This window comes from Streptomyces uncialis (assembly GCF_001905345.1).
Lineage (GTDB): Bacteria > Actinomycetota > Actinomycetes > Streptomycetales > Streptomycetaceae > Streptomyces > Streptomyces uncialis.
In genome coordinates, this window is the sequence record NZ_LFBV01000001.1 from 872,678 (window position 1) to 1,334,050 (window position 461,373).

The window sequence follows — 461,373 nt, forward strand, 5'->3', positions numbered from 1 at the left end:
AGATCACACCCCGGCCTGGGAAGCGGCTGCCGTCACTTGGTCTCTCCAGGCGCGTTGCACGGGCATGGCACCAACGTGCTTCCAAGTCGAAGTGACGTGCGGTGTGCCGCAGGTCACGGGTCGGCGGCACACCGCTTCTGCGGGCGGCCCGCTACCGCGCTTCGGTGGTGTCCGGGTCACAGAGTGGCCGAAGTCCGCTGGGCATCTCTGGCAGCAGGAAGGAGTACCGGCCGAGCATGTTGACGTGGTGGCGGACGAACGGGGAGAGGCGGGCGACGTCCTGGTCGCGGACGGCGAAGCCGTCGGCGCGGAGCCGGGTGACGGCGGCGTCCATGTACTTCGTGTTGAAGAGGACCAGGGCGTTCAGGACGAGTCCGAGGGCGCCGATCTGGTACCTCTCCAGCTCCGACCGCGAGGGCGCCTCGTGGAACGACCCGTACCGGGCCGTCTGCTCATCCGTCAGGAACTCGACCGCCACAACAGCTCTCCGAAGATCGACAACAACGACCTACGAAGGCTCTGATGCTGGATCACCCCAGGTCAAAGCGCTAGAGAGCCTCGCGAACCCTTAGCGCACGATCTGACGCTGATGTTCCTCAACCCCCGAAGCGGCAGCAGGCACATGCGCGACTGCTCGCCTCCACCTACTACATGTCGCACGGTCTGGCCTACCGGCTGGGCTACTCCGATCTGATCGGCCAGCTCGAAGACCGCATGCGGTGGGCGGCCGGGCTGTCGCGGGACCCGTTGATGCGGGCGTTGGCGGAGTGGACGCGTTCCTACTCCTTCGACATGTTCGGCGACTACGAGGGCGGTCTGCGGGTACTGGGCGCGGCCCGGGCGGAGTTGGAGAACGAGACCCCGGAGGGCGGCTCCGAGCGGATCACGATGCTGGGGAGTCTGCACCTGCGGGAATCCACCTTCGCGTCGCTGGCCAGGGACCACGAGGGCACGGAGCACCACATCGACGAGGCGAGGAAGCTGAGTGAACGAGTGCCCGGTGGCCGCGACCGGTTGCACTATCACATGACCTTCGGCCCGGCGAATGTCGCCGTGCACGACGTCGCCGCGTCGGTGGAGCTCAAGCGCCCCGAGGAGGCGGTGCGGAAGGCCAAGGGGCTGCGCTTCCCCGTGGACATGGCGCGTACGCGGCAGGGCCACCACCACGTCGCCGTCGCGCGTGCGTACGTGGACCTGGACCGGCGGGAAGGCGCCCTGAAGCATCTGCGAAGGGCACGGAGCGTCGCGCCCGAGCTGACCAAGTTCCACCCCACGGCCCGTGAGACGGCCCGCCTGCTCACGCACAAGTACCGACGCTCCACGGAGGAGCTGAGGAGCATGACCACCTGGTTCGGAGTCCAGCCCTAGCGCTCCGGATCAAGCGGTTCACCGGCCGGGGGCCGGAGTACCGGGCTCGGCAGACGAAGGGACGGGCGGCTATGGCCGAGGGCAGGCGTAGCGGTGTCGGGCGGCGCATCCAGGAGTTGCGGCTTCTGCGAGGGCACACGCTGAGGGAGCTGGGACGCAGGGCGGCCGTGTCCGCGTCGATGCTGTCGCGGATCGAGACAGGTGCACGTACCCCCAGCGAGCAGGTGCTGGCCGCTCTGGCCCGGGCCCTGGGCGTGACCGTCTCGGTCCTGCACGGCCAGCCGTACATCGAGCAGCTGCGCAAGGACCAGCTCGACCGGCTGATCTCTCCCCTGGGTACCGCACTCGACAACTGGGGCATCCCTCCGGAGGACGACGACCCGGCTCCGCGCGGACTGGAACAGCTCGGTTCCGACATCTCCAGGGTGCGGCAGCTGCGGACGGACTCCGAGTACGGGACCCTCGCGGAGATGCTTCCCGGTCTGCTCGGGGAGATGTCCCACGCGACGATGGTGCACTCGGCTCCGGGGCATGACCGTGAACGGGCCCACTGGCTCCAGGCGGAGGCCGCCCTGGGCGTGTTCAGCGTGGCGTACAAGTTCGGGTACATGGACCTCGCCCGCCTGGCTCTGAGTCGTATGGCCATGGCCGCAGCCTTGTCCGGGGACCCCCGCCAGGTCGCGGCGGAGCGGGTGAAACGCGCACAGCTCAGCGCGGACGGTCCGGCGATGGAACAGGGCCTTCGGCTCGTACGCCAAGGTCTGCGTGATCTGGAGGACGACGGGACTCCCGGGACCCGGGCGGTCCGTGGCGGGCTGATCCTGAAAGGCGTTCAGATGCACGGCCTGCTCGGCCGGGGGGACGAGGCCGGGGCCTGGCTGGCCGAGGCCCGGGGAATCGCGGCGGAGTTGGGGGAGACCAACCACTACTTGTTCGTCTTCGGTCCGACGAACACGGAGCAGCACGCGATGGCGGCGGCGGGCGACCGCGACGATCACGCCGAGGCGGTGGCGGTCAGCGACCGCGTTCGGCTGCCGGCGGGGTACCCCGCCGCCCGGGCCGGGGTGTACTGGATCGACCGGGCCCGCTCGTTGGCCCTCACCGCCCGTTGCGACGGCGCGCTGGACGCACTGTACGAGGCGCGCAAGGTCTCGCCTCAGCAGACGCGCTATCACCCCACGACCCACTCGACGGTGGGCGTGCTGTTGAGGGCGCGTCCCTCCGTTCCGGACCGGCTGCGGTCGTTCGCCGGTTGGAGCGGCACGTGACCAGGCAGGGGGGCAGGTGTCGTCGACGGCTTTCCCGTGCTCGTCGCGCCACTTACAGCTCCTCCGGAGGCAGTTGAGCCGCTGGAGTACGGTGGATGGGACCACTCGTGCAGTGCAGAGGGCAGGCTCATCATGGGCGATGGACTCGGGGACAACGTATGTGACTACCGGCGGGCCGCCGGGTGGACGCAGGAGGAGCTCGCCCACGCGGCGGGTCTCTCCGCTTCCGTGGTGCGAAAAGCGGAGCAGGGCGGGAACGTCCGCATGGAGACCCTGCACATACTCGCCCGTGCGCTGGGCGAGGAGACCTCCGCGCTGATGGCGTCCGCGCCGCTGGAGCCGCGTGAGCCGGACGACGGGCATACGTTGCGCATCATGGAGCTGCGGAAGGCGCTGCTGCCACCGATCGGGTTCGCCGTGGAGGAGCCCACGCCGGACGAGGTTCCCCGTCTGGCGGCGCTGCGTGAGGTGGCGCGGCAGGTCAACCGGAGCTACTACGGCGACGCCTACGGAAGGCTGGCGGCGGACCTGCCCGCGCTCATCCGGGAGGCGGACGCCGCCGTGCGCTTCTACGACAGCGGCCCGGAGCGGGCCGAGGCGCTGGCGGTGCGCGTCGGGGTGTTCAGGACCGTCGCGCGGTATCTGACACAGGTACGGGAACACGATCTGGCGTACGAGTCGCTGCGTCGGCTCCTGGCGGACGGCCAAGCGCTGGGCAGTGAGCTGGACGTGGCCAGTGCCGCGTCCGGCATGTGCTGGGTGCTGATGGGGCAGGGGCGCTTCGCGGAGAGCGCACGGCTGGCCCGGGACACGGCGGACCGGATCGAACCGGAACGGATCTCCAAGGCGGGTGACGATCATCTGGCCATGTGGGGCTGGGCCCATCTTCGGGCGGTTGCGGGCGCGGTACGCAACAACCAGTACGACGAGGCCGAGTCGTCCCTGCGGCTCGCCAGGTGCGCCGCCGGAGCCCTGGGCCGGGAGGTGTCCGGTACCTACCAGAGCGGGGTGACCTTCGGCCCGGTGACGGTGGCGATGGCCGAGGTGGAGGTGGCCGCCATCAAGGGGGACGACCGGACCGTGCTGGACCGGGCGGACCGGGAGACGCTGGGCGAGAAGGCCCGCAGGACGTTGGGCGCACCGCGGCCGAACTCCTGGTTCCGCCACCGTATGGACGTCGCACTCGCCCATCAGCGGCTCGGCCGGCACCAGGAGGCCACGCTGGAACTCCTCGACGTCAGGCGGAAGGCCCCGGCCTGGCTGTCCCACCAGCGCGCCGCGCGGGACGTCATGGCCGGTGTCCACAAGGGCCGCAAGCGGAGCCTGACCCCTGAAATGCGCGAGATGGGTGCCTTCTTGGGCGTTCGTTAGGCGGTCGCCGCCGAGGGGTGGGCCGAGGGGTGGCGCGGTTACGCGCGTCTCGCGGGCCGCTGACGCGGAGCGTGGCAGTTACCTCAAGCCTGCCCGGAAGTGCCACGCGACGTGCGTGTGCCCGGGGGCAGTTCACCTCTAGGTTCGTCACCGGCCGGGACGAACCAGTCGCGGCGAGTGACATCGAGTCGGGGCGGCTCGGGTGAGTACGTCCACCCGAAGCCCGCGCTTCCGCCCGTTGTCGCTCCACCGGAGACCCCCGCGACCGTGCGACCGGTCCGGGGGCGTGGTCATCGCGTGAAACGGAGACGACGACATGGACCAAAGTACCGGGGAACCCTGTGGGTTGCCGATGGGGCCGGACGGTGGGGTCCGGGCGGTGCGGCTGCTGCCGTGGATTACGGACGCGGGCAAGCCCTGTTACCTCGTAAGTGACGCGTCGGGGCCCGGGGGCGGACGGCACAGTGTGATGGCCAAGGTGGCGGACAACCTGGAGCGGATGCAGCTGGGGCACGCCGCCGCGTTGGTGGAGCGGGCCGACGACATGATCGCGGACCACAAGGCGGACAAGCGGGAGCTGCGCTTCCTGGCGAACCAGTTGCGGACCTCGCTGCGGGAGGTGACCCGGATCGCGGACAGCCGGGGCGCCCGGCTCGCCACCGAGGAAGGACCCGGCGACGAGGAGCCGGGCGAGGGCGAGGTGTGTGACCAGGGGCCCGACTGCGGGGTGTGCGCGGACGAGGGCGGGTGAGCCGGGGCGGGGGCCGGGCGGTGGCTCAGTCCCGGGGGAACGCGCCGGTGCCGAGGACGAGGGCCACCGGTGTGGTGGTCAGGTCGAGGTCCTCACCGAAGGGGACGGTGGTCACCGTCCGGTACTCGCCGTCCTTCGGGTCGAGGTGGACGCGGCACCGGCCCTGGTAGGGGTCCGCGATCACGTACACGGGCACCTCCGCCTCGGCGTACACCGCCAGTTTGGGGCCGTAGTCGTTGGCGGCGGTGCCCCGGGAGATGACCTCGGCGATGAACTCCACGTCCTCGTGGCGCCAGCGACCCCGCTGGTCCGGTTCGGCGTCGTCCCGGAGCTTGGCCACGTCCGGCGCGAAGCCGTTCTGCTTGCCCGGGAAATCGATCCGCACGTCCGACAGCACCTTGACCCGCATACCGAAGCGGTCCTCCAGCGCGCGGACGATCCAGCGGATGATCTCCCAGTGCGCGGAGCGCTGCGGCGTCGTGAACGTCTCTCCGCCGACGACCTCGACCCGGTATCCCTCGGGTGCGCAGACCTGCCCGAACAGGGTGTCGAGCCCTGCCGTGTCCGGTTCGTTCATCCCGGTCCTGTCGCTCCGCGCGCAGTCGCCTCCCGATTGGCGCCGCCCGCGCATACCAACGATACGTACGACGAAAGCGTTACGCCCGGTACTCCGTACCCATCCCCCACGCCTGGCTCATCGCCCCCGCGAACGCCGCCGCCAGCTTGTGTTCGCCGGAGGGGAGCGGGTGGGTGCCGTCGTAGGTGTCGGTGGCGAGGTCGTAGCCGGGTGGGGGTGAGGTGAGGAGGAGGGGGGAGCGGGGTTCGTCGAGGTCGGCGGCCGTCTTCGCGAGGAGTTCGTTGAAGCGTGCCACCTCGGCGGCGAACGCGGGGTCCGAGTCCGCCCGGATGTTGGGGACGACCGGGAGGATCACGAAGCGGACCCGGGGACCGGCCGCGCGGGCCTCCGTGACGAAGCGGCGGACGTTGTGCGCCGTGTCGTCCGCGCCGGTGTAGAAACCGAGGTCGATCAGGCCCAGGGAGATCAGCAGGACATCGGGGCGGTGGTCGCTGACCGCCGACCGGATCAGCGGGGCCATGTGCTGCCAGCCCTCGCCCCAGCCCGCGAGATGGGCGCGGGGGAACGCGGGGTCGGTGCCGGGGGCGTACTCCCGCGAGACGGGCGCGTCCCGCGCCTGGTCGTAGAGCGTCTCGCGGGGGCCGACGATCCGGAACGGGCCGCCGAGGGTGTCCCGCAGGTGCTCCCACATGCGGTACCGCCAGGTGTGCTCGCCCGCGCTTCCTATCGTCGTCGAGTCCCCGACGAACATGAATCTGAGCATCCGCTCATCCTCGCCGATCGCCCCGGGGGCCGGGATGTGAGGCCGGACACGCGGTGCCCGGCGGCCCGCGCACCGGGGCCGACGGCCGCTCGGCGCGGTGAACGGCCGCGCGGGATGGCAGTCTTGGACGTATGCGCCCGTTCTCGTCGGCCTCTGCCGTCTGCCTCGCCGCCCTGACCCTCGCGCTGGCCGCCGGGCCCGCGTCCGCCGAGGACATCGGGGCCGGGGGGTTCACCATCGAGGACCCCCGGATCACGGAGTCCAGCGGGCTGGCCGCGTCCCGGCAGCACCCCGGCGTGTACTGGACGCACAACGACAGCGACGACGGCGCGTTCCTGTACGCGGTGGACGCCCGTACCGGGAAGACGGTCGCGACGCTCACCCTCACCGGCGTCGGCAGCCCCCGGGACGTGGAGGCCGTGTCGGTGGGCGCGGACGGCAATCTGTACGTCGGTGACATCGGGGACAACCTCGGCGGCACCTGGAAGCACGTATGGATCTACAAGCTGCCCGAGCCGAAGCGGCTGGCCGACCGTACGGTCAAGGCCACCCAGTACACCGTCACGTACGAGGACGGGCCCCGGGACGCCGAGGCGATGATGGTGCACCCGAAGACGGGGCGGCTGTACATCGTGGACAAGCAGAAGGACGACGACAAGGACGCGGCCCTGTACATCGGACCGGCCGAGTTGTCCCCGACGGGCATGAACGTCTTCAAGCGCGGCGCGACGATCGACCTGTGGGTCACCGACGGCGCCTTCTCGCCGGACGGCGAGCGGCTGGCGCTGCGCGGCTACTTCGGCGGCATCCTCTACGACTGGGGGAACGGGGTGCCCAAGCGCACGGACACCCTCAGCGTCCCGCTCCAGCGCCAGGGCGAGTCGCTGACCTGGACCCCGGACGGGACGGGGCTGCTCTACGGCTCCGAGGGGCGGGGGAGCGAGGTGGAGCCGGGGAAGGTACCGGGCGGCTCCTCCGGCCGGTCGGGCGGTTCCGGCGGCGACAAGGGGACGGGGCCGGGTTCCTCCGCGTCCGGCGAGGACACGAACTACTCGATGGGCGTGCTGACGCTCGCCATCGCCCTCGGGGTCGTCTTCGGGGGGAAGCGGCTGCTGCGCGGCAGGCGGTAGAGGCGGGCCGGGCGGTCAGGGGGCGGGCGGGCCGCCGTGGTCCGTCGCGGTCCCGTCGGCCGGGGCCGGACCCAGGGGCGCGCAGGGTCCCGGGGGCGGCGTCGGGGGTACCGGGGCCGGGTCGGCGCCGCGGGCGGCCACCAGGGTGTCCAGGCCCGCCAGGATGCGCTGGAGCCCGAACTCGAAGTGGTCGAAGCCGGGCCCGAACGTGTCCGGGGACAGTGACGCCATCATCGGGTAGCGCCCGCTGCGCATGACCTGGTCCAGATAGGGGCCCTGTTCCGTCCAGAACTCGGTGTCGGTGCGCCCGGTCTGCTCGGTCGCCTCGATCTCATGGGCGTGGCTGCGGGCGACGCCGGACACATAGCCGTCGACCATGATCAGTACCGACAGCAGCTCGGGGTCGGTCAGGCCCATGGGGCGGATCAGGGCGAGCATCTTCTCCATGCCGTCCAGGGTGGCGGGGCCCAGCACCGGCCGGGCCTGGTTGATCTGGAGCAGCCAGGGGTGGCGCCGGTAGAGCGCGAAGGTCTCCCGGGCCAGGATCTCGACGGCCTCGCGCCAGGTCGTACCGAGGGCGGCCGGCTCCTCGGACGGCTTCTGCACCCGGTCCAGCATCAGGTCCAGCAGCTCGGCCTTGCCGGGGAGATAGCGGTACAGCGACATGGTGCCGGTGCCCAGCTCGGTGGAGAGCCGCCGCATGGACACCGCGTCGATGCCCTCCGCGTCGGCGACCTCGATCGCGGCCAGCACGATCCGCTCGACGGACAGCGTCGGTTTCGGACCCCGGGTGGGCCGGCGTTCCGGCTCCCAGAGCAGTTCGAGGGTGCGCTGGATGTCGCCGCTGCCGCTGGTCCCGATGCTCTCCATACCGGGCAGTTTAAACCGCTGGGGAAATAATTGGGTACGGCGTACTCTTCATCGGGTACGGTGTACCCAGTTAGAGGGGTGCGGCGGCGGGAACGCCGCACGAGGGAAGCGCACGGGGTGGAGGTCGGATGAGCACGTACGCGGTGCACGCTGAGGGCTTGCAGAAGAGGTACGGCGAGAAGAACGCACTGGACGGCTTCGACCTGACGGTGCGGCGGGGGACGGTGCACGGACTGCTCGGGCCCAACGGCGCGGGCAAGACCACGGCCGTCCGCATACTGTCCACGCTGGTCACGCTGGACGGCGGCCGGGCCACGGTGGCCGGCGTCGATGTGGCGAAGGACCCGCGCGCGGTCCGCGCCCGGATCGGCCTCACCGGCCAGTACGCCGCGGTGGACGAGGTGCTGACCGGCCGGCAGAACCTGGAGATGTTCGGGCGGCTCTTCCATCTCGGCGGGGCCGGGGCGCGCCGCCGGGCCACCGAGCTGCTGGAGCAGTTCGACCTGGTGGAGGCGGGCGACCGGGGGGTCGGCAAGTACAGCGGCGGGATGCGCAGGCGGCTGGACCTGGCCGCGTCGATGATCCTCGCGCCGGACGTCCTGTTCCTGGACGAGCCGACGACCGGGCTCGACCCGCGCAGCCGGGGCGAGGTCTGGGAGTCGGTCCGTGAGCTGGTCGCGAGCGGTACGACGGTCCTGCTGACCACGCAGTACCTGGAGGAGGCCGACAAGCTCGCCTCCCGGATCACCGTCATCGACCGGGGACGGTCCATCGCGGACGACACCCCCGACGGGCTGAAGAACACCGTCGGCGGCGACCGTATCGAGGTCGTCGTCGCCGAGCGCGCCGACATCCCGCGCGCGGTGCGGGTCGTCGCCAAGGTCAGCGCGGGCGAACCGGAGACGGAGGAGTCCGAGCGCCGGGTGCACGCTCCCGTCACCGACCGGGTGGCCGCGCTCACCGAGGTCGCCCGGACCCTTCAGGACGAGGGCGTCCAGGTCGAGGACATCGGGCTGCGCAGGCCCAGCCTGGACGATGTGTTCCTGCGGCTCACGGGACACCGCGCCAAGGCGGACGAGGAAGCGGCGGCGGGCACCACCGGCGGGAACAGCGACACGAAGGGGGATGTCCGGCGATGACCGCGACCACCACCGAGAAGGACCTCACGGACCCCGTGGCCGGCACCCCGTCCGGCGGGCCCGTCGTGGAGGAGCACGGACGGCTCTACTGGGCGTTCGCCGACTCCTGGAACATCGTCCGCCGGGGGCTGACCCACTACCAGCGCCAGCCCGTCAACATCGCCTGGCAGCTCGGCTTCCCGATCCTGTCCGTGCTGCTGTACGGCTATGTGTTCGGCAGCGCGATGACCGTGCCGGGCGGCGGCGACTACCGGGACTTCCTGATGCCCGGCATGTTCGCGATGACGATGGCCTTCGGGTTCATCAACACCGCGACCGTCGTGGTGTACGACGCCACCAAGGGCGTCATCGACCGGTTCCGCTCGATGCCGATGTCCTCGTCCGCCGTCGTCGCGGGCCGCGGTGTCACCGATCTGATCGTGGCCTGTGCCGAACTGACGATCCTGATGCTGACGGCCCTGCTCATGGGCTGGCGTCCGCAGGGCGGTGTCGCCGCCGCGTTCGGTGCCTTCGGGCTGCTCCTGCTGCTGCGCTTCTGCCTGATCTGGGTGGGTGTGTGGCTGGGGCTGATGGTGCCGAACCCGGAGGCCGCGGGCGGGCTCTTCGCGGTCGCGTTCCCGCTGACGATGATCTCCAGCATCTATGTCGCGCCCCAGCTGATGCCGGACTGGCTCGGGCATGTCGCCGCCTGGAACCCGATCTCCTCCACGGTCGCGGCCTCCCGGGAGCTGTTCGGCACCCCTGTCGGCAGCGGCGGCTCCTGGGTCGAGCAGAACGCCGTGCTCATGGCGGTCATCTGGCCGCTGGTGATCACCGCGATCTTCCTGCCGGTGGCGGTCCGCCGCTTCCAGCGGCTCAGCCGCTGACCGGGGGCGTCGGCGCCGACCGGTGAGGGGCCGACGCCGTGACCGGTGAGGGGCCGTGGGCGTGGCTTTGGCCGGGGTCGCGGGAAGGCCGTCGCCGTGACCGCTGGACTGCGGGAGAGCGTCGGCGCCGACCGGTGAGCGGGGCGTCCGCGTGAACGCCGAAGGGGCGGTACCCGGCCGGGTACCGCCCCCTCAGCGTGTCCCCCGCGTGGGGGACGGTGGATCAGAGCTGCTCGATGACGTAGTCGACGCACTTGGTCAGGGCCTCGACGTCCGCCGGGTCGATCGCCGGGAACATCGCCACCCGGAGCTGGTTGCGCCCCAGCTTGCGGTACGGCTCGGTGTCCACGATGCCGTTGGCGCGCAGCGTCTTCGCGACGGCGGCGGCGTCCACCTCGTCCACGAAGTCGATCGTGCCGATCACGGACGACCGCTGTGCCGGGTCCGCGACGAACGGGTTCGCGAACTTGCTCTGCTCGGCCCAGCCGTACAGCGCGTTCGCGGAGGCCGTGGTGCGGCCCACCGTCCAGTCGAGACCGCCCTGGCCGTTGAACCATTCGAGCTGGTCGGCCAGCAGGAACAGCGTCGTCAGCGACGGGGTGTTGTACGTCTGGTTCTTGCGGGAGTTGTCGATCGCCGTCGGCAGCGAGAAGAACTCCGGGATGTGCCGTCCCGAGGCGTGGACACGCGTGGCGCGCTCGATCGCGGCGGGGGAGAAGATCCCGAGCCACAGACCGCCGTCCGAGCCGAACGACTTCTGCGGTGCGAAGTAGTACACGTCCGTCTCGGCGATGTCGACGGGCAGACCGCCCGCGCCGGACGTCGCGTCGACCAGCACCAGCGAGCCCTCGTCGGCGCCCGCGACCCGGTTCAGCGGCATCGCGACACCGGTCGAGGTCTCGTTGTGGGTGTACGCGTAGACGTCGACACCCGCCTCGGCGACGGCCAGCGGATGCGTGCCCGGGTCGGAGGAGACCACCGACGGGTCCTGGAGCCACGGCGCGAGCTTGGCGGCCTTGGCGAACTTCGAGGAGAACTCACCGAACGTCAGGTGCTGCGACTTGTTCTCGATGAGCCCATGGGTCGCGATGTCCCAGAACGCGGTGGAGCCGCCGTTGCCGAGGATCACCTCGTACCCGTCGGGGAGCTGGAACAGCTCGCGCACACCCTCACGCACCCGGCCCACCAGGTTCTTCACCGGGGCCTGACGATGGGAGGTGCCGAGCAGTGACGTACCGGTGGCGGCGAGGGCGTCCAGCGCCGCCGTCCGCACCTTGGAGGGGCCCGCGCCGAAACGGCCGTCCGCGGGCTTGATGTCAGCGGGAATCTGGATCTCAGCCACGCGCCGAGCCTAGCCCGTCGCCCGACACCCCCGGTCGGGGTGTCCGGCGGCTGAGACAACCCCTCCGCCACGTGGACAGACGTGGACGGGCGGGGTTCGGGGGCGAGGTCCGGGACGGGTTCGGGGGCGGTGCGGGCCGGGCGTCGGTCGGTGCTCCGGTGCGGGCCGGGCGTCGGTCGGTGCTCCGGTGCGGATCGGTACTCCCGTCCGCGCCGGTGCTCCCGTACGTGTCAGTGCTCCGGGCCGACCACCGTCGTCGGGGTAAACCGGACGGGCAGGGCCGACAAACCGCGCAGCCACGGGGACGGATGCCGGGTCAGCGACTGCGGCGGCACCGCCAGGTCCAGGTCCGGCAGCCGGTCCAGGATCACCTCGATCGCTGTCCGCGCGATGACCTCCGCGATCTCCCGGGCCGGGAACGGACAGCGGTGCGCGCCGTGCCCGAAGGAGAAGAACGCGGCGTTCCCGCCGGTCGGGACGGTCCGGTCGGCACGTATCCCCGGGTCGGAGTTGGCCGCCGCGAGGGAGAGGACCAGCAGATCGCCCGCGCGGACACGGCGCCCGCCGAGCAGGGTGTCCCGGGACGCCCAGCGGCCGACGACGTTCTGGGTGGGGGTGTCCTCCCACAGCACCTCGTTCATCGCCTCGACCACGCTGCGCCGTCCCCCGAACAGCGACGCCGCGAACCGGTCCTCGGTCAGCATCAGCCGCAGCGAGTTGCCGATCCAGTCGGCCGTCGGCTGATGGCCGGCCGTCAGCAGCGACGTCAGGTCCCGGGCGATCTCGTCGCCCGGCAGGCCCTCGGGGGAGGCGAGCAGCCGGGACGCGATGTCCTGCCCCGGGGTGCGGCGGCGGCGCTCCAGCAGCCTGGCCACGGCCCGCGCGAGCCCCTGCCCGCCATCCGTGCCCCCGTCCCCGTTCACCGCCGCGGCGAGCCCCGGCCCCTCCTCCGGCGGGAAGCCGAACACCGCCGCCAGCACCCGGACCGGCAGCAGCGTCGCGTACTCCCTGATCACGTCCGCCGCGCCCCGCGCGCAGAATCCGTCGACCAGGGCGTCCGCGAACCGTTCCGCGTACCCCTGGAGCCGGGCCGGGTCCACGGCCGTGAGCGCGTCCGCGATCATCGCCGCCCGCCGGGTGCGCCCCTCCCCGGCCGGGTGCGGCACCGGTGGCCGGGCCCGTCCGACCACCGGCAGCAGCGGCCAGTCGTCGGGTATCCGGGGCCACTGGTTCCACAGCTCCGCGTCCCGGCTGAACAGCGCCGGATCGGCCGTCACCTGGTGCAGCTCCCGGTACCCGAGGACCAGCCAGGCCGATATGTCCCCGTCGAGCAGGACGGGGGCGACGGGGCCGTGCGCCGCGCGCAGCTCCTGGTAGAGCGCGGACGGGTCGCTGGGCAGCCGCAGCCGGTCGAGCGGGACCGGCCGCGGGTCGGGGGCCTCGCTGCCCGGGGCGGACGGTACGGGTGGGGTGTGCGGGGTGTGCGGGGTGTACGAGGTGTCCCAGGCGGACGGTGTGCGGGGGGATGTCGGTGCGTACGGGGGCGGTGGGTTGTTCGGGGGGATCGGTGTGTCCGGGGACGATGGGGTGTCCGGGGACGGCGGTGGGTGCGGGGTGTGGGGGTTGGGCGAGGGCCCGGAACCCGTCATGCGGTGCTGTCCCGCGGGCCGGCCGCGCCGGTCGCCCCGGCCGGACCCACCAGCGCGCCCGGGTCCGTGACCGGGTCCGTGACCAGGTCCGCGCCGGGGCCCGGCGGCGGGACTCCGGCGTCATGTCGCCGGGTCAGATGCTCGACCAGGGTGATCAGCACCGCCGCGCTGGACTCCCGCGACCGCGCGTCGCAGTCGATCACCGGGATGTCCGGGGCCAGGTCCAGGGCGGCCCGCAGCTCCGTGGGCGAGTACGGATGACCGCCGAAGTCGTTGCGGGCCACGATGAACGGCGTACCGAGCCGCTCCAGCCGGTCGATGGCGTACCAGCAGTCGTCTATCCGCCGGGTGTCGACCAGCACCACCGCACCCAGCGCGCCCGCGAACAGCTGGTCCCACAGGAACCAGAACCGGTCCTGACCGGGCGCCCCGAACAGATACAGCACATGCCGCGGGCCCAGCGTGATCCGGCCGAAGTCGAACGCGACGGTCGTCCCCGACTTGTCCGCCACCCCGGTGAGGTCGTCGATCCCCTCGCCCGTCCGGGTCAGCGTCTCCTCCGTGTTCAGCGGACGGATCTCGCTCACCGACCGGACCAGGGTGGTCTTGCCGACCCCGAAGCCGCCCACGACGACGATCTTCAGCCCGGTCTCGGCGGTCGCCCGCAGCGACAGCCGCCCGCCGGGCGGCTCGTCCCCGTCCGGGAACGGGGCCGGGACGCCGTCCGGGTACGGGGCCGTGCCCGGGGGACCTGGGTGGCCCGGGTGCGGTCCGCTCCCCCCGCTCCGGGGGAAGCCGTCAAATTCTGCGGAGTCCAACGAGCACCTGCTCCAGGAGATCGGAATCGGGAACGCTCTCACGCGGCGTCGGCGGCCGCGGATGGCGGGCGCTGATCCGGTGTGCCGCCAGCAGATCGGACAGCAGCACCCGCGTGATGCTCACCGGGAGACGCAGATCGGCCGCGATCTCCACCACGGCGGTCGGCAGGCGGCACATCCGCAGGATGGCCGCGTGCTCCGACTGCATACCGGGCCGGGGCTCGCACTCCGCGACGATCAGGGTCACCAGGTCCAGCACGGTGTCCCCGGTCGGCCTGCTGCGTCCGCCGGTGAGCGTGTAGAGCCGGTCCGGTACGTCGTCCCGGCCGGGACGGGTCACTGGCCGGGTGCGCTGCGCGGTCCGTCCGGGGCCCGGGAATCGTCCACCGCGGCGTCCACCGTGGGGGCGTCGGCGGAGAGATGCGCGCCCAGTTGCCCGACCAGCTCGCTCATGTGCCGCCCGACGATCCCGGCCTCGGCGTCCTCGTCGGCGATCACCGCGACATGCGCGCCCTGTCCCGCCTCCACGATGAACAGCACCCCGCCGTGGAACTCCGCCATCGCGGACCGCACGCCGCCCCCGCCGTTCCCGAACTCGACGGACGCGCCGTGCGAAAGCGAGTGGATGCCCGCCGCGATCGCCGCGAGCTGGTCCGCCTGGTCGACCGACAGCTCCGGGGTGCGGCACAGCTTCAGCCCGTCCCGGGACAGCACCAGGGCGTGCCGGGCCCCGGGGGTGCGGGCGAGCAGGTCCTCCAGGAGCCAGGTGAAGGTGTCGTCCACGGTGGTCGTCGCGTCCGGGGAGGGAGCGCGGTGGACCATGTCGGCGCTGTAGGTCGCGAGCGGGTACGCCGCGTCGTAGGCCGTGGCGGTGACGGCGGCCTTGGCGGTGGCGGCGGCCGTAGCGGTGGCCGGGTCGCCGTCGGCCGTGCTCGTGGGGCGGGCCTGGCCGGTCGTGCGGGAACTGGTGGTGCCGGTCATCGAGGGAGGTCGCCTTCCTGGTGGTGCGGGTCGACCCGGTGCGCCGAAGGCTGCGGCGCGGGGTCTGGGGCCGGGGGAGTGGCGCGTACGGCCTCTCGGAAACTGCTGAAGCGGGCCGCGCGGGCCTTGATGTCCACGGGTTCGCCGATGGGCCGCGGTGCGGTGAACCGTACGTCGCTGAACCGCCGCGCCTCGGCGGTGGCGAGGGTACGGCCCCGGGGCCGCACGGGCAGCGACCCGGGCCGGGCGGCGAGGGGGGCCGCGGCGGTCGGGGCGGCGGGGGACGACGGGGCTCGGGTGTCCGACGGGTCGGCGGGGGACGCCGTATCGGCCGGGGAGGGGCCGGTCACGTCGCTCCGCTCGGCGGTGCGTTCCCGCTCCGGGCGGAGCGGTGCGGTGGTGCGGGCGGTGCTGCGCGCGGTGGGCTGCGGGGAGTTGTACTGGGCGGAGCCGTGCTGCGGGGAGCCGTGTCGCGGTGTGCCGTGGGGAGTGCTGTGGGTGCCGCCGGGCGCGGGGTCGGTCCGGTGCTCGCGGTGTTCCCGCTGGTCGCGGGGGGCGGCGCGGTGGTCGTCCTGGCGGTCGGCGGGATGGTCGCCCCGGTGGTCGGGACGGGCGGCGTCCCGGGTGGCGTCCTGGGTGGTGGCGTACGGGGCACCGACGGCGGTTTCCGTCGCGGTACCGGCGGGGGTGGCGCGGGCCGTGGTGGTGGGCCGGGTGCGCAGCGGGGGGTGCGCGGGGGAACGGTCGGCGGCGGGTCCCGACGCGCGGGGCCCGCCGTGGGACGGCGGCGACTCGATGTCGACGCCGTCGTCCGACGAGGTGCGCGCTGCGGCGTACGAGAAGGACAGCGGGTGCGGCGCGGGTTGCGCGAGCGGCCGGTCCGGGGCGGGACGCGCGGCCCCGGCGGGAGCGGTGAGCTCCGGGCGGGGGTGGGAGGCGGTCAGGGCGGTGGTCCTGGCGGGTGTGGCGGGCAGGGCTTCCGCCGGGACGGCGGGTGACCTTTGCGCGGCTGACGTCGCCTGTCCGGCGGTGGGCCCGGCGGGTGCGGCGTGCGTGGCCGATGTGGTGGGCGCCGGTGATGTGGCCGGTGTCGCCTGTCCGGCGGTGGGTGCGGTGGGTACGGCGGGCGCGGCTACCGGTGCGTCGGCAGGCACGACAGGTGCGGACGGTGCGGCAGGTGCGGACGGCCAGGGGCCCGGGGAGGCGGGGTCCTGGCCGTGGACGCGGTCGTGGACGTGGGTGCGGTCCTGGGCCGGGCCGTGCGCGTGGACCGGTGCCGATGCCGATGCCGGGTGCGCGTCGGACGCGTGGCCGGGGTCGGGGTGGCCGTCGTCCGGGAAGGTGTCCGGCAGGGCCTCGTGCCGCGCGGGCACGGCGTCCAGGCCGGTCAGCAGGTTCCGGGGAACCATCACGACCACGCCCGTACCGCCCCGCGCCGACGGACGGAACGACACCGTCAGTCCGTGCTTACGGGCCAGCCGCCCGACCACGGCGAGCCCCAGCCGCGTACCGGACAGTCCGCCGAGCCCCGACGTGTCGCCGGAGACGGCCCGCTCGGCGCGGCGGAGCTGGAACTCGCTCATCACCAGACCGCTGTCCTCGACGGAGACGATGACCCCCGCCGGCACCTCCTCCACGTACACATGGACCTCGGCGGTCGGCGGCGAGAAGTTCGCCGCGTTGTCGAGGATCTCGGCGAGGGCGTGCATCACCCCTTCCGCCGCGTGGCCGACGATGGCGATCTCGCTGGTGGAGTGCACCCGTACGCGCTGATAGGCGTTGATCCGGCCCATCGCCCCGCGCAGGATCGACTCCATCACGATCGGGCGGGCCCAGCGGCGGCCGGAACGTGCCCCGGTGAGCACCGCGACCGAGTCCGCGACCCGGCCGGTCTGCGCGGTGCGGTGGTCGATGTGCAGCAGGTCCGCGAGCACGTCCTCGTCGGCGTGCTCGTCCTCCATCCGGCGCAGCTCGGCGAGGGTGTCGGTGGTCAGGGCCTGGAGCCGTCCGGCGGCGTTGGCGCAGGCGGCCAGGGACGCGGCCCGGTCGGCGGTCACCCGGTCGGTCTCCGCCGCGAGGCGCGCGGCCTCCTCGGTCAGCCGGACGGTCTCCGTGGTGAACCGTTCGCGCTCGCGGTCCATCTCGGCGTCGAGCCGGTCCCGCTCGCGGGCGAGTACGTCGGTGCCCCGGTCGCGCTCACGGCGCAGTTCCTCGGTGTGGAGCTCCCGTTCCCGGGCCAGCTCCTCGCCGAGGCGGGCCCGCTCGCCCAGCAGTCGACCCGTGTCACCAGTCATGGCGTCGAGCTGGTCGCGCAGCAGCCGCGTGGCGCGCAGCGCGCGGTGGGCGACGGCGACCGCGAACGCCAGCAGCAGCGCGCCGGCGGCGGCGCCGCCCAGGACGACCACGCGCCGGGTGTCCACCGGCGCCCACAGCGCGGCGGCGAGGACGGCCACGGCGGCGAGCGAGAGCGTCAGCATCCCGCACAGGACGGAGGGCAGCGCGCGGGGCGCGGCCCCGGTGACCTGCGCCTTGGCGCGGGGGAGGGTGAGGAGCGGGCTGCTGACCGGGGTGGGCGCGGTGCTGGGCGAGGCGGCGTACGAGGAGGTGGGCGAGGCGCTGGGGACGGCGGACGGGTCCGTGGATCCGGAGGCGGACCGGACCTTGGTGGCGACGGCGGTCGACGGCGGGGTGGGGGCGCCGGTGGACGAGCCCGGGGCCGAGCCCGAGAACGAGCCGGTGGGCTGGGCCCAGGACGGGCCGGCCGGCGGGGAGGTGTCGTACGGCCGCTCGGCGATGCCGGGCACGCGCTGTGCGGACGGGGCCGGGGACGGGGTGCTCAGCCGGGGGCCGGCCGCTCCGGTCCAGGGGCGGGTGCCCCGCTCGGCCCGCGCGGGAGGGGCCGTGCGCCGGGGCGGGGCTATGTGGGGGGAGGTGCCCGAGGGCAGCGGGATGTGCGCGGTGGCTCCTTGGCCGGAGGGGCACGGGACGGTGTTCGTCGTGGACGCCGGGACGGGGTCCGCCACGGTGAGGGTGCGCTGACGCGCCACGGCCGGACCGTGCGGTTCGGGCGCGGGGTGCGGCTGTCCGGACGCGGGGCGCACGGGCGGCGTGGACGCGGTCATCATCGGGTCCTCGGATCGTGTCCTCGGTGGGCGAGTCCTCGGGCGGCTGTCGTGGTCCGGTGCCGGGCGGGTGCCCGGCGGTCCGGCTCGGGGTGGGTCCTGAGGGCGGTCGGACCCCGGGACATCAGGCGGTGCTGCGGGAGTTACGGGAGCGGTGAAAGCGACCCTCCGTTCAGGAAGCGCCACTCTCCGCTCAACTTGCCGTCACTATAGGAGAGTTCCTGAACGTGTTGGGAACATTCAGCCGCCGGATTACGGGACTCCCGCCCACTGAGCTACCGGAGTCGCCGTCGCACAGCTTCCCTTGTGGGGCTCCTGTGCGGTTCATGAGGCCAGAGTGTGCTGCGGGTGACGTCCTGGTGGCGATACCTGTACGGGAATTGCTTGAATTGCTCACGAGCCGCGATCACAACGCCCGATTCCTCGTCAATTCCCGACGGGAGGCAACGGCGCCGTCCAGGGTCCTTCCGGTCCCCCTTCCCGCCCGCTTCCCCGGGTGCTTCTCGTGGCGCTTCCCCCGGCCTTCCCCCGGCCTTCACCGGCCCTTCCGGGTCCCCTTTCCGGCGGGTGATCCGTGTTCTCCGGCGGCTGCGCGGGGGCTGTGCGGTCCTTGTGCGCGGTCCTTGCGTGTGGTCCATGTGTCGGCCCACGTGTGTGAGGCGTGGGTCGTGAGGTGTGGGTCGGGTGGGATGGGAGTGCGCGGACGCCTGGTCGTGTGGGCGCCTGGATATAAGGGCGCACGGGCGTATGGGGGCGCGGGCGCGGGCGCGGGCGCGTGGGTGGGCGCCGGTGTCGCCGGTGGTCCGGGTGGCAGGTGGTCCGGGTGGGTGGGATGCGCGGTGGTGGGGGTCGTGCGCGCGGGCGCTCGGGTGCGCGTGGCCGCTGTATGGCCGCTGTATGGCCGCTTCGTTGTCCGCTTGGTGGCCGCTTGGTGGCCCCTGTCGTCGGCCACGACGTGTCCTCTTGGTGTCCGCCCGGATGTCTCTGCCCGTGAGGTCACCGCGTCATGCCCGATGCCCCGACCACCTCGTCTACGGCGATCGACGCCCCCGTCCGGACTTCTGCGGGGACCGGACTACGCACATGATCGTTGGCACGTCGTGCCACGCGGGGGAACGGGGTTCGCCGTCCGGCCCGTTGCCCGGTACCGGAACGGGCCCGGGGGATGCTGGAGGCATGACGGATCAACGTGCCGAGCCCGACGGTCTGCGGACAGCGCTGCGCGCCGCGGTGGCCGGAGAGGTCGACTTCGGGGCCACCGCCCGCGCCCTCACCACCATGGACGCCTCCAACTACCGCCGGGTGCCGCTCGGCGTGGTGGCGCCGAGGGACGCGGACGATGTCCTCGCCGCGGTCGCCGTCTGCCGGGAGTACGGCGTCCCGGTGGTCGCCCGGGGCGGCGGCACGTCGATCGCGGGACAGGCCACGGGCGTCGGCGTGGTCCTCGACTTCACCCGGCACATGAACCGGCTCGTCTCGCTCGACCCGGCAGCCCGGACCGCCACCGTCCAGCCGGGGCTCGTCCTGGACCGGCTCCAGGAGGCCGCCGCGCCGCACGGGCTGCGCTTCGGCCCCGACCCGTCGACCCACGGCCGGTGCACGATCGGCGGGATGGTGGGCAACAACTCCTGCGGGGCGCACTCGGTCGCCTGGGGGACGACCGCCGACAACGTCCGCCACCTCTCGGCCGTGGTCCTCCAGCCCCCCGCCGCCGCGGCCCCGACCACCGGGTCCTGGCCCGTCACGGGCCCCGGCGCCGAGGGTTCCGGCGGTTCCGGCGTCGTGGGTCCCGTCGGCCCGCCCGGCCCCGGGCCCGCCGCTGGCTCCTCCCCGGCGTCCCGAACACCCCCCGCGTCCCCCGTCCTCGTCCGACTGGGCCCCGGCTGGACGGGGGCACCCGCCGCGCTCCGTCCGCTGATCGAGTCCCGGTTGGCGCTGCTCCGCACCGGATACCCCGACCTCCCGCGCCGGATCTCCGGCTACGCGCTGGACGCCCTGCTGCCGGAGAACGGCGCGGACGTCGCCCGCGCGTTCTGCGGCTCCGAGGGCACGCTCGGACTGCTCACCGAGGCCACCGTCGCACTGGTCGCCCCGCCCCACGCGCGTGCGCTCGCCGTGCTCGGCTACGCGGACGAGAGCGCGGCGGCCGACGCGGCCCCCGCCCTGCTGCCGCACGACCCGCTCACGGTGGAGGGGATGGCCGCCGACCTCGTGCCCCCACGCGCGCGGGGTGGGCTGCCCAAGGGCGCCGCCTGGCTGTTCGTGGAGACCGGCGGTGACACCCCCGCCGAGGCCAGGGCGCGTGCCGAGGCCGTCGTCCGGACGGCGGACCCGGTCGGCGCGCTGGTCGTCACCGACCCGGCGGGCCAGCGCGCGTTGTGGCGGATCAGGGAGGACGCGGCGGGCACGGCGACCCGGATGCCCGACGGCTCCGAGGCGTGGCCCGGCTGGGAGGACTGCGCGGTGCCGCCCGCCCGGCTGGGCGCGTATCTGCGGGACTTCCGGGCGCTGCTGGCCGCCCACGGGCTGCGCGGCACCCCGTACGGCCACTTCGGCGAGGGATGCGTCCATGTCCGCGTCGACTTCGACCTGATCACCGCCCCCGGGGTGGCACGCTTCCGGACCTTCTCCGAGGAACTCGCCGACCTGGTGGTGACCCACGGCGGCTCGCTGTCCGGCGAGCACGGGGACGGCATGGCGCGCGCGGAGCTGCTGCCCAGGATGTACGGGACGGAACTGGTCGGGCTGTTCGAGCGGGTCAAGGCGGTATGGGACCCGGACGGTGTCCTCAATCCCGGGGTACTGGTGCGGCCGGCACCGCTCGACGCACAGCTGCGGTTCGCGGTGCTGCCCCGCGAACCCGTGCCCGTGGAGTTCGGGTACCCGCAGGACGGCGGCGACTTCTCGGCGGCCGTACGCAGATGTGTCGGCGTCGCGAAGTGCCGCACGGCGGGTCCGGGACCGGACGTGATGTGCCCCTCGTTCCGCGCGACCGGCGAGGAGGAGCACTCCACGCGCGGGCGCGCGCGCCTGCTGCACGAGATGCTGGCCGGCCAGGCGGGCGCACCCGACGCCGTCGTGACGGACGGCTGGCGGTCCACGGAGGTCCGGGACGCGCTCGACCTGTGCCTGTCGTGCAAGGGATGCCGTTCCGACTGTCCCGTCGGCGTCGACATGGCCACCTACAAGGCGGAGTTCCTGCACCACCACTACGCGGGCCGGGTCCGCCCCGCCGCCCACTACGCGATGGGACGGCTCCCGCGCTGGCTCGGCCTGGTGGCGGCCACCCGTACCGCCCCGCTGGTGAACGCCCTCGCGCGCGTGCGCCCGCTCGCGGCCCTCGCGAAGCGGCTCGGCGGCATCGCCCCGGAACGCGAACTGCCCCGGCTGGCCGCGGAGCCGTTCACCCGCTGGATGGCACGGCGCACCCGGGAACGGGGCTCGGGGACACGCATCCTGTCGACCAGCCAGGCCACCGTGCTGTGGCCGGACACGTTCACCGACCATCTGGCCCCGCAGGTCGGCCGCGCGGCGGTGCGTGTCCTGGAGGACGCGGGGCAGACGGTGCTGCTCCCGCCGTCAGGGGTGTGCTGCGGCCTGACCTATGTTTCGACGGGACAACTCGGGCTCGCCCGGGCCGTGATGACCCGCACCCTCGACCTGCTCGCCCCCACGATGCTCGGCATCCCGGTCGCCGTCCTGGAACCCAGCTGCGCCGCGACCCTGCGCACCGATCTCCCGGAGCTGCTCCCGGACGACCCGCGCGCCGCCGAACTCGCCGCCTCGGTCCGTACGTTCGCCGAGACACTGGAGGCCCAGGTGCCCGGCTGGCGCCCCCCGGTGCTGGACCGGCCCGTCGTGGGGCAGACCCACTGCCACCAGCACGCGGTGCTCGGCGACACCGCCGACCGCCGGATCCGCGAGGCGGCCGGACTGACCGGGGAACTCAGCTCCGGCTGCTGCGGCCTCGCGGGCAACTTCGGCTTCGAACGCGGTCACTACGACGTGTCGGTGCGCTGCGCCGAGGACCAGCTCCTGCCCGCGGTACGGGACGCCGATCCAGACGCCGTCGTCCTCGCCGACGGCTTCTCGTGCCGCACCCAACTCGCCCAGCTCGCCGGGGTACGGGGCCGCCACCTCGCGGAGATCCTGGCCGACGCGCTGCCCGAACAGGACACGGACCGGGACTGAGGAGGGCGACCGCACCACATGGATCTCCGCCCCGGCTCCCGCAGCAATTCGAACAGCGGTCAAACAGCGGTCAATGACCTGGGCCCCGGCCTCGGCCGCGCATACGCACAGGCATTTCCCGAACGGGTTTCCCGCGCGCGTTACTTGCGCGCGGCACCAAGGGCGGTTCGGTACGTCGAGAGCCCCGCGAGTAACGGGGTGCGGTGGGGGCCCTCCGGGAGCACGGCGGGAGTAAGCGGGGGAGCGCCGAGTGCCGTCGGACACCGCGCGAGTTCCGAACAATTCCCCGGGCCGCCCAGGACGGCTCGACCCGCGCCACGCGATCGACCCGAAGCGCGGAGTGCGCACCGCCAAGCCCTGTGAATGCAAACGTTTTTGTGTCCCTGCGCCGTCCCGTCCACCGAAGGTATTGAGGACACCGCGAGGGCCAAGATGTCCTCTGCAACTAGGCATTTCTTTGCGTGAGGAAATGATCACGGGAATGAGGGCACCGTCGCGTGAATGAATGAGGACACCACTCGGCGGCCATGGAAACCGGTCCCGTGCCGCACCGGCCGCACCCGTTGCCCCTGCCGCACCGTGTCGGTCTGCGTCGGGCCGGACCGGGCCGGACCGGGGTGGGTCGCGGCGCCGATGTGTGCGGACGGGTGGGTGTCGGGTCAGGGCCTGTTCAGGAACCGGTCAGGGCCCCGGTCAGGGCTCCGCGACAACCTCGTGGGCCAGATCCAGCAGATCGCGGACACGCGGGTCCGTGACCCCGGCGGGCCAGGCGAGGGTGACCGGGAGGCGTGGCGCGTCGGTCAGCGGCACATAGGCGACGCCCGCGTGCGGATGGATATCGGCGGTGGCCGTCGCGGAGACGCCCACCGCGCGGTCCGCCGCGATCGCCGCCAGCCAGTCGTCCGTGTTGGCGACCGTGACGGTCGAGGTGGGGCGGATCGCGGACGGCCAGAGGTCCAGGGTCGTCACCCCGGAGACCGTGTTCAGGGCGATCGTCCGGTCGGCGAGGTCCGCCAGGGCCAGACCGGACCGGCCCGCCAGCGCGCTGTCCGAGGCGACCGCCGCCACCTGCCCCTCCTCGTACAGCACCGCGGTCTCCAGCCCGGGTGCCGTCACCGGCCCCCGCAGGAACGCCGCGTCGACCAGTCCCCGGGTGAGCCCCGCCGTCCGGTCGTCGATCCGCAGCAGTTCCAGCGGCACGGACGGGTGCGCCGCGCGCCAGCGCCGCAGCAGCGGGGTCGTGTACGGCCCGGCCGCCGACCACGGGTGTCCCACCCGCAGCGGACGCGGACTGCCGCGCCCCGCGTCGAGCGCGGCCTCGAACGCCGTCACCGCCGCCGACGCCCGGTCCCGGAACACCCGCCCGTGCGCGGTCAGCGCCAGATGATGCGTCGACCGGTCCACCAGCCGGACGCCCAGCGCGTCCTCCAGCGCCGCGAGCGTCCGTGACACGGCGGGCTGGGTGAGCCGCAGCCGCTCCGCCGCGCGCGTGACGCTGCCTTCCTCCGCGATGGCCAGGAAGCAGCGCAGATGCCTGATCTCCAGGGTGCGCAGACTTGGAAGGCCGGGATGTCCGGTCCGGCCTGCCGCGCGTTCCGTGCCGCCGGGCCGGTCGTGACGGTCACCGGTACCCCGGCCGCTGTCAGCGCTCATGTCTGTGAAGCATAAGCCGGGCGGGATCGGCATTTCACGGACACGGACACGGGCCCTACCGTGGGCTGACGGGCCTCCGACGCACCGGGTCGCACCGGGTCGCACCGGGTCGCACCGGGTCGCACCGGGTCGACCGGTGGCCCTGGGGTGCGCGTCCGTACGAGCGTGCGCGTCCGTGCACCGCCGCGGTGGGCGGATCGAAGGGCAGGGGCAGTTGCCCGTCGCGGGCCCCGGGAGTGCAGTAAAGTGCACTTTTAAGGTCAGCACAATGAACTGCGGTGTGGTGAACTTCGAGGGCGCGGCAGTCGCGGGGTGGACGGCCGTGAGGTCGATGCGGCCAATTAGGTCAATGCGGTCAATGAGGTCGCATCGAGGACATGCGGTGCGGCCGTATGAGGACACCGCGTCGATGTCCTCAAGGTGACCGCGACGCACAGGCGCTCGGCTCCACGGGGTCGTTCCACGGCCCCGCACCCGCACCCGCACCCCGCACCGGTACCTCGCTCCGTTCCGCACCACGACCACCCACAACCGCAGACCCAGTCCGGGCCACTGGTCCCGGACGGCCGCCTCGAAAGGACTCCTGTGGACGTTCCGCCCGCTGTCACCGGAACCGCACCCGTCGCCGGGGCCTCCGTCACCCAGCCCGAGGCCGTGGCCGCCCTGCCGGACGGTGGGGCCCGTGGGGACAACGGTGGGGGCAAGGGCCGATTCGGGGCCATGGGACCTGTCGGGCTGGTGCTCGCGGGCGGGATATCCGTCCAGTTCGGCGGGGCGCTCGCCGTCACCCTGATGCCTCGCGCCGGCGCCTTCGGCGTGGTCACCCTGCGGCTGGTCGTCGCCGCGTTGATCCTCGTGCTGGTGTGCCGTCCCCGGCTGCGCGGCCACAGCCGCGCCGACTGGGGCACCGTCGTCGCGTTCGGTGTCGCCCTCGCGGCCATGAACGGCCTCTTCTACCAGTCGGTGGCCCGTATCCCCATGGGCCCCGCCGTCACCTTGGAGGTACTGGGGCCGCTGGCTCTGTCGGTCATCACCTCACGCCGGCTGGTCAACCTGCTGTGGGCCGGACTCGCGCTCGCCGGTGTCTTCCTGCTCAGCGGCGGCGGCTTCGACACCCTTGACCCGGCGGGAGTGGCCTACGCCCTCGGGGCGGGCGTCATGTGGGCCGCGTACATCGTCTTCAGCGCCCGCACCGGCCGCCGCTTCCCGCAGGCCGACGGGCTCGCGCTCGCCATGATCGTCGCGTCCGTGCTGATCCTTCCGTTCGGGATCGTGGAGTCGGGTGCGAAACTCCTCGACCCGTCCATCCTCGCGCTCGGCGCCGCGATCGCCGTCCTGTCCTCGGTCCTGCCGTACACCCTGGAACTCCTCGCCCTGCGACGGCTCCCCGCCCCCACGTTCGCCGTCCTCATGAGCCTCGAACCGGCCATCGCCGCGGCCGCCGGGTTCCTCGTGCTCAGCCAGGCGCTGACGCTGTCCCAGGCGGCGGCCATCTCCCTCGTCATAGTGGCCAGCATGGGCGCGGTACGCACCCAGATCGGCGGCGGCCGCGCGGCTCGCGCGCGGGAGCGGGCCCGGGACCGGTCCCGGGTGCGCGAGGGCGACGACGCCCATTAGGTCAATCAGGTCAATCAGGTCGGCCGCACCGGTCGCGCCTCCGATCGGCGCACGCGCCCGGGAAGTTGGCGCGACGGACGGTGTGACGGAGGCGCGCCAATAGGACGGAACCTGACCTGTATGGATCGTACGGTCAGCTCGTGACCCCGAGCCGGAACACAGGTCCCGGCGCAGCAGGATGCGAGCGCACATGTCCGACGTCACCGTCCCCACCGCCACCAGTGTCGACGCCGACCTCGTGCGGCCGTTCCGGATCGCGATACCGCAACGGGACGTGGACGATCTGCGCGAGCGTCTCGCACGCACCCGCTGGAACCGGCAACTCCCGGGCACCGCATGGGACCGGGGGGTTCCGGTCGCGCATCTGCGTGAGGTGGCCGACCACTGGCGGGACGCGTACGACTGGCGGGAGCAGGAAGCGCGCCTCAACGCGTTCCCGCAGTTCATGACACGGCTCGACGGCCAGGACATCCACTTCCTGCACGTCCGTTCCCCCGAACCGGACGCCCTGCCGCTGGTCCTCACCCATGGCTGGCCCAACTCGTTCCTGGAATTCGTCGACATGATCGGTCACCTCACCGATCCGAGGGCGCACGGCGGTGACCCGAGGCAGGCGTTCCATGTCGTGGTGCCGTCGCCGCCGGGCTTCGGGTTCTCGGAGCCGCCCCGGGAGGCGGGCTGGAGCATCGCACGGGTGGGCGGCATGTGGGCCGGGCTGATGCGCCGCCTCGGTTACGAGCGCTACGGCGTGCAGGGCGGCGACCTGGGCGCCTACATCGCGCCCGCCGTGGCCGAGGCGGACCCGGAGCGGGTGGTCGGCGTCTACCTCATCGGCGGTCTGGGCATCCCGTCCGAGGAGGACGTCCCCGGTCTGACCGAGGAGGAGCACGCGGCGTACATGAAGATCATGGGCTCCGACTGGGTGCAGGGCACCGACCATCACGCGCTGCTGCGCGCGGCCCCGCAGACCTTCGCCTACGGCTGGGAGGACTCCCCGGTGGCGGGCCTCGCGTGGATGCTCCAGAAGCTCAAGGAGTTCGGCCCGGCCGACTCGACCCCGGAGGACGTGCTCGGCCGCGACGCGATCCTGACGAACGCCTCGCTGTACTGGTTCACGGGCACGTTCGGCTCCTCGTCCTGGCCCATGTACGACACCACCGCCATCGGCTGGCCCCAGGGGCAACGGCACGCCCCGACCGGCGTCTACCACGGCATCGCCGGCCTGCGCCGGATCGCCGCCCGCGACTGCGACCTGATCCACTGGCCGCTGGACAACCCGGGCGTGCACCACTTCATCGCCATGGAACAGCCCGCACCCCTGGCCGCGGACATGGCCACATTCTTCGCCCCCCTCCGCTGACCTCATTCGGCGCTGCCCTCATTCAGCGGTGACCTCATTTGTCGGTGACCTGGTTCGACGCGACCCGTCGAGCATGATGAGGGCACCGTTACCCCGACGCTGACCTGATTCGACCGACCGGGCGGCCGTGCACGCGGACGCCCGGTTCGGTACGCGGGCCGGGCCGAGGGCGGACCGGTCGCCGAGGGCGGACGGGCGCGGTCGAGGGGGGATCGGGCCGTTCGCCCGAAGTGTGACCCAGGGCATGTCCGGAGTGTCGGTCACCGCAGTACGCTGTCCGCATGCCTCAGCTCATACGCCGCCGCCACGTGGACTACGTCCGCGTCACGAGCATGGGCTGTCAGCGCCCCGTCTGACCTCAGCCCCCAGTCAGCTCAGGCAGCCGGAGCCCGCCCCATCCTGGCGGATGCCCCGGGCCGTTCCCCCGCGGACGCACACCATGACGCATTCCCCCCGGTCCCCGTACCCGACCCACCCGTCGCACGAGCGGCCGTACCAGCTCCAGCTTCCCGTCATCGATCTCTCGGCCGCCGACCGCGGCCCGCAAGCACGTGCCCTGCTGCACGCGCAGCTGCATGACGCCGCGCACCGTGTCGGCTTCTTCCAGCTCGTGGGGCACGGTGTCAGCGATGCCGAGACCACCGCTCTGACCAGTGCCACCCGCCGGTTCTTCGCCCTCCCCGAAGCCGACCGGCTCGCCCTGGACAACGTCAACTCCCCGCACTTCAGGGGCTACACCCGCACCGGCGACGAACGCACCGGCGGCAGCCGCGACTGGCGCGACCAGCTCGACATCGGCCCCGAACGTCCCGCGCGGGCACCCGCCCCCGGCGAGCCCGCCTACTGGTGGCTCCAGGGGCCCAACCAGTGGCCTGCCGCCCTGCCCGAGCTGCGCACCGCCGCGCTCGGCTGGATGGAACACCTCACCGGCGTCGCCGACCGTCTGCTCCGGGAACTCCTCGCCTCCATCGGAGCGTCCCCGGACTTCTACGATCCCGTCTTCGGGGACCGCGCCCACCCGCATCTCAAGCTGGTCCGCTACCCCGGCAGTTCACGCGACGGAGCCGATCAGGGCGTCGGCGCGCACAAGGACTACGGCTTCCTGACGCTGCTCCTCCAGGACGAGGTCGGCGGGCTCCAGGTCGAGCGGGAGGACGGCGCGTTCCACGACGTACCGCCGCTGCCCGGCGCGTTCGTCGTCAACCTCGGCGAACTCCTCGAAGTGGCCACGGACGGCTATCTCGTGGCCACCAACCACCGGGTCGTCAGCCCGCCCGGCGCCACCGAGCGGTTCTCCGTGCCGTTCTTCTACAACCCGCGCCTTGACGCGCGCGTGGAACCGCTGGCGTTCCCGTACGCCCCGAGGGCCCCCGGGGTGACCAGCGACCCCGACAACCCCCTGTACGCCGAGTACGGCCGCAACGAGCTCAAGGGCAAGCTGCGCGCCCACCCGCAGGTGACGGCCCGCCACCACGCCGACCTGCTGGTCCCGGCGTAACGGCGGTTTCCTGGACCGTCCTTGGGCGTCCTTGGGCGCTCTTGAGGCCCCACGGCACCGCGCGAGCCTGCCGTGGGGCCCGGGGACCCGAATCAGGTCGACGAGGTCGGCGCCGTCAATGAGGCCACTGAGGTCAACTAGGCCACTGAGGTCAACTAGGTCAGCCTGGCCAACTAGGTCAGCCTGGCCAACTAGGCCAGCGTGGCCAACTAGGCCACTGAGGTCAGCGCGGCCAACTAGGTCAATCAGGTCAGCGTCCGGACGAGTCCTGTCCGCTGACGAGGCACCGGTTCACGACGTCCCGCTTCAGGACGTACCCGGCGCGGCGATGTCCGTGTACCCCTCGATCGACTTCGGGTCGCGCGTGCCGGGGCCCACGTATCGTGCCGAAGGCCGTACCAGCCGTCCCGTGCGCTTCTGTTCCAGGATGTGCGCCGACCACCCGGCGGTCCGCGCGCACGTGAACATCGACGTGAACATATGCGCCGGGACCTCCGCGAAGTCCAGCACGATCGCGGCCCAGAACTCGACGTTCGTGGCCAGTACCCGGTCCGGGCGACGGGCGTGCAGTTCCGCCAGGGCCGCGTTCTCCAGGGCCTCCGCGACCTCGAACCGGGGCGCGCCCAGCTCCCGCGCGGTGCGTCGCAGCACCCGCGCGCGGGGGTCCTCCGCGCGGTAGACCCGGTGGCCGAAGCCCATCAGCCGCTCGCCCTTGTCGAGGGTCCGCCGGACGTACGCCTGCGCGTCCCCGGTCCGCTCGATCTCCTCGATCATGCCGAGGACCCGTGACGGCGCCCCGCCGTGCAGCGGGCCGGACATGGCGCCCACCGCGCCCGACAGCGCGGCGGCGACATCGGCGCCGGTGGAAGCGATCACCCGCGCGGTGAACGTCGACGCGTTCATCCCGTGCTCGGCGGCCGAGGTCCAGTACGCGTCGACCGCGGCGACGTGCTTGGGGTCCGGCTCGCCCCGCCAGCGGACCATGAACCGTTCGACCACGGAGTGGGCCTTGTCGATCTCACTCTGCGGCACCATGGGGTGGCCTTGTCCGCGCGCGGACTGCGCGACGTACGACAGCGCCATGACGGCGGCGCGCGCGAGGTCCTCGCGGGCCTGCTCCTCGTCGATGTCCAGCAGCGGCTTCAGCCCCCACACCGGTGCGAGCATGGCCAGCGCCGACTGGACGTCGACACGGATGTCACCGGAGTGGACGGGAATGGGGAACGGCTCGGCCGCCGGGAGTCCGGGGTTGAACGCGCCGTCGACGAGCAGTCCCCAGACGTTGCCGAAGGACACGTGTCCCACGAGATCCTCGATGTCGACGCCCCGGTAGCGGAGGGCGCCGCCCTCCTTGTCCGGTTCGGCGATCTCCGTCTCGAACGCGACGACTCCTTCGAGTCCGGGTACGAAATCGGACATCAGGCGGCTCCTCATGTGATGGACGACGGACAGTCGCGGACACCCCGTGGTGGGTGACCGCGCGTGACGGTCGTGAGGGGGGAACAGGAAGTGGGGACGGATGGTGACGGGTCCCCGCGCGCTATGGAGGTACTGGTGGAGGTGCCGACGACGGACCACCGTCGGGGGGCCGCCGTTCCGTGGGCGCCGCCCCTGACGCGGGCACCACGGACCGGACCGTCACCTCGGTGATGCCCCGCTGGGGCGGTCGTTCAACCGGTCCGGAAGCAGGACACTACCCCTCAGTGCCACCAAATGGGAGAGTTCGCGGCACTGAGTGCCATGCGCTACTCCGTGTGACGATCACCCGCGCGGCACCCGGTACGGGTCCTCGGTGCCCGCGTCCGGGGCGCCGCCTCGGCATCGTTCCCGGGACGGCCGTACGGCAGGATGACGGCGTGAACCGCGACTCCTTCGATCATCCGAACCCGGCCGCGATGCGCGAGCACTACCGTGCCGAGGGTCTTGCCGAGGGCGAGCTGGCCGCCCGTCCCATGGAGCAGTTCGCGCGCTGGTTCAGGGACGCGGTCCGCACCGCCGACGAGGGCTCGCTCTACGAGCCCAACGCCATGGTCGTCTCGACGGCGGACGCCGGGGGCCGCCCCAGCTCCCGTACGGTCCTGCTCAAGCGGTACGACGACGAGGGCTTCGTCTTCTACACCAACTACGGCTCCCGCAAGGCCCGTGACCTCGCCGAGAACCCCCAGGTGGCGCTGCTGTTCCCCTGGCACCCCATGGCCCGCCAGGTCCTGGTCACGGGCACGGCCGCACGGACCGGCCGCGACGAGACGGCGGCCTATTTCCGCACCCGTCCGCACGGCTCGCAGCTGGGCGCCTGGGCGAGCGCGCAGTCCACGGTCGTCACGTCCCGCACCGAGCTGGACACGGCGTACGAGGAGCTGGCCGCCCGCTATCCGGAGGGCGAGCAGGTGCCCGTGCCCCCGCACTGGGGCGGTTTCCGGGTCGTTCCGCGGACCGTCGAGTTCTGGCAGGGCCGCGAGAACCGCCTCCATGACCGTCTGCGCTACGTTCGCGAGCCCGACGGCCCCGGGTGGCGTGTGGAGCGGCTGAGCCCCTGAGAGGGCCGCCGAGGACTCCTGACGGCCCTGTCGACCGGTTCCGTGACCTGCTGGGAAGGTCCAGAACTCCCCGGCGCTTGCGAACAGAACGGAACCGGACCGTGCGGGCACCGCGCGGCTCGTGGGGAGTTCGGACCCGGCAGGACGTGCTGGACAGCTCGGGGCACCCCACCGGACGTGCGGGTCGCGGTGCCGCCGTCGGCACGGTCCAGGACGCCTTCGGGCACCCGGAGGCGTCCTGGACCGTACGACCTCACCCCGCCGGATCACTGGCCGTCCTCCCCACGCGCGCGGGTTCGCGGACGCTCCGGCACCCGGCGGGGTGTCACCCCGTCAGGGCTCCCTCCAGGAAAGGCTCGATCGCCGTACGCCATGCCTCCGGCTGGTCGTAGTGCACGAGATGGCCCGCGTCGGCCACCTCGGCGTACTGCCCGCGGGGAAGCACCCGCACCATCTCCTGCGCCTCCGCGCGGCCCAGCTCGCCGTCCAGCCCGCGCAGGACCAGGGTCGGGCACCGGACCTGCGCCAGCTCGTCCCAGTGCGCGTTGTGCACCCATGCCTCGCGGGAGCGCAGCATCTGTTCGGGGTCGAACACCGGACGCCAGCCGTCGGGGGACTCGGCCATCACCTCCGCGTAGAACGCGCCCCGCGCGGGGTTGGGGCGTTCCGCCCAGGGGTCGTCCTCGCCGAACCACTTGTGCACGTCGGCCAGGGTGGCGAACGGCAGCGGCCACGCGCGGAACCAGTCCTCCCACTCGCGCTGGGAGGCCGCCCCGTAAGCCGAGGCGCGCATGTCGCACAGGATCAGCGCCCGCACCAGGTCGGGGCGGCGCGCGGCGACCTGCCAGGCGGTGAGCGCGCCCATGGAGTGGCCGATCAGCACGGCGGGTGCCAGATCGAGCTGTTCGAGGGTGGCCACGGCGTCCGCCACGTACGCCTCGCGGTCGTACGGGCCGTCGGCAGGCTTGTCGCTGCGGCCGTGGCCCCGCTGGTCGACGGCGACCGCGCGGTGCCGCTCGCCCAGCCAGCGGGCCGTGCCCGCCCAGTGGGACGCGCGGCCCATCAGACCGTGCAGCAACAGCACGCCCGGCTCGCGCGACCGCCCTGGTTTGGGCGGGTCGGCGAAGTCCCAGGCGGTCAGGTGTACGCCGTCCGCCCCGGTCACTTCGATGCGCGTGGCCATTGCTACGGCACCCCCCTCACTCGTCGGCTCATTGGCTGGTCGCGGGCTCTTCCGGGTCTCGATGTGCTGCTCCGGTCCGCTGGGGAACGTGTCGCCGGGGTGTGTGGCCACGGCGCCTCACCGCGCGCGTGGGCCGCCCCGGTGCGGCGCTCTCGCATGGTTCAGGTTATCGAACCTTCATTCGAAAACGGGGTTCTGGCCATCAACACCGCTCGTTCGGGTGACGGTGTCCGAGGGTTGGCCGATCCCACCCTGGGGAGATCTTTCCCGAGGGGCGGGCCGCTCGGGGAAGACGGTCCGAAGGGGCTGACCCTGGGAGCTCGGGGCTCCGGGTCGGCGAAGGGGAGGACCGGGCCCCGGCGCCGTGAGGCGCCGGGGCCCCATACGTGTCGTCGGCGGCCGGGATGGTCGGTCCCGGCCCGTCGGCGGGCCTTGTCCGTGCCGGTGTCGGCGCTCGTGCGAGGTGCGCCGTTCCCGTCGTGCCGGTGATGCCTCGCCTGGTGTTCGCAGCGCATCGCCCGCCCCTCCCCGGCCGAGCGGCCGGACCGCTCCACGCGGCCCAGAGCCTTCGAGTCATATGCCTCTCGCACAGCCTGGCACGGGATCGGGGCGGCCGCTGCGATTCCACGCACAGAATCCCGAATCCGGTCCGCACGGGAAAGCCAACTGTCCCCCTCCCGTGTGGAGTTGCCTCAGTGGTCCCACCGCGCGGCCGGGTGCGGGGCCTCTGCATCCGGTGGCCGGGGCGGGCGGCGCCCGGCCGCGACCTGTCGGAGCGGGCGGACCTCGTGCTCGGTACGTCCGCCGGAGCGGTGACGGGCGCCCGTCACATGTGCGGTGAACCGATACCCGCGCCGTACGGCGGGACTGTGGCCGCTCATCGATGCCGCCGGGCGGCGCTGGATCGACGGGGGCGTGGGGCCGAGCGTGAACGTCGCTTCGGTGGCCTCTCGGCCGCCGCCCGGCAGAGGCTGTTCAGACACCCGGCGGGGCCCATTCACGGGACCCGCGCACCGCTGGTGCGGGGCGGGGTGCCGCGGGTGCGAGGGGACGGACAGGCCCCGGGGCGGTTCGGGGCAGCACAAGGGCTCCTGTCCGCCCACCTCGACCGAGCGCGCCGAGGTGCGGAGGGGGCCAGCTGCCGGACGGGACCCCTCCGGTCGTCCGGGGGGAACCGTCCGGCGATTCCCGACGGCTACCGCTTGGCGACGAAGACGTGGCTCGCCTACCGCTTGGCGACGAAGACGTGGCTCGCCACCTCGGTCTCCAGCTCCGCGGCCTCGCCCCCGCTGCCGACGAGCACCCCGCCCGCCGACTCCGTGACACTGACGACGGACCCGGGCTGCACCCCGGCCCGGCGCAATGTGTACATCAGCTGCGCGTCGGTCTGGATCGGCTCCCCGATCCGGCGCACGACGACCGTCTTGCCGTCGCTGCCCGGGTCCAGATCGGCGAGGGAGACCATGCCCTCGTCGAGGAACGGGTCGGCGCTCTCCTTCTCGCCCAGCTCCTCCAGCCCGGGGATCGGGTTGCCGTACGGGGACTCCGTGGGGTGCCGCAGCAGCTCCAGCACCCGCCGCTCCACCGCCTCGCTCATCACGTGCTCCCAGCGGCACGCCTCCGCGTGGACCTGCTCCCACTCCAGGCCGATCACATCGACCAGCAGGCATTCCGCGAGCCGGTGCTTGCGCATCACCCGCGTGGCGAGCCTGCGGCCCTCCTCGGTCAGCTCAAGATGCCGGTCGCTGGCGACCGACACCAGACCGTCACGCTCCATGCGCGCGACCGTCTGGCTCACCGTCGGGCCGCTCTGATCCAGGCGCTCCGCGATACGGGCGCGCATAGGGACCACACCTTCCTCTTCGAGTTCGAGGATGGTGCGGAGATACATCTCCGTGGTGTCGATCAGTCCGGACATTCGTACGTGCCCCTCGTTCGGCTTTGCTAGTGCCGCACTAGCGAGTGCGCTGGCCCCTGGCCCCAATTCTGACGCATGGCGCTGACAACCGGGCCTACCCGCAGAACAGCTGATGCGGCCCGCCGGATTCCGCGTCCGGTGCGCCCGGTCCCGCGCGCCGGCGCCAGGAACCTCGGACCGGTACGTGAACGAACTGCGGGACGGTTCACCGAGCGTACTGCGCGGCGGTCGGTGAGCGTATTGACAGCGCAGTGGTCCAGACCGCACCGTGATCCGCGACACGCGCGCGGGAACGCCCCCGCGCGGGCCCGTCCACCTCACCCACGCGGCACATCGCGCGAGGTGGACGCACTCCCGCGCGCGGTGGTCGCACGGTTCCCGCGCGGTGACGACGACCGCGGACGAAGGGGAATCGGCGATGAGCGACAGCAGGTCCGGAGCGGCAGACCAGGCCGGGGGCGGGCCGGCGGACGGCGCGGGGGGCCACGCGGCGGGGGCCGGGAGCAAGCTGTCCGACCGGTTCTTCGACGCGGCCATCGGACTGCTCCAGCAGGTCCGTGACCAGGACGCGCCCGAGATCGCCGCCGCCGGGGCCCTCCTCGCGGACACCGTCGCCGACGGCGGGCGGCTCTTCGCGTTCGGCGCGGGACACTCCTCGCTCGCCGCCCAGGACGTCGTCTACCGCGCGGGCGGCCTCGCCCTGATGAACCTGCTGACGGTCCCGGGGGTCGTCGGCGTCGATGTCATGCCCGCCACCCTCGGCTCCGCCCTGGAACGCGTCGACGGCCTCGCCACGGTGGTCCTGGAGACCAGCCCGCTCAGGGCCGGTGACGTCCTCTTCGTCATCTCGCTGTCGGGACGCAACGCCCTGCCCGTCGAGATGGCCATGAGCGCCCGCGCGCGTGGCGTCAAGGTCATCGGGGTGACCTCCGTCGCCTACGCCACGGAGACCGGTTCACGGCACTCCTCGGGCACCTACCTCAAGGACCACTGCGACATCGTCCTGGACAGCCGTATCCCGGTCGGGGACGCGGAACTGACCCACGACGGCATCGAGGCCCCGTTCGCCCCGGCCTCCACGGTGGTCACCAGCGCGCTCCTCCAGTCCGTGCTGGCGACGGCGGCCGGCGCACTGGCGGAGCGCGGGATCGAGCCCCCCTTGCTGCGCTCCGGGAACGTCGACGGCGGTCATGAGTGGAACCGCCGGGTGATGGCCGAGTACCGGGACCGGATCTTCTACCAGCGGTGACGCCGGAGCTCCACCAGCGGTGACACCACCACGGTCGAACCGTCGCCCCGCGCGCGTGAAGCGCTCGCTCCGCGCGCGGGACGGTTTCGATGCGTACGCGCGCGGGGTGGCCCGTGCCGCACGCGCGCGTGGTGCTCGTGCGCGTCCGACCGGGCCGTCAGGGCCGTCAGGTCCGCGGCGGGTCCGTGCCGATCCCGGCCAGGTCCAGCGCCGCGGCGATCCGCGAGGCGATGCTCTCCGCGTACGTCGCGTCCATCCGCTCGAACTGGGGCCGGCTCCCCGCGCGCAGGAACGTCACCACCCCGAGCGTGCGGCCCCGGCTGCGCAGCACCGAGCACAGGGCGTGCACGGTGTCCTCGGGCCACTGCCGGGCCGCGGCCCACTCCGGGGCCCGTTCCGGAGCCCCGGCCGGCGCGCTCGCCCGTACCGAACTGGTGCGTTCCACGCTCTGGAGCGCGGGATGCGCCGCCGCGTACCGCGCGGGGAGCGCGGTGCGGTACCGGTCGAGGCTCGGGCCGGGCGTCCCGGACGGTGTCGCGAGGGCCCGCACCAGACGTACCGGGGTGCCGTCGGGAGAGTCCTCCCGTGGGGGAGCGCCGCTCGCGGGGTCCCGGACGACCAGGTCCAGCACCGCGTTGTCGGCGAATCCGGCGAGCGAGAAGTCCAGCTGTACGCTCACCGCCTCGGCGGGGTCCTCGCACTCGGCGGCGGCACGCGCCGCGCGATGCAGCTGATTCACCCGGAACCGCAGCTGTGCGGCGTCCTGCTCGGTCTGCTTGGACTCGGTGACGTCCTGGAACAGCCACGCGACCCCCAGCGGAACCGGTTCCTCCGCGAGGGGCGAGGACAACCGGACGAAGCCGCTGCGCCAGCACCGCCGGGTGTCACCGCCGGGCAGCCTGACACTCACCCACAGATCGGTCGGCGTGGGTGGCGGACCTTCCGCGAGGACGTGCGCGAGGGCGCCCTCCAGCTCCTCCACGCCCTGGGTGAGCAGATCACCGAGGGGACGGCCCAGCAGGCTCGTACGACCGCTTCCCAGGGCCTGCGCGGCATGCGCGTTCACCACGGCGGGCCGCAGATCGGCGTCGACGAGGACGACCCCCCACGCGGCGTCCTCGAACAGCGCCTCGCTCAGCGCGATGGACCGTTCCAGATCGATCTGCGCGTGCACCTCGCTGAACGCGCAGTACAGCCCGGCGGGCTTGCCGTCCGCGCCGCGCACGGCCGCCGACTGGACGCGCACGAGGACCCGGCCGCCGTCCTTGGTGACCAGCGCGAACTCATGCACCTGACGGCCCTGCGCGTGCATCGCCGTCAGCAGCCGTCCCTCCACCTCGGCGGCGTCACCGGGGCGCACCGCCCAGCCGGAGAGACCCCGGCGGCCGACGGCCTCGGCGGCCGTCCAGCCGAGGACGCGTTCCGCCTCGCGGTTCCAATGGGTGACGACACCGTCCGCGTCGAACGCGCAGAGTGCCGCGTCCATGCCGTCGAGCAGCGCGGCGAGCAGATCGGAGCCGTCCCGTTCGGGCTCGGGCGGTCCGATCTCGTCGGTGGTCCCACTACGCCGGGAAGCACTCACCTGGCACCCCCTGTCCGCCAGTACCGCCAGTAATGCGCCGTAGTACGTAGGTGTTGCGTTACCGCTCCAGGCCATTCAACTCCAGCGTGACCCAGCACACACAGTCTTCACCGAAACAGCCGCCGGAGGGAAATGGCCTGCTGCTCCCGGCCGTGCTTTCGCGCTGGTGGGCGCATGGGGGCGCACATCTCGTCCGGCTGCCGGGAGGGCCGCGCCGTATTCCGCGGAAAACCCGTTGAACGCGCGCGGGAGGGTGCCTATGGTCGGTCGTACACAGAAGGGAGGTGGTTCGGAGCATGAGTGATTACCGGACGAGTGAGGTGGCTGCGGGCTAGCGCTCGTCACCACACCTAGTGCGGTGCCGGACCCGCGCGTGAGAGCGCGCAGCCGGCCCAATCCCAGCAGTCACCCGACCCGCAGGCCGCCGGTAACCGTCCGGCCGGCTTCCCGCCGCCTCGCGCGGCCGGAACCACGGCCTGCGGGTCGTCTGCTGTCCGCGTTCACCGGCCGCCCGCGGTTCTGACGGCCCGGCCCCGCGATCGACGGCAGGTCCCCCGCACGACGAGGTGCCCCGTACGACGCGGTTCCGTACGACGCGGTGCCCCGCGCACGGCAGTACCGCGGCCCAGGCCGCGCCCTGCACCCGGCCCACGAAAGCCCACGGCCCCGGACACCTCCGCGCGCCGCTGGTCCGCGCGCGGGAGGCCGTCCGGGGCCGATCCGTACGGAGTCCTGTCCGGCCGTCCGGCGGAAGGACGGCCCGCTCCTCGTGCAACGGCGCACCGGCGCCCTATCGACGGGCCTCCCGGCCGCAGGCGTACGCCAACGGGCTCACGATCTCCTCCGCGTCGGGCAGCCAGCGATTGGCCGCGGTGGGACGGCACGCCCACTGGACGGCGCCCTTGGTGCCGAACCGGGTCGGCGGGGCGGCCACATAGGCCCCCTCGCCCAGGGTCACCAGGTCGAGCGAGGCGGGCGGCCAGCCGAGCTTGCGGACCAGGTCGGGGACCTTGGCGGCGGCACCCGGCAGCACGAAGAACTGCATCCGCCGGTCCGGGGTGCAGGTCACCGGGCCGAGGGTGAGTTCCATCCGCTCCATTCGCGCCAGGGCGAGGAACCCGGCCGTCTCGGGCACATCGATCGCGTCGAAGGTGCGGCCCGTGGGCATCAGGATCGACGCCGTCGCCTGCTTCGCCCAGAGCCGGCGTGCCACGGTCGCGCTGCCCGTGGCCTGGGTCGCCCAGTCCTCGCGCGCGGGATGGGCGCCGGGCTCGGCGCAACCGGTGTCGCCGCACGAGCATCGGGGGACCCCGTCCACGGTCTCCATGCACGTACCGGGGAACACGTCCCAGTGCCGCTCCTCGGCGTACCGCGCCGCGGTGTCCGGGAGGGCGTCCCCACGCTGCTTGGGGATCTGGGCGGCCGATGTGACTCCGATGGTCTCTTCCACGTGCTTCTCAACTCTCGCTTTCTGTCGGGGTTACGGCCCTCCACGCGCGCGGGCACGGTGCATCGAACCCGCACATGGGGCGCATGGATGCACTGACAGGGGCGCGCGGAGGGTCGAGCCGCGGCTGTGGGTAACCAGGGTAGGGGCGGACTACCGGCTGTTACCCCGGCATTTCTCGTATGTCCCGCATCTTCCGTTTGTCGCCGGGGCATTGATCTGCGAGAAGCCGCCGTGATCGGCGACCGAACAGTGCGAAGCAACTCAAATCGGACGCGATTCAGACATGACCCGGACACGACCCAGACACGACGAGGCGGCGGTCTGGCGAACGCCGCAGCCACAGGGGGTTTACGTCATGGCCGCACGGCCACTCGTCGCGCGGCAGCCGAACGAACGGCTGCAAGCGCTCATCCAGGAAGCCGCGTGCTCCAACGCGGGGCTGGCCCGCCGCGTCAACATGTGCGGCGCGGAACACGGCCTCGACCTGCGTTACGACAAGACGTCCGTCGCCCGCTGGCTGCGAGGCCAGCAGCCACGGGGCCGGGCACCCGCGATCATCGCCGAGGCCCTGGGCCGCAAACTGGGCCGTACGGTCACGATCGACGAGATCGGCATGGCCAACGGCAAGAACCTCGCCTCCGGCGTCGGCCTCCAGTTCTCGCCCACCGTGCTCGGCGCCATCGAGCAGGTCTGCGAACTGTGGCGCAGCGACGTGGGCCGCAGGGACTTCCTGTCGGGCTCGTCGGTGGCCGCGTCCGCGCTGGTCGAACCCAGCAGGGACTGGCTCATCTCCACCCCCGACGCCCAGGTGGCACGCCAGGCGGGCCCCCGCGTGGGCGCCTCCGACGTGGCCGCCGTCAAGGCGATGACCCAGGCCTTGGTCGACCTCGACCACCAGTACGGCAGCGGACACGTCAGGCCCGTCGTCGTCCACTACCTCAACAGCGTCGTCTCCGGGCTGCTCGCCGGCTCGTACCGGGAGGCGATCGGGCGTGAACTGTTCGCGGCGGTCGCCCGGTTGACGGAACTCGCGGGCTACATGGCCGTCGACACCGGCCAGCCCGGCCTCGCCCAGCGCTACTACATCCAGGCGCTGCGCCTCGCCCAGGGCGCTGGCGACCGGGGATACGGCGGTTATGTGCTGGCGGCCTCCATGAGCCATCTGGCCGCCCAGCTCGGCAACCCGCGCGAGATCGCCCAGCTCGCCCGCGCCGCACAGGAGGGCGCGCGCGGACGGGTCACCCCACGCGCGGAGGCCATGTTCCACGCCGCCGAGGCCCGGGGCCACGCCCTCCTCGGGGACACCCGGTCCGCCCAGGCGGCAACCGGCCGCGCGGTCTCCGCGATGGAACGCGCCGACTCCGCCACCGGCGACGACCCCGTGTGGATCGCCCACTTCGACGAGGCGTACCTCGCGGACGAACTCGCCCACTGCCACCGCGACCTCGGCCAGTCCGAGGCCGCCGCCCGCACCGCACAGGAGGCACTCGACAAACACCCGCAGACCCGCGCGCGAAGGCGGGCGATCGGCATGGTGCTGCTCGCCAGCGCCCAGGTGCAGCAGCGCGAGATCGAGCAGGCGTGCCACACGGGTCTGAGCGCCGTCGAACTGCTGGGCACCCTGCGGTCCAACCGCGGTGCCGAGTACCTCGACGACTTCCAGCAACGGCTCGAACCGTTCCGCGACGAGCCGGTGGTACGGGAGTTCGGCGCCCGCCTCGAACTCCAGGCCGCGGCCTGACGGAGGAGACGCCTGCCGGAAGGACATCCAACGGACGAGACGCCTGACGGAGACGGCGGAAGAGACGGAGACGGCGGAAGAGAACGACGGACGCACGTCCCGCTGATCCACCGCGCGGCGTGAGACGGGTCACGGAAGCGGCTCACGGGTGCTCCCCGGGGGCCGCTTCCGTGACCCGTCGGCGCGGTGCCCCCCGGCCGTGCGACGGCCCGTCCCGACGTCCTCGCGCGCGGCGCCGCCAGTCCCCGCGGACCAGGCGTTCCGTACCCGGACCCGGTGTCAACTCCGGCTGTGTCAGGGGGCTGACGGTGTTCCGCAAGGAGGTTGTGATACTTCGCGAAGTACGGGGAGGGGGCCACTTCGAGCCACGTGGCACGGTGGTCCGGGCACCCGGTAGCGTGAACCGTCTGTTCCGAAGTTCCCCCATTCGTAGGAGTTCCCGGTGACGCAGAGCGGACAGGGCGAGGACGCGCATCCCTCCCCGGCACGGCAGCCCCGTGAGGGCATCGTGCTCCCCGCCGACGGAAGCGCACCGCTCCTGCCGCCGGCCGTGGGCCACCACGCGCCGCAGCCCGACACCACCTCCTGGCAGGACCAGCACGGCCAGCACGGCCAGCAGGCGCCGCACGGTCACCAGGCGCCGCACGGTCACCAGGGCTCGCAGGGTCACCACAACCACCAGGCTCCGCAGGGGTACGGGGGGCATCTGCCGCACCAGTCGCACCAGGAACACCCGCCGTACCAGCAGAATCAGCATCAGCAGGGTCAGCAGCATTACCAGCAGGGCCAGCAGCACCACCAAGGTCAGCAGCACCACGGCCAGCAATACCAACAGGGCCAGCACGGCCAGCAGTATCAGCAGGCCCCGCAGTATCAGCAGACCCCGCAGTACCAGCAGGCTCCGCACCAGTCGGGGCATCAGGCGCAGCAGCCGCATCAAGGGCACGGGAATGACGCGGGCCTGCCCGCTCAGGAGGGTCACCACGGCGCCCAGCAGGGGCACTGGGGCGATCCCGGGGCGCAGCAGCTCCCGCCCGCCGTTCCCGCGCCGCCCGCCGGGCAGGGCTGGGGAGGCCCGCCCGGTCCGCCCGCGCCGCCGCAGCAGCCCGCCACGGGCTCCTACGGGGCGCAGAACGGTTACGGGTACCCTCCGCCGCCCCCGCAGGGCCGTGGTGCCCATCGCGCGCCCTCGGCGGGCCCTCTACCGCCTGTCGGGGGCCCGGACCCGGACGCCGAGGCCACCCGGATGATCCCGCCGGTGCCCGCCGGGCCCGCGCACGGCACACATGCCGCGTTCCCCCCGGCCGCGGGCGGCGACGCCCCGGCCACGCAGTACCTGCCGCCGATACCGCCCGGGCCGTCCGGCGCGCACGCCGGGCCGCCGTCCGTGGCCGAGTCGCCGACCGAGCTGATCCCGCCGATCGGCGCCGCCCCGCTCGACGGGCCCGACGCGCAGGCGACCCAGCTCATACCGCCGGTGCCGCCCGCGCCCGGCCGCGCGCCGGCCCCGCCCGCTCCGGGCCGTCCCGGGGCGCACGCCGCGCACGGCAGCGACGCCGAGGCCACGCGGATCATCCCGCCGGTACCCGCCACCCCGGGCCCGCTGCCCGACCACGACGGCGCGACCCAGGTGATCCCGCCCGTACTGCCGGGCGCCCTGCCCCCCGAGATACCCGGTCCCGCCCGGCCCGGCCCCGCCCCGCGCGGGCAGGCACCCGCCGCCCCCGGTCCGGCGTCCCCCGCCGTCGATCAGACGCACTACCTGGGCACCGTCCCGCGCGCGGGAGGCGGCGCGGCGCCGGACGTGCACAGCGCGCCCACCCAGCATCTGCCGCAGGTGCCGCCGACGCCGACGAGCGCGCCCTACGGGATACGCCCGGGCGCCCCGGGTGAGCGCCCGCCGCCGTCCGAGTTCGACGCCCTCTTCCGCAGCGACGAGCAGAACGCCGCCCAGGCACCGCCTCCCGCCCCCGGGCCGCGTCCCGCCCCCGCGCACCACGCCCCGGGCATGGCGCACATGGCGGGCCCCCCGCGCGCGGCGGGCCCGCACCAGGGCCGTGCCGCGAACCGCCGCGACGCGCGCTCCGGGCGCGGCGGTGACTCCGGCCGCAAGAACAAGAAGGTGCCGTTGTTCGCCGCCCTCGGTGTGGGGCTGGTCGTCGTCGGCGTCGGTGCGGGCACCCTGCTCGGCGGAGGGGACGAGAAGAAGGACAAGGGCAGCGCGCCCGTGTCCGCGACGGAACCCGTGCCGGAGGAGAGCGCGCCGGAGGAGACCGGGCCGTCGCCGTCCGACAGCCCGAAGGACACGGCGCGGCAGCAGGCCGAGGGACTCGACAAGCTGCTCGCGGACAGCGGCGGCAGCCGCGCGACCGTGATCAGCGCCGTCGCGGACATCGGACGGTGCAAGAACCTGGACGACGCGGGCGACGATCTGCGGGACGCCGCCGACCAGCGCCGCGGCCTCGTGACCCGGCTCGCCGAACTCCCGATCGGTGAACTGCCCCAGCACGCCCGGCTCGGCTCCGCGCTGAACACGGCCTGGGAGGCGTCGGCGAAGGCCGACGAGCACTACGCCGACTGGGCCGCGCGGGTCGACTCGGACCGGGGCTGCCGTAAGGGCAAGGCCCGTCAGACCAAGGAGGCCGGGGCGGGCAACCGGGCCAGCGGCGAGGCCACGAAGGCCAAGCGTGAGGCGTCCGCGCTCTGGAACACCATCGCGAAGAAGTACAGCCTGACACCCCGCCAGCCCACCCAGCTCTGACCCCGGCGGCCGGTCTCCCGGGGCGGCGAGACCCTGTCCAGGCCCCCGGGAAGGCGCCTGGACGGCCCGTACGGGCCCCGCGGGCCGCCCAACACCCAACCTGTCAGCAGCCGGGCGCGGAAGGCCCGCAGCGGCCCGCACAGCGTCTCGTTCCGTCCGGGTGGCGATCCGGCGGGCGCGGCGGAGGCCCACCGAGGGGTGTTCGCCAAGGGCCGCTCACCCCGGTCGGCCGGAGTGCTCCAGCGTGTCGGAGACGTTCACGAACCCCCGTCGCGCCGCCACGAGCCGGCCGTCGCGGACGGTCTGGAAGGTGACGTCCGCGTTCACGATCCTCGGATGGTCGTTCATCGCGAGCAGGTCCTCGAACCGCCAGCGCAGGGGCGGGGTCAGACCGCCCGTCCCCACCGTGAGACCTCCGTCGAGGGCACGGCGCACGGTCCGGGCGGACACCTCGCCGCCGTCCAGGGACTCCACGACCTGCTTCAGCACGGTGTAGGCGACCCAGGTGGTCTGCGCCCCCGCGTCCGTGGGGTCGACGCGGTTGTCCTCGAACGCGTGCTCCCTGATCACCTCGCGCATCGTCCCCCAGCGCCGGTCCGTGGCCACCGGGTACCACGCCGAGATCAGGGCCCCCTCGTACGGCCCCGAGGCGCCGCCCGCGCGGTCCACGACGGACTGGTCCACGCTGCCGATCACGGAACCGACGCGCACCGGCGTGTGCCCGGCGCGGATCCGGCGGAACGAGTCGAAGAACGTGTGGGTGCGTTCCCCGAGCGCGGCGGCCACACAGTTCCCGGTCCCGGGTTCCGTACGGGCCCGGGTCAGTGATCTCCGGGCCTCGGCGGTGTACTCGGACGCGTCCTCCGGGGCGCGCACATCGTCCACCGGGCCCCGTCGTCCGGCGGCGAGCCCGGCATCGATCTGCGGCGGGAGCGCGTCACCCGCGGTGGTGTCGGGCCGGACCAGCGTCACCTGGGCGCACCGGTCCGCGAGCTGGCGTCCCAGTCCGGCCATCAGCGCGGGCTGCCCGCCGTGCACCGGGTACGACGCCGGGCTGGTGAACTCGATCGGGGTGACGCCGTAGCCGCCGATGAACGGGATGCCCGCCGCTTCCAGCGTCGGGAGGGTGGCGCGGCCGAACTGGCTGTACGAGCCGACGACGGCGACGACGCCCTCGTCCACCGCCCGCTGCGCGCAGTCCCTCGCGCCGCTGGAGTCGTTGGTGTCGTTGCAGGTGACGACCTGGAGATCGCGGCCGTCGATACCGCCGCCCGCGTTCACCCAGCGCGCGTACGCGCGTGCCGTCGCCGGCATCCCCGGCATGTTGGTGGCCCTGGTGTTCTCCGGCGCCCAGGTCATGACCTTGATGGTGGAAGCGGACGGCGCCGATGTGCCGGGCATCACACCGCAGGCGGCGGCGAGCGCGCCGCAGACCGTGAGGGCGGCCGCGGACAGCGCGACCGGCCGGGTCCGGACGCCGCGCGCGCCCCGGGGCCCTGGGGACGCGGTGGCCGCCCCCGCGCGTTCGGGGGGCCGTTCCGCCCAGGTACGGCGGGTCGGAGCGGGGGAATCGATGCGCTTGCGTCGCCGACCGGTCATGGTTCCGCACCCTCGCGCCGCATTCCCAACCCCCGAGTGGCGAGGGGACAACGGCGGACGGCGGGGAGGTGAATTGAGGGGGAGCGTGCGGAGCGTCCGGCCGGTGAACGTACGATCGGTGACCGTGCAAGGTCCGGAGAACCCTTCCCGTCGTGGCCGCCGCTCCTCCACCATGGGCGGCATGCCACTCAACGACATGCCGTGGTGGCGCTGGCGCAGCAACGTGCGTTCCGCGCTGCACATGCTCTCCGACCCGGGTTTCCAGCACGACTGCTGGCTCGCCGGTCACACCGGCTACGGGGATGTGACCGACGCCGTGTACCGGCTCGTCGAGGACACCTGGCTCGACAACTGGTCCGCGGAGAAGTACGTGGGGACGATCTTCCGGGACTCCGACGAGGCCGCCCTTGTCGACGCCGCCGTCCTGCGGGTGCTGAAGATCATGCACCAGGTGGGGCCCGACGCGGCCGTCTCCGCGTATCTGGAGCACCCGGGGTGGCCGGAGGCCGTGCACGCCGCGCGCGAGGCCCATGTACGGCTCGCGACGAGTGACGGCGAGGACCCGGACCAGCCGCCGCGGACCCTTGAGGTGCTGCGGATCATGACCCGCACCGCCTGAGACCGCCCCGCACCCGCTTGAGACCGCCCGGCGCCCGCGTGAGCGCGCGCCCCCCGGAAGCCGGCGGTCCGGCGCCCGCGCGCGGGGGATGCGGTATGGGACCCTGTTCGGCATGAGTGAGCAGGCCACAGCCCCCGCCGATCAGTACGTCCTCACGTTGTCGTGCCCTGACAAGCAGGGCATCGTGCACGCCGTCTCCAGCTTTCTGTTCATGACCGGATGCAACATCGAGGACAGCCAGCAGTTCGGGGACCACGACACCGGCCTGTTCTTCATGCGGGTGCACTTCTCGGCGGAGGCCCCGGTGACCGTCGACAAGCTGCGGGCGAGCTTCGCGGCCGTCGGCGACTCCTTCCAGATGGACTGGCAGCTCGACCGCGCCGACGACCGGATGCGGGTCGTCCTCATGGTCAGCAGGTTCGGGCACTGCCTGAACGACCTGCTGTTCCGCGCGCGTACCGGCGCGCTGCCGGTGGAGATCGTCGCGGTGGTGTCCAACCACACCGACTTCGCGGAACTCGTCGCCTCCTACGACGTCCCGTTCCGCCACATCCCCGTCACCCGGGACAACAAGCCGCAGGCCGAGGCGGAACTGCTGGAGCTGGTCCGTGCGGAGGGGGTCGAGCTGGTCGTCCTCGCCCGTTACATGCAGGTGCTCTCCGACGATCTGTGCAAGCAGCTCAACGGCCGGATCATCAACATCCACCACTCGTTCCTGCCGAGCTTCAAGGGCGCCAAGCCGTACCACCAGGCCCACGCGCGCGGGGTGAAGCTGATCGGGGCGACCGCGCACTACGTGACCGCCGATCTCGACGAGGGTCCGATCATCGAGCAGGAGGTCGAGCGGGTGGGCCACGGGGTCACCCCGGACCAGCTCGTGGCGACCGGCCGCGACGTGGAGTGCCAGGCGCTCGCCCGCGCGGTGAAGTGGCACGCCGAGCGGCGCATCCTCCTGAACGGACGCCGCACGGTCGTCTTCCCCTGACCCCTGACCCCTGACCCCTGACCCCCTGAGCCCGGTGTTCCCCGGTCCCTCCCGGTGCTCCCGGCGAGCTCCGGGGCGCCCACGGCCTGTCCCCCGGCCCCCGGGGGCGCCCACGGCCTTCCTGGCGCCCTGGACGGGACGGGGCGGGCTCAGAGACGGCTGAGGGCCGCCGCGGCGGCCAGGACCTCCCTGATGGCCTCCTTGTCGCCCTTCTGGCCCGCGGCCGCCTCCTCCGGGGAGACATGTCCGGCGGCCAGCCGGCAGAACTCCGTGCCGTCCAGCGCTATGTGGGCGACCTCGTGGTCCGCGGAGCCGAGGGCCGCCGGTGAGTCCAGCGGGATGTACCAGTCGCCGCCGCCCGCGCCCTCGATCTCCAGTCGCAGACTGCGCCCCGGGGCACCCACCTCGCCCAGCCGCCGGGGCGGGGACGCGAGCCCCGCGCGACGCCGTGCGGCGAGCGCCGTGGGCAGCAACCGGGCGCCGAGCTCGATCAGCCGGGTCAGATGGCGCGGGGCCGGAGGCCCGTACGGGTAGTCGACGGCCTCGGCGATGTCCGTGGCGTGCACCCAGCACTCGAAGGCGCGGTCCACCATGGCGTCCCGCAACGGCAGCTCGAAGTCCCCGTACGACACGGGGAGCAGACCGGATCCGGCCGCGTGGGCGGCGTCCCCGGCGGCGAACGCCACCGTCCGCACCAGCGCGTGGCTCTGATCGCGCCACGGGGTGCGGACCTCGCGCGTGGGCGGGTCGAGCAGGGCGGCCCAGTACGCCTCGGTGCGCGCGGCGGGCCCGGCCGGGCCTTCGGCGCTCCCGGCGGCGCGCACGCGCGCGTGCAGCGGGTCGGCCAGCCCGAGCGCGCCCGCCACCAGACCGTCCACGGTCAGCAGATGCGCGATGACCCCCGCGACGGTGGTCCCGCGGCTGTGGGGCCGCGAGTCCTCGTACCAGCGCAGCCGGACGGGCGTCTGCCACTCGGCGTCCCCGAAGTCCTGGAGGAGCGCGTCGAGCCGGGCCGTCTCCGCGTCGTAGGGCGTGGCCCACCCGGGCACCGGGATACGCGGCGGACGTCGGCCCAGACAGCTGTCGAGGACCCGGGTACGCAGCCCCGGGTCGAGGTCCAGCGTCTCCGCGGGGTGCAGCAGCCGCACGGCGTCCCGCAGCCGCAGTGCCTCCGCGGCACACAGCCCGCACTCGCCCAGATGCCGCTCGACGGCGGCCGTCTCCCCGGGTGAGCACGCGCTGAGCGCCCACGCGCCCAGGAGCGACTTCAGGACGCCGTGCGTCGGCGGTCCGGACGACGCGGGTGCCTCGGGGGACGCGGGGTGTGCGGGGTGCCGCTCGGGGGTGTCCTGTTCCGTCGGCGGCGCGCCGGGCGGGGGCGGGGCGGCCGTTCCGGCGCGGGTGCGTGGGGACGGTGCGCGTGGGGCGGACGTCCGCCCGTCGGGGTCGGGGTCGGGGTCGGGGTCGGGGTCGGGGCCCGTGCCGAGTGGGCGTGGGGCGTCGGTGCCGGGTGCCGCGGAGCCGTCCCGGGGACCGCCGTCACCGCCGTCCACCGCTGTGCCGTCCTGGTCGTCGTGGGCGCGGTGGCGGTCGCCGGGGCCGGCGTGGGGGGCGGGCCGCTCCGGGTCGTTCACAAGGTGCTCCCCGGTTCGGGTGGGGTGCCCGAGGTGTCATGGGCGGTGGCCAGGAGTTGCAGGCCGAGCCGGAGTCTTCGGCGGGCCTCGTCGGCCGTGACCCCGAGCTCGGCGGCCGTCTGGTGGTAGTCCCGGCGCTGGAAATACGCCTGCTCAAGGGCGGTGCGCAGAGGCTGGGGCATGGACGCGACGATGTAGTCCGCGCGGGCCGTCGCCGACGCGTGGCGCACCTTGCGCTCCAGATCGTCGGTGCCGCCGCTGCTGCCGTCGGCGAGGGCGGCGGTCCCGGCCCGCCGCAGCCGCTCGACGGCGAACCGGTGGGTCAGGGCGGCGATCCAGGTGCGCAGCGGGCCCTGCTTGGGGTCGTAGGAGTCGGGGTGCTCCCACACGTGCGTGAAGACCTCACGGGTGATCCGGTCGGCGCCCTGCTGGTCCCCGAGGACGCGATGGGCGAGACCGTGCACCAGGGACGCGAACCGGTCGTACAGCTCGCCGAGCGCGGCCGCTTCGCCGCGCCCCAGCCGCTGCTGCATCTTCCGGTCCCAGCGCGGCGGAGTGTCCTTCGCCATACCGTCCCCTCACCACGGTCGTGCCCGGCGCCCTGCGTTGTCGTCGCGGGCGGGATATCTCCGCACCGCACCCCCGAATGTAGTCGGCCGGAGGGGTCGCGCATGCCCCTTTGCTCTATGAGATTTCCTGTAAATCCGCAGATGGTGGCCCGGTCCAGGGGGTTTTTCGGCCCTTGTCGCGGGGTCTTGCCGGACGTTGATTGCAAGTGTCCGAATGTGATCGTGACAGGTCGAATACTTCTCTTCACGATCTGAATACATGTGTTTCATGGAGGCGCTATCGGGCAGTCGCGCCATGAAATCGTAGGAACCGCTTCCGGTTAGGTGCGTGAAGGTGGACGCGGTCCGGGGCATGTGCCGGTGGTCTGTTCGGTCCGTCGGTCGTGTCACAGAGGGAACGAGGCCGCACGTCGGGGAGTTCCGGACATGGGGCGGGTTTCGGCGGACGAAGGGCTGGGCGTGGCGTTCAGGGTGACCGAGGAGGAGCAGGGCGACTGGGCCGTGCTGCGGGTGTCGGGCGAGTTGGACTTGTTGACGTCGCCGGTGCTGCGGCAGCGGGTGCGCGACGTGGTGGCGGAGGGGCGGCACGCTCTCGTGCTCGATCTCTCCGACGTGTTCTTCTGCGATTCCAGCGGAGTGGGTGTGCTGATCGCGACACGGCGCCTCATCCGGTCCTGTCAAGGACGGCTGCGGCTGACGCTCCCCGCGCGCGGGGCCGTCGACGGCTCGCACGTCAACCGTGTGCTCGCGGCGCTCGGCGTCCGTCGCCTCTTCGACGTGTACCCGGACGTCGAGTCGGCCGTCAGCGAGCGGACGCAGCCGCTGTCCGCGTAGCGCCCGCCCCGGTACGGGACGACGTGGTGTGCGCGTCGGTGCGTACCGGGACGACGTGGTGTGCGCGTCGCCTAAGAGGTGTGCCCGCGCGCGCGGTAGCCGTCTCCATGACCGTCCGCGGTGGCCGCCGTACGTGCCGTACCGCAAACCCCACGGTCTTGCCACAAGCGACGGGTTCCCGGCCCGGCGGCACCGCCGAGGACGTACGCTCCCGATCGGAAGCAACCGCAACCCGTAACGTGAGGCGGCCCGATAACCCATGGTCAGCACCGAGAACGAGCGCAGGATCGCCGCCCGGTTCGCCACTTTCGACCAGGACGGCAACGGCTACATCGACCGCGAGGACTTCAGCTCCGCGGCCAAGACCCTGCTCACCGAGTTCGGCACGCCCGCGCGGTGCGACAAGGGGCAGGCCCTGTACATCGGTGCCGAGGCGTTCTGGCAGGGCATGGCGGGGATCGCCGACCGGGACGGTGACCAGCGCATCACGCGCGGGGAGTTCGTGAACAGCGCGGTCAAGCGGCTGCGGGACAACCCGGAGGGCTTCGCGGAGATCGCCCGGCCCTTCCTGCACGCGGCCCTCGCCGTCGCGGACACCGACGCGGACGGCGCCACCACCGTGCACGAGGTCGTGCGGGCGCTGCGTTGCCTGGGCGTGGCAGAGGCGTCCGCCAAGGCCGTCGCGGAGGCGCTCGACCAGGACGCGGACGGCCGGATCACCGAGCGGGAGGTCGTCACGGCCTTCGCCCGCTACTTCACGGTCCCGGAGTAGCCGGGCCGCACCTGCCTTCCGAGCTTCCCGGGGGCAAACACGCCCTTCCGGCCCGGCTGAACGCGTCAGGAGGCGTCCGAGAGACGCCTCCGGGCAAACCGGCCCCGGGATCGATCACCCCACCGCAGCGCGGGCGTTGAGCCGACCTGGACAGTGACATCCCGGCGCGAGTGCCGAGTTGGACATGTGCCGGGCCAAGAGCCATGCCCTCGACCGGTGTCGTTCCGAACCCCGCGTCGCCGCGCCCCCGTAGGCGCATGGCCTGTCGCGGGGGCCATGGAGGCGAAGGGGAAGGGTTCACTCTGCGTGTTGGCGGGAGCGGAAGCGTGCTGCGTGGCGTACGCACAGGGGTCACGCAGTGTCGATACCGGGTTGTGTCCTGCGTATGACTCGTCGCGATGCCGGGACAGGTGTCGGCTCCGGTACCTTGTGTGAGATGCGAGCGGACCTGTGGCCGAGTCGTTCCGGTGTTGCCTCTGAGGCGGCGCCGGACCTGGTGTTGTGTCCCGTTCCTCGCACAAGGGGCGGTCTCACGCCCTCTTGTTCGACCCCCTCCGGCGAGCGTCGCACAGTATGCCGCACGCGTACTCCTTCGCGCTGGAATATGCCCGAAGCGCTTGTTGGGGTGACTGTACGTCAACCATGCTGTTTCGTAAGGGGATCACGTTCCGTGACCCTTGGGAGGCGCGAGGCGATGTGTCCGCCGGTTCGGATGGTGTGAGCGGTGCAGGTGCTTCAGGTGCAGTTGGAAGTCCGGCCTGACCCCTCGGAGGTGGGGCGGGCCCGGAGGTGGGCGCGGTCACGGCTCGCCGGTTCGGGCATAGCGGCGGACGAGCCGTTGGCCGAGACCCTCATCCTGCTGGTGTCGGAGCTGGTCACCAACGCCGTCGTGCACACCGGATGCCCCGCTGTGCTGCGCATCCTGCTGTCCGGACGCGGTCCGGACGCGGAGACCGAGCCCGAGACCGTCCGGGTGGAGGTGGCCGACTCCTGTGCGCGGCCACCGCGTCCCCGGCACGCCGAGGGCGACGAGACGGGCGGACGTGGCCTCGAACTCGTCGACGGGCTCGCCGACCGGTGGGGCTGGCAGCGCGAGGGGTCGGGCAAGCGGATCTGGTGCGAGGTGGACCGCTCCGGGGCGGGCAACTCGCTCCGGAACGGTTTCGGTTTCACCTACGAAGCGGTCCGGCCTGTCTGACCTGTTGAGCTGTCTGACCTGTTGACCTGTCTGTCGGGCCCGATCTGTCGGGCCCGTCCGGCTCGCTGATCCACCTGATCGCCGTCTGCCGTCTGCCGTCTGCCGTCTGCCGTCTGTCGGCGGTGGGCGGCGCCAGGTGTCAGAGGGCAGGCGGCAGTGGGTCGTTGGGAGTTATCCACAGGGTCGGGGACCGATGTCGGCGGGGCCCGTTAGCTTCGAGGCATGAGTTATCGCGAGGTCGTCTCGAAGGCCGTGGGCGCCTGGGCGGTGGTCGCCGTGGGCGCGCGGCTGCCCGTCGCCATGGCGCCTCTCGCCCTGGTCTTCTTCGTGCGCGAGCGGCCCGGCGGATACACCCTGGGCGCCGCGCTCGCCGCCGTGTACGTGGTCGGGGAGATCGTCGGCGCGCCCTTGCTCGGGATGCGGATGCGGTCCGAGCGGGCCAGACCGCATCTCGCCGCCGGGCTGTGCGTGGGCGCGGCGGCCTTCGTCGGGCTGGGGCTGCTGCCGGGCGGGCACCCACTCGTGCTCGGCGTGCTCGCCTTCGTCGCGGGCGCGGCACCCGCTGCCGCGCCGGGCGGGCTGCGCGCGCTGCTGACCACCCTCGTCCCCGACCGGGCGGTCACCCAGGTGCTGTCCGTCGAGTCCATGCTCACCAACGCGGTGTGGGCCGCGTCCCCGGCCCTTGTCGCCGGACTCGCCCTCGGGGTGGCACCCGCCACGCCGCTGCTGCTGGCCGGAGGCTTCATGGGCGCGTCGGTCGTGGGGCTGTGGCTGCTGCCCCCGGGCTGGACCTCGGATCCGGACGACCGGGGTGGCGAGCCGATGGCGCGGCTGATGGCGCGCGTCTGGCCCGTGTACGTGCTCGGGGCGGCCGGCCTTGCCCCGCTGGCCCTCGCCGAGCTGGTGCTGCCCGCCCTTCTGGAGCATCGCGGTGTGGGTGTGGGCTGGACGGGGCCGCTGCTCGCGGGGCTGTCCGTGGGCGCGGCGGCGGGGGCGTACGTGTACGGGCTGCGGAGCTGGCCGGGGCGGCTGCCCACGCAGGGTCTCGTGTTGCTCTGCGGCCTCCTGACCTGCGTGATCGTCGTGGCCCTGGTTCCGAACACCGCGGTTCTCGCCGTCGCCCTGGCCTGTGGCGGTGTCCTCCAGGCGGGTGCCCTGCTCGCGCGCAACCTGTCCCTGCGGGAGGTGCTGCCGCCCAGCGCGGTCGCCGCCGGCTACTCGCTGATGTACGCGGCGGTGGGCGCCGGATACGCGGCGGCGGGGTCCCTCGCGGGCGTCCTGCTCGGGGTCACCACTCCGTCCGGCGCGATGCTCGCCGGCGTCGGGCTCACCGCGGTGCTGATCGTTGTCGCCGCGGTGGGCGAACGACGGTTGACCGCACGGGTGCGGTGTGGCGGGGGGTCGTCCCCGCTCGCCGGGTCCGGCGGTGGAGCGTCGTCAGCGCGCGGGGAGGGCGGTGCCCGACCGGAAGGTGCGCCGGTACGCGGTGGGCGTGACACCGAGGGCGGCCTGTAGATGCTGGCGCATGGACTGCGCGGTCCCGAACCCGGCGTCCTGAGCCACCTGGTCCATGGACAGGGCGCTCGACTCCAGCAGATGCCGGGCCCGCTGCACACGCTGGTGGGTGAGCCACTGACCGGGACTCACCCCGACCTCCTCACGGAACCGACGCGTGAACGTGCGTACGGACATGGACTCGCGGGCCGCCAGATCCCGGAGCTGGAGCGGCTCGTGCAGCCGGGCCAGGGCCCAGGCCCGCGCGCTTGCGGTGGTCGCCAGCCGGGGCTCCGGCACGGGCCTCTCGATGTACTGGGCCTGGCCCCCGTCGCGGTGCGGGGGGACGACGGTGCGGCGGGCCACGTCGTTGGCGACCGCGGAGCCGTGGTCCCGGCGTACGACATGGAGACAGAGGTCGATGCCGGCGGCGACCCCCGCGGAGGTGAGCACATCGCCGTCGTCGACGAACAGGACGTCCGCGTCGACCTCGACCCGGGGGAAGAGGCGTTGGAAGTGGTCGGCGGAGGACCAGTGGGTGGTGGCGGGGCGGCCGTCCAGCCAGCCCGCCGCGGCGAGGACGTAGCCACCCGTGCAGATGGACATCAGCCGGGTGCCGGGGCGGACGTACCCGAGCGCGGTGGCCAGTTCGCCGGTGAGTTCGCCCTTCTCGAAGACGGGCCCCAGCTGGTAGGAGGCGGGCACCACGACCGTGTCGGCGGTGGCGAGGGCCTTGGGTCCGTTCTCCACGAGGATCGAGAAGTCGGCCTCCGCGCGGACCGGCCCCGGGGCCCGGACCGAACAGGTCACGACCTCGTACAGCCCCCGCCCGGCGGCATCCCGCGCGCGGCCGAAGATGCGCTGGGGGATGCCCAGTTCGAAGGGCAGGACACCGTCGAGCGCGAGGACGACCACGCGGTGCGGGGGCGCGGCCGGTATCGGGTCCTGTGGCGGGCGGGGGACTTGGTCCGGCATCGGGTCCCGTGCCGGGCCGGGGGCCTGGTCCGGTACCGGGTCATGGACCGGCGCCGCCGCTGGTTCGGGTACGAAGGTTCGGGACCAGGTGGTCCGGGGCGGGGAAGGCCGGGACTCGGGGCGCTGGGGAGCCATGGCCCGATCCTAGTGAACGCTGGCCTTCGGGCCACTCGTCCGAGGTGTCATGTGCACGGAGGCTGTCATGTGTGACTCAGGCAGCGACCACTCCACCGGGCGGCACCCCGGACCCGACGGCCCCCGCCGACCACTCGGACCCCCCGCGGCGGACCGTGCCGACCCCCGGCCCCGGCCCCAGCGCCATGTCGACTCCCGGTCCTGGCTCTGTGCCGAATTCCGATCCCGGTCCCGTGTCGACTTCCGGTCCCGGTCCCGGGCGGCGCGCGGGGCGACGAGTCCACCGCGCGTGGCTCGTCGTCGCCGTCGCGTTTGTGACGATCATCGGGGCGGCCGCCTTCCGGTCGCTGCCGGGGCTGCTGTTCGATCCGCTGGAGGAGGAGTTCGGCTGGTCACGGGGCACGATCGGGCTCGCGGTCTCGGTGAATCTCGCCCTGTACGGGCTGACGGCCCCGTTCGCCGCCGCGCTCATGGACCGCTTCGGCGTCCGGCGGGTGGTCGCCACCTCGCTGACCGTGATCGCCGTCGGGTCCGGCGCCACGGTGTGGATGACCGAGCCCTGGCAACTCGTCCTCGGCTGGGGTCTGCTGGTGGGACTGGGCGCGGGCTCGATGGCCCTGGCGTTCGCCGCGACGATCGCCAACCGGTGGTTCACCGCGCGCCGGGGCCTGGTGACGGGGCTGCTCACGGCCGCCGCCGCGTCCGGTCAGCTGATCTTCCTGCCGCTGCTCTCCTGGATCGTGGCGAACCACGCCTGGCGTGCCGCCGCCGTGACGGTGTCCCTGACCGCGCTGGCCGTCGTGCCGTTCGTCTGGCTGCTGCTGCGGGACCACCCGGCGGACGTGGGAGCCGCGCCCTACGGCGCGACGGAGTTCGTACCCAAGCCGCCACCGGTGCGGGGCGCGGCGCGGCGGGCGGTGTCCGCGCTGTTCGCGGCGGCGCGCACGGGGCCGTTCTGGCTGCTCGCGGGCTCCTTCGCGATCTGCGGGGCGTCCACCAACGGTCTGATCCAGACCCACTTCATCCCGGCGGCGCACGACCACGGCATGCCGATCACGGCTGCGGCCGGGCTGCTCGCCCTCATCGGGATCTTCGACGTGATCGGGACCGTCGCCTCCGGATGGTTCACCGACCGCTACGAGTCCCGGCGGCTGCTGGCGGTCTACTACGCGCTGCGCGGGATCTCGCTGCTGTTCCTGCCGATGCTGCTGGCTCCGTCGGTACAGCCGCCGATGCTGTTCTTCATCGTCTTCTACGGGCTGGACTGGGTCGCCACCGTGCCGCCGACCATCGCACTGTGCCGCGAGCACTACGGCGAGGACAGCGCGATCGTCTTCGGCTGGGTGCTCGCCTCCCACCAGGTGGGCGCCGCCCTGGTCGCCTTCCTCGGCGGGGCCGCGCGGGACGTCTTCGGGTCGTACGACGTGGTCTGGTACGCGTCGGGGGCGTTGTGCGCGGCTGCCGCGCTGATGGTGCTGATGATCCGCCGAAAGCCCGTGCCCTCGGCTCGACCTGCCTGACCTGCCTGACCTGCCTGATCCGGCGTCGGCGTGCCCGTGCCGCGTGCCCGTGCCGGCCGGGCCGTCCGGGCTGCCTGGGGACAGCCGGAGGAGCATCCGGGGGAACGAATCGGGGGAACAAACGGCGCGGCCCTAGACTTGCGAGAACAGGGTGGCCCCGGGTGTACCGGTGGCCCTCCGTACCGGCACGGCGACGGCCGACCGGCGGCACCATCGGTGAAGGCCACCCGAGGGACACCGTCCCGGAGGCGCCGACCCGGAGGTGTCTCCCGTACCCCCGCCGCGCAGGTCGCACCACGGCTCACGGACGACGAACGGAACAGCGGCATGGCTCTGTCGATCACCAAGACGCACGGCAGCCTCAATGACATCCTCGTCATCGACGGCGCCCCCACCGACCACTTCGCACCGGGTGACGTCGAGCGCGCGGTGCGGCTGCTGTGCGACCGGGAGAACGGCCTGGGCGCCGACGGCGTGTACTTCATCGACGACCACCGTGACGGCAGCGCGCAGGCCCACTTCTTCAACCCCGACGGTTCCGCGTCCCTGCTGTGCGGCAACGGCATGCGCGGTGCAGGCCGTCTGCTGCTGGACCGCTACCAGGCCGAATCGGTCGTCCTGCGCACAGGCCCGTACGCGTTCACCGTGCGCGCCGCCGAGACCAGCGGGCACGGTGTACGCCGGGTGTCCGTGGAGCTGCCGCCCGTCGACTTCACCCCGGCGGAGCCGATCGTCGCGGACGTGGCGTGGCCGTTCGTGGACGAGACGCTGTCCGCCTACCACCCGACCCGCCGGGTCTCGGCCGTCGCCGTGCCGAACTCGCATCTGATCACCGTGCTGGGCGGCGAGGACGGTACGGACGGGCGGGGCGGCGCGCACGACGCGTACGACGAGACCGAGCTGATCACCACCGGCACCCGTGTGGCGCGGGCGGCGGGCAGCTTCCCGATCGGCGCGAACGTGTCCTTCGTGCGCCCCCTGGCCGCGACGGAGGTGTTCGTGCGGACGTTCGAGCGCGGCGCGGGCCTCACCCCGTCCTGCGGTTCGGGTGTCGCCGCTTCCCGCGCGGTGCTGTCCCGCCTGGGACGGGTCGAGCCGGGCACGCCCGTCGTCGTCCGCAACCCGGGCGGGGTCGCCCGGAGCTGGATGCAGGTCGAGGGCGACCGGTGGCAGCCGGTCCTGGAGGGCAACGCGACGAACGTGTACGCGACCGAGCTCGACCCGTCGGCGCTGCTCGTCGAGGGGCCCGTCCGCTACGAGAGCACTGTGTTCACGGACGAGATCCACGCCTTCGCCGCGTTCAACGGCGAGAACCTCGTGGCGCTGAAGGAAGCGGGTGTCGAGACGACGCTGGAGCCCGCCGCGTCCGCGTTCTGAGACGCGAGCGCCCTCCCGCCTGGCCGGCGGGAGGGCGCTGTGTGCGTCTGGACTGTCCGGGTGCCCCTGGACGGGTCCGGGTGCCCTTGGGCGATCCGAGTGTTTCCGGACGGTCCGGGTGCTCTCAGGCGGTCCGCGTGGTCCGGGTCATCCGTGTGCCGGGGTCAGCGGCCGGAGAAGGGGAGGCGGGCCGGTACCGGGGCGAGGTTCGGCGAGGCGGACCGGGAGTCGGCCGCGGCTTGCGGGTCGGCCGCGCAGGTGACGTCCCGGGCGGGAAGCCGTCCGGTGATCAGATACGTCGTGGTGTGCTCGTCGGCGCAGGTGCTGATCCCGAGCGAGTACACGCCGTGGCCCTGCCCCTCGTCCACGGTGACGAGCCGCGAGCCCTTCAACGCCCGGCGCAGGCCCTGCGCCGCGACCAGAGGGGTCTGCGAGTCCCATTCGTTCTGGACGATGAGCGCGGGGACCTTGTTGTCGACCTTGGTGGCCGCTTCGAGCGGGCGGTCCCAGAAGGCGCACGGGAAGACGTTCGAGACGGAGTCGCCGTACAGCGGGTAGCGGACACTGTCGCGCCGGGAGTCGGCCTGGTAGACGGCCGGGTCGGTGGGCCAGCGGGCGTCACCGCACATGATCGCGAGATAGCTCGCCAGCTCGTTGTCGGTCGGCACGAAGGTCGGGAAGGTCGGGACGGGCTTGCCCGCCGCGGCGTCCCGGAGCAGCCCCAAGGTGTCGGCGGCGACCGACGGGTGGGTGATCTGCCAGCGTATGTACTCGCGGACCTCGGCACCGTCGAACACGGTCCCGCCGAGGTCGAGCGGCTCCCGGTCGGCGCGCGCGACGATGTCCCAGAACAGCCTCTCGACCTCGGCGGACGTGTCACCGAATCCGTACCGCGCCGAATTGCGTGCGGTCCACGCCGTCCAGCGGTCGAACGCGGTCTCCGCCTGCACCGCCCATGACTGCGACATGCTGCGCCAGACCCGCTTGGGGTCGACCGCGCTGTCCAGGACGAACCGGTCGGCCCGCTGCGGGAACAACTGGGTGTACACAGACCCGAGATAGGTCCCGTACGACAGCCCGAAGTACGAGATCTTCCGCTCACCGAGGGCCGCGCGGATGATGTCCATGTCGCGTGCCGTGTTGCGGGTGCTGATGTGCGGGAGCGTGTCCTTGTTGAGGTTCCGGCACCCTTGCGCGATGTCGCGCGCCCAGGCGACATCCTTGGCGAACGTCGCGTCCTTGTACGGCCGGTACGTCAGCCGCTCGTCGGCGGTGGTCGTCCCGCAGGCGAGAGGACTGCTGGCGCCGACTCCGCGCGGGTCGAAGCCGATCAGGTCGTACCGGTCCTTCACGGACTGCGGCAGAAGACCGCTCAGCGCGAGGGGGTAGAAGAGCCCGGAGCCGCTGGGGCCACCCGGGTTGAAGAGCAGGACACCGCGGCGCTTGGCCGGGTCGGCGGCCTTGATCCGTGACAGCGACAGTTCGAGCTTCTTGCCGCTCGGCTTGCGGTGGTCGAGAGGCACGTCGAGGGTCGTGCACTCGACGGTCGCGGGGACGTCGGCGTCGCAGCCCCGCCAGGTCAATGAGGACATGGCGGCCGACGCGGTGGCCGCTACGTTCACCGACGAGCCGGGGTCGGCCGTGGGGGTGGCCGCTGCCGTGGTGCTGAGAAGTGTGGGGGCGAGTACCGCGGCGACGCCCAAGGCGATCTTGGAGGTCGCTCTTCGTCTCAGGAGCATTGGAGTGCCTTCGTTCGCTGGGATGGTGAATGGCGCTCTTCAGTGGTCCGGAGGGACGGACCGCGGGGTCGTCGGACAGGCTAACGGGCGTACGGCGTACGTGAGTTCGGATGCGCGATTTGACCTGGTTGGATGCCCTGCCCGAAGGGTTCCCGGCGCCGAAGGGGGTGCGGGCGGAGCGGGCGCGATGGGGAGCGGGCGTGTCATTCGCGCGATGTCATGCGGTAGAGCGCCGCCCACTGTTGTTCGTCGAGGTCCTTCGGCAACGCGCCCGTCGCGACGCGGTGTCGTGCGGCCCATGCCCGTACCGCGCGCCGGGACAGCGAGGGGCTCGCGGCCGTGGCGATCTGTTCGAGGCCGCGGCCCTTGCCGGTGAACACCCGGCGTACGAAGTCCTGGTACCCCGCGCGGTCGGACGCAGCGACGAGGGGCCTGGCCCGGCGGGTGGCCGTCAGGAGTCCCCCGTCGACGTTCGGACGAGGACGGAACGCGGCGGCGGGAACCCTGCGGGCGAGCCGGAACGCGTACCAGGGCCACCACTGCGCGGTCATCATCGTCGCCCCGCCGACACCGGCCCGTCGCCGCGCGACCTCCCACTGCACCAATAGGACAGCGTTGGTCCAGCCGGACGAGGTCAGTACGCGGCGCAGCATCGGGGTCGTCTCGTGGAAAGGGAGGTTGCCGACGAGCACATGCGGGGTGGCCGGTGCGCGGAAGCGGAGGAAGTCGGCGTGCACCAGGGTGGTGGACGGGTTCGTGCGCCGCCGTAGCCGTTCCACCCGGCGGGGGTCGATCTCGACTCCGGTCAGAGGCCGGCCGAGGGACTGGAGCGGAAGCGTCAGCGCGCCGTCACCCGTACCGATCTCGATGATGGGCCCGTCGGTGCGGGCGACGAGGTCCACGAACGCGCGGATCGTGGCCCGGTCCACGAGGAAGTTCTGGCCCAACTCGTGCCGTCCGCCCGGTGAAGCAGGGGCGAGGGGTGAGCCGGGAGCGGTGGGTGGTTCGGGGGCGTTCGCCGTACGTGGATCGGTGGGGGCGCTGGAGGTGCCCGCACCGCGGCCGGCGGTGCGGCGAGGGTCGTCTTCGGCCCGGCGATCGGTCCGGGGCGCGGAACGCGACCTGGACGCGGATGCGGACAAGGACGAGGACCCGGACCCGGACGGCGTGGGCCTGGGCTGGGTGCGGGCCCGGTCATGGGACGGGGTGCGGCGGTCGGGGGAGGAGGGCTGATGGTGCCTGGGCACGGGAACTCCGCGGCTTCGAGGTGAGCCGGGCAGCACGAAGGGCCGTCCGGCGGGGTCGCTCGGAAACGGCGGTACGTCTCGTCTACGGGATCAGCGCGGACCGGCACAGGCCCATGGGGCCGGCCGTGGTCGGCGAGGACCGACGAGGAGTGGGGACGCCGCCGCTAGAAGCGACGGAATCGGGTTGCTGCCATGCTTGCGACACCTGAGATTCCACACATGGTCCAGGACGTTAGGCGCCATCGAGCACGGGCTCAAATGGATTTCCCGGTTCGGGGCCGCGACCCGGTTCCCCCTGTTGGGCGGGATGGGGCGGAGCGGGCGGTGCGGGGGCGGGCGGTGCGTGGGGCGGGCGGCGCGGTGGTGGGGGCTTGCGCGGGAGTGCGGGACGGCGGACTCAACCGCGGTGCCCGAATCAGCGCGAGGCTCGTGCGACCGCCTTGCCTATCCGGTCGGCGTCCTTCGCCAGTTCCCGCAGCATCCCGCTGATCGGATTGGTGAAGCCGGTGAAGTAGAGGCCGGGCGCGTCCTTCGCGCAACGGCGTCCGTGCGGGAGCGGTCGTCCGTCGGCCCGGAGCACTCCGAGGTGGCCGACGAGGCCGCCAAGAGCCCGTTCGTACCCGGTCGCGGTGATCACGGCGTCGGGGTCGACGCGGGTGCCGTCCGCGAGGACGACCTGGTCACCGTCCAGTGACTCGACAGCCGCCACCACTTCGACGCGTCCGGCGCGGACGGCTGCGACGAAGCCGACGTCCTGCACCGGAAGAGCCCCCTGCCGCACCCGCGAGTACAGGCCGGTCCGTGGCCGGGGCAGCCCCCGCGCGGTCAGGTCCGGCACGCTGACCTTGGCCATCACCCGGGCCAACTGGTCCACCAGGACCACGGGAAGCCTGCGGCACAGGATGGCCCCGGCCTGGGCGGGCCATCCCACGGTGGAGCGGCGCACGATGTGCGGGACGGTGCGTACGGCGAGCCGCACCCGTGCCGCGCCCCCTTGGACCAGGTCGACGGCGATCTCGGCACCTGTGTTGCCCGCGCCGACCACCAGGACATCCTTGTCCCGGTACGGTCCGGGCTCGCGGTACGCGGACGCGTGCAGCAGTGTCCGCTTGTAGGTGTCGTGCCCGGGCCAGTCCGGCCGGTGCGGTGTGTGGTTGTAGCCGGTGGCGACGACCACCGCCGAAGCGGACAGCTCGCGGCCACCGGAGGCCTTGAGCAGCCAGCCGTCCCCGTCGGGCGCCCGGTCGACGCGATTGACCTCCACACCGGTGATGATCTCCAGCTCATGGTGCTCGGCGTACTTCTCCAGGTACCGCACGACGTTGTCGCGGGCCACCCAGCGGCCGAACGACCGGGGGATCGACAGGCCCGGCAATGAGGACAGCCTGCGCGTGGTGTGCAGCCGCAGCCGGTCGTAGTGGCCGCGCCATGAGGAGCCGACCCCGTCCGACCTCTCCAGGACGACTGCGCGCACCCCGCGCGACCGCAGCGCGTGGGCCGTCGCGAGCCCGCCGGGACCGCCGCCGATGACGTAGACCGGGCGGTCCGACGTGCGGAGCAGGGCGGCTTTGTCGTGGTCTGCGGAGTGGGCCATGAGCGCGAGCGTAATCACGTCCTGAGTTGATTGGTCTCGGTCAAGACCGGAATGCGTTGCGAATTGATCACGGACTTCCGCGAAGGTGTCGGTCCGGGAGGAAGCGCCCCCCGAAGGCGACCGGTTCCGGTCGGTGTCCGGGCACGTCGGTATCCGGTCACGTCGCTATCCGGCACGCGTCTCGCTGACCGTACGGTGGCTGCGGCCCGCCGCCCGAAAATTCCTTCGCCGTGATCACCCGATAGATGTTCAATGAACGCATGAGTGACACGAGTGACAAGAGTGACGCGATCCCGGCAGGCTCGGAGACGGTCCCCCTCCCCGACCTACGAGGCCGGGGCCTGGTGCTGCGCCCTTGGCGTCCGGACGCCGAGGCGGACCTGGACGCCTATCTGCGCGGGCTCTCCGATCCGGAGTTCCTGCGGTGGAACACCCCGTCGATCCTCGTCAAGGATCTGGCCGACGCCCGCGTCTCGCTGCGTGCGCGCTCGGAGAACGTGTCGCGGGGCACGGAAGCGGCCTTCTGCGTCACGGACGAGGAGACCGGCGCGATCCTGGGGCACGTCGGCATCAACAACATCAACGACACGATGAGCGTCGCGCTCGTCGGCTACTGGACCCTGCCGGAAGCCCGTGGCCGGGGTGTCGCGCGACGGGCCCTCGCCCTGGCCACCGACTGGGCGTTCCGGTATCGCGGCCTGCACCGGCTCGAACTAGGACACGCGTTGGGACATGACGTGTCCTGCCGCATCGGCGAAGCGGTCGGCTTCCGGTACGAGGGGACCCTGCGGGACGCGATGTTCGCGGAGGGGCGGCACGACGCGTTCCGGGACGTCCACCTGCATGGCCGCCTCACCACGGACGAGGCCCCCGTTTAGCCCTCGGCGGACCGGACCGTCCTCTTGCCGGACCGCTGCCCTACGGTCCTGCCGTCCCGCCGCTCACGGCCACAGCAACTCCTGTGTCCACCCGTCACCTTCGCGGACATAGCGGAGCCTGACGTGCCGCCGCTCGGTATCGCCCTGGAAGAACTCGACCTCACGCGGGTCGAGCGCGTAGAGCGCCCAACTCGGCACCGCTGCGTCCGGCTCGGCCGCCGCACGTTCCCAGGCCGTGGCGGACGCGCGTGCCAACTCCTCGTACGTGGTCAGGGGCTCGCTCTGCCGGCCGACGAGCGCGGCGGCGAGTGCCCCGGTGGACCGTGCGCCGAGATCGGCCCGTGCTTCCTGTGCGTCCAGAGTGCGAACGGGACCTCGTACCCGTACCTGCCTGGCCCGCGAAGGCCAGTAGAACGCGAGTGCCGCGTACGGCAGCGCGGCGAGCTGGCGGCCCTTGCGGCTGGTCGAGTGGGACGCGAACAGCCAGCCCCGTTCGTCCACCCCGTGCAGCATGACGATGCGGACATCCGGCAGACCGTCCGTGTCCGCTGTGGCCAGGGACATGGTGTGCGGTTCCACCTGTCCCGCGGCGACCGCGTCCCCGAACCAGGACGTGAACAGCTCGCGCGGGTCGGCCGGTGCGTCACGCGGATCGAAACGGGGCAGCTCGGGGAGGTCCCACACCCGCAGGGACTTCAGCAGCTCATCGAGATCGGTTCCCATGGGCCCGAGTATGGGGCCGGACAGCCTCCCGGTGATCGCTCACCGGGAGGCCGTTCCGCGCCCTGTGCACCCTGGAAGGGTCGAGGACACCGGGGAATGAGAACACCGGGGAAAGAGGACACCGGGCAATGAGGTCACCGGGTAATGGGGTCACCGGTGGAGGAATGAGGACACCGATGGCCGAGTTGTGGCCGGGACGCGGCAGGTGTCACCGTCGCGGCCGGCGGCTGACGTGGAGCCGACCGCGACGGTGAGGTCCTCCGTCCTCCCCGGCTCAGCCCTTGCGGCCGGTGAGGTAGGTGTCGATCACCCGCATCGCCTTCTCCGTCCCGCCCTTGCGGTAGAGCCAGTGGCCCGCGACGTCCATCGTGAACAGGGTCGCCTTGGGGAAGGCACGCGCCATGCGCTGCGCGCCCGGCAGCGGCGTCGCCAGGTCAAGGGTGGCGTTGGCCACCAGGACGGGCGGGAGGCTGCCCTTCGCCTGGGCGGGCTGGGGCTTGGGCGCCATGTTCCAGCCCTGGCAGCCGAGGACGGTCTCCAGGGCCTGCGCGTTGTAGCGGATGTGCGGGGCGGCCTTCGCGACCCGTTCGCGGATGGCCCGGTACTGGGCGTAGTCGCGAATCCGGAAGTCGTAGTCACGGCACAGCACGAGCCGCGATGCGGGGTCGGTGGCTCCGCCGTACCAGGTGACCTCGCCCTTTCCGCTGTGCAGGGCGGCCAGTTCCTGTGTGGCCCTCGCCGGGGTCCACCTGCCGAGGGCGAAGGTGAGGTAGTCGGACAGCTGGTCGGCGTCGACCTTGGTCCGCGTCGCTCCGTCGGGGCCCGGCTCGCGGAGCGTGCCCGCGTCGGCACGGGCGAACAGGCCGTCGGTGACGGCCGTCAGGTCCTGGCCCTTCAACGCGCAGTCCGCTTCGGTCTCGCACCAGGCCGCGAGCCGTTTCAGGGTGGTGTTGGTGGTCACGCTGCCGTCGGTGAGGTAGCGCTCCGCGTTCGGGCGTGCCGGGTCCATCGCGCTGTCGAGGGCGAGCGCGCGGAGCCGGTCCGGGAACAGGCGCGCGTAGCGTTCACCGAGGAACGTGCCGTAGGAATGGCCGATGAAGCTGATCTTCCGTTCGCCCAGGGCGGCGCGGATCGCGTCCATGTCGCGGGCAACGCTCTCGCCGTCCATATGGGCGGCGAGCGGGCCCGTCCGGGCGAGGCAGCTGTCCGCCAGCCGGCCGTTCAGGGTGCGCATCCGCTCGAACTCGGCGGCGTTGCGGGGACGGGTCGGGATCGAGTCGAGGATCGTCTCGTCGCACTCGGCTTTCTGGCTGCGGCCGATGCCGCGCGGATCGAACCCGATCATGTCGAAGCGCTTGAGCATGTCGGGGGAGTAGCCGTTGTAGGGGTCGTCCGCGTACAGCGCGTCGTCCGAGCCGGGCGCCCCCGGGCCGCCCGGGTTCGACATCAGGACACCGATCCGCCGCGCGGGGTCGGTGGCCCGGTAGCGGGCGACGAAGATGCCGATCTTCCGGCCCTTCGGCTTCGACCAGTCCAGCGGCACCTGGACCGTCCCGCACTGCGCCTTCGGGCTGGGGTCGGGATAGGGCGGCTCGGCCTTGGGGCAGGGCCCCCAACTGATGGGCGTGACGGCGGGCGTGGCTTCGGACGACTCCCGGGCGGCGGCTGAACCGGGGACGGCCAGAGCGGCGGCGGAAGCGGACAGGGCCAGGAGTACGGAGACAGCCCGACGTCTCGCGTTCGGGACCCTGTTCACGCGCATGGTCGTGTTCATGCGCGTCACTGTCCCGGCCGTGCGTTATGGCGTTGCCATGAGCACATGATGAGGACGTAATAGGGGTCAACGTGCCGTTCATGCAGCGCGGGTTGTTGCTACCGGACCACCAAGTCGCGTGTCCTGGTTACCACCTGTGCTTACTCGCCCGGCCATTAGGTCAGGTCGCGGTGGTCGCGGTGGTCGCGGTGGTCGCGGAGGCCGAGAAGGCCGAGGAAGCCGAGGAAGCCGAGGAAGGGGACAACGTGCTGGCCTTAGGTGTCCGCATGGTGCGGAGGGTGTCGTCCACGCGGGCGTTCGCGCGCCTCGCGCCGCATGTCGTTCCCGCGCTCGACCGTTCGGTGCATCGGCTGAGCGGCGGAAAGTACCTGGTCAGCGGGTTGATGCTGCCGGGAGTGATGCTCACTGCGACCGGTGCCCGTTCGGGCCTGCCCCGCCGTGTGCCGCTCGCGTGCATGCCGGAGTCCGGTGGTACGTGGGTGTTGATCGGGTCCAACTTCGGCCGTGACGGGCATCCGGCCTGGACCGCGAACCTGCTGGCCCACCCCGACGCGCGTATCGACTGGAAGGGGGAGCGTGTTGAGGTGACGGCTCGTCTGCTGACGGGGGACGAGCGTGAGGCCGCGTGGACCGCCGCGCTGCGGTTCTGGCCGCCGTACGCCACCTATCAGTCCCGGGTGACTCGGGAGATCCGTCTGTTCAGGCTGGCCGGACGTAGGCCGTGAGGAGTGCCTGGTGATGCGCCGGACCGTGTGGTCGTCGGGGCCGGAAGGCTGAGGGCGGAGCCGGACGATGTCCGCTGGTGTCCGCTATCGGGTGGGCTTGCGGCCCGTGACGCCCAGGTGGACCAGCAGGGCGAGGTTCGGCTTCAGTTCCGCCTGTTTGACGCCCCAGGTCTGGAACCCCTTCTGGTGGCCGGCCACGGCGGACAGCATCGTGACGAGGGAACCGGCCACGGCGGCCGGGTTCACGTCCTTGTCGACACGGCCCTTGGCCTGAAGGTCCTTCACCGTGGCCGCGAGGGAGTTGGCGACGGAGTTCAGCACCTTCATACGGATCTTGTAGAACCGCTTGTCACCTTCGGCGGCGCCCAGGTCGACCACCCGGAGGATGGCGTCGTTCCGGCGCCAGAAGTCCAGGAATCCGTCCACGAGTTCCTGGGACGTCTGCCAGCCCGCTTTGCCCGCCCAGGAGCGGCCTTCGAGGAGCTGGGCCAACGATGTGCCCTCCGCGGCCATTTCCTCCGCGATCTCCAGAACGGCGCCTTCCACGTCGGGAAAGTACTGGTAGAAGGTCGCCGGTGACGTGCCCGCCCTGCGGGCCACATCGATGACCTTCACATCGCGGTACGGGGACGAGCTGAGCATGTCGCCGAGGCATTCCAGCAGCTTCTGGCGGGTCGCCTGGCCGCGTCGTCCGGCTACGCGGCCGTCGACGGTTCTTACCTGTCCTGTCATGTCGTCAGCTTACCGAGGGGGTCTCGGAGCGCGATTCGACCGACTGCAAATGGGGTGCACCCGGTTCGCGGCGGGGGTCGGGGGCCGGTTCGTGTACCTGGCGGTTTCTGGGTTCCGCCCTGGTCGGACGGGGTGCGCGCGGTCCAGGCACGAATGCGGCACGAGTGCCCTCCACGGGGTGACCGGCCGGTTGTGTGCGGGTGCTCTTCGCCGGGTGTTCTGCATGGCGGTGGCGGTGGCGGTGGCGGTGCGGGTGCGCATGGCTGCGGGTGCCGGTGCCGCTTCGTCTGCCGCTGTCCGGTGCGGGGGCAGCGCTGGGCTCAGCGGTCTTGCGGCGCCGTTCGCGGCTGGTGCGGTCCGGGTTGCCGGGTCCGGGGGCTCTCCGGTCCGGTCCGGGGCCCTGGCCGGTGGGCGGGAGGGTGCTGTGGGGGTTTCTGGGCGGTTGGCGTAGATTGCTGCGATGAGGGGTTCGTTGGAAGGTTGAGGTGGTGATGGGCGGTTTTGCCGAGGGGGCGCCCTGCTGGGCCGACGTGATGCTGCCTGACGTGGCCGCGGGGAAACGTTTCTACGGTGAGCTGTTCGGGTGGATGTTCGGCGACGGGTCGTACAGCCGTGCGTACCGCGAGGGGCGGCTCGTCGCCGCCCTGGCAGGCAAGAGGGACGGGCGTATGCCCACCGTCTGGACGGTGTACTTCGCCGCTCCGGACATCGCCGCCCTGACCGGGCGGGTCCGGTCCGCGGGCGGCCAGGTGGTGAGCGGTCCGCTACCCGTCAGGGACGGGACGATGGCCTTGGCGGCCGATCCCGAGGGTGCCGTGTTCGGTTTGTGGCAGGGCCCGCAGGGCACCGGGTTCGGCGTCCAGCAGGAGCCCATGTCCTTCTGCTGGACGGAGCTGTACTCCCGTGACAAGTCGGTGGTCGACCCCTTCTACTCGGCAGTGTTCCGTTTCGGGGTCACCGATCTGGGTCCGCACGGTGGCGACGAGCTGCGCGTCTGGTCGCCCGCCGGGACCCGGCCCGGCCCCGACTCCGCGGTCGGTGGCCGCATTCTGATCGAGGACAGCTTCCCGCCGGAGATGCCCTCCCACTTCCTCGTGTACTTCCGGGTTCCCGACTGCGACCTGGCCGCCGCGACTGTCACCCGTCTCGGGGGGCGTGTCCACATGGCGCCCACCGACACCCCGTACGGCCGTATCGCGGTGTTCTCCGACAACCAGGGAGCCGATTTCGCCGTCCTTCAGGACTATGAGGTCGAAGGTTCCGCAGAAGCGGCCGCCGAGTCGGACGCGGAGGCCACCCAGGAGTTCGACGTGCTCGCCGCCACGGATGCCGCCGACGCTTCGGAAGCGGCCAATGCGGCCAATGCGGCCAATGCGGCCAATGCGGCCAATGCGGCCAATGCGGTCCGTGGGTCCGGTGCGGGTGGCGCGGCCCGCAGGTTTGGTACGGCTGACGCGGCCCTTGAGGTCGGCAGGCCAGGCGCGGTCAATTAGGTCACTGCGGTCAACCAGACCGCTGCGGCCAAGTAGGCCAGGGCGGCCAATGAGGTCAGCGCGGCCAATCCGGTCAACCAGGTCAACCAGGTCAACCAGGTCAGTGCGGTCGGCCAGGGTGCTCGGGTCGTCGGCAAGGCCGATGCGGTCAGCGCGGGTGGTGGAGTGGCCTCGCGGCCGGATGCCGGCAGCCGTGGCCGACGGCTGGCCGCGTGGCCGCTTGCCGGAGGGCGTCGGCCCCGCGGCCACTAGTTGCGAATTGAGTCGTACGCCACATCGCGCGCGTATCCGGGGTGCGGGGAACGGGCTGCGGGAAGGCCAGAGTGCCCCATATCACGTTCCCGCCGCCCGGGGTGGCCCGTCGTCACCGCCCGGGGTGCGCGGAATGGGTCGACTCGCCGGAGACACCCTGATTCGTCCTCGGGTTCGCAACGGACCCCCTGGACAGGAAGAATCGGGGTGCGTGCCGCCGCGGCGGTTCGGTGGTGAGACGCTGCACGGGGCCGTGTTCACGGAGACGGCGCGTACGGGGAGGTGGCAGACAAGTGGTGGATCAGCTCACACAGCATGATCCGAGACGGATCGGCCCGTTCGAGGTGCTGGGGCGGCTCGGGGCCGGAGGCATGGGGCTGGTCTATCTCGCGCGCTCGGCGTCCGGGCGACGGGTCGCGATCAAGACCGTCCGGACCGAACTGGCCGAGGACCAGCTCTTCCGGGTCCGCTTCACCCGCGAGGTCGAGGCCGCGCGTGCCGTATCCGGCTTCTACACCGCCGCCGTCGTGGACGCCGACCCCAGGGCCGCCGTGCCGTGGCTCGCCACCGCCTACGTTCCAGCGCCCTCGCTGGAGGAGATAGTGAACGAGTGCGGCCCCATGCCGGCCCAGGCCGTGCGCTGGCTCGCCGCCGGAGTCGCGGAGGCCCTTCAGTCCATCCACGGCGCCGGACTCGTGCACCGTGACCTCAAACCGTCCAACGTGCTGGTCGTCGAGGACGGCCCGCGTGTCATCGACTTCGGCATCGCCAGCGGGGTGTCCAACACCCGGCTGACCATGACCAACGTGGCCGTCGGCACACCCGCCTACATGTCCCCCGAACAGGCCAAGGACTCCCGCAGCGTGACCGGGGCCAGCGATGTCTTCTCGCTCGGCTCCACCCTGGTCTTCGCCGCCACCGGACACGCCCCCTTCCATGGGGCCAACCCGGTCGAGACGGTGTTCATGCTGCTGCGCGAGGGCCCCGACCTGGCGGGTCTGCCGGAGGAACTGCGGCCCCTCATCGAGTCCTGCATGCAGATGGACGCGACCGCCCGTCCCACTCCCGCGGACCTCCAGTCCCAGCTCGCCCCGCACCTGTTCGGCTCCGGCTCCGACGACAGCGGCACCGCCTCCGCGTGGCTCCCCGAGCCCGCGACCAGCCTGATCGAGTCCCGGCGCGGCGCACGCACCCAGGTGAGCCCCCAGCAGCCCGTCCGGCCCGCGCCCCACCCGGGCGCCGCACCCGGAACCCCGCAGGGCGCCCCGCCGATGGGCGGCCACCCCGGCGCGGCCCCGGGGCCCGGCGCCCCCGCGCACGGCGGCGGACGCGGTGGCCGTGGCCGGGGCGCGCCCGGCGTCCCCCCGCCCCCCGTCGCACCTCCGCACGCCCCGCCCGTGCCTCACCAGCCGCCCGCCGTCGACCACGGACGGCACGCGGGTGCCCCCGACCACGGCGGCGTACGCCTCGCGGGCGCGCGGGTGCCGATCGGACCGGGACCGCGGGTGTCCGACGCCCGGCAGGCCGCCGCCCGCGTCGGCGCCGCGCACGCCGGACCGCCCGAGGCACAGCTCTCCGGCCACTGGTCCCGCTCCAAGGCCCAGCCGGGCGCCCTCGACCCCGCCGTCCCGCCGCGTCCCGCCGTCGCGCCGCCCGCCGCGGGCGCGGGCTGGCGGCCGTGGCGGTTCCGGATGTCGAACGACGTCTGGGGCACGCCCGCGGTCGACGGCGACCTCGTGTACGTCACCTCCTTCGAGGTGCACGCCCTTGATGTGGCCACCGGCCGCCGCCGCTTCAAGACCCGCGACGTGGCCTGGTCCATGGCCGTGTCCGACGGCCGTGTCCTCGCCTCCGACGGCCCGACCCTCTACGCCCTGGACGCACGCGAGGGCACCGACCTGTGGCGGCTGCCCACCGACGGCTGGATCTACTCGCTGCGCGCCGAACGGGGCACCGTCGTCACCGGCACCCGCGGCGGCGGTGTCCAGGCGTGGGAGGCCTCCGGCGGCCAGAAGCTGTGGGAGGTCACCGGCGCCCAGACCGACTTCGAGACCCCCGAGGCCGGTCCCGCGCTGCACGACGGCACGGTCTACATCTGGCGGGACGCCCGGCTCCGCGCGCTGGAAGCCCGTACGGGTGAGGAACGCTGGTCCTACCCCATCGGCGACGCGGCCTCCTGCGGTGGCGTGCCTGTCCGGATCACACCCGCCCCGGACGGCAATGTCTACCTCTCCGCCGGGACCCGGGTCCTCGCCGTCGACATCGCCACCGGACACGTCCGCTGGCACTTCGAGGCACCCGCCGTCTTCCTCGCGCCGCCCGCCTTCGCCCCGGGTCCCGCCGTCACCGGCGGTGGCGTGTACCTCGCCGACTACCTCGGTACCGTCTACGCCCTGGACGCCGCCGACGGCCGGGACCGCTGGCGCATCGCCACGGAGCCCCGCTCGTCCGTCGATCCGGTACTCGTCGCGGACGGACACGTCCATGTGGGCAGCGGCAAGGGCCTCTACACCCTCGACGCCGTCACCGGTACGCCGAAGTGGCGCTTCCAGGCCGGTGGCGAGGTCGTCGGCGCCCCCGCTGTCGCCGAGGGCCGCATCCACTTCGGTTCCACCGACCACCTCCTGTACACCCTCAAGGCCGACGACGGCCGACTGCGCTGGAAGCTCGCCACCGGTGGTGAGATCACCGGTGCCCCCGTCGTCCGGGCGGGTGTCGTCTACGCCTGTAGCAAGGACCGCTGCGTGTACGCCCTCGACGCGGAGAAGGGCACCGGCACCGCCCGTACGTGACCCCGCCTCGTCGCCACGCCGCCGCCCAGAGTGGGTACGGGACACGGTCGGTGCGTGACCTGACGGTGCGTGACCTGATCGACCTGGTTGACCCATGGGGACAGTCGGGACTCTGCTGTGGCCTAAGGACAGCCGGGGCTCGGAGGTGACCTAAAGGACAGCTGTTGCGCCGAGCTGACCTATAGGACAGCCGAGATGCCGAGCTGACCTATAGGGCTGCTGCGATGCTGCGTTGTCCTATAGGACAGTTGAGCCACCGTGGCGTCCTATAGGACAGTTGCGGCGCCGTGCTGGCCTCTAGGACAGCCGAAGCGTTCAGCTGGCCTATAGGTGGAGGTCACAGGGCGCGATGAGTTGTCCCACATACCGTCGTCTTCGCGTCGCCTGCTGGTCGCCCACGGCAACGGCCGTGCTCAGCGGCCGGTGAACCACCCACGGACGCGGTCGACGGTCAGGTGGAAGCGCTGGATGTCCGTCGCGGGGGGAGAGGCGTCAGGTCCGGCGAGCTCGGCCGAGGCCACCAGGCGGAAGATCAACGCGCGTACCAGCATCTGAAGTCCGTTCGTGCCCGGTGCGGCGGAATCCACCAGAGCCCGGTCGGCGCCGTGATGGAGCAGACCGTCGGCCGCCACGATCGCGTCGGCGTACGCCACCGGACGCCAGTACGGGGAGAAGTCGATCACCGCAGGTGGTAGGCCTGGGGCGAACAGGACGTTGCCGGTGAGGTCGCCGTGGATCAACTGGGAGGGCGCACTGACCGGTTGCCGAAGGTCGAGCAAGGCGCGGAGCGGCTCGCGTAGATCGGGTGAGACGTTCACCGTTGTCTCATCCCATGCCACGCGGTCGGCGACGGCCCAGGGGTGCTGCTGCCGGTCGAGCCAGTCGGGGCGCGGAGTCTGCCGCAGGGAGCGGTGGAACGCGCGCCCCGCGGTGAGGATCTCGCCCCATCGCCCGTCGGGACCGGCTTCGCCCTCGACCAGGCGGTCGGATGTCCAGCCGTCGAAGACGAACCCTCCCGTCGCCGCTCGTACCGGACGCGGAACACGGAACGCTGTGTCCTCATTCTGCACGGCGAGGTCGGCGAGGTCGGCGAGTTCAGTGAAGAGTTCGGCGCCCCACTCGGAGACCTCCGTGCTGTCCGCCGGCTTGAGGACAGCGCCGTCAGCGAGGACGCTCTGCCCTTGGCCGCCGGGCAACGGTACGGGCGTTCCGGTCAGCCCGAATGCGGCCAGCACCTGGGCGGACGGCAGCGGAGCGCTCGGCACCTTGGCCGCATCGGTCATCTCGGTCATCTCGGTCGCATCGGTTGCATCGGTCACGTCGGGCATCCTCGCGGACGAGTGCCTTCCGCGCACCGCAATTCATGGGGCGTCCGGACGTACGTGACCGTCGGTGTCGAGGGTGTGCGAGCGCGCCAGGAGGTGGAGCATCGCGTGGTGGAACTCCGCGCGCTGCTGGGCGGGCCACTGGCCGGACAGCTGGTCGAACACCGCCTCCTGCCAGAGATGGGCGTCGTGGAGCAGATCGAGACCTTCGGAGGTGACCGTCACTTCTCGGCGGCGCGTGTCCGATTCCGAAGGCTTGATCTCCAGATACCCGGCTGCGACGGCGTCCTTCACCATGCGTGACGCGCCACTCTGGTCGATGCCGATCTCGTTTGCCACGGCGTTGATCGTCACGATGCCGCGGCTGTCGAGGGACCGCACCGCTTCGGTGACGAGCACATGGCGACCTTGCTGTCGGGCCGGTCCGTCGCCCGGGGAGTTCCACCGGCGGGCCCAGTGACGTACGAACTCGAAGAGGGTTTGTCCGGGTCCGGGTCCGGGTCCGGGTGCCGACGGGGGCGGGGGCTGATGGGCGGGGTACCCGTCGTACTCGCTCATTCGGTTGCGGCCGTCTCGCGGCAGATCGAGGCCAGTTCCAGAGCGGAACCGAGATCGGGCAGCCGCAGCGCGGCGGACACCCGGTCTCCGGTGCTCCTGAAGACGGTGGCGACCCGGACCGGTTCCTTGCTCCCGGGCCAGGTGGCGTCCTCCTCCACGACCATCAGGCGATCACTGACGGGGTGCCAGGACCGTGGAACCAGTTCGATCCCGGATCGTGCCGCCCAGTCGGCGAACTCGGCGGGGCTGAGGGGACCGGCGCCTCTGGGTCCCCTCACCACGACCGGATCGCTGACAGTGGCCTCGACCCGCGTGGGGGCGTGGGCGTTCACCGCGGCATGCCATCGGTCGACGGCCGTGGGCAGAGTGTGTTCCGGCTGCTCCATGGGGGCAGTGTGTGCGTTTCGCATACATCACGCGAGGGCTGGTGGCCGCCGCAGCACCTGCCCCGCGCCGCCCATGCCCTGTGCCGCCCGCCGCCCGCCGCCCGTGCCCCGTGCCGCTCGTGCCACCTGCGCCCCGCGTGCCACCTGCGCCCCGCGTGCCCCTACGCCCCGCGTGCCCCTACGCCCCGCGCGCCCCCGCGTCCCCGTCCCCGCGCTGCCCGCCCACTCGGAGTACGCCGCCTGCTGACCGTCCGCCCGTCCGCCCGTCGGAGCGGGCCCTATCCCGTGGGGGCGGGGACAATCGGTCCATGGGAACCTCATCGACCTCCGTGTCACCGGCAGCCGAATGAACCCCGGCGAACTCCATGAGGGGCTGTTGCGTGCTCTCCTCGCCGCGGGCAGCCCGTACCGTCTCGCGCTCGCCGGGGGGTATGCCGCCGTCGCGCACGGGCTGACCGAGCGCACCGGGAACGGTCTCGGCCTCGCGACGGACAGCTTCGTACCCATGCCGGACATCGCCACCGCCGTCACCGCGGAACTGGAGCGGCGAGGTTGGCTCGTCACGGAGAGGGAGGCGGGTCCGCTGGCGGCCAGGTTCGTCGTGGCTGGTCCTGGCGGCCCGGCGGCCTTCGCCGGAGTGGTGTCCGAGGTGGGGGGCATGGACGGAGGTGGGGGCCGGGGTGACGTCGCGACCGGACCCGTGGGCGGCGGGACGGCGGTTCCGATGCCGGCCGTCGAGGTCCACGCTGCCAAGGAAGCCCTGTGGCATCCGCCCGTCGCCACCCCGATCGGGCTCGCGCTCAGCCTTGAGGACCTGGTGGGTACCAAGGTCCGCGCTCTCGCGGACCGGGGGCTCGCCCGGGACCTCGTCCACGTCCACGCCGTCGCGGACCGATGGGGCCGTCCGGATCTTGAGGAACTCGGCCGTCGGCACGCCCCCGACACGTTCGACCTGAGCGACCTCCAGGCCCGGCTCGCCGGGGCGGAGTGGACGGACGACCGGGAGTTCCGGACGTACGGCGTCAGCGGGGGCGAGGTCGTCGCGATCCGGGTGTGGGCACAGGAGTGGGCCGACGACCTCGCGGAACGCCTTCTGGAGGGCGCGCCACCACCCGAGGAATCCCCGGACCTTTAGGACAGGACAGCGAGCGGCCTGTCCTCATGCCGCAGTGGCCGACGGGGTCGAGGCCCGGCTGCGCGGCTTCGGCCGAGGTGCGAGGTGTGGGCACGGGGCTTCAGTGCTGGTCCGGCGGTCGGGGCCCCGGGGTGTCGGGCGGGGTGTCCCACGTACGCGTCGGAGCCGAGTCGTCGTACCGGGTGTCCGGCGGGGGCGGGGGCGGGGGTGGGTACGGGGCCGGGGGAGCCGTGTCGGCCGGGTGAGGCGTCGGCGTCGGACGGGCGCGGCGGCCCGGCATCAGGGCGGCACCGAGCAGCATCACCAAGCCGCCGCCCAAGCCCGCGAGGGATCCCCAGCCGAGGCCCGTGCCGTCGCCGTTCACGGTCAGCTCACCGAGGGCGAGCCCGAGCCGGACCATCCACAGGACCGTGAAGCCGAGGACGATCAGTCCGGCGAGGGCCACCGTGGTCCGGGACCGCAGGGCCACGCCGACCAGGGTCAGTACCGCCGCCACCAGGAACGGCAGGAACAGGGAGAGGAAGAGAGCGGACCGCGCGTCCGTGACGCCGTGGCCCGTGAAGAGCTCCCCGACCTCGTAGTACCGCCCGAGACGGCCGTCGTACCAGGCACGGAAGGGGCTCCAGACGGCGGCCGTCGCACCGAGCAGGGCGAGGACCGACCCGAGGACGTTGCGTAGCATCGCGTCGCCTCCTTCGCGCCTGACGCCAACGACGCTACGCCCGCCGGGCGGCCCCCGCCACGCCAGCGCGGCTCCGTCGGCCGGACAGCGCGGCTCCGTCGGCCGGACGGCGAGGAGGGAGCCGCGCGGCCAGGGCCGGCCGGGACGGCCGTCAGTGTGCTCCGGTCGCGTGGTTGTCCAGCGGCCCGAGGTGCGTCGCGTGGTTGTCCAGCGGCTTCACCAGGCGGTTCTGGCCGCCGGTGGCGTGGTTGTCGGCGGCCGAGGCGGCGGCCGCCGTACCGAGCGCGGTGCCCGTGGTGAGGACGGCGACGACGAGCAGCTTCGTGGCGCGGGTCATGTGCGGGATCTCCCCTGGGGTGCGGTGACGGGAACGAGGACAGGTGCGGACGGAACGATCCTGCCCGCTTCCGGGGCACAGCGAACCGCGACGGCTCCCCCTCGGTGCCGTCGCGGTTCGGTTCCCCCGTGCGGTGCAGGCTTGTTAGGGCTTGCCGCCCGTCGCGTGGCTGTCCGCGGGCTTCGCGGTGCCGCCGGTCGCGTGGCTGTCCAGCGGCTTCACCGGCTTGCCCTTGCCGCCGGTCGCGTGGCTGTCCTTGACCGTCACCTGGGGCTCCTCGCCCGTGGCGTGACTGTCCTGCGGCTTGATGGTGCCGTCGATGTGCTCGGCATTGCTCATGGTGCTGAACTCCTATTCTGGGAGTCGTCGAGTCTGAGGCCCGTCCGGCAGCTCCCCCGTGGGCTGCCGGACGAGCGTTCGGGCCGTACACCTTAGAACGGTGTGGCCTGAACCGGCTCGCCTGCCCCCCGCTGCGGCGGGCCGATGCGGTACACAGTGGCGTGCGGCGATAAACGAACGATGAACGCGGGGAATCGTGGCGGTTTGCCCGGTGGTGCCCGATGGCTGGGCTGGCTGATCTTCGCCCCTTCCCCCCCCGTGCCGGACCGTATCGAACCGTGCCTGACGGTCAGAGGGCGGTGCCGGGTTGTCCACCCTGAGCGGTCATCGGCGCTCCCGATGGCCTGGGTGTCCCGGATGGCCTGGGTGAACCGGGTGAACCGGGGCGGCTTCCCGCCCGTATCGGTCCCGTATCTGTCCCATACCCTGTCCCATATCCGGGAGGTTCGGCCCGACCGAGGCGGTCAAGCAGCCCGCACGGGCGCGGAAGGGCCCACCCGCGACCAGCCGAGCGCCCGGGACCCAGCGCCTGGCCTGAGCACCCTGCACCCTGTCCAGCGCCCGCTCAGGACCCGCTAGGGACCCCCGCTCAGGACCCGCTCAGGACCCGCTCAGGACCCGCAAGGCACACGCACGGGTCACGCCGCGGCGATGGGCGCCAGCAACGCCCGTACCTCCGTGGCCTCGGAGGAGCCCAGCTCCTCGTAGATGGCGAGGGCCTCCGACCAGCAGGCACGTGCCCGGTCGCTCTGCCCGAGCCGCGCCAGGGCCCGTCCGAGCAGGGTGAGGACGTTCCCGCGCCGCCACTCGCCGCCGATCTGCCGCAGGGCGACCAGCGCCTGCTCGGCGAGTACCGCGGTCTGCGCCGGGCGGTCCCCCGCGAGATGCGCCTCCGCCAGCCGGAACAGGCTCATCCCCTCCCACAGCCGCTGCCGCGACGCGCGGAACACGGCCAGGGCGCCGGTGAGCTGGTCGAGGGCATCGGGCAGCCGTCCGGCCTGGGTCAGCGCCATCCCCAGCGCGTAGCGGCCGTTGGCCAGCCGCAGGGTGAGTCCTAGTTGGTCGTAGATCGCGACGCCCTGTCCGGCGAGACGCACGGCCGATTCCGTGCGGCCCCCGGCCAGATGGATACGGGACAGATTGCACAGCGCGCTGGCCTCACCGGGCCGGTTGCCGTCGGCGCGGAACGCGGCGATGGACTCGCCCAGATGCCGCTCGCCGTCCTCGTGGCGCCCCTCGTACAGGGCGATGATGCCGCGTTCGTTGGGCGCGTTGCTGCTGACCCAGGGGTCGTGCGCGGTCCGCGCCGGGGGCAACGCCCGCGCGGCCTCCTCGTCGGCGCGCGCGAAACGCCCGGCCGTGCTGTGCACCTGCGCGAGTGTCGTCCGCGCGCGGGACTCGACCCAGGTGTCACCGGCGGCCGCCGCCGCGTCCCGCACGGCGGTCGCGGCGGCCTCGTAGCGCCGGGCGCTGACGCCCGTCTCCGCGAGGTCCTTCGCCGCGAGCAGCAGGTCCACCGCCCTGCGCAGGGCACCGGACTGGCCGGCCTGCCGGACGGCGGCCAGCAGGCAGTCGGCCTCGGCGTACAGCCAGTCCAGGGCGGCCCGGCTGTCGGTGAACCGTAGCCCGGGGTACGAGGTCGGTGCCAGATGGTCGACCGTGCGGTCACCGGGCCGCTCCAGGCCGTACACCCCGGCGGCGGTGGCCAGATAGAAGTCGAGGAGCCTGGTCAGGGCGGCCGGCGGCTCGGCGTTCGGCTGCTCGTCGCGTTCGGCGCACGCCCGCGCGTAGAGGCGGACGAGGTCGTGGAAGCGGTAGCGGCCCGGCGCGGCGGACTCCAGCAGCGAGGTGTCGACGAGGGCTTCGAGGAGGTCCTCGGTGTCGTCCTGGGGGAGATCGAGGACAGCCGCCGCCGCGGCCAGCGAGAGGTCCGGACCGTCGGCGAGACCGAGCAGCCGGAAGGCGCGCGCCTGGTTCGGTTCGAGCTGGCCGTAGCCGAGTTCGAAGGTCGCCTTCACCGCGAGGTCACCGGCCTGGAGCTCGTCCAGCCTGCGCCGCTCGTCGGCGAGCTTCGCGGCGAGGACGGAGACGGTCCAGGTGCGGCGCGCGGCGAGCCGGGACGCGGCGATCCGGATGGCGAGCGGCAGGAATCCGCACGCGGCGACCACGTCCAGCGCGGACTCGCGTTCCGCCGCGACGCGTTCCGCCCCGACGATCCGCGTGAACAGCTGAAGCGCCTCCTCCGGCGACATCACGTCGAGGTCGACCAGATGGGCGCCCGCGAGATCCACCATCCGCACCCGGGAGGTGATCAGCGAGGCGCACCCCTCGGTGCCCGGCAGCAGCGGCCGTACCTGCGCGGCGTCCCGCGCGTTGTCGAGGAGAATCAGGATGCGGCGCCCGTCGAGCATGGACCTGAACAGCGCGGCGCGCTCCTCCAGGGTCTCGGGGATCGCCGTGTCCGGGGTGCCGAGGGCCCGCAGGAACGCCCCGAGGACTGCTTCGGGTTCGGCGGCCCGGGGGCCCGCGCCCTGGAGGTCGACGTACAGCTGACCGTCGGGGAAGCGGGTACGGGAGCGGTGGGCGACATGCACGGCGAGCGTGGTCTTGCCGACCCCGCCTATGCCCGCGACGGCGGACACGGCCATCACCCGGCCCTCGGCGGTGGACAGTACGTCGCTCAGTTCCGAGACGAACGACGCCCGTCCGGTGAAGTCCGGGACGGTCGCCGGGAGCTGGGCGGGACGTACGAGGGTGACGGCCGGTTCCGCGGCCGGGGCGGACGGCTCCGCGAGGCCGGGGTCGGCCTGGAGGATGCGCTGCTGGAGTTCGCTGAGGCCGGGACGCGGGTCGACACCGAGCTCGTCGGCGAGCAGCCGCCGGGTGTCGGCGTACACGGCGAGCGCCTCGGCCTGCCGTCCGCTGCGGTACAGCGCGAGCATGAGGAGTTCCCGCAGCCGCTCCCGCAGGGGGTGCGCGGCGGTGAGGGCGGTCAGCTCGGACACGGCTTCGGCGTGGCAGCCCTGTTCGAGGTCCATGTCGAGCCGGGTTTCGAGGAGTTGCAGCCGCATTTCCTCCAGCCGGGTCCGCTGGGTGGCGGCGTACGGTCCGGGGACACCGGCGAGGGGCTCGCCGTCCCAGCGGGCGAGCGCCTGGTTCAGCACGGTCCGGGCGCGGTGCAGATCGCCTTCGCTGCGGGCCTTCTCGGCGGTGGCGGCCAGGTCCTCCGCGTACGAGAGGTCCAGCGCGTCGGACGGCATCCGGACCGCGTACCCGCCCGCCTCGCTGACCAGGACCCCCGGTCCGAGGGCCTTGCGCAGCCGGGAGGCGTACGTGCGGATCGCGGCGAGTGCCTGGGACGGGGGTTCGTCGCCCCACAGGGCGTCGATGAGCTGGGCGGCGGTCGCCATCCGGCCCTCGCGGAGCAGCAGCGCGGTGAGCAGGGCGCGTTGCTGGGGGGACCCCATCGGCAGGGCCTCCCCGCCGCGCCACGCGCGCACGGGGCCGAGCACGCCGAAGCGTAGTTCCGCTTTGGCGGTTGCGGCGGTTGCGGTTGCGGTTGCGGTTGCGGCGGCGGTTGTGGCTGCGGTGGTGGTGCGGGTGGCGCCCGGGCCCGGGGTGGGCTGTGGGCTGGCGTCGGCGCCGGGGGTGCCGCTGACGGCCTGGTGCGCGCTGGGGGCTGCTGCCGGGGTGGGGTGAGGGCCGGACGTGACCCGGTGGACCGGGCCGCCTCCGGCGGTGGGTGTGTCCGGGGCCGCGTCCGCTGTGGCCGTGGTGCGGGGCGCCGGAGTTGTCGCGTCGCGGGCGGTGCCGGTCCGGACGTCTTCGCCGGTCCGGACGCCCTCGCCGCCCTCGCCGCTCACTCCGCGACCGCCGCCGTCCGTCCTGGCGCGGTACGTCCCGGCTGCGCCGCCGGAGACCGGGGACGCGCCGTGAGCGGGAGCCTCAACCGGATGACGCTGACCCGGAACTCGCGGTTCTCCGTCCATACAGTCCCCCTGCCGTTCCCGACGTGTCTGTGGGCTGCCGCCAGTTTGCCTTGTTCAGGCCTGATGCGTCAGCTTGGATATGTACCTGTCACAGAGTCCGGACGTCAGGGGCCCGCCCGTGCGCTCGCCCGCCCCGTATCTGCGGTCGTACCCAAGGAGGAGGCGCGTACGCGCGCGAACGGTTCCCGACGGGTCGCCTTCGCTTGCGCTTCCCAGGTCCGTCCGGCGGGGCGTACTTCGTTTCTGTGCCGTCGTCCGTGGGTTTTGCGCAGTTCCCCGCGCCCCTGGATGCTGCCTCTGTTCGTCGCTCTTCGGGTGCGGGGCGGTTCTCGTTCCTGCTGGACGCACTTGTCCCTGTGCCGTCGTTCGGTGGTTCTGCGCAGTTCCCCGCGCCCCTTTGGGGCGCATCCGGTCGGTTCTTCGGGTCGGGGCCGGTCGGGATTCTCCGTCCTCGCTCCAACGCGCTCGGTCGGACGTCCCTCTTGTCCTGCTGAAGAGCATCGGAGTCTGCGGGCAGAGATTCCCGCCCACCCCCTCCCGCAGCAGCGCGAGTCCGCGAGGAAGGGGGTTCCGCGGATGACGGGCAAGGCCAGGAGCAGGAACAGGTACGCCCAGCACAGGGAAGGGGGGTCAGTCCGGTACTGCAAGGGCCGGGGACTGTTTGGTGAGGATCTCGCCCCGGAAGAACGCGGGGCTCCGCCGCCGCATCACCAGCATGATCCCGAACCCCAGCACCAGCAGCCCCACCCCGATCACGAACACCGACCCGACCCCCAGAACGGCGGACCCGGAACCGTACGCAGGGTTCCACATGTCGATCAGCGTCTTCGTGAAGACGGCCGCGAGCAGCACTCCGCCGAGCAGCGGGAAGACGCCCTTGAACATCAGGTCACGGAACGAGTTCCGCAGCTCCGCCCGGAAGTACCACGCGCAGGCGAACGCGGTCAGCGCGTAGTAGAAGCAGATCATCAGACCGAGCGCGTAGATCGTGTCCACCAGTACGTGCTCGCTGACCAGCGTCATCACCGTGTAGAACACCCCGGTCGCGATCCCCGCCGTGATCGTCGCCCGTCCGGGTGTCCGGTACCGGGGGTGCACCCGTGCGTACGACGCGGGCAGCGCCTCGTACGCGGACATGGCGAGCACCGTCCGGGCGACGGGGATGAACGTCGTCTGGAGGCTCGCCGCGGCGGACGCCAGGACCGCGACGAACAGGAGCACCCCGAGCGCGCCGCCCATGACGGGACCGGCGAGCGCGGCGAAGACGTTGTCGGAGGTGTCGGGGTTCGCGAGTCCGAGGCCGGACGTTCCGGAGCCGACCGCCATCTGTGCGGCGACCCCGGTCGCGAGGTAGGAGCCGACGAGGACGACCATCGCGACGAGGGCGGCGCGGCCGGGCGTACGGTCGCTGCCGACGGTCTCCTCGTTGGCGGTGAGACAGGCGTCCCAGCCCCAGTACATGAAGATCGACAGGGACAGTCCGGCGGTGAACGCGGCGAAGGACTGCACGGCGAACGGGTTCAGCCAGGACCATGAGAAGTCGGCACCGGTGGTGAAGGCGCCGGACCGCGCCTTCTGCACGGCGAGCGCCACGAAGACGACGAGGACGACGAGCTGGAGGGCGACCAGGGTGTACTGCACGCCCTTGGTGGCCGTCATGCCCCGGTAGCTGATCGCGGTGGCCGCGGCGACGAGGACGAGCACCGTGACGATGTGCACGGCCTTGTCGCCGTCGAGCGCGGCGATCCGTTCGCTGCCGGTGAGTTCCCCGGCGAGCAGCCAGAAGTACGAGGTCGCCACCCCCGCGAGGTTCGACAGGACGATGATCGTCGCGATGACCAGACCCCAGCCGCACATCCAGCCGACCCGGGGACCGAACGCCTTCACCGTCCAGGTGAAGGAGGTGCCGCAGTCGGGGACGGCCCGGTTCAGCTCGCGGTACGCGAAGGCGACGAGCAGCATCGGCAGGAACCCGGCGAGGAACACGGCGGGCATCTGGAGCCCGACCTCGCCGGCGGTGGACCCGAGGGTGGAGGTCAGGCAGTAGACCGGGGCGACCGTGGAGATGCCGATGACGGCACTGCCGAAGAGTCCGACGGAGTTCCCGCCGAGCCCCTTGTCCGGTACGTCCGCGCCTCCGCCGCCGGGCCCTGTGGCGCCCCGGACCGGGTCCCCGGCCGGAGGCCGTGCTTCCACCTGAGTCATGAACAGGAGGTTAAGCGCTGCGGTTTCCGTCAACGGGAGGGCGAAGTTCCGTTTGGTGGTGGGGTGATGAGGGCGTGGCATCCTTGGGATGGTGCGGTGGCTGCGCGTGTGGGGTGGGGATTCCAAGGTCGCGTAGGGCGGGTGATCATCCTTAGCAAGGTCGGTTGCTGGTCCATGGGTGGTGCGGGAACCGTAGGTGTGTCCGGTTTGGGGGGCTTCCAGAATTCCTGGGCGGTGGCCGGACCGAGACCCCGCGAAGCGTCCGTTGCCATGATCGGGAACCACCCCGGTCCGTGCCCTGCCACACTGACGGACGTGAACGCTCAGAGGCAGGTCCGCTGCGTCCAGTGCGGCAACACCGGCGTGATCGTGGCGCAGGCCACCGACCCGGAGACCCGGCTTCCCCGGTGGCGCTACACCTGCCTCGACTGCCGTATCGCCTGGTGGGTCGACCAGCACGGCGGAACCGCCAAGGACTACGAGCGCCGGGAGCCCCCCTTCTGACCTCCGCCGGTTCCCGGTCCGCTGTCCCCGGTTCCCGGTCACCTGCGGCGGTGGCGTCGACCTCTCCTGCCCTGACGCCCGCTCCCGGTGCCCGCCCACTCCCCGGTGCCCGCCGGTGCCCGTCCGGCGCCCGCTCCTACCGGTCGTACGTGTACCCGTACCTGTACCCGTTCCGTGTGCCAGGCCCCTGTCACGTACCGCCACCCGTGACCGTACGGGCGTCAACCCGCCTTAGCCGCTGACGTATCCACAGCCGCGTGCCGGAATCCCGACGCGGTGCCCGACCCGCCGCCGACCGTACAACCATCGGTGTGCGGGAGCCGTCCTCCGGTTGTCGGAGAGGGGACGGCGCTTCGCGGCCCCCGGGTACCGGCACCGGCACAGGGAGGGCGCCGTGAAACGTGCCGTGCGTACCGGCACCACCATCCCCTGTGCCTCGGCCCGTCCCGGGCGGCCATCGCCGGGGCCCCGTTCACCGCCGTGCGCCGGGCAACCGCCCCCGCGTGTACGGCGATCCGCCCCCGTCGCCTCGCAGCCGCCCTCCCGCGGCAGGCAACCCCCGACCGGCGGGAACCGTCCTCCGGGCGGGGGGACGGGGGAGCCTCCGGGCGGTGCCCGGAGGCTCAGCACCACCGATCAGCAAGGAGGACCACCTTGATCCGAATGACGCGCAAGGGAGCCGCCGCCGTGGCGGTTCTCGCGCTGGCGGCGGGGGCGCCGGAACTGGCGTACGCCTCGCCAGGGCAGACGCCCGCACCGCCCGGTTCCGCACCGGCGGCCCAGCAAGCGGAGGGTACGCAACCGGCGGCCCAGCGACTAGGGGCTCGTCAACCGGGGGGCAAGCTCCCCGAAGGCTGGCGAATAACCGGCGCGGGCGCCGACCGGCACCTCGTATGGACCGCGCCGGAACGTGTCCCGATGGGGGACGCCCGGGTCGAGTTCCACGCCGGTGACCGGGTGCTCGGCGCGCCCGCGCCCGACAAGGACCAGCGCACCTTCCGGCTGCCGCTCGGCTCGGCCGAGGTGGGCCCGGACGACGCGCTGAAGGTGCTCGCCGGGGGGCGCCGACTGGACCAGGCCGGGAAGGCCGAGGCGGCCGAACGCGCCCCGCGCGACCGGCGCGGCACCGGACCCGCGCCGCAGGCGGCGAGCCCCGCACCGGCCAACCCGGTCGACCCCGGGACCAAGGGCCGCTACCGGACCGTCAGCGGTGACTACACCCTGCCGTCCGTGAAGCTGCCGGACTTCCCGCGCAAGGTCGAGATGACCGCCACGGTCGTCGGCCCGAAGGACGCGCCCGGCAAGCGTCCGGTCGCGCTGTTCCTGCACGGCCGGCACAGCACCTGCTACAACGCGCAGAACGAGACCGGCTCATGGCCCTGCGACACCGGCTTCAAGCCGATCCCCAGCCATAAGGGCTATCTGCACGACCAGCGACTCCTCGCCTCCCAGGGCTATGTCACGGTCTCGATCTCCGCGAACGGGATCAACGGCCAGGACCACAGCATCGAGGACGCGGGCGCACAGGCCCGCTCGTCCCTCGTACGGCAGCACCTCGCCCGGCTCGCGGGCTGGTCCGCGAACCCGGCGAGCGCTCCCGCCGCCCTCCGCAAGCTGCCGCGCGCCGACCTCGACAAGGTGCTGCTCGTCGGGCACTCCCGGGGCGGCGAGGGTGTCAACCGCGCCGCACTGGACAGCCGTTACCCGGCGCCCGCCGACCGCGACGGCTACAAGGGCCCGGTCCGCTGGAAGATCCGCGGCACTGTCCTCATCGGCCCCACCATCTTCGGCCAGAACCCCGCGCCCGACGTCCCGTCGGTGACGCTGCTGCCCGGCTGCGACGGGGACGTGTCCGACCTCCAGGGCCAGATCTACGCCGACGGCACCCGCGCGGTGAGCCGCGGCAAGGCCCTCCAGAGCTCGGTGTACATGGTCGGCGCCAACCACAACTTCTTCAACACCGAGTGGACTCCCGGCCAGGCCGTCGCCCCGGCGTGGGACGACTGGGACTCCGACGACACCCGCGACGCCGTCTGCGCGCCCGGCACCCGTACCCGGCTGACGGCGAAGCAGCAGCAGACCGCCGGTTCCACGTACATCGCCGCCGCGGCCCGGCTGTTCGTCGCCGGTGACGACAAGGTCCGTCCGCTGCTGGACGGTTCGAACCGGCGGGCCCCGTCCGCCGGACCCGCGCAGGTCCGTACGCACGCCGTCGGCGGCAACCGCGTCCCCGCGGTGCTGCCCTCCGCCTCCACCAAGGTGACGGGCGGACGTCTCTGCGCCCAGATCGACCCCGACCCGGCCAAGGCGTGCCTGCCGCTCGAGGGCAGCGCGCGTTCACCGCACTTCGCCTTCTGGGAGACCGCCCGGGAGCCCGGACGGCACGCGATCGCGATGAACTGGAACCGGGCGGGCACCCCGCTGAAGGCGACCCCCGCGAAGAAGTTCTCCGTCAAGGGATCCGAGTCGCTCGCCCTGCGGGTGATCGTCCCGCAGAACAGCACCGGCACGAAGCTGGATGTCCGGCTCACCGACGCGGCGGGCCGCAAGGCCCACCTCGGCCAGGTCCGGATCGACGGAATCCCGGGCACCGACCGGACCACGTCCGCGTGGGCCCGTGAGGTCCGCGTACCGCTGAAGGCGGCGGTCCGTGCCGGACTGGACCTGCGGAAGGCGGCGTCCCTCGAACTCACGCCGCGTACCGGTTCCGGGAAGGCCTGGCTGATGGACGCGTGGGGCTGGCGTCCCGGTACGCCCGCCGCGGGTACGGCGAAGATGCCGCGGGTCGACCTCGGCCGGCTCACGGTCAAGGAGGGCGACTCGGGCAGCCGGACGTTCCGGGTGCCGGTCAAGATCACCGGGCACGGCAGCGGCCAGGTGCGCGTCTTCGTCCAGGACGCCGAGACGGGTGCTACCACCGCCCGCACGGTGACCGTCAAGCCGGGCAGCCAGGCCGTCGACGTCCCGATCACCGTCGAGGGCAACACCCGCTTCGCCTACGACTCCGCGCGGAGCGCCTTCGTGAAGGCCGTACGGGGCGTGGCGGTCGGCGCCCACAGCGGCGGGGTGCTCGTCCGGAACGACGACCCGATGCCGAAGATCTCCGTGGCCCCGGTCGCGGACAAGGTCACCGAGGGGCAGGCCCTCAGCTGGCGGGTGAAGCTCTCGGAGGCCGCCGACGTGGAGCTGTACGGGATCGCCTTCAAGCTCCTTCCCGCGACCGGCGGTACCGAACTGTCCACCCGCGACGTGGACCCGACCTGGCTCGACGCCCAGTTCGGTACTCCTCCCACCCCGGAGGTGCCGCTGTCGCGTCTGTGGGAGGGCGACGCGTATCTGCCCGTGATGTTCGCCGCGGGCGCGCTGACCGCGGACGTCACCGTCCCGACGGTCACCGATTCGGTGGCCGAGACGGACGAGACCCTGCGGCTCCAGGAGATCGTGCACGACGCCGAGTGGAACCCCATCGAGGGTGACATCCACACCGGGACGGTACGGGACACCCCGTAACCGACAGCTCCACCGGTCCGTCGCCCCCGGGGTCATCTCGATCCGACCCCGGGGGCGACGGCGTTCCCGGGTGTCGGGGGTCGGGTTCGGTGACGTTCCCGGGTCGGGTGGCGTTCCCGGGTCGGGTGGTGGGTCGGGTGGCCGTGGCCACGGGGCCGGTGGTTGGTTGCTGGCTGTCCGTTGTCCGCTGTCGGGGCCGGTTGCCGGTTGCCGTCTGCGGTCCGCTCGTCTGCGGTCTGCGGTGGGCCCGTCTGCGGTTGGTGTCTGCCGGTGCCGGTGCCGGTGCCGGCACGGTGGTGGGGGTCCGCGGTCGGGTGCCGACGGTTCGCCGTCGGCCGGGGCCGTGGCGCAGCGGACTGCGCCGTCGGCCGGGAGATGGCGCAGCGGACAGGGCACCCGCCCCGGAGTTCCGGTGACGGGTGCCCTGCGCAAGGCGTCGCGCCGCACTACCGGTCGCGCCGCACTACCTGTGCGTTCGCGCACGATCCGTGCGCCGCGGTACTACCAGTTGATGCAGGCGGCGGGGACCCATCCGGTCACACGGTCGGTGCGGCCGTAGTACCACTTGTCGCTCGACTTGCCGCAGAGACGGTAGGACTGCCCTCGGGACGCCTTGCCGTCATTGCAGACCTCGCCCTTCTGGCCCTTGCCCCACACGCCCAGCGCGGTCGCGTTCAGCTTCGCGGACTTGCGGAACTTCACGCTCTCCTTGGCCTTGATCGGCCCCAGGGTCTTGCTGCAACTCGCCGCCGCGGCCACCGGTCCCGCCGGTGCGGACCCGGCCTCGGCCACCGTCACCGGCGCGGAACGGGCCGTGTCCACCCCGCCCGCCACTGCGGCACCACCGGTCAACGCGGTGCCCATCAGTGCGACGCCGACGACGGCGGTTCCCAACAGCTTCCTCATGTGTACTTCCCCATCACAGTGGATCGAAGGTCCCCCCGGGGTCTGGTCGGCCACCGGCTTCCCCCTTGCCATGCCGGTGGCGGCCCCGATGCGCTTGATCCAATCACCGCCCCCACGGCAGGACCATGGCTGCTGCGGTCGGGTGACGAGGCTGTGACGCGACACGGACGTACATCCCTGTGCTGTTGTGTCCTGCCGTGCTCGGTGGCGGGTGGCGGGTGGCGGGTGGCGTGGGGGGACGTCTGCGCTCGGTGCGGGGCGTCCGTCAGCTGCGGAGTGTCCGTCACGGCGGTGGGTCCAGGAACACCGGGTTCGTGAACGCGGCGAGCGGGCCGGACGGTCCCTGTCCACCCGGTGCCCCGGACGGGTGCCGGATCTCGGCACGGACGTACGCCGCGTACGACGAAGTGGTCGTCCACCGCACCGCCACCTCGCCGGACGGACCCACCACCGGCGAGGTGTACAGCGCGCCCCGGTCCGTCACGAACCGGACCGTGCAGCCCGGCACCCCCGAAGCCGTCAACTGTGCCGTCACCGCCGCGTCAGGCCCGACCGTCAGCCGTTCACCGATCCCCGCCCGACGGCCCCGCCCGTCCACCAGCGAGAAGTCGACCCGTACCGACGCGGACTCCGCGACATAGCTGCGCCCCGCCCGGATACCCTCCTGGACGGCCACCCGGGTCAGATCGTCCGCGAGGACCACCGTCTGAGGCCGCCCCACCGGCTCCGGATCCCGGTGCGCGTCGCTGCCGCCCATCGCCGGAAGCCATCCGCGCCGCCCACCCCGCACCCCTGTGACCAGCGCGTTGTCCCACTCGGCCAGTGCCGCCTCGTCCTCGGCCCCGTACGCGCCGTTCCACACCTCCACCGCGTCGGCCTCCGCGAACCCGTACTTCCACGCGCAGCCCACGCAGGTGGCGTGCGGATGCGCCGGTACGACGAGCCCGCCCGCGCGGCGGATCACCCCCGCGTACCGGCCGAAGCGGTTGTCCCGGGCCCGGTAGCGCCAGTCCACGAACGTGCCCGGGTCGGTGCCGATCGCCAGTACATGCCCGTTGCGGGTGGTGACCTCCTCGCCCAGCATCACCAGCAGGTCGTCACCCGCCGCCCCCGCCCAGTGCCGGTGGCCCGCGTGGGTGTTGTGCTCCGACGAGTTGATGAAGTCCAGACCCGCCGCGCGCGCCAGCGCCGCGACCTCCTCCGGGGTACGGCGGCCGTCGGAGTACCAGGTGTGCAGATGACAGTCGCCCCGGTACCAGTCCCGGCCCCGCCCACGTGCCCGCTGCGGCGGATACCGGGGGTCCGGAACGGGTGCGGCGGGCGGTCCCGGCACCAGCGTGACCCGCACCTCGTACGTCAGCCCGCCCGGCGCGACCGTGTACGGACTGAGCACGATGTGCCAACGGCCCGCGTCCACGGGGCCCGGTAGATACCCGGGTGTGGCGTCGTCACCCCGGACGAAGAACTCCGTACGGGCACCCCCCGACCAGCCCCGGAACCCCGCCCCACCCGCCGCGACGCCCCCCGTCCCGAACAGCCCGATGTCCAGCGCGTTGCCCGCCGTACCGGGCGCTACCACCGGCCGGTCGTACCGGTACGCCACCCGCAACTCCCGCACTCCGGAAGGAACATCGACCGGCAGATAGACGTAATCCGGCGCACCCGGCGGAAGCGTCCCCCGAATCGTCCACGTCACCCTGTCCCCCGTCCCCGGCGCCACTCCAGGCCTCGACCTCGCCTCTGCTCCCGCCCCGCCCTCCGCACCGGCGACACCCCCAGCCGCCCACCCGAGCGAGACAGCACCCCCCGTCACCACAAACGCCCGCCGACCGAACGCCGAAGCCCCACCCACCGAAGTCACGTCCATGCGAGCTCCTGTCCTAGGTCTGGTCCTGGTCTTGGTCCCGGTCCTGCTGATGCTGGTGCTGGTCCTGTTGGTGCTCGGGCTCGGGGGGTGGCCCGCTTGGCCGAGGCTGGGTCAGACGGTGCTGTTACGGCAGCGGAGGAACGTCGCGGCGAGAAGGGACGGTGAAGGGAGCGCAGGGTGAGCGTGAGAGGCGCAGTCGAGGAACCGACGCCAGGAGCAGTGTGGGCACCGCGACGCATTGTCTGCGGTCCCGCAAGGCGTGCTGTTCGCCGAGGAACTCGGTAGGGGTACTGAAGTACGCACGCGGTCCAGGCGGTACGAGGGCCCCTGCCCCCGCGGCTCCGGCAGCCGCCACCCGATCGACGGCGCCACCGACCACGAACACGCGGGAAAATCAGACCCCGATGAGGTATGCCCCTGGAACGCGAGACGTTGACCGCCGAACCTGGCACCGGCCTCCGACGGCTACCACGCCGCCGACCACCATCACCGCCCTCCCAGCAGAAGCAACCCCCGCACGCCGCACCACCCACCAACGCAAGGCAGGCAAGTCATCCCGTCAGCCCTCTTCTCCCTTCGTCGCACTCATACGGCTCTTGTTGAACACGCCTAACCCATAGGCGAGTTCGTGGGGTCCGGTGGTCTATCTGTGGATCGCGCCACCCCATACCCTCGGTCCCGGACACGCCGTCCTACGGCGGCGGGAGGGGGAGGAACACGATGGAGCCCGGTGCCACCTCGCTCATGGAACAACTGAGCCCCTATCTCTCGGCGGCGATGGCCTCCCATCGCGAGGGTTCCCCGCCACCGCGCTTCGCTCTGCTCTCCGTTTCCTCCTCCGACGCTCCGCCCCTCCGGACGACCCACCGTCCTGATGAAGCCCCGCACCCCCACACCGTCAGCGAGTCGAACGGAACGGCCGAGCCGATCCGGACCCTGGAGCCCGCCGCGGGGCCCCACAACGCCTCGCCCCACCATTTCGGTCTCCGGGTCCTGCACACCATCTGGTCCCACCGCCCGGCCGGCGCCCGCGGAGAACTGGAGACGGTCGTCACCGAAGCGGCCGCCACCCCTGACGACCCGGACTCCCTGGCGGCCCTGCGCCAGCACATCAAACGCGCGCTCCGTGAAGACCCGGACCTCCGCGCCGAACTCCTCACCCTCCTCCGCTCCGCCCCGACCCCCGAGCCCGCCCCCATGAACGTCACCGCCTCCGGCGAACGGTCGATCGCGGGACACCACATCGGCACCGCAGTCACCGGCGACCACAACACCGTCCGACGTTGACCCGGCCTGTGCCCGAGAACCCCGGGCCACCTGACCACTCCCCGGGCGACTCAGCCGACTCCGCACCCTCTGCCGCCGCTCCACAGGTCCACGCCTCGGGCACCCGGGCCATCGCCGCCAAGGCGATCGGCGTTGCCATCACCGGCGACCACGCCCGGGTCGTCGTCCTTCCTGCCGACGCGGCCCACTCGGCCCGGGAAACCCAGGCCCCGCCCGGTACCGGTAACCTCCCCGGTCCGCCCCCCGCCACCTTCACCGGCCGCGACGACACCCTCACCCTCCTCCGCTCCCTCTTCACCGCTCCGAATCGCCTCGCGCCACCCGCGCATCCCCCGGCAGAGCACGCCGTCGGCCCTGAGCCCGGCCACCCGGCCGCGTCGAGCTCCCCGACCGCCGCTGCGACCCACCCCATCACCGACCTCCGGGCCGCCGACCCCCATGCCACCAACTCCCATGCCACCCAGGCCCCCGCCCCCGACCTCCCCACCTCCCGCGCGACCCGCACCGTCGCGATCCATGGCCTCGGCGGAATCGGCAAGTCCACCGTCGCCCTCCACTACGCCTCCGGATACCGCGCGGCCTATCCCCTCGTCTGGTGGATCACCGCCACCGCTCCCGCGGCCATCGAAGCGGGACTCGCCTCCCTCGCCGTACGCCTGGCCCCGCTGTGGGCCCGCGAGGCCACCACGGAGGAACGGGTCGCCTGGTCCCTCACCTGGCTCCAGTGGCACCCCGGCTGGCTGCTCGTGCTCGACAACGTCGAGAACCCTGCCGACCTTCACCCCTACCTCGGCGCCCTCTCCGGCGGCCACGCGCTGGCGACCAGCCGTCGTGCCACGGGCTGGCACACCATTGGCGCCGCCCTTCCCCTCGGGCCGCTGACCCCCGCCGCCTCGACCGATCTGCTCTGCGCCCTTGCATACAGCGGGCGGACTCCCGCCCCGGCGGAACGCCACGCCGCCGCAGCTCTCGCGGACGAACTCGGCCATCTGCCCCTCGCCCTGGAACAGGCCGGCTCGTACATCCACCAGACCGGCAAGGACATGGACGCCTACCGTCGAGGTCTGCGCCGGATGCTGGCCAAACGCACCGATGCCATCGAACCCGAACGCACCGTCGCCCGGCTCTGGGAGCACACCCTGCGGGCCGTCACCGCCCGAGACCCTCTCGCCGTATCCGTCCTGAACACAGTTGCCTGGCTGGCGCCCGACGACATCCCCCGCGATCTCCTTTCGCCCCTGGCCCTCGGCCCTGCCCCCGGGCTCGATTCCCCCGAAGCCGGCCGCCTTGGACTCCCTGGCCACCCCGGCTGCCCCGACCGACCGGGAAGCCCCGGACATCCCGTCACCCCTGACGGCGACCTCGACGGTCCCGACCCGGACGCCCTTGACGAGTCGATCGGCGTTCTCCATGCCTACACGATGGTCACCCTCACGCGCGGCGGCGGTCTGCGGGTGCACCGCCTGGTGCAAGCCGCCCTGCGAGCCCGGCTCGTCGCGGAGGCCGACCGCGCACGGCCGACGGCATCAGGCCCTGTCCGTCCCGATGGACTCACCGCTGCCGAGAGGCTTCTCCACGATGCCGTCCCGGAGGGTGAGGGAGTCGCCCCGACGGCCACCGAGAGGCAGACCCGGCTCCTGCCCCACATCACCGCCCTTGCCACACACACCCCGCGGCACCACCTCACCGACAGGTCCGTCGATCTCTTCGTCACCGCGGCCGACCATCTGTACCGCGCCGGACTCTTCGCCCCCGCCCTGCCGCTGCGGGAGGTGATCCTTGCTTACCGTGAGCGCACCGAAGGCGCCGAACACCCCGCCACCTTCACCAGCCGGCACAATCTCGCCTTCGGCCTCGCGGGAACGGGGGACTTTCCACGCGCCCGCGCGCTCTACGAGGCCACGCTGGAACAGCGGGCTCGAATCCTCGGCGCCGACCATCCCGACACCCTGATGACCTGCAACGCGCTCGCCTCTGTCTATGAGGACAGCGATAGCCTCGACCGCGCCATCGAGCTGTACGAGGACACGCTCTCGAAGCGAGAGCGGGTGCTCGGTGACCTTGACCCGGCAACGATCGCGGTCCGCAACAACCTTGCCGGTGCCTACGTCGCCGCCGGAGACCAGGACCGCGGGACCCGTCTCTACGAAACCGTGCTCACCCAGTGCCGACAGGCCCTCGGGGACACACATCCGTACACTCTCGGCGCGCGCAGCAATCTCGCCTACGCCTACCGGCGGGGTGGCGAGCTGACGCGGGCCGCCGATCTGCTGGAGACCCTGCTGAGCGACAGCGACCAGGTGCTCGGCGCACTGCATCCGGACACCCTCGACACCCGTGCCGGTCTCGCCCGGGTCCATGAGCTCTCCGGGGATATCGGGCAAGCGGCCCGGATGCTCACGGATCTTCTCCCGCTGTACGAGCGGGTCCTCGGTGATGCCCACCCTTCAACGGCCAGGGCCCGTGCGGCGCTGGACCGGCTCCGCACCGCCCAGCCCTGACCGTGGTGCACGGCCCCATCCGCCGTGCTCGGCACGAGTACTTGTCGCAGAGCCAGCGACGCCATCAGGGCGACGAACCGCCGCAGCACTTCCATCGATGCCTCCCCGCCGGTGTCCGGGCGAAGTCCCCGGAGGTTCTTCCGGTGCGAAATCCGCACCGCTTCATCTCTGGTACACCGCCCGGCGCCGCCGGGTTCCCGATCCGGCCGGACCGATTTCGAAGACCTGGGCAAATGGCTACGAAACGGGGTGAAAAGTCTCAAAGTCCGAGCGGCTCACCCCGTCCCGGCTCACCCCGTCCCGTCCCGGCCCGCCCCTGCCCTGCCCCACCCCGCCCCTATTCCTCCATCAGCGGAAGCAGCTGCGGAAGGTGACCGTCCGATTCCGCCGCGGCCCGCTGCCGTTCCTCTGGCACCTCGCCGTAGAGGGTGGTGCGGGGTTTGGCCGGGCGGCCGGCGGCGTCCGCGATGGCGACCAGATCCTTGACGGAGCGGTACGAGCCGTAACTGGAGCCCGCCATCCGGGAGATGGTCTCCTCCATCAGCGTGCCGCCGAGGTCGTTCGCCCCGGAACGCAGCATCTCGGCTGCGCCCTCGGCACCGAGCTTCACCCAGCTCGTCTGGATGTTGCGGATGTGCGGGTGAAGCAGGAGCCGGGCCATCGCGGTGACCGCCCGGTTGTCGCGGGTGGTCGGGCCGGGACGGGCGATACCCGCGAGGTAGACCGGGGCGTTGGTGTGGATGAACGGGAGCGTCACGAACTCCGTGAAGCCCTCGACCCCCTTCTCCAGGGCCCGTTCCTGCATGCCCACGAGGGTCCGCAGATGCCCCAGCCAGTGCCGGGGCTGGTCCACATGCCCGTACATCATCGTGGACGACGAACGGATGCCCAGCTCGTGCGCGGTGCTGATGACCTCCGTCCAGGTCGCCGCCGGGAGTTTGCCCTTGGTGAGGATCCAGCGGACCTCGTCGTCCAGGATCTCCGCCGCCGTACCGGGCACCGAGTCGAGCCCGGCCTCGCGCGCGGCGGTCAGCCATTCACGGATCGACATGCCCGTACGGCTCGCGCCGTTGACGACCTCCATAGGGGAGAACGCGTGCACATGGATGCCGGGTACCCGCTCCTTCACGGCCCGCGCGATGTCGAAGTACGCCGTGCCGGGCAGGTCCGGATGGATCCCGCCCTGCATGCACACCTCGACCGCGCCCACCTCCCACGCCTGTGCCGCGCGGTCCGCGACCTGGTCGAGCGAGAGCGTGTACGCGTCGGCGTCGGTACGGCGCTGGGCGAAGGCGCAGAAACGGCAGCCTGTGTAGCAGACGTTGGTGAAGTTGATGTTCCGGGTGACGACATAGGTCACGTCGTCCCCGACCACCGACGCCCGCAGATCGTCGGCGACCACGCACAGCGCGTCCAGCGCGGGACCGTCCGCGTGCAGCAGCGCGAGCGCCTCGGAGTCGCTGAGCCGAGTCGGGTCGTCGGCCGCGGTCCGCAGCGCGCCGCGCACGTCGCCGTCGATCCGGGACGGGACCATGCCGGGTACGGCGGCCTCCCGCAACGCCTCCCAGTCGCCGTACACGGCGTCGAAGTCGTCACGGCGGTCCGACGAACGGCCCTCCGTGTCGATGGTGCGGTGGAGGTCCGTACGCCCCGACGCGGCCACGTACCCCTCGTCGGGCTCCTGCCAGGGAAGGCCGACCGGACGGGCGTCCGGGGCGGCGAGACCCGTCAGCGGGTCGGCGAGGGCGTTCACGTGCGGCATCAGCCGGGGATCGAGCCAGGGCTCACCACGCTGCACGAACTCGGGATACACACACAGGCGTTCCCGCAGCGCGAAACCGGCCGCCTCCGAGTGCCGCGCCAACTCGTCGATCTGCGGCCACGGACGCTCGGGATTGACATGGTCGGGTGTGAGCGGTGACACCCCTCCCCAGTCGTCGATCCCGGCGCCGATCAGACGCGCGTACTCCGCGTCCACCAGGTTCGGCGGTGCCTGGAGGCAGCCGGAAGGGCCCATGATGTGCCGGGCGACGGCGATCGTGGCCACCAGGTCGTCCAGCTCCGCGTCGGGCATCCCGCGCATCGCCGTGTCCGGCTTGGCGCGGAAGTTCTGGATGATCAGCTCCTGGACGCCGTGGTACGACCGCGCCACGCGCCGCAACGCGAACAGCGACTCCGCGCGCTCCTCGTAGGTCTCGCCGATCCCGATGAGCAGCCCGCTGGTGAACGGCACCGAGCTGCGCCCCGCGTCCTCCAGGACCCGCAGCCGGACCGCCGGTTCCTTGTCGGGGGAGCCGTAGTGGGGGCCGCCCGGCTCGCTCCACAACCGGGTCGCCGTCGTCTCCAGCATCATCCCCATGGACGGCGCCACGGGCTTCAGCCGCTGGAAGTCCGTCCAGGACATGACGCCCGGGTTGAGGTGGGGCAGCAGCCCGGTCTCCTCCAGGATGCGGATCGACATCGCGCGCACGTACGCGATGGTGTCGTCGTAGCCCTCCGCCTCAAGCCACTCGCGGGCCTCGGGCCACCGGTCCTCGGGCTTGTCCCCGAGGGTGATCAGCGCCTCCTTGCAGCCCAGCTCGGCGCCCTTGCGCGCGATGTCCAGGACCTCGTCCGGCGACATGAACATCCCGTGCCCCGCGCGGCGCAGTTTCCCGGGCACGGTCGCGAACGTGCAGTAGTGGCATTTGTCCCGGCACAGCCGCGTGAGCGGAATGAACACGCTCTTCGAGTACGTGATGACCCCGGGCCGCCCCGCCGCCGCGAGACCCGCGTCACGTACCCGGGCCGCCGACGCCGACAGATCCAGCAGATCGTCCCCGCGCGCTTGCAGCAGGACGGCGGCTTCCCCGGCGTCCAGCGCGACGCCGTCCCTGGCACGTCTCAGCGCCCGCCGCATGGAGTTGGCGGTCGGCGCCGCACCGCCCGGCCGGTCGGAACCTCCGGGGGCGGCGGAGCTGGGCACGGCCTGTGGATCAGTCATGCCGTCGAGCATACGAGCGGACACCGACACCGTCTGCGGTGCCTCACCCCGCCCCCGACCTCCTCGGACGGCCCGATCCGGCCATCGCACCGTCCATCGGCGGATCTCCGCCATGGTCACCCGGTGGTCGCCCGGATCGCCTCCGGCGAAGTTATCCACAGGCCCGCACGGGCCGATCGATACCGGCGTACCGTGATTTCCGCAGCGGTTCACGGCGGGGTGGCGAAGCCGTAACAAGCGGAACCACGGACCCACGTGGATCGTCGCAGGGGGCGGGATCGTTGAAATGCCTTTGCGTCGCAGGGCCCATGGGGACAGGGCCGGCGCTCTCAGGGGCGAGGGGCGGTTGGGGGACAGGTGGGGTACGTGAGGTCTGCTCGCGCGGCCATCAGGGCCGGAATCGTGATCGGCTTGTGCGGAGCGCTGCTCATGGGGTGCGGCTCCGGTGACGAACCGGAGGGGGACCGCGCTAGCGGCTCGAAGGGGACGACAGGTACGAAGGAGCCGACCGGCACCGAGGGAACGACGGGCGCTGAGGGGACGACGGGCCCGAGCGGTGGTCCCAGCGCCGCTACGAGCGGGGACGGGCCGACCGGATCGGCCGGATCAGCCGGGTCGGAGGGCGGCGACAAGGGCGGTACGGCGTCCGGCGAGCCCGGCGGTACGGCCGCGCCCGACGCCACCCCTGCCCCGGACACCACACCCACGCCCGACTTCGTGGCCGACCCCGCTCTCGTCCCGAGGAACCGCGCGGACGCCCTCACCCTCGCGCGGGCCGTGATCACCCGGCCCACCGAGTACGGGCGTGGTTACGGCAAGGGCACCCCCTACGAGAGCGACCCGGGCGACTGGAACGTCCTGGACACCTCCTGCAACTGGCAGCGCGAGGGACTGCCCCGCACGGTGCTCGCGAGTTTCACCCGGCGAGGTCAGCTACCCGCTTCGGGCGCCAAGGGGCTCGTCCGGATCTCCTCGACCGTGACCGTGCACCGCACCACGTCCCAAGCCGACTGGGAGATGGCGGAGACCCTGGAGGAGGCCCTGCGCTGCCCCGACCAGCGGCTCGGTGGCAGCGAACGCGTCCAGCAGCTGATGTCCTTGGGTTCCGCCTTCGGCCAGAGCGCCAATCTCACCGCTGACGACTCCCTCATGGAGCGGGGCGAGTTCATCGACGAGAGCGGCGGCGGGGCTCCCGCGCACTACGCGTGGAACCAGTCGCGGCTCGGCACGGTGACGGTCTCCGTCGTCGTCAAGGGCGGCAAGGGCCACACCCCGTTGGAGCTCACCACCGCGCAGATACAGGCCATGACCTCCATGGTGAACCGCCTCAAGAACGCTCTGGGAGGGACCGAATGACCGAGCCCCTGCTGCCCCAGGACCCTTCCTCGATCGGTGGACACCGGCTGCTCGCCCGGCTCGGCGCGGGCGGTATGGGCGTCGTGTACCTCGCCCGCGCGGAGTCCGGTGCGCTCGCCGCCGTCAAGGTCATCCAGGCCGAGCACGCCGACACGGAGGACTTCCGTACCCGCTTCCGCCGTGAGGCCGACGCGGCCCGCCGGGTCCGCAGCCCCTGGGCCGTGCCCGTGACGGGAGCCGACCTGGACGCCGATCAACCCTGGCTCGCCACCGCGTTCGTCCCGGGCCCCGCCCTCCAGGAAGCGGTCATGGCCTGTGGGCCGCTGCCGGTGCACAGTGTCCGTGTCCTCGCCAAGATGCTGGCGGGCGCGCTGGACGCGGTGCACGCGGCGGGACTCGTCCACCGCGACATCAAGCCCGGTAACGTCCTGCTCGCCGTGGACGGGCCCCGGCTGATCGACTTCGGTATCGCCCGTTCCCTCGACGACACCGCGCTGACCTCGGCGGACCTCGTCATCGGGACACCCGGCTTCCTCGCGCCCGAGCAGGCCCGCGCGGACGGCGTCGATCTCGGACCCGCGTCGGACATCTTCTCTCTCGGCTGTCTGCTCGCCTACGCGGTCACCGGTCGTCCCCCGTTCGGATTCGGGGCACCCGACGCGCTGCTGTACCGGACGGTGCACGGCGAACCCGATCTGGCGGGCATCGCGGACGAGGCCGCGACCGGCGGGGCACCTGCGCCGTCCCCGGGCGTTCCGTCCGCCGACGGGGGCCCCGGCGGGGCAGGCCGTGACGCCGGTCAAGGGCCTCGCGCCCTCGACCCACGCGTCGCCTTCCGGTCCGGCGCCGGGGAGCCGCACGCCGACCCCGGACCCACGCGGGACCGCGCTACGGGCGCCTACCCCGGACCCGCACGCGACCGCGCCACGCACGCCGACCCCGAGCCGACGCAGGACAGTGCCACAGGCGCCGACCGAGGGAACGCGGCCGACACCGCAGGCAGGGCACCCGACGGCACCACGGCCACCGGGGACGGCACGGCCACCTCCGCACAGCCCATGGACGCCCCTCAGGACATCCGCCCCACGCCCACGGACCCCGGCCCTACGCCCACACCGCATACCCCCGCCCAGGCGCAGCCCCAGCCACTGGCTCAGGTACAACCGCACGCGCAGCCACAGGCACCCACGACGGCCACCCCCGCCCCGGAACCGGAACCCGTCCCGGCCACCCCCGCACAGACATCCGCACCGACGACCCCCGCCGCCGCCCTGCTCGCCCTGCTGCGCCGCTGTCTGGCCAAGGACCCCGCCGAGCGGCCCACCGCCGCCGAGGTGGCCGCCGCGTTCAGCGAGGACCTGCCGGACGGCACAGCGGACTGGTTGCCGCCGCAGGTGGTCCGGATGATCGCGGACCGGTCGACGGCGATGCTCGCGCTGCCCGACATCGAACGCACCCTCGCCACACCGTCCGGCCCGGTGCCCGGCCGCCCCGCCGGCCGTCGCCGGTTCCTGACCCTCGCGTCCGGCGCGGCCGTGCTCGCCGCGGGCGGCGGGGTCGGTCTCTGGGCCGCGCTAGCGGGCGGCTCCGGTGGCACACCGGCCAAGCCCGCCCGCCGCTGGACCATCGGTGTCCAGGGAGATCTGTCCGGTCCCGGACGAGCCGTGGGGCGGGCACAGGAGAGCGGGGCGAGGCTCGCCGTGGAGCAGTACAACGCGCGCGGCAGCCGTTCGTTCGAACTGACGCTGCGGACGTCCGACGACGAGGGCCGACAGGACCGGGCGGCGGCAGCGGCCCAGCGGATCGCCGACGACCGGGACGTGCTCGCCGTCCTCGCGTCCAGCGGTGACCGTACGACGGATGCCGCGCTGCCCGTCTACGACGGCGCGCTGATCCCGATGGTGACGGTTTCCAACGGCCAGACCCTGCCCGAACAGAGCACCTCCAGCATGTTCCTCAGGGCCCGGCCGACGCATACGATCGCCGCCGCCGGGATCACGTACCAGGTCATGGGCCTCGACAAGCCGCCCCGCAGGACCGGGCTGATCGAGGACCGCGGCGACGAGACGCTCGCCTGGATGTACTCCACCATGGCCAACTACATGTTCCGCCAGATGGGCAGACCGGCGTACCCGAGGGTGGTGCCCGCGTCGATCGGGGACGGGTTCGGGCCCGTGGTGGACGACATGCTGGACGCGGGCTGCGACGCGTTCGTGTACTGCGGTCCGTCAGTGGGTGCCGCCCGACTTGCCCGCACGCTCGCCGAGCGACGCTTCAACGGCCCCCGTTTCGCGGCGGAGCCCGCTCTCGGCGGGACCTTCCTCCAGGACGCGGGGGAGGCCGCCGAGGGCTGGACGGTGACCGCCGGGGCGATCGGTCCGGGCGACCCGAGGGTGCGCCGGTTCGCCACCGCGTTCCGCGAGCGGTTCGATGCGGCGCCCGGTCTGTGGGCCGTCGAGGCGTACGACGCGGTGAACCTGCTGATCCGGGAGCTGGAGCGCGCAGCGGACGGCGGCAAGCGCCCCGAGCCGCGCGCGCTGATCGAGCCGCTGCGCGCGGCGAAGTTCTTGGGCGTCGCGAAGGCGATGTCGTTCAAGCCCGAGACCGGCGAGTACGCGGCGTCGGCCGGTGTGTATCTCCATCAGGTCAGGAACGGCGCGTTCCACTACGTGGGCCCGGCGCCGATGCGGCCGCCGACCGTGTCCTAGACGGCAGGGAAGTCCTGGGACGGCGGGAAAGCCTTGGAGGCGGCGGAGAAGCCCTGGGACGGCAGGGAAGTCCTGGTACGGCAGGGAAGCCCCAGGGCGGCGGAGAAGCCTTCGGGCGGCGGGGGAAGTCTCAGGACGGCGGAGAAGGGAAAGGGACTGAACGATGCGGGCGCTGAAGGGGGCGGACCCCGAGGCCATCGGTGGCTACCGGCTGCTGGCCCGGCTCGGCGCGGGCGGGATGGGCGTGGTGTACCTGGCCCGCTCGGAGGGCGGCGGGCTGGTCGCCCTGAAGGTGATCCGCGCCGAGTACGCCGCCGACCCCGGATTCCGGGCCAGGTTCCGCCGGGAGGCGGAGAGCGCGCGGCGACTGCGGGGCCGCTTCGTCGTGCCCGTGACCGCCGCCGACCCGGACGCGCGGGAGCCTTGGCTCGCCACGGCGTTCGTCCCCGGTCCGTCCCTGGCGGAGGCCGTCGCGGAACGGGGCACGTTCCCGTACGCCAGTGCGCGGGGACTCGGGGCGCGCCTGGCGAAGGCGCTCACCGAGGTCCACGCGGCGGGCCTGGTCCACCGTGACGTCAAACCGGGCAACGTCCTCCTCGCGTTGGACGGGCCCCGTCTGATCGACTTCGGCATCGCCCGCTCCCTGGGCGCGACCGCGCTCACCGCGACCGACGCGGTCATCGGCACCCCCGGCTATCTGGCGCCCGAACAGGCCAGGATGGGTGCGGGCGAGGTCGGCCCGGCCAGCGATGTGTTCTCGTTGGGCTGCGTCCTCGCGTACACGACCACGGGCCGCCGACCGTTCGGTACGGGTGCGCCGCTCGCGGTGATGGTCCGCACCGTGCAGGAACCGCCGGACCTCGCGGGGGTGGACGGCGAGTGGCGGGCCCTGCTGGAGCGCTGTCTGGCGAAGGACCCGGCACTGCGCCCGACCGCCGCGCAACTGGCCGCCGAATTGGGACATGTAGCGGACACACCCGGCGCGCCCGGGGACGACGCGTGGTTGCCGCCCGGCCTACCGGCCCTGATCGCGGAACGCTCCGCGCGGATACTCGACCTTCCGGAACCGGAGCGTACGGTCACCGCCCCAGCCCCCGCACCGGGGCCGGGGCCCGGTCCGGGCCGACGCCGGTTGCTGACACTGGGCGCGGCGGCGGGTGTGCTCGCGGCGGGCGGCGGCACGGCGGCGTACCAGTGGTTCAGCGGCGACGGCACGAAGACCACCTCCGGGACCCGCGGGAGCGCCGTACCGACGGTCCACATCGGCCTCCACGGCGACATGAGCGGCCCGGACAGGGCGTTCGGCCGGGCCCAGGAACGCGGCGCGCGGCTGGCCGTGGCCGCGCACAACGCGCGCGCGGACCGCACCGTCACCCTCAAGCTCCGCGTCCGTGACGACGGGGGCGGCGCCGCCCGCGCGGCTCGGGTCGCGCGACAGTTCGTCGACGACCCCGAGGTCTACGCGGTGCTGGGGCCCACCAGCGACACCACCGCGACGGCGGCGGTCAAGGTGTACAAGAAGTCGGTGCTCCCGATGGTGACGGTATGGGCGGCCGACACCGTCCTGAACGCCATCGTGGACGCACCGATCTTCCAACTACGCGCCCCGGCCGCGATGCTCGCGACACCGATCGTCCACTGGCTCACCCATGTGCGGCCGTCCGAACGGACGGCGCTGATCGACGACCGTGCAGACGAGACCACCAGTTGGAACCTGGTCAAGATCCTCAACGACGCTCCGCCGTCCCGGGGCAGTGTCTCCGTGCACACCGTCGAAGCGGACAGCGAGGACTTCGGGACGGCCGTCGCCGGCGCCCTCGCCGCCGGCGCCGAGGGCCTGGTCTACTGCGGCACGTCCCCCGACCGCGCGGCAAGGTGCGCCAAGGCGGTCCGCGCGGCGGGCTTCACCGGAGGCAGGGTGCTCACCCAACCGGCCTTCGGCGCCGAGTTCCTGACCGCTGCGGGTGCCGCGGGGGAGGGCTGGGTCGTCGCTTCCTCGTTCGTGGACCCGGAGCGTGTCCGCAAGGCGTCCTCATTCGTAGCGGCGTACCGCGCGGTCTACGGCCAGGGCCCCGTACCGATGGGCGCCACGGAGGCGTACGACGCGCTGGGCCTCGTGGCCCACGCCCTGTCCCGCATCGACACCCCCGACCGGGTCGCCGCGCACCGTGCCCTGCGCAAGGGCACCTACCAGGGCATCGCGCGGGCGTACACCTTCCGCAAGGGCGACGGTGCCTTCGACCACACCAAGGGCATGTACCTCTGGCGCGCGGAGAAGGGGCGCGCCCGCTACCTGGGGCCGTACCAGGAGGTGGACAAGGGGGTGCTGTGAGGAGCCTGTACACGCGCCCGGTGCCGCTTACCGTGTCCATTACAGTGCTGCGCAGCCAGCCGCTCGGGGAGGGCAGTGAAGGGGGAGGCCGGTGAGCGCAGGGGCCACCACCGTATGGGGTCGCGCCGAACAGCAGGACTTCCGCAGCCGGGTCCGGGGAACGCTCCTCGGACTCGCCGTCGGGGACTCGCTGGGCGCGCCCGTAGCGGTGCTCGACCTGGACGGTGTCAGGGACGCGTACGGGGACGACGGCGTCACCGAACCCGTCGCCGCGTACGGGCGGCGCGGCGCGGTGACCGCCGGTACACAGTTGACCCTCTTCACCGTCGACGGGCTCATACGCGCCCAGGTCCGCCGGGACACGGGCGCCTGGCATCCGCCGACCGACCTGCACCGCGCGTATCTCCGATGGGCGGCGACCCAGCGCGACTGGGGGCCGGACGAGCGGCGCAAGGACAACGGCTGGCTCGCCCAGGAGGAGTGGCTCTACGCCCGCCGCGACCCCGCGCGGGCGCTGCTGATGGGCCTCGGGGACGAGGTGATGGGCACTCTCGACGCACCGAAGAACCCCACCGCGCGCGGCTGCGAGGCGACCGTACGGTCCGCGCCGTTCGGGCTGCTCGTCGGCTGGGAACCACAACTCGTCGCGCAACTCGCGGTGGAGTGCGCGGCACAGACCCACGGCCACCCCAGCGGCTATCTCACGGCCGGGGCGTACGCGGTGATCGTGCACGGCCTCGCGCGCGGCGAGAGCCTGGACACGGCCGTGCGGCGGGCCCTGTCCCTCATCGAGTCCCGGCCGGGTCACGAACCCGTCGGGGAAGGCCTCCAGCGGGCACTCGCCGCGGTACGGCAGGGGCTGCCGTCCGCCGACCGCGTCGAGGACCTCGTCGGCGACGGGGACGCGGTCGGCGCGCTGACCGTCGCGGTGTACTGCGCGTCGGTCGGTGAGGACATCCGGCACGGGCTGCGTCTCGCGGTCAACCACGGCGCGGACTCCGCGGGTACCGGCGCGATGACCGGAGGTCTGCTCGGTGCGCTGCACGGGGAGACGGCGTTGCCTCCGGCGTGGGTCGCGGAGCTGGAGGGCCGTCCCACGATCCTGGCCCTCGCCGACGACTTCGCGATGGAGATGACACAGGGCCCGGCCCTGCACACCCCCACCACCTCGTCCCCCGCCTGGCTCACCCGCTACCCCCGACCCTGACCGACCGTCGCGCCGGCCCTGTACGGGGAGGGTTCTCCCGGACAGCGGCGAGCCCTCTCGGCCAGGACGGCGGGCCAGTCGAGAGGGCTCTTGATGAAGCTCGCGGTACGTGAGGGACGACCGCGTTCGCCGGGTCAGCCGAGTTCGGCGGAGCCCCGGTGCACATCGTTCAGGAAAGAGGTCCAGGACTGAGGGGTGAACGCGATCGTCGGGCCTTCCGTGACCTTGGAGTCGCGGATATCGACGGTGTGCGCGATCGGGGACCTGACCTCGACGCACGCGCCGTTGCCCGTCGAATAGGAGGACTTGACCCAAGAATTCGTAGCGCCCTGCTGGATTGCCATGTTCGCTCCGGTTTTGCCAGTTGCCAGTCGGTCATGTGACCACCGCGTCCGGCAGTCATGGCCGTGGCGGTCGTCGCCCTCCCGGAACCGTCACCGCTTGCGTGACGTGGTGCTCCGTGATGGCGCGATCGACGCTACTCGTCAAGCCTCCTGGGCGAACGGGCCATTCACTCGACAGGGTGGTGTGCCCCCATCAGGTCTTCCATTTCCTGTTGTTGAAGGTGTATTGTGCCGACCTTTTGGAAGAGCATCCAATTCGGTACGGCTCCGCGGTGACAGCCCGCCGATCCTGCGGAACCGAGCGTGAAGATCGAACGGTGGCGTGTGGGGGCAGGGTGCGCTTCCAGCCGTACGGTGACGGTGGTCGGCGGCTACCGTCCGGCAGTTCCCGACCCGGGCAGGCCCGACCTCAATCGGCCCGCTCCGACCGATTGACCCGACGCGACCCGGGCAGGCCCGACCTGAATGGACCCCGACCCGAATATGCCGTGGTCCGGCTCGGTCGTTGTACGGGACCGCCGTTCGGCATTGCCGCCTTTCGCTATCGGGACAACCCGCCCCGGCTCACCGCGCGTACTCCTTCGCGATCTGTGAGATGAACTGCCTCGACTGTTCGACATTCAGCGCCTGCGCGCGCAGATGCTCATACATCACGCTGTACCGCTGGACGTCGTTCGCCTTCTCCAGATAGAGATCACTGGTGACGCCCTCGATATAGACGACGCTGGAATCCGCGGCGTCGGGGAACTCCAGAATGGCGTACTGGCCGTTGAGTCCCGGATGCGCGCCCATGTCGAACGGGATCACCTGCACCGTCACATGCGGCAGCCGCGACTGCTCCACCAGATACTCCAGCTGTTCCCGCATCAGTTCCTTGCCGCCGACCACGCGCCGCAGTACAGCCTCGTCCAGGACGGTCCACAGCCGCAACGGGTTCTGCGGCGCCGTGATCCGCTCCTGGCGGCGCAGCCGCACCTGGACGCGCTTGTCGATGTCGGCCGGCGCGGTCTCCGGCAGCGCGCCCACGATCAGCGACTCGGCGTACGGACGGGTCTGGAGCAGGCCCGGCACCACCTGGGGGTCGTACACGCGCAGCGACGCGGCGTCCGTCTCCAGACCGATGTACACGCTGTACGGGATGTCGCCGAAGGAGTGCCACCAGCCCTGCTGACGTGAGTCCTTCGCCATCTGCATCAGCGACTCGACGATCCGGACGTCCTCGACCTCGTACACCCCGCACAGGTCACGTACGTCGCGCTGGCTGATGCTGCGGCGGCCGTTCTCCAGGCGACTGATCTTCGACTGCGAGACCAGCAGCCGCTCGGCGACCTCCTCCGCGGTCATGCCCTGCAGTTCACGGAGCCGACGCAACTCCTGGCCCAGGCGCCGCCGCCTGACGGTGGGATTGACATGGGACGCCACGGGACGTGTACCTCCGGGTCCGGGCCCGCCAACACCGGCTCGTGATCGCGGACGACTAGCCGTATCTGCTGTTCAGCAGACTGCCACCATGCGGCTCACCGCCGCTGGCAAACAGCGGATATCCGGGTGGACGGCTCCCGGGGCGCCGTAAGTCGCGTACTGTCATGGGCCGTTAGCGCGGCGTCACGCGCCGCTGGCGGGGGTCCTGGGGTACGCGCCGTGCGGTGGGCAGCGCGAGGGTCAGGCTGCCGTCGCCGCTGTCCAAGCAGGGTGGGTGCACGGCTGCCGTGAGGGGCGCGGGGGGCTCGGCGCGCGCCCCCGGGTATCGCGGACACGTCCCGGGCATAGCGGACAGGCCTCAGGGTTTGCGGACAGGCCTCGGGTGATGCGGACATGTCGCGGCCACGCGGACATCCGACCTGTCAATGCGGACATGCGCCATATGTGCGCGGACACGTGACAGATCGATGCGGACAGGTATCTGTTCCGCTCGGACGCCTACGACGAAGGGGCCGGCGCGCACATGGCAGGGACCGGTCACGGGCCCCGCGCACCCTGTCCGGGGGCGCGGAGAACCCCGCGTACCGACCCGTCCGGAACGGTGCGGGACCCTGGTCCGTCCCGCACCGCGCAAGCAACGAGCGCACGCCACAGGGCGTCCGCACGTGTTCCCGGCAGGGACACGTGGCACGCCACTGGTGGCACCCACCGGAACGTCAGTGGGCGGCGACCCGAGCCATCGGGCTGTGCCGGGCCTGTAGCGGCATTCCGCCGGGCTCCGGCCGTCCGACCTGCCGTGGGGCGGGCTGCGCGGGACCACGCCGTGGCCCGGCCGCTGCCCCGTTCTGGACGTCCATCACGGCGTGCGCCACGAGTCCGCCCATCGGGTCGTGCCGAATCAGGTCCCGTAGCCGGGACCGCGAGGAACGTCCTTCGTTCCCCGGGTACAGATGCTTGCCGAGTCCGACCGCGTGGGCCAGTGCGGCGAGCGCCGCGGTCCGGGGATCCGGCGGTACGCCGGTCCGGATCGCGCTGTCCAGCCGGGATCTGATCTCCCGGCTGATCGCCGTGTCCGTCGCCTGGTAGCGAGTCGTCGGCAGCACTCCGCACATCTGGCCCGCCACGGCATGCACCATGCCGCACCGCTCCAGATGCGAGAGATAGGTCTGGCGCAACCCCAGTCGGGGCCCGCCTATCCAGTGGACGGCCCGCACCGGTGCCCCGCGCCTGCGGAGCAGTTCCAGTGCGGAGTCCAATGTCGGATCTCCGGTCGGCCGTGGCACGACCACGGCGATACGATCCCCGTCCGGGGCTATTCGCCCGGCCAGCGCCAGCTCCACTAGCTGTGCACCGGCCAGACCGAGATCGAGCGACTGCGGCTGCGCTGTGGTACCCGTGGTCGGGTCCAGAGCGAGCAACAGAAGCTCCTCCGGAAGTGTTCTGCGGCTCCTGCCCATCCATGCCTCCCCGCGTGGATGAATGACAGGGTGACCCCTCTCACATTGGTCTGTCGAGAGTGCGTGGCCGCTTTGTAGTGGAACCGATAGGTATGTCGTTCTCGTCTACCGCAAGGGGCGGGTCCGAAACCAGCACACTGGGGGCGGCCGGGTTCCCCGAATTCGGGGCTGGGGCGAGCCGTGCGGTCCAATGACTGGGCAAGCGCGGCCGGTTTCGGCTGAGCGGTTGACAGCATGGCGTAGGAGGCATCGGTGGCGGGCGAGTCCCCCGACAGGTCGGAGCAGCGGAGTGTGTCGGGAGGCCCGGGGGCTTCATCGACACCTATGACGGCGTCGGCGTCCGAACCGGTTCCGGCGTCCGCCGGTGATCCGGCACCCGGCGGCGATCCACGTTTGACGATGGCCCGCGCGGGGGCCGCCCCGGCCGGCGACGCACGGCCCGACCACGCGACGGCGGTGTTCCGAACCTCGCACGAGGTCTCCGGGACGGAGTCGGGTACGGCGGCCCCGGATTCGGGTGCCGCGGCGGCCGGCGGGGGCGTACGGGACGGCGGTGGGTCGGACGGTTCCGTCGGCGGAACCGGGGCGCGAGCCGGGGAGGGCGCCGAGAGCGACCCCACGGGCGCCGTGGAGGCCGCTGGAGGTTCCGCTTCGAGTGGTGCCCGGCGTGGCGGCGTACAGGAGCCCACAGGCGGCACTGAGGGCCTTGGCGGTGCGCCCGACGAGGACGACCGCCCCGACGGGTCCACCGAGGACGCCTCCCCGGACACGGACAGCGGTTCCGGCACCCGTTCCGCTTCCGCTCCGGACGCCGACCGGACCGAAGCGGACATGGGGGCGTCGGAAGCGGATACGGGGGCTGCTGGCGCTGGTGGCGGCGGTGCTGTGGCTGCGGGGGCCGGGGGCGCTGCCCATGAGGACACGCGCGCGCCCCATGAGGACACCCGCTCCGGCGATGCGGTCACGGATCAGATCCCTGTGGCCACCGAAGCGGTCAACGCGGACACGAACGCGACCGACGAGGCCACCTCGGACGCGACCGCCGACGCTGATGCCGACGAAGCAGTAGACGCGGACGGCACGTCTGGCACGTCCGGTACGGACGCGCGCGCCGACGAAGCGGCCACGGAAGCGGACGCCGTGACCGGCCCCGAAGCGGACACGGGCTCCGTGACCGCGGAGGCCATCTCGGACGATGCGGCCGGCCGCACGGAAGACTCGCAGCGCGAGCCCGGTGACGAGCCCGGTGACGAACCCCTCGGCGGGCCCCGCGACGAACCTGCGGACGCGACAGCCGACGCGACGACGGACAAGGCGCCCCGCGAGGACCGCGATGAAGCCGAGGACCGCGACGAATCCGCGGACCCGGACGGCGAGCGCCCGGCCCCCGACCAGGCCACGGCGGTCTTCCGCGCACTGCCGCCCCACGTCGATCAGCCCACGACCACGCTCAAGCTCGGCGACCGCGACACACGGAACCCGGCCCCGGGCGCAGGCACCGACTCACCTGCGGGCGGGGGCGTGGGCTCCGGTCGCGCTTCCGGCGCCCCGACCGATGCGGCCACATCTAGGACACCGGCTTCCGCGCCCGTCGAACGGGAGCAGGAGCGGACCAGCAAGTTCGTCGCCCTCAAGCCGCTCGACGAGCCCTCCACACCCCGCCGCCCCGCCCCGAAGCCCTCGTGGGCGGCCGATGCGGCCGCCGCCCCCGTCCCGGGCGCGCGCACCGCCGGGCCCGCCGAGACCTCGGCGCTCCCCACGGCGTCCCCGGAGCGCACCACCCAGCAGCCGCTTCCCCCGAGGCCCCCGCTGGACCTCCTCGCCGAGCTGACCAACACGCCACCGCCCCGGGAGACCCCGCTGCGGACGGCCGCGCGGCGGGTCAAGATCTGGACCCCGCTGGTTCTCCTGCTCGTGATCGTGTTCGCGGTCGCACAGTTCCTGCGACCGCTTCCGGAGCCGTCGCTGGTACTCACCGCCAAGTCGACGTACGCCTTCCAGGGGGAGGACATCGCGCTGCCGTGGCCCGAGGAGGGCCAGGGGTGGATGGACGTCAACGGCGTCGGGACGATGGACGAGTTCGGTGAGCAGAAGCCCGTACCGATCGGCTCGGTCGCCAAGGCCATGACCGCGTACGTGATCCTCAAGGAGCACCCGCTCAAGCCCGGCGCGGACGGGGCGTCGATCCCTGTCGACGCCAAGGCCGAGCAGGAGGGCGGGCTCGACGCCGAGGGCGAGTCGACGCTGAACACCCTCAAGGAGGGCGACAAGATCTCGCAGAAGGACGCGATCGCCGCGATCATGATCCCGTCCGCGAACAACATCGCCCGGCTGCTGGCCCGCTGGGACTCCTCGGAGAAGGAGTTCGTCGAGAAGATGAACCAGGCCGCCAAGGACCTGGGCATGAAGAACACGACGTACACCGACCCGTCCGGGCTGAAGGAGACCACCGTCAGCTCCGCCGAGGACCAGGTGAAGCTCGGCAACGCGCTGGTCCGCATGAAGGCCCTCACGGACATCACCAGGCTGCCGGTGTGGACCGACCAGACCGGCAAGGAATGGCACAACTACAACCGGCTCGTCCCCTATGACAACGCCATCGGCATCAAGACCGGCAGCACCACCAAGGCCGGCGGCAATCTCCTCTTCGCCGCCACCAAGGAGGTCGGCGGGGAGACGGCCATCGTCGTCGGCGCGGTTCTCGGGCAGCACAAGCCGCCGATCATCGACACGGTCAACGCCGTGAGCAAGACGGCCGTGATCGCGGCTCAGGACGCGGTCAAGGCCAGCACGGTGCTCAAGAAGGGCGCCGTCGTCGGACATGTGGACGACGGGCTCGGCATCCGGACCCCGGTCGTGGTGACCAAGGACGTGTCCGCCGTCGGCTTCGCCGGACACACGGTCAAGCTGGAGCTGACCGGTGACGGCGGGGAACTCGCGCACCAGGCCGCCGCGGGGACCCGCGTCGGCACCCTCACCGTCGGCGACGGTAAGGGGGGCGCGATCGAGGTGCCCGTCGCGCTCCAGGACGCCAAGAGCGAACCGGGCCTCGGGACGAAGCTCACCCGAGTGGGCTGATCCGTTCCGGCGCCCCTTTTCTGCCCGTCACCGGCCCGGTGGCGGGCAGAAAGCCCTCGGTGGGCGCCTGTCCACGGGGGTCCCGCACTCCCTGGCCGTACCTCCGCTCGTGTTAGCGTCGCGTGATCGGGGCAGGACACCTGGGTTTCCTGGGGCGCGCGCCCCGAGGAGCCCCGGCCCATGACGAACACGGGGAGAGCCGTAAGTGGCCACGACGGAGCCGACGCGGGCCGACGACGCCGAGCCGAACAACTCCGCCACGGCGGACAGAAGCGGACACGACACCGTGTCGCACCCGCCTTCCGGTCCGGCTTCCCGCCCGGGCAGGCGACCCCGATCGACGGCCGCACCGAGCCGAATAGGTGCCGCTCCGTCCACCCGGGAGCACCACCGGGCCCCGGCCAGGGACGAGAAGCCCGCGTCGCCCTCGCCGGAGGTCAATGCGGCCATTGAGGACACCTCGGTCATCGCGGCCGATGAGGTCACCCCGGCCATTGAAGTCACCCCGGTCACCCCGGCCAATGCGGCCAACGCGGCGCCTCCGGCCGTGGATGCCGATGCGGCCGATGAGGTCAAGCGCTCCGGCACCGAGACCCCCGCAAGCCCAGGGCCGTCCCGTACGCGCCCGGTGAGCTCCTCCATGAGGACATCCCCACGCACTCCGGTGGCCGCGGGAGACCCCGATGTGCCGAGCGGCCCCAACCCGCCCCGCCGCTTGCGGGCGGCGGACTTCGTCCGGCACCCCGTAGTCCAGGTCACGGCCGTCGCCGCGGCCTTGCATGTCGTCTGGTTCTTCACACTCGCGAACGGTGGGGGGGACCTGGCGGCCCAGGACGCGTGGGCGGAGTTCGTCGGACAGAACCCGGGGTCCGCGTACAACCTCGCCTGGTACGGCGGCATGCACCCCGTCTCGTACAGCGTGGTGTCGCCGTACCTCATGTCCGTGCTCGGGGTGCGGACGACGATGATGATCGCGGGCACCCTGTCCGCGACGTTGATGACCCTGCTCCTGCTGCGCAGCAAGCCGGTGCGCAAGCCCCTCGGCCCGGCCTATATGGGTCTCTTCGGTCTGCTGTGCAACGCCCTGTCCGGACGGGTCACCTTCGGCCTGGGGATGATGTTCGGGCTGGCGGCCGTCGCGACGGTGTTCTGCTGGCCGTACCGCTGGCGCGAGAAGCGGTGGGCCAAGGCCGCGGTGGCCGCGTTGTGCGCGGCCCTCGCCACGGCCTCCTCGCCGGTCGCCGGGCTGTACATCGGGCTGGTCGCGGTTGCGCTGTTCCTCCAGAAGCGCAGGCCCGGCGCCTACGCACTGGGACTCGCGCCGACCGCCGTCGTCCTGCTCTCGGCGTGGCTGTTCCCGTTCTCCGGCACCCAGCCGATGTCCATCGGGTCGGCGAGCCTGCCCATGGTGTTCGGGGCACTTGTCTACTTCCTCATGCCGAAGGCGTGGAAGACGGTCCGCATCACCTCCGCCGTCTACACCCTCGCGGTGCTGCTGAGCTGGTTGATCAGCTCACAGGTCGGGTCCAACATCACCCGTCTCGCCATGCTGTTCGCCGGTGCCGTGCTGCTCGCCGCGCTGCCGTACACCGTGCCGCGCAGCCGCAAGTGGTACGTGATCGTGGTGGTGCTGGTCGGGTTCGTCACCTGGATCGGCGGCAAGACGGTCAACGACATCGTGAACACCACGCCGAAGGCGTCCTGGGCGCGGGAGCTGGCACCGCTGGTCAACCAGTTGCAGCAGGTGGACGCCGAGCGCGGTCGGGTCGAGGTCGTCCCGGCGCGCAGCCACCGGGAGGCGTCCGCGCTCGCCCGCTACGTGAACCTGGCGCGCGGCTGGAACCGCCAGGCCGACATGGAACGCAACCCGCTCTTCTACGACGACACCCTGAACTCCGCGAACTACCACGAGTGGCTGCGGCGGTGGGCCGTCCACTACGTGGTGCTGCCGGACGACGAGCCCGACGGCGACGGCGGACAACGGGAACGCGAACTCGTGCTGCGCGGCCAGCCCTATCTCAAGCAGGTGTGGGGCGACGCGAACTGGCAGCTCTTCGAGGTCACCGACCCCACCCCCATCGCCTCCCCGGACGCCACCGTCACGGACACCGAACAGGGCGGCATGACCATCGAGGTGCGGGAGCCCGGACGTGTCCTCATCCGGGTCCCGTACTCACCGTGGCTCGGTCTCCTCGACGCCCAGGGCGAGAGTGTGAAGCCGCCACAGGAGGCGGAGTCGTCCAAGGTGCGTGCCGAGGGTACGCCCAAGACCTTCCTCAACACGGAAGGCTGTCTGCTGGAGGCCCCGGAGGACGCCGACGGTGACCGCTGGACGGAGCTCCTCGCCCCGCGCGCGGGGACGTACCACCTCGTGGCCCGCTACCAGATCCCCCGGGGCACCACCTGCCCCGACGAGCTCCGCTGACCCACCAGACACGCTGTCATCCTGGACAGCGGACAGCGGACAGCGGACAGCGGACAGCGGACAGCGGACAGGGCGTGGCCTCTTTCGCCGCGCCCTGCACCACCCGTTTCCGCAGTGTCCTCTTTGTGGCCTCAGCTTCGTGGCCTCAGGCCGTGAGCGCCTTCTCGACGGCGTCGACGAGCTCCGCCGCCCCGGGCTCCACCGCAGGGGCGAACCGGGCGACGACCTGGCCGTCACGGCCGATCAGGAACTTCTCGAAGCTCCAGCGGATGTCACCGGAGTACCCCTCCGCGTCGGGGTGACCGACGAGCCGCTGGTACAGCTCGTGCCTGCTGTCCCCGTTGACCTCGATCTTCTCGGTCAGGGGGAACGTCACGCCGTACGTGGCGGAGCAGAACTCCGCGATCTCGTCCGCGCTTCCGGGCTCCTGCCCCATGAACTGGTTGCACGGAACGCCCAGGACGCTGAAGCCCTGGCCCGCGTACCGCTCGTGGAGCTGCTCAAGGCCGGTGTACTGCGGCGTCAGCCCGCAGCGGGAGGCGACATTGACGATGAGGACGACGGAACCCTGGAGCGCGTCGAGTCCGGCGGGTTCGCCGTTCAGCGCGCGGATGTCCGTGTCGAGGGCGCGGGCGTCCGCCGGGTCGATGGCGTGCGATGAGGTGTCGGGCATGTCTGGATGCTAGTCGGCCCGCCCCCGTGAACGAGAACCCAGCGGCCACTCGCGGCCACCTGCGGCCAACCGCGACCAGGCGTTGTCCTCATTCCTCAGGGCGCGAGCCGCAGCGCGAGGCCGTCGAGGACGCGGTCGAGGCCGTAGCGGAAGTTCGTGTCACGGACCTCGGCCAGACTGCGGGCCCCCGAGGGCTTGGGCTGTTGCCGCAACCGCGGATAGTCCGCCGAGGCCTCGTCGATCGCCGGCTGAAGACGGGCCGCCCAACGCTCCTCGTCCTCCCCGCTCCGGGCCACCATCGTGAGCCAGGCCGCCTCGCTCGTCCCGGTCCCGATGACGTAGGCGATGACCGTGGCGATCGCCTGGTCGGCCTCCTCCGCATCGAACCCGGCGGCTTCGAACAAGGCCAGCATGCGGTCATTGAGGCGCATGACATGAGGACCGAGATAGGACAGGCCGACCTGGCTGAAAACCGAGGCGACCCACGGGTGCCGAAGGATCATCGCCCGGACACTGTCCGCGCAGACGACCGCGGACTCCCGCCAATGCGCGGGATCGTCGGTGTCCGGCACCAGGATCTCCCCGTACACCTCGTCCACCACCAGCTCGATCAGCTCGTCGCGGTTGGTGACGTGCCGGTACAGGGAGGTCGCTCCGGCACCCAGCCTGGTCCCGAGGCGCCGCATGCTGAGCGCCTCGATGCCCTCGGCGTCGAGGAGTTGGACGGCCTCCGCGACGATGTGCTCCCGGCTCAGCGCGGGCTGCTCCCGGCGCGGTCGACGGCGGGTCCAGGCGGAGGCCACGGGCGGCTCATCATGCGCGCCCCCCGCGCTGCCGGAACTCTCGGACGGCTTCGCGGCCGCGGCGGACGGTTTCCTGCTGACGGCCATAACGCCTTGCTCCTTCGGTACGCGCTGTCGCTGATAGAGGTCCCGGGCATAGCAGCCGGAGGGCGTCCGGGGCATGCGCATCCCGCCGTTCCTGCCTGCTCCGAGGCTTCGCGGACGTGCGCCGTTCCGACTGCGATCGATCGCTCCTGAGCCCAGGGAAGCCCACCCCATCACCGTAGCGCACGCCGTACGCATCTGCGTACACCCAACCCAAGCAGGGTCATGCGAACGCTGTGCGCACTTGCGTACGGCGTTCGGCGTGCGTACGGTGTTCGCAGTGCTGCGAACGGTGTGCGCATCGACGGAATGGTGTTCGCAGCCTGCTGCGTCAAGTGCTCTGGAACATCCGCGTCGTCCTATCGAAAGGTCTGTCATGGAAGCCCGACGAGTCAGCGATCCCCGCCGCTGGTTGATCCTGATCGTGCTGTGCCTCAGCACTCTCGTGCTGGTCATCGACAACATGGTGCTGACAGTCGCGGTGCCCTCCCTGGCGGCCGACCTCGGGGCCACAGCCCAGGACACGCAGTGGATTCTGGACTCCTACATCCTGGTCTTCGCCGGCCTGCTGCTCACCTCAGGCAGCCTCTCCGACCGCTTCGGCCGACGGCGGATCATGGTCATAGGACTCGCCCTCTTCGGACTCTCGTCCCTGGTGGCCACCATTGCGGACAGCCCCGCTCAGCTCATCGCGGCCCGCGCGGTCATGGGTGTCGGCGGAGCGCTGGTGCTGCCCAGCACGCTGTCCATCCTGATCACCGTCTTCGACGAGAAGGAGCGGCGGACCGCGATGTCCGCATGGAGCGCCGTCGCCATGGTCGGTCTGATAGGCGGCCCGGTGCTCGGCGGCGTGCTGATCGGCTGGTTCTGGTGGGGTGCCGTCTTCCTGATCAACGTGCCCATCGCCGCCCTCGCCATCGTGGCCGCTTATGTCCTCATGCCCGAGTCCAAGGGGCCGTGGCAGAAGCCCGATCCGCTCGGCGCGGTCCTCTCCGCGGTGGGCATGGTCGCGGTGGTCTGGACGATCATCGAGCTCCCCAAGGGCGGACCCGGTCACACCAGCACCCTCACCACCCTCGTCGTCGGCGTCGCCTCGCTGGCCGGCTTTCTGGTCTGGGAGTCCCGAACCGACGCGCCGATGGTGCCCCTCGGCCTCTTTCGTGACCGCAACTTCAGCGGCGGCAGCCTCTCCTTGACGCTCGTCCAGGTCGGCAACGGCGGGCTGCTCCTCGTCCTGAGCCAGTACCTCCAGTTCGTCCTCGACCACACCCCCACGGAGGCCGGTCTCGCCTTCATCCCGTTGGCCGTGGCGTCACTCGTCTTCAATGGCATCGGCGCCGCCCTGGGCACCCGAACCGGCAACCGTCCCCTTGTCGCCCTCGGCCTCGTTCTCACCGCCGCAGGCTTCTTCGCACTCTCCGTCACCGCGTCCGGCGGGGACCTCGTCGCCGTGGCCGCGTCCCTGGCGCTGCTGGGCGCAGGCTCCGGTCTGGCCATGCCGGCCGCGATCGCCGCACTGATGGGCGCCGTTCCGCAGGAGCAGGCGGGCGTCGGGTCCGCCCTCAACGACACCATCCAGCAGATGGGTGCCGCCCTCGGTGTCGCCGTCCTCGGCAGCGTTGTCTCCAGCGGCTTCGCCGACCGGCTGCCCGGCACCGCTCCCGAGGCGGCCACCCGCTCGATCGCCGACGCCCTCACGCTCGCCGGGACCACCGGTGACGCCGACCTCGCCTCGGCCGCTCGCGAAGCCTTCACCGGCGCGATGTCCACCAGCTTCGTCATCGCCGCGGCCGGGGTCCTCGTGGCCGCCCTCGTCGCCTTCCTGCTGATGCGTGACGCCAAGACCGAGCACCCCATAGCGAAGCCCTCCACGCCCGTACCCGTCCCGAGCGCGCTGGACACCGCTGCGGTCTGACTTCCGCCCCCCCGAGTCGCGGTACGTGCAACGGGCCTTCGACTCGCTGACGGAATGCGGACACCCGCTACGCCCGAGTGACCGCATACATCACCCGCCCGACCCCACTTCCGCCGGAACAGCCTCCCTCCGGCAGCAAGGAGACACGGACATGGCCCCGCACACCACGCCCACCCGGACCGACGCTCACACCCGCACGGCACCCGAGGTCGTTCAGATCGAGGACTCGGTCTACGCCACAGCCGAATCCCTTCTCCGCCACAATCGCCGCCACCTCGTCCTCGGAGGCCGGATCAGGCCCAACTGGACAGGTGACGGCTCCCGCTTCTGGTACACGGTGGCCACCGACCAGGGACCGGGCGTTCCTCCGGGCCGAATGTTCATGACCGTCGACACCCGCACCGGCGCCCGTACCCCCGCGTTCGACCACGAGCGACTGGCCGTCGCTCTGGCGAAGGCGACGGGACAGCGCGTGGAGCCGGCGCATCTTCCCTTCGAGAGCCTTGAACCGACGGAACGGGCGGGGACCGGGGCCGATCGGGGCAACGAGACGAGGGCAAGCGGCGACGCCACGGGCGCCAGTGAAGCCATTGCGGTCGATGAGGTCCCGGCCGGCGGGTCCATAGCGGTCAATGCGGCCACAGAGGCCAGCGCGACCTCAGCGGACGCGCCCATAGCGGCCAATGAGGCCAGCGTCGCTCCCATCTCGTCCGCAAGGAACTGCGAGCCCCCTTACTCCGCCGTCGAGTTCGACACCCCCGAAGGCCACTGGCGCTGCGACCTCTCCACCTACGCGATCACCCGAATCGACGGTCACCGACCGGCCAGTTTCCTGGACATGGTGTCCCCCAACGGCAGATGGGCGGTCCGACTCAAGGACCACAACCTGTGGCTCCGTGACCAGGCGACCGGGATGGAGCGACCGCTCACGACGGACGGCGAGCAGGACCACGAGTACGGGCTCAGCCCCTTCAGCCCCCAAGTACTCCTGGGCAGGATCGGCCTGCCCCATCTGCCCCCCGCTCTGGTCTGGTCGCCGGACTCCACCCGTGTCCTGACCCATCTCACCGACCAGCGCGATGTACGCCGTACCCACACTGTCGACCACATGCCCGACAGCGGCGGTGCGCCCGAGCTGAGGACTCAGCGGTACGCGTACCCGGGCGACGAGCGGATGCCGACGGGCGAACTGGTCGTGCTGGACATCGCGACCGGGGACACGGTGCGGGCACGCACCGAGCCGCTGAGCATGCCGCTCATGTCCCCGATCACGACCCGGTGGGCCTGGTGGGACGAGGACGGTTCAGCGGTCCACTTCCTACGCCAGTCCCGTGACGTGCGGACACTGACCCTGGAACGGATGGACCCGGCGACCGGGGAGGTGCGCACACTCGTCACCGAGACGGGTCCGACCCGCGTGGAACCGGCACAGCAGCAGTCGCAGAAGCCGATGGTGCGAGTGCTGTCCGGCGGCGCTGAGGTGCTCTGGTACTCCCAGCGGGACAACTGGGGCCACCTCTACCTGTACGACACGGCGTCGGGGCGGCCGGCGACTCCGGTCACCACCGGTTCGTGGGCTGTTCAGGAGATCCTCCGTGTGGACGAACAAGCGCGGACCGTCGACTTCGTGGCGTCCGGACTCGTCGTCGGCGACCCATACCGGCGTACGGTCTGCCGGACAGGTCTGGACGGTACGGGCCTTGTTCAGCTCACGGACGACGGGCTCGACCATGAGGTCACCGTCACCCCCGCCGGTGACCGCTTCATCGACTCGGCCTCGACCCAGGACGTCCCGCCGGTGATCACCGTCCGTGACTGGGACGGGCGAGCCGTCGTGATGCTGGAGAAAGCGGACATCAGCCGTCTGCGGGCCACGGGCTGGACGCCACCGGAGCGGTTCACGGCGAAGGCCGCGGACGGCGTCACCGACATCCACGGTGTCCTCTACAGGCCGCACGGGTTCGACCCCGAGCGTTCCTACCCGGTCATCGACCACCCCTACCCGGGCCCGCATATGCGCCGGGTGAGCTCTGCCTTCGACCCCGGGGTGCTCGGCCATGACGCGGAGGCGGTCGCGGCACTCGGGTTCGTGGTGATCGCCGTCGACGGACGGGGCACTCCGGGCCGGGACAAGGCGTTCCACGATGCCTCGTACGCGCGGCACGAGGCGGCGGGCGGCCTGGAGGACCACGTCGCGGCCATACGGCAACTGGGCGCCGAACGACCCTGGATGGACCTGGATCGGGTCGGCGCCTTCGGCCTCTCCGGCGGCGGCTACGCCACCGTACGGGCGATGGCCTCGTTCCCGGAGTTCTTCAAGGTGGGCGTCGCGGAGGCGGGCAACCACGAGAACCGCTTCTATCACCTGTGGTGGGCCGAGACGTACGACGGCCCGGCGGCGGAGGAGGACTACATCCGTTCCTCCAACGTGGAGGTGGCAGACCGTATCGAGGGCAAGCTCCTACTGATCCATGGCGGTATGGACGACAACGTGCACCCGCACCACACCCTCCGCCTCGCGGACGCCCTGGTCCGAGCGGACAAGGACTTCGAACTCTTGATCGTCCCGCGCGCGGAGCACGCCTTCTTCGGGTACGAGCACTACGTGAGCCGCCGCCGATGGGACTACTTCCTGCGCCACCTCCTCGGTGCCGAGCCCCCGAAGACGTACCGGCTGACACCGCCGACGATCGACGCGGAGCTCCTGAAGGACATCTTCAGCTGAGCCGCCGACCATCAGTCCCCCGCGATGAGGCCCTCCCGCGTTGAGGCCCTCCGCCATGAGGGCACCAGCGATGAGGACAAGTCTGGCGATCCGTTGACCTAGATGCCAACCCGCCCGCAGCGGCCACTCCGCCCCAGCCCATGGCCCCTGCTCCCCAACTCGTGGCCACCGCATCCCAAGTGGTGGCCACTGTGGCGTTTCTCCATCCATGGGGCCCTACAGCCACTCTGACGGCAACTCACCTCTTCCACCCCACCTATCCCCATTGCTCCCAACTAATGCAACAATCCTGAATATCCGATTGTGCCCGGGAGGGGACGCACAGTGATGACCACCCACCGCCGCTACGCCCACGCACTCACCGCGATCAGCTCCCTGCTCGCTGCTGGGGCTCTGTACGCCGCGTACCAGGCGTACTGGCTCGTGGCCGTCGCCATGACCTACAGCACCGCCCTGCTGGCCTGGGGAGCCTCCCGTGAACGCGCCGTGGGTCGAAGACTTCAGGCCGAAGAGCGTCACGCGACACGTAGGGCGGACCTCGACCCCCTGGACGCACCGCCTCCGCTCGCCCCCTGCTGCCCACTCTGGTACCACTCGACCACGGTCCACGGCTCCACCTGCACCCGCGTCACCCCTGCGGCCTCAGCGGACAACAGGCAGGGCAACGCGGCCTGAGCCGCACCTGGGCACGTCGCCGCATGCGAGTGCGCGCCGGGCCGGTTCGACCGGGCGGCCGACGGCCGGGGCATTCCATCAGGCGCTGATCACTGCCGGGCGCAGGTCGTGTCGGGTGTCTGCGGCCCGTGCGCCCGGCATCCCGGTACGCCCGGTACCTGCGCCAGCCGGACCGCGGTGAGGCTTTCCGGTAGCCAAGAGCATCCCGCTGGTGGCCGACCGCCCGGTGGCCGCCCTCTTGGAGCTCGTGCCCACCACCTCACCACAGCCCGAAAGGGACCAAAGCCCACCGGACAGGATGATCTTCGCGGTCGCCATTGCAACGAAGATGCGCGGAAGCCCGAACTAATCTCGGTGACTAATTGTCATATGATTTGAGAGTGGGCATAGTTGAGGTCACTCGAGAGCATGTGCTGCGGACGCTGACGGAGTATGACGACCTTGGCGGGGAGGAGTTTCGTGCTATGTACGGGTTCGGCCCTGCGCGAAGTTACCTGATCGTTCATGAGGGTCGTCACTATGACTGCCGGGCCGTCATCGGTGTGGCCCACCGTCATTTGAACGGCCGCGCCTTGCGAACGGATGAGTTCTCCGAGGGGGCTGCGACGATAGCCTCGGTGCTGACTCGACTCGGCTTTCGAGTGGAGGGACCTCAAGCGGGGAGACCCGCCCGCTCAGGCCTCGCGGCACGTCTGTTGGTCTCCCCGGCGTTCGGCAGTGCCGAGTCGCGCCGACACTGGAAGGACACTCTGGACCAGCCGGTTCCGTTCACCGAGCCCAGGTACGCCCAGAGGCTGACGGATGGGCAACTTGGTCGTCTAAAGGAGCTCCACCCGGACGGACGGGCCCGCTTTTGGGGGGCCACGTCACGCCACGACGGCAAGATGGAGAAAGTCTCTACGGGTGACGTAGTGCTTTTCACTGGAAAGAACCATGTACGTGCCATTGGCGAGATCGGGGCCATCTTTCAGAACAGCTCCTTCGCTGACGTGATGTGGCCGCCGAATGTGGGCGGCGAGAGCTGGCGCACGGTCTTCAGCCTTCGCCAGTTCGGGCTGGCGGAGGTTCCGTACACCACGTTGAGCACTCTTCTTGGCTATAAGTCCAACTTTCAGTACCCAGGGCAGTTGGTGCTGTCTGGTGAGCGAGCCCGTGCAGCAATTGACGGTCTGCTCGTCACTACCAGGACTGCCTTGGAGGAAGCTGGCGCTGTGGAGTCCTCCTGTACGCTCCGCGAGTTGGCGGTGGAGCGACAGCACACCCGCTCTAAGGCGGTCGAGCGAGTTGCGCAACAGGTTCTCTTTAACCGGGACGAGTCGGCGTTGGTCATCGAGTTCTGCGGAACGCTCACCGACACGACAACGAAACGTTTCGCCAGTACAGCGGGCATCTGCGACATCCTTTTGGACGGTCCCGATGGACGCGAACTCATCGAAGCGAAATCGCGCGTTGAGCGTAGCTACGTACGCGAAGCATTGGCCCAACTACTCGACTACGCAAGATACGTTCCCGGCGAAGTTGGCCGTCTCACAGCGCTCTTTCCTCAACCCCTTGAGCCCAAGGAACGCAACCTTCTGCACCACTACGGTATCGACATCATTCATCGGTTGGCCCCGGGGGTATTTGAACGAGTCCCCGCTCCCGGTCAGGCCCGTGAGCAGATGCGAGGCGTGTGGGAGTCGTCCGAGCCGAGCCACTGACAGCGCCTTGAGCGGAACAACGCTCAAGGAAGTGGCAAGCACCCCGCCCCGGCACGGTCACCTTGCACACGGCCGCGGGGCGCTCTCCGTGCTGTGAGGGGATCATCGGGCAGAGCCAGATCAGTATCACCATGAATGCGCACACGCATGTGGCGCAGGACATACAGCGCCGGGCTATGAGTTGTATGGATCGGCTGCTCAGGGGCGGCGTCCCGGCCGTCGTCGATCATGGCTGGTGATGTCAAAGGCCCCGGACCATGATCGGTCCGGGACCTTTGGCTGGTGCCCCCGGCAGGATTCGAACCTGCGACACCCGCTTTAGGAGAGCGGTGCTCTATCCCCTGAGCTACGAAGGCGGGGTTTCGTTGAGGACACGGGTGAGCACTCTGGGTGAGCGTTCGTCCAGTCCCCACGAGGGTGGACCACCGGTAGGGCGGTCCCTGACAGGTTAGCGGATCGGGGCGGGGTGGTGGGTCGCGAGGCCGGTCGGGGGCTCGGGAGTGGCCGGCGTCTCCACGGTTGTCGGCCTCTGGTCTCCCGGCTCGAGTCCTGGCGCCCCAGCTTGTGGTCTGCGGCGGTGGACCGGCCTGTCCTCGTTCCATGGCCACCGCGGTGGCCTCGAACCCGTCGAGACATCTCGTCGTGCTCGCGGGCGAGGGAGCGCGGGAGCAACGTCACACCGCAGGTTGTCCTCTTGGTGGCCGGATGTGTTCGTTGCCGTGACGGGGCCGTGGACGGTACGTGTGAGCGTAGGTGCGCCGGTCTCTCCTGTTCGTGCCGAGGAGTCGAGTTGTTGCGTTGTGAAGCGGTGGGGAAGCGCTACGGAACGGGGGGCTGGATACTCCGTGAAGTCGATCTGAACATCGCCGCCGGTGATGTCCTTGCCGTCATCGGCGGCAATGGCTCCGGGAAGTCGACGCTGCTGAGAATCCTCGCCGGACTGACCCGGCCCACGACCGGTTCCGTGTCCGGCCGTCCGTCCTCCATCGGCTATGTGCCGGACCGCTTCACCGCCCCCGAGCGGCTCTCCGCGGCTTCCTACCTGACCCATATGGGACGTGTCCGAGGGCTGTCGACGGCCACGGCCCGTGCCCGGGCACACCGGTTGACCGATCGGCTCGACCTGGTCGGCGGGGTCGATGCCTCGCTGCGCACCCTGTCCAAGGGCAACGCGCAGAAGGTCGCGTTGGCTCAAGCCCTGCTGGTCGACCCCGACCTGCTGGTGCTCGACGAGCCGTGGTCGGGCCTGGACGCGTCGGCGCACGGGGTGCTCGGGGAACTCGTCGAGGAGGTGGCCGCGCGTGGCGGTGCGGTGGTGTTCACCGATCACCGCGAGGCCATCGCCGGAGCTCACACCACCGGTTCCTATGCCATCGCCGCAGGACGTGTCACCGCGTCCGGCTATCAGGACACGGCGCACAGCGCGACGCTGGGCGACCTGACCCTGGCCCTGACCGCACGCCCGAGCGGCCCGAGTCCCGACGACGTGCGATGGGACACGGTGCCGGGTGTGGTGGCCGTGTCCCGCAGGGACGACGCGCTGGCGCTGCGAGTGGCCAGGGAGCACTCGGACGCTGTCCTCATGCTGGCCTTGCGTCACCACTGGTCCGTGGACGCGGTCAGCCCCGCAGAAGGCGGCCCGCGTCGGCCGTCCGACCCCGCATCACCGGACCTCCGTCCAGGGCGCCCCCGGGCAACAGGCATTCAGCCGCCCCAGCTGTCGACAGACCGGACCGAGAGGACAACGACGTGACCGCGCTGGTCCGCTATCACTGCTCGGTGCTGCTGCTCTCGCAGCGCTACCTTGCCCCCGTGCTGCTGTTCGTCAGCCTGATTGTCGTACTGACGAGCAGCGACTCCGGGCCCCTCGCGGCCACGTACAGCTCGTGCGCGGGCGCGATGCTGCTGTGCTCCACCTGGTTGACCATGACGCTGGCCGGGCTTGAGGACCGGACGCACCGGTCCGTCGTGGTGGTCGGCGCGGGCGGATCTCTCAAGGTGCTTGTCGCCCTGGTCTGCACCGCGCTGCTCTCTTGCCTGCCGCTCACCGGGGTCGGCGTGGCACTGCCGTTGCTGATCGGGAAGCATGATCCGGTTGCCGCAGACCTGTTGCTGGGGGCGTTGGCGCAGCTCATCTGTGCTCTCACAGGCGTCGCCGTCGGCCTTGTCTGCTCCCGTCAGGTCTTCCGCCGCCAGGGATACGGGCTGGTGCTGGCGCTCGCGCTGCTGTTCACCGTGACGCTGGCGAAGGGGCTGCCGCCGGTCAATCTTCTGTTCACCGACCTGTTGGACGGGAAGGAGTCAGCGGATCTTCTGGGCGCCACGATCGTGCCGCTGACCGCCGCTCTGGTGGCCCTTGTGGTGGGGACGGCGGTCACCCAGGTGGTCACTGCCAGAAAGGACTGAGCCTGTCCGGCGTGATCGCCGGACAGGCTCTCGGACGCTCGCGGGGCCGCCGTGTCCGCGTGCTGTCCTCTTCAGCGACCCGCGCGGCAAGAGGTCACGGGTGTCCTCTTCGGCCGGCCGCTCGCTGTCCTACTTCAGATAGACGAGCCCGTCCGTGGTGATCGCCGGGCGGCCGCTGGTGCCCTTCACCACGATCTTGACCGTGTGCTTGGTACTGGACGACCACGACTGGGTCCAGATGGCGTCGCGGTACTTCGTGGTGGACGACTTCAGGTCGACCGTCTTGGCCAGGCGGCCGTCGACGAACACGTCCATCTGACCGGAGGTGGCCGCGCGGGAGACCACCAATGCGGCCGAGCGGCCGGTGAATGTCCAGGTCAGGGAGGCGTTCTTCGCGGACGAAGAGGACGACTTGCCGCCCAGGTAGCTCGACGACGACTTGGCGGACCAAGTGCCCGTCTTCTTCGCCGAGGTCTCCTGCAGGATGACGGGGGTCCCGGAGACCGACGCGGAAGCGGTGTTGCCCGCCTGGTCGTGAGCGGTCATCGCCCATGTGGTCGCCGAGCCGGACTTCGCGGTGTGCGAGGCGCTGGTCGTCGTCGGCCCATAGGTCTTCGCGGTGGGGGCCGTGAGGCGGACCTCCTTGAGCGCCGCTGTGTCCGCTGCCTTCCAGGACAGGGTCACCGGAACCGCGGCCGTGTTCACGGTCCCGCCGCGCAGGGCGAGCTTCGGCTTGGTGGAGAAGGTGGGAACCGTCTTCTCGACGGTGACCGACGCCGCCGATGTCACCGTTGTCCTGCCGGAGATATGGGTGGCCCGCACCTGTACCTTGCGGGTGCCGACCGGGAGGGTGGCCTTCGCGGAGCTCGCCGTTCCGGACGCCGTCGCCACGGCCCGGCCGTCGACGAGGAGCTCGTACCCCTTCACGAACGCCGACGGCGTCGTCGCCGTCCAGGCGACCGTCACCGCGTCCTTCGCGTAGTACGTCGAACCCGACTTGCCCGCCCCCGCGACCGACTTGATCGCGAGGCCGCCCACCGTGCCGCCCGCGTAACTGCGGATGGTGGGGAGCTGGCCGTACAACTGGCCGCCGGGGCAGATGGTGTTGAAGCCGTCGCGGTGTCCGGAGATCCGGTCGAAGGGGTACGACGAGCCCGAAGTGAACTTCACGCCCTTGAAGTTGCCGCCGTTCGCCCCGGCCTTCAGCTTGACCGTGCCGTTCGGGTCGGCCTGGTACTGGCCGAGCTTCCACGCGGCGACCCGGGCGACGGAGGTGAGCGCCGCGCTGGGAGCGGCGGCCGTGTCGTAGGAGCCGATGACGGCGATGCCCGCCGACTCACGGTTGAAGCCGTAGGTGTGCGCGCCGAGGACCGGCAGGTCCGTGCCGCCCTTGCGGCCTTCGAAGACGGTGCCGCACTTGTCGACCACGAAGTTGTAGCCGAGGTCCTTCCAGCCCTCGCTCTGCACGTGGTACGTGTGCAGCCCCCGCATGATCTTGGCGGAGTCGACGCAGGAGTAGTTGCTGGTCTGCGCGGTGTGGTGGACGAAGACCGCTTTCACGTCCGGGTTGTACTCAGGGCCCTCGCTGCTCAGCGACTCATCGGCCTGCCAGCCGACCCTGGAGGTGATCGGCGGCTTCGGTGCGGTGGAGGGCGGCGCCGGCGGGGTGGTCGGGCCGGAGCTCGTCGGCGTTCCCGGCGAACTGGGGACGGAGGGGGTGGGTGAGGCGGTCTGCGAAGGGGAGACGGGTGAGGTCGGGGTGGAGGCGGGCGCGGTACTCGGGTCCGAGGAGGGCGACGGGGAACTGGTCCCCGGTTCGCTGGTCCCCGGGGCGGGCGCCGACGGTGAGGACTGCGCGGGTGTCGGCTCCAGGGTGGACGGCGTGGCCTCCGAGGGGACCGCCGGAGTGGAAGGCTCGGCGACCGGGGTGCTGGGGCTCTCGGTGGAGACCTGCCCCTCCGCCTCGCCGGCGACGGAGAACGCGGCGGGTTCCATGGCCGTCAGAGCCGTGGTGGCCGTGTCCCCGTCTGCGCGGGACGTGTCCTCATTGTGGCCGTCCGATGCGGACACGCCCGCCGAGGCCCTGTCCACGGAGGAACCGGCACCGGCAGCCTGACTCCCGGCGGTCTTGTTCTTGGCCGGCCCGCCCGCGGTGTTGACGGACGCCCGGTCCCCGGCGCCTTCCCCGGGGTCGATCATGTCGAGCCGCAGCCCCTCGGGCAGCCCCGCGCGGGCGGAGTCCGCCGCGGCCACCCGTACCTCGACGCCGTCGGAGGCGCCGACCCAGCGCGGCTCGCTCGCGCCACGCAGCCCGGCGCGCTGACCGCTCTCGTTGCGGGACTCGGCCTCGGTGTCGACAGGGACCCAAGGAGTCCACGCGCCGCTCGCCGCGGCCCGGGTCCGGACCTCGATCGTTCCCTCGACCTTGGTGTCGGGGTCGGTCCATGTCACGCCGAGCATGCTGAACGGGTCGGTCTTGCGCTGACCGAGCGACGCGGAACGGCCGTCCCCCGACCGCTTCAGCGCCGCCCGGTGCACATCGGTCTCGACGGGCTCCGCTTTCGCGTCGACAGGGTCACCCCCCTGGCCGGAGGTGTCCTCCAGTCCTTGGACGGTCAGCACTCCGGCCACGGTCGCGGTGGCCACGGCGGCGGTGATCCACAGTTTGCGTTGCGATCTCAAGTTGTTCCCCCGGTGAGGACGGCGGATGGTCCCGGAAGGCGCGGGAGGTCACGGATCTCGGGCCGCGCCCGGAGACAGCTCACGGGCCCGGACCGGGCAGTCCCCCCCAGGGCGTGCTCCGGTGGCACGCGCGGATCGCGCACCTGAATATGCGACAGATGTTCTCAGACCGGGGGGCGCCAGCAGGCAACAGGGGCCTCGGAAAGGTCAGGAGCGTGTCACGCGAACCGTGTACTTCCCTGACAGATCCACCCTGTCCACGGTCACCTGGACGCCCGACTCCTGATCCTTGAACGTCTCACCGGCGGTGAACGGCGCGTCCGACAGTTCGGCGTGCACATTAGGACGCCGGGTGCAGCCGCCGCTGTCGTCCCCCGAGTCGTACACGGTCACCGGCCCTCGTCCCGTGTCCACCTCGGCGTCGATCCGGTAGACCAGCACGCCGGCCTTGCACACGGCCTCGTCGTTGCCCTCGCCGGTCCGTACCTCGACGGCGATGCCTGTCCTGCCGTCCAGCGGCACGAACACCAGCTTGGGGCCGCCCTCCCGGGCCAGCGGGGTCAGCGTGTACTCGACCGTGCCGCTGCCCGTCACACAGCTGACCTGGTTGTCGTCCAGCCAGCCGAGCTTCCACTTGTGCCAGCCGAGGAAGTCGTTGTTGGCGCCCCAGTCCTCGCTCATGATGTCCCAATGCCCGACGGCACCTCCGCCCTCGTGGGTATACAGGTCAGGCAGCCCGAAGACATGGCCGTTCTCGTGCGGCAGCACGCGGTAGCCGGTCTCCTCGTATGAGCCCGAGCCGTCGTCCTGACGGCTGTAGACGAACGAGGCGTTGGACACCGGCACCCCGTCCGCCACGGGTGCCTCGTGGTTGCCCGCGAAGGTCACCGACAGCACCGTGTCGAGCGCCGAGGGACCGGCGTTCGGCGTCGTCAGCACGTTCACCAGGTCGTACGCGCCGAAGTCCACCTCCGGATCCGCGGCTGTCACGATGTCCTCGACGAGCTGCCGGTACCCGGGGTCGAACGGGGCGCCGCGTTCTATCCCGTACTCCTTGAACGTTCTCGGCATCCGCAGCCAGTCCGCTATCGGGGCCTCGGGGCGGTAGTCCAGCCGCCCGTACGAGCTGGTGCTGAACCATTTCTCGGTCTGCGGGAAGAACTCCGCGAGCCGCTCGGCCGCCGTTCCCTCGCCCGGCGCGTCCGGGAAGTCGATCATCAGGTTCAGGGCCCGGACGGTGCCGGTCGATCGCGTGTACCCCGGCGGGGTCGGCATGCCCTCCGACATCTGCACGCCGAGTGTGCCGCTGATCATGCAGGGCCCGACCGTCGCGCCGCGCGTGGGCTGTGCCGCCGGTCCGGCGGTGTGTGGTGTGCCGTGCGACAGCCGCCCCGTGCCCGCGGACGTGGCGACCGCGAGGGTGAGCGCGGTCATCGACGCGAGCACCGCTGCCCGGCCCGGGCCGCGTATCCGACGGCTGGACGGCTGCATACATGGGCCTTCCCCTGCGCGGCAGCCGCCGTTCTGGCTGCGCCCTGCTGCCCAGCCTCTTCCGGGGCATCCGGACGCGCGCGCTGGGCGGGACCGATCGTGGGTTTCTTCATGGGGAGGGTGTGACGTGGGGCGCGGAGGGGCATGTCGGGCGACCGGCCGCGGGCCACGTGACGCAGGTCACGGTGGGGCGGGAAATAACCGGGGAAGACTTCCCCGTTTGCGCTAGTGTCCTCATGAAGCGGGGATGGAGTCCCCGCTTCATCGCAGGGCGAGTCAGGGCATCGGACCCCGGAGCGGTGCGACAGGTCGACAAGGACCGGTCGAACGGAGGCCGACGCCCGCCGGCCCACCGGTCGGCGGGGCCTGCTCCCCGGCATCCAGTGGGACGATCGCCGTACCAGTCACCGAGAGCATGAGGAGTACGCCGTGGACACCGCGACCACCGCGCGCAGCGCCATGCCCCGTCCCCGTGCCGACGCCCTGCGCAACCGGGAGCGCATCGTCGTCGCCGCCCGGGAGATGTTCGTCGCACACGGACCGGAGGTCCCGTTCGACGAGATCGCCCGCCGCGCGGGAGTCGGCAACGCCACTGTGTACCGGCACTTCCCCGACCGCAGGGCCTTGGTGCGGGGCGTCGTGTGCCATGTCTTCGAGAACGTGTCCCGGCTCGCCGAGACCGCGCTCGACGGCGACACGGACCCCTACGACGCGCTGTGCGACTTCGTGCACGCGGCGGCCGACGAACGCACCAGCGCGCTGTGCCCGATGCTCGCCGACGACTTCGACAGCGACCATCCGAGCCTGGTGGAGGTCCGTGTCCGCATTGAACGGCTCCTCGCCGAGGTCCTCGACCGGGCCGTGAACGCTGGTCAGCTCCGCACCGACGTCTCGGCCAACGACCTGCTGCTCGCCGTCTCCCAGCTCACCCGTCCGCTGCCCGGCAGGAGCGGCACGGGAACCGGCCGGTTCGCGCACCGGCACCTTCAGGTGTTCCTCGACGGCCTCCGAGCGCCGGCCCGCTCGGTGCTGCCCGGAGATCCGCCCAGCTTGGAGGATCTGCGCCAGCAGTCCTGCGCGCGTCACTCCCCGGCGACGGGGCGTCCGGCCAGGGGCGGTACCGGCGCCGCGGTGACCGCGTGCGTGGTGACCGGTGGGTCGCCGACCTCCACGACCGGCGAGGAGTGATCCGATCTGACTCCTGCCCGACCTGAGCGGGGAGCGGCCGCTGTCCTATAGCGGCCCACCGGACGGGGCCCGAACGGATCGGGCCGCCTCGGTGCCACTGACCGCTTCTGTCCTCTTGGCCGAGCGTCCGACCCCGTCGATCTGGCCGATCTGGTCGACCTCATGAGGTCATGCGCCGACCTCTTGTGACCGCATGGGCGCGCCCTGGACCGTCCCGGCCGAAGATGACCGGCGGGCCCGGCCGCCCCGATCGAACCGCCATGACCACCGGTCGGTGACGACCCGGCGGTACCGGCCCGTCCCGTGCGCGGAGCAGATGTCACCGCGCTGCGCTCCGCTGTCCTCCCCGCATTCATCACCCGAGTCCTTTTTCCAGCCGTTCGTTCTTGAGAAGTCCCGAGGTGGGTACCTCCATGCCTGAAACCGTTCCGACTCCATCCGCGGCCGCCGCGTCGGCCGCCGGCCGACCGGCCGCTGATCCACTGCGCTGGAAGGCCCTCGTCTTCATCGCCCTGGCGCAGCTCATGGTCGTCCTCGACGCGACCATCGTGAACATCGCCCTGCCGTCCGCCCAGGAGGACCTCGGCATATCCGACGGCAATCGCCAATGGGTCATCACGGCCTACGCGCTGGCCTTCGGTGGCCTACTGCTCTTCGGCGGCCGCATCTCCGACATCTGGGGACGCAAGCGCACCTTCGTCACCGGCCTCGTCGGATTCGCCATCGCTTCCGCGCTCGGTGGTGCCGCGCAGAGCGAGGCGCTGCTGCTCGGGGCCCGCGCCCTCCAGGGCGTGTTCGGCGCGCTGCTCGCACCCGCCGCTCTGTCGTTGCTCGCGGTCATGTTCACCGACGCCAAGGAGCGCGCCAAGGCGTTCGGCATCTACGGTGCGATCGCCGGTGGCGGTGGCGCCGTCGGACTGATCCTCGGCGGCTTCCTCACCGAGTACCTCGACTGGCGCTGGACGTTCTACGTCAACATCCCCTTCGCGGTGGCCGCCGCGATCGGCGCGTACTTCGTGATCCACGAGCCCGCGAACGCCCGCAACCGCTCCGCGCTCGACATCCCCGGCGTCGTGCTGTCGACCCTGGGCCTGGTGGCGCTGGTGTACGGCTTCACCCGCGCCGAGTCCGAGGGCTGGTCGGACACGCTGACCGTGGTCATGTTCGTCGCCTCGGCCGTCCTGCTGGCCGCGTTCGTGGCCGTCGAGGCGCGGGTCAAGGCACCGCTGCTGCCGCTGCGCGTGCTGACCGAACGCAACCGCGGCGGGGTGTACCTCTCGCTGGGACTCGCCGTGATCTCGATGTTCGGCCTGTTCCTCTTCCTGACCTATTACCTCCAGATCGTGAAGGGCTACTCGCCGGTCCGCACCGGCTTCGCCTTCCTGCCGATGGTCGTCGGCATGATCACCGGTTCCACCCAGATCGGCGCCCGGCTGATGAACCGGGTCCCGGCGCGACTGCTGATGGGCCCCGGGTTCCTGGTCGCGGCCGTCGGCATGCTGCTTCTGACCCAGATGGAGATCGGCTCGTCCTACACGGCACTGCTGCTGCCCGCGATGCTGCTCCTCGGCCTCGGTATGGGTACGGCGTTCATGCCCGCCATGTCCCTCGCGACCTACGGCGTCGAGCCGCGTGACGCGGGTGTCGCCTCCGCGATGGTGAACACCTCGCAGCAGGTCGGCGGGGCCGTCGGCACGGCGCTCCTGAACACCGTGGCCGCTTCCGCCACGACCGCGTACCTCACGGACCACGCGGGCTCCGCCACCTCGGAGTCGGCCATGCGCCTCGTCCAGCTGCGTTCCATGGTCGAGGGCTACACGAGTGCGATCTGGTTCGCCGTCGGCATCCTGGTCGCCGCCGCGCTCATCGCGCTGACGATGGTGAACGCGGGCAGCCCCGACGCGACCGGTGCGTCCGACAGCGACGACGGTTCCGGGACGGACGGCGCCGAGGACGCCGTGAAGGTGCCGGTGATCGCGCACTGACCGTACAGGTCACGTGCGGTGCCCCGGGCTGCGCGTGACCTGGGTCCCAGCGCGGGTAGCGGCCTTTAGGCCGGCCCCGCGCGGCCGTCGGGGTCCGTCTACGGGGGTGGCGGTGAGGGTGGCGGTCCGTCTCGGACCGCCACCCTCCGGCGTGAGGCAGCCGACGTGTTTCCTGCTGCCGCCCGGAATCCCTGCCGCTCCACGTACTTCGGTACGTGTCCTCTGCGTGTCCTAGTTACCCGAGTAAGAGGACAGAGGACAGAGGACAGAGGAGGACATCAAGAGGACCATCGCGGACACGCGACATCCCATGGGGACGCCGGGCTCGTCGTACGCGTCGACACCGGTTCGACGGACCTGGGGCGCCGACTTTCCTGGTGCCCGGCCCGTCGGAGGCGGCTGCCGTGCTCTGTCGACGTGTCGACACACGTGCTGTCCCGTTCGCGGGTACAACAACTATCGGCGAGTCCCGGGTGCCCCGGTTGGTCGATGGGGTCAGCGCAGCCAGGGCAGGTCCGCCCCCGCGTCCAAGGGCTGGAGTCCCTCGGCGACGATCTCCATGATCTCGCCGAGGGTCTTCTGCTGTGCGGGGGTGAGCCGGTCGAACAGGGCCTGCCGGACCGCCTCGACGTGGCCCGGCGCCGTACGCCTCAACACCTCGTACCCCTGATCGGTCAGCACCGCGAACTGTCCGCGCCGGTCCGACGGACAGTCCTCACGGGTGACCCATCCGTTCCTCTCCAGGCGGGCGATGGCGTGGGAGAGCCGCGATCTCGTGATCTTGGCTGCCCTTGCCATCTCGGTCATCCGCAGCCGCCGCCGAGGTGCCTCCGAGAGCTGCACGAGGAAGCCGTAGTAGACGTGAGGCATGCCCGCGTCGCGCTGGAGCTGCCGGTCGAGGTGGTCGTCCAGGAGCGTCGTCGCACTGAGGTAGGCCTGCCAGACCCGCTGTTCGTCCGCATCGAGCCACCGGGGTTGCACGGCCGGGGTGGCGTCGTCGCCCGTCTGGGGCGGCTCGGTGGCAATCGGTGCGTCGGGCGGCTGCTCGGCGAGGGGCGATGCGGGCGCGGGAGGAGCGGACGGTGTGGTTACTGATGAGGGTGCCGTCGTCATACCACCCACTCTACGAGCTTCTTCTTGAATCTTAAACAAAGTCGACGTAGTCTTCCCTGGAACGGAAAGATTGAGACTTCAAGTACATCGCAAGCCGTACCCCCTCACCCGCGCCGGAGTCGCCGCCATGAACACCCTCATCGGCCATCAGGAGAACCGTTCGGCTGCCCGCATGCCTGCCCTCTACCTCAGCCACGGGGCGCCCCCGCTCGCCGACGACGTTCTATGGCCGGGCCAGCTCGCCGCCTGGTCGGCTGGGCTGCCGCGCCCCAAAGCTGTCCTGATGGTGTCCGCCCACTGGGAGGAGGCGCCACTGGCGCTCGGCGCCGTGGAGCCCACCCCGCTCGTCTACGACTTCTGGGGCTTCCCGGACCGCTACTACCAGGTCCGGTACGACGCTCCAGGCGCCCCCGCGCTCGCGGAGTCGGTACGACGGCTGCTGCGCGCTCCCGGCATGCCTGTGCAGGACATCCCGGACCGTGGCCTCGACCATGGCGCTTACGTGCCCCTGGTCGAGATGTACCCGGACGCCGACGTCCCCGTCCTCCAGGTCTCCATGCCGACCCTCGATCCCCGCAAGCTGCTGGAGATCGGCCGGAAGCTGGCGCCTCTGCGGGACGAGGGCGTTCTGATCGTCGGCAGTGGTTTCTTCACGCACAACCTCGCCGCGCTGCGCCACCCGGGAGGGGTGCCCGGGTGGTCCGTCGAGTTCGACGACTGGGGACACCGTGCGCTGGACTCGGGCGATGTCGACGGCCTTCTGGACTTCACGGTCAAGTCCCCGGCGGGCGCACTGGCCCACCCCCGTACCGAACACTTCGCCCCGCTGTTCGTCGCGATGGGCGCTGCCGACGCGGCCGGTGACCTCGATACGCAGCGCAGCGTGATCGACGGCTTCTGGATGGGGCTGGCGAAGCGGTCGGTGCAGTTCGGCTGAACCGTCAGCAGTGCGCGGGGCGTAGGGGGTGGGTCTGCTCTCCGATGCTCTTCCGGCGGTCCGCGCGTCACATCGAAGCGGCCACCCGCTGTGCCCGGGTGGCCGCTTCGATCGCGGTTGAAGCGGCCATCGGTCAGAAGATCGGTTCATTGAGGTCGATCGCGCGGCGCGCGGCGGCCAGAGCCTGCGGATCGCCCACATCGAGGGCGGTGTCGTTGAACTTGATGGTGTGGTCGTCCCCATGCGCGGCGGCCCGCTCGAACATCTCCTGCGGGGTCGCCCCTCCCGCGGAGGGGTACGCGGCCGGGGTCGGGGCCGTGTAGGCGGCGGTCACCGCCGCACTGGCGGCCCACGCGGCGGCCAGCGAGGGCGGCCACAGGTCACGGGGAAGCGCCGGCAGTGCTCGCAGGACCGCGTTCGGGGCGGTCGCGGCGTGCACCAGCATCACCGGCTGGCCGTGTCCATGAGCGGCGTACCGGTGGACGGCGGCGGTGACCAATTGGGTCAGCGCGGCGCGTGCGGTGTCCGGATTGTTGGTCGCCGCCGCAGGCCAGCCCGGGAAGGCGGTGAGCCGACCCAGTCGCTCCTGGATGCCGCCCTCCTGCACATCGATCGCCGGGACGGCGTCAAGCGCGGCCGCGGCCGTCCGGGCGCCCGGGAGAGTCCCGAGTGGCGGCAGGGTCTGGTGTCGTGCTGCCCAGTAGCCGAGCCCGTGTGCCAGCTCCGCCACCCTGAGGCCGGACCGCGAGGCCCGGCCTTGGGCCGACTCGTCCTCCAGCAAGCTGCGTACGGCGTGCCCCACCCGGATCACCGGATGAGTCGCCCCACCCGCGATCCCGGGCAGCAGGCGCGGCCACCACTCGCTGAGCACGTCCCGCCAGGGCCGCTCCGCGGTCTCCCGTACGAAGTGATCGGTCCAGTCCGCGATGCGGCGTGGGTCGCCCAGCGCCGTGTGCCAGTTGTCGACCGTCACGCGCGCGTGACGGTCGGGCATGTCCTCAAGCTTGTGGCGGTAGCGATCCAGCCAGCGGTGGACACCCGTCGCCTGGCCGCCCCGTACCAGGGCCTCCACCGCCATTGGGGCGTGGTTGCTGAGCCAGCCGAGCCGTTCGGGCCCAAAGGCGTGCAGTCGCTCCAGCGCCTCGTCCAGGGTGCCGGACAGGTCGGGAACGGGGGCGGCGGATGCTGTGGGGTCATCGAGGGGATCCGGGAGATCGGGACTGCCTGGAAGGTGGGGGAGTGAAGTCATGCCCGGCACCGTAGGCGGCGACCGTCGCGCAACGTAACGGACCGAGGACGTAGTCCGTCGGCGGCATGACCTAGGTCGCACGACGCATCAACCCGCTGACGGGTGGACGGTCGAAGAGGCAACTAATTCGTGACCTGGTTCGTCTTGACAGGTGGGAGGCCGGACAAAGATGACAGCCTCCCGGGCGCAGGCGGCCCGACGGCTGTGAGAGCGGTCTCGCGGTGCGGTCGAGAAGGCCTTCCCGACGGGAGCGGGCCTTCGGTGACCGGTCCTGACCTGCGGATCCACAGGAGCGGCGACCTACCGTGCTCATGTGGTGGTGCAGGGTACTGCATGATCACAGAAATGGACGAGCCGGTTGGGAATTCTGTCCGGATTCCAGTCGTTGTTTCCTTCGGAAGCTGGGCACCCGGAAGGGTGAGCAGATGGCCACAAAGGATCAGCTGAACCACTCGCTAGCAAGGGAGCACGCATGGCAACCCGTGCCGTCGCCCGTCGTCGGTCCGCCACTGGCGGTGCCGACACGGCCAGCAGTGTTCGCGCCGTAGGCGGCGAGATCGCCGATCGCGACCTGGTCGGCATGTACCTCGACGAGATCGCGCGCACGCCGCTGCTGGACGCAGCCAAGGAAGTCGAGCTGTCGCAGACCATCGAGGCTGGCGTCTACGCCCAGCAGATCCTCGACGGCGATGTCGAGAGCGAGGCCGTGAAGAAGGACGGCGCCTCCCGCGAGGAGCTGGAGGCACTGATCGCCGCTGGTGAGGCCGCCAAGGATGTCTTCATCCGGTCCAACCTGCGCCTGGTCGTCGCCGTTGCCCGTCGCTATCCGCGCAGCGGCCTGCCCCTGCTGGACCTGATCCAGGAGGGCAACGCCGGACTCGTCCGCGCGGTCGAGAAGTTCGACTACCGCAAGGGCTTCAAGTTCTCCACGTACGCGACCTGGTGGATCCGCCAGGCGATCACCCGCTCGATAGCGGACCAGTCGCGCACGATCCGGCTGCCCGTCCATCTCGTCGAGGAACTGGGGCGCATCCGCCGTGTCCAGCGCGAGTTCAACCGCGAGAAGGGCCGCGAGCCGGAGCCGCAGGAGATCGCCGCGGAGCTGGGCTCCACCCCCGAACGCGTGGTCGATGTCCTCGACTGGGCCCGTGATCCGGTCTCGCTGAACATGTCCGTGGACGACCAGGGCGACACCCAGTTCGGTGACCTCCTAGAAGACACCTCCGCGGTGTCTCCGGAGCAGTCCGTCCTCACACTGCTGCGCAGCGAGGAGCTGGACGGTCTCATCGGCCGCCTCGACCAGCGCACGGCGTCGATCATCAAGATGCGTTACGGCATCGACGACGGGCGCGAGCGCACGCTCACCGAGGTCGGCAAGGAGCACGGCCTCACTCGCGAACGGATTCGGCAGATCGAGAAGCACGCCCTGCTGGAGCTGAAGCGGCTGGCCCGGGACACCGGCTTCGACGCGGCGGCCTGATCCATCCGGACCCTGGCCGCGCCGCCCCTCGCCACCACCGGACCGAGGTCGCTGAACCCTCGAACCGGAACCGGAGCAGTCCGTTCGGGGGACGGGACACGGAACATCGGGCGAAGGGCGCGCGAATCGCGCGCATCCCGCCCACGAAGGGCGCGGACATGGGGTACGTTCGCGACCAGTGGGTAAGCAAGACCTGGTACCCACCTCGGGCAGTCGAGCATCGCGAACAGCGGCTCGACACGCCCCCCAAGACGAGCCCCGGCGCCCACCCCCCCCCGGCGCCGGGGCTCCCTCGTACCCTCAGCAGGGCTCATCGGGCTGCCCGCGCCCCTTCGTCCCCCTCGTCGGGTGGGTCCGCGACCGGGCTCGCCGCCCGGGTGAACCGCGCGCCCATCTCCGCCACCGTCGCCACCAGCTCGGGCGGACCACCAACGGTGAAGTCGCAGTCCGCCCCGGCCAGCCGGAACGCCAACCACTCAGGGGCGTCACCGGTGGCGCCGCGCAGGACACAGTTCCCGTCGTCCAACGGCTCAGGTGTGCCGTACAAGCTTGGCAGCCGTGCCGCGACCGACTCCGCGGAGGCCGCGAACGTCACCGTGAACTCGTACGTCCGCTGCTGGCGGCGCATCCGCTTCCTCAGGAACTCCGCCGCGCTCCCTGACGGCAGTTCCCGCGGGGTGAAGCGCGCGCCTGTGGCCAACGGCGTGCCGATCACCCGGTCGACCCGGAACGTCCGCCAGTCGTCCCGCTCCATGTCGAAGGCCACGAGGTACCAGCGGCGTCCCGTCGACACCAACCGGTACGGCTCCGTCAGCCGCCGCGACTCGGAGCCGTCCCCGGAGCGGTACCCGAAACGCAGCCGCTCGCTGCCCGCGACCGCCGAGGCCATCACGGTCAGTGTCTCCGTCGCGATGGTGGGGCCGTCCCCGCTGGTCAAGGGCACGGTGGCTGCTTGGAGCACGTTCACCCGATGCCGAAGGCGCCCCGGGAGTACCTGCTCCAGCTTCGCCAGCGCGCGGACGGACGCCTCCTCGATACCCTCGACCGCGTGTCCGGCCCCGGCGCGCAGGCCCACCGCGATGGCCACCGCCTCCTCGTCGTCCAGGACCAGTGGCGGCAGTGCCTTGCCGGCGACCAGCCGATATCCGCCTTCCGCGCCCCGCGCCGCGCGCACCGGATAGCCGAGCTCGCGAAGTCGGTCGATGTCCCGGCGTACGGTCCGCCGTGAGACTCCCAAACGGTCGGAGAGCTCCCCGCCCGGCCATTCCCGGGGTGTCTGGAGCAGGGACAGCAGCTGAAGCAGTCGGCCTGGTGTGTCCGTCGTCATGCTTCCCAGCTTGCCCTGCATAGCGGACACTTTCTGGCCTAATTGAACCTTAGCGTGCTGCCCATGACCTCTTCCACATCCCCTTCCGAGCGGGTGCCCGTTCCGATTCCCGGTACCGGCGCGGCCCGCGTCGCCACCGGAACCAGCCCCGCGACGACCGGCCCCGGACCCGCGGGTGGCGCGTCCGGAACCGGAGACCCTGCCTCGGACCGCCGCCGCTGGTTCGCGCTGGCGATCGTGATGACCGCCGCGTTCATGGACCTTGTCGACGTGACGATCGTCAACATCGCCGTCCCGGCGATCCAGCGCGACGAGGGTGCCAGCTTCAGCCATATCCAGTGGATCACCGCCGGCTACGCCCTGGCGTTCGCCGCCGGACTGGTCACCGGGGGACGTCTGGGGGACATCCACGGCCGCAAGCGGATCTTCCTGATCGGAATGACCGGCTTCACGGTCGCGTCCGCGCTGTGCGGCTTCGCCGTCAACCCGGACATGCTCGTCGCCTCCCGCATACTCCAGGGCGCGATGGCCGCGCTGATGGTGCCCCAGGTGCTGTCCATCGTCCACGCGACGTTTCCCGCGCACGAGAGGGGCAAGGTCTTCGGTCTGTTCGGCGCGGTCGTGGGCCTCGGCGCCGTCTCCGGTCCGCTGCTGGGCGCACTGCTCACCCAGTGGAACCTCTTCGGCCTCGAATGGCGCCCGATCTTCCTGATCAACCTGCCGATCGGGATCGTGGGCCTTGTCCTCGGCAGCAAGTTCATCAGTGAGTCGAAGGCGCCGCGCGCGCTCAAGCTGGACCTGGTTGGCGTCGCCCTGGTGACCCTCGGCCTGCTGCTGCTGCTCTACCCGCTCACACAGGGGCGGGAGTTGGGCTGGCCGCTGTGGGGGTACGCGTCGATGGCGGGTGCGTTCGTCGTCTTCGCGGCACTGCTGGCGTACGAGCGGCACAAGGCGCGCAAGGACGGGTCGCCGTTGATCGAGCTGTCGCTGTTCAAGGTGAAGAGCTTCGCGGCGGGCATCGCCGTCCAGACCGTGTTCGGCATCGGGCTCGGTGTGTACTTCCTCGTCTCGACCCTCTACATGCAGCTCGGGCTCGGCTGGAGCATTCTGCGCGCCGGACTGACCGGGGTGCCCTTCTCGATCGCCGTGTCGGTGGCGGCCGGGATGTCCGTCCAACTGCTCGTCCCGCGCTTCGGACGCAAGGTGCTCCAGACCGGCGCGCTGACCATGGCCGCCGGCGTCCTGCTCTACCTCTGGGTGGCCGACCGGTACGGGATGGACATCACTTTCTGGCAGATGGTCCTGCCGCTCGTGGTCATGGGGATCGGCATGGGGCTGATCGTCGCCCCGCTCACCGACGCCATCCTGTCCGAGGTGCCGCGTGAGCACGCCGGGTCGGCCTCCGGTCTGCTCAACACCGTTCAGCAGATGGGCAACGCCCTCGGGCTGGGCCTCGTGTCCGTCGTCTTCTTCGGGGTCATCGACGAACATGTGGCGCCCAGCGCGCTGGGCGCGGAGTTCGTGAACGGCTTCCAGCACGCGCTCAAGTACGTCGTCGCGGTCATGGTGGCCATCTTCGGGCTGATGTTCCTGCTGCCGCGCAAGCCGGGGACGGGCCTGGAAGGCGGAGACGGAACGGAGGGACACCCGTCCCTCGCGGGTCCGTCCACGGCAGCGACATCCGACGGCACGGACGCCACGAACGCTGCCGACGACGACACGAGGGGCGGGAGGCTTCTCGTGCACTGACCCCGCGCCAGGGCCCCGCGGGCGACAGCTTCCGCTTCGGCTGCCCGGTGGACGCGCATTCCGCGTCCACCGGGCAGCCGCCTCCGTCAAACGGCGCGCCATCCCGCCCTGCGCCCCGCGATGCCTGGCCGTCCCTTCCGACCTGGGCGTCTCATGAGGCCTGGGCGTCTCATGAGGCTTTGACTCCGCAGTCCCGCCGCGCCTCCGCGACAGACCCACACATGCCCAGCCGAACATTCGGTTGGTAATGGAAGCGATGAACGTGCCCGTCATGCCGATCTCCCCCGTGCCGTGATCGTGGACTCCCGCAAAAACGGTAGCCGGGAGCACCGACATCCCGCTGGGCCTGTGGATAACCTCCGTCGGCCGAACGCCTGGCCCGGTACGACCGGACAGGAGCGCCCCGCCGCGCACCCGAGGGGAACGGCGTCGGCTGCTCTTTCGACGGACCCGGTACCGTCCACAGCTTCGGCTTGATTCCGCGCCTTCAAGCGCATCGGGCGTCACTCCCACGAGTGATGCTTCATCACAAGCTGACATATGCACAGGACATGACGCACCATGCGTTACTTAATCCTCTTCGCCCCCTGTTGGAGACGCCCGCCCCTGAGGTCTACTGGCGTCATGCCAGCGCACATGTCATCCATCCAGCAACTGGGCATCGCCGCCCTCGCGCTGGCCACCGTCCTGTGGACGGTGGTCCTGATACGCGCACTGCGCCGAGAGCCCGACCCAGGTACCGTCGCGCCCCGACCGGACACCACTGAGCCGCTCACCGCCCCCGAAGCATCCATACCCGACGCCACGACCCCGGACACGGTGACTCCGCCTGATCGCGAGACGTGGCCCCGCCCGGCCGGCCTTCCTCGGCCCCAGCAGCGTCGGCCTCGGGCTCCGCATGCCCGAAGCGCGAGGGTGACCCTGCGGGCCATGCCCCACCAGCACATCCCGGCAACCGAATCGGTCGCCCTCACCGCTGCGGAGCGAGCGGCGTTCGCGGCCCTGGTCCGTCAGTTCGACGACGACCACCCGCGTCATACCTGAGGCGGGTGGGTCGTGGCAGTTGAACGAATCCGGACGGTGCGAACCGTTCACCGAGCTACAGGGGAGGGTAGGAGAGGGGAGAAGCGCCCCCTGCCCTCCCTGCGGCTAAGCTCCAGGCGCCCTGGACGCCCGTCGTTCCATGGCCTCGCGTGCCGCGGCCTCGGACACGTAGACCTCGCACATATGGCGTCCGTCGGGTGTCGCCGTGTGCTCGACCTCCCACAGGCTGACCTCGCGCCCGTCACCCAGCAGGAACGCGTGCTCGTACAGCGAGAAGGCGAACGTCGCGGCCCCTTCGCCGCTGGGCAACGGTCTCCCGAACGCCTGCGTGATCTGGTGCGCGCACGCCTCCCGGAGCAGCTGCGCCATATCGGCGCCCGGCGCGTCCGTGTTCTCGGCGCGACGCAGTAAACGGCGCGCGTGATCAGCCGAGTCGTCCGGCATGTACGAGTGTCTGGGTCTGGGCATGGGTGGCAACTGGATCAGCACCGGCAGCTCGAAGTCGGGCGTCACGGTCGGCAGCGGCAGCCGGGCTGTGGCCGTCCGCAGGTCCTCCTCGCCCGTGTACACCTCGTGCAGCAGCCGCCCGCGTCCACCGGGGCTCGTGTTGTGCACCAGTTCCCACAGGGTGAGTGCGCTGCCGTCGGCGAGCAACCAGGTATGCCGGTACGTCTCTCGGTGCAGCCCCCTGCTGTGATGCGCGGAGTGCAGTGAACTGTCATGCGCGAGAGCGCGGTCGAGGCGCCGTATGGTCTCGTCCGGCAGCTCGAAGGAGTTGAGAGCGCGCCCGAGGAGCCGAACGAGGTGCTCCTCAGGAGACCCGGACGACTCGGGTGGCTCGTGCGCTGCGTCAGGCGGAACGCTCAAGGCACCTCCCCGTGTTAGCTGCTAGTCACTTCGTGGGTGCATACCGTAGCCCCTCGACGGGACATCGTGTCCAGGAACCGGGAAAACGTACGAGCCACACAGGAAGTTCCCGCGCGACGTGCAACATGATCCGCGATCACGCGACACTCTCGCACCCCGCAACCTCTGATTCCCACAAGCCACTGATGCCAACACCCGTACCTGTCAGGGTTTCTGGCGCAAGGACAGATACAGGACACGTTCCGTCGTCCGGCGGCGTTCGGCCGGGGAGTCGGAGGTCGGAGTGGGCGGCCTGCGGTTCGAAGGGTGTATCCCGAGAAGGACAGGTCTGCACGACAATCATTCAGAGAACGCTCCCGGACTGCCAAGCGCTCCAGGACATGTTCCACCCATCGAGGGCGTCGCCGGGGGCGTTCGTCCCGTCAGGGGGATTCTTTACCACTGCGACCGTCCGCCGCGAGGAACTCCACGAGACCGCCAACCGCGGGTAACACGCCGTTCATGACCCACGGGCCACGGAGCAGTCGCTGATGCGCGGCCCGCTCGCGCCCTCCGGAGCCGCCGGTTCCGGACGAGCATCGGTCATCGTCTTGGCCGAACGCCGCCAACTACGAAAGACGCAGTCGGTGCGGTGCACCCGGGGTTCCGCACGCACACCTCAGCCGGCCGGCCGACCCGCCGGGAACCCTCAGGCTGTCCGGCACGCACCCGCGCCCGGCGAGCGCGCCCACCCCGCGACCGGCCGCTTCCCGGCCGGACCACCGCTCATCGCCGGTGCTCGTTCATCCGTCGTACAGCTCTGTGTACGACGGATAGAGACCACCTTCGCCGTCCACCGATTCCGCGGATCGGACAGCCCTCACGATCGCCCGCGTCACCAGATCCGCCCCCGCGGCCAGGATCTCGTTCAGCGCCAGTGGATTGTCCGAAGGCAGCTCATGCTTCCCAGACGCCAGCGCGAACACGGTGTCGCCGTCGTTGAGCAGATGCACCGGTCGCACGGCGCGCGCGATCCCGTCGTGCGCCGTACCCGCCAGCTTGTGCGCCTGCGCGCGGGACAGGTCGGCGTCGGTCGCCACCACTGCCAGGGTCGTGTTCAGGGGCGTTCCGGTTAGTCCGGCGGCGGCTGTGTTGCCTGTGGCCCGGGAGTTCATCCGGTCGGCATCGTCCAGCAGTCGCTGGGCCCGCTCGTGCACGGCGAGAGCCGGATACGTCACCCGTCCCTCGAAGTACTCCCCGAACAGCGCGCCTGTCGTCGTGTCCACCACGGAACCGGCCGCGTTCGCCACCACCAGGGCTGCGACCGTCACGCCTGACGGCAACCGGACGCCGGCCGTGCCGACCCCGCCCTTCAACCGGCCGACGACACCGCCGGTCCCGGCGCCCACGCACCCCACCGCCACGGGCGCCCGCAACCCTGTCGCCGCCGCCGCCTCCACGGCGATCCGACCGGTGGAGGCGTCCGGCCTCGCCCGGAAGTCGCCACCGCGCCCCAGATCGAAGACGCAGGCCGCCGGGACGACAGGCACGACGTGTGCCGGGTCCACGCCGACCCGTACACCACGCCGTTGATCCTCCAGCCAGGCCATCACCCCGGTCGCCGCGTCCAGGCCGTACGCGCTGCCCCCGGTCAGTACGACGGCATCGATCCGTTGCACGATGTTGCGTGGATCGAGCGCGTCCGTCTCCTTCGTACCCGGCCCTCCGCCGCGTACGTCGACGGCGGCCGTCATCCCGCCTTCCGGCGCGAGTACGACTGTCGTACCGGTCAAGTAGCCGTCATCGACCAGCGTCGCGTGCCCGACACGCAACCCCAGCACGTCGGTGAGCGCGTCGATCAGCGCGGGCGAATCGGACGTATCCGGGGTGGTGCCAGGAGTCTGCTCCGTCATACCGTCCTGCGTATCACGCTCCCCAGCGGTGTTCGACGTCCCGCGCGGGGGCTCGGCGGCATCGGCCGCGTGCCCGGCGCACACATGACAGGACGGCAGCGCCCAGCAGAATCGCCAGTCCCCGCAGCAGCCGTCGCGACACAGCACGCCCGTCGAGCGGATCAGCAGTCGAAGCGGAGCGATGCGACTCGTCGGCCCCCTCCGCACCGTCCACCCGGCGACCGGACGGACCGATCGTGCCCTCGCTCGGGCCGGTGCCACGTCGCACCCGAGCACCCGCCGGCCCGGCGGGCCGACCACAACATTTCAGGCCGTCGCGGTGCGCACTTCGGCCTGCTCGGGGCCCGGTCGGCGCCCGACCCTCAGCAGCGCGGCGCTTGCCCACCTGCTCGCCTGGCCCGGTCTCCGGCGCACGCGCGGGGCCGTCGGCCTCCGATGAAGGGACCATCCGCGCCGAAGCAGTCAGCCCACCGCCTGGCCGCCCCGCCTTCGCGACGGAGGCCGGGCGGCCAGGGTCACTCCCACCGTGATCGTCGCGGTCAGGACCAGGCCCGCCGCGAGAACCGCCCACTCGCCCGCGAAGGTGCATGCCAGAACCAGCAGCGTCGTCACCGGCAGAACCAGCTGCTGAGCCGTCCCGGCCTTGTAGTAGCGGGCGAGCAGCCACCACACGATCACCAGGTACACCGCCGTCGGGACCGTCACCGACGCGTTGGCCGCGAGCTGGGAGATATGTGTCTTCCCCACCGTGTGCTCGACGCAGATCTCGATGCCCGAGCCGATCGCCGCCGCCGAGCCCAGGATCAGATAGTGGCCGTACCCCCACAGGAACGCCTGTCGATTGCTCCTCAGCCGTCCCTGGACCGGGACCACAAAGTAGATCCACCACCCGGCGAACACGATCAGCAGACCGCCGATCGAGATGGGGATCAATCGGCCCAATTCGTTGTGCTCGTCGACGGCCGACTTCACGGCGACGGTGGCCGCCGAGATCGACTCGCCCAGCACGATGATCGTGAACAGCCCGTACCTCTCGGAGATGTGGTGCGGGTGCCACGTTGTCGAATGCCTGTGCTCCGCGACCGCCGGTACGCACAGCTCGGCGATCACCATCACGAGGAACGCCCACGGGCGCCCCTCCTCGGGCAGGAGGAGCAGGGACAGCCATCCGACCTGGCACAGCGCGATGCCGGTCGCGTACCGCAGCGCCATGCCGCGCTCGTCCCCGGTGCACCCGGTCGCGGCCCGCAGCCACTGGGTCACCATCGCGAGCCGCATGATCAGGTAGCCCAGCCACAGGACGAAGAAGTGGTGGTCGAACGCCTCCGACACCCCGGCCGCGAGTACCAGGACACCCGCCATCTGCACCAGCGTGACCACGCGGAACAACGCGTCGTCGTTGTCGTAGGCCGAAGAGAACCAGCTGAAGTTCACCCACGCCCAATAGATCGCGAAGAACACCATCGCGTAGTTCAGCACGCCCTGCCCGGCATGGTTCTCCGCCACCGCGTGCACCAGCGACATCCCCGCCTGTGCCACGGCCACGACGAAGCACAGATCGAAGAACAGCTCCAACGGTGACGCCGCGCGATGGGACTCGTCCCGCCCGCGGGCGACCATGGGACGAAGCAGCGCTCTCGGCGCTGACGAAGGGGTGGAGGCCATGCGGACAGCACAGCAGAGGCGAGCCGTCACCCTGGGTCGTGCGGGCCGTGTGTCGGCCCCGATGCCGCTTTGTGTGGCTCCCGGCCGAGGCTTCTGCATCATCGGTCGCGGAGGCGGCCTCCCTCGCGGGTTCCCGCTGCGGGAGCCCTTCCAGGGACTCGCCGTCGGCTCGGACCCAGGGCGGCTCGTGTTCCGTGCCCTGCGCACCACCCGCCTGGACGGCGACCGACTCGCCGTCCGGCGGCCCCACCGCCCCGTCCACCGCGGGCCGGCTGCTGTCGATGCCGTCGGGGGGCGGGTCGACGGATGCGTACGCTGGAGGCATGAGCACCACACCCCCCGCCGAGCCGCGCGATCCCAAAGAAGCGCTGAACTTCGACGACCCGTTGTCGCAGCAGTCGTCCGACGACTCGGACGCGGGCTGGGGCGAGCGTTCGGCCGCTTCCGGTGACAGTGCCGCTGACCTGGCACGATTCCTTGACGAGAAGCCGCCCCACCACCTCTGAGTCAGCTGTTCAGACGGCTGCCTACCGCGCTCCCGCGCAGGGCGGGACGCTCCCGAGAGCGGCGCAGCGGCACGATGCGCACGCTCTTCCTGTGTGGCCGATGCCGGGACGGTGCTGGCGCGGAGGGCCTGCCGGTATAGGCCTCCGTACATGCGAGAGCCCCCTGCCCACATGCGAGAGCCCCACGTGGCGAGGCGGGCGACGAAGCCGCCCGAGCCGCGCGGGGCCCCTTCATGCTGAGTGGCTACTCCCGTTCGGTCCGCGGTCCCGTTCCCAGACCGCGCTGTGCCACCAGAGCGTCGCGGATCTCCTTGAGAACCTCCAGCTCGGACACCTCGATGACCTCCTGCGCGCCTTCCTTGGCCGCCTTGCGGTCGGCCTGCCGCGCCAGGTACTTCGACATCGGCATCACCATCAGGAAGTACACGACGGCCGCGGTGATCAGAAAGGTGAGGGTGGCGCTCAGCACCGTTCCCCACATGATCGGAATGCCGCTGGTGGCCGTGCCCGTCTTCGCGTCGAAGCTGCAGGGGCCCTTCAGACAGGAGCTGTAGGCGTCCAGGTTCTTCGTGCCGAACGCCCCGACGAGCGGGTTGATCACGCCCTTCACCACGGAGTTCACGACGTTCGTGAACGCGGCGCCGATGACCACCGCGACCGCCAGGTCGATGACGTTCCCCCGCAACAGGAACGCCTTGAAGCCCTCCCACACGTTCGGCTTCTTGTTCTCGCTCACCACGAGGCCCTTCTTCGCAAGTACAGCATGTGGAGTAATCAACTCCGCAACCTACGGCAGGGCTCTGTGGGCCTGTCCAATCCGGTGACGCGATCGAGCGACTTGACAGCGGACCCCGTGTGAGCTGCGCGCTGAAGGCCCATCGCGCGAACCGGATGGTGATCACCGGCACAGGACCACCGCCAGCGGTGAAACAGCGCCCGCCGCGGCCAGCCGCCCCGCTGTGCGGCGGGGTGCGGAAAGCACCACCAAGGCACCACCCTCCAGGGAAGCGGCTGCTGCCTTCGGCACCTCCGCGACCCGTACACCGGCCGCTACGACCCGGCCCGCCCCGTTCCGTGCCGGACCGCCCGCGGTCACGATGTCCACGCGATCGCCGGGCCTCAGAAGCCCCGCGGCTGCTACGTCGGCGATCCTGACCGGTGCGCGCGCCCAGGGGGCAACGGGCCTGTGCTGGTCCTCCGCCGAAACGCGGCCCGCCTGTTTGGCGGGCCGCTGGGGTTCCGTCGGCCGCTGCGTCAGATCGGCCACGAGCAGGCCGGTCACGACGGCGGCCAGACACGCGGCTCCCGCCCGCCGCCCCTGTCGGGCGACCCGGCGCACCGCTGTGAATCGGCCCCGCACCCTCAGGGGCGGGAACTGCGGCACCCCGCTCGTCGGCGGAACCTCGCCGTACATCGGCGGGGAAGGCGCCTCGGCGCCGATGGCACCGCCCGCGATGGCGCCGCCCGCACCGAGGCCGCTCGCGATGACCCGACCCGAGCCGACGTCGCCCGCACCGAGGCCGCCCGGCGGAGGGTCGGTGCCGCCGGGGTCGAGGAACGCGTCGTCGTCGGGCCATGGGCCGGCCGTCGAGCCGGGCCACGAGGCGGCGGAGGGGGCGCGGTACGGGGAGCGGGCCCGGGAGTCGGGCCGAGCGGGGGAGGGGACGGACTGCGGCACGGAGGTCACCACCTGCGACGAGAAGACGGATTGCCTCCTCACCTTGAGCCTTTTCCGCGAGTCGCGCTGAAGCGTGTGGGCTACCGGCCGGTTGTGGAAAACCCCGACACCCGAACGAGGGCTTCCGCTGCGCCCGCTCCTCCCGACCACTGGGCGCGGATGGCAGGCACGTCGAACGTAAGCCGCGCCAACCCGCGCCACCCGCGCCACCCGCGCTGCCCCGAGTGCCGCCTACGGAAGCTCGATGCCCGTCTTCGCGCCGCCCAGCGCGCCCGCGCACGGACAGTGCCGCTCCCCGTTCACCGGCAGTTCGGCCACCGTGTCGAAGAGAACCGTGCGCAACCGGTCGACATTGGAGGCGAAGACCCTCAGCACCTCCTCATGGGAGACCCCTTCGCCCGCCTCGGCTCCCGCGTCGAGATCGGTCACCAGGGTCAGCGAGGTGTAACAGAGTTCGAGCTCACGTGCGAGGACGGCTTCGGGGTGGCCCGTCATCCCGACCACGGACCAGCCCTGAGCCGCGTGCCACAGCGACTCGGCCCGCGTGGAGAAACGGGGTCCTTCGATCACGACGAGTGTGCCGCCGTCCACAGGTTCCCAGTCACGGCTCCGCGCCGCCTTCACCGCGACGCGGCGCCCGGCGGGGCAGTACGGATCGGCGAACGTCATATGGACGACATCGGGTACGGCACCGTCAGGGCGCGGCACTCCGTCGAAGAAGGTCTGGGTACGGGACTTCGTACGGTCCACGAGCTGGTCGGGCACCAGAAGGGTGCCGGGACCGTACTCGGCCCGCAGTCCGCCGACCGCGCAGGGTCCGAGGACCTGCCGTACGCCCACGGACCGCAAGGCCCAGAGATTGGCGCGGTAGTTGATGCGGTGCGGTGGCAAGTGGTGATCTCGGCCGTGCCGGGGGAGGAAGGCGACCTTGCGGCCCGCGATGTCACCGAGGAAGAGGGAGTCGCTGGGCGCCCCGTAGGGGGTGTCGACCTGGACCTCGGTCACGTTGTCGAGGAACGAGTAGAAGCCTGAGCCTCCGATCACCCCGATCTCCGCACGGTGCACCGCGTCGCCGTCCGCTCCAGCGCTCCACGGCCGGGTCTCGCCGGCCGACTGTGTCACGTTCGCCTTGTCTGCCATGGTCGGCACCCTAGCCGCGCGCGCCCACGCCGAGGACCCCGCGTCGGTGACGCGGGGTCCTGGAGGGTGCGATGTCCGACGTGACCGTGGTGGTCAGGCGGCGGAGGTGCTGCTCGTACCGGACGAGCTCGACGACGATGCCGACGAGGAGCCGGACGACGAACCCGACGAGGAGGACGTCGTCGAGGACGACGAGTCGCTCGACCCGGTGGAGGCCGCCGACTTCGTCGCCGGTGCGGGCGAGCTGCTCGACGAGGAGCCACGGCTGTCGTTGCGGTAGAAACCGGAGCCCTTGAAGACGATGCCGACCGCGGAGAACACCTTCTTGAGGCGGCTACCGCAGCTGGGGCACTCGGTCAGGGCGTCATCGGTGAACTTCTGCACCGCTTCAAGGCCCTCGCCGCACTCGGTGCACTGGTACTGATAGGTCGGCACTTGCTTCCTCCTGGCACTCTCACTCGATGAGTGCTAACGACGGTCCATAGTGACGTATTCCGTTGAATCAGTCCACCGACACCGGCGGGCGGTGACCGACGCCACGTGCGACCGTCCGTGAGGCGGCCGGTGGCGCGAGCCGTGAACGGAGGGTCACCAAGGTCAGCAGAGCCAGTGCGGTGCCTCCCAGGGGAACCAGGAATCCGGCGCCGTCCCAGGCCCGGTCCTCCAGCTGACCGGCGACCGTGACCGCGGCCGCCTGCCCGAGAGCGACCGCTCCGGTCAGCAGGGTGAACGCTTCCGTGCGACCGGTCGGCGGGACCAGACGCTCGACCAGTGTGTAGCCGGTGATCAGGCCGGGCGCGATGCTCATGCCGACGAGAAGACCGATACCGGCGAGCAGTGCGGGCGACTGCGCGGCCCACAGACCCGAGGCCGTGATGGTCAGCGCGATGTATCCGACGAGCAGACGCTTCTGCGGGGCGGCCTTCCACACGATGGCGCCGCAGGCCACACCGGCCAGCATGTTGCCGGCCGCGAAGACGCCGTAGAGGACACCGTTCAGTCCCGGCTGACCGATCGACTCGGTGAACGCCGCGAGGGACACCTGCATGCCGCCGAAGACGGAGCCGATACCGAGGAACGCCACGATCAGCACGCGTACGCCGGGTACCCGCAGCGGGGAGACGGGCTCCACGCGCGCGTGGGCCGCGTTCGCGCCGGAGTCCGAGGACTGCGAGGAGAGATCCACGCGCGTGGGTGCGTGCCGTCGGGACGGGACGGGCTGTGTCGCCTTCTGGGCGGCGAACAGGAGACCGCCGACCAGGGTGAGGCCCGCCTCGGTGAGAAGACCCGCGGCGGGGTCCACCGATGTGCACAGTGCGGTCGCGAACAGGGGGCCCAGTACGAAGGTCAGCTCGTCGGTGACCGATTCGAAGGCGGTCGCCGTGGTCATCAGTGGTGACCCCTGCAGCTTCACGCCCCATCGGGCCCGCACCATGGGGCCGGCTTGGGGAACGGACGCGCCAGTGGGCACGGCGGCCACGAACAGTGCCCACAGGGGGGCGTCCGTCAGCGCCAGCACGGTCAGGGTGAGGCCCGACGCGGTGTGCAGCAGCACACCCGGGAGCAGCACCGCGCGCTGGCCGAAGCGGTCGGCGTACTTGCCGTTCAACGGTGCGAAGACCGCCATGGACACACCGGTGGCGGCGGAGACGGCTCCCGCGATGCCGTACGAACCCGTGGTGTGTTCCACCAGCAGGACGATCGAGATGATCAGCATGGCGAACGGCAGGCGCGCGGCGAAGCCGGGGAGCAGGAAGGCCCATGCGCCGGGTGTGCGAAGAAGTTGTCCGTAGCCCGGCCGGGAGGGCTTCGAGGTGACCGTGGATGCCACGGCCCGTGCCTTTCTGCCACCTGGTGACACACCCGTAGGGCGGGGTGCCGAGAGCTGTCCTCATTGCGCGGAACTGCGGTAGATACCGGGCCGCCCGCATCGAGGGCATCACGGCGGCCGGCCGCCATACGGTCACGCCAGCTCTGCGTCAGGCAGAGTTGGTTCGATCAGAAGTATCCACGCATCCTACAGGGGCGCCGGGCGGCCGACGCGGTGAAAGCGCGAGGTGAGGCGCTTGTCACCCCCCGTCCGCCCGGTCGGGCCTTTCGGCCCCCGGCGACCGTCAGCGGGCCGCAGGCGGCCCCTCAGCGCCGCTCCAGGGCCCGGCTCAGCGTCGCTCCAGGGCGCCCCCGAGGACGCCAGCGCTGCCCCCGGGGATGCCGACGCCGCTCCAGGGGCCTCAGCGCCACCCCCGGGGCGTGAGCGGCGCTGGACGCCGTCCACGCACCGCCCGGCGCCGTCTCAGCGCCCCGTGCCCAGCCAGCCCGCCAGCTTGCCGCCCTGGCCGACCGCCCGCAGGCGGGCCTCCGCCGCGTCGCGAACCGGGTCGGTCGCCACGACGAGCAGGTCGTCGCCGCGTCTCAGCACGGTCGTCGGCAGGGGGACGAAGGATTTGCCGTCGCGTACGACAAGGGTGACGGCGGAACCGGCCGGGAGCCGTAGTTCCGCGACCTCCACACCGTGCATTCGTGAGCCCTTGAGGATCGTCAGGGACAGCAGGTGGCCCCGAAGCTGCTCCAGGGGTGCCGACTCGATGCCGAGGTCGGCGGCCTCCGCGTCCTCACCCAGCCGCAGCTTGCGCGCCAGCCAGGGGAGTGTGGGCCCTTGGACGAGGGTGTAGACGACCACCAGGACGAAGACGATGTTGAAGATCCGGCGGCTGTCCTCGACCCCGTTCACCATGGGGATGGTGGCCAGGATGATGGGCACCGCGCCCCTGAGTCCCGCCCAGGACATCAGCGCTTTCTCCTGCCACGACATACGGAAGGGCAGCAGGCTGACGAAGACCTCAAGCGGACGGGCGACAGCGGTCAGCACCAGTCCGATGATGATCGCGGGCACGATGTCGTCGGCGAGGTCGTGCGGGGTGACCAGCAGGCCGAGCAGGACGAACATCCCGATCTGCGCGAGCCAGCCGAGCCCTTCGGCGAACCCCCGGGTGGCGGGCCAGTGCGGGAGCCGCGCGTTGCCGAGGACCATGGAGGCGAGGTAGACGGCGAGGAACCCACTGCCGTGCGCGAGCGCGCCGGCCGCGTACGCGGTGACGGCGATGGCCATGACGGCGATCGGGTACAGGCCGGACGCGGGCAGCGCGACATGTCGCAGCGTGTACGCGCCGATGACGCCGACCGCCACACCGATCGTCGCGCCGATGGCGAGTTCCAGTGCGATCTCGCCGATGAGCACGTACCAGTGCTCGATGGGACCCGCGGTGGAGAAGGCGACCACCAGGATCACCACAGGGGCGTCGTTGAACCCGGACTCGGCTTCCAGGATGCCGTTCACACGCGAGGGGAGCGGCACCTTGCGGAGCACCGAGAAGACCGCCGCGGCGTCCGTCGAGGACACCACCGCGCCGATGATGAGCGCCTGACGCCACTCCAGGCCGATGAGGTAGTGCGCCGCGGCGGCGGTGATGCCGACACTGACGGCCACGCCGACGGTGGACAGCACGGCGGCCGAGGGCAGCGCGGGTTTGATCTCCTTCCACTTCGTCCCCAGGCCGCCCTCGGCGAGGATCACGACCAGGGCCGCGTAGCCGATGACCTGGGTCAGTTCGGCGTTGTTGAAGGAGACGTTGCCGATGCCGTCCTGGCCGATGGCCACGCCGATGCCGAGGTAGACGAGCAGGCTTGGCAGCCCGCTGCGCGAGGAGATCCGGACCGCGGCGACCGCGATCAGGAGAACCAGTGAGCAGACGAGCAGAAGCTGGTTGAGGTCATGGACGGTCAGGGGGCGAATCCTTCCTGCGCGCACATCGAGGTACTTCGTTACCTTACCTAATCGTTAACACTTCCTTGACGCGCTCGAATGTCCGTACGGTGTGCCTTCCTGACTCCGCGTCCAGCGCCCATGTGCGCTGCGCCTATGGTTGCTCCAGCGCTCCCATGACCGCTCCTGAGACCCGCACCGCCCGAAAACCGCCCTGCCGCTCGCGAAGGACAGCAAGGACAGCGATGCCCGCCAACACCACAGCCTCCTCCGGCCAGCAGGCCGGCAGGGCCGCCCGGAAGAAGGGCCGCAAAGGCCGTCTGTTCGTCATCGTGCTGGTGCTGGCCATCGTGGCCGGCGTGGGCTACGGCGCGTACTGGAGCGTCAGCACGGTGCGTGCCTCCTTCCCGCAGACCAAGGGCTCCATCAAGCTCGACGGGCTCGCCGGTCCGGTCGACGTGAAGCGGGACGGCAACGGCATCCCGCAGATCTACGCGTCCTCCGACGACGACCTGTTCATGGCACAGGGCTATGTGCAGGCACAGGACCGCTTCTGGGAGATGGACGTCCGTCGGCACACGACCTCCGGACGCCTCTCGGAGATGTTCGGCAAGAGCCAGATCAAGACCGATGAGTTCCTGCGCACCCTCGGCTGGCACCGCGTCGCGCAGGAGGAGTACGACTCCAAGGTCTCGCCGCAGACGAAGAAGTACCTCCAGTCGTACGCGAAGGGCGTCAACTCCTACCTCGCGGGCAAGGAGGGCAAGGACATCTCCCTGGAGTACGCGGCCCTGGGCTTCACCAACGACTACAAGCCGCAGCCGTGGACCCCCGTCGACTCGATGGCCTGGCTCAAGGCGATGGCGTGGGACCTGCGCGGCAACATGCAGGACGAGATCGACCGGTCCCTGATGACCAGCCGTCTGGGCCCCGCGCAGATCAAGGACCTGTACCCGGAGTACCCGTTCGACCGCAACAAGGCGATCGTCCAGGAAGGCGCCTACGACGACGCCACGCGCCAGTTCAGCCCCGAAGGCGCCACACAGGGCCAGGCGGGCGGCACGCCGGGCACGGGCCTCGCGGGGGGCGCCGAGGCCCCTGACGGCCTCCAGAGCCAGCTCGCGGGCCTCTCCGAGGCGCTGGACGGCATCCCGGCGGTGTTCGGGCCCAACGGCAACGGCATCGGCTCCAACTCCTGGGTCGTCGCGGGCAAGCACACCATCACCGGCAAGCCGCTCCTCGCCAACGACCCCCACCTCGCGCCCCAGCTGCCGTCGCTCTGGTACCAGATGGGCCTGCACTGCAGGAACCTCTCCGAGAGCTGCCAGTACGACGTCTCCGGCTTCACCTTCTCGGGGATGCCCGGTGTGATCATCGGCCACAACCAGGACATCTCCTGGGGCATGACCAACCTGGGCGCCGACGTCACCGACCTGTACCTGGAGAAGTTCACCGCGGACGGCTACCAGTACGACGGCAAGGTGCTGCCATTCAAGACGCGCAAGGAGACCATCCGGGTCGCCGGTGGCGGCTCCAAGCCGATCACCATCCGCGAGACCAGGAACGGGCCGCTGCTGTCCGACCGCAGCGACGAACTCGTCACGGTCGGCAAGAAGGCCACCGTCGACAGTGCCGCGCCCGACCGCGGTGACGGCTACGGGGTGTCCCTGCGCTGGACGGCGCTGACCCCCGGCAAGTCGATGGACGCCGTCTTCGCGATTAACCGCGCGAAGAACTGGGACGAGTTCCGCGCGGGCGCCGCCGACTTCGAGGTGCCGTCGCAGAATCTCGTCTACGCGGACACCAAGGGCAGCATCGGCTACCAGGCCCCCGGAAAGATCCCCACGCGCGCGGAGCGCCACGACGGGTCGCTGCCCGCGCCCGGCTGGGACTCCGAGTACGCCTGGACCGGGACCATCGACCAGGACGAGCTGCCCTACGAGTACAACCCGGACCGCGGCTACATCGTGACCGCCAACCAGGCCGTCATCGACCCGGACAAGTACCCGTACACGCTCACCACCGACTGGGGTTACGGCGCGCGCAGCCAGCGCATCACCGACCTGATCGTGGCGAAGACCAAGGGTGGCGGCAAGATCTCCACCGAGGACATGCGCCAGATGCAGACGGACAACAGCAGCGAGATCGCCGAGCTGCTGACACCGATGCTGCTCAAGATCGACGTGTCCGACAAGTACGTGCGTGAGGCGCAGCAGCTGCTTGAGGGCTGGAACTACACGCAGACCCCGGACTCCGCGGCCGCCGCGTACTTCAACGCGGTGTGGCGCAACATCCTGAAGCTGTCGTTCGGCGACAAGCTGCCCAAGGAACTGCGTGTCGAGGGTCAGTGCCTGAACGTGGAGCCGGCCGAGAACACCGGTCCCGCCGACGAGGACCGGCTGGTGCGCGAGTGCGGTGAACGGGACGCGGACTCCGCGCAGCCCGACGGCGGTGACCGCTGGTTCGAGGTCGTCCGCAAGATCGTCAAGGATGAGGACAACGACTGGTGGAAGGCCCCGAAGACCCGCACGGACGGTGAGACGACGACCCGTGACCAGCTGTTCGCGCGGGCCATGGAGGACGCGCGGTGGGAGCTCACCGCCGAACTCGGCAAGGACATCGACAGCTGGAGCTGGGGCCGTCTGCACCAGCTCACCCTGGAGAACCAGACCCTTGGTACGGAGGGGCCCGGCTTCCTGAAGTACGCGCTCAACCGCGGTCCGTGGAACCTGGGCGGCGGCGAGGGCGCGGTGGACGCCACCGGCTGGAACGCGGCGGGCGGCTACGAGGTCGTCTGGGTGCCCTCGATGCGGATGGTCGTCAACCTCGACGATCTCGACAAGTCCAAGTGGATCAACCTCACCGGGGCCTCCGGTCACGCGTACAACGCGCACTACACGGATCAGACCGACAAGTGGGTCAAGGGCGAGCTCCTCGACTGGGCCTTCTCGGAGAAGGCCGTGGCCGATGCCACGACGGACACCCTGTCGCTGCGTCCCTGACCCGCACGGGCCGCCGCCGAACGTCATCGGCGGCCCGTCGGCCGTGACCCGGCCGGTGGAGTCCGACGGCTCACCGATCGGCACCAATCGGGCCCCGGCCGCGGTCCTGAGCACAGTCGAGTGGCCCCGCACCAGCGTGTGCGGGGCCACTCGGCGTTCGCCGGGGAAGTCGGTCGGCGGTACGTGCACGGGGTGGTTCGCCGGAGGCGGCCGACGGGTGGGCGCTAGCGGGCGAGGGAGCCGTCGGTGCAGTTCTGGACCAGGGCGCCGGGTTCGGCCAGGGTGGGCAGCCCGCAGGTCCTGGCCACCTCCAGACCGGTCTGCGCGGCGGTCGCGACGCCGTCCGAGGTGACAGGCCCGGCGCCGACCGCGCTGTCGGCCACGGCGGCGTGCGCGCCGGGGAGCAGTACGCCGACGGCGAGGACGGCGACGGTGGAGAGCGAGCGGAACGTGTTCGTCATGCCGGGCCAACCGTCCGAGGGCGGCCGGGGGCACGCGATCTCATCCGTCCGGGCGGGGCCGGTCAACCCGGTGGCCCGACCCGTGACGGCCGGGGCGGCCCGCTCCGGCCACGGGGGTGCCGCCGGGGCCTGCGTGGCCCTCTGGCGGCCGCGGGATCCCTGAACGGCGTTTCCCTCCCCGGGCGGTGGGTTGCGCCGTCCTGTGGCCGTCCAGCGGCTCCAGGGGCTCCAGTGGTGCGGTGGAGGCCGGTGGGGAGACGTGCGGGACCCTGTGGGCGACCGGTATGGGGCCGGTGGGTGGCCGACGCGGGGCCGGGGCGAGGCCGGGGCGAGGCCGTGCGCGGGGTCGGGGTCGTGCGCGGCCGGTCAGGTGTCGCGCCGTGCCTTGCCGCCACCGGGGAAGCGACGGATGCCCGACGGTGTCACCACCGCGTGCACCGGCCGGTCGTGCGCCTCGGAGGGGACCCGCGCGAGGACCTCCGCGTCGTACAGCAGGACCACCAGCGCGGGATCGGCGTCCGAACGCTCCAGCCGGGCGAGCACCCGGTCGTACGAGCCGCCGCCCCGCCCCAGCCGCATCCCGCGGTGGTCGACCGCGAGTCCGGGCAGCAGAACGGCGTCCGCCGCCAGCACCGCGTCCGGGCCGAGCCGGGGCCCGCGCGGCTCCAGGAGGGTCATCCGGCCCGCGTGCCGCACCGCGGCGAGCGACTCCGGACCTTCGTAGCGGCCCCAGTCGAGGTCGTTGTCGTCGAGGAGCACGGGCAGCAGGACCCGCACCCCGCGCGCGTGCAGATCGTCGAGCAGCGGCAGGGTGCCCGGTTCGCCGCCGACGGAGACGTACGCGGCGACGGTGCGCGCCTCGGAGAGCTCCGGGAGCTCCCGCGCGCGGGAGACAAGAACCGATGACGTCCTGTGCACGTCATCCTGATGCAACCTTTTCCTCGCCCCGAGGATCTCCTTGCGCAACCCGCGCTTGTCAGACTCGGCTCCACCGGGGGGCTGATTCATGATAAGTGCGCAAACCTCTCGATGTCGTCCCATATATGGATCAATTCTGCGGACCCGCAGATTCTCTACATTGTCACCGGTTAGGGTGACGTTCATGACTCAGTCGAACTCCAGGATCACCAAGGCCGTCATCCCCGCCGCGGGCCTCGGCACCCGCTTCCTGCCCGCGACCAAGGCCACGCCCAAGGAAATGCTGCCGGTCGTCGACAAGCCGGCGATCCAGTACGTGGTCGAAGAAGCGGTCGCTGCCGGACTCGATGACGTCCTGATGGTCACCGGGCGCAACAAGCGTCCCCTGGAAGACCACTTCGACCGCAACTACGAGCTGGAGGAAGCCCTCACCAAGAAGGGCGACCGCGCTCGTCTCGCGAAGGTGCAGGAGTCCAGCGACCTGGCCACCATGCACTATGTGCGCCAGGGCGACCCGAAGGGCCTCGGGCATGCGGTCCTGTGCGCGGCCCCGCACGTCGGCGACGAACCGTTCGCCGTCCTGCTCGGTGACGACCTCATCGACCCCCGTGACCCGCTGCTCGCCCGCATGGTCGACATCCAGGAGCAGCACGGCGGCAGTGTCGTCGCGCTCATGGAGGTCGCGCCCGAGCAGGTGCACCTCTACGGCTGCGCCGCGGTGGAGGCCACGGGCGAGTCGGACATCGTCCGGGTCACCGGTCTGGTGGAGAAGCCCGACCCGGCCGACGCGCCCAGCAACTTCGCCGTCATCGGCCGCTATGTGCTCGACCCGCACATCTTCGACATACTGCGCAGCACCGAGCCGGGCCGGGGAGGTGAGATCCAGCTCACCGACGCCCTCCAGCAGCTCGCCCTGGACGAGAAGGTCGGCGGCCCTGTGCACGGCGTCGTCTTCAAGGGACGCCGCTACGACACCGGCGACCGCAGCGACTACCTGCGTGCCATTGTCAGACTCGCGTGCGAACGTGAGGACCTGGGCCCGGAGTTCCGGACCTGGCTCCGCAGTTACGTCACCGAGGAGATGTAGCGACTTGAGCAGGACGACCACCGACGCCACCACCCAGGACCGTATGTGGTCGGTGACCGAGCATCTGGCGGACATCCTCGGCACCGTCCGCCCCCTGGAGCCCATCGAGCTCCAGCTCCTCGACGCCCAGGGCTGTGTCCTCGTCGACGACGTCACCGTGCCCGTGTCGCTGCCGCCCTTCGACAACAGCTCCATGGACGGGTACGCCGTCCGGGCCGCCGATGTCGCGGGCGCGAGCGAGGAGTTCCCGGCCGTCCTCACGGTCATCGGTGACGTGGCCGCGGGCCGGGGCGGCCCGCTCACGGTGGGTCCTGGCCAGACGGCGCGCATCATGACCGGCGCGCCGCTGCCACCCGGCGCCGAGGCGGTCGTTCCCGTGGAGTGGACCGACGGTGGCCTCGGCGGCGGAGCGGTGTCCGGTATGCGGGCGCACAGCACCGCCCCCGAGGGCGCGTCCGGGCAGGTGCGGATCCACCGGGCCGCGCAACCACGCGCGTACGTCCGCGCGCGGGGCAGCGATGTCAGGGCCGGGGACCGCGCGCTGGAGGCGGGGACGGTCCTGCGCGCCCCGCAGATCGCGCTGCTCGCCGCGATCGGCCGCGGCACCGTACGGGTGCGCCCGCGCCCGCGCGTGGTCGTCCTGTCCACCGGCAGTGAACTCGTCCAGCCGGGGGAGCCGTTGGGCGAGGGCCAGGTCTACGACGCCAACAGCTTCGCCCTCACCGCCGCCGCGCGTGAGGCGGGCGCCCTCGCCTACCGGGTGGGCGCCGTCGACGATGACGCGGAGACGCTCCGCGCCACCATCGAGGACCAGCTCATCCGCGCGGACCTCGTCGTCACCACGGGTGGTGTCAGCGTGGGCGCGTACGACGTCGTGAAGGAAGCCCTCGCGCATGTGGGCGACGAGGACGAGGAAGGCGGCGGGGTCGACTTCCGCACGCTCGCCATGCAGCCCGGCAAGCCACAGGGCTTCGGTTCCATCGGCCCCGACCACACACCGCTGCTGGCGCTGCCCGGCAACCCGGTGTCGTCGTACGTGTCCTTCGAGCTGTTCGCGCGGCCCGCTATCCGGACCCTCATGGGCGTGCGGGACATCCACCGTCCCTCCGCGCGCGCGGTGCTGCGTGCCGACAAGGCCCTCACGTCGCCCGACGGGCGCAGGCAGTTCCTGCGTGGCCGGTACGACGCCGAGGCGGGTGAGGTGACGCCGGTGGGCGGCGCGGGCTCCCATCTGGTGGCCGCGCTGGCACATGCCGACGCGCTGATCGTGGTTCCCGAGCGCACGGTGTCCGTGGAGCCCGGTACCGAGGTCGACGTCGTGGTGCTGGACTGAAGGACCGCACGGCCCCACCGGGCGGCCCCACCGGGCGGCACAGCACCCGGTGGCCGCACCGCACGCCGTGCCGGTGCCCTACCTCACGGCATGGCGCCACCGTGCCGGACCCGGGGGCCCGACCCGTGCCCGTGCCGGACCCGGACCCGGACCCGTGCCGGACCCGGGCTCCTGCTGGACCCGTACCGCTGCCGTGTCCCGCTTCCCGGGTGGTCCAGCGGGAGACGGGGCCCCCGCGCGCGGTACGGTAGCGCGCACACAGGCTCCGCGCGCCGCACGTGAGGGGGCCCGGACCGGGAGCGTCACAGCACATGACCGCGAATCCCCGGGGGGACACCCCCGGCACCCCTGAAGAGGGCCGTCTCACCCATATCGACGCGGCCGGCGCGGCCCGTATGGTCGATGTGTCCGGCAAGAGCGTCACCGCGCGCACCGCGCGCGCGAGCGGCCGGGTCGTGGTGAACCCCGAAGTGGTCGCCCTGCTGCGGGGCGACGGTGTGCCCAAAGGCGACGCCCTCGCCACGGCACGCATCGCCGGAATCATGGGCGCCAAGCGCACCCCTGACCTGATCCCGCTGTGCCATCCGCTGGCCGTGTCCGGGGTGACCGTGGACCTCTCCGTCGCGGACGACGCCGTCGAGATCGTCGCCACGGTCCGCACCACCGACCGCACCGGTGTCGAGATGGAGGCGCTGACCGCGGTCGCGGTCGCCGCGCTCACCGTCGTCGACATGGTGAAGGCCGTCGACAAGGCGGCCGTCGTCACGGATGTGCGGGTCGAGCAGAAGACCGGCGGACGGTCGGGCGACTGGAGCCGCACATGAGCGGCGCGCCCGGCGCCGGGGACGCGGACCGCGCGGCGGTGCCCTACCGGGCCCTGGTCGTGACGGCGTCCAACCGCGCCGCCGCCGGGGTCTACCCCGACAAGGGCGGGCCGGTGATCGCCGAAGCGCTCAGCGCCCTCGGCTTCGCCGTGGACGGCCCCCGGGTGGTCCCGGACGGCGACCCGGTCGAAGAGGCCCTCAGACAGGGCGTGGCGGCCCGTTACGACGTGATCCTCACCACGGGCGGCACCGGTATCTCGCCCACCGACCGGACCCCGGAGGCGACCGGACGGGTGATCGACCGGTCGGTCCCCGGCATCCCGGAGGCCATCCGCGCCCACGGCGGCCCGAAGGTGCCCACCGCCGCCCTGTCCCGCGGACTCGCCGGTGTCGCGGAGCGCACCCTCATCGTGAACCTGCCCGGCTCCACCGGCGGCGTCCGGGACGGACTCGTCGTACTGGAGCCCCTGCTGAGGCACGCGGTCGACCAGCTGCGCGGGGGCGATCACCCGCAGCCCCCCGACGGGAACACCGCCCACGCCGCGGAGCGCCCCCGGCCGCCGGGGGGAACGGCCGAGGGCGGCCCAGGACCGACCGGGAGCCGAAGCTGAACACCCCCACATGGCCGGTGGAGCTGACGGACGGTGACATCGCCCTCCGCCCCATAAAGCTGCGTGACCAGCGCGCCTGGCGTGAGGTCAACCGTCGCAACCGGGACTGGCTGCGGCCCTGGGAGGCGACCATCCCGCCGCCCACCCCCAGCGGCCCGGTCACGCACCGGCCCACGTACCGGCAGATGGTCCGCCATCTGCGGGCCGAGGCCAACGCCGGGCGGATGCTGCCCTTCGTCATCGAGTACCAGGGGCGTCTGGTGGGGCAGCTCACGGTCGCGGGCATCACCTGGGGGTCGATGTGCTCGGCGCACGTCGGCTACTGGGTCGACGAGGGAGTCGCCGGACGCGGGGTGATGCCGACCGCGGTGGCACTGGCCGTGGACCACTGCTTCCGCACGGTCGGGCTGCACCGTATCGAGGTCTGTATTCGTCCCGAGAACGGTCCCAGCCGCAGGGTCGTGGAGAAACTCGGATTCCGGGAGGAGGGGATGCGTCCCCGGTACCTCCATATCGACGGTGCGTGGCGTGACCATCTGGTCTACGCGCTGACCTCCGAAGAAGCCCCGGAAGGGCTGCTGCGCCGCTGGCACCAGGCGCGTTCCCGGACCGGCCCCCGCACAGGACCGGAGTCACCGGGCCCTCCCTGGAAATGAAATGTATGTTCGATATTGGCCCCGAAGAGGTCATCTCCGGGCGCCAGGCGGCCTAATTCCTCACCCCGGACCGGGCCGCTGATCGCATCAGTCGCAAAAAAAGTTCGGAATATCAGCCAGATCGTGCGACACACCGCCCCAATTGGCGGATGGCCCTACGTGAACCCCTCTACGGTGTGAGACGTGAGCAGCAGCGGCCTCATCTACGCAGTCATCGTCGGGGCCTGGGCCGCCTACTTGGTGCCGATGTGGCTCCGTAGGCAGGACGAGCTGAACGAAGCCCGTCCGACGGAACGCTTCAGTACCGCCATCCGGTTCCTTTCCGGACGCGCGGGTATGGAGCGCCGTTACGCCAAGGACCTGCGGGCGCGCTCGGCCGAGGAGGACGAGCCGTCCGCCGGACCCGGCGCCGACCCGGACGACGTCACCGACTCGGTGGACGTCCGGGCCTTCGCCATGCCTCCGGGACCCTCCCGCGAGGAGGCCGCCGCCGCACGGCAGGAGGCCGCCGCGGCCCGGAAGGAAGCCGCCCGGCTGGAGGCCGTCCGCAAGGACGCCGCCCGCAGGGAAGCGGCCCGCCAGGAGGCGGGGCGGCTGGAGGCCGAGCGGGACGCGTCCGCCAGGCAGGAACGTGAGGCGTCGGCCCGCCAGGAACGTGAGGCGTCCGCGCGGCAGGAAGCCGCCCGGCAGGAACGTGACGCGACGGCCCGGCAGGAAGCCGCCCGGCACGAGGCCGCGCGCGTGTCCCGCCGCGGTGAGGTGCACGCGGACGTGCGCGACGGCAACAGCGCCCGTACGCAGGACCCCGCCGCGCGTATCGGCGCACAGGGGACCGCCGCCTCCGCGCGCGCGAAGGTGCCGATGTCGCGTCGGCGGTCCCGGAGGGACGGCGTCCCGTCCGACCAGCCGTCGGCGGAGGCCGCGAGGCGGTCGGGCAAGCAGGCGCCCGCGCGCGGGCGCCCGACCGCGGAGGCCGCCGCACGCGCGCGGCGCTCCAAGGTGCTCGCGCGACGGCGCCGGACGACCGTGATCCTGTTCCTGACGTTCACCTGTGGCGCCGTCGTCGCGGCGGTCGGCGGCCTCACCTTCCTGTGGGCGCCCGCGCTGCCCGCCGTCCTGCTCAGCTCGTACATCGCGTATCTGCGCGGCCAGGAGCGCCGACGGTTCGCCTACGTCATGGACCGCCGCCAGGCGGAGATCGCCGCGCAGCGACTCCGGGCGCGTCAGCCCAGGCGGCGCCCGCAGCCCGAGACGTCCGTCGTGGACGAACCGGAGGGCGAGGCGGTGGGCGTATCGACCGACCCCGGTCTCTCGGCTCTCGCCGCCGACCGGCGCGCGCTCGTCGAGCAGACCGACCACGCCGAGTGGGTCGACCAGCAGCGGGAGCGCCAGCAGGGCCCGGCGCAGGGGGAGAGCTGGGACCCGGTCCCCGTGCCGCTGCCCACCTATGTGACCGCCCCCGTCGCCCCTCGGGCCACGTCGGGAGTGGACCTCGGCGCGCCGGACGCGTGGAGCTCCGCACGCTCAAGTACCGCCGAGCCGACGGCCTCGGGGACGGACCCGCAGGTCTCCCCCGGCCATGACGCGGACATCGACCCCGGCCTCGACGACGACCTGGAGGACGGCGACGAGCGCAGCGACGCCCGCCGCGCCGCCTCCGCGCGCCGGTCCCGCGAACGGGGACGCACGCCGCTCTTCGACCAGTACGAGGAGAAGGGCCGCCCGCGCGCGGCCAACGAGTAGCGGCGGGGGAGAGCATCCTCGCCTGCCGCCTGCCGCCTGCCGCCTGCCGCCTGCCGCCTGCCGCCTGCCGCCTGCCGCCTGCCGCCTGCCGCCTGCCGCCTGCCGGTGTCGGGCGCGTGGTGCCGGGGGTCTCCCCGGGGCCTCGCGTGGATGCGGGGCGCCCGCCTCTGACCAGGCCGGGGAGGGTGCGGGAGCGGATTTCCGAGCACCGCGACGGGGATGCTAGAGTTTCACTCGTTGCAAGGGCCTGTGGCGCAGTCTGGTAGCGCACCTCGTTCGCATCGAGGGGGTCTGGGGTTCAAATCCCCACAGGTCCACGCACATGGCTGTTCCTGAGTCAGCTCGGGAATGGTTGACGGGGTCCCGTCCGGTCTTTTGATCGGGCGGGATTTCGTCGTTTCCGGGGACCTCCGACCTCCCGCGGTGAAGGTCGCACCGATCTGGCCGGCCGACGTGCCTGCGGTCCTGCGGCGCCGTCGCCAGCTCCGGCCCAACCGCCGGGCGATGGCCTCCAGCAGTTCATCCAGCGCCGCCCCGACCGTCCAGCCCTTCCGCCGGGCCGGCCCAACCCGGCGCACCGGGACCCCGGCGAAGCGACCCAGGTGCGGCGGATTCCGGCGCGCGGCGGGGCCGTCAGCCGCTCGACACGGCCTGACGGTCCTTCAACGCGCGGGCCTTCGCGTTCTCGATGTGCTGCCGCATCCGCTCGGCCGCGCCCTCGGCGTCCCCCGCGGTCAGCGCCTCGTGGACGGCGGTGTGCTCGCGCGCGGGTGACTCCGCGTCGGAGGAGCCGAGTTCGGTGAAGAGGCGAAAGCGCTGCACATGGCCGCTCAGCGAGCGGTACGCCGACTCCAGGAAGGGGTTGGCCGACTGCTTGGCGATCAGGAAGTGGAAGCGCTCGTCGGCCGACAGATAGGCGCGTACCGACGGCGGGCCGTCCCCGGTCGCGCAGCGCCGCAACTCCTCGATGCTGTCGGCGACGTCCTGGAGGAACTCGGGGGTGGTCCGGCGGCCCGCCTCGTAGGTGAGGGTCGGTTCCAGCACCAGTCGCGCGTCCATCAGCTTGATCAGCTCGGTCTCGCTGAAGAGCGGGGCCACGCGGTAGCCCTTGAGCGCCTCGCGGCGTACCAGGCCGGTGTGTTCGAGCCGGGCGAGCGCCTCACGCAGGGGCGTCTGGCTGACGTTCAGTTCGCGGGAGAGGGCGCCGATGTTGAGCGGCCGGCCCGGTGACCACAGTCCGTCCATGAACTGCCCGAGCAGCACTTCGTACATCTGATCGGCCAACGGTTGCCGATCGGACGGGCGCGTAGCCATGCGAGTCTCCTTTGTCGCCCGATGGTAGCGCGGCCCCTCCTTCTCGATCACGCGTACGCATGAGCCCTATAGTCTTTTATGAAATCCTATACTATAGTCCAGACGCTCACTGGCCGTGCCCCCGCAGAACGCAGAGGACCCTCATGACCCAGCCCCCCAAGGAACGTGCGCTTCGTGTACTCGTGACAACGCCGTATCTGGAGCCCGGTGGCGCGGTCGACCGCATCCTGCGGGACGCCGGCCTGGACCCGGTCTTCGCCCGGCGCGCCGACCGGGAGGCCGCCGGGACCACGCTGGCGGAATGCGTCGCGGATGTGGCGGGTGTCGTCGCCGGCACCGACGCCTTCTCCGCCGAGGTCATCGAAGCGGCTCCCGGACTGAGGATCCTCAGCCGCTGCGGCGTCGGCTACGACAACATCGACGTCGAGGCGGCGACCCGGCACGGGGTCGCGGTCGCCATCACCCCGGGGACCAACCGGGTCTCCGTCGCCGAACACGTCCTGGCGCTGATGCTGAACGGCGCCCGCCGTATCCCGCAGAACCTCGCCGCCGTGCGCGGTGGCGGCTGGACGCAGGAGAGCGGCCGGGAACTGCGCGGCGCCACGCTCGGCGTCGTCGGCCTCGGCTCCATCGGCAGGACCGTCGCCCGCGCGGCACTCGCCCTCGGTATGCGCGTCGTCGCCCACGACCCCTGGCTGGACGAGGACTTCCTGACGGAGACCGGCGTCGAGGCGCTGCCCCTCGACGACGTACTGGCGGCGGCCGACTTCCTGACCCTGCACATCTCCCTGGACGAGACGACCCGGCATCTGATCGACGCCGCCGCGCTGCGCCGGATGAAGCCCGACGCGTATCTGATCAACACCGCCCGGGGCGGGGTCGTGGACGAGGACGCGCTCGCCGACGCGGTGGAGGCGGGCCGGCTGGCGGGCGCCGCGCTGGACGTGACCGAGCGGGAACCGCTGCCCGCCGACAGCAGGCTCCGCGCGCTCGACAGCGTCATCGTGACCGCGCACATCGCCGCCGCCACGGTCGAGGCCCGCGCCAGGTCCGGTGCCATGGCCGCCCGGCACGTGGTCGAACTGCTCGCCGGGCGCACCCCGGAACACCTGGTCAACCCCGACAGCGTGAGCCCCGCCACCGCCGGAGCACGCTGATGCGCGCGCCGAACGGGCTGCGCTTCGACGCCAACCTCAAGTGGCTGTTCACCGAGGTCCCCTTCGAGGAACGGTTCGACGCCGCGGCCACCGCCGGGTTCACCGCCGTCGAGTACGCCGACCCCTACCCGTACCCGGCCGCCCGGCTGCGACGGCGGCTCGCCGACGCGGGGCTGAGCCAGGTGCTGATCAACGCGCCGATGGGCGAGCCCGGTTCGCCGGAGCGGGCGGGTGTGGCCTGTCTGCCCGGCCACTCCGACCGGTTCCGCGCCGACCTGGAGCGCGGTCTCGACTACGCGGTCGAGCTGGGCAGCGACTTCCTGCATGTGCTGGGCGGCATACGTCCGGCCGGTGTCGGCCACGACCGCGCCTTCGCCACGTTCGTCGCCAACCTCGCCTGGGCCGTCGAACGCGCGCGGGGCACGGGGGTGTGCCTCGTCCTGGAGGCACAGAACAGCCGTGACGTGCCCGGATTCCTGCTGGACACCCAGGCACGGGCCGCCGCGGTCGTGGAAGCGCTCGGCGGGGACGGGATCGGGCTGCTCCTGGACCTCTACCACGTACAGGTCCAGGAGGGCGACCTCGTCTCGACGCTGCGCGAGCGACTGCCCCTGGTCCGGCACATCCAGATCGCCGACCCGCCGGAACGCACGGAGCCGGGCAGCGGCGAGATCGCCTGGCCGCGGGTCTTCGGCACACTGCTGGACGCCTCGTACCCGGGCTGGATCGGCTGCGAGTACCGCCCGGCGAACGGCACGGTGAACGGTCTCTCCTGGGTCACCGAGCACGCCGGGACGGCGTCGACCTCGGCGACCTCGTCGGCCTCAGTGGCGTCAGCGGCCTCGACGGTCTCCACGGCCTCCGCCGAGGGGGGCCGATGAGCGGCACCGCGGCGGACCGCGCTCACGCGCCCGCGGACCCCACCCGCGCACCGGCGGACAACGCCCACGCGTCGGCGGACGATCCCGTTCGCGCACCGAGGATCGCGTTGATCAGCGCCACTCCCACCGCCATGGCCCCGGCCGTCGCGGGACTGGCCGAGGAGTTCCCGGCGGCCGAGCCCTGGAGCCTGCTGGACGACCGGCTGCTGGCCGACGCGCCGCAGGACGGTCCGCTGCCCCCGGCCCTCGTGGACCGGATGCGGCGGCTGATCGGCCATGCCCTGGCCGGTGGGGCCGACGGAGTGCTGCTGACCTGCTCGTTGTACGGGTCGGTCACCGAAACGGTCGACACCCCGGTCCCGTTGCTGGCGCCCGACACCGCCGCCTTCGAGCGGGCGCTGGCGCTGTCCTCCGGGACAGGCCGGGTGCTGGTGCTCGCCTCCTTCGAGACCGCGATGCGGGACTCGGTGGCTCGCTTCTCGGCGGCATCGGCCGCATCGGAGGCATCGGCTGCTTCGGCCGCTTCGGTGGCGGCTGCCTCGGCGAGGGTCGGCTCTGCGGTCGCCGCCCCGGCCGCGGTCGGCTCAGCGGCGTCCGGTTCGGGGGCGGAAGTGGTCGGTGTGGTCGCGCCCGACGCGTTCGACGCGGCTCGCGAGGGGAACCTTCCCGCGCTCCGCGACGCGCTGCGCGACGCATGCCTGCCGCACCTCACCGGCGCCGACGTCGTACTGCTCGCCCAGTACTCGCTCGCACCCGCCGCCGCGTCGCTGTCCACCGCGCTCGGTGTGCCCGTCGTCTCCGGCCCGCAGGCCGCGGCCGCCGCCCTGCGCTCCGCCCTCACCGGGAGTCCCCTATGACCCAGCGCCGAAACAGTCACCACCAGGCGGACGGCACCCGCGCCGACGCGCCGCTCGGGGTCATCGCGGACGACTTCACCGGTGCGACGGACGTCGCCGTGGCGCTGCGCCGCGCCGGACTCCGCACCCTGTTGTTCTTCGGCGTGCCGGACGGTACGGGTGTGCCGGACGGTACGGAGGTGCCAGGCCGTACGGGTGGGGCGGACCGTACGGGTGCGCCGGGTCGTACGGGGGAGGGGGCGCACGGGGCCGACGCGGACCCGTTGCCCGAGCACGACGCGCTGGTCGTCGCGCTGAAGAGCCGGATGGTGCCCGCGGCCGACGCGGTCGCCTCGTCCCTGGACGCGCTGGAATGGCTGCGCGGACAGGGCGCCGGGCAGATCTACTTCAAGTTCTGCTCGACCTTCGACTCCACCCCGCGCGGCAACATCGGCCCGGTCCTGGACCGGCTGGCCGAGGCGACGGGCGCCGACACCGTGCCGCTGACCCCGAGTTCGCCGGAGCATCTGCGGACCCAGTACCAGGGCTGTCTCTTCGTGGACGGCGTCCTGCTCGGTGAGTCGCATATGCGCGACCACCCGGTGACCCCCATGACGGACTCGAACCTGCCCAGGCTGCTGCGGGCCCAGACCCGCGAACGGGTGGCCCTCATCGGGCTCGGGACGGTACGGGAGGGCGCGGCGGCGGTGCGTGACGCGCTGGCGGGCGCCGGGGCGCGCGGCGCGCGCTACGTACTGGCCGACGGTATCGACGAGAGCGATCTGCGCACGCTCGGCCGGGCCGCCCTCGGTTCACCGCTCGTCGCGGGCGCCGCCGGACTGGCCGCAGGTCTGGCGCACGCGTACGCGGAGGAGCGCGCGGGGCGTTCGCCGGGCGCGGGGCGGGTTCCGGGCGCTGGACGGCCTTCGGGTGCTGGACCCGCGCCGGGTGCTGAACGTGCGCCGGGTGCTGAACGTCCGTCGGGTGCCGGTCAGGGCGAGGCCGCCGACGGGAGGAACGCCGCCGACGGGAGCCACATCGCCGACGCCCCGGATGCCGCCGACGCCCCGGGTGCCGCCGACGCCCCGGATGCCCCGGACGGCCCGGACGCCGTGGACATCTCCGGGCCGCCGGACGGACCGGCCGCCGTGCTGAGCGGGAGCTGTTCCCGCCGCACCCTGGAGCAGCTCGCGGCGCTCCTCGACGAGGGGAGGCCCGCGTACCGCCTCGACCCGGTGGCCGTACCCGATCCCGTGGCGCTCGCCGACGCCGCGCTCGCCTGGTACGACGCGCTGCCCGCGGGTGGCGGCGCGCCCGTCCTCTACTCCTCGGCCGCCCCCGAAAGGCTCCGCGAGACACAGCGGGTGCTGGGCGTGGAGCGGTCGGCGGCCCTGCTGGAGAAGGCGACAGGTCTCGTCGCGGCCGGACTGGTCGAGCGCGGGGTGCGCAGGCTGGTCGCCGCCGGGGGTGAGACGTCCGGAGCCGTCGTCGCCGCGCTCGGGGTCACCGGCGCGCGGGTCGGCGCCGAGGCCGCGCGCGGGGTGCCCTGGATCCACCCGCTGGGCGAGCGCCCCTTGGCGCTGCTGCTCAAGTCCGGCAACTTCGGCGGACCCGGCCTGCTCACCGACGCCTCCGCCTCCCGCGCGGAACGGACGGACGGCATATGAGCGGGCTGGATCACGCGGACGAGCGTGACCGCCTCATCGCCACCGCGCGGGCCGTCGCCGACCGTTCGCTGACGCATGGGAGCACGGGCAATGTCTCGGTGCGCGCCGGTGAGCACATCCTGGTGACACCCACGGGGTCGAGCCTGGCCACCGTGCGCGCCGGGGAACTGTCCGTCATCGACGCGGGCGGAGCCCACGTCCGCGGTCCCAGGCCCTCCAAGGAGGCGTTCCTGCATGCCGCGATGCTCCGCGCCAGGCCGGACGCCGGCGCCGTGGTGCACACCCACTCCACCCACGCGGCGGCCGTCTCGTGCCTGGCCCGGCTCGACCGGCGGGACGTCCTGCCGCCGCTGACCGCCTACTACGCGATGCGCGTCGGCACCCTCCCGATGCTGCCGTACTTCGCCCCCGGCGACAGCCGGATGGCCGCCGCCGTCGAGGCGTCGGCCCGGGAGCATCCCGCGCTCCTCCTGAGCAACCACGGACCGGTCGCCGCCGCGGCCGACCCGGAGCGCGCGCTGGAGACGGCCGAGGAGATCGAGGAGACGGCGAAGCTCTTCCTGCTGCTGCGCGGCGCTCCGACCCGTCCGCTGACACGGGCCCAGCGAGCCGCGCTGCGCCCCGCCTCCCACTGAACCACCCCCCCGAACACCGTGGGGACCGAGCGGACACCCCGGGACAGCCCGGAAGCACCCGTTCCCCCACCCTTGTGAAAGGACAAAGATGTCCGCGGACATACCGCACACGGTGTCGCTCTTCAGCGCGCTGGCGGTGAAGAAGGCCCTCGACGACGCCGTACTCCCGGCGTTCGGCCGGCAGACCGAAGCCGCCGTCGACATCGTCTACGATCCGACGAACGTACTGCTGCGCAGGATCGAGGAAGGCGCCCGGCCGGAGGTCATGGTCGGGGTGACCGGGGCGTTCCCGGCGCTGTGCGAGGCGGGGGTCATCGACCCGTCCTCGGTGCGGAGCATCGCCCGGGTCGGGATCGGCCTGGCCATGCCGCCCGGCGGCGAGCCGCCCGTCATCGACACGGTCGACGCGCTGATCACGGCGCTCCGCTCGGCGCGTTCGGTGGCCTACTCCCGCACCGGGGCCAGCGGGGTCCACTTCGCCGGGCTGCTGGAACGGCTCGGCATAGCGGACGAGGTCAACGCGCGGGCCACCGTCGTGGAGAAGGGTTTCACCGCGCTCGCGGTGGTCGACGGCCGGGCCGATCTGGCCGTGCAGCAGATGAGCGAGCTGCTGTTCGTGCCCGAGGCCCGGGTGGTGGGGCCGCTGCCGGACGGGGCCCAGCACTTCACCGAGCTCTCGGCGGCACTGGGCACCGCGGCCGTCGACCGGGCCGGGGCCCGCGCCCTGCACACTTTCCTCACCGGGAAGGAGGCGGGAGATGCCTACCGAAGAGCCGGACTGGAAGCGCTGCCACTGGACTGAGCCGCACACGTGCATCCCGTCGCCCTCGGCCGTCCAGCCGTACACGGGCATCCCGTCGTACACGGCCGGGGGCACGCCCTCCCCTCCCTGTCCCGGCTGTAGGAGGAGACGCCGATGAACGCGATATTCGCACTGGTCGCCTTCATCGGGGCCATCATCGTGTGGAACGTAGGGGTCAAGCGCAACATCGGCGAAGCCATGGTCATCGGCTTCCTCGTCAGTGCCGCGTTCGCCGGTACGGACGCGCCGCGCGTGATCTGGGAGAGCCTCGTCGAGGGGCTGAAGTCGGAGATCACCTTCGCCGCCCTGGCCTTCGTCTTCGTCAGCGAACTGCTGACGAGGACAGGGCTCGTGCAGCGGATGATCGACATCCTCAGCTCGATGCTCGGCCGCCGCGAGGGCGGCTCCGCCTACGCGGCGACGGTCTCGGCCGGTCTCTTCGGCGCCGTCGCGCACAACGGCGCGGCGATCGTGGCCACCATCGGTTCCATCACCATCCCCTGGATGAAGCGCTCCAAGGCGAGCGGTGAGACCGCGGCACTGGTCCTCGCCGGGAACGCGGGCGTCGGCGCCACCTTCCCTTTCAGCGGGGCCTTCTTCATCCTGCTGGCGGCGCCGACCGTACTGCCGGTCCTCAAGGCGCAGGACGTGGTCGGCACGATCTTCGTGGTGGGCGCCTGGATGGTCGCGATGCGGCTGGTCATCGCCTACGTCATCGTCAAACGGCGGGGCGTGGGCGCGATGGCGCCGGAGGACATCCATCCGCTACGGCGGTCCTTCGCGGCCGGCTGGACCTCACTGATCGTCCTGGCCGCCATCGCGGTGCCGATCGTCCTGACCGCGTCCCCGACCAGCGATCTCATCGGCGACCGGCTGGGGGGACTGGACGTCTCCGACGCCGTGCCGCTGCTGGTGTGGCTGCCGGTGGTGATGCTGCTCGCCGGACTGGTGGTCGAGCGGCGGTCGCTGCCGCGCGGCGGCGGGGAGTGGTGGACACTGCTGGCGGAGATCAGTCCTAAACTCGGGCTGATCGGCGTCACGATGGTGTCGGCCTTCGCCGCCTCCAATGTGCTGAACACCCTGGGCATCGGCGAACAGCTCGCCCCCTATATGGAGCGACTGGAGGGCGTGCCGCAGATCGTCGCGGCACTCGTCGTCGGACTCGTCGTGGTGATCGTCGCGGGCCCCCTCAACACGACCTCCACCCTCGCGGCCGTCGGGCCCGTCGCCTTCGCCGCCCTGCTGGCGGCCGACGTTCCGCCGTACATCGCCTTCGCCGCCATCATCGTGTGGGCCTCGTCCGAGGGCTGCTCGCCACCGGGCGCCGCACCGCTGTACGTGGCCGCGGGCATCGCCTCCATCAACCCGGTGCGGATCTTCGTCCCGGTGACGCTCTACTACCTCGTGCCCTCCTACCTCATGGGCGTGCTGATGGTGGTGGGAGCGATATGGATACCCGGATGAGGAGTACCAGGATGTACACGATCTGCCTGAACGTCTCCCGTGCCCTCGTCGCGCTCTTCCTGATCGGCGGAATCGTGGTGGTCGTGGGCCAGACGGTGGCCATGGCCGTCGGCTCCGCGGCCATGATGACGAGCTTCGGCTCCGACGTCGCCGACATCGTCTGCGTCCTGGCCGGACTGGCCGGCCTCTTCTCCTTCCTGCTGCTCTACACGGCGGAGGGCAAGGAGAAGGCGGGCGAGTGGGAGGAGTGACGGGTCCGGGCACACCCGGGCCCTGACCGGGGGGAGGGGCGGGGCGGTCCGTTGGAGGACCGCCCCGCCCTCAGCCCGCGACGCGCGGGGTTTCCTGTACGGGTCGCCTTCGCTCGCGCTTCCGGGTTCCTTGTGCCGGGCGTAGTTGTTTCCTGTGCGGGTCGGACGGGGGTGCGCAGTTCCCCGCGCCCCTGGATGCTGCCCCCTTGCGGTCGCTTCTCGGGTGCGGGTTCGCCCTCGTCTTTTGCGCAGTTCCCCGCGCCCCTTCGGGGGCGCCCAACTGGGGCTGCCGATCAGTCTGCGGGCTGTCAGCAACCGGGGCCGGGGTTGAACCATCCTCCTCGTGCAGTCGCGCTGCTGCGGGAGGGGGTGGGCGGGAATCTCTGCCCGCAGACTCCGATGCTCTTCAGTAGGGCAACTGGACGTGTTACCGAGCGTGTCGGATCGAGGACGGAGAATCCCGACCGGCACCGACCGGAAGAACAAGCCGGACGCGCCCCAAAGGGGCGCGGGGAACTGCGCGAAAACGACGAGCGACGGCACAGGAACAAGCGCGTCCAGCCGGACAGACCTCAGAGGCGCAAGCGAAGGCGACCCGCAGGGAACCGCGAAACCACCGAACGACGGCACAGCAACGAAGTACGCCCACCCGGGCAGACCTCGGAAGCGCAAGCGAAGGCGACCCGCTACGGGACCAGCGTCTTGGCGTAGCAGCGGCTGAGATCGCTGTCGCGGTAGTAGCCGAACTTGTCGCAGGGCGCATAGCCGCTGGACTCGTACAGGGCGATGGCCTCCGGCTGCTCGGTGCCCGTCTCCAGGACCATGCGGGTACGGCCGGCCGCGCGTGCATCGGACTCCAGCGAGGCGAGGATGCGGCGGGCCAGACCGAGACCGCGGGCCTCGGGCGTCACGTACATGCGCTTGATCTCGGCGTCGCCGTCCGCGTAGCCGTGACCGTTCGCCTCCTGACGGCGCCAGCCGCCCGTGGCCAGGGCGGTACCGTTCTCGTCGTACGCGATCAGGTAGATACCGACCGGTGGATCGAACATCGTGGGGTCCAGCGGGGTGATGTCGCCTTCGTCGCCGTAGCGCTCCGCGTACTCGCGCTGCACGCGGTCGTTGAGCTTCACGGCGTCCGTGTGACCGAAGGAGACGGTTCGTATATTCATGCGAGTCATCGTACTTCTATGCAGGGTCACGGAAGTCTGGGTGACCGGTGGCCGGTGGCGGACGCCCGCCATGGGTGGGGCGGGACCTCTGCCAGTGTGCCGGTAGCCTGCCGGAAAGCTCACTGTGACCTCGGACAACCTGTTCGACGCCTCGGGTCGCGTGTGATGTCGAGGAGATCGTTTTGCTGACTGTGACCTCTGTGAACGTGAACGGTCTGCGGGCCGCGGCGAAGAAGGGCTTCGTCGAGTGGCTCGCGGACACGTCCGCCGATGTGCTCTGCCTCCAGGAGGTCCGGGCCGAGCCGGAGCAGCTGCCGGACACGGTCCGGGCACCGGACGGCTGGCACACCGTGCACGCCCCCGCCGCGGCCAAGGGACGTGCCGGGGTGTCCCTGATGACCCGCAGGGAGCCCGACGCGGTGCGTGTCGGCTTCGGCTCGACGGAGTTCGACGGCAGTGGCCGCTATGTGGAGGCGGACCTGCCCGGGGTCACCGTCGCCAGCCTGTATCTGCCCTCAGGTGAGGTCGGCACCGAACGGCAGGACGAGAAGGTGCGCTTCATGGACGCGTTCCTGTCCTATGTGAAGGAGCTCAGGGAGCGGGCGGCGGCGGACGGCAGGGAGGTCCTTGTCTGCGGTGACTGGAACATCGCCCACCGTGAGGCCGACCTCAAGAACTGGCGCAGCAACAAGAAGAACTCCGGCTTCCTGCCCGAGGAACGCGCCTGGGTCGACCGCGTCCTCGACGCCCATGACGGCGGCTACGTGGACGTCTTCCGGCGGCTGCACCCCGAGGTCGAAGGGCCCTACTCCTGGTGGTCGTACCGGGGGAAGGCGTTCGACAACGACAGCGGCTGGCGTATCGACTACCACATGGCGACCCCCGCACTCGCGGAACGTGCGCTGAAGGCAACCGTGGAACGCGCCGCCAGCTACGACCTGCGCTGGTCGGACCACGCACCTGTCACGGTCGTGTACGGCGCCTGAGCCGGGCGGGTCCACTCACCTCTGGGTCTTGTCACGCAGGTCCCCCCAGGCCTTGGGCCCGCGTGTGGCTTGCGGGGACGCCAGGCCGGGCCTGGGCCGGAACGCCGTCCCACGCGCGGGGACGGTCAGATGTCGTAGTTCTGGTCGACGTGGTCCTCCGCCTCCTGGACGGCGCGCTCGGTCTCCGGGTCGTCGACCTTGTGGGACGTGCGGGACGGCCGGGGCGCTGTGCGGGCTCGGCGTGCCTTCGCCTTGCGCGCGTCCTTGGCGATGCGTTCACTCTTGTCGTCGAACTGGTCCTTGAGGCCCATGGTGGGTCACTCCCGTATCGAGGTCAGGCTCTCCCGGGACATGTCCCAGCCTTTCACCGGCCGACCCTCGGTGCATGTCGACCGGTGAACGGAGCCTTGACGGTGACGCTGCGGGGTCGGACGACGGTGACTACGAGGGTGCAGCGACTGATGACGCTGCGGGGTCAGGTGGTGGTGCGGCTTTCGGGGCCGCCCGTACCCCGCGCGGCCTCGTCGGCGGCGCCGCCCGCTCCGACCAGACCCCGCCCCACGGTGCCGAGCCGGGGTTCGACGCGCCGCATCTCGCGCTGTCCGACCGCGCCGATCAGCGTGGGCAGACAGCTCCGTACCGACTGCATACCGCGCAGCCACCACTGCGCGTAGACATGGCCGGAGCGGCGTTCGATGCCAGCGACGAGCCGGTCGACGGCGGGGCCCGGCGGGTTGGTGCGGTTCGACGGCCACGGCAGACGCTCCCGCAGCTCACGCATCACGTCGTCCTCGTCGGCGCCCCGGACCATGTCGGTGTCGGTCCACGACAGATAGCCGACCCCGACCCGTACGCCCTTGTGCCCGACCTCGGCGCGCAAGCTGTGCGCGAACGCCTCGACACCCGACTTCGACGCGCAGTACGCGGTCATCATCGGCGCGGGGGCGATCGCCGCGAGCGAGGCGATCTGGAGGAGGTAGCCCCGTGTCGCGATCAGATGCGGCAGGAACGCGCGGGCCGTGACCGCCGAGCCGATGAGGTTCACCTCGACGACCCGTCGCCACGCGTCCGGGTCCGAGTCCAGGAAGGGACCGCCGGAGGCCACACCCGCGTTCGCGACGACGATGTCGACCCGCCCGAAGCGGTCACGGACCTCCTGAGCCACGCGGGCCATGGCCGTGTGGTCGGTGACATCGGCGTACCAGTGGTCGCTGTCGGTGCGCAGCCGCCCGGCGACCTGTTCCAAGGCGTCCGGTTCCAGGCCCACCAAGGCGATACGGGCACCGCGCGCGGACAGCTTGCGGGCGAGCAGTTCACCGATGCCGCGCGCGGCGCCCGTGACGACGGCGACCCTGCCTTCCAGAGGGGACGTACGGGGGCTGGTCATGTGCTGGACGCTCCGTTCGTGTCGCGGCCGTCGATGGGGTCGTGGGTGGATTCGTCGGCGGGATCGTCCCCGGCGCCTGTCCTCTTGATGTCCGCTGACCTATTTGTGTCCGCTGACCTGTTGGTGTCCGCTTGAGGGGTGGTGGCCCCCTCGGGGGACGCGGGCTGTTCGGGGACCGGGTGGGTCGGCTGTGCCTGCTGGGTCGTCCGGGTCGGCTGGGTCGTGTGCACAGGGTGGGCCGTGGGGGCCGTGGGGGCCGTGGGGACCGGGTCGTCGTCGGTGGGGCGGTGGTCCACATACGCGGCCACCATGTCCCGGATCCGGTCGCTGACCGCTTCCGGTGCCTCGACGGGGGTCATATGGCCGACACCGGTCAGTTCGGCGAGCCCCACGCAGTGCGGGAGCGAGGTCACCAGGTCGTGGGCGTGCACCCGGGGGGTGAGCCGGTCGGCGGTGCCGACGACCACGGCGGTGGGCACGGTGAGCTTCCCTACCCCGGCGCCGAGCGCGAGCGAGTCGAGGACCTGTGACCAGCCGTGACGCACCGCGCGCGGGCAGGCGTGCACGATCCGGGCGCACACCTCGACCCGGTCCGGCGCGGTGCCGGGGCTCATCGTCCCGTAGCGCAGGAGCCGGGCGCCGAGGGGCGTGACCGGTCCCAGAGGGGCCTTCGAGCCGAGGACGGCCCGGGTGAGACGGGTGCGCAGCCGTCCCGCGCGCAGCGGCAGCACCCGCGCGCGGGCGGCGAGGTCACCGCTGCCGGTGCTGAGCAGCAGGGCGGCGGCGGTCCGGGCCCGGACCGCCGGGCGCCCGGCCGCCGCGATGATCGTCATGCCGCCCATCGAGTGGCCGACGAGGAGGGCCTGTTCGCCGGGGGCGAGGGCGGCCTCCAGGACGGCGGTGAGGTCGTCCGCGAGCGCGCGGGTGCTGTAGCCGTCGCCGGTCACGGGCGCGGGGCTGCGGCCATGACCCCGCTGGTCGTAGACGACGACCCGGTGGTCCGCGCGGAGGTCCCGCACCTGGTGGGCCCAGAAGGCCGTGGAGCAGGTCCAGCCATGGGCGAGGACGACGGTGGGAGCGCCCTCGGGGCCATGGATCTCGACGTGCACATGGGCGCCGTCCGCCGAGACGGCGGTCAGCTCCCGCGCGGGCGTGGGCGGGGCGTACGGGCCCGAGGTGACGTGCGTCGGACGGCTCATGCCTCCACCTCCGTGCCGGCCGTGCCGGGCGCGGGCACCCCGGTGGCCGCGGTGGCCGCGGTGTCCGTGAGCGGGTGCGCGGTGGGCCGGGGCGCGCGCAGGACCTCGTACTCGCCGAGGTCCACGCGGCGGGTCGCGGCGCGGAACTCGGAGGTGGTGCCGGGCCAGACGGTCGTGTTGCGGCCGTTGGCGTCGAGGTACCAGCTGTCGCAGCCGCCGGTGTTCCACACGGTGCGCTTCATACGTTCCTGGACCTTGGTGTTCCAGGCGTCCACGGCGTCGGCGCGGGGGTCGAGCGCGACCCGGCCGCCAAGGGCGTCGAGCTTGCGGAGGTAGTCGGCGAGGTAGTTCAGCTGGGACTCGATCATGAGGATCATCGACGAGTTACCGAGGCCGGTATTAGGACCGATGATCGTCATCCAGTTGGGGAAGCCGCTGGCGGTCGCGCCGCGCAGTGACCGCATTCCGTCCTTCCAGCTCTCGGCGAGGGTGCGGCCGTCGGCGCCGACGACACGGTTCGCGATGGGCAGGTCGGTGACGTGGAAACCGGTGCCGAAGACGATCGCGTCGGCCTCGGCCGTGGTGCCGTCGGCGGCGACCAGGGTGGAGCCGCGTACTTCGCTGAGCCCGGAGGCGACGACCTCGACATTAGGACACACGAGAGCCGGATAGTACGTATTGGACAGCAGGATGCGTTTGCAGCCGATGCGGTAGTCGGGGGTGAGCTTCGCGCGCAGCGCGGGGTCCTTCACCGACTTGGCCATGTTCCGCCGGGCGAACCGTTCGATCAGTCCTAGTTGCCCGGGGTGTTTGGTGAACGCCTGCACCTGGAGTTCGCGGATGCCCCACAAGGCGCCCCGGCGGAGCCGGGTGGTGAACGGCAACCGCCGGTGCAGTCGGCGTTCGGCGCCGCTGATCGCGCGGTCCGCGCGCGGCAGCACCCAGGGCGGGGTGCGCTGGAAGAGCGTCAGCCGTGCCACGTCCGGCTGGACGGCGGGGACGATCTGGATGGCCGAAGCGCCGGTGCCGACCACGGCGACGCGCTTGCCGCGCAGGTCGTAGTCGTGGTTCCAGCGCGCGGAATGGAAGATCTCCCCGGGGAAGTCCTTGATGCCGGGGACCGCCGGGATCTTCGGGTCCGAGAGCGGGCCGGTCGCGGACACGACGACATCGGCGGTGAGGGTGCCGCAGGACGTCTCCACCTCCCATCGCAGCCGCTCGCCGTCCCAGCGTGTCCGGTGGACCTCGGCGCCGAAACGGAGGTGCGGGCGCAGCCCGAACACATCCGTGACGTGTTCCAGATAGGCGCGGATGTGCTCCTGGCCGGAGAAGGCGCGCGGCCAGTCGGGGTTGGGGGCGAACGAGAACGAGTACAGGTGCGAGGGAACGTCGCAGGCGCAGCCCGGATAGCTGTTGTCCCGCCAGGTGCCGCCCACGGAGTCGGCGCGTTCCAGGACGACGAAGTCGGTGACGCCCTCCTTGCGCAGCCGGACGGCCGCGCCGAGCCCGCCGAAGCCGCTGCCGATCACGGCCACGCGGACGTGCTCGTGCGGTACGTGTTCCTGCTCGGTCATCGTGCTGCCTCCCTGAACCTGGTCCGCAACTGTGCCATCGTTCACTGGCGCGATGGGCATAGTGGAGCGTAGGGCAGCCGGGCTACCCGTGGGTAGGGGTCCGGCGACTAAAGTTACCGGCGGTACGACCTAGGGTGGCGAGCGTGGCGGAGCGAGGTGGCGGGGGACGGATGCGAGCGGGCGCGGGCGTACGCGAGAGCGCTCCCAGGCGTGCGTCCGACGCCGCGCGCGGCGCCGACGGCCCGCGGGAGTACCGGGTCGAGGAACTGGCCGTCGAGGCCGGGATCACGGTGCGGACCCTGCGGTTCTACCGGGAACGCAAATTGCTCGCGCCGCCCCGGCGGGAGGGTCGCATCGCCTGGTACGACGACCGCCATCTGGCCCGGCTGCGGACCATCTCCGCGCTGCTGGAACGCGGACACACCCTCAACGGGATCGCCGAACTCGCCGAGGCTTTCGAGCAGGGGCGCGGGGTCGCCGACGTCCTAGGGGTGGGTGCGCCCACCGAGGAGGAGCCGGTACGGCTCACACCCGAGGAGCTCGCCGACCGCTTCGCCGGGCAGGTCACCCCCGAGAACCTCGCGGCGGCACTGGAACTGGGCTACCTCGGTACGGACGGCGACGAGATCGTCCATGTGAGCCGCAGGCTGCTGGACGTGTCCAGCGAACTGGTCGCGCGGGGCGTGCCGCTGGCCGCGGTGCTGGCCGCCGGACGTGAGGTCAGGGTCCACGCGGAGGCGCTGGCCGCGTTGTTCGAGGGGCTGGTGCGTGACCATGTGCCCGAGCGGGACGTCACCCGGCTGCGGCCCTTGGCGCGGAGCGCCGTCGAAGCGGAGGTCTCGCTGGCGCTCGACCGACGGTTGTCGTCCGGCGGAGACCGGCGGGGCCCGCTTTAGGTCATACAGGCCGCGGGGCGATTAGGTCATGTAGGTCAACTAGGTCAGTTAGGCCAGCTGAGCTATGTAGGTCAACTAGGCCAACTAGGTCAATGGGGTCATGTAGGTCAACTGCTAGGTCAACTAGGTCACGTGATGCTGCGTGGCGGCGGAGTCGGGCCTGTTGCGGCCATCTCATCGCCGTCGCCATCGGCCCACGGTCACTGGTCACTCGGGGCGTGGGGGGAGGGGCGGGCGGACGCGAAGGGGGACGGCCGAGTAGTCCGGCGGGGAGGCCGGGGGGCGCTCCGCCAAAAGGTTCAGGGCCACCGTCACCGCGTCGTCGAGCTGCGCGTAGCGGCCCTCGGCCCAGTCCAGCGGGGTGCGCAACGCGGACAGGTCCGGCTCCACCCCGTGGTTCTCGACGGACCAGCCGTACGCGTCGAACCACGCCGCGTTCATCGGCACCGTGATCACCGTGCCGTCCCCCAGCCGGTGACGGCCCGTCATACCGACGACCCCGCCCCAGGTGCGCTGGCCGACCACGGGCCCCAGGCCGAGCAGCTTGAAGGCGGCCGTGATCATGTCGCCGTCCGACGACGTGGCCTCGTCCGCGAGGGCGACGACCGGGCCGCGTGGCGCGTTGGAGGCGTAGGACACGGGCTGGGCGTTGCGGGTGAGGTCCCAGCCGAGGATGGTGCGGGTCAGTTTCTCGACGACGAGTTCGCTGATGTGGCCGCCCGCGTTGCCGCGCACGTCCACGATGAGCGCCGGGCGGGACACCTCCATCCTCAGGTCACGGTTGAACTGCGCCCAGCCGGAGCCGCCGAGATCGGGGATGTGCAGATAGCCGCACTTGCCGCCGCTGAGCCGCCGTACCACCTCGCGGCGTTTCACGACCCAGTGCTGATAGCGCAGCGGACGGTCGTCCACGAGGGGGATCACGGCGACCCGCCGCGCGGGCCCGGTGCCGCCCTCCGCCGGGCGGAACGTCAGCTCCACCGTCGTCCCGCCCGCCGCGCCGAGCAGTGGGAACGGCCCGCTGACCGGGTCCACCGGGCGTCCGTCCACATGCGTGAGGACGGCGCCCTCGCGGATGCCCGTACCGGCGAGCGGGGAGCGGGCCTTGGAGTCGGAGGAGTCGCCGGGCAGGATGCGTTCGACCAGCCAGCCCTCGTCCCTGGGCACCAGGTCCGCGCCGAGCAAGCCTTGTGCGCGCTGGTAGTGCGGGGGGCCTTCGTTGCGCCGGGCGGGGGTGACGTACGCGTGGGAGGTGCCGAGCTCGCCGAGGACCTCGCGCAGCAGATCGGCGAAGTCGTCGGGGGAGGCGACCCGGTCGACCAGCGGACGGTACTGGTCGAGGATCGCCGGCCAGTCGATCCCGCACATGTCCGGCTCCCAGAAGTAGGCGCGGATGACGCGGCCGGCCTCCTCGTAGGCCTGGCGCCACTCGGCGGGCGGGTCGACGTCGTGCAGGATGCGGCGCAGGTCGATCCAGACCGTCGAGTCGCTGTCGCCGGGCTCGCCGGACGGGACCGCGCGCAGTTCGCCCTCGTCCATCACCACGAGCCGGGTGCCGTCGCCGCTGACGTCGAACCAGTCGAGGTCGGTGACGAGTTCGGTGCGTTTGCCGCGCGGGATGCCGAAGTGTTCGAGGGTCGGGCGGCCCGAGGTGTCCGACGGGTTGGCGAACGTCTCCCCGAGCGCGCCGGAAATAGGCCACCGCAGCCACACCAGGCCGCCCCCGGCGACCGGACACAGCGCCGAGTACTTCGACGCTGCCACCGGAAACGGGGTGACCCGGCTCTCCAGGCCCTCTACCTCGACGGTGACCGTTCCCGTGCCGTCCGCCTCGTCGTCGTCCATCGGGTCCATGCCGCCCGCCGCCGGACGGCCGTCCGGCAGCAGGGCGAACGGGGACGGGGTCGCGGACGACAGCGGCACCAGGTACGGGCGGCAGCCCAGAGGGAACGAGAGATCGCCGGTGTGGACGTCGTACACGGGGTCGAAGCCGCGCCAGGACAGGAACGCGAGGTAGCGGCCGTCGCTGGTGAAGACCGGGTTCTCGTCCTCGAACCGGCCGCTCGTCACATCGATGACGGTCCGCGCGCCGGGTCCCTCGATCCGCGCCATCTTGATGGAACGCAGCGAACGGCCGATCCCCGGATGGGACCAGGTCAGCCAGGCCCCGTCCGGGGAGAACGCGAGGTCGGCGACCGGGCCGTTCAGCGACCGGATCAGCTCCGTCACGCCTGTCGTCGCCCCGGCCGCTGATTTGTCCGTCGCGCCCCGGTTCCTGTCCGCATTGCTGTCCGCATCCGGGTCCGCGACGGTGTCCGCATTGCTGTCCGCGTTCGTGACCGCGTTCATGTCCTCGTTCATGTCCGCATGGGCGGCCGTGGTGGCCTGCTCATCGGTGGCCGTTTCGGTGACCGGGGTGTCCGCTGCGGCTGTGGTGTCCGCAGGGTCCGTGGTGTTCTCGGCAGTGTCCAGCAGCAGGAGCCGTCCGTCGTTCGACGCGATGGCGAGCCGTTCGCCGTCCGGGTCGGAGACGAGCTCCTGGACGTGACCGAGCACGCCGGACGCCAGCCGTCTCGGCGCCCGGTCACCGGAGGCCCGGGGCAGATACGCGATCTCGACGGCGTCGGCGCCACCCGCGTCGGTCACGTACGCGACCGCCCCGCCGCCCGAACCGAGCATCACCGGGAGCCGCACCCGCACCCCAGGGGTGTCCGCGATCGTCCGCGCGGGACCGTCACGATGGGTCAGCCAGTACAGGCTGCCCCGGACCACCACCGCGCTCGCCCGGCCCGTCTCGTCCACGGACAGCCCGTCCACATGCTGCGCGGCCGGTACCTGATAGGCCCGCCGTCCGGCCCGTGGCCCGCCCAGCCGTACGTCGAGCCTGCGCGGTACGGAGCGCGCCGACAGCCCTTCCAGCAGCCACAGTTCGCCCGCGCACTGGTACACGACCCGGTGGCCGTCGGTCGACGCGCAGCGGGCGTAGAACTCGGCGTGGTCGGTGTGACGCCGCAGATCCGTGCCGTCGGGGAGACACGAGTACAGGTTCCCGACGCCCTCGTGGTCGGACAGGAACGCCACCCGGCCGCCGACGATCATCGGTGACTCCAGATGTCCGCCGAGCCCTTCGAGCAGGCGCTCGCCGTGCAGCCACAGCCGTCCCATGGCCCCGCCCCGGTACCGCTTCCAGGAGGCGGGTTCATGCGGGGGCTTGCCGGTGAGCAGCAGCGTCCTGGGCTCACCGCCGAGATCCGCGACGGCGATGTCGCTGACCGGCCCCCAGGGCAGCCGCCCGCCGGGGGAGCCGTCCGTGGGCACCCGGTAGGCCCATCCGAAGTACGAGAACGGCTGTTCGTGCGAGGCCACCGCCAGGATGTCGCACCGCCCGTCCTGATCGGGCGGTGCCCATCCACATACCCGGGTGTCCGGGGCGCCCCAATAGGTCAGCCGCCGGGCGGTCCCGCCCTCGACGGGTACGAGATGGATCTCCGGGTCCAGACTCCGCCAGGTCGTGTACGCGAGGTGTCCGCCGTCCGGTGAGAAGCGGGGGTGGCTGATGCGTGTCCGGTCGACGGTCAGCCGCCAGGCACGGGCCGCCCGGCCGCCCTCCTCGAGCAGCGGCGCCACCCACAGATCGTCCTCGGCGACGAAACAGAGCAGGTCACCGTGGAGGTGGGGGTACCGGAGGTAGGCCCCGTCCCCGTCGGCAGGGGTGCGCGCGGCGGTGCCGGAGTCGACGGCGTTGTCGTGGGGCCTCGGCGGCCGGGCGGGGTCGGTCACATGTCCATGCTTTTCCCGGGGCGGGGCGTCGGCAACTCGGTGGTGCGGTGACGCGGCGCGGCGCTGGGGTGCTGGGGCACGGTGTTGTTGGCGCGCTCCTGTGGTGCTGTGCGGTCGTGCGGAGGCCCGGCGGGCGGTGCCGGTGGCCGGTATGACCTTCCGGTGACCTCTATGACCTCTATGACCTCTATGGCCGCTGGGTGGCCGACCTGTGGCCGCTCGTGGCCTCTCCGTGTCCGCTGCGTGGCCTCTATGGCCCCTCTGTCCTCTATGGCCTCTGTGTGGCCGCTACTCCTGAGGTGCTGCGGGTCGCCACATGGCCGTCGTCGTGATCGGGCCGATGCGCAGCCGCGCGTGGGTGGTGAACCCGAGGCGTTCGTAGATCGTCACGTTGTCCGGGTCGGCGGTCGTGAGGTGGACGCCGCCCGGTGCCGGTGCCGTGGCCAGCAACTGGTCGAGGAGACGGCGGCCCGCGCCCCGTCCGGTGTGGTGCGGCAGGACGCCGATGAACTCCAGGTTCCACGCCCCGTCCGGTGCGGCGGGCGAGGTCCCGCCCAGGTAGCGCAGAGTCCTGATCAGGGGGCCGGGACCGCAGCGCAGCAGGGTGCGCACCGTCCACGCGGCCTTGGCCCCGGCACCTGGTCCCGCGCCGGGTGGGGTGAGCACCGCCGCGGCGACCGGTTGGCCCGTACCGGCGGTCAGCAGATGGCGCCGGGCGCCGGGCACGGTGGCGTGCGTGGCGAGTGTCGCGGCGAACCAGTGCCGCCGTGCCCGTTCGGAGTCACCGCAGATCCATCCGCTGACCGGTTCCGTGACGAACGCGGCGGCCAGGACGGCAGCGCAAAGGCCCGGCGCGGGGGCTTCGTCCACCCGCCACTGACCCTTCGCGGCGCCCGCACCCGCACCCCCGCCCCCACCCGCACCCCTGCCCGCACCCCCGCCCGCTCCGGCACCCGCGCCGACGCCCACAACAACGTCACCCGTACCCGTACCCGTACCCGTACCCGTCCCGGCACCCGTACCCATGCTTTCGTCACGCATCGTGGCTCCGCTTCAGTGGTGCTTCCGGTACGAGGTGGCACACCAGCAGCTTCAGGAAGAAGAGGGGGGCGAACCAGAGGAGGGCGGCGGGTACGTCCAGCCAGAAGAGGTTCGTCAGGACCGCCGCGGTCCAGGAGGCCATGGACACCGGACGTTTGACGGGCAGCGGGGCGAACTCCACCGCGGCCGTTCCGGCCAGGAGCAGCGCGCCGTTGGCCAGGGCCCACGTCCAGTCGCCCTCCAGCATCACCAGCCCCATCACACCGAGGCGCAGCAGATGCGCGCCGACGAACGTCAGCCGGGCGCGCCGGGTGCCCGGCGCCTGTCGGTGGTACCAGCGCTTCGCGGCGTTGGTGGCGTTGGTGAGGACGCCCCCGATGAGGTCGAGGCCGATCAGCGCCACGACGACGAACTGGGTGGTGGACCAGACGGGCCGCAGGTCCGTCGACCAGAGTCCGGCGGCCAGCAGCGCGGCGCAGACCGTGCCGCCCCCCAGCTCGACCGCCGACTCGGCACGGGACTTGCCCGGACCCATGAAGCGTTCGAGACCGCCCGTGAACCCGCCGGAGGTGGCGGGTATCTCCCAGTCGGTCGTCAGATCAGTGCGCATCGGCGGACCTCCCCTCCGTGGTGTCCGTCGGGTCGCCGCCGCCCCGAGCGCCGGCCGCATCGATGCCCGCACCCGCCCCGGCATCCGTGCCCGTCCCGCCACCCGCACTCGTGCCCGCGCCGCCCCCGTCCCAGGCGCCCGCCCCCGCCCCCGTCCCCGCACCCGCCCCCGGAGCCCCCGTACCCGTACCCGTGCCCCACAGGCCGCGCAGCAGTTCCCACACCTGGTCCCGGGCGGGGTCGCGGCCGTCGGCGAGCGAGGTCAGGGCCCACTCGTCGGCCGCGCCCAGGACGGCCGTGGTGGCCGAGACGAGCAGGCCGCGGTCCACATCCGTACGGATCACCCCGATCCGCTGCCCGTCCTCGACCAGCGCCTCGAACCAGTCGAGCCACGGGGCGCCCTGGCCCCGGGAGACGGCCGGTCCGGCCAGGGCCAGATCGTCCGGGTGGGTCCGCAGATGGCCGAGCAGTGTCTCCGTACCGGATTCCAGGCGCGCCCAGAACCCGGCGGCGTCCTGTGCGGGTGTCCAGGGGCCGAGTGCGCCGAGCAGCCGGGCGAGGACATCGTCAAGGACCGCCGCCAGCAGATCCTCGCGTCCGTCGAAGTAGTGGTACGCGGCGGTCTTGGAGATGCCGGTGGCCTCGATGATCTTGTTGTACGAGGCGGTTCCGGGCCCTTGCTCGGCGAAGTGTCGACGGGCCACGGCGAGGATGGCGGCCTGCCGTTCGGCGGGCTGACGGTGGAAGCGGGGGAGGGGCGGAGTCATGGGGGCGACAGTACAGACCGTCGGGGTGCATCGCTAGGGTGTACAGATAAAGCGCACCGGTAGGGTGTACCAGTAGTACACCCCGATGGGACGGGTGGGTGGTCCGGCTCGCGCCGTGCGTCCGGCGGGCCGGGTTCCCGGTGTGGTCCAGGACACGTACGAAACCGTTTCGTTTCGCTAGTGGGCTCGGGTAATGTCAGACGCGTACGAAACGGTTTCGTACCGATCAGGAGACCGCTGTTCGTGGTGCCCGCGGAAACGGGTACCGGACGGGCAGCAGTCGCTAGACTGCCGCGCGACCGGGAGGGGATGAGCACATATGGCCGAGGTGACGATGACGCGCCGCAGCCGGATCACCCCCGAGCGCGAGGCTGAGCTGTACGACGCCGTACTCGACCTCCTGCGCGAGGTCGGCTACGACGGGCTGACCATGGACGCCGTCGCGGCGCGCACCCGGTCCAGCAAGGCCACGCTCTACCGTCAGTGGGGGAGCAAACCGCGCTTGGTCGTCGAGGCGTTGCGGATCCAGAAGAGCGAGGGATTCGATGTCATCGACACCGGCACCCTCCGTGGTGACTTCCACGCCATGATCGACCGCGGCGACGACTGCCAGATGGAACAGGACTCCGCGCTGATCCGGGGCATGGCCACGGCGGTCCACGCGGACCCCGACCTGCTGCGGGTCTTCCGGGAACGGATCATCGAACCGGAACTGGCCGAGCTGGACATGGTGGTGCAGCGGGCGGTCGCCCGTGGCGAGGTCCGCGCGGACAACCCCGCGGTGGACTACGTCCTGCACATGATGCTGGGCGCGTTCGTCGCCCGGACCCTGATCGACGACCGGCCTCCCAACCAGGCCTATCTGCGTGACTACATCGACGCCGTGATCCTCCCCGCTCTCGACGTCTGACCGTCCGGACCGGCCACCGGCCCGTCCCCCGGCGGTTTCCTGCCCCACCCCTGCCCCACCCCTGCCCCACCCCTGCCCCACCCCTGCCTCACCCCTGCCCGACCTCTGCTCCACTCCCCAGTTCCACCCTGCTCCACCTGACGCGACCGCTCACGTCGTCGGGCTGGTGACTCCTGCCCTGTAAGCAAACGACCTGACCGGGAGTACCTCTCCGTGGCCACGTTCCTGTACAAAGTCGGCCGGCTGGCCTTCCGCCGCCGCCACTTCGTCGCCCTGATATGGGTGGCGCTCCTGACCCTCGCCGGAGTCGGTGCCGCCACCGCGCCCGCACCCGGCGCCGGATCGTTCTCCATACCCGGGACGGAGGCGCAGCGCGCCTTCGACCTGCTCGAAGAGCGGTTCCCCGGTTCCGCCGCCGACGGCGCGACCGCGCGGGTCGTCTTCAAGGCCCCCGAGGGCGAGAGGATGACCGACGGCGAGCACAAGTCGGCCGTCCAGACCGCCGTCAAGGACCTCACCGCGGACAAGCAGGTGGCCAGCGCCACCGACCCGTTCCAGACGAAGTCGCTGAACGAGGGCGAGACGATCGCGTACGCCCAGGTGACCTACAAGGTCAACGGCATGGAGCTGGAGGACAGCTCCCGCGACGCGCTGGAGAACGCCGCCGAGGACGCGCGGGGTTCCGGGATGACCGTCGAGGTCGGCGGTGACGCCCTCCAGGCCATGCCGCACACCGGTACCGCCGAGATCATCGGCATCGGCCTCGCGGCCGTGGTCCTGGTGATCACCCTCGGCTCGCTCGTCGCCGCCGGACTGCCGCTGCTGACCGCCCTCATCGGCGTCGGGATCGGCGTCTCCTCCATCACCGCCCTCGCGAAGGTCCTCGACCTGGGGACGACCACCTCCACCCTCGCGATGATGATCGGCCTCGCGGTCGGTATCGACTACGCGCTGTTCATCGTCTCCCGCTACCGCGCGGAACTGGACGAGGGCCGTGAGCGGGAGGACGCCGCCGGACGCGCGGTCGGGACCGCCGGTTCCGCCGTCGTCTTCGCGGGACTCACCGTCGTCATCGCGCTCGTCGGACTCGCCGTCGTCAACATCCCGATGCTCACCAAGATGGGTGTCGCCGCCGCCGGTACCGTCGCCATCGCGGTGCTCATCGCCCTCACCATGATCCCCGCGCTGCTCGGCTACGCCGGCCGCAAGATCCGTCCCACCAGCGCCAAGGGACGGCTGCGCGGCGGACGCAAGGACAAGGCGGCGGCCACCGCCGCCCCGGTCGCCGCGTCCGGTGCCGAGGAGGAGAAGTCCAACCTCGGTACACGCTGGGCCCGCTTCGTCATCCGCCGTCCGATCGCCGTGCTGCTGATCGGTGTCGTCGGGCTCGGCGCCGCCGCGATCCCCGCCGGATCGCTCGCGCTCGGTCTGCCCGACGACGGTGTGCAGCCGACGGACACCACCCAGCGCAAGGCGTACGACCTGCTGTCCGACGGATTCGGGCCGGGCTTCAACGGTCCGCTGATGATCGTCACGGACGTCAAGGACGCCGAGGACCCGAAGGGCGCGGTCGCCGAGGTCGGCAAGACCATCGAGGGCATCGACGGGGTCGTCTCCGTCGCCCCGGCCACGTTCAACAAGGCCGGTGACACGGCGATCATCAGTGTCATCCCGAACTTCAAGCCGAGCAGCACGGAGACCGAGGACCTGGTCCACGCCATCCGTGACGCGGGTGCGGGGCTGAAGTCCGACCATGGCGCGGAGGTCACCGTCACCGGTGCGACGGCCATGAACATCGACGTCTCCGAGAAGCTGAACGACGCGCTGCTGCCCTATCTGGCGCTGGTCGTGGGCCTCGCGTTCCTGCTGCTGATCATCGTGTTCCGGTCGGTGCTGGTGCCGCTGAAGGCGGCCCTCGGGTTCCTGCTGTCGGTGCTCGCCGCGCTGGGCGCCGTCGTCGCGGTCTTCCAGTGGGGCTGGCTCGCCGGGCTCTTCGGGGTCGCGGAGACCGGGCCCGTCATGTCGATGATGCCGATCTTCATGGTGGGTGTGGTGTTCGGTCTCGCGATGGACTACGAGGTGTTCCTCGTGACCCGGATGCGGGAGGCGTACGTCCACGGGGAGCGGCCCGGCCAGGCCATCGTGACCGGGTTCCGGCACGGGGCGCGGGTGGTGTCGGCCGCGGCCGTCATCATGATCGCCGTCTTCGCCGGGTTCATCGGGGCCAGCGACCAGATGATCAAGATGATCGGTTTCGGTCTCGCCATCGCCGTGTTCTTCGACGCGTTCGTGGTGCGGATGGCCATCGTGCCGGCCGTGCTGGCGCTGCTCGGGGCGAAGGCGTGGTGGCTGCCCAAGTGGCTGGACCGGGCGCTGCCCAATGTGGACGTCGAGGGTGAGGGGCTGCGTGAGCTCGACTCGACGGGCTCCGAAAGCGGCCGGGGCGGTCAGGGGGACGAGGACCGGGAGCTGGTCCGCGTCTGATCCCTGGCCCCTGACCTGGGCTCCGGGTTCCTGACCTCGGGTCCCTGACCTGGGCTCCTTGACCTGGAGTCCCTGACCTGGGCTCTTGGTCCCTGACCTCGGGTCCCCGTACCTCTCCTGCATCTCCTGCGAAGGGCGTTCCCACCGGTTTCGGCCGGTGGGGGCGCCCTTCGCCTTCGCGGGTCGCCTTCGCGGGTCGCCTTCGCTTGGGCTTCCTAGGTCTGTCCGGCTGGGCGTACTTCGTTCTTGTGCCGTCGTTCGTGGGGTGCGCAGTTCCCCGCAGGTCGCCTTCGCTTGCGCCTCTGGGTTTCCTGTGCTGGGCGTACTTCGTTGCTGTGCCGTCGTTCGTGGGTGCGCAGTTCCCCGCGCCCCTGGATGCTGCCCCCTTGCGGTCGCTTCTCGGGTGCGGGCCGTCCTCGTCTTTGCGCAGTTCCCCGCGCCCCTTTGGGGCGCCTCTTGCGGCTCCCGTTCGGCCGCGGATGGCTCTTGTTGCTCGCGGGCGGGACCTTGGGACTAGTGCTTTGGGTGGAGCGGGAGTGGTTCGGGGGGCGGTGGGAACGGGCGGGGTGGGGGATTAGCGTGGGGGGTGGTCGTCCGTTCCCTGGTCGGTGCCCGCCTACGGGGGACGGGCGGCCGTGTGTCCGTGCCGTCATGCCCATGGGGACGGACGACTGTGTTGTCCGTGCCGTCACGACCGGGAGAGCCATGAACTTCGCCGAGCCGATCTCCGCGCTGTTCCCGGGCGCGTCCGGGCGGATCGTGACCGCGCTCGTCCGGCATCAGCGGGCGGGCGGGGAGCGGCTGACCCTCGCGGAGCTGAGCGCGGCCTCGTCGGTCGTCGTCTCGCAGCTGGAGACCGTGCTGTTCCGGCTGGGGCTGCTGGGTGTGCTGGCGCCCCGGGCGCGCGGCGAGGACGTCCGGCTGGTGACCGGTCACCTCGTGTGGCGGTCCCTGGAACCGCTCCTCGACCCGCGCCCCGCACTCCTCGCCGACCTGCGGGAACGCGCGCTGCGGGAGCTCGACCCGCCGCCCCCGGGCCTCACGGCCGGTGGGGCGGTGGCCGACGGGACGGCGACGGGTCCGTCGGGCACCCTGCATCTGTCGGTGGTGGCGCCCGGTGACGCGCCCGCCGCCTGGGTGGCCGCGCTGGAGGAACTGGTCGCGCGGCTCTCGACCGACCTCGGCAACATCGTCACGTACTCGCTGCACACCGAGGTGGACGAAGGGCCGGGTCGGGTGACCGTCCTGCCGTAGGGCGGGGTCGTCCGTGACGGCCGGTCGGCCTCATGGTTCAGCGCAGCCGGTTCACCCGGACCGTCGCCACCGCCTCGTACGTGCGGCCGAGGAAACGGGTCAGGGCGCGGGAGTCGAACTGGACCAGGGACACCCCGCCGGGCGAGTGCAGCTCCACGATCGCCTGCGCGCGTCCGCACGGCCAGATGCTGACGGGACCGTTGGCGACGGGGCCCCTGAGCCCGCGTTCCAGCAGCTCCCGGGTGAAGACCCAGTCGTCGGGGGTGGCGCCCAGGCCGGGGGGAAGGGTCATATGGACGGCGCCCGGGTCGCTCTCGGGGTCGTAGGACAGGGCGACGGGGACCGCTGAGCGCTCCCCGGCGAAGTCCGTGACGACGTGGGCTCGTGCGCGCTGCTCGACGGCGGTCATCAGCGGGCTCCTCACGCTCATTCGCTGCTCGTCATCCAATGTCCCATATTTCCGTGATTTACGATTTGCGTTTTCCGGAATCCCGCGACCGCCGGGGCCCGCGCACTCTTGCGAGGGCTTCGCAAGAGGGGCAATCATCGAACGGTTCGACCGGCGGCCTCCCCCGCACGGTGGGCGGCCCCGACGCGCCCCCGCGGCCACCACATGCTCCTGCCCGCACGTGACGAAGCGAGGCCGCTCATGCATGTGCCCGACGGATTCATCGACATCCCCGTCTCCCTCGCCGCCGGAGCCGTCGCGGCGGGTGCCGTCGCCGTCGCCCTCCGGGGCGCCCGCGAGGAACTGGCCGGGCCGCCCGGCAGCGGGACCTCCGGCGAACGGCTCGCGCCGCTCGCCGGACTCGTCGCCGCGTTCGTCTTCGCCGCGCAGATGCTGAACTTCCCCGTCGCCGCCGGGACCAGCGGCCATCTGATGGGCGGCGCGCTCGCCGCGATCCTCGTCGGCCCCTGGACCGGGATCCTGTGCCTGTCCGTGGTCCTCCTGCTGCAAGGCGTCCTCTTCGCCGACGGCGGGCTCACCGCGCTCGGCGTCAACATCACCGTCATGGGCGTGGTCACCGCGCTGAGCGGCTACGCCGTGTTCCGGGTCCTGGTGAAGGTCCTGCCCCGGGGCCGCCGGGCGGTCACCGGTTCCGCGTTCGCCGCGGCCCTCGTCTCCGTACCGCTCGCGGCGCTCGCCTTCACCCTCGTGTACGCGGTCGGCGGCACCACCGACGTACCGCTGGGGAAGGTCGCCACCGCGATGGTCGGCGTCCATGTCCTCATCGGGACCGGGGAGGCGGTGATCACCGCGCTGACCGTCGGCGCGGTCCTCGCCGTGCGCCCCGACCTCGTGTACGGGGCCCGGGACCTGGCCCGGCCGCTGAAGCTGCGGGTCGGCGGCGAACCGGTCGAGGCCCCGCAGCCGCGGACGACTCCCCGGACCTCGCACCGGAAGGTCTGGCTCGGCGGACTCGCCGCGTCGCTCGTACTGGCCGGGTTCGTCAGCTTCTACGCCTCCGCCGAACCCGACGGACTGGAGAAGGTCGCCGCCGACCGGGGCATCGACGCGAAGGCCCGCGAACACGACACGGCCGGCTGGCCGCTCGCCGACTACGGCGTCGGGGACCTCACCGACGCCCGGATCTCCGGCGGACTCGCCGGGATCATCGGGGTCGGCGTCACGGCCGCCGCCGGTACCGGGGTCTTCCTGGCGGTGCGCCGCCGCCGGGACCCCGACGCACCGCGAGGCCAGGGGAAGGCCGGCTGACGGCATGGGCGCGGGCCACGCCCACCAGCTGTACGTCCCCGGCCGGACCCCGGTGCACCGGCTGCCGCCGCACACCAAACTGACGGCCGTCCTGTGCTTCGTCCTGGTCGTCGTGTCGACACCGCGCACCGCCGTAGGGGCCTTCGCCGGATACGCCGCGCTGCTCGGCGCCGTCACCTGCGCGGCCCGGCTCCCGGCCGGACTGGTGGGCCGGAGGCTGCTGATCGAGGTGCCGTTCGTCGTGTTCGCGGTGGCGCTGCCGTTCGTCGCCGAAGGGGAACGCACCGACGTCCTCGGAGCGTCCCTGAGCATCGACGGACTCTGGGGCGCGTGGAACGTCCTGGCCAAGGGCACCCTGGGGGTGGCCGCGTCGGTACTGCTCGCCGCCACCACCGAACTGCGCGGACTGCTCCTCGGACTGGAGCGGCTGCGGCTGCCGCAGCCGCTGGTCCAGATCGCGATGTTCATGATCCGCTACGGGGACGTGGTCACCGACGAGGCCCGGCGGATGCGGATCGCCCGGGAGTCCCGGGGGTACACGGCCCGGGGGATACGGCAGTGGGGGGTGCTGGCGCGGACCGCCGCCACGCTGTTCATCCGCTCCTACGAACGGGGCGAGCGGGTGTACCTGGCGATGCTCAGCCGCGGCTACACCGGAACCCTCCGGGTCACCGAACCGGTGCCCGCGGGGCGCACCGAGTGGGTACGCGCCCTGGCCCTCCCGGCCTCGGCGCTGCCCCTATGCGTCCTGGCCTGGACCCGGTGAGGAACACGACGGCAGGCCCGTCACCGGCACAGCGGGAACTCACGGAAGAGGTGGCGGACGGGTGGACACGGGCGCGCTCCCGCACGGCGGGGAACGAACGGCACGGGAACCGGACTCGCTGGTGGTGGCGGGCCTCGCCTTCGCCTACCCGGACGGCCACCAGGCCCTGTACGGGGTGGACCTGCGGATCGGCCGGGGCGAACGCGTCGCCCTCCTCGGCCCCAACGGCGCCGGGAAGACCACCCTCGTCCTCCATCTCAACGGCATCCTCACCCCCGGCGCGGGCAGCGTGACCGTCGCCGGACTGCCGGTGGGCCCCGGCACCATGCCGGAGATCCGCCGCCGGGTCGGCCTCGTCTTCCAGGACCCCGACGACCAGCTGTTCATGCCGACCGTCCGCGAGGACGTGGCCTTCGGCCCGGCCACCGCCGGACTGCGCGGCACCCGGCTGTCGGAACGGGTCGACGAAGCCCTCGGCCTCGTCGGGATGAGCGCGTACGCCGACCGCCCCCCGCACCACCTCTCCTACGGCCAGCGCCGCCGGGTCGCCGTCGCCACGGTCCTCGCGATGCGCCCCGAGATCCTGGTCCTCGACGAGCCCTCGTCCAATCTCGACCCCGCCGCGCGCCGCGAACTCGCCGACATCCTGCGCGCGCTGGACGTCACCGTCCTGATGGTCACCCACGACCTCCCGTACGCCGCGGAACTCTGCCCCCGCTCGCTCGTCCTGAGCGAGGGCGTGATCGCCGCCGACGGACCGACGGGCACCCTGCTCCGCGACCCGGAACTGATGCGGCGCCACCGCCTGGAACTGCCGTACGGCTTCGACCCCCGGGCCGTCCCGGGCGGCTGACGGCCCCGCCGGGAATCCCGGTGACCCGGTGGCGGTTACACGGGACGCCACCACCGCGACACGGGGGACGAGGACATGAGCGCGACGACGGACACGGGTGCACCCACGGGTACGGCCACGACGGCGGACACCGGTACGCCGCCGGTCGTGCACGGGACGGTCGCCGAAGGGTTCGAGGGCGTCCGGGACGCGTTCGCCCGCAACTTCACCGAACGCGGTGAGCGCGGCGCCGCGCTCACCGTCCACCGCGACGGACGGCCCGTGGCCGATCTGTGGGCCGGTACCCGGGACGTGGACGCGGCACCCGGCGGCGAGCCCTGGCGGCAGGACACCGCGCAGATCGTCCGCTCCGCGACGAAGGGCGTGGCCGCCGCCGCGCTGCTCCTGCTGCACCAGCGCGGGCAACTCGACCTCGACGCCCCCGTCGCCGCCTACTGGCCCGAGTACAAGGCCGAGGGCAAGGAACGCACCCTGGTCCGGCATGTGCTCGCCCACCGCGCCGGGATACCCGCCCTGGACCGGCCGCTCACCCCCGCCGAGGCCGCCGATCCGGAGCGCACCGCCGCCGCGGTCGCCGCGCAGCGGCCGTTCTGGGAGCCCGGCACCGACCACGGCTACCACGCCCACACCTACGGCTGGCTGACCGCCGAACTCGTCCGCCGGGTCACCGGTGTCCCCTTCGGGACCTGGGTCGACCAGGAGATCGCCCGGCCCCTCGGCCTCGACCTGTGGGTCGGACTGCCGCCGGAGCGGGCGCGGCGGGTGGGCCGCATCGGTTCCACCGAGGCACCCGTCAGCGCGTCCGACGGTCCCCGGCTGCGGCCCCGGCGCGGGGTGTCCGAGGCGTACGCCGACCCCGGCTCCCTCACCCGGCGGGCGTTCGCCGCGATCAGCCCCGTGCCCGACGAGAACGACCCCGCGTACCGGGCGGCCGTGCTGCCCGCGTCGAACGGGATCATGACGGCCCGCGCGCTGTCCCGCTTCCACGCCGCGCTGATCGGTCCGGTGGACGGCGCCCCGCCGCTGTTCGACCCGGCGACCCTGGACCTCGCGCGGGCCGAGGCGTCCGCCGGACCCGACCGGGTCCTCGTCATCACCACCCGCTTCGGTGCCGGGTTCATGCTGCACGGCTCCGCGTCACCGCTGCTGGGCCCCGGCTCGTTCGGCCACCCCGGCCGCGGCGGCCCGCTCGGCTTCGCCGACCCGCAGAGCGGGACCGCCTTCGGCTACGTCACCAACGGACTGCGTAAGTCGGTGACGTCCGACGCCCGCGCCCAGGCACTGGTCCGCGCGGTACGGAGCGCGCTCGCCAGCTGAACCGGGGGCCGCCCGGGGCTCGTCGGGACACGATCATGACGGGTACGTTCCGGTCATGACTCGTACAGCGCGGTTCGAAGGACACGGAGTGATGATCACCGGCGCGGGCCGGGGGATCGGGGCGGCCACGGCCCGCCGGTTCGCGGCGGAGGGCGCGGGGGTCCTCGTCACGGACATCGACATGGACAACGCGGCGCGGGTCGTCGCGGAGATCCGGGACGCGGGCGGCACGGCGGAGGCGTTCGGCTGCGATGTGACCGACCGGGGGCAGGTCGACGCGGCGGTCACCCGCGCGGTCGAGGCGTTCGGATCGCTGGACGTGCTCGTCAACAACGCGTACGCCTGCCATCCCGACACCCCGCTGTTCGAGGACGGGTCCGACGAGGTGTGGAACACCGATCTGGAGGTGACCCTCACCGGCGCGTACCGCTGTGCGCGGGCCGCGCTGCCCGCCCTCGTGTCGTCCGGGCGGGGCGCCATCGTCAACGTCGGCTCCGTCAACGGCATCCAGGACTTCGGCTGCCACGCCTACAGCGCGGCGAAGGCCGGACTGATGTCGCTGACCCGGACCCTCGCGGGGCATGCCGCCGGGCGGGGGGTACGGGTCAACCTCGTCGCGCCGGGGACGGTGCGGACGCCCGCGTGGTCCGAGCAGGGCAACGACGTCGACCGCGTCGGGGGGCTCTACCCGCTGGGGCGGGTCGGGGAGCCGGAGGACATCGCGGCGGCCGTCGCGTTCCTGGCGTCCTCCGACGCGGCGTGGATCACGGGGGTGTCGCTTCCCGTGGACGGCGGCTTGCTGGCCGTCAACACGGCGTTCAGGGCGGTGTCGTTCGACGAGGCGTAGGTCCCCGGGAGCCGCCGAGTACCGAGGTCCGTCCAGGTGGACGAACTTCGTTCCTGTGTCGTCGCTCGTCGTTTTCGCGCAGTTCCCCGCGGGTCGCCTTCGCTTGCGCTTCCCAGGTCCGTCCGGCTGGACGAACTTCGTTCCTGTGCCGTCGCTCGTCGTTTTCGCGCAGTTCCCCGCGCCCCTGGGTTCCCTGTACTGGGCGTACTTCGTTCCTGTGCCGTCGTTCGTGGGTTTCGCGCAGTTCCCCGCGCCCCAGGATGCTGCCCCATTGCGGTCGCTCTTCGGGTGCGGGTCGCTTTCGCGCAGTTCCTCGCGCCCCTGGGGTTCCCCACCTGGGCGTACTTGTTCCTGTTCGGGTACTCCGGGGGTGCGCAGTTCCCCGCGCCCCTGACGGGGCGCCCCAACTGGGGCTGTTCTCAGTCTGCGGGTGGGCTGTCAGTTACCGGGGTCGGGGTTCAAACCCCCCTCCTCGCGGAGTCGCGCTGCTGCGGGAGGGGGTGGGCGGGAATCTCTGCCCGCAGACTCCGATGCTCTTCAGTAGATCCGCTGGACGTCGTACCGAGCGTGTCGGATCGAGGACGGAGAATCCCGACCGGCACCGACCCGAAGAACCGGCCGGACGCGCCCCAAAGGGGCGCGGGGAACTGCGCGAAACCACCGAGCGACGGCACCGGAACGAAGTTCGTCCAGCCGGACGGACCTCGGAGGCGCAAGCGAAGGCGACCCGCTCAGGAAGACTTCAGCAGCTTCGCGACCAGCGGCCCCGCGGACTTCCCGCCCCGGCCGCCCTCCTGGACGACGGCCGCCGCGGCCACGTCACCGCGCCAGGCGGTGAACCAGCCGTTCGGCTTCTTCTGGCCGTCGACCTCGGCGGACCCGGTCTTCGCCCCGATGTCCGCGCCGAGCCCGGCCATCGCCTCCGCGGCGGAACCGGACGTCGCCGTGTACTGGAGCAGGTCCCGCAGCTGGCGCTGCGCGTCGCCGTCCATCGCACGCGGTGTGCGCGCCAGGGTCCGGTCGTCCACGTCGGGGGCGACGAGGTACGGCTGCTTGAAGGTGCCCGTCTTCGCGGTCGCCGCGACGCTCGCCATGTTCAGCGGGTTGGCCCGGACCCCGCCCTGCCCGATCAGCGACGCCGCCTTCGACGCGTCCTGCTGCACGGGCACCGAACCGTCGAACGACGGCACCCCTATCGACCAGTTGTCGCGGCCGAGCCCGAAGACGTCCTGGGCCAGCTTGGTCAGGTCGTCGTCCTTCAGCTTCTTGGACTGCGTGATGAAGGCCGTGTTGCACGACGACGCGAAGCTCGCGCGGAACGTCCCGTTCTTGATCTGGAACTTCTCCAGGTTCTGGAACTTCCAGCCCCCGTAAGACGAGTACTTGGGACACGGGTGCTTCTTGTCCGACTTCGCGAGATCCTTCTCCAGCAGCAGGGCCGCCGAGACGATCTTCATGGTGGAGCCGGGGGCGAGGGACCCCTGGAACGCGGTGTTGAAGCCCTCCGGACGGGAGTTGGCGACCGCGAGTATCTCCCCGCTGCTCGGCTTGAGGAGCACCACCGAGGCCTGCTTGCGCTTGGCGGTCTCCTTCTCGGCGGCGCTCTGCGCACCGGCGTCGATCGTGGTCCGTACGGTGCCGGGGGTGCCCTCGGCGAGCGTGAGAAGGGTCTTGTCCGGGACCTTCTCCGCCGCCTTGCTCCCCGCCGTGCCCGTGGCGTCCGCCGCGTCCTTCGGGCCCTTCGCGCCCTTGTCCGGCGCGGCACGCACGATCCGCAGCTCGACACCGGGTTTCCCGCCCGCCTTGTCCCCGTACCGCTCGCGCAGCGCGTCCAGGACACCCACCAGCGACGGGTACTTCTTCGCGGTCAGCTCACCGCCCGACCGGTCCAGCGCCTTGATCGGCGGGGTGCCCGCGTCGCCGGTCACCAGCCGGTCACCGGCCTTCAACTCCGGGTGGACGACGGACGGCTTCCAGCCGACGAGGACCTTGCCGTCCGACGCGCGGCGGACCACGGTCAGTTCGGAGCCGTACGACAGCGGCTGGCTGTTCCCGCCGCCGGTGACCGTCGTCCTGACGGTGAACGGCAGGGTGGCGCCCGCCTTGGTGCCCGGGGTGAGCACCGGCGCACCGGCCTTCGCGTCCTTGCGGAAACCCGTCAGGGCGGCGCGGGCCGCCGAGGCGTCGTCGGTGAGGGCGGCGGCGGCTTCCACATCGCCGCCCCGCCACGCGGTGAGGAAGCCCTCGGCCGTCCTCGACATTTCCACCGCGGACGGCGGCCCCTTCGGGATCTCGGGCTTGCCGCCCCCGGCCGCACCGCCCGAACCGCCGTCCCCGGACAGGGCCCAGGCGGTCAGTCCCGCCCCGGCGACGACCACCGCGATCGTCCCGCCCAGCAGTACCGGTCGCGCACTCGGACGCTCGCCGCGCCTTCTCTTGCCCACACATCCTCCGTTGTTCCCACGGGACCCGACGGCCGTTCCCGGTGCCGTGACCCGTGCCCACCCTAGAACGCGAGGGCCCGGAACCTCACTTCGCGCTCCCACCACCGAGGAGCCCGCGGGCCGCGCCGGGGTTGCCTCCCACCCGCGACGCCCTTCCGGCGGACACGTCCCACCGCCCCGGACGGCGTCGCCTCAGCCTCCGGCGGGGCCGCCGCGGAGCACCTCCGCCACGATCGGGCCCGCCGCGTCACCGCCGCGTCCGCCGCTCTGCGTCATCGCCGCCGCGGCCATGTCGTCGCGGTACCCGGTGAACCAGCTGTTGGAACGGGACTGCCCGTCCACCTCCGCCGACCCGGTCTTCGCCCCGATGTCCCCGCCGAGCCCGGCCATCACCCCGGCCCCGGTGCCCACCCGCGCGGTCGCCTCCATCATCCGCCGCAACTGCGTGACCGTGTCCGGCGAGAGGCCCTCCGCCCGCGCGAACCTCCGGTCGTCCAGGGACCGTGGCACCAGGAACGGCTGACGGAACGTCCCCGTCATCGCCGTGGCCGTCACCGACGCCATGTTCAGCGGACTCATCTGCACCAGCCCCTGGCCGATCGCGCCGGCCGCCCGGTCGGGTCCCGTGGACGGGGGCACCCGGCCGTCGAACGACGCGATCCCGGTCGTCCAGTTGTCCCGGCCCAGCCCGAACCTGTCCCGGGCCACCTGGGTGAGGGACTCGTCCGTCAGCGGTTCCTCGTCGACGAGCCTGACGAACGCGGTGTTGCACGACCGCTGGAAGCTGGTCAGCAGGGTGGCGGTGAGGTCCGGTTCGAGACCGGCGATGTTGCCGAAGGCCTGGCCCTGCCACACCGCCTCGTCGGGGCAGGGCGCCGGGTCGTCCGCGGTGACGACGCCGTTCTCGATCAGGGTCGCCGCTGTGACGATCTTCATGGTGGAACCGGGCGCCAGCTGCCCCTGGAACGCCGCGTTGAACCCGTCGTTCCGGCGGTTCGCCAGCGCCAGCACCTCACCCGTGCTCGGCCGTACCGCCACCACCGACGACTCCGGATACCGCAGCACGGCCCGTTCGGCGGCGCGCTGCACCCGCGCGCTCAGTGTCGTCCGCAGGGTCCCGGGTCTGCCCTTGCTCAGGGTGAGCAGCGGGGTGTCGGGCGCGCCGCTCGCGTGCCGTACGGCCAGTTCGATCCCGGGGGTGCCGCCCGTACGGTCGCCGTACTTCTCCCGTAGCTGGTCGAGGACCGGTGCCAGCGACGGGTACGTCCTTGCGGTGAGCGCCTCGCCGTCCCGGTCGACGGCCTTCACCTGCGGCTTCGACGCCTCGCCGGTGACCAGGACGTCCCCGATGTCCAGCAGCTCCGGATGCAGCACCGACGGCTTCCACTCCACCAGGGCCCGCCCGCTCGCCGGTCCCCGTACGACGTGCAGCTCCGACTCGTAGGCCAGCCGGGCGCGTTTGCCGCCGTGGGTGACGACCGCCCGCACCTGGTACGCGACACGGGTGTCGCGCGGGGTGCCGGCGATGATCTCCACCCCGGAGATCCCGGCCTCGTCGCGGTACCCGACGAGCATCTCCTCCGCGCCGACCGCGTCGTTCGTGGCCCGGGCCGCCGCACGCGTGTCGCCGCTCTGCCAGCCGTCGAAGAACGCCTTCGCGACTGCGGCGACCTCGGACGCGGTGGGTGTGCCCGTCCGGGTCGGCTCGGCCAGCACCTTCGGGCCGTGGCCGCCCCGCAGGCCGTCCACGAACACGTACCCGCTGTAGGCCGCGCCGCCGACCAGGGCGGCGAACATCCCGCCTATGACGGCTGCCTTGGCTCCACCTCGCATGACGACGCCTCCCCGTGGACCGCCACCCCCGACCGTGCGGTCAGCCTAGTGGGGGGCGCGGAGCCACGGTGTGGCGGATGTCGGTCAACCCGCCTGCGTCGCCGCTCTGTTGGCTCGCGCGGCCCTGGGGTTCCTGTGCTGGGCGCGCTTGTTCCTGTGCCGTCGCTCGGTGGTTTCGCGCAGTTCCCCGCGGGTCGCCTTCGCTTGGGCTTCCCAGGTCTGTCCGGGTGGGCGTACTCCGTTCCTGTGCCGTCGTTCGTGGGGTGCGCAGTTCCCCGCGCCCCTGGATGCTGCCCATTGCGGTCGCTCTTGGGGTGCGGGTCGGTTTCGCGCGGTTCCCCGCGCCCCTGGATGCTGCCCCGTTGCGGTCGCTCTTCGGGTGAGGGTCGCTCTCGCGCAGTTCCCCGCGCCCCTGGGTTTCCTGTGCTGGGCGTACTCCGCTTCTGTGCCGTCGTTCTTGGGGTGCGGGTCGGTTCCCCGTGGCCGTTTGGGGCGGGCGCTCCTGGTGTCAGATCCAGGTGTCGAGCCACATGCGGGCTCGCCAGGAGTCGATGGGGATGGCCTGGCCGGTGTAGATGGGCCAGAAGTAGACGAAGTTCCACGCGATCAGCAGGATCAGGACACCCGCGCCCGCCGCGCCGACCGTGCGGCGCAGTTCCGACGAACCCTTCGGGCCCAGCAGCGCGCCGACGAGCATCGCCACCGCCAGGCACAGGAACGGCACGAAGACCACGGCGTAGAAGTAGAAGATCGTCCGTTCCTGGTACAGGAACCACGGCAGATATCCGGCGGCGATCCCGCACAGGACCGCCCCCGCCCGCCAGTCGCGGCGCAGCAGCCAGCGCCACAGCGCGTACAGGATCGCGAAGCAGGCCGCCCACCACAGCAGCGGGGTGCCCAGCGCTAGGACCTCACGGGCGCACTTGTCGACGGTGTCCGCGGGGCAGCCGTCCTTGCCGGGGGCGGGGGACTCGTAGAAGTACGAGACGGGGCGCCCTGCGACGAGCCAGCTCCACGGGTTCGACTCGTACTGGTGCGGTGAGCTGAGGCCCTTGTGGAAGTTGAGGACGACCGCCTCGTAGTGCCACATGCTGCGCAGCCAGTCGGGCAGCCAGGTCCAGGAGCCGCCCTGGCCGCTGGTGGCGGCCCAGTCGCGGAAGTACCCGCCCTTCCCGTTCGACGGCGAGAGGATCCAGCCCGTCCAGGTCAGGACGTAGGTGACGAGGGCCACCGGCACGGTCGCCAGGAACGCCGGGAACACATCCCGCTTCAGGACCGACAGATACGGCAGCCGGGCCCCCGCGACCCGGCGCGCGCCCACGTCCCACAGGACCGCCATCAGCGCGAACGCCGCAAGGAAGTACAGACCGTTCCACTTCGTCGCCGACGCCAGCCCGAGGCTCACCCCGGCCGCGATCCGCCAGGGCCGCCAGCCGAGCCGCAGCGTGTCCGCGATCGACGCGTCGGGACGCGGCACCCCGTCCGGACCGGCCGGCAGCGCGGCGGCCAGCCGGGCCCGTGCCCGGTCCCGGTCGATCAGCAGACAGCCGAACGCGGCCAGCACGAAGAACATGACGATCAGGTCGAGCAGCGCGGTGCGGCTCATCACGAAGTGCAGACCGTCGATCGCCAGCAGCGCGCCCGCGAGACAGCCCAGGAACGTCGAGCGGAACAGCCGCCGCCCGATCCGGCACAGCATCAGCACCGACAGGGTGCCCAGCACCGCGGTCACGAACCGCCAGCCGAACGGCGTGAAGCCGAACATCCACTCGCCGAGACCGATGAGGTACTTGCCCACCGGGGGATGCACCACGTACGACGCGGCCTCCGGCAGGGCGATCGCCGAGCCCTCCCGCAGGACGTCGTCGTTGATGTCCTTGGGCCACTCCAGCTCGTAGCCGCGCTGGAGGAGCGCCCAGGCGTCCTTGGCGTAGTACGTCTCGTCGAATATCACCGCCTTCGGGCTGCCGAGCTGCCAGAACCGCAGCACTCCCGCGAACAGCGCCACCACCAGCGGGCCCAGCCAGGCGGACCAGCGGGTCAGCCGGTCCATGGCGGACGCGGGCAGTCCGAGGACCACCGCCAGCCGGGGGCTCGGCTCCGCGTACGGCGGCACCAGCCGGGTCCGGACGTCCGCTCCGGGGCGGGGCGTCCAGCCGAACCGGCGCAGGCGGTGCCGCCACGCCGGAGGGTGCTGTGCGGCGGGCTGGTCCTGCCGGGTGTCCGTCGAGGACGCGGTACTCGTCACCGCGCCATCGTAGGGAACGGACCTGGGGAACGTGCCCGCACCCGCCCCCGCGGGCGCCGTACGGTACGGGCCCCGGACACCCGCGCGGCCCCCTCCCGGGGCTGCCCGCCGCCCTCGGCGACACGGTCCGCCGCGCCCTGGGAGGATGGAACCGTGACAGATGTGGGTGGGACTCTCGTACTGGCCGGAACCCCTATCGGGGACCTCGCGGACGCCCCGCCGCGCCTCGCGGCGGAGCTGCGCGCGGCGGACCTGATCGCCGCGGAGGACACCCGGCGGCTGCGCAGACTGGCGCAGGGCCTGGACACCCCCGTGACGGCGCGGGTCGTGTCGTACTTCGAGGGCAACGAGTCCGCGCGCACCAAGGAACTCGTGGAGGCGCTCACGGGCGGCTCCCGGGTCCTGCTGGTGACGGACGCGGGCATGCCGTCGGTCTCCGACCCGGGCTACCGGCTGGTCGCCGCCGCGGTGGAGCACGGCATCCGGGTCACCGCCGTGCCCGGCCCGTCCGCCGTGCTGACGGCCCTCGCCCTGTCGGGGCTGCCGGTGGACCGCTTCTGCTTCGAGGGTTTCCCGCCCCGCAAGCAGGGCGAGCGGCTGTCCCGGCTGCGGGACGTCGCCGAGGAACGCCGCACCCTGGTGTACTTCGAGTCCCCGCACCGCCTCGCGGACACCCTCACGGCGATGGCGGAGGTCTTCGGCGCGGACCGCCGGGCCGCGGTGTGCCGCGAGCTGACCAAGACGTACGAGGAGATCAAGCGGGGCCCCCTCGCGGACCTCGCGGCGTGGGCCGCGGAGGGGGTGCGCGGGGAGATCACCGTCGTCGTCGAGGGCGCGCCCGAGCGGGCCGCGGAGCTGGACCCGGCGGAGCTGGTGCGCAGGGTCCAGGTCCGGGAGGAGGCGGGCGAGCGGCGCAAGGAGGCGATCGCGGCGGTCGCCGCGGAGGCGGGCGTTCCCAAGCGTGCGGTGTTCGACGCGGTCGTGGCGGCAAAGAACGCGGCTCGATGAGCACCAACGACGGGTAAAGGACTACCGTGGAAGGTAAAGCCGCACCCGTGCTCCGGCCGCTTCGGGCAGCACTTCCCCAAATCGCCGCCAACACTCGACAGGCTTGATGCGTCGGCGCGGGCGGAGGCGTCCACTGGGGTGAGGAGGACGCATCGTCCCCCTGCCGCCGCCGAGGTCGCATTCGGCGCCTCCGGCGGCGCTTGTCCCGCAGGGCAAGAGGAGCTGGCATGAGTGAGATCACCGGGACCGGCCACCGCGCATCGGCGACCGCCGTCGTTCATGAGTCGTACTCGTTCGCGTGCATGCGGTGCGGGCACGGCTGGGAGCAGTCGTACGAGATCGAGCACCATGTGGACGGGGAGGGGCACGCGTACGTCACGTACCTGGCGGACGGGCAGCGGGTTCCGTCGCCGCTGAGCAGGCCCACGTGCCTTCGGTGCGGGGGGCATGTGGTGCGGATCATGCGGGCCGGGCAGGTGTCGTCCGTGCAGCGGTTGCTGCGGCCGCCGGTGAAGCCGCCCAAGGAGGCCGGGGGTGAGGCCGCGCCGCCGCCCGAGCAGCGGCCCCACCACCACTGGCGGTTCTCGGACCTCCTCCACGCCTTCCACCGCACTCCTTCGAAGTAGCGGGTCGCCTTCGCTCGCGCCTCCGAGGTTTCCTGTGCTGGGCGTACTTGTCCCCGCACAGGTCGCTCGTGGGGTGCGCAGTTCCCCGCGGGCCGCCTTCGCTTGGGCTTCCCAGGTCCGTCCGGGTGGACGTACTTGTCCCCGTGCCGTCGCTCGTGGGGTGCGCAGTTCCCCGCGCCCCTGGATGCTGCCCCCTTGCGGTCGCTCTTCGGGTGCGGGTCCGCCCTCGTCTTTCGCGCAGTTCCCCGCGCCCCTTCGGGGGCGCCTCAGCCCCTTGCTGTTGCTTTTCACCCTCCTCCTCGCGCAGTCGCGCTGCTGCGGGAGGGGGTGGGCGGGAATCTCTGCCCGCAGACTCCGATGCTCTTCAGTAGCTCCGCTGGACGTCGTACCGAGCGTGTCGGATCGAGGACGGAGAATCCCGACCGGCACCGACCCGAAGGACCGGCCGGGTGCGCCCCAAAGGGGCGCGGGGAACTGCGCGAAACCACCGGGCGACGGCACAGGAACAACCGCGTCACGCCGGACGGACCTGGGTAGCGCAAGCGAAGGCGACCCGCGGGGAACTGCGCGAAAACGACGAGCGACGGCACAGGGACGAGTGCGCGCACCCGGGCAGACCTGGGGGCCGCGAGCGGGGGCCGGGCGGTTCGTAGGATCGGGCCATGCCCGAGAACAACAAGGACACCCCACCCCCGCCGCCCCCGCGGCTCTCCGTGGAGGTCGCCGACTCCCACACCCACCTGGACATGCAGCACGCCCCCGTCGAGGAGATCCTCGCGAAGGCGGCCTCCGTGGGCGTCACCACGGTCGTCCAGGTCGGCTGCGACCTGGCGGGCTCCCGCTGGGCCGCCGACACCGCCGCCGCCCACCCCTCCGTCCACGCCACCGTGGCCCTGCACCCCAACGAGGCCCCCCGTATCGTCCTGGGCGACCCGGACGGCTGGTCCCGCCAGGGCGCCCGTACCCCCGGCGGTGACACCGCCCTGGACGACGCGCTCGCCGAGATCGACCGGCTCGCCGCCCTGCCGCAGGTGAAGGGCGTCGGCGAGACCGGCCTCGACCACTTCCGCACCGGCCCGGAGGGCAGGGCCGCCCAGGAGCGCTCGTTCCGCGCGCACATCGAGATCGCCAAGCGCCACGGCAAGGCGCTCGTCATCCACGACCGCGACGCCCACGACGACGTGCTGCGCGTGCTGAAGGAGGAGGGCGCCCCGGAGCGCACCGTCTTCCACTGCTACTCGGGTGACGCGGAGATGGCCGAGGTGTGCGCCCGGCACGGCTGGTTCATGTCGTTCGCCGGGAACGTCACGTTCAAGAACGCCCAGCCCCTGCGCGACGCGCTCGCCGTGGCCCCACCGGAGCTGGTCCTGGTGGAGACCGACGCCCCGTTCCTCACCCCGGCCCCCTACCGCGGCCGGCCGAACGCCCCGTATCTGATCCCGGTCACGCTCCGCGCGATGGCGGAGGTCAAGGGCGTGCACGAGGACACCCTCGCGACCGCCGTCGCCGCGAACACGGCTCGCGCTTTCGGGTACTGACCCGGACCCATGGGCAGCAACGATAACCCTGGGTAGTGGTGGCGCGTTGGAGAGTGACGGCGGCTCGGTTAGGTTCTGTGGGCCCCGCCCCGGAAGCCACCCGCTGGAGCCGCAGTGAGCCGAGCCCCGCACGAAGCGCCGCGCGACGACGCGTCCGACGCGCAGGACGCGTACGAGCCCTTCACCTGGCACGGGGCGCCCACCCTCGCCGCGGGCCTCCCCTACCAGGACCCGCCGACCCTGCCCTACGGCGTGGGGCCCGCCCACCACCCCGCGCCGTACCCCGCGACCCCCGCGACCCCCGCACCCCCGGCCGCCCCCGCCGCCCCGGGACCGGGGCCGGGACACGGACCGGGGACCGGCAGCGCGGCCGGATGGACCCCCGCCGCCCCGCCCGCCGACCCGCCCGCCACCGGACCCGGCCGGTCCGCCCGCCGCTCGCGCCGCCGCCCCGCCGACCCCTCCGAGGCCGCGCGGCGCCGCCGCCTGCTCCCGCAGGCCCTCGTCGTCGCGTTCCTCGCGGGCGGCACCGCCGCGTACTGCGCCGACGACAAGACGGTCGAGCTCACCGTCGACGGCCGCCCCCGGACCCTGCACACCTTCGCCGACGACGTGGCGGAGCTCCTCGCCGAGGAGGGCGTCAGGGTCGGCACCCGGGACGTCGTCGCCCCCGCGCCCACCGCCGCCCTCGCCCACGGCGACGAGATCACCGTCCACTACGGACGGCCCGTCCGGCTCACCATCGACGGACAGCTGCGCGAGTTCTGGACCACGGCCGACACCGTCTCGGGCGCCCTCGACCAGCTCGGCGTCCGCGCGGAGGGCGCGTTCCTGTCCACCTCGCGCTCCCGCCGCATCGACCGCGCCGGACTCGCCCTCGCCGTGCGCACCGAGCGGACCGTCACGATCCTCGCCGACGGCCGGGAACGCGTCATCCGCACCAACGCGGCGACCGTCCGCGAGGCCGTCGACCAGGCCGGGGTGGAACTGCGCGACCAGGACACCACCTCCGTACCCGCCGGCAGTTTCCCCCGCGACGGACAGACGGTGACCGTGCTGCGGATCACCGACGGCCGGGAGACCCGCGACCGGTCGCTGCCGTTCACCACCCGCACCGTCTCCGACCCGGACCTGCTGACCGGCACCACCGTCGTGGACGACCCGGGCCGCGCGGGCCTGCGGCGCACCACCTACGCCGTACGGACGGTGAACGGCGTACGGCAGCGGCCCCGCAAGCTCGGCAGCGAGGTGCTGCGCGCCCCCCGCCAGCGGGTCGTCCGGACCGGGACGAAGCCCCGGCCCGTGGCCGCGCGCGGCACCGACCGCCTCGACTGGTCCGCGCTCGCCGCCTGCGAGTCCGGCGGCCGGGCGGGCGCGGTCGACCCCTCCGGCACCTACGGCGGGCTGTACCAGTTCGACACCCAGACCTGGCGCAGCCTCGGCGGCACCGGCCGCCCCCAGGACGCCCCGCCCGCCGAGCAGACACGCCGCGCGAAGAAGCTGTACATCGCCCGCGGCGCGAGCCCCTGGCCGCACTGCGGCACCCGGCTGTAGGGCCGGGCGGCGCCCCGCGCGGCGGGACACGGTCAGGGGCCCCGTCACCGGCCCTTACCCTTGACCGGTGAGCAGCACCGACCCCGGCCCGCTCCTGGGCCCCGCAGACATCCGCGAGCTCGCGGCCGCGCTCGGCGTGAAGCCGACGAAACAGCGCGGTCAGAACTTCGTCATCGACGCCAACACCGTGCGCCGGATCGTCCGCACCGCCGCCGTGCGTCCCGAGGACCGGGTGGTCGAGGTGGGACCCGGTCTCGGCTCCCTGACCCTCGCGCTCCTGGAAGCCGCCGAGCACGTCACCGCCGTCGAGATCGACGACACCCTCGCGGCGGCCCTCCCCGCGACGATCGCCGCCCGGATGCCGGAGCGGGCCGCCCGCTTCGACCTCGTGCACAGCGACGCGATGCGGGTCACCGAACTGCCGGGCCCCGCGCCGACGGCCCTCGTCGCGAACCTCCCGTACAACGTCGCCGTGCCCGTGCTGCTGCACATGCTGGAGACGTTCCCCACCATCGAACGCACCCTGGTGATGGTCCAGGCGGAGGTGGCCGACCGGCTCGCCGCGCCGCCCGGCTCCAAGGTGTACGGCGTCCCGTCGGTGAAGGCCAACTGGTACGCCGAGGTCAAGCGCGCCGGGTCCATCGGCCGCACCGTCTTCTGGCCCGCGCCGAACGTCGACAGCGGACTGGTCGCCCTGGTCCGCCGCACCGAACCCGTGCGGACGACCGCGACCCGCCGCGAGGTCTTCACGGTCGTCGACGCGGCGTTCGCCCAGCGCCGCAAGACGCTGCGGGCCGCACTCTCCGGCTGGGCCGGTTCCGCCCCCGCGGCGGAGGCCGCCCTGCGCGCCGCCGGGATCTCCCCGCAGGCCCGCGGCGAGGCCCTCACCGTCGAGGAGTTCGCCCGCATCGCCGAGAACAAGGGCGCCGCGGCGGACGGAGCGGCCGCGCGGCCCCCGTCGGCCGCCGACGACCAGCAGACCGCCGCGAACCAGCAGACCGCCGAGAACCAGTAAACCGATCAGGCCCGGCCCACCGGGCACGACGAGGAGGAAGCGGCAGGATGACCGCGACCAGCCCGCGCACGGCGGTGACCGTACGCGTCCCCGCCAAGGTGAACGTCCAGCTCGCGGTGGGAGAGGTCCGCCCGGACGGCTTCCACGACCTCGCCAACGTGTTCCTCGCCGTCGGCCTGTACGACGAGGTCACCGCCACCCCCGCCGACGCGCTCCGCGTCACCTGCGAGGGGCCCGACGCCGCCCAGGTCCCCCTGGACCGCACCAACCTCGCCGCCCGCGCCGCGGAACTCCTCGCCGCGCGGCACGGCCGGGAACCCGCCGTCCACCTCCATATCGCCAAGGACATCCCCGTCGCCGGGGGCATGGCCGGGGGCAGCGCGGACGCGGCGGCGGCACTCGTCGCCTGCGACACCCTGTGGGGTACGGGGGCGAGCCGCGCGGAACTCCTCGCGCTGTGCGCCGAGCTCGGCAGCGATGTGCCGTTCAGCCTGCTCGGCGGGGCCGCGCTCGGCACCGGCCGGGGCGAACGGCTGCGCCACCTGGAGGTCGGCGGGACGTTCACCTGGGTGTTCGCCGCGGCCGACGGCGGGCTGTCGACGCCCGCCGTGTACCGCGAGTTCGACCGGCTCACCGCCGGTACGGACATCCCGCTGCCGCATGCCGTGCCCGAGCTGCTCGACGCCCTGTACACGGGTGACGCGGTCGCCCTCGCGGCGCATCTGGAGAACGATCTCCAGCCCGCGGCGCTGTCGCTGATGCCGTCGCTGGCGGACACGCTCGCGGTGGGGCGGGAGGCGGGGGCGCTGGCCGCGCTCGTCTCCGGGTCCGGGCCCACGACGGCGTTCCTCGTCAAGGACGAGGAGTCCGCGGGGGTGGTGACCGAGGCGCTGCGCGCGACCGGCCGCTGCCGCACCGTCCGTACGGCGACGTCCCCCGTCCCCGGCGCGACCGTCCTCCCCCGGCCCGCGGAGTCCTGACAGCCCGCCTTCGCTCGCGCCCCCGAGGTCCGTCCGGCTGGACGTACTCGTTCCTGTGCCGTCGCTCGTGGGTTGCGCAGTTCCCCGCGGGTCGCCTTCGCTTGCGCTTCCCAGGTCTGTCCGGCGGGGCGTACTTCGTTGCTGTGCCGTCGCTCGGTGGTTTCGCGCAGTTCCCCGCGCCCCTGGATGCTGCCCCTGTTCGTGCTCTTCGGGTGCGGGCCGGTTCTCGTCTTTTGCGCAGTTCCCCGCGCCCCTTTGGGGCGCGTTCTGCCGGTTCTTTGGGTCGGTGCCGGTCGGGATTCTCCGTCCTCGCTCCAACGCGCTCGGTACGACGTACGTGTGGTCCTACTGAAGAGCATCGGAGTCTGCGGGCAGAGATTCCCGCCCACCCCCTTCGGCAGCAGAGCGAGTCCGCGAGGAGGGTGGTTCAACCCCGGCCCCGGTTGCTGACAGCCCGCACCCTGAGGACAGCCCCAGGTGGGCGCCCCCAAAGGGGCGCGGGGAACTGCGCAAAAACGAGGACGGCCCCGCACCCGATGAACAACCGCAAGGGGGCAGCATCCAGGGGCGCGGGGAACTGCGCGAGCAACCAAGGGCCACCCGCACCCGAACGGGAACCGCAAGGGGCGCAACCTCAGGGGCGCGGGGAACTGCGCAAGAGACGAGGGCGACCCGCACCCGGCGAACAAGCCCGAAGGGGCAGCATCCAGGGGCGCGGGGAACTGCGCACCCACCGAGCGACGGCACAGGGACAAGTGCGGTCAGCCGGACGGACCTGGGAAGCGCGAGCGAAGGCGACCCGCGGAGGGGGAAAACCGGTGGCTGTCGCCCCCGCGCGCGGGCGACCATCCGGGGATGGAGATCCGCCCCGCACACCCCGCCGACGCCGAAGGCATCGCACTCGTCCATGTACGGGCCTGGCAGGCCGCCTACGCGGGTATCGTCCCGCGCGAACACCTCGACGCGCTGGACCCCGCCGCGGCGGCCGAGGTCTGGGCCGAACGGCTCGCCGCGAGCGAAGCGCCACGGGCCCGCGTCCTGGTGGCCGTGGCCGACTCCGCCGACTCCGCCGACTCCGCCGACCGGATCGTCGCCTTCGCCGGATTCCGGCCCGCCGAGCCCGTCACCGAGGCCACCACCGAGCCCGCACCGGCGGACGCCCCCGAGGACGGTGAGATCCACACCATGTACGCCCACCCCGACCACTGGGGCACCGGGGTCGGCCGCGCCCTGATGGAGGCCACGACCACCGCCCTCGCGGCGGCCGGGTACCGGGACGGCACGCTCTGGGTCCTCGCGGACAACACCCGCGCGCGCCGCTTCTACGAGGCCGCGGGCTGGCGGTTCGACGGCGCCACCGCCGAGGAGACCACCGGTGGCGCCGTCCTGCCCGAGCTCCGCTACCGCAAGGCCCTCACAGGTACACGTACTCAGACCTGATCTGAGTACGGGCGCCCTCCCGGCCGGGCGCCCGGCCGGGAGACCGTACCGGAATGGGAACAAGTCTTCGGGAAGCGGAACGGCCGGCCGGTGCGACACCGTCCGGGCGGGACCGGTACATGGACCTCCTGCGGGTCGCCTCGCTCGCGACCGTGATCCTCGGACACTGGCTCATGGCCGCCGTCGCGCCGCGCCCCGACGGCACCGCGCACATCGGCAACCTCCTCACCCATCTCCCCGAGGCCCAGTCCCTGACCTGGCTGTTCCAGGTGATGCCCGTCTTCTTCTACGTCGGCGGCTTCGCGCACGCCCTCTCGTACCGCTCCCTGTCCCGCCGCAACCCGGACGCGCCCTCCGTCTACGCGGTGTTCCTGCGCACCCGGCTGCACCGGCTGCTGCGTCCGACCATGGCCTTCGTCCTCGTCTGGGGCGCCGCCGCGCTCGCCCTGCAACTCGCGCGCGTGGACAGCGCGCTGCTCGACGCGGCCCTGCGGCTCGTCACCCAGCCCCTGTGGTTCATCGGCGTCTACCTCGCGATGGTCGCCCTCACCCCGGCGCTGCTGCGCGCCCACGAACGCTGGGGCTGGGCCGCCTTCGCCACGCTCGCGGGCGCCGCCGCCACCGTCGACGTACTGCGCTTCGCGCTGGGCGTCCCGTACGCCGAGTTCCTCAACTTCGCCTTCGTCTGGCTCGCCGTCCACCAGCTCGGCTTCCTGCGCGCCGACGGCCGGCTGACCGCGCCCCGCCTGCTCGCGGGCGCCGGACTCGTCGGCGCGGGACTGCTCGTCGCCGTCGGCCCCTACCCGCTGTCCATGGTCGGGATGCCCGGCGAGAAGGTCTCCAACATGGCCCCGCCCACCCTGGCCCTGCTGTGCCACGGCCTGTGGCTCGTCGGCGCGGTGGAACTCCTGCGCGCCCCCGCGACCCGGCTGCTGGCCCGGCCCCGGGTCTGGCGCGGGGTCGTCGTCGCGAGCGGCTTCGCCATGACCGCGTTCCTGTGGCACCTCACCGCCATGCTCGGCGTCTACGGGGCGCTGCTCGCCCTCGACGTCCCGCTGCCCGAACCCGCCACGGCCGTCTGGTGGGCCCAGGTACCGCTCCGGCTCGCCGTCGCGGCGACCCTGACCGCGCTCCTCGCCCTGCTGTTCCGCCGCTTCGAACGCCCCGGCACCCCGGCGGCACCCGCCGCGCCCCGCCGCTGGACGGGCCCGCTCGCCGCGGTCGGCGTCACCCTCGCCCTGTTCGGCGTCCTCGGCCTGTCGACGGTCGGCCTCGCCGACCTCCTCGAAGGCCGCAGCGCCCTGCTCGTCGCGGTCCGCGTCACCGCCCCGGCGGCCGTCGTGACGGCCCTCGCGGGCTGGTACCTGGTGGAACGCGCGGGCACCTCCGCGGGCGTCCGGTCCCGCACCCCGCCCGCCCGCGCGCGCTGCGCTGAACCCGGCCCGCCGCACACCTCCCGGCGCCCACGGTCCACCGCATAGGGTCCGCCGCTCACGTTCCGTGCGCCGGGGGTCACCGCGGGGCCGCCCGCCGCCCGGTGGGTACCGCCTGTGGACGGCGGCGTCCGGGTTCCGGGGAGCCGACTACGCTGGAGAGTCGGTTCATCCCCCTGGCAGGAGCGAAATGGCAGTCAACCTCGTCAATGTCGAGTCCGTAGGCAAGGTGTACGGCACCCGTGCCCTGCTCGACGGGGTGTCGCTCGGCGTCTCCGAGGGCGACCGCATCGGTGTCGTGGGCCGGAACGGGGACGGGAAGACCACCCTGATCCGGATGCTCGCGAAGCTGGAGGACGCGGACACCGGCCGGGTCACCCACAGCGGCGGGCTGCGGCTCGGGGTCCTCACCCAGCACGACTCCCTCGACTCCACGGCCACCGTGCGGCACGAGGTGATCCGCGACATGGCCGACCACGAGTGGGCAGGTGACGCCAGGATCCGCGACGTCCTCACCGGACTCTTCGGCGGGCTGGACCTGCCCGGCTTCGAGCACGGACTCGACACGGTGATCGGTCCGCTGTCCGGCGGTGAGCGCCGCCGGATCGCGCTCGCCAAGCTCCTCATCGAGGACCAGGACCTCGTCGTCCTCGACGAGCCGACGAACCACCTCGACGTCGAGGGCATCGCCTGGCTCGCCGCCCATCTGCGCAACCGCCGCTCCGCGCTCGTCTGCGTGACCCACGACCGGTGGTTCCTGGACCAGGTCTGCACCCGCATGTGGGATGTGCAGAAGGGCACGGTCTACGAGTACGAGGGCGGCTACTCGGACTACGTCTTCGCGCGCGCCGAGCGGGAGCGCATCGCCGCGACCGAGGAGGTCAAGCGGCAGAACCTGGTCCGCAAGGAGCTGGCCTGGCTGCGGCGCGGCGCCCCCGCGCGCACGTCGAAGCCCCGGTTCCGGGTCGAGGCGGCCAATGAGCTGATCAAGGACGTACCGCCGCCCCGGGACACCTCCGAGCTGATGAAGTTCGCCAGCTCGCGGCTCGGCAAGACCGTGTTCGAGGTCGAGGACATCACCGTCACGGCCGGTCCCAAGACCCTCCTCCAGCATGTGACCTGGCAGCTCGGTCCCGGCGACCGGATCGGGCTCGTCGGGGTCAACGGCGCGGGCAAGACGTCCCTGCTGCGGGCGCTCGCGGACGCGCAGCGCAGCGGCGGCGAGACGCAGCCCGCCGCCGGGCGGGTCGTCGTGGGCCGCACCGTCAAGCTCGCGTACCTCTCCCAGGAGGTGTCCGAACTCGCCCCGCGGCTGCGGGTGCTGGAAGCGGTGCAGCAGGTACGGGAGCGGGTCGACCTGGGCAAGGGTCGGGAGATGACCGCCGGACAGCTCTGCGAGATGTTCGGCTTCGGCAAGGAGAAGCAGTGGACCCCCGTCGGGGACCTGTCCGGCGGTGAGCGGCGCCGGCTGCAACTGCTGCGGCTGCTGATGGACGAGCCGAACGTCCTGTTCCTCGACGAGCCCACGAACGACCTCGACATCGAGACGCTGAACCAGCTGGAGGACCTGCTGGACGGGTGGCCCGGGTCGATGATCGTGATCTCCCACGACCGGTTCTTCCTGGAGCGGACCACCGACCGGGTGTTCGCGCTGCTCGGCGACTCCACGCTGCGGATGCTGCCGCGGGGGATCGACGAGTACCTGGAGCGGCGGGAGCGGATGGCCGCGCGGGCCGTCGCGTCGGTGGCGCCGGTCGTCGCGGCGCCCGTCGCGAAGGGGCCGTCCTCGGCGGAGACGCGGGCCGCGAAGAAGGAACTCCAGCGGATCGAGCGGCAGCTGGACAAGCTGTCCGACCGGGAGACGGGGCTGCACGCGCGGATCGCGGAGAACGCGACGGACTTCGAGAAGGTGGCCTCGCTGGACGCGGAGCTGAGGGCGCTGGTCGCGGACCGGGACGAGCTGGAGCTTCGGTGGATGGAGCTGGCGGACGAGGCGTGATCCTTCGGGGGCCGCGTGGTGTGCTGCCTCCTGCTGTCGCCTCTTCGTCCGCGGGTCGCCTTCGCTTGCGCTTCCCAGGTCTGTCCGGCGGGACGCGCATTTTTCCTGTGCGGGTCGTCCTGGGTCTGTCCGGCTGGACGTACTCCGTTCCTGTGCCGTCGCTCGGTGGTTTCGCGCAGTTCCCCGCGCCCCTTTGGGGCGCGTCCGGCTTGTTCTTCGGGTCGGTGCCGGTCGGGATTCTCCGTCCTCGCTCCAACGCGCTCGGTACGACGTACCTGTGGTCCTACTGAAGAGCATCGGAGTCTGCGGGCAGAGATTCCCGCCCACCCCCTTCGGTAGCCGGGCGAGTCCGCGAGGAGGAGGGTGAAAAGCAACCCCAGGTGGGCGCCCCTTCAGGGGCGCGGGGAACTGCGCACCCCACGAACGGCCCGTACCGGGACACGTACGTCCAGCCGGACAGACCTGGGAAGCGCAAGCGAAGGCGACCTGCGGGGAACTGCGCACCCACGAACGGCCCGTACCGGGACACGCACGTCCAGCCGGACAGACCTGGGAAGCGCAAGCGAAGGCGACCTGTCAGGGTGGGTCGGGGGGACGGGAACAAGCCACTGTGATGCTGATCGCGGGGGCCCTTGGGGAGGGGGCGTGAAGGGGGCGTAACAGAGCTATCACAAGGGCGTCCGGCCTTGGGCACAGCACTCGGGCGCCCCGTAACCCCCTTGCCCCGTGGTGATAGAAAGGGCGACCGAGACCAGTTCGCGTACGCACCTTCCCGTACCCCGGGCGCCGAGAATCAGTGAAGAGGGGGAGCGCTGATGAGTCAGCCGCCCGATGACCGTACGCCCCGCGACGGGGACGGAGCACCGCAGGATTCCGGCCAGCCGGCCCACCCCCCGGGTCCGCCGTCCGGTGACGCCGACCCTTACGCGCAGTCCGGTCCGTACACCGCCCCGCAGTCCGGCCCGTACGCCCCGCAGGCGGGACCGTACGGCCAGTCGCAGCCGGGACCGTACAGCGCCCCGCAGCAGCCCGGCCCGTACGGCCCGCCGCAGCCGGGGCCGTACGGTCAGCCGGGCCCGTACGCGGCCCAGCCCGGCCCCTATGCCCCGCAACAGCCGTACGGCCAGGCTCCGTACGGGCAGCAGCCCGGCCAGGCGCCCTACGGGCAGCAGCCTTACGGGCAGCAGGGGTTCGGGCAGCAGGGGTTCGGGCAGCAGGGGTATCCCGGGGGGCCGCAGGGGTCCGGCGGGGCGGGGTCCGGGGGCGGGCGGGGGCCGTTCAAGGGGAGGCCCGCGATGGTGATCGCCGCGGCCGTCGCGGTCGTGCTCGTCGTGGGCGCCACCGTCTTCGCCCTGAACCGTGACGGTCAGGACGACAAGAAGGAGCAGGCCACCAAGGACCCCGTCGCGAGCGCCACGGCCGACCCGAAGCCCAGCGCCGACGCGTCCCCCTCCGTCGACCAGGGCGACGGCAGCGGTGACGGCGACGCGGCCGAGGAGGACCTGAACGCGGACCGCAAGCCCGGTGAGTCCAAGGTCCTCTGGTACAAGCAGGCACCGAAGGTCCCCGGCTCCGGCGGGGACGCCCCGGAGATGTGGGTCACCGGCACCACGGTCGCCAAGGCCGCGTACAAGCAGGTACTCGGCTTCGACGCGAAGAGCGGCGCGCCCGCGTGGGACCCGGTGGAGCTGCCGCAGGCGGTCTGCGCGGCGACCCCGCAGCCGACGCCCGGCCTGAAGGTCGTCGTCGCCTATATGAGCGGGGTCAGCGACCGCGCCAAGTGCAACCAGCTCCAGCAGATCGACCTGGCCACCGGCAAGAAGGGCTGGACCAAGAAGATCCCCGACGGCGATCTCTTCGACAGCACCATCGGCCTCGAACTCCACCTCGTCGGCGACACCCTGGTGGTGGGCCGCTCGATGTCCGGTGTCGCCTACCAGGCGAACACCGGCAAGGAACTCTTCACCGCGGACAAGTACGGGACCAACTGCTACCCGTCCGGCTTCACCAGCGGCAGCAAACTGCTCACGGTCGCCTCCTGCGGCGCGGGCGGCGAGAACCAGCACGAGCAGCTCAGGGAACTCGACCCCGCCACCGGCAAGGTCCGCTGGACGAAGAAGTTCCCGAAGAAGTGGCGCATCAGCCGGGTCTACTCCCTCGACCCGGTCGTGCTCTACCTCACCAACGACGACAAGAAGCAGTGGAACATCAGCACCCTGAGGAACGGCTCCGGTGAGGTCCGTTCGCAGGTCGCCATGGAGGAGGCGCCCGAACCCGACTGCGGTCTGGTCCTCGGCGGCGAAGCCCTCCAGAGCTGTGAAGGGGTCGCCACCGACGCCAACACCCTGTACCTGCCGTCCAAGGCGAAGAACGGCGTCAACGAACTCATCGCCGTCAACCTGAACACCGGCAAGGAGAAATGGCGCGCCAAGTCCACCGGCGCCCGCTCCGTGCTCCCGCTGCGGGTCGAGGACGGCAACGTCATCTCGTACGAGGAGCCCACGTACGACACGGGCGGTACCATCACCGCCACCCCGGTCGGCGGCGGGACCCCGAAGAAGCTCCTCCAGAACCCGGCGGGCGCCGCGGCGCTGGAGAACACCTTCTTCGCCAAGGAGATGGCCTGGGCCGGTGGCCGTTTCTACCTCTCCAGCACCCGGCTGACGAACACGAAGGCCGACTCGGAGCAGAAGCTGATGATGGCCTTCGGTCCCTGACGACCCCGGTCCCAGGCCGACGTCCGTCCGCCGTCCCCGTCCGTCCCGGACCCGGGCCCTTGTCCAGGTGCCCGGGTCCCCCGTGGCCCCACGCCGGGCTCCGAACCGTTTCCCCGAGGTAGACACGCCATGAGCCAGCCGCCCCAGCCCCCCGAGCCGCCCGCCGGCGAGCCCCCGTCGGACCGGGTCCCCGCCGACCAGGTCCCGCCCCAGGGTCCGCCCCCGGCACCCGCGGGCCCGCCGCCCGCCCAGCCGCCCGTCGGCTTCGGCAAGCAGCAGGACCCGCCGGGCGCCCAGCCCGGTGGTTTCGGTGCCCCGCAGGACCCGCCGCCCGGTGGTTTCGGTGCCCCGCAGGACCCGCCCCCCGGCGGCTTCGGTGCCCCGCAGACGCCCCCGCCGGGCGGTTACGGCGCCCCGCAGACGCCGACACCCGGTTACGGCGCCCCGCAGGGTCCGCCGCCCGGGTACGGCACGCCCCACGCGGCGCCGCCCGCCGGTGGTTACGGGGCCCCGCCCCAGCAGTCCGCCCCGGGGTACGGCTACCCCGGCGGCCCGCCCGGACAGCCGCCGCAGGCCCAGCCCCCGGGGTACGGCTATCCCGGCGCCCCGGGCCAGCAGTCCGCGCCCGGGTACGGCTACCCCGGTCCGCAGGGCCAGCAGCCCGGCGGCTACCCCGGCCAGCAGCAGCCGTACGCCCAGTACTCCGTCCCGACCGTCGCGATGCCTCCGCAGCAGCCCGGCGGCGGTCCGTCCCGCTCGCGCAACCCGATCGCGCTGATCATCGGCGCGGCGGTCCTCGTCATCGCGCTGATCGTCGGCGGCGGGATCGTCTACTCGTCCATGGGCAAGGACGACGACAGCAAGAACAGCTCCGCCGACGGCGGCAAGGACGGCAAGGACACCAAGGAGAAGGGCGGCGAGGGCACCGCGGGCGGGAACGACACCGGCGGCACGTCCGGCGGCGTCGCTCCCGAGGCCACCACGCCCCAGGAGAAGGCGCCCGCCAACACCAAGGCGAAGCCGCTGTTCCAGGTGCCCTCACCGGTCATCAAGGACGACAACACCACCCAGGTCGCCGGTTCCTGGCTGACCGACAAGGTGTACGCCAAGGCCGGGATCGGTGTGGTCGGCGGGTACGACCCGGCGACCGGCGCGGAGCTGTGGACGGCCAAGCTGACCGGCCCGGTGTGCGCGGCCTCGCGGCACGTCACCGCCGACAACCGGACCGCGCTGATCGCCCAGCCCGCGACGCCCACCAAGGCCAAGCCGTACCAGGGCTGCACCCAGGTCTCCATGCTCGACCTGACCACCGGCAAGCTGCTGTGGACCAAGACCGCGAAGTCCGGTGACCGGCTCGTCTCCTTCGACGAGGTCACCATCGGCGGCGGTACCGTCGCCGCGGGCGGTACGGCGGGCGGCGCGGCCTGGAGCGCCGCCGACGGCTCGTCCCTGTGGGAGCCGAAGCTGGGGGAGCCCTGCTACGACTCCGGCTACGCGGGCGGCAGCGCGCTGGTCGCGGTCCGCCGCTGCGGCGACCTCGACAACCGGCGCCTGGAGATCCAGAACCTCGACCCGAAGACCGGCAAGCCGCTGTCCACGTACAAGATGGCGACCGGTGTGGACTACGCGAGCGTCGTCTCCACCACACCGCTGGTCGTCGCCGCCGACATCGGTGACTCCGCCGGGGACGGCAGCGGGATCTCCGACTTCTTCGCGATCGACGAGAAGACCGGCAAGCTGCGCTCCAAGTTCACCGCCGAGGGCGACAAGTACGCGGCGAGGTGCGACGCGACGCGGGTCGAGCAGTGCAAGCTTCTCGCCGTCGGGGGCGACCGGCTGTATCTGCCGACCGAGGAGCACCCGGGCACCGCGGAGTTCAGCGACACCAACGAGATCGTCGCGTTCGACCTCGCCACCGGCAAGCTGGTGGGCGCCCGCGCCGACGCGGGCGACGGCTACACCATCAGCCCGATCCGGATGGACGGCACCAACGTCATCGCCTACAAGCGTCCGCCGTACGACAAGGGCGGTCAGGTCGTCAGCCTGGACGGCGCCACCCTGAAGGCGACGGTCCTGCTGGAGACCCCGTCGACGGAGTCCACCCGGGACATGGAGACCGCCTTCATGCCGGAGTACTCGGAGTACGACTACGGCGACGGCCGGCTCTTCATGAGCGAGATCTACGCGTCCAAGGCACTGAGCGACGGCGACAAGGAGTATCTGGCGGTCGCCTTCGGCACCGGCTGACCGGCACCCGCCGGCAGGCCCGCGTCCGCCGCGCCCCCGCCCCCTCACCGGCACCGTCCTCCGGGCTCCTTCCTCCGGTTGTACGGTCCCGTGCCGGGGACGGGGGCGCCGCCGTGTTCCCGCGCGGCGCGGGGGAGCGGCTCATCAGCGCGGGCGGGGGGCGCGTGGAAGCGCGCCCCGGCGGCCGGTGTGGGCAGGAGCGTTGCGGCGCGCCCCGGGGGATTCCCGGTCGTCGCACACTTTCCGGGCGTGACGCGTACGGATACGCCCCATCGGTCGGAAAGGTCGACGATTTCGGTATTCCGGTTGGCTTCTCTTCCGTAAGGGCAGCGGCCCGTCGAACAAGCGTGTAACTTCCGGGGGACGAGGGCAGGGCGTCCGGGTCTGTGGGGGGCCGGGCGGGAAAGTGGGGGGTGACACTATGGGTGTGCGGCTCATGGTGGTCGACGATCACAGGTTGCTGGCCGAGGCATTGGCCTCGGCCCTGAAATTGCGCGGGCACAGAGTGCTCGCGGCGGCGGCTCCGGCCGCGGGCGCCGCGGAGTTGGTGATCACACGCGCGCCCGAAGTCTGTCTGCTGGGTACGGCGACACCGGCGGAGCCGGGCGCGTTCGACCCGGTGGTACGGATCAAACGGGACCGTCCGCAGGTCGCGGTCGTGGTGCTCGGTCCGGTGCCGTCACCGCGGGGGATCGCCGCGGCGTTCGCCGCGGGGGCCTCCGGGTACGTACGGCACGACGAGCGGATCGAAGGAGTGGAGCGGGCCATCATGAAGGCCCGCGCGGGGGAGGCGGCGGTCGCCCCGCAACTGCTCCAGGGGGCGTTCGGGGAGTTGCTGAACCCCGCCGCCCAGCCCGACGACGAGGGGCAGCGGCTGTTGCAGATGCTGACGCCCCGTGAGGTCGAGGTACTGGTGCGGGTCGCGGACGGGGAGGACACGCGGCTGATCGCCGCGGGGATGGGTATCGCGCCCTCCACGGCGCGTACGCATGTGCAGCGGGTGCTGATGAAGCTGGGGGTGGGGTCGCGGCTGGAGGCTGCCGCGTTGGCCGCGCGTACGGGGCTGCTGGACCGGGCGGGGCCCGTTCCGCCGTCGCCCCTGCCGTCCTGAGGCCGCGCCCCTCGCCGGGCCTTTAGCGCCGCACCGGATTCCTTGCCGGTGCGGCGCTGTTGTGCGTTTCGCCTTCGCTTGCGCTTCTGGGTATGTCCGGGTGGGCGTACTTGTTCCTGTGCGGGGCGTTCGTGGGTGCGCAGTTCCCCGCGCCCCTGGTGGTGCCCTCTGACCGTCGTTGGTCGGCTGTGGGCGGCCCGGGCGTCCGTGGGGCTGTCCGGGTGGGCGGGCTTGTTCCTGTGCCGTCGCTCGGTGGGTGCGCGGTTCCCCGCGTCCCTGGGGGGTGCCCCGGTCCGTTGCTGGTCGGCTGGGTTGGGGCCGGGGTCCATTGACGGTGGGGGCGGGCTATGGTTTGTTGTGTTCGATTCTGTTGGAATCCTGGAGGTCTTGCGGGAACCGCCCCGTATCTGACGAGGAGCCCCGGAGTGAAGAAGACGTCGACCCGGCTGGCCGACGGCCGCGAGCTCATCTACTACGACATCCGCGACGACACGGTCCGCACCGCGGCCGACCCCCGCCCCCTGCCGCCCGTCGCCACCACCTCGGAGATCCGCCACGACCGCCTGCTCGGCGACGACGTGGCCATCGCCTCGCACCGGCAGGCCCGTACCTATCTGCCCCCGGCTGACGAGTGCCCCCTGTGCCCCTCCCGGGACGGCCGGCACACCGAGATCCCCGACTCCTCGTACGACGTCGCCGTGTTCGAGAACCGGTTCCCGTCCCTCGCGGGCGGCTCCGGCCGCTGCGAGGTCGTCTGCTTCACCGCCGACCACGACACGTCGTTCGCCGACCTCACCGAGGAGCACACCGCCCTCGTCCTCGACGCCTGGACCGACCGGACCGCGGAACTGTCCCATCTGCCGTCCGTGGAACAGGTCTACTGCTTCGAGAACCGGGGGGTGGAGATCGGCGTGACCCTCGGCCACCCCCACGGCCAGATCTACGCGTTCCCCTTCACCACCCCGCGCACCACACGGATGCTCGACTCCGTCGCCCGGCACCACACGGCCACCGGCCGCAACCTCTTCGACGACGTCCTCGCCGACGAGCTCGGCGACGGCACGCGGACCGTCCTGGAGACCGACGACTGGGCCGCGTTCGTCCCCTACGCCGCCCACTGGCCGTACGAGGTGCACCTCTACCCCAAGCGCCGCGTACCCGATCTGCTCGCCCTCGACGACGCCGCGCGGGCCGGGTTCCCGGCCGTGTACCTGGAACTGCTGCGCCGCTTCGACCGGATCTTCGGCCCCGGCGCGCCCCCCACCCCGTACATCTCCGCCTGGCACCAGGCGCCGTTCACCCGGCCCGCCGAACGCGCCGGGTTCGGGCTGCATCTGGAACTCTTCACCGTCCGGCGGACCCCCGGCAAGCTGAAGTTCCTCGCGGGTTCGGAATCCGGTATGAGCGTGTTCATCAACGACGTGCCGCCGGAGGACGCGGCGCGCAGACTGCGGGAGGTGGCGAGTTGACCAGCGGTACGTACCTGGTCACCGGGGGCGCCGGATACGTCGGCGGGGTCGTCGCGGCGCATCTGCTGGCGGCGGGCCACGCGGTGACCGTCCTCGACGACCTGTCGACGGGCTTCCGGGAGGGCGTCCCGCGCGGCGCCCGGTTCATCGAGGGCCGGGTCCAGGACGCGGCCCGCCACCTCGGCGGCGGTTACGACGCCGTACTGCACTTCGCCGCGTCCTCACAGGTCGCCGAGTCCGTCGCACGGCCCGAGAAGTACTGGGACAACAACGTCGGCGGCACGATGGCGCTGCTCGCCGCGATGCGCGGCGCGGGGGTGCGCAAGCTCGTCTTCTCCTCCACCGCCGCCACCTACGGCGAACCGTCGCGCACCCCCGTCCGGGAGACCGACCCGACGGCGCCCACCAGCCCGTACGGCGCGTCGAAGCTCGCCGTCGACCATATGATCGGCGGCGAGGCGGCGGCCCACGGCCTCGCGGCGGTGTCCCTGCGGTACTTCAACGTCGCGGGCGCCCACCGTGCGCCTGACGGCACCCTGTACGGGGAGCGGCACGACCCCGAGTCGCATCTGATCCCGCTCGTCCTCCAGGCAGCCCTCGGCCGGCGGGACGCCGTCCAGGTGTACGGCGACGACTACCCCACCCCCGACGGCACCTGCGTACGCGACTACATCCATGTCGCGGACCTCGCCGCCGCCCATCTCCTCGCGCTGACCGCCGCCGCCCCCGGCGAGCATCTGATCTGCAACCTCGGCAACGGCAACGGCTTCTCCGTGCGGGAGGTCGTCGCCGCGGTCCGCGAGGTCACCGGTCTGCCCGTGCCCGAGAGCCCCGCTCCCCGCCGCCCCGGGGACCCCGCCGTCCTCGTCGCCTCCGCCGCCACCGCCCGTGACCGGCTCGGCTGGCGGCCCGCCCGCGCCGCCCTCACCGACATCGTCGCGGACGCCTGGGCGTTCGCCCGCCGGGACGGCGCGTGAACGCCCCCGCGAGCCGTACGGGAGGACCCCGCCCCCTGGAACCGGAGCCCACGGACCTGGACGGTGCCGCGCGGACCGTGGCCCGGGACTTCACCGCGCTGTACGGGGCCCCGCCCGAAGGGGTGTGGGCGGCGCCCGGCCGGGTCAACCTCATCGGTGAGTACACCGACTTCAACGAGGGCTTCGTGATGCCGCTCGCCCTGCCGCACACCGTCGTCGCCGCGGTGCGCAGGCGCACCGACGGCGTACTGCGGCTGCACTCGGCGGACATCCCCGGCCCGGTGGCCGAACTGGACGCCACCGCGCTGGAACCCCGCTCCGGCGGCGGCTGGGCCGCCTACCCGGCGGGCGTCCTGTGGGCCCTGGCCCGCGCCGGGCACACCGCCGTCCTCGGCGGCGCCGACCTCCATCTCGCCTCGACCGTCCCCACCGGCGCCGGACTCTCGTCCTCCGCCGCCCTGGAGGTCGTCACCGCCGTCGCCCTGGACGAACTCCACGGCCTCGGGCTCGACCGCCCCGCGCTCGCCCGCTGCGCCCAGCGCGCCGAGAACGACTTCGTCGGCGTGCCCTGCGGGATCATGGACCAGATGGCGTCGGCGGTTTGCGTCCCCGGCCACGCCCTCCACCTCGACTGCCGCGACCTGACCGTCCGGCAGATCCCCTTCGACCTCACCGCCCACGGCCTCACCCTGCTCGTCGTCGACACCCGGGTCCAGCACGCCCTCGGCGACGGGGCGTACGCCGAACGGCGCGCGGGGTGCGAGGAGGGCGCGCGCCAGCTCGGCGTGCCCCATCTGCGCGACCTTCCGTACCACGCGCTCCCGCACGCTCTCGCGCGCCTCGACGACGAGCGCCTGCGCCGCTATGTACGGCATGTGGTGTCCGACGACCACCGGGTCGCACGGGTCGTCGCCCTGCTGGCCTCCGGTACCCACGGGGACCTCCGCGCGATCGGCCCCGTCCTCACCGAAGGGCACGCGTCCCTGCGGGACGACCTGCGCATCTCCTGCCCGGAACTGGACCTCGTCGTCAGCGCGGCCACCGCGGCGGGCGCGCTCGGGGCGCGGATGACCGGCGGCGGCTTCGGCGGCTCCGCCGTCGTCCTGACGCAGGCCGCGGACGCGGAGCGGATCGCCGCGGCGGTGCACGACGCCTTCGCCGACGCCGCGTTCACGGCGCCCCGGGTGTTCGGGGCGCGGCCGTCGGCCGGTGCCCGGCGCCTCAGACCAGCGTCTTGACCAGGGTGTACTCGGTGATGCCCGGCGGATAGTCGGGCAGGGCGCATATGACCTCGTACCCGTACCGGCGGTAGAAGTCCGGCGCCTGGAAGTCCCAGGTCCACACCCGCGAACGGGCACAGCCGTGCTCCTCGCGGGCCCGCCGCTCGGTGTCCGCGAGCAGCCGCGAACCGAGCCCCGTGCCGCGGTGACGCTCGTCCACCCACAGCAGATTCACATGCAGCCAGCCGCCCCAGGCATGCGCGTCGCAGCCCCCCGCCAGCTCGTCGTCCTCGCCGAACGCCCAGACCTGCACGGGTATCTCCCGGTCCGCGACGGTCTCCCGCAGCGCCCGGAGCGCCGGCGACGCCCTCGTATTGGTGTCCCTCAGCCGGGAACGCAGCAGACCAACCCGGCGTTTGTCGACTTCTGTCTCCATACGAAACATACGACTCACCCTAAACGGCGGGTCCGAACAGTTCTGCAATTCGGCTTCCGCCGCTGCCCAGCGGCCTTACTCTGAGGGGCAGCGCCGGTGGGGGCCGGTGTGGATCAGGGGGCGAGACATTCGGGTACGGCACCCGTAGTGGGGGTAGCAGTCCGAGCACGGCGGCGGCCGTGCGGCTGCGGCGGCCCGTCCCCGGACCTCCCTGGTCCGGGAATCCACGCAGGGCGCTGTGTCCGCTCAGGTCGTCCCCCAAAGGGGGTTTCAGTGGTTCGTATCCGTGTCCTGGTCGTCGACGACCACCGCATCTTCGCCGAGTCGCTCGCGGCGGCACTCGCCGCCGAGCCCGACGTCGACGTGTCGGCCGCAGGCAGTGGCCCGGCGGCCCTGCGCTGCCTGGACCGCGCGGCGGCCGACGGCCGCAGGTTCGACGTCCTGCTCGCCGACGCCGATCTGGGCGGCGCGCCGCTGGGCGTGCTGCCCGGCGCGCGGCCCGCCGTCGCCGTCGCCTCCGAGCACGGGGGCGACGGCGTCGTCGACGGCATCTCGCTCGTCTCCGCGGTACGGCAGTCGCAGCCGTCCGTGCGGACGGTGGTGCTCGCCGAGAAGGACGACCCGAGGCGGGCGGCACTCGCCCTCCAGGCGGGGGCGTCCGGGTGGGTGGCCAAGGACTGCTCGCTGTCGCGGCTGCTCACCGTGATCCGGGGGGTGCTGCGGGACGAGACGCATCTCCCGCCGGCGCTGCTCACCGGGGTGCTGCGGGAGCTGACCGCGGCGCGCAAGCACCGGACGGAGAGCGAGCGGCTCGTGGAGTCGCTCACCCCGCGCGAGCGGGAGGTGCTGCGCTGCATGGTCGCGGGGCTGGGGCGCAAGGCGGTCGCCGAGCGGTTGTTCCTCTCCCCGCATACCGTGCGGACGCATATGCAGAACGTGCTCGGGAAGCTGGGCGTCCACTCCACGCTGGCCGCGGTGGCGCTGGCCCGGCGGGCGGGGGTGGGCCCGGTCGACCTGGAGGCCGCGTCGTAGTCCTTGCCGCACGCTTCGCCTTCGCTTGCGCCTCTGAGGTCTGTCCGGCTGGGCGCACTTGTCCCGGTGCGGGTCGGACGGGGGTGCGCAGTTCCCCGCGCCCCTTCGGGGCGCTCCCGGTCGGTTCTTCGGGTCGGTGCCGGTCGGGATTCTCCGTCCTCGCTCCAACGCGCTCGGTCGGACGTTCCTGTGGTCGGACTGAAGAGCATCGGAGTCTGCGGGCAGAGATTCCCGCCCACCCCCTCCCGCAGCAGCGCGAGTCCGCGAGGAGGGGGGTTGAACCCCGCCCCGGCCTGATGACAGCCCGCAGACGGACGGCAGCCCCAGGGGGCGCCCCCAAAGGGGCGCGGGGAACTGCGCAAAAGACGAGGACCGACCCACACCCGGCGAGCGACCGTAATGGGGCAGCATCCAGGGGCGCGGGGAACTGCGCACCCCACGAGCGACCCGCACCGGGACAAGTACGCCCAGCACAGGAAACCTCGGAAGCGCAAGCGAAGGCGGTCAGCCGGGGATGTTGTCGAACGGTGCCGTGAGCTGCCTGAGCAGCGCGGCCAGCGCGCCCCGCTGCGCCGAGGACAGCTCGGAGAGGATGGCCCGCTCCTGGTCCAGGAGCCCGGCCAGCGCCTGGTCCGCCCGGTCCCGCCCCTCCGGCGTGAGCCGCACCAGCACACCGCGCCGGTCCGTGGGATCGGGCAACCGCTCGACCAGGCCCTTCTTCGCCAGCCGGTCGATCCGGTTCGTCATCGTCCCCGAGGTGACCAGTGTCTGGGTCAGCAACTGACCCGGTGAGAGCTGATACGGCGCTCCTGCCCGCCGCAGCGAGGTCAGGACGTCGAACTCCCAGGGCTCCAGCTGGTGCTCGGAGAACGCGAGCCGGCGCGCGCGGTCGAGATGCCGCGCCAGCCTGCTGACCCGACTGAGCACCTCAAGGGGCTCCACGTCGAGGTCAGGGCGCTCCCGGCGCCATGCCGCGACCAGCCGATCGACCTCGTCCTCCATGGCGATCAGTGTAGTAGGTCTGTCGATGTGAAGTCTCTTGATGTCAAGATAGATGGTGGGGGTGGAGGACGGTCCTCCGCTCCGGGAGGAGACCGCCGTGCCCGCAGCCGTACCCGTCTGGGACCCGCACCAGTACCTGCGCCACGCCGATCACCGCGGGCGCGCCTTCGCCGACCTGCTGGCCCGTGTCCCCGAGCCGCCCGCGGGCCGCCCGCCCCGGATCGCGGACCTCGGATGCGGACCCGGCAACGTCACCACGCTGCTCGCCCGGCGCTGGCCCACCGCGCGGATCACCGGCTACGACAACTCCACCGACATGCTGGACCGGGCCCGGCCGCTCGCCGGACCCACCGGGGGCGGGGGGCACCTCGGCTTCGCGTACGCCGACGCGGCGACCTGGGACCCGGACCCCGCGGAGCCGTACGACGTGATCATCAGCAACGCGCTGCTCCAGTGGGTCCCCGGACACCTCGACCGGTTCGCCGACTGGGTCGCGGGGCTCGCCCCCGGGGGGACCTTCGCGTTCCAGGTGCCCGGGAACTTCGGCGCGCCGAGCCACACACTCCTGCGGGAGGTCGCCGAGGGGGCGCGGTGGCGGGAGCGGCTGGACGGGGTGCTGCGGCACGACGAGGCCGTACGGGAGCCCGCGGAGTACCTGGACGCGCTCGCCTCGCTGGGGTGCGAGACGGATGTGTGGGAGAGCACGTATCTGCATGTGCTGCACGGGGACGATCCCGTGCTCGACTGGGTCAAGGGGACGGGGCTGAGGCCCGTGCTGACCGCGCTCGCGGACGACCCGGAGGGCCGGGAGGCGTTCCTGGACGAGTACCGCGCGGCCCTGCGGACCGCGTACCCCACCGGCCCCCACGGCACGGTCCTCCCCTTCCGCAGAATCTTCGCCACCGCCCACAAGCCGTAGCCCGATCACCCCGCACCGGGGCAAGCGGGCTCAGGTGCGGGAACCTGGCCCCCGCCGGACGCGACCCGCAGGGGCACAGCAACATCCAGGACCGCGCCCGAAGGGGCGCGGGGAACTGCGCACCCCCGAACCGCCCGCACCGGGGCAAGCGGGCTCAGGTGAGAGAACCCGGCCCCCGCCGGACGGCGACCCGCACCGGGGCAAGCGGGCCCAGGTGAGAGAACCCGCCCCCCGCCGGACGGCGACCCGCACCGGGGCAAGCGGGCCCAGCTGAGAGAACCCGCCCCCCGCCGGACGGCGACCCGCACGGGGACAGGTGCGCCCAGGTGGAAGAACCCGATGCACCCCGCACGGGGACAGGTGCGGGACGCCAAGGGGGTGGACCCACGGACCCCGTCAGGACCCCGTCAGGACTTCCTTCGGCCTATCAGGCCCGGACGCGGCTCCAGCCCGTCCAACCCGTGCCACGCCAGATTCACCAGATGCGCCGCCACCTCGGACTTCTTCGGCTTGCGCACGTCCAGCCACCACTGGCCCGTCAGCGCGACCATCCCCACCAGCGCCTGCGCGTACAGCGGCGCCAGCTTCGGGTCGAACCCCCGGCTCTTGAACTCGCCCGCCAGGATGTCCTCGACCTGTGTCGCGATGTCCGAGATCAACGACGCGAACGAACCCGTCGACTGCGCGACCGGTGAGTCCCGCACCAGGATGCGGAACCCGTCGGTGTACTCCTCGATGTAGTCGAGCAGCGCGAACGCGGCCTGTTCGAGCAGTTCCCGCGGATGCCCCGCGGTCAGCGAACCCGTCACCCCGTCCAGCAGCCGCCGCATCTCACGGTCGACCACCACCGCGTACAGCCCCTCCTTGCCGCCGAAGTGCTCGTACACCACCGGCTTGGACACCCCGGCCTTCGCCGCGATCTCCTCCACCGACGTGCCCTCGAACCCCTTCGCCGCGAACAGGGTGCGACCGATCTCCAGCAACTGCTGGCGGCGCTCGGCACCGGTCATCCGGGTACGGCGCGTGCGCCGCGGCTTCTCGCTGCTCGATGTGCTGGAGTCGGTCGCCACGTCGTCCATCATGCCGGGTCGGTGGCTTCTTGCCTGCGCCGGGAGTCGATCCGTGACGCGGACGGCCACCGCACGTCGTACGCCCAGCCCAGCATCTCGAACCAGCGGATGAACCGCGCGGACGAGTCGACCTGCCCCCGCATCACCCCGTGCCGCGCCGAGGTCGGGTCCGCGTGGTGCAGGTTGTGCCAGGACTCGCCGCACGACAGCACCGCCAGCCACCACACATTGCCCGACCGGTCCCGCGACTTGAACGGCCGCTTGCCGACCGCGTGGCAGATCGAGTTGATCGACCAGGTCACATGGTGCAGCAGCCCCACCCGTACCAGGGAGCCCCAGAAGAACGCCGTGAACGCGCCCCACCACGACATCGTGGCCAGCCCGCCGATCAGCGGGGGCAGCGCCAGCGACACCACCGTGAACGGGATGAACATCCGCGAGATCCGCCGGATGGCCGGGTCCTTCACCAGGTCAGGGGCGTACTTCTCCTGCGGGGTCCGCTCCTCGTCGAACATCCATCCGATGTGCGCCCACCACAGGCCCTTCATCAGCGCCGGGACCGTCTCACCGAACCGCCACGGCGAGTGCGGGTCGCCCTCCGCGTCGGAGAACTTGTGGTGCTTGCGGTGATCGGCCACCCAGCGCACCAGCGGCCCCTCCACCGCCAGCGAACCCATGACCGCCAGCGCGATGCGCAGCGGACGCCTCGCCTTGAACGAACCGTGCGTGAAGTACCGGTGGAAACCGATCGTGATGCCGTGACAGCCCAGGAAGTAGAAGAAGACGAGCAGCCCCACGTCCAGCCAGCTCACCCCCCAGCCCCAGGCCAGCGGGACGGCGACGGCGAGCGCCAGGAACGGGACCACGATGAACAGCATCAGCGCCAGCTGCTCGACCGAGCCCTTCTTCTCCCCTCCCAGCGTCGCTGGCGGAATCGGCTGATCAGGCTGTTCCGGCGCCTCCTGGGCGTCGTCCAGCACATCGGAGCGGGTGGTCATGGGGAGTCCTCTGGGGATCGAGGGTCACGAGCGGAGGCACGTACGGCCACGGCACCCTACGGTCCCGTAACCTACGGCATCGTAAGTATGGCAGTGCGGCGGCCCCCGGCAAGAGGCCCTTGGACCGCGCGTCCACCCGGACACCTATCCTGGACACGGTCGGACAGCGTCGTCCGCTCTGTGTTCGCCCCGGGCCCCCGAGCGGCGCCAGCAGCCGCACCTACCCCCGGGTTCCCCTCCAGAAGCGCCTCAACACTGCAAGGAGCCGCACCTGTGAGCAGTGCCGACGACCGCACCACGACCACGAGCGCCGAACTGCGCGCCGACATCCGCCGACTGGGTGACCTCCTCGGCGAGACCCTGGTCCGCCAGGAGGGTCCCGAGCTCCTCGAACTCGTCGAACGCGTCCGCAGCCTCACCCGCGAGGACGGCGAAGCAGCCGCCGCCCTCCTCGGCGGCACGGAACTGGAGACCGCGGCGAAGCTCGTCCGCGCCTTCTCCACCTACTTCCACCTCGCGAACGTCACCGAGCAGGTCCACCGCGGCCGCGAACTGCGCGCCAGGCGCGCCGCCGAGGGCAGCCTCCTCGCCCGCACCGCCGACCGCCTCAAGGACGCCGACCCCGACCACCTCCGCGACACCGTCAAGAACCTCAACGTCCGGCCGGTCTTCACCGCCCACCCCACCGAGGCCGCCCGGCGCAGCGTCCTCAACAAGCTCCGCCGGATCGCCACCCTGCTCGAAACCCCCGTCATCGAGGCGGACCGCCGCCGCCACGACACCCGCCTCGCCGAGAACATCGACCTCGTCTGGCAGACCGACGAACTCCGCGTCGTGCGCCCCGAACCCGCCGACGAGGCCCGCAACGCCATCTACTACCTCGACGAACTCCACGCCGGAGCCGTCGGCGATGTCCTGGAGGACCTCACCGCCGAACTCGAACGGGTCGGCGTCAGGCTCCCCGACGACAGCCGCCCCCTCACCTTCGGCACCTGGATCGGCGGCGACCGCGACGGCAACCCCAACGTCACCCCCCAGGTCACCTGGGACGTCCTGATCCTCCAGCACGAACACGGCATCAACGACGCCCTCGACCTCGTCGACGAACTCCGCGGCTTCCTCTCCAACTCCATCCGCTACACCGGAGCCACCGAGGAACTCCTCACCTCCCTCCAGGCCGACCTCGAACGCCTCCCCGAGATCAGCCCCCGCTACAAGCGGCTCAACGCCGAGGAGCCCTACCGGCTCAAGGCCACCTGCATCCGCCAGAAGCTGGAGAACACCAAGACCCGCCTCGCCGCGGGCACCCCCCACGAGAACGGCCGCGACTACCTCGGCACCGCCGAACTCCTGCGCGACCTCACCCTCGTCCAGACCTCGCTGCGCGAACACCGCGGCGCCCTCATCGCCGACGGCCGGATGAACCGCACCATCCGCACCCTCGCCGCCTTCGGCCTGCAACTCGCCACCATGGACGTCCGCGAACACGCCGACGCCCACCACCACGCCCTCGGCCAGCTCTTCGACCGGCTCGGCGAGGAATCCTGGCGCTACGCCGACATGCCCCGCGAGTACCGCACCAAGCTCCTCGCCAAGGAACTCCGCTCCCGGCGCCCGCTGGCCCCCACCCCCGCGCCCCTCGACGCCGCCGGACACAAGACCCTCGGCGTCTTCGAAACCGTCAGGCGCGCCCTGGAGGTCTTCGGACCCGAGGTCATCGAGTCCTACATCATCTCCATGTGCCAGGGCGCCGACGACGTGTTCGCCGCGACCGTCCTCGCCCGGGAGGCCGGACTCCTCGACCTCCACGCGGGCTGGGCCAAGATCGGCATCGTCCCCCTGCTGGAGACCACCGACGAACTCCGCGCCGCCGACATCATCCTCGACGGCATGCTCGCCGACCCCTCCTACCGCCGCCTCGTCGCCCTGCGCGGCGACGTCCAGGAGGTCATGCTCGGCTACTCCGACTCCTCCAAGTTCGGCGGCATCACCACCAGCCAGTGGGAGATCCACCGCGCCCAGCGACGGCTGCGCGACGTCGCCCACCGCTACGGTGTCCGGCTGCGCCTCTTCCACGGCCGCGGCGGCACCGTCGGCCGCGGCGGCGGCCCCTCCCACGACGCGATCCTGTCCCAGCCCTGGGGCACCCTCGAAGGCGAGATCAAGGTCACCGAACAGGGCGAGGTCATCTCCGACAAGTACCTCGTCCCCTCCCTCGCCCGCGAGAACCTCGAACTGACCGTCGCCGCGACCCTCCAGGCATCCGCCCTGCACACCGCGCCCCGCCAGTCCTCCGAATCCCTCGCCCGCTGGGACGCCGCCATGGACGTCGTCTCCGACGCCGCCCACGGTGCCTACCGCGCCCTCGTCGAGGACCCCGACCTCCCGTCGTACTTCTTCGCCGCCACCCCCGTCGACCAGCTCGCCGACCTCCACCTCGGCTCCCGCCCGTCCCGCCGCCCCGACTCCGGCGCCGGACTCGACGGACTGCGCGCCATCCCCTGGGTCTTCGGCTGGACCCAGTCCCGCCAGATCGTCCCCGGCTGGTACGGCGTCGGCTCAGGACTCAAGGCCCTGCGCGAAGCGGGACTCGACACCGTCCTCGCCGAGATGCACGAACACTGGCACTTCTTCCGCAACTTCGTGTCCAACGTCGAGATGACCCTCGCCAAGACCGACCTGCGGATCGCCCGCCACTACGTCGACACCCTCGTCCCCGACCACCTCAAGCACGTCTTCACCGCCATCGAGGCCGAACACGCCCTCACCTGCCGTGAGGTCATGACCATCACCGGCGGCGAACGCCTCCTCGACACCCACCCCGTGCTCCAGCAGACCTTCGCCATCCGCGACGCCTACCTCGACCCCATCTCCTACCTCCAGGTCTCCCTCCTCGCCCGCCAGCGCGCCGCCGCCGAACGCGGGGAGGACCCGGACCCCCTGCTCGCCCGAGCCCTCCTGCTCACCGTCAACGGCGTCGCCGCCGGACTGCGCAACACCGGCTGACCACCGGGACGGGTGCCGGCCACCACCCGGCCGGAACCCCGAGCGGGTGCCGGCCTCACACCGGCCGAAACCAAAGGCGGGTGCCGGCCCTCACGGCCGGCACCCGCCCCGCATCCCCTACACCGTGACGACGGCCGCCGCCAGCAACAACAACCCCGCGGCGGCCGTCGCCCATGCCGTACGCCACAACCGCACACCCCCCGCCAGCACCACCGCCGCCAGCAACAACGCACCACCCAGCGGCACCCACGACCGCACCAGCCCCGGCATCCCCGCCCGGACCACCTCGTCCGTGTCCGGCTTCACCACCACCGCCAACCGGTCCCCGGCACCCGCCCCCACCGACTGGTCCAGCACCACCCGCTCCCGCGCCCGCGCCCCCGGCGACAACGGCGTGAACGCCCCCACGCACTCCTCACCACCACACCGCGACACCGTCATCTCGCCCCGCTCACGACCCTTCGTGAACAGCACATGCTGCGCCGACCCCCACGACCCCCACACCCCGGCCACCAGCAGCACCAGCGCCACCAGCCCCATCGCCGCCCGCCCCAGCCACGTCAGCACGGCACGACCGGAACCGCGGGAGGAACCGGAGGGACTTCTGTGACCCGAGGGGGCGCGCGCAGACATGGCCGCGATCCTTGGCCATCGCCCCACACCCGGTCAACCGATCCCAGCGACATGTCACAAGATGTACGAGCGCCCTGTGACGAGCACCACCCTCACCCGTTGTACGTGCCCTGCGCCCGCTCCAGCCCCTCCGCCAGCAGACACTCCACCGCGTCCGCCGCCCGGTCCACGAAGAAGTCCAGCTCCTTGCGCTCCACCGACGAGAAGTCCTTCAGCACGAAATCCGCCACCTGCATACGCCCCGGCGGACGCCCGATCCCGAACCGCACCCGGTGATAGTCCGGGCCCATCGCCTTCGTCATCGACTTCAGCCCGTTGTGCCCGTTGTCCCCGCCGCCCAGCTTCAGCCGCAGCACCCCGTAGTCGATGTCCAGCTCGTCATGGACCGCCACGATGTTCGCCGTCGGCACCTTGTAGAAGTCCCGCAGCGCCGTCACCGGACCCCCCGACACATTCATGAACGACATCGGCTTCGCCAGCACCACCCGGCGGCTCCCCGGACCCGGCGGACCCACCCGCCCCTCCAGCACCTGCGCCTGGCCCTTCGCCGACCGCTTGAAACTCCCCCCGATCCGCGCCGCCAGCAGATCCGCCACCATGAACCCCACGTTGTGCCGGTTCATCGCATACCCCGGCCCGGGATTCCCCAGCCCCACCACCAGCCACGGCGCACCCACATCAGCCGACATACCGCCGAACCTCCACCCTCACCGGGAACCACTCACGACAACGACCGACGACGACCGACAGCAGTCGGCAACGACCGGCAACGACAAAACAGCCGCCGCCCGGCAGGGCGGCGGCTGTCAGAAACCGCGACGGACGGACACACCGCCCACCACGAGGACCGGACTCACGCCTCGGAAGCGGCCTCGTCGCCGGAGCCCTCGGCCGGAGCCTCTTCCGCCTGCGCGGACAGCACCTGGATGACCACGGCGTCGTCCTCGACGTCCAGCGTCACACCGGCCGGCAGGGTGACATCCTTCGCCAGGATCGACGCGCCCGCCTCAAGACCCGCCACCGACACGGTGAACGACTCGGGGATGTGCGTCGCCTCGGCCAGCACGGGCAGCGTGTTCAGCACGTGCTCCAGCAGGAAGTTGCCCGGGGCCAGGTCACCCTCGGTCAGCACCATGACCTCGACGTTGACCTTCTCGCCGCGCTTCACCAGCAGCAGGTCCACGTGCTCCAGGTGACCGCGCACCGCGTCACGCTGAACAGCCTTCGGGATCGCCAGCTCGGTCGCGCCGTCCACGTCCAGCGAGATCAGGACGTTCGGCGTACGCAGCGCCAGCAGCAGCTCATGGCCCGGCAGCGTCACGTGAACCGGGTCCGTACCGTGCCCGTACAGCACACCGGGGACCTTGTCCTCACGGCGGATACGGCGGGCGGCACCCTTGCCGAACTCGGAACGGGTCTCGGCGACAAGCTTGACCTCGGACATCAGCACTCCTCGTAGAAGAAACAGACAAACGGCCGTCACCCGGCCACACGACTGGCCTGCTACGAAAGAGCGCGTCGATAACGGACCGCCGCACAAGAATGCGGCCTCCCTCGCCGAGCAACTTCACCAGCTTACTCGGCGGGAAGGCCGCACTCCAAAAGGATCACCCGGGGACGGCCACCACCACGGCCACCCCACCGGGCACGACGACTACGACTGCTCGTCGAACAGGCTCGTCACCGAACCGTCCTGGAACACCTCACGCACCGCACGCGCGATCGTCGGCGCGATCGACAGCACCGTGATCTTGTCCAGCTCCAGCTCGTTCGGCGTCGGCAGCGTGTCCGTCAGCACGAACTCGCTCACCTTCGAATTCTTCAACCGGTCCGCCGCCGGACCCGACAGCACACCATGCGTCGCCGTCACGATCACGTCCTCCGCGCCATGCGCGTACAACGCGTCCGCCGCCGCACAGATCGTGCCACCCGTGTCGATCATGTCGTCGACCAGGACACACACCCGGCCCTTCACATCACCGACGACCTCGTGCACGGTGATCTGATTCGCCACGTCCTTGTCACGACGCTTGTGCACGATCGCCAGCGGCGCGCCCAACCGGTCGCACCAGCGATCCGCCACCCGCACCCGGCCCGCGTCCGGCGACACCACGGTCAGCTTCGACCGGTCCACCTTCGCACCCACGTAGTCCGCCAGGATCGGCAGCGCGAACAGATGATCCACCGGACCGTCGAAGAACCCCTGGATCTGATCCGTGTGCAGATCCACCGCCAGAATGCGGTCCGCACCCGCCGTCTTCATCAGATCCGCGATCAGCCGCGCCGAGATCGGCTCCCGCCCGCGGTGCTTCTTGTCCTGCCGCGCATACCCGTAGAACGGCACGATCACGGTGATGCTCCGCGCCGACGCCCGCTTCAACGCGTCGATCATGATCAACTGCTCCATGACCCACTTGTTGATCGGAGCCGTGTGGCTCTGGATCAGGAACGCGTCCGCACCACGCGCCGACTCCTGATACCGCACATAGATCTCACCATTGGCAAAATCAAAAGCCTTCGTCGGAACGATCCCGACCCCCAGCTGATGAGCGACCTGCTCCGCCAACTCAGGGTGAGCGCGGCCGGAGAAGAGCATCAATTTCTTCTCGCCGGTCGTCTTGATCCCGGTCACAGCACAGTCTCCTCGACGTGTTTCGCGGCTGCCGCACCCGTCAGCGTCCCTCAGCGACGAGTCAGCCGAATCAATGACCCAATCCAGCGGAATGAGTGCACCTATCACGGTACGCCGTGTCGGACGCACCCGTTTCCGGTCAGCTTTCGCCACCGGCCTCCCGGGCAGCCGACTCCGCGGCCTTCGCCGCCGCGCTCCCCGGACGCTTCCGCGCCACCCAACCCTCGATATTCCGCTGCTGGCCACGGGCCACCGCCAGTGAACCGGGCGGCACATCCTTCGTGATCACCGACCCCGCGGCCGTATAAGCCCCGTCCCCGACCGTGACAGGCGCCACAAACATGTTGTCCGAACCCGTACGGCAATGGGACCCCACAGTCGTGTGGTGTTTGTCCCGCCCGTCGTAGTTCACGAACACGCTCGCCGCACCGATGTTCGTGAAGTCACCGATCGTCGCATCACCCACATACGACAAATGGGGCACCTTCGTCCCCTCACCCAACGACGCGTTCTTCAACTCCACATACGTACCCGCCTTCGACCGCGGACCCAGCACCGAACCCGGCCGCAGATACGCGAACGGCCCCACCGAAGCCCCCGCACCCACCACAGCGCCCACGGCCACCGAATTGTCCACCCGCGCCCCCGCGCCGACCTCCGTGTCCGTCAGCCGCGCGTTCGGACCCACCTCGGCACCCTCACCCACCGACGACGCACCCAGCAACTGCGTCCCCGGATGCACCACCGCGTCCCGCCCGAACGACACCGACACATCCACCCACGTCGACAACGGATCCATCACCGTCACCCCCGCCAGCATCGCCCGCTCCAGCAACCGGTCGTTCAGGATCCGACGCGCCTGCGCCAACTGCACCCGGTTGTTGATCCCCGCGATCTCCCGGTGATCCCCCGCCACCGACGCACCCACCCGATGCCCCGCGCCCCGCAGGATCCCCAGCACATCCGTCAGGTACTCCTCACCCTGACTGTTGTCCGTCCGCACCCGCCCCAGCGCCTCCGCCAGCAACGCGCCGTCGAACGCGAACACCCCCGAATTGATCTCCCGGACCGCCCGCTGCTCCTCCGACGCGTCCTTGTGCTCCACGATCGCTGTCACCGCGCCCGTCGACGCGTCCCGCACGATCCGCCCGTAACCCGTCGCGTCCGGCACCACGGCCGTCAGCACCGTCACCGCGTTGCCCTCGGCCGCGTGCGCGTCCGCCAGCTCCCGCAGCGTCTGCCCGGTCAGCAGCGGGGTGTCACCACAGACCACGATCACCGTGCCCCCGACGGCCCCGCCCAGCTCCTCCAGGCCCATCCGGACCGCGTGCCCCGTGCCGTTCTGCTCGTGCTGCACGGCCGTACGCGTCTGCGGGTCGATCGCCGCGAGGTGCTCCGTCACCTGCTCCCGCGCGTGACCCACCACGACCACCAGCCGCTCCGGCTCCAGCTCGCGGGAGGCGGCCAGCACATGGCCGACCAGGGAACGGCCGCAGATGTCGTGCAGGACCTTGGGTGTGGCCGACCTCATACGGGTGCCCTCACCCGCTGCGAGTACGACGACGGCGGCCGGGCGAATGGTGCTCACGGTATGCCCTTCGGCTTCGGTGCGTGGGTTGGACCACCGCAGGATACCGGGGCGTAGGTCACCAGAAATGGGGACGGGTCCCGACCATGCGGTCAGGACCCGAACTTCGCAGCTCCCGGAGAAGGACTCGAACCCTCATTCAACGGACCAAAACCGTTTGTCCTACCTTTAGACGATCCGGGATAGTCTGCGCGCTATGTCCGAGTTCCGTGATCGGTGTCGGTCGAACGCGCAGCCAACACTATGCCGCACCACCAGCCTTCGATGCGACGGTATAGGTCAGCCCCGTTCCTGACGTCGACGCGCAGACAGCCGCGATAGCCGTCCTCGGTGTTCTTCCGGTCGGTCGTGGGCTTGTGCCTCTTGAGCGTCGTCTTGCCGAGCTCCTCGACGGTGATGCCGACCAGGTCGGCCCAGAACCTCTCGGCGGTGGGGATGTCGGCGGACTCGTGGATGTACAAGGAGAACCTGACCCGCCCGGGTTCCACCCCGACGTGCCGCAGCCAGGCGGTGAACACCTCGATCATCGTCGGGTCGCTGTTCATGAAGGTGACCCGCGCCTGGGGGCGGTACGGCTTGCTCTTCGTGCCCTCCGCCCAGTACAGACAGACGCCGGCGATGAGCAGCTGCTGATCGGTGAGCGCGCCGATCTCCGCCGTGGCCGCGCTCCGGGTCCGTTGTCGTTCGGCTTCGCGCAGCCGCATGGTCGGCTCCCAGCGGCGCTTCGCGGCGGCGGACGCCAGTGCCGGGTCGGCGGGGCGCCGTACCGGCTTCGGCAGGTCGCTCACCCAGAGGGATATCGAGCTCTTGGAGCACTTCAGCTCCGACTGGATCTCGTCGTATGTGAGGCCCTGGCGGCGCAGTTCGCGGGCGCGTGCGCGCACGGTGGGTTTGGCGTGGGGGTGGGTCATGGCTCCACGATCGTCCGGAATGCGGACGTCCGGGACCGGTTCTCGACTGGTTCACCAGTTCGAGTGATGTGGTCGATGACCCCTTCCTTTTCGTTACGTGCTGTGAGGAGTCGGGCGCGGAAAACTCCCCGGAAACGCGGTGCCGCGCGCCCGTACGCTGGGGGACATGACCACGACGGGGGAAGACCAGCACACGGCCTTGACCGGGCCGTGGTGGTGGGCGCGGCGGCGTAGTGCCGTGCTGGACGCGACGCTCGCGGCGGCGTCGGCGACGGAGTGTGCGGAGCGGGGGGCGGATTTCGCGCGGGGGGTGGGTCTGCCGGAGGCGCTGGGGCTGCTGCTGGGGGGTGCGGCGGGGACGGTGCTGCTGGTGCGGCGGCGGTGGCCGGTCGCGGTGGTGCTGGTGGCGATCGCGGTGACGCCGGCGGAGATGGGTTTCCTGCTGAGCGTGGTGGGTCTGTACTCGCTGGCGGCGTCGGAGCTGCCGCGGCGGATCATCGCGGGGCTGGCGTCGATGTCGTTGCTGGGCGTGCTGATCGTCTCGTATGTGCGGACCACGCAGGACGTGGCGTCGGGGGCGTCGACGCTGGGTGACGGTCTGGTGCCGTTCGTGGCCGTGACGATGTCGTTGGGGCTGACGGCTCCGCCGGTGCTGCTGGGGCTGTATGTGGGGGCGCGGCGGCGGCTGATGGAGAGTCTGCGGGAGCGCGCGGATTCGCTGGAGCGGGAGCTGATGCTGCTCGCGGAGCGTGCGGAGGAGCGTGCGGAGTGGGCGCGGAGCGAGGAGCGGACGCGGATCGCGCGGGAGATGCACGATGTGGTGGCGCACCGGGTGAGTCTGATGGTGGTGCACGCGGCGGCGTTGCAGGCGGTGGCGCGGAAGGACCCGGAGAAGGCGGTGCGCAACGCGGCTCTGGTGGGGGACATGGGGCGCCAGGCGTTGAGTGAGCTGCGGGAGATGCTGGGTGTGCTGCGGACGGCCGACGGGGTGAAGCCGGTGGCGGTGGGCGCGGGTTCGGGTGGTTCGGTGCCGTTGGCGTCGGTGGGGGTGGCGGCGGCTGCCGCCGCTTCGCGGGCGGCGGGTCAGGTTTCGGAGGGTCCGTCGTTGGCGGATCTGGACGAGTTGGTGGGGCAGTCGCGGGTGGCGGGGATGTCGGTGGTGCTGTCGGTAGAGGGGGATTTGCGGCGGTATGCGGCAGAGGTGGAGCAGACGGCGTACCGGGTGGTGCAGGAGGCGTTGACGAACGTGCACAAGCACGCGGCGGGCGCGAAGACGTATGTGCGGTTGGCGCACCGGGGCGCCGAGATCGCGATGCAGGTGGAGAACGAGGCGCCGGTGGCGGTGGACGGTGTGGGGGCCGGGTTGCCGAGTGGCGGGAACGGTCTGGTGGGGATGCGGGAGCGGGTGGGCGCGCTGGGCGGTGTGTTCGTGTCGGGTCCGACGGACGCGGGGGGTTTCCGGGTGTCGGCGGTCATCCCTTGCGGGGTGTGACGGGCGCTTGAGGGGTGCGACGGGCGGCCTGCCGGGTGCGGGGCGCGGCGTGGGCGGTGCGGGCGGTGTCGCCTGTGCCGCCTTTGGTGTCCGTGGGGCCGCTCGTGTCCCCCCTGCTGCCGGTGCCCGGTGCCCGGTGCCCGGTGCCGGTGCCGGTGCCGGTGGGGGTGTCAGGTGCTGAGGCGTGGGGGGTGGGTGCCGGTGACGAGGGTGGCGAGGGCGGCGTCGATGGTGGCGCCGAGGTACCAGTCGCCGGTGTGGTCGAGTCCGTAGACGCGTCCTTCGGTGTCGATGGCGAGCAGGGCCTGGTGGTCGTCGGGGGTTCCGGCGGTGAGTTCCTCGCCGAGCGGGCTGACCTGGGTGCCGAGGGCGCGGCCGAGGTCGGCGAGGGTGCGGGCGAGGTGGAGGCCGTGCAGGGGGTCGAGGCGTGCGGCGGTGGGGGCGACGGGGCGGCCGGGTCCGGGGGGCATGGGTCCGGGGGTGAGGTGGAGGCCGCCGAACTCGGCCCAGGCCTCGACGGCGGCGGGGAAGACGGCGTGCTGGTGTCCGCCGGGTGAGGTGTGGGCGCGGAGGGTGTCGGCCCAGTATTCGGCTTGTTTGATGTCCCAGCGTCCGGGTTCCCATCCCGCCGCGCGCAGGGCGACATCGACGGGGACGGGGAAGCGGGTGGTGGAGGTCCGGTCGGGGTGCATCTGGTGTCTCCGGCGGGTGCCTTGGTGCGGGGGCGTGCGGGTGCGGGTGCGTGGGTGCGGGTGGCGGGTCAGGGCCTGCGGGTACGGGGGCGGGGGCGGGTACGGGTGTGCGCTCGCGCGCGCGGGTGTTCCGCTCCGTTCGGGGTCGTCCGGTTCATGCCCAGGGGCGGGCCGGTGGCGGGTGGGCCGGCTGCCCGTGCGTCCGGTGGCGGGTCATCCGGTGGTGGGGTCGACGACGCGTACGCCGAAGTGGGCGGTGAGGGCGGTGCAGGCGCGGCAGGGGTGGGCGAAGGTGCCGTGGAGGGGGTCGTCGTCCTCGCGGATGCGGCGGGTGGTGAGTTTGGCGTTCTTGAGGGCTTTGCGCCCTTCGCCGTTGGTCATGGGTCTGCGGCGGGCGCGTTTGGAGCGTTCGCCGTCGGCGGTGGTGAGGTGGCGCGAGATGAGCAGCGTCTCGGCGCAGCGTCCGGTGTACCGGTCCCGGCGTTCGCTCGTGAGGGTGTCGAGATAGTCCTGTACGAGGGGGTGCAGGGCGGGGGGCCGGTCGCCGCGGGCGGCGGTGCCGGTGAGGGTGGCGCCGCGGACGGAGAGTGCGGCGGCGACGGTGGGGAGGATGCCGTCGCGGCGGTGCGCGAGGGTGGGTGTGTGGGGGGTGTGGTCGGTGCTCCAGCCTACGCGGGGGTCGCCACCGGGGTCGGTGGGTGTGGTGGATGTGCTGGGTGTGGTGCTCATCGTGATGCGGTTTCCCTCCCCGCGGGAGGGTGCCGGCTTGGTCGTCGCCGCCCCCGCGTGCGGTGTCAGCCTGCCAAACGGGGCTACCGGTGCGGAAGTCGCGGTGGTGTGACACGCGTGTCGTTCGTCTTTGGGTCACGTCGTTGTGACTGGAGGTCACCGGATCGACGGGTCGGTGACCGGTGTTGCGGTTCGGCATAGGCTGTTGCCGACCGAGTTCCGTCCGCATCGATCACGTACATGATCACGTATCGATCCATCCCAGTGCCGCAGGGGGGCAACCGCCATGACGACAGGTCGGCTCGGGCAGCAGACCGCGCCGCCGAACGCGGCGTACGCCGGGCAGGTCGTGCATTTCCCGGACCCGGTCCGGGCTGCGCGGCATCCTCGGGGGGTGCGGGTGGACGAGAGCGGTTTCCCGGATTTCTCGGCGTTCGCGCGGGCGGCGGCGGAGATCGCGGAACCGCCCGAGGGTTTCGGCGTCGACGAGTTGCGGTTGACGGACTACGTGTCGGCGAACGCGGTGCTCGCGGCGGAGGGTCATCCGTTGTGGGAGTCGGTGGCGCCGGTGGCGACACCGCACGGGTGGACGTGGCATCACGTGCCGGGGACGCGGCGGCTGGAGCTGGTGCCGGTCGAGGTGAAGGCGTTGCTCCGGCATCACGGCGGGCTGGCGACGGCGCCGGTGGATCAGGGCAAGCGCGGCACGCGGCCGTTGCAGGAGACGCGTCCGGCGCATTTCGCGCTGCCGCGGGGCGCGGCGGCGGTGTCGGAGTCGCAGGTGCTCGCGGTGGAGGAGGACCTGGGGTACCGGTTGCCGGGTTCGTACCGTTCGTTCCTGAAGGCCGCGGGCGGGTGCGCTCCGGTGGGGGCGGCGCTGGACGCGGAGCTGGGGCTGCTGGTGGACCAGCCGTTCTTCACGGTGCGTGACGAGGCGGCGGTCAATGATCTCGCGTATGTGAACAAGTGTCTGCGGGATCACCTGACGAAGGACTTCCTCGGGGTCGGTTTCGTGCAGGGTGGTCTGCTGGCGGTGAAGGTGCGGGGCGAGGCGCCGGGTTCGGTGTGGTTCTGCCCGTACGACGATGCCCGGGACCGGGACGGCTGGTCGGTGGAGGAGCGGGTGCGGCGGTTGCTGCTGCCGTGCGGTGACGACTTCGACGGGTTCCTGTCGCGGTTGGCGGGGAGTCCGCCGGAGTTGGAGACGGTGGCGAATCTGATGGTGGACGGCGGGTTCGCGCGGTCGGTCCCGGTGGGCGGCCAGGGCGTGGGCCCGGCGGCGGGGGAGTGAGTTCTCGATGGTGACGTTCGCGCAGGCGCAGGAGCGTGGCGAGGAGTGGGTGAACGCCGAGGTCCCGGCGTACCAGCACCGGGAGGTGCGGGTGCGGGAGTTCGCCCTGGGTTTCGTGGTGTGGGCGGAGGACCGTGCGGAGGGGCCGCGTTCGGACGGTGGCGCCCAGCGGTTGGTGATCGCCCGGGACGGCGGTGAGGTCACGCTGTGGCCGGGGCTGCCGGTGGGTGAGGTGATCCGCCGGTTCGAGGAGGAGTACGGGGCGCAGGCGGCGGTGGAGCCGGTGTCGTCGGTTCCGGAGCGGATCGATCTGCATCAGACATCGTTCCTGCTGAGTCCTCCGGAGTGGTTGCAGGAGGCGGCGGACAAGCTGGGGATCCCGGACCGCCGGGGGGACGGAACGTCGGGTTCCGGTTCGTCCGGCCGGGGCACGTCGGGTTCCGGTGCGTCGGGTGCCTCCGGTTCGGGTGACTCGGGTGCGTCGGGTGCCGGGCGTGCGGTGGACGCGGGTTCGGGTGCGGGTGTGTCCGGGGGCGGTTCCGCTGGTGCGGCCGGTGGTGCCGGTGCCGGGGTGCCGGGTGGTGCCGCGGCGTCCGGGGCATCGCCGGATGGCTCGTCGAGCGGGTCGGGTGTTCCGGCTGTGCCGGGCAGTTCGGCTGCCGCTGGTCCCCAGGTTGTGCCTGGTGCGCCTGGTGTTCCGGGTGTGCCCGCTCAGGGGGGTGCCGAGGGTCCCGCGGAGACGTTGCCGGGGCCGGTGCTGTCGCCGAGGACGACCGCCGGGCCCGGCGGGGGTACGGGGGACCCGGCGGGTGCGTGGCCCGGTGCCGCGTCCGACGAGGTCCGGGAGCCGACGGCGCGGGAACCCGTGACGGGCGACCCGACGCCATGGGCGGGGACGGACACGGCCGGGCGCGGTGCGGACGGTTCGGTGCCGCTGCCCGAGACGGTGTTCGCGGCGCCGGTGGCGGACGAGAAGCCGCCGTTGGTCCTGCCGGACGCGCCGACGGCGCTGATGTCGGGCGGCAGCGGGCTGCCGCCGACGGCGGTGACGCAGACGATGAGCCCGTCCCCGCCGGTACCGGCCACGCCTCCGCCGGGTGTGCCGTCGACCCCGCCGCCGGGTGGCTATCCGCCCGCGCAGGGGCCGTCGGGTCCCGCGCAGGGGTCGTCGGGTGGTGCGGGGGGTGTTCCGCTGCCTCCGCCGCATGGGACCCCGCCGCATGGTGCGCCGTTCGGTACGCCGCCGCAGGGCCCGCCGTTCGGTACGCCGCAGCAGGGGGCTTCCGGGTACGGGCATCCGCAGGGTGCCGCCGGTACGGGCACCCCGCCGCCGTACGCGGGTCCGGGGCCGGGTGGTGCCGGTCAGGGCGTCGCCGGTCCGGGTGGCGCGCCGCACGGCGCCGTTCCTCCGGGTGGCACGGGCGGGTCCGGGGGACCGGGTGCCGCTGATTCCTCGCAGGGCGCGCGGGACATCGCGGAGGCGGCCACGAGCAAGGCACGTCGTCCGTCGCGTGGTGCGCGGGCGGGTACGGGTGCGTCCGTGCCGCCTCCGCCTCCGCCGCCGCCCGGTGTCCCGGGTGCGCGGCCGGGGACGCCGCCTCCTGCCGCGCCGCCCGCGCCGCCGTCGTCGGGGCCGGGTGCTCCGGGGACCCCGGCGGGCGGTTACGTACCGACCCAGCTCATCTCGTCACTGGGGCCGGAGGGCCCCGGCGCGCCGAACCAGCCGAACCAGCCCGGTCAGTCGAACCAGCCCGGTCAGCCCGGTCAGCCGGGTCAGCCCGGTCAGCCGGGGCACCCGGCTCCTCCGGGTCCGCCCGGTGTGCCGGGGACTCCTCCGCCGCCTGCCGCGCCGGGTGCTCCCGGCGGGCCGGGGGGCGGGGTGCATCTCGCGGCGACGATGCTCGCGGGTCCGGCGGTGCCGGGTCCCGGGGCGCCGCCGCCTCCGCCCGGCGCCCCTGGCGTTCCGGGCGCCCACGGCGTCGCCGGTGGTCCTGGTGGTCCTGGTGGACCGGGCGGCCATGGTGCGCCCGGCGGGCCGGGTGTTCCGGGTGGGTCCGGTCCCGGGATGCCGCCGCCGGCGCCCGGTGCGCCGGGGGGCGGGTACGGGTATCCGCGGGGCGCGGGTCAGCCGACGGTCGGGCCCGGGTACCAGGCGGTGCTGCGGTTCCGGGCGGCGGACGGCTCCGAGCAGCAGGTGATCCGGCGTTCGGCGCCGGGTACCCCGCATCCGGAGTGGCAGATCCTGCACGAGCTGCGGGCGATGAACGTGCCGCCGCAGCAGGTGCTTGAGCTGCACACGGAGCTGGAGTCGTGCGAGCTGCCGGGCGCGTACTGCGCGCGGATGATCCGCGAGAGCTGGCCGCAGGCCCGTATCACCAGCATCGCCCCGTACGGCCGTGACCACGCGTCGCGGCAGCAGGGCATGGGACAACTGCTGGCCCATCAGGGCGAGTTGCACCAGGTCGCGGACGGGCCCGCGCGGCCGGGTCCGGTACGGGCGCCGCTGCCTCATGTGCAGCCCGCGGCGCCGGTGGGGCCGGAGGCCGTCGCGCAGGAGCTCGCGGCGGTGTTCGGGCCGGGTGTGTTCCGGTTCGACCAGCGGGCGGTGTCCCGGCAGGGGGTGCCGGAGGCGGTCGCGGTGACGCTCGTATGGGCGGGGCTGCCGGTCGACCTCGGGCCGTTCTTCTGGGCGCAGGCCCAGCCGGGCCGTCCGGTGCCGACGCTGGCGGAGCTCGCGCAGGAGCGCGGGGTGCAGCCCGCGCCGGACGCCGGTTCGTACCTGGTGATGGGCAGCGACTTCGGCAAGGCGATCTGTGTCCAGTACGGGACGGCGAACATCGTCGCGGTCCCGGTGGAGGCGGGGCCGGGCGGGACGTCCGTCGCGCCGCAGTTCGTGAACACGGGGCTGCCGGAGTTCGTCCGCTGCCTGGCGTTGCTGGGCCGGATGTGGCGGCTGCGGTACGGGCTGAACCAGGAGCAGGCGGGACGCTGGACGGTGGACTTCCAGGCGCAGCTCGCCGCGCTCGACGGGGCGGCGCTGGGTTCGCCGGAGAACTGGTGGTCGGTGCTGCTGGAACAGATGTGGGACGGCCTGCTGTAGCCCGTCGGGCGTGGGTCGGCCGTTCGGTTCGTTCAGTTCGTCTAGTTCGTCCGGCTTGTTCGGTTTGTTCGGTGGGAAGGCGCTCGGCCCGGCAGGGGCCGGGCGCCTTTCGCCGTGTCGGGGCGGGGGCGCGGTCCGGTGGGTAGGGACGGGTAGGGAGAGGGGGAGGTAGGGGGAGTGTGCGGGGGCGGTACCCCGATTCCGACTTTTGACGGGTTCGGGCGCATCCTTGAGCGAGTGGAGGGGTGGAGTGTCGGTGTTTGATCCGTTCCGGGTCGGTTCCGGCCATGTCGTGGAGAGGAATGACAGGTGAGCAGTGCGTCGGCGTCGCCCCATGGCTTCGACACCCAGCGGGGCCGTGGCTACCGGCCCGAGCAGGTCGACCGGCAGGTGTCCGAGTTGTCCCGGCTGGGGGACGAGGCATGGGAGCGCGTGGCACGGCTGGAGGCCCTGGCCGAGGAACTGGCGGCGCGGGCCGCGCGGCTGCGTGAGGAGGCGGCCGCGCTTCCCCCGCAGACCTATGTGTCACTGGGCGAGCGGGCGGCGGGCCTGCTGACGACGGCCGAGGAGGAGGTCGCGGCGGTGGCGGAGGCCGCCCGGGACGCTGCGGCGCGGGCGGTCGCGGAGGCGCAGGAGGCCGGCCGGCTGCTGGCCGCGTCGGCGGCGGAGCACGCGCGTGCGGTGCGGGACGCGGCGGACACGGCGGCCGAGGAGCGGCTCGACGCGGCGCGGGCCGGGGCGGCTCAGGCGCGGGAGGCCGCGGAGCGGGCGGCCCGGGAGCTGCGGGGCGCGGCGGAGGAGACGCTGGCGGACACCCGGCAGCGGACGGACGCGTTGCTCGCCGAGCAGGAGCGGGAGCTGGCGGAGCGCCGGGAGGTGACCGGTCAGGCCCTCGCCGGGCAGGAGGCGGCTGCCGACGCGGCACGTGCCGAGCTGCTGTCCGCGGCCGAGGCGCGGCTGGAGGAGGCGCGGCGTGTGCACGCGCGCGCCGAGGAGGCGGCGCGGCACGGGCAGGAGGACGCGGATGCCAAGGCGGCCGAGGCGTTGGCCGGGGCGGCCTCGCGGGAGGAGCTGATCGCCCGTGAGACCGAGCGGGTGCTCAGGGAGCACGGGGAGCGGTGGGACGAGGTCCGTGCGCATATGGCGCATGTGCGCAACAGCCTGGCGGCGCTGACCGGTAGGGCGGCGGGGGAGGAGTAGGGGGTCGCGGGTCGCCTTCGCTTGCGCTTCCCAGGTCTGTCCGGCGGGACGCACTTCGTTCCTGTGCCGTCGTTCGTGGGGTGCGCAGTTCCCCGCGGGTCGCCTTCGCTTGGGCTTTCGAGGTCTGTCCGGCGGGACGTGCTTGTTTGCTGTGCCGTCGTTCGTGGCGTGCGCAGTTCCCCGCGCCCCTGGGTGGTGCCCCTTCGGGTCGCTCTTCGGGTGCGGGTCTGTTCTCGTTCTCGCGCAGTTCCCCGCGGGTCGCCTTCGCTTGCGCCTCCGAGGTCTGTCCGGCGGGACGTGCTTGTTTGCTGTGCCGTCGTTCGTGGGGTGCGCAGTTCCCCGCGCCCCTTTGGGGCGCTTCCGGCCGGTTCTTCGGGGCGGGGCCGGTCGGGATTCTCCGTCCTCGCTCCAACGCGCTCGGTACGACGTCCAGTGGTCGGACTGAAGAGCATCGGAGTCTGCGGGCAGAGATTCCCGCCCACCCCCTCCCGTAGCCGGGCGACTGCGGGAGGGGGTGGGTTTTGAGGGGTGCGGGGACCCCGGATCCGGGCGGTGTCGGTGGTTCTTGCGGGTGACGGACTTGACCCTTCCGTGGGGGGAGGGGGGAGGGTCGGCTGCGTACAAGGGTGGAGCCGACCCTGAGATGTCTCCCTCGTGGGGCGGAGAACCCCTAGGGGTACCTCGGTATCGGGGACCGGGGAGGCTTCGTACCACCGGAGGACGTGAACGCCCGGGGTGGTTCCTTAGATTGGCTTTATGCGGTGAGGGGGCGGGCTGCCGGATCGGGCGGCCGGTTCCTTCCTGTGGGCCACAGGGCCGGGGGTGGGGTTTTCCCCAGGGAAAGACTGCGCTGCGCACCAGGGCGCGGGACACCCTCCGGGTCCGAGACTGGTCGCCGTACGAGAACGAGACCTGGTGTCCGCCGATCCTGCCTGCTGTTCCCGGCGGACACCCTTCGCCTGAAGCTGACCGATATAGGAGACATACCGTGACATCGGCTGTGACCATCCCCAGGCACGGGGGTACTGGAGAGCGTACGGCCGTAGCCGCTCGGGCTCGGCAGGTGGTGAAGGCGTACGGCTCGGGGGAGACCCGGGTCGTCGCGCTGGACCACGTCGACGTGGACATCGCGCGGGGCCGGTTCACCGCGATCATGGGCCCCTCGGGGTCCGGCAAGTCCACGCTCATGCACTGCCTCGCCGGGCTGGACACGGTGTCGGGCGGTCAGATCTATCTGGACGAGACCGAGATCACCGGCCTCAAGGACAAGAAGCTGACCAAGCTGCGCAGGGACCGGATCGGCTTCATCTTCCAGTCGTTCAACCTGCTGCCGACGCTGAACGCCCTGGAGAACATCACGCTCCCCATGGACATAGCGGGCCGCAAGCCGGACCGCGCCTGGCTGGACCGTGTCGTGGAGACGGTCGGTCTCGCGGGCCGGCTGAAGCACCGGCCCACGCAGCTCTCCGGCGGTCAGCAGCAGCGGGTCGCCGTGGCGCGGGCCCTGGCCGCCCGCCCCGAGATCATCTTCGGTGACGAGCCGACGGGGAACCTCGACTCCCGGGCCGGTGCCGAGGTCCTCGGCTTCCTGCGCCGCTCGGTGGACGAGCTGGGGCAGACGATCGTGATGGTGACCCACGACCCGGTGGCCGCGTCGTACGCGGACCGCGTGCTGTACCTCGCCGACGGCCGCATCGTGGACGAGATGCTGCGGCCCACCGCCGAGGCCGTGCTGGACCGGATGAAGGACTTCGACGCCCGGGGGCGCACGTCATGACGGTCCTCAAGACGTCCCTGCGCAACTTCGCCGCGCACAAGGGACGGATGGTGCTGTCGGCGGTGGCGGTGCTGCTGTCGGTCGCGTTCGTCTGCGGCACCCTGGTGTTCACGGACACCATGAACACCACCTTCGACAAGCTGTTCGCGGCGACGGGCTCCGATGTCACGGTCTCCGCCAAGTCGTCCGGCGGGGCCGCGGGGGATGCCCCCGCCAACGGCCGTCCGGAGACGGTGCCCGCGTCGGTCGTGGGCGAGGCGGCGAAGGCGCGGGGCGCGGCGGACGCCGAGGGCTCGATCGCCTCCACCGGGGTCACGGTGGTCGACGCGAAGGACAAGAACGTCGGACCCACGTCCGGCGCCCCCACCATCGCGGGCAACTGGACGCGCAACGACGAGCGTTCCATGGAGATCAGCTCCGGGAACGCCCCCCGCGGGCCCACCGAGGTGATGGTCGACGCGGACACCGCCGACAAGCACGGGCTGGAGCTCGGTGAGGAGCTGCGGACCATCACGGCCACCGGCGACTTCACCGCGAAGATCTCCGGCATCGCCTCCTTCAAGGTCACCAACCCGGGCGCGGCGATCGTCTACTTCGACACGGAGACCGCTCAGCGCAGGCTCCTCGGCGGCACGGACGCGTTCACCCAGATCAGTGTGACCGCCGCCGACGGGGTCAGCGACGCCCAGCTCAAGCGGAACGTCGGCGACGCCCTGGGCGCCGGCACCTTCAAGATCCAGACGCAGAAGGAGTCCGCGGACGCGGGCCGCGAGGAGGTCGGTTCCTTCCTCGACGTGATGAAGTACGCGATGCTCGGCTTCGCCGGGATCGCCCTGCTCGTCGGCATCTTCCTCATCGTCAACACCTTCTCCATGCTGGTCGCCCAGCGCACCCGGGAGATAGGCCTGATGCGGGCGATCGGTTCGTCCCGCAAGCAGATCAACCGGTCCGTGCTGCTGGAGGCGACCCTGCTGGGGATCGTCGGCTCCCTGCTCGGCATCGGCGCGGGTGTCGGACTGGCCGTGGGCCTGATGGAGCTGATGGGCTCCATGGGGATGGAGCTGTCCACGGAGGACCTCACCGTCAAGACGGCGACCCCCGTGATCGGCATGGTCCTCGGTGTCGTCGTCACCGTCCTCGCCGCGTACCTCCCGGCCCGCCGCGCGGGCAAGGTGTCCCCGATGGCCGCCCTGCGGGACGCGGGTACCCCCGCCGACGGCAAGGCCGGTCTGATCCGGGGCGGGATCGGTCTGCTGCTCACCGGTGGCGGCGCCGTGGCGCTGTACATGACGGCGACCGCCGACAAGGCGAGCGACGGCTCGATGTTCCTCGGGGTCGGGGTCGTCCTCACCCTCATCGGGTTCGTCGTGATCGGTCCGCTGCTCGCGGGCGGTCTGGTCCGGATGCTGAGTGTCGTGGTGCTGCGGGCGTTCGGCCCGGTGGGCCGGATGGCGGAGCGTAACGCGCTGCGCAATCCGCGGCGTACGGGAGCGACCGGCGCGGCCCTGATGATCGGCCTCGCGCTGGTGGCGTGTCTGTCGGTCGTCGGCTCCTCCATGGTCGCCTCCGCGACGGACGAGCTGGACAAGTCGGTCGGCGCGGACTTCATCGTCCAGTCGAACACCGGCCAGGGCATCGTCCCGCAGGCCGAGAAGACGATGCGGGGCAGCTCCGACCTGTCGCACGTCACCCGCTACAAGCTGGTCGACGCGAAGATCACCACGCCGGACGGGAAGACCGAGAGCAAGGAACTGTCCGCGGCCGACCCGACGTACGCGAAGGACCTGCGCCGCGAGACCGTCGAGGGCGACCTGGCCGCCGCGTACGGCAAGGACGCGATGTCGGTGGACACCGAGTACGCGAAGAAGCACAAGGTGAAGCTCGGCGACACGCTGAGCGTCGCGTTCAAGGGCGGCGACACGGCGAAGCTGAAGGTCGCCGCGATCACCTCCGCCGATGTGACCGTCGACATGGACAGCCGCTACGTCAACATCAGCACTGTCGAGCGCTACCTGCCGGCCGAGCGGATGCCGCAGAGCTCGATGCTCTTCGCCAAGGCCGAGGACGGCAAGGAGGAAGCGGCGTACACGGCGCTCAAGGACGCCATGAAGGAGTACCCGCAGTACGCGGTGCGGGACCAGACCGACTACAAGGAAGAGCTCCAGAACCAGATCGGTCAGCTCCTGAACATCGTGTACGGGCTGCTGGCGCTGGCGATCATCGTCGCGGTGCTCGGTGTGGTGAACACCCTGGCGCTGTCGGTGGTGGAGCGGACCCGGGAGATAGGTCTGATGCGGGCGATCGGGCTGTCCCGCCGCCAGCTGCGCCGGATGATCAGGCTGGAGTCGGTCGTCATCGCGCTGTTCGGCGCGCTGCTCGGGCTGGGCCTGGGGATGGGCTGGGGCACGACCGCGCAGAAGCTGCTCGCGCTGGAGGGTCTCGGGGTGCTGGAGATCCCCTGGCCGACGATCATCACCGTCTTCGTCGGTTCCGCGTTCGTGGGACTCTTCGCGGCGCTGGTGCCCGCGTTCCGGGCGGGCCGGATGAACGTGCTCACGGCGATCGCCACGGACTGACCTCGCGGCGGCGAACGGGGGGCGCCCGGTACCGAGACACCTCGGTACCGGGCGATCCCGTTTCCCCCGTCACCCCTGGGGTCCCCCACCTGGACGTACCTGTCCCCGTGCGGGTCGCCTTCGCTCGCGCTTCTGAGGTCTGTCCGGCTGGGCGCACATGTCCCCGCACAGGTCGTTCGTGGGTGCGCAGTTCCCCGCGCCCCTGGATGCTGCCCCTTACGGTCGCTCTTCGGGTGCGGCCCGGTCCTCGTTTCGCGCAGTTCCCCGCGCCCCTGAAGGGGCACCCCTCTCCCCGCGCAGTCGCCCGGCTACGGGAGGGGGTGGGCGGGAATCTCTGCCCGCAGACTCCGATGCTCTTCAGTAGCTCCGCTGGACGTCGTACCGAGCGTGTCGGATCGAGGACGGAGAATCCCGACCGGCCCCGACCCGAAGAACAAGCAGATGGCGCCCCAAAGGGGCGCGGGGAACTGCGCGAAACCACCGAGCGACGGCACAGGAACGAGTGCGCAAGGCCGGACAGACCTAGGAAGCGCAAGCGAAGGCGCACGGCGTACGCTGGGAAGCCCCCGGTCCGACCAGAACCGGGGCGTTCGTGTTGCCCCACCCACCCGGGACGGAAACCCTTCATGAGCCTGCACGCTCTGCTGAACGCCGTTGCCGAGGACGCGGCACTCACCGAGGCGGTGCAGGCCGCCCGGGACGCCCGACGCCCGCACATCGACCTGGTGGGCCCCCCGGCGGCCCGCCCCTTCGCGGTGGCCGCCCTCGCGAGAAGCGCGTCCCGCACGGTCCTCGCGGTGACCGCCACCGGCCGCGAGGCCGAGGACCTCGCGGCGGCCCTGCGCTCCCTGCTCCCCGCCGACCGCGTCGTCGAGTACCCCTCCTGGGAGACGCTGCCGCACGAGCGGCTGTCCCCCCGCTCCGACACCATGGGCCGCCGCCTCGCCGTACTGCGCCGCCTGTCGCACCCCACCGACGACGACCCCGAGACGGGCCCCGTCTCCGTGGTGGTCGCCCCGATCCGTTCCGTGCTCCAGCCGCAGGTCAAGGGCCTGGGCGAGCTGGAGCCGGTGGCGCTGCGCACCGGACGCCAGGCGGATCTCGGCGCGACGGTCGAGGCACTGGCCGCCGCCGCGTACGCCCGGGTGGAGCTGGTGGAGAAGCGCGGCGAGTTCGCCGTACGGGGCGGCATCCTGGATGTGTTCCCGCCGACGGAGGAACACCCGCTGCGGGTGGAGTTCTGGGGCGACGACATCGAGGAGATCCGTTACTTCAAGGTCGCGGACCAGCGGTCGCTGGAGGTCGCGGAGCACGGTCTGTGGGCGCCGCCGTGCCGGGAGCTGCTGCTCACCGACGAGGTGCGGGCCCGTGCCGCGGCCCTCGCCGAGGCCCACCCGGAGCTGGGCGAACTCCTCGGGAAGATCGCCGAGGGCATCGCGGTGGAGGGCATGGAGTCCCTGGCGCCGGTCCTCGTGGACGACATGGAGCTGCTGCTCGACGTGCTCCCGGCGGGCAGTATGGCCGTGGTGTGCGACCCGGAGCGGGTACGGACCCGGGCGGCGGACCTGGTGGCGACCTCGCAGGAGTTCCTCCAGGCGTCCTGGGCGGCGAGCGCGGGCGGCGGCGAGGCCCCCATCGACGTCGGCGCGGCCTCCCTGTGGTCCATCGCGGACGTCCGGGAGCGGGCCCGTGAGCTGGACATGATGTGGTGGACGGTGTCCCCGTTCGCCGCGGACGGCAGTGCCACCCCCGACGGGTCGGACACCCTCAAGCTGGGGATGCACGCACCGGAGTCGTACCGGGGCGACACTGCGCGGGCCCTCGCCGACACCAAGGGCTGGCTCGCGGACGGCTGGCGCACGGTGTTCGTCACCCAGGGACACGGCCCGGCGGTCCGTACCGTCGAGGTGCTCGGCGGGGAGGGCATCCCGGCCCGCCTCACCACCCTCGGCACCCCGGACGAGGCACCCACCGGCAAGGCAGCCCCCGGCAGGGCAGCCCCGGGCAAGGCAGCCCCCGGCAAGGCGGGCGCGACCGAGCCAGGGGTGGACACCTCCGGCGCCGGCCTGACCCCCGCACTCGTGCACGTGGCCTGCGGCTCCATCGAGTACGGCTTCGTGGACCCGGTCCTGAGGCTCGCCGTCCTCACCGAGACCGATCTGTCCGGCCAGCGGTCCACGGGCAAGGACGGCCAGCGGATGCCGGCCCGCCGCCGTAAGACGATCGATCCGCTGACCCTGGAGACGGGCGACTACATCGTCCACGAGCAGCACGGCGTGGGCCGCTACATCGAGATGGTCCAGCGGACCGTGCAGGGCGCGACCCGTGAGTACCTGGTGGTGGAGTACGCGCCCGCCAAGCGCGGCCAGCCCGGCGACCGGCTGTACATCCCGACCGACCAGCTGGAGCAGATCACCAAGTACGTCGGCGGCGAGGCGCCCACCCTGCACCGGCTCGGCGGTGCCGACTGGACGAAGACGAAGGCCCGCGCGAAGAAGGCGGTCAAGGAGATCGCGGCGGACCTGATCAAGCTGTACAGCGCCCGGATGGCGGCGCCCGGCCACGCCTTCGGCCCGGACACCCCCTGGCAGCGGGAGCTGGAGGACGCGTTCCCGTACGCGGAGACCCCCGACCAGCTCACCACGATCGCCGAGGTCAAGGAGGACATGGAGAAGACGGTCCCGATGGACCGTCTCGTCTGCGGCGACGTGGGGTACGGCAAGACGGAGATCGCGGTGCGGGCCGCGTTCAAGGCGGTCCAGGACGGCAAGCAGGTCGCCGTCCTCGTTCCCACGACGCTGCTGGTGCAGCAGCACTTCGGCACGTTCAGCGAGCGGTACGGGCAGTTCCCGGTGAACGTCCGCGCGCTCAGCCGGTTCCAGAGCGATTCCGAGGCCAGGGCGACCCTGGAGGGGTTGCGGGACGGCTCCGTCGACATCGTGATCGGTACGCACCGGCTGTTCTCGTCGGAGACGAAGTTCAAGGACCTCGGCCTGGTCGTGGTGGACGAGGAGCAGCGGTTCGGTGTCGAGCACAAGGAGCAGCTGAAGAAGCTGCGGGCCAATGTCGATGTCCTGACGATGTCGGCGACGCCGATCCCCCGCACGCTGGAGATGGCGGTGACGGGCATCCGCGAGATGTCGACGATCACCACCCCGCCGGAGGAGCGCCATCCGGTGCTCACGTTCGTCGGTCCGTACGAGGAGCGGCAGATCGGTGCGGCGATCCGGCGGGAGCTGCTGCGCGAGGGCCAGGTCTTCTACATCCATAACCGGGTGGAGTCGATCGACCGGGCGGCGGCGCGGCTGCGGGAGATCGTTCCGGAGGCGCGGATCGCGACGGCGCACGGCCAGATGTCGGAGCAGGCGCTGGAGCAGGTCGTCGTGGACTTCTGGGAGAAGAAGTTCGACGTGCTGGTGTCGACGACGATCGTGGAGTCCGGTATCGACATCTCCAACGCGAACACGCTGATCGTGGAGCGCGGTGACAACTTCGGTCTGTCGCAGCTGCACCAGTTGCGCGGCCGGGTCGGGCGGGGCCGGGAGCGGGGGTACGCGTATTTCCTGTACCCGCCGGAGAAGCCGCTGACGGAGACCGCGCACGAGCGGCTCGCGACGATCGCCCAGCACACCGAGATGGGCGCCGGTATGTATGTGGCGATGAAGGACCTGGAGATCCGGGGCGCGGGCAATCTCCTCGGCGGCGAGCAGTCCGGTCATATCGCGGGCGTCGGCTTCGATCTGTACGTACGGATGGTGGGCGAGGCCGTCGCGGACTACCGGGCGTCGCTGGAGGGCGGGGTGGAGGAGGAGCCGTGGCTGGAGGTCAAGATCGAGCTGCCGGTCGACGCGCACGTCCCGCACGACTACGCGCCGGGGGAGCGGCTGCGGCTCCAGGCGTACCGTTCGATCGCGTCCGCGAACACGGAGGCGGATGTCACCGCGGTCCGTGAGGAGCTGACCGACCGTTACGGCAAGCTGCCGGAGCCCGTGGAGAACCTGCTGCTGGTGGCCGGGCTGCGGATGCTGGCGCGGGCGTGCGGGGTGGGTGAGGTGGTCCTTCAGGGCACGAACATCCGCTTCGCGCCGGTGGAGCTGCGGGAGTCGCAGGAGCTGCGGCTGAAGCGGCTGTACCCGGGTTCGGTGATCAAGCCCGGTACCCGGCAGGTCCTCGTACCGCGCCCGAAGACGGCGAAGGTCGGCGGCAAGCCGCTGATGGGCCGTGAGCTGCTGGCGTGGACGGGCGAGTTCCTGGCGTCGATCCTGGGCTCGTAGCGGCGTACACCGGTACGCCGGTACATCGCGCCGTACCGGCACATCGGCACATCGGCACATCGGTGCACCGCCGGACCGCCGTACCGAGGTACCGGTACGGCGGCGGGGTGCGGTGCCGGACCGCTGTGGTCCGGTACGGGGAGGGGAGTCGGATGAGGTCGGGTGCGGTGCCCGTGCGGCTGGCGGGGTTCGTGCTGGCGGTGGCCGTCGCGGCCACCGGTTGCTCACTGGAGCTGGACGGCGGTGGCGGCGGGGGCGGGGACAGCGGCGGCGGTCCGGACGGCGGTGCGCGGGGTGCGCCGGGCAGCGCGGTCGCGGCGGTGGACGAGCTGGCGGTGAAGGGCCGTGCGCCGCGTACCGGTTACGACCGGGACCGGTTCGGCAGCCCATGGGTGGACACCGACTCCAACGGCTGCGGCACCCGTGACGACATACTGCGCCGGGATCTCACCGAGGTGCGTTCGGGCGGCGGTGACCGGTGCCGGGTGATGTCGGGGACGCTCGCACGGGACCCGTACTCGGGCCGGGACGTGGCGTTCCGCCGGGGTGCGAGCCGGGTCGACATCGACCATGTGGTCGCCCTGTCCGACGCCTGGCAGAAGGGCGCGGCGAAGTGGGACCGGGGCAAGCGGGTCGCGTTCGCGAACGATCCGCTGAACCTGCTGGCCGTGGGTTCCCGCCCCAACCGGGCCAAGGGCGACGGTGACACGGCGACCTGGCTGCCGCCGAACAAGGCGTACCGCTGCGCGTACGTGGCCCGGCAGGTGGCGGTGAAGCGCAAGTACCGGCTGTGGGTGACGGCCCCGGAGCGGTCCGCGATGCGCCGGGTGCTGGACGGCTGCCCTTCCGAGTCCCTGCCGAAGGGCGGCAACCCGACGAAGGCGCCCCAGCGGTACGCGCGCTGAGCGGTACGGGGTCCGGGGCGGTAGAGGCTGGTCCGGACGCGGTACGGGGTCCGGGCGGCACGGTGCGGTACGGCCCTCGCGGGGCACGGGTGCGGTACGCCCTTCGGGCGGCGTGCGGGTGCTCACCGCCGGGGACGGGCCGGGGTCAGTCGCCGGGTGCCGCCGCTTCGAGGTCCGCGACGCTGCCCGACATCACCGTCCGCACATGCCGGGTGAGGTGTGCGGCGGGCCAGTCCCACCAGGCCACGGCCAGCAGCCGGGCGATGTCCCCGGCGTCGTAGCGGGTGCGGATGAGGCGGGCGGGGTTGCCGCCGACGATGCCGTAGTCGGGTACGTCGGAGGTGACCACGGAACCGGCGGCGATGATCGCGCCGTGCCCGATCCGCACCCCGGGCAGCACGGTCGAGCCATGGCCGAACCAGACGTCGTTGCCGACGACGGTGTCACCCCGGCCGGGCAGTCCGGTGAGCAGGTCGAAGTGCTCGGCCCAGGAGCCGCCCATGGTGGGGAAGGGGAACGTCGACGGGCCGTCCATCCGGTGGTTGGCGCCGTTCATGAGGAACCGGGTGCCGGTGCCCAGGGCGCAGTACTTCCCGATGACGAGCTTCTCCGGCCCGTAGTGGTAGAGCACATTGCGGGTCTCGAACGCAGTGGGGTCGTCGGGATCGTCGTAGTAGGAGAACTCCCCGACCTCGATCAGCGGGGACGTGACCAGCGGCTTCAGCAGCACGACGCGCGGCTGTCCGGGCATCGGATGGAGCACCGTCGGATCGGCGGGCACGGGCACGGGCATCGGGCGGTCCTCGCGTCGGCATGGGTGAACGTTTCCGTGCCCATGATCGCCGCACCGGGCCGTACGGGACACCGGGTTTTTCCGCGGTGGACGCGGGCGCCCCGCGCCGGTGGGTCCCCGGCCCCAGGACGGTTCGCCCGGGACTCCGGGGGGCGAACCGGCCGGAAGCCCGCACAGGTATCCGGCCGGAAGCCCGCGCAGGGAATCGGCCGGGGGACCGCGCAGGTGTCCCGGGGGCGTCACCGTACCGGCCGGGCGGGTCAGTAGTTGCCGTTGCCGATCATCTCGCCATCGGCGTCGTAGACGGTGACGAGGCCGCCGCCGTCGTCGGTCTTCCGCCAGTCCGCGAACGCGGAGGCGAGCAGCTTGGAGGGGCCCATGCCCTGGCCCATGAGGCCGCCCGTGTAGTCGGTGTAGATGTCGGCGGTGTTCAGCAGTCCGTCGACGTCCTCGGCGCCCTGCACCTTGGTGACGTGGCTGACGGCGTCCTTCTCCTTGGGGGTGCCGTTCTTGTTGACGAACGCCTTGAACTGGGTGGCCTGGGAGCCCTCCGCGTCCTTGTCGGAGTCCTTGGCCTTGCCGTCCTTCTTGGTGCCCTTGGCCGCCTCGCCCTTGCCGCTGGAGCCGGCCGACGTGGACGTGCTGGAGCTCTTCTTCTTGCCGCCCGCGCCGTCGTCCTCGGGTGTGCACGCGGCGATGCCGCCGAGTGCGGTGATGCCGATGACCACGCCGACCGCGAGCTTGCTCTTCATGCCCATGAAGGGTCCCCTCCCACAAGGTGAAGGCCCCCGAACCCGAGGTGCCGTTCGTTCGATGGGTCAATCACAACAGAAGCTGTGAACCGAGTCAACATGATGCTGTGTGGAAAAGAGATTCACGGCGTGAATAGGTCGGTCGTGGCTGGCTGGGTATGATCGACGCCACACGGGACACGGGGACGAAGGAGGTCGTGCGGTGCAGGACAACGCCACGGAAGTGACCGCTGCCGGGATCGCACGGCTCGCGGGGGTCGGGCGCGCCGCCGTCAGCAACTGGCGCCGCAGACACCCCGACTTCCCGAGGCCGGTCGGAGGCACCGAGACCAGTCCGTCCTTCGCCCTCGCCGATATCGAGGAATGGCTGCGCCGCCAGGGCAAGCTCGCCGAGGTCCCGCTGCGTGAGCGGGTCTGGCAGCAGCTCGCCGGCCACCCGGCGGGCCCCGTCACCGCACTGGTGCACGCGGGCTGCGCCCTGCTCCTGGTCCGCGACCGGCCCACCGACTGGCTGGAAATCACCGCCGTCTCCGACCGCCGGATGGCGGAGCTCCTCCCCGACGCGCTCGCCAGGGTCGTCACCACCCGCTTCGGCGCCACCCCGCCCGCCGCGCCCCCGCACCCGAGCCTCGGTTCACAGACCCCCGCACCCGCCGTCGGCGTCCCGGCCCCCGCCGAACTCGCCCTCTCGGTGCCGCTGCTGCGCGGGGTCGCCGAACTCGCCGCCGAACGCGGCGCCCGCCAGACCTACGAGTTCCTGCTCGGCCGCCACCTCGACGCCAACCCCCGCCAGTACACACTGACCCCCGCCGGACCCGCCGAACTCATGGCGGAACTCGCCGGGGACGCCCGTACCGTCCTCGACCCCGCCTCCGGCACCGGCACCCTGCTGCGCGCCGTCCGGGAACCCGCCGTCGTGCACGCCCAGGACGCCGCACCCGAACTCGCCGCGCTCACCGCCCTGCGGCTCGCCCTCCAGGGCGACGCCGAGGTCCACGCGCGCGCCGGTGACACCCTGCGCGCCGACGCCTATCCCGGACTGCGGGTCGACGCGGTCCTGTGCCACCCGCCGTTCAACGAACGCAACTGGGGCCACGACGAACTCGCCTACGACCCCCGCTGGGAGTACGGCTTCCCGGCCCGCACCGAATCCGAGCTGGCCTGGGTGCAGCACGCCCTCGCCCATCTGCGCGACGGCGGCACCGCCGTCCTACTGATGCCGCCCGCCGCCGCCTCCCGCCGCTCCGGCCGCCGTATCCGCGCCGATCTGCTGCGCCGCGGCGCGCTGCGCGCCGTGATCGCCCTGCCCGCCGGGTCCGCGCCCCCGTACAACATCCCCCTGCATCTGTGGGTGCTGCGCCGTCCCGCCCCGGACCACCACCCCGCCCAGCCCGAGGTCCTGCTGGTCGACACCGCCGGGGCCGGCGCCGACGGCCGCGCCCGCGCCGGCTGGCAGACCGTACGGGACGCCGTCCTCGACGCCTGGCGCCCCTACGACCGCACAGGCACCGCCGGGGAACGCCCCGGACTCAGCCGGTCCGTGCCCGTCATCGAACTCCTCGACGACGATGTGGACCTGGCCCCCGCCCGCCATCTCCCGCCGCCCGCGGCGGGCGGCGGCACCGCCGAACTCACCGCCGTACGCAGCCGCCTCGGCGACACCCTGCGGCTCACCGCCGACCTCACCCCGCCGCCGCCCGCCCCGGAGAGCGCCCCCCGGGCCCGCTGGCCCCTCACCACGATCGGCGAACTCGCCCGCGCGGGCGCCCTCGTCCTGCGCACCGCCACCGCCGTCCCCGCGAACGCCACCGCGCCCGCCGCCCCGGCCGCCCCCGGCCCCCGCACCCCCGTCCTCACCGACCACGACGTGGTCAGCGGGTCCCCGCCCACCGGCGAACTCCCCGACGGCGAACCGGCCGAGGACACCGTGCTCACCGAACCCGGGGACGTGGTCGTCCCGGTGCTCGGCGGCGGCGCGGTCGCCCGGGTCGTCGGCCCCGCCGACGCCGGGGCCGCCCTCGGCCGCAACCTCACCCTGCTGCGCCCCGACCCGGCCGCCCTCGACCCCTGGTTCCTCGCCGGATTCCTGCGCGGCACCGCCAACAACCGCCAGGCCAGCAGCTACGCGTCCACCGCCACCCGGCTCGACGTCCGCCGGATGCAGCTCCCCCGTATCCCGCTGGAGCAGCAACGGCGCTACGGGGACCGCTTCCGCACCCTCGCCGCGTTCGAGGACGCGCTGCGGCTCGCCGGACGCCTCGGCGAGCAGCTCGTACGCGGGATGCACGACGGACTCACCGACGGCAGCGTCCCGCCCGGGACCGACCCGGAACCCGGCCCACCCACCGCGCCGGACACCCGCCCGCCCACGCCCGGCACCCCGCCCCCGCCGCCGGGCACCGGCCCCCCGTCCGCCCCGGCCGCCTGACCAACCGGTTCCCCACCCGGAACCGCCGCACCCACCCGCCGTACCCGGTCACCCGGCACCCCCGGCCACCGCCGCACCCGCCGCACGCGTCCGCCACGTCATGCCCCGCACGGGTGTCATGACCGGTCCGCCCCGCCCGTACGAAAACGGCAAAGCAACGGTAAGGGGGCGGAGTCGGGTGCCGGAAGGGCAACTGATCGGTACATCGGCGGACCGGGCGCCGGACCCGGCCTATACGCTCGAAACCCGCACCGACCACCGTCCCCGACAGGCGCCCCACCAGGCGGCCCCGGCCCATCAGGAGCAGCCATGCACGGCCACGGCCCCGCGCCGCAGCAGTCCCAGCGGCCCACGGAGGGGATGCTGGTGCTGCTCCGGGTGGTGTTCGTGGTCCTGTCGGTGGCCAGTTGCGGATTCCTCACCTGGGGCGTCATGCTGCGCGTCGCGATCGTGACCCGTACCCAGCGCGACTGGACGTTCTTCTTCGTCTCGCTCGGACTGCTCATCGGTTCGTTCGCCCTGCTCATCGCCGACGGAACCGACGAACTGACCACGTGGCGCGGCAACACCGGCGCCGCCGTCCTGCTCATCATGGGCATCGCCGGGGCCGCCTACTTCCTCTACGCCGACATCCGCCACTTCCAGTCGGTGCCCCGCACCCCGCCCCGGCCACCCGCCGCTTACGGCGGCCCGGTCCACCCGGCCCCCGGCTACGGCTACCCGCACCCGGCAGCCCACCCCACCGCCCCGCACCCGGGACCCCAGCCGTACGGCGGACACACCCCGCCCGCGAGCCCCTACCCGGACCGCACCCCGCCCCCGGGCCCGTACACCCCGACCGTGTACTCCCAGCCCCCCGGCCCGGGAACCCCGGCGCCGCAGCCACCCGCCCCCGCGTCGCCGCCCGCCGCGCCCCCGCCGCAGACGCGGCCCGCGCCCGCCCGGATCGACCAGGTCCGCGCCGAACTCGACGAGCTGAGCGACTTCCTGCGCAGCCAGGACACCGCCCCCGGCCCCGAGTCCGGCCCCCCCGGCCACCGGGGCGCCGACCAGCGTCAGAACAGGGAGGACGGCTGGTGACCCCGCGTGTCGTGGCCGACCGCTACGCGCTGTCCACCCTCATCGGGCAGGGCGGCATGGGCCAGGTATGGACGGCCTACGACCAGCGGCTCGACCGCCGGGTCGCCGTCAAACTCCTGCGCCCCGACAAGGTCACCGGGCCCGGCGGCCCCGAGACCGAGGAACTGCGCCGCCGCTTCGTGCGCGAATGCCGGGTCACCGCACAGGTCGACCACCCCGGACTGGTCACCGTCCACGACGCGGGCAGCGAGGGCGAGGAGCTCTACCTCGTCATGCAGTACGTCGACGGGGCCGACCTCTCCGACCACCTCGCCGAGCACGACCCCTACCCCTGGCAGTGGTCCGTCGCCGTCGCCGCGCAACTGTGCGCCGTGCTCTCCGCCGTGCACGCCGTGCCGATCGTGCACCGCGACCTCAAGCCCCGCAACGTCATGGTCCGCCAGGACGGCTCGGTGACCGTCCTCGACCTCGGCGTCGCCTCCGTCATGGACTCCGACACCACCCGCCTCACCCACACCGGCTCACCCATCGGCAGCCCCGCCTACATGGCCCCCGAACAGGCCATGGGCGGCGCGGTCGGCCCGTACACCGACCTCTACGCCCTCGGGGTCCTCCTGCACGAACTCCTCAGCGGCGACGTCCCGTTCGCGGGTTCCACCGCCCTCGGGGTGCTCCACCGCCACCTCTACGAACCGCCGCTGCCCGTCCGGCGGCGGCGCCCCGAGGTCCCCGAGGCCCTGGAGAGCCTCGTGCTGCGGCTCCTCGCCAAGGACCCCCAGCACCGGCCCGCCAGCGCCCAGGAGGTCTACGAGCACCTGCTGCCGCTGCTGCCCGCGCGCGGCACCCCCACCGGCGGCCCCCTCGACCCCACCCGCCCCTTCCTGCGCCCGCACGCCCCCTGGCCCGACCGCGCGGTCACCCCCGCGCCGCGCCCCGAGGCACCGGTGCCCACCGCGGCCACCGCGCCGACCGGACAGCCCGACGTGGCCGCCGCCGTCGACGAGGTCAAACGGCTCCTCGGGGAAGGCCGGATCACCCAGGCCGTCGACATCCTCGGCGCGATCCTGCCCACCGCCGCCGAGCGCCACGGCGAACAGTCACCCGTCGTACGCACCCTGCGCAAGCAGTACGCGGCCACCCTCATGGACGACGGCCAGTACCGCCGCGCACTGCCCGAACTGCGCCGCCTCGCCGACGAGCACGCCGCCGGGTCGGGCCCCGCCGACCCCCGCTCGCTGCGCTTCCGCTACGACGCCGCCCAGTGCCTCGAACAACTCGGGGAGACCGCCGCCGCGCTGGCCGAGTACCGCGCGCTGCTCCCCTACTACGAGAGCCGGTACACGGGGAACCCGTACACCCAGGACGACCCCGACCTGCCCTTCGAGATCCGCCGCCGGATCGGGCATCTGCTGCTCGCCCTCGGCGACCGGGCCGCCGCCCACGACACCCTGGTACGGCTGCTGCACGACGCCCAGGGACGCCACGGACCCGCCCACCCCTTCCCCGCCGAGGTCCGGCGCACGCTCCAGTGGCTGGGCCAGGTCGGGGGCTGACGGGCGTACCCGCGGCCGCGCCCGGATCGTTGGAGCGGACGGCGGGAACCGGCCGGTCGCCGCGGACCGCGCCGCGACCCGCTCGGATCAGCTCGGTCGAATCAGTGGCCGAACCTCCTGTCACTGCCTACCATCGATCACCGCAAGACTTTGTGCACCAATGCACAATCTCGCTGCCGGGAGGCTCCTTTGCACCGCCGCCGTCGCATCGCAGTCACTGTCTCCACCGCCGCGCTCCTCGCGGCGACCCCCTTGCTCACCGCGTGCGGCAACGACGCGCGGCCGGGCGCGGCGGCCGTCGTGGGGGACCAGCGCATCACGGTCGCGCAGCTGGAGAACCGGGTCAACGCGGTCCGGACCGCGCAGCGGGACATCCTCGGGGACTCCGAGCAGTACGAGGCGTCCCTCACCCGCTCCGGGGGGCTCGCCCGCAACACCCTGCACACCATGGTCCTCGACAAGGTCCTCGACCAGGCCGTCAAGGACGCCGGGGTGAGCGTGACCCGCAAGGACGTCCAGCAGATGCGCCTCGGCCTCGAACAGCAGGCCGGAGGCGCGGAGGGGCTGCGCGCCGCGTGGCTCCAGCAGTACAACGTCCCGCCGTCGCAGCTCGACGCGAGTCTCCGTACGGAGGTCGCGGCGCAGAAGCTGGCGGAGTCCCTCGGGGTGGGGATGGACACGGAGGCGGGGCAGCGGGCCTTCTGGAAGGCGCTGTCGACCGCGTCCAAGAAGCTCGACGTCAGCGTGAATCCCCGCTACGGGAAGTGGGGCGTCAGCGGTGACGGCCGGGTCGGCCGCACGGACGCGGGCACGCCTTGGCTCCACGTCGTCACCAAGCCGGACACCCCCACGGAGACGTAGCACTCGCGCTTCGTGGGTTTCGCGGTTCCCTGCGGGTCGCCTTCGCTTGCGCTTCCCAGGTCTGTCCGGCGGGGCGTACTTCGGTCCTGTGCCGTCGTTCGGTGGTTTTGCGCAGTTCCCCGCGCCCCTTTGGGGCGCGTTCTGCCTGTTCTTCGGGTCGGTGCCGGTCGGGATTCTCCGTCCTCGATCCGACACGCTCGGTAAGTCGTGCAGTTGCTCCACTGAAGAGCATCGGAGTCTGCGGGCAGAGATTCCCGCCCACCCCCTCCCGCAGCAGCGCGACTGCGGGAGGAGAGGAGTGCCCCTTCAGGGGCGCGGGGAACTGCGCAAAAGACGAGGGCAGGCCCGCACCCGAGGAACGACCGCAAGGGGGCAGCATCCAGGGGCGCGGGGAACTGCGCGAGCAACCAAGGACCGCCCGCAGCCGGACGGAAACCGCAAGGGGCGCAACCCAGGGGCGCGGGGAACTGCGCAAAAAACGAGGACCGGCCCGCACCCGAAGAGCGACCGCAAGGGGGCAGCATCCAGGGGCGCGGGGAACTGCGCACCCCACGAGCGACCCGCACAGGGACAAGTGCGCCCACCCGGACAGACCTCGGAAGCGCAAGCGAAGGCGACCCGCGGGGAACTGCGCACCCCACGAACGGCCCGCACAGGAACAGGTGCGCCCACCCGGACAGACCTCGGAAGCGCAAGCGAAGGCGTCCCGCCTGACAGACCCCGGGGCGCGGGCGAAGGTGGGGCGACGGGTTAGGTTCAATCCGTGAGCGAGACAAACACACCCACACCCCAAGGCCGGGTCGTGATGGTGACCACCACCCACCGCGTCGCCCCGGGCCTCCTCTCCTGGCCCGCCTGGCGCACCCTCCACGACGCCGACCGAGTCGTCTGCGCGGACCCCGGCCACCCCCAGCTCCCGTACCTCCGCGAAGCCGGCGTCACCGTGGAGATCGCGGCGCCCGACGCCCACGAACTGGTCGACGCGACCCAGGGCGGCCGGACCGTCGCCGTCCTCGCGGTGGGCGAGGGCGAGTCCCGGCTCACTGACGGCCTCGCCCGCCTCGCCGGTTCCGGCCGGGTGCAGATGCCCGACCTGGAACTCCTCCCCGGCTCGTACGACCTCCCGGGCGCCCGGCTGCTGGACCTCGTCCAGGTCATGGACCGGATCCGCGCCGTCTGCCCCTGGTCGTCGCTCCAGACCCACGAGGGCCTTGCCAAGTACGCCATCGAGGAGTCCTACGAACTGGTCGAGGCCATCGAGGACGGCGACCGTGACGAACTGCGCGAGGAACTCGGCGACGTACTGCTCCAGGTGATCTTCCACGCGCGGATCGCGGAGGACGACGAGGAGGCCCCGTTCTCCGTGGACGACGTCGCCGCGGGGATCGTGACCAAGCTCATCAACCGCCACCCCCATGTCTTCGGGGACGCCGTCGCGCGGACCCCGGAGGAGGTCAGGGCGCTCTGGCTGAGCACCAAGGCCGAGGAGAAGGACCGGGACTCCGTCACCGACGGCGTCCCGCTGGGCCAGCCGGGCCTCGCGCTCGCCGCCAAGCTGGCCTTCCGGGCCAGGAAGGCCGGTCTGCCGGTGCCCGTGCCGTCCGGTCCCGGCATCGGCTACGACCTGCTGGCGATGGCCGTCCGGGCCGAGGCGGAGGGCGTCGACCCGGAGGCCGCCCTGCGCGCCGCGGCCCGCGCCTACCGCGACGCCATCCGCACCGCCGAGACCCACCCCGGCCACCCGGCCGCCGAGGACCCGGACATCACGGACACCGAGGACAGGGACACCCCGGCCGCCGAGGACCCGGGCACCGGGGGAACGGACCCTGCGGACACCCGGGGGACGGACCCCGTGGACCCGGCGGACACCGGCCGTACCGCACCCGGCGGGACCCGCTGACGATGACCGCCCCGCCGCCCGCCCCCGACCTCTTCACCTGGGAGTTCGCCACCGATCCGTACCCCGCGTACGCCTGGCTCCGTGAGCACGCCCCCGTGCACCGCACCCGGCTGCCCAGCGGCGTCGAGGCCTGGCTGGTGACCCGTTACGCGGATGCCCGCCAGGCCCTCGCGGACGCGCGGCTCAGCAAGAATCCGGCGCATCACGACGAGCCCGCCGACGCCCGGGGCAGAACGGGCATCCCGGGCGAACGCAAGGCCGAGCTGATGACGCATCTGCTCAACATCGACCCGCCGGACCACACCCGGCTGCGCCGGCTCGTCTCGAAGGCGTTCACCCCGCGCCGGATCGCCGCCTTCGAGCCGCGGGTGCGGGAGCTGACGGACCGCCTCGTCGACGGTTTCGCCGCGAAGGGCGAGGCCGACCTCATCCACGACTTCGCGTTCCCGCTGCCCATCTACGCGATCTGCGACCTGCTCGGCGTACCGGCCGAGGACCAGGACGACTTCCGGGACTGGGCGGGCATGATGATCCGGCACGGCGGCGGTCCGCGCGGCGGGGTCGCCCGGTCGGTGAAGAAGATGCGCGGCTATCTCGTGGACCTGATCGAGCGCAAGCGGGCCGACCCCGGCGACGATCTGATCTCCGGTCTCATCCGGGCCTCCGACCACGGTGAGCACCTCAGCGGGAACGAGGCCGCGGCGATGGCGTTCATCCTGCTGTTCGCCGGGTTCGAGACGACCGTGAACCTCATCGGGAACGGTACGTTCGCCCTGCTCACCCACCCCGAGCAGCGCGCCCTGCTCCAGCGCTCGCTCACCGGCGGCGAAGGCGCCGGCGGCGTCGGCGGGGGACACGGGAACGGGAGCGGGGACGGGGATCTCCTCGCCACCGCGGTGGAGGAACTGCTGCGCTTCGACGGGCCGGTGGAGATGGCCACCTGGCGCTTCGCCACCGAGCCGCTGCGGCTCGGCGGGCAGAACATCGGGCGCGGGGACCCCGTACTCGTCGTCCTCGCCGCCGCCGACCGCGATCCGGCGCGATTCGACCGCCCCGACACCCTCGATCTGACGCGCCGCGAGAATCCGCATCTCGGCTACGGCCACGGCATCCACTACTGCCTGGGCGCGCCCCTCGCCCGGATGGAGGGACAGATCGCGCTGGCGGCCCTGCTGACACGGCTTCCGGACCTCGAACTCGCGGCGGCGCCCGAGGAGTTGAGATGGCGCGGCGGGCTCATCATGCGGGGCCTGCGGACCCTGCCCGTCAGCTTCTCACCGGTTGTCCGGAACGCAGGTGTTGACGGTATGTCAGCTCCGTGACTTCCACGTGATCTGCGCTGCATCGACTTGTGACAAACGTTCGAGAGCCGCTACGTTCACGTCGACCCGGCGGTCCCCACCCGCCGCGTTGCCCCTGACGTCCCACGAAAGGCCCCCGTATGCGCTCCGGGAACGGTCGTCACCGTCGCCCTCGTCAGGCACCCGCTCTGGTCGTCGCAGCCGGGGTCACCGGCTCGGCGATCGCCATTCCACTGCTCGGCGCGACCGGTGCCACCGCCGCTGAGGCGGGAACCTGGGACCGGCTCGCCGAGTGCGAGAGCGGCGGCGCCTGGAGCGCCGACGACGGCAACGGCTTCTACGGCGGGCTCCAGCTGTCCCAGGAGACCTGGACGGAGTACGGCGGGCTCGCCTACGCCACCGGTCCGGACCAGGCCAGCCGCTCCCAGCAGATCACCGTCGGGGAGCGGGTCCTCGCCGCACAGGGCCCCGGTGCCTGGCCCGGCTGCGGTGTCTCCGTCGGCCTCACCAAGGACGCCCCGCCCGCGGACGTCGACCCGGGTGTCCTGCCGTCCGCCGCGGCGAAGCCCGGCGGTTCGGACGGCAAGGCCGCCACCCCGGCCCCTTCGTCCGGTACGTCCGGGAAGAAGGGGACATCGCCTTCGCCGAGTCAGTCGTCCGACACGTCGGGCTCCGCCACGAACACGACACCCCGCGGGCTCGGCGCCAAGGGCGACGCCCGCGACAAGGAGCGCGCCGCGAAGACCGGTACGGCCACGGAGGCGGCTACGGACGCGTCGCCGTCCGCCGCCCCGACGACCGGGGCGGGCGACGCCACGGCCACGGCCACGGACGAGCCGGAGGCCGGCAAGAGCACGGGCGGTACGGGCAGCGCCGACGGGACGACCACGCCGACCGGTGCCGAGACCTCGCCGGACGAGTCCCCCAAGTCGGAGCCGACGGACGGTGCTTCGCCGAGCGCGACCACCGACCCGGCCACGGGTGAGGACACCGGCGCGGGCCGCCACCGCGGCGGCCCGGCGACCGAGGAGGCCGTCGACTCCCGTGCCGGTGACCCGGCCGGACGACATGCCTCACGCGGCGGGGCAACCCGTGACGAACTGGACAAGTCGTACACGGTGCAGTCGGGCGACAATCTGTGGGACATCGCCGACTCCCAGGGTGTCGAGGGTGGTTGGAGCGCCCTCTACGACGGCAACAAGGGGACCGTCGGGACCGACCCCGACCTGATCCTGCCTGGCCAGAGCCTTGATCTGGTGCCCGAAGCAGCCGAGAAGAAGCTGTAGTTCGCACTGAATGTCCGCTTTTGGCGCATGGGGCGGAAGTGAGACATGAGTCTCACCGGCCGGGGTGAGCTTTGAATTCCGGCCGCGCCCATGCGTACGGTCAGGACCGCTCGCCACTGCGGGCACCGATCGCCGTCACGCCGAATCCTGCCGACGGAGGCTCGGGAACACTCGACGCGTAAAGCGCCGTAGGCAGGAGCGGGGGACCCAAGGTAAGCGCCGGGCGCGACCGTTCACGGAGTCGACAGGACTGCGGGACACGGAAGCCGACCGGCTAGGGGTGAAGCCGCGCGCCAGACGCGCGGCCGGGCAACTCATTCGGCCCGAACCCGACAGCTCACCTCGTAGGCGTCGGTGAGGGGATGACTTCATGCTGCTTTCCGGCAAGGGCAAGCACCGCAAGCCCAGCAAGGCCACCCGTATCGTCGCCCTCGCCGGTGTGACCGGCGCGGCCGTCGCCGCCCCGCTGATGGCCGCGGGCACCGCTTCCGCCGCCACCGCGGCCGAGTGGGACACCGTCGCCCAGTGCGAGTCCGGCGGCAACTGGTCGATCAACACCGGCAACGGTTACTACGGCGGCCTCCAGTTCTCCGCCTCCACCTGGGCGGCCTTCGGCGGCACCGCGTACGCGGCCACCGCCAACCAGGCCACCAAGTCCCAGCAGATCGAGATCGCCGAGAAGGTCCTCGCCGGTCAGGGCAAGGGTGCCTGGCCGAGCTGTGGTGTCGGCCTGTCCGGTGCCGCGTACGGCGGCGGCGCCGCCGAGCAGCCGAAGCCGCAGCCGCAGCAGACCCAGCCCCAGCAGCAGCAGAGCGCTCCCGCGCCGCAGCCGCAGCAGGAGACCGAGCAGCGCGCCTCGCGTTCGCAGGACCGCGCTCCGGCCGCCGCGCCGAGCCAGGCGCCGAAGCCCGCCGCGCCCGCCGAGAAGATCGAGACCCCGACCGGCAAGAAGGTCGAGAAGGGCGACGGCGAGTACAAGGTCAAGACCGGTGACACGCTGAGCGCGATCGCCGACGCCGAGGGTGTCAAGGGTGGCTGGCAGAAGCTGTTCGAGCTGAACGACGACATCGTCGACGACGCGGACTTCATCTTCCCCGGTCAGCAGCTCCACCTGTCCTGATCCCAGGACCCCCGGTTCCCTGAACCATCCCCCACCCGGCCGGGCCGCACCCCGCCCCGGCCGGGAAGCCCGCCCCGACGCACCCGCCCGCGTCGGGGCGGCCCCCTTTCCCGGGCCTCCCCCCGGCCGGGCCCGAGGTCTGTCCGGCTGGGCGCACTTCGTTCCTGTGTCGTCGCTCGTGGGTTTCGCGCAGTTCCCCGCGCCCCTTTGGGGCGCGTTCTGTCGGTTCTTCGGGTCGGTGCCGGTCGGGATTCTCCGTCCTCGATCCGACACGCTCGGTACGACGTGTCCTTGCCGGACTGAAGAGCATCGGAGTCTGCGAGCAGAGATTCCCGCCCACCCCCTCCCGTAGCCGGGCGAGTCCGCGAGGAGGGTGGTTTGAACCCCGGCCCCGGTCGCTGACAGCCCGCACCCTGATCGCCGGCCCCAACTGGGCGCCCCCAAAGGGGCGCGGGGAACTGCGCACCCACGAACGACCTGTGCGGGAAGAGCGCGCCCAGCACAAGAAACCCAGGGGCGCGGGGAACTGCGCACCCCCGGGCGGCCCGCACGGGAACAAGTACGCCCACCCGGACAGACCTCGCAACCGCGAGCGAAGGCGACCCGCGGGGAACTGCGCAAAGACGAGGGCGGACCCGCACCCGAAGAGCGACCGCAAGAGGGCACCACCCAGGGGCGCGGGGAACTGCGCACCCCCGGGCGGCCCGCACGGGAACAAGTGCGCCCACCCGGGCAGACCTCGCAAGCGCGAGCGAAGGCGACCCGCGGGGAACTGCGCAAAAGACGAGGGCGGACCCGCACCCGAAGAGCGACCGCAAGGGGGCAGCACCCAGGGGCGCGGGGAACTGCGCACCCACGGGCGGCCCGCACGGGAACAAGTGCGCCCACCCGGACAGACCTCGGAAGCGCGAGCGAAGGCGACCCGCGGGGAACTGCGCAAAAGACGAGGGCGGACCCGCACCCGAAGAGCGACCGCAAGGGGGCGCCCCCAAAGGGGCGCGGGGAACTGCGCACCCACGGGCGGCCCGCACGGGAACAAGTGCGCCCACCCGGACAGACCTCGGAAGCGCGAGCGAAGGCGACCCGCGGGGAACTGCGCAAAAGACGAGGGCGGACCCGCACCCGAAGAGCGACCGCAAGGGGGCGCCCCCAAAGGGGCGCGGGGAACTGCGCACCCACGGGCGGCCCGCACGGGAACAAGTACGCCCACCCGGACAGACCTCGCAACCGCGAGCGAAGGCGACCCGCAGGGAACTGCGCAAAAGACGAGGGCGGACCCGCACCCGAAGAGCGACCGCAAGGGGGCACCACCCAGGGGCGCGAGGAACTGCGCACCCACGGGCGGCCCGCACGGGAACAAGTACGCCCACCCGGACAGACCTCGCAACCGCGAGCGAAGGCGACCCGCGGGGAACTGCGCAAAGACGAGGGCGGACCCGCACCCGAAGAGCGACCGCAAGGGGGCAGCACCCAGGGGCGCGGGGAACTGCGCACCCCCGGGCGGCCCGCACGGGAACAAGTACGCCCACCCGGACAGACCTCACAAGCGCAAGCGAAGGCGACCCGCAGGGAACCGCGCACCCCCGGACGTACCCGCACGGGAACAAGTACGCCCGGCACAGGAAATCCTCGGAAGCGCAAGCGAAGGCGACCCGCTCGGATGATCCTCCGTCCCCCCATTTGTTTGATCACGGAACAATTTGGTTTCCGTTTGTCCACAGGGCGGCCCGCTGAGTGGCCGACGCCCCGCAGGCCGTTAGGCTCAGGTGCGGCGGGACCACCGGCCCCGCGTACCCGCGTCACATCCCAGAAGGAGATGCTCGTGCCGTCCATCGACGTCGTCGTAGCCCGGGAAATCCTGGACTCCCGAGGCAACCCCACGGTCGAGGTCGAGGTGGGCCTCGATGACGGCAGCACCGGCCGGGCCGCCGTCCCGTCCGGTGCGTCCACGGGCGCCTTCGAGGCCCTGGAGCTGCGTGACGGCGACCCCAACCGCTACGGCGGCAAGGGCGTCGAGAAGGCAGTCCTCGCGGTCATCGAGCAGATCGGCCCGGAGCTCGTCGGCTACGACGCGACCGAGCAGCGCCTGATCGACCAGGCCATGTTCGACCTGGACGCCACCCCGGACAAGTCGTCGCTCGGCGCCAACGCCATCCTCGGCGTCTCGCTCGCCGTCGCGCACGCCGCCTCCGAGGCCAGCGACCTGCCGCTGTTCCGCTACCTGGGCGGCCCCAACGCGCACCTCCTGCCGGTGCCGATGATGAACATCCTGAACGGTGGGTCGCACGCCGACTCCAACGTCGACATCCAGGAGTTCATGATCGCCCCGATCGGCGCGGAGTCCTTCTCCGAGGCCCTGCGCTGGGGCACCGAGGTCTACCACACGCTGAAGAAGGTCCTGAAGTCGAAGGGCCTGGCCACCGGCCTCGGCGACGAGGGCGGCTTCGCCCCGAACCTCGGCTCCAACCGCGAGGCGCTCGACCTGATCATCGAAGCGATCAAGGAAGCCGGTTACGTCCCCGGCCAGCAGATCGCCCTCGCGCTCGACGTCGCCGCCTCCGAGTTCCACAAGGACGGCAAGTACCTCTTCGAGGGCAAGGAGCGCTCCGCCGCCGAGATGACGGAGTACTACGAGGAGCTCGTGGCGGCGTACCCGTTCGTCTCCATCGAGGACCCGCTGTTCGAGGACGACTGGGCCGGCTGGAACGTCATCACCGAGCGCCTCGGCGACAAGGTCCAGCTCGTCGGCGACGACCTGTTCGTCACCAACCCGGAGCGCCTGGCCCGGGGCATCGAGGAGAACTCCGCGAACGCCCTGCTCGTCAAGGTCAACCAGATCGGCTCGCTCACCGAGACGCTGGACGCCGTCGAGCTGGCCCAGCGCAGCGGCTTCAAGTGCATGATGAGCCACCGCTCCGGCGAGACCGAGGACGTCACCATCGCGGACCTCGCCGTCGCCACCAACTGCGGCCAGATCAAGACCGGCGCCCCGGCCCGGTCCGAGCGTGTCGCCAAGTACAACCAGCTGCTGCGTATCGAGGAGATCCTCGACGACGCCGCCGTGTACGCGGGCCGCAGCGCCTTCCCCCGGTTCAAGGGCTGACCCCCCTCGGCCGACCCAGTTGCGTCCGTCCCCGCACCCGGTCCCGTACCGTGTGCGGGGACGTACGTACTCACGGGGAGGCGGGACAGATGGCCGTCAAGGACCGGGACCGGTTCTCCACCACGACCCGGCTGCGCCTGCTCGGCGAGCAGACCGCCGCCCGGGTCTACCGCTCCCAGACCAGGCGCCAGGCCCGCCGTTCCCGTCTCACCGGCCGCGCGGCCCTGCTGACCCTGGTCCTGTGCTCCCTGATCGTCGCCCTCGCCTTCCCGATACGGCAGTACGTGTCCCAGCGCGCCGACATCGCGGACCAGCTCCGTGAGCGCGAGGAGGCCCGCGCCCGGGTCGAACAGCTGCGGGACTCCAAGGCCCGCTGGCAGGACGACGCGTACGCCGAGCAGCGGATAAGGGAGCGGCTGCACTACGTGCTGCCGGGCGAGACCGGTTACACCGTGGTCGACCCCCGGGGCACCGAGGAGCGGCGCGCCGACCGCGGCGCGGCGGACCGGGCCTGGTACGCCAATCTGTGGGACGCCCTGGACCGGGCCGACCAGGAGGAGCTCTCCGCCCGGACCCGTCCGGAGCCGCCCGAGCCCCCGGAGCCTGCCGCGGACCGCCCGTCCGGTACGTCGCCCCGTCCGGCACCCGCCGCCCGCTGAGCGCCGGGTCCGTACCACTCCCGGCCACCGGCCGGCCTCAGCACCTCCGACCAGCAGCCCCGCCCCCGTACCCCGGCGGGCGGGGCCGACCAGGAAAGACACACCTCCCCGCATGCGAACCTCTCCGCCGACCACCGCGCGCACCGAGCCGACCGACGCCGACGTGGCCGCCTTCCAGCAGCAGCTCGGACGGCCCCCGCGCGGGCTGCGCGCCATCGCGCACCGCTGCCCCTGCGGTCAGCCGGACGTCGTGGAGACGGCGCCGCGGCTGCCGGACGGCACCCCCTTCCCGACGCTGTACTACCTGACGTGTCCGCGGGCGTCGTCCGCGATCGGCACGCTGGAGGCGAACGGGGTCATGAAGGAGATGACGGACCGGCTCGCCACGGACCCGGAGCTGGCCGCCGCGTACCGGTCGGCGCACGAGGACTACATCCGGCGCCGCGACGAGATCGAGGAGCTGACGGGCTTCCCGAGCGCGGGCGGTATGCCCGACCGTGTGAAGTGCCTGCATGTGCTGGTCGCCCACTCGCTGGCCGCGGGACCGGGCGTCAACCCGCTCGGCGACGAGGCCATCGCGATGCTGCCCGAGTGGTGGAGCAAGGGCCCGTGCGTGGTGCCCGCGGCCGAGCCGTCGGCCGCGCCGGCCGCCGGGGGGCAGGCGTGACCAGGGTCGCCGCGATCGACTGCGGCACCAACTCGATCCGGCTGCTGGTCGCGGACGCCGACCCGGCGACGGGTGAACTGGTCGATCTGGAACGGCGGATGACGATCGTCCGGCTCGGCCAGGGTGTGGACCGTACGGGCCGGCTGGCGCCCGAGGCGCTGGAGCGGACGTTCGCGGCGTGCCGGGAGTACGCGGCGGTGATCGAGGAACACGGCGTGGAGCGGCTCCGTTTCGTGGCGACCTCCGCGAGCCGGGACGCGGAGAACCGCGACGAGTTCGTCCGCGGGGTGGTGGACATCCTGGGCGTGGAGCCCGAGGTCATCACCGGTGAGCAGGAGGCCGAGTTCTCGTTCACCGGGGCGACCCGTGAGCTGACGGGCCGCGACGACCTCGCGAAGCCGTATCTGGTGGTCGACATCGGCGGCGGTTCGACGGAGTTCGTCGTCGGCGCGGACCATGTCCGTGCGGCGCGCTCGGTGGACATCGGCTGCGTCCGGATGACGGAACGCCACCTCGTCCACGACGGTACGGTCAGCGACCCGCCGTCCGAGGCGCAGATCGCGGCGATCCGCGCGGACATCGAGGCGGCCCTGGACCTCGCCGAGCGCACCGTGCCGCTGCGGGAGGCCCGCACCCTGGTCGGGCTCGCGGGTTCGGTGACCACGGTCGCCGCGATCGCCCTGGACCTGCTGGAGTACGACCCGGCGGCGATCCACCACGCGCGCATCCCCTACCACCGCGTCGCCCGGATCACCCACCGCATGCTGACGTCGACCCACGCCGAACGCGCGGCGATCCCGGTGATGCACCCGGGCCGCGTGGACGTGATCGCCTCCGGCGCCCTGGTGCTGCTGGCCGTCATGGAACGCGTCGGCGCGACGGAGGTCGTGGTCAGCGAACACGACATCCTGGACGGCATCGCCTGGAGCCGCGCGTAACCCGCGCCACCCGGGCGGCCGGGGGTCGGACGGGGTCAGAGGCTCGGCGTACTTCACGCGGCGCGGCCCGGAGGTGTTCGGAGAGGTCCGGGCAGGTCCGGGAAGGGGTGTCTTGTCGTGAGCATGTGAGCGCGCGCGGGTGCCGTTCGAGCGGCCCCGCGGCCCCTTCCGGGGGTGCTCGGCGGGGGTCCGTCAGGAAAGTTCGTGAAGTTCTTCACAAGGAAAAGACCCCTGCTGAGCGCCATATTCGGGCCGGGTGGACGCCGGGGTGGGTCCAAGGTCCCGAGTCGGGGCGTCGTGGGGTGTTCCGGGCGTGTGACACGCGTATGCGCGAGAGGTTTCGCGGGGGTGGCCCCGAGGGCCTGCGGTGCAGCTCAGACGGTGTTGACAAGGGCTTCACAACGTACCGCCGGCGGCCGGGGTTCCCCCGGCTCCGCATGACCTCCGTCACGTGGGGCGCGTAGTGTAGCAGAGGGTCCGGGCATGCTTGTGAAGGGGCGCACTAAGTACCCCTCCCTGTCCGGTGGATACTCGATGCCATGAGCACCACGGAGCGTCCCAGGATTCTCGTAGTAGGCGGTGGGTACGTAGGTCTGTATGCGGCGCGCCGCATTCTGAAGAAGATGCGGTACGGCGAGGCGACGGTCACGGTCGTCGACCCGCGCTCGTACATGACGTACCAGCCCTTCCTCCCCGAAGCCGCCGCCGGCAGCATCTCCCCGCGGCATGTCGTCGTGCCGCTGCGACGTGTGCTGCCCAAGGCGGAGGTCCTCACCGGCCGGGTCACCACCATCGACCAGGACCGCAAGGTCGCCACCGTCGCGCCGCTCGTCGGCGAGGCGTACGAGCTGCCCTTCGACTACCTGATCATCGCGATGGGCGCCGTCTCCCGGACCTTCCCGATCCCCGGCCTCGCCGAGCAGGGCATCGGTATGAAGGGCATCGAGGAGGCCATCGGCCTGCGCAACCACGTCCTGGAGCAGCTCGACAAGGCCGACTCCACGACCGACGAGGACGTCCGCCGCAAGGCGCTCACCTTCGTCTTCGTCGGCGGCGGCTTCGCGGGCGCGGAGACCATCGGCGAGGTCGAGGACATGGCCCGGGACGCGGCCAAGTACTACACCAGTGTCTCCCGCGAGGACATGCGCTTCGTCCTGGTCGACGCCGCGGACAAGATCCTCCCCGAGGTGGGTCCCAAGCTCGGCAAGTACGGCAAGGAGCACCTGGAGGGCCGTGGGGTGGAGATCTACCTCAGCACCTCCATGGACTCCTGCGTCGACGGCCACGTGGTGCTCAAGAACGGCCTGGAGGTCGACTCCAACACCATCGTGTGGACCGCCGGTGTGAAGCCGAACCCGGCGCTCGCCCGCTTCGGTCTGCCGCTCGGCCCGCGCGGTCATGTCGACACCGGGACCACGCTCCAGGTGCAGGGCAGCGACTACATCTGGGCCGCGGGCGACAACGCCCAGGTGCCGGACCTCGCCGCCCGCAAGGCCGGCGTCGAGAACGCCTGGTGCCCGCCGAACGCGCAGCACGCGCTGCGGCAGGCCAAGCTCCTCGGTGACAACGTCATCTCCGGGATGCGCGGCTTCCCGCAGAAGGAGTACAGCCACGCCAACAAGGGTGCTGTCGCGGGCCTCGGTCTGCACAAGGGCGTCGCGATGATCGTCATGGGCAAGTTCAAGATCAAGCTCCGTGGCCGTCTCGCGTGGTACATGCACCGTGGCTACCACGGGCTGGCCATGCCGACCTGGAACCGTAAGATCCGCGTCTTCGCGGACTGGACGCTCGGTATGTTCCTCAAGCGTGAGGTCGTCTCGCTCGGTGCGATGGAGACTCCTCGTGAGGAGTTCTACGAGGCGGCCAAGCCGACGCCTCCGCCTGCGGCGAAGAAGGAAGAGAAGCTCAGCGCCTGATCCTTGCGTCATCGTCTGGGGCCGTCCGCCATCCGTGGTGCGGACGGCCCCCTTCGCGTCCCGCCCCCCGCGTTTCCTGTGCTGGGCGTACTCCGTTCCCGTGCCGTCGCTCGGTGGTTTCGCGCAGTTCCCCGCGCCCCTTTGGGGCGCGTTCTGTCTGTTCTTCGGGGCGGGGCCGGTCGGGATTCTCCGTCCTCGCTCCAACGCGCTCGGTCGGACGTCCCTCTTGTCCTGCTGAAGAGCATCGGAGTCTGCGGGCAGAGATTCCCGCCCACCCCCTCCCGCAGCAGCGCGAGTCCGCGAGGAGGGGGGTGCCCCTTCAGGGGCGCGGGGAACTGCGCGAAAACGAGGACCGGCCCGCCCCCGACGAACTACCCGAAGGGGCAGCATCCAGGGGCGCGGGGAACTGCGCACCCCACGAGCGACGGCACAGGGACAAGTCCGCCCAGCACAGGTGACCCAGGGGCGCGGGGAACTGCGCACCCACGGACGACCCGCACAGGGACAAGTGCGCCCAGCACAGGGAACTCGGAAGCGCGAGCGAAGGCGACCTGCGAAGGCGACTCGTTCCGCCACCCGGACGGTGCTGGCGGGATTTGTGCGCCACGAGGAATCAACGGGACTGAAACCCCCGCACACCGGTGTTTACGTGGTGAAGAGCCGTTCGACGGCCCCGCACCACGGAGGCACACCGATGCAGGACACCGCCCTCAGACTGAAGAACCTCACGGAGCGCCTCCTGGGCGCCCCGCTCCCGCTCCGTATCCGCGCCTGGGACGGCACGGAGGCGGGCCCCCCGGCCCCCGCCCCCGTCCTGGTGATCCGTCACCGCCGCGCACTGCGCAGACTGTTGTGGAAGCCGGGGGAGCTGGGCCTGGCCCGCGGCTGGGTCGCGGGTGACCTTGACCTCGACGGTGATCTGTACGAGGCCCTGAACCGGCTCGCCGGTATCCTCTGGGAGCGCCCGGAAGGCGCCCCGGGCCTCACCCACGCCCTGCGGGACCCCGGGTTCCGCACCGCGGTCCGCGGCTTCGCCGCCCTCGCGGGGCCCTTCCCGCCGCCACCTCCACCTCGTGAGGAACGCCGCGGCCGCGGACGGCTGCATCTGCACACCCGCCGCAGCGACAAGCAGGCCGTCAGCCACCACTACGACGTCGGCAACGACTTCTACGAACTCGTCCTCGGCCCGTCGATGGTCTACTCGTGCGCCTATTGGGACAACCCCGGCCAGGGCGGCGGCACCCTGGAGGACGCCCAGCGCGACAAGCTCGAACTCGTCGCGCGCAAGCTCGCCCTGCGCCCCGGCGCGCGTCTGCTGGACGTGGGCTGCGGCTGGGGCTCCATGGCGATCCACGCGGCCCGTGAGCACGGCGCCCAGGTCGTCGGGATCACCCTGTCGCAGGAGCAGGCCGCGTACGCCCGTAAGCGGGTCGCCGACGAGGGGCTGACGGACCGGGTGGAGATCCGGGTCCAGGACTACCGGGACGTCAGGGACGGGCCGTACGACGCGATCTCCTCGATCGGGATGGCGGAGCATGTCGGCGCCGAGCGGTACCTGGAGTACTCCCGGCATCTGCACGGCCTGCTGCGGCCCGGCGGACGGCTCCTGAACCACCAGATCGCCCGTCCGCCGCGCACCGACGAGACGGCTTACCACGTGGACGAGTTCATCGACGCGTACGTCTTCCCCGGCGGGGAGCTCGCCCCCGTCGGGACGACCGTCGGGCTGCTGGAGCGGGCCGGGTTCGAGGTCCGGGACCTGGAGTCGATCCGGGAGCACTACGCCCTCACCCTGCGCGGCTGGGTCGCCCAGCTGGAGGCCCACTGGGCCGCGGCGGTCCGCCTCACCTCACCGGGCCGGGCGCGGGTGTGGCGGCTCTACATGGCCGCGTCCGCGCTGGCCTTCGAACGCAACCGGATCGGCGTCAACCAGATCCTCGCCGTCCGCACCCCGGAGTCGGGCGCCTCGGGTCTGCCGCGCCGCCCCCGGGTGTGGACCGAGGAGGGCCCGCTGCCCGCGACCGGCTGAACCGCGACCCGCGCGCGGAGACGGTCGGGCCGTACGACAGGGCCCCGGCGCCGGGATGTCCGGTGCCGGGGCCCTGGGAGCGGCCTGCCGGGAGGGGGGGTGTCCCGGGGCGGCTACTCCGTCTTGATGGCCGTCAGCATGTTCAGCCTGGCGGCGCTGCGCGCGGGCCACATGGCGGCGAGGACGCCCACCAGTCCGGCCAGCAGCAGGAACAGTCCGATCCGGCCCCACGGCAGGATCAGCTCGTAGTCGGGGATGCTGCCCCTGATCGTCTCGCCGATGGCCCAGCCGAGGAAGGCGCCGAGCACGATCCCGACGAGCGCGCCGAACAGCGAGATCACGATCGCCTCCAGCCGGATCATCCGCTTCACCCGGGCCCGGTCCAGACCGATGGCCCGCAGCATGCCGATCTCCTGCTGACGCTCGAACACGGACATCGCGAGGGTGTTGACGACCCCGAGGACCGCGATGATCAGGGCCATCCCGAGCAGGCCGTACATGATGTTCAGCATCATGTTGATGATGCCGCTGAGCATCTCGCGGATGTCCTGCTTGTCGGAGACGGTGATCCCCGGGTTGTTGCCGAGGGCGTCGACCAGGGCCTGCTCGTTGGCCGCGGTCTCACCGCCGTCCATCTTGACCCAGATCTCGCGGATGTCGGGCTTCTCCTCGTAGGGAGCGAGCATCTCGCGGGGCAGGACGTACGGGGAGACGAACTCGTTCTCCTCGACGATCGCGCCGATCGTCAGCTTCTTGGTGTCCTTCTTGCCCAGCCCGTCGAAGGTGACGGGGACCGTGTCCCCGGCCTTCCAGCCGTTGCTGTCGGCCGTCTTCTCGGCGACCGCGATCTGGCCCTTGGCGAGGTTGCCCATGGAGCCGGAGACGACCGGCAGGTTGAAGACCTTGTCCACCGCGTCACCGGACACCCCGGACGCGGCGACGTCCTCGCCGTCGACCTTCACGAAGGACGCCTGCTGCGGGGAGATGGCCTCGACGCCCTTGGCCTTCTTCATCGCGGTGAGCGCCGACTCGTCCAGCGCATGGCCGCTGGACATGGTGACGGAGTAGTCGGCGCGCATGTTGTCGGTGGTCGTCCGGTCGATGGCCTGGCCGATGGTGGCACCGAGCACGGTCAGACCGGTGACCAGGGTCAGTCCGATGGCGAGCGCGGAAGCGGTGGCTCCGGTACGGCGCGGGTTGCGGACCGCGTTCTGCGCGGCGAGCTTGCCGGCGACCCCGAAGCCCCTCGTGAGGAACGGACGGATCACCGCGATGACCGGGTGGGCCAGCTGCGGGATGAGGACGATGACACCGATCAGGGCCAGGAACGCGCCCAACCCGATGATCATGCGTCCGGACCCGCCGTCCTCGGCGGCGGCACCGGCGGTGATCGCCACGGCACCGGCCGCGGTGAGGACGGCGCCGATGATGTTGCGGACCAGCAGGGACTTGGCGGACGCCGTCGCGTGGACGCTGCTCATCGCGGCGACCGGCGGGATCTTCGCGGCGCGGCGGGCGGGCAGCCAGGCGGCGAGGACGGTGACCGCGACCCCGACACCGAGCGCGGCGAGCACGGCGGTCGGGCTGATGACGAGCGGGCCGGCCGGGATCTTGAGGTCGAAGGAGTTCATGACGGAGCGCAGGCCCGTGGCGAGACCGAGGCCCACCCCGAAGCCGACGACCGAGGCGAGCACCCCGACGACCAGCGCCTCCATGATGACCGACCGCTTGACCTGCGGCCGGGAGGCACCGACGGCCCGCATCAGGGCCAGCTCACGGGTCCGCTGGGCGACCAGCATGGTGAAGGTGTTGGCGATGAGGAAGATCCCGACGAACAGCGCGATACCGGCGAAGGCCAGCAGCATGGTGTTCATGCTGCTCATGCCGGACTCGATGTCCCTCGCCTCGTCGGCCGCCCACTCGTCGGCGGTCTTGGCGACCGAGTCCTTCGGCAGCAGCGGCTCGACACCGTCGAGGACGCGGTCGGCGGACGCACCGGACTCGGCGGCGACGCTGAGGGAGTGGAAGTAGCCGGGCCGCAGGTACTGCTCCTGCGCGACGGCGGTGTCGAAGAGGACGAGGCTGCCGCCCGCGTTGACCGCGCCGTCCTCGGTGGTGAAGATCCCGGCGAGGGCGAACTCGCGCACCGGTCCGGTGGTCGCGACCCGCACGGTGTCACCGACCTGGTAGTTCCCCTTGTCGGCGGTCGCCTTGTCCAGGGCGATCTGGCTGCCCTTCACGGGGCCGTCGCCCTCGGTGAAGTCGTAGGCGGTGTCCTTGCCGTCCTTGCCCGGGGCGAAGTTGCTGCCCCTGTTGGACCAGCCCACCCCGATCAGCTTGCCGTCCTCGTCGGCGACCCCGGCGAAGCCGGAGGCCCGGCCGGTGACCCCGGTGACCCCGTCCAGGCCCTCGATCTTCTTCAGGGCGGACGCCGGTATGCCGGCCTCCTGCCCGTCGCGGGCGGGTGACTCGACGGCGACGGCGATGTTGTCGTAGCTCTTGGCGGACTGGTTGCGGAAGGCGTTGCCGAGGGTGTCGGTGAAGACCAGGGTGCCGGAGACGAACGCGACGCCGAGCATGACGGCGAGCACGGTCATCAGCAGCCTGGCCTTGTGCGCGAGTACGTTGCGCAAGGCGGTACGGAACATGTGGTGTGTGTCCTGTGGTGGGAGCCGGGGGGCCGGCTGGCTACGGGGCGTCGGGGATCAGCTGGTGCGGCCCTTGGCGTCGAACGCCTTCATCCGGTCGAGGACGGCGTCGGCGCTGGGGCTGAGCAGCTGGTCGACGATGCGGCCGTCGGCGAGGAACACCACGCGGTCCGCGTAGGAGGCGGCGACCGGGTCATGGGTCACCATGACGACGGTCTGGCCCAGCTCGCGCACCGAGTTGCGCAGGAAGCCGAGGACCTCGGCGCCGGAGCGCGAGTCGAGGTTCCCGGTGGGCTCGTCACCGAAGATGATCTCCGGCCGGGAGGCCAGGGCGCGGGCGACGGCGACGCGCTGCTGCTGGCCGCCGGACAGCTCGGTGGGCCGGTGGCCGAGCCGGTCCCGAAGACCGACCATGTCGATCACGGACTGGAGCCACAGCTTGTCCGGCTTGCGGCCCGCGATGTCCATCGGCAGTGTGATGTTCTCCAGCGCCGTCAGCGTCGGCAGCAGGTTGAACGCCTGGAAGATGAAGCCGATCTTGTCCCGGCGGAGCTGGGTGAGCTGCTTGTCCTTCAGCGTCCCCAGCTCGGTGTCACCGATCCGCACCGAGCCGCCGCTGAAGCTGTCCAGCCCGGCCACACAGTGCATCAGGGTCGACTTGCCCGAGCCCGACGGGCCCATGATCGCGGTGAACTGCCCCTGGTGGAAGTCGATGGACACCCGGTCCAGTGCGACCACCTTGGTCTCGCCCTGGCCGTAGACCTTGCTCAGATCCGCGGCCCGAGCGGCCACGGCGGTGGCCCGGTCGGCGATGGGGGTGGTGGTCACGGGAGGACGCTCCTGTCGGATCGGCGGGTGATGACTCCATCGTCGCGGCCGTCCCGCCGTCTGTAGTCAGCCGTTGTTCCGGTTCCGGGGACAGCCTTCGGTCGGACCCCGCGCCGTGCTGTCATACCTGGGGATGACCCCCGACCCCGACCCGCTACGCCTTCCGGCGGGGGGCGGCGATCGGCCGGGAGCCGTTTCCCCTGGTGGGCGCGGTGCCCGGGCGGCGGCCCTGTCAGTGGGGTGGTGCAGGGTGACCGATGGACGCGCCGTCCGGGCCGTCCGTCCGCAGCGCGACAAGGAGCCACGATGCCGGTCACCGACTGGACGATCGACGGGTACGAGCCACTGGGCGGGATGTACGACGACCCGTTCTTCCCGGACCACCTCGTCGACCGCGGCAAGGCGATCCTGCACCGCTTGTCGACACGTATCGCCGCCGCGCCGCCCGCGGACCTCACCGCCCTGTACGCGCTCACGGCGGCGGCGACCGAGGAGTTCAACGCGCTGGAGGCCGCGTTCGACGAGGCCGGCAGCGAGCTGGAGACGGTGGCCCGGGAGGAGATCGGCGAGGCGTTCCACATGCTGGCGCTGGCGCACGGCTACCAGGACGCGGACCCGGAGAAACTGATCGCCGCCCGCGACTGGTGACCCGCCGGACGGCGGGTGCGGGGAGCTGGTGAAGATCACGCGAAGGGTTCGCGGGGGCGTGTGGGGGGCGATCATGAGCCGTTCCGCGCGCCCCCGTGGCTGAAATATCATGCGCGCGGCTCGGCGTTTCACCGCGCGGACGGTGAAATTCCGTCATTCCGTACGGGTCTTGGGACCCCTCGGGGAGGGCGGTGTTCTGAGCGGGTACGGCCGCCGCGCGTGTCTGATGCTCCCTCAGACCTCAATAAAATCAGACAACATCGGGCTGGGCGTCGGCTGTTCGGGCTACCCGTCCGGATAGGCTCAGACCACTCGAAGCGCAGCCATGGCCTGCCCGGATGGTGGAATGCAGACACGGCGAGCTTAAACCTCGCTGCCCCACGCGGGCGTACCGGTTCAAGTCCGGTTCCGGGCACACTCCTTCACAGTCCCTCCTCATCAGGAGGGGCCGCCCGGTATCCACCGGCACGGAGGCCCACGCACCCGCCGTCGCTCCGCACGGGCCGCGCGCCCGTCCCGGGCAGGGGTCATCACCGCCCGGGACGAGACCGGGTGACGGCTGGTGAGCGTGACTGTTCGTGACGTGACGAGGCGTGAGATGCCTGGTTCTCCGGTACCCGTATCAGTTATGTGTGTGATGTCTGCGGCGTGCGTGATGTCGGCGGTGTCGGGATTGTCGTGGCGCCGGTGGGTGTCGGGGACGGTGCTGGTGCCCGGTGCGGTGTCGGCGGGGGCGGGGCTGGCGGAGGCTTCGTGACGCTGTGGTGCCGCTCCTCGTCGCGGTCCCTGTGTGTCGCCGCCTCCGCTCGTCGTGCGTGGCCCCCGCCGTGTGTGGACCCCCGCCGTGCGAGCGCGTGCCCGGGCGCGATCAGGTCGGGTCACCGCCGCACCGCTCCCCGGCCCGGCCGTACCGCTCACCCGCCCGGCCGTACCGCCCGCCCGAACGGCGGAGCGGGCCCCCGTGTGACGGGGATGACACCTCCCGAGGGTGACCCGGTCCGGTTCCCCCGTGTGAACCCGGCGGAACCCGGGAACCCCACGGAAGGACGCGGGAACACACGGCGACGGCCGTACGTTCCTCCGTAACGGAAGGGGAAAGATCCTCCCTAGGCACTAGGAGGGATGCTTTGCCCGCACATTACTCTTGGGTCAAGGCCGCGCACGGCGGCCACGGAGGAGTGAGATGAGGAGCAGTAACCCGGTCTTCTCGCGTCGGGGGTTCAGCCGCGACAACGGCTACGCGGGCAACGGTGCCGCGCCGCAGGCCGGGGGACCCGCCGTCCAGACCCAGGGCAACCCGTACGCGCAGGGGGCGCCCGCGCAGACCGCGCCGACGAACCCCTACGCCCAGAACCCTTACGCCCAGCCGGACGGCCTCCAGGGCTCGGGCCCGCAGGCCCCGGCCGGCGCCGCGCGCATGACGATGGACGACGTCATCATGCGCACGGGGACCACCCTCGGCATCCTCATCGTCACGGCCGCCCTCGCGTGGGCGCTGCTGCCGGTCGACGACGCGAACATCGCGCGCTCCATCGGTGTCGCCGTCGTCGCGGGTCTCGCCGCGATGGTGCTCGGCCTGGTGCAGTCCTTCAAGCGCAAGGCGTCGCCCGCGCTGATCGTGACGTACGCCGCCCTGGAAGGTGTCTTCCTCGGCGTCATCTCCAGTTTCGTGGACAACCGCATCGCCGGTGGCGCCGCGATGCAGGCCGTCATCGGCACCATGGCCGTCTTCGCGGGCGTGCTCATCGCCTACAAGGCGGGCTGGATCCGCGTCAACCGCCGCTTCTACGGCTTCGTGATGGCCGCGGCGCTCGGCTTCGTCCTGCTGATGGCCGTGAACCTGCTGTTCGCGGTGATCGGCGGCGGTGACGGCCTCGGCTTCCGCAGCGGCACGCTCGGCATCATCATGGGCATCGTCGGTGTCCTGCTCGGCGCCTGCTTCCTCGCCCTGGACTTCAAGCAGGTCGAGGACGGCATCGCCTACGGCGCCCCCCGCGAGGAGGCGTGGCTGGCGGCGTTCGGTATGACGCTGACGCTCGTCTGGATCTACATGGAGTTCCTGCGACTGATCGCGATCCTCCAGAGCAGCGACTGACCGGCGGCGACCGGTAGCGCGGCGACCGACAGGTCGTACGCGAGCCGCTTCGGCGGTGGAGCCCGGCGACGGCCCCGCGAACCTCGGTTCGCGGGGCCGTTCCCCGTTCGGTGGCCCACCGGCCGCCGGCCGATGTGTCCCGGGCCGGGTGGCCGTGACAGCGCGACGGCGCCGTCAGCGCAGTTTGCGTGCGGCCCTTCTCAGGTCGTACTCGTGGATGATCGCCTTCGCGTGGCCGTGCGCGAGGTCGTGCTCCGAACGCAGCCAGCTCACCTTCTCGTCGAAGCGGAAGAAAGCGGGGCCGTCCTCGACCGTGCGAAGCCACTCGGAGACTTCACGGCCGGTGCAGTGCGGGATTCGGGCGAGCAGGTTGCGGTGGGTCTCCTCGGAGAAGACTGGTGGCATCGGCGCCTCCGGACGCGTGCGGAATGGTCCGTCCTGTCCCGTCACCGTGCCTGAGAGCCCCGGCGTTGGCAACAGTGCCGCCCGGATCGCATAAGGTCGCACCGTGCTTGATACGACGCCGCTGACCGCCGCCGTGGACCGCTTCGCCGACCATCTGCGGGCCGCCCCGCAGAGCCGCCTCCAGCGCGGTGCGGCGGCCGAGGCACTGGGTCTGGCCAGGGAACTCTCCGCCCGCGCGCAGCACGCCGAGGACCCGGACCGCGAGCCGCGCCGGATGCCGGACGCCGGGATGTTCGCCGTCGCCGACCAGATCACCGTCGCCGGACGGGACCTCGCGGTGGTGCTCCGGGAACCCGGGGAACTCGCGGAGGCGGTCGCCCTGGTGGAGGAGGCGCAGAAGCGCGCCGGGGTGTGAACGGGCCGCCGTGCGCGCCCGTCGCCACGCGGGCGCGCGGCCCGCGGAGGGCGGAGAGCGCAGGGGCGACGCTCGGCGCGGGGCTTGAGCACGGGGGTCCGGAGGGACCCCCGGTGCGCGGTCCAGGGCACGGGCCACGGGCCCGGAGGAACGGGCCCGGCGCGGGCGGCGCTCAGAGGGACGCGATGACGCGGTCCGCGAGGACGTAGACGGTCTCGGTGCCGCAGGAGAAGGTCAGCGCGTACGCGCCGGCGATCCCGGAGCCGCCCAGCAGGAACGGCGCGTCACCGGCGCGCAGCGCCTGCGCGAGGCGCTCGGCGGTCTCCCGGTGGCCGGGGGTCATGCACAGGGTGGTGCCGTCCTCGAAGACGTATACGTCGAGGGTGCCGAGCGGGCCGGGCCGCACATCGGCGAGCGCCGCGCGGGTGGCCGCCAGTTCCTCCAGGCACAGCACCGTGTGCTCATGGTCGCCGCCCGCCGTGAACGGCGGCTGGGTGGCCTGCGAGGGCACGAAATCGGGGTGCGAGGGGTGACGGCGGCGGGCCGCGGCGAGTTCGGGGGAGTCGCCGGGGTGGCTGTCGGGCGCGGGCTCGGGGCCGGTGAGGGTCGCGGTCTCGGTCAGTCCGTCGGGGATCTCGGCCTCGGGGCCCTCGGCGAACTCCGTGCCGGACTCGGCGAGGAGGTCGGGCCCGTCGGACTCGGTGACGGGGGTCAGACCCACGAAGTCGGTCTGCCGGGGCAGGAACAGCTCGTCGGTCGGCAGTCCGAGCAGGGACGGGGCCTCGGAGGCGTCCCGGGCCTCCTGCGCGGCCCAGAAGGCCCGCGCCTCGGCCATCTCGCGCTCCCGTTCCTCGGCGAGGGCGGCGGTGACCGCCGCGCGTATCTCCTCGGTGTCGGCGGTGGTCCGGGCCGCGGGCACCAGCGCCCGCGCGTCCGCGGCCGGCCGCTGGGCCAGCTCGGCGCGCAGGGCGGTGATCTGTCGGCGCAGCCCGTGCACGGCGTGCAGGGCGGCGGCTCCCACGGCCGTGGCGGCGGCAGTGGTGACCAGCAGAACAAGGGGAATGGCGCTCACGAAGTACTCCCGGTGTCAGTCGACCCCCGACTTCCTACCTCAGCTTGAGGTGCGGACCCGCCATCTGTCAGTGCATTACGTCACGAAATGGACAGGTTTCCGAGGTCGGGTTTACCCGAGTCCCAAGTGTGAGCTGCGCGCGCGCCCCTCTCGCGGGAGATACATCACATCCTGAGGGAGATTGGGTCACGATTCGATCCGTGCGCCCCGGGGCGCGTTCCGTGACGGGGCGGGTGCCCGACGCGCGCCCCGCCCGTCACCGCGCCTGTCGCCCGCCCCGTTCCCGCGCCCGCCCGTGTCCCGCCCTCGTGTCACGCCTCGTGCCCCGGCTCGGGTGCGCGCCCCGCTCCGGCGCGTGCGCCGGGGCGGTCGCTCAGCTCAGACGCTCGATGACCATCGCCATGCCCTGGCCGCCGCCCACGCACATCGTCTCCAGGCCGAACTGCTTGTCGTGGAACCGGAGGCTGTTGATCAGCGTGCCGGTGATCCGGGCGCCGGTCATCCCGAAGGGGTGCCCGACGGCGATGGCGCCACCGTTCACGTTCAGCTTGTCCAGGTCGATCCCGAGCTCACGGTACGAGGGGATCACCTGGGCGGCGAACGCCTCGTTGATCTCGAACAGGTCGATGTCGTCGACCGTGAGTCCCGCGCGGGTGAGGGCCTGCCTCGACGCCTCGACCGGACCGAGGCCCATGACCTCGGGGGAGAGCGCGGAGACCCCGGTGGAGACGATCCGGGCGAGCGGGGTGAGCCCCAGCTCCCGGGCCTTGGTGTCGCTCATGACGACCAGCGCGGCGGCGCCGTCGTTCAGCGGGCAGCAGTTCCCGGCCGTGACCAGCCCGTCCGGGCGGAACACCGGCTTCAGCCCCTCGACGCCCTCCAGGGTGACCCCCGCGCGGGGCCCGTCGTCCTTGGCGACGACCGTGCCGTCCGGTGTGGTGACCGGGGTGATCTCCCGCTCCCAGAAGCCCTTGGCGAGCGCCTGTTCCGCGAGGTTCTGGGAACGCACGCCGAACTCGTCCATGTCGCGCCGGGTGACGCCCTTCCAGCGCGCCAGGTTCTCGGCGGTCTGCCCCATCGCGATATAGGCGTCCGGGACCACGCCGTCCTCGCGGGGGTCGTGCCAGCCGGAACCGGTCGACTCCGCGACCGCCGCCGTCCGCGCCTCGGCCTCGGCGAAGAACGGGTTGTGCGTGTCCGGCAGGCTGTCGGAGCTGCCCTTGACGAACCGGGACACCATCTCGACACCCGCCGAGATGAAGACATCGCCCTCGCCCGCCTTGATCGCGTGCAGCGCCATCCGGCTGGTCTGGAGCGACGAGGAGCAGTAGCGGGTGACCGTACAGCCCGGCAGCCGGTCCAGACCCATCTGTACGGCGACGATCCGCCCCAGGTTGTTGCCCTGCTCGCCGCCGGGCAGACCGCAGCCGAGCATCAGGTCGTCGATGTCCCCCGGGTCCAGCTCGGGGACCTTCGCGAGGGCCGCCCCGATGATCGTGGCGGTCAGGTCGTCGGGACGCAGATCCTTCAGCGAGCCCTTGAAGGCACGGCCGATGGGGGAACGGGCTGCGGAGACGATCACGGCTTCGGGCATCGGGGGTTCTCCTTGCCGGGGGGCGCGGGGTCCGGTTCCCGGCCGTGCGGGCGCGGGTCCGGTTCCTCGGGTGGCTGTGCTCGTGAAGCTACCGTCACGTAGCGCGGTGGTCACGGGTCCGGGACTGTGACCCGGGCCGCACTTTCCAAGCGCTTGCTCACCCTACTCCGGCGCGCTTCGTTCGTTCTGTGGCTTGTGGCTTGTGGCTTGTGGCTTGTGGCTTGCTCCCGTGTCCCATGTCCCGTGTTGCTTGTGCCGGCCGTGGACGGGGTGCTCCCTTCCACCGCGGTTGGGGCGGCTCTCGTCCGCGGCGGTCGGCCCTCGTCCGTGGTTGTGGTTGTGGCTGTGGCGGTCGGCCCGTATCGGGCGCTCCGTACGCGATTCCCGCCCGATGGCGGACCGGGACCACCTCCGCGCCCGACCAGGAGCCCGCCGGATTCCGGGCGGAAATACGGGGATATGGGGCGGCCACCTCAGATCTTGCTGAAGTCCGGGTGTCCCGCCGCCCGCTGCTGACAGTGTCACGGCCCACGGCGAGGAACACGGGACGCCGCCCCGGTGGGGGGTGTCCCCGCCCCCTCGGCGTTCGACCCATCACGGAAGCGGGGAATCATGAGAAGAATCGTGCGGGGTGCACTCGTCCTGTCACTGGCCTCGGCGGGCACCATCGTCGTCGCGCAGCCCAGCTCGGCGGCCTGTGCTCCGGAGAAGCCCAGATTCACCCTGTCGGGCGCGAAGGCCAGCTACCGCCCGACCAACATCGCCAGCGACTTCATCCAGGGTCCGGGCCGGATCACGTACTCCAAGACCAAGACGGCCGAGGCGAGCTGGAGCGGGTCCGTGGGCATCGGCGGTGACATCGGTCCGATCGTCGCCAAGATGACCGCCTCCCTCGAAGGCTCCTACACCAGGGGCTGGAGCAAGGCGTCGACCTGGTCGTACTCGCTGGACATCGCCCGGGGCAAGACGCAGCGCATCCGGATGTACCACGCCTCCAAGAAGGTCAAGGTCACCAAGAAGACCTTCAACACGGGCCGGTGCACCTGGCGGACCGCGTACAGCAACAAGACAGTGGACGTGCCCAAGCGGCAGAACGTCAACGTGTGGAAGCGCGAGAACCTCTGACGCCGGGCCGCCGCCCCACCCCCGCGGGGCGGCGGCACCGCGTGTCCGTGCGGACCGCCCGGCAGCCTTGGCGCCCTGCCGGGTCTCCCCGTCCGGGCCCTCCGGCGGCACGGGGGCCTGACGAGGCGCACCGGGCGCACCGGGACCACTGAGCGCGCACTGAGCCCGGGTGCCGTCAGGCCGGGGAACCGGGCTCAGTGCGCCTGGGGCAAGGGGGCCAGAGGCCAGGGCCCAGAGGTCAGGGCCCAAGGGTCAGGACGCCGCCGGGGTCGAGTGGTCCGGGGCGGTGCCGTGGGTGTGGATCCGCCGGCGACGCCTCCGCTTGAGCAGTGCCCAGGGGCCCCGCGGGCCGCCCTGCGGCGCCGCCGTCACCTCCGTACCGCCCTCCGCCGCGGCCCGCACCGCGGCCCGCGCGACCGGCAGGAACCCCTCGTCGCGGGAGGCGTCCGGCCGCTCCTCCTCCGGCCACACCCCGAGCGCCGCGCACAGCGTGGGCAGCACGGCCATCGCGGCGGTGGCGTACCCCTCGGCGGAGGGGTGGAAGTTGTCGGGCCCGAAGAGCTCCCTGGGGTTCGCCGCGAACTCCGGCCCCAGCAGATCCCCCAGCGACACCGTCCGCCCGCCCTGCTCCACGGCCCCGATGGTCTGCGCGGCGGCGAGCTGGCGCGAGGTGCGCCGCGCGATCCAGCTCAGCGGCTGGTACACCGGCTCGATCGTCCCGAGGTCGGGGCACGTCCCGACGACCACCTCCGCCCCCGCGGTCCGCAGCCTGCGCACCGCCGTCGACAGACAGCGGACGGACCTGGTGGGCGGGATGCGATGGGTGACGTCGTTCGCCCCGATCATGATCACGCAGACGTCCGGGACCCAGGACGGATCACCGACGACCAGCCCGACCTGGCGCTCCAGATCGTCCGACCGCGCCCCCGGCAGCGCCACCGTCCGCAGCTCGACCGGCCGTTCGGCCACCGCCGCGAGCCCCGACGCCATCAGCGCGCCGGGCGTCTCACGGGCCCGGTGCACGCCCTGCCCGGCCGCCGTGGAGTCCCCGAGCATCGCGAACCGCAGCGGCTCGGCCCCGCCCGCGAGCCCCGCCCCGTACAGGCCGTCGGCACGCGGCGGCGCGGGCGCGTGGTCACCCCCGCTGTTGCCCACCCGCCGCTTCGCCAACCGCACCTCGGCCAGCACCACACCGACCGTCGCCACACCCAGCAGGCCGATACCGCCACCGCCGTACGCGGCGCCCGCGGCGATCCGCCGTGCCACCCTCGCCCTCGACATACGTCGCAGCCACCTCCTTCGAGCCGTACATCCACTCCTTGCCCCGTCGGGGCGGTCGGTCAATCGCCGGTCGCGGGTGAACGCGCGGGGGCCGAACGGCGGCGGTACCCGCCGCGCTCCCGGCCCGCCCGGGGCCGTCCGGGATCTTCCCGGCGCGTCGCACGCGCGGGAGACCCGCGAGGGGCTACGGGCCGGTAGGGGGCCGTAGGCTGAGGTCAACCCTCAATCCTTACTTCGCAGCCCGGAGACAACGGTGCACTTCCACGACTCGATGATCAGCCTCGTCGGCAACACCCCGCTGGTACGTCTCAACAACGTCTCCGACGGAATCCAGGCGACGGTGCTGGCGAAGGTCGAGTACTTCAACCCCGGCGGTTCCGTGAAGGACCGCATCGCCCTGCGCATGATCGAGGCCGCCGAGGAGAGCGGCGCCCTTCAGCCGGGCGGCACCATCGTGGAGCCGACCAGCGGGAACACCGGCGTCGGCCTGGCGATCGTGGCCCAGCAGAAGGGCTACAAGTGCGTCTTCGTCTGCCCTGACAAGGTCTCCACGGACAAGATCAACGTACTGCGCGCATACGGCGCCGAGGTCGTGGTCTGCCCCACCGCCGTCGACCCCGAGCACCCGGACTCGTACTACAACGTCTCCGACCGGCTGGTCCGTGAGACCCCCGGTGCCTGGAAGCCCGACCAGTACAGCAACCCGCAGAACCCCCTCTCCCACTACCACTCCACGGGCCCCGAGCTCTGGGAGCAGACCGAGGGGCGGATCACGCACTTCGTCACCGGGGTCGGCACCGGCGGGACGATCTCCGGTACGGGCCGCTACCTCAAGGACGCCAGCGACGGCCGGGTCAAGGTCATCGGCGCGGACCCCGAGGGCTCCGTCTACTCCGGCGGCTCCGGGCGCCCGTACCTGGTGGAGGGCGTCGGCGAGGACTTCTGGCCCACGGCGTACGACCGGACGGTCGCCGACGAGATCGTGCCCGTGTCCGACAAGGACTCCTTCCAGATGACCCGCCGCCTCGCCAAGGAGGAGGGCCTCCTGGTGGGCGGCTCGTGCGGGATGGCGGTCGTGGCTGCGCTGCGGGTCGCCGAGCGGCTCGGCCCCGACGACGTCGTGGTCGTGCTGCTGCCCGACAGCGGCCGGGGATACCTCTCCAAGATCTTCAACGACGAGTGGATGGCGGACTACGGCTTCCTGGAGGACACCGGCCCCTCCGCCCGGGTCGCGGACGTCCTGCGCGACAAGGAGGGCGCCCTGCCCTCGCTCGTGCACATGCACCCCGACGAGACGGTCGGCGAGGCCATCGAGGTCCTGCGGGAGTACGGCGTCTCCCAGATGCCGATCGTGAAGCCCGGCGCCGGTCACCCCGACGTGATGGCCGCCGAGGTCGTCGGCTCGGTCGTCGAACGCGAACTGCTGGACGCGCTCTTCACCCAGCGCGCGTCCCTCACCGATCCGCTGGAGAAGCACATGTCCGCGCCGCTGCCGCAGGTCGGCTCCGGCGAGCCGGTCGCCGACCTGATGTCCGTCCTCGGTACCGCCGACGCCGCGATCGTTCTCGTCGAGGGCAAGCCCACGGGTGTCGTCAGCCGTCAGGACCTCCTCACCTTCCTCGCCAAGGCGGGCGGCAAGCAGTAGCCGCAGTGCCGCAGCGGTGTGCCGTGTGCCGTGGGCCGGAGTTCGTGCAAGTGGTACGCGTACGACACGTCGGCGCAGCACGTGCTTAACACCGGTGCGGCAGATTGGTGGGTGCCGGAGGGGTGGGAGCGGCTCCCCACCCCGAACCGGCAGCGAACGGCGCCTTGGACCTCCGGAGCGGCTCCCGGACCTCCCTGGACGCCAAGGACGTGCGGCCCGGCCCTGACCCGGCCCCGCGTCCCCCGCGGGGACCGCCGTCGTCCCGCCCCCCTTCACGGGGGTGCCGGCGGTCCCCGCGCAACGCTCGTCCCCGGCTCGCCCCCGTACCTCGTCCCCGTACCCCGTGCCCTGTCCTGGGGTGTCCCGTCGCGCCGCTCCCGCCACGCCTTCCGGACGGTCGGCGCCTTCGGGACCGCTACGCCTCCCAGTCCGTCGCTGTCTTCTCCTCGCGGCCCCGCAGGCGCCACGGCCAGGTCGAGTGGACCGCGTTCACCCCGGCGATCCCCGCCCAGGTGACGATGAGCCCCGGCAGCCCGGCGTTGACCACGCCTATCGCGGACAGGGGTATCGCGAGGATGAGCGTCACCATGGCGAACCCGAAGCGGTCGCCCCAGGTGTCCGGACCGCTCGGGCTGCTCGCGCCCCGGGCCACGACCATCTGCTGCTCGGCGAGCTGCCGCCGGACCCTGCGGTCCACGGCGGAGTCGACTCGTTGCTCGATCTTTTCCAGGAACGAGTCCACGAAAGCGGATTCGTACTCGGCGCCGAGGTCCCTGCCTGCCTGCAGGGTGGCGTCGAGTTCCTTCTTGAAGTCGGCATCGCGGGCGTCCATGCCTCAACGGTACGGAGCGGGCCGCGCCCGCACACTGGGGACAACCCCACTCTTCCGTTGAGGTTCTCCGCAGGTGAGGTTTCCCGCAGGTGAGGTTCCCCGCAGGGCGGTGGGTGAGGACATGCGGGAGGGAGGCGCGTGCGGTGTGCGGTGGCTACCGTCGCTGCTGACCGTCCGACCGCCGGTCCCGGATGCGTGGTGACCAGCCACGCGGTTCATGGACTGGGCCGTACCCCCTCGGCCCACTCCCTCTGAATCCGGTACTGCGGTACTGCGGTACTGCGGTACTGCGGTGTTGCTGTGTTGCTGTGTTGCTTCACTGCTTTCCTGCGGTACTGCGGGCTGCGCTACTGCTTCGTACTGCTCACTCGGTCGGACAGTGATCTCCGTGGATCACCCGGTGTCCGCTCGGCCGGCCCGTTCCCCCACGGTCCGAAGCCTGCTGTCACACCGGCACCTGATGTGTGTCGACCACTTCGTACACGCCCAGTTCCTGGGCGCGGGCCCCGAGGGCCACCCTGCCGTTGACCTCCCAACGTTTCATCAGGTCGTGCACCCTGCGCTGGACCGTGCGGTGCCCCACACACAGACGACGCGCGACAGCGGCGTCGTCCAGTCCTTCGTGCAGCAGGCGCAGGATGCGGATCTCCGTTTCGGTTGCTTCTTGTATGACGGTCACTCTGCTCCCCGTGTGACGATCGATGGTCAGCGATAGCCGCAATCCACTCTAAGAACCACGCATCCCTCTTGGCAGGCCCACAATTTCCACCAAAGGTAAGTAAAGGGGCGGTCTAGGTGGCGCAATTGCGCCAGCCGCCCTTTGGCCCTATTGCCGACCACGCGCCGACGCCACCACCCCGTGCATACCGCCATGCAGAGACCGGCGATCCTGAATAGATTGAGCGGACGTGAGCGGCGCGGACGCCGGTGAAGGGGGACGAGGGCATGGGCGAGAGCACGGCGACGCGATTGCGGCAGCTCTTCGAGGGGCACCGGCTCACACCGACGCAGCGGCGCATCGCCCACTGCCTGGTCCGCAGGTCCGCCGAAGCGCCCTTCCTGTCCAGTGTGGAACTGGCCGAACTCGCCGGGGTCAGCCAACCGTCGGTCACCCGCTTCGCGGTCGCCCTCGGCTTCGACGGCTACCCCGCCCTCCGGCGCCGGCTGCGCGAGATCGCCCCGCCGGACGCCCGGCCCGACGCGTCCGACCACAACGCCTACCAACAGGCCGTGGCCGCCGAGATCGAGAACCTGCGACAGCTCGCCGACCTGCTCGCCGACCCCGGACCGGTCCGCCGGGCCGGGAACCTGCTCGCCACCTCCCGTCCGCTGCCCGTCCTCGGACTCCGCGCCGCGGCCGCCCAGGCGTACGGCTTCGCCTACTTCGCGGCGAAGGTGCACCCCGATGTCCGGCTCCTGGACGAGGGCGGCTCGATGCTTCCCGACCGACTCGACCGCGCGGTGCGGGCCGGGGCCACCACCTTGCTCTGCTTCGCACTGCCCCGGCATCCCCGTGAGACCGTCGACGCCCTTGAGTACGCGCGGGGCGCGGGCCTGTCCGTCGTCACCGTCGCGGACAGCGCCTTCGCTCCCGTGGCCGCTTTGTCCGACGTGCTGCTGCCCGCCGCGGTCGGTACCGGCCTGGCCTTCGACACGGCCTGCGCCCCGATGCTCCTCGGCCGAGTACTGCTGGAGGCGATGTGCGACGCCCTCCCCGACGCCCAGGCCAGCCTGGAGGACTTCGACTCACGCGCGGCGTCCCGTGGCCTCTTCGCGGAATAGGTCACGGAGCCGGGAATCCAGTCCACCGGGATTCAGCTCAAGGGAAACCAGCTCAACCGGATTCAGCCGAAGGGAATCCGTTCCGCATGTCCTCATGACGTACTCAGAAACCGCGGGTAGCCTCCCTGTCCGCCAGGAGGGTGGTGCGTGAGCGGTCGGTGGCCGTCGGCACGGAGGGTGCCGGACACCTGTGGGCGCTCCCCGGACCACCGTCACCTGCGCGAATCGCTCAAGCGGACACCTGAGGACAGCCGCGGATCGGGAGGCGGACATGGCGCGCGAGGCGAACAGCGGACGGAACGGCAGACAGGACGAGGGAGAGCAAGGCGGCCCGGGAACCCAGGGCGGTAGCCGCGGCCAAAGCGGTCGACGCGGTCGCGGCGGTCAGCGTGGCCAAGGCGCCCAACGCGGCCAGGGCGGTCCACGCGGCCAGGGCGGTCAGCGCGCCCATGGCGGGTACGGCCTCGCCAGGGTGGCCGTGGTCGTACGGGCGGGTGCCGCGCCGATGTGGTGGGCCGGTGTGCTCGCCGCCTCTGTCGGACTTCTCGTGCCCGGCCTGACCGGACGCCGTATCGGGGTCCTCGCGGGGATCGCCCTGTTCCTGATCACCGCCGCGGCCGTCGGCCGGACCGGCCTCGCACGCCACAGGGCATCGGCCGGGAGCGCCACACGCGCGGGACGCCACGATGTGCTCCAGGACCGGGCCGTGACTCTCCGGGTCTGGCGACGCGGCCACCGCTGGTGGCTCGCCCTCGCGTTCCTCGTCGCGGTCGGCGCGTCCTTCGCGGTGCCGGCCGCCCCCGGGATGGTGCTCGCCGGGATCGGCGTCGGACTCCGGCTCAAGGCGGCATCGATCGGACGCCGCGAGAGCGACGACGGCGCGTTGCTCTGGGTGCGCGCCGATCAGCTGAACGCCCGGGGCGGACGGCCCGCCGGACCGGCCGTGACGGAGTACCGCACCACGGGCCCGGCGGCGGGCGACGCCTCCCCGGGCGGGGCGCGACGCCGCGTCACGGTCTGAACCACCCGCGGGCATCGGCCGACCCGTCAGATCGTCCGGTCAGGCCGGTCAGGCCGGTCGGGCCGTCCGTCAGGGTGGCCCCGCCGGATCAGCGCCGGATCAGACCTCCAGCTCCGCCTCGATACGGCGCAGCTGGTGGCGTGCCATCGCCAGGTTGGAGCGGTCCTTGTCGAGGGCCAGGTACAGGAACAGTCCCGTGTGGCCGCGCGTCTTGATAAGGCGGATCAGGTGGTACTGGGTGCCGAGGGTGATCAGGATGTCCTCGATCTCGTCCTTCAGGCCCAGGAGTTCCATGGTGCGCAGCTTGGACCGGACGACATCGGTGTTCCCGGCGGCGGCGACCGCGAGGTCGAACTCCTTGCTGCCGCCTATCGTGCCGAGCGCCATACCGCTGGTGTAGTCGACCAGGGCCGCGCCGATCACTCCCGCGATCGAGGTCGTCGCGTCCTTGAGTGCGGTCTCGGTGTTGCTCATGGGGACGGTGCTCCTTGTTTCCGGCGGGTTCGGCGGGTTCGGTGTGCGCACTCGGCGCTGTGGTGTGCTGGTGTCGTCCGGGGCTTGGGTGTCCCGGTCCCCGGTTGTCCTCAAAGGCGGCCCCGGTGACCTAAATGACCCAATTGCCCGGCTAGGCTCTGTGACCTAGTTGACCTAGTTGACCTAGTTGACCTAGTTGGGCGCCGTCATGTGCCGCCCCGGGCGCCGCTCGCTCCTGGCCGTCTGACCGGAATCGGCACCGGCGTCGGCGGGTCGACCGGGCGGGGCGGGACGACAGGGACGGGAGGCGTCGCCGCGGCGGACGCGTCGACGAGTTCACCGATCACGGTGCTGGACCGGCGTGCCTCCAGATGGAGCCGCCCGACGTTCACACGCGGTTCGGCGAGCACGGTGAGCACCGCGTGGGCGCCCGCCGCGTAGGTGGCCACATATCCGTCGGCGCCGCGTACCAGCAGTTCGCGGAAGTGGCCCTGCCCGGTGGTCTCGGTGAGTCGGCTGCCCACGCCGAGCGCGGCGGCCGTGAGCGCGGCGACCGCCTCGGCCTCGCTCTCGGCGGCGTCCTGCGCGAGTACGAGTCCGTCGACGCTGGCGGCCAGGACGCCGGTGACCTGGGGTACCCGGCTCCGCAGGCGCCGCAGTTCACCGAGCAGTTCGGCTTCGGCGATCATCAGTTGTCTCCTCTCGGCGCGTTGCCGGAGCGGGAAGAGCCTCATGAGGCCGGGCAACGGAGGTCCATGGGGCGGGCGTTCACAGCTGGGCCTCCAAGGCATCACGGAGCCGGCGGAGAAAGGCGATGTCGGGGTCGTCGTCGGCGGGCCGCGAGGAGCGGCCGTCCCGGGGGAGCACGGGGGAGAGCGGTCGTACCGCGGGCAGTGGGTGCGCGGCCGCTCGGCCCGGGTGCGGCGGGGTCGCGGTGGCCGTGCCAGGGCCGGTCGGCCCGTCGTACGGGGAGGGCGCGGGTTCGACGAGGCCCGCGGCGGCCAGCCGGTGTATCTCGATCAGGGTGTGGAACGCCGGGCGGCCGAGCGTCCACGCGATGGCGGACGGGGTGCGGACGCCGTCAGCGAGCAGCAGCACGGCCCGCAGCCTTGACGGGACCCGCTGATCCGCTGGGGGGCGTCGCCGGACCGTCGGGGCCGTGTCGGCCCCGGGCCAGACCCCCGCGCAGGCCAGCAGCGCGCGCCGCCGCCGGGACTCCCGTGCGACGGCCTGTACGGGGACCCGCTGGACGTGGCCCAGCCAGTGCCCGGCGCCCGGGCGGAACCGGGTCGGGCCGGTCGTCGGCCCGAGCGCGAAATAGGCCGCGTCGAAGAGCGCTCCGAGATGGCACAACTGGAGGGCGCCCTCCGTGAGTCCGCCGCTGTCGACCAGGTACCGGGCCACCTGGCCGAGGGCGCCCGCCCGGTCGACGGCCTCCTGCCAGCGTTCGGGTGCGAGGGCGCCGCTCGCGGTGAGGAGGACATCGAGGCCAGGGGCGGCGGGACTCTCGGCGTGGACGACCTGGCCGTCATGCAGATAGAGGACACCGTGGTCACGAATGAGGACACCGGTGGCCGCTTCCCGCGCCAGTCGCGTGAGCATGGCGGACGGGGTGGCGGCGGTGTCCCGGGCGGACTCGTGCGTGGTGTTGTCCTCCTGTGCGGTGCGCGGTGGCCGTGGGGCCCGGGGCGCGTCCGGTTCGTCCGTCGTGCCGCGCTCCGGCGGGGGCGCGGGGTCCACCGGGACGGGTTCTGTCGGCCGCTTCATGGTGGCGGTCCTCATCCCAGCACCAGACGTTCCGCGAGACCGCGCAGCCGGATACGGGCCAGCGCCAGATTGCCGGTCTCGCGGTCCAGCCACAGGTACAGGAAGACACTGGAGTCGAATGTCGTCTCCACGAAATGGATCAGATGGAAGGCCGTTCTCGTGGTGACCATCAGGTCCTCGACGGCGGGGAGCCCGGCGGGCTCGGGCAGGTCCCCGAGAGGCGTCCGGTGGTCGTCCGGGGTGAACACGCTGTACTCGGCCGCGGCGCGTGCCATCTCGGCGGTTTCCACCGCTGTCGCCTCGTGGTCGCCGCCTGCGGACTCCCCGACGGAACCGAGGGCGAGACCGCTGGTCCAGTCGACGATGGCCGCGCCCCGCGCGCCGGGCAGTGTCATCGCTTCCAGCAGGCACGCGTCGATTCCGGGCACGCCGCTTCCCTCCGCTCGGTCCGTGCGGGCGTTCGTCCATCAGTTCAGGGTGTCGCCCGTCCCGGTGGCCGGGACGCTACGCAACGCACCCACATCTGTGGGGCGGTCCGACGTTTTCCAGAGCAACCTGCACGAGAATGATCGACTCTGATCACGGAAAGAGGGATTCCGGTCGAATGGTGAAAGGAAAACTTCGTATGAGAGGGGTGAAATGGTGCGTGGGTGGCGTGGGTGACTCCCGCGCCCGGCGCTCGCTAGAAGTCGAGCGCCTTCGCGTGCGCCCCGCCCGCCTCCGCGACGACCTCGGCGATCGTCTGCGCGGACCGTACCGTCGCGAAACTCACCCCCAAGGGTGACGCGTCGTCATCGGCGTCCGAGGGCGCGGTGATCCGATCCGGTCCCGGACGGTCCGAATCGGTCAGGAAGCCATGGACGGCGGGCCGCGCGAGCGAGTTGTACGCGTAGTGATGCGCGAAGTAGTACGCCCCGGTGTCCAGCGCGGCGATGTGGTCACCCGGGGCCAGACGGGGAAGCGGGCGCCCCTCGGCCAGCAGGTCGCCCGCGAAGCACGCGGGGCCCGCGATGTCCTGGGGCTCGACGGGCGTGGTGCGTGGCCGTCCCCGCTCGTCGTACGCGGCGATCCGCAACGGCCACTGCGCGGGCGCGTAGACCGTACGGGCCGCGATCTGCGCCCCCGCGTGGGTGACCGCGATCCGCCGTCCGCCCGCCGACTTGGTGTACTCGACCCTGGCCAGTACGAAGCCGTGCTTGGCCAGCAGGGACCGCCCGAACTCCGTGACCAGTCCGTACCGGCCGTCGAACAGCTCCGGCACCTCGCGGGCGAGCAGCCGCGCGTAGCGCGCGAACGTCGGCGTCTGCGTGTCCGACGTGAAGTCGACGGGCAGCCCGCCACCGATGTCGATCGTGTCGACCCGCCGGTGTCCCGCGCGCGCGTTGATCTCCTCGGCGAGCGCGTATGTCTCCGCCACGCCCTGGACCATGAGAGCGAGCGGCACGCCTTGGGAGCCCGTATGGGTGTGCAGCCGGGTGAGCCACGGCCGGGCGAGGAAGGCGCGCACGGCGCGCTCCCGCGCGCCCGGGTCCTTCAGCGCGACGCCGAACTTGGAGGTCGGGGTCGCGGTGGACAGCGCGTCGATCGAGCCGCCGCCGATCTGCGGGTTCACCCGGAGCCCCAGCGGCGGCAGCCGCCGCGCGCCGTCGGGCTCCCTGTCCGCTTCGGGGGTGTCCGCTGCGATCGTCATACCGGTCAGGGTCGCGACCAGGGCGTCGAGCCGGGCGAGTTCCTGGAAGTTGTCCGCGTTGACCGCGATACCGAGGGTCAGCGCCTCACGGAGTTCGGCCTCGGTCTTCGCGGGGGAGTCGAGGACCGTGTGCCGGGCGGTGACCCCGGCGGCCCGCGCCAGGGCCAGCTCGCCGGGGCTGGCGACCTCCGCGCCGACGCCTTCGTCCCGCAGCAGCCGCAGGACCGGGACCAGGGGCGCGGCCTTCACCGCGAACGTGTGCAGGACGGGGGTGCCCGGGGCGACGACCTCGGCGAAGGCGTTCCGCAGGTCCCTGACCCCCGCCCGGATGCCCACCACGTCCAGCAGAGCCGCGATCGGCTCCTGGGCACTCACCAGCCCCCGCGCCACGGCCGCCCGTACGGCGGTGTCCCTGCGGGCGGCGGAGGCCGGTCCGTCGGCGGCGGAGGGGTTCTCGTCGGGGTGACCGGAGGGGCGGCCGGAGGGGCGGTCGGTGTACGGGTGCGCTTCGCGTTCCGTCATGCGTTCCAGCGAACCATGCGGACAGCGGGACCGGCACGGTGTCCTGAACGGGCCGACCTATTGACTGGCTCTATTCATAAGATCAGGATGTGAATGGAATCGACAACACAGGGCTCGCGACATCCGGCGGCACCGCCCCCGAGGAGGCAGACCATGTCAGGACCCCGCCCCGTACGAGCACCACGAGGTACGGAACTGAGTGCCCTGGGATGGCCGCAGGAAGCCGCCCTGCGGATGCTCCAGAACAACCTCGACCCGGAAGTGGCCGAACACCCCGACCAGCTCGTCGTCTACGGCGGCACCGGTAAAGCGGCCAGGGACTGGAACTCCTTCGACGCGATGGTCCGCACCCTGCGGACCCTCAAACAGGACGAGACCATGCTCGTCCAGTCCGGCCGTCCCGTCGGGGTCATGACGACCCACGAATGGGCACCGCGTGTCCTCATCGCCAACTCCAACCTCGTCGGCGACTGGGCCAACTGGGAGGAGTTCCGCCGCCTCGAAGCCCTCGGACTCACCATGTACGGCCAGATGACGGCGGGTTCCTGGATCTACATCGGCACCCAGGGCATCCTCCAGGGCACGTACGAGACCTTCGCGGCCGTCGCGGCCAAACGGTTCGGCGGCACACTCGCCGGGACCATCACCCTCACCGCCGGCCTCGGCGGCATGGGCGGCGCCCAGCCCCTCGCGGTCACCATGAACGACGGCGTGGCCATCTGCGTCGACTGCGACCCGCGTGCCATCGAGCGACGCATCGAGCACCGCTACCTCGATGTCCGCGCCGATTCCCCGGAACACGCCCTCCAGCTCGCCATCGAGGCCAGGGACGCCCGCCGCCCGCTCTCCATCGGCCTGCTCGGCAACGCGGCCGACCTGCTGCCCCGGCTGCTCGCCGAAGGCGCCCCGATCGACATCGTCACCGACCAGACCTCCGCCCACGACCCCCTCGCCTACCTCCCGCAGGGCGTCGACCTCGCGGACATGGCGACATACGCGGAGCAGAAGCCCGCCGAGTTCACCGCCCGCGCGCGGGAGTCGATGGCCCGCCATGTGGAGGCGATGGTCGGCTTCATGGACGCGGGCGCCGAGGTCTTCGACTACGGCAACAGCATCCGCGGCGAGGCCAAGCTCGCGGGATACGAGCGCGCGTTCGCGTTCCCCGGCTTCGTCCCGGCCTATATCCGGCCGCTGTTCAACGAGGGCAAGGGGCCCTTCCGCTGGGCGGCCCTGTCCGGTGACCCCAAGGACATCGCGGCCACCGACCGAGCCATCCTCGACCTCTTTCCCGAGAACGAGTCACTGCGCCGCTGGATCACCCTCGCGGGTGAACGCGTCCACTTCCAGGGACTGCCCGCCCGCATCTGCTGGCTCGGCTACGGCGAACGTGACCGCGCGGGCGAACGGTTCAACGACATGGTCGCCAGCGGCGAACTCGCCGCCCCGCTCGCCATCGGACGCGACCACCTCGACTGCGGCTCCGTCGCCTCCCCCTACCGCGAGACCGAGGCCATGCTCGACGGCTCCGACGCCATCGCCGACTGGCCGCTGCTCAACGCCATGGTCAACGTCGCCTCCGGCGCCTCCTGGGTCTCCCTGCATCACGGCGGCGGCGTCGGCATGGGCCGCTCGATCCACGCCGGCCAGGTCACCGTCGCCGACGGCACGCCCCTCGCGGGCGAGAAGATCCGCCGTGTCCTCACCAACGACCCCGGTATGGGCGTGATCCGCCATGTGGACGCCGGGTACGAGAAGGCACGGCAGGTCGCCGACGAACGCGGTGTGCGGGTGCCGATGGAGGAGGGCGAGTGACCTTCCAGGAGATGTGGCGGGACCTCGCCCCGCTCGGCCGGGACCCCCGCACCGGCGGCTACCGCCGCTACGCCTGGACCTCCGCCGACGCCGAGTGCCGCGCGTGGTTCCGCGCCCAGGCCGGGGCGCGCGGTCTCACCCACGAGACCGACCGCAACGGCAACCAGTGGGCCTGGCTCGGTGACCCCGCGCGCGGGGACGCCGTCGTGACCGGCTCCCATCTGGACTCCGTCCCCGACGGAGGCCCCTTCGACGGCCCCCTCGGCGTCGTGTCGGCGTTCGCCGCGCTGGACGAACTCCGCCGCAGGGGGGCGGAGTTCTCCCGACCGCTGGCGATCGTCAACTTCGGCGACGAGGAGGGCGCCCGTTTCGGGCTGGCGTGCGTCGGCTCACGCCTCACCGCGGGGCGGCTCACCCGCGAGCAGGCGTTCGCACTGCGCGACCCGGACGGCGTGTCCCTCCCCGCGGCCATGGAGGCCGCCGGACACGACCCCGAGGCGATCGGCGCCGACCCGGACCGGCTGGCCGGTATCGGCGCCTTCGTCGAACTCCATGTGGAACAGGGCCGGTCGCTCGACCTGTCCGGTGACCCCGTCGGCGTCGCGTCCGCCATCTGGCCGCACGGCCGCTGGCGCTTCGACTTCCGCGGCGAGGCCAACCACGCGGGGACCACCCGGCTCGCCGACCGCCGGGACCCGATGCTCCCCTACGCGGAGACCGTTCTCGCCGCCCGCAGATCCGCGCGGCTCGCGGGCGCGGTCGCCACCTTCGGCAAGGTGGCCGTCGAGCCCAACGGCGTCAACGCCATCCCGTCCCTGGTCAGGGGCTGGCTCGACTCCCGCGCCGCCGACCAGTCCACGCTGGACACCGTGGTCGGGGCGATCGAGGAGGCGGCTCGTGACCACGCGGTCCGCCATGGCGTGGACCTCGCCGTCGTCCGTGAGTCCTTCACCCCGGTCGTGGACTTCGAGGACACCTTGCGCGACGAGTTGTCCCATATCCTCACCCGCGACGGCAGCCGCCGCCCGATCCCCGTCCTCGGTACCGGAGCGGGACACGACGCCGGAATCCTGTCCGCTTCGGTACCGACGGCGATGCTGTTCGTACGGAACCCCACGGGCGTGTCCCATTCCCCGGCCGAGCACGCGACCGAGGACGACTGCCTGACGGGGGTGGCCGCGCTCGCCGACGTACTGGAGGGACTGGCGTGCCGATGACGGACGACACAGCGGCCATGACGGCCATGACGGCCACGAAGAGGACAGCGGCCACCAATAGGTCACCCGACACGCCCGACACCCCCGGCCCGTCCGATCCACCCGACGCGCCTCGCCTCGCGGCCACCAAGAGGACAACGTCGGACACCAATAGGTCGACCAGGTCGATCAGGACAGCGTCCAGCACCAGATCGACGAACACCACGGCCACCACCAGGACAGCGGACGCGGCAGCAGGACACCCGGGCCCGACCGACACCTACTGGCTTGAGCACGCCTGGCTGGAGCCGACGGTGGAACCGGGTGTGCTGCTGGAGGTGCACCCGGCGGACGGCCGGATCGGGGCGGTACGGACCGGGGTGGACTCACCTCCCCCCGGGGCGGAGGTGCTGCGGGGGCTGACCCTGCCGGGACTCGCGAACACGCACTCGCACGCCTTCCACCGGGCGCTGCGGGGCACGGTCCAGGCGGGGACGGGCACGTTCTGGACGTGGCGTGACCTCATGTACTCGGTCGCGGACCGGTTGAACCCGCAGACCTATCACGACCTTGCGCGCGCGGTGTACGCGGAGATGGCGCTCGCGGGGATCACCGTCGTGGGGGAGTTCCACTATCTGCATCACGCCCCGGGCGGTGCGCGCTACACGGACCCCAACGCGATGGGTGAGGCGCTGATCGCGGCGGCCGGGGAGGCGGGAGTGCGGCTGACGTTGCTGGACACGGCGTACGTGTCCTCCGGCTTCGGGGCCGCGCCCGACCACCACCAGCTCCGCTTCTCCGACGGTACGGCGGACAACTGGGCGGAGCGGGCAGAGGCGCTGCGCGACGGGCCACGGGTACGGATCGGCGCGGCGGTCCACTCGGTACGGGCGGTCCCCGCCGACCAGCTCGGTACCGTCGCGGACTGGGCGCGGGCCCGGCGGGCCCGTCTGCACGTCCATCTGTCGGAGCAGCCCGCCGAGAACGAGGCCTGCCTCCGCGCCCACGGCCGCACCCCGGCCCAGCTGCTGGCGGACCACGGGGTCCTGGGTCCCGCGACCACGGGCGTCCACAACACGCACCTCACCGCCGAGGACATCGCCCTGATCGGGGCCTCCGGTACCGGGACCTGTATGTGTCCTACTACGGAACGGGATCTCGCGGACGGCATCGGACCGGCGAAGGAGCTTCAGTCGGCGGGTTCACCGCTGTCCCTGGGCTCCGACAGCCACGCCGTGATCGACCTGCTGGAGGAGGCCCGCGCCCTGGAGCTGAACGAGCGCCTGCGGACACGTATCCGTGGACATTGGACGACCGGCGCGCTGCTCCGCGCGGCCACGTCGAACGGGTACGAGGCCCTGGGGTGGCCCGAGGGCGGTGCCCTTGTCGCGGGTGGACCGGCGGACTTCACCACGGTCGCCCTGGACACGGTGCGCACGGCCGGTCCGCCGGTGCGGCTCGCGGCGGAGGCGGCCGTGTTCGCCGGGTCGGCGGCGGACGTCCGGCATACGGTGGTCGGGGGGCGGCATGTGGTGCGGGACGGTGCGCACACCCTGGTCCCGGATGTGGCCGGCGCGCTCACGCGGGCGGTCGCCGCGCTGAATCGTGAGGCCGATTAGGACACGTGGCGTGCGTAGTTGTCCGCATTCCTGAGTGGGCGCATTGCGGCCATGCGGCCATTGAGGACAGCGGGTGACCGGATCGCTCACGGACCTGGTGGCGGACGCGGTGACGGACGTACGGACGCACGGACGCGACGACGGACGCACCGTGAGGACAGCTGAGCCCCCGCCCCCGGACCGACCCCGGGAACAGCGGCTCAGCAGCGGCTCAATGGGACCGCGCTCAGATCATGATGTCCTTGTACGCGATGTTCACCCGGTGGTCGTTGCTCGGGCCGGAGCCGAACCCGAAACAGAGCTGCGGTCGGTAGCCTCCGACGCCCGTCGTGTCGGGGACGAGCCTGATGGACATGCCCTCCGGCTCCCGGATGGTGAGGCTCGGCATCGCGCGGATGTGCTTCCGCTCCCAGGCACCGGTGTTCAGGTCGACCTTGGTGATGTGGGTGTTGCCGAGATCCGTGGGGTCGGTCGGGCCGCCGGACGCGTACTTCGACCCCTCGTACATGTACATGAACGAGCCGTAGAAGCTGAAGCCCTGGGAGGTGTAGGCCGGGGTCGGCTTCGGCAGGCTCGCCACGTGGTGCAGCGGCGTGCCCAAGGGGTTCGCGACCGCCGCGTCGAGGCCCCAGACCGCCGTCTGCGTGGTCCCGTTGCGGCCGAAGCGCACCATCACCCGTCGGTTGTGCATGTCGACGAAGGGCCGGGGCGCGCTGATGGTGCTGCCCGCGCCCGGCAGCTGGGCCGGGTTGGGCGTCCGGTCACGGAAGTTCATGGCCGTACGGTCCGCCGCGTTGTCCCAATGGAAGCTGCGCGGGGGCTGGCCGGTGGCCGGGCCCGCGTACTTGATCCGGCACAGCTTGGTGCCGAAGCCGACGTTGTCGGCGTTGGCCACCGAGTCGTACTCGATCCAGATGTACGGGGGTGAGCCCGCCACGGTCGTCTCGATCCCGATCTGCGCGGCGTGCCCGAATCCGCGCAGATACATACGCCCCAGCTTGACGCTGCCGTTCGCGCTGAGTTTGGTGATGGCGATGTCGCCTTCACGCTGGCGCGTCGAGAACGGCACCCCGTCGTCGGGGTTGTACATGACCTGGGCCACGTACCAGTGCTCGTTGAGATGGTCGTATCCCGCGCTCTGCATGATCGTCTCGCACCAGGGCGCCCGGTTCTGGATGACGATGCCGCCGGGGTCGTTCAGGTCGAACGACTGCGAGACGGGCAGAGAGAGCGCTCCCATTCCGTTCTGCCACGGCGCGGCGACGGCTCCGGGGCCCATGGCACCCGCGGCGCCCCCCAGCGCCAGGCCCGCGGCCACGCCGCCTCCCCAACGGAAGACGTTCCTACGGGTAATCGGGTCGATGACGTTCTCTTCCACTAACTTCCCTCCCCTGGGCCACAACAGTTCTCATTCACGATACAAACAGAATTGACCAACGCTCCGCGTAATTAGGCCAAAGTGTGCGCGCGGAAGGGTTGTCGCCAGCGGTGTTCAGTGCTGGTGGGGCGCGGTGCGGTGATTTGCCCCGCTGGACCGTGAATGAGGACATAGGGAGTTCTGCGGTGTCCTCATTCACGAGGCGATCTGTGTGCGGGAGCGGTTGTTCCTGGGATGGCGGCGGCCCGGTTGTCCGTGGTGTTCCGGTCGCGGCCCAGATAGCGGTCGACCTCCGCCTGGAGCCGTTCGTAGGCCGGGCTGTGGACGATCGCCTCGTACTCCGGATCAGGGAACTCCCAGCTGTGGCGCCCCGGTTGACCCGTGTACCAGGTGCAGATGTCGTGGTCAGGGCCTTGAAGCCCGTTGTCGGCCGGACAGTCCGCCAGTACGTCGAGCCCGTCCGGCACCTGTCCGTCCGACCACCGGGCCCGTACCTCGCCGCGCTCCGGGACTCCCGGTTCCCGCACCAGTTCGTGATGCTGACCCGTGGTGTGCGCCTCCAGTGGGCATCGCAGTCCGGTCGCGACCTCCATGGGGTGACCGGGCCGCTCCGGCGTGATGTCCAATGCCAGGACGATCAGCTCCAGCGGAAGTCCCGCCGTCGCGCGGCACATATGTTTGCTCATTTCCCGGTCCCCGTCGGCTCAGGGAATTGACCTCCGCGACTGCCGCTCGGAGGTCAGCCGCCGCAGTCCCTCCCCGGCGGCCTTCCGATTCTCTTCGATCACGTATTCGGTACCGACGGCAGGTTCAAGAGGCTGTATGAACTTGTCCGTTCCGAAGGCTTCGCCGCGAAGTTCCAGCGGTGGACGACGTTCGAGCCCGATGCCTCGCCATCTCGGAGTGGTCGCCGACTGTCGTGCCCGGGTTGCTTCAAATGCCTCGTACGCGCGTGAGATCTTTCGCGTAGCGAACCCCAGGGCCGCTGCCGACGAGATTCGCGCGCTGGTCCGTGCTCGGATGACCCGCCAAGAGCTCTTCCGGCGGGCATGCCCTCCTGACTTCTCGACGGTGCTGTGCGAGTCCGTCATCAGGCGCGGGGTGGGTGGGGCGCAATTGATGCGCGAGCAGCTGAGTCTGCTGCTGCCCCACGGCAAGAGGCCGACCAGCGTCGTGCAGATCCTGCCTCTCGACGCGGGCGCCCATGGGCTCATGGGAGGCACTCTCTCGCTCCTGACCCGGCAGTCCGGGGCCACCCTCGCGTACACGGAAGGCATCAGGCTTGGCGGAATCGTCGAAGATCCGGCTGATGTGCGGGCCTTGGCACGGTCATACGATGTTCTGACCGCATCGGCACTTCCGCCGGAGGCGTCTGCGGAGCTGATCCTCAACGTCATGTTGGCGCTGTGAAGCCGAACGGCCTCGCCGGCTGGGCCAAATCCAGTTACAGCGACGGAGAGGGAGGGAACTGCCTGGAGTGGCTGCCCTCGCACGGACGGACACACGGCACCGTTCCTGTACGCGACAGCAAGACAGCTGAGAGGGTCGGCCTGCTGTTCCAGGCTTCCGCCTGGCGTTCCTTCATCGCCGGAATCAAGGAGGAGCAATGAAGTCGAGGAGAGTCATTCACTGGATCAAGTCCAGTTACAGCGACACGGAGACTGCCAACTGCGTCGAGTGGGCACCGTCCCAAGCGGCGTCTCACGGGGTCGTCCCCGTGCGTGACAGCAAGGCGCCCGACCGGGCGGTGCTGGCGATAGCGCCGGCTGCCTGGGCCTGCTTCGTCACCGCGCTGCACGATGGGGAACTGGTGTACCGCTGAGCCTGATGCGCGAGGCGGGCGTGGGTCTCGTTGTCGGGCCCGCGTCCGTCCCGGGGGCACGTCGTCGGGGGTGGCGCAAGTCGGGCCGGGGTGCGTCCGGTGTATGAACGAGCCCTCTGTGTAGGGGACTTGAGTTGCCCGTGCGAGGGCTGTGGACGGATGAAGGGCGCGTCCCGGCCGGACCATTCTGGTGTGCGTGAATCAGGATTCCGGCAATCAGGGAGACACGGTGACGCAGACCGACGCCAGCAGCGCGCGGCCTTTCTCCGTGGTGAAGGTGATCAGGCGCGACCACGCCGACCCCGTGTCCCCGTACCGCTGGGAGCCGAAGCGGTCGTTCTTCGCGGTGGCCCGCCACAACCGGACAGCGCGCGGACACTGACCGTCCGCTTCCGCTGCGGCCACGCCCGGCCCCGACCTGTCCTCGTTCCCCCGTCCCGTCACCTCGCTCCCCCCACCGGCCTACCGGCCCTGCCTCAGGGCCCTCCGTCGCGCCCCGGGTGTCCGGTGGGCGGAATACTCTGGGGGGATGAGTGAGCGGGCGATGCAGGAACTGGCGCTGCTGGTGCTGACGGCCCTGGCGGACGCGCCCCGGCACGGGTACGCGATCGCCCAGGAGGTCAAGGGCATCACGGACGGCCGGGTGGTGCCGCGTACCGGAGCGCTGTACGGGGCGCTGGACCGGCTCGTGGCGGAGGGGCTGATCGAGGTCAGGCAGGAGGAGATCGTGGACGGCCGCGCCCGCCGTGTCTTCGCGCTCGCGCCCGCCGGCCGCGAGCGGCTCGCCCTGGAGACCGAGCGGCTGGCCGCGGCGGTCCGGGAGGCCAGGCGGCGGCTCGGGATCGACGGTGCCCCGGTGACCGCGTGATCGACCGCCTCCTGTGGCTCTACCCCACCCGCTACCGGACCGCGTACGGGCCGGAGATCGCCGGGACCTACCGGGACATGACGGCGGGGGCGTCGCGCGGGGCCCGGGTACGGGAGGGCGCGGATCTGGCCGCGCACGCGCTGCGGGTGCGGTTCGGGCTGCGGTCGGCGGACCCGCTGGGCCGCTTCCTCGCGACGGCCGCGCCGTTCGCGCTGGCCTCGGCGGCGGCCGTGTCCGCTGTCCGGCTGACGCGCTGGTGCGAGGGGGTCGTCCGTTCCCCGACCCCGGAGTGGTTGTGGCTGCGGACCCTCGACGGCGTCCAGGCGTTCGGCCTGCTGTCCTCATTGCTGGTCTGCCTCGGCGCGGTCGTCGCCCTCACCGGCCGATGGGCGGCGGGGGTCGCCGTCGCGGTGTGCGGGCTGGCGGGTACGGCCGGGCTCGCGATGTACGCGGAGTGGATGTACGGGGACCGGGTGTTCCTCCCGTTGATGTCCCTGGTCACCGTCGCCGTGATACTGGCGTGCCCGCCCGATCTGCGCCCCGGTGAACGGATGTCGGCGGCGGCCGGGGCCGTGGCGGCGGCCGCCTGGCTGCCGGTGGTCGTGGTGGACGCCGACCTGGTCGACGGGGTGAGCACGGAGTACGGGGCCTGGCCGCTGCTTGTCCTCACCGGCGCGGGGGTCGTTCTCGCGCTCCGCGCGCGGTCGTCGGGGCTGCGGGAACTGGGCGCGATGGCCGTGGCCTCGGCGCCCCTGGCCGCGAACGCGTACACCTTCGCCTGGCACGACGCGCGGCCCGTGGCCGCGATGTTCCTGATGCTGCCGGTCGCGGCGGGGTGCGTGGCGGCGGTCCGGGCGGCCCGGAACGCGCGCCGCCCGCGCTGACCCCTGTCCCATCCGGCACGGCTGCCCCTTGCGTCCTGTCCGGCTGTCCTCTGGCTGCCCTCCGGCTGTCCTGTATGGACATAGTCACTTCAACGGAATAGTCTCCTGAGCGTTCTATGGGGGGCGGTGAAGCCATGGGTCCATTAGTGACCCGTCCCCTCCCCGTCCCGAGCGAAAGGGCGCTCCGACGTGCCGTTCACCCTCTCCCACCCCGCCGCGGTCCTTCCGCTGCTGCGTCCGCCGTTCGTGCCGGTGGCCCTGGTCGCGGGCGCGATGGCACCGGACATGCCGTACTTCCTCGGGACCCTGGGCATACCGCTGAGCGCGGGCGACTGGTACGAGCCGTTCCTCAACGCCACGACGTCCCACTCGCCCCTCGGGGCCCTGACCGTCTCCTTGCCCGTCACTCTCGCCCTGGCCGCCGGATGGCTGCTGCTGCGCGGACCGGTCACCGAACTGCTCCCGCGCCCCGCCCCACGCCCGGCCTCCGCCCCACGCCCGGCCTCCGCGCCGCACCCGGCCCCCGCGCCGACACCCCCCGCCCCCGCCCTCACCCCCGCGCCGACAGCCTCCGTGCCCGAATCGCCGGCCGCCGTGTCCGTGGCCGAGTCCGCGTCCGGCCCGCAGGTTCGCCGCGTCGCTGATGTCGTCCGCCGTGGTGGGTGGCTGCTGCTGTCCGCGTTGATCGGTGTCGCCACGCATCTGCTGTGGGACTCGTTCACCCACCTCGACGGCTATGTGGTCACCCGGGTGGCGTTCCTGCGCGAGTCCGGGCCGGGCGGGACGACGGTGGCCCGGCTGCTCCAGCACCTCAGTACGGTGGCGGGGCTGGCGCTGCTCGCCGTCCACCTCTGGCGTCGGCGTGGCCGTACAAGCGGACGACGTGGCCGCGAGGATGACCGCTTTGGTGACGCGGGCGCGGGGGTACGTGTGAGGACACGCACCGGCCCACTCACCAGGACAGGTACTGGCCTACTTACCAGGACACGCATGGGGACGCGTACGGGAAAGGGGATGGCGCCGGGCGTCCGGTGGGCCGTCATCGGGGGACTGGTCCTGGCCGCGCTGCTGGGCGGTGCCGCTCGTACCCAGGGCATCGACGCATATCGGCATGTGACCGTGCACGACACCGACCGCCCGATCACCCGCGTGGACGCCGACGGCGTCATCGGCACCACGTATCCCGCCCGCCGGGAGAACGCCCCCTGGACGCAGGTCGCGGAGGGGCTGCTGTCGGACGGCGCGAAGGGGGCGGGTGTGTCGTTCGCCGCGGCCCTGCTGGTGTACTCCGCCGGTCGGCACCTGAGCCGCGTACCGCTCGGGTCGCGGAAGGGCGCGGGCGGGCGTTGACCCCGGGGGCGGGTTACGGAGGGCCCGAACCGTTCAGCCACACCGCCCCGTACCAGGCGGCGACGGCCGTCGCGAGGACGACGACCGTGGCGGACGTACGAGGCCGGGCCCGTGCCAGGGCTACGGCGAGCGGGATCAGCAACGGGAACGCGGGCATCAGCAAACGCGGTTTGGAACCGAAGTAGCCGGATGAGCCGAGTGCGAGGGCCAGCACGACGCCGCTGTACACAAGGAGGGGGAGCGGCTGTCCCCGCCGGACCCCGGTCCAGTACAGCCACAGCAGTGCGGCGACCCCGGCGGTCAGGCCCAGGGCGGCGGGCAGCGGCAGTCCGGTGACGAACCGGGCGAAGGCCACGCCCCCGTCGAAACCGTTGCCCCACGCGGCCTGTACATCGAGGTACCCGAACAGGGCGCCCTCGCGCACCCCGACCCACAGGACGTACGAGGCCGCGCCGACCGGGGCGAGCAGCGCGCCCAGCAGCATCCGCCGGTGACCGGCACGGGTGGGGTTACGGGTATGCGGAGGCGCACCCCCACCCGTACCTGCACCCGCACCAATACCTGCACCCGGACCCGGACCCGTACCGGCGTTCGTACCCGCGCCCCCATCCCCACCGGTGTCGGTGTCGGGACCCGCGTCCGTCCCCGACCGCGCGGCCGTCACCACGCCCCGCCGCCACGCGAGCCACATCCCCGCCCACACCGCCGCCGCGACCGCGAGGCCGACCGGCCGGGTCAGTCCGGCGAGGGACGCGAGGAGCCCGGCGCGTACCCAGTCGCCGCGCAGCACCCCGTACAGGGACCAGGCGGCGAGGGCGGTGAACAAGGACTCGCTGTACGCCATGGACTGGACGATGCCGACGGGCAGCGCGGCCCACACCACGACCGCGAAGAACGCGGGACGGGCGCCGTACAGCGTGCCGACGACCCGGTGGATGCCCCACGCGGCGGCGAGGGACGCCACCGCGCTGATCGCGAGGCCCGCGTGACCGGGGCCCAGCGGGGTGACCGCGCCGACGGCCCGCTCCAGCCAGGGCAGCAGCGGGAAGAACGCCATGTCCGACAGGACGCGTCCGTCCGGTGCCGTCAGGGTGAAGTCGTACCCGTGCTCGACCACCCGTGCGTACCAGAGGGAGTCCCAGCGGGCGGAGAGCAGCGTCAGCGGGCTGCTGCCCTCGGCGGCGGACCGGACGGCCAGCGCGACCAGGCAGACGACGCGGACGGCGGTGTAGACGAGGAGGGCGGGGCCCGCGTGCCGGAGCGCCGCCAGCGCACGGGGACCGAGCAGCCCTGCTGTCGGTCGACCCACCACCGCCGACCGGCCCGCTGCCGAAGGGCTCACCGCCGGAGGGGCCCCCGCCGACCCACCCCCCACCGACTCACCCACCGCCGAACGGCCCGCCGTCGGTGGCGGCGGGGGATCGGGGTGCGGCATCGGCGAGTCCTGGTGGTCCGGGTCCGGGGCAGCGCGCGGCGACCGGGCACGCACTTCTGTTCGACCGGCAACGATAGCGCGGCCCCGGGGCGCGCTACGGCAGGTTGCGGGCCATCACGATGCGCTGGATCTGGTTGGTGCCCTCGTAGATCTGGGTGATCTTCGCGTCCCGCATCATGCGCTCCAGCGGGTAGTCCTTGGTGTAGCCGTAGCCGCCGAGGAGCTGGACGGCGTCGGTGGTGATGTCCATCGCCGCGTCCGAGGCGAAGCACTTCGCCGCCGCGCCGAAGAACGTCAGATCGGGCTCGGCGCCCCCGGCGGAGACCCGTTCCGACCTGGCCGCCGCCGCGTAGGTGAGCTGGCGGGCCGCCTCCAGCTTCATCGCCATGTCGGCGAGCATGAACTGGACGCCCTGGAAGTCACCGATCGGCTTGCCGAACTGCTTGCGCTCCTGGACGTAGCCCTTGGCGTAGTCCAGGGCGCCCTGGGCGACACCGAGGGCCTGGGCGGCGATCGTGATGCGGGTGTGGTCGAGGGTCTTCATGGCCGTGCCGAAGCCCGTGCCCTCCTCGCCGATCATGCGGTCGGCGGGGATACGGACGTTGTCGAGGTACACCTCGCGGGTGGGGGAGCCCTTGATGCCGAGCTTCCGCTCGGGAGCACCGAACGAGACACCTTCGTCGGACTTCTCCACGACGAACGCGGAGATCCCGCGCGAGCGCTTCTCGGGGTCGGTCACCGCCATCACCGTGTAGAACTCGGAGACGCCCGCGTTGGTGATCCACCGCTTCACGCCGTTGAGCACCCAGTGGTCGCCGTCCCGCACGGCCCGGGTCTTCATGCCCGCCGCGTCCGAACCGGCCTCCGGCTCGGACAGACAGTAGGAGAACATCGCGTCGCCCTTGGCCAGCGGGCCGAGGTACTTGCGCTTCAGCTCCTCCGAGCCGGAGAGGATCACCGGGAGGGAGCCCAGTTTGTTCACGGCCGGGATCAGGGAGGACGACACGCAGGCGCGGGCCACCTCCTCGATGACGATGACCGTGGCCAGGGCGTCCGCCCCGGCGCCGCCGTAGCTCTCGGGTACGTGCACCGCGTGCAGGTCGGAGGCGACGAGCGCGTCCAGGGCCTCCTGCGGGAAGCGGGACTCGTCGTCCACGGCCGCCGCGAAGGGCGCGATCTTCGCCTCCGACAGGGCGCGGACCGTCTCCCGGAGCAGGTCGTGCTCCTCGGAGGTCCGGTACAGGTCGAATGCCGGGTTGTCTGCCGAGCCAGCCACGGATCTCACGCTCCCAGATGCTAATTACCGTTAAGTAACCCTAATGAGTACCCCGAATTTTAGGGGCGGGGAAGGGCGGGGGCCAGGTGAGCTGGGCGACATGTGCGCGCGGCCGGGCGCCTGGGGCGCACGGTTCCGGCCACGCCCCCGTATGCGCCCCCCAGGCCCCGCACCAGGCCCGACTATGCTCGCCGGGGGTGTCACCGCGACACCACGACCGACCGCGCCGGAGCACTGGAGAACCCATGGCCCCCCTCAAGCTCACCGTGATCGGCACCGGGTATCTCGGTGCCACCCATGCCGCCGCGATGGCGGAGCTGGGGTTCGAGGTGCTGGGGCTCGATGTCGTCCCCGAGAAGATCGAACTCCTCTCGCAGGGCCGGGTCCCCATGTACGAACCGGGGCTCGAAGAGTTGTTGCGCAAGCATGTCGCCGGGATCGAGGGGTCCACCGGACGGCTGCGGTTCACCCTGGACTGGGCGGAGGCCGCCGAGTTCGGGGACGTCCACTTCGTCTGTGTGAACACCCCGCAGAAGCGCGGCGAGTACGCGTGCGACATGAGCTACGTCGACAGCGCGATGGAGTCCCTCGCTCGGCATCTGCGCCGACCGTGCCTCGTCGTCGGCAAGTCGACCGTTCCCGTCGGCAGCGCGGAACGGCTCGCCGCCCGGATCGTGGAACTGGCGCCCGCCGGGGACGCGGTCGAGCTGGCGTGGAACCCGGAGTTCCTGCGCGAGGGGTTCGCCGTGCAGGACACCCTGCACCCGGACCGGATCGTGGTCGGGGTCGCGGGACCCACCGGCGAGAAGCTGCTGCGCGAGGTGTACGCCGGGCCGCTCGGCGCGGGGACCCCGCTCGTGGTGACGGACTTCCCCACCGCCGAACTGGTGAAGACCTCCGCCAACTCGTTCCTGGCGACCAAGATCTCCTTCATCAACGCGATGGCCGAGGTCTGCGAGGCGGGCGGCGGGGACGTCGTCCGGCTGGCCGAGGCCATCGGCTACGACGAGCGGATCGGGTCGAAGTTCCTGCGCGCCGGGATCGGCTTCGGCGGGGGCTGTCTGCCCAAGGACATCCGCGCGTTCATGGCACGCGCCGGTGAGCTGGGCGCCGACCAGGCACTCACGTTCCTCCGCGAGATCGACTCCATCAACATGCGGCGGCGCGGCCAGATGGTGGAGATGGCCCGCGAGGCGCTGGGCGGGCGCTCGTTCCTCGGTACGCGCGTCGCGGTGCTCGGCGCGGCGTTCAAGCCGGACTCGGACGACGTACGGGACTCGCCCGCGCTGAACGTCGCCGGGCAGATCCATCTCCAGGGCGGCCAGGTGACGGTGTACGACCCGAAGGGGATGGACAACGCGCGGCGGCTCTTCCCGACGCTGGTGTACGCGGACTCCGCGGTGGAGGCGGTGCGGGGCGCGGATGTCGTGCTCCACCTGACCGAGTGGCGGGAGTTCCGCGAGCTGGACCCCGCCGAGCTGGGCGCTGTGGCGGCGCGGCGGGTGGTGCTGGACGGGCGCAACGCGCTCGACCCTGCGGTGTGGCGTGCGGCCGGGTGGACGTACCGGGCCATGGGGCGCCCGACGGCCTGACCCTGGCGGGTCCCCGGGGCCCCGGGGCCCGTGAGCGTTCGCCTGCGCGGGTTCGTCCTCGCGTCCCCGGGTCTGTCCGGCTGGACGCACTTGCCCCCGCCCGGGTCGTTCGGTGGGTGCGCGGTTCCCCGCGCCCCTTCGGGGCGCCCCCCGCGGTCGGCGTTCGACCGCGGGCCTCGTCACCGGAGCGACGCGGGCCTCGTCACCGGAGCGAGAGGTAGACCTGGTACGGGACCATGAACAGGCCCAGGGCCAGCAGGGGGAACGCGAGGGCCACGCCCAGTGCGTACAGGATCCTCTTGTGGACGGGCAGCCGGCCCACGGCGCGGGAGGGGGTGCGGGGGTCGTACGCGAGGTGGACCTTCCTGTCGACGACGACCGACGCGTCGTTCACCTCGACGCTCCGGGTCACGCCCTCCGCGTCGGTGAAGTGGCACCGCAGCTTGCCCGCGCTCTTGCTCCCGGGATTCGCGACGACGGACACGCCCCGGCGGAGCAGCACGGCCCGGATGTACAGCGCGTGGGCCCCCATGGCGATCCCGGCCGCGCCGAACACCAGGGGCTTCACCCCGAGTACGTAGAGCACCAGGCCGAACCACCGGCCGACGACGATCAGTTGGACGAGCCCGGCGAGATAGCCGATGACCGGGACCGCGCAGGCCACGACGATCAGGACGAGGAGCGGTTCGACGCCCTGGCGGGCCGGTATCCGTGCGACGGCGGGGGCGTCCAGGACCTCCACCAGGTCCGCACCGTCCCCGAGCCGGGCGCCCGGGGCGCGTTCAGGAAGCGCGGCGTTGACGGCACGGGCGAACGCCGTGACGGAGGCGACATTGGGCCCCGCTATCCGGTACCTCGTTGCCTCGGTTCCGTCGGGGGCGGTCAGGACCACACTGGCGGCCCGCCCCGAAGGGTCCACCCGCACCTCCGCCACCGCGGGCAGGGGTATCCGTCGTCGGGTGCCGTCCTGCTCCAGGAGCAGCCCGGTGGGGTCCAGACGGATCGAACCCTTGCTGCCGCTCAGGGACACCGATGGAAGGGAAGCCTTGGCCATCCCCGCACCCTACGCAGCGGCGGGAGGCGCCGGAAGCGGATTCCCCCGGAGCGCCCCCGCCCGCACCCCCCACCCGGCGGGGGACACCGGTACCCGTAACCCGTAACCCGTACCTGTGTCCGTACAGGGACTGCGCGGATGCCACGGAACAGGGACTACGCGGAAGCCCCGGACGCCACCGACTCCGCGTCGCCGAGGACCCGGACCGAGTTGGACCATGTCAGCTTCGCCAGGTCGGCGGGGGACCAGCCCCGGGTGAGCAGTTCGGCGATCAGCCGGGGGTAGCAGGACACGTCCGACAGTCCGTCGGGCGTGAACGCCGTACCGTCGTAGTCGCCGCCGATGCCCAGATGGTCGATGCCCGCGACCTCCCGCATATGGTCCAGATGGTCCGCGACCGTCGACACCGTCGCCCTCGGCCGCGGGTAGCGCTCCTCGAAGGCCGCGTGCGCCGCCATCGCCTCCGTGCCGGTGTCGAGGTGGTGGAACCCCCGCTCCCGCAGATTCTCGTCGGCCGCCGCCGTCCAGTCGACGGCCGCCTGGAGGACGAACTTCGGGACGAAGGTGACCATCGCGACCCCGCCGTTCGCGGGCAGCCGTTCCAGCACGTCGTCGGGGATGTTGCGGGGATGGTCGCAGACCGCCCGCGACGACGAGTGCGAGAAGATCACCGGCGCGGTGGACGTGTCCAGCGCGTCCCGCATGGTCGTCGCCGCGACATGCGAGAGGTCGACCAGCATGCCCAGCCGGTTCATCTCCCGGACGACCTCCTGGCCGAACGGGGACAGCCCGCCCACCCCTGGCACATCCGTCGCGGAGTCCGCCCAGGGCACGTTGTCGTTGTGGGTCAGCGTCATGTAGCGCACACCGAGCGCGTGGAAGGTCCGCAGCACCGCCAGCGAGCTGTTGATGGAGTGGCCGCCCTCCGCCCCCATCAGCGAGGCGACCCGGCCCTCCCGGCGGGCCCGTTCCAGGTCCGCCGCGCCGGTCGCGGGAGCCAGGTCCGCCGGATACCGCTCCAGCAACCGCTGGACGCAGTCGATCTGTTCGAGGGTGGCCCGGACCGCCGCGTCGCCCGCGAGGTCGGTGCGGACGTACACGGACCAGTACTGCGCGCCGACCCCGCCGGCCCGCAGCCGTGGCAGGTCGGTGTGCAGATGGGCGCTCTGGTCGGTGGCGATGTCACGGGCGTCCAGGTCGTAGCCGACCTGCTGGCGCAGCGCCCACGGCAGATCGTTGTGCCCGTCGACGACAGGGAACTCCGCCAGCAGGGCGCGCGCCCGGAGCTCGGCGTCCGACGGGGCGCCCGAGGTGTCCGACGGGCTGTCCGGCACGCCCGACGGGTCGCCCGACGGGTCCGGAACGTTCCTCACGGAGGTCACCGTCACGCTCCCGAGGCGAAGCCGAAACTGCCCGAGCCCTCGACCTTGGACCGCAGCCGCTTGCCCTTCTCGGTGGCCTGGTCGTTGAGCTCCTGCTGGAACTCCCGCATCCGGGCCAGGAGTTCCTCGTCGAACGCGGCGAGGGTACGGGCCGCGAGCAGTCCCGCGTTGCGGGCGCCGCCCACGGAGACCGCCGCGACGGGCACCCCGGCCGGCATCTGGACGATGGACAGCAGACTGTCCATGCCGTCGAGGTACTTCAGCGGCACCGGGACCCCGATGACCGGCAGCGGGGTGACGGACGCCAGCATGCCCGGCAGATGCGCCGCGCCGCCCGCGCCCGCGATGATCACCTTGAGGCCGCGGTCGGCGGCCTGCTCGCCGTACGCGATCATCTCGCGGGGCATCCGGTGCGCGGAGACGACACCGACCTCGTAGGGGATCTCGAACTCGTCGAGGGCCTGGGCGGCGGCCTCCATCACGGGCCAGTCCGAGTCGGACCCCATGACGATGCCCACGAGCGGGGCGGCGGCCGGACGGCTGAGGCTGGGGCTGGGCGACGACGTGCTCATTCGGTGATCGTTCCCTTGAGGTAGCCGGCTGCGTGACGGGCGCGCTCCAGTACGTCGGCCAAGTCGTCGCCGTAGGTGTTGACATGGCCGACCTTGCGGCCGGGCTTCACGTCCTTGCCGTACATATGGATCTTCAGACCGGGGTCCCGGGCCATGCAGTGCAGATACGCGGAGTACATGTCGGGGTAGTCACCGCCGAGGACGTTGCACATCACCGTCCACGGGGCGCGCGGGCGCGGATCACCGAGCGGCAGATCGAGCACCGCGCGGACATGGTTGGCGAACTGCGAGGTGATCGCGCCGTCCTGGGTCCAGTGGCCGCTGTTGTGCGGGCGCATCGCCAGCTCGTTGACGAGGACCCGGCCGTCGGCGGTCTCGAACAGCTCGACCGCGAGATGCCCGACCACACCGAGCTCCTTCGCGATCCGCAGCGCCATCTCCTCCGCGTGCAGCGCGAGTCCGGGGGCGAGTCCGGGGGCCGGGGCGATCACCGTGTCGCAGACCCCGTCGACCTGCTGGGACTCCACGACCGGGTACGCCACGGCCTGCCCGTGCGGGGAGCGGACGACGTTCGCCGCGAGTTCCCGTACGAAGTCGACCTTCTCCTCCGCGAGCACCGGGACGCCCGCGCGGAACGGCTCCGCCGCCTCCGCCGCCTCCTCGGCCGTCCGCACGACCCAGACACCCTTGCCGTCGTAGCCACCGCGCACGGTCTTGAGGACCACGGGGAACCCGTCGGACGAGGCGTCCGCCGCGCCCTCGGCCGCGAAGGCCACCACATCGGCGGGGTCCGTCACGATCCGGTGCCGGGGGCAGGGCATGCCGATCTCCGTCAGCTTCGCCCGCATCACCCCCTTGTCCTGCGCGTGCACCAGCGCGTCCGGCCCGGGGCGGACGGGGATGCCGTCCGCCTCCAGGGCGCGCAGATGCGCGGTGGGGACATGCTCGTGATCGAAGGTGATCACGTCACAGCCCCGCGCGAAGTCACGCAGCGTGTCCAGGTCGCGGTAGTCGCCGACGACGACATCACCGACCACCTGGGCCGCGGAATCCTGCGGGGTGTCACTGAGGAGCTTGAACCTGATGCCGAGCGGGATGCCTGCCTCGTGGGTCATACGCGCGAGCTGGCCCCCGCCGACCATGCCGACTACCGGGAATGTCACGCCCCCAGGGTATCGGCGTGGCCGGATCGGATGCCCACGGGCGGGGTGCGGGGGTGCTGGTTAGCATGGTGGGGTTGACGAATTCATGACCGGACCGAACGAGCGGGGACTGGGCGGCACCATGACCAAGGGTCGTACAGGGGGTTCCTCATCGTTTTCGGGCGGGGCGCTGCGGCGGCAGATGGAGCAGCTGTGGCGCGAAGTGATCAAGTTCGGGGCGGTGGGCGGGGCGGGGCTGCTGGTCAATCTGGCCGTCTTCAACCTCGTCCGCGAGACCACCGAGCTGCCTGTCGTCCGGGCCAGTGTCATCGCGACGATCGTCGCGATCGTCTTCAACTACATCGGATTCCGCTACTTCACGTACCGCGACCGCGACAAGAGCGGACAGACCCGCGAGATGGGCCTGTTCCTGCTGTTCAGCGCGGTGGGGCTGGTCATCGAGAACGGCATTCTCTACGCGGCGACCTACGGCTTCGGCTGGGACAGCCCGTTGCAGAGCAACTTCTTCAAGTTCTTCGGGATCGGGGTGGCGACCCTGTTCCGCTTCTGGTCGTACCGCACCTGGGTCTTCCGTACCGTCCCGGCCGAGGCGACGGTCGCGGCGGCGGAGCGGTTCCTGGAGGAACGGGGACCGCGGGACGCGGGCGCCACGGGCACGGGCAGCGGTACGGGGGCCTCCGGGCGCGGGACGCGCTGACGTGAGCCCGGGCGGGCTCCGGGCACATGCCCGGACGGGACCGCTCCCGCTCGGCCCCGCCCCGGTCCCGGCGCGGGGGACGGCTATCTGACCTGCCTCGCGCCGCTCTCCTCCGAATCCCGGTTCACCGCTGTCCGTGACAGGAACAGCCCGAAGACCGGCGGCTTGAGCTGGAGCATCTCCAGCCGTCCGCCGTCCGCCTCAGCGAGGTCGCGGGCCACGGCGAGCCCGATGCCCGTGGAGTTGCGGCCGCTGATGGTCCGCTCGAAGATCCGTGAGCCCAGGTGCGCCGGTACCCCGGGGCCCTCGTCCGTCACCTCGATCACCGCCTGGTTGCCGGTGACCCGGGTACGCAGGGCGACGGTCCCGCCCCCGTGCATCAGGGAGTTCTCGATCAGCGCGGCCAGCACCTGGGCGACCGCGCCGGGGGTGCCGACCGCCCGCAGATGCCGTTTCCCCGAGCTGACGATGGCCCGCCCCGAGCTGCGGTACGCGGGGCGCCACTCCTCCAGCTGCTGCTTGATGACCTCGTCCAGATCGAAGGAGACGGCGGAGCCGGTACGGGGGTCCCGTGAGTTCGTCAGCAGCCGTTCGACCACGTCCGTGAGACGTTCCACCTGGGCCAGGGCGATCGTCGCCTCATCGCGGACCGTCGTCAGGTCGTCCGTGACGGTGATCTCCTCCAGCCGCATCGACAGCGCGGTCAGCGGGGTGCGCAGCTGGTGGGACGCGTCGGCGGCCAGCCGGCGCTCGGCGGTGAGCATCCGGCCGATGCGTTCGGCGCTGGAGTCGAGGACGTCCGCGACCCGGTCCAGTTCCGGGACGCCGTAGCGGCGGTGCCGGGGGCGGGGGTCGCCGGAGCCGAGGCGTTCCGCGGTCTCCGCGAGGTCGGTGAGGGGGGAGGCGAGCCGGTTGGCCTGCCGGACGGCGAGCAGGACGGCCGCGATGATCGCGAGCAGGGCGACCAGGGCGATGATCAGGAGGGTGCGGCCCACCTCGCGGGTGACGGCCGAGCGGGACTCCAGGACGGTCACCGTCTCGCCCTTCTCGCCCTTCGCCTGTCCGCGGATGACATCGCCGGACGGGGCGGTGCCGACGACGACCCGGCCCTGGTCGGGCATCTCGATGAGGGCGTAGCGGTCATCGCCGACGTGGGGGCGCACGTAATCGGCGGTCACGTGGTTGTCGCCCATCAGACGGCCGTCCACGATGCTGGCGAGTTTGACGGCTTCCGACTGGACGCGTTCCTGGGCGCTTTCGCTGATGGTGCGGGTCTCGACGATCACGAGGGAGACGCCGAACACCGCGATGACGACGAGGACCACCGCGAGGGTGGAGTTGATCAGCCTGCGACGCATGGGTCCACGGTCCCACGGGGCGCCTTCGCTTGCGCTTCCGGGATACCTGTGCGGGGCGTACTTGTTCCCCCGCGGGTCGCCTTCGCTCGCGCTTCCCAGGTCCGTCCGGCTGGGCGTACTCCGTTCCTGTGCCGTCGTTCGTGGGTGCGCAGTTCCCCGCGCCCCTGGATGCTGCCCCGATCGGTTGTTCTCCGGGTGCGGGTCCGCCCTCGTCTTTTGCGCAGTTCCCCGCGCCCCTGAAGGGGCGCCCACCTGGGGCTGTCGTCAGGCTGCGGGTCCTTCGCTTGCGGAAAACCCCCTCCTCCCGCTCTCGCGCTGCTGCGGGAGGGGGTGGGCGGGAATCTCTGCCCGCAGACTCCGATGCTCTTCAGTCGGGTAGGGGGGATGTCGTACCGAGCGCGTTGGAGCGAGGACGGAGAATCCCGACCGGCCCCGACCCGAAGAACCGGCCGGATGCGCCCCAAAGGGGCGCGGGGAACTGCGCAAAGACGAGGACCGCCCCGCACCCGACGAACAGACCCGAAGGGGCAGCACCCAGGGGCGCGGGGAACTGCGCGAAACCACCGAGCGACGGCACAGGAACGGAGTACGCCCAGCCGGACGGACCTGGGAAGCGCAAGCGAAGGCGACCCGCGGGGAACTGCGCACCCGACGAGCGACGGCACAGGAACGGAGTGCGCCCAGCCGGACGGACCTGGGAAGCGCGAGCGAACGGACGGCCGTCAGGACTTCTCGAAGCGGAACCCGACCCCCCGCACCGTCGCGATATAGCGGGGATTCGCCGCGTCATCCCCCAACTTCTTCCGCAGCCAGGAGATATGCATGTCCAACGTCTTGGTGGACGACCACCACGTCGTGTCCCACACCTCCCGCATCAGCTGATCCCGCGTGACCACGCGCCCCGCGTCCCGCACCAGCACCCGCAGCAGATCGAACTCCTTGGCCGTGAGCTGGAGCTCCTCCTCCCCCATCCACGCCCGGTGCGACTCGACGTCGATCCGCACCCCGTGCGTCGCCGGCGGCTGCTGCGGCTCCGCCGCCCCGCGCCGCAGCAGCGCCCGTACCCGGGCCAGCAGCTCGGCCAGCCGGAACGGCTTCGTCACATAGTCGTCGGCCCCCGCGTCGAGCCCCACGACCGTGTCGACCTCGTCGGCCCGCGCGGTCAGGATCAGGATCGGCACCGTATGCCCCTCGGCGCGCAGCCGGCGGGCGACCTCCAGCCCGTCCATCCCTGGCAGCCCCAGGTCGAGGACGACCAGGTCCACCCCGCCCCGCATCCCGGCTTCCAGCGCGGTCGGTCCGTCCTCACGCACTTCGACCTCGTAACCCTCCCTGCGCAGGGCGCGGGCCAGCGGCTCCGAGATGGACGCGTCGTCCTCGGCGAGCAGTACACGGGTCATGACCTGATGGTAGTCCGGCGGGGGCCCGCCTCGGGAGGCGATCGGCAGCAGGTCCTGAGGGGCGCGCGAGGCACGATTTCGGCCCTGGGAGTGTGCGGTGGCATCCTGAGGAAGACCTTTGATTACGTGTCGACAGGGCATGCGCCCCTGTGTTCCATCTCTCATGACGGGCCAAGGTCTTCTTTTCTCCCGCAATACGTGTCGTATGGTGTGAGAACGCCTGAAGCACCACCCGAAGACCTTTGGCCCGCTCGCGCGCCAGGGGTCTTCTCGTCTGTGCGGGCCGACCGCGGTCGGCCTTGAAAGGAATGACCTGTGGCCGGGCCCCGGCGCGCCGACGCGTGCGGGGCGTGGCTCCCGGTGCCCGCCGTTCCCCGCCTCCGCGCGCTGCCCACCAGAGCCTGGAGCGGGACTCCCTTGGGCGTAAGGGACGGACGGCGCGGTGCCGGTGCCGGCCAGCCCCCCACCGGGCGCGCACCCGCTCACGCCGCGCGTCCCGAACTGCAAGGATCGACCCATGGCGTCCAGCCTGACGAAGGACCCGCCCCGTACCTCCGGCGGCGGGAAGACCTTCTTCGGCCACCCCCGTGGCCTGGCCACCCTCTTCATGACCGAGATGTGGGAGCGCTTCAGCTTCTACGGTATGAGGGCCCTGCTCCCGCTGTACCTGGTCGCGCCCGGAGGTCTGGACCTCAAGCCGACCACGGCCACGGCGATCTACTCGATCTACCTGGCGATGGTGTACCTCCTCGCCATGCCCGGCGGCTGGTTCGGTGACCGCGTCTGGGGCCCCCGCAAGACCGTCGCCATCGCCGCCTCCGTGATCATGGCGGGCCATGTCACCCTGGCCCTGCCCGGCGAGGCGCCCTTCTTCGCCGGCCTGGCGCTCGTGGCGCTCGGGTCCGGGCTGCTGAAGGCCAACATCTCCACGATGGTCGGCCATCTCTACAACGGTCCGGACGACCCGCGCCGTGACGGCGGCTTCACGATCTTCTACATGGGCATCAACCTCGGTGCCTTCGCCGCCCCGCTGATCATCGGCACCGTCGGCGAGAGCGTGAACTGGCACCTCGGCTTCGCGCTCGCCGCGCTCGGTATGGCGCTGGGCCTGGTCCAGTTCCTGCTCGGCACCCGTCACCTCAGCGAGCGTTCCAGCGTGGTGCCCAAGCCGCTGACCGACGCGGAGCGCCGTTCCACCCTGCGCAAGGGCCTGATCTGGCTCGCCGTCGCCGTCGTGTTCTACAGCGTCGTGGGCGGTGCCGGGCTCTACACCCTGAACTGGGCGCTGGTCCCGATCACCCTCGCCGGGCTGATCATCCCGATCATGGTCCTCACCCGGATAAAGCGGGACAAGGAACTGTCCGCGACCGAGCAGACGCGGATGACCGGCTTCATCTGGTTCTTCGTCGCCGCCGCCGCGTTCTGGATGATCTACGACCAGGGCGGCTCGACGCTGGCCCTGTTCGCGAAGAACTCCACGAACACGACGGTCCTCGGTTTCGACTTCCCCGTCTCGTGGTTCCAGTCGATCAACCCGGTCCTCGTGATGGCGCTGGCCCCGGTCCTCGCCTGGCTCTGGCTCGCGCTGAACCGGCGCGGCAAGGAGCCCAGCACGGTCGTCAAGTTCTCGTCCGCCCTGCTGCTGATCGGTGTCTCCTTCCTGGTCTTCCTGATCCCGCTCACCATGTCGGGCGACGGTTCGAAGGTCGCCGTCTGGTGGATGGTCGCGATCTACTTCGCGCAGACGCTCGGTGAGCTGTGCCTGTCGCCGGTCGGTCTGTCGGTCACCACGAAGATGGCGCCCGAGAAGTACGGCTCCCAGATGATGGGTGTGTGGTTCCTCGCGGTGACCGCGGGCGACTGCACCACCGGACTGCTGTCCATCGCCGGTGTCGACCTCAACAAGACCGGGGTCGTCGGGCTGGAGGCGGCCATGGCCATCCTCGCCGCCGTGGCCATCTTCATGTACCGCAAGAAGGTCAAGGCCTTGATGAGCGGCGTCCGGTAACCCGTACCCGTACCCGTACCCGTACGTAGCCGTAGCCGTAGCTGTGGCCGCGCTGCTCGGCAGCGGATTCGCGCCCCTCCAGGACCCGCCCCCGGGTTCCCGGAGGGGCGCTCCCGTCGCACGCCGCCGTTACGCGCTCCCGCTCCCGTACGTCAGTCGCCGACGACGAACCGTGCGGAAGGGCGAACCGGGGCGACGGGAATCCAGGTGATGACGAACCGCGCGACGGCGAACCGGCCTTGACGGCGGGGACCGGACCTGGCGGCGAACCGGCCTTGACGGCGGGGACCGGACCTGGCGGGGAACCGGACCGGAAGGCGGAAATCCCGTGCGGCGGGGGACCGGACCGGCGGGCGGCGGGGAACCGGACTGCGGCGAACCGGCGAACCGGGCTACGGGGAACCGGGGAGAACCAAGAACGCGCCGGATCGTGGTGATCCGGCGCGTGGCGAGCGGGTGGGGGAGGGACGGTCCGCGCCCCGCCGGGCGCGGCTGCCGCGGTGCGGCGGCGGGCTTCAACCCGGGGCGCCGAGCTCCGCCCAGACGGTCTTCCCGGAGACCCCGGGGGTCCGTACGACCCCCCAGTCCAGACAGAGACGCTGGACGATGAACATCCCGTGCCCGCCCGGCCGTCCGGCCCGGTGCGGGGTGCGCGGCGCCGGTGATCCGGCGCCCCGGTCGGTGACCTCGACGCGCAGCACCTTGCCGCCGAAGCCGATCGTCATGTCCTCCGGTCCCTCGGCGTGCAGACACGCGTTGGTGACCAGTTCGGAGACGACGAGCAGGACGTCCTCGGCCGCGGCCCGCCGGTCGGCGCCCTGCGCGGGCAGCCAGCCCCAGTCATGGAGTGCCTGCCGGGCGAAGTCCCGGGCGAGGGGCACCACTCCGGGCGCGTCCCGCAGTGAGATCCGCCGTACGGTGCCGGGTCCGGCGGCGACCGGCGCGGAGCCGATCGCGTCGGCGGCCTGCGCCTGCGCGTCGGACGGCCCCGTGTCGGAGGGCCCTGTGCCGGATCGCCCTGTCCCGGACGGCCTTGCGCCGGACGCCTGTGCGTCGCCCGACCGCGTATCCCCAGGCCGGGTATCCCCTGGCCGTGGATCGCCCGACCTCATGTCCCCCGACCTCATGTCCCCTGGCCTCGTGTCGCCAGGCTGTGCCCCGGTCGGCCGTGCGTCGGCCGGGTCCGGGGTGGCCGGTGGTCGGCTTGACGGTGGCGGTGCGGCCGGGGGGCCTGCGTCCGGGCCGTTCGGGGCAGCCGTGTCCGTGGCGGCAGGGCTCGTCGCGGTACTCGCCGTGACGGTGCCCGCCGCGACGGTACGGCTCGCCTCGGACGTGCCGGGCGCGGCCACCACGGGGGCGGCCGTGTCCGGTCCGCCGCCCGGGTCCGCGACGGCGGACTCCCGCGCGGGCGGGCCGTGGGCGGGCGGCACCGGCGCGGGCGACGGGTCCGCGCCCGATCCCGGTCCGGACCGCGACGGGTCCGCTCCGGGCGGGCCCGCGTCGGCCGGCCGTCCCATGGGGTCGGCATCCCGAGGCTCCGGGCCGCGATCGCCCGGCGAGCGGGGCCGGGTGGTGCTCATCAGCGCTTCACCTCACCGATTCACCGGTTCACCAGTTCCAGCATCTATCAAGTTCCCAAGTTCCCACATGATCCAGACGCATGCCGGGCGTACCACTCAGGTCGCCGACCGCGCCGGGTTCCGACTCTGTCCGACGATGTCCGGGCCGTGTCGGGGCCCGTGTCCGATCCAGGGTTCTCCTGCCCGGCACATCCGTGAGAACACCCACTTCTCACGGCCAAAAGGGTCATGCTTCCTGTGACGCTGGTTACTCCGGGATGTCACGGAGGAGATGGAGGTATGCCCGGCCGGGCCCCGGCCTGCGCGGATCACTCCACGAGCGCGGCGTCGAGCGTCTCGTGCACCGTGAAGACGGCGTCCGCCCCGGTGATCTCGAACACCCGGGCCACCACCGGCTGCATACCGGCGAGATGGACCCCGCCGCCCGCGGCCTCCGCCTTGAGGCGGGCCCCGAGGAGCACGTTCAACCCCGTCGAGTCACAGAAATCCAGCCGCGCGCAGTCGACGACGAGCCTGGTGAGGCCGTTGTCCAGACATGCGTCCAGCGGTTCCTGGAGCAGTTCGGCGGTGTGGTGATCGAGCTCACCCGCCGGTGTCACTACGGCACTCGAACCCTGCTGACGCACCTCCACCAGGAGGCGGTTTTGATGTGCGCTGCCGACCGTCCCGCGGTCCATGCCGTCTCTCTCTTTCGGGCCGTCCCGCAATGCCTCGGGCCCTCGTGGAAGGGGTGGATGTATGGAGGTGGAAAAGGGTGTGACTTCAGTGAACCCTACGCCTTCCGTACGCCCCCGGGTACCCGAACAACCCTACTAAAACGGACATTTGCGATTCAAAGAAACTTGCAAGGGATTCGGGAAAGCGGGTAGGGCTAGTAGAGACCGCACTCACCACGGCCGGCATTGGAGTCGCCGCACACCGCAGGATCACCATGGCACCGGCAGCCTGACGCCTGGACACGATGGAGGACGACATGTCACCCCGGCTCGACGAATCGCGGACCCTCGAAGCGACGTCGGCATCCCGTCCCGCAGCACCCACCGACGCTTCCGTCCCCCTGCCCGCGCCCCGCGGCGGCGTGGACACCCGGCCCGCCGAGGCCCGGCCGGAAGCCCTCGCGGATCTCCCGCCCATCCCCCCGTTCGCCCAGGTCGCCCCGGCCGACGCCCGCGCGTTGTCCAAGACCCTCTTCGCCCGGCTGGCGGATCTGGAGGAGGGCACCTACGAGCACGCCTACGTCCGCAACACCCTGGTCGAGCTCAACCTCGCCCTGGTGAAGTTCGCCGCATCGCGCTTCCGCACCCGGAGCGAGCCGATGGAGGACATCATCCAGGTGGGCACGATCGGGCTGATCAAGGCGATCGACCGCTTCGAGCTCAGCCGTGGTGTGGAGTTCCCCACGTTCGCGATGCCGACGATCGTCGGCGAGATCAAGCGCTTCTTCCGCGACACGAGCTGGTCGGTCCGGGTGCCCCGCAGGCTCCAGGAACTGCGGCTCGACCTCGCCAAGGCGGGCGACCTGCTGGCGCAGCGCCTCGACCGCGCGCCCACCGTCGCCGAACTGGCCACGCATCTGGAGCTGTCCCACGACGAGGTCGTGGAGGGCATGGCCGCGTCCAACGCCTACACGGCCAGCTCGCTGGACGCCCAGCCCGAGGAGGACGACTCCGAGGGCGCGCTGGCGGACCGCATCGGCTACGAGGACCACGGGCTCGAAGGTGTCGAGTACGTCGAGTCCCTCAAGCCGCTGATCGCGGGACTTCCGTCACGTGACCGGCAGATCCTCTCGCTGCGTTTCGTGGCGAACATGACCCAGTCCGAGATCGGGGAAGAACTGGGAATTTCCCAGATGCATGTCTCCCGGCTGCTCTCCCGGACCCTGGTCAAGCTGCGTAAAGGACTCACCGTCGAGGAATAGGCATAGACCATTCCCGCATCGGCCCGGGCCAGTGGCCGATTCGGTGAATGCGTCCGTGCCGACTCGATGCGCACGTGCCGACTCCGGGAAGTCGCGGTCGGTGTCGTGGTCGGTATCACCGCCGGTATCACCGCCGGTGTCGGCTGCGGGGAGTCTGGTTCCGGTGAGGTTTCCGGCAGGAAGTCCGGCAGGGAGTCCGGTGGGGCGGGTCCGTACGGACCCGCCCCACTTCTGTGCCGCGGGTTCCGTCCCGCGTGCTGCATTGCCCGGCCGCTCCCTGGCCGTATCACGGTTCCGTTCGCCGCCGGGGTCCCGTCCGGCCAAGTGGTCTCCGTCCGCGGCTTGTCGGGAGATGAAGCGGCACGAGTAGCGCCATGGACCGGTGGACCCGATGGATCGGGAACTCCGCGGCGGACCGAGCCGGGCTGAATGGACTGGACCAAGCCCGGACCGCGCGTAGGTATGTACCGGACCACGCGTAGGCGTGTAAAGGCGCGACAATGTCCGCGCGCAGGACGCATTTATCCTCCGCACTTTGCTGACTTACCCGGGGAAACGCCTTTCCCCGCGAACCCTCTTCGTTCACTATGGTCTCCCCTTCGCATACTCACCGGTATGCCGTCGCAGAGTGAGTGATCGCCGGGAGGCCGCGGGCCGTCCGGCCGAGGAGGAGTGCGGATGCCACGGCGCAGCCGTTCGGACCGCGCTGCCGAGGCTGCCGGTGGCGGTGGCGGTGTCCACTCCGGTGAGGCGGACGCCCGCCTCACCGAACTGCTGCGCGGGGACGCCGCGACGGCCTACCCGGCCCTGCGGGAACTGCGCCGCCGTCATCACGCGCCCACCCTGGCCTACGCCCGGCTCCTCGGTGTGGACGAGGCCGCGGCCAAACAGCTCACCGCGCAGGCGTTCGCCCTCGGTGCGCGGGACACCGGGCGGGGCGTCGACCCCACCGGCCCCTGGCGCCACCACGCGGCGCTGCTCGTCCGCCGGATCGCCGCCGGCTGGACGGCCGACGGCCGACGGGTCCGGTTGCGCCCGGAGTTCGCCGCGTTCCTCGACGCCGAGGAGGAGCGCCGCGCCGACCTGCCCGCCTTCGTCCGGCGCCCGCCTGCCGAACTCCCCATGCCGGCCGCGTTCCACAGCCTGCCCACCCGCACCCAGGGCGTGCTCTGGTACGGGATCGTGGACGCCGCACCCGACCCGGAGACCGCGCTCTACCTCGGACTGAAGGCCGACGAGGTCGCCTGGGCGAAGGGCCCCTCGCTCGACGTGCTCGGCCGCGCCTACCTCAAGGCCCAACTGGCCCGTCACGGCGACCAGAACTGCCAGGCCTACCGCCGCCTGATCGAGGAGGCCGTCCGGCCCCGCGAGCCACGCCGGAACCACGACCTGGACGACCACCTCGCGCAGTGCCCGTGCTGCCGGCGGGCCCACAACGTACTGCTCGACCTCCACCGCACCCCCCGTACGGTCCTCGCCACCGGACTCCTCCCGTGGAACGGCGGCGCCTACCTTCCGCCCGGCACGGAGAGCCCGGTGATCCCGCTGATCGGCGGCGCGGCCCGGCGTACGGGCGAGTCGGAGACCGTAGGCGTGCGCTTCGCGGTCGGGCCGCAAGACGTAGGTGCGGGTGCGGGTGCGGGTGCGGGTGCAGGTGAGGGTGGGGTGGATGGCGTAGGAGCGGTCGGGTCGGCGGCGGCCCGGGGTGCGGGCGGTGCGGGCGGTGGTGGTGCGGGCGGCGGTGCGGCCAGTGGTGTGACCGGCGGCGCACACGCTGGTGGCGAGGCCGATGCGGACAGGTGGCGGAGCCCGTCGACCGCTTCCCGTCGTCACCGGCGACGCCGTCGGCATGCCCTCCCACGCGGACACCCTGCGGCCATAGAGGCCAATCAGGACACGGCGGCCAATCAGGCCAATGAGGTCAACGTGGCCAATCAGGTCACCGCGGCCAATGAGGTGACCATGGCTAATCAGGTCACCGCGGCCAATGGGGACAACGTGGCCAATGGGGACAACGTGGCCAACGAGGTCACCGTGGCCATTCAGGACACGGAGGCCATAGAGGTCGCGGCGGCCAGCGCCGTGGCCGCGAGCGGGCGGCTCGCCGGGAGAGGTACGGGCACCCCGTACCCGGCGAACGGTTCGTACGGCTCGGCCGACGTGCGGCGGGAGACCGCCCCACCGGACCCGTACGGCGGTGGCCAGGGTGACGGCTGGCACCCGGCCGACGACAGGGACCGACCCTGGCGGCCCACCCGCAGCTTCGTCCTCGCCGCGGTGACCGTCGCCCTCGCCCCGCTGTTCGTGGTGCTGTTGGGGGGCAGCGCGGGCGAGGAACCGTCCACCGACCCCGACGAGGGGCGGCGGACAGGCGCGTCACCTCCGGCCACGGTCCCCGGCACCCCGACCCGGTCGGCCTCCGTACCGTCCACCCTCACCCCGTCGGCTCCCCGGGCGACCCCGACCCCCTCACCGTCCACGTCCGCGCCGACCACGGGGGTCCGCCCACCCGGCGGCGCGTACACCCAGTTCGTGAACGCGTCCACCGACCTCTGCCTGGACGTCCGTGACGGGGACTTCTTCACCGGCAACGACGTCGTGATGTCCGCGTGCAACACCTCGGACACCCAGCGCTGGCGGTTCGACATCTCCCGGGGCCTCGTCAGGTCATGGGCGAACGACGAGTTCTGCCTGGACAGCCGGGGCAGCGTCGACAAGGGCGTCGGCATCCGAAGATGCGCGCCGACGGACGGCCGCGACGACCGCGACCTCCGGTTCGACGTGGACCCCAAGGGCCGCGTCCTCCCGGCCATCGCCTCCGGTCACGCCGTCACGCCGACCTCCAAGCGCGCGGGCGGTGACGTGGGACATCTCCCGCTGGGCGACGCGACCGCGCAGCGATGGCGGGCGGGCGAGGCTCCCGTGTGACACCGGCCCCGCGCCCGGGAAGCCCGTAAGCCCGTGCGCCCCTGCTCGGCCCCCCATACCCGCCCCGGCCCCCCGCACACGTCCCAGGACGTCCCTCGCACATCCCCCGACCTACGCCCGTACCCCGTGCCGCCACACCTCCGAGACCAGGGGCACGCCTGGCCGGTATGACAAGTGCACGTGGCTCGGCGCGTCGAGCAACGCGAGGTCCGCGTAGGCGCCGGGGACGATCCGGCCCACGTCGTCCCTCCGCAGCGCCCTCGCGCCCCCGGCCGTCGCCGACCAGAGCGCCTCGTCCGGCGTCATCCCCATGTCCCGTACGGCGAGAGCGATGCAGAACGGCATGGACGAGGTGAACGACGACCCCGGGTTGCAGTCCGTCGACAACGCCACGGTGACCCCGGCGTCGAGCAGCCGTCGCGCGTCGGGCCATTGCGCGCGAGTGGAGAACTCCGCACCGGGCAGCAGGGTCGCGACCGTGGTCCCGGCCGCGAGCGCGGCCACGTCCTCGTCGGTCAGCAGCGTGCAGTGGTCCGCGCTGGCGGCCCCCAGCTCCACCGCGAGCTGCACCCCGGGCCCGTAGGAGAGCTGATTGGCGTGCACCCGCGGTACGAGACCCTTGGCCATGCCCGCCGTGAGCACGGCCCGCGCCTGGTCCCCGTCGAAGGCGCCCTTCTCGCAGAACACGTCCACCCAGCGGGCGTACGGGGCGCAGGCGTCGAGCATCGGCCCGGTGACGAGGTCGACGTACGCGGCGGGATCGTCGGCGAAGTCGGGGGACACGATGTGTGCGCCGAGGAAGGTCACCTCATCGGTGTGCCGCGCGGCGATCCGCAGCGCCCGTGCCTCGTCGTCGACGGTCAGCCCGTACCCCGACTTGGTCTCGACCGTCGTCGTCCCCTGCCGCAGTGCCTCCCGCACATACCGAACGAGGTTCGCCTCCAGCTCCTCGTCACCGGCCGCCCGGGTCGCCGCGACCGTGGTCCGGATGCCTCCCGCCTGGTACGGGTGCCCCGACATACGCGCGTTGAACTCGGCGGTCCGGTCCCCGGCGAACACCAGGTGCGAGTGCGAGTCCACGAAACCGGGGATGAGGGCCCGCCCCTCGGCGTCGTGCATCAGGTCCGCGTCCGGAGCCCGGTCGGCGGGGCCGACCCACGCCACCCGGTCCCCCTCGACGACCACGGCCGCGTCCTGGATCAGCCCGAGAGGTGACCCGTCCCCGACCCCGGGGTCGTTGGTGACGAGGGAACCGATACGGGTGATGAGGGTGGTGGTGCTCATGGGGTCCTCTCCGGGCCCCTCCGGGTCCCTGGTCGCCGTACCGCCGACGATACAGATCACCCCCGCCGCCTCCCCGCCCCCATCTGCCGCCGTGTGGCCTACTTCCCTTGGCCACTGACCCAATGGTGGCCGGGGGTTGCGGGGCGGTGCCCGGCGGTTCGGCGGTGTCGGGTGCCGTGCCGGGGAGAGGACGGCGGCTGTCCTGATGGTGTCCGGTACTACTGGAGGGCGCTCGTTGTCCTCGCGGTGGCCGCGCCTCCCCGGTAGGCCGTCTGTCCCCTTGCTGGCCGCGTGTCCTCATGCTGACCGTTTGCCCTCTTGGTGGCCGCATGACCTGATGGTGACCGCTTGTCCTCCACGTGGCCGCGTGTCCTCATGCTGACCGCTTGTCCTCTACGCGGCCGCATGACCTGATGGTGGCCGCTTGTGTCCTGATGGTGGCCGCGTTCAGAGCAGTGAACGGCCCAGATCGGTGAGCGCGGTGGTCGTCCTGACCAGTAGGCCCGGCCCGAACGTGATCCTGGTGGCTCCGAGTTCGCCCAGCTCGCGGAAGCCGTTCCGTAGGACATCGGCGGGGCCGGCCGCCGACGCGACCATGTTCACAGGTCCCTTGACGCCGCCCGCCCGCATGACGGGCAAGGCCGCTGGTGGCGCGCCGATCGGGTAGACGCAGTCCGCACCGGCCGCCTCGTACAGCAGTGCGCGTTCGATCGCCGCTGCCACATCCGGCACGCCCCGGACGAAGGTGTCCACCCGGGCGTTGAGAAACAACCGGTCGCCCGCCGACGCGCGGATCTCGGCCAACCAGTCGGCATGCCGCCGGAGGTCCTTGAGGACCTTGCCGGGACCGGAGTCGTCCAGGTTGCAGCCGATGGCCCCGGTCTCCAGGAGCCGTTCGACGAGTTCGGCCGCCGGTAGCCCGTACCCGTCGTCGATGTCCGCCGACACGGGTACCCCGAGGGGCCGCACGGCCCTGACGATCCGGGCCACCGCCGCGAACATCTCGGCGGGCGGCGTACGGCCGTCCTCGTACCCGAGCGAGGCCGCGACCCCCGCGCCGGGCGTGGCCAGCGCCGGGAACCCGGCGGCCACGAAGGCCCGCGCGCTGGCCGCGTCCCACGGGCCGGGAAGGACCAGCGGGTCGTTGGGGGAGCGGCCGTGGTGCAGGGCGCGGAAGACATCCACGGGGCGGGGCCCGCCCCCGTTCGCGTTCCCCGCACCCGTGGTGTCATCCTCCGCCGCGTTGGCCGCGTTGGCCGCGTTGGCCGCGTTGGCCGCGTTGGCCGCGTTGGCCTGAGGTGTGGTGGGGTGCGTGTTGTCCGTCGCGTCCCCGCCCCAGGTCGGCTCCACGCGCCCGTGTGCGGTGCTGTTCGTCGGGCGGCCGGTCCCGCGACCGGTCGGGTGACTCTCCGCGCTGTCGGGTGTGCGCGCCATCCCCGTACCTCACAGTCCCTTGTACTGGCCGGGCGTGTAGTGGCCCGGGACCGCGCGGGTCGCGACCCCGAACCGGTTCCACGCGTTGATCACGGTGATCGCAGAGATGAGCTGCGCCAGTTCCGCCTCCGGGAAGTGCCCTGCGGCCTTCGCGAACACGTCATCGGGGACGAAGCCGTTCTGGAGAACCGTGATCGCCTCCGTGAGTTCCAGGGCGACGAGTTCCTTCTCCGTGTAGAAGTGCCGCGACTCCTGCCAGGCGCTCAGCTGGATGAGGCGCTCGGGCGTCTCCCCGGCCGCCAGAGCGTCCTTGCTGTGCATGTCGAGGCAGAGGGCGCACTGATTGAGCTGCGAGGCGCGGATCTTCACCAGCTCCAGCAGCACCGGGTCCAGCCCCTGCCGGGCGGCGACATCCAGCCGGACCATCGCCTTGTAGACATCGGGCGCGTGCTTGGCCCACTGGAGCCGCGCGGCCTCCTCATGGGCGTACTGCGGGTGCGGGGCGGCGGTGGGGTCGGCGGTCGGGGCGGTGGGGTTCGTCGTGCTCTGCGTCGTCGTCATACGGATGACTCTATGACCGGAGTGACCCAGGACTATGGTCCACTTGAGCGGTGGGATCATGGGCCACTTTCGGGATTCGGAGACTCGGGGATGGATGCGGGGATGGATACGCGAACCGGAGCGGGCCGGGCGAGGCGCCCCCGGACGGCCGCTGACGACAGTGAGAGGGCCGGCGACGACCCCACCACGGCGCGCGCGGGGCTCGGTATCGATCTGCATGTCGACCCCGCCGGTCCCGGCGGGGTGCGCAAGGGCCTGATGAACGCCCTGCGGGAAGCCGTCCGCGGCGGCCGTCTCCCGCCCGGGACCCGGCTGCCCTCCTCCCGCACCCTCGCCGTCGACCTCGGTATCGCCCGCAACACCGTCGCCGACGCGTACGCCGACCTCGTCGCCGAGGGCTGGCTCACCTCCCGGCAGGGCTCGGGCACCCGTGTCGCGGAGCGCGCCGTTCCCCTGCCCGAGCCTCCCGCACGCGGGCGCCGCGAACCGGGCGCGCCCGTGTACAGCCTGCGGCCCGGCACCCCCGACCTGTCCGCCTTCCCACGCGCGGAGTGGCTCAAGGCCGCCCGCCGCGCCCTGACCGACGCCCCCGACGAGGCCCTCGGCTACGACGACCCGCGCGGACGCCGCGAACTGCGCCAGGCTCTCGCCGAGTATCTGGCCCGTGCCCGGGGTGTACGCGCCGACCCCGAGCGGATCGTCGTCTGCTCGGGCTTCGCCCAGGGCCTGCTCGTCCTGGGGCGGACCCTGCGGCGGCTCGGTGTCCGTGACGTCGCCGTCGAGTCGTACGGACTCGACTTCCACCGGGGTCTGCTGCGGGACAGCGGACTCGGCACACCCGCCTTGCCGTGGGGCGCGCGGGGCTCGGACACCGAGGCGCTGGAGCTCCTCGCGCCGGGCGCGGTCCTGCTCACGCCGGGGCATCAGTTCCCGATGGGGGTGCCGCTGCACCCCGAGCGCCGGTCCGCCGCCGTCGACTGGGCGCGGCGCAACGGCGGACTGATCGTGGAGGACGACTACGACGGGGAGTTCCGCTACGACCGGCAGCCCGTCGGCGCGCTTCAGGACCTCGACCCGGAACGGGTCGTCTACCTCGGCACCGCCAGCAAGTCGCTCGCCCCCGGCCTGCGGTTGGGGTGGATGGTCCTGCCCCGCCGACTCGTCCCGGAGATCATGAGGGACAAGGGGCCCGGATGGGGATGCGGGGCGCTGGACCAGCTCACGCTCGCGGAGTTCATCACCTCGGGCGCGTACGACCGGCACATCCGCCTGATGCGCACGCGCTACCGTCGACGCCGTGACCAACTGGTCGCCGCCCTGGCCGAGCGTGCACCGCAGGTCAGGGCCACCGGTATCGCGGCCGGACTGCACGCCGTGCTCGAACTCCCTTCCGGAACGGAGCAGTCCGTCATCCGGGCCGCGAACTGGCAGGGCCTTTCGGTGCACGGCCTGGCGGAGTTCACCCGGCCGGACGCGATACTCACCGAGCGTCGGGACGCGCTGGTCGTGGGGTACGCAGCTCCGTCCGAGAGCGCGTGGCCGGGAACGTTGGACGCGTTGTGCAGGGCGCTGCCCTGAGCGGCGGACCTGAGCGGTGCCCAGCGGTGCCTGAGCGGGGTGGCCGTGAGCGGCGGCGCAGGATGGTGGCCCGGCGCGGGTGTCGGCCGACCGGCGGGCGCGGTCGGTCGATCCCCCCCGCCCGCCGGTACCCCTCGCCCACCCGACCTGCCCCCGGTCCCGTTCCGGCCAGACGGCCCGTTCTCGCGGGTACGCCCTGCGGCTGTACGGGGGGTGTGACCGGGATACGCGCCAAAGGGGCAACGGGGATGCTCTTGGAGCCCTGATCTGCTCGGATTTAACGTGAAGCGGCGTGAAGCGGCGTGTAGCGGGGTCGCGTTCGGCGACGTGCCGGGCGACCGAGTCGACGCCGGGGCGGGCGTATTTCTCCGGGAGCGGACGGACGCGTGGCGGGAGCGGGCCAGCAGCCGATCGTCGGGTCGCCTTCGATCCAGCCCTGGCCCAGCCCTGGCGCTGCCACCAGCCGATCGCCTCGCGGGCGCTGGACAGTTCACGGTTGACGGTGTCGGCGTCCATCTCGTCGGCCCGCGCCGCCGCCGGCTCGGCCAGGGCCTCCGGCAGCACCGGGTCGTCGATCGCTGTGACGGGGAAGACGGGCGGCTTCGCGCCCCGGCGGGCCGGACCGGTCGGCGCCGCCGCGCCGACGAACATCCATCCCCACGTCGTCAGCGAGATCCGGTAGATCCGTGCGGAGGGCTTCGCGATCCCGGCGCCGGTGAGGTAGCGCTCGACCGCCGCGGTGTACGTGGCCGGAGAGGCGGACAAGGGCACTACCCGGGCGCGCGGCACACGCAACGCGCCCCCGACCCCGAGTTCGGTCACTGGTTCGATCGCCACGCCCGCCCACCCCTCCGGAACTGCCGCAGTAAATGCGTACGCCTCGCCCCGGCGGCCGGAACGGCCCGCCGCAGGTCACGGTGATCGCGGTAGGGCTCCGCCGCAGTAAATCCGGCATCTACTGCGGTAGTTCTTCCAGCTCCCGCTGAGCGGCTGCGGTCAGCTGGGCGGCCAGATCCTTGAGCGCCTGTCGCAGTTCGTCGGGATGGTGGATGGTGAAGGGCCATTCCAGGGAGGCGAGCATGTGGGACATGCCGTCCAGCCGTTCTGCCCGTGCGTGCATCAGGACGCCGGTGGGCCGGGCGGTGAGGGTCACCGCTGAACGCGGCAGTCGGCGGGCGATCTCATCGAGGGGGCCGTGGATCGTCACCTCGACCTGCCAGCGGTAGGGCCCCTGGGCCAGGGTCGAGGTCAGGTGGGCCACGGGGTCGAAACCGACGGGTGCGGTGAAGCTGTCGGCTCGGGAGATGACGGAGGCGATGCGGTCGATGCGGAAGGTGCGCAGGCTGTCGCGGAGGTGGTCGTGGCCGATGACGTACCAGCGGCCGGTGTGGAAGACCACGCCGTAGGGGTCGATGTCGCGTTCGGTGTGTTCCTGGCGCCAGGACCGGTGGCTGATACCGACGGTCGTGCGGGCGCGGGAGGCATGGGCCAGTGCCAGCAGGACGCCGGTTCCGGGTGCCTGACCGATCACGGCGTTGGCGGTGAACGACAGGGTCTCCCGCATGGCGGCGAGCGGTTCACGCAGGGCGTGCGGAAGCACCCGCTCGATCTTGGCCAGGGCACCTGCACTGGCCGGCGCGGCCGTCCCCATGCCCAGACGTTCTGCCGCGAGCAGGCCAAGGACCACGGCGAGAGCCTCGTCGTTGGTGAGGACCAGAGGTGGCATGCGGTAGCCGCGGGCCAGTCGGTAGCCGCCGTGGCGGCCGCGTTCGGCCTCCACGGGGATGCCCAGTTCCCGCAGGTGGGCGATGTACCGGCGCACCGTGCGGACGTCGGTGTCCAGGCGGTCGGCCAGCTCTGCCCCGGTGAGCCGGGCGTTGGACTGGAGGAGTTCCAGCAGGGTCAGCACACGGGTCAGGGGATGCGACATGGATCCCTCGGCATTTCAGGGCGGATTCTGTCCTGTATCGACTCTACGCTCCCCGCAGCACCTAACTTCAGGGAGATCACATGGCCACCTTCGTACTCGTTCCCGGCGCCTGGCTCGGGGCATGGGCCTGGGAGGACACCGCCCGCGCTCTGCGCGAGCGCGGCCACACGGCGCTGCCGCTGACCCTGACGGGCCTGGCCGAGCGCGCGGACCAGGGTGGACCCGAGACGGACCTGGACACGCACATCGCGGACATCACGGGATTTGTCGAAGAGCACGGTCTGCGCGCCGTCACGCTGGTCGCCCACAGCTACGCGGCCGCCCCGGTCACCGGGGCAGCCGGACGTCTCGGCGACCGGCTGGAGCGCGTGATCTACGTGGACAGCGCCCCGTTCGCCGCAGGCATGTGCATGCTCGACCTCATGCCGCCGCAGTCAGCGGACCAGCTGCGCCAGCAGGTCGACGCTTCCGGCGACGGGTGGCGGCTACCGATGCCGCCCTTTGAGGTCCTGGGCTTGTCCAGCAGCCTCGACGGGCTCGATGAGGGCCGGCGGGACGCTCTGCGCACGCGTGCCACCCCTCAGCCGTTCGGCACTTTCACCCAGCGTCTCGCCGGCCCGGCCGAGCCCGGTCCCGGCGTGGACCGTGTCCTGATCGCCTGCCGTGACTTCACGGGGCTGCTGGATGCCGGGGTGCCGATGCTGGCCTACCTGAACCAGCCGCCGTGGTGGCGCTTCGACCTGCCCACCGGGCACTGGCCGATGCTGTCCGCGCCCGCCGAACTCGCCCGCCTCCTCGACAAGGCCGTCTCCTGACCGCGTCGGCCGAGAGGCACAGCCCGGTGCCTGACCAGGAGAGCATCCGCAGGCTGCGGGCCTGTGCGCAGGCCCTGGCCGGCGGAGCACGGGAGGACTCTGCCGAGACGGTCGTCCGACGGGTCTTCGCCATCCAGGCGCAGGACGCCACGGCCGCCGACCTGGGCATCCGGGTACGCGGCCGGGACATCACCGCCCAGGCCATCCGCGCGGCGTACGAGGACGAGCGGAGCATCGTCCGCAACTGGTACATGCGCGGCACCCTGCACACCATCCCCAGCGGCGATGCCCGCTGGGTGTCGCAGTTGCTGTCCCCGCGGATCCTTGCCGCGACCAGCCGCCGCTACCAGCAGCTGGGCCTGGACGACGATCTGCGCCGGCGCGCCGACCATCTCATCCGGCGTGCTCTCGCCGCGCACGGCGCACTCACCCGGGCCGAGCTGACCGAGCGCCTCACCACCCTCGGTGTTCCGCCGGACGGGCAGGCGCCGTTCTACCTGATCCGCCACGCGGCACTCACCGGCATCCTCTGCCATGGTCCGCAGCGCGCCGGTGAGGCCACGTATGTGCTGCTCGACGACTGGCTGCCCTCCACCGGGCGCTTTCGGTGGGAGGGCGACGACGCTCTCGCCGAGCTGGCCCGCCGGTACCTGGCCGCGCACGCCCCCGCTACCTTGGAGGACTTCGCCGCGTGGTCCGGACTGCCGATCACCTGGGCCCGCAGGGCCTGGAAAATGCTGGCGGAGTCCGGTGTGATCACCGAGTGCGACGCATTGACCATGCTCGCCGGGCGGGTGAAAGAACTCCCACGCTCGTCCGACACCCCGGACGTTCGCATGCTGCCCGCCTACGACAACTACCTGATCGGCTACCGCACCCGCGATGCGTCCGTGCCCGCTCTCCACCAGGCCCGCGTCTGGCCAGGAGGCGGCCTCATCCGCCCCACCGTCATCGCCGACGGCCTGGCCATCGCCACCTGGACCCGTGGCCCCGGCTCGCGCTCCATCCAGGTGGATGCGTTCGAACCTGTCCCGCCTCAGATCGAGCAGGGTATCGACAGGGGAAAGGCGGCCGTCGTCGGCTTTCTGCGGCCCACTACATAGGCCGACCCGCATCCCGATCCAAAAAGGGCGGCCGCATAGGCGAGAGCGTGGGGTCAAGCGGCCTGACCGAGGCCGGCGGCGGTCAGACCCCGCTCACGACCCCGCTCACGCAGCGGGGCGAAGTCGACGTCAAGCTTCGGGTCGTACGCTTCCGGCCGGATGCCGACTTCGTGGGTGCTGTACCCGCCGAACCGGTTGATGTGTTCGGTCAGATACGGCGAGATGTGCGCCAGGTCTTCCGGGTCGATCTCCCGTCCCCCCTCCAGCAGCTGGCGGACGATCTCCGCGATGTCCAGGGTGTTGTGGAAGATCACCGCGTTCCTGAGCAGGGCGTTGAACTTCATCGCCTTCTCCTGCTCTACGGGGTCGTTGTCCGCGATGACGCCGCGGTTGCCGAAGCCGACCCACTGGGAGAACCGGTTGAACGACTCGACCTTGTTGGTGGCTGCGGTCACCCGCCGCCGCAACGGCGCGTCGGAGAGGTAGCGCAGGAGCTGGACGGTGTGGATCACGCGGCCGACCTCGCGGAAGGCCGCGTAGGTGGCGTTCTTTCGCGACCCGGAACGCAGCCGCTAGAGCAGCGTGGAGCATCACGTAGGGCAGCACCGCAGGACCGACGCCGTTTCCCTCCGCACCGGACGACAGGGCGAGCAGCGCGAGCCCGGCGCACACCAGCGCGACCGCGCCCCACTCGCGTGCGCTCAGCCGAACCCCCAGCAGCCGGGACGCGACGACTGCTGTGACTGCGAGACTCGCCGCGCCCACCGCGTAGATCGGGATGGTCCGCAGCGCCACGACCTGGAGGACGAACCCCACCGAGTCGAGTCCGAGGCCCGCGATGTACCGCCACTCACGCAACGCCCGCAACAACAGTGCGGGATCGACGCCCGACCCGGTGGCGCCGCCCGCGCCGCCAGCGCCTGCAACACCGACGCCGTACCGAAGCACACGGCCGAAGCGAGCGCGCAAACCATTCCAAAAGACACATCGCGAATGTAGTTCAGCAACCTGCCCGCGACGGGTACGGGAATACGGCTGCCGAGTACAGGACTTGCTCGGCAACCGGACGAGACCGACCAAGCGTCCGAGTACGCGTGGGCCGTCCACTCACCTACATCACGGGGGAACACCATCATGGGGGAAACAGCGAGCACCGGCAGGTCCCGACGGCAGTTCCGGTCGGCCACGGTGGTGCTGGGCGGGATGGGGCTGCTGGCGGCCGCGCTGACAGGGTGCTCGTCCGAACCGGACAAGCGATGCGTCGACCGCGACAGCTACGAGTCGACCCGTGGCTACAAGGTCGTCAAGAAGTCCGCCTGCTCGGACAACACGGTCCGTACCAACGTGTCCTGGTACACCGGCGGCACCCAGAAGGACGGCTGGGTCCGTGAAGGTTCACTCGGACGCCCCTTGGTCTCGGGCGGATCATCATCCGGCGGATCTTCCCCCGACACCTCCACCGGCACCTCCGTGGGCACTTCCATCGGGGCGTCCACGGGTGGGTCCTCCGGCGGGACGGACAGCGACCTCAATTCCGGCGGGTCGACCGGTTCCACGAGCATCGGCAGCTCCACCGGGTCGGACGGTGTGGACCGGGGCGGATTCGGCAGCAGCACCAGTGGTGGCAGCTCGGGCGGCTGACCCACCCCGTCCGGCATCCGCCGTCCAGTCCGTGCCCCCGCTGCCTCGCCCGGCAGCCTGCGCCCCGTCCGCCACCAGCCACCTCGGGCGGCCCGGTCCGCTCCGCACTCCATCCGCCCTGGGTATCCGGGTCACCTCACCATCTCCCGGTCCAGCCCCGTCGACCCTTCACCGCGAGTCGCTAGGAAGCCCGCCATGGAACGCCGCAGCATCGCCCCGCGCCCCGACTGGCAACGGATCGTCGAGGAACAGGGCCTGATCTATCCGCTCACCCGCTATCCGGACAACTCCCTGCGCCCCTACTGGGACGAGTCCGCCTACTATTCCTTCTCCCTCGCCGAGGTCGAAGCCCTGGAGGAGGTGGTCGAGGAACTGCACCGTATGTGTCTCGCGGCCGCCGCCCATATCGTCGACACCGACCGCTTCGCCGACCTCGGTATCACCGACCCCCGACTCGCTTCCCTGGTGGCTGAGGCATGGCAACGCCGCGCTGAACTTCCCTCTCTCTACGGTCGCTTCGACCTTCACTACGACGGCACGGCTCCCGCGAAGATGCTGGAGTACAACGCCGACACCCCGACCTCCCTCGTCGAGGCGGCCAGTGCCCAGTGGTTCTGGATGGAGGACCGCTTCCCCGGCGCGGACCAGTGGAACTCCCTGCATGAACGACTCGTCGCCGCCTGGAAGGCTCAGGCCCCCCTCCTGCCACCGGGCCCACCCCTGTACTTCGCCCACTCCGCCGCCGATGAAGCCGGCGAGGACCTCATGACCGTCGCCTACCTCCGGGAGACCGCCCACCAGGCCGGACTCGCGACCGAGGCGATCTCCATGGAGGACATCGGCTGGGACAGCCTCTCCGGCCGCTTCGTGGACAAGCAACTACGGTTCATCCGGAGCTGTTTCAAGCTCTACCCCTGGGAGTGGCTCACCACCGACCGCTTCTCCTCCCATGCCCTGGACACCCTCGACAACGGTGGCGGCACCGGCACCACCCTCTGGATCGAACCCGCCTGGAAGATGCTCCTTTCCAACAAGGCCCTCCTGGCGATCCTCTGGGAGCTCTACCCCGACCACCCCAACCTCCTCCCCACCTATCTCGACGGCCCCCGCGAACTGGCCGCCACCTCGGGCTATGTCGCCAAACCTCTGCTGGGGCGGGAAGGCGCCGGAGTCACGATCCACGAACCGGGACAGCCGCCGGTCCTCCGCGACGAGCCCTGCTGCTACCAGGCCTTTGCCCCCCTGCCCGTTTTCGAGGGCAACCGGGTGGTTTTGGGGGCATGGGTCGTCGGCGACGAGTCGGCGGGCCTCGGCATCAGGGAGTCAGCAGGCCTGATCACCGACGAGTACGCCCGATTCATCCCCCACATCATTCCCTGACCGCCCTGACCGCCCTGACCGCCCTGACCTGCGGCGGCGCCGTCCGACGAGTGCCTGAGGCGACAGTCACGGTCCGTGCGTCCATCCACGCATTCATCCACACACCCATCCGCTCAGACTCCCGGCGGGCGGATCATGGCCCCCTCTTGGCCAGACCCGAGGGCATCCCGCCCACCGCTCGCCGCCAGGCCGCCGACCTTGTCCGGATCCGGAGCCGTCGACCACGCTTCGCCCTCCCCCGGCGCGTCCGGGAGCGTCGCCGCGCTTACCCCACCACTTCCCGCAGCCGCTCCAGCCCCCAGTCGAGATCCTCCTTGCTGATCACCAAGGGCGGAGCGATCCGGATGGTCGACCCATGGGTGTCCTTGACCAGCACGCCCTTGTCCACCAGCCGCTCGCTGATCTCCCGCCCCGTACCGCGCGTCGGGTCGATGTCCACCCCCGCCCACAAGCCCCGCCCCCGGACCTCGCGTACACCGCTGCCCGGCGAACCCGCCAGCAGCGCCAGCTCCCGATGCAGGTGTTCCCCCAGTTCCGTCGCCCGCTGCTGGTACTCACCCGTCCGCAGCATGTCGATGACTTCCAGCGCCACCGCGCAGGCCAGTGGATTTCCCCCGAACGTCGACCCGTGCTCACCCGGCCCGAAAACCCCGAGCACCGCCTCGCTCGACACCACTGCCGACACGGGCACCACACCGCCGCCCAGCGCCTTCCCCAGGACATACATGTCCGGCACCACGCCCTCGTGCTCGCACGCGAACGTCCGGCCCGTCCGCCCCAGGCCCGACTGGATCTCATCCGCGATGAACAGGATGTTCCGTTCCCGCGTCAGCTCCCGCACGGTGGCCAGATACCCCGACGGCGGGACCAGGACCCCGGCCTCTCCCTGGATCGGCTCGATGAGCACGGCGACCGTGTTCTCCGTCAGCGCGTTCCGCATCGCCGTCGCGTCCCCGTAAGGAACGATCTCGAAGCCCGGCGTGTACGGCCCGAAGTCCGCACGGGCCTCCGGGTCCGTCGAGAAGCTCACGATCGTCGTCGTCCGGCCGTGGAAGTTGCCCCCCGCCACGACGATCTTCGCCCTGTTGTCGGGCACCCCCTTGACCCGGTAGCCCCACTTCCGCGCTGTCTTCACCGCCGTCTCCACGGCCTCCGCGCCCGTGTTCATCGGCAGCACCATCTCCATCCCGCACAGCTCCGCCAACCGCGCGCAGAACTCCGCGAACCTGTCATGGTGGAACGCCCTGGACGTCAGCGTCACCCGCTCCAATTGCGCCTTCGCTGCGTCGATGAGCCGCCGATTCCCGTGGCCGAAGTTCAGCGCCGAGTACCCGGCGAGCATGTCGAGGTAGCGCCGGCCCTCGATGTCCGTCATCCAGGCGCCCTCCGCCGTGGCGACCACGACGGGCAACGGGTGGTAATTGTGAGCACTGTGCGCATCTGCCGACGCGATGACCTCTGCGGTCAGATTTTCGGTCCTGGACACGGGGTCTCCGTTCATCCTTCGGTGTGCGGGCGGGGTGACGCCCCTTCTTACCGCTTTCCTCTCGTCCACCGGACGTCTTTCTATCGTCGCTCGGAAGCGGGACGGTGAAACCTTCCCCGCTGACACTCGCCCCTCCCGCTAGGCTTGCCTCAGGCACGGCGACTGGCGAGCAGGGAACCAACCCTGGGGGAGCCCTGCCTGGCCGGGCACCACGCCCCGCCGCACGAGGTGTCGTCCGCCTGGGCACCCCGGGACCACGACCGGACTGCCCGCTCGCCCCGGAGGACACCATGTCGCTGCCCTTGTCCCATCCCGCGCTCCGCGCCGCGGACCCCGACCTCGCCGCTCTCGTCGCCGCGGAGGAACAACTTCAGGCCGACACCTTGCGGCTGATCCCCAGCGAGAACTACGTCTCCACCGCCGTCCTCGAAGCGAGCGGAACCGTCCTCCAGAACAAGTACAGCGAGGGCTACCCCGGCCGCCGCTACTACGAGGGTCAGCAGATCATCGACCAGGTCGAACGCCTGGCCGTCACGCGCGCCCGTTCCCTCTTCGGTGTCGACCACGCCAACGTCCAGCCCTACTCGGGTTCCCCGGCCAACCTTGCCGTGTACCTCGCCTTCGCCCAGCCCGGCGACCCCGTGATGGGCATGGCCCTGCCCATGGGAGGCCATCTCACCCACGGCTGGGGCGTCTCCGCCACCGGCAGCTGGTTCCGTGGCATCCAGTACGGCGTCCACCGCGACACCGGCCTCATCGACCTCGACCAGGTCCGCGACCTCGCCCTCAAGGAACGCCCCAAGCTGATCTTCTGCGGCGGAACCGCTCTGCCGCGGACCATCGACTTCGCCGCGTTCGCGGAGATCGCCCAGGAGGCCGGAGCCCTTCTCGTCGCCGATATCGCCCATATCGCCGGCCTCATCGCGGGTGGCGCGCACCCCTCACCCGTGCCCCACGCCGACATCATCTCGACGACCACGCATAAGACCCTCCGTGGTCCCCGTGGCGCGATGCTCATGGCCCGTGCGGAACACGCCAAGGCCATCGACAAGGCGATCTTCCCCGGCCTCCAGGGCGGGCCCCACAACCAGACCACCGCGGCCATCGCGGTCGCCCTCCACGAGGCGGCTCAGCCCTCCTTCCGTGACTACTCCCACGCCGTCGTCGCCAACGCCAAGTCCCTTGCGTCCGCGCTGCTGGGCCACGGCTACGACCTTGTCTCCGGCGGCACCGACAACCATCTGATCCTGATCGACCTCACCTCCAAGGATGTCCCCGGCAAGATCGCGGCCAAGGCCCTCGACCGCGCCGGGATCGTCGTGAACTACAACACCGTCCCCTACGACCCGCGGAAGCCCTTCGACCCCTCCGGTATCCGCATCGGAACCCCCTCCCTCACGTCCCGCGGTCTCACGCCGGACCAGATGCCCGCCGTGGCCGCATGGATCGACCGCGCCATCACCGCCTCACGAACCGGCGATGAACCCGCCCTCGCCAAGATCCGTGCCGAGGTCGCCGAGCTGATGGCCGCCCATCCGGCACCAGGTCTGCCCGCCGGCTGACCCCCTCGGGATGCGGCCGCTGACAGCCGGCCGCATCCCGCCTGGTCGCTCACACCGGCCTACGCGTCAGCCGCACGGCGCGGCTGACGCCGATCCGCGCAACTCGCGATCACAGGTCACGCAACTCCTGGCGGGGGCCTTCCTCACCGGGGCGTCGCCGGAAGAGCATCGCTTCAGGCATTCTGGAAGATGTCGAGGTGCGCAGCCGCGGGGCCAAGGGTCGCAGCAGCAAGGCCAGGAGTGCTCCTGCCACGAGCCCTGGCATGGCCCACCACCAGTTCTCCGTGAGACCCGGCCCGGCCGACGACACGGGGGCTATGTGTGTGCCGTCCTTGCCCGTAGCGGCGGATTCACCATTCGGGGCACCGCTGGTCAGTTCCTTCTGCGTGGCGGGGCTGTCCTCCACGGCCTCGGGATGCGTCCCACCCGTGGCATCTCTCGATAGAGGGCCCATCAACCCAAGGGACTTGAGCAACCTCAGGAGAGCCGCCGGGGACTCCGCCTTGTGCCAACGACTCTTCGTCGAGGGTGGATCTACAGTCATCTGTATCCACAGCCCCGTGCTGCCGGAATTCGGATAGATCTTGTCCAGCCGCCAGGGATGCTCGTCATGCGCCATCCAAGCGATGTTGATGTGACGTCGGTCATAAAGCTCTGCCCCGGCGTCCGGCTCCGCACGACCGGCCTCGGCCAGGTCGGGGAGCAGCAGCTCCAACTCTCGATACCTCTTGTCCAAGTGGTGGAGCGCTGTGGCCTCCGCGCTCCCGGGGGACACCAGCAGCACGCTGGTCGCCCCTCCCGCGACCGCTGGTGACGCCATGACCGAGCAGACCAGCACCAGTGCCGCAACCGCCGTCGCGACCAGGCCCCGTGCCCGTGCCCGTGCCCCAACAGGATGTATGCCGAGGCGGATTCCGTACGACCTCCGAACCTCTTCCATGCGATTCCTCCAGCCGCTCCCGGTGCGCCACGTCCGTACCGGTCACTTCTGGTACACCGCCCGGCGGGCTGAGGTTCCCACCATTCGGCGACGAGATCCGGAGCTCGGGATTCCGTGAACCAGGCTCACGGAACTGCGTGTTCGGTGCATGCGGTTCCCGGTGCCCAGGGAGGAGGAAGAGGCTGCTGGAACGCGTCGCCGATGTACTCACCTTGGCCGCCGCGCCGCATCTGGCCTCGACCGGCCTTGCCGCCGCGCCGGGCCGACCTTGCCTGGCTGCGGGTGAGATCTGTCCTCTGCGGCGGGTGCCGCTCCCTTTACTTCCGGGGCGCCACTGATTCGGCGATCCTCACCGCCTGATCCCGTGAAGCGACCCCTTCCAACCTGAGTGTCAGACGAGCCACGCTCTCCTGCCCGGAAGGACCCGAGGGACGGTCGGAGCGATCCGACTCCTGGTCCAGGGCCCACAGCAGAGTGGGCCCTGAAGTCCGCTCCGACCGGCTCCAGCTGGCTCCGGTGGCGTCCTCCATCCAGAAGGTCAGACGGTGCGGCTCCGAGAACCACAGAGCGGACTCCTTGTGCCCCCGGTCGGCTCCTCCACGGACCTCAAGCCAATCAGGGGTGTGGGTGACCGTCTTGGTGAATGCCGTGTCGAGCCGGGCGGGGAACTCGTCCAGTCGGATCGGGCTCCCGCCGTCGTCCCAGCACAGACTGATCAGGAAGCGGCCACCAGGCTCCGAGGTGACCTGGACACCGTCCGGCACACCCAGGGCCGCCGGGACCACCGGAGCAAATCCGGCGCGCTGCGCGGCGGTGCTCAGCGACATGGTCCCCTCGCAAGGGGGGACCTGCCCTTCCTGGGGCGGTCGTGCGGAGGGAACCTGCTGTATCCGCACACCACTGAACCCGAACCAGTCCCCGACCGTGGCCCGTACCGGCGGTGTCAGGACGGCAACCGTGAGCAGACCGCAGAAGGCGGCGCTGAACATCCTCCACCGCATCCGGAGCCAACGCCTCAGGCGCACCTTTCCCGGTGGTGGCTCCGCCACGAGTACCGGTGCCCCTTCCGCGAGGATCTGCGCCAGCACCCGCTCGACCATGGTCTCGGCCTGATCGGGGCCCGGCCGGTGGTACGACCTGCCCAGGTCCCGCAGCTCGTGCCGCAGATCCGGTCGGGACGCATGTCCGGCGTTGTCGCCCTCGTCGCGTCCGGTGCCTCGCTCACCCACGCCCGTCACCTCCTTCCCGTACGCAGCGCTCGGCCAGCCCCGGTGGCAGCAGATTGCCGAGCTTGCGCAGAGCACGGTTGAGCCGGGACTTGACCGTGCCCTTCGGCCAGCCGAGGGCCTGGGCCGTCTCGCCCTCGTCCATCTCCAGGAGATAGCGGTAGGTGACCACCATGCGATGGTCGTCGCTGAGCTGCTCCATGGCTTTGACCAGGGCTTTCTTCCGCTCTATCGCCAATGCCGCTATCGCTGGGTCCGACGATTCCGGTATCGGCGGCTGGGCCTCCAACAAGGCCGACTCGCCGTCGGCGACCAAGCGCCGACGAGCGGCCGAGCGCACTGTGTTCCTTGTCTCATTGGCGACGATGCTCAGCAGCCAAGGACGGAAAGCCGAACCGTCCCGGAACTGCCCCAAGGAGTAGAACGCTTTGAGGAACGCTTGCTGCACCATGTCCTCCGCGTCCGCTCCCGCACCGAGCGCCAGGGCCGCGCGCATCGCGATCGGCGTGTGGGCGCGCACGAGCTCGGCGTATGCCTCCGGCTCCCCGGATCGCACACGCGCGATCACCGCGCTCTCGTCGACGGCGATGCGGTCCCCCTCCCGCGTCGTCTTCACATTCTTGGTACACCGAAGGTGACCGATCGGTTCCCACTTCGCCGAAGATCGGCCGGGGAAGATCGGATGGCGAAGGTCTCGTGGATAGGTTCCCCAGCTGTCGTACACACCTGAGAGAATGCTGGGCATGGCTTCAGACCGTCCTCGCGTGCTCTCTGGAATCCAGCCCACCGCGGGCTCGTTCCACCTCGGCAACTACCTCGGCGCCGTCCGCCAGTGGGTGGCCCTCCAGGAGTCCCACGACGCGTTCTACATGGTGGTCGACCTGCACGCGATCACGATTCCGCAGGAGCCGAAGGATCTGCGCGCCAACACCCGGCTGGCCGTGGCGCAGCTGCTCGCCGCCGGGCTCGACCCCGAGCGCTGCACGCTCTTCGTCCAGAGCCATGTGCCCGAGCACGCGCAGCTGGCCTGGATCATGAACTGCCTCACCGGCTTCGGCGAGGCGTCGCGCATGACCCAGTTCAAGGACAAGTCCGCCAAGCAGGGTGCCGACCGCGCAAGTGTCGGACTCTTCACCTACCCGATCCTCCAGGTCGCGGACATCCTGCTCTACCAGGCCAACCAGGTTCCCGTCGGCGAGGACCAGCGGCAGCACATCGAGCTGACACGTGATCTCGCCGAGCGCTTCAACAACCGCTTCGGTGGGACCTTCACCGTCCCGACGCCCTACATCCTCAAAGAGACCGCGAAGATCTACGATCTCCAGGACCCGGCGATCAAGATGAGCAAGTCGGCGTCGACGCCGAAGGGGCTCGTGAATCTCCTCGACGATCCCAAGGCGACGGCCAAGAAGCTCAAGAGCGCGGTCACGGACACGGACACGGTCATCCGCTACGACGCCGTGGCCAAGCCCGGCATCAGCAACCTGCTGACGATCCACTCGACCCTGACCGGTGAGAGCATCGCGGAGCTGGAGCAGCGGTACGAGGGCAAGGGCTACGGCGCGTTGAAGACGGACCTCGCCGAGATCATGGTCGGGTTCGTGACCCCCTTCCGAGAGCGCACCCAGGGGTACCTGGACGACCCGGAGACGCTGGACTCGATCCTGGCCAAGGGGGCGGAGAAGGCCCGCGCCGTCGCGGCGGAGACCCTGTCGCACGCGTACGAAAAGGTGGGGTTCCTTCCCGCCAAACACTGAGTACCGGCCCGGACCTGCGGTGATGTTCCGCCGCTCGCAGGGAGTCGTACAGTCGTATCCGGTATCGGATCGCATCAGTGACCAGCCATGCCCATCCACGACGACGGGAGACTGACGTGGGGACCGTAACGATCGGTGTGTCGATCGCGGTCCCGGAGCCACATGGCAGCCTGCTCCAGGAGCGGCGCGCGGGCTTCGGTGACCCCGCGGCGCACGGCATTCCCACCCACGTCACCTTGCTCCCGCCGACCGAGGTCGATGCCGCGGCGCTGGCCTCGATCGAGGTGCATCTCAGGGAGGTGGCATGCGCCGCGCGCCCCTTCCCGATGAGGCTCTCCGGGACGGGTACCTTCCGGCCGCTGTCACCCGTCGTCTTCGTGCAGATCGTCGAGGGTGCCGCTGCTTGCGCCTGGCTCCAGAAGCGGGTGCGTGACTCGTCCGGGCCCCTCGCGCGTGAGCTCCAGTTCCCGTACCACCCGCATGTCACCATCGCGCACGGCATCGACGAGGCGGCCATGGACCGGGCGTACGAGGAGCTGGCCTCCTACGAGGCCGAGTGGCCCGTCACCGACTTCTCCCTGTACGAGCAGGGCGCAGACCAGGTGTGGCGCAAGATCCGGGACTTCGCGTTCGGCGGTCCCACCGTGCCGCAGCAGGTCACGGCCCCCGCCGAACGCGGAACGCTCCCGGCTCGCTGACAGCCGACCCGCGCGCGGGTCGGCATTGTTCACAACTGCTGGTCGCGGACCTGGGCAGCGGTCCCTTGCGGGGTTCGGTGGATCACCAGGGGAGACGGCGGAAGACCGCGCGCGGAGTGTGCCGCAGCGCCGACATCACCACCCGCAGTGCGCCGGGTACCCACACCGTCTCCGAACGCCGCCGCAGCCCGGCCTCGATCGCTGTCGCCACTGCTTCCGGCGTCGTGGACAAGGTGATCCTCTGCGGAGCGATGCTCTTCTTCGTCCGCACGAATCCAGGACGCACGACCATGACGTGCACACCGGTGCCGTGCAGCGCGTCGCCGAGGCCCTGTGCGAAGGTGTCCAGACCGGCTTTGCTGGAGCCGTAGATGAAGTCACTTCTACGGGCCCGTTCGCCCGCGACGGAGGACAGGACGGCCAGGGTGCCGTGGCCCTGATTCTGGAGTGCCTGGGCGCATACGAGCCCCGCTGACACCGCGCCGATGTAGTTCGTCCGGGCGACGTTGACCGCGGCCACCGGGTCGCTCTCGTCGTGTGCCTGGTCCCCGGGCACACCGAACGCCATCAGCACCATGTCGATGCTGCCCTCGGCGAAGACCTTGCCGAGGGCAGCATCGTGCGTTCCGGGTTCGAGCGCGTCGAACGTCACCGTGCGCACGTCCGGCCCCAGCGCGCGCAGCTGGTCGGCGGCGGACTCCAACCCGGGTGACGGGCGCCCCGCCAGCCATACGGTCCGGGTGCTGCGGGCCACCAGTCGGCGCGCTGTGGCGAGCGCGATCTCGGAAGTACCACCGAGGACGAGCAGGGAATTGGGGAGGCCGAAGGCGTCCTTCATGGGAACCACACTCCGATGCGGGGGGCAGAGGCTGAACGGGAGCCGGGGCGGGCGAGCGGAAGTCGGGCGGCGGAGGCCGGACGGGGGAGGGGGAGGGGAAGCGGAGGCCGGACGGTGGGAGGGAGCGGAACGGGCCGGTCGGGGCACGGGAGATCGGGACGTCGGTCCGGGAGCGGAGCGGGGCCTCGGGGTCCGGCCGGCGGTGGGGCGGGTCGGGTCGGCCGGATTGGCCCGGTCCGGGCCGACTCGGCTCGGCGAAGAAAGCAGGGCCTTGGCGGGAACCGATCCAGGGCGGTCGGTGTACCAGAAGTGAAGGTCGGGACGCCGTCGACTGCGGGTCAAGGAGATCGAAATGGCTGGTCGTAGGGGGAGTTGGCTGTGGGTGGGCGGTCGGTGGACCGATCGGCGTCGCGCCGGCGGCGACGGCCGGTCCGCCGGGGTGCCCGGCCGCCCCGGGGCTCGGGGTGAACGGACGATCGCGCACAGCGGAGCGGCAATTCGACGGTCAGGCGAGCTCGGGTACGCGGGTGCGGGTGCGCGGTTCTCCATAAGAGGGGACCGGCTGGCCAGGGTTGGCGCCGGGGCGACGAGCGGTCGCGCGGACGGCTGTCAGACGGTGGCGCACGCGAGCAGATGGCACGCGAGCAGAAGGCGCGCGGATACGGGCAGGCGGCGCTGGTTCCGGGGGTGTCCTGATGAGTGGCGCGGACGTGCGGTCATGGGCGGTTCCGGCCGGACATGAGTCGACGGGCATGAGGGCGACCGTATCGGTATCGATTGGACGTATTGCGCAAATTTTGAGGGATGATCACTGAAATGGGGGATTGGGGGAGTGTCATCCAATCAGGTTGCTTCGTTTGGATGTTGCGTAGGGGCGACAGATACGGATCGAAGCTGGGGGACCTGTGCACGAGTTGGATCAGCGCTTGCTGACGGCGCTGCGTGATTGCGGACAGTTTCCAAGGGTGTTGGCGACCGCGCGGTTGCTCTCGTGGAGTGGAGAACACGGTGCGATGTGGCTCGCCGCCGGATTGGTGGGCGCCGCTGTGGACGAGGAGCGGAAGACCGCGTGGTTGCGAGGGACGGCGGTGACGTTCGGAGCGCATGCGGTGAGCATGGGGATCAAGCTCGTGGTGCGTAGGCCACGGCCGGGTGAGGCGGCACCGTTGGTGTGGACGTCGGGGCGGCACTCCTTCCCCAGTTCGCACGCCACGGCTGCGGCTGCGGCAGCGGTGGCTTTCGGGGCATTGTCACCTACCGGGGCGCTCGTCCTGCCACCCTTGGCGGCGGCGATGTGCGTGTCGCGCATGGTGGTGGGGGTCCACTATCCGACGGATGTGGTGGCCGGCGCTGCTCTGGGGGCGATCACGGCGAAGTTGGGGGCGCCGTGGATGTTCAGGGCCTTGGCGGCGGCCGGGCCTGTTTCGACGGCGTTCACGGCAGGGCGGATCTCGGCCGCGCTGGCGGCTGTTTCGGGTGGCCGGGCCGCGGCTGTTTCGCAGGCCGGGGCGACGGTCGCCGAGCGGGCGGGGCGATTGGTGTCACGAGTCCAGGAAGCCGCACGGACCTCGACGGTGATGACCACTCCTGCGGCCGCTGGGGACCGATGGCAGGGCCCCGGGCCTTCCGTCGGCGTGGGGACGGGGCTGTGGGAGGGCCGTGACGCGACGGGGGACGAGGCGAGGACTTGGTTGCCGACTCCCCGGCCGGTCGCGCGAGTCGTCCCCCGGCATGCCGGGCGGCATGCTCCCCGGTCCGGTGCGCGGCATGTTCCTCGGCCTGTGCTGCCGCTCGTCCCCCGGCCGGTCGTGGGGCCCGTGCTGAGGCCCGTGCTCGGAATGCTGCTCGGTCAGATGGGCGGCTCGGTGCTCGGGCCTGGTGGGACGGCAGGGTCGGGGACCGAGAGCGGTCCCGTTGCTGAGCGATGGGCCGGCGGTGTGTCCGGGGTGCCGCGATCCGGCAGCGGCACGGCGGAGCGGCTGTGAGGTAGGGCGCCGGAGCCCCGGTGCTTATGGGTGAGTGCCGGGCGGCTGTCAGTGGAGCCGCCCGGCCGTGGGAGAAGTGGGTGGACAGCAGGTGGGGTGCCGGGATCGTGGGGTATGCGGACCTGTGTGTTCCGGACAGTGGCGGAGAGCGGTACGGGTGACGTGATGGGGCTACGGGAGCAGCGGCGGCCCGTGGACGGGCGTCGGACGACGGCAGGAGGAGGTGGCAGGTCATGGACTGGCTGAAGAAGATCCCCGGGATCGGTCCGTATATCGGGCGGCTGATGGACACACACGGTTGGCGCGCCTACGAGCGGCTTGAGGACGTGAAGTGGACGCAGCTCGCGGCGGCGATGACGTTCCTGAGCTTCCTCGCGCTGTTCCCGTTGATCACGGTGGCGGCGGCAGTGGCAGCGGCGACCCTGGACACTCAGGGACAGAAGAAGCTGGAGGAGAAGCTCTCCGAGCAGGTGCCCGGTATCTCCGATCAGCTCGACATCAGCAGCCTGGTGGCCAACGCGGGCACCGTCGGACTGGTCGCGGGCGCGCTGCTGCTGTTCACGGGCATCGGGTGGGTCGGGTCGATGCGGGACTGCCTGCGGGCGGTGTGGAAGTTGCCCGACATCGAGGAGAACCCGGTTCTGCGCAAGGTCAAGGACGCGGTAGTGCTGGGCGGACTCGGTGGGGCGGGGCTGGTGTCCCTAGCCGCGTCGGCGCTCGCGTCGTCGGCGGTCGGCTGGGGGGCCCGGCTGCTCGGAGTGGACGACACGGGTTCGAGCGGGGCGCTGTTGCAGGTCATCGCGTTCACGGTGGCCGTGCTGGCGGACTTCCTGGTCCTGCTGTACGTACTGACCCTGTTGCCGGGAGTGCAGCCCGCGAGGCGGGACCTGGTGATCGCGGGGTTGATGGGAGCGGCTGGGTTCGAGCTGCTGAAGCTGCTGATCGGCAGCTACATCAGGGACATCGCGGGGCGCAGTATGTACGGCGCCTTCGGGGTTCCGGTGGCGCTGATGTTGTGGATCAACTTCACGGCGAAGCTGCTGTTGTACTGCGCCTCATGGACCGCTACCCGACGCCAGTCGACACCGTCCGAGGCGGAGAGACCCGGGGCCGGCAAGGGGCCCGACGACGGAGAGCCTGACGGGGCGGAGCCCACCGGGCACGGGAACGGCGGGGCGGCGGGTGCCGGGAGGGACGCACGGCCGAGCGGTGCCTAGGAGAGCGCCCCACCTACGGCTGGGAGCGGCGGCGGGCCCATGTGAGGCCGGACGCCACCACACCGCGGCGTGGGGGCTGTCAGGCCCGAGTCAGGGCGGATTCAGGGGCGGCGGGCCTGGGTGGGCCAGCGGCGGTTGATCACGAAGACGCCGGCCGCCAGGACGATCAGCGCGCCGCCCATGACGCCGAGGGCGATGCCCATCCCTCCGGAGGACTCCTGCGAGGAGGCCTTCGTGGTGGTGGAGTCCTTGCCCGAGGTGTCGGCGGCGCCGCCCGCCTGGGCCTGTGAACCTGAGCCCTCGCTCTCGCCGCCCCCGGTGTCCGCGCTCTTCGGGGGCACCAGCTCGCCCACCGGGGTGACCTTGCCGGCGGACTGGAACCCCCAGTCGAGGAGACGGGCGGTCTCCTTGTAGACGGCGTCGCGTTCCTTGCCGGAAGGGTTCATGACCGTGACGAGAAGGACCCGGCCGCCCCGTTCCGCGACACCGGTGAAGGTGGCTCCCGCGTTGGTCGTGTTGCCGTTCTTGACCCCGGCGATGCCCTTGTAAGGGCTGAGGCCGTAGGAACCGCTGAGGAGGCGATTGGTGTTCTGGATCTCGAAGGACGGCCGCTTCTTGCCCTTCTTCGCCTCCGCGGGGAACTGGGCTCGCAGGGTCGCGGAGTACTCCCGGAAGTCCTTCTTCTGGAGCCCCGACCGGGCGATCAGGGTCAGGTCGTACGCGGAGGAGACCTGCTCTGCCTCGTCGTACCCGTCGGGGGAGACGACCTTGGTGTCGAGTGCCTGGAGTTCTTCGGCGTGCTTCTGCATATCGGCGACGGTCTGCGGGATGCCGCCGTTCATCGCGGAGAGGACACGCACGGCGTCGTTGCCGGAGCGGAGGAAGACGCCGAGCCACAGATCGTGGACCGAGTACGTCTGCTCCTCCTTGATGCCGACCAGGCTGGAGCCGGCCCCGAGACCGGCGAGGTCGGAAGGCGCGACCTTGTGGTTCTGCGTCTTCGGGAACTTGGGCAGGACGGTGTCCGCGAACAGCATCTTCAGAGTGCTGGCGGGCGGCAGCCGCCAGTGGGCGTTGTGTGCGGCGAGGACCGCGCCGGATTCGGCGTCGGCGACGATCCAGGACCGGCCGGTCAGATCCTTCGGCAGGACAGGGGCGCCCGCCCCGAGATCGACCTGGGTGCCGGGCTTGCCGAGCCGGACCCCGCCCACCGAGGACATCATGCTCGGTGGCTTGATCGTCTCCTTCTTGTCCTTGGGCTTCTCGTCCGCGTAGGCGACGGGGGCCAGGGCGGACCAGGACAAGGCGGAGGCGACCAGCAACGCGGTCACCCTCTTCGTGGGGGCGAGGATGGCAGACACGGTCGAGAAGGTACCGGCACTTCCTGGGAGCGCTTCGCGCGAGGTGCTCCCTGCCCGCTGCGGTACTGGGGTCGCTGTCCGGAAGTGGCCGTGAAGATGGCGGGAACACCCTGCTCGGGTGGCGGCGGCGGGGCTGTGAGGAGGGAGTGGGCCGGGGCGGTCGGTCCGGTCGGCCACGGACCCGGCGCCACCCTGTGAGCGGGCACGCCGGAGCGGTCGCGATACTGAGGTCATGAAGCTCAGCCGCCCCGTCTCCTGGTTCCTGCTCGCCTTCGGGGTGTGGAGCTGGGTCATCTGGATCACTTTCGCCAAGAATCTGTGGAAGGACGGCAGCGGCCTCGCCTTCGACGACGCGGGCGACCCGACCGGATACTTCTGGGTTCACCTGCTGCTCGCCGTTGTGTCCTTTGTTCTGGGGACGGTGGTGGGGGCCATCGGGTTGCGTGGGGTGCGTGCACTGCGGGCCGGTTCATAGATTCGGAGGTTCGGGCGCCGGTCGCTCGCGCGCGGGAGGGTAATCCGCGTCACAGCACCCGTTCGGGGTCTCTTCCGGGTCCAGGGAACTCAGGGACCGGGAGCGGTAGTTACACAGAGTGAGTCAGCACAGGAAAAATGGGGGGTCCGATGCTGGTCGTGCTTCTGATCGGCCTGACCGTCTTCACGGTGATCACCGGTCTCCAGTGGTACGTGTGGCGGCGCATGGTGCGTGACACCACGGTCAAGGGCACGGTGGCCCGTCGTCTGGGATCGGCGGTGTTCGTGGCCGGCCCGCTGTTGATGCTCGGCGCGCTGGCGAGCGGGCGGCTCGGGGCGCCCTTCTGGTTGCAGCAGACACTCGCCTGGCCGGGCTACTTCTGGGTGGCTCTGATGCTGTACCTGATGCTCGCGCTGCTTGTGGGCGAGGGGGTCCGGCCGCTGTTGAGACGTTTCCTCGATCGCCGGGACGCCGGGCGAGCCAGCGGTCGTGGACCGCGGACTGCGCAGGGTGCGGGGACGGGCCGGGGGGCCGGATCTGGGGTCGTTGAACCCGGGGGCATCGGTTCTGGCCCTGCCGGTCCTGGCACGGTCGGTCCTGGCACTGCCGGTCCCGAAGGTGACGCGCCCGGAGGTATTGGTCCTGGGGGCGCCGGGGCGCAGACCTTGGTGGGGACCGCTGTGGGGGTTCCTGCTGGGGCTGAGCCCGCTGAGCCCGCTGAGCCCGCTGGGGCGGATGCGGGTGTAGGCGCGGATACGGGTGCCTCGGGTGCGCTGAGCGGGGTCGGTGCAGGTTCGGCCGTGGTGGCCGAGGCCAGGACCGGAGCGGGTGCCTCCGCCGGTACGGGGTCCCTGCGTACGGCGGAGGCCGTGACCTCTTCGGACGGGGATCTCTCCGTCGCTCACCCCGATACGGCCGGCGTCACTCTCGTCGGCCACGCCCCGTCCACCGGCCACGCCCCGGCTACTGGGCCTGCCTCGGTCGCCGGTTCTGCCTCGGGTACAGAGCCCACCGAGCTCACCGGATCCGCTGATGGCGCCGGACATGTCGGCCGCGACGGGCCGACCGGGTCAGTCGGGTCGGCCCGGCCGACTGGGTCCACCGAGCTGATCGAGGGTTCTGACCGCGCCGAGACTGTTGGCCGGAGCCGGGCCGCCGAGGGGGTCCAGCCGGTGGAGGTGACCCAGCTCGTCGGGGCAGACCGGGCCGCTGGGGTCGGCGGGACCGCGACGGCGGGGCCGTCGCGGCGGTTGTTCGTCTCGCGGCTGGTCGCGGGCACCGCGTTCGCCGCGGCGACGGCCACCGTGGGTGCGGGTGCGTACGGGGTGCTCAACGGGCCCAAGGTGAAGCGGGTGACCGTGCCGCTCGCGAAGCTGCCGCGGTCCGCGCACGGCTTCCGGATAGCCGTGGTCAGCGACATCCACCTCGGTCCGATCCTGGGACGTTCCTTCGCCGAGCGGGTGGTGCGGACGATCAACTCCACGCAGCCCGATCTCATCGCCATTGTCGGGGACCTGGTCGACGGCGATGTGGCGGACCTGGGGCCGGCCGCCGAGCCGCTGGCGCGGTTGCGGGCCAGACATGGGACGTACTTCGTCACGGGAAACCATGAGTACTTCTCGGGTGCGGAGCAGTGGGTGGACGAGGTTCGGGACCTGGGCCTTCACCCGATGGAGAACGTCCGTACGGAGCTGCCCGGGTTCGATCTCGCAGGGGTCAACGACCTGGCGGGGGAGGGCGAGGGGGACGGGCCCGACTTCGAGCGGGCTCTCGGGGGCCGCGACACCGCACGGGCCTCGGTACTGCTCGCGCATCAGCCGATCGTGATCCATGACGCCGTACGTCACGGGGTGGACCTCCAGCTCTCCGGGCATACGCACGGCGGACAGCTGTGGCCGGTGAGCTATCTCGCCGGATTCCAGAATCCGACCCTGGCGGGGCTGGAGCGTTACGGGGACACCCAGCTCTATGTCACTCGGGGTGCCGGGGCCTGGGGGCCGCCCGTGCGGGTCGGGGCGGAGTCGGACATCACCGTGGTGGAACTCGCTTCGAAGCAGGCGTGAGTTCGGCCCCCTCGTGGCCCTTACGACTTCACGGTCCGCGGTGGAGCGTGTGAGCCGGTAGGCCGGCGGGGTTGGTGGGTCTGCGGGGTGGTGCGGTGATGGCGTGTGTCCGTGGACGCGGTGGTGCGACCGGCGGGTTCAGGCCACGGATTGGTTCATGGGACGCGGCCGGGTGTTGGAGGTCCTGCGGTCGGTGGGGTCGGTCGGGGTCGGCGACGTGGGTCCGGGCTCGTACCAGCTGTGCGAGGAAGGTGTGGCGACAGGCAGGCTGAGCAGCGTGGGGTGTCGGTGGTCTGGTGCCGTACGGGTGGCGTGACGCGGGGTTGCGCGGGGTTCGCGTATCTGTCCGAGTGGCCTGTGGCCGCGTTGGTGGTCGGCTCGTGCGATTGCCGGGGGCTGAGGTGTGCTCTGTCCCTGTTCGCCCGGTCCGGGCCGGGGCGGGCCTGCTTCAGGCAGGGTGTCGCGCGGTCGGACGTGGCCGAATCTCCATGGGTTCGCGACACTTCCGGGACACCGTACGGCCGTCGGAGCCTGCATCATGTGTCGCACCCGTGTGCGTCGTGTGGGTGCTGTGTTTCGAGCGGTGGAGGAGGGGACGGTGTCGCGTCGCAATGTCTTCCGCCTCCCGCGTCATCCCGCGTCCGTGGCCCTCGCCCGGCGGCGCGTGCATGACCATCTGATCGCGTGGGGACGTACCGAGGGTGACGGTTCGCTGGACGACACGGTGTTGCTGATCTCGGAGCTCGCCACCAACTCGGTTCGATACGGACCTGGTTCGGAGGGGGAGTTCGAGGTCGCCGTCACGGTTCTCGCGGACGGCGCGTGCTTCATCGAGGTCACCGATGCGAGTGGGCAGAGTCCTCGAATACGGGGGGCGGGCACCTGGTACGAGGAGGGTGGGCGCGGGCTGCGGCTGGTGGAGACGCTTACCGAGGCGTGGGGCGTCTGGCATCGGGGATGCGGTGGCACGACGGTGTGGGCCCTGGTGCCCGTGACGCCCACACCTCTGCCAGGGGGCACCCCCGCCCCGTGACACGCCCCCTCCGTGACACCCCAGCCTCGTGACACCCCAGCCTCGGGCCGCGCTGATGTACCCCCTACCCGGCCGCGCCTTGCACCGGGAGGGACACCAGTACCGTGAGGCCGCCGTTCGGCCGGGGCTGTACCGTCACGTGGCCTCCGTGTGCCTCGACGACCCCGCGGACGATGGCCATTCCCAGGCCGCTGCCCGCGCCTCCGCCCGCGCCTCCGCCCAGGCCGCTGCCCGCGCCTCCGCCCGTGCCACTGCCACTGCCACTGCCAGTGCCAGTGCCAGTGCCTCCGCCCGCGCGGAAGAAGCGGTCGAACACCCGGGACACGTCCTCCTCGGCCAGCCCCGGGCCACGGTCCGCCACCGAGAGCCGGACCACGGAGTCCACCCGTTCCACCGTCAGCGTGACCGCCGTGGAGGCGGGCGTGTGCACGCGGACGTTGCCGACCAGGTTCCCCAGCACCTGACGCAACCCGGACTCGTCCGCGTACACCAGCAGCACCCCGTCGGCCGCTACCGTCACGGGCCGCTCGGGTTGCTGCACCCGGAGGTCCGCAGCGGCCTCGCGGGCCAGGGCGCACAGGTCGACGTTGCGCAGCCGCAGCTCGGGCCGCTGGTCCAGGCGGGCGAGGGTGAGCAGTTCGTCCACCAGGTGGTGCATCCGGTCCACCTCGGAGTTGATCCTGGTCCAGGCCCGGGCGCGTTCACCGGGGGCGATCAGCATCCCCTTCTCGTAGAGCTGGAGATAGCCGCGGATCGCGGACAGCGGGGTGCGCAGCTCGTGCGAGGCGTCCGCGACGAACCGTCGCAGCTGCTCCGCGCTGCGCTCCCGGGTCAGATACGCGGTCTCGACCTGCTGGAGCATGGAGTTGAGCGCGAGCCGCAGCTGTTCGACCTCCGTGGCCGGATGCTTGCTGGACGGGACCCGGCGGGTCAGATCGCCGTCGGCGATCGCGGACGCGGTCTCGACCATGCCCTCCAGCGGACGCAGCCGGTGGCGCGCGCCGATCATCGTGAGCACCGCGAGCAGACCCAGCAGCACCGCGCTGAGCCCGAGATCGGCCCGTAGGGCCTTGCGGATGTTGGCGTGCACGGCCTCGGTCGACGCGGCCAGCAGCACCGTCGTCCCGTCGTCGAGCATGGCGGCGACCGCGCGGTGCGGCTCGCCGTCCAGTGTCACGTCCTGGACCCGGGCGTCGCGGGCGAGGCCCGCGGCGTCGTCGACCGCGGCGGCGAGCGCGCGTTGGCGCCCGGTGGGCTCCAGGGCCGCCACCCGGATGGGTCCGCCGGTCGTGTCCAGTGCCACGAACAGGGAGTTCGAGTGGGGCAGCGCACCCGGCTGGTCGCCCTTCGGGGAGAGCTGGTCGAGGGCGATGCCCAGTTCGCTGAGGGTCTCGATCTGCTGGAGGGTGAGCCGGGAGTGCTGGAGGGCGGAGCGGGTGGCGTGCAGCTGGTCGTCGATGCTGTCGAGGAAGAAGTGCCGCATCCCCATCATGCTCACGGCGCTCGCGACGACGATCCCGAGGGCGAGCAGTCCGACGTTGAGCAGGGTCAGCTTGGCGCGCAGGGACCGTGCCCCGCGGTGCGGCCGGTGGCGCCGGTACGCGCGAGAGACCATGGCCGTCAGACGAGCCCGTAGCCGACCCCGCGCCGGGTCGTGATCAACGGCGGCCCCAGCGCGTCGAGTTTGCGGCGCAGATAGCTGATGTACGTCTCCACCACGGTCGACTCGGCCGCGTGCTCGTACTGCCACACATGACGTAGGAGCTGTTCCTTCGGGACGATCTGCCCGGCGTTGCGGACGAGGAAGCGCAGCAGCGCGTACTCGGTGGGGGTGAGCTGAGTGCTGCGGCCGGCGCGGCGGACGCTGTACGTCGTCTCGTCGAGCTCCAGGTCGCCGTGGCGCAGCGGCGGGCGGCGGGGGAGGACGTCGGCGGGGCGGGTGCGGCGCAGGACGGCGGCGATCCGGGCGACCACCTCGTCGATGTGGAACGGTTTGGTGATGTAGTCGTCGCCGACGCCGAGGGCCCCGACGATCTCGGCGGGCGCGTCCCGGGCGGTGAGGAAGACGATCGCCGTCTCCGGTTGCGCGGTGCGCAGTTCCCGTCCGAGCTCGCGGCCGTCGCCGTCGGGGAGCATCACATCGAGGAGCACGGCGTCCGGGCGGACCCGCTCGACGAGGTACCGGGCCTGGCGGACGGTGGCCGCGGTGGACACCTCGAAGCCGTGGTAGCGCAGGGCGATGGACAGGACGTCGGCGATGCTCGGCTCGTCCTCGACGACGAGCACCCCGGCGCCCGGGAGCCCTGTCGGGTCGCCGCCTGTGGGCCCGGCGTTCCCTGGCGGGGCGTCGCTGTTGCCCCCGGGGTTCCCTGGCCGGGCGTCGCTCGTACCTCCGGGGCTCCCCGGCCGGGTGTCGCCTGTGCCTCCGGCGTTCCTTGGCGGGCCCTCGCTCGTGGCACCGGCCGCGGCGGAGCCGCCGGAACCGCCCGGGTCCCGTCCCTCCACCGCACCGGCGCCGCGCTGCTGACTGGGCTCGCTCATGCCCTCAGTATCGGTCCCGTGACCGTCCCGGTGACTGTTCAGAGCTTGGGAGTTCCCTGAGAAATAGGGGGAGTTGGCGGCGCGAATGGCACCGGACGGCACGGGGGACGACACCGGACGGCCGGGGACAGTCATGGCTGCCCGTCGTACCGGCGCCCACGCGAGCTGTCGTCCTGGCGCCGTCGCCCCCGAGCGGTGGAGAACCCTGGGAGTCCGTTGGGAAGCCTGGGAGTCCGCTGGGAAGCCTGTGAGCCGGTTGGGAACCCTGGGAGTCGGTTGGGAGTCCCGTCCGGGGCGTCCCGCGTGCCTCCTCACCGTCCGATGCTGGGTCCGACCCGGGGGGCCGAGTGCGGCGCGGCGGTGATCGGCGGCGACTTGGGCCGCCGGTGTCCGCCGTGCCGCGTGAACAGAAGGAGCGGACGACGTGGCGGCATTGGCGCGCTGGTGCTACCGGCACCGGCTGGTGGTCCTGGTGCTGTGGGTGGGGGTGCTGTTCGGCCTCGGTACGGCGGGTTCCTCCGCCGGAGCCGACTATTCCAACGACTTCTCCCTGCCCGGTACCGACTCCGCGCAGGCGTACGACCTGCTGGAGAAGGCGTTCCCGGACAGTGCCGGGGACGCGGGCACGGTGGTGTGGCGGGTCGACGACGGCTCGGTGCGCGACGACGGCGTACGGTCGCGGATCGAACCCGCGCTGCGTGAGATCGCCGCGATGAAGGGCATCGGCGCGGTAGCCGGTCCGTACGGGGACGGTCCCGCGGCCGCCGCGCGGATCAGCGAGGACGGCCGGACGGCCTTCGCGGAGGTCAGCTTCACCGAGCAGGCGAACTCCGTGCCGACGGAACTCGCGCAGGACGTGGTGGACACGGCGCAGAACGTGGTGGACACGGCGCGGGGCGCGGGCGTCGACGGGCTGGAGGTCGAGGTCGGCGGCCAGGCCATCGCCCGTATCCAGCAGCCGCACGCCGGCACTTCGGAACTCGTCGGCATCGTGGCCGCCGCCGTCGTGCTGTTCCTCGCGTTCGGCTCGCTGTTCGCGATGCTGCTGCCCATCGTCGTCGCCGTGTTCGGCGTCGGTACGGGGATGCTCGGCACGATGCTGCTGAGCCACGGCACCCCGGTCCCGGACCTGGCCCCGCTGCTGGGCTCGCTGATCGGGCTCGGGGTGGGTATCGACTACGCGCTGTTCATCGTGACCCGGCACCGGCGGGGTCTGCTGCGCGGCGACGTGACCGAGGAGTCGGCCGTCGCGGCGCTGAACACCTCGGGGCGGGCCGTCGTCTTCGCGGGCGCCACGGTCTGCATCGCGCTCGCGGGCATGCTCGTCACGAATCTGCGGTTCCTGGACGGGGTCGTCATCGCCGCGTCCCTGACGGTGGTCCTCAGCGTGCTCGCCGCGGTGACGCTGCTGCCCGCGCTGCTCGGGTTCATCGGCACACGCGTGCTCAGCCGCCGTCAGCGGCGCGCGCTCGCGGTGGACGGTCCGGAGCGGTCGGAGCCGAGCGGACTCGCCGCGCGCTGGTCGGTGCGGGTGGAGCGGCGGCCGAAAGCCATCGCGGCCGTGGCGCTGGTGGTGATGGCCGCGCTGGCCGTACCGGTCCTGTCGATGCGGCTGGGCGCCACCGACCAGGGCAACCACCAGGAGGATCTGACCACCCGGCAGGCGTACGACATCCTGGCGGACGGTTTCGGGCCGGGCTTCAACGGTCCGCTGGTCGTCGTCGCGCAGGGCGCCGAACCGGCCGCGCTGGAACGGCTGGTGAGCGGTGTCCAGGCCGACGAAGGGGTGGCGCGGGCCGCTCTCGCGCCGCCCGCGAACGGGGTGTCCGTCGTCCGGATCGTCCCCACCACGTCACCGCAGTCCGTGGAGACCGACCGGCTGATCGACCGGCTGCGCGGGGATCTGCTGCCCGACGCGGGTGTGGAGGGCCATGTCGGCGGGGTCACGGCGGTGTTCAAGGACTTCGCCGCGCAGACGGCCGACCGGCTGCCGTACTTCGTCGGGACGATCATCGGCCTGGGCGTCGTCCTGCTGATGATCGCGTTCCGTTCGCTCGTCGTCCCGCTGACGGCGGCCCTGATGAACCTCGTCGCGGCGGCGGCCTCGTTCGGGGTGCTGGTCGCGATCTTCCAGTGGGGCTGGGGCACCGAGCTGATCGGGGTCGGCAAGGAGGGCCCGATCAGCGCGTTCCTGCCCGTCATCATGCTGTCGCTGCTGTTCGGGCTGTCGATGGACTACCAGGTGTTCCTGGTCAGCCGGATGCACGAGGAGTGGGTGCACACCGGGGACAACGCGCGAGCGGTCCGGGTGGGGCTCGCCGAGACCAGCCGCGTCATCAACTGCGCCGCGCTCATCATGATCTGCGTCTTCTCCGCGTTCGTGCTGAGCGGGGACATGGAGGGTGCGGTCGCGGGCGTGGGGCTCGCGGTGGCGGTCGCCGTGGACGCGTTCGTCCTGCGGACGGCGCTGGTCCCGGCCGTGATGCATCTGCTGGGCCGGGCCAACTGGTGGCTGCCCGGGTGGCTGGAACGGCGCCTTCCGCATCTGGCGGTCGAAGCGCCGGAGGCCCCCGTACGGGAGGCGGGGCGTGAGGCGGCCGGAGCGCTCGCGAAGGGCGGCGCGGTGCTCCACGGGTTCATCCGTACGACGGAGGGCGGACCTGTCGCGGGGGCGACGGTGACCCTCCGCTCGGTCGAGGGCGATCGGCTGGACCGGGTGACCTCGCCGGCGGACGGCTCGTACATCCTCGCGGCCCCGGCCCCCGGCCCGTATCTGCTGGTCACGGGCGCGGAGGGGCTCGGGGAACGGACCCTGCGGGTCATGGTGCCCGCAGCCCCGATGGTCCACGACGTGGAACTGGCGGGGGAGGGGGTACGGGGGTGAGCCGCGCGGTCGGGTGAGGTGCGGGGGGTGTGGGCGGGCTTGTGCGGGTGGTGCGGGTGGTGCGGCCGTCGGGGAGGCGGGCGGCGGCCCGTCCGGGTCGGTACGGGGCCGTCGGGGAGGTGGGCGGTCGCCCGTCCGGGGCGGTACGGGGCCGTGGGGGAGGGGTCGCGGCGGCCTGTCCGGGTCGGTGCGTGTGGCGATGCCCGCGCCTCCTGCCCGGACGGGCCCGCGCCACGACGGGCCGCCGATCGTCCTACCCCTCGCGACTGCTGGGTCCCCCGAGCCTCGATCCCCCGAACCCGTTTCCCCGACTGCCCGACTGCCCGACTGCCCGAAGCTCCGACTCCCGTCTGCTGGCTATCGGCTGCCGGTCCCGTCCGCGGGCTCCGGCTCCCCGGGCTCGGGCCGTGTGTCGCGCTCGGCCTCGGGACGGAAGTCGGCGAACAGTTCGTACACCTCGCGGACCAGTGGGCGCAGTACCCGGAACCGGGCCAGCGACACGCCCCGGGCGGTGAGCCTGGCCCCGCGCCGGGCCAGCTTGCGGCTCCGCTCGTGCCCCTCGGAGCGGTCGAAGACCCAGTACAGGACCAGTCCCATCTGGGCGAGCCACAACATCTCGGGGACGATGTCGGCGAGGTCGTCCGGCACCTTCGCCTTCGAACCGGCGAGCACCTCCCGGTGCACGTCGATCGCCGCGTCCCGGGCACCCTCGGACTCCGGTGAGAAGGGGCTGAGCGGGCTCTCGGGGTCGGCCGCGTTCTTGAAGAACTGCGCGGCGAACTCGTGGTACGGCTCCGAGATGTCCACCCAGGCGGTGAGCACCCCGGCCAGCCGGGCCTCGAAGTCCGTCTCCCTGTCGAGGATCGGGCGCACCGCTCTCGCGTGCTCGACGGAGATCCGGTCGTAGACCCCCTGGATCAGGTGTTCCTTGCCGTCGAAGTAGTAGTACGCGTTGCCGACGGAGACGCCCGCCTCCTTGGCGATGGCCCGCATCGTCGTCTTGTCGTAGCCGCGCTCCTGGAACAGCCGGAGCGCGGTCTCCAGGATGAGGGTGCGGGTCTGCTCGCTCTTCGCGGACTTCTCCGCACCCGCGCCCGCACTGGTACCTGTGCCCGCGCCCCCACCTGTACCTGTTGTACCTGTAGCCGGAGCACCACCTGTGCCGGTACCTGAAGCACCTGTACCTGGAGCACCCGGAGCCGCTGGGGTACCCGTCCCGGGACGCTCCCCGGCGGGTGCGGGTGCGGGTGCGGGTGCGGGTGCGGGTGCGGCGGACGGCTGCTGCGTCGGCTTCGGGGGATTCGTGGGATTCGTGGGCTTCGCCGGGGGATCGTTTCGTGCGGGCACGGTGTCAGAGCCTAGTCAGTCGCACAGGAACCGTCGGCACAGGAGGGACCCGGCCGGACCCCGCCCCCCTGCGCACCCGTGCCACCGGGGTCCCACGCGCTGGCCGAGGGCCCGTGCCGGACGTCGGCCGGGGAGCCACCCCGTGTGTCGGCCCTGGCCCGCGCCGGAGTGCTCCGCGGCGGCTGCCCCATGAACACCCACCCCTCGTCGGGCCGGTACTGCCAACCGTCGGTGGTCCGGTAGGGGGCCTGGCCCCCGGCGAGCGGGTCCCGCCCCCCGACGGGACCCGCTCCCCTCCTTCCGCCGGAAGCGCTCCCCGCGTTGCGCTTGCGCTGGGCGAACAGGGCCTCCCGGTACTTCGAGGCCGCGACCACCGCGCCCTTGGCGAGCTTGGCGCCCTGCGGGGTGCTGAGCCGGTGGGCCATCGGCCGGTACTCGGCGAGGGCCCAGAGGCAGACCACCCAGGCGTTGGCGCCCCGGTAGACCTGGCCACCGTCCGCGACGACGGTGATGTCGACCAGGGTCGACGCGTGGTTCAGCCGGGGGAACCTCCGCCGCGCCTCCGGCGACCCGGCCGGTACGAAGTCCAGCCGGACCAGCTGCGGCTGACGCGCCAGCCAGTCACGCAGGAACCCGCAGAGCGGGCACCCGGCGTCGTAGAGGACGGTCAGCCCCCGGACGGCGGGTGGCCGCTGGTACCCGCCGGGCGCGGGTGCGCTCGGCGGCGCGTCCGGCGGGGGTGCGCTCGGCGGTGCGGGCCTTTGCGGTACGCCTGCCTGTCGGGGCGTGTGTGGCACGCCTGTCTGTGCGAGCGGCGTTCCGGGCGTGAGCGGTACGTCTGCCCGTCCGGGTGCGTGCGGTGAGTCCTGCGTTCCTGGCGCGTGCGGTGAGTCGGGCGGTCCGGGTGTGCGCGGTACATCTGCCCGTCCGGGCGTGTGCGGCGTACGCGGGTCGGTGGGCGGTCGCGCGTCCGTGGACACGGCCGTCACGCCTTGGCGGTGGGCGGGGCCCACGGACCCTGGTTCCCGGTGTACTCCTGCGGAGGCACCGGCGGAAGCTGCTCCCGCTCCATGATGCCCCGCCGCCGGATCTTGTTCAGCACCCACACATTGCCGAGGTGCAGCACCCCGAGGACCAGCAGGACGACGCCGAGCTTCGTCGAGAGCGCCTCGAACACCTCCCGGGCCTCGGTGATCCGCTCCTCCTGCGTCAGATACAGCGCGACGAAACCGAGGTTGATCAGATAGAACCCGACCACCAGCAGATGGTTGACGGCGTCCGCGAGCCTCTCGTTGCCCCGCAGCACGTCGGACAGGAAGATCCGCCCGTTCCGGCTCAGGGTGCGCGCGACCCACACCGTCAGTCCGATGCTGACGACGATGTAGACGAGATACGCGATCCACGTGAGGTCTTGTCCCTTTTCCACGGTCCCCACCCCTTCAAGGCCATGCCCATGCCAGGCCATGGCGCATCTTGAACACGTTCAAAAACGCTGACAGTGGAGACTGTAGACCCGTTTTTGAACACGTTCAAGTGAGCTGTGCGGGGTGTCCGGGGAGCGCCAAGTGCCCGGGGAGCCCGGGGAACGCGGAGTGCCCGGCAACGCGAAGGACCGCCCGGACGGTGTGCGTCCGGGCGGTCGAGAGTGGCGCGGCAAGAGCTTCGAAGTCGGGCGGGGAGGACGGAAGCCGCGTCCGGGCGGCTTGGGCGCACCGTTCAGGCGTCAGCCGATCGCGATCCGGCTCCGCCAATGGCTGTTGGGACCGACCATCTCGCCTCCGTCCCCGGACAGCGCTGTACGGGACCCTGGATGGAACCGCACCGAACCGTCGCTGCGCACCGCCCAGATATCGGGGACGGAGTCGTTGTCCGCGTCGGGTGTGCCCATCACGAACGGGACACTCGCGACGGTCCAGTTGGCCGCTCCGTAGGTGGTGTCCGCGCCGCCCAGGGAGTTGGCCGCGGCGGCGAGCGAGACGAGATCCACCCCGCCACCGGTCGCCGGCTTGCCCTTGCGGAGCATCAGCTTGCCGGATTCGGACCGGTACACGAGATCCGCGACGGCGTCGCCGCTGACGTCGTACGCCTGGCTGGAGGCCCGCCGACTCAAGCCGGGCATGACCCTGCTCACCGACGACGCCGACACCGTCATCGTCACGGCGAACCGCGAGTACACCCGCCACGCACGCACGTACAACCTGACGGTCGAGGACTTGCATTCGTACTGTGTGCTGGCGGGGGATACGCCGGTCCTGGTTCATAATTCTGGCGGATGCCCGACGGACGTGGCATTGGGGCTCCGTAAGAATGGCCTGAGAGGATTCGCCGATGGTAAGGGATATACCCACTATCTAGATAGCGATATTTGGGAGGTTGAGGTTCGTTCGGCCGCTCATAACCCGAACGTCAGGCTTCATGTATCACTCGACGGATTCCGTGGAGCCAATCCTGGCGAGCAGTTCTCTAGCGCTTACAAGAGCGGTAGCGGGAGCAATTGGTTTGCGACGGAGCGGGAGATGTACCACGTAGGGAAGGCCGTACGAGTTGGTGATCGTTCATGGGATAGCGTCACATTCTATTGAGGTGGGTCCGTAGTGCGGGTTCCTCGGCCTGGTTTTCTTTCCGGAGGGTGAAATGGCGCCGATAGTAGAGTGGGAGCGCGAGTTCCAAGTTTGGCAGTATTCCGTCAGCCACTCCGTGCTGCTCCTGCGTAGCGTGAACGTGGAAGGCTTTGAGACGCGGATCGATGTTCTCTTCGCAGCGGTTGAGTTGATGCACCTGCAACCTTACTGTGCTCGCTTGAAAATCAGCGAGGCAACCGATGTGGAGCGGGGGCAAATTCTGGGTGGCCGACTAGCGGCAGAGCTCCCCGGAACGCTGTACCTCCTCAATGGGGGAGAAGGGTATGTTCTAGCACGACGGTGCTCCTGGCACGAGGATCTTGGTGATCACCACGCCCCCTCCAAGTTCGGCCCGCTCAAGGGGACAGAGTAGTTTTGAATTGCCGGACCTGAAGGTCTATCCCCGGCTCATTTCCAGGGAGAAAGATCAGATGCTCCCCGGCCGCGCTCGTCGGCTCCAGGGCCTTGACGTAGTAACGCTGGGCCAGGCCGCGCAGTCCTTTGTCCACGGCCATGCAGTCGGTCAGGTACAGCAGAACCGCAGAGATGTACCTGGAGGCGGCCGACGCTCCCGCCCCACACGAAAGCCGCCGTACCCCCACCCGGGGATACGGCGGCCCTCGCGTACGTCCTGAGGCCCGACCGGTCAGGTCAGAAGCGGCGCGTGATCAACGCCCGCTTCACCTCCTGGATCGCCTTCGTGACCTCGATACCGCGCGGGCACGCGTCCGTGCAGTTGAACGTGGTGCGGCAGCGCCACACGCCGTCCTTGTCGTTGAGGATCTCCAGCCGCTGCTCGCCGGCCTCGTCGCGCGAGTCGAAGATGAAGCGGTGGGCGTTGACGATCGCGGCCGGGCCGAAGTACTGGCCGTCGTTCCAGAACACCGGGCAGGACGACGTGCACGCCGCGCACAGGATGCACTTGGTGGTGTCGTCGAACCGCTCGCGGTCCTCCGCGCTCTGGAGGCGCTCACGCGTCGGCTCGTTGCCCTTGGTGATCAGGAACGGCATGACGTCGCGGTACGCCTGGAAGAACGGGTCCATGTCGACGATCAGGTCCTTGAGGACCGTCAGACCCTTGATGGGCTCGACCATGATCGGCTTGTCGGGGTTGATGTCCTTGATCAGGGTCTTGCACGCCAGCCGGTTGCGGCCGTTGATCCGCATCGCGTCCGAGCCGCAGATGCCGTGGGCGCAGGAACGGCGGAACGTCAGGGTGCCGTCCAGGTCCCACTTGATCTTGTGCAGCCCGTCGAGGACCCGCTCCTTGGGGTCGATCTCGAACTGGAAGTCCTCCCACACGGCTTCCGCGGCGACCTCGGGGTTGAAGCGGCGGATGCGGAAGGTGACCGTGATCAGGTGCGAGGCGGCGGACTCGGCCTCCACCTTGTCGAGTACGGGAGTAGCCATCAGTACGTACGCTCCATCGGCTGGTAGCGGGTCTGGACGACCGGCTTGTAGTCGAGACGGATGGTCTCGGAGCCATCGGCGCCGACCTCGCGGTACGCCATGGTGTGGCGCATGAAGTTGACGTCGTCGCGGTTGGGGTAGTCCTCGCGGTAGTGGCCGCCCCGGGACTCCTTGCGGGCCAGCGCGGAGACGGCCATGACCTCGGCCAGGTCGAGCAGGTTGCCCAGCTCGATGGCCTCCAGCAGGTCCGTGTTGAACCGCTTGCCCTTGTCCTGGACGGACACGTTCCGGTACCGCGCGCGCAGCTCGGCGATCTTGTCGACCGCCGTCTTGATGGTCTGCTCCGTACGGAACACCATCACATTGGCGTCCATCGTGTCCTGGAGCTCCCGGCGCAGCTCCGCGACCCGCTCGGTGCCGGTCGACGCCCGCAGGTGCTCGACCTGGTCGACGACCAGACGCGCCGGGTCCTCCGGCAGCTCCACGTAACCGCTCTTCGCCGAGTACTCGGCGGCGGCGATGCCCGCGCGGCGCCCGAAGACGTTGATGTCCAGGAGCGAGTTGGTGCCGAGACGGTTGGCGCCGTGCACGGAGACACAGGCGACCTCGCCGGCCGCGTACAGGCCCGGGACGACGGTGGTGTTGTCCGAGAGGACCTCACCCTCGACGTTCGTCGGGATGCCGCCCATGGCGTAGTGCGCGGTCGGCTGGATCGGGATCGGGTCCGTGTACGGCTCGATGCCCAGGTAGGTACGCGCGAACTCCGTGATGTCCGGGAGCTTGGCGTCCAGCTGCTCCGGCGGGAGGTGCGTGAGGTCCAGGTACACATGGTCGCCCTCGGGACCGCAGCCGCGGCCCTCGCGGATCTCCGTGTAGATGGACCGGGAGACGACGTCACGGGACGCGAGGTCCTTCATGACCGGCGCGTACTTCTCCATGAAGCGCTCGCCGTCCTTGTTGCGCAGGATGCCGCCCTCACCGCGGGCGCCCTCCGTCAGCAGGATGCCCATGCGCCAGATGCCGGTCGGGTGGAACTGGAAGAACTCCATGTCCTCCAGCGGCAGCCCGCGCCGGTACACGGCGGCCTGGCCGTCACCGGTGAGGGTGTGCGCGTTGGAGGTCACCTTGAAGAACTTGCCGGTGCCGCCGGAGGCGTAGATCACGGCCTTCGCCTGGAAGACATGGATCTCACCGGTCGCCAGCTCGTAGGCGACGACGCCCGACGAGTGCTTGACGCCGTCGACCTCGGTGATCAGCTGGTCGAGGACGTAGAACTCGTTGAAGAACTCGACGCCCTCCTTGACGCAGTTCTGGTACAGCGTCTGGAGGATCATGTGGCCGGTGCGGTCGGCCGCGTAGCAGGAGCGGCGCACCGGGGCCTCGCCGTGGTTGCGGGAGTGCCCGCCGAACCGGCGCTGGTCGATGGTGCCGTTCGGGGTCCGGTTGAACGGCAGACCCATCTTCTCCAGGTCGAGGACGGCGTCGATGGCCTCCTTCGCGAGGATCTCGGCGGCGTCCTGGTCGACCAGGTAGTCACCGCCCTTGATCGTGTCGAAGGTGTGCCACTCCCAGTTGTCCTCCTCCACATTGGCGAGCGCGGCGGCCATACCGCCCTGCGCGGCGCCCGTGTGGGAGCGGGTGGGGTAGAGCTTCGTCAGCACGGCGGTGCGGCTGCGCTTCGTCGCCTCGATGGCGGCGCGCATGCCGGCGCCGCCGGCGCCGACGATGACGGTGTCGTACTTGTGGATCTTCATAGCGGTTGCCTCAGCCCCGTGCCTAGCGGATGTTCGGGTCGAAGGTGAAGATCACCAGCGTGCCCAGCAGGATCGTGAACACCGTCGCGGTGTAGAGCAGGCCCTTCAGCCACAGCCGGGTGCCGGCGCGCTCGGCGTAGTCGTTGATGACCGTGCGCAGGCCGTTGCCGCCGTGCAGCATGGCGAGCCACAGCATCACCAGGTCCCAGGTCTGCCACCACGGGGAGGCCCAGCGGCCCGCCACGAAGGCGAAGCCGATCTTGGACACACCGCCGTCGAGCACCAGCTGGATCAGCAGGTGTCCGAGGACCAGCACGACGAGCACGATGCCGGACAGGCGCATGAACAGCCACCCGTACAGCTCGAAGTTGCCGCGGGTCGACTTGGGGGTGCGGCCGGTGCGCTTGCGCGGGGCCTCGATCAGCGGCGCCGGGTTGTCGGCGTCGTAGAGCGGCGCGCCCTCGACGGCGCCCACCCCGGCGGTGCCGGGGGACTGTGCGGAGAGATCGGTCGACATGCGCGTCAGCTCCCGAAGACTTCACGTACGGCGTGGCCGAGCACGGGGTACAGGGCCCCGACCATCAGCACGGCCCAGATGCCGACCACGGTCCACAGCATCTGCTTCTGGTAGCGGGGACCCTTCGACCAGAAGTCGACGGCGATGACCCGCAGGCCGTTGAGCGCGTGGAAGAGGACTGCGGCGACGAGGCCGTATTCCAGCAGCGCGACGAGCGGCGTCTTGTAGGTGGCGACGACTTCGTCGTACGCCTCGGGGGAGACCCGCACGAGGGCGGTGTCCAGCACATGTACGAACAGGAAGAAGAAGATGAGGACGCCGGTGACTCGATGAGCCACCCAGGACCACATTCCTTCCCGGCCGCGGTACAGCGTTCCAGCCGGCACGGAAGAACCCTCCGGGAGCGGGGATCAGGGCCTGCCGGCTTGGGGTGTCGGTCTGGCCCGGCCGGGTACGGTCCACCGGCCCCGGCCATCGTAGCGACGTGTTGTCGGAACGTTCACGCGGGGCCCGGCGGTGTGATCAAACAGGCAATCAAACTGATGCGTACGGGCTATCGGGACGGCCCGAACCGGTCGATTTCCGGCCTTCCTGGCCGGACCCCGTCCCCTCCGGAATCGCCGGGTCCGCCGGGCCGGTGTCCGAAAAGACCCTGTCGTCGTCCACCGGACCCGTACGCGACAGCCGGGTGAGCCGGCCCCGGGCGAGCCGCCGCAGTTCCTCCGCGGTCACCGCCCGCTCGTCGTCGGGGTCGTGGCCGAGCCGGGTGCGGATGGCCGCGAGGACCCGGTCGAGGGTTTCCTCGGGCGGGCAGTCGTCGAGACAGAGCACGAACGCGTGTCCGAACCGGCTCTCGTACGCGGCGTGCGCGGCGCTCAGCGCGGTGTCGGCTGCCGAGTACCCCTGGCCGGGCCCGCCCGCGGGATGCGTGCGGGACTCGCGCGCGAGCGCTTCCGTGAGGTCGGCGTGGGCGAGGTCGTACGCCGCCTCGTCGGCCGCGGCCAGCAGGGTCTCCAGATCGCGGTAGGGCCGGTGCGCGGTGAGCCGCTGGGCCCAGCGGTGGCTGGCGCAGCAGCCGAGGAAGGCGGTCAGCGCGTCGGCCGGGGCGGCGGTGTTCAGCCGCACGAGTCCGGCGGGCGTGACGGGCGGCGGAGCGGGCGCGGGGGTCCGCTGCTGGGACGGTACGGCGGCGCGACCGGGCGGTCGTGGAAACCCTTGGGAGGGCAGTGTTGCTCCTAGGCGCGAGGCGGCGGTGCCGGGTTCGGCGGTGCCTGGTGTCGGCGGGGGTGTCGCGAAACGTACGGGAACTGCGGGACGTACGGGACCTACGGGGACTGCGGGATGTGCGGGGACTGCGGGATGTGCGGGAACTGCGGAATCGGGGAATGCGGGGAACGCGGCGACTCGGGGAAGCGAACGAACGCGAGGAGCGGGGCGTGCACCGGGTACGGGAAGAAGCACGGGCGACGCGGGTTCGGTGCGGCAACGCTAGCGAGCCGGGGCCCGGGGTGTCCGACGGGTGCGCGAATTTCACCCGAACGGAAGAGTTTGCCCTTGCCGTGTGGACGCTCGTGGATCGTGGCCACCTGCCGATGATAGGGACGCCCCCGAAGTGCGGTTCACCCGGGGGCGGGAGAAGGTCGTACGCATGAACGAGGTGGACCACGGAGGTTCCGGCACGGACGGGGGATCGGGAACAGGAGCGGGTACGGGTACGGGAGCCGGTACGGGTACGGGAGCGGGCAACGGTGGCGGTCCGGGTGACCCGGGTGCTCCCGGCGGTCCCGGTGCCCCTGGCGGTCCCGGCGATACCGGCGGTCCGCGTGACCCCGGCGGGCCAGGCGCTCCCGGCGGCTCCGGCGGCCCCGATGGCCCCGGCGGCCCCGGTGGTGAGGGCGGACACGGTGGGCCGGGCGGTCCCGGCCGCCCCCGGTGGCGTTCGCGCCGGGTGCTCGTCGTCGCCCTGGTGCTGGCCGTGCTCGTCGCCGGGGGCGGCACCCTGGTCGCCCTGTGGTCCACCGGCGGGAGCGGTCCCACCCCCGCCCGCTCGTCCGGGACGACGGCTCCGCAGCGTTCCGGCACCACCTCGCCCGCCCCCACGTACCCGCTCTCCAAGGCGCCGCAGGTCATACCGTCCGTCCGTGAGCACTCCGCGGCCCGTGGTCCGGGGTGGCGGCCGAGGGACGGGGCGCGGCTCGTCGTGGGCGGTCAGTCCCTCGCGGACGAGGGCAGGCTCACCGCCTCCGAACTGGGGCTGACGTACGCCGGACGGGCCCCGGCCCGCGCCGGTGACGTGGAACTGGCGCTCACCGGGGACACCGGGAGCACCGAGGACACCGGCGGTACGGACGGCGCCGAGGCGTACACCCTGACCGTGCGGGACGACCGGGTCCGGATAGCCGCGTCCACCGAACGCGGTGTCTTCTACGGCACCCGCACCCTCAAGCAGGAGGTCCGCGCCACGGGCGCCGCCCCGGAGGGGGTCGTGCGGGACGAGCCCGCCAAGCCGCGCCGAGGCTTCATGCTCGACATCGCCCGCAAACCGTTCACCGCCAGCTGGATCGAGGACCGGATAAAGGAGCTGGGCGACCTCAAGTACAACGAGCTGGGGCTGCACTTCTCCGACGACCAGGGCTTCCGTATCGCCTCGGACTCCCATCCCGAGGTGGTGTCCCGGGACCATCTGACCAAGGCGGAGGTGCGCCGTATCCTCGCGCTCGCCGCCGCCCGGCACATCGCGGTCGTCCCGGAGATCGACTCACCGGGACATCTCGGCGCGGTGATCGCCGCCTACCCCGAGCTCCAGCTCCGCGGCACGGGCGGGGCCGCCCCGAAGGGCGCGGTCGACATCGCGAACCCCGCCGCCGCGCGGATCGTGGACGAACTGCTGGCCGAGTACACCGAGCTGTTCCCCGGTCCGTACTGGCATGTCGGCGGTGACGAGTACCCCGCGCTGTTCGCGGGCGACCCGGCCGCCCGCTATCCCGCGCTCGCTGCGGCGGCCCGGGAGAAGTACGGGCCGGACGCCACCGTCGAGGACCTCGCCACGGGCTGGCTCGACGACCGCGCGGACGTGGTGCGCGACCGCGAGCGGGTGCCGCGAGCCTGGAACGACGGCTTCTACCGGGGCGGCACGGTCCAGCCCGCCGAGGACATCGTGACCGCGTACTGGACGGGCAAGGAGATCGGCGCCCGGCCGCCCGCCGAGTATCTGGCCGAGGGCCGTGAGGTGATCAACTACAACGACGAGTACCTCTACTACGTGCTCGGCGAGCCCAACGACTTCACGTACCCGACCGGACGGCGGATCTACGAGGAGTGGACGCCGCTGGTGCTGCGGGGCACCCGGCCGGTCGAGCAGCGCTACGCCGGGCAGATCCTCGGCGGGGTGTTCGCCGTCTGGTGCGACCTCGCGAACGCCCAGAGCCAGGGACAGGTGGCGTCCGGGGTCCGGATGCCGCTGCGCGCGACGGCGCAGAAGCTGTGGGAGCCGGACGAGCCGCCCCTGCCCTGGGACGGTTTCGTGGCCCTCGCGGACCGCGTCGACTGAGACCGCTCCCCGTACGGCCGGTCTCCGGCGGGGCCGGTCCCCGGGCGTCGCCACGCGGGATGCCGTCCACCGGCCGCCGCACGGATGGCACCGTCCGCCCCGCACGCCGTCCGGCCGCCACCCCCGGGACGACGACATCCGGCTACGGCGGACGGCCCGTCCCGCTCGCGATCATCGTCGTACCCCCGGTGACGTGGTTCTCCGCAGCCGCGCTCCCCCCGCGAACGTACGAATCCCGCCACCGGGCACCGGGAGCGCACAAGGAACGGTGACGTTCACACGTCCGATCCACCGGAAGCGCACTTCGGGTGGCGTACGCCCCGCCGCTGTGGTGGTCTGGTCGCTGCACCGGGCGGAGCACCGCGGCCACGGAACGGGCGGCCGACGGAACACGCACCGGGCGGAACACCGCGCCGACGGTACGGCGCACCGAGCACGGCGACGGGGGACGGATCGGATGGGTCACTGGGGCTACTACGTCGTGGGCCGGAGCGGGCAGGCGCTCGACAGCGCGGACGCGCTCGCCTCCGTACGTGACGAACTGGCGCTCCTCGAACGGCGCGCCGACGGCTGGCAGGTGTGGGAGTGCCGGGGCGGCGAGGACGGCACGACCATCGGCAGTATGAACGCCCTCGCGCTGGAGACCGGGTCGCCCGCACTGTTCGGGTACGTCATGGACAGCGCCTGTGTCGTGGTGGAGGCGGCGGCCCCGGACAGCGGCGGCTGGACCACCTGTCTCGACCGGAACGCGATGGCCGACCACCTCGGACGCGACGAGCGCGCGCTGGAGGACTATTTCCTGGTCCCCGCCGACGCGGCGCGACGCGCGGTCGTCTGGGCCGCCGAGGGAGGCGCGACCGTACCGGCCGGACCGATCGCCGAGGTGCTGGGCGCGCCCGCCGATCCGTCCGCCGAGCAACTCTTCTTCCGGTTCCTGGACCGCCTCGGAGTGGTACGCCTGTGACGCTACCGGTGCGTCGCACGCAGAAAGGACAAGTGCGGCCTCCGCCCGAGGGCGCCGCTCCGGTGCCACTGGAGGCGTGATGAGCCTGGTCGAACTGATCTCAGGAGCGGACGAGCGGGGGCTCGCCGCGAGCGGCCTCGGCTGTCTGGACCGCTGCGTCCCGCTGCTCGGCGGTGACGACGAGGTGCTCCGCCCGCTGTGGGCGAGCCTCGGCGAGGGCGGGGACGCCGTCGAGTGGGGTGACCGGCTGGAACGGGCGCGGGCCGTGCTGGTCCCGGAGCCCGGCCCCGGCGAAGCGGCGCCCGTCGCGGACGGGGCGGCCGTGCTCGCGCTGCGGATGCTGGCCGCCGCGCCCGCCGACCTCCCCGACAAGCTCCAGGGCGGCGGCCCGCCGGACGCGCGGCTGCGGGAGTGGGCCGACCTCTGCTCGCTGTCCGCGCTCCGTGTGCACCGGCTCCTCGATCCGGTCGGGGACCGGGGGGAAGCCTCCGGGGACGGCGCGGACCCGGCCGACGACCGGCTCGCCGCGTCCCGCGCCGGCGGGGCCGACGGACTGTCCCCGCTGGCCGCCGCCGAACTGCGAAGACAGATCGTGATCCTGGAGCTGCTCGCGGGCCGGGGTGCCGCCGGGCTGCGTCAGGTGCACGGGGCGACGACCGAGGGGCGGCGCATACTGCGTGCCGTGGTCTCACGGCGGGCCCGTGGCCGGAACTGAGCGGTGGGTTCCGACCCGTGCGACCTGCTCCGCCGGGCACGGCGCCGACTGGATCGCGCGGGTGGCGCGCACCGGCGCGCGGCCGGTCGGAAGAGGAATAACCGCTGGTGGGGGCCGTGCGCTCATGCGCTCCGAAGCCCGTCCTACCGCCGCTGTGGCAACGACCGGGGCCGCCACCCCCCACAGGAGAGGCCCCGGTCGCCGCACGGCACGGGCCGCGCGGCGGCCCGTATCTAGTACTGCGCCAACGGCTCGATTTGTGTCACACCCCACTCGTCCGAGGGGTAGTTGCGTCTTGTACAAACATGGACGCGAACCCATTTCAGGCCGTAGCGTGCGTTTCGCGCCGAGTGCGGGCCATCAAGGGCCGCGGTCATTCAGGGACCGCGACCATTGAGGGGAGTACCACGACGGTGAACAGCCGGTTCCGCGGAAGCGGCGCCGGTTCGGGCGCAACGAGGGAGTGCGTTGAGTGCTGGGGGACGACGCGGAGTTGACCGCCGCGGTGCTGGCGGCTCAGCAGGGGGATGACGGGGCGTTCCGTACTGTGTACCGCTCGGTGCACCCACGGCTGCTGGGCTATGTCCGCACGCTGGTCGGTGACCCGGACGCGGAGGACGTGACCTCCGAGGCGTGGCTCCAGATCGCCCGCGACCTCGACCGGTTCAGCGGCGACGCGGACCGCTTCCGGGGCTGGGCGGCGCGGATAGCGCGCAACCGCGCCCTGGACCACATACGCATGCGCGGACGCAGACCCGCGATAGGTGCCGACGAGACGGAGCTGACCGGTAAGCCCGCGGAGTCGGACACCGCCGGTGAGGCGATGGAGGCACTGGCCACCAGCCGCACCCTGTCGTTGATAGCGCGCCTTCCGCAGGACCAGGCCGAGGCGGTCGTGCTGCGGGTCGTCGTGGGGCTCGACGCGAAGACCGCCGCGCAGACCCTCGGCAAACGTCCCGGCGCCGTCCGCACGGCCGCCCATCGCGGGCTGAAACGTCTCGCCGAACTGCTCGGCGACGAGCCCGAAGAGGATGATCCGGCGCCGACCGGACGCCTCGGGGGGCGCCTTGACGCGGTGCCCCCACCCCGCCGCCCACCGGCCCGCGCGGGCACGCCCGCCGGTGTGACGCATTCGCGAACGCGGACGCTGAAGGACATGTGATGCCCGACGAGCAGGACCGGTGGCTGGACCGGGAGGCGGCGGAACGCCTGCTGCGCGGGGAGCCCCCGAAGGCCGTCGGCGATCACTCACGAGAGTGTGCCGACCGGCTCGCCCGCCTTCTCGACGCGTTGGCGGCGGAGGCGGCCCGGCCCCCCGGCCCGAACGCCCCACTCCGGTCCGGCCACTCCCGCAACTCCGGCCCCTCCAGTCCTTCCAGCCCCTCCACGCCTTCCGGTCTCTTCGGTTCTCCTGGTTCCTCCGGTTCCGCCGCCCCCTCTGGCCCCCTTGGCCCCTCTGGTTCCTCCAGTCCCTCCGGCCCTTCGGCGTCCGGCGGTGAACTGCCCGGCGAGGAGGCGGCGGTGGCGGCGTTCCGCGCGGCCCGCGCCTTCCGGTACGGCGGCCGGCCCGGGATCGCCGGGGCCCGCGTCGACTCCTGGACCGGGCTGGGACTCCCCGGCGCGGACCGGTTCCGCGCCGCCGGGACGGGCGGCGGTGCCGTGCCGCACGGAACGCCGCGGCCGAGCGGGGCCCCGGGAACGTCCGGCGACCGGGACGGGTCCGGTGAGGGGGCCGGGTCCGGCGACCGGGACGCGCTGGGCGGGTTCGGCACCCACGGCACCCACGGCACGCGGGATCGGCGTGGCGCTCGTGGTGGACGCGGTACCCAGGGCGGACGCGGTATCCACGGTCGGGACGGCGGCAGCGGGGGACGCGGCGCCCGGGACCCGCTCGGTGCGCGCGGCGGATTCGCCGGGTTCGAAGGACCCGGCGCACTCGGCGGACCCGGCGGGAGCATCGGACCCGGCGCCCTCGACGGGTTCCGGTCCTCCGGGCGGGGTTCGGACGCCGGCCCCGACCTGGACCCCGATCCGAACCCCGACCTGGACCTGAACCCGGACCCGGAGCTCGGCACGGACGCCGGGACGATCCGGATTACGGGTGCGCCGGGGCCGGACCGCCGTCGGCCGCGCTGGGCGAAGCCGGTCCGCTTCGCCCTCGCCGCCACACTGGCCGTCGGCATGATCGGCGGGGGCGCGTTCGCCGCGGGCACCGGGGTGCTCCCCCTGCCGTTCGACGGCGACGACCGGCGGCCCACCGCCGCGGCGGAGGGCGCCCCCGCCCGGACACCGTCGCCCCCGGTCCCGAGCCCTTCGCGGTCCGCCGCCGACCCGTCCCGCCCGCCCGCGTCCGGTACGGGCAAGAGCGTGCCGAAGTTCTCACCGGAACCGCCCCCGGGCCTGAGCGCGGGGCCGAGCCGCACCGCCGGAGGCACCCAGAAGCGGATGCGGGTCCCCACGGACTGGCGCAGCGGCCAGGTCACCGCGTGCCGCGCGTACGAGCGGGGAAAGCTGGACGCCGAGGGCAGGCGCGGACTGGAGAGCGCCGCCCGGGGCCCGGACCGGGTGGCCCGGTTCTGCGAACGTCTGCTCGCCCGCCACGGCGAGGACGACCGGCCCGGCGAGGACGACCCTTCGGACGACTCCTCCGAGACGGACGGTGACGGGGACGGGGGCGATCAACCCGGTTCCGGCGGCAAGGGGGCCGGCGGCGGCCACGACCACGGCCACGGCACCGGCGGCCGCAAGGGCGAGGGGGACGGCAGGGGGGAAGGCCGCGGCGAGGGCCGGGGACGGGGCGGCGGTCATGGCGGGGGCGGCGCACCCGTGGGGGGACGACCCGTGGTGGGGCAGTCGCCCGATCCCGACCCCTTGATCAGCCACGAGCCGTCCGCGCCCGCCACCGCGCCCACCTCCGGCCCGGTACCGACGCCGGTCCCCGGCCCTGGCGCCTCTCCCTCGGGCGGCGTCACCCCGTCAGGCACTCCCGGACCGACACCTCCCGGACCGACACCTCCCGGACCGACACCTCCCGCGCCGACCGCTCCCGCGTCGGCCACCCCTTCCGCGTAGCCGCGACCCGTTCCCGCGACGGCCACCCCTTTCCGCGGGGACGCAATCCCGTCCGCAGGGACGCAATCCCGTCCGCGTGGACGCGACCCGCGCCCGGTAACGGCGAGTACCAGCCACATCACTCCCGCACATTCGCCCCATATGTCCCAACTGTCCCCCCTCCCACCTGCACTGTTCCCGTCATGGGAGAGGTTTTTCCCGCCAGGTGTGACGTTTTGCCGAAGCATGGCGCAGTATCAAGTGGGCCGACTGGTCATCGGCCATGCACGAGCCGGGGTTCCCCCCGTACCTTCGGCTCGTCGCCACTGGCGCGGGCGGGACACGTTCCCCCGGTCCCGCCCGCGCCACCGTGACATCCCCCCGGTGACGTACACCGTCACCAGTGGACGATCACCTTGTCGCCGTCGCGCACCTGCTCGAACAGGGCCGCGATCGCCGCCTTGTCCCGGACGTTGACGCAGCCGTGCGACGCGCTGCCGTAGCCGGTCGCCGCGAAGTCCGACGAGTAGTGGACCGCCTGGCCGCCGCTGAAGAACATCGCGTACGGCATCGGGGTGTCGTACAGCGTCGACACATGGTCACGCGATTTCCAGAGCACCCGGAACGCGCCCTCGCGGGTCGGGGTCTCCCGGCCGCCGAAGCGGACGTCCATCGTGGTGCGGACCTTGCCGTCGATCAGCCAGCTCAGGGTGCGCGAGGTCTTGCTGACGCACAGGGCCCGACCCGTGAGGCAGCGCGGGTCGGGGGTGTCGGCGGGGCGGCCCCCGTCGGCGTACAGCTCGTCGTCGGTCGGGCGCGGTGTCATCGCGGTCAGCCGCTGCCAGGTGACGGTGTCGACCGTCCCGGTGCGGGGCAGCCCCCGCTTGCCCTGGAAGCCCCGGACCGCCGTGGTGGTCGCCACGTCGTACGTCCCGCTGGGCCCTTCGAGGAGCCAGGCGATCCGGCGGAGCCGGGCCTGGATCTCCCGGACCTTCGGCCCCCGGTCGCCCGGCCGCCACAGCACCCTCGCCGGGGGCGCCGGTACCCGGGTCGTCCGGGGCGGCCGGGGCGGTGGGACCGGCACCGGGTCCCCGGTGCCGGATTCCCGCACCTCCGGTATCCGGCTCTGGGTGCCGCGCCTCGGCTTGTTGTCGGCCGGTGCGGTGCCGGAGGGACGGGTGGGGGCCGCCGTACGGCCCGGGTGCGCCGTACCGGACGGGGTGCTCCCCGGGGACGCGGCCGTCGCCCCCCTCGGCTGGGAGTACGCCGGTGCCCGGCTGACCGGTGCGGCGCCCGGCCCCCGCCGGTCGCTGACCGTGGTCTCCCCGCTGTCCGCGACGTACGCGGAACAGCCGCCCGCCAACGCCGTCGCGGTGACCACCGCGAGGGACGTCCGCCAGGCCCGCGTACGCGCGCCCGGCGGCGCGACCCGACCGCCCGCGGCCACGGTTCCCGGTGGCGGGACCCGTCCGCCGTCGGCCGCGGTCCGGCCGCTTCGGCCCTCACCCCTGTACTGACGCATGACCACACTCCCACCGGCTGTCGGACCACCGGTTCGTCGTCCCCGTCCTGTCCGTTCCGTGCGCCCGTTCGCCCTTCCGGCCCGGCCGGTCCGCCGTACGGCCATCGCCTTCCGATCTACTGCCCCCGGCTGCTCACCAAGAGGCCTCGCATCCCCAACTGGTTGCGGGCGCAGGCGGTTTCGCGCCATGCGCCGAATGTTGACGGCGAGGGGGTCCACCGGGAGTCCGCGCACCCGGGGCCGGGCTCCGGATCGGCCACCGCGACCCCCCGGAGGTGCGGGAACGGCCCGCGCACCGGACTCCTGGCCGACGGCCGAACGGGGGTACGGGCCCGCCGGACCGAAGGACCGCGCCCCGCACACCCGACCCGGGCGCCGGGAACCTCCCCGCACACCTGGGGGCGCCTACCCCTGAGGACACACGCGTCCGGTTCCACGGCATCCCGCCCCACCAGGTCTCCCACCCCGCCGACGGCCCCCACCCCGGCCGCCCCGCCGCTGCCACATCGCCCACCCGTCCCCGGGGAGCGGGGCACGCCCGGCGGCGGGCTTCCCCGAACCGCCTGGCAACGATGTCCTGAAGGCGTACGTCACCCGATGGCACACACGTACGGACCGGGACGAGCGCATCCAGGACCCGCCGCCCCTCGCCCTCACCCCGCCCCCGCACCCCGTTCCCTCACCCCGGGGCGCGTCGGCCCGCGTCGCCGTCCCCCTCACCAGGGCCCAACTCGCCACCGCGCGACTGCCTTCCGTTCGCTTGCTCACCGGCCGGCTGATGGGGAAGCCGTACCGGGGTGGTGTACGGGACCGCGCGGGAGCCCTGCTCGTAGGTGCGGGCGTGGGCCGCGCAGAGCCAGTACGTGGGGCCCTCCGGGGTGGTGACCTTGCTCAGGCCGCCCCACTCCTCCCCCGGGTCGAGTTCCTTGAGAAGGGCGTGCATCCGGCGGTACTCCGCGTGGTCGGCGGCCCGGACCGCCGTACGGGACTCCCCGTCGGCGAACCGCCGCCCGGCTTCGCCCGGCGCCCCGTCCAGCAGCGCCTTCATCAGATCCATGTCGTCCTTCATCGCCTTGCTCAGCCCCTCCGACGCCACCCCGAGGGACGCGCCGAACACCGGGACGACGAACTTCAGCACCTGGAGCGTGCGGTGCACATACGGCAGGACCGTCTCGGTGAACTCCTTTCGCGCCGGGAGCTCGTACGGCTCCACACCCTCCAGGAGATGCCACTCCCCGGGCGCCTCGCAGCACAGATGGAGCTGGAACACCTCGCCGGGCAGCAGCTTGTGCCCCGCGGCCCGTCGCGAGAGCCGCCGCACCCACACCAGGCTCGGGCACAGCACCTCCTGACGGCTCTGCTCGCGGCGCAGCGAATGCAGAAAGCCCCGCTGCTGCTCCGCGACCCGCGCGCTCAGCTCGGCATGCCGGCGGCGCCCTGCCACCTCCAGCGAGTCCACCTTGGACACAAGCTGCCGCAGCAGCTCCTCCGACCGTCTCCCGCCGGGCCGTTCGATGCCCTGGAGGAGATACGGCACCTCGACGTCCTCCAGATGCTCCGGGCACTCGATGCGCTCCCGGGGCGGGTCCATCGCCAGCCGGTTCACCAACTGCTCATGACGGAACTCGTGCCTGCACGCCCGCCCCTCGCCGTCCCGGGTGGGGCAGGGCACCAGCCGGGTGATGTCGAGCCCCGGATAGCGCTGGAGCGTCTGCTCGAACCCGTCCTTCAGCACCGCGAAGAAGTCCTGCGGATAGGGGCCGCGCACCCGCAGCTCCGCCGTCCTCGCGTGCCGGTCGACCGTGATCAGCGCGGCGTGCGCGCCGTCCGGGTGCCTCAGCAGCGCGCCGGAACGCCAGCGCAGCGGGGTCGAGAAGCGGTGCTCCCGAGCGATGAACCAGGTCGGGATGCCCGGCGGGACGGTGTGCAGCCGGTACCGCAGCCGCAGTTCGCGGGTCCCGGCCCCGCCGTGGGTGTCCCAGTCCTCCTGGAACGGCGGCGGGTTCCACGGAAGCAGCTCCACCACCAGGCTCGCCGTCCGGTCCTCCGTGCGGTACGAGAGGTCGAAGTTCTCCATCATCCGGACGAAATGGTGGCGCAGCGGACGCGGCGCGTCGCTCCACAGCGTGCTCCCGAACGTGTGGCGGAACAGCCCGCCCTCGTTCAGCACCTCCTCGGAGTCCAGGACCCGGCTGATGTACGCGGTGAGCCACTGCGGACGCAGCACCACCAGATCGCACAACTCCTCGTCGTCCGGGTAGTGCAGCAGGTCCCCGAGACTGTGCAGGGCGGCGACCAGCGAGGACTGGTGCGAGGGCTCCCGTACGCCCGCCTCCGCGAGGAGTTCGCCGAGCTCCTCGGGGGCGGCGTGGTCGTCCGGGTGCGTGCGGACCGCCTCCGCCGCGCGCAGCCAGGTACGCGGCCAGGCCACCCCCATCAGCGGCAGCCGCGCGACCTCCTGGCGGACCCGCTCAAGGACCTCGGCCACGCCCCGCCCGCTCGCGCTGTCCGCGCTCAGACTGCCGACGATCAGCCCGGGATACGTCTCCTGGAGCTCGCTCAGCGGGAGGTCCGGCGGGCGCGGGCCCAGATGCGTGGCCACCAGCAGGACCGGGGCGTGCGGGGCCCGTGCCTTGATCATGTCGAGCCAGTAGTGGAGCTTGCTGGCCTCCCAGCCGATCTGCGCGTCCCACAGGAGCAGGAACAGGGACCGGTCGGTGAGGAAGAACTGATGGGTGGCGTGGTAGATCTCCTGCCCGCCGAAGTCCCAGGTCGCCAGCCGCATGGTGACCGGCTCGGCGGGGTCCGGCGGATCGGGGTGCGCGAGGTCGAGCCCGCTGACGGTCAGCCCGTGGGTGGTGCTCTCCTGCGGATCGTGCGCCTCGCCGCGCAGCGCCTTCAGCAGCGAGGTCTTCCCGACCCGCCCTTCCCCGACCACGACGACCTTGGACGCCCACTGCCGGACGGGGTCCTGGCCGAGGTCCCGCAGAAAGATGCGCACGGCGTTGGTCCCACCGGCGACCACTTCGGGCGGCGGGGTGGTCAGGGGGTTGCCCTCCAGACCCAGGACGGTCAGCCGTCGCAGTCGGCCCAGCGTGGTCGGAAGGGTGGTGAGGCGGTTGTCCTCCAGATGGAGCTCGGTGAGCCGCTCCAGCGCGCCGATGCCGTCGGGCAACGAGGTGAGACGGTTGGCGCTGAGGAACAGGTGCTCCAGGCCGTGCAGCCGGGTGACGCAGTCGGGTACCTCGATGAGACGGTTGTCCTCCAGTTCCAGCAGCCTCAGGGAGGTGAGCTCGCCCAGGGAGTCCGGCAGGGATTCCAGGCCGTTCCAGCCGAGGTACAAGGACTCCAAGTCGGTCAGTCCGCTCAGTTCGGCGGGCAGACGGGTGAGGCCATTGTTGATGAGCAGAAGCCGACTCAAGTGCCGCAGACGGGCGATCCGGGCCGGTAGTTCGACGAGCCCGGTGCCGGTGAGGTCCAGGTGGACGAGCGCGGTGAGATCCGTGACCTGGTCGGGCAGGACGCCCAGCGGGTTCCGGTCGAGGTACAGGTGCGTGAGCCCGGTGAGGCCGCCGAAGGTCTCCGGGACCGTGGTGAGCCCGCAGCCGGCCAGGTAGAGCGTGGTGAGCTGTGACAGATCACCGAGCCAGTCGGGCAGTTCGCCGAGATCGTTGTCGTCCAGCGCCAGCGTGGTGACGTGGGACAGCTCCCGTATCGACTCCGGCAGCTCCGTCAGCCCGGCCCCGGACAGGTCCAGGAGCGGATCACCCCACTCCTGGCTCGCCTGGATCAACTCGACCGTGGTACGGCCCTCCTCGGCCGCCCGCCCGCTCCCCAAGACCCTCGTCATACGTCCGCCCCCGCCCCGTGAACCCGCCCCCGGGGACCCGCACGCCCCCGTACCCACCAACCTAGGCGCACCCACTGACAACGCGTGGCCGTTCGGGTGCGGAGCGGGACACCGGACCCGCTTCGGAGGCGGGCGGCATGTGTCCCACCCAACCCCCCGTGCCTCTGTCTGATTGTCGTAATTTCATGCGACACTCCGGCTCATGCTTGGTGTCACAGACCTTCCCACGTACCTCGTGGGCCTCGTCCTCATCATCCTGCTGCCGGGGCCGAACTCGCTGTACGTGCTGTCGGTCGCGGCCCGGCAGGGGGTGCGGCGTGGGTATGTCGCCGCCGCCGGGGTCTGGGCCGGGGACATCGTGCTGATGGTCCTGGCCGCCGCGGGTGCCGCCTCGCTGCTCACGAGCAACGCCGTGCTGTTCGGCATCGTGAAGTTCGTGGGCGCCGGGTATCTCGCCTGGCTCGCGATCGGGCTGCTGCGGGCCGCGTGGACGATGTGGCGCGAGCGGGACGCCCGTACGGAGCGGGCGGACGCGGCCGACCCGGCGCAGGCGCCCGGGGCGTCCGCCGAGCGGCCGTTCCGCCGGGCGTTCGTGATCAGTGTGCTGAACCCGAAGGCGATCCTGTTCCTCATCTCCTTCTTCGTGCAGTTCGTGGACCCCGCGTACGCGTACCCCGCAGTGACGTTCGTCGTGCTCGGCACCTGTCTCCAGGTCGCGAGCGCGCTGTATCTGTCGGCGCTGATCTTCGGCGGTTCCCGGCTCGCCGCCGTCTTCCGCAGCCGCCGCAAGCTGTCCGCCGGGGCGACCACGCTGGCGGGCGCGCTGTTCCTCGGGTTCGCGGCGAAGCTGTCCACCGCCGGGGTGTAGGCGCCGGGTGCGGCGCCGGACCGGGTGCCGGGACGCGGCGCCAGGTCCGGGTACGGCGCCGGGTCCGGTTGCGGGTGCCGGGTGTCCGGCGCGGGCGGTCAGTGGTGCCAGGCCTTGCCGTCCACGTTGTGGATCATGCGTTGCAGCACCTTCAGGGCCCGGACGAACTCCTCGTCCGTGACGCCGTCGTGGATGACCTCACGGCGCGCGGTCTGGGTCTTCACCGCCGCGGCCTTCAGGGCCTCCCCCTCGGGGGTGATGTGCAGCCGGTCGTGGTCGTCGGTGGTGACGAGGCCGCGGTGGACGAGGTTCCCGACCGCCTCCTCGATCGCCGGGTCGCCGACATCGAGGTAGCCGCCGAGGAACCGGGCGAGTTCCGCGAGTTCACGGCCCTGCGGTGACTCCGCGAGCTGGTTGAGGACCCACCACTGCGGCTGGGTCAGATCATGGGTGGCCAGACCCTCGCGGATATAGGCCACCACGGCGTCGGACGCCGCCCGGCCCCAGTAACCGATGGGCTGGGTGGCGAGTTCTTCGTCGTTGTGCGAGTAGTCCATGCCGCGACCGTAGAACCTCCAGCAACCTTGAGGTCAAGGAGCCTGCCCGGTGCCCGTTCCCCGTACCCGTGCCCCCGAGGTCAGCGCGTTCCGCAGCCACGGGGTGGCCCTGTCCTCCACGAAGCGGTTGAGCAGCCACGCCAGTGCCAGCATCGCGGTGACCGTCAACGGCAGGGTCGCGTACGCGGGGACGCCGAGGGTGCGGTGCACTGCACCGATCACGACCCAGCCGAGGTGTTCGTGGACCAGGTAGAACGGGTACGTCAGCGCCCCCGCGACCGTCAGCCAGCGCCAGTTGGCCCAGGAGAACCACCCCAGCGCGATCGCCGCGACCAGCGCGAACCCGGCCGTCACGATCAGTACGATCACCCCGGCGGAACGGTACGAGAAGAAGTCCGGGTCCGGGGCGTGCCACAGGTCGGCCACCGCGTGGTGCTGGCCGGTCAGCCAGCTCACCACGACGATGCCCCAGGCGGTCGCGTCCCGCCGGTCGCGGTGCACCAGATACAGACCGATACCGCCGATGAAGAAGGGCGCGTACTCCGGCATCAGCAGCGTCTTCAGGAACGGTTCCCCGGACGCCTGGGCCATCGCCGCCGCCAGCGTCCACACCGCGCAGAACAGCACGACCCGGTGCCGGGTCACCCCGGGCAGGACGACGGCCACCGCGAACAGCGCGTAGAAGCGGACCTCGGCCCACAGCGTCCAGCACACCCCGAGCACCCGGTCGACGCCGAGCGGCTGCTGGAGCAGGGTGAGGTTCAGCAGCGCGTCGCTCGGGGACACCGCCCGGTACACCACGGGCGGCAGCGCGAAGACGACGGTGACCAGCACGATCGCGGCCCAGTACGCGGGCATCAGCCGGGACACGCGGGACGCGAGGTACGCGCGCGGGGTGCGGCCCCAGCCGCTCATGCAGATCACGAACCCGCTGATCACGAAGAAGACCTGCACCCCGAGGCAGCCGTAGGCGAACCATTCGGACGCGGTGGGGAACTGGAGCCTCGGGGAGGTGCCCCAGGCGGTGGAGACCTCACCGTCACGGCCTCCGTAGTGGTAGGCGGCGACCATCAGCGCGGCGAGCAGCCGCAGTCCGTCCAGGGCCCGGAGCCGGGGGACCCGCGCGGGACGCGGCCCGGCCGGCTCCTTCACCAGCACCGCCCCCTCCACCGGCGCCTGCCCCTTCACCTGCACCGCCCCCTCCGCCGGCACCGGCCCGGGAGCGGTCCCGGTCGTGGCGCTCATCCGAGGGTGGCGCGCTTGACGGCCCGCGCGCGGCGGGCGACCCGGCGGACGGCCGCGCTGCGGGGAACGAAGGCGAACTGGGCCGGGAGCGCGCCCGGCAGCCCGAGCGCGGTGAGCCTGCGCCGCTTGAAGTAGCGCCGGGTCCGCTCGTCGAGGTGACGGCTCAGATACCGCTCGGCGTCGGCGCGGCGGCCGGGGTGCAGCTTCGGCTGCATCGCGTAACCGACGGCCGTCACCAGGTCGTTCAGCTCCGCGGTCCGCGCGGGGGAGCGGTCCATGGCCTGGGCCCGGACGGCGTCCTGGTCGTCGAGTTCCGGCAGCAGCGCGTCCACGAGGGTGACGGGGACCCGGTTGCTGTTCTGGTACGGGGCGAGCCGCTCCAGCAGGAGCTCCGTGCCCACCCGGGCGACCGGCAGACCGTGGAACGCGGACGCGGTGAGCAGCGCCGTCGAGAAGCAGCCGACCACGAGCGCGGGCCGGGTCCGCCGGTACAGCACCTCGGCGAGGACCGGGGTGTCCAGCACGGTCAGCCGCGCGCCGAGCGCTCCGGCCTCCTCCTCCAGCCTGCGCGACCGGTCGGCGGGCGCGGTGGGGTGCGGTTTGAAGACGATCCGGCGGTGCCCGAGCGCGACCGTGCCGCGCAGCATCCGTAGATGCAGGTCCTCCTCCTCGTCGGGGGTGAGGATCTCCAGCGCGGACAGGTACTGCCCGAGCAGCAGCGCGGGCCCGGGGCCGTCCGTCGGTTCCTGGCCGGGGCCGTCCGGGCCGTCCGGGCCGTCCGGGCTGTCCGCGCTGTCCGTGCCGTCCTCGCCGTCCGGTCCGGCGAGGGCCTTCAGGACGCCGGGGCCGTCCGCGTCGTCCAGTTCGGCGAGCACCTTCAGGAAGGCGTCCGTCGGGACGATCTCCGCGGGCACGCCGTACTCGGTGAGCAGCAGGGGCACGAGGCCCGGTACGAGGTCCAGGTGCAGCAGCCGGCGTACCCGGGTGCCGACCAGGGGGTCGATACGGTCGCGGGTGGGGCCGTAGCTCATCAGGCCGTCCGCGTAGACGTGCACGGGGGCTCCGGTGAAGATCCGGGTCACCGCGAGCGCCGGGTTGACCTGGAGGGACTCCACGACGAGTTCGACGTCGTCGTCCCCGAGGTCCCAGGCGAGGCGCAGATACCTCTCCCACAGCGGGATGTCGTCCGCGCGCGGGGACCAGCCGCCCGGATGGAACGGGGCGATCGTCGCGTTCCACGAGACCACCGTGTCGAAGCGGTCGCGCAGCGGGCCGAAGCCGGGCGTCCCGTCGAGCGCGGGGGTGGTCTCGGGGACGGCCGCGTTGTTGCAGACCAGTAGGACATCGCGGTCCACCGGGGCCAGCCGCCCCGCGTCGAGGGCGGCGGCGAGGGTGGCGGCGCCGTACAGGGTGGACGCCAGGAGGACTCGGGTGGTCACGCGGCGGCTCCCGGGGTCAGGGGGCGGCGGCGCAGTCGGCGCAGCCGGGTGGCGCGCTGGAGGTCCATCCCGTCCAGCGTGGCGCCGAGGACGTGCTGGGGCATCCGGCGCAGCGCGTCCGCGCTCATCGACTTCAGGGCGCGCGCCACCGGTGGTTCGAACTTGTCCAGCCGGCCGAGGTGATGGGAAATGATCGCGCAATAGGTGCGGACCGCTTTCGGGAGCAGTTTCTCCGCCTCCGGGTCCGCGGCGGTTTCCGCCACCACCTGGTCGAATGCCCGGATGAAGTCGAGTTGCCGTACATCGCCGATCTGGGTGAGCGAGGAGGCGACCCCGCGCCGGTAGAACACCCCGAGAAGTCCCGCTATCGCGAAGGATTCCGCTTCGCGGTGCAGCCGCCAGATCCAGGGCCGGTCCTCGGCGGTGCGCAGTCCGTCGGTGAAACGCAAGAGTCCGCCGTCCACGAGCCGCCGGTGGTAGATCCCGGCCCACGCGTACGGATAGTCCACCGGGGTCGACCGGTCGGCGGGCAGTATCACGTCCCGGGGCCGCAGCACCTCCCCGCGCCGCCCATGGGGGACCCGCTGCACCGAGCGGGCGCGGCCGGTCGTCCGCACATGATCGGTCCGTACGAAGTCGCAGCCCAACGCCTCGATGTACGAGACCAGTTGTGCGTAATAGCCGGGGGCGACCCAGTCGTCGCCGTCGAGGAACGTGAGGTACGTGCCGCGCGACGCGTCGATCCCGGTGTTGCGGGCGGTGGCCAGACCTCCGTTCCGCTCGTGCCCGAGGACGACCGCGCCGGGCAGGTCCCGCGCGGCACGTTCCAGGACGTCGCGGGTCCCGTCCCGGGAACAGTCGTCCACAAGGAGGAATTCGAAGTCCTCGCGGGTGTTCGCCCGCAGACTCCGCAGGGTGTCGGGCGCGTATTGCCGCACGTTGTAGAACGGCACGATGACGGAGAGCTTGACCACCCGAGTGACGTTAGGCGCCGGTCCGGCATTCGTCTTGGCCCGGGAACGGATACCAGGTGAACGACGCGCGGCGGAACGGTGAACCGGACGCGTTCCTGTGCTTCCCGGCGGCCGATTCCCCGTTCGGCGGTGTGCTGTTAACCCTTTGTTGCATTCCGGTTGGGCCGCGCATCGGAATTGCTTCCTAGCGTCTGCGATGTGCCTTCACGTACTCCGAAGTCCCCGCGGGTCGCCGTACTCGCCGATTCCGACACCCGATGGAAATGGGGCGCCCTCACCGCGGGCCGCCTCGTCCCCGGGGGCCGGCTCGACGGCTTCCTGCTGCGGGGCCGCGCCACGCCCACGGCCCGTCAGCTCCAGGAGGTGGGCGTCCCCGCGGACTCCCTCACCGAGGTCACCACCGCGGGGTTCCTGCGGACGATGGCCGCGGAACGGTACGACGTGGTGCTCCTCGCGCTCGTCGGCGGCGGGGTCCAGGCGATGCTGCACGGACTCGCGCACACCTGGCGCGGCGCCGGACGCCGCCCGGTCGTCGTCACCGGCTATGTCGGGGTGGTCTACGAGAAGCTGGCCGACGGCCTCCTGCTGCGGCACGGCGCCGATCTCGTCCTCGCCAACTCCCGTCAGGACGCGGAACGGTTCCGCGCGGTGTACGAGGGCGTCGGCGCGGACGCCTCCGGGGTGGTCGAGGTCGCGCTGCCGTTCCTCGGCGGCGAACCGTACCGGGCGGCCGACCCGTACCGGGTGGTGTTCGCCGCGCAGCCCTCCGTACCGGGTGACCGGGCCGGCCGCGCGTACCTGCTGGAACGGCTGGTCCGGCACGCCCGGCGCCACCCGGACCGCGAGGTGCTGCTGAAGCTGCGCTCGCGCCCCGGTGAACACACCACGCACATCGAGGAGACCCCGTACCAGAAGCTCGCGCGACCGCTGCGGCTGCCGCCCAACCTGCGGCTGGTGTACGGGCACATGGGCGAGGTGCTGGACGGCGCGGACCTGCTGGTCACGGTGAGTTCCACGGCGGCGCTCGAAGCGTTGCACCGGCGGGTGCCGACGGCGGTGCTCACGGATCTCGGGGTGCGTGAGGCGCTGGGCAACCACCACTTCGTGGGGTCCGGCTGCCTGATGTCGTGGGACGCGCTCGACGCGGGGGCGGTGCCCGTCGCGGACCCCGGGTGGGTGGCACGGCAGGGGGTCGCGGCGGACGGCTCGTACGAGGCGGCGTACGACGCGGCGCGGGAGCGGATCGCGCGGCTGGGGGGCGGGGCGGGGCCCGGGGGGATCGCGCCCTACTACACGGCCGCGACCGCGCCCGGGTATCTGCCCGGGGTGCTGCGGCGGTACCACCTCGCGGTGGACGGGGCGGTGCTGCCCGGCGCGGCGCGGGTGTCCCCGGGGTCCGCCGGGCCGGTCCGGCGGGTCGTCCGGCGCGCCGCGCGGGGTGCCTACCGGCACGGGGTGCAGCGGGTCGCGCCCGCGATCCGTCGCATGGGGGAGCTGTGAGCCCCCGGCGGGTCGCCTTCGCTTGCGCCTCCGGGGTTCCGCACCTCGCCTTCGCTGGCGCGTCCGGGGTTCCACACCTCGGCGTAGGTGTCCGGGGGCCCGTACTTCGTGGGGGCGCAGTTCCCCGCAGGTCGCCTTCGCTCGCGCGGCCGGGGTTCCACACCTCGGCGTACCTGTTCCTGTGGGGGCCGTTCGGGGGTGCGCAGTTCCCCGCGCCCCTGAGGTCTGTGCACCTGAGCGCACTTGTTCCTGTGCGGGCCGTTCGCGGGTGCGCAGTTCCCAGCAGGCCGCCTTCGCTCGCGCGGCCGGGGTTCCACACCTCGGCGTACCTGTTCCCGTGCGGGCAGTTCGGGGGTGCGCAGTTCCCCGCGCCCCTGAGGTCTGTGCACCTCGGCGTACCTGTTCCCGTGCGGGCCGTTCGGGGGTGCGCAGTTCCCCGCGCCCCTGAGGTCTGTGCACCTGAGCGCACTTGTTCCTGTGCGGGCTGTCCGGGGGTGCGCAGTTCCCCGCGCCCCTTTGGGGCGCCCCTGGCCGCCGGTTCTCCGGCTGCGGAACCGCACTCCGGACGGGACCGCGCCGCACCACCGAGTACCCGCACGGGAACAAACGGGCCCGGCACCGGAAACGCATATGAGGACGACGAGGAGCACCGGACGATGACCGCGACAACAGCCCCCGCGCAGCGAACGCAGCGCACGCCGCGAAGGCCGCAGGTCGTTCTCGCCGTGATCCCGGCGCGGGGCGGCTCCAAGGGCGTCCCCGCCAAGAACCTGGCCCCGGTCGGCGGTATCCCCCTGGTCACCAGGGCCGTCCACGCCTGCCGCACGGCACCCCGCGTCACCCACGTCGTCGTCTCCACCGACGACCCGGCGATCGCCGCCGCCGCCCGTGCGGCAGACGCGGAGGTCGTCGTGCGCCCCGCCGCCCTCGCGGACGACACCGCGACCAGCGAGGCCGCCGTACTGCACGCGCTGGACGCCCATGAGTCCCGCCACGGACACCCCGTGGACGTGGTCGTGCTCGTCCAGTGCACCAGCCCCTTCCTCACCCCCGGGGACCTGGACGCGGTCGCCGCCGCCGTCACCGACGAGGGCGCCGACACCGCGGTGACCGTCGCCCCCTTCCACGGCTTCGTCTGGCGCGACAGCGACGGGGACGGCGACAGCGACACCGCCTGGGACGGGTACGGCGTCAACCACGACAAGTCCGTCCGCCCGCGCCGCCAGGACCGGCCCCAGGACCTCCTGGAGACCGGCGCCGCCTACGCGATGACCGCCCCCGGCTTCCGCGCGCACCGCCACCGCTTCTTCGGCCGCACCCGACTCGTCCGCACCGACGCGTCCCGGGTCCTGGAGATCGACGACCCGCACGACCTCACCCGGGCCCGCGCCCTCGCGCCGCTCCTCGACGCGGACCGCCCCGCCGCCCTGCCGGGCCGCGCGGACATCGACGCGGTCGTCCTCGACTTCGACGGCACCCAGACCGACGACCGGGTGCTGATCGACGCCGACGGACGGGAGTTCGTCTCCGTCCACCGGGGGGACGGGCTCGGTGTCGCCGCCCTGCGCGAGGCCGGGCTGGCGCTGCTGATCCTCTCCTCGGAGCGCAATCCGGTCGTCGCGGCACGCGCCCGCAAGCTGGGGATCGCCGTCCTGCACGGTGTCGAACGCAAGGACCTCGCGCTCAAGCAGTGGTGCGACGAGCAGGGCATCGCCCCGCAGCGGGTGCTCTACGCGGGCAACGACGTCAACGACCTCCCGTGCTTCACCGTCGCCGGCTGGCCCGTGGCCGTCGCGAGCGCCCACGAGGTGGTGCGCGGCGCCGCACGCGCCGTCACCACCGCGCCCGGCGGCGCCGGAGCGGTCCGGGAGCTGGCCACCTGGCTCCTCGGCCCGTCCCTCGACCCCCACACCCCCCGGCACCCGCAGGGCCGCCGGGACTCCCCCGACCACCCCGTCCCGTCCGTACCCACCGACGTACAGAACCACGTACCCACCCACGTACACACCGACAGGTAAAGGAACCCCTCATGTCCCCGAACCCCTCCCGTCTGCGTACCCTCGGCTCCCGGACCGCGGGCCCCGGCCGGTCCGTCTACATCACCGGTGAGATCGGCATCAACCACAACGGCGACGTGGAGAACGCGCTCGCCCTCATCGACGCCGCCGCCGACGCCGGATGCGACGCCGTGAAGTTCCAGAAGCGCACCCCCGAGATCTGCACCCCCCGCGACCAGTGGAACATCGAACGCGACACCCCCTGGGGCCGGATGACCTACATCGACTACCGCCACCGCGTCGAGTTCGGTGAGGACGAGTACCGGACGATCGACGCCTACTGCGAGAAGCGCGGCATCGACTGGTTCGCCTCCCCGTGGGACACCGAGGCCGTCGCGTTCCTGGAGAGGTTCGACCTCCCCGCCCACAAGGTCGCCTCCGCGTCCCTCACCGACGACGAACTGCTGCGCGCCCTGCGCGCCACCGGGCGGACCGTGATCCTCTCCACCGGGATGTCCACGCCCAAGCAGATCCGGCACGCCGTCGAGGTGCTCGGCTCGGACAACATCCTGCTCTGCCACGCCACGTCCACCTACCCGGCCAAGGCCGACGAGCTGAACCTGCGCGTGATCAACACCCTCCAGCAGGAGTTCCCCAACGTCCCCATCGGCTACTCCGGCCATGAGACGGGCCTCCAGACCACCCTCGCGGCCGTCGCGCTCGGCGCCGTCTTCGTGGAACGGCACATCACCCTCGACCGGGCGATGTGGGGCTCCGACCAGGCCGCGTCCGTCGAGCCCCAGGGCCTCGCGCGGCTCGTCCGCGACATCCGCACCATAGAGTCCTCGCTCGGCGACGGCGTCAAGAAGGTGTACGACTCCGAGCTCGGCCCGATGCGCAAGCTGCGCCGGGTCCCCGGTGTCGTCGCCCAGGCGGAGATCGCCACCGCCGCGGGCGAGCCGGTCACGGTCTGACGGCCCCCGACCAGCGCCCGGAGCGACAATTGAGTCCCCGAGTCGGGCCGGTGGGCCCCACCCAGACCCTCGCGTTCGTCGAGAGCCCCGTCCAGCTCCTCAACGTGCTGGAGTGGGCGCACCACAGCGACGGGCGGCCCCCCGCCGCCCCGCCCGGCCCGGCCGGGGCGCACCCGCGTACAGGGGACGACCCGTCCTGGCTGACCCTGGTCGTCCTCTCACCGGGCGACCCGATGACCCGGGGCCAGCTGCGGCGGATGGCGGAACTGGCGCGGGGCGAGGGCCACCGGGTGCGCTGGGAGGAGGCGCGCGGGGGGCCGACGGCGCCCTTCCGGACGGTCGGCGCGCTGGCGCCCCTGCTCCGGGGGGCGGCGCGGATCGTCATCGGCGACCCGTTCTCCCGTTACGTCCAGCTGCTGCTCACCCTGGTCCGGGAGGCGGGACTGGTCGTGGTGGACGACGGCACGGCGACCATGGAGTTCGTCGCCCAGCTCGCGGGCGGGGAACGGCTGGTGCGCTGGCACCGGCGCGGGGGCCGGCCCGGCCCGCGTGACCTGGTGTTCGCGCCGGTCTCCGCGCTGGCCCGGCGGCGGCTGGCCCCGGCGGACGGGAGCACCGTCGAGGTGTTCTCCGCGATGCCGATCGGGACGGTGCCGGACGGTGTACGGGTCACCGTCAACGACTTCGCGTGGACCCGGTCCCGCTTCGGGCCGCCCCGGCTCACCAGGGGCGCCGACCTCGTCGGCACCTCGCTGGTGGAGACGGGCGTGGTCGACCCCGACCGCTATCTGACGGCGGTCCGCTCGCTGGCCCGCGACCATGGCGCCACCCGGTACTTCGCGCACCGGCGGGAGAGCCCCGAGAAGCTGCACCGGCTCGCCACGGCCACGGGACTGGAGGTCTGCCGCCCGGATCTGCCGCTGGAGCTGATCGCCCGGCGGGGGCCCGTCGGGCGGACGGTCCTCAGCTTCCCGTCCACCGTCGTGCACACGCTGCCGCTCGCCCTCGCGGGTACGGAGGTACGGATAGCCGTCTGTGACATCGATCCCACCTGGCTCACCGACCATGCCTCGCCCCGGGCACACGGCTTCCTCAGCGGGGTCACGGGCACCGCGCGTGACGTGCACCGACTGCGCTCGGTGGGTGCGGGGTGACTTCGTTCCCTACCCATCCCGAGTGAAGATCATGCGTCCACATCCTGGAATCGTTACACCAATCAGGCTGAACTTTCATAGATCACCGCGCAGTTGACCCCCCTGTCGCTTTACCCTTCAAAGGGTGAACCAACTGATGTCCGCTGACACAGACTCCACGTCCGACGCCGACCGGCCCGGGATGCCGCTGCTGCCCGGTACCCTGCCCGACGCGCTCCGTGCCGAGCTCATCGCGTTCCGCCGCGACATGCATATGCACCCCGAGCTGGGCAACCAGGAGTTCCGGACCACCGCCGCGATCAAGACCCGCCTGGAGAAGGCGGGACTGCGGCCGCAGGTCCTGAAGCTCGGCACCGGACTGATCTGTGACATCGGCACCTGGGACGGCGTACGGCCCAGGCTGGCGCTGCGCGCCGACATCGACGGGCTGCCCATCCCCGACATGAAGACCGGCTGCGCCTACCGGTCCACGGTGCCCGACCGGGCCCACGCCTGCGGGCACGACGTGCACACGTCCGTGGTGCTCGGCGCGGGGCTGGTGCTGGCCGGGATGGACCGTGCGGGCACGCTTCCGCACCCGGTGCGGCTGATCTTCCAGCCCGCCGAGGAGGTACTGCCGGGCGGCGCGACCGACGCGATCGCCGCCGGTGTGCTGGACGGGGTGGGGCGGATCATCGGGGTGCACTGCGACCCCCGGGTCGACGCGGGCCGAATCGGGCTGCGGCACGGACCGATCACCTCCGCCTGCGACCGGCTGGACATCTCCCTCGACGGGCCCGGCGGGCACACCGCGCGGCCCCATCTGACGACCGACCTCGTCATCGCCGCGGCCAAGGTGGCGACCGAGGTCCCCGCGCTGGTCGCCCGGCGGGTCGACGCCCGGTCCGGGCTGGCCCTGACCTGGGGGCGGATCGAGTCCGGGCACGCGTGCAACGTCATCCCGCAGCACGCGGAGCTGTCCGGGACCGTGCGGTGCCTCGACCTCCAGTCGTGGCGGCTGGCACCGGACCTGGTGCACGCGGCCATCGACGAGGTCGCGGGCCTGTACCGGGCGAAGACGGAGATCACCTACGTCCGCGGGGTGCCGCCGGTGGTCAACGACCCCCAGGTCACCAAGCTGCTCCGGGACGCGATGACCGCGCGGCGCGGCGCGGCGTCGGTGCAGGATACCGAGCAGAGTCTCGGGGGCGAGGACTTCTCCTGGTACCTGGAGCATGTGCCGGGGGCGATGGCGCGCCTCGGCGTGCGCAGGCCGGGGGAGCGGACCGTGCGGGACCTCCACCAGGGGGATTTCGACGTCGACGAGTCGTCGATCGCCGTCGGCGTCGAACTCTTCACGGCGGCGGCCATCCTCGACACGTAGTCCCGGTCGCCGTTCCAGGTCCGTCCGGGTGGACGCGCTTGTTCCTGTGCCGTCGCTCGTCGTTTTTGCGCGGTTCCTCGCGCCCCTGGGTTTCGTGTGCTGGGCGTACTTGTCCCTGTGCCGTCGCTCGGTGGTTTCGCGCAGTTCCCCGCGCCCCTGTCGGGGCGCTGCCTGTCTGGTGTTGTCGGCCGGGTGCGGGTCTGCCCTCGTTTTCGCGCAGTTCCCCGCGCCCCTTTGGGGCGCTCCCGGTCTGTTCTTCGGGTCGGTGCCGGTCGGGATTCTCCGTCCTCGCTCCAACGCGCTCGGTACGACGTCCAGTGGATGTACTGGTGGCGTCGGAGTCTGCGGGCAGAGATTCCCGCCCACCCCCTCCCGCAGCCGGGCGGGTGCGCGAGGAGGATGGTTCCGCAAGCTGGCTGCGCACCGAATGGATTGAAGAGTCCGGTCGATGGATTTGAGACGCCATACACACGCCGACGCACAAGACATTCGGCCCCTTTTGCTGGACCTCCACGATGAGGCGTACGTCGACAACCCTGACCCGTTCCACTCGCGTGAGCGCTTCTCCTGCTTCCTTGACCTGTGGTCGTCCCGTGAGAACTGGCAGTGCGTTTCAGGGTGGGAAGCGAGTGGTCCGGTCGGCTACGCGTACGGCTCCATGCTGAAGCCCGGCGGATGGTGGAAAGGGCACGCGCGGCCACTCGGGCTCCGCGGGCCTGTGATCGCCCTCTCGGAGCTGATGGTCGTCCCCGAATGGCGCGGTACGGGGCGCGCTCGCCAGCTCCACGAAGCGCTGCTCGCCCCGGTGCCGGCAAGAGTCGTCACCCTCCTGGTGGAGACCGGGAAGCCAAGGGTCCAAGCCCTGTACGAGAGCTGGGGCTACGACAAGGCGGGCGAGACAACCACCTGCGTCGACTCCCCGACAAGTTCGGTAATGGTCCGGAAGCCATGAGTCACCCCCCTCCCCGCGCAGTCGCCCTGCTACGGGAGGGGGTGGGCGGGAATCTCTGCCCGCAGACTCCGATGCTCTTCAGTAGGACCACACGTACGTCGTACCGAGCGCGTTGGAGCGAGGACGGAGAATCCCGACCGGCACCGACCCGAAGAACCGGCCGGGAGCGCCCCAAAGGGGCGCGGGGAACTGCGCACAACCACCGAGCGACGGCACAGGAACAAGCGCGCCCACCCGGACAGACCTCAGAAGCGCAAGCGAAGGCGACCTGCGGGGAACTGCCGAAACCACCGAGCGACGGCACAGGGACAAGCGCGCCCACCCGGACAGACCTCAGAAGCGCAAGCGAAGGCGCGCCCGGCAACGCCGGACCCGGAGCCGCCGGGGAGCGGGGGACCCGGGGTGACCCCGGAACCCCAGTGGCCCCAGGAAACCCACCCTGACCTGGGACGAAGCAGGTCAGGACCCGCACACGTCACCCCCCGCACCCCGTGAGGTAACCCCGCGTTCGCGTCGATCCGATAACAGCTCACCAAGACCCCTTTATCTGACATCTACGCGCGTTACGATCGCGGCGAAACCAGCGCCGGAAGTGGCGCTTCGGTCAGGTTGAAGGAGCCTCCCTTGCGCCGGGTAGCCAAGATCTCCGCTGCGGTCCTCGCGTCCGCAGCGCTCACGTTCACCGCCACGGCCTGTGGCAGCACGTCCTCCGAGAAGAAGGACTCCGGTTCCGACTCCTCGTCCTCCGGTGGAGGCAAGGGCGTCAAGATCGGCCTCGCCTACGACGTCGGCGGCCGCGGCGACTTCTCCTTCAACGATTCGGCCGCCCGTGGCGCCGACAAGGCGACCAAGGAGTTCGGCGGGGAGCTCAAGGAGCTGACCGCCAAGGTCACCGACACCGAGGCCGACCGTGAGCAGCGCCTGTCCTCCCTCGCGGACGCGGGCTACAACCCGATCGTCGGGGTCGGCTTCGCCTACGCCGCGTCGATGACGAAGGTCTCCGCGAAGTACCCGGACACCACCTTCGGCATCGTGGACTCGGTGGTGGACGCCAAGAACGTCTCCAGCATCACGTTCACCGAGGAGCAGGGCTCCTACCTGGCCGGTGTCGCCGCCGCGCTGAAGACGAAGAAGGACCACGTCGGCTTCATCGGCGGCGCGGACATCCCGCTGATCAAGAAGTTCGAGGCGGGCTTCATCCAGGGCGCCAAGGAGACGAACCCGAAGATCAAGGTCGAGAGCCAGTACCTGAGCCGCGGCTCGGACACCTCCGGCTTCGCCAGCCCCGACAAGGGCAAGGAAGCCGCGCAGGGCCAGCTCGACAAGGGCGCCGACGTGATCTACACGGCGGCCGGCTCCTCCGGCACCGGCGCGATCGAGGCCGTCGCGGGCGTCAAGGGCGCCTGGGGCATCGGCGTCGACTCGGACCAGTACAACGTCCCGGGTCTCGCCAAGTACAAGGAGTCCGTGCTGACCTCGGTCGTCAAGAACGTCGACATCGGCGTCTACGACCTGATCAAGTCGATCAAGGACGGCAAGCCGCTGACCGGCGTCAACACGTACCCGCTGAAGGACGACGGCGTCTCGCTCTCCGTGAGCGGTGGCTTCCTCAAGGACATCCAGCCCAAGCTGGACGAGGCCAAGAAGAAGATCGTCGACGGCTCCATCACCGTCAAGACCACCCCGTAGCACCACGCCGGGCCCCCGGGGCCCGGCAGGCGGCGGACGGACCCACCGGGGCACCCCGGCCCCCGGGTCCGTACCGTCCCACCGGCTCGGCACGGGAGGGAAGCGTCATCACCTCCCGGCCGGGCCATAACGATGTGTCAACTCTACGCGTGTAGCGTGGAGTTGAAGCGCTACGTTCTCCCGGCGCCGTGACGACAGTTCCCTGAAGTCGCCGTACCGCCGACGACCCAGGGATCTCGCGTCGCAGACGCCCGCCCTCCCACGCCTCGCCTGCCCCTTCCCCCGAGGAGTGCGCCATCAACGCGTCCACCCCGTCACCGCCGCAGGCCGCCGCCGTCGAACTGCGCGGAATCACCAAGCGGTTCCCCGGCGTCGTCGCCAATCGTGACATCGACATCACCGTCCGCAAGGGCACCGTCCATGCCCTCTGCGGCGAGAACGGTGCCGGCAAGTCCACCCTGATGAAGATCCTCTACGGCATGCAGAAGCCGGACGAGGGCACCATCACGGTCGACGGCGACCAGGTCTCGTTCAGCACCCCGGCCGACGCCATCGCGCGCGGTATCGGGATGGTCCACCAGCACTTCATGCTGGCCGACAACCTGACGGTCCTGGAGAACATCGTCCTCGGCGCCGAGAAGCTGCACGGCATCGGCGCGAAGGCCCGCAGGCGGATCAAGGAACTGTCCGACGCCTACAGCCTCGGGGTACGGCCCGACGTACTGGTGGAGGAGCTCGGCGTCGCGGACCGCCAGCGGGTGGAGATCCTCAAGGTCCTCTACCGCGGCGCGCGCACCCTCATCCTGGACGAGCCCACCGCGGTCCTCGTCCCGCAGGAGGTCGGCGCGCTGTTCGACAACCTGCGGGAGCTGAAGTCCGAGGGCCTCACGGTCATCTTCATCTCGCACAAGCTCGGTGAGGTCCTGTCGGTCGCCGACGACATCACCGTCATCCGGCGCGGCACCACCGTCGGCACCGCCGACCCCCGCACCACCACCTCCAAGCAGCTCGCGGAGCTGATGGTGGGCAGCGAGCTGCCCTCGCCGGAGACCGAGGAGTCCACGGTCACCGACATCGCGACCCTCGACCTCGCCGCCGTCCGGCTCACCCAGACCGACCTCGACGGCATCGAGCGGATCATCCTCGACGACATCACCCTCACCATCCACCAGGGTGAGGTGCTCGGCATCGCCGGAGTCGAGGGCAACGGCCAGTCCGAGCTGGTCGAGGCGATCATGGGCATCCGCCGCCCCGACAGCGGCACGATCACCCTCGGGGACGCCGACATCTCCCACGCCCCCACCCGGCACCGCCGCGAGGAAGGCATCGGCTACATCCCCGAGGACCGCCACCGCCACGGACTGCTCCTCGAAGCGCCGCTCTGGGAGAACCGGATGCTCGGCCACATCACCGAGCGCCCCAACTCCCGCGGCGGACTCCTCGACATCAAGGCCGCCCGCGCCGACACCGAGCGGATCGTCGAGGTGTACGACGTCCGCACCCCCGGGATCGACGTCACCGCGGCCTCCCTGTCCGGCGGCAACCAGCAGAAGCTGATCGTCGGCCGCGAGATGAGCCACGCGCCCAAGCTGCTCATCGCCGCCCACCCCACCCGGGGCGTCGACGTCGGCGCGCAGGCCCAGATCTGGGACCAGATCCGCCGCGCCCGACGCGAGGGCCTCGCGGTGCTGCTGATCTCCGCCGACCTGGACGAGCTCATCGGCCTCTCCGACACCCTGCGGGTCATGTACCGGGGGAAGCTGGTCGCCGACGCCGACCCCGCGACGGTCACCCCCGAGGAGCTGGGCTCCGCCATGACGGGCGCGGCCACCGGCCATCTGGAACACACCGAGGACCCCGCTCCCGGCGCCGCCCCCGCGGCCCCCGGGGCGGACGGTACGCAGTCGGAGGACGACACCCGATGAACAAACTGACCTCCCGCATCGACAAGGAGCGGGTGCTCCTCGCGGTCGCGGCCCCCGCCCTCGCGCTGGTCGCCGCCGTGGTGATCACCGCGCTGGTGCTGCTCGCCACCGGCAAGGACCCGTTCGCCGCGTTCGGCGACATGCTGACGTACGGCTCCGCCAGCGACAGCCAGGTCTACATCCTGAACAAGGCGACCACGTACTACCTCGCCGGTATCGCCGTGGCCATCGGCTTCCGGATGAACCTGTTCAACATCGGCGTCGACGGCCAGTACCGGCTCGCCGCGTTCGTCGCGGCCCTGCTCGGCGGCGCGCTCACCGCGCCCGGCTGGCTCGCGATCCCGCTGATCATCCTCTGCGCGATGGCCGTCGGTGCCCTGTGGGCGTCGATCGCGGGCATCCTCAAGGTGACCCGGGGCGTCAGCGAGGTCATCTCGACCATCATGCTGAACGCCATCGCCACCGCAGTGATCGGCTATCTCATCCAGCCCGAGCAGCTCGGCCAGCTGGACAAGGCGGGCACCCTCGTCTCCACCAAGCCGCTGCCCGAGGGCTCGTGGTTCTTCGCCTTCGACACGGGCGCGGCCGGTGAGGTCTGGGGCTTCGTGCTGATCGCGATCCTCGTCGGCGTCCTCTACTGGTTCACCCTGGGCCGCACCCGCTTCGGCTTCGACCTGCGGGCGGTCGGCCAGTCCGAGTCCGCCGCCGCCGCGAGCGGTGTCAACGTCAAGCGGATGATCGTCACCAGCATGATCCTGTCGGGCGCCGTCGCCGGGCTCGTCGGGATGCCGACCCTGCTCAACGACAGCCACCAGTTCGCCAACGACTTCCCGCTGGGCATCGGCTTCACGGGTATCGCCATCGCCCTGCTCGGCCGCAACCACCCCATCGGTATCGCGCTCGGCGCGCTGCTGTGGGGCTTCCTGGAGCGCACCACCAGCCATCTGGAGCTCCAGGGCTACGACAAGGAGATCCTCGGCGTGATCCAGGGCGTCATCGTCCTGTGCGTGGTCATCGCCTACGAAGTCGTGCGTCGCTACGGCCTCAAGCGTCAGCAGCAGCGTGTCGGCGCCGAACTCGCCGCCCAGGCCGCCGCCCGTACCGAGAAGCAGGAGGTGGCGGGATGACTGCCACGTTGACCGAAACGCCGCCGCCCGCGGCGCCCAAGGCGGATCGCGGCCAGCGCCGCAAGCGCTGGACCCTCTCCCGTGTCCTGTTCGCCATCGCGGGCGCGCTCGTCCTCATCTCCGCCGTCCGTGTCGTCACCGGCGCCGACCAGATCACCTCCGAGGGCCAGATCAGCGCGGCCCTGCGGCTCGCCGTGCCGATCGCGCTCGCCGGACTCGCCGGACTGTGGGCCGAACGCGCGGGCGTCGTGAACATCGGCCTCGAAGGCATGATGATCCTCGGCACCTTCGGCGCCGGCTGGATCGGCTGGCAGACCAGCCCCTGGCTGGGGCTGGCGTGCGGTATCGGCTTCGGCGTGATCGGCGGACTCATCCACGCCGTCGCCACCGTCACCTTCGGCGTCGACCACATCGTCTCCGGTGTCGCGATCAACCTGCTGGCGCTCGGTATCACCCAGTACCTCGCGAAGATCTTCTTCGCCGGGGGCGACGCCCTCACCGCGGGCGGCAACCCCAAGCAGTCCCCGCCCGCCGAGTCCCTGCCCGAGTTCACGGTCCCGGGTCTGTCCAGCGGGCTGAACAGCGTCCAGGACCAGGGCTGGTTCCTGGTCTCCGACGTCGCGGGCATCCTCGGCGGCCTGGTCACCAACGTCTCCGTCGTCACCCTGATCGCCGTGCTGCTCTTCGTCGGCAGCTGGTGGGTGCTGTGGCGGACCCCGTTCGGACTGCGGCTGCGGTCCTGCGGCGAGAACCCGGTCGCCGCGGAGTCCCTCGGCGTCAACGTCTACTCGCACAAGTACCTCGCCGTCGCCATCTCCGGCGGCCTCGCCGGACTCGGCGGCGCCTTCCTCGCCCTGGTCACCGCCCATATCTACCTGGAGGGCCAGACCGGCGGCCGCGGCTACATCGGCCTCGCGGCGATGATCTTCGGCAACTGGCGGCCCGGCGGGGTCGCCATGGGCGCGGGCCTCTTCGGCTTCTCCGACGCCCTCCAGCTGCGCAACGGCGGCGAGGTCGTCCACGCGATGCTGCTGCTCCTGGTGGTGCTGCTGGTGGTCCTCGCGGGCTGGAAGGTGTACCGCAAGGCGATGCTCCAGGCGTCCATCAGCGCCGCGATCGCCGCGCTGGTCCTCGTCTGGTACCTGCTGACGGACGAGGTCCCCGGCGAGTTCGTCGGCGCCACGCCGTACATCGTGACCCTGTTGGTCCTCTCCCTCGCGGCACAACGGCTGCGGATGCCGAAGGCTGACGGTATGAGGTACCGCAAGGGCCAAGGGAAATGACGCCCACCACGGCGCCGGACGCCCCCGAGATCGACTGGGACGCGCTGCGCGAGGCCGCCCGGGACGCCATGTCCCGGGCGTACGCCCCCTACTCCCGCTACCCGGTCGGCGCGGCGGCCCTGGTCGACGACGGCCGCACGGTCACCGGGTGCAACGTCGAGAACGCGTCGTACGGGATCGGGCTGTGCGCCGAGTGCGGGCTGGTCTCGCGGCTGCTCGACACGGGCGGCGGGCGGCTGACCCACTTCACCTGTGTGGACGGCCGGGGCGAGGTCCTCGTCCCCTGCGGCCGCTGCCGCCAGCTCCTGTACGAGTTCGGGGGCCCCGAACTCGTCCTGGAGACACCGGCCGGACTGCTGCCGCTGTCCGCGATGCTGCCGCAGGCGTTCGGCCCGGACCACCTCGCGTAACCCCGGTTCGCCCGACGGCCCCCGTCCCCCGCCACGAGCGGAGGCCGGGGGCCGTCGGCGTCCCCGGACCGGCGCGGGTGCCGGTCCGCCCGGCCCCGCGACAGCTCCGCCCGCTCGGGGTCCTGCGGCGAGCGTCAGCCCGCCAGCCCGTCAGCCCGTCAGGCCGGTCGGCCTGGTGACCTGCGCCTGCGGCCCTCCGTCCGGTTCAGGGAGCCTCGGGCAGCTTGTGGACGGTGGTGTCCCCCGGGCCCAGACGTCGTCCGTCCGCGGCCCGCACCTCCAGCGCGCGCAGCGGTCGGTCCTGCCGTCGGTCGACCAGCTCCGAGTGCGGTTCGCCGGGGTCGAAGAGGTTCTGTTCGCCCCACTGCCGGAGCGCCACGACGACGGGGAACAGCGCCTCGCCCTTCGGGGTCAGGACGTACTCGCGGTAGGCGCTGCCGTCGGACGCGGGGACGGAGGCGAGGACCCCGCCGTCGACCAGGGCGCGCAGCCGCGCGGTGAGGATGTTCTTCGCGACGCCGAGGCCGCGCTGGAACTCCCCGAAGCGCCGGCTCCCGTCGAAGGCGTCCCGCACGATCAGCAGGGACCACCAGTCGCCGATCGTGTCGACGGACCGCGCGACGGGGCAGTCGCTGTCGTCGAACCGCGTCCGTTTCACCATGCCGTTCCCGCCTTCCCGTCTGGTTGCAACATGCTACCAAGTCCGGCTACCGTCCATCTGGTAGCAAGATGCAACCAGTCGGGGCGGGGTCGCCGTACGGACCCCGGCCGCGCGGAGCGGACGGAGGATGCCATGGCGGGGAACCGCGAGGTCGGCGGCGGTGAGGCGGCGGCGCCACGGCGCGGGACCGGCGGGGGAGAAGGCGCTTGCGCGCCCGCGCCGACGCCCCGCGGGGTGATCCCGCTGCTCGCCGTCGCGGGCGGGGCCTCGGTGGCCAATGTCTACTTCGCGCAACCGCTCCTGGTGACGATCGGGCGCGATCTGGGGATGGCCCCGGCGCTCGTCGGCGCCGTCGTGACCCTCACCCACGTCGGATACGGGCTGGGGCTCTTCCTGCTCGTGCCGCTGGGGGACATGAAGGACCGCCGACGCCTCATCGTGACGCAACTGGTCCTGCTGGCAGGCGCGTTGACCGTGGTATCCATCGCCCCCACGGCGGCGCTGCTGCTCGTCGGCATGGCGGCCGTGGGGCTGCTCGCCGTGGTGACGCAGACGCTGGTCGTCCACGCCGCGTCCCTGGCACCGCCCGCCCGGCGCGGGCGGGTCGTCGGGCAGGTGACCGGCGGGGTGGTCATCGGCATCCTGCTCGCCCGCGCGGTGTCCGGACTGCTGGCCGACCTTGCGGGCTGGCGGTCCGTCTACCTCGCCTCGGCGGGGCTCACCGCCCTGCTCGCCCTCGTCCTGAGCCGCTCGCTGCCGCGGAGCCCCGGCGGGGCCGCGCCGCCCGCCCTGGGCTACGGACGGCTCCTGCGCTCCACGGTCGACCTGTTCGCGCGGGAACGGCTCCTCAGGGTCCGCGCCCTGCTCGGCCTGCTGATCTTCGCGGCCTTCAGCACCCTGTGGAGCAGTGTCGCGCTGCCGCTCAGCGAGGCCCCGCACTCCCTGTCCCACACCGCGATCGGGGCGTTCGGACTGATCGGAGCCGTGGGCGCGCTCGCCGCCGGGGCGGCGGGACGGCTGAACGACCGCGGACTCTCCCGCTGGACCACGGGCGCCGGCCTGGCGTTGCTCGCCGTCTCCTGGGTGCCGCTGGCGTTCACCGGCAGCTCGCTGTGGGCACTGGTCGTCGGGGTGATCGTCCTGGACCTCGCCGTGCAGGCGGTGCACGTCACCAATCAGACCCTGATCTACGCGCTGCATCCCGAGGCGGGCGGCCGGCTGATCGGCGGATACATGATCTTCTACGCGATCGGCAGCGCCACCGGCGCCCTCGCCGCCACTTCTCTGTACGCGGCGGCCGGGTGGGGCGCCGTATGTGTACTGGGTGCCGGGATCAGCGTTCTCGCCTTTCTGGTGTGGGCGCACGAAACACGCGCCCGGCCCATTCCGCGAGATCGTTACGGTAAGAGCTCTCCGGAAAGGGCCGGGCGGTCGCGCGGGTGATTCCCGGCGAGAGAATTCGATCTCCGGTTCGGAAGGGTGTCAGGTGGATCAGGCGGTGAAGTTGCCTTTTCCTTCGGGGAGGAGGATGGTTCCTCCACTGTCGACCCTCATCACCCAGATGGTGACCGGGGTGCCTTCCGTGAGGTTGCCGGAGATCCACGCACTGCAGGACGGTGCGGGGTGACCCTTGGTCCACGCCGTCCGGTCGATCGAGCCGTTGCGGTTGACGTCCAGGTCGACCCTGACGTAATCGCCGTCCGAGCCGGTGTCGCACGCCCTGATCGAGTCGCCCGGGATCGAGCCGCTCGGGTCCGCCTGCCACTGGCCGTAGCCCCCGCCGTCCGGCACATTCACGGTCTGCGCGGCCAGGGCGGTCCCCTGCATACCGAAGATCAGCGCCGCGGAACCCGCCAGGGGAATTGCTACCCGCGTAAAACGCTTCGCCTTCAATGGTCTCTCCTTTAGTCGTGGCGAGGAAATGGATATTCCCCCGTCGGGTTCTGATGGTTCGACTCAACTCCCTCATGATGCCTTTGCGTGCCTGCTTCTATGCTCCCCCGAAGGGGGTTGACGTCTTTACGCCAGGAAGGTTTGCAACAATCACCGGGCGCCATTCCATAAAAATCCCGCCCGGTGATCAGCGGGATTCCGATTTTCCTCGCGGCGGACCAGGAACCGGCGTCCGTCCCACGGTCGTCCCCACTCGTCACGTCCCGCGCGGGGGCGCGGCCCGCCCGGGACGTCCCCGGGCGTACCCAACCTCCCTCTATGCGCGTAGAGTCGATTCCCGTGCCCCCGGGCGGGCGGCACGGGTGTTCGGAACCGCTGGAAGGACATGCCATGGACGTCATCTCCGTCATCCGCGCGAAGCGCGACCGCGAGGAGCTGAGCGACGCGCAGATCGACTGGGTCATCGACGCCTACACCCGGGGCACGGTCGCCGACGAGCAGATGTCCGCGCTGGCCATGGCGATCCTGCTCAACGGCATGAACCGCCGCGAGATCGCCCGCTGGACCGCCGCGATGATCGCCTCCGGCGAGCGCATGGACTTCTCCTCCCTGTCCCGCCCCACCGCGGACAAGCACTCCACCGGCGGTGTCGGCGACAAGATCACCCTGCCGCTCGCCCCGCTGGTCGCCGCCTGCGGCGCCGCCGTCCCGCAGCTCTCCGGCCGGGGCCTCGGCCACACCGGCGGCACCCTCGACAAGCTGGAGTCCATCCCCGGCTGGCGCGCCCTGCTGTCCAACGAGGAGATGCTGTCCGTCCTCGACGGCGTCGGCTCCGTGATCTGCGCGGCGGGCGACGGTCTCGCCCCCGCCGACAAGAAGCTGTACGCCCTGCGCGATGTCACCGGCACCGTCGAGGCCATCCCGCTGATCGCCTCGTCGATCATGTCCAAGAAGATCGCCGAGGGCACCGGCTCCCTGGTCCTCGACGTCAAGGTCGGCACCGGCGCGTTCATGAAGACCCTGGACGACGCCCGTGAGCTGGCCGCCACCATGGTCGGCCTCGGCACCGACAGCGGCGTCCGCACGGTCGCCCTGCTCACCGACATGTCCACCCCGCTCGGGCTGACCGCGGGCAACGCCCTGGAGGTCCGCGAGTCCGTCGAGGTCCTCGCGGGCGGCGGCCCCGCCGATGTCGTGGAACTGACCATCGCCCTGGCCCGCGAGATGCTGGACGCGGCCGGGCTGCGCGACGCCGACCCCGAGAAGGCGCTCGCCGACGGCTCCGCGATGGACGCCTGGCGCCGCATGATCGCCGCCCAGGGCGGCGACCCGGACGCGGCCCTCCCGGTCGCCCGGGAACGGCATGTCGTCACCGCGCCCGCGTCCGGTGTCCTCACCCGGCTCGACGCCTACGGCGTCGGCGTGGCCGCCTGGCGGCTCGGCGCCGGCCGGGCCCGCAAGGAGGACCCGGTGCAGGCGGGCGCCGGGGTCGAGCTGCACGCCAAGCCCGGTGACCGGGTCGCCGAGGGCGCCCCGCTGATGACCCTGCACACCGACACCCCCGAGCGCTTCGAGTACGCCCTCGAATCGCTCACGGGCGCGTACGACATCGGCACCGGCGAAGGCTTCGCCCCGTCCCCGATCGTCCTCGAACGCGTCTCCTGACCCCGCGCCGGGAGAACCGGCCCCCGCCCCGATGCCGTCCTTCCCCGAAGGGCGGCATCGCCGCGTACGGGGGACCAAGGGGAGGACGCGGACCGGTGATGGCCGTCTCGCTGGTCCGGATGCTCCATGTGACACAGCGGCCCTGACCGGTGGCCGGCCGCCGGAATCCGGTGGAGGCGGGCCGCCCGGGGCGGCGATGATGACGGGATGACCGAACGTACGAAGCCCGTCGAGGCGCTGCTCGTGGTGGATGTCCAGGTGTCCACTGTCTCCGGCCCGAGGGCCGTGCCCGGCGCGGCCCGGCTGCTGGACCGGACGGCCGATCTCCTCGCGCGGGCCCGCGCGGCCGGGGCGCTCGTCGTCCATGTCCAGAACGACGGGCCCGCCGGATCGCCCGACGCCACCGGGACGCCCGGCTGGGAACTGCACCACCCCGTGGGCGACGGCCCGGGGGAGACGGTGGTCCGCAAGTCCGAGGCCGACGCCTTCGCCGGGACCCCGCTGGCCGGTCTGCTGTCCGGCGCCGGTGTGCGGGCCGTCGCGGTGTGCGGGGCGATGTCCGAGATGTGTGTCCAGGCGACGGCCCGGACCGCCCTGGCACGCGGCCACCGGGTGGTCCTGCCGTACGACGCCCACGCCACGCAGAACGTCCCGGCGGCTCCCGGTATCAGCGACGAGATCCCGGCCGCGACCGTCTCCCGGGTCGCCGCGTGGGCCCTCGGCGGCGGGGCGGAGATCACCGCCCCGGCCGCCGCCGTCACCTTCACGGCCCCGCCCGGCCGCCCCGGACCGCGGCAGCCCACCGGACCGCGGTAACCCATCGGGTCGGCACGGGGCGCCGGGCCGGACACCGGTACGGGCACCCCGGCTCGCGGTACGGCTGTCCCGGCCCGAGGTACGGGCATCCCAGCTCGCGGTACGGACGCCCCGGCCCGAGGTACGGACGCCCCGGCCGCCGCCGTACGGATCAGGAGCGCGGGGCGCTGAAGTCGGTGCCGCCGGTGTACACGGAGAAGTCCCGGGGCTCTCGGCCCAGTGCCCGCCGCACCCCGTCGCCGATCGCGGCGCTGCCGTCCGCGCGGATGTGCTGGAAGAGATACAGCAGCAGATCCGCCATCTCCTGCGGCACCCCCGCCGCCTTCTGCTCCGCCAGGTACTCCTCGTCGGTCAGCGCGACGAAGGTCAGCGGACGGCCCGCCGCCGCGGAGATCTCGGCGACGGCCTCCCCGAACGTCAGCGCGCGCGGCCCCGACAGCACGTACTTCTGGCCCGCGTGCCCGTCCTCGGTCAGCGCCACGGCCGCGACCTCCGCGAGGTCGTCCAGATCGACGAACGCCTCCCGGCCCTCCCCGGTCGGGAGCCGCAGCTCACCGGCGGTGAGGAGCGTGTTGACGAACGGCGCCTCGGTGAAGTTCTGCGCGAACCACGCGGGCCGCAGGATCGTCCACGCGAGCCCCGACCCGGTCACCGCGTCCTCGACGGCCAGCCCCTCGCGGCTGCCGTTGTCCAGCTCCTCCCACACCCGCGCCGACAGCAGCACCAGCCGCTCCACGCCCTGATCCGCGGCGAGCCGGACGAACGCGCGGACCTGGTCGGGTGCCTCGGGGCTCTCGGAGTCCACGAGATAGACGGCCCGCGCTCCGTCGATCGCCGCCTCCCAGGTGTCCGGGTCGGACCAGTCGAAGCGGGTGTCGCCGCGGCGGGAGGCCGGGCGCGCGGTGTGGCCGCGCCGGGTCAGTTCGGCGGCGACCCGGCGGCCGGTCTTGCCGGTCCCGCCGAGGACGAGGACCGGAGCGGTGGAGGAGGCGGATGAGCTCGTTGTGTTGGTCATACGGATCAGTGAACCCCCGACGGGCGGGCGGCACGATGGCTGTTGCGCTCGATTCGATGTCCGATCGTCCCACCGCCCCTAGACTCACCCGTATGGATGACGCGCTGACCACCCTGCTGCACGACGTCCGGCCCCGCGGTGCCCTCTTCGACCGGTCGCTGCTCCGGCCGCCTTGGTCGCTGCGCTTCGAGGAAGGCACCCCGCTCGCGCTGCTCACCATGCTCAGCGGCCGGGCGTGGGTCACCTCCGTGGGCCCGGCGGACGGCCCCGGCGGCGCGGAGCCCGTCCCGCTGGACCCGGGGGACGTGGTGATCGTCGTCGGCTCCGACCCGTACGTCGTCGCCGACGACCCCGCCACCGCCCCCCTCGCCGTCGTCCACGAGGGGAACCGCTGCACCACCCCCGACGGGGCCCTCCTGCTGGACGATCTGCCGATGTGCGGCGGTGACCCGGACGCGCTGGACGACCTCCCGATGTGCGCCGGGGACACGGACCCGGCCGACCTCGCCGGGGCGCCGGCCGGCCGCCCGCACGGTGTGCTGCTCAAGGGGACGTACCAGGTGGCGGGCAGTGTGTCGGCGCGGGTGCTGGACGCGCTGCCGAGGATCGCCCGGATCCCGGCGGTCCCGGAGGGCCGTCCGGCCCTGGAGATGATCTCCCGGGAGATACGCAGGGACGCCCCCGGTCAGCAGGTCGTCCTCGACCGGCTGCTGGATCTGCTGCTGGTGTCCGGGCTGCGCGAGTGGTTCGAACTGCCCGAGGCGCGGGCGCCGTCGTGGTACCGGGGCCACGCCGACCCCGTCGTCGGCCGCGCGCTGAAACTCATGCACGGGGAACCGGCCCGCCCATGGACGGTGGCGTCGCTCGCCACCGCCGCCGGGGCGTCCCGGGCCCGCTTCGCCCAGCGGTTCACCGAACTGATGGGACAGCCCCCGATGACGTACCTCACGGAGTGGCGTATCTGCCAGGCCGCGGATCTGCTGGCGCACACCGACGACACCGTCGAGGCGGTGTCCCGCCAGGTCGGCTACGCCAACGCGTACGCGCTCAGCGTCGCCTTCAAACGCACCATGGGCATCCGCCCCACCGAACACCGCAGGACCGTCCACCGCTGACCCGCGCGGCGGCACCCGGAACCACGGCCCGGGGCGGGGCACGCGGAACCACCTGGGGGCACGAACGGGCATGCCCGGACCCGCACCGGCCCCGGGCCGCCGATGAGTTACCGGCGCACCCCGGGTCTACCGTGCGTGGACGAACCCGAACCCCCTGCCCCGATACTCCCGGTCACCCCCGCCGGCGAGGAGGACCTGTCACGGCTGTGCGACTTCGCGCGCTCGCTCCTCGCGGCCACGGGCGCGACGGAAATCGTCTGTGACGCGTCGGCCCTGCCCCCGGACCTCGCCGCCGTCAACGCCCTGGCCCGGCTGGAGCTCACGGCCCGCCGCGCGGGCGCCCGGATCGTCGTACGCGACCCGGACCCCCTGCTGCGGAACCTGCTCGAACTCGTCGGCCTACCGCTCCAGATGGAGGGGCAGGTCGAACAGCGGGAACCACCGGGCCGTGTCGAGGAAGGTCGTGATCTCCACGATCCTGCCCGCTGAGATCTCCACCACCTGGAGCGCCCACGGCTCGAACCGGCCCGGCGTCTGCGTCGGGTGGTACTGCGCGAACGCGGGCGTGCCGTTCGCCACGGTGGGGACCAGCAGCGAGCCCCGGCAGACCGAGCCGTGGCCGAGCATCCAGCCACTGATCTCGTCGTGCCCCTGGAGCCACAGGTCGTAGGGCGGCATGGACAGCACCGCGTCGTCATGGAGCAGCGCGGTCAGCTTCACCATGTCGTAGCCCTCGAACGCCTCGACATACTGCTTGAGGAGCTTCTGCTGCTCCTCGTCGGCGGGCTGCGCCTGGTCCGACTCGCGGATGTCCGCGGCGGAGAGGGTGGAACGCGCCCGCTGGAGCGCGCTGTTGACGGAGGCGACCGAGGTGCCGAGCAGATCGGCGACCTCCTGCGCCCGCCAGGCCAGCACCTCGCGCAGGATCAGCACGGCCCGCTGCTTGGGCGGCAGATGCTGGAGCGCGGCCATGAACGCGAGCCGCACCGACTCCCGGGCCACCACGGCGCGTTCCGGATCGGCCGTGTCCGGCAGCACCCGGCCGTCGGGCGCGGGCTCCAGCCAGGTCGGCTCGGCGCGCTCCTTCAGGACGGCGGTCGCGTGGTGCTGCGGCTCGCTGAGGTCCATGGGGCGGGCGCGGCGGTTGCCCGCGTTCAGCATGTCGAGGCAGACGTTCGTGGCGATGCGGTACAGCCAGGAGCGCAGCGACGAGCGGCCCTCGAACTTGTCGAAGCTGCGCCAGGCGCGGACCATCGTGTCCTGCACCGCGTCCTCGGCCTCGAACGACGAGCCCAGCATGCGGTAGCAGTAGCCGGTCAGCTCCACCCGGTGCTTCTCCAGCCGGGCGTCCAGCTCGATCGTCGCCGTACTGTCAGTCATGGTCCAGCCCACCCCTGTGGTGTGTCCGTCGCCCGTGTGCGGCGCCAGCAAGGGGGAACGTACAGGACCGCACTGACAGTCCGGGCTGACCTGCGGTTCCGGCTGCGCGCGGGCCCGGTTGCCCGTAGCCTGACCGGTCGGCCACCGCACCCGCGCAGCACCCCGGACACCCGTTCCGGTGCCGGTCCCGGTGCCCGTCTCAGTGCCGGGCCGCCATCACGGGCGCCGCCCGCCCGGCCCGCACCGACCCGCCCAGGCCCGACCCGCTCCGGCCCGACCCGCCCAGGCCCGATCCGTCGCGTCCCGCAGAGCCCTGGCCCGAACCACCCTGGCCCGATCCGTCGCGTCCCGAACCACCCTGGCCCGAACCGCTCCGGACCGCGCCGCCCCGGGCCACCGCCGCGTCCCGTCGTACCCGCTGTTCGACGCGGGCGGCCCGGGTGCCCAGCAGGGTGATCGCCACGACGCCCGTCACCGCGAGCAGTCCGAGGGCGACGGCCGCCGCCCAGCCCCCGGCGTGGAACGCCAGCGCGCCGAGCGTGCTGCCCGCGCTGGAGCCCAGGTAGTAGGCGGACTGGTAGAGCGCCGACGCCTGGGCCCGGCCATGGGTGGCGGTCCGGCTCACCGCCGCCGACGCGACCGCGTGGCCCGCGAAGAACCCGGCCGTGATCAGCACCAGTCCGGCGAGGACCGGTATCAGCGACCCGGCGAGCGACAGCAGCAGCCCCGCCGAGGTGGTGCCCCCGGCCAGGTACAGCGTGCCTCGCCTGCCGAGCCGGGCGACGAGCCGTCCGGCGGCGGCCGAGGAGACCGTACCGACCAGATAGACCAGGAAGATCGAGCCGACGACGCCCTGCGGCAGCGAGAACGGCGCCTCCGTCAGCCGGTAGCCGATGACCGTGTACACCGCGCCGAACACCGTCATGAACAGCGCGCCGATCGCGTACAGCCGCCGCAACAGCGGGTCCGAGAGATGGTCCCGGACCGTACGGCCGAGGGCCCGGGGGCTCAGCGGCGCCGGGGTGAAGTGCCGGGGCGCGGGCACCAGGGCGCGGAAGGCCACCGCGGAGACCACCGCGAGCAGTCCGAGCACCCCGAGCGCGACCCGCCAGCCCCATTCCTGGGCGACCCAGCCGGTCACGACCCGGCCGCTCATCCCGCCGATGCTGTTGCCCGCGACGAACAGTCCGATCGCGGCGACCAGTGCCCTGGGCCGTACCTCCTCCGCGAGGTACGCCATCGCGGAGGCGGGCACACCGGCCAGCGCGGCGCCCTGCACGGCCCGCAGCGCGATCAGCGCTTCGAGTGAGGGCGCGAACGGGATCAGCAGCGAGACCGCCACGGCGACCGCGAGGGACACCGTCATCAGGGTCCGCCGCCCGAACCGCTCGGACAGCGCGCTCAGCGGCAGGACGAACAGCGCCAGCGCGCCGGTCGCCGCCGACACCGTCCAGCTCGCGTCCCCGGCGCCGACCGCGAAGTCGGCGGAGATCAGCGGGAGCAGGGCCTGCGTCGAGTAGAGCAGGGCGAAGGTGGCGACCCCGGCGAGGAACAGCGCGAAGCTCATCCGGCGGAAGCCGGGCGCGCCCGGCGCGCGCCGGCGGTCCTCGCCGGCGCGCGGGACGGGAGCGGCGGGCGCGGTGGAGGCGGGGGCGGGGGAGTCGACGGCGGGGACGGAGGAGGCGGCCGCTCCGGCGGTCGCCGGGGTTGACCCGGCGAACCGTGCGACCGCCCCGGTACTGGCAGCAGGCATATGCCGAACGTACGGCCGCCCGCTTCATGCGTCCAATGCATGGAACGTCCATAATCGATCCCATGGAGCATAAGAACAGCTCACGGGCGCGTCTGTCACCGTCCAGTGACACAGAAGACATCGTCGCGCTGCTCGCGCCCCGGCTCGCGTACTTCGCCGGGGTCGCCCGCACCGAGCATGTGACCCGCGCCGCACAGGAGATGCAGGTCCCCCAGTCGACGCTGTCCCGCGCGATGGTCCGGCTCGAAGCGGACCTCGGAGTGGACCTCTTCGCCCGCCGGGGCCGGACCGTCGCCCTCACCCCGGCGGGCCGTACGTTCCTCGCCTCCGTCGAACGCGCCCTCGCCGACATCGAGCGCGCCGCCGAGGAGGTCCGCGCCGACGCCGACCCGACGGGCGGGAAGGTCGCCTTCGGCTTTCTGCACACCCTGGGCACCGAGACCGTCCCCGGACTGATCCGCGGCTTCCGCGCCGACCACCCCCGGGTCCGCTTCAGCCTGGTGCAGAACTACGGCGAGGCCATGCTGGAACGGCTGCGCGCCGGTGAACTGGACCTCTGTCTGACCTCGCCGGTGCCCGACGCCCCCGATCTGGAGGCCCGCCGCCTCGACGAGCAGCGGCTGCGCCTCGTCGTCCCCGGTGACCACCGGCTGGCGGGCCGCCGCCGGATCAGGCTCGCCGAGGCCGCCGACGAGACGTTCGTGACGCTGGAGCCCGGCTACGGGCTGCGCCGGATCACCGACGATCTGTGCGCGGCGGCCGGGTTCCGCCCCCGGATCGCCTTCGAGGGCGAGGAGGCCGAGACCCTGCGCGGTCTGGTGCAGGCGGGCCTCGGCGTCGCGCTGCTGCCCCCGCCGACGGTGGCGCGGCCCGGGGTCGTGGAGCTGACGGTGACGGCGCCGCGCGCGGTCCGCGAGATCGGGGTGGCCTGGCTCGCGGGCGGCGGCCCGGACACCCCGCCGGTCGCCGCGTTCAAGCGGTTCCTGCTGTCCCGCCGGGGCCATCTGCTGCCCGAGTGAGCGGCCGGCGGCCCGGCGCCCCGGTCGGCAGCCAGACATCGGCCGGACGGGCCGCCGCGTGCCGGGTGACGTACGCGACGAGCCGCCGCAGCCCCGGATGCCGGTTGCCGGTGTGCCAGAGCAGCGACCACGGGTAGACGGGGGTGGGTGACACCACCGGTACGCGCCGCAGCCGCCGTCCGGTGAGCCCCACCAGCCGGGTCCCGCGCCCGACGAAGGTCAGCAGCGCCGGCGACCCGGCGAGGGCGTCCAGCAGCGCCTCGATACCGAAGTCGGGCCCGGTGGGGTCGATGGTCAGCCCGAACGCCCCGGCGAGCTCGGCGTAGAAGGCGCCCCATTCGCTGCCGTCCACGATCCCCGGCACCCAGCAGGTGTACGGCACCAGGTCCGCCGGGGTGACGCAGGCCGCTTCCGCCAGGGGATGCCGTTCCCCGACGACCACCTCCAGGGCCTCCAGCAGCACCGGGACGGCGGTCAGCCGGGCGTCGGTCTCCCGCACCGGCCGCCGGGGATACCCGAACGCCGCGTCGATGTCCCCGTCCAGCAGGGCCCGTACCGCGTGGTCCGCGCCGCGCAGGGCGGCGATCTCCAGGGGCAGTTCGCGGTGCGCCTCGTGGAAGGCGCGCAGCAGCGCCGCGGAGGCGACCCGGTTGTCCAGGACGTCGACCCGCAGCGGCCGGGCGGGGTGGCGGACCGACGCGACGGCGTGCCGGATCGCGGTGAGCACCGCGCGGGCGTGCGGCAGGAACGTCCGTCCGTCGGCGGTCGGTTCGGCCCCGGTCGGCAGCCGGTGGACCAGCACCACGCCGAGTTCGTCCTCCAAGGCGGCGATCCGCTTGGACACGGCCTGCTGGGAGATCCCGAGCCGGTCCCCGGCGTGCCGGAACTGCCCCTCCTCGACGACCGCGACAAAGGCCCGCAGGAACTCCGGATTCATCCGGCCGAAACTACCAGCCGCGCCGCCCGACAACCGCTGGTTGTCGGCCGGACGCCTTCCGTTGTTTGATCACCGGCTCCGGTACGGGTTCCCTGGGGCGCGCACTCGTCCCCTTCCGCCGCGATTCCGCCGAATCCTGTTCCGCCAGGAGCGCGTATGCCCCGTCATTTCACGCATTTGCACGTCCATACCCAGTATTCGCTGCTGGACGGTGCGGCGCGGTTGAAGGACATGTTCCACGCGTGCGACGACATGGGGATGTCGCATATCGCGATGACGGACCACGGGAACCTGCACGGGGCGTACGACTTCTTCCATCAGGCGACGAAGGCGGGCATCACGCCGATCATCGGGATCGAGGCGTATGTGGCGCCGGAGTCCCGGCGCGACAAGCGGAAGATCCAGTGGGGCCAGCCGCACCAGAAGCGGGACGACGTCTCCGGTTCGGGCGGTTACACCCACAAGACGATCTGGGCGGCGGACGCGACGGGGCTGCACAACCTGTTCCGGCTGTCCTCGGACGCGTACGCGGAGGGCTGGCTGACGAAGTGGCCCCGGATGGACCGCGAGACGATCTCGAAATGGTCCGAGGGCCTCATCGCCTCGACCGGCTGCCCCTCGGGCGAACTCCAGACGCGGCTGCGGCTGGGGCAGTTCGACGAGGCGCTGAAGGCGGCGTCCGACTACCAGGACATCTTCGGCAAGGACCGCTACTTCCTGGAGCTGATGGACCACGGCATCGAGATCGAGCGCCGGGTCCGCGAGGGGCTGCTGGAGATCGGGAAGAAGCTCGGCATCCCCCCGATCGTCACCAACGACTCCCACTACACCCACGCCTCCGAAGCGGTCGCCCACGACGCGCTGCTCTGCATCCAGACCGGCAAGAACCTCTCCGACCCCGACCGCTTCCGCTTCGACGGCACCGGCTACTACCTCAAGTCCACCGACGAGATGTACGCCATCGACTCCTCGGACGCCTGGCAGGAAGGCTGCGCCAACACCCTCCTCGTCGCCGAGCAGATCAACACCGAGGGCATGTTCCAGCAGCGGAACCTCATGCCGAAATTCGACATCCCCGAAGGCTGGACGGAGATCACCTGGTTCAAGGAAGAGGTACGCCGAGGACTCGCCCGCCGCTTCCCCGGCGGAATCGCGGAACGCTATGAACGCCAGGCCGCGTACGAGATGGACATCATCATCCGGATGGGATTCCCCGGCTATTTCCTGGTGGTCGCCGATTTCATCATGTGGGCCAAACGGAACGGTATCGCGGTGGGCCCGGGACGCGGTTCCGCGGCGGGTTCCCTGGTGTCGTACGCGATGGGCATCACCGACCTCGACCCGCTGGAACACGGGCTGATCTTCGAGCGGTTCCTGAACCCCGAGCGGGTCTCGATGCCCGATGTCGACATCGACTTCGACGAGCGCAGGCGTGTCGAGGTGATCCGGTACGTCACCGAGAAGTACGGCGCCGACAAGGTCGCCATGATCGGTACGTACGGCACGATCAAGGCGAAGAACGCCATCAAGGACTCCGCCCGCGTCCTCGGCTACCCGTACGCCATGGGCGACCGCATCACCAAGGCCATGCCGCCGGACGCGGGCGGCAGAAGCATCGAGCTCGCCGGGATCACCGATCCCGCGCATCCCCGCTACGCGGAGGCGGGCGAGGTCCGGGGGATGTACGAGAACGAGCCGGACGTGAAGAAGGTCGTCGACACCGCGCGCGGGGTGGAGGGCCTGGTCCGGCAGATGGGCGTCCACGCCGCCGGCGTCATCATGTCCAGCGAACCGCTGACCGACCATGTCCCCGTCTGGGTACGGCATTCCGACGGCGTCACGATCACCCAGTGGGACTATCCGAGCTGTGAGTCGCTCGGCCTGCTGAAGATGGACTTCCTCGGGCTGCGCAACCTCACGATCATGGACGACGCCGTCAAGATGGTGAAGTCCAACAAGGGCATCGACATCGATCTCCTGGGGCTCGCGCTCGACGACCCCAGGACCTTCGAACTCCTCGGCCGGGGCGACACCCTCGGCGTCTTCCAGTTCGACGGAAGCGCGATGCGCTCGCTGTTCCGCCTGATGCGCCCCGACCAGTTCGAGGACATCACGGCCGTGACCGCGCTCTACCGGCCGGGCCCGATGGGCATGAACTCGCACACCAACTACGCCCTGCGCAAGAACGGCCGGCAGGACATCACCCCCATCCACCCGGAACTCGAAGAACCCCTCAAGGAGATCCTCGACCTCACCTACGGCCTGGTCGTCTACCAGGAACAGGTCCAGCGGGCCGCGCAGATCCTCGCCGGATACTCGCTGGGCCAGGCGGATCTGCTGCGCCGGGCGATGGGAAAGAAGAAGAAGGAGGTCCTGGACCGGGAGTTCGTCCCCTTCCGTGACGGCTGCCGGGCGCGCGGCTACTCCGACGAGGCGGTCCAGGCGGTCTGGGACGTCCTGGTGCCGTTCGCCGGATACGCGTTCAACAAGGCCCACGCGGCCACGTACGCGCTCGTGTCCTACTGGACGGCGTACCTCAAGGCGAACCATCCGGCCGAGTACATGGCGGCGGTGCTCACCTCGGTGAAGGACGACAAGGACAAGTCCGCGGTCTACCTCAACGAATGCCGCCGGATGGGCATCAAGGTGCTGCCGCCGGACGTCAACGCGTCGCTGTCCGACTTCACCGCGCACGGCGACGACACCGTCCTGTTCGGGCTGTCCGCCGTACGGAACGTGGGCGCCCCTGTCGTCGAGGCGATCGTCCGCGCCCGCGAGTCCAGGGGGAAGTACACGTCCTTTCCCGACTACCTCGACAAGTCCGAGGCGGTCATGTGCGCCAAACGCGCCACCGAGTCCCTGATCAAGGCGGGCGCGTTCGACGCCCTCGGCCACACCAGGAAGGGACTCACCGCCCGCTACGAACCGCTGGTAGACGCGGCCGTCTCCGTCAAACGCCGCGAGGCGGAAGGCCAGTTCGACCTCTTCAGCGCGGACGGACCGGACACCGCCCCCGGCACGCTTCCCGCGCTGGACCCGGACTTCCCCGCGCAGGAGTGGGAGAAGCCGTATCTGCTCGCCCAGGAGCGCGAGATGCTCGGCCTCTATGTCTCCGACCACCCGCTGTTCGGGATCGAACACGTCCTCGCGGAACGTTCGGACGCCCCGATCGCGCGGCTCACCGGCGGCGAGCACCCGGACGGGGCGGTGGTCACCCTCGGCGGCATCGTCTCCGGTCTGCAACGCAAGATGACCAAGCAGGGCAACGCGTGGGCGATCGCGACCGTGGAGGACCTCGGAGGGTCCGTCGACTGTCTGTTCTTCCCCGCCACCTACCAGTTGGTGGGGACCCGGCTCGTGGAGGACGCCGTCGTCTTCGTCAAGGGACGGCTGGACAAACGGGAGGACGTGCCCCGGCTCGTCGCCATGGAGCTGACGGTCCCGGATTCGACGGCCCTCGGCGCGGACGCGCCGGTCCGGCTGGCGATCGAGGAGTACCGGGTCACGGGTCCCTCGGTGCGGCGGCTGAAGGAGATCCTGCGGTCCCACCCCGGTCCCGCCGAGGTCCAGCTGAGGGTGACGGGCCGGACCCGGACGACCGTCTACCGGCTGGGCCCCCGGATCGCCCCGCGCCCGGAGTTCTGGGCGGACCTCAAGGCCGCGGTGGCGGTCACCCGCTGGGGATGAGCCGTCCGTGTGGACCGCAGTTGAGCCACCGGACGCGTCCGTTCCACCGGTCCGTCACGGCACCCCGCGTCCGGCGTACCACGCACCGCCGTACGACCCCCCGACTGCTGGGACGCCCGTCGCCCACCGGGACCACACACCCCTCAACCGTTTCGCGCTCAACCATCGGGTGAGGTGAATCGGGCGGGTTCCTCCGTGTTCCTGAGTGTCCGAAACCAGCGGCGACACCGTCAACCGGCCGAAATATGCTGGTGCTTGGTCTAGACCATGTTGATGACTCCGCCTCTCCCCACGACAGACCGAGGCACCCCCACCCCTGGAGTGAACATGCGTAGGAAATTGAGTACGTCCCTGCTCGGGATAGGCCTGGCCACGGCGGCGCTCTTCGCCGCCACCGGCAGCGCGCAGGGCCATGGCTACGTCGACTCGCCCATCAGCCGCTCGGGAGTGTGCGGCAACGGTTCCGTGCAGAACTGCGGCCAGATCGAATGGGAGGCGTGGAGCGTCGAGGGGTACAAGGGCTTCCCCGGGCGCGGTCCCGCCGACGGCCAGCTCTGCGCGGGCGGCAACGGCCGCTTCTCCGAGCTGGACGATCCCCGCGGGGGCAACTGGCCCGCCACGAACGTGTCCGGCGGGCAGAGCTACACCTTCAACTGGCGGATCGTCGCACGCCACGCCACGACCGACTTCCGCTACTACATCACCAAGAACGGCTACAACCCGGCCAAGCCGCTCACCCGGGCGGACCTGGACCCCCAGCCCTTCCTGACGGTGCCCTTCAACGGCCGCCAGCCCGGCGCGACGGTCACCCACTCGGGTGTGCTGCCGCAGAAGACCGGCAAGCACCTGATCCTCGGGGTGTGGACGGTCCACGACACGGAGAACGCGTTCTACTCCTGCTCGGACGTCAAGTTCTGACGCCCCCCTGACAGAACCACCCGATCCCGGGGCCCGCCCACCACACCCACGCCAGGGCGGGCCCTTTTTTCATGTCCGGGGGCCGCATTCGCTTGCGCTTCTGGGTCTGTCCGGCTGGGCGTACTTCGTTCCTGTGCCGTCGCTCGGTGGGTTTGCGCAGTTCCCCGCGCCCCTTTGGGGCGCGTTCTGTTTGTTCTTCGGGTCGGTGCCGGTCGGGATTCTCCGTCCTCGATCCGACACGCTCGGTACGACGTCCAGCGGAGCTACTGAAGAGCATCGGAGTCTGCGAGCAGAGATTCCCGCCCACCCCCTCCCGCAGCAGCGCGACTGCGAGAGGAAGGGGGTGCCCCTTAAGGGGCGCGGGGAACTGCGCAAAAACGAGGGCGGCCCGCACCCGGAGAACAACCGATCGGGGCAGCATCCAGGGGCGCGGGGAACTGCGCACCCACGGACGTACCCGCACGGGAACAAGTACGCCCAGGTGGGGAACCTCAGAAGCGCAAGCGAAGGCGGCCTGCGGGGAACTGCGCAAAAGACGAAGGTGGACCCGCACCCGAAGAGCGACCGAGCGGGGCAGCACCCAGGGGCGCGGGGAACTGCGCACCCACGGACGTACCCGCACGGCAACAAAGTACGCCCAGGTGGGGAACCTCAGAAGCGCAAGCGAAGGCGACCTGCGGGGAACTGCGCACCCACGGACGGCCCGCACGGGGACAAGTACGTCCAGCCGGACGGACCCCGGAAGCGCGAGCGAAGGCGACCTGTCAGGGTTTTCGGAGGGTGCGGCCGAAACCGGAGGCGAGGGGCATCCGCAACCCCAACGGCGGCGGAGCCGCGAACGCGTCGGCCACCGGCCGGGAGAACGCCGCCCCGAACAACGTCCCCAGCACGAAATCCGCGGACAGCGCCAGCACCTCCGCCCGGTACTGCCGCAGCCCGTGCCCGTCCGCGTGCACCTCGAACCGGCAGATGTCCCGGTTCACCTTCTTCACCCGGGCCGCCAGCCGGAACGACCGTTCGGGATCGGTCCGCCCGTCATGCGTACCGTGCACGATCATCACCCGCCGCCCCGCGAGCTGCTTCACCGGCTCGGGCGCCCCCGCCATGTCCTCCGCCGGCAGCCACGGTGCGATCGACAGCACGGAGCCGACCGCCGGATGCCCCGCGGCACGCAGCGCCGCGCGGCCCCCCATCCCGACCCCCGCCAGACAGACGGGCACGTCCCCGTACCGCCGTACGACCTCGTTGGCGGCCCACTCCGCGTCCCCGGCGAGCCCCGCCCGCTCACCGTTCCAGCCGCGTACCCGGTAGCGCACGACATGGGTGGCCAGCCCCTCCGGGCCGCCGCGCCGGGCCAGGTGCCCGCTCAGCGCCCGGACCGTCCCCGCGGCCAGCGGGGAGGGGCGCCGCTCGGAGACCTCCTCGCCGCCCGGCAGCAGCAGGACGACCCCGCTCACGGCTTCGCCCCGGGGCCCGCGTACCTTGCCCAGCCGCGCGGTGTGCTCCGCCCCCGCTCCCAGTCCCATGACAGAACAGTGTCAGAAGTGGTGGTGCGCACCACACGTCCTTGGGGTCACCTTTACGTATCGGCGACCGCGGCCCACTCGGCATCTACGCGCGTAGGACGTAGAGTGACAAGATGACGAGCCAGACCAGTCAGCACCCCGAGACCCCCAGCGCGGACCAGATCCGCCGGGCTCCCAAGGTCCTCCTGCACGACCACCTCGACGGCGGCCTGCGCCCCGGGACCGTCGTCGATCTCGCCCTCGCGACCGGGTACGACGGACTCCCCGAGACCGACCCCGACAAGCTCGGCGTCTGGTTCCGCGAGGCCGCCGACTCCGGCTCGCTGGAGCGGTACCTGGAGACCTTCGCGCACACCTGTGCCGTCATGCAGACCAAGGAGGCCCTGTTCCGGGTCGCCGCCGAGTGCGCGGAGGACCTCGCCGAGGACGGCGTCGTCTACGCCGAGGTGCGCTACGCCCCCGAGCAGCACCTGGAGAAGGGCCTCACCCTCGAAGAGGTCGTGGAGGCCGTCAACGACGGATTCCGCGAGGGCGAGCGCCGGGCCAGGGAGAACGGCCACCGCATCCGGGTCGGCGCCCTGCTCACCGCGATGCGGCACGCGGCCCGCGCGCTGGAGATCGCGGAGCTGGCCAACCGCTACCGCGACCTCGGGGTCGTCGGCTTCGACATCGCGGGCGCCGAGGCGGGCTTCCCTCCCACCCGCCACCTCGACGCCTTCGAGTACCTGAAGCGCGAGAACAACCACTTCACCATCCACGCCGGTGAGGCGTTCGGGCTGCCGTCCATCTGGCAGGCCCTCCAGTGGTGCGGCGCCGACCGCCTCGGGCACGGCGTCCGGATCATCGACGACATCCAGGTCGCCGAGGACGGCACCGTCAAGCTCGGCCGGCTCGCGTCCTACGTCCGCGACAAGCGCATCCCGCTGGAGCTGTGCCCGACCTCCAACCTCCAGACGGCCGCCGCGTCCTCGTACGCGGACCACCCCATCGGGCTGCTGCGCAAGCTGCACTTCCGGGCCACGGTGAACACCGACAACCGGCTGATGTCCGGCACCAGCATGAGCCGCGAATTCGAGCACCTGGTCGGCACGTTCGGATACACGCTCGACGACATGCAGTGGTTCACCGTCAATGCGATGAAGTCGGCGTTCATTCCTTTCGATGAACGTCTGGCCATGATCAACGACGTGATCAAGCCCGGATACGCCGAGCTGAAGTCCGCATGGCTGTTCCAGCAGACCGCTTCCACCAGGGGTTCTTCCTCCTCCTAGCGGAAAAGACGCTTAGCGCGGGCGGCCGGGTGAATCAACACTCCGGCCGCCCGCGCGTGTTTGCGGCGACCGTGTGCCCTGGTTACGTTTCTTGACCGCTCGTCCCGTCATTTCCGGCGGTCATCGGCAACGCAGACCGCTGTACCGCGCACGCTCGCGCACGCACACACTCAAGGACGCGATTTCACGATGAAGCAGACTGCCGCCAGGACCCTTGGTGCCGCCGCCCTCGGCGCGGCCATCGCCGCCACCGGCGCCGGTGCCGCGAACGCCGCCGCGCCCACCGCCACGGCTCTCGACGGTGTCACCAGCACCCTGCCCCTCGGCGACGCCACCAAGGCCCTTCCGCTGGGCGACGCCACGAAGATCCTCCCCCTCGGCCAGCTGACCCAGCTGGTGCCCGACACCCGCTCGGTGGAGGCCGCGAAGACCGCCCTCGGCACCACGGCCGCCACCGCCCAGCCCACCGTCACCCAGGCCGCGACCGGCGCCGTGCCCGCGCTGGGCCTCCTCGGCGGTCTGCCCCTGAAGGGGCTGCCGATCAACGGCATCCCCCTCGGCTGATCCCGCGCGCGGGGGACGGGCCCGCCGACGAAGGTGTCGGCGGGCCCGTCCCCTTGCCTGTGCGTGTCCGGCGGCTACCAGGCGTGCTGCGTCGCGGTCTTCTCGTTCGGCAGGAAGAACCACAGCGCCAGGTACAGCAGGATCTGCGGGCCGGGCAGCAGGCACGAGACCACGGTGGCGATGCGCACGGTCGTCGCGGAGAGGCCGAAGCGCCTGCCCAGCGCCGCGCACACGCCGCCGATCATCCGTCCGTTGGTGGGGCGGGCCAGGGCGGTCATGGGCTGCTCCTTCGTTGGCTGTCCGCGGTACGGGTGCACCGGCTCGTCATCGGGTTCCCCCGATGTACCGGGCCGAACCGATGACCCCAACGCTACGGGCGGGAAGCGGGCAAAACGTCGCTCTGCGGGGCGATCCCGACCCTGGAAATCGTCGGGGTCGGACCCTGAGCGCGCTCCTCCCGGCGGAGGGGGGCCGGCCGGGGCCGCTCCACCCCGCGGCGGAGCCGGGCCCGGACGGCCGGCACCACGACGAGATGCGTGAGCGCGACACCCAGGGTGTTCAGCAGCAGCGAGTCGACGTCCACGACCTGTCCGGGCACCCCGGTCTGGAACAGCTCGATGCCGAGCGACAGCAGGGCCGCGACCGTCACCGTGCGCAGCAGTGACCCCCACGGGGAGACATGGAGCCGTCCCCCCACGGCCGGCAGCAGGAATCCCAGCGGGGCCAGCAGCGTCAGCGCTCCGCCGATCTGGCGGGCCGCCGTCCGGGGGCCCAGCGCGAGGTCCGCCCTGATCCCGGCGAAGGGGTGGAGGTTCGGTGCGCTGACCCAGGGGACGTCCAGGGGGCGCAGTGTTACCCACCCCACGAGGAGGAGGTGGGCCAGCAGGAGGACCCCTCCTGCCGCGCGGATGCGGAAGCCTTTGCGCTGCACGCAGGGAAGGACGACACCTTCCCGCCCATCGGTTCCGTCCCGCCCAGCGTGTCCCCCGTCACGCAACGCCTTCGCTCGCGCTTTCCAGGTCCGTCCGGCTGAGCCCACTTGTCCCTGTGCGGGTCGCCTTCGCTCGCGCTCCCGAGGTCCGTCCGGCTGACCGCACTTGTCCCTGTGCCGTCGCTCGTGGGGTGCGCAGTTCCCCGCGCCCCTGGATGCTGCCCCTTCGGGCTTGTTCGTCGGGTGCGGGTCGCCCTCGTCTTTGCGCAGTTCCCCGCGCCCCTTGGGTTGCGCCCCTTGCGGTTCCCGTTCGCGTGCGGATGGCCCTTGGTTGCTCGCGCAGTTCCCCGCGCCCCTTTGGGGGCGCTCCATTGCTGCTGTTCTCAGTCTGCGGGGGCGGGGTTGGACCATCCTCCTCGTGCAGGCGCTCGGCTGCCGAAGGGGGTGGGCGGGAATCTCTGCCCGCAGACTCCGATGCTCTTCAGTCGGGCAAGAGGGACGTCGTACCGAGCGTGTCGGATCGAGGACGGAGAATCCCGACCGGCCCCGCCCCAAAGGACCGGCAGAACGCGCCCCAAAGGGGCGCGGGGAACTGCGCGAGAACGAGGGCGAACCTGCACCCGAGAAGCGACCGCAAGGGGGCAGCATCCAGGGGCGCGGGGAACTGCGCACCCACCGAGCGACGGCACAGGAACAAGTGCGCTCAGCCGGACAGACCTCACAAGCGCAAGCGCAGGCGACCCGCACGGGGACAAGTGGGCTCAGCCGGACAGACCTCGGAAGCGCGAGCGAAGGCGTTACGTGGGGGTGAGGACCGTGTGCGGGGGCTCGTGGGTGCCGGGGCGGGAACGGACCTCCGGGGTGCACTCGTAGGTGCGCAGCGGATCGTCCCCGGGCCCCCCGAGGATGACCCGCCCGTCCCGCGACGCCGCCGCCGAGTTCGCCAGCGTGCACACCAACTGCGCCAGCGCGAACTGCGACAGATCGTCCACCGGCGCGCTGATCCGCAGCGCGTCGTCGGGATCGCTGCCCCGGGGCCCCGACACGGTGAGCCCGCCCCGGACGTCCGTCGTGTACCCGGCCTGCCGCTCCGCCGCTGAGGGCGCCCGTTCCAGCTGGGTGAGGAGGGCCTGGGCCACCCGGCCCCGGTCCTTCTCGGAGGTCTGGCCCGTCGGCAGTTCCACGGTCCGGTCGACGGTCACCAACTGCGTCGAGCACAGCAGGAACACCTGCACGGGGATGCCCCGTACCGGATGCGCCGCCGCGCCCGGCTCCGACAGCGCGCACGGCGCCCGGGACGGCGCCGGTCCGAAGTCCGTCGGCACGCCCGTCGTACGGATACCGCATCCGGTGACCAGCAGGGCCACCAGCGACACCGCTCCCACGGCGGCCCTGCGCCGCCCCCACGCCGTCACCGGGCACCGCCCTGCGGGTCGGGCACCCCGGAGGGTCCGCTCGTGTCGGAGACGTCACGGGGCAGCCGCAGGGTGAACACCGCTCCCCCCTCGGGTGCGTTGGCGGCGGTCAGCTCCCCGCCGTGGATATGGGCGTTCTCCAGCGCGATCGACAGCCCGAGCCCGCTGCCCTCCGAACGCGGCCTGGACGCGCTGGCCTTGTAGAAGCGGTCGAAGACATGCGGCAGCACCTCCAGCGGGATTCCGGGACCGTGGTCGCTGACCTCGATCAGTACGTCGTCGGCGCCGTCGGTGACATCGGTGCGCACCGCGATCCGTACCGGCGAACCGCCGTGCTTGAGCGCGTTGCCGATCAGGTTCGCGAGGATCACGTCGAGGCGCCGCGGGTCGAGCCGTGCCATGATCCCGCGCGCCGCGTCCAGTTCGACGGCGTCCAGCCAGGCGCGGGCGTCGATGCAGGCGGTGATCTGGTCGGCCAGGTCCACGTCGTCGAGGACCAGCCGCGCGGTGCCCGCGTCGAAGCGGGTCACCTCCATCAGGTTCTCCACCAGGTCGCCCAGCCGCCGGGTCTCGCTCACCACGAGCCGTACCGCCGGTTCGATCATCGGGTCGACGCTGCCGGTCTCCGCGTCCAGTTCCTCCTCCAGCACCTCGGTGACCGCGGTGATCGCGGTCAGCGGGGTCCGCAGTTCATGGGACATGTCCGCGACGAACCGGCGGGACGCCTCGTCCCGGGCGCTCATGTCCGCGACCCGCTTCTCCAGGGCCGCCGCGGCCTGGTTGAACGTCCGTGACAGTTCGGCGAGTTCGTCGGTGCCGGAGACCCGCAGCCGGGTGTCCAGCTTGCCCTCGCCGAGCCGTCTGGCGGCGGCGCCCAGCCGGTGCACCGGTCTGAGGACGGTCGTCGCGGCGGCCTGCGCCAGCAGCGCGGCCCCGATCAGCGCCAGACCCGTCGCGATCCCCAGTGACCAGGCCAGCGAGTTGAGGTCCTTGGCCTCGGGCTCCAGCGACTTCAGCATGTAGCCGGTCGGCCCGCCGCCGATCAGCCGGGTCCCGGCCACCAGGTACGGGGTGTCGTCGTCGGAGATCCGCTGCCAGTACAGGTGGTACGGCGACTTGTTGGTGGACGACAGCCGCTGGCGCTGGTCCACGGCCTCGCGCAGCGACTCCGGTACGTCGGAGAGGGAGAAGGTGTCCAGGTCGGAGTTGCCGACAACGGTGTCCCCGACCGCGTCGCGCGCTATCAGCAGCACACTGAAGTGCTGGTTGCTCGTCGCCATCTGCCCGGCGGTGTTCTCCAGCTCGGTCTGGGTGGGACGGCCCGGCAGGGCGCCCGCCCGGTTCTGCATCTCCTGCTGGAAGTCGTTCAGCGCCGCGTCCTGGGCGCGGGTGAGCACCGCTTCCCGGTTCAGCCAGTACGCGATCCCCGACGCCGACACCGCCGCCGTCAGCGCCACCAGGGCGAACACGAGGACGAGCCGCAGCCGCAGACTGGTGAACCGCATCCCCAGGGACACCGCCCGGCGCGTACGGGCCCAGCCGCGCGGTGTGCCGGTGCCGGCACCCTTCCGGTCGCCGGGTCGCCCGGCCTGGTCACGCTCTGCGGTCACTGAGGACTGTCCAGCCGGTAGCCGACCCCTCGCACCGTACGGATGAGCGTCGGGGACGACGGGACGTCCTCGACCTTGGCCCGCAGCCGCTGCACACACGCGTCCACGAGCCGGGAGTCACCGAGGTAGTCGTGCTCCCACACCAGCCGCAGCAACTGCTGCCGTGACAGCGCCTGACCGGGCCTGCGGCTCAGCTCCAGGAGCAGCCGCAGTTCGGTCGGGGTGAGTTGCAGGTCCTCGCCGTTCTTGGTCACCGTCATCGCGGCCCGGTCGATGACCAGGCTGCCGAAGGTCGCGGAGTCCGTCGACTCGCGTTCCCCCCGGCGCAGCACCGCGCGGATCCGGGCGTCGAGCACCCGGCCCTGCACGGGTTTGACGACATAGTCGTCGGCGCCGGACTCCAGTCCGACGACGACGTCGATGTCGTCGCTCCGCGCGGTCAGCAGGATGATCGGCAACTGGTCGGTGCGCCGGATACGGCGGCACACCTCGAATCCGTCGATGCCCGGCAGCATCACGTCCAGCACGATCAGGTCCGGCCGCTGCTCACGCAGGAGCTGCAAGCCGTCCTCGCCGGTGGCAGCGGTGGCCACCCGGTGACCCTGGCGTGTCAGAGACAGCTCCAGGGCCGTACGGATGGCGTCGTCGTCCTCGATCAGCAACAGGGAAGGCACGGGCCTCATTCTGTCCCATAGCACGGTGGGGTTTCGACTGCCGGGGCCCGTCCGCTCCCCGGCGCCCCGCGCGCACGCCCCGCCGCCCGGTCCGCCTGAGCGCCCCGGACCCCTGTGACAGGCCTGTGACAGTCGGCGGACACCGCCATGAAGTGCCCCCGGCAGGATTCTGGTCATCGCAGGGAACACGGGGGAACACCACCGACGGGGGGCGCGAGATGAACAAGCCGCACGGCATCACCGCGAGCGCGGTCGTCACGCGTCTTCACGACGGCGGACGGGGGAACGGTTCCATCGAGAAGGCCGGTGCCGTGAGCGGGCGGGGGTGCGCTCGCGGCACCGGGCGTCAGCACACCGCCTATATGACGGTGGTCGACGCGCCGAACGGGGGCAGGGCGCACGGGGAGGCCACGGGGGAGCGCAGGACCGAGCCGAGCGCCGAGCAGGCGTTCACGGCGTACGTCCAGGAGCGCCGGGCCTCCCTGTACGCCACGGCGTACCACCTGACCGGGGACCGCTTCGAGGCGGAGGACCTGCTCCAGAGCGCCCTCTTCTCGACATACCGGGCCTGGGACCGGATCAGCGACAAGGCCGCCGTCGGCGGCTATCTGCGCCGCACGATGACGAATCTGCACATCAGCGCCTGGCGGCGGCGCAAGCTCAACGAGTACCCGACCGAGGAGCTGCCGGAGACGGCCGGCGACACGGACGCGATGCGCGGCACGGAGCTGCGCGCGGTCCTGTGGCAGGCGCTGGCCCGGCTGCCCGAACTCCAGCGGACGATGCTGGTCCTGCGCTACTACGAGGGCCGCACCGACCCGGAGATCGCGGAGATCCTCGGCATCAGTGTCGGCACGGTGAAGTCCAGCATCTGGCGCTCCCTGCGCCGGCTGCGTGAGGACCAGGTCCTCAGCTTCGGCCGTGACGAGGAGGAGTCCTTCGGCGAACTCGTCGCGTAGCGGCGGACCGTCGAAGGGCCCGGTACCGGGCCATCGGGGGAGGCACGGCACCGGACGGGGGGAAGAAGTACCCCACGGGGGTGGGAGCACGATCGGGGGTACGGGGGGAAGACGCGCCCCACGGCGGGGGATGCCGGGGGAGCGGGTCCGTCGGGGGACGGACCGCACGGGGGACGTGGACCCACCGGGGGGTGGGAACACGGGGGAGATCGGCCCGACGGGAGAGCGGTGACCACCGGGGGGTGGGAGTCGCGGGGGCCGTGACAGGAGAAGCAGGACCGGAGGCCGGGGGGTCTTCCCGGTCCTGCTTCTTCGCGTTTCCGGCGGTTTCGCCCGGTCCGTCACCGGTGTGTGCCGCCAGGCCGGGCCGTCCTGCGGTGGGCGCTATCCGGCGGTGACGGGCACCGGCTCGTCCAGCAGACCGCGCTGATGGATCAGGACCCCGGCGTGCAGCCGGGTACGGGCGCCGAGTTCATGCATCAGCTCCGAGATCCGCCGCTGGCAGGTCCGCGGTGAGATGCCGAGCCGCCGCGCGATGGCCTTGTCGTCATGGCCGTTGGCGAGCATCCGCAGCAGCGACCGGTTGAGGGTGTCCGACACCAGCCGGATCTCGTCGCGGTCATAGGTCGGACGGAACGGATCGGCGGTGTCCCAGGACCCCTCGAAAGCCTCCGCCACGAAATGCACGAGATCCGGATCGCGGACCAGCAGCGCACCCCGGGAATTGTCGGCGAGGGGTATGACGGCGGCGCTGCGGTCGTAAACTATCGCCCGCTGGAATCCGCCGGTCGTGGTCCGTACTTCGGCGCCGCCCTCGGAAATGCGCTCCACGTATTCCCGGGTGGGCTGATCGAATCGCGCGGTGTGCTGGTAGAGCGTCCGCATCCGCGCCCCGCGGTCGAGCACCTCACGGTCGCGGCGGGCGGCCTCGCGCAGCACCCCGACATCCCGGGCGCCGCCCGGCTGCGAGGTGATGACCTCGGTACGGCACTGCTCGGCGAGCTGGCCGAGGACCCCGCGCACGGTGTCGAGGTCGTCGATGCGCTGGATCTCGGGCCCGGACTGTTCCTCGGGGAGGTTCGCCCGGTACAACGGCAGCAGACTGTGCATCTGCTGCCGGATCTGCTCCAACTCGTTCTGTCTTGATCGAAGTTGCTCGTCGTACGGGGCGAGGAGCTGAAGGGACGCGGACAGCGGGTTGACCGCGACATAGGTGGCGCGGCAGCCATGGGCGGACAGCAGCAGCCGCAGGTCGACCAGGTCGCGCACGGTGCGCTCGGCCTCCTCGCGGGTGATGCCCAGCTCGCGGACGCATACCTCGGCGTCGACGAAGTCGCTGTGCAGCGCGAGTTCGTACACACGGTTGGCGAGCGTCCCCGCCTGAGGGACCTCCGGGAGATCCCTTATGTCGCTGTTTCCCATGCCCTGTCACCCCTCCAGTTTGCGCCTGGCATTACTTGGAGCCTATGCGAGAAAGGCGAACAGAAGGTTTCTGTGGTGATGTTGAAGACGTAGCACCATTCGCACCGAGCACATCGCCATAGAAATTTCAAGAACTCGACATGCGGGGGTTACAAATGAACCGTGACGATCAGGGCTGGGGCTGACGGAAACCATGACCGATACACATCGCTCCCCCGTCCGCCGTGGTCTGGAGTGCCTTTTCGTGAAGTCCGCGTGCCACGGCCGCGCGGATGTCGTCGGTCGCGGTGTGCTGGGCCGGGTCGCCTACGCCCGGGGCGGCCAGCCGCCCACCCTGCACGAGGGCGCGCCCCGCCTCACGGTCCATATGGCGGGGGACAACACCGAACCGTTCACCGAGATATGGGTGACCGACCGGCCGGTGCGCGCCGGGGTCGAGGGCAGCCTCGTCTACGCGGAGGACGGCGACCACATCTTCTGCGCGGTCCGGATCGACGAGCGGGGCGTCTACCAGAACGCCGTGCAGTCCGCCTACGAGCAGGCGTTCGCCCTGCTGTCCCGGCTCGGGTACACCGAACTGTTCCGGATGTGGAACCTCGTCGGCGCCATCACCGGCGACAACGCCGAAGGCATGGAGAACTACCGGGACTTCTGCGTGGGCCGCGCCCGCGCCTTCGACAAGTGGCCCGGCCGGATCCCCGCCGCCACCGGCATCGGCAGCCTCAGCCCCGGGATCGACCTGTACTTCCTCGCCACCCGCGCCGGGGTGCCCCGCCATCTGGAGAACCCGAACCAGACCCCCGCGTACAAGTACCCCAAGCAGTACGGCCCGAAGTCCCCGAGCTTCGCCCGCGCCACCCATCTGCCGGCCGCCGACGGGTCCACGGGCACCGTCTATGTCTCCGGGACGGCCAGCATCGTCGGCGACGACACCGTCCACCACGACGACATCGCCGCCCAGGTCGACGCGACCCTCGCCAATATCGAGGCCCTCATCAGCCCCGGCAACCTGCGTGAGCACGGTGTGGAGGGCGGCTACGGCCTCAAGGACCTCGACTCCATCAAGGTCTACGTACGCGACGAGCACGATCTGCCGCTGGTGCGCGCCAGGTGCGCGGAGGTCTTCCCCGACCACGCCGACATCGCCTACCTCAACGTCGACGTCTGCCGCCCCGATCTGCTGGTGGAGATAGAAGGGATAGCCGGATGAGCATCGCACCCGTCCGCCCCGCGCCCGCCGTGCCCGTCCCGGTCCCCAGCGGCAATCTCGCCGAACTCCTCGCCGCCACCGCCCGCGCCCACGGCTGGCTGGGCCGCCGCGCCTATGTCGTCGAAGGCCGCTCGTACCTCTTCTCCGAGGTCCACGAGGGCGCCGGACGGGCCGCCGCCGCGTTCATCGCCCGCGGCCTCGGACCCGGCTCCCGCATCCTGATCGCCGTGCCCGACGGCATCGACTTCGTCCGCGCCTTCCTCGGCGCCCTGCACATCGGCGCCGTCGCCGTCCCCGTCAATTCGGCCCTGCACGCCGCCGAACTGACCCGGGCCGCCGCGCTCGCGGAACCCGCGGCGATCGTCTCCGCCCCCGAACTCGCCCGGCACTTCCCCGCGCCGCTGGTCCTCACCCCCGGTGAGCTGCGCACCCCCTCGCCCGGCGCGCCCCCGTACGCCCGCGTCGGCGCCGACAGCCTCGCGTTCGCCGCGTTCACCTCCGGCACCACCAGCGACCCGCGGCTGTGCTTCCACACCCACGGCGACCCGGAGGTCTTCAGCCGGGCCGCCGGGGAGGCCATCGGCATCGGACCCGACGACACCGGCTTCTCCGTCTCCCGGCTCTACTTCTCCTACGGACTCGGCAACTCGCTGTTCTTCCCGCTGCTGCGCGGCGCGACCACCGTGCTGAGCCCCCGCCGGGCCACCGAGGACGACACCCTGAAGGCCGTCGGGGAGCACGGCGTCACCGTCCTGTACGGACAGCCCAGCTTCTACGCCCGGCTGCTCGACCACCCCGCGCACGGGGTGCTCGCCACCCTGCGGGCCGCCGTCGTGGCCGGTGAGGTGCTGCCGCCCGTACTGGAACGACGGCTGCGCGCGATCCTCGGCGACCGACTCCTCAACATCTTCGGCACCACGGAGATCGGGCACGCCCTGCTCGCCAACGGCCCCCACGGCATACGCGAGTACACCCTCGGCCGGGTCCTTCCCCCCTACCGGCTGCGGATCGTCGACGACCACGGCGACGAGGTGCCCGCCGGCACCGAGGGCCGCCTCCAGGTCGCCGGACCCACCATCGGCCCCGGGGTCGCCCGCGGCGGCGCCGAACCCGCGCGGCTCACCCCCGACGAGTGGTACACCACCGGTGACGCCGCCACCGTCGACGCCGACGGCTACGTCAGTGTCCACGGACGGCTCGACGACATCGAGATCGTCGGCGGCCAGAACGTCCACCCCACCGAGATCGAGGACCTGCTGACCGCGCACCCCGCGGTACGGGAGGCCGCCGTCGTCTCGGTGCGCCGCGCCGGGGGCGCCACGTCCCTGCGCGCCTACGCCGCACTCCACGACGGGGCGCGGCCGGGGGCCGTGACCGCCGAACTCCTCGCCACCGCCCGCTCCCGGCTCACCTGGTACAAGGTCCCCGACGACGTACTGATCGTCCCCGAACTGCCACGCAATCCCACCGGAAAACTACTGCGCCGCGCGGTACGCGCGCTGGCGCGGGAAGGTGATCCTCACTCATGACCACACCACCCCGCTCCCCGGACACCAAGGCGCTCCTCGCGATCAGCGTCACCATGCTGCTGTGGGCCTCGGCGTTCGTCGCCATCCGGTACGCCGTCGAGGACTTCCATCCCGGGTCGATGGCGCTGGGACGGCTGCTCGTCGGAGGCCTCGCGCTCGGCGCGCTCCTCCTCGCCCGCGGCGAGGGGCTGCCGAAACGGGAGGCGTGGCCCGGCATCCTCGGGGCGGGTGTCTTCTGGTTCGGGGTCTACATGGTCGCCCTCAACTGGGGCGAGCAGCACACCGACGCGGGCACCGCCGCGCTGATCATCGGCATCGGCCCGATCCTCGTCGCGCTGCTCGGCGGACGGGTGCTGGGCGAGGGCTATCCGCGGCCGCTGCTGCTGGGCCTCGGAATCTCCTTCGTCGGCACGGTGATCGCCGGGGTCCTCGGCGGGGAGGGCAGCAACTCCGTCTGGGGTGTGCTGCTCCTGCTGGTCGCGGCGGTCGGGTACGCGATCGGCGTCGTCGCGCAGAAGTCGTCCCTGGGGCATGCCTCGGCGCTCCAGGTCACGACGTTCGCCTGCCTGGTCGCCGCAGTGGCGTGCCTGCCGTTCGCGGGGCAGCTGGTGTCCGATGTGCGGACCGCGCCGACGGGGGTCACCCTCTCGGTCGTCTACCTCGGGCTGCTGCCCACGGCGCTGGCGTTCTGGACCTGGGCGTACGCGTTGTCGCGGACCACGGCGGGGAAGCTGGGGGCCACGACGTACGTGGTGCCCGCGCTCGTCGTCGCGCTGTCGTGGATCTTCCTCGGGGAGATCCCCGGTGCGGTCGCGCTCGCGGGCGGTGCCCTGTGCCTGCTGGGCGTAGCGGTCTCCCGCCGCCCCGCCCCACCCCGCCCTCCGGTCCCGTCGGCCCCTCTCGACCCGGAACCCCAGAAGTCCTGACAGTCCACGGGTCGCCTTCGCTTGCGCTTCCCAGGTCTGTCCGGCTGGACGTACTTCGTTCCTGTGCCGTCGCTCGTGGGTTTGCGCAGTTCCCCGCGCCCCTGGATGCTGCCCCTGTTCGTCGCTCTTCGGGTGCGGGCCGGTTCTCGTCTTCGCGCAGTTCCCCGCGCCCCTTTGGGGCGCGTCCGGCCGGTTCTTCGGGTCGGTGCCGGTCGGGATTCTCCGTCCTCGCTCCAACGCGCTCGGTACGGACGTTCAGTGGTCGTACTGGTGGCGTCGGAGTCTGCGGGCAGAGATTCCCGCCCACCCCCTCCCGCAGCCATGCGACTGCGCGAGGAGGAGGGTGAAGAACAACCTCAGGGGGCGCCCCCGAAGGGGCGCGGGGAACTGCGCAAGAACGAGGACGGCCCCGCACCCGACGAACAATCCCGAAGGGGCAGCATCCAGGGGCGCGGGGAACTGCGCGAGAACGAGGGCGAACCCGCACCCGAAGAGCGACCGCAAGGGGGCAGCATCCGGGGGCGCGGGGAACTGCGCGAGAACGAGGGCGAACCCGCACCCGAAGAGCGACCGCAAGGGGGCAGCATCCGGGGGCGCGGGGAACTGCGCACCCCCGTTCGGCCCGTACAGGAACGAAGTACGTCCCGCCGGACGGACCTGGGAAGCGCGAGCGAAGGCGACCTGCGGGGAACTGCGCACCCACGGACGGCCCGCGCAGGGACAGGTGCGCTCAGCCGGACAGGCCTGAGAAGCGCGAGCGAAGGCGTTGCGCCGCTGTGGCCCGTGACAGACGGGCCACGGCCTCGTCCCCGTCGCAGGCCACCGCCCCGAGCGCCACCTGCCGCCCCACGATCCCCCGCTCGGCCCGCATCAGCCGCCACCCCCTGCGCAGCAGGAACCCCACCGGCTTACGCGCCTCGCGAAGATCCCGCAGCAACCGCCGCCGGAACGTCGTCACCGGCCGCCCGCGCAGGCAGATCGCGTCCGCGAGTATCCCCAGCTCCCGGCACCGCGCCACGACATCCGCCGCGAAGATCCCCTCCGCCACGAACAGCGGCGCCCCCCGGAGGTCCAGCACCCCCGCCCCCGTACGGGAACTCGTGGAGATGTCGTACACGGGGACCTCGGTCCGTCCCTCCCCGCACAGACGTGCCAGCGCGGCCACCGCCGTGTCCGCGTCCCAGGACAGCGGTGAGTCCCAGTCGATGTCGGACGAGCCCGCGACCCGGGGCAGCGAGGGGTCGTCCCACTCCTTGTAGAAGTCGTCGAGACACAGCACGGGCAGTCCGCTGCGCGCCGCGAACGACGACTTGCCGGAACCGGAGGGTCCGGTGAGCAGCACGACACGGGCCGGTGACACCGGTATGGCGGGATGAGAAGTCACGAGAGACCAGTGTGGGGCATGTCCGCGCGGTTGCCGACCCCGCGGGTCGGCATTGGCGGCCACCGCCCCGCTCAACTACTCTTCGTGAGTCCATGATTACCCTCCACTCACCCCAGGCGGCACCCATGGCACGTCACCAGGCCCGTCCGACCACCACCGCACACCGCGTCCTGCTGCGCGCCGGACTCGCGCTGACCGCCGCCGGGATGGCGTTCGGCGCCGCCCCGGCATCGGCGGCCGGGGTCGACGCCCCCGCCACCGCGGGCGAGCTCGACGCGCAGGCCGCCGCCGGTTCCCTGCCCGGCATCGTGGGGTACGCGATCGCCCCCGTCACCGCCCTCCAGATCAACCCGCTCGCCAACACCGGCGTGGACCCGCTGGCCAACGGCCTCGGTACCCAGATCGCCGACTTCAAGCCGCTGTCGACCACCGCCGCTACGGCGCCGCTGGCCCGGGGCGACTCGCTGGCGGAACTCCCGCTGGTCGGTCCCGTGACCCAGCTGGTGACGGGCTGACCCCCGGGCTCACCCCCGTACCGTCCCCGTCGTCGTCCCCGGCCCCGTCACCCGCCCCGTCGGGGCCGCCCCCCGTACCGTCCCCGGCCAGTTCCTCCTCGGCCGAGCGGGTCCGCAGCGGTACCTCGCGGATGAGCCAGGCCAGCGCGAACGACAGGGCGCCCAGCAGCAGCGCCCCGAGGGCGACGGCGTGCAGCCCGCCCGTGACCGCCTCGCGCAGCGCGTCGGCCTGCGCCGCGGGCAGCTCGGCCAGGGCGTCCGGTGCGAGCTGTCCGGAGCTGTCGGTGAGCCGGCCGCCCGCCGCGCCCAGCCGCTCCTCCAGGGTGCCGTCCACCCGCGCCGCGTAAGCGGAGCCGAGGACGGCGACGCCCAGCGAGCCGCCGATCCCGCGCAGCAGTGTCACCGTCCCGCTGGCGGCGCCCAGGTCGCGCGGCCCGGTGCTGTTCATGGTGATGACCATCGTGGACTGGAGGAGCAGCCCCAGGCCCGCGCCGATCACCAGGGACAGGGCCGTGACCACCCAGGTCGAGGTCCCCGTGCCGACCAGGACGAACAGCCCGAGCGCCCCCGCCGCGACGACGGCACCGCCGAGGATCGGGTAGATCCGGTAGCGGCCGGTGGCGCTGATGAGCCGTCCGGTCACGAGCTGCACCACGATCATGCCCATCGACAGCGGGAGCAGCAGCAGCCCGCTCCCGGTGGACGAAGCGCCCCGCGCGTACTGGAGGTACTGCGGCAGATAGCTGCTGAGCGCGAGCATCGCGGCGCCGACCAGCAGACTGATGGCCTGGGCGGTGGCGAACCCCCGGTCGCGGAACAGCCGCACGGGCAGCACCGGTTCGGGGACGCGGCGCTCCACCCGCAGGAACCAGTACAGCGAGCCCGCCGAGAGCAGCGCGAGTCCGGCGACGGGCGCCGACCACCAGGGGTACGCCGTCCCGGCCCAGGTCGCGAGCAGGGTCACGGCGAGGATGCCGGTGGTGAGCAGCGCCGCCCCGAGGAGGTCCACCGGCGCCTTGATCCGGGGCTGGCGCAGCCGGACCCGGGTGACGACGATCAGCACGGCGAGCGCGCCGAGCGGCACATTGACGTAGAACGTCCAGCGCCAGCTCAGCTGGTCGGTGAGGAAGCCGCCGACCAGCGGGCCGCCCAGGAACGCGGCGGGCAGCACCGCGCCGATCATGGCCTGGGCGCGTCCGCTCTCGCGTGGCGGCAGCAGTGTCCCGATCAGGGCCAGCGAGCCGACGAACATCCCGCCGGCGCCGAGGCCCTGGAGGGTGCGGAACGCGATCAGCTGGCCCATGTCCCGCGCGAGTCCGCAGAGCACGGAACCGGCGAGGAACACGCCGATGGACACCAGATAGGCGCCCTTGCGCCCGTACAGGTCCCCGGCCTTGCCCCACAGGGGGGTGGCGACCGAGGAGGCGAGCAGATAGGCGGTGACCACCCAGGAGAGCTGGTCGACACCGCCGAGGTCGCCGACGATCACGGGCAGCGCGGTCGCGGTGATCGTCCCGTCCAGGGTCGCGAGCACCACACCCAGCAGCAGTCCCAGCAGGGTGAGCCGGGAGGGTGAGGTGCCGGTGCGCCCGGCGGTGGGGGAGGGGTCGGACACGGTCGCCGTCCTCAGGCCACGTACGGGTGGACGGACTTGGCGCTGCGCAGGGCGCGGCCCCACCAGGTGAGCTGGTCGAGGAACCCCTTCGCGGCGGCTTCGGCGGCCGGGTCGACGGAGCCGCCCTCACCGAAGGAGCCCCACGCGTTGTGGAAGCTGACCGTGTCGCGGATGGTCACGGCGTGCAGTTCGGCGAGGACGGGCCGCAGATGCTCGACGGCCCGCAGTCCGCCGGACAGTCCGCCGTAGGACACGAATCCGACCGGCTTGGCCTGCCATTCCGGTCCGTGCCAGTCCACGGCGTTCTTCAGGGACGCGGGATAGCTGTGGTTGTACTCCGGCGTCACGATCACGAAGGCGTCGGCGACGGTGAGCCTGGGGGAGACATCGGCCAGCAGGGCGATGGTCTCCGCCGGTGGCGGGGTGCCGAAGGCGGGCATCACCGTGGGCAGCGGGGTCGCGACGAGGTCGATCACATCGAGGCTCATATCGGCGCGGGCCCTGACACGGTCCGCGATCCAGTCGCTGACCAGGGGGCCGAAGCGGCCGTCGCGGGTGCTGCCGGTGATGACCGCGACATGCAGGGGGGCGCGGTCGGTGGGCGCGGAGGTGCGCGGGGACAGGTCGTCGGGCATGGGTTTCCCCCGGAGGATCAGGCCGATGTGTACGGCGTATCTGGTGTGTACAAGGTATCCCTCAATGTGTACGGCGTCCACAGGGCATACGCTGTACATGATCGGAGGTCACCGCGGACCGCCGGAGAGGAGCGTGTGGCGATGGCCGCGCAGAACAAGAGGGCCGACCCGGGCGGCCCCGGCGGGCGGCAGCCCGAGGCCTCCCTGTGGGAGCGGCTGGAGCGGCCCGCCCCCACTCCCCGGAACACCCTCACCCCCGCCACCCTCGCCGAGGCCGCCGTCCGGATCGCCGACGCCGAGGGGATGCAGGCGGTCACCATGCGCCGCCTCGCCAGCGAACTCCGGGTCGCGCCCATGGCCGCGTACCGCCATGTCTCCGGCAAGGACGACCTCTGGGCGCTGATGGTCGACCGGGTCGCCGTCGAGCTGGTCGTGCCCGACGAGGTCACCGGCTGGCGCGAGGTGCTGCGGGAGATGGCCCTGCGGACCCGCGGGACGACCCTCGCCCACCCCTGGCTCACCACCGTGCCCGCGCCGCTCTCGCTGCTCACCCCGCACCGGATCGCGGCGGCCGAACGCCAGATCGCCGCCCTCGACGGTCACGGGCTGGACGCCGACACGCTGATGGTCGCCTTCCGGACCGTCAACGCGTACGTCCAGGGCGCGGTGCAGGCCGAGGTGGCCCTGCGCGCCTACATGGACGAACAGGGCTGGGCCAGCGGCGACGACATCCGGCTCGGGCTCGCCCCGACCATGAAGTGGCTGATGGGGACGGACCGCTACCCCGTCTACGGCGCGACCCTGCGGGCACTGCGGCGCCGCGACGACCCCGCGTGGGAGTTCGCGACGGGACTCGACTGCGTCCTCGACGGCCTGGCCGCCCGCCTGGGCCTGCCGTAACGGCCCGCGCCGGGGCCCGCCCGCCCGGGGAACGGCCGAGCGCGCCGTACGGGACCCCGGTCGGGGTCCGCACGGCGCGCTCGGTGGAACGTCCACCCGGCTACGGGCACGAGGCCCGGTTCAGGTCTGTTCAGGCCGGTTCGGCCCGGTTCAGTACGAGGAGCCCGAGGCGCCCAGCGAACCGGTCGGGTGCCACACCGTCTTGGTCTCCAGGAACGCGGTCAGCCGCCGCATCCCCGGGTCGGCCGACCAGTCGTCCTCCGCGCCCGGCCGCAGCACCCGCTTGAGGTTGTCCGCCGCCGCGATCTCCAGCTCCGTGGCCAGCGCCTCGTCCGCGCCGGTGAGGTCGATCGCGTTGACGTCGCTGTGCGCGGCGAGCGGGGCCGCGATCTCCTTCGTCCGGCCGGACAGGATGTTGACCGTCCCGCCGGGGACGTCGGAGGTCGCCAGGACCTCGCCGAGGGACAGCGCGGGCAGCGGCGCCCGCTCGCTCGCCACGACCACGGCCGTGTTGCCGGTCGCGAGCACCGGGGCGAGCACCGAGACCAGACCGAGGAACGACGACTCCTGCGGCGCCAGTACGGCCACCACACCCGTCGGCTCCGGGGTCGACAGATTGAAGAACGGGCCCGCGACCGGGTTGCCCCCGCCGACGACCTGGGCGACCTTGTCGGTCCAGCCCGCGTACCAGACCCAGCGGTCGACCGCCGCGTCCACCCGGGCGCCCGCCTTCGACTTCGACAGGCCCTCCGCGTCCGCGACCTCGCGGACGAACTGCTCCCGGCGGCCCTCCAGCATCTCCGCGACCCGGTACAGGACCTGGCCGCGGTTGTACGCGGTCGCCCCCGACCACGGACCGAACGCCTTGCGGGCGGCGACCACCGCGTCCCGGGCGTCCTTGCGCGACGACAGCGGCGCGTTGGCCAGCCAGCCGCCCTTCCCCGGCGCGGCAGCACCTGATGTCTTGGACGTCACCTCGTACACCCGTCCGCTCTCGCTGCGGGGGAACTTGCCCCCCACGAACAGCTTGTAGGTCTTGAAGACGCTCAGCCGGCTGTTGTCAGACATCGAGGTACGCCTCCAGGCCGTGTCGGCCGCCCTCGCGGCCGAAGCCCGACTCCTTGTACCCGCCGAACGGCGAGGCAGGGTCGAACTTGTTGAACGTGTTGGACCAGACGACTCCCGCGCGCAGCTTGTTCGCCACGGCGAGGATGCGGGAGCCCTTCTCGGTCCAGATGCCCGCGGACAGGCCGTACTGGGTGTTGTTCGCCTTGGCGACGGCCTCGTCGGGGGTGCGGAACGTCAGCACCGACAGGACCGGGCCGAAGATCTCGTCCCGGGCGACCGTGTGCGCCTGGGTGACACCGGTGAACAGCGTCGGCGCGAACCAGTACCCCGACGACGGCAGCTCGCAGGGGGCGGACCAGCGTTCGGCGCCCTCCTGCTCACCCTGCTCGGTCAGCGCCGTGATCCGGGCCAGCTGCTCGGCGGAGTTGATCGCGCCGATGTCGGTGTTCTTGTCGAGCGGGTCCCCGAGGCGCAGGGTGGCGAGGCGGCGCTTCAGCGACGCGATCAGCTCGTCCGCCACCGACTCCTGCACCAGCAGCCGGGAGCCCGCGCAGCAGACCTGGCCCTGGTTGAAGAAGATGCCCGTGACGATGCCCTCGACGGCCTGGTCGACGGGCGCGTCGTCGAAGACGATGTTGGCGCCCTTGCCGCCCAGCTCCAGGGTCAGCTTCTTGTCCGTGCCCGCGACGGTCCGGGCGATCTGCTTGCCGACGGCCGTGGAACCGGTGAACGCGACCTTGTTCACGTCCGGGTGCGCGACCAGCGCGGCACCCGCGTCACCGTAACCGGGCAGGATGTTGACGACACCCTTCGGCAGACCGGCCTGACGGCAGATGTCCGCGAAGAACAGGGCCGACAGGGGAGTCGTCTCGGCGGGCTTCAGCACGACCGTGTTGCCGGTCGCGAGCGCCGGGGCGATCTTCCACGCCAGCATCAGCAGCGGGAAGTTCCACGGGATGACCTGGCCGGCCACACCCAGCGGCCTCGGGTCGGTGCCGTAGCCCGCGTGGGAAAGCTTGTCGGCCCAGCCCGCGTAGTAGAAGAAGTGCGCGGCGACCAGCGGCAGGTCCGCGTCCCGGGTCTCCCGGATCGGCTTGCCGTTGTCGAGCGTCTCCAGGACCGCGAGCTCACGGCTGCGCTCCTGGATGATCCGGGCGATCCGGAACAGGTACTTCGCGCGTTCGGCGCCCGGCAGCGCCGACCAGCCCACGAACGCCTTGCGGGCCGCCTTCACCGCCCGCTCCACATCGGCCTCACCGGCCCGCGCGACCTCGGAGAGCACTTCCTCCGTGGCGGGCGACACCGTCTTGAAGACCTGGCCGTCGGCGGCCTCGGTGAACTCGCCGTCGATGAACAGCCCGTACGAGGGCGCGATGTCGACGACCGCGCGCGACTCGGGCGCGGGCGCGTACTCGAAGATGCTTGCCATGGTGATCAGTCCACCGTCACGTAGTCGGGGCCGGAGTAGCGGCCGGTCGCCAGCTTCTGGCGCTGCATCAGCAGATCGTTCAGCAGGGACGAGGCGCCGAACCGGAACCAGTGGTTGTCCAGCCAGTCCTCGCCCGCCGTCTCGTTCACCAGCACCAGGAACTTGACCGCGTCCTTGGTGGTACGGATGCCCCCGGCCGGCTTCACCCCGACCTGGACGCCGGTCTGGGCGCGGAAGTCCCGGACCGCCTCCAGCATCAGCAGGGTGTTCGGCGGGGTGGCGTTCACGGCGACCTTGCCGGTCGAGGTCTTGATGAAGTCGGCGCCGCCGAGCATCCCGAGCCAGGACGCACGGCGGATGTTGTCGTACGTCGACAGCTCGCCCGTCTCGAAGATGACCTTGAGCCGGGCCGCGCCGGACGCCTCCTTCACGGCGCGGATCTCCTCGTACACCTTCATGTACCGGCCGGAGAGGAACGCGCCCCGGTCGATGACCATGTCGATCTCGTCGGCCCCGGCGGCGACCGCGTCCCGCACATCGGCGAGCTTCACGTCGAGCGCGGCGCGGCCCGCCGGGAAGGCGGTCGCCACGGACGCGACCTTGACGCCGCTGCCGGCGACCGCGGCCTTCGCCGTGGCCACCATGTCCGGGTACACGCACACCGCGGCCACCCGGGGGGTGGACCGGTCGGTGGGGTCCGGGTACACGGCCTTGGCACCGAGGGAGCGGACCTTGCCGGGGGTGTCGGCGCCTTCCAGGGTCGTCAGGTCGATCATCGAGATCGCCAGGTCGATGGCGTACGCCTTCGCCGTCGTCTTGATCGAACGGGTACCGAGCGCCGACGCACGGGCTTCGAGGCCGACCGTGTCCACGCCGGGCAGTCCGTGCAGGAACCGGCGCAGGGTCGTCTCCGACGAGGTCACGTCGGCGAGGCCGTGATCGTCCGCCGCGCGGGGGCCCGGGGCCGGGGCCCCGGTGGTGGTGGGGTCCATGAGGGTGGGTTCCTGCTCTGGGGGCGAGGTACTGGACATGGTCACGAGCTGAGCATATCTACGCGCGTAGCAGCTGTACAGGTCGCCTTCGCTCGCGCCTCGCAGCCACACGTCGACCGTACCCAGGTCCGGACCTCGCCGTCGCCCGCGCCCCTGGGTTTCCTGTGCTGGGCGTACTTGTCCCAGCACAGGTCGTCCTTGGGTGCGCAGTTCCCCGCGGGTCGCCTTCGCTTGCGCTTCCGAGGTCTGTCCGGCGTGGCGCACTTCGTTCCTGTGCCGTCGCTCGGTGGGTGCGCAGTTCCCCGCGCCCCTGGGTTTCCTGTGCTGGGCGTACTTGTCCCTGTGCGGGTCGTCCTTGGGTGCGCAGTTCCCCGCGCCCCTGGATGCTGCCCCTTCGGGTTTGTTCTTCGGGTGCGGGCCGGTCCTCGTTTTTGCGCAGTTCCCCGCGCCGCTTCGGGGCGCCCACCTGGGGCTGCTCTGAGTCTGCGGGTGGGGTCAGACAGCGGGCTGGCGTCAGCCCGGCCGGGGTTCAAACCCCCTTCCTCCCGCAGTCGCATGGCTGCGGGAGGGGGTGGGCGGGAATCTCTGCTCGCAGACTCCGATGCTCTTCAGTAGGACCACACGTACGTCTTACCGAGCGTGTCGGATCGAGGACGGAGAATCCCGACCGGCACCGACCCGAAGAACAAGCAGAACGCGCCCCAAAGGGGCGCGGGGAACTGCGCGAACCCACCGAGCGACGGCACCGGAACGGAGTGCGCCCACCCGGACAGACCTCGGAAGCGCAAGCGAAGGCGACCCGCGGGGAACTGCGCGAACCCACCGAGCGACGGCACCGGAACGAAGTGCGTCCCGCCGGACGGACCTGGGAAGCGCAAGCGAAGGCGACCCGTGTACCGGGGCTCAAGGTCGGTGGATGAGGAGGCGGGCCACCTCGAAGGACATTTCCGAGACGGACGGGTCGGGGCGCGGGTGGTAGCGGCCCGCGCAGACGGAGAGGTTGACGATGAGGTACGCCTGCCATCTGCGTCCCACCCCGCGCCGGTCCGCGTACACCCGCGTGCCGTTCACCCACCACACCACCGAGCGCACCCCGAACTCGACCTTCAGGTCGAGCCATCCGCCGGGGGCGATCGCCGGGTCCCGGTAGTAGGACTGACCACCGCGGACCCGGTTGGACAGCTCCAGCAGGTCCGGGTTGTCGGGGTGGTACTCGAACGCGTCGATCTCCTGGTCCCCGTCGAGCCAGGTCCAGATCGCGGGCCAGGCGCCCATCTCCTCCGGTAGCCGTACCCGGGCCTCCAGGGTGTCCCCCGCGCGCACCATGAAGCCCTCGTCGCTGCCCTCGGTGGTCAGCAGCCCCGCGTCCCACTTGCCGTCCGGGCGGCGCGTCGCGCGGAAGACCCCGGAACGGCTGTAGCCGGGGTCCGCGACCAGATGGTCCAGCTTGTTGTCGCCGAGGTTCGTCGGACCGCCCCCGGGATACGCCCAGGTGCGGCCCGCCACCCACTGCGAGGTGGAGGTGAAGTCGGCCGTGAACACGGGTGTGCCGGCGGTGGTGTCGGTAGGGGGCCGCGGTCTGCCGACGAGGCGCCGGAGCCGCCCGCGGAGCCGGGCCAGTCCTTCGGTGAGCATGTCACTCCTCCCCGGGACGGGGTGTCCGGGGAGTTCTGCCCGGGGGCGGCCCGCATATGCGCACGAAGGCGACTTTGTGCGGTTGGTTCATCACTTTAGGTGATGTTCCCGGAGTGGAAGTGACCTCCCGGTCCCGGAACCCGTCCCGTCAGGACCGGTTCCGGGCGGCCCGCCAAGGCTCCGGGTCGAGGAAGTGCACGTCGTAGCGGTCCTGTTCGGGCAGCAGGCTCGTGAACGGCTCCAGCCCGTGCTGGACCCGGCCCAGCGCGCGGAAGTAGCCGAACCGGTCGAGCCCCGGGGTCAGCACCACGAACAGCCGCGCGGCGGACCCGGGCGCCGCGCCGAAGGCGTGCGGCAGCCCCGGCGGGACGGCCACCGTTCCGCCCGCCGCCACCGGGGTCAGCGTCCCGTCCAGCAGGAACTCGACCGTGCCGGTGAGGACGTGGAACAGCTCGGTCGACCGGGTGTGCAGATGCGGCAGACCGCCGTCCGCGCCCTCGGCGAGGTCGAGCCGGTTGGCGCCCAGCGCACCGCCCGTCGACCCGCCGTCGACCAGCAGGCCGAAGCCCCCGCCGGACGGCAGCGGCACCCGCTCGGCGTCCTCGGCGCGTACGACCAGCGCGCGCGGGGCGCCCGTCCCGGTCGGGGAGAGGTCTCGGTCCATCGGCTCGGCTCCTGTCCGTCCGGGCGGCCCCGGCGGTCCTGCCGGGTGCCTGCCCGCGTGACCATTCGACCCCGGGAACAGAACCTGAACCAGCAGCGGTTGCCGATCGTGGGGATCACCGATCGTGATGCGAGGGCGGACGGGGCGGGACCATGGAACTGCGGCAGCTCCAGTACTTCGTGGCGGTCGCCGAGACCGGCGGCTTCGGGCGGGCCGCCGAACACCTCGGCATCGTCCAGTCGGCGGTCAGCCAGCAGATACGGCGACTGGAACGCGCACTGGGCGTCACCCTGTTCGACCGTTCCGCACGCCGGGTGCGGCTGACCGGGGCCGGGGAACGGCTGCTCCCGGAGGCGCGCACGGCACTCGCCGCCGCCGACCGCGTCCGCCGGGTGGCCGCCGACATCGCCTCCGGCACCGGCGGGCTGCTGCGGCTGGGGGTGATCAGGGGCCCGGGGGATCGGGTGTACCGGCTGCTCGACGAGCTCGCGGCCCAGGCCCCCGGGCTGCGGGTCCGCACATCGAGGATGCCCGTCACCGAGCGGCTGGCGGCCGTCCGCGCCGGTGAGCTGGACGCCGCGCTCGTCCGGGCCATGCCCGCCGCGCCCGGACTGGAACTCCTGCCCCTGTGGACCGAACCGCTGTACGTGGCACTTCCCGCCGCGCACCCCCTGGCTGACTGCCCCGAACCGCGCCCGGAGCAGCTGGCGGGACTCCCGCTCAGGCTCGCCCCACGGGCACGGAACCCGCCGTTCCACGACCTGGTCACGGACCTCGTACGCGCCACCGGGGCCGAACCGGTGCCCGGACCGCCGTTCACCGACCTCCAGGACACCCTGGGCGCGATCGCCGCCGACCCGCCGTCCTGGACCGTCTTCTACGACGTCACCGGGACCCTGCCGACCCTGACCGGGGTCGCCGTCCGCCCGCTGGCCGCCCCCGGGGCGCCCACCTCGCTGGCCGTACCGCCCGGGGTGCCCGGCCCGGCGCTGCGCCCGCTGATCCGCGCGCTGTCCCGGCGGCCCGGACCGGACGGGGCCCCGCCGGGCCCCGCCGGGGAACTCAGGTGAGCGCGAGGACCACCGCGAGCAGCACCGCGCCCGCGGCCGACGGGCCGAGGATCTCGTACGCCCAGCGGATCTGCGGGCGGCCCTGCGCGGACTCTGCGCCGCCGCGGCGCTCCGCGAGCTCCCGCAGGTCCTCCACGGTCTGGTCGGAGGGCGAGCGGACGGATGCCGCCGTCAGGGTGGTGCGGCCGGACAGATCGTCCACGGCGGCCCGGCTCTGCTGACGGGCCGCCTTCTTGCGGGCCCGCAGCGACACCGGCACGGCCCAGAGCTGGTACTTCACCCCGGTGTCGTCGAAGACCTCGTTGGAGTAGCCCGCGCGGAGATTGCCCACACAGCTCCAGGGCAGGGTGATCGTCCGGAACGGGTTGCGGATCCGCAGGCGGTCCTCGCTGACGAAGACGGCCGGACGGAGCGTGTACGCCACGACGAGCGGCACCAGGAACAGCAGCGTGGCGAGCGCCAGCCATGGCGCGGTGCCCTCACCGCGGACCAGCGCGTCCACCCCGAGCCAGCCGCCCAGCGCGAGCAGCAGCACACCGCCCGCGATCGCGGCGGAGGACCGGAAGACCCGGTCCTGGTACACGGGCTCCTCCGGGTTCCCCGAAGGGGGCGGGGACGGCGTGCGGCGATCGGAACTCGTCATACGAACGATTCTGCCCCACCTGGCCGGAACGGGTCCCCGGAGCCCTCGCCCGACGCCCCTTCCCGGCCGCCCCCAGCCGTCGAGGTACCGGGCCGGGCCGCCGGGGCCAGGGGTGCGGGCTGGCCGGCTCACCAGGGGGGATGGTCGAAGAAGGTCACGCGGGACTCCAGCCAGAGCAGGCACAGCCAGCCCAGCAGGGCCAGGGTCGCGCCGACCACCGCGACGAGGACGGCCGCCCGGGGGAACGGGGCCAGCCGGTCGCGCAGCGCGGCGCGGCTCACCGACCAGACGGTCAGCGTCAGGGCGGGCACGCCGAACAGCATCAGGGGCAGCTCGCCGTAGACGAGGCTCAGGTCCCGCTCGCCCTCGAAGCCGCCGCGTATCCCGGGCCGCGCCCCGTGCAGCCACACCGTGAGCCCGACCGCGCCCGCCAGGATCGCGACCAGGCATCCGGCGAGCGTCCCCGACGGTCCGTCCGCCGGTGGCCCGGGCTCCTCCCCGGCCTGGCCGGGCCGTGTCTTGATACCGGTGTTCTGCCCGTTCTGCTCGTCCGCCTCCATGCACCCGATGACGTCCGAAAGCCGTCAGGAGTTCCTTCTCGGCCGGCCCCGAACCATTTGGTGCGCACCTTTTGGTGAGTTCGGCACTCTCATGTGCCTTCTTGTCCGCAGGTCCGGCCGCCTCCAGGGTGGAAGGGCGGGTCCGGCCGGGCCCGTTGCCGGGGTGAGGGAAGAAGCGGGGCCGCGGTGCGCGGTGATGTGAGTGTGCTCGGGCTGGGCGACATGGGGCGGGCGCTGGCGGGAGCGTTCCTGGACGCCGGGCGGCGGACCGTGGTGTGGAACCGGACAGCGTCCCGCGCCGACGCCCTGGTCGAGCGGGGAGCGGAACGGGCCGCCGACGCCGGGGAAGCCGTACGGGCCGCCCGGCTCGTGGTGGTCTGTCTGCTCGACCCCGCCACGGTCCGTGAGGTGCTGGAACCCCTCGCGGAGGAGCTGCGCGGCCGGACGGTCGTCGATCTGACGAACGGCTCGCCCGCGCAGGCCGCCGAACTGGCCGGGTGGGCCGCCGGGGCGGGCATCACCTGTCTGGACGGCGGGATCATGGCCGTCCCGGGGACCATCGCCTCACCCGGGGCGTTCGTGCTGTACAGCGGGCCCCAGGAGGCGTTCGCCCGCTGGCGGACGGACCTGGAGGTGCTCGGCACCGCGCACTGGCTCGGCGAGGACACCGGGCTCGCGTCGCTCTACGACATCGCCCTGCTGAGCGCGATGGACCTGATGTTCCACGGCTTCAACCTGGCCGTCGCCATGGCGACCTCCCGTCCCGGCGGCAGCGCGGCCGGGGTGACGGAACTGCTCGTCCCCTGGCTGGGCAGCATGGGGGCGCTGATGCCGGCCTTCGCGGCCGAGATCGACGCCGAGGCCGCCGACGGCACCCCGCCGCGGCTCACCCAGGGCCTCGACGTACAGACCGCCGGGATGCTGAACATGGTGGCGACGGCCCGGGACGCGGGAGTCGACACCGAGTGGCTCGATCTGTCGCCGGCCCGGCTGCGGGCGCTGTCCGCCGGGGGCCACGACACCTGGAGCGCGCCGCTCGGCGTCCGGCAGCTCAGGACGGCCGCGAGGGAGAGCTGACCGTTCCCGGAAGGACGCACGCCCTCCGGGAACGGCCGGGACGTCAGATGCCCGCGGCGGCGGCCAGATCCCGCTTCAGGGCCGCCAGCAGGTCCAGGGCCTCGGTACGGGCCCGGGGCAGCTCCTCGCGGGCCCCGACGGGCACGACGGCCTCCAGATAGCACTTCAGCTTGGGCTCGGTGCCGCTCGGGCGGACGATGACCCGGGCGCCGTCCAGGAAGTACCGCAGACCGTCCGTGGGGGGCAGCTCACCGCTCCCCAGGGTCAGGTCCTCGGCCCGGGTCACGGGACGGCCCGCGAGCGCGGCGGGCGGGCGCTCACGCAGCGCGCGCATGGCGTCGGCGATCACCGACAGGTCCTCCACCCGTACCGAGAGCTGGTCGGTGGCGTGCAGCCCGTGCTCGACCGCGAGATCGTCCAGCAGGTCCAGGAGGGTACGGCCCTCCTCCTTCAGCTCCGACGCCAGCTCGGTGATCAGCAGCGCGGCCGTGATGCCGTCCTTGTCGCGGACGCCCTCCGGGTCGACGCAGTAGCCCAGCGCCTCCTCGTAGCCGTACCGCAGACCGTCCACCCGGGCGATCCACTTGAAACCGGTCAGGGTCTCCTCGTACCCGAGCCCGGCCTTCGCGGCGATCCGGCCCAGCAGCGACGACGACACGATCGACTCCGCGAACGTGCCGCTGACGCCCCGGCGGACCAGATGCGCGGCGAGCAGGGCGCCGACCTCGTCCCCGCGCAGCATCCGCCACCCGCCGTCCGGGTCGACGGCGTCCACGACCGGTACGGCCACCGCGCAGCGGTCGGCGTCGGGGTCGTTGGCGACGATCAGGTCGGGGCGGGCGGCGCGGGCCGTCGCGAACGCGAGGTCCATCGCCCCGGGCTCCTCCGGGTTCGGGAACGCGACCGTCGGGAAGTCGGGGTCCGGCTCGGCCTGCTCGGTCACCAGCACCGGGGCGGGGAAGCCCGCGCGGGCGAACGCGGCGAGCAGCACATCCTTGCCCACCCCGTGCATCGCCGTGTAGACGGTGCGCGCGGTGCGCGGGGAGCCCGTCGAGAGGACGGCGTCGGTCCGGGCCAGGTACGCCTCGGTGACCTCCTCGCCGAGGGTGTCCCAGCCGCCGTCCGGACGGGGTACGTCCGCCAGCGCGCCGACCGCGGCGATCCGCTCGGCGATCCCGCTGTCGGCCGGGGGCACGATCTGCGAGCCGTCACCCAGGTACACCTTGTAGCCGTTGTCCCGGGGCGGGTTGTGGCTCGCGGTGACCTCGACGCCCGCGACCGCGCCCAGATGGCGGATCGCGAACGCGAGAACGGGGGTGGGCAGCGGACGCGGCAGCAGCGCGGCCCGCAGACCCGCGCCGGTCAGCACGGCCGCCGTGTCCTGCGCGAACCGGGCCGACATGTGCCGGGCGTCGTAACCGATCACCACCAGGCCACCCGCGTGGCCCTCGTCCTTGAGGTACGCGGCGAGTCCCGCGGCGGCCCGTACGACCACCACGCGGTTCATCCGCATCGGGCCCGCGCCCAGCTCACCGCGGAGCCCGGCGGTGCCGAACTGGAGGGTGCCCGCGAACCGGTCGGCCAGCTCGGCGGCGGCCTCCTTGTCGGCGGTGCCCGGGTGCAGCCGCTCCAGCAGGCGGGCCAGCTCGTCCCTGGTCCCGGGGTCGGGGTCCTCGGCCAGCCAGGCACGGGCGCGGGTGATCAGCTCGTCGTCCTGCACGGTTCTGCCTCTCGGGTGGTGTCCGGGTGGGCGCGGTCTTCCCTCGCTCTACCCGGTGACGGGGCGCGCCCACCGGGAACGCGGACGCGTACGGCCGCCCGTGGCCGGGGTGTGGACCCGCCACGGGCGCGCGGGTGCCGTCAGATGCGGCCCAGCACCTGGGTGAGCAGGTCGCCCATGTGCGTGGCGGAGTCGCGGCCCGCCTGGAGGACCTCCTCGTGGTTGAGGGGTTCCCCGGTCATGCCGGCGGCGAGATTGGTGACCAGCGAGATCCCGAGCACCTCGGCGCCCGCCTCACGGGCGGCGATGGCCTCCAGCACGGTGGACATCCCGACCAGGTCGGCGCCGATCGTCCGGGCCATCCGGATCTCGGCGGGCGTCTCGTAGTGCGGGCCGGGGAACTGCGCGTAGACGCCCTCCTCAAGGGTGGGGTCGATCTCCTTGCACAGGGCGCGCAGCCGGGGCGAGTACAGATCGGTGAGGTCCACGAAGTTCGCGCCCACGATCGGCGAGGTCGCGGTGAGGTTCAGGTGGTCGCTGATGAGGACCGGCTGACCGGGGCGCATGCCTTCGCGCAGACCGCCGCAGCCGTTCGTCAGGACGATGGTCTTGCAGCCGGCCGCGACGGCCGTGCGCACGCCGTGCGCGACGGGTGCGACGCCCCGGCCCTCGTAGTAGTGCGTACGGCCCAGGAACACCAGCGCCCGCTTGTCGCCGATCCGGTACGAGCGGACGGTGCCGCCGTGGCCCTCGACGGCGGGCGGCGGGAAGCCGGGCAGTTCCGTCACGGAGAACTCGTGCTCGGGCTCGCCGAGCGCGCGGGCGGCGGGGGCCCAGCCGGAGCCCATCACGAGGGCGACGTCGTGGGTCCCGGCGCCCGTCAGCTCACGGAGGCGGGACGCGGCGGCGTCGGCCGCGGCGTGGGGGTCGCCCTGGATGTCGTCCGGAAGAAGAGATTCGTTCACGCGGATGAGCGTAGCCCTAATTCGCCTACGCGCGTAGATAGAGAGGGAACGGTTACGAGGATCGTTGCCTGGTCGTTTCCCTGGGTCTCAGATCCCGGACCAGCGGGTCGCCTTCGCTCGCGCTTCCGAGGTTTCCTGTGCTGGACGTACTTGTCCCCGCACAGGTCGTTCGGTGGCTCGCGCTTCTGAGGTCTGTCCGGCTGGGCGTACTTGTTCCTGTGCGGGTCGTTCGGGGGTGCGCAGTTCCCCGCGCCCCTGGATGCTGCCCTCTGGCGGTCGCTCTTCGGGTGCGGGCCGGTCCTCGTCTTTCGCGCAGTTCCCCGCGCCCCTGGATGCTGCCCCGGTCCGTTGTCCGTCGGGTGCGGGCCTGCCCTCGTCCTCGCGCAGTTCCCCGCGCCCCTAGGGTTCCGCACCTGGGCGTACCTGTTCCCGTGCAGGTCGGACGGGGGTGCGCAGTTCCTCGCGCCCCTCGGTGCTGCCCTCTTGCGGTCGCTCTTCGGGTGCGGGCCGGTCCTCGTCTTTGCGCAGTTCCCCGCGCCCCTTTGGGGGCGCCCACCTGGGGCTGTTCTCAGGCTGCGGGTGGGGTCAGGCTGCGCGCTGGCGTCAGCCCGGGGCGGGGTTGAACCATCCTCCTCGCGCAGTCGCGCTGCTGCGGGAGGGGGTGGGCGGGAATCTCTGCCCGCAGACTCCGATGCTCTTCAGTAGGGCCACAGGTACGTCGTACCGAGCGCGTTGGAGCGAGGACGGAGAATCCCGACCGGCACCGACCCGAAAGACGGCAGAACGCGCCCCAAAGGGGCGCGGGGAACTGCGCAGAACCACCGAGCGACGGCACAGGAACGAGTGCGCCCACCCGGACGGACCTGGGAAGCGCAAGCGAAGGCGACCCGCGGGGAACCGCGAAACCACCGAGCGACCGCACAGAAACAAGTGCGCAAGGCCGGACAGACCTGGGAAGCGCAAGCGAAGGCGGTCAGCAGGGGCGTTTGCGCAGCTCCATGACGTAGTCGTGGGGCGCCCCCGCGGACTCGGCCGCGTCGGCCAGCTCCCCGAGGTACCGCGCGGACGGCAGCCCGCCCTCGTACCCGTTGAGCACGTACACCCAGGCGGGCTCCTCCGCGTCGAGCGTATGGACCCGCACCCGCATCCGGCGGTAGATGTCCAGCCCGACCCCCTCCCACCGGTCCATGGAGTCCTCGTCCATGGGCGCGATGTCATAGAGGGCCACGAACACCTGTGACCTGGGCGCCTCGACGATCGTCGAGAGCGCACCCTCCCAGCCCATGTGCTCCCCACCGAAGGTCAGCCGCCAGCCGTTCAGCCAGCCGGTGGCACGCAGCGGCGAGTGCGGAGCGCGGCGTGACATGAGCCGCGCGTCGAGATTGCCGGCGTACGCGGCGTAGAGCGACATGGAGTCGAGGGTACGGCAGCGGCGCCGTGTGCCCCTCCCGTACCGGAAGTACCCCTCTGAAGAGGGAGGTCGTGCCCCGGGACACGCGGTGGCCACCCCGGAGGCGCGCGGCTTGAAGCGTGCGGGACAATGGGGTACGTGACTCGGATCGTGATCATCGGTGGAGGGCCCGGCGGCTACGAGGCGGCGTTGGTGGCCGCCCAGCTAGGCGCGGAGGTGACCGTCGTGGACTGCGACGGTCTGGGCGGAGCGTCGGTACTCACCGACTGTGTGCCGTCGAAGACGTTGATCGCGACGGCCGAGGTGATGACCACCTTCGACTCGTCGTACGAGGAACTGGGGATCATCGTCGCCGACGACACCCCCCACATCGACGCGCCCGCCCGCGTCGTCGGTGTGGACCTCGGGAAGGTCAACCGGCGGGTGAAACGGCTGGCGCTCGCCCAGTCGCACGACATCACCGCCTCCGTCACCCGCTCGGGCGCCCGCGTGGTGCGCGGCCGGGGCAGTCTGGAGGGGCAGCAGGCGGCGGACGGCAGCCGGACCGTGGTGGTCCGGGCGGCCGACGGCACGGAGGAGCGGCTGACCGCCGACGCCGTGCTGATCGCCACCGGCGGCCACCCGCGTGAGCTGGGCGACGCGCTGCCCGACGGCGAGCGCATCCTCAACTGGACCCAGGTCTACGACCTCACCGAGCTCCCCGAGGAACTCATCGTCGTCGGCTCCGGTGTCACCGGAGCCGAGTTCGCGGGCGCCTACCAGGCCCTCGGCTCCCGGGTCACCCTCGTCTCCAGCCGGGACCGGGTGCTGCCCGGTGAGGACCCGGACGCCGCGGCCGTCCTGGAGGACGTGTTCCGGCGCCGCGGCATGAACGTCATGTCCCGCTGCCGCGCGGAGTCCGCGAAACGGGTGGGGGACCGGGTGGAGGTCGTCCTGTCCGACGGCCGGGTCATCAGCGGGACGCACTGCCTGATGGCGGTCGGCGCGATCCCGAACTCCAGCGGGATGGGCCTGGAGGAGGCGGGCGTCCGCGTCCGCGACTCCGGCCACATCTGGACCGACAGGGTCTCCCGTACGACGGCCCCCGGGGTGTACGCCGCCGGTGACGTGACCGGCGTCTTCGCGCTGGCGTCCGTCGCGGCGATGCAGGGCCGCATCGCGATGTACCACTTCCTCGGTGACGCGGTCGCCCCGCTCAACCTGAAGACCGTCTCGTCGAACGTGTTCACCGACCCGGAGATCGCGACCGTCGGCTACAGCCAGGCCGACGTCGACTCCGGCAAGATCGACGCCCGCGTCGTCAAGCTGCCGCTGCTGCGCAACGCCCGCGCGAAGATGCAGGGCATCCGGGACGGCTTCGTCAAGATCTTCTGCCGTCCGGGCACGGGCATCGTGGTCGGGGGCGTCGTGGTCGCGCCGCGGGCCTCCGAGCTGATCCACCCCATCTCGCTCGCGGTCGACAACAACCTCACGGTCGAGCAGATCGCCAACGCGTTCACCGTGTACCCGTCGCTGTCGGGGTCCATCGCGGAGGTGGCACGGCAGTTGCAGACGCGGAAGGCCGCGGACGAGGCGTAGCCGCGGCGCCCCGGACCCGGTACGGTACGACCCTCCCGTGCCCCCTTCGGGGGGCTATACCACTCGGTGCGGTCCCGTGCGAACAACTTCTGCTATTCGGCGGAAACTGCTGAAAGCAGTCGGTCGTTGGGGTTACTGTCAGTTTCGTGTTCGCTGCAGAACGTCGTCAGTTGATCCTCGAAATGGTGCGCGCCAACGGAGCCGTGTCGCTCCGTGAGCTCGCCCGCGTCGTCCAGACCTCCGAAGTGACCGTACGGCGGGACGTGCGGGCGCTGGAGGCAGAAGGACTCCTCGACCGCCGGCACGGCGGTGCGGTATTGCCGGGCGGGTTCACGCGAGAATCCGGCTTTCCGCAGAAGTCTCATCTCGCGACCGCCGAGAAGACGGCCATCGCCGATCTCGCGGCGGGACTCGTCGAAGAAGGCGAGGCCATCGTGGTGGGGGCGGGTACCACCACCCAGGAACTCGCCCGCCGTCTCGCACGGGTCCCCGGCCTCACCGTGGTCACCAACTCCCTCCTCGTGGCCCAGGCGCTGGCCCACGCCAACCGTGTCGAGGTCGTCATGACCGGCGGCACCCTGCGGGGTTCCAACTACGCCCTCGTGGGCAGCGGCGCCGAACAGTCCCTCCAGGGGCTGCGGGTGTCCCGTGCCTTCCTCTCCGGCAGCGGCCTGACCGCCGAACGCGGGCTGTCCACCTCCAACATGCTGTCGGCCAGTGTCGACCGGGCGCTGGTGCAGGCCGCGGCCGAGGTCGTCGTCCTCGCCGACCACACCAAGCTCGGCACCGACACGATGTTCCAGACGGTGCCGACCGATGTGATCACCCGGCTCGTCACCGACGATCCGCCACCCCACGACGACCGGGCCGCCACCGAACTCCAGGCCCTCGCCGATCAGGGCGTACAGATCACGGTCGCCGGTGGCCAGAGCGGCACAGTGGGCCCCGACCCGGTCCCGACGGGGCGCCAGCAGCGCCGGGACATGCCCCTGCCGGGGCCGCGCCGGGGCCCGCAACTGCGCAGTGCCGCCGCCTCGATGCTCGGGGAGAGCACGGCGGGGGAGCGGAGCGCGGCGGCGCGGGTCGCGGACATGCGGCGCCGCTGAGCCGCCGCGGCGCTACGCGCGGATGCCGCGGAGCGTCAGGTTCAGCAGCCGGTCCGCCAGCCCGGGGTCGTCGGGGGTCTCCTCGGCGGCCAGCGCGATCGCGTTCGTGAGCTGCATCAGGTCCGAGACGGACACATCGGCGCGGACCGCGCCCGAGCGCTGGGCGCGGGTCAGCAGGGCGGTGCCCGCCTCGCGCATCGGGGTGCTGCACCGCGCCAGTGCGGAACTGTCGTCGTGGCACGCCGACATGAGCGCGTGCGACAGGCCCCGGTACTCGCTCGCGTGGGTGATGATCGCGCGGAGCCAGTCGACCAGGGCGGTGCAGGACTGCGGGGCGTCGAGGAGGGCGCGGGAGCGGGACAGGAGGTCGCTCACGGCGTCCTCGAAGACCGCGCACATCACCGCGTGGCGGGTGGGGAAGTGGCGGTACAGGGTGCCGATCCCGACGCCCGCGCGGCGGGCCACGTCCTCCAGGGACGCGTCCGTGCCGTGGTCCGCGAAGACCTCGCGGGCTGCCGCGAGCAGGCGTTCGCGGTTGCGGCGGGCGTCCGACCTCATCGGCCGGGGGCGGGCCGGGGGCTGCGAGGTGCTGCCACTCATCCCGGTTCCTCCGTCCTCACGTCCACCAGGGTCCCCCCAGCATGTCACCTTCGTTCGCGCTTCCGAGGTCCGTCCGGCGGGACGTACTTGTCCCCGTGCGGGTCGTTCGTGGGTGCGCAGTTCCCCCGCAGGTCGCCTTCGCTTGCGCTTCTGAGGTCTGTCCGGCTCGGCGTACTTGTCCCTGTGCGGGCCGTTCGTGGGTGCGCAGTTCCCCGCGCCCCTGGATGCTGCCCCATTGCGGTCGTTCCTCGGGTGCGGGTCCGCCCTCGTCTTTTGCGCAGTTCCCCGCGCCCCTGAGGTGCTGCCTTCTTGCGGTCGCTGTTCGGGTGCGGGCCGGTTCTCGTCTTTTGCGCAGTTCCCCGCGCCCCTTTGGGGGCGCCCTCCTGGGGCTGCCGTCTGCCTGCGGGCCGGCATCAGCCCGGGGCGGGGTTGAACCATCCTCCTCGCGGACTCGCCCCGCTACGGGAGGGGGTGGGCGGGAATCTCTGCTCGCAGACTCCGATGCTCTTCAGCCGGGTAAGGAAACGTCGTACCGAGCGTGTCGGATCGAGGACGGAGAATCCCGACCGGCACCGACCCGAAGAACAAGCCGGTTGCGCCCCAAAGGGGCGCGGGGAACTGCGCGAAAACGACGAACGACGGCACAGGAACGAAGTACGGCCAGCCGGACAGACCTAGGAAGCGCAAGCGAAGGCGACCTGCGGGGGGCGCGACCAAAAACGCCCCCCGCAGACGAGACCCCGCACCCCCGGAGGGGGTCAGTCCTTGATTTCGCAGATGACCGCGCCGGAGGTGACGGAGGCACCGACCTCCGCCCCCAACCCCTTGACCGTCCCGGAACGATGCGCGTTGAGCGGCTGCTCCATCTTCATCGCCTCCAGCACGACCACGAGGTCCCCTTCCGCGACGACCTGGCCCTCCTCGACGGCGACCTTCACGATCGTGCCCTGCATCGGCGAGGCCAGCGCGTCACCCGAGGCGGCCGGCCCGGACTTCTTCACGGCCCGCCGCTTGGGCCGCGCGCCCGCCGCGAGACCGGTGCGGGCGAGCGACATCCCGAGCGAGGACGGCAGCGACACCTCCAGCCGCTTGCCGCCGACCTCGACGACCACCGTCTCGCGGCCGGTCTCGTCCTCCGCCTCCGCGTCCGCGACAGCGGAGAACGCGGGGATGTCGTTGACGAACTCGGTCTCGATCCACCGGGTGAAGATCCGGAACGGCGAGGACGTGAACGCGGGGTCGGCGACCACCTTGCGGTGGAAGGGGATCGCCGTGGCCATCCCCTCGACCCGGAACTCGTCCAGCGCCCGCGCGGCCCGCTGAAGGGCCTGCTCCCGCGTCGCACCGGTCACGATCAGCTTGGCGAGCAGCGAGTCCCACGCGGGACCGATGACGCTGCCGGACTCCACACCCGCGTCGAGCCGGACACCGGGCCCGGACGGCGGGGCGAACACCGTGACGGTGCCCGGCGCGGGCAGGAAGCCGCGTCCCGGGTCCTCGCCGTTGATCCGGAACTCGAAGGAGTGGCCGCGCACCGGCGGGTCGTCGTAGCCGAGGGCCTCACCGTCGGCGATACGGAACATCTCGCGCACGAGGTCGATCCCGGTGACCTCCTCGGTCACGGGGTGCTCGACCTGGAGCCGGGTGTTGACCTCCAGGAAGGAGATCGTGCCGTCGGCGCCGACCAGGAACTCGACGGTTCCCGCGCCGACGTACCCGGCCTCCTTGAGGATCGCCTTGGACGACGCGTAGAGCTGGGCGTTCTGCTCGTCGGAGAGGAACGGCGCGGGGGCCTCCTCGACCAGCTTCTGGTGGCGCCGCTGGAGCGAGCAGTCACGGGTGGACACGACCACGACATTGCCGTGGGTGTCGGCGAGGCACTGGGTCTCGACATGCCGGGGCTTGTCGAGATAGCGCTCGACGAAGCACTCGCCGCGGCCGAACGCGGCGACGGCCTCACGGACCGCCGAGTCGTACAGCTCGGGGACCTCCTCCAGGGTGCGGGCGACCTTCAGCCCGCGCCCGCCACCGCCGAACGCGGCCTTGATCGCGATGGGCAGTCCGTGCTCCTTCGCGAAGGCCACGACCTCGTCCGCGCCGGACACCGGGTCCGGCGTCCCGGCGACCAGCGGCGCGCCCGCGCGCTGGGCGATGTGCCGGGCGGCGACCTTGTCGCCGAGGTCGCGGATGGCCTGGGGCGGCGGACCGATCCAGGTCAGGCCCGCGTCGGTCACGGCCTGGGCGAACTCCGCGTTCTCCGACAGGAAGCCGTAGCCCGGGTGCACGGCGTCCGCGCCCGAGTCCGCCGCCGCCTTGAGTACCTTGGTGATGTCGAGATAGCTGGCGGCGGGGGTGTCCCCACCCAGCGCGAACGCCTCATCCGCCACCCGGACATGCAACGCGTCACGGTCCGGCTCCGCGTAGACCGCCACACTCGCGATCCCCGCGTCCCGGCACGCCCGTGCCACCCGAACCGCGATCTCGCCGCGATTGGCGATGAGCACCTTCCGCACGATGGCTCCCTCCTTGCAGTTTTCGACCGGGGGGCCGAACCCCGGACTCCGGCCCGCGGCCCACGGGCCGACGCGGTCCACGGGTCCCCGTGCCGCTCACTTCGAAAGACTTCCCCGGAACACGCCGAGTTTAGGGACTGCCGACACGGCCTTACGACCTGTTCCCCCTGGTGAGCTTGCCCACACAGAGCGTGAGAACGGGTCCCGTGCGCGGTGAAATCCCTCGTCATACCCGGTGCGCAGGAATCCTGTGGAGAACCCTAGCCCCGCTGTGTGGCCAAGGTCTCTATGAGAGAGCGCTGCCGGAGATCGGGTTTCTTTGTGGAATCCCTACGAATGGCCCAACGGTTCTTTGCGTCGCGCGGGCCGCCTCAGGCCGCCCTACCCGCGAGTAGGCGCGGGTGGGGCGGCGCGGCAGGTCAAGGACGCGGCGTCCACAGGTCGGTGATGCCCACGCCGAGCTCCGCGAGCAGCCGGCGCAGCAGCGGCAGCGAGATCCCGATGACGTTGCCGTGGTCGCCGTCGATGCCGTCCACGAACGGGGCCGAGCGGCCGTCCAGGGTGAAGGCGCCCGCGACGTGCAGGGGCTCGCCGGAGGCGACGTACGCGGCGATCTCGGCGTCCGTGGGCTCCCCGAACCGCACCACGGTCGACGCGGTCGCGGAGACATGGCGTCCGGTGCGGGCGTCGTACACGCAGTGCCCGGTCTGGAGGGTGCCCGCGCGGCCCCGCATGGACTTCCAGCGGGCGGTGGCCTCCTCGGCGTCGGCGGGCTTGCCGAGCGCCTCGCCGTCGAGGTCGAGGACCGAGTCGCAGCCGACGACCAGCGACCCGGCGCGGACGACCTCCGGCCGGGCGGCGACCACCGACGCCTTGGCCACCGCGAGCGCGAGGGCCAGTTCGGCGGGGGTCGGGGCGCTCACGGCGTCCTCGTCGACCCCGCTGACGATGACCTCGGGGTCGAGGCCCGCCTGACGCAGGAGCCCGAGCCGGGCGGGGGACTGGGAGGCCAGGACGAGGTGACGTGCTTCGCTCATGGACAGAGCGTAGGGCAGCCGGACGGGGCGCCCGGCAGCGGACGGGCCCGGCGGGGACGGGTCAGCGCAGACCCAGGGTGACCATCGCCAGGATCATGGCGAGGGCCAGCACGATGCCCGCTCTGCGCAGCATGCCCTGCATGTCGCGCAGTTCCTCGGGCGGCTTGTTCTCGGGGTCGGACCACAGCATGTCTTCGATGGTGGAACGGACCGCCGCGCGGCGCCTGAGTACGGGTACCTAACTTGCCCCGGCACCCGCCCCACGGCTGCGACGGCCGGGCCGCTACGGCCGGTACGTGCGGGGCGTCCCGGCTACGACGGCCAGTACGTGCGGGTCCAGGACGACGGGCCCGGCGTGGGCGTGCGGTGGCGGGCCACCCGGGACGGATGGGACCAGGCGTCCGGGAGCCGCCCGGACGACCCGTCCCGGGCCGCGAGCGCGGCGGCGGCCCGTACCCGGACCACCGCCAGGGCGGCGGCCAGCTCCTCCGGGGTGGGGTTGCCCCTCACTACCTTGATCATGGCGGCGACTCCTCAGCGACGGCCGGGACGGGGTACGGGGAACAGGTCCCTACAGCGGGATGTTCCCGTGCTTCTTGGGCGGCAGGTTCTCCCGCTTGGTACGGAGCTGGCGCAGCCCCCGCACGACATGGCGGCGGGTCTCCGAGGGGACGACCACCGCGTCGACATAGCCGCGCTCGGCGGCCGTGTACGGGTTCAGCAGGGTGTCCTCGTACTCCTGGACGAGACGGGCGCGGAGCTCCTCGCGCTCGTCCTCGGGCACCCCGGCGATGGTCCGGCGGTGCAGGATGTTGACGGCGCCCTGTGCGCCCATCACGGCGATCTGCGCCGTCGGCCAGGCCAGGTTGAGGTCCGCGCCCAGATGCTTGGAGCCCATCACGTCGTACGCGCCGCCGAACGCCTTGCGGGTGATCACGGTGATCAGCGGGACGGTCGCCTCCGCGTACGCGTAGATCAGTTTGGCGCCCCGGCGGATGATGCCCTCGTGCTCCTGGCCGACACCCGGCAGGAACCCGGGGACGTCCACGAAGGTGAGGACGGGGACGTTGAACGCGTCGCAGGTACGGACGAAGCGGGCCGCCTTCTCGGAGGCGTCGATGTCCAGACAGCCCGCGAACCGCATCGGCTGGTTGGCGACGATCCCCACCGGACGCCCCTCGACCCGGCCGAAGCCGGTGAGGATGTTCGGCGCGAACATCGCCTGCGTCTCCAGGAACTCACCGTCGTCCAGCACATGCTCGACGATCGTGTGCATGTCGTACGGCTGGTTGGCGCTGTCCGGGATCAGGGTGTCCAGCTCACGGTCCTCGTCCGTGAGCTCCAGCTCCGCCTCCTCGGTGAACGCGGGCGGCTCGCTGAGATTGTTCGACGGCAGGTACGACAGCAGCGACTTGACGTACTCGACGGCGTCCTTCTCGTCGCCCGCCATGTGATGCGCGACACCGGACGTCGTGTTGTGGGTGCGCGCCCCGCCCAGCTCCTCGAAGCCGACGTCCTCACCGGTCACCGTCTTGATGACATCGGGGCCGGTGATGAACATGTGCGACGTCTCGTCGACCATCACCGTGAAGTCGGTGATCGCGGGCGAGTACACCGCGCCGCCCGCGCACGGGCCGACGACCAGCGAGATCTGCGGGATCACCCCGGACGCGTGGGTGTTGCGGCGGAAGATCTCCCCGTACATCCCGAGGGCCATCACGCCCTCCTGGATACGGGCGCCGCCGGAGTCGTTGATCCCGATCACCGGACAGCCCGTGCGCAGCGCGAAGTCCATCACCTTGACGATCTTCTGGCCGTAGACCTCGCCGAGCGCGCCGCCGAAGACCGTGAAGTCCTGCGAGAACACCGCCACCGGACGGCCGTCGACCGTGCCGTACCCGGTCACCACCCCGTCGCCGTAGGGGCGGTTGTCCGCCAGCCCGAAGGCGGTCGAACGGTGCCGCGCGAACTCG

The 461,373-nt window shown here is 71.8% G+C and carries 357 protein-coding genes, 4 tRNA genes, 5 pseudogenes and 1 riboswitch (1 of these 367 running past the window's edge); of the genes and pseudogenes, 192 read left to right on the plus strand and 174 right to left on the minus strand.

Translation table 11 applies throughout. The features are described 5' to 3' along the window. Nucleotides 1-151 precede the first annotated feature (151 nt). Nucleotides 152-478: a Tn3 family transposase gene (locus tag AB852_RS03870; protein WP_281257666.1), complete on the minus strand. Its 327-nt coding sequence runs from the start codon at nucleotides 476-478 to the stop codon at nucleotides 152-154. 173 nt (nucleotides 479-651) lie between these two features. Here AB852_RS03870 and AB852_RS03875 point away from each other — a divergent pair, with 173 nt between their 5' ends. From AB852_RS03875 to AB852_RS03890, 4 genes are all read left to right on the plus strand, one after another. Beyond that, nucleotides 652-1,368: a hypothetical protein gene (locus tag AB852_RS03875; protein ID WP_073783540.1), complete on the plus strand. Its 717-nt coding sequence runs from the start codon at nucleotides 652-654 to the stop codon at nucleotides 1,366-1,368. Between the two features lie 71 nt (nucleotides 1,369-1,439). After that, the gene (locus tag AB852_RS03880; RefSeq protein WP_073783542.1) at nucleotides 1,440-2,636 is read left to right on the plus strand and encodes a helix-turn-helix domain-containing protein; all 1,197 of its coding nucleotides are present in this window, start codon (nucleotides 1,440-1,442) and stop codon (nucleotides 2,634-2,636) included. A 132-nt stretch (nucleotides 2,637-2,768) separates the two neighbouring features. After that, nucleotides 2,769-4,007, plus strand: a complete 1,239-nt coding sequence (locus tag AB852_RS03885; RefSeq protein ID WP_073783544.1) for a helix-turn-helix domain-containing protein — start codon at nucleotides 2,769-2,771, stop codon at nucleotides 4,005-4,007. 316 nt (nucleotides 4,008-4,323) lie between these two features. After that, nucleotides 4,324-4,758 carry a hypothetical protein gene (locus tag AB852_RS03890; protein WP_178390932.1) on the plus strand — a complete coding sequence of 145 codons (435 nt, stop codon included), beginning with the start codon at nucleotides 4,324-4,326 and terminating at the stop codon, nucleotides 4,756-4,758. 25 nt (nucleotides 4,759-4,783) lie between these two features. Here the strand turns inward: AB852_RS03890 and AB852_RS03895 are convergent, their stop codons facing one another. Together AB852_RS03895 and AB852_RS03900 are read right to left on the minus strand one after the other, a co-directional pair. Next, the gene (locus AB852_RS03895) at nucleotides 4,784-5,335 is read right to left on the minus strand and encodes a Uma2 family endonuclease (protein WP_073783548.1); all 552 of its coding nucleotides are present in this window, start codon (nucleotides 5,333-5,335) and stop codon (nucleotides 4,784-4,786) included. Nucleotides 5,336-5,414: 79 nt separating this feature from the next. Further along, nucleotides 5,415-6,098 (minus strand): GDSL-type esterase/lipase family protein, encoded by a 684-nt coding sequence (locus AB852_RS03900; RefSeq protein WP_073783550.1) that lies wholly within the window; start codon nucleotides 6,096-6,098, stop codon nucleotides 5,415-5,417. Between the two features lie 131 nt (nucleotides 6,099-6,229). Here AB852_RS03900 and AB852_RS03905 point away from each other — a divergent pair, with 131 nt between their 5' ends. After that, a complete protein-coding gene (locus AB852_RS03905; RefSeq protein WP_073783552.1) occupies nucleotides 6,230-7,228 on the plus strand; it encodes a hypothetical protein in 999 nt (332 codons plus the stop codon). A gap of 15 nt (nucleotides 7,229-7,243) precedes the next feature. On the opposite strand, the gene AB852_RS03910 is transcribed toward AB852_RS03905, so the two are convergent. Next, on the minus strand, nucleotides 7,244-8,098 hold the full coding sequence (locus AB852_RS03910) for a TetR/AcrR family transcriptional regulator (protein ID WP_073783554.1): 855 nt from the start codon (nucleotides 8,096-8,098) through the stop codon (nucleotides 7,244-7,246). Between the two features lie 128 nt (nucleotides 8,099-8,226). Between AB852_RS03910 and AB852_RS03915 the strand changes: the two genes are divergently transcribed. Next, a complete protein-coding gene (locus tag AB852_RS03915) occupies nucleotides 8,227-9,237 on the plus strand; it encodes an ATP-binding cassette domain-containing protein (RefSeq protein WP_073783556.1) in 1,011 nt (336 codons plus the stop codon). After that, nucleotides 9,234-10,103: an ABC transporter permease gene (locus AB852_RS03920; protein ID WP_079184267.1), complete on the plus strand. Its 870-nt coding sequence runs from the start codon at nucleotides 9,234-9,236 to the stop codon at nucleotides 10,101-10,103. Before AB852_RS03915 ends, AB852_RS03920 begins: the two co-directional genes overlap by 4 nt. Nucleotides 10,104-10,326: 223 nt before the next feature. On the opposite strand, the gene serC is transcribed toward AB852_RS03920, so the two are convergent. The 6 genes from serC to AB852_RS41595 form a co-directional block, all read right to left on the minus strand. Next, nucleotides 10,327-11,445 (minus strand): phosphoserine transaminase, encoded by a 1,119-nt coding sequence (serC, locus tag AB852_RS03925; protein WP_073783558.1) that lies wholly within the window; start codon nucleotides 11,443-11,445, stop codon nucleotides 10,327-10,329. A 230-nt stretch (nucleotides 11,446-11,675) separates the two neighbouring features. Beyond that, the gene (locus AB852_RS03930) at nucleotides 11,676-13,094 is read right to left on the minus strand and encodes a cytochrome P450 (protein ID WP_245876600.1); all 1,419 of its coding nucleotides are present in this window, start codon (nucleotides 13,092-13,094) and stop codon (nucleotides 11,676-11,678) included. Further along, nucleotides 13,091-13,768, minus strand: coding sequence for a GTP-binding protein (locus tag AB852_RS03935; protein ID WP_245876665.1), 678 nt, complete (start codon nucleotides 13,766-13,768; stop codon nucleotides 13,091-13,093). The genes AB852_RS03930 and AB852_RS03935 overlap by 4 nt, the downstream gene beginning before the upstream one ends. A 124-nt stretch (nucleotides 13,769-13,892) precedes the next feature. Next, nucleotides 13,893-14,252, minus strand: a complete 360-nt coding sequence (locus AB852_RS03940; RefSeq protein WP_073783560.1) for a DUF742 domain-containing protein — start codon at nucleotides 14,250-14,252, stop codon at nucleotides 13,893-13,895. Further along, a complete protein-coding gene (locus AB852_RS03945; protein WP_073785362.1) occupies nucleotides 14,249-14,734 on the minus strand; it encodes a roadblock/LC7 domain-containing protein in 486 nt (161 codons plus the stop codon). The genes AB852_RS03940 and AB852_RS03945 overlap by 4 nt, the downstream gene beginning before the upstream one ends. 155 nt (nucleotides 14,735-14,889) lie before the next feature. Beyond that, nucleotides 14,890-18,015, minus strand: a complete 3,126-nt coding sequence (locus AB852_RS41595) for a sensor histidine kinase (protein WP_425444148.1) — start codon at nucleotides 18,013-18,015, stop codon at nucleotides 14,890-14,892. A gap of 1,176 nt (nucleotides 18,016-19,191) precedes the next feature. Between AB852_RS41595 and AB852_RS03960 the strand changes: the two genes are divergently transcribed. Beyond that, nucleotides 19,192-22,206, plus strand: a complete 3,015-nt coding sequence (locus AB852_RS03960) for an FAD-binding and (Fe-S)-binding domain-containing protein (protein ID WP_073783566.1) — start codon at nucleotides 19,192-19,194, stop codon at nucleotides 22,204-22,206. Nucleotides 22,207-22,899: 693 nt separating this feature from the next. On the opposite strand, the gene AB852_RS03965 is transcribed toward AB852_RS03960, so the two are convergent. Next, nucleotides 22,900-23,859, minus strand: coding sequence for a LysR family transcriptional regulator (locus tag AB852_RS03965; protein ID WP_079184269.1), 960 nt, complete (start codon nucleotides 23,857-23,859; stop codon nucleotides 22,900-22,902). 585 nt (nucleotides 23,860-24,444) lie between these two features. Between AB852_RS03965 and AB852_RS03970 the strand changes: the two genes are divergently transcribed. From AB852_RS03970 to AB852_RS03980, 3 genes are all read left to right on the plus strand, one after another. Next, on the plus strand, nucleotides 24,445-25,476 hold the full coding sequence (locus AB852_RS03970; RefSeq protein ID WP_073783568.1) for an EamA family transporter: 1,032 nt from the start codon (nucleotides 24,445-24,447) through the stop codon (nucleotides 25,474-25,476). A gap of 190 nt (nucleotides 25,477-25,666) precedes the next feature. Next, nucleotides 25,667-26,836 carry an epoxide hydrolase family protein gene (locus tag AB852_RS03975; RefSeq protein WP_073783570.1) on the plus strand — a complete coding sequence of 390 codons (1,170 nt, stop codon included), beginning with the start codon at nucleotides 25,667-25,669 and terminating at the stop codon, nucleotides 26,834-26,836. A gap of 439 nt (nucleotides 26,837-27,275) precedes the next feature. Next, nucleotides 27,276-28,334 carry an isopenicillin N synthase family dioxygenase gene (locus AB852_RS03980; protein WP_073783572.1) on the plus strand — a complete coding sequence of 353 codons (1,059 nt, stop codon included), beginning with the start codon at nucleotides 27,276-27,278 and terminating at the stop codon, nucleotides 28,332-28,334. Nucleotides 28,335-28,640: 306 nt separating this feature from the next. Here the strand turns inward: AB852_RS03980 and AB852_RS03985 are convergent, their stop codons facing one another. Further along, a complete protein-coding gene (locus AB852_RS03985; RefSeq protein WP_073783574.1) occupies nucleotides 28,641-29,753 on the minus strand; it encodes a citrate synthase 2 in 1,113 nt (370 codons plus the stop codon). 476 nt (nucleotides 29,754-30,229) lie between these two features. On the opposite strand from AB852_RS03985, the gene pdxH reads away from it, so the two are divergent. Then, entirely contained in the window at nucleotides 30,230-30,871 is a 642-nt protein-coding gene (gene pdxH, locus AB852_RS03990) for a pyridoxamine 5'-phosphate oxidase (protein WP_073785366.1), read from the plus strand. 325 nt (nucleotides 30,872-31,196) lie between these two features. Here the strand turns inward: pdxH and AB852_RS03995 are convergent, their stop codons facing one another. Then, nucleotides 31,197-32,054 carry an alpha/beta fold hydrolase gene (locus tag AB852_RS03995; RefSeq protein WP_073783576.1) on the minus strand — a complete coding sequence of 286 codons (858 nt, stop codon included), beginning with the start codon at nucleotides 32,052-32,054 and terminating at the stop codon, nucleotides 31,197-31,199. A gap of 1,225 nt (nucleotides 32,055-33,279) precedes the next feature. Beyond that, a complete protein-coding gene (locus AB852_RS04000; RefSeq protein WP_073783578.1) occupies nucleotides 33,280-33,972 on the minus strand; it encodes an iron-dependent transcriptional repressor DtxR in 693 nt (230 codons plus the stop codon). A gap of 418 nt (nucleotides 33,973-34,390) precedes the next feature. On the opposite strand from AB852_RS04000, the gene AB852_RS04005 reads away from it, so the two are divergent. Then, entirely contained in the window at nucleotides 34,391-35,221 is an 831-nt protein-coding gene (locus AB852_RS04005; RefSeq protein ID WP_079184270.1) for an SIS domain-containing protein, read from the plus strand. A 166-nt stretch (nucleotides 35,222-35,387) separates the two neighbouring features. On the opposite strand, the gene AB852_RS04010 is transcribed toward AB852_RS04005, so the two are convergent. Further along, nucleotides 35,388-36,803, minus strand: coding sequence for a PAS domain-containing protein (locus tag AB852_RS04010; RefSeq protein WP_073783580.1), 1,416 nt, complete (start codon nucleotides 36,801-36,803; stop codon nucleotides 35,388-35,390). Between the two features lie 790 nt (nucleotides 36,804-37,593). Next, nucleotides 37,594-38,253: a bifunctional DNA primase/polymerase gene (locus AB852_RS04015; protein ID WP_073783582.1), complete on the minus strand. Its 660-nt coding sequence runs from the start codon at nucleotides 38,251-38,253 to the stop codon at nucleotides 37,594-37,596. Between the two features lie 355 nt (nucleotides 38,254-38,608). Between AB852_RS04015 and AB852_RS04020 the strand changes: the two genes are divergently transcribed. Further along, nucleotides 38,609-39,994 carry an NsdA family TPR-like regulatory protein gene (locus AB852_RS04020; RefSeq protein ID WP_073783584.1) on the plus strand — a complete coding sequence of 462 codons (1,386 nt, stop codon included), beginning with the start codon at nucleotides 38,609-38,611 and terminating at the stop codon, nucleotides 39,992-39,994. Nucleotides 39,995-40,436: 442 nt separating this feature from the next. After that, the gene (locus tag AB852_RS04025; RefSeq protein WP_143201171.1) at nucleotides 40,437-42,755 is read left to right on the plus strand and encodes a hypothetical protein; all 2,319 of its coding nucleotides are present in this window, start codon (nucleotides 40,437-40,439) and stop codon (nucleotides 42,753-42,755) included. A gap of 216 nt (nucleotides 42,756-42,971) precedes the next feature. On the opposite strand, the gene AB852_RS04030 is transcribed toward AB852_RS04025, so the two are convergent. Beyond that, entirely contained in the window at nucleotides 42,972-44,354 is a 1,383-nt protein-coding gene (locus tag AB852_RS04030) for an ABC transporter substrate-binding protein (protein ID WP_073783586.1), read from the minus strand. Nucleotides 44,355-44,472: 118 nt separating this feature from the next. On the opposite strand from AB852_RS04030, the gene AB852_RS04035 reads away from it, so the two are divergent. After that, nucleotides 44,473-44,973, plus strand: coding sequence for an SCO4402 family protein (locus AB852_RS04035; RefSeq protein ID WP_073785370.1), 501 nt, complete (start codon nucleotides 44,473-44,475; stop codon nucleotides 44,971-44,973). A 112-nt stretch (nucleotides 44,974-45,085) separates the two neighbouring features. Continuing rightward, nucleotides 45,086-45,958 carry a formyltetrahydrofolate deformylase gene (gene purU / locus AB852_RS04040; protein ID WP_073785372.1) on the plus strand — a complete coding sequence of 291 codons (873 nt, stop codon included), beginning with the start codon at nucleotides 45,086-45,088 and terminating at the stop codon, nucleotides 45,956-45,958. Between the two features lie 149 nt (nucleotides 45,959-46,107). Here the strand turns inward: purU and AB852_RS04045 are convergent, their stop codons facing one another. Both AB852_RS04045 and AB852_RS04050 read right to left on the minus strand, forming a co-directional pair. Then, nucleotides 46,108-47,592, minus strand: coding sequence for a maleylpyruvate isomerase mycothiol-dependent enzyme family protein (locus tag AB852_RS04045; protein ID WP_073783588.1), 1,485 nt, complete (start codon nucleotides 47,590-47,592; stop codon nucleotides 46,108-46,110). Next, nucleotides 47,589-48,161 carry a sigma-70 family RNA polymerase sigma factor gene (locus tag AB852_RS04050; protein ID WP_073783590.1) on the minus strand — a complete coding sequence of 191 codons (573 nt, stop codon included), beginning with the start codon at nucleotides 48,159-48,161 and terminating at the stop codon, nucleotides 47,589-47,591. Before AB852_RS04050 ends, AB852_RS04045 begins: the two co-directional genes overlap by 4 nt. A gap of 453 nt (nucleotides 48,162-48,614) precedes the next feature. Here AB852_RS04050 and AB852_RS04055 point away from each other — a divergent pair, with 453 nt between their 5' ends. The 4 genes from AB852_RS04055 to AB852_RS04070 all read left to right on the plus strand — a co-directional run bounded on the left by AB852_RS04055 (nucleotide 48,615) and on the right by AB852_RS04070 (nucleotide 52,480). After that, complete coding sequence (locus AB852_RS04055; protein ID WP_073785374.1) at nucleotides 48,615-48,995, plus strand: STAS domain-containing protein; 381 nt, start codon at nucleotides 48,615-48,617, stop codon at nucleotides 48,993-48,995. A gap of 259 nt (nucleotides 48,996-49,254) precedes the next feature. Further along, nucleotides 49,255-49,767 carry an EF-hand domain-containing protein gene (locus tag AB852_RS04060; protein ID WP_073783592.1) on the plus strand — a complete coding sequence of 171 codons (513 nt, stop codon included), beginning with the start codon at nucleotides 49,255-49,257 and terminating at the stop codon, nucleotides 49,765-49,767. Between the two features lie 724 nt (nucleotides 49,768-50,491). Then, nucleotides 50,492-50,965, plus strand: coding sequence for an ATP-binding protein (locus AB852_RS04065; RefSeq protein WP_073783594.1), 474 nt, complete (start codon nucleotides 50,492-50,494; stop codon nucleotides 50,963-50,965). 222 nt (nucleotides 50,966-51,187) lie between these two features. Then, nucleotides 51,188-52,480: an MFS transporter gene (locus AB852_RS04070; RefSeq protein WP_073783596.1), complete on the plus strand. Its 1,293-nt coding sequence runs from the start codon at nucleotides 51,188-51,190 to the stop codon at nucleotides 52,478-52,480. Here the strand turns inward: AB852_RS04070 and AB852_RS04075 are convergent. Further along, nucleotides 52,403-53,434 carry a GlxA family transcriptional regulator gene (locus AB852_RS04075; RefSeq protein WP_073785376.1) on the minus strand — a complete coding sequence of 344 codons (1,032 nt, stop codon included), beginning with the start codon at nucleotides 53,432-53,434 and terminating at the stop codon, nucleotides 52,403-52,405. The two genes, AB852_RS04070 and AB852_RS04075, sit on opposite strands and share 78 nt — an antisense overlap. A gap of 320 nt (nucleotides 53,435-53,754) precedes the next feature. Here AB852_RS04075 and AB852_RS04080 point away from each other — a divergent pair, with 320 nt between their 5' ends. Together AB852_RS04080 and dapF are read left to right on the plus strand one after the other, a co-directional pair. Next, entirely contained in the window at nucleotides 53,755-55,089 is a 1,335-nt protein-coding gene (locus AB852_RS04080) for an MFS transporter (RefSeq protein WP_079184275.1), read from the plus strand. 327 nt (nucleotides 55,090-55,416) lie between these two features. Continuing rightward, on the plus strand, nucleotides 55,417-56,466 hold the full coding sequence (dapF, locus tag AB852_RS04085; protein WP_073783600.1) for a diaminopimelate epimerase: 1,050 nt from the start codon (nucleotides 55,417-55,419) through the stop codon (nucleotides 56,464-56,466). A 164-nt stretch (nucleotides 56,467-56,630) separates the two neighbouring features. On the opposite strand, the gene AB852_RS04090 is transcribed toward dapF, so the two are convergent. From AB852_RS04090 to AB852_RS04105, 3 genes are all read right to left on the minus strand, one after another. Continuing rightward, nucleotides 56,631-58,205, minus strand: a complete 1,575-nt coding sequence (locus AB852_RS04090; RefSeq protein ID WP_073783602.1) for an alpha/beta hydrolase — start codon at nucleotides 58,203-58,205, stop codon at nucleotides 56,631-56,633. Between the two features lie 203 nt (nucleotides 58,206-58,408). Next, nucleotides 58,409-59,152 carry a 23S ribosomal RNA methyltransferase Erm gene (gene erm / locus AB852_RS04095; protein ID WP_073783604.1) on the minus strand — a complete coding sequence of 248 codons (744 nt, stop codon included), beginning with the start codon at nucleotides 59,150-59,152 and terminating at the stop codon, nucleotides 58,409-58,411. Nucleotides 59,153-59,867: 715 nt separating this feature from the next. Beyond that, on the minus strand, nucleotides 59,868-61,046 hold the full coding sequence (locus AB852_RS04105; protein ID WP_073783608.1) for a flavin-containing monooxygenase: 1,179 nt from the start codon (nucleotides 61,044-61,046) through the stop codon (nucleotides 59,868-59,870). A gap of 260 nt (nucleotides 61,047-61,306) precedes the next feature. Between AB852_RS04105 and AB852_RS04110 the strand changes: the two genes are divergently transcribed. Beyond that, on the plus strand, nucleotides 61,307-61,924 hold the full coding sequence (locus tag AB852_RS04110) for a GNAT family N-acetyltransferase (RefSeq protein ID WP_073783610.1): 618 nt from the start codon (nucleotides 61,307-61,309) through the stop codon (nucleotides 61,922-61,924). 63 nt (nucleotides 61,925-61,987) lie between these two features. On the opposite strand, the gene AB852_RS04115 is transcribed toward AB852_RS04110, so the two are convergent. Beyond that, nucleotides 61,988-62,647 carry a pyridoxine/pyridoxamine 5'-phosphate oxidase gene (locus tag AB852_RS04115; protein ID WP_073783612.1) on the minus strand — a complete coding sequence of 220 codons (660 nt, stop codon included), beginning with the start codon at nucleotides 62,645-62,647 and terminating at the stop codon, nucleotides 61,988-61,990. A gap of 274 nt (nucleotides 62,648-62,921) precedes the next feature. After that, a complete protein-coding gene (locus AB852_RS04120; protein WP_073783614.1) occupies nucleotides 62,922-64,421 on the minus strand; it encodes an alpha/beta fold hydrolase in 1,500 nt (499 codons plus the stop codon). Between the two features lie 266 nt (nucleotides 64,422-64,687). Between AB852_RS04120 and AB852_RS04125 the strand changes: the two genes are divergently transcribed. Next, nucleotides 64,688-65,146: a nitroreductase family deazaflavin-dependent oxidoreductase gene (locus tag AB852_RS04125; protein ID WP_073785379.1), complete on the plus strand. Its 459-nt coding sequence runs from the start codon at nucleotides 64,688-64,690 to the stop codon at nucleotides 65,144-65,146. Between the two features lie 84 nt (nucleotides 65,147-65,230). Here AB852_RS04125 and AB852_RS04130 read toward each other — a convergent pair whose 3' ends face one another. Next, nucleotides 65,231-65,878, minus strand: a complete 648-nt coding sequence (locus tag AB852_RS04130; protein WP_073783616.1) for a TetR family transcriptional regulator — start codon at nucleotides 65,876-65,878, stop codon at nucleotides 65,231-65,233. Nucleotides 65,879-66,369: 491 nt separating this feature from the next. Between AB852_RS04130 and AB852_RS04135 the strand changes: the two are divergent. Both AB852_RS04135 and afsK read left to right on the plus strand, forming a co-directional pair. Beyond that, nucleotides 66,370-67,128, plus strand: a pseudogene (locus tag AB852_RS04135) (VOC family protein); the annotation flags it as partial. Between the two features lie 788 nt (nucleotides 67,129-67,916). Beyond that, complete coding sequence (gene afsK, locus AB852_RS04140; protein ID WP_073783620.1) at nucleotides 67,917-70,415, plus strand: protein serine/threonine kinase AfsK; 2,499 nt, start codon at nucleotides 67,917-67,919, stop codon at nucleotides 70,413-70,415. Nucleotides 70,416-70,828: 413 nt separating this feature from the next. Here the strand turns inward: afsK and AB852_RS04145 are convergent, their stop codons facing one another. The 3 genes from AB852_RS04145 to AB852_RS04155 all read right to left on the minus strand — a co-directional run bounded on the left by AB852_RS04145 (nucleotide 70,829) and on the right by AB852_RS04155 (nucleotide 72,684). Continuing rightward, nucleotides 70,829-71,734 (minus strand): phosphotransferase, encoded by a 906-nt coding sequence (locus AB852_RS04145; RefSeq protein WP_143201172.1) that lies wholly within the window; start codon nucleotides 71,732-71,734, stop codon nucleotides 70,829-70,831. Between the two features lie 42 nt (nucleotides 71,735-71,776). After that, the gene (locus AB852_RS04150; protein WP_245876601.1) at nucleotides 71,777-72,139 is read right to left on the minus strand and encodes a MarR family winged helix-turn-helix transcriptional regulator; all 363 of its coding nucleotides are present in this window, start codon (nucleotides 72,137-72,139) and stop codon (nucleotides 71,777-71,779) included. A gap of 155 nt (nucleotides 72,140-72,294) precedes the next feature. Beyond that, nucleotides 72,295-72,684 (minus strand): hypothetical protein, encoded by a 390-nt coding sequence (locus AB852_RS04155; protein ID WP_073783624.1) that lies wholly within the window; start codon nucleotides 72,682-72,684, stop codon nucleotides 72,295-72,297. A 346-nt stretch (nucleotides 72,685-73,030) separates the two neighbouring features. Between AB852_RS04155 and AB852_RS04160 the strand changes: the two genes are divergently transcribed. Then, the gene (locus AB852_RS04160) at nucleotides 73,031-73,819 is read left to right on the plus strand and encodes a nucleotidyl transferase AbiEii/AbiGii toxin family protein (RefSeq protein WP_073783626.1); all 789 of its coding nucleotides are present in this window, start codon (nucleotides 73,031-73,033) and stop codon (nucleotides 73,817-73,819) included. 100 nt (nucleotides 73,820-73,919) lie between these two features. On the opposite strand, the gene AB852_RS04165 is transcribed toward AB852_RS04160, so the two are convergent. From AB852_RS04165 to AB852_RS04185, 5 genes are all read right to left on the minus strand, one after another. After that, entirely contained in the window at nucleotides 73,920-74,501 is a 582-nt protein-coding gene (locus AB852_RS04165; protein ID WP_073783628.1) for a hypothetical protein, read from the minus strand. Between the two features lie 151 nt (nucleotides 74,502-74,652). Continuing rightward, the gene (locus AB852_RS04170; RefSeq protein ID WP_073783630.1) at nucleotides 74,653-74,838 is read right to left on the minus strand and encodes a hypothetical protein; all 186 of its coding nucleotides are present in this window, start codon (nucleotides 74,836-74,838) and stop codon (nucleotides 74,653-74,655) included. Between the two features lie 144 nt (nucleotides 74,839-74,982). Beyond that, nucleotides 74,983-75,177 carry a hypothetical protein gene (locus AB852_RS04175; RefSeq protein ID WP_073783632.1) on the minus strand — a complete coding sequence of 65 codons (195 nt, stop codon included), beginning with the start codon at nucleotides 75,175-75,177 and terminating at the stop codon, nucleotides 74,983-74,985. A 638-nt stretch (nucleotides 75,178-75,815) separates the two neighbouring features. After that, nucleotides 75,816-79,166, minus strand: coding sequence for an SARP-family global regulator AfsR (gene afsR / locus AB852_RS04180; protein WP_079184276.1), 3,351 nt, complete (start codon nucleotides 79,164-79,166; stop codon nucleotides 75,816-75,818). A 630-nt stretch (nucleotides 79,167-79,796) separates the two neighbouring features. Then, entirely contained in the window at nucleotides 79,797-81,371 is a 1,575-nt protein-coding gene (locus AB852_RS04185) for an APC family permease (protein WP_073783634.1), read from the minus strand. A 315-nt stretch (nucleotides 81,372-81,686) separates the two neighbouring features. Between AB852_RS04185 and AB852_RS04190 the strand changes: the two genes are divergently transcribed. Both AB852_RS04190 and AB852_RS04195 read left to right on the plus strand, forming a co-directional pair. Then, complete coding sequence (locus tag AB852_RS04190) at nucleotides 81,687-81,875, plus strand: hypothetical protein (RefSeq protein WP_073785385.1); 189 nt, start codon at nucleotides 81,687-81,689, stop codon at nucleotides 81,873-81,875. Between the two features lie 654 nt (nucleotides 81,876-82,529). After that, on the plus strand, nucleotides 82,530-85,385 hold the full coding sequence (locus AB852_RS04195; RefSeq protein ID WP_073783636.1) for an alpha/beta hydrolase: 2,856 nt from the start codon (nucleotides 82,530-82,532) through the stop codon (nucleotides 85,383-85,385). A 501-nt stretch (nucleotides 85,386-85,886) separates the two neighbouring features. Here the strand turns inward: AB852_RS04195 and AB852_RS04200 are convergent. Together AB852_RS04200 and AB852_RS04205 are read right to left on the minus strand one after the other, a co-directional pair. Next, nucleotides 85,887-86,291 (minus strand): hypothetical protein, encoded by a 405-nt coding sequence (locus AB852_RS04200; protein ID WP_073783638.1) that lies wholly within the window; start codon nucleotides 86,289-86,291, stop codon nucleotides 85,887-85,889. Nucleotides 86,292-86,574: 283 nt separating this feature from the next. Then, entirely contained in the window at nucleotides 86,575-88,158 is a 1,584-nt protein-coding gene (locus AB852_RS04205; RefSeq protein ID WP_073783639.1) for a CehA/McbA family metallohydrolase, read from the minus strand. Between the two features lie 720 nt (nucleotides 88,159-88,878). On the opposite strand from AB852_RS04205, the gene AB852_RS04215 reads away from it, so the two are divergent. Continuing rightward, nucleotides 88,879-89,445, plus strand: a complete 567-nt coding sequence (locus AB852_RS04215; RefSeq protein WP_073783642.1) for a hypothetical protein — start codon at nucleotides 88,879-88,881, stop codon at nucleotides 89,443-89,445. Then, nucleotides 89,442-91,946 (plus strand): tetratricopeptide repeat protein, encoded by a 2,505-nt coding sequence (locus AB852_RS04220; protein WP_143201173.1) that lies wholly within the window; start codon nucleotides 89,442-89,444, stop codon nucleotides 91,944-91,946. Before AB852_RS04215 ends, AB852_RS04220 begins: the two co-directional genes overlap by 4 nt. Before the next feature lie 337 nt (nucleotides 91,947-92,283). On the opposite strand, the gene AB852_RS04225 is transcribed toward AB852_RS04220, so the two are convergent. Beyond that, complete coding sequence (locus AB852_RS04225) at nucleotides 92,284-94,929, minus strand: bifunctional FO biosynthesis protein CofGH (RefSeq protein ID WP_073785387.1); 2,646 nt, start codon at nucleotides 94,927-94,929, stop codon at nucleotides 92,284-92,286. Between the two features lie 366 nt (nucleotides 94,930-95,295). Between AB852_RS04225 and AB852_RS38380 the strand changes: the two genes are divergently transcribed. From AB852_RS38380 to AB852_RS04245, 4 genes are all read left to right on the plus strand, one after another. Next, the gene (locus AB852_RS38380) at nucleotides 95,296-96,285 is read left to right on the plus strand and encodes a hypothetical protein (RefSeq protein WP_143201174.1); all 990 of its coding nucleotides are present in this window, start codon (nucleotides 95,296-95,298) and stop codon (nucleotides 96,283-96,285) included. After that, complete coding sequence (locus AB852_RS04235) at nucleotides 96,282-98,993, plus strand: bifunctional serine/threonine-protein kinase/ABC transporter substrate-binding protein (RefSeq protein WP_073783646.1); 2,712 nt, start codon at nucleotides 96,282-96,284, stop codon at nucleotides 98,991-98,993. The genes AB852_RS38380 and AB852_RS04235 overlap by 4 nt, the downstream gene beginning before the upstream one ends. A 163-nt stretch (nucleotides 98,994-99,156) precedes the next feature. Then, nucleotides 99,157-101,325 carry a bifunctional serine/threonine-protein kinase/ABC transporter substrate-binding protein gene (locus tag AB852_RS04240; RefSeq protein ID WP_073783648.1) on the plus strand — a complete coding sequence of 723 codons (2,169 nt, stop codon included), beginning with the start codon at nucleotides 99,157-99,159 and terminating at the stop codon, nucleotides 101,323-101,325. 91 nt (nucleotides 101,326-101,416) lie between these two features. Further along, nucleotides 101,417-102,532, plus strand: coding sequence for an ADP-ribosylglycohydrolase family protein (locus AB852_RS04245; protein ID WP_073783650.1), 1,116 nt, complete (start codon nucleotides 101,417-101,419; stop codon nucleotides 102,530-102,532). Between the two features lie 134 nt (nucleotides 102,533-102,666). Here AB852_RS04245 and AB852_RS04250 read toward each other — a convergent pair whose 3' ends face one another. The 3 genes from AB852_RS04250 to AB852_RS04260 all read right to left on the minus strand — a co-directional run bounded on the left by AB852_RS04250 (nucleotide 102,667) and on the right by AB852_RS04260 (nucleotide 105,755). Continuing rightward, on the minus strand, nucleotides 102,667-102,876 hold the full coding sequence (locus AB852_RS04250) for a DUF397 domain-containing protein (protein WP_073783652.1): 210 nt from the start codon (nucleotides 102,874-102,876) through the stop codon (nucleotides 102,667-102,669). Nucleotides 102,877-103,440: 564 nt separating this feature from the next. Then, the gene (locus AB852_RS04255) at nucleotides 103,441-104,298 is read right to left on the minus strand and encodes a helix-turn-helix domain-containing protein (protein ID WP_073783654.1); all 858 of its coding nucleotides are present in this window, start codon (nucleotides 104,296-104,298) and stop codon (nucleotides 103,441-103,443) included. Nucleotides 104,299-105,014: 716 nt separating this feature from the next. Then, nucleotides 105,015-105,755 carry a GOLPH3/VPS74 family protein gene (locus AB852_RS04260; protein WP_073783656.1) on the minus strand — a complete coding sequence of 247 codons (741 nt, stop codon included), beginning with the start codon at nucleotides 105,753-105,755 and terminating at the stop codon, nucleotides 105,015-105,017. A gap of 978 nt (nucleotides 105,756-106,733) precedes the next feature. Between AB852_RS04260 and AB852_RS04265 the strand changes: the two genes are divergently transcribed. Together AB852_RS04265 and AB852_RS04270 are read left to right on the plus strand one after the other, a co-directional pair. Continuing rightward, a complete protein-coding gene (locus AB852_RS04265; RefSeq protein WP_342748459.1) occupies nucleotides 106,734-108,833 on the plus strand; it encodes a D-alanyl-D-alanine carboxypeptidase in 2,100 nt (699 codons plus the stop codon). A 640-nt stretch (nucleotides 108,834-109,473) separates the two neighbouring features. Then, nucleotides 109,474-111,258 (plus strand): MFS transporter, encoded by a 1,785-nt coding sequence (locus tag AB852_RS04270; protein ID WP_245876602.1) that lies wholly within the window; start codon nucleotides 109,474-109,476, stop codon nucleotides 111,256-111,258. A 145-nt stretch (nucleotides 111,259-111,403) separates the two neighbouring features. Here AB852_RS04270 and AB852_RS04275 read toward each other — a convergent pair whose 3' ends face one another. Both AB852_RS04275 and AB852_RS04280 read right to left on the minus strand, forming a co-directional pair. Next, a complete protein-coding gene (locus tag AB852_RS04275; RefSeq protein WP_073783660.1) occupies nucleotides 111,404-111,931 on the minus strand; it encodes a glutathione peroxidase in 528 nt (175 codons plus the stop codon). 95 nt (nucleotides 111,932-112,026) lie between these two features. Next, complete coding sequence (locus AB852_RS04280) at nucleotides 112,027-112,821, minus strand: TetR/AcrR family transcriptional regulator C-terminal domain-containing protein (protein ID WP_079184279.1); 795 nt, start codon at nucleotides 112,819-112,821, stop codon at nucleotides 112,027-112,029. Nucleotides 112,822-113,194: 373 nt separating this feature from the next. On the opposite strand from AB852_RS04280, the gene AB852_RS04285 reads away from it, so the two are divergent. From AB852_RS04285 to AB852_RS04300, 4 genes are all read left to right on the plus strand, one after another. Beyond that, nucleotides 113,195-114,733: an MFS transporter gene (locus AB852_RS04285; RefSeq protein WP_073783662.1), complete on the plus strand. Its 1,539-nt coding sequence runs from the start codon at nucleotides 113,195-113,197 to the stop codon at nucleotides 114,731-114,733. Nucleotides 114,734-114,884: 151 nt separating this feature from the next. Then, nucleotides 114,885-117,458 (plus strand): S9 family peptidase, encoded by a 2,574-nt coding sequence (locus AB852_RS04290; RefSeq protein WP_073783664.1) that lies wholly within the window; start codon nucleotides 114,885-114,887, stop codon nucleotides 117,456-117,458. A 327-nt stretch (nucleotides 117,459-117,785) separates the two neighbouring features. Continuing rightward, the gene (locus AB852_RS04295) at nucleotides 117,786-118,133 is read left to right on the plus strand and encodes a hypothetical protein (RefSeq protein ID WP_073783666.1); all 348 of its coding nucleotides are present in this window, start codon (nucleotides 117,786-117,788) and stop codon (nucleotides 118,131-118,133) included. A gap of 380 nt (nucleotides 118,134-118,513) precedes the next feature. Beyond that, entirely contained in the window at nucleotides 118,514-119,833 is a 1,320-nt protein-coding gene (locus AB852_RS04300) for a ScoMcrA-related endonuclease (RefSeq protein ID WP_143201175.1), read from the plus strand. A gap of 280 nt (nucleotides 119,834-120,113) precedes the next feature. Here AB852_RS04300 and AB852_RS04305 read toward each other — a convergent pair. Beyond that, a tRNA-Arg gene (locus tag AB852_RS04305) sits at nucleotides 120,114-120,189 on the minus strand. 437 nt (nucleotides 120,190-120,626) lie between these two features. Between AB852_RS04305 and AB852_RS04310 the strand changes: the two genes are divergently transcribed. Both AB852_RS04310 and AB852_RS04315 read left to right on the plus strand, forming a co-directional pair. Next, a complete protein-coding gene (locus tag AB852_RS04310; protein WP_079184281.1) occupies nucleotides 120,627-121,586 on the plus strand; it encodes an ATP-binding cassette domain-containing protein in 960 nt (319 codons plus the stop codon). Continuing rightward, a complete protein-coding gene (locus tag AB852_RS04315) occupies nucleotides 121,583-122,239 on the plus strand; it encodes a hypothetical protein (protein ID WP_073783670.1) in 657 nt (218 codons plus the stop codon). Before AB852_RS04310 ends, AB852_RS04315 begins: the two co-directional genes overlap by 4 nt. A 129-nt stretch (nucleotides 122,240-122,368) precedes the next feature. Here AB852_RS04315 and AB852_RS04320 read toward each other — a convergent pair whose 3' ends face one another. Together AB852_RS04320 and AB852_RS04325 are read right to left on the minus strand one after the other, a co-directional pair. Then, entirely contained in the window at nucleotides 122,369-124,921 is a 2,553-nt protein-coding gene (locus AB852_RS04320) for an N-acetylmuramoyl-L-alanine amidase (RefSeq protein WP_073783672.1), read from the minus strand. Between the two features lie 207 nt (nucleotides 124,922-125,128). Then, complete coding sequence (locus tag AB852_RS04325; RefSeq protein ID WP_073783674.1) at nucleotides 125,129-126,412, minus strand: M6 family metalloprotease domain-containing protein; 1,284 nt, start codon at nucleotides 126,410-126,412, stop codon at nucleotides 125,129-125,131. Between the two features lie 429 nt (nucleotides 126,413-126,841). On the opposite strand from AB852_RS04325, the gene AB852_RS04330 reads away from it, so the two are divergent. Both AB852_RS04330 and AB852_RS04335 read left to right on the plus strand, forming a co-directional pair. Next, nucleotides 126,842-127,600: a TetR family transcriptional regulator gene (locus AB852_RS04330; protein ID WP_073783675.1), complete on the plus strand. Its 759-nt coding sequence runs from the start codon at nucleotides 126,842-126,844 to the stop codon at nucleotides 127,598-127,600. Between the two features lie 413 nt (nucleotides 127,601-128,013). Continuing rightward, on the plus strand, nucleotides 128,014-129,585 hold the full coding sequence (locus AB852_RS04335; protein ID WP_073783677.1) for an MFS transporter: 1,572 nt from the start codon (nucleotides 128,014-128,016) through the stop codon (nucleotides 129,583-129,585). A gap of 495 nt (nucleotides 129,586-130,080) precedes the next feature. Here AB852_RS04335 and AB852_RS04340 read toward each other — a convergent pair whose 3' ends face one another. Continuing rightward, nucleotides 130,081-130,698, minus strand: a complete 618-nt coding sequence (locus AB852_RS04340) for a MarR family winged helix-turn-helix transcriptional regulator (RefSeq protein WP_079184282.1) — start codon at nucleotides 130,696-130,698, stop codon at nucleotides 130,081-130,083. A gap of 172 nt (nucleotides 130,699-130,870) precedes the next feature. Between AB852_RS04340 and AB852_RS04345 the strand changes: the two genes are divergently transcribed. Then, nucleotides 130,871-131,635: a dioxygenase family protein gene (locus tag AB852_RS04345; protein ID WP_073785397.1), complete on the plus strand. Its 765-nt coding sequence runs from the start codon at nucleotides 130,871-130,873 to the stop codon at nucleotides 131,633-131,635. Between the two features lie 133 nt (nucleotides 131,636-131,768). Here the strand turns inward: AB852_RS04345 and AB852_RS04350 are convergent, their stop codons facing one another. Next, complete coding sequence (locus AB852_RS04350) at nucleotides 131,769-132,884, minus strand: questin oxidase family protein (protein ID WP_073783679.1); 1,116 nt, start codon at nucleotides 132,882-132,884, stop codon at nucleotides 131,769-131,771. A 472-nt stretch (nucleotides 132,885-133,356) separates the two neighbouring features. Between AB852_RS04350 and AB852_RS04355 the strand changes: the two genes are divergently transcribed. Then, the gene (locus AB852_RS04355; protein ID WP_073783681.1) at nucleotides 133,357-134,364 is read left to right on the plus strand and encodes a sigma-70 family RNA polymerase sigma factor; all 1,008 of its coding nucleotides are present in this window, start codon (nucleotides 133,357-133,359) and stop codon (nucleotides 134,362-134,364) included. A gap of 310 nt (nucleotides 134,365-134,674) precedes the next feature. Here the strand turns inward: AB852_RS04355 and AB852_RS04360 are convergent, their stop codons facing one another. Next, nucleotides 134,675-135,691 (minus strand): helix-turn-helix transcriptional regulator, encoded by a 1,017-nt coding sequence (locus AB852_RS04360; RefSeq protein ID WP_073785399.1) that lies wholly within the window; start codon nucleotides 135,689-135,691, stop codon nucleotides 134,675-134,677. A 63-nt stretch (nucleotides 135,692-135,754) separates the two neighbouring features. Here AB852_RS04360 and AB852_RS04365 point away from each other — a divergent pair, with 63 nt between their 5' ends. Continuing rightward, the gene (locus AB852_RS04365) at nucleotides 135,755-137,440 is read left to right on the plus strand and encodes an MFS transporter (RefSeq protein WP_079184283.1); all 1,686 of its coding nucleotides are present in this window, start codon (nucleotides 135,755-135,757) and stop codon (nucleotides 137,438-137,440) included. Nucleotides 137,441-138,589: 1,149 nt separating this feature from the next. Here AB852_RS04365 and AB852_RS04375 read toward each other — a convergent pair. The 3 genes from AB852_RS04375 to AB852_RS04385 form a co-directional block, all read right to left on the minus strand. Then, a complete protein-coding gene (locus AB852_RS04375; protein ID WP_073783685.1) occupies nucleotides 138,590-139,351 on the minus strand; it encodes a DUF6227 family protein in 762 nt (253 codons plus the stop codon). Between the two features lie 782 nt (nucleotides 139,352-140,133). Continuing rightward, complete coding sequence (locus AB852_RS04380; protein ID WP_079184284.1) at nucleotides 140,134-141,243, minus strand: P1 family peptidase; 1,110 nt, start codon at nucleotides 141,241-141,243, stop codon at nucleotides 140,134-140,136. A gap of 462 nt (nucleotides 141,244-141,705) precedes the next feature. Continuing rightward, nucleotides 141,706-142,908, minus strand: coding sequence for a low temperature requirement protein A (locus AB852_RS04385; protein WP_073783687.1), 1,203 nt, complete (start codon nucleotides 142,906-142,908; stop codon nucleotides 141,706-141,708). Nucleotides 142,909-143,231: 323 nt separating this feature from the next. Here AB852_RS04385 and AB852_RS04390 point away from each other — a divergent pair, with 323 nt between their 5' ends. Continuing rightward, nucleotides 143,232-143,414 (plus strand): hypothetical protein, encoded by a 183-nt coding sequence (locus AB852_RS04390; protein WP_073783689.1) that lies wholly within the window; start codon nucleotides 143,232-143,234, stop codon nucleotides 143,412-143,414. A gap of 244 nt (nucleotides 143,415-143,658) precedes the next feature. Here AB852_RS04390 and AB852_RS04395 read toward each other — a convergent pair whose 3' ends face one another. From AB852_RS04395 to AB852_RS04420, 6 genes are all read right to left on the minus strand, one after another. Further along, nucleotides 143,659-144,150, minus strand: coding sequence for a large conductance mechanosensitive channel protein MscL (locus tag AB852_RS04395; RefSeq protein WP_073785403.1), 492 nt, complete (start codon nucleotides 144,148-144,150; stop codon nucleotides 143,659-143,661). 162 nt (nucleotides 144,151-144,312) lie between these two features. Next, nucleotides 144,313-145,134: a hypothetical protein gene (locus tag AB852_RS04400; protein ID WP_178390934.1), complete on the minus strand. Its 822-nt coding sequence runs from the start codon at nucleotides 145,132-145,134 to the stop codon at nucleotides 144,313-144,315. A 189-nt stretch (nucleotides 145,135-145,323) separates the two neighbouring features. Next, nucleotides 145,324-146,232, minus strand: coding sequence for an S-methyl-5'-thioadenosine phosphorylase (locus tag AB852_RS04405; RefSeq protein WP_079184285.1), 909 nt, complete (start codon nucleotides 146,230-146,232; stop codon nucleotides 145,324-145,326). 93 nt (nucleotides 146,233-146,325) lie between these two features. After that, nucleotides 146,326-146,667 carry an FmdB family zinc ribbon protein gene (locus tag AB852_RS04410; protein WP_073783692.1) on the minus strand — a complete coding sequence of 114 codons (342 nt, stop codon included), beginning with the start codon at nucleotides 146,665-146,667 and terminating at the stop codon, nucleotides 146,326-146,328. Nucleotides 146,668-146,734: 67 nt separating this feature from the next. Continuing rightward, the gene (locus AB852_RS04415) at nucleotides 146,735-148,063 is read right to left on the minus strand and encodes an MFS transporter (protein ID WP_073783694.1); all 1,329 of its coding nucleotides are present in this window, start codon (nucleotides 148,061-148,063) and stop codon (nucleotides 146,735-146,737) included. 462 nt (nucleotides 148,064-148,525) lie between these two features. After that, on the minus strand, nucleotides 148,526-150,040 hold the full coding sequence (locus AB852_RS04420; RefSeq protein ID WP_073783696.1) for a potassium/proton antiporter: 1,515 nt from the start codon (nucleotides 150,038-150,040) through the stop codon (nucleotides 148,526-148,528). Nucleotides 150,041-150,240: 200 nt separating this feature from the next. Here AB852_RS04420 and AB852_RS04425 point away from each other — a divergent pair, with 200 nt between their 5' ends. Further along, nucleotides 150,241-152,997, plus strand: a complete 2,757-nt coding sequence (locus tag AB852_RS04425; RefSeq protein WP_073783698.1) for a penicillin acylase family protein — start codon at nucleotides 150,241-150,243, stop codon at nucleotides 152,995-152,997. Between the two features lie 224 nt (nucleotides 152,998-153,221). On the opposite strand, the gene AB852_RS04430 is transcribed toward AB852_RS04425, so the two are convergent. Both AB852_RS04430 and AB852_RS04435 read right to left on the minus strand, forming a co-directional pair. Further along, on the minus strand, nucleotides 153,222-153,458 hold the full coding sequence (locus AB852_RS04430; RefSeq protein WP_073783700.1) for a hypothetical protein: 237 nt from the start codon (nucleotides 153,456-153,458) through the stop codon (nucleotides 153,222-153,224). A gap of 366 nt (nucleotides 153,459-153,824) precedes the next feature. Continuing rightward, on the minus strand, nucleotides 153,825-154,466 hold the full coding sequence (locus AB852_RS04435) for a 5-formyltetrahydrofolate cyclo-ligase (RefSeq protein WP_073783702.1): 642 nt from the start codon (nucleotides 154,464-154,466) through the stop codon (nucleotides 153,825-153,827). Between the two features lie 94 nt (nucleotides 154,467-154,560). Here AB852_RS04435 and galU point away from each other — a divergent pair, with 94 nt between their 5' ends. The 7 genes from galU (at nucleotide 154,561) to AB852_RS04470 (ending at nucleotide 160,947) form a co-directional block, all read left to right on the plus strand. Continuing rightward, on the plus strand, nucleotides 154,561-155,463 hold the full coding sequence (gene galU / locus AB852_RS04440; RefSeq protein WP_073783705.1) for a UTP--glucose-1-phosphate uridylyltransferase GalU: 903 nt from the start codon (nucleotides 154,561-154,563) through the stop codon (nucleotides 155,461-155,463). 43 nt (nucleotides 155,464-155,506) lie between these two features. Next, nucleotides 155,507-156,796: a molybdotransferase-like divisome protein Glp gene (gene glp / locus AB852_RS04445; protein ID WP_073785409.1), complete on the plus strand. Its 1,290-nt coding sequence runs from the start codon at nucleotides 155,507-155,509 to the stop codon at nucleotides 156,794-156,796. Between the two features lie 311 nt (nucleotides 156,797-157,107). After that, the gene (moaC, locus tag AB852_RS04450; protein WP_073783707.1) at nucleotides 157,108-157,620 is read left to right on the plus strand and encodes a cyclic pyranopterin monophosphate synthase MoaC; all 513 of its coding nucleotides are present in this window, start codon (nucleotides 157,108-157,110) and stop codon (nucleotides 157,618-157,620) included. Next, a complete protein-coding gene (locus AB852_RS04455; protein ID WP_073783708.1) occupies nucleotides 157,617-158,231 on the plus strand; it encodes a MogA/MoaB family molybdenum cofactor biosynthesis protein in 615 nt (204 codons plus the stop codon). Before moaC ends, AB852_RS04455 begins: the two co-directional genes overlap by 4 nt. A gap of 23 nt (nucleotides 158,232-158,254) precedes the next feature. Next, a complete protein-coding gene (locus AB852_RS04460; protein WP_245876670.1) occupies nucleotides 158,255-158,887 on the plus strand; it encodes a GNAT family N-acetyltransferase in 633 nt (210 codons plus the stop codon). 183 nt (nucleotides 158,888-159,070) lie between these two features. Next, complete coding sequence (locus AB852_RS04465; RefSeq protein WP_073783710.1) at nucleotides 159,071-160,630, plus strand: gephyrin-like molybdotransferase receptor GlpR; 1,560 nt, start codon at nucleotides 159,071-159,073, stop codon at nucleotides 160,628-160,630. A 243-nt stretch (nucleotides 160,631-160,873) separates the two neighbouring features. Beyond that, nucleotides 160,874-160,947, plus strand: a tRNA-Ala gene (locus tag AB852_RS04470). Nucleotides 160,948-161,263: 316 nt separating this feature from the next. Here the strand turns inward: AB852_RS04470 and AB852_RS04475 are convergent. Next, the gene (locus AB852_RS04475) at nucleotides 161,264-161,944 is read right to left on the minus strand and encodes a GntR family transcriptional regulator (protein WP_073783712.1); all 681 of its coding nucleotides are present in this window, start codon (nucleotides 161,942-161,944) and stop codon (nucleotides 161,264-161,266) included. 143 nt (nucleotides 161,945-162,087) lie between these two features. Here AB852_RS04475 and AB852_RS04480 point away from each other — a divergent pair, with 143 nt between their 5' ends. The 8 genes from AB852_RS04480 to AB852_RS04520 all read left to right on the plus strand — a co-directional run bounded on the left by AB852_RS04480 (nucleotide 162,088) and on the right by AB852_RS04520 (nucleotide 169,637). Next, the gene (locus AB852_RS04480) at nucleotides 162,088-163,101 is read left to right on the plus strand and encodes a phosphoglycerate dehydrogenase (RefSeq protein WP_073783714.1); all 1,014 of its coding nucleotides are present in this window, start codon (nucleotides 162,088-162,090) and stop codon (nucleotides 163,099-163,101) included. Further along, nucleotides 163,101-163,982 carry a hydroxypyruvate isomerase family protein gene (locus AB852_RS04485; RefSeq protein ID WP_073783716.1) on the plus strand — a complete coding sequence of 294 codons (882 nt, stop codon included), beginning with the start codon at nucleotides 163,101-163,103 and terminating at the stop codon, nucleotides 163,980-163,982. The genes AB852_RS04480 and AB852_RS04485 overlap by 1 nt, the downstream gene beginning before the upstream one ends. After that, nucleotides 163,979-164,839, plus strand: a complete 861-nt coding sequence (locus AB852_RS04490; protein WP_245876604.1) for a hypothetical protein — start codon at nucleotides 163,979-163,981, stop codon at nucleotides 164,837-164,839. The genes AB852_RS04485 and AB852_RS04490 overlap by 4 nt, the downstream gene beginning before the upstream one ends. Further along, entirely contained in the window at nucleotides 164,836-166,485 is a 1,650-nt protein-coding gene (locus AB852_RS40510; protein WP_079184287.1) for a four-carbon acid sugar kinase family protein, read from the plus strand. The genes AB852_RS04490 and AB852_RS40510 overlap by 4 nt, the downstream gene beginning before the upstream one ends. Further along, nucleotides 166,482-167,120: a class II aldolase/adducin family protein gene (locus tag AB852_RS04505; protein WP_073783718.1), complete on the plus strand. Its 639-nt coding sequence runs from the start codon at nucleotides 166,482-166,484 to the stop codon at nucleotides 167,118-167,120. The genes AB852_RS40510 and AB852_RS04505 overlap by 4 nt, the downstream gene beginning before the upstream one ends. 88 nt (nucleotides 167,121-167,208) lie before the next feature. Continuing rightward, nucleotides 167,209-167,922, plus strand: a complete 714-nt coding sequence (locus AB852_RS04510) for a molybdate ABC transporter substrate-binding protein (RefSeq protein ID WP_073783720.1) — start codon at nucleotides 167,209-167,211, stop codon at nucleotides 167,920-167,922. 114 nt (nucleotides 167,923-168,036) lie between these two features. Beyond that, nucleotides 168,037-169,386 (plus strand): TRAP transporter large permease subunit, encoded by a 1,350-nt coding sequence (locus tag AB852_RS04515; RefSeq protein ID WP_073783722.1) that lies wholly within the window; start codon nucleotides 168,037-168,039, stop codon nucleotides 169,384-169,386. A gap of 11 nt (nucleotides 169,387-169,397) precedes the next feature. Further along, nucleotides 169,398-169,637 carry a hypothetical protein gene (locus AB852_RS04520; protein WP_073783724.1) on the plus strand — a complete coding sequence of 80 codons (240 nt, stop codon included), beginning with the start codon at nucleotides 169,398-169,400 and terminating at the stop codon, nucleotides 169,635-169,637. Nucleotides 169,638-170,323: 686 nt separating this feature from the next. On the opposite strand, the gene AB852_RS04525 is transcribed toward AB852_RS04520, so the two are convergent. Further along, complete coding sequence (locus AB852_RS04525; RefSeq protein ID WP_073783726.1) at nucleotides 170,324-170,806, minus strand: GNAT family N-acetyltransferase; 483 nt, start codon at nucleotides 170,804-170,806, stop codon at nucleotides 170,324-170,326. Nucleotides 170,807-170,988: 182 nt separating this feature from the next. Here AB852_RS04525 and AB852_RS04530 point away from each other — a divergent pair, with 182 nt between their 5' ends. Next, a complete protein-coding gene (locus AB852_RS04530; protein WP_073783728.1) occupies nucleotides 170,989-171,792 on the plus strand; it encodes an exodeoxyribonuclease III in 804 nt (267 codons plus the stop codon). Nucleotides 171,793-171,917: 125 nt separating this feature from the next. Here AB852_RS04530 and AB852_RS04535 read toward each other — a convergent pair whose 3' ends face one another. The 4 genes and pseudogenes from AB852_RS04535 to AB852_RS04550 all read right to left on the minus strand — a co-directional run bounded on the left by AB852_RS04535 (nucleotide 171,918) and on the right by AB852_RS04550 (nucleotide 175,952). Beyond that, nucleotides 171,918-172,103, minus strand: coding sequence for a hypothetical protein (locus AB852_RS04535; protein WP_073783730.1), 186 nt, complete (start codon nucleotides 172,101-172,103; stop codon nucleotides 171,918-171,920). Between the two features lie 164 nt (nucleotides 172,104-172,267). Next, nucleotides 172,268-173,179, minus strand: a complete 912-nt coding sequence (locus AB852_RS04540) for an SDR family oxidoreductase (protein ID WP_073783732.1) — start codon at nucleotides 173,177-173,179, stop codon at nucleotides 172,268-172,270. A gap of 293 nt (nucleotides 173,180-173,472) precedes the next feature. Beyond that, nucleotides 173,473-174,378, minus strand: a pseudogene (locus AB852_RS04545) (alpha/beta fold hydrolase); the annotation flags it as partial. Next, entirely contained in the window at nucleotides 174,375-175,952 is a 1,578-nt protein-coding gene (locus AB852_RS04550) for a flavin-containing monooxygenase (RefSeq protein WP_079184289.1), read from the minus strand. The pseudogene AB852_RS04545 and the gene AB852_RS04550, both read right to left, overlap by 4 nt. Before the next feature lie 143 nt (nucleotides 175,953-176,095). Between AB852_RS04550 and AB852_RS04555 the strand changes: the two genes are divergently transcribed. Beyond that, the gene (locus AB852_RS04555; RefSeq protein WP_245876605.1) at nucleotides 176,096-176,848 is read left to right on the plus strand and encodes a MerR family transcriptional regulator; all 753 of its coding nucleotides are present in this window, start codon (nucleotides 176,096-176,098) and stop codon (nucleotides 176,846-176,848) included. A 207-nt stretch (nucleotides 176,849-177,055) separates the two neighbouring features. Here AB852_RS04555 and AB852_RS04560 read toward each other — a convergent pair whose 3' ends face one another. The 4 genes from AB852_RS04560 to AB852_RS04575 form a co-directional block, all read right to left on the minus strand. Next, nucleotides 177,056-180,508: a S41 family peptidase gene (locus AB852_RS04560; protein WP_073785417.1), complete on the minus strand. Its 3,453-nt coding sequence runs from the start codon at nucleotides 180,506-180,508 to the stop codon at nucleotides 177,056-177,058. Between the two features lie 408 nt (nucleotides 180,509-180,916). Continuing rightward, nucleotides 180,917-181,669, minus strand: a complete 753-nt coding sequence (locus tag AB852_RS04565; RefSeq protein ID WP_073783734.1) for a GNAT family N-acetyltransferase — start codon at nucleotides 181,667-181,669, stop codon at nucleotides 180,917-180,919. Further along, complete coding sequence (locus AB852_RS04570; RefSeq protein WP_073783736.1) at nucleotides 181,662-182,279, minus strand: hypothetical protein; 618 nt, start codon at nucleotides 182,277-182,279, stop codon at nucleotides 181,662-181,664. The genes AB852_RS04565 and AB852_RS04570 overlap by 8 nt, the downstream gene beginning before the upstream one ends. After that, entirely contained in the window at nucleotides 182,269-183,045 is a 777-nt protein-coding gene (locus tag AB852_RS04575) for a TetR/AcrR family transcriptional regulator (RefSeq protein ID WP_079184292.1), read from the minus strand. The genes AB852_RS04570 and AB852_RS04575 overlap by 11 nt, the downstream gene beginning before the upstream one ends. Before the next feature lie 319 nt (nucleotides 183,046-183,364). On the opposite strand from AB852_RS04575, the gene AB852_RS04580 reads away from it, so the two are divergent. The 3 genes from AB852_RS04580 (at nucleotide 183,365) to AB852_RS04590 (ending at nucleotide 187,693) form a co-directional block, all read left to right on the plus strand. Beyond that, nucleotides 183,365-183,955 carry a TetR/AcrR family transcriptional regulator gene (locus tag AB852_RS04580; RefSeq protein WP_073783738.1) on the plus strand — a complete coding sequence of 197 codons (591 nt, stop codon included), beginning with the start codon at nucleotides 183,365-183,367 and terminating at the stop codon, nucleotides 183,953-183,955. A 213-nt stretch (nucleotides 183,956-184,168) separates the two neighbouring features. Next, complete coding sequence (locus AB852_RS04585) at nucleotides 184,169-186,439, plus strand: MMPL family transporter (protein WP_073783740.1); 2,271 nt, start codon at nucleotides 184,169-184,171, stop codon at nucleotides 186,437-186,439. Between the two features lie 705 nt (nucleotides 186,440-187,144). Continuing rightward, on the plus strand, nucleotides 187,145-187,693 hold the full coding sequence (locus AB852_RS04590) for a hypothetical protein (RefSeq protein ID WP_073783742.1): 549 nt from the start codon (nucleotides 187,145-187,147) through the stop codon (nucleotides 187,691-187,693). A 37-nt stretch (nucleotides 187,694-187,730) separates the two neighbouring features. On the opposite strand, the gene AB852_RS04595 is transcribed toward AB852_RS04590, so the two are convergent. After that, complete coding sequence (locus tag AB852_RS04595; protein WP_073783744.1) at nucleotides 187,731-188,102, minus strand: SsgA family sporulation/cell division regulator; 372 nt, start codon at nucleotides 188,100-188,102, stop codon at nucleotides 187,731-187,733. A gap of 240 nt (nucleotides 188,103-188,342) precedes the next feature. On the opposite strand from AB852_RS04595, the gene AB852_RS04600 reads away from it, so the two are divergent. The 5 genes from AB852_RS04600 to AB852_RS04620 all read left to right on the plus strand — a co-directional run bounded on the left by AB852_RS04600 (nucleotide 188,343) and on the right by AB852_RS04620 (nucleotide 193,193). Further along, entirely contained in the window at nucleotides 188,343-189,410 is a 1,068-nt protein-coding gene (locus tag AB852_RS04600) for an energy-coupling factor ABC transporter permease (RefSeq protein ID WP_073783746.1), read from the plus strand. Nucleotides 189,411-189,414: 4 nt separating this feature from the next. After that, nucleotides 189,415-190,176: a cobalt ECF transporter T component CbiQ gene (cbiQ, locus tag AB852_RS04605; protein WP_073783748.1), complete on the plus strand. Its 762-nt coding sequence runs from the start codon at nucleotides 189,415-189,417 to the stop codon at nucleotides 190,174-190,176. A gap of 61 nt (nucleotides 190,177-190,237) precedes the next feature. Next, nucleotides 190,238-191,029: an energy-coupling factor ABC transporter ATP-binding protein gene (locus tag AB852_RS04610; protein WP_073783750.1), complete on the plus strand. Its 792-nt coding sequence runs from the start codon at nucleotides 190,238-190,240 to the stop codon at nucleotides 191,027-191,029. Nucleotides 191,030-191,104: 75 nt separating this feature from the next. Continuing rightward, nucleotides 191,105-192,346 carry a serine hydrolase domain-containing protein gene (locus AB852_RS04615; protein ID WP_079184293.1) on the plus strand — a complete coding sequence of 414 codons (1,242 nt, stop codon included), beginning with the start codon at nucleotides 191,105-191,107 and terminating at the stop codon, nucleotides 192,344-192,346. A gap of 55 nt (nucleotides 192,347-192,401) precedes the next feature. After that, the gene (locus AB852_RS04620; protein ID WP_073783752.1) at nucleotides 192,402-193,193 is read left to right on the plus strand and encodes an SDR family NAD(P)-dependent oxidoreductase; all 792 of its coding nucleotides are present in this window, start codon (nucleotides 192,402-192,404) and stop codon (nucleotides 193,191-193,193) included. Between the two features lie 731 nt (nucleotides 193,194-193,924). Here the strand turns inward: AB852_RS04620 and AB852_RS04625 are convergent. From AB852_RS04625 to AB852_RS04635, 3 genes are all read right to left on the minus strand, one after another. Next, a complete protein-coding gene (locus tag AB852_RS04625) occupies nucleotides 193,925-195,637 on the minus strand; it encodes a penicillin-binding transpeptidase domain-containing protein (RefSeq protein ID WP_073783754.1) in 1,713 nt (570 codons plus the stop codon). 192 nt (nucleotides 195,638-195,829) lie between these two features. Then, nucleotides 195,830-197,470, minus strand: coding sequence for a penicillin-binding transpeptidase domain-containing protein (locus tag AB852_RS04630; RefSeq protein ID WP_073783756.1), 1,641 nt, complete (start codon nucleotides 197,468-197,470; stop codon nucleotides 195,830-195,832). 508 nt (nucleotides 197,471-197,978) lie between these two features. Next, nucleotides 197,979-199,718 carry a dolichyl-phosphate-mannose--protein mannosyltransferase gene (locus tag AB852_RS04635; protein WP_073783758.1) on the minus strand — a complete coding sequence of 580 codons (1,740 nt, stop codon included), beginning with the start codon at nucleotides 199,716-199,718 and terminating at the stop codon, nucleotides 197,979-197,981. Between the two features lie 162 nt (nucleotides 199,719-199,880). Between AB852_RS04635 and rsmI the strand changes: the two genes are divergently transcribed. From rsmI to galK, 15 genes are all read left to right on the plus strand, one after another. Then, the gene (gene rsmI / locus AB852_RS04640; RefSeq protein WP_073783760.1) at nucleotides 199,881-200,726 is read left to right on the plus strand and encodes a 16S rRNA (cytidine(1402)-2'-O)-methyltransferase; all 846 of its coding nucleotides are present in this window, start codon (nucleotides 199,881-199,883) and stop codon (nucleotides 200,724-200,726) included. 227 nt (nucleotides 200,727-200,953) lie between these two features. Continuing rightward, on the plus strand, nucleotides 200,954-201,352 hold the full coding sequence (locus AB852_RS04645; RefSeq protein WP_073783762.1) for a hypothetical protein: 399 nt from the start codon (nucleotides 200,954-200,956) through the stop codon (nucleotides 201,350-201,352). A 662-nt stretch (nucleotides 201,353-202,014) separates the two neighbouring features. Beyond that, complete coding sequence (locus AB852_RS04650) at nucleotides 202,015-202,890, plus strand: TatD family hydrolase (RefSeq protein ID WP_073783764.1); 876 nt, start codon at nucleotides 202,015-202,017, stop codon at nucleotides 202,888-202,890. 114 nt (nucleotides 202,891-203,004) lie between these two features. Next, nucleotides 203,005-204,444: a resuscitation-promoting factor gene (locus AB852_RS04655; protein WP_073783766.1), complete on the plus strand. Its 1,440-nt coding sequence runs from the start codon at nucleotides 203,005-203,007 to the stop codon at nucleotides 204,442-204,444. 67 nt (nucleotides 204,445-204,511) lie between these two features. Beyond that, nucleotides 204,512-205,459 (plus strand): 16S rRNA (adenine(1518)-N(6)/adenine(1519)-N(6))-dimethyltransferase RsmA, encoded by a 948-nt coding sequence (gene rsmA, locus AB852_RS04660; protein WP_073783768.1) that lies wholly within the window; start codon nucleotides 204,512-204,514, stop codon nucleotides 205,457-205,459. A gap of 47 nt (nucleotides 205,460-205,506) precedes the next feature. Then, the gene (locus AB852_RS04665) at nucleotides 205,507-206,439 is read left to right on the plus strand and encodes a 4-(cytidine 5'-diphospho)-2-C-methyl-D-erythritol kinase (RefSeq protein ID WP_073783770.1); all 933 of its coding nucleotides are present in this window, start codon (nucleotides 205,507-205,509) and stop codon (nucleotides 206,437-206,439) included. Between the two features lie 855 nt (nucleotides 206,440-207,294). Further along, on the plus strand, nucleotides 207,295-207,879 hold the full coding sequence (locus tag AB852_RS04670; RefSeq protein WP_073783772.1) for a GNAT family N-acetyltransferase: 585 nt from the start codon (nucleotides 207,295-207,297) through the stop codon (nucleotides 207,877-207,879). 53 nt (nucleotides 207,880-207,932) lie between these two features. Next, on the plus strand, nucleotides 207,933-209,360 hold the full coding sequence (locus AB852_RS04675; RefSeq protein ID WP_073783774.1) for an acyltransferase family protein: 1,428 nt from the start codon (nucleotides 207,933-207,935) through the stop codon (nucleotides 209,358-209,360). 142 nt (nucleotides 209,361-209,502) lie between these two features. After that, the gene (locus AB852_RS04680) at nucleotides 209,503-211,311 is read left to right on the plus strand and encodes an ABC-F family ATP-binding cassette domain-containing protein (RefSeq protein WP_073783776.1); all 1,809 of its coding nucleotides are present in this window, start codon (nucleotides 209,503-209,505) and stop codon (nucleotides 211,309-211,311) included. An 815-nt stretch (nucleotides 211,312-212,126) separates the two neighbouring features. Further along, nucleotides 212,127-214,028, plus strand: a complete 1,902-nt coding sequence (locus AB852_RS04690; RefSeq protein ID WP_073783780.1) for an outer membrane protein assembly factor BamB family protein — start codon at nucleotides 212,127-212,129, stop codon at nucleotides 214,026-214,028. Nucleotides 214,029-214,157: 129 nt separating this feature from the next. Further along, nucleotides 214,158-216,275, plus strand: coding sequence for an outer membrane protein assembly factor BamB family protein (locus AB852_RS04695; RefSeq protein ID WP_073783782.1), 2,118 nt, complete (start codon nucleotides 214,158-214,160; stop codon nucleotides 216,273-216,275). A gap of 421 nt (nucleotides 216,276-216,696) precedes the next feature. Further along, nucleotides 216,697-217,386, plus strand: a complete 690-nt coding sequence (locus AB852_RS04700) for a helix-turn-helix transcriptional regulator (protein ID WP_073783785.1) — start codon at nucleotides 216,697-216,699, stop codon at nucleotides 217,384-217,386. Nucleotides 217,387-217,811: 425 nt separating this feature from the next. After that, nucleotides 217,812-218,855, plus strand: a complete 1,044-nt coding sequence (gene galT / locus AB852_RS04705; RefSeq protein WP_073783787.1) for a galactose-1-phosphate uridylyltransferase — start codon at nucleotides 217,812-217,814, stop codon at nucleotides 218,853-218,855. After that, nucleotides 218,852-219,832 (plus strand): UDP-glucose 4-epimerase GalE, encoded by a 981-nt coding sequence (gene galE, locus AB852_RS04710; RefSeq protein WP_073783790.1) that lies wholly within the window; start codon nucleotides 218,852-218,854, stop codon nucleotides 219,830-219,832. The genes galT and galE overlap by 4 nt, the downstream gene beginning before the upstream one ends. 35 nt (nucleotides 219,833-219,867) lie before the next feature. Then, nucleotides 219,868-221,070: a galactokinase gene (gene galK / locus AB852_RS04715; RefSeq protein ID WP_079184406.1), complete on the plus strand. Its 1,203-nt coding sequence runs from the start codon at nucleotides 219,868-219,870 to the stop codon at nucleotides 221,068-221,070. On the opposite strand, the gene AB852_RS04720 is transcribed toward galK, so the two are convergent. Continuing rightward, a complete protein-coding gene (locus AB852_RS04720) occupies nucleotides 221,054-221,497 on the minus strand; it encodes a GNAT family N-acetyltransferase (RefSeq protein ID WP_073783792.1) in 444 nt (147 codons plus the stop codon). The genes galK and AB852_RS04720 overlap by 17 nt on opposite strands. Nucleotides 221,498-221,761: 264 nt before the next feature. On the opposite strand from AB852_RS04720, the gene AB852_RS04725 reads away from it, so the two are divergent. Next, nucleotides 221,762-222,520, plus strand: a complete 759-nt coding sequence (locus AB852_RS04725; RefSeq protein WP_073783794.1) for a LuxR C-terminal-related transcriptional regulator — start codon at nucleotides 221,762-221,764, stop codon at nucleotides 222,518-222,520. A 504-nt stretch (nucleotides 222,521-223,024) separates the two neighbouring features. Here AB852_RS04725 and AB852_RS04730 read toward each other — a convergent pair. Further along, nucleotides 223,025-223,522: a MarR family winged helix-turn-helix transcriptional regulator gene (locus AB852_RS04730; RefSeq protein ID WP_073783796.1), complete on the minus strand. Its 498-nt coding sequence runs from the start codon at nucleotides 223,520-223,522 to the stop codon at nucleotides 223,025-223,027. Between the two features lie 97 nt (nucleotides 223,523-223,619). Here AB852_RS04730 and AB852_RS04735 point away from each other — a divergent pair, with 97 nt between their 5' ends. Beyond that, nucleotides 223,620-224,441, plus strand: a complete 822-nt coding sequence (locus AB852_RS04735; protein WP_073785423.1) for a trans-aconitate 2-methyltransferase — start codon at nucleotides 223,620-223,622, stop codon at nucleotides 224,439-224,441. Nucleotides 224,442-224,848: 407 nt separating this feature from the next. On the opposite strand, the gene AB852_RS04740 is transcribed toward AB852_RS04735, so the two are convergent. Both AB852_RS04740 and AB852_RS04745 read right to left on the minus strand, forming a co-directional pair. Continuing rightward, entirely contained in the window at nucleotides 224,849-225,523 is a 675-nt protein-coding gene (locus AB852_RS04740) for a TetR/AcrR family transcriptional regulator (protein WP_073783798.1), read from the minus strand. Then, nucleotides 225,520-226,509 carry an acyl-CoA desaturase gene (locus AB852_RS04745; protein WP_073783800.1) on the minus strand — a complete coding sequence of 330 codons (990 nt, stop codon included), beginning with the start codon at nucleotides 226,507-226,509 and terminating at the stop codon, nucleotides 225,520-225,522. Before AB852_RS04745 ends, AB852_RS04740 begins: the two co-directional genes overlap by 4 nt. Before the next feature lie 273 nt (nucleotides 226,510-226,782). Here AB852_RS04745 and ppc point away from each other — a divergent pair, with 273 nt between their 5' ends. Further along, complete coding sequence (gene ppc / locus AB852_RS04750) at nucleotides 226,783-229,515, plus strand: phosphoenolpyruvate carboxylase (protein WP_073783802.1); 2,733 nt, start codon at nucleotides 226,783-226,785, stop codon at nucleotides 229,513-229,515. Between the two features lie 117 nt (nucleotides 229,516-229,632). Here ppc and AB852_RS04755 read toward each other — a convergent pair whose 3' ends face one another. From AB852_RS04755 to AB852_RS04785, 7 genes are all read right to left on the minus strand, one after another. Beyond that, nucleotides 229,633-230,148 (minus strand): hypothetical protein, encoded by a 516-nt coding sequence (locus AB852_RS04755; RefSeq protein WP_073783804.1) that lies wholly within the window; start codon nucleotides 230,146-230,148, stop codon nucleotides 229,633-229,635. Between the two features lie 92 nt (nucleotides 230,149-230,240). Next, the gene (gene pth, locus AB852_RS04760; RefSeq protein ID WP_073783806.1) at nucleotides 230,241-230,837 is read right to left on the minus strand and encodes an aminoacyl-tRNA hydrolase; all 597 of its coding nucleotides are present in this window, start codon (nucleotides 230,835-230,837) and stop codon (nucleotides 230,241-230,243) included. A 164-nt stretch (nucleotides 230,838-231,001) separates the two neighbouring features. Continuing rightward, complete coding sequence (locus AB852_RS04765) at nucleotides 231,002-231,592, minus strand: 50S ribosomal protein L25/general stress protein Ctc (RefSeq protein WP_073783808.1); 591 nt, start codon at nucleotides 231,590-231,592, stop codon at nucleotides 231,002-231,004. A 210-nt stretch (nucleotides 231,593-231,802) separates the two neighbouring features. Next, a complete protein-coding gene (locus AB852_RS04770; protein ID WP_073783810.1) occupies nucleotides 231,803-232,780 on the minus strand; it encodes a ribose-phosphate diphosphokinase in 978 nt (325 codons plus the stop codon). 139 nt (nucleotides 232,781-232,919) lie between these two features. Further along, entirely contained in the window at nucleotides 232,920-234,368 is a 1,449-nt protein-coding gene (gene glmU, locus AB852_RS04775; RefSeq protein ID WP_073783812.1) for a bifunctional UDP-N-acetylglucosamine diphosphorylase/glucosamine-1-phosphate N-acetyltransferase GlmU, read from the minus strand. A 112-nt stretch (nucleotides 234,369-234,480) separates the two neighbouring features. After that, nucleotides 234,481-234,551 (minus strand) — tRNA-Gln (locus tag AB852_RS04780). Nucleotides 234,552-234,562: 11 nt separating this feature from the next. Beyond that, on the minus strand, nucleotides 234,563-235,279 hold the full coding sequence (locus AB852_RS04785; RefSeq protein ID WP_073783814.1) for a hypothetical protein: 717 nt from the start codon (nucleotides 235,277-235,279) through the stop codon (nucleotides 234,563-234,565). Between the two features lie 166 nt (nucleotides 235,280-235,445). On the opposite strand from AB852_RS04785, the gene AB852_RS04790 reads away from it, so the two are divergent. After that, a complete protein-coding gene (locus AB852_RS04790; protein ID WP_073785425.1) occupies nucleotides 235,446-236,771 on the plus strand; it encodes a sensor histidine kinase in 1,326 nt (441 codons plus the stop codon). Between the two features lie 170 nt (nucleotides 236,772-236,941). Here AB852_RS04790 and AB852_RS04795 read toward each other — a convergent pair whose 3' ends face one another. Together AB852_RS04795 and AB852_RS04800 are read right to left on the minus strand one after the other, a co-directional pair. Further along, nucleotides 236,942-237,463: an SUKH-3 domain-containing protein gene (locus AB852_RS04795; RefSeq protein WP_073783816.1), complete on the minus strand. Its 522-nt coding sequence runs from the start codon at nucleotides 237,461-237,463 to the stop codon at nucleotides 236,942-236,944. A gap of 213 nt (nucleotides 237,464-237,676) precedes the next feature. Continuing rightward, the gene (locus tag AB852_RS04800; protein WP_073783818.1) at nucleotides 237,677-238,192 is read right to left on the minus strand and encodes a YwqJ-related putative deaminase; all 516 of its coding nucleotides are present in this window, start codon (nucleotides 238,190-238,192) and stop codon (nucleotides 237,677-237,679) included. Nucleotides 238,193-238,478: 286 nt separating this feature from the next. Between AB852_RS04800 and AB852_RS04805 the strand changes: the two genes are divergently transcribed. From AB852_RS04805 to AB852_RS04835, 7 genes are all read left to right on the plus strand, one after another. Beyond that, a complete protein-coding gene (locus tag AB852_RS04805; protein WP_073783820.1) occupies nucleotides 238,479-239,483 on the plus strand; it encodes an HNH endonuclease in 1,005 nt (334 codons plus the stop codon). A 7-nt stretch (nucleotides 239,484-239,490) separates the two neighbouring features. Next, complete coding sequence (locus AB852_RS04810) at nucleotides 239,491-242,583, plus strand: SUKH-4 family immunity protein (protein ID WP_073783822.1); 3,093 nt, start codon at nucleotides 239,491-239,493, stop codon at nucleotides 242,581-242,583. A gap of 309 nt (nucleotides 242,584-242,892) precedes the next feature. Further along, nucleotides 242,893-243,783, plus strand: a complete 891-nt coding sequence (locus AB852_RS04815; RefSeq protein WP_073783824.1) for a hypothetical protein — start codon at nucleotides 242,893-242,895, stop codon at nucleotides 243,781-243,783. 988 nt (nucleotides 243,784-244,771) lie between these two features. Continuing rightward, nucleotides 244,772-245,560, plus strand: coding sequence for an ABC transporter ATP-binding protein (locus AB852_RS04820; RefSeq protein WP_073783827.1), 789 nt, complete (start codon nucleotides 244,772-244,774; stop codon nucleotides 245,558-245,560). Continuing rightward, entirely contained in the window at nucleotides 245,557-248,136 is a 2,580-nt protein-coding gene (locus AB852_RS04825) for an ABC transporter permease (protein WP_073783829.1), read from the plus strand. The genes AB852_RS04820 and AB852_RS04825 overlap by 4 nt, the downstream gene beginning before the upstream one ends. A gap of 626 nt (nucleotides 248,137-248,762) precedes the next feature. Further along, entirely contained in the window at nucleotides 248,763-252,410 is a 3,648-nt protein-coding gene (gene mfd, locus AB852_RS04830; RefSeq protein ID WP_073783831.1) for a transcription-repair coupling factor, read from the plus strand. Between the two features lie 152 nt (nucleotides 252,411-252,562). Continuing rightward, nucleotides 252,563-253,315: an HNH endonuclease family protein gene (locus tag AB852_RS04835; RefSeq protein ID WP_073783833.1), complete on the plus strand. Its 753-nt coding sequence runs from the start codon at nucleotides 252,563-252,565 to the stop codon at nucleotides 253,313-253,315. Between the two features lie 145 nt (nucleotides 253,316-253,460). Here AB852_RS04835 and AB852_RS04840 read toward each other — a convergent pair whose 3' ends face one another. Together AB852_RS04840 and AB852_RS04845 are read right to left on the minus strand one after the other, a co-directional pair. Continuing rightward, nucleotides 253,461-254,108 (minus strand): CatB-related O-acetyltransferase, encoded by a 648-nt coding sequence (locus AB852_RS04840; RefSeq protein WP_079184295.1) that lies wholly within the window; start codon nucleotides 254,106-254,108, stop codon nucleotides 253,461-253,463. A 260-nt stretch (nucleotides 254,109-254,368) separates the two neighbouring features. Continuing rightward, nucleotides 254,369-254,860 carry a hypothetical protein gene (locus AB852_RS04845; protein ID WP_342748460.1) on the minus strand — a complete coding sequence of 164 codons (492 nt, stop codon included), beginning with the start codon at nucleotides 254,858-254,860 and terminating at the stop codon, nucleotides 254,369-254,371. A 202-nt stretch (nucleotides 254,861-255,062) separates the two neighbouring features. Here AB852_RS04845 and AB852_RS04850 point away from each other — a divergent pair, with 202 nt between their 5' ends. From AB852_RS04850 to AB852_RS04915, 14 genes are all read left to right on the plus strand, one after another. Continuing rightward, nucleotides 255,063-257,288 (plus strand): N-6 DNA methylase, encoded by a 2,226-nt coding sequence (locus tag AB852_RS04850; protein ID WP_079184296.1) that lies wholly within the window; start codon nucleotides 255,063-255,065, stop codon nucleotides 257,286-257,288. A 309-nt stretch (nucleotides 257,289-257,597) separates the two neighbouring features. Continuing rightward, on the plus strand, nucleotides 257,598-258,368 hold the full coding sequence (locus tag AB852_RS04855) for a hypothetical protein (protein ID WP_073783837.1): 771 nt from the start codon (nucleotides 257,598-257,600) through the stop codon (nucleotides 258,366-258,368). A gap of 29 nt (nucleotides 258,369-258,397) precedes the next feature. Beyond that, nucleotides 258,398-259,921 carry a serine/threonine-protein kinase gene (locus tag AB852_RS04860; protein WP_266510456.1) on the plus strand — a complete coding sequence of 508 codons (1,524 nt, stop codon included), beginning with the start codon at nucleotides 258,398-258,400 and terminating at the stop codon, nucleotides 259,919-259,921. A 189-nt stretch (nucleotides 259,922-260,110) separates the two neighbouring features. Beyond that, on the plus strand, nucleotides 260,111-260,782 hold the full coding sequence (locus AB852_RS04865) for a SurA N-terminal domain-containing protein (protein WP_073783839.1): 672 nt from the start codon (nucleotides 260,111-260,113) through the stop codon (nucleotides 260,780-260,782). Between the two features lie 763 nt (nucleotides 260,783-261,545). After that, nucleotides 261,546-262,682, plus strand: a complete 1,137-nt coding sequence (locus tag AB852_RS04870; RefSeq protein ID WP_079184297.1) for a nucleoside triphosphate pyrophosphohydrolase — start codon at nucleotides 261,546-261,548, stop codon at nucleotides 262,680-262,682. A 2-nt stretch (nucleotides 262,683-262,684) separates the two neighbouring features. After that, nucleotides 262,685-264,004: a cytochrome P450 family protein gene (locus tag AB852_RS04875; protein WP_073783841.1), complete on the plus strand. Its 1,320-nt coding sequence runs from the start codon at nucleotides 262,685-262,687 to the stop codon at nucleotides 264,002-264,004. A gap of 119 nt (nucleotides 264,005-264,123) precedes the next feature. Then, nucleotides 264,124-265,269 carry a transglycosylase family protein gene (locus AB852_RS04880; protein ID WP_073783856.1) on the plus strand — a complete coding sequence of 382 codons (1,146 nt, stop codon included), beginning with the start codon at nucleotides 264,124-264,126 and terminating at the stop codon, nucleotides 265,267-265,269. Between the two features lie 174 nt (nucleotides 265,270-265,443). Continuing rightward, a riboswitch (cyclic di-AMP (ydaO/yuaA leader) is annotated at nucleotides 265,444-265,635 on the plus strand. Nucleotides 265,636-265,639: 4 nt separating this feature from the next. After that, nucleotides 265,640-266,389 (plus strand): LysM peptidoglycan-binding domain-containing protein, encoded by a 750-nt coding sequence (locus AB852_RS04885; protein ID WP_073783858.1) that lies wholly within the window; start codon nucleotides 265,640-265,642, stop codon nucleotides 266,387-266,389. Nucleotides 266,390-268,211: 1,822 nt separating this feature from the next. Beyond that, nucleotides 268,212-269,492, plus strand: a complete 1,281-nt coding sequence (eno, locus tag AB852_RS04890; protein WP_107420614.1) for a phosphopyruvate hydratase — start codon at nucleotides 268,212-268,214, stop codon at nucleotides 269,490-269,492. 89 nt (nucleotides 269,493-269,581) lie between these two features. Next, complete coding sequence (locus AB852_RS04895) at nucleotides 269,582-270,151, plus strand: FtsB family cell division protein (RefSeq protein WP_079184298.1); 570 nt, start codon at nucleotides 269,582-269,584, stop codon at nucleotides 270,149-270,151. 112 nt (nucleotides 270,152-270,263) lie between these two features. Continuing rightward, complete coding sequence (locus AB852_RS04900) at nucleotides 270,264-270,818, plus strand: DUF501 domain-containing protein (RefSeq protein ID WP_073783862.1); 555 nt, start codon at nucleotides 270,264-270,266, stop codon at nucleotides 270,816-270,818. Beyond that, the gene (locus AB852_RS04905; RefSeq protein ID WP_073785431.1) at nucleotides 270,815-271,756 is read left to right on the plus strand and encodes a Ppx/GppA phosphatase family protein; all 942 of its coding nucleotides are present in this window, start codon (nucleotides 270,815-270,817) and stop codon (nucleotides 271,754-271,756) included. The genes AB852_RS04900 and AB852_RS04905 overlap by 4 nt, the downstream gene beginning before the upstream one ends. A gap of 539 nt (nucleotides 271,757-272,295) precedes the next feature. Then, complete coding sequence (locus AB852_RS04910) at nucleotides 272,296-273,672, plus strand: NAD(P)/FAD-dependent oxidoreductase (RefSeq protein ID WP_073783864.1); 1,377 nt, start codon at nucleotides 272,296-272,298, stop codon at nucleotides 273,670-273,672. Between the two features lie 694 nt (nucleotides 273,673-274,366). Continuing rightward, nucleotides 274,367-275,701 (plus strand): SAM-dependent methyltransferase, encoded by a 1,335-nt coding sequence (locus AB852_RS04915; RefSeq protein WP_073783866.1) that lies wholly within the window; start codon nucleotides 274,367-274,369, stop codon nucleotides 275,699-275,701. 113 nt (nucleotides 275,702-275,814) lie between these two features. Here AB852_RS04915 and AB852_RS04920 read toward each other — a convergent pair whose 3' ends face one another. Together AB852_RS04920 and AB852_RS04925 are read right to left on the minus strand one after the other, a co-directional pair. Beyond that, nucleotides 275,815-278,349: an ABC transporter permease gene (locus tag AB852_RS04920; protein WP_073783868.1), complete on the minus strand. Its 2,535-nt coding sequence runs from the start codon at nucleotides 278,347-278,349 to the stop codon at nucleotides 275,815-275,817. Nucleotides 278,350-278,406: 57 nt separating this feature from the next. Then, nucleotides 278,407-279,177, minus strand: coding sequence for an ABC transporter ATP-binding protein (locus AB852_RS04925; protein WP_073783870.1), 771 nt, complete (start codon nucleotides 279,175-279,177; stop codon nucleotides 278,407-278,409). A gap of 306 nt (nucleotides 279,178-279,483) precedes the next feature. On the opposite strand from AB852_RS04925, the gene AB852_RS04930 reads away from it, so the two are divergent. The 3 genes from AB852_RS04930 to AB852_RS04940 all read left to right on the plus strand — a co-directional run bounded on the left by AB852_RS04930 (nucleotide 279,484) and on the right by AB852_RS04940 (nucleotide 281,920). Beyond that, nucleotides 279,484-279,825 carry a DUF5713 family protein gene (locus AB852_RS04930; RefSeq protein WP_073783872.1) on the plus strand — a complete coding sequence of 114 codons (342 nt, stop codon included), beginning with the start codon at nucleotides 279,484-279,486 and terminating at the stop codon, nucleotides 279,823-279,825. Nucleotides 279,826-280,157: 332 nt separating this feature from the next. Beyond that, nucleotides 280,158-280,240 (plus strand) — tRNA-Leu (locus AB852_RS04935). A 768-nt stretch (nucleotides 280,241-281,008) separates the two neighbouring features. Then, a complete protein-coding gene (locus AB852_RS04940) occupies nucleotides 281,009-281,920 on the plus strand; it encodes a Bax inhibitor-1/YccA family protein (RefSeq protein WP_073783874.1) in 912 nt (303 codons plus the stop codon). Between the two features lie 174 nt (nucleotides 281,921-282,094). Here the strand turns inward: AB852_RS04940 and AB852_RS04945 are convergent, their stop codons facing one another. After that, the gene (locus AB852_RS04945) at nucleotides 282,095-282,325 is read right to left on the minus strand and encodes a DUF4287 domain-containing protein (protein ID WP_073783876.1); all 231 of its coding nucleotides are present in this window, start codon (nucleotides 282,323-282,325) and stop codon (nucleotides 282,095-282,097) included. Nucleotides 282,326-282,428: 103 nt separating this feature from the next. Here AB852_RS04945 and AB852_RS04950 point away from each other — a divergent pair, with 103 nt between their 5' ends. Further along, nucleotides 282,429-282,740 carry a hypothetical protein gene (locus AB852_RS04950; protein WP_073783878.1) on the plus strand — a complete coding sequence of 104 codons (312 nt, stop codon included), beginning with the start codon at nucleotides 282,429-282,431 and terminating at the stop codon, nucleotides 282,738-282,740. Between the two features lie 172 nt (nucleotides 282,741-282,912). Here AB852_RS04950 and AB852_RS04955 read toward each other — a convergent pair whose 3' ends face one another. Together AB852_RS04955 and AB852_RS04960 are read right to left on the minus strand one after the other, a co-directional pair. After that, nucleotides 282,913-283,812, minus strand: a complete 900-nt coding sequence (locus AB852_RS04955; RefSeq protein ID WP_073783880.1) for a hypothetical protein — start codon at nucleotides 283,810-283,812, stop codon at nucleotides 282,913-282,915. Nucleotides 283,813-284,185: 373 nt separating this feature from the next. Then, nucleotides 284,186-285,406 (minus strand): acetyl-CoA C-acetyltransferase, encoded by a 1,221-nt coding sequence (locus tag AB852_RS04960; protein ID WP_073783882.1) that lies wholly within the window; start codon nucleotides 285,404-285,406, stop codon nucleotides 284,186-284,188. A gap of 612 nt (nucleotides 285,407-286,018) precedes the next feature. On the opposite strand from AB852_RS04960, the gene AB852_RS04965 reads away from it, so the two are divergent. Continuing rightward, nucleotides 286,019-286,531: a hypothetical protein gene (locus tag AB852_RS04965; protein WP_143201176.1), complete on the plus strand. Its 513-nt coding sequence runs from the start codon at nucleotides 286,019-286,021 to the stop codon at nucleotides 286,529-286,531. Between the two features lie 252 nt (nucleotides 286,532-286,783). Here AB852_RS04965 and AB852_RS04970 read toward each other — a convergent pair whose 3' ends face one another. Further along, nucleotides 286,784-287,812 carry an SGNH/GDSL hydrolase family protein gene (locus AB852_RS04970; protein ID WP_073783886.1) on the minus strand — a complete coding sequence of 343 codons (1,029 nt, stop codon included), beginning with the start codon at nucleotides 287,810-287,812 and terminating at the stop codon, nucleotides 286,784-286,786. Nucleotides 287,813-288,065: 253 nt separating this feature from the next. On the opposite strand from AB852_RS04970, the gene AB852_RS04975 reads away from it, so the two are divergent. Next, nucleotides 288,066-289,457 (plus strand): cystathionine beta-synthase, encoded by a 1,392-nt coding sequence (locus AB852_RS04975; protein WP_073783888.1) that lies wholly within the window; start codon nucleotides 288,066-288,068, stop codon nucleotides 289,455-289,457. Nucleotides 289,458-289,872: 415 nt separating this feature from the next. On the opposite strand, the gene AB852_RS04980 is transcribed toward AB852_RS04975, so the two are convergent. Together AB852_RS04980 and AB852_RS04985 are read right to left on the minus strand one after the other, a co-directional pair. Next, complete coding sequence (locus tag AB852_RS04980; protein ID WP_073783890.1) at nucleotides 289,873-290,289, minus strand: hypothetical protein; 417 nt, start codon at nucleotides 290,287-290,289, stop codon at nucleotides 289,873-289,875. Between the two features lie 445 nt (nucleotides 290,290-290,734). Further along, nucleotides 290,735-290,968, minus strand: a complete 234-nt coding sequence (locus AB852_RS04985; protein WP_073783892.1) for a helix-turn-helix domain-containing protein — start codon at nucleotides 290,966-290,968, stop codon at nucleotides 290,735-290,737. Nucleotides 290,969-291,234: 266 nt separating this feature from the next. Here AB852_RS04985 and AB852_RS04990 point away from each other — a divergent pair, with 266 nt between their 5' ends. Further along, complete coding sequence (locus tag AB852_RS04990) at nucleotides 291,235-292,071, plus strand: MurR/RpiR family transcriptional regulator (protein WP_073785433.1); 837 nt, start codon at nucleotides 291,235-291,237, stop codon at nucleotides 292,069-292,071. 472 nt (nucleotides 292,072-292,543) lie between these two features. After that, complete coding sequence (locus AB852_RS05000; protein WP_073783896.1) at nucleotides 292,544-293,092, plus strand: hypothetical protein; 549 nt, start codon at nucleotides 292,544-292,546, stop codon at nucleotides 293,090-293,092. Nucleotides 293,093-293,191: 99 nt separating this feature from the next. Here AB852_RS05000 and AB852_RS05005 read toward each other — a convergent pair whose 3' ends face one another. From AB852_RS05005 to AB852_RS05025, 5 genes are all read right to left on the minus strand, one after another. After that, on the minus strand, nucleotides 293,192-293,566 hold the full coding sequence (locus tag AB852_RS05005) for a hypothetical protein (protein ID WP_073783898.1): 375 nt from the start codon (nucleotides 293,564-293,566) through the stop codon (nucleotides 293,192-293,194). A 206-nt stretch (nucleotides 293,567-293,772) separates the two neighbouring features. Next, entirely contained in the window at nucleotides 293,773-294,300 is a 528-nt protein-coding gene (locus AB852_RS05010) for a roadblock/LC7 domain-containing protein (RefSeq protein WP_073783900.1), read from the minus strand. 34 nt (nucleotides 294,301-294,334) lie between these two features. Next, nucleotides 294,335-295,168, minus strand: coding sequence for a hypothetical protein (locus AB852_RS05015; RefSeq protein WP_073785435.1), 834 nt, complete (start codon nucleotides 295,166-295,168; stop codon nucleotides 294,335-294,337). A gap of 176 nt (nucleotides 295,169-295,344) precedes the next feature. Then, nucleotides 295,345-295,761 (minus strand): hypothetical protein, encoded by a 417-nt coding sequence (locus tag AB852_RS05020; RefSeq protein WP_073783902.1) that lies wholly within the window; start codon nucleotides 295,759-295,761, stop codon nucleotides 295,345-295,347. Between the two features lie 254 nt (nucleotides 295,762-296,015). After that, nucleotides 296,016-297,545 (minus strand): type III PLP-dependent enzyme domain-containing protein, encoded by a 1,530-nt coding sequence (locus tag AB852_RS05025; RefSeq protein WP_073783904.1) that lies wholly within the window; start codon nucleotides 297,543-297,545, stop codon nucleotides 296,016-296,018. Between the two features lie 153 nt (nucleotides 297,546-297,698). Between AB852_RS05025 and hutU the strand changes: the two genes are divergently transcribed. From hutU to AB852_RS05040, 3 genes are read left to right on the plus strand one after another with little or no spacing between them, the layout of a single operon-like run. After that, a complete protein-coding gene (hutU, locus tag AB852_RS05030) occupies nucleotides 297,699-299,357 on the plus strand; it encodes a urocanate hydratase (RefSeq protein ID WP_073783906.1) in 1,659 nt (552 codons plus the stop codon). 11 nt (nucleotides 299,358-299,368) lie between these two features. Further along, nucleotides 299,369-300,574 carry an allantoate amidohydrolase gene (locus AB852_RS05035; RefSeq protein ID WP_073785437.1) on the plus strand — a complete coding sequence of 402 codons (1,206 nt, stop codon included), beginning with the start codon at nucleotides 299,369-299,371 and terminating at the stop codon, nucleotides 300,572-300,574. Further along, on the plus strand, nucleotides 300,571-302,172 hold the full coding sequence (locus tag AB852_RS05040) for a formimidoylglutamate deiminase (RefSeq protein WP_245876606.1): 1,602 nt from the start codon (nucleotides 300,571-300,573) through the stop codon (nucleotides 302,170-302,172). The genes AB852_RS05035 and AB852_RS05040 overlap by 4 nt, the downstream gene beginning before the upstream one ends. Before the next feature lie 226 nt (nucleotides 302,173-302,398). Here AB852_RS05040 and AB852_RS05045 read toward each other — a convergent pair whose 3' ends face one another. Together AB852_RS05045 and AB852_RS05050 are read right to left on the minus strand one after the other, a co-directional pair. Then, complete coding sequence (locus AB852_RS05045) at nucleotides 302,399-303,490, minus strand: hypothetical protein (protein WP_073783908.1); 1,092 nt, start codon at nucleotides 303,488-303,490, stop codon at nucleotides 302,399-302,401. A 251-nt stretch (nucleotides 303,491-303,741) separates the two neighbouring features. Continuing rightward, nucleotides 303,742-304,236 (minus strand): hypothetical protein, encoded by a 495-nt coding sequence (locus AB852_RS05050; RefSeq protein ID WP_178390935.1) that lies wholly within the window; start codon nucleotides 304,234-304,236, stop codon nucleotides 303,742-303,744. 199 nt (nucleotides 304,237-304,435) lie between these two features. On the opposite strand from AB852_RS05050, the gene AB852_RS40515 reads away from it, so the two are divergent. The 7 genes from AB852_RS40515 to AB852_RS05080 all read left to right on the plus strand — a co-directional run bounded on the left by AB852_RS40515 (nucleotide 304,436) and on the right by AB852_RS05080 (nucleotide 308,474). Further along, complete coding sequence (locus AB852_RS40515; protein ID WP_245876607.1) at nucleotides 304,436-304,960, plus strand: DUF5753 domain-containing protein; 525 nt, start codon at nucleotides 304,436-304,438, stop codon at nucleotides 304,958-304,960. Then, nucleotides 304,957-305,160 (plus strand): DUF397 domain-containing protein, encoded by a 204-nt coding sequence (locus AB852_RS05060; protein WP_073783914.1) that lies wholly within the window; start codon nucleotides 304,957-304,959, stop codon nucleotides 305,158-305,160. Before AB852_RS40515 ends, AB852_RS05060 begins: the two co-directional genes overlap by 4 nt. Continuing rightward, on the plus strand, nucleotides 305,157-305,372 hold the full coding sequence (locus AB852_RS05065) for a DUF397 domain-containing protein (RefSeq protein WP_073783917.1): 216 nt from the start codon (nucleotides 305,157-305,159) through the stop codon (nucleotides 305,370-305,372). Before AB852_RS05060 ends, AB852_RS05065 begins: the two co-directional genes overlap by 4 nt. A 229-nt stretch (nucleotides 305,373-305,601) precedes the next feature. Beyond that, nucleotides 305,602-305,754 carry a hypothetical protein gene (locus tag AB852_RS39530; protein WP_178390936.1) on the plus strand — a complete coding sequence of 51 codons (153 nt, stop codon included), beginning with the start codon at nucleotides 305,602-305,604 and terminating at the stop codon, nucleotides 305,752-305,754. Nucleotides 305,755-305,901: 147 nt separating this feature from the next. Then, complete coding sequence (locus tag AB852_RS05070; protein WP_073783919.1) at nucleotides 305,902-306,240, plus strand: PadR family transcriptional regulator; 339 nt, start codon at nucleotides 305,902-305,904, stop codon at nucleotides 306,238-306,240. Beyond that, entirely contained in the window at nucleotides 306,237-307,124 is an 888-nt protein-coding gene (locus tag AB852_RS05075; RefSeq protein WP_073783922.1) for a hypothetical protein, read from the plus strand. Before AB852_RS05070 ends, AB852_RS05075 begins: the two co-directional genes overlap by 4 nt. A 189-nt stretch (nucleotides 307,125-307,313) precedes the next feature. After that, nucleotides 307,314-308,474 carry a DUF4184 family protein gene (locus AB852_RS05080; protein ID WP_073783924.1) on the plus strand — a complete coding sequence of 387 codons (1,161 nt, stop codon included), beginning with the start codon at nucleotides 307,314-307,316 and terminating at the stop codon, nucleotides 308,472-308,474. A 13-nt stretch (nucleotides 308,475-308,487) separates the two neighbouring features. Here the strand turns inward: AB852_RS05080 and AB852_RS05085 are convergent, their stop codons facing one another. Further along, nucleotides 308,488-309,786, minus strand: coding sequence for a hypothetical protein (locus AB852_RS05085; RefSeq protein ID WP_425444154.1), 1,299 nt, complete (start codon nucleotides 309,784-309,786; stop codon nucleotides 308,488-308,490). Nucleotides 309,787-310,003: 217 nt separating this feature from the next. Continuing rightward, nucleotides 310,004-311,185, minus strand: a complete 1,182-nt coding sequence (locus AB852_RS05090; RefSeq protein WP_073783926.1) for an acyl-CoA dehydrogenase family protein — start codon at nucleotides 311,183-311,185, stop codon at nucleotides 310,004-310,006. A gap of 245 nt (nucleotides 311,186-311,430) precedes the next feature. Here AB852_RS05090 and AB852_RS05095 point away from each other — a divergent pair, with 245 nt between their 5' ends. Beyond that, complete coding sequence (locus AB852_RS05095) at nucleotides 311,431-312,777, plus strand: UDP-glucose dehydrogenase family protein (RefSeq protein WP_073783928.1); 1,347 nt, start codon at nucleotides 311,431-311,433, stop codon at nucleotides 312,775-312,777. A gap of 202 nt (nucleotides 312,778-312,979) precedes the next feature. Here AB852_RS05095 and AB852_RS05100 read toward each other — a convergent pair whose 3' ends face one another. The 4 genes from AB852_RS05100 to AB852_RS05115 all read right to left on the minus strand — a co-directional run bounded on the left by AB852_RS05100 (nucleotide 312,980) and on the right by AB852_RS05115 (nucleotide 316,927). Continuing rightward, nucleotides 312,980-313,831 carry a hypothetical protein gene (locus tag AB852_RS05100; RefSeq protein ID WP_143201178.1) on the minus strand — a complete coding sequence of 284 codons (852 nt, stop codon included), beginning with the start codon at nucleotides 313,829-313,831 and terminating at the stop codon, nucleotides 312,980-312,982. A gap of 155 nt (nucleotides 313,832-313,986) precedes the next feature. Further along, a complete protein-coding gene (locus AB852_RS05105; protein ID WP_073785443.1) occupies nucleotides 313,987-315,165 on the minus strand; it encodes a dipeptidase in 1,179 nt (392 codons plus the stop codon). 50 nt (nucleotides 315,166-315,215) lie between these two features. After that, entirely contained in the window at nucleotides 315,216-315,719 is a 504-nt protein-coding gene (gene purE, locus AB852_RS05110) for a 5-(carboxyamino)imidazole ribonucleotide mutase (RefSeq protein WP_073785445.1), read from the minus strand. Between the two features lie 62 nt (nucleotides 315,720-315,781). Further along, complete coding sequence (locus AB852_RS05115) at nucleotides 315,782-316,927, minus strand: 5-(carboxyamino)imidazole ribonucleotide synthase (protein ID WP_245876672.1); 1,146 nt, start codon at nucleotides 316,925-316,927, stop codon at nucleotides 315,782-315,784. Between the two features lie 142 nt (nucleotides 316,928-317,069). On the opposite strand from AB852_RS05115, the gene AB852_RS05120 reads away from it, so the two are divergent. Beyond that, nucleotides 317,070-317,645, plus strand: coding sequence for a GtrA family protein (locus AB852_RS05120; RefSeq protein WP_073785447.1), 576 nt, complete (start codon nucleotides 317,070-317,072; stop codon nucleotides 317,643-317,645). Nucleotides 317,646-317,728: 83 nt separating this feature from the next. Here AB852_RS05120 and AB852_RS05125 read toward each other — a convergent pair whose 3' ends face one another. Both AB852_RS05125 and AB852_RS05130 read right to left on the minus strand, forming a co-directional pair. Then, entirely contained in the window at nucleotides 317,729-319,003 is a 1,275-nt protein-coding gene (locus AB852_RS05125; RefSeq protein ID WP_073783934.1) for an ATP-binding protein, read from the minus strand. Between the two features lie 722 nt (nucleotides 319,004-319,725). Beyond that, nucleotides 319,726-320,403, minus strand: a complete 678-nt coding sequence (locus tag AB852_RS05130; RefSeq protein WP_073783936.1) for a response regulator transcription factor — start codon at nucleotides 320,401-320,403, stop codon at nucleotides 319,726-319,728. A gap of 517 nt (nucleotides 320,404-320,920) precedes the next feature. On the opposite strand from AB852_RS05130, the gene AB852_RS05135 reads away from it, so the two are divergent. After that, nucleotides 320,921-322,411, plus strand: coding sequence for a peptide MFS transporter (locus tag AB852_RS05135; RefSeq protein ID WP_073783938.1), 1,491 nt, complete (start codon nucleotides 320,921-320,923; stop codon nucleotides 322,409-322,411). A gap of 515 nt (nucleotides 322,412-322,926) precedes the next feature. Here AB852_RS05135 and AB852_RS05140 read toward each other — a convergent pair. Continuing rightward, a complete protein-coding gene (locus AB852_RS05140) occupies nucleotides 322,927-323,523 on the minus strand; it encodes an ATP-binding protein (protein ID WP_079184299.1) in 597 nt (198 codons plus the stop codon). Between the two features lie 776 nt (nucleotides 323,524-324,299). Continuing rightward, a complete protein-coding gene (locus AB852_RS05145) occupies nucleotides 324,300-324,668 on the minus strand; it encodes an STAS domain-containing protein (protein ID WP_073783940.1) in 369 nt (122 codons plus the stop codon). A gap of 296 nt (nucleotides 324,669-324,964) precedes the next feature. On the opposite strand from AB852_RS05145, the gene AB852_RS05150 reads away from it, so the two are divergent. Together AB852_RS05150 and AB852_RS05155 are read left to right on the plus strand one after the other, a co-directional pair. Further along, nucleotides 324,965-325,909, plus strand: coding sequence for an RNA polymerase sigma factor SigF (locus AB852_RS05150; RefSeq protein ID WP_107499171.1), 945 nt, complete (start codon nucleotides 324,965-324,967; stop codon nucleotides 325,907-325,909). A gap of 678 nt (nucleotides 325,910-326,587) precedes the next feature. Then, a complete protein-coding gene (locus tag AB852_RS05155) occupies nucleotides 326,588-328,837 on the plus strand; it encodes an RICIN domain-containing protein (RefSeq protein WP_073783944.1) in 2,250 nt (749 codons plus the stop codon). A 111-nt stretch (nucleotides 328,838-328,948) separates the two neighbouring features. On the opposite strand, the gene hutI is transcribed toward AB852_RS05155, so the two are convergent. The 3 genes from hutI to AB852_RS05170 form a co-directional block, all read right to left on the minus strand. Then, nucleotides 328,949-330,121: an imidazolonepropionase gene (hutI, locus tag AB852_RS05160; protein ID WP_073785464.1), complete on the minus strand. Its 1,173-nt coding sequence runs from the start codon at nucleotides 330,119-330,121 to the stop codon at nucleotides 328,949-328,951. Nucleotides 330,122-330,568: 447 nt separating this feature from the next. Then, nucleotides 330,569-331,306, minus strand: a complete 738-nt coding sequence (locus AB852_RS05165) for an isocitrate lyase/PEP mutase family protein (protein WP_073785466.1) — start codon at nucleotides 331,304-331,306, stop codon at nucleotides 330,569-330,571. Nucleotides 331,307-331,564: 258 nt separating this feature from the next. Then, the gene (locus tag AB852_RS05170; protein WP_073783946.1) at nucleotides 331,565-332,116 is read right to left on the minus strand and encodes a carboxymuconolactone decarboxylase family protein; all 552 of its coding nucleotides are present in this window, start codon (nucleotides 332,114-332,116) and stop codon (nucleotides 331,565-331,567) included. Nucleotides 332,117-332,218: 102 nt separating this feature from the next. Here AB852_RS05170 and pdxR point away from each other — a divergent pair, with 102 nt between their 5' ends. Beyond that, nucleotides 332,219-333,694 carry a MocR-like pyridoxine biosynthesis transcription factor PdxR gene (gene pdxR / locus AB852_RS05175; RefSeq protein ID WP_079184303.1) on the plus strand — a complete coding sequence of 492 codons (1,476 nt, stop codon included), beginning with the start codon at nucleotides 332,219-332,221 and terminating at the stop codon, nucleotides 333,692-333,694. Nucleotides 333,695-334,190: 496 nt separating this feature from the next. Further along, nucleotides 334,191-334,376 carry a hypothetical protein gene (locus AB852_RS05180; RefSeq protein WP_073783948.1) on the plus strand — a complete coding sequence of 62 codons (186 nt, stop codon included), beginning with the start codon at nucleotides 334,191-334,193 and terminating at the stop codon, nucleotides 334,374-334,376. Nucleotides 334,377-334,649: 273 nt separating this feature from the next. On the opposite strand, the gene AB852_RS05185 is transcribed toward AB852_RS05180, so the two are convergent. Then, nucleotides 334,650-335,624: a helix-turn-helix transcriptional regulator gene (locus tag AB852_RS05185; protein ID WP_073783950.1), complete on the minus strand. Its 975-nt coding sequence runs from the start codon at nucleotides 335,622-335,624 to the stop codon at nucleotides 334,650-334,652. An 80-nt stretch (nucleotides 335,625-335,704) separates the two neighbouring features. On the opposite strand from AB852_RS05185, the gene AB852_RS05190 reads away from it, so the two are divergent. Then, nucleotides 335,705-336,439, plus strand: coding sequence for an alpha/beta fold hydrolase (locus AB852_RS05190; RefSeq protein ID WP_073783952.1), 735 nt, complete (start codon nucleotides 335,705-335,707; stop codon nucleotides 336,437-336,439). 26 nt (nucleotides 336,440-336,465) lie between these two features. Further along, nucleotides 336,466-337,542 carry a winged helix DNA-binding domain-containing protein gene (locus AB852_RS05195; protein ID WP_073783954.1) on the plus strand — a complete coding sequence of 359 codons (1,077 nt, stop codon included), beginning with the start codon at nucleotides 336,466-336,468 and terminating at the stop codon, nucleotides 337,540-337,542. A gap of 53 nt (nucleotides 337,543-337,595) precedes the next feature. On the opposite strand, the gene AB852_RS05200 is transcribed toward AB852_RS05195, so the two are convergent. Then, on the minus strand, nucleotides 337,596-338,054 hold the full coding sequence (locus tag AB852_RS05200; RefSeq protein ID WP_073783956.1) for a Tn3 family transposase: 459 nt from the start codon (nucleotides 338,052-338,054) through the stop codon (nucleotides 337,596-337,598). A 61-nt stretch (nucleotides 338,055-338,115) separates the two neighbouring features. After that, nucleotides 338,116-338,516 (minus strand): annotated as a pseudogene (locus AB852_RS40520) (hypothetical protein); the annotation flags it as partial. A gap of 160 nt (nucleotides 338,517-338,676) precedes the next feature. Here AB852_RS40520 and AB852_RS05210 point away from each other — a divergent pair. Both AB852_RS05210 and AB852_RS05215 read left to right on the plus strand, forming a co-directional pair. Then, a complete protein-coding gene (locus AB852_RS05210; protein ID WP_073783958.1) occupies nucleotides 338,677-339,183 on the plus strand; it encodes a hypothetical protein in 507 nt (168 codons plus the stop codon). A gap of 195 nt (nucleotides 339,184-339,378) precedes the next feature. Next, the gene (locus AB852_RS05215) at nucleotides 339,379-340,563 is read left to right on the plus strand and encodes a glutathionylspermidine synthase family protein (RefSeq protein ID WP_073783961.1); all 1,185 of its coding nucleotides are present in this window, start codon (nucleotides 339,379-339,381) and stop codon (nucleotides 340,561-340,563) included. 265 nt (nucleotides 340,564-340,828) lie between these two features. Here the strand turns inward: AB852_RS05215 and rocD are convergent, their stop codons facing one another. Continuing rightward, a complete protein-coding gene (gene rocD, locus AB852_RS05220; RefSeq protein ID WP_099285143.1) occupies nucleotides 340,829-342,064 on the minus strand; it encodes an ornithine--oxo-acid transaminase in 1,236 nt (411 codons plus the stop codon). A gap of 275 nt (nucleotides 342,065-342,339) precedes the next feature. Between rocD and AB852_RS05225 the strand changes: the two genes are divergently transcribed. Beyond that, nucleotides 342,340-343,611: a serine hydroxymethyltransferase gene (locus AB852_RS05225; RefSeq protein ID WP_073783965.1), complete on the plus strand. Its 1,272-nt coding sequence runs from the start codon at nucleotides 342,340-342,342 to the stop codon at nucleotides 343,609-343,611. A gap of 109 nt (nucleotides 343,612-343,720) precedes the next feature. On the opposite strand, the gene AB852_RS05230 is transcribed toward AB852_RS05225, so the two are convergent. The 3 genes from AB852_RS05230 to AB852_RS05240 form a co-directional block, all read right to left on the minus strand. Continuing rightward, a complete protein-coding gene (locus AB852_RS05230; protein ID WP_143201179.1) occupies nucleotides 343,721-344,326 on the minus strand; it encodes a hypothetical protein in 606 nt (201 codons plus the stop codon). A 542-nt stretch (nucleotides 344,327-344,868) separates the two neighbouring features. Beyond that, nucleotides 344,869-345,780, minus strand: a complete 912-nt coding sequence (locus AB852_RS05235; protein ID WP_245876608.1) for a hypothetical protein — start codon at nucleotides 345,778-345,780, stop codon at nucleotides 344,869-344,871. Next, entirely contained in the window at nucleotides 345,773-346,393 is a 621-nt protein-coding gene (locus AB852_RS05240) for an RNA polymerase sigma factor (protein ID WP_073783969.1), read from the minus strand. The genes AB852_RS05235 and AB852_RS05240 overlap by 8 nt, the downstream gene beginning before the upstream one ends. A gap of 127 nt (nucleotides 346,394-346,520) precedes the next feature. On the opposite strand from AB852_RS05240, the gene trpS reads away from it, so the two are divergent. Further along, entirely contained in the window at nucleotides 346,521-347,534 is a 1,014-nt protein-coding gene (trpS, locus tag AB852_RS05245; RefSeq protein ID WP_073785472.1) for a tryptophan--tRNA ligase, read from the plus strand. Nucleotides 347,535-347,650: 116 nt separating this feature from the next. Then, the gene (locus AB852_RS05250; protein WP_073783971.1) at nucleotides 347,651-348,232 is read left to right on the plus strand and encodes a 2'-5' RNA ligase family protein; all 582 of its coding nucleotides are present in this window, start codon (nucleotides 347,651-347,653) and stop codon (nucleotides 348,230-348,232) included. A gap of 82 nt (nucleotides 348,233-348,314) precedes the next feature. Here the strand turns inward: AB852_RS05250 and dprE2 are convergent, their stop codons facing one another. Next, nucleotides 348,315-349,070, minus strand: a complete 756-nt coding sequence (gene dprE2, locus AB852_RS05255; protein ID WP_073783973.1) for a decaprenylphospho-beta-D-erythro-pentofuranosid-2-ulose 2-reductase — start codon at nucleotides 349,068-349,070, stop codon at nucleotides 348,315-348,317. A gap of 905 nt (nucleotides 349,071-349,975) precedes the next feature. Here dprE2 and AB852_RS40525 point away from each other — a divergent pair. Together AB852_RS40525 and AB852_RS05265 are read left to right on the plus strand one after the other, a co-directional pair. Then, nucleotides 349,976-350,464, plus strand: a pseudogene (locus AB852_RS40525) (phosphatase PAP2 family protein); the annotation flags it as partial. Between the two features lie 824 nt (nucleotides 350,465-351,288). Beyond that, entirely contained in the window at nucleotides 351,289-352,272 is a 984-nt protein-coding gene (locus AB852_RS05265) for a YihY/virulence factor BrkB family protein (protein WP_073783975.1), read from the plus strand. A gap of 101 nt (nucleotides 352,273-352,373) precedes the next feature. Here the strand turns inward: AB852_RS05265 and AB852_RS05270 are convergent, their stop codons facing one another. Then, nucleotides 352,374-353,624: a D-alanyl-D-alanine carboxypeptidase family protein gene (locus AB852_RS05270; RefSeq protein WP_483883353.1), complete on the minus strand. Its 1,251-nt coding sequence runs from the start codon at nucleotides 353,622-353,624 to the stop codon at nucleotides 352,374-352,376. A gap of 241 nt (nucleotides 353,625-353,865) precedes the next feature. Here AB852_RS05270 and AB852_RS05275 point away from each other — a divergent pair, with 241 nt between their 5' ends. From AB852_RS05275 to AB852_RS05285, 3 genes are all read left to right on the plus strand, one after another. Beyond that, a complete protein-coding gene (locus tag AB852_RS05275; protein WP_073783979.1) occupies nucleotides 353,866-354,108 on the plus strand; it encodes an SCO4848 family membrane protein in 243 nt (80 codons plus the stop codon). Nucleotides 354,109-354,908: 800 nt separating this feature from the next. Further along, nucleotides 354,909-356,171, plus strand: coding sequence for a metallophosphoesterase (locus AB852_RS05280; protein WP_425444149.1), 1,263 nt, complete (start codon nucleotides 354,909-354,911; stop codon nucleotides 356,169-356,171). Between the two features lie 598 nt (nucleotides 356,172-356,769). Next, nucleotides 356,770-357,204 (plus strand): ATP-binding protein, encoded by a 435-nt coding sequence (locus tag AB852_RS05285; RefSeq protein WP_073783981.1) that lies wholly within the window; start codon nucleotides 356,770-356,772, stop codon nucleotides 357,202-357,204. A 64-nt stretch (nucleotides 357,205-357,268) separates the two neighbouring features. On the opposite strand, the gene AB852_RS05290 is transcribed toward AB852_RS05285, so the two are convergent. Both AB852_RS05290 and AB852_RS05295 read right to left on the minus strand, forming a co-directional pair. Then, on the minus strand, nucleotides 357,269-358,819 hold the full coding sequence (locus AB852_RS05290) for a sensor histidine kinase (protein WP_178390937.1): 1,551 nt from the start codon (nucleotides 358,817-358,819) through the stop codon (nucleotides 357,269-357,271). A 5-nt stretch (nucleotides 358,820-358,824) separates the two neighbouring features. Continuing rightward, complete coding sequence (locus AB852_RS05295; RefSeq protein ID WP_073785478.1) at nucleotides 358,825-359,490, minus strand: response regulator transcription factor; 666 nt, start codon at nucleotides 359,488-359,490, stop codon at nucleotides 358,825-358,827. Nucleotides 359,491-360,178: 688 nt separating this feature from the next. On the opposite strand from AB852_RS05295, the gene AB852_RS05300 reads away from it, so the two are divergent. After that, nucleotides 360,179-362,629, plus strand: coding sequence for an MMPL family transporter (locus AB852_RS05300; protein ID WP_073783983.1), 2,451 nt, complete (start codon nucleotides 360,179-360,181; stop codon nucleotides 362,627-362,629). Nucleotides 362,630-362,986: 357 nt separating this feature from the next. On the opposite strand, the gene AB852_RS05305 is transcribed toward AB852_RS05300, so the two are convergent. The 4 genes and pseudogenes from AB852_RS05305 to AB852_RS05320 all read right to left on the minus strand — a co-directional run bounded on the left by AB852_RS05305 (nucleotide 362,987) and on the right by AB852_RS05320 (nucleotide 366,095). After that, nucleotides 362,987-363,676: a TetR family transcriptional regulator gene (locus tag AB852_RS05305; protein WP_079184408.1), complete on the minus strand. Its 690-nt coding sequence runs from the start codon at nucleotides 363,674-363,676 to the stop codon at nucleotides 362,987-362,989. A gap of 491 nt (nucleotides 363,677-364,167) precedes the next feature. Then, nucleotides 364,168-364,647 (minus strand): annotated as a pseudogene (locus tag AB852_RS40530) (thiol-disulfide oxidoreductase DCC family protein); the annotation flags it as partial. Between the two features lie 314 nt (nucleotides 364,648-364,961). Continuing rightward, a complete protein-coding gene (locus AB852_RS05315) occupies nucleotides 364,962-365,402 on the minus strand; it encodes a hypothetical protein (protein ID WP_245876609.1) in 441 nt (146 codons plus the stop codon). Between the two features lie 297 nt (nucleotides 365,403-365,699). Next, nucleotides 365,700-366,095 carry a hypothetical protein gene (locus AB852_RS05320; RefSeq protein ID WP_079184307.1) on the minus strand — a complete coding sequence of 132 codons (396 nt, stop codon included), beginning with the start codon at nucleotides 366,093-366,095 and terminating at the stop codon, nucleotides 365,700-365,702. Between AB852_RS05320 and AB852_RS05325 the strand changes: the two genes are divergently transcribed. Next, a complete protein-coding gene (locus tag AB852_RS05325) occupies nucleotides 366,094-366,558 on the plus strand; it encodes a polymorphic toxin type 27 domain-containing protein (RefSeq protein ID WP_079184308.1) in 465 nt (154 codons plus the stop codon). The genes AB852_RS05320 and AB852_RS05325 overlap by 2 nt on opposite strands. Before the next feature lie 690 nt (nucleotides 366,559-367,248). Here the strand turns inward: AB852_RS05325 and AB852_RS05335 are convergent. From AB852_RS05335 to AB852_RS40535, 5 genes are all read right to left on the minus strand, one after another. Further along, the gene (locus AB852_RS05335) at nucleotides 367,249-368,007 is read right to left on the minus strand and encodes a succinate dehydrogenase iron-sulfur subunit (protein ID WP_073783995.1); all 759 of its coding nucleotides are present in this window, start codon (nucleotides 368,005-368,007) and stop codon (nucleotides 367,249-367,251) included. Next, nucleotides 368,007-369,761: a succinate dehydrogenase flavoprotein subunit gene (gene sdhA, locus AB852_RS05340; RefSeq protein WP_073783997.1), complete on the minus strand. Its 1,755-nt coding sequence runs from the start codon at nucleotides 369,759-369,761 to the stop codon at nucleotides 368,007-368,009. The genes AB852_RS05335 and sdhA overlap by 1 nt, the downstream gene beginning before the upstream one ends. Nucleotides 369,762-369,783: 22 nt before the next feature. Then, entirely contained in the window at nucleotides 369,784-370,278 is a 495-nt protein-coding gene (locus AB852_RS05345) for a succinate dehydrogenase hydrophobic membrane anchor subunit (RefSeq protein ID WP_073783999.1), read from the minus strand. A 5-nt stretch (nucleotides 370,279-370,283) separates the two neighbouring features. Next, nucleotides 370,284-370,664 carry a succinate dehydrogenase, cytochrome b556 subunit gene (sdhC, locus tag AB852_RS05350; protein WP_073784048.1) on the minus strand — a complete coding sequence of 127 codons (381 nt, stop codon included), beginning with the start codon at nucleotides 370,662-370,664 and terminating at the stop codon, nucleotides 370,284-370,286. Nucleotides 370,665-370,812: 148 nt separating this feature from the next. After that, nucleotides 370,813-371,403: a 2-oxo-4-hydroxy-4-carboxy-5-ureidoimidazoline decarboxylase gene (locus AB852_RS40535; protein ID WP_399546229.1), complete on the minus strand. Its 591-nt coding sequence runs from the start codon at nucleotides 371,401-371,403 to the stop codon at nucleotides 370,813-370,815. Between the two features lie 523 nt (nucleotides 371,404-371,926). Here AB852_RS40535 and AB852_RS05365 point away from each other — a divergent pair. The 5 genes from AB852_RS05365 to AB852_RS39180 all read left to right on the plus strand — a co-directional run bounded on the left by AB852_RS05365 (nucleotide 371,927) and on the right by AB852_RS39180 (nucleotide 378,579). Further along, nucleotides 371,927-373,828 carry a beta-N-acetylhexosaminidase gene (locus AB852_RS05365; protein WP_079184410.1) on the plus strand — a complete coding sequence of 634 codons (1,902 nt, stop codon included), beginning with the start codon at nucleotides 371,927-371,929 and terminating at the stop codon, nucleotides 373,826-373,828. A 457-nt stretch (nucleotides 373,829-374,285) separates the two neighbouring features. Then, nucleotides 374,286-374,792 carry a hypothetical protein gene (locus AB852_RS05370; protein WP_073784054.1) on the plus strand — a complete coding sequence of 169 codons (507 nt, stop codon included), beginning with the start codon at nucleotides 374,286-374,288 and terminating at the stop codon, nucleotides 374,790-374,792. Nucleotides 374,793-374,871: 79 nt separating this feature from the next. Next, nucleotides 374,872-375,507: a hypothetical protein gene (locus tag AB852_RS05375; protein ID WP_073784056.1), complete on the plus strand. Its 636-nt coding sequence runs from the start codon at nucleotides 374,872-374,874 to the stop codon at nucleotides 375,505-375,507. Between the two features lie 472 nt (nucleotides 375,508-375,979). Continuing rightward, entirely contained in the window at nucleotides 375,980-376,669 is a 690-nt protein-coding gene (locus tag AB852_RS05380) for an RNA polymerase sigma factor (protein ID WP_073784058.1), read from the plus strand. Continuing rightward, nucleotides 376,669-378,579, plus strand: coding sequence for a hypothetical protein (locus AB852_RS39180; RefSeq protein ID WP_143201180.1), 1,911 nt, complete (start codon nucleotides 376,669-376,671; stop codon nucleotides 378,577-378,579). Before AB852_RS05380 ends, AB852_RS39180 begins: the two co-directional genes overlap by 1 nt. Nucleotides 378,580-378,955: 376 nt before the next feature. Here the strand turns inward: AB852_RS39180 and AB852_RS05390 are convergent, their stop codons facing one another. Both AB852_RS05390 and AB852_RS05395 read right to left on the minus strand, forming a co-directional pair. Continuing rightward, a complete protein-coding gene (locus tag AB852_RS05390) occupies nucleotides 378,956-380,005 on the minus strand; it encodes a L,D-transpeptidase family protein (RefSeq protein ID WP_073784060.1) in 1,050 nt (349 codons plus the stop codon). 754 nt (nucleotides 380,006-380,759) lie between these two features. Further along, nucleotides 380,760-383,930: a COR domain-containing protein gene (locus tag AB852_RS05395; protein ID WP_079184311.1), complete on the minus strand. Its 3,171-nt coding sequence runs from the start codon at nucleotides 383,928-383,930 to the stop codon at nucleotides 380,760-380,762. 202 nt (nucleotides 383,931-384,132) lie between these two features. On the opposite strand from AB852_RS05395, the gene leuE reads away from it, so the two are divergent. Beyond that, on the plus strand, nucleotides 384,133-384,798 hold the full coding sequence (gene leuE / locus AB852_RS05400; protein WP_073784065.1) for a leucine efflux protein LeuE: 666 nt from the start codon (nucleotides 384,133-384,135) through the stop codon (nucleotides 384,796-384,798). Between the two features lie 98 nt (nucleotides 384,799-384,896). On the opposite strand, the gene AB852_RS05405 is transcribed toward leuE, so the two are convergent. Genes AB852_RS05405 through AB852_RS05420 form a run of 4 tightly spaced genes read right to left on the minus strand, consistent with a single transcriptional unit; the run spans nucleotide 384,897 to nucleotide 389,013 of the window. Then, entirely contained in the window at nucleotides 384,897-385,355 is a 459-nt protein-coding gene (locus AB852_RS05405) for a MarR family winged helix-turn-helix transcriptional regulator (protein ID WP_073784067.1), read from the minus strand. A 33-nt stretch (nucleotides 385,356-385,388) separates the two neighbouring features. Continuing rightward, nucleotides 385,389-386,600, minus strand: coding sequence for an acyltransferase family protein (locus AB852_RS05410; RefSeq protein WP_079184312.1), 1,212 nt, complete (start codon nucleotides 386,598-386,600; stop codon nucleotides 385,389-385,391). Beyond that, nucleotides 386,597-388,039: a polysialyltransferase family glycosyltransferase gene (locus AB852_RS05415; RefSeq protein ID WP_073784069.1), complete on the minus strand. Its 1,443-nt coding sequence runs from the start codon at nucleotides 388,037-388,039 to the stop codon at nucleotides 386,597-386,599. Before AB852_RS05415 ends, AB852_RS05410 begins: the two co-directional genes overlap by 4 nt. Beyond that, nucleotides 388,036-389,013, minus strand: a complete 978-nt coding sequence (locus AB852_RS05420) for a glycosyltransferase family 2 protein (protein ID WP_073784070.1) — start codon at nucleotides 389,011-389,013, stop codon at nucleotides 388,036-388,038. The genes AB852_RS05415 and AB852_RS05420 overlap by 4 nt, the downstream gene beginning before the upstream one ends. Before the next feature lie 198 nt (nucleotides 389,014-389,211). Here AB852_RS05420 and AB852_RS05425 point away from each other — a divergent pair, with 198 nt between their 5' ends. The 11 genes from AB852_RS05425 to AB852_RS05475 all read left to right on the plus strand — a co-directional run bounded on the left by AB852_RS05425 (nucleotide 389,212) and on the right by AB852_RS05475 (nucleotide 403,387). After that, nucleotides 389,212-390,513: a DUF6716 putative glycosyltransferase gene (locus tag AB852_RS05425; protein WP_073784071.1), complete on the plus strand. Its 1,302-nt coding sequence runs from the start codon at nucleotides 389,212-389,214 to the stop codon at nucleotides 390,511-390,513. Nucleotides 390,514-391,169: 656 nt separating this feature from the next. Further along, nucleotides 391,170-392,531: an N-acylneuraminate cytidylyltransferase gene (locus tag AB852_RS05430; RefSeq protein ID WP_079184313.1), complete on the plus strand. Its 1,362-nt coding sequence runs from the start codon at nucleotides 391,170-391,172 to the stop codon at nucleotides 392,529-392,531. Nucleotides 392,532-392,542: 11 nt separating this feature from the next. After that, nucleotides 392,543-393,484: an N-acetylneuraminate synthase family protein gene (locus AB852_RS05435; protein WP_073784073.1), complete on the plus strand. Its 942-nt coding sequence runs from the start codon at nucleotides 392,543-392,545 to the stop codon at nucleotides 393,482-393,484. A gap of 29 nt (nucleotides 393,485-393,513) precedes the next feature. Continuing rightward, a complete protein-coding gene (locus AB852_RS05440; RefSeq protein WP_073784075.1) occupies nucleotides 393,514-394,638 on the plus strand; it encodes a hypothetical protein in 1,125 nt (374 codons plus the stop codon). Between the two features lie 136 nt (nucleotides 394,639-394,774). Continuing rightward, nucleotides 394,775-396,001 (plus strand): amidohydrolase, encoded by a 1,227-nt coding sequence (locus AB852_RS05445; protein WP_073784077.1) that lies wholly within the window; start codon nucleotides 394,775-394,777, stop codon nucleotides 395,999-396,001. Nucleotides 396,002-396,500: 499 nt separating this feature from the next. Further along, complete coding sequence (locus tag AB852_RS05450) at nucleotides 396,501-396,953, plus strand: GNAT family N-acetyltransferase (RefSeq protein ID WP_342748462.1); 453 nt, start codon at nucleotides 396,501-396,503, stop codon at nucleotides 396,951-396,953. A gap of 624 nt (nucleotides 396,954-397,577) precedes the next feature. Beyond that, nucleotides 397,578-398,642 carry a BMP family lipoprotein gene (locus tag AB852_RS05455; protein WP_073784081.1) on the plus strand — a complete coding sequence of 355 codons (1,065 nt, stop codon included), beginning with the start codon at nucleotides 397,578-397,580 and terminating at the stop codon, nucleotides 398,640-398,642. 296 nt (nucleotides 398,643-398,938) lie between these two features. Further along, complete coding sequence (locus AB852_RS05460) at nucleotides 398,939-400,567, plus strand: ABC transporter ATP-binding protein (protein ID WP_245876676.1); 1,629 nt, start codon at nucleotides 398,939-398,941, stop codon at nucleotides 400,565-400,567. Next, nucleotides 400,564-401,694 carry an ABC transporter permease gene (locus AB852_RS05465; protein ID WP_073784085.1) on the plus strand — a complete coding sequence of 377 codons (1,131 nt, stop codon included), beginning with the start codon at nucleotides 400,564-400,566 and terminating at the stop codon, nucleotides 401,692-401,694. The genes AB852_RS05460 and AB852_RS05465 overlap by 4 nt, the downstream gene beginning before the upstream one ends. Next, a complete protein-coding gene (locus AB852_RS05470) occupies nucleotides 401,691-402,977 on the plus strand; it encodes an ABC transporter permease (protein ID WP_073784087.1) in 1,287 nt (428 codons plus the stop codon). Before AB852_RS05465 ends, AB852_RS05470 begins: the two co-directional genes overlap by 4 nt. Further along, nucleotides 402,974-403,387 carry a cytidine deaminase gene (locus tag AB852_RS05475; RefSeq protein WP_073784089.1) on the plus strand — a complete coding sequence of 138 codons (414 nt, stop codon included), beginning with the start codon at nucleotides 402,974-402,976 and terminating at the stop codon, nucleotides 403,385-403,387. Before AB852_RS05470 ends, AB852_RS05475 begins: the two co-directional genes overlap by 4 nt. Before the next feature lie 205 nt (nucleotides 403,388-403,592). Here the strand turns inward: AB852_RS05475 and AB852_RS05480 are convergent, their stop codons facing one another. Further along, nucleotides 403,593-404,048 (minus strand): winged helix-turn-helix transcriptional regulator, encoded by a 456-nt coding sequence (locus AB852_RS05480; protein WP_073784091.1) that lies wholly within the window; start codon nucleotides 404,046-404,048, stop codon nucleotides 403,593-403,595. Nucleotides 404,049-404,180: 132 nt separating this feature from the next. Here AB852_RS05480 and AB852_RS05485 point away from each other — a divergent pair, with 132 nt between their 5' ends. Next, nucleotides 404,181-405,491: an MFS transporter gene (locus tag AB852_RS05485; protein ID WP_073784093.1), complete on the plus strand. Its 1,311-nt coding sequence runs from the start codon at nucleotides 404,181-404,183 to the stop codon at nucleotides 405,489-405,491. A gap of 48 nt (nucleotides 405,492-405,539) precedes the next feature. Here AB852_RS05485 and AB852_RS05490 read toward each other — a convergent pair whose 3' ends face one another. After that, nucleotides 405,540-405,941: a hypothetical protein gene (locus AB852_RS05490; RefSeq protein WP_073784095.1), complete on the minus strand. Its 402-nt coding sequence runs from the start codon at nucleotides 405,939-405,941 to the stop codon at nucleotides 405,540-405,542. 390 nt (nucleotides 405,942-406,331) lie between these two features. Between AB852_RS05490 and AB852_RS05495 the strand changes: the two genes are divergently transcribed. Beyond that, the gene (locus AB852_RS05495) at nucleotides 406,332-407,606 is read left to right on the plus strand and encodes a thymidine phosphorylase (RefSeq protein ID WP_073784097.1); all 1,275 of its coding nucleotides are present in this window, start codon (nucleotides 406,332-406,334) and stop codon (nucleotides 407,604-407,606) included. A 207-nt stretch (nucleotides 407,607-407,813) separates the two neighbouring features. Then, on the plus strand, nucleotides 407,814-408,422 hold the full coding sequence (locus AB852_RS05500) for an isochorismatase family protein (protein WP_073784099.1): 609 nt from the start codon (nucleotides 407,814-407,816) through the stop codon (nucleotides 408,420-408,422). Between the two features lie 151 nt (nucleotides 408,423-408,573). Here AB852_RS05500 and AB852_RS05505 read toward each other — a convergent pair whose 3' ends face one another. Continuing rightward, nucleotides 408,574-409,437, minus strand: coding sequence for an NAD(P)H-binding protein (locus AB852_RS05505; RefSeq protein ID WP_073784101.1), 864 nt, complete (start codon nucleotides 409,435-409,437; stop codon nucleotides 408,574-408,576). A 92-nt stretch (nucleotides 409,438-409,529) separates the two neighbouring features. Here AB852_RS05505 and AB852_RS05510 point away from each other — a divergent pair, with 92 nt between their 5' ends. Beyond that, nucleotides 409,530-410,552: an AraC family transcriptional regulator gene (locus tag AB852_RS05510; protein ID WP_073784103.1), complete on the plus strand. Its 1,023-nt coding sequence runs from the start codon at nucleotides 409,530-409,532 to the stop codon at nucleotides 410,550-410,552. 135 nt (nucleotides 410,553-410,687) lie between these two features. Then, nucleotides 410,688-411,041, plus strand: a complete 354-nt coding sequence (locus tag AB852_RS05515; protein ID WP_245876610.1) for an STAS domain-containing protein — start codon at nucleotides 410,688-410,690, stop codon at nucleotides 411,039-411,041. Here AB852_RS05515 and AB852_RS05520 read toward each other — a convergent pair. Beyond that, complete coding sequence (locus AB852_RS05520; RefSeq protein ID WP_073785484.1) at nucleotides 410,952-411,932, minus strand: sigma-70 family RNA polymerase sigma factor; 981 nt, start codon at nucleotides 411,930-411,932, stop codon at nucleotides 410,952-410,954. The two genes, AB852_RS05515 and AB852_RS05520, sit on opposite strands and share 90 nt — an antisense overlap. Before the next feature lie 199 nt (nucleotides 411,933-412,131). Next, the gene (locus AB852_RS05525) at nucleotides 412,132-413,685 is read right to left on the minus strand and encodes an MFS transporter (RefSeq protein WP_245876611.1); all 1,554 of its coding nucleotides are present in this window, start codon (nucleotides 413,683-413,685) and stop codon (nucleotides 412,132-412,134) included. 62 nt (nucleotides 413,686-413,747) lie between these two features. Here AB852_RS05525 and AB852_RS05530 point away from each other — a divergent pair, with 62 nt between their 5' ends. Next, nucleotides 413,748-414,704, plus strand: coding sequence for a LysR family transcriptional regulator (locus AB852_RS05530; protein ID WP_073784107.1), 957 nt, complete (start codon nucleotides 413,748-413,750; stop codon nucleotides 414,702-414,704). On the opposite strand, the gene AB852_RS05535 is transcribed toward AB852_RS05530, so the two are convergent. Further along, nucleotides 414,658-415,641, minus strand: a complete 984-nt coding sequence (locus AB852_RS05535) for a LysR family transcriptional regulator (RefSeq protein WP_073784109.1) — start codon at nucleotides 415,639-415,641, stop codon at nucleotides 414,658-414,660. The genes AB852_RS05530 and AB852_RS05535 overlap by 47 nt on opposite strands. Nucleotides 415,642-415,797: 156 nt before the next feature. Between AB852_RS05535 and dnaE the strand changes: the two genes are divergently transcribed. Together dnaE and AB852_RS05545 are read left to right on the plus strand one after the other, a co-directional pair. Further along, nucleotides 415,798-419,328 (plus strand): DNA polymerase III subunit alpha, encoded by a 3,531-nt coding sequence (gene dnaE, locus AB852_RS05540; protein WP_073784111.1) that lies wholly within the window; start codon nucleotides 415,798-415,800, stop codon nucleotides 419,326-419,328. Nucleotides 419,329-419,655: 327 nt separating this feature from the next. Then, nucleotides 419,656-420,246 carry a lytic polysaccharide monooxygenase auxiliary activity family 9 protein gene (locus tag AB852_RS05545; RefSeq protein WP_073784114.1) on the plus strand — a complete coding sequence of 197 codons (591 nt, stop codon included), beginning with the start codon at nucleotides 419,656-419,658 and terminating at the stop codon, nucleotides 420,244-420,246. Between the two features lie 764 nt (nucleotides 420,247-421,010). On the opposite strand, the gene AB852_RS05550 is transcribed toward AB852_RS05545, so the two are convergent. Then, a complete protein-coding gene (locus tag AB852_RS05550) occupies nucleotides 421,011-421,772 on the minus strand; it encodes a prolyl oligopeptidase family serine peptidase (RefSeq protein ID WP_073784117.1) in 762 nt (253 codons plus the stop codon). A 113-nt stretch (nucleotides 421,773-421,885) separates the two neighbouring features. Here AB852_RS05550 and AB852_RS05555 point away from each other — a divergent pair, with 113 nt between their 5' ends. Further along, nucleotides 421,886-423,043 carry an adenosine deaminase gene (locus tag AB852_RS05555; RefSeq protein ID WP_073784119.1) on the plus strand — a complete coding sequence of 386 codons (1,158 nt, stop codon included), beginning with the start codon at nucleotides 421,886-421,888 and terminating at the stop codon, nucleotides 423,041-423,043. Between the two features lie 189 nt (nucleotides 423,044-423,232). Then, on the plus strand, nucleotides 423,233-423,607 hold the full coding sequence (locus tag AB852_RS05560; RefSeq protein ID WP_073784122.1) for a hypothetical protein: 375 nt from the start codon (nucleotides 423,233-423,235) through the stop codon (nucleotides 423,605-423,607). Nucleotides 423,608-423,681: 74 nt separating this feature from the next. Here AB852_RS05560 and AB852_RS05565 read toward each other — a convergent pair whose 3' ends face one another. From AB852_RS05565 to afsQ1, 5 genes are all read right to left on the minus strand, one after another. Beyond that, nucleotides 423,682-423,885, minus strand: coding sequence for a PspC domain-containing protein (locus AB852_RS05565; protein ID WP_073784124.1), 204 nt, complete (start codon nucleotides 423,883-423,885; stop codon nucleotides 423,682-423,684). 92 nt (nucleotides 423,886-423,977) lie between these two features. After that, complete coding sequence (locus AB852_RS40540) at nucleotides 423,978-424,538, minus strand: VanZ family protein (protein WP_073784126.1); 561 nt, start codon at nucleotides 424,536-424,538, stop codon at nucleotides 423,978-423,980. A gap of 797 nt (nucleotides 424,539-425,335) precedes the next feature. Beyond that, a complete protein-coding gene (locus AB852_RS05575; RefSeq protein WP_073784128.1) occupies nucleotides 425,336-425,953 on the minus strand; it encodes a hypothetical protein in 618 nt (205 codons plus the stop codon). Then, nucleotides 425,950-427,563, minus strand: a complete 1,614-nt coding sequence (locus tag AB852_RS05580) for an ATP-binding protein (RefSeq protein ID WP_385926458.1) — start codon at nucleotides 427,561-427,563, stop codon at nucleotides 425,950-425,952. Before AB852_RS05580 ends, AB852_RS05575 begins: the two co-directional genes overlap by 4 nt. Further along, a complete protein-coding gene (gene afsQ1 / locus AB852_RS05585) occupies nucleotides 427,560-428,237 on the minus strand; it encodes a two-component system response regulator AfsQ1 (RefSeq protein WP_178390938.1) in 678 nt (225 codons plus the stop codon). The genes AB852_RS05580 and afsQ1 overlap by 4 nt, the downstream gene beginning before the upstream one ends. Before the next feature lie 218 nt (nucleotides 428,238-428,455). Here afsQ1 and AB852_RS05590 point away from each other — a divergent pair, with 218 nt between their 5' ends. Further along, on the plus strand, nucleotides 428,456-429,196 hold the full coding sequence (locus tag AB852_RS05590; protein WP_073784132.1) for a SigE family RNA polymerase sigma factor: 741 nt from the start codon (nucleotides 428,456-428,458) through the stop codon (nucleotides 429,194-429,196). A gap of 384 nt (nucleotides 429,197-429,580) precedes the next feature. Here AB852_RS05590 and AB852_RS05595 read toward each other — a convergent pair whose 3' ends face one another. Continuing rightward, entirely contained in the window at nucleotides 429,581-430,618 is a 1,038-nt protein-coding gene (locus tag AB852_RS05595) for a helix-turn-helix transcriptional regulator (protein ID WP_073784134.1), read from the minus strand. Nucleotides 430,619-430,811: 193 nt separating this feature from the next. Between AB852_RS05595 and AB852_RS05600 the strand changes: the two genes are divergently transcribed. Genes AB852_RS05600 through AB852_RS05610 form a run of 3 tightly spaced genes read left to right on the plus strand, consistent with a single transcriptional unit; the run spans nucleotide 430,812 to nucleotide 434,283 of the window. After that, complete coding sequence (locus tag AB852_RS05600) at nucleotides 430,812-431,828, plus strand: FkbO/Hyg5 family chorismatase (protein WP_073784137.1); 1,017 nt, start codon at nucleotides 430,812-430,814, stop codon at nucleotides 431,826-431,828. Next, the gene (locus AB852_RS05605; protein ID WP_073784139.1) at nucleotides 431,825-433,357 is read left to right on the plus strand and encodes a class I adenylate-forming enzyme family protein; all 1,533 of its coding nucleotides are present in this window, start codon (nucleotides 431,825-431,827) and stop codon (nucleotides 433,355-433,357) included. Before AB852_RS05600 ends, AB852_RS05605 begins: the two co-directional genes overlap by 4 nt. After that, a complete protein-coding gene (locus tag AB852_RS05610) occupies nucleotides 433,354-434,283 on the plus strand; it encodes a DMT family transporter (RefSeq protein WP_073784141.1) in 930 nt (309 codons plus the stop codon). The genes AB852_RS05605 and AB852_RS05610 overlap by 4 nt, the downstream gene beginning before the upstream one ends. A gap of 730 nt (nucleotides 434,284-435,013) precedes the next feature. On the opposite strand, the gene AB852_RS05620 is transcribed toward AB852_RS05610, so the two are convergent. After that, nucleotides 435,014-435,667, minus strand: a complete 654-nt coding sequence (locus AB852_RS05620) for a uridine kinase family protein (RefSeq protein ID WP_245876612.1) — start codon at nucleotides 435,665-435,667, stop codon at nucleotides 435,014-435,016. A gap of 125 nt (nucleotides 435,668-435,792) precedes the next feature. On the opposite strand from AB852_RS05620, the gene AB852_RS05625 reads away from it, so the two are divergent. Continuing rightward, a complete protein-coding gene (locus AB852_RS05625) occupies nucleotides 435,793-436,182 on the plus strand; it encodes a hypothetical protein (protein ID WP_073784147.1) in 390 nt (129 codons plus the stop codon). On the opposite strand, the gene AB852_RS05630 is transcribed toward AB852_RS05625, so the two are convergent. Further along, nucleotides 436,103-437,797 carry an MDR family MFS transporter gene (locus tag AB852_RS05630; protein WP_073784149.1) on the minus strand — a complete coding sequence of 565 codons (1,695 nt, stop codon included), beginning with the start codon at nucleotides 437,795-437,797 and terminating at the stop codon, nucleotides 436,103-436,105. The two genes, AB852_RS05625 and AB852_RS05630, sit on opposite strands and share 80 nt — an antisense overlap. Nucleotides 437,798-437,808: 11 nt before the next feature. After that, on the minus strand, nucleotides 437,809-438,432 hold the full coding sequence (locus AB852_RS05635) for an NADPH-dependent FMN reductase (RefSeq protein WP_073784151.1): 624 nt from the start codon (nucleotides 438,430-438,432) through the stop codon (nucleotides 437,809-437,811). A gap of 141 nt (nucleotides 438,433-438,573) precedes the next feature. Between AB852_RS05635 and AB852_RS05640 the strand changes: the two genes are divergently transcribed. Further along, the gene (locus AB852_RS05640; protein WP_073784153.1) at nucleotides 438,574-439,332 is read left to right on the plus strand and encodes a TetR/AcrR family transcriptional regulator; all 759 of its coding nucleotides are present in this window, start codon (nucleotides 438,574-438,576) and stop codon (nucleotides 439,330-439,332) included. A gap of 150 nt (nucleotides 439,333-439,482) precedes the next feature. Here the strand turns inward: AB852_RS05640 and AB852_RS05645 are convergent, their stop codons facing one another. The 5 genes from AB852_RS05645 to AB852_RS05670 all read right to left on the minus strand — a co-directional run bounded on the left by AB852_RS05645 (nucleotide 439,483) and on the right by AB852_RS05670 (nucleotide 445,120). Next, nucleotides 439,483-440,400, minus strand: coding sequence for an aldehyde dehydrogenase family protein (locus AB852_RS05645; protein WP_073784155.1), 918 nt, complete (start codon nucleotides 440,398-440,400; stop codon nucleotides 439,483-439,485). Further along, nucleotides 440,393-441,829, minus strand: coding sequence for an aldehyde dehydrogenase family protein (locus AB852_RS05650; protein ID WP_073784157.1), 1,437 nt, complete (start codon nucleotides 441,827-441,829; stop codon nucleotides 440,393-440,395). Before AB852_RS05650 ends, AB852_RS05645 begins: the two co-directional genes overlap by 8 nt. A 5-nt stretch (nucleotides 441,830-441,834) precedes the next feature. After that, complete coding sequence (gene deoC / locus AB852_RS05655) at nucleotides 441,835-442,821, minus strand: deoxyribose-phosphate aldolase (RefSeq protein ID WP_073784159.1); 987 nt, start codon at nucleotides 442,819-442,821, stop codon at nucleotides 441,835-441,837. 903 nt (nucleotides 442,822-443,724) lie between these two features. Next, the gene (locus AB852_RS05665) at nucleotides 443,725-444,456 is read right to left on the minus strand and encodes a LamG domain-containing protein (protein WP_245876613.1); all 732 of its coding nucleotides are present in this window, start codon (nucleotides 444,454-444,456) and stop codon (nucleotides 443,725-443,727) included. A 148-nt stretch (nucleotides 444,457-444,604) separates the two neighbouring features. After that, a complete protein-coding gene (locus tag AB852_RS05670) occupies nucleotides 444,605-445,120 on the minus strand; it encodes a cupin domain-containing protein (protein ID WP_073784163.1) in 516 nt (171 codons plus the stop codon). 152 nt (nucleotides 445,121-445,272) lie between these two features. On the opposite strand from AB852_RS05670, the gene AB852_RS05675 reads away from it, so the two are divergent. Then, entirely contained in the window at nucleotides 445,273-446,190 is a 918-nt protein-coding gene (locus AB852_RS05675) for a LysR family transcriptional regulator (RefSeq protein WP_073784165.1), read from the plus strand. Here AB852_RS05675 and AB852_RS05680 read toward each other — a convergent pair. Together AB852_RS05680 and AB852_RS38400 are read right to left on the minus strand one after the other, a co-directional pair. Continuing rightward, on the minus strand, nucleotides 446,183-446,833 hold the full coding sequence (locus AB852_RS05680) for a PH domain-containing protein (RefSeq protein WP_073784167.1): 651 nt from the start codon (nucleotides 446,831-446,833) through the stop codon (nucleotides 446,183-446,185). The genes AB852_RS05675 and AB852_RS05680 overlap by 8 nt on opposite strands. Nucleotides 446,834-446,961: 128 nt before the next feature. Next, nucleotides 446,962-447,393 carry a hypothetical protein gene (locus AB852_RS38400; protein WP_245876614.1) on the minus strand — a complete coding sequence of 144 codons (432 nt, stop codon included), beginning with the start codon at nucleotides 447,391-447,393 and terminating at the stop codon, nucleotides 446,962-446,964. 186 nt (nucleotides 447,394-447,579) lie between these two features. Between AB852_RS38400 and AB852_RS05690 the strand changes: the two genes are divergently transcribed. Continuing rightward, nucleotides 447,580-448,470, plus strand: coding sequence for an NAD(P)-dependent oxidoreductase (locus AB852_RS05690; RefSeq protein WP_107499129.1), 891 nt, complete (start codon nucleotides 447,580-447,582; stop codon nucleotides 448,468-448,470). Nucleotides 448,471-448,513: 43 nt separating this feature from the next. Here AB852_RS05690 and AB852_RS05695 read toward each other — a convergent pair whose 3' ends face one another. The 3 genes from AB852_RS05695 to AB852_RS05705 form a co-directional block, all read right to left on the minus strand. After that, complete coding sequence (locus AB852_RS05695) at nucleotides 448,514-450,190, minus strand: phospho-sugar mutase (RefSeq protein ID WP_073784169.1); 1,677 nt, start codon at nucleotides 450,188-450,190, stop codon at nucleotides 448,514-448,516. A gap of 140 nt (nucleotides 450,191-450,330) precedes the next feature. Beyond that, nucleotides 450,331-451,155 (minus strand): purine-nucleoside phosphorylase, encoded by an 825-nt coding sequence (locus tag AB852_RS05700; protein WP_073784171.1) that lies wholly within the window; start codon nucleotides 451,153-451,155, stop codon nucleotides 450,331-450,333. A 973-nt stretch (nucleotides 451,156-452,128) separates the two neighbouring features. Further along, nucleotides 452,129-452,566, minus strand: a complete 438-nt coding sequence (locus AB852_RS05705) for a gamma-glutamylcyclotransferase family protein (RefSeq protein ID WP_073784173.1) — start codon at nucleotides 452,564-452,566, stop codon at nucleotides 452,129-452,131. 129 nt (nucleotides 452,567-452,695) lie between these two features. Here AB852_RS05705 and AB852_RS05710 point away from each other — a divergent pair, with 129 nt between their 5' ends. Together AB852_RS05710 and AB852_RS05715 are read left to right on the plus strand one after the other, a co-directional pair. Beyond that, a complete protein-coding gene (locus tag AB852_RS05710) occupies nucleotides 452,696-454,144 on the plus strand; it encodes an NAD(P)H-quinone dehydrogenase (RefSeq protein ID WP_073784175.1) in 1,449 nt (482 codons plus the stop codon). Between the two features lie 146 nt (nucleotides 454,145-454,290). Further along, on the plus strand, nucleotides 454,291-455,250 hold the full coding sequence (locus tag AB852_RS05715; RefSeq protein WP_073784177.1) for a DeoR/GlpR family DNA-binding transcription regulator: 960 nt from the start codon (nucleotides 454,291-454,293) through the stop codon (nucleotides 455,248-455,250). Between the two features lie 12 nt (nucleotides 455,251-455,262). Here the strand turns inward: AB852_RS05715 and AB852_RS05720 are convergent, their stop codons facing one another. The 6 genes from AB852_RS05720 to AB852_RS05740 form a co-directional block, all read right to left on the minus strand. After that, on the minus strand, nucleotides 455,263-455,850 hold the full coding sequence (locus tag AB852_RS05720) for a TetR/AcrR family transcriptional regulator (protein ID WP_073784179.1): 588 nt from the start codon (nucleotides 455,848-455,850) through the stop codon (nucleotides 455,263-455,265). Nucleotides 455,851-456,608: 758 nt separating this feature from the next. Continuing rightward, nucleotides 456,609-458,363, minus strand: a complete 1,755-nt coding sequence (locus tag AB852_RS05725; RefSeq protein ID WP_073785494.1) for an acetyl/propionyl/methylcrotonyl-CoA carboxylase subunit alpha — start codon at nucleotides 458,361-458,363, stop codon at nucleotides 456,609-456,611. A gap of 419 nt (nucleotides 458,364-458,782) precedes the next feature. Further along, the gene (locus AB852_RS05730; protein WP_073784181.1) at nucleotides 458,783-459,400 is read right to left on the minus strand and encodes a Maf family protein; all 618 of its coding nucleotides are present in this window, start codon (nucleotides 459,398-459,400) and stop codon (nucleotides 458,783-458,785) included. Nucleotides 459,401-459,461: 61 nt separating this feature from the next. After that, complete coding sequence (mmpB, locus tag AB852_RS41285) at nucleotides 459,462-459,590, minus strand: morphogenic membrane protein MmpB (protein ID WP_099279435.1); 129 nt, start codon at nucleotides 459,588-459,590, stop codon at nucleotides 459,462-459,464. A 122-nt stretch (nucleotides 459,591-459,712) separates the two neighbouring features. Further along, a complete protein-coding gene (locus tag AB852_RS05735; RefSeq protein WP_073784183.1) occupies nucleotides 459,713-459,922 on the minus strand; it encodes an acyl-CoA carboxylase epsilon subunit in 210 nt (69 codons plus the stop codon). 49 nt (nucleotides 459,923-459,971) lie between these two features. Next, on the minus strand, nucleotides 459,972-461,373 hold the 3' portion of the coding sequence (locus tag AB852_RS05740; RefSeq protein ID WP_073784185.1) for an acyl-CoA carboxylase subunit beta. The gene runs 230 nt beyond the window's last position; 1,402 of the gene's 1,632 nt are visible here — the last part of the coding sequence; its start codon lies off the right edge, out of view; its stop codon occupies nucleotides 459,972-459,974.

Excerpts from the sequence above, each read along its gene's own strand:
- AB852_RS03875 (WP_073783540.1), top strand. The coding sequence starts at position 652 with ATGTCGCACGGTCTGGCCTACCGGCTGGGCTACTCCGATCTGATCGGC.
- AB852_RS03880 (WP_073783542.1), top strand. The coding sequence starts at position 1,440 with ATGGCCGAGGGCAGGCGTAGCGGTGTCGGGCGGCGCATCCAGGAGTTG.
- AB852_RS03885 (WP_073783544.1), top strand. The coding sequence starts at position 2,769 with ATGGGCGATGGACTCGGGGACAACGTATGTGACTACCGGCGGGCCGCC.
- AB852_RS03890 (WP_178390932.1), top strand. The coding sequence starts at position 4,324 with ATGGACCAAAGTACCGGGGAACCCTGTGGGTTGCCGATGGGGCCGGAC.
- AB852_RS03895 (WP_073783548.1), bottom strand. The coding sequence starts at position 5,335 with ATGAACGAACCGGACACGGCAGGGCTCGACACCCTGTTCGGGCAGGTC.
- AB852_RS03900 (WP_073783550.1), bottom strand. The coding sequence starts at position 6,098 with ATGCTCAGATTCATGTTCGTCGGGGACTCGACGACGATAGGAAGCGCG.
- AB852_RS03905 (WP_073783552.1), top strand. The coding sequence starts at position 6,230 with ATGCGCCCGTTCTCGTCGGCCTCTGCCGTCTGCCTCGCCGCCCTGACC.
- AB852_RS03910 (WP_073783554.1), bottom strand. The coding sequence starts at position 8,098 with ATGGAGAGCATCGGGACCAGCGGCAGCGGCGACATCCAGCGCACCCTC.
- AB852_RS03915 (WP_073783556.1), top strand. The coding sequence starts at position 8,227 with ATGAGCACGTACGCGGTGCACGCTGAGGGCTTGCAGAAGAGGTACGGC.
- AB852_RS03920 (WP_079184267.1), top strand. The coding sequence starts at position 9,234 with ATGACCGCGACCACCACCGAGAAGGACCTCACGGACCCCGTGGCCGGC.
- AB852_RS03930 (WP_245876600.1), bottom strand. The coding sequence starts at position 13,094 with ATGACGGGTTCCGGGCCCTCGCCCAACCCCCACACCCCGCACCCACCG.
- AB852_RS03945 (WP_073785362.1), bottom strand. The coding sequence starts at position 14,734 with ATGGTCCACCGCGCTCCCTCCCCGGACGCGACGACCACCGTGGACGAC.
- AB852_RS41595 (WP_425444148.1), bottom strand. The coding sequence starts at position 18,015 with ATGACCGCGTCCACGCCGCCCGTGCGCCCCGCGTCCGGACAGCCGCAC.
- AB852_RS03960 (WP_073783566.1), top strand. The coding sequence starts at position 19,192 with ATGACGGATCAACGTGCCGAGCCCGACGGTCTGCGGACAGCGCTGCGC.
- AB852_RS03965 (WP_079184269.1), bottom strand. The coding sequence starts at position 23,859 with ATGAGCGCTGACAGCGGCCGGGGTACCGGTGACCGTCACGACCGGCCC.
- AB852_RS03975 (WP_073783570.1), top strand. The coding sequence starts at position 25,667 with ATGTCCGACGTCACCGTCCCCACCGCCACCAGTGTCGACGCCGACCTC.
- AB852_RS03980 (WP_073783572.1), top strand. The coding sequence starts at position 27,276 with ATGACGCATTCCCCCCGGTCCCCGTACCCGACCCACCCGTCGCACGAG.
- AB852_RS03985 (WP_073783574.1), bottom strand. The coding sequence starts at position 29,753 with ATGTCCGATTTCGTACCCGGACTCGAAGGAGTCGTCGCGTTCGAGACG.
- pdxH (WP_073785366.1), top strand. The coding sequence starts at position 30,230 with ATGCGCGAGCACTACCGTGCCGAGGGTCTTGCCGAGGGCGAGCTGGCC.
- AB852_RS03995 (WP_073783576.1), bottom strand. The coding sequence starts at position 32,054 with ATGGCCACGCGCATCGAAGTGACCGGGGCGGACGGCGTACACCTGACC.
- AB852_RS04000 (WP_073783578.1), bottom strand. The coding sequence starts at position 33,972 with ATGTCCGGACTGATCGACACCACGGAGATGTATCTCCGCACCATCCTC.
- AB852_RS04005 (WP_079184270.1), top strand. The coding sequence starts at position 34,391 with ATGAGCGACAGCAGGTCCGGAGCGGCAGACCAGGCCGGGGGCGGGCCG.
- AB852_RS04020 (WP_073783584.1), top strand. The coding sequence starts at position 38,609 with ATGGCCGCACGGCCACTCGTCGCGCGGCAGCCGAACGAACGGCTGCAA.
- AB852_RS04030 (WP_073783586.1), bottom strand. The coding sequence starts at position 44,354 with ATGACCGGTCGGCGACGCAAGCGCATCGATTCCCCCGCTCCGACCCGC.
- purU (WP_073785372.1), top strand. The coding sequence starts at position 45,086 with ATGAGTGAGCAGGCCACAGCCCCCGCCGATCAGTACGTCCTCACGTTG.
- AB852_RS04050 (WP_073783590.1), bottom strand. The coding sequence starts at position 48,161 with ATGGCGAAGGACACTCCGCCGCGCTGGGACCGGAAGATGCAGCAGCGG.
- AB852_RS04060 (WP_073783592.1), top strand. The coding sequence starts at position 49,255 with ATGGTCAGCACCGAGAACGAGCGCAGGATCGCCGCCCGGTTCGCCACT.
- AB852_RS04070 (WP_073783596.1), top strand. The coding sequence starts at position 51,188 with ATGAGTTATCGCGAGGTCGTCTCGAAGGCCGTGGGCGCCTGGGCGGTG.
- AB852_RS04075 (WP_073785376.1), bottom strand. The coding sequence starts at position 53,434 with ATGCCGGACCAAGTCCCCCGCCCGCCACAGGACCCGATACCGGCCGCG.
- AB852_RS04080 (WP_079184275.1), top strand. The coding sequence starts at position 53,755 with ATGTCGACTCCCGGTCCTGGCTCTGTGCCGAATTCCGATCCCGGTCCC.
- dapF (WP_073783600.1), top strand. The coding sequence starts at position 55,417 with ATGGCTCTGTCGATCACCAAGACGCACGGCAGCCTCAATGACATCCTC.
- AB852_RS04090 (WP_073783602.1), bottom strand. The coding sequence starts at position 58,205 with ATGCTCCTGAGACGAAGAGCGACCTCCAAGATCGCCTTGGGCGTCGCC.
- AB852_RS04105 (WP_073783608.1), bottom strand. The coding sequence starts at position 61,046 with ATGGCCCACTCCGCAGACCACGACAAAGCCGCCCTGCTCCGCACGTCG.
- AB852_RS04110 (WP_073783610.1), top strand. The coding sequence starts at position 61,307 with ATGAGTGACACGAGTGACAAGAGTGACGCGATCCCGGCAGGCTCGGAG.
- AB852_RS04115 (WP_073783612.1), bottom strand. The coding sequence starts at position 62,647 with ATGGGAACCGATCTCGATGAGCTGCTGAAGTCCCTGCGGGTGTGGGAC.
- AB852_RS04120 (WP_073783614.1), bottom strand. The coding sequence starts at position 64,421 with ATGAACACGACCATGCGCGTGAACAGGGTCCCGAACGCGAGACGTCGG.
- AB852_RS04125 (WP_073785379.1), top strand. The coding sequence starts at position 64,688 with ATGGTGCGGAGGGTGTCGTCCACGCGGGCGTTCGCGCGCCTCGCGCCG.
- AB852_RS04130 (WP_073783616.1), bottom strand. The coding sequence starts at position 65,878 with ATGACAGGACAGGTAAGAACCGTCGACGGCCGCGTAGCCGGACGACGC.
- AB852_RS04155 (WP_073783624.1), bottom strand. The coding sequence starts at position 72,684 with ATGGAGCAGCCGGAACACACTCTGCCCACGGCCGTCGACCGATGGCAT.
- AB852_RS04160 (WP_073783626.1), top strand. The coding sequence starts at position 73,031 with ATGAACCCCGGCGAACTCCATGAGGGGCTGTTGCGTGCTCTCCTCGCC.
- AB852_RS04165 (WP_073783628.1), bottom strand. The coding sequence starts at position 74,501 with ATGCTACGCAACGTCCTCGGGTCGGTCCTCGCCCTGCTCGGTGCGACG.
- AB852_RS04170 (WP_073783630.1), bottom strand. The coding sequence starts at position 74,838 with ATGACCCGCGCCACGAAGCTGCTCGTCGTCGCCGTCCTCACCACGGGC.
- AB852_RS04175 (WP_073783632.1), bottom strand. The coding sequence starts at position 75,177 with ATGAGCAATGCCGAGCACATCGACGGCACCATCAAGCCGCAGGACAGT.
- afsR (WP_079184276.1), bottom strand. The coding sequence starts at position 79,166 with ATGGACGGAGAACCGCGAGTTCCGGGTCAGCGTCATCCGGTTGAGGCT.
- AB852_RS04185 (WP_073783634.1), bottom strand. The coding sequence starts at position 81,371 with ATGACTCAGGTGGAAGCACGGCCTCCGGCCGGGGACCCGGTCCGGGGC.
- AB852_RS04200 (WP_073783638.1), bottom strand. The coding sequence starts at position 86,291 with ATGAGGAAGCTGTTGGGAACCGCCGTCGTCGGCGTCGCACTGATGGGC.
- AB852_RS04205 (WP_073783639.1), bottom strand. The coding sequence starts at position 88,158 with ATGGACGTGACTTCGGTGGGTGGGGCTTCGGCGTTCGGTCGGCGGGCG.
- AB852_RS04215 (WP_073783642.1), top strand. The coding sequence starts at position 88,879 with ATGGAGCCCGGTGCCACCTCGCTCATGGAACAACTGAGCCCCTATCTC.
- AB852_RS04225 (WP_073785387.1), bottom strand. The coding sequence starts at position 94,929 with ATGACTGATCCACAGGCCGTGCCCAGCTCCGCCGCCCCCGGAGGTTCC.
- AB852_RS04235 (WP_073783646.1), top strand. The coding sequence starts at position 96,282 with ATGACCGAGCCCCTGCTGCCCCAGGACCCTTCCTCGATCGGTGGACAC.
- AB852_RS04240 (WP_073783648.1), top strand. The coding sequence starts at position 99,157 with ATGCGGGCGCTGAAGGGGGCGGACCCCGAGGCCATCGGTGGCTACCGG.
- AB852_RS04250 (WP_073783652.1), bottom strand. The coding sequence starts at position 102,876 with ATGGCAATCCAGCAGGGCGCTACGAATTCTTGGGTCAAGTCCTCCTAT.
- AB852_RS04260 (WP_073783656.1), bottom strand. The coding sequence starts at position 105,755 with ATGGGCAGGAGCCGCAGAACACTTCCGGAGGAGCTTCTGTTGCTCGCT.
- AB852_RS04270 (WP_245876602.1), top strand. The coding sequence starts at position 109,474 with ATGAGGACATCCCCACGCACTCCGGTGGCCGCGGGAGACCCCGATGTG.
- AB852_RS04275 (WP_073783660.1), bottom strand. The coding sequence starts at position 111,931 with ATGCCCGACACCTCATCGCACGCCATCGACCCGGCGGACGCCCGCGCC.
- AB852_RS04280 (WP_079184279.1), bottom strand. The coding sequence starts at position 112,821 with ATGGCCGTCAGCAGGAAACCGTCCGCCGCGGCCGCGAAGCCGTCCGAG.
- AB852_RS04285 (WP_073783662.1), top strand. The coding sequence starts at position 113,195 with ATGGAAGCCCGACGAGTCAGCGATCCCCGCCGCTGGTTGATCCTGATC.
- AB852_RS04290 (WP_073783664.1), top strand. The coding sequence starts at position 114,885 with ATGGCCCCGCACACCACGCCCACCCGGACCGACGCTCACACCCGCACG.
- AB852_RS04295 (WP_073783666.1), top strand. The coding sequence starts at position 117,786 with ATGACCACCCACCGCCGCTACGCCCACGCACTCACCGCGATCAGCTCC.
- AB852_RS04325 (WP_073783674.1), bottom strand. The coding sequence starts at position 126,412 with ATGCAGCCGTCCAGCCGTCGGATACGCGGCCCGGGCCGGGCAGCGGTG.
- AB852_RS04335 (WP_073783677.1), top strand. The coding sequence starts at position 128,014 with ATGCCTGAAACCGTTCCGACTCCATCCGCGGCCGCCGCGTCGGCCGCC.
- AB852_RS04340 (WP_079184282.1), bottom strand. The coding sequence starts at position 130,698 with ATGACGACGGCACCCTCATCAGTAACCACACCGTCCGCTCCTCCCGCG.
- AB852_RS04345 (WP_073785397.1), top strand. The coding sequence starts at position 130,871 with ATGCCTGCCCTCTACCTCAGCCACGGGGCGCCCCCGCTCGCCGACGAC.
- AB852_RS04350 (WP_073783679.1), bottom strand. The coding sequence starts at position 132,884 with ATGACTTCACTCCCCCACCTTCCAGGCAGTCCCGATCTCCCGGATCCC.
- AB852_RS04355 (WP_073783681.1), top strand. The coding sequence starts at position 133,357 with ATGGCAACCCGTGCCGTCGCCCGTCGTCGGTCCGCCACTGGCGGTGCC.
- AB852_RS04360 (WP_073785399.1), bottom strand. The coding sequence starts at position 135,691 with ATGACGACGGACACACCAGGCCGACTGCTTCAGCTGCTGTCCCTGCTC.
- AB852_RS04365 (WP_079184283.1), top strand. The coding sequence starts at position 135,755 with ATGACCTCTTCCACATCCCCTTCCGAGCGGGTGCCCGTTCCGATTCCC.
- AB852_RS04380 (WP_079184284.1), bottom strand. The coding sequence starts at position 141,243 with ATGACGGAGCAGACTCCTGGCACCACCCCGGATACGTCCGATTCGCCC.
- AB852_RS04385 (WP_073783687.1), bottom strand. The coding sequence starts at position 142,908 with ATGGCCTCCACCCCTTCGTCAGCGCCGAGAGCGCTGCTTCGTCCCATG.
- AB852_RS04390 (WP_073783689.1), top strand. The coding sequence starts at position 143,232 with ATGAGCACCACACCCCCCGCCGAGCCGCGCGATCCCAAAGAAGCGCTG.
- AB852_RS04405 (WP_079184285.1), bottom strand. The coding sequence starts at position 146,232 with ATGGCAGACAAGGCGAACGTGACACAGTCGGCCGGCGAGACCCGGCCG.
- AB852_RS04425 (WP_073783698.1), top strand. The coding sequence starts at position 150,241 with ATGCCCGCCAACACCACAGCCTCCTCCGGCCAGCAGGCCGGCAGGGCC.
- AB852_RS04430 (WP_073783700.1), bottom strand. The coding sequence starts at position 153,458 with ATGACGAACACGTTCCGCTCGCTCTCCACCGTCGCCGTCCTCGCCGTC.
- AB852_RS04435 (WP_073783702.1), bottom strand. The coding sequence starts at position 154,466 with ATGAATCAGCCCCCCGGTGGAGCCGAGTCTGACAAGCGCGGGTTGCGC.
- galU (WP_073783705.1), top strand. The coding sequence starts at position 154,561 with ATGACTCAGTCGAACTCCAGGATCACCAAGGCCGTCATCCCCGCCGCG.
- glp (WP_073785409.1), top strand. The coding sequence starts at position 155,507 with ATGTGGTCGGTGACCGAGCATCTGGCGGACATCCTCGGCACCGTCCGC.
- moaC (WP_073783707.1), top strand. The coding sequence starts at position 157,108 with ATGACCGCGAATCCCCGGGGGGACACCCCCGGCACCCCTGAAGAGGGC.
- AB852_RS04455 (WP_073783708.1), top strand. The coding sequence starts at position 157,617 with ATGAGCGGCGCGCCCGGCGCCGGGGACGCGGACCGCGCGGCGGTGCCC.
- AB852_RS04475 (WP_073783712.1), bottom strand. The coding sequence starts at position 161,944 with ATGGCTACGCGCCCGTCCGATCGGCAACCGTTGGCCGATCAGATGTAC.
- AB852_RS04480 (WP_073783714.1), top strand. The coding sequence starts at position 162,088 with ATGACCCAGCCCCCCAAGGAACGTGCGCTTCGTGTACTCGTGACAACG.
- AB852_RS04485 (WP_073783716.1), top strand. The coding sequence starts at position 163,101 with ATGCGCGCGCCGAACGGGCTGCGCTTCGACGCCAACCTCAAGTGGCTG.
- AB852_RS04490 (WP_245876604.1), top strand. The coding sequence starts at position 163,979 with ATGAGCGGCACCGCGGCGGACCGCGCTCACGCGCCCGCGGACCCCACC.
- AB852_RS40510 (WP_079184287.1), top strand. The coding sequence starts at position 164,836 with ATGACCCAGCGCCGAAACAGTCACCACCAGGCGGACGGCACCCGCGCC.
- AB852_RS04505 (WP_073783718.1), top strand. The coding sequence starts at position 166,482 with ATGAGCGGGCTGGATCACGCGGACGAGCGTGACCGCCTCATCGCCACC.
- AB852_RS04510 (WP_073783720.1), top strand. The coding sequence starts at position 167,209 with ATGTCCGCGGACATACCGCACACGGTGTCGCTCTTCAGCGCGCTGGCG.
- AB852_RS04515 (WP_073783722.1), top strand. The coding sequence starts at position 168,037 with ATGAACGCGATATTCGCACTGGTCGCCTTCATCGGGGCCATCATCGTG.
- AB852_RS04520 (WP_073783724.1), top strand. The coding sequence starts at position 169,398 with ATGTACACGATCTGCCTGAACGTCTCCCGTGCCCTCGTCGCGCTCTTC.
- AB852_RS04525 (WP_073783726.1), bottom strand. The coding sequence starts at position 170,806 with ATGAATATACGAACCGTCTCCTTCGGTCACACGGACGCCGTGAAGCTC.
- AB852_RS04535 (WP_073783730.1), bottom strand. The coding sequence starts at position 172,103 with ATGGGCCTCAAGGACCAGTTCGACGACAAGAGTGAACGCATCGCCAAG.
- AB852_RS04540 (WP_073783732.1), bottom strand. The coding sequence starts at position 173,179 with ATGACCAGCCCCCGTACGTCCCCTCTGGAAGGCAGGGTCGCCGTCGTC.
- AB852_RS04550 (WP_079184289.1), bottom strand. The coding sequence starts at position 175,952 with ATGACCGAGCAGGAACACGTACCGCACGAGCACGTCCGCGTGGCCGTG.
- AB852_RS04565 (WP_073783734.1), bottom strand. The coding sequence starts at position 181,669 with ATGCGTGACGAAAGCATGGGTACGGGTGCCGGGACGGGTACGGGTACG.
- AB852_RS04570 (WP_073783736.1), bottom strand. The coding sequence starts at position 182,279 with ATGCGCACTGATCTGACGACCGACTGGGAGATACCCGCCACCTCCGGC.
- AB852_RS04575 (WP_079184292.1), bottom strand. The coding sequence starts at position 183,045 with ATGACTCCGCCCCTCCCCCGCTTCCACCGTCAGCCCGCCGAACGGCAG.
- AB852_RS04580 (WP_073783738.1), top strand. The coding sequence starts at position 183,365 with ATGGCCGAGGTGACGATGACGCGCCGCAGCCGGATCACCCCCGAGCGC.
- AB852_RS04590 (WP_073783742.1), top strand. The coding sequence starts at position 187,145 with ATGAACTTCGCCGAGCCGATCTCCGCGCTGTTCCCGGGCGCGTCCGGG.
- AB852_RS04595 (WP_073783744.1), bottom strand. The coding sequence starts at position 188,102 with ATGACCGCCGTCGAGCAGCGCGCACGAGCCCACGTCGTCACGGACTTC.
- AB852_RS04600 (WP_073783746.1), top strand. The coding sequence starts at position 188,343 with ATGCATGTGCCCGACGGATTCATCGACATCCCCGTCTCCCTCGCCGCC.
- cbiQ (WP_073783748.1), top strand. The coding sequence starts at position 189,415 with ATGGGCGCGGGCCACGCCCACCAGCTGTACGTCCCCGGCCGGACCCCG.
- AB852_RS04615 (WP_079184293.1), top strand. The coding sequence starts at position 191,105 with ATGAGCGCGACGACGGACACGGGTGCACCCACGGGTACGGCCACGACG.
- AB852_RS04620 (WP_073783752.1), top strand. The coding sequence starts at position 192,402 with ATGACTCGTACAGCGCGGTTCGAAGGACACGGAGTGATGATCACCGGC.
- AB852_RS04630 (WP_073783756.1), bottom strand. The coding sequence starts at position 197,470 with ATGCGAGGTGGAGCCAAGGCAGCCGTCATAGGCGGGATGTTCGCCGCC.
- AB852_RS04645 (WP_073783762.1), top strand. The coding sequence starts at position 200,954 with ATGAGTGAGATCACCGGGACCGGCCACCGCGCATCGGCGACCGCCGTC.
- AB852_RS04650 (WP_073783764.1), top strand. The coding sequence starts at position 202,015 with ATGCCCGAGAACAACAAGGACACCCCACCCCCGCCGCCCCCGCGGCTC.
- AB852_RS04665 (WP_073783770.1), top strand. The coding sequence starts at position 205,507 with ATGACCGCGACCAGCCCGCGCACGGCGGTGACCGTACGCGTCCCCGCC.
- AB852_RS04670 (WP_073783772.1), top strand. The coding sequence starts at position 207,295 with ATGGAGATCCGCCCCGCACACCCCGCCGACGCCGAAGGCATCGCACTC.
- AB852_RS04675 (WP_073783774.1), top strand. The coding sequence starts at position 207,933 with ATGGGAACAAGTCTTCGGGAAGCGGAACGGCCGGCCGGTGCGACACCG.
- AB852_RS04680 (WP_073783776.1), top strand. The coding sequence starts at position 209,503 with ATGGCAGTCAACCTCGTCAATGTCGAGTCCGTAGGCAAGGTGTACGGC.
- AB852_RS04690 (WP_073783780.1), top strand. The coding sequence starts at position 212,127 with ATGAGTCAGCCGCCCGATGACCGTACGCCCCGCGACGGGGACGGAGCA.
- AB852_RS04695 (WP_073783782.1), top strand. The coding sequence starts at position 214,158 with ATGAGCCAGCCGCCCCAGCCCCCCGAGCCGCCCGCCGGCGAGCCCCCG.
- AB852_RS04700 (WP_073783785.1), top strand. The coding sequence starts at position 216,697 with ATGGGTGTGCGGCTCATGGTGGTCGACGATCACAGGTTGCTGGCCGAG.
- AB852_RS04720 (WP_073783792.1), bottom strand. The coding sequence starts at position 221,497 with ATGTTTCGTATGGAGACAGAAGTCGACAAACGCCGGGTTGGTCTGCTG.
- AB852_RS04730 (WP_073783796.1), bottom strand. The coding sequence starts at position 223,522 with ATGGAGGACGAGGTCGATCGGCTGGTCGCGGCATGGCGCCGGGAGCGC.
- AB852_RS04740 (WP_073783798.1), bottom strand. The coding sequence starts at position 225,523 with ATGATGGACGACGTGGCGACCGACTCCAGCACATCGAGCAGCGAGAAG.
- AB852_RS04745 (WP_073783800.1), bottom strand. The coding sequence starts at position 226,509 with ATGACCACCCGCTCCGATGTGCTGGACGACGCCCAGGAGGCGCCGGAA.
- AB852_RS04755 (WP_073783804.1), bottom strand. The coding sequence starts at position 230,148 with ATGTCTGCGCGCGCCCCCTCGGGTCACAGAAGTCCCTCCGGTTCCTCC.
- pth (WP_073783806.1), bottom strand. The coding sequence starts at position 230,837 with ATGTCGGCTGATGTGGGTGCGCCGTGGCTGGTGGTGGGGCTGGGGAAT.
- AB852_RS04765 (WP_073783808.1), bottom strand. The coding sequence starts at position 231,592 with ATGTCCGAGGTCAAGCTTGTCGCCGAGACCCGTTCCGAGTTCGGCAAG.
- AB852_RS04785 (WP_073783814.1), bottom strand. The coding sequence starts at position 235,279 with ATGACCCACCCCCACGCCAAACCCACCGTGCGCGCACGCGCCCGCGAA.
- AB852_RS04790 (WP_073785425.1), top strand. The coding sequence starts at position 235,446 with ATGACCACGACGGGGGAAGACCAGCACACGGCCTTGACCGGGCCGTGG.
- AB852_RS04795 (WP_073783816.1), bottom strand. The coding sequence starts at position 237,463 with ATGCACCCCGACCGGACCTCCACCACCCGCTTCCCCGTCCCCGTCGAT.
- AB852_RS04800 (WP_073783818.1), bottom strand. The coding sequence starts at position 238,192 with ATGAGCACCACACCCAGCACATCCACCACACCCACCGACCCCGGTGGC.
- AB852_RS04805 (WP_073783820.1), top strand. The coding sequence starts at position 238,479 with ATGACGACAGGTCGGCTCGGGCAGCAGACCGCGCCGCCGAACGCGGCG.
- AB852_RS04810 (WP_073783822.1), top strand. The coding sequence starts at position 239,491 with ATGGTGACGTTCGCGCAGGCGCAGGAGCGTGGCGAGGAGTGGGTGAAC.
- AB852_RS04825 (WP_073783829.1), top strand. The coding sequence starts at position 245,557 with ATGACGGTCCTCAAGACGTCCCTGCGCAACTTCGCCGCGCACAAGGGA.
- mfd (WP_073783831.1), top strand. The coding sequence starts at position 248,763 with ATGAGCCTGCACGCTCTGCTGAACGCCGTTGCCGAGGACGCGGCACTC.
- AB852_RS04835 (WP_073783833.1), top strand. The coding sequence starts at position 252,563 with ATGAGGTCGGGTGCGGTGCCCGTGCGGCTGGCGGGGTTCGTGCTGGCG.
- AB852_RS04840 (WP_079184295.1), bottom strand. The coding sequence starts at position 254,108 with ATGCCCGTGCCCGTGCCCGCCGATCCGACGGTGCTCCATCCGATGCCC.
- AB852_RS04845 (WP_342748460.1), bottom strand. The coding sequence starts at position 254,860 with ATGAAGAGCAAGCTCGCGGTCGGCGTGGTCATCGGCATCACCGCACTC.
- AB852_RS04855 (WP_073783837.1), top strand. The coding sequence starts at position 257,598 with ATGCACGGCCACGGCCCCGCGCCGCAGCAGTCCCAGCGGCCCACGGAG.
- AB852_RS04875 (WP_073783841.1), top strand. The coding sequence starts at position 262,685 with ATGACCGCCCCGCCGCCCGCCCCCGACCTCTTCACCTGGGAGTTCGCC.
- AB852_RS04880 (WP_073783856.1), top strand. The coding sequence starts at position 264,124 with ATGCGCTCCGGGAACGGTCGTCACCGTCGCCCTCGTCAGGCACCCGCT.
- AB852_RS04885 (WP_073783858.1), top strand. The coding sequence starts at position 265,640 with ATGCTGCTTTCCGGCAAGGGCAAGCACCGCAAGCCCAGCAAGGCCACC.
- AB852_RS04895 (WP_079184298.1), top strand. The coding sequence starts at position 269,582 with ATGGCCGTCAAGGACCGGGACCGGTTCTCCACCACGACCCGGCTGCGC.
- AB852_RS04900 (WP_073783862.1), top strand. The coding sequence starts at position 270,264 with ATGCGAACCTCTCCGCCGACCACCGCGCGCACCGAGCCGACCGACGCC.
- AB852_RS04910 (WP_073783864.1), top strand. The coding sequence starts at position 272,296 with ATGAGCACCACGGAGCGTCCCAGGATTCTCGTAGTAGGCGGTGGGTAC.
- AB852_RS04915 (WP_073783866.1), top strand. The coding sequence starts at position 274,367 with ATGCAGGACACCGCCCTCAGACTGAAGAACCTCACGGAGCGCCTCCTG.
- AB852_RS04920 (WP_073783868.1), bottom strand. The coding sequence starts at position 278,349 with ATGTTCCGTACCGCCTTGCGCAACGTACTCGCGCACAAGGCCAGGCTG.
- AB852_RS04930 (WP_073783872.1), top strand. The coding sequence starts at position 279,484 with ATGCCGGTCACCGACTGGACGATCGACGGGTACGAGCCACTGGGCGGG.
- AB852_RS04940 (WP_073783874.1), top strand. The coding sequence starts at position 281,009 with ATGAGGAGCAGTAACCCGGTCTTCTCGCGTCGGGGGTTCAGCCGCGAC.
- AB852_RS04945 (WP_073783876.1), bottom strand. The coding sequence starts at position 282,325 with ATGCCACCAGTCTTCTCCGAGGAGACCCACCGCAACCTGCTCGCCCGA.
- AB852_RS04960 (WP_073783882.1), bottom strand. The coding sequence starts at position 285,406 with ATGCCCGAAGCCGTGATCGTCTCCGCAGCCCGTTCCCCCATCGGCCGT.
- AB852_RS04965 (WP_143201176.1), top strand. The coding sequence starts at position 286,019 with ATGAGAAGAATCGTGCGGGGTGCACTCGTCCTGTCACTGGCCTCGGCG.
- AB852_RS04970 (WP_073783886.1), bottom strand. The coding sequence starts at position 287,812 with ATGTCGAGGGCGAGGGTGGCACGGCGGATCGCCGCGGGCGCCGCGTAC.
- AB852_RS04980 (WP_073783890.1), bottom strand. The coding sequence starts at position 290,289 with ATGGACGCCCGCGATGCCGACTTCAAGAAGGAACTCGACGCCACCCTG.
- AB852_RS04990 (WP_073785433.1), top strand. The coding sequence starts at position 291,235 with ATGGGCGAGAGCACGGCGACGCGATTGCGGCAGCTCTTCGAGGGGCAC.
- AB852_RS05005 (WP_073783898.1), bottom strand. The coding sequence starts at position 293,566 with ATGAGCAACACCGAGACCGCACTCAAGGACGCGACGACCTCGATCGCG.
- AB852_RS05010 (WP_073783900.1), bottom strand. The coding sequence starts at position 294,300 with ATGAGGCTCTTCCCGCTCCGGCAACGCGCCGAGAGGAGACAACTGATG.
- AB852_RS05015 (WP_073785435.1), bottom strand. The coding sequence starts at position 295,168 with ATGCTCACGCGACTGGCGCGGGAAGCGGCCACCGGTGTCCTCATTCGT.
- AB852_RS05025 (WP_073783904.1), bottom strand. The coding sequence starts at position 297,545 with ATGACGGAACGCGAAGCGCACCCGTACACCGACCGCCCCTCCGGCCGC.
- hutU (WP_073783906.1), top strand. The coding sequence starts at position 297,699 with ATGTCAGGACCCCGCCCCGTACGAGCACCACGAGGTACGGAACTGAGT.
- AB852_RS05035 (WP_073785437.1), top strand. The coding sequence starts at position 299,369 with ATGTGGCGGGACCTCGCCCCGCTCGGCCGGGACCCCCGCACCGGCGGC.
- AB852_RS05040 (WP_245876606.1), top strand. The coding sequence starts at position 300,571 with ATGACGGACGACACAGCGGCCATGACGGCCATGACGGCCACGAAGAGG.
- AB852_RS05050 (WP_178390935.1), bottom strand. The coding sequence starts at position 304,236 with ATGAGCAAACATATGTGCCGCGCGACGGCGGGACTTCCGCTGGAGCTG.
- AB852_RS40515 (WP_245876607.1), top strand. The coding sequence starts at position 304,436 with ATGCCTCGCCATCTCGGAGTGGTCGCCGACTGTCGTGCCCGGGTTGCT.
- AB852_RS05065 (WP_073783917.1), top strand. The coding sequence starts at position 305,157 with ATGAAGTCGAGGAGAGTCATTCACTGGATCAAGTCCAGTTACAGCGAC.
- AB852_RS05070 (WP_073783919.1), top strand. The coding sequence starts at position 305,902 with ATGAGTGAGCGGGCGATGCAGGAACTGGCGCTGCTGGTGCTGACGGCC.
- AB852_RS05095 (WP_073783928.1), top strand. The coding sequence starts at position 311,431 with ATGGCCCCCCTCAAGCTCACCGTGATCGGCACCGGGTATCTCGGTGCC.
- AB852_RS05100 (WP_143201178.1), bottom strand. The coding sequence starts at position 313,831 with ATGGCCAAGGCTTCCCTTCCATCGGTGTCCCTGAGCGGCAGCAAGGGT.
- purE (WP_073785445.1), bottom strand. The coding sequence starts at position 315,719 with ATGGGGTCCGACTCGGACTGGCCCGTGATGGAGGCCGCCGCCCAGGCC.
- AB852_RS05115 (WP_245876672.1), bottom strand. The coding sequence starts at position 316,927 with ATGGTCGGCGGGGGCCAGCTCGCGCGTATGACCCACGAGGCAGGCATC.
- AB852_RS05120 (WP_073785447.1), top strand. The coding sequence starts at position 317,070 with ATGACCAAGGGTCGTACAGGGGGTTCCTCATCGTTTTCGGGCGGGGCG.
- AB852_RS05125 (WP_073783934.1), bottom strand. The coding sequence starts at position 319,003 with ATGCGTCGCAGGCTGATCAACTCCACCCTCGCGGTGGTCCTCGTCGTC.
- AB852_RS05130 (WP_073783936.1), bottom strand. The coding sequence starts at position 320,403 with ATGACCCGTGTACTGCTCGCCGAGGACGACGCGTCCATCTCGGAGCCG.
- AB852_RS05135 (WP_073783938.1), top strand. The coding sequence starts at position 320,921 with ATGGCGTCCAGCCTGACGAAGGACCCGCCCCGTACCTCCGGCGGCGGG.
- AB852_RS05140 (WP_079184299.1), bottom strand. The coding sequence starts at position 323,523 with ATGAGGTCGGGCGATCCACGGCCAGGGGATACCCGGCCTGGGGATACG.
- AB852_RS05145 (WP_073783940.1), bottom strand. The coding sequence starts at position 324,668 with ATGGACCGCGGGACGGTCGGCAGCGCACATCAAAACCGCCTCCTGGTG.
- AB852_RS05150 (WP_107499171.1), top strand. The coding sequence starts at position 324,965 with ATGTCACCCCGGCTCGACGAATCGCGGACCCTCGAAGCGACGTCGGCA.
- AB852_RS05155 (WP_073783944.1), top strand. The coding sequence starts at position 326,588 with ATGCCACGGCGCAGCCGTTCGGACCGCGCTGCCGAGGCTGCCGGTGGC.
- hutI (WP_073785464.1), bottom strand. The coding sequence starts at position 330,121 with ATGAGCACCACCACCCTCATCACCCGTATCGGTTCCCTCGTCACCAAC.
- AB852_RS05170 (WP_073783946.1), bottom strand. The coding sequence starts at position 332,116 with ATGACGACGACGCAGAGCACGACGAACCCCACCGCCCCGACCGCCGAC.
- pdxR (WP_079184303.1), top strand. The coding sequence starts at position 332,219 with ATGGATACGCGAACCGGAGCGGGCCGGGCGAGGCGCCCCCGGACGGCC.
- AB852_RS05185 (WP_073783950.1), bottom strand. The coding sequence starts at position 335,624 with ATGTCGCATCCCCTGACCCGTGTGCTGACCCTGCTGGAACTCCTCCAG.
- AB852_RS05190 (WP_073783952.1), top strand. The coding sequence starts at position 335,705 with ATGGCCACCTTCGTACTCGTTCCCGGCGCCTGGCTCGGGGCATGGGCC.
- AB852_RS05210 (WP_073783958.1), top strand. The coding sequence starts at position 338,677 with ATGGGGGAAACAGCGAGCACCGGCAGGTCCCGACGGCAGTTCCGGTCG.
- AB852_RS05215 (WP_073783961.1), top strand. The coding sequence starts at position 339,379 with ATGGAACGCCGCAGCATCGCCCCGCGCCCCGACTGGCAACGGATCGTC.
- rocD (WP_099285143.1), bottom strand. The coding sequence starts at position 342,064 with ATGAACGGAGACCCCGTGTCCAGGACCGAAAATCTGACCGCAGAGGTC.
- AB852_RS05225 (WP_073783965.1), top strand. The coding sequence starts at position 342,340 with ATGTCGCTGCCCTTGTCCCATCCCGCGCTCCGCGCCGCGGACCCCGAC.
- trpS (WP_073785472.1), top strand. The coding sequence starts at position 346,521 with ATGGCTTCAGACCGTCCTCGCGTGCTCTCTGGAATCCAGCCCACCGCG.
- dprE2 (WP_073783973.1), bottom strand. The coding sequence starts at position 349,070 with ATGAAGGACGCCTTCGGCCTCCCCAATTCCCTGCTCGTCCTCGGTGGT.
- AB852_RS05265 (WP_073783975.1), top strand. The coding sequence starts at position 351,289 with ATGGACTGGCTGAAGAAGATCCCCGGGATCGGTCCGTATATCGGGCGG.
- AB852_RS05275 (WP_073783979.1), top strand. The coding sequence starts at position 353,866 with ATGAAGCTCAGCCGCCCCGTCTCCTGGTTCCTGCTCGCCTTCGGGGTG.
- AB852_RS05290 (WP_178390937.1), bottom strand. The coding sequence starts at position 358,819 with ATGGTCTCTCGCGCGTACCGGCGCCACCGGCCGCACCGCGGGGCACGG.
- AB852_RS05325 (WP_079184308.1), top strand. The coding sequence starts at position 366,094 with ATGACCCTGCTCACCGACGACGCCGACACCGTCATCGTCACGGCGAAC.
- AB852_RS05320 (WP_079184307.1), bottom strand. The coding sequence starts at position 366,095 with ATGCCCGGCTTGAGTCGGCGGGCCTCCAGCCAGGCGTACGACGTCAGC.
- AB852_RS05335 (WP_073783995.1), bottom strand. The coding sequence starts at position 368,007 with ATGGCTACTCCCGTACTCGACAAGGTGGAGGCCGAGTCCGCCGCCTCG.
- sdhA (WP_073783997.1), bottom strand. The coding sequence starts at position 369,761 with ATGAAGATCCACAAGTACGACACCGTCATCGTCGGCGCCGGCGGCGCC.
- AB852_RS05345 (WP_073783999.1), bottom strand. The coding sequence starts at position 370,278 with ATGTCGACCGATCTCTCCGCACAGTCCCCCGGCACCGCCGGGGTGGGC.
- AB852_RS05365 (WP_079184410.1), top strand. The coding sequence starts at position 371,927 with ATGAACGAGGTGGACCACGGAGGTTCCGGCACGGACGGGGGATCGGGA.
- AB852_RS05370 (WP_073784054.1), top strand. The coding sequence starts at position 374,286 with ATGGGTCACTGGGGCTACTACGTCGTGGGCCGGAGCGGGCAGGCGCTC.
- AB852_RS05375 (WP_073784056.1), top strand. The coding sequence starts at position 374,872 with ATGAGCCTGGTCGAACTGATCTCAGGAGCGGACGAGCGGGGGCTCGCC.
- AB852_RS39180 (WP_143201180.1), top strand. The coding sequence starts at position 376,669 with ATGCCCGACGAGCAGGACCGGTGGCTGGACCGGGAGGCGGCGGAACGC.
- AB852_RS05395 (WP_079184311.1), bottom strand. The coding sequence starts at position 383,930 with ATGACGAGGGTCTTGGGGAGCGGGCGGGCGGCCGAGGAGGGCCGTACC.
- leuE (WP_073784065.1), top strand. The coding sequence starts at position 384,133 with ATGCTTGGTGTCACAGACCTTCCCACGTACCTCGTGGGCCTCGTCCTC.
- AB852_RS05405 (WP_073784067.1), bottom strand. The coding sequence starts at position 385,355 with ATGGACTACTCGCACAACGACGAAGAACTCGCCACCCAGCCCATCGGT.
- AB852_RS05410 (WP_079184312.1), bottom strand. The coding sequence starts at position 386,600 with ATGAGCGCCACGACCGGGACCGCTCCCGGGCCGGTGCCGGCGGAGGGG.
- AB852_RS05430 (WP_079184313.1), top strand. The coding sequence starts at position 391,170 with ATGACCGCGACAACAGCCCCCGCGCAGCGAACGCAGCGCACGCCGCGA.
- AB852_RS05435 (WP_073784073.1), top strand. The coding sequence starts at position 392,543 with ATGTCCCCGAACCCCTCCCGTCTGCGTACCCTCGGCTCCCGGACCGCG.
- AB852_RS05445 (WP_073784077.1), top strand. The coding sequence starts at position 394,775 with ATGTCCGCTGACACAGACTCCACGTCCGACGCCGACCGGCCCGGGATG.
- AB852_RS05465 (WP_073784085.1), top strand. The coding sequence starts at position 400,564 with ATGAACAAACTGACCTCCCGCATCGACAAGGAGCGGGTGCTCCTCGCG.
- AB852_RS05470 (WP_073784087.1), top strand. The coding sequence starts at position 401,691 with ATGACTGCCACGTTGACCGAAACGCCGCCGCCCGCGGCGCCCAAGGCG.
- AB852_RS05475 (WP_073784089.1), top strand. The coding sequence starts at position 402,974 with ATGACGCCCACCACGGCGCCGGACGCCCCCGAGATCGACTGGGACGCG.
- AB852_RS05480 (WP_073784091.1), bottom strand. The coding sequence starts at position 404,048 with ATGGTGAAACGGACGCGGTTCGACGACAGCGACTGCCCCGTCGCGCGG.
- AB852_RS05485 (WP_073784093.1), top strand. The coding sequence starts at position 404,181 with ATGGCGGGGAACCGCGAGGTCGGCGGCGGTGAGGCGGCGGCGCCACGG.
- AB852_RS05495 (WP_073784097.1), top strand. The coding sequence starts at position 406,332 with ATGGACGTCATCTCCGTCATCCGCGCGAAGCGCGACCGCGAGGAGCTG.
- AB852_RS05500 (WP_073784099.1), top strand. The coding sequence starts at position 407,814 with ATGACCGAACGTACGAAGCCCGTCGAGGCGCTGCTCGTGGTGGATGTC.
- AB852_RS05505 (WP_073784101.1), bottom strand. The coding sequence starts at position 409,437 with ATGACCAACACAACGAGCTCATCCGCCTCCTCCACCGCTCCGGTCCTC.
- AB852_RS05510 (WP_073784103.1), top strand. The coding sequence starts at position 409,530 with ATGGATGACGCGCTGACCACCCTGCTGCACGACGTCCGGCCCCGCGGT.
- AB852_RS05520 (WP_073785484.1), bottom strand. The coding sequence starts at position 411,932 with ATGACTGACAGTACGGCGACGATCGAGCTGGACGCCCGGCTGGAGAAG.
- AB852_RS05525 (WP_245876611.1), bottom strand. The coding sequence starts at position 413,685 with ATGCCTGCTGCCAGTACCGGGGCGGTCGCACGGTTCGCCGGGTCAACC.
- AB852_RS05530 (WP_073784107.1), top strand. The coding sequence starts at position 413,748 with ATGGAGCATAAGAACAGCTCACGGGCGCGTCTGTCACCGTCCAGTGAC.
- AB852_RS05535 (WP_073784109.1), bottom strand. The coding sequence starts at position 415,641 with ATGAATCCGGAGTTCCTGCGGGCCTTTGTCGCGGTCGTCGAGGAGGGG.
- dnaE (WP_073784111.1), top strand. The coding sequence starts at position 415,798 with ATGCCCCGTCATTTCACGCATTTGCACGTCCATACCCAGTATTCGCTG.
- AB852_RS05545 (WP_073784114.1), top strand. The coding sequence starts at position 419,656 with ATGCGTAGGAAATTGAGTACGTCCCTGCTCGGGATAGGCCTGGCCACG.
- AB852_RS05550 (WP_073784117.1), bottom strand. The coding sequence starts at position 421,772 with ATGGGACTGGGAGCGGGGGCGGAGCACACCGCGCGGCTGGGCAAGGTA.
- AB852_RS05555 (WP_073784119.1), top strand. The coding sequence starts at position 421,886 with ATGACGAGCCAGACCAGTCAGCACCCCGAGACCCCCAGCGCGGACCAG.
- AB852_RS05560 (WP_073784122.1), top strand. The coding sequence starts at position 423,233 with ATGAAGCAGACTGCCGCCAGGACCCTTGGTGCCGCCGCCCTCGGCGCG.
- AB852_RS05565 (WP_073784124.1), bottom strand. The coding sequence starts at position 423,885 with ATGACCGCCCTGGCCCGCCCCACCAACGGACGGATGATCGGCGGCGTG.
- AB852_RS05590 (WP_073784132.1), top strand. The coding sequence starts at position 428,456 with ATGAACAAGCCGCACGGCATCACCGCGAGCGCGGTCGTCACGCGTCTT.
- AB852_RS05595 (WP_073784134.1), bottom strand. The coding sequence starts at position 430,618 with ATGGGAAACAGCGACATAAGGGATCTCCCGGAGGTCCCTCAGGCGGGG.
- AB852_RS05600 (WP_073784137.1), top strand. The coding sequence starts at position 430,812 with ATGACCGATACACATCGCTCCCCCGTCCGCCGTGGTCTGGAGTGCCTT.
- AB852_RS05605 (WP_073784139.1), top strand. The coding sequence starts at position 431,825 with ATGAGCATCGCACCCGTCCGCCCCGCGCCCGCCGTGCCCGTCCCGGTC.
- AB852_RS05610 (WP_073784141.1), top strand. The coding sequence starts at position 433,354 with ATGACCACACCACCCCGCTCCCCGGACACCAAGGCGCTCCTCGCGATC.
- AB852_RS05625 (WP_073784147.1), top strand. The coding sequence starts at position 435,793 with ATGGCACGTCACCAGGCCCGTCCGACCACCACCGCACACCGCGTCCTG.
- AB852_RS05635 (WP_073784151.1), bottom strand. The coding sequence starts at position 438,432 with ATGCCCGACGACCTGTCCCCGCGCACCTCCGCGCCCACCGACCGCGCC.
- AB852_RS05640 (WP_073784153.1), top strand. The coding sequence starts at position 438,574 with ATGGCCGCGCAGAACAAGAGGGCCGACCCGGGCGGCCCCGGCGGGCGG.
- AB852_RS05645 (WP_073784155.1), bottom strand. The coding sequence starts at position 440,400 with ATGTCTGACAACAGCCGGCTGAGCGTCTTCAAGACCTACAAGCTGTTC.
- AB852_RS05650 (WP_073784157.1), bottom strand. The coding sequence starts at position 441,829 with ATGGCAAGCATCTTCGAGTACGCGCCCGCGCCCGAGTCGCGCGCGGTC.
- deoC (WP_073784159.1), bottom strand. The coding sequence starts at position 442,821 with ATGGACCCCACCACCACCGGGGCCCCGGCCCCGGGCCCCCGCGCGGCG.
- AB852_RS05665 (WP_245876613.1), bottom strand. The coding sequence starts at position 444,456 with ATGCTCACCGAAGGACTGGCCCGGCTCCGCGGGCGGCTCCGGCGCCTC.
- AB852_RS05670 (WP_073784163.1), bottom strand. The coding sequence starts at position 445,120 with ATGGACCGAGACCTCTCCCCGACCGGGACGGGCGCCCCGCGCGCGCTG.
- AB852_RS05675 (WP_073784165.1), top strand. The coding sequence starts at position 445,273 with ATGGAACTGCGGCAGCTCCAGTACTTCGTGGCGGTCGCCGAGACCGGC.
- AB852_RS05680 (WP_073784167.1), bottom strand. The coding sequence starts at position 446,833 with ATGACGAGTTCCGATCGCCGCACGCCGTCCCCGCCCCCTTCGGGGAAC.
- AB852_RS38400 (WP_245876614.1), bottom strand. The coding sequence starts at position 447,393 with ATGGAGGCGGACGAGCAGAACGGGCAGAACACCGGTATCAAGACACGG.
- AB852_RS05705 (WP_073784173.1), bottom strand. The coding sequence starts at position 452,566 with ATGTCGCTCTACGCCGCGTACGCCGGCAATCTCGACGCGCGGCTCATG.
- AB852_RS05710 (WP_073784175.1), top strand. The coding sequence starts at position 452,696 with ATGGGGTACGTGACTCGGATCGTGATCATCGGTGGAGGGCCCGGCGGC.
- AB852_RS05720 (WP_073784179.1), bottom strand. The coding sequence starts at position 455,850 with ATGAGTGGCAGCACCTCGCAGCCCCCGGCCCGCCCCCGGCCGATGAGG.
- AB852_RS05730 (WP_073784181.1), bottom strand. The coding sequence starts at position 459,400 with ATGAGCGAAGCACGTCACCTCGTCCTGGCCTCCCAGTCCCCCGCCCGG.
- mmpB (WP_099279435.1), bottom strand. The coding sequence starts at position 459,590 with ATGCTGTGGTCCGACCCCGAGAACAAGCCGCCCGAGGAACTGCGCGAC.
- AB852_RS05735 (WP_073784183.1), bottom strand. The coding sequence starts at position 459,922 with ATGATCAAGGTAGTGAGGGGCAACCCCACCCCGGAGGAGCTGGCCGCC.